Origin of the sequence: Paraglaciecola psychrophila 170 (assembly GCF_000347635.1) — a bacterium.
In the GTDB taxonomy this organism is placed as follows: domain Bacteria; phylum Pseudomonadota; class Gammaproteobacteria; order Enterobacterales; family Alteromonadaceae; genus Paraglaciecola; species Paraglaciecola psychrophila.
In genome coordinates, this window is record NC_020514.1 from 634,386 (window position 1) to 1,095,758 (window position 461,373).

Annotated in this window: 383 protein-coding genes, 1 tRNA gene, 1 other RNA gene, 33 pseudogenes and 2 riboswitches (2 of these 420 running past the window's edge); of the genes and pseudogenes, 232 read left to right on the plus strand and 186 right to left on the minus strand. The window is 40.6% G+C overall.

Annotation, left to right across the window (positions count from 1 at the left end; all coding sequences use genetic code 11):
• Both C427_RS28680 and C427_RS02810 read right to left on the minus strand, forming a co-directional pair.
• A pseudogene (locus C427_RS28680) lies at window positions 1–2,261 on the minus strand (efflux RND transporter permease subunit); it reaches 909 nt to the left of the window's first position.
• A gap of 14 nt (window positions 2,262–2,275) precedes the next feature.
• A complete protein-coding gene (locus C427_RS02810) occupies window positions 2,276–3,388 on the minus strand; it encodes an efflux RND transporter periplasmic adaptor subunit (RefSeq protein WP_007636265.1) in 1,113 nt (370 codons plus the stop codon).
• Window positions 3,389–4,176: 788 nt separating this feature from the next.
• Here C427_RS02810 and C427_RS02815 point away from each other — a divergent pair.
• The 4 genes from C427_RS02815 to C427_RS02830 all read left to right on the plus strand — a co-directional run bounded on the left by C427_RS02815 (window position 4,177) and on the right by C427_RS02830 (window position 6,994).
• On the plus strand, window positions 4,177–4,473 hold the full coding sequence (locus tag C427_RS02815) for an MBL fold metallo-hydrolase (protein ID WP_034898845.1): 297 nt from the start codon (window positions 4,177–4,179) through the stop codon (window positions 4,471–4,473).
• Window positions 4,474–4,570: 97 nt separating this feature from the next.
• A complete protein-coding gene (locus C427_RS02820) occupies window positions 4,571–5,038 on the plus strand; it encodes an MBL fold metallo-hydrolase (protein ID WP_015430376.1) in 468 nt (155 codons plus the stop codon).
• Window positions 5,039–5,071: 33 nt separating this feature from the next.
• Entirely contained in the window at window positions 5,072–5,551 is a 480-nt protein-coding gene (locus C427_RS02825) for a thioredoxin domain-containing protein (RefSeq protein ID WP_007636269.1), read from the plus strand.
• A 144-nt stretch (window positions 5,552–5,695) separates the two neighbouring features.
• Window positions 5,696–6,994 (plus strand): ribonuclease J, encoded by a 1,299-nt coding sequence (locus tag C427_RS02830; protein WP_007636272.1) that lies wholly within the window; start codon window positions 5,696–5,698, stop codon window positions 6,992–6,994.
• Between the two features lie 260 nt (window positions 6,995–7,254).
• On the opposite strand, the gene C427_RS02835 is transcribed toward C427_RS02830, so the two are convergent.
• Both C427_RS02835 and C427_RS02840 read right to left on the minus strand, forming a co-directional pair.
• Window positions 7,255–8,229, minus strand: a complete 975-nt coding sequence (locus C427_RS02835; RefSeq protein ID WP_226991082.1) for a hypothetical protein — start codon at window positions 8,227–8,229, stop codon at window positions 7,255–7,257.
• Window positions 8,219–8,680, minus strand: a complete 462-nt coding sequence (locus C427_RS02840) for a BlaI/MecI/CopY family transcriptional regulator (RefSeq protein WP_007636289.1) — start codon at window positions 8,678–8,680, stop codon at window positions 8,219–8,221. Before C427_RS02840 ends, C427_RS02835 begins: the two co-directional genes overlap by 11 nt.
• A gap of 97 nt (window positions 8,681–8,777) precedes the next feature.
• Between C427_RS02840 and C427_RS02845 the strand changes: the two genes are divergently transcribed.
• Together C427_RS02845 and C427_RS26945 are read left to right on the plus strand one after the other, a co-directional pair.
• A complete protein-coding gene (locus tag C427_RS02845) occupies window positions 8,778–10,913 on the plus strand; it encodes a TonB-dependent receptor (RefSeq protein ID WP_007636291.1) in 2,136 nt (711 codons plus the stop codon).
• Between the two features lie 51 nt (window positions 10,914–10,964).
• Window positions 10,965–11,752, plus strand: a pseudogene (locus C427_RS26945) (hypothetical protein); the annotation flags it as partial.
• A gap of 352 nt (window positions 11,753–12,104) precedes the next feature.
• Here C427_RS26945 and C427_RS02855 read toward each other — a convergent pair.
• Window positions 12,105–12,767 carry a GGDEF domain-containing protein gene (locus tag C427_RS02855; protein WP_015430377.1) on the minus strand — a complete coding sequence of 221 codons (663 nt, stop codon included), beginning with the start codon at window positions 12,765–12,767 and terminating at the stop codon, window positions 12,105–12,107.
• A 560-nt stretch (window positions 12,768–13,327) separates the two neighbouring features.
• Here C427_RS02855 and C427_RS28435 point away from each other — a divergent pair.
• Window positions 13,328–13,672 carry a hypothetical protein gene (locus C427_RS28435; protein WP_187292378.1) on the plus strand — a complete coding sequence of 115 codons (345 nt, stop codon included), beginning with the start codon at window positions 13,328–13,330 and terminating at the stop codon, window positions 13,670–13,672.
• 496 nt (window positions 13,673–14,168) lie between these two features.
• Here the strand turns inward: C427_RS28435 and nspC are convergent, their stop codons facing one another.
• From nspC to C427_RS02890, 5 genes are all read right to left on the minus strand, one after another.
• Complete coding sequence (gene nspC / locus C427_RS02870; RefSeq protein WP_007636308.1) at window positions 14,169–15,308, minus strand: carboxynorspermidine decarboxylase; 1,140 nt, start codon at window positions 15,306–15,308, stop codon at window positions 14,169–14,171.
• A gap of 133 nt (window positions 15,309–15,441) precedes the next feature.
• A complete protein-coding gene (locus tag C427_RS02875) occupies window positions 15,442–16,644 on the minus strand; it encodes a saccharopine dehydrogenase family protein (RefSeq protein WP_007636310.1) in 1,203 nt (400 codons plus the stop codon).
• A gap of 122 nt (window positions 16,645–16,766) precedes the next feature.
• Window positions 16,767–17,309 (minus strand): AAA family ATPase, encoded by a 543-nt coding sequence (locus C427_RS02880; protein WP_007636312.1) that lies wholly within the window; start codon window positions 17,307–17,309, stop codon window positions 16,767–16,769.
• Window positions 17,306–17,935 carry a nicotinamide riboside transporter PnuC gene (gene pnuC, locus C427_RS02885; RefSeq protein WP_007636313.1) on the minus strand — a complete coding sequence of 210 codons (630 nt, stop codon included), beginning with the start codon at window positions 17,933–17,935 and terminating at the stop codon, window positions 17,306–17,308. Before pnuC ends, C427_RS02880 begins: the two co-directional genes overlap by 4 nt.
• Before the next feature lie 174 nt (window positions 17,936–18,109).
• Window positions 18,110–19,027 carry a 1-aminocyclopropane-1-carboxylate deaminase/D-cysteine desulfhydrase gene (locus C427_RS02890; RefSeq protein WP_007636315.1) on the minus strand — a complete coding sequence of 306 codons (918 nt, stop codon included), beginning with the start codon at window positions 19,025–19,027 and terminating at the stop codon, window positions 18,110–18,112.
• 63 nt (window positions 19,028–19,090) lie between these two features.
• Between C427_RS02890 and C427_RS02895 the strand changes: the two genes are divergently transcribed.
• Together C427_RS02895 and C427_RS28685 are read left to right on the plus strand one after the other, a co-directional pair.
• Entirely contained in the window at window positions 19,091–19,477 is a 387-nt protein-coding gene (locus tag C427_RS02895) for an MAPEG family protein (protein ID WP_007636322.1), read from the plus strand.
• A 247-nt stretch (window positions 19,478–19,724) separates the two neighbouring features.
• Entirely contained in the window at window positions 19,725–19,979 is a 255-nt protein-coding gene (locus C427_RS28685; protein WP_007636324.1) for a MerR family transcriptional regulator, read from the plus strand.
• A gap of 167 nt (window positions 19,980–20,146) precedes the next feature.
• On the opposite strand, the gene C427_RS02905 is transcribed toward C427_RS28685, so the two are convergent.
• The 4 genes from C427_RS02905 to C427_RS02920 all read right to left on the minus strand — a co-directional run bounded on the left by C427_RS02905 (window position 20,147) and on the right by C427_RS02920 (window position 22,150).
• The gene (locus tag C427_RS02905; protein WP_007636326.1) at window positions 20,147–20,665 is read right to left on the minus strand and encodes a DUF6436 domain-containing protein; all 519 of its coding nucleotides are present in this window, start codon (window positions 20,663–20,665) and stop codon (window positions 20,147–20,149) included.
• Window positions 20,666–20,668: 3 nt separating this feature from the next.
• Window positions 20,669–20,887, minus strand: a complete 219-nt coding sequence (locus C427_RS02910) for a hypothetical protein (protein ID WP_226991083.1) — start codon at window positions 20,885–20,887, stop codon at window positions 20,669–20,671.
• A 15-nt stretch (window positions 20,888–20,902) separates the two neighbouring features.
• Entirely contained in the window at window positions 20,903–21,424 is a 522-nt protein-coding gene (locus C427_RS02915; RefSeq protein WP_015430379.1) for a methyl-accepting chemotaxis protein, read from the minus strand.
• A 189-nt stretch (window positions 21,425–21,613) separates the two neighbouring features.
• Window positions 21,614–22,150 carry a hypothetical protein gene (locus tag C427_RS02920; protein WP_015430380.1) on the minus strand — a complete coding sequence of 179 codons (537 nt, stop codon included), beginning with the start codon at window positions 22,148–22,150 and terminating at the stop codon, window positions 21,614–21,616.
• Window positions 22,151–22,701: 551 nt separating this feature from the next.
• Between C427_RS02920 and thrA the strand changes: the two genes are divergently transcribed.
• The 4 genes and pseudogenes from thrA to ung all read left to right on the plus strand — a co-directional run bounded on the left by thrA (window position 22,702) and on the right by ung (window position 28,195).
• Complete coding sequence (gene thrA / locus C427_RS02925; RefSeq protein ID WP_007636331.1) at window positions 22,702–25,164, plus strand: bifunctional aspartate kinase/homoserine dehydrogenase I; 2,463 nt, start codon at window positions 22,702–22,704, stop codon at window positions 25,162–25,164.
• On the plus strand, window positions 25,164–26,159 hold the full coding sequence (gene thrB / locus C427_RS02930; protein ID WP_007636333.1) for a homoserine kinase: 996 nt from the start codon (window positions 25,164–25,166) through the stop codon (window positions 26,157–26,159). The genes thrA and thrB overlap by 1 nt, the downstream gene beginning before the upstream one ends.
• 84 nt (window positions 26,160–26,243) lie before the next feature.
• A complete protein-coding gene (gene thrC, locus C427_RS02935; protein WP_007636335.1) occupies window positions 26,244–27,527 on the plus strand; it encodes a threonine synthase in 1,284 nt (427 codons plus the stop codon).
• Between the two features lie 9 nt (window positions 27,528–27,536).
• A pseudogene (gene ung, locus C427_RS02940) lies at window positions 27,537–28,195 on the plus strand (uracil-DNA glycosylase).
• Between the two features lie 483 nt (window positions 28,196–28,678).
• Here ung and C427_RS24460 read toward each other — a convergent pair.
• From C427_RS24460 to C427_RS02955, 4 genes are all read right to left on the minus strand, one after another.
• The gene (locus tag C427_RS24460; RefSeq protein WP_007636339.1) at window positions 28,679–28,849 is read right to left on the minus strand and encodes a DUF3545 family protein; all 171 of its coding nucleotides are present in this window, start codon (window positions 28,847–28,849) and stop codon (window positions 28,679–28,681) included.
• A 543-nt stretch (window positions 28,850–29,392) separates the two neighbouring features.
• On the minus strand, window positions 29,393–31,036 hold the full coding sequence (gene pgi, locus C427_RS02945; RefSeq protein ID WP_007636341.1) for a glucose-6-phosphate isomerase: 1,644 nt from the start codon (window positions 31,034–31,036) through the stop codon (window positions 29,393–29,395).
• A 99-nt stretch (window positions 31,037–31,135) separates the two neighbouring features.
• Window positions 31,136–32,089 (minus strand): transaldolase, encoded by a 954-nt coding sequence (gene tal, locus C427_RS02950; RefSeq protein WP_007636343.1) that lies wholly within the window; start codon window positions 32,087–32,089, stop codon window positions 31,136–31,138.
• Window positions 32,090–32,404: 315 nt separating this feature from the next.
• Window positions 32,405–33,025, minus strand: a complete 621-nt coding sequence (locus C427_RS02955) for a DUF2799 domain-containing protein (RefSeq protein ID WP_007636344.1) — start codon at window positions 33,023–33,025, stop codon at window positions 32,405–32,407.
• 180 nt (window positions 33,026–33,205) lie between these two features.
• On the opposite strand from C427_RS02955, the pseudogene yaaA reads away from it, so the two are divergent.
• The 3 genes and pseudogenes from yaaA (at window position 33,206) to C427_RS02970 (ending at window position 37,615) form a co-directional block, all read left to right on the plus strand.
• Window positions 33,206–33,983, plus strand: a pseudogene (gene yaaA, locus C427_RS02960) (peroxide stress protein YaaA).
• A gap of 314 nt (window positions 33,984–34,297) precedes the next feature.
• Window positions 34,298–34,693 (plus strand): DUF3718 domain-containing protein, encoded by a 396-nt coding sequence (locus tag C427_RS02965; RefSeq protein ID WP_007636346.1) that lies wholly within the window; start codon window positions 34,298–34,300, stop codon window positions 34,691–34,693.
• A 570-nt stretch (window positions 34,694–35,263) separates the two neighbouring features.
• Window positions 35,264–37,615, plus strand: a complete 2,352-nt coding sequence (locus C427_RS02970) for a DNA polymerase II (RefSeq protein WP_007636347.1) — start codon at window positions 35,264–35,266, stop codon at window positions 37,613–37,615.
• A gap of 365 nt (window positions 37,616–37,980) precedes the next feature.
• Here the strand turns inward: C427_RS02970 and C427_RS02975 are convergent, their stop codons facing one another.
• The 7 genes from C427_RS02975 to ccoG all read right to left on the minus strand — a co-directional run bounded on the left by C427_RS02975 (window position 37,981) and on the right by ccoG (window position 44,172).
• On the minus strand, window positions 37,981–38,589 hold the full coding sequence (locus tag C427_RS02975; protein ID WP_007636349.1) for a thiol:disulfide interchange protein DsbA/DsbL: 609 nt from the start codon (window positions 38,587–38,589) through the stop codon (window positions 37,981–37,983).
• A gap of 100 nt (window positions 38,590–38,689) precedes the next feature.
• Window positions 38,690–39,313, minus strand: coding sequence for a thiol:disulfide interchange protein DsbA/DsbL (locus C427_RS02980; RefSeq protein WP_007636350.1), 624 nt, complete (start codon window positions 39,311–39,313; stop codon window positions 38,690–38,692).
• A 158-nt stretch (window positions 39,314–39,471) separates the two neighbouring features.
• The gene (locus C427_RS02985; RefSeq protein ID WP_007636352.1) at window positions 39,472–40,383 is read right to left on the minus strand and encodes a hypothetical protein; all 912 of its coding nucleotides are present in this window, start codon (window positions 40,381–40,383) and stop codon (window positions 39,472–39,474) included.
• Window positions 40,384–40,580: 197 nt separating this feature from the next.
• Entirely contained in the window at window positions 40,581–40,811 is a 231-nt protein-coding gene (locus C427_RS26960; RefSeq protein WP_015430385.1) for a hypothetical protein, read from the minus strand.
• Window positions 40,812–41,009: a hypothetical protein gene (locus C427_RS26965; RefSeq protein ID WP_015430386.1), complete on the minus strand. Its 198-nt coding sequence runs from the start codon at window positions 41,007–41,009 to the stop codon at window positions 40,812–40,814.
• A 761-nt stretch (window positions 41,010–41,770) separates the two neighbouring features.
• Window positions 41,771–42,736, minus strand: a complete 966-nt coding sequence (locus C427_RS02995) for a serine/threonine protein kinase (RefSeq protein ID WP_007636354.1) — start codon at window positions 42,734–42,736, stop codon at window positions 41,771–41,773.
• Window positions 42,733–44,172, minus strand: a complete 1,440-nt coding sequence (gene ccoG / locus C427_RS03000) for a cytochrome c oxidase accessory protein CcoG (RefSeq protein ID WP_007636356.1) — start codon at window positions 44,170–44,172, stop codon at window positions 42,733–42,735. Before ccoG ends, C427_RS02995 begins: the two co-directional genes overlap by 4 nt.
• Window positions 44,173–44,416: 244 nt before the next feature.
• Here ccoG and C427_RS03005 point away from each other — a divergent pair, with 244 nt between their 5' ends.
• The gene (locus C427_RS03005; protein WP_007636357.1) at window positions 44,417–44,782 is read left to right on the plus strand and encodes a hypothetical protein; all 366 of its coding nucleotides are present in this window, start codon (window positions 44,417–44,419) and stop codon (window positions 44,780–44,782) included.
• On the opposite strand, the gene C427_RS23905 is transcribed toward C427_RS03005, so the two are convergent.
• Together C427_RS23905 and C427_RS03010 are read right to left on the minus strand one after the other, a co-directional pair.
• Window positions 44,775–44,975, minus strand: coding sequence for an ATP-binding protein (locus C427_RS23905; protein ID WP_161601924.1), 201 nt, complete (start codon window positions 44,973–44,975; stop codon window positions 44,775–44,777). The genes C427_RS03005 and C427_RS23905 overlap by 8 nt on opposite strands.
• A 15-nt stretch (window positions 44,976–44,990) precedes the next feature.
• Entirely contained in the window at window positions 44,991–45,602 is a 612-nt protein-coding gene (locus C427_RS03010; RefSeq protein ID WP_015430388.1) for a sensor histidine kinase, read from the minus strand.
• A 290-nt stretch (window positions 45,603–45,892) separates the two neighbouring features.
• On the opposite strand from C427_RS03010, the gene C427_RS03015 reads away from it, so the two are divergent.
• Both C427_RS03015 and C427_RS03020 read left to right on the plus strand, forming a co-directional pair.
• The gene (locus C427_RS03015; RefSeq protein WP_081588981.1) at window positions 45,893–46,408 is read left to right on the plus strand and encodes a beta-propeller domain-containing protein; all 516 of its coding nucleotides are present in this window, start codon (window positions 45,893–45,895) and stop codon (window positions 46,406–46,408) included.
• Between the two features lie 66 nt (window positions 46,409–46,474).
• Window positions 46,475–47,023, plus strand: a complete 549-nt coding sequence (locus C427_RS03020) for a DUF3016 domain-containing protein (RefSeq protein ID WP_007636361.1) — start codon at window positions 46,475–46,477, stop codon at window positions 47,021–47,023.
• A 10-nt stretch (window positions 47,024–47,033) separates the two neighbouring features.
• Here C427_RS03020 and C427_RS03025 read toward each other — a convergent pair whose 3' ends face one another.
• From C427_RS03025 to pepA, 5 genes are all read right to left on the minus strand, one after another.
• On the minus strand, window positions 47,034–48,650 hold the full coding sequence (locus tag C427_RS03025) for a GGDEF domain-containing protein (protein ID WP_007636362.1): 1,617 nt from the start codon (window positions 48,648–48,650) through the stop codon (window positions 47,034–47,036).
• Entirely contained in the window at window positions 48,647–50,086 is a 1,440-nt protein-coding gene (locus C427_RS03030; RefSeq protein ID WP_007636363.1) for a bifunctional metallophosphatase/5'-nucleotidase, read from the minus strand. Before C427_RS03030 ends, C427_RS03025 begins: the two co-directional genes overlap by 4 nt.
• A 172-nt stretch (window positions 50,087–50,258) precedes the next feature.
• Window positions 50,259–53,111 (minus strand): valine--tRNA ligase, encoded by a 2,853-nt coding sequence (locus tag C427_RS03035; protein WP_007636364.1) that lies wholly within the window; start codon window positions 53,109–53,111, stop codon window positions 50,259–50,261.
• Window positions 53,104–53,571, minus strand: coding sequence for a DNA polymerase III subunit chi (locus C427_RS03040; RefSeq protein WP_007636365.1), 468 nt, complete (start codon window positions 53,569–53,571; stop codon window positions 53,104–53,106). Before C427_RS03040 ends, C427_RS03035 begins: the two co-directional genes overlap by 8 nt.
• Before the next feature lie 27 nt (window positions 53,572–53,598).
• Window positions 53,599–55,104: a leucyl aminopeptidase gene (pepA, locus tag C427_RS03045; protein ID WP_034898857.1), complete on the minus strand. Its 1,506-nt coding sequence runs from the start codon at window positions 55,102–55,104 to the stop codon at window positions 53,599–53,601.
• A 248-nt stretch (window positions 55,105–55,352) separates the two neighbouring features.
• Between pepA and lptF the strand changes: the two genes are divergently transcribed.
• Window positions 55,353–56,462: an LPS export ABC transporter permease LptF gene (gene lptF / locus C427_RS03050; protein ID WP_007636367.1), complete on the plus strand. Its 1,110-nt coding sequence runs from the start codon at window positions 55,353–55,355 to the stop codon at window positions 56,460–56,462.
• Window positions 56,455–57,523: pseudogene (lptG, locus tag C427_RS03055) on the plus strand (LPS export ABC transporter permease LptG). The gene lptF and the pseudogene lptG overlap by 8 nt, the downstream one beginning before the upstream one ends.
• A gap of 11 nt (window positions 57,524–57,534) precedes the next feature.
• Here lptG and C427_RS03060 read toward each other — a convergent pair.
• Complete coding sequence (locus tag C427_RS03060) at window positions 57,535–58,050, minus strand: RDD family protein (protein WP_226991084.1); 516 nt, start codon at window positions 58,048–58,050, stop codon at window positions 57,535–57,537.
• A gap of 333 nt (window positions 58,051–58,383) precedes the next feature.
• Between C427_RS03060 and C427_RS03065 the strand changes: the two genes are divergently transcribed.
• The 4 genes and pseudogenes from C427_RS03065 to C427_RS03080 all read left to right on the plus strand — a co-directional run bounded on the left by C427_RS03065 (window position 58,384) and on the right by C427_RS03080 (window position 61,922).
• Window positions 58,384–59,556: an NAD(P) transhydrogenase subunit alpha gene (locus C427_RS03065; protein ID WP_007636371.1), complete on the plus strand. Its 1,173-nt coding sequence runs from the start codon at window positions 58,384–58,386 to the stop codon at window positions 59,554–59,556.
• Window positions 59,556–59,838: pseudogene (locus tag C427_RS03070) on the plus strand (NAD(P) transhydrogenase subunit alpha). Before C427_RS03065 ends, C427_RS03070 begins: the two are co-directional and overlap by 1 nt.
• 9 nt (window positions 59,839–59,847) lie before the next feature.
• The gene (locus C427_RS03075) at window positions 59,848–61,251 is read left to right on the plus strand and encodes an NAD(P)(+) transhydrogenase (Re/Si-specific) subunit beta (RefSeq protein WP_007636375.1); all 1,404 of its coding nucleotides are present in this window, start codon (window positions 59,848–59,850) and stop codon (window positions 61,249–61,251) included.
• A 586-nt stretch (window positions 61,252–61,837) separates the two neighbouring features.
• Window positions 61,838–61,922, plus strand: a tRNA-Leu gene (locus C427_RS03080).
• 567 nt (window positions 61,923–62,489) lie between these two features.
• Here the strand turns inward: C427_RS03080 and C427_RS03085 are convergent.
• Entirely contained in the window at window positions 62,490–62,792 is a 303-nt protein-coding gene (locus C427_RS03085) for a DUF1330 domain-containing protein (RefSeq protein WP_007636039.1), read from the minus strand.
• A 127-nt stretch (window positions 62,793–62,919) separates the two neighbouring features.
• Entirely contained in the window at window positions 62,920–63,879 is a 960-nt protein-coding gene (locus C427_RS03090) for a LysR family transcriptional regulator (protein WP_034898807.1), read from the minus strand.
• Window positions 63,880–64,298: 419 nt separating this feature from the next.
• Here C427_RS03090 and C427_RS03095 point away from each other — a divergent pair, with 419 nt between their 5' ends.
• The 3 genes from C427_RS03095 (at window position 64,299) to C427_RS03105 (ending at window position 67,749) form a co-directional block, all read left to right on the plus strand.
• Window positions 64,299–64,841, plus strand: coding sequence for an acyloxyacyl hydrolase (locus C427_RS03095; RefSeq protein WP_007636043.1), 543 nt, complete (start codon window positions 64,299–64,301; stop codon window positions 64,839–64,841).
• Between the two features lie 130 nt (window positions 64,842–64,971).
• Window positions 64,972–65,631: an MlaC/ttg2D family ABC transporter substrate-binding protein gene (locus tag C427_RS03100; RefSeq protein WP_007636044.1), complete on the plus strand. Its 660-nt coding sequence runs from the start codon at window positions 64,972–64,974 to the stop codon at window positions 65,629–65,631.
• A 477-nt stretch (window positions 65,632–66,108) separates the two neighbouring features.
• Window positions 66,109–67,749, plus strand: a complete 1,641-nt coding sequence (locus C427_RS03105) for an amidase (protein WP_007636045.1) — start codon at window positions 66,109–66,111, stop codon at window positions 67,747–67,749.
• Window positions 67,750–69,035: 1,286 nt separating this feature from the next.
• Here C427_RS03105 and C427_RS26970 read toward each other — a convergent pair.
• The 4 genes from C427_RS26970 to C427_RS03120 all read right to left on the minus strand — a co-directional run bounded on the left by C427_RS26970 (window position 69,036) and on the right by C427_RS03120 (window position 70,956).
• Window positions 69,036–69,770 (minus strand): methyl-accepting chemotaxis protein, encoded by a 735-nt coding sequence (locus tag C427_RS26970; RefSeq protein ID WP_015430393.1) that lies wholly within the window; start codon window positions 69,768–69,770, stop codon window positions 69,036–69,038.
• Window positions 69,771–69,869: 99 nt separating this feature from the next.
• Complete coding sequence (locus C427_RS03115) at window positions 69,870–70,058, minus strand: methyl-accepting chemotaxis protein (RefSeq protein WP_007636049.1); 189 nt, start codon at window positions 70,056–70,058, stop codon at window positions 69,870–69,872.
• 39 nt (window positions 70,059–70,097) lie between these two features.
• Complete coding sequence (locus C427_RS26170; protein ID WP_007636051.1) at window positions 70,098–70,259, minus strand: hypothetical protein; 162 nt, start codon at window positions 70,257–70,259, stop codon at window positions 70,098–70,100.
• A 58-nt stretch (window positions 70,260–70,317) separates the two neighbouring features.
• A complete protein-coding gene (locus tag C427_RS03120; RefSeq protein WP_081588979.1) occupies window positions 70,318–70,956 on the minus strand; it encodes a Cache 3/Cache 2 fusion domain-containing protein in 639 nt (212 codons plus the stop codon).
• A gap of 95 nt (window positions 70,957–71,051) precedes the next feature.
• Here C427_RS03120 and C427_RS03125 point away from each other — a divergent pair.
• Window positions 71,052–71,923 (plus strand): annotated as a pseudogene (locus tag C427_RS03125) (IS1595 family transposase).
• Window positions 71,924–72,293: 370 nt separating this feature from the next.
• Here the strand turns inward: C427_RS03125 and C427_RS03130 are convergent.
• Window positions 72,294–73,289, minus strand: coding sequence for a potassium channel beta subunit family protein (locus C427_RS03130; RefSeq protein WP_007642782.1), 996 nt, complete (start codon window positions 73,287–73,289; stop codon window positions 72,294–72,296).
• A 424-nt stretch (window positions 73,290–73,713) separates the two neighbouring features.
• Between C427_RS03130 and gnd the strand changes: the two genes are divergently transcribed.
• Complete coding sequence (gene gnd / locus C427_RS03135) at window positions 73,714–75,177, plus strand: decarboxylating NADP(+)-dependent phosphogluconate dehydrogenase (protein ID WP_007642783.1); 1,464 nt, start codon at window positions 73,714–73,716, stop codon at window positions 75,175–75,177.
• Between the two features lie 77 nt (window positions 75,178–75,254).
• On the opposite strand, the gene C427_RS03140 is transcribed toward gnd, so the two are convergent.
• Window positions 75,255–75,911, minus strand: a complete 657-nt coding sequence (locus tag C427_RS03140; protein ID WP_007642784.1) for an OmpW/AlkL family protein — start codon at window positions 75,909–75,911, stop codon at window positions 75,255–75,257.
• 130 nt (window positions 75,912–76,041) lie between these two features.
• Here C427_RS03140 and C427_RS03145 point away from each other — a divergent pair, with 130 nt between their 5' ends.
• Window positions 76,042–76,626 carry a hypothetical protein gene (locus C427_RS03145; RefSeq protein ID WP_007642785.1) on the plus strand — a complete coding sequence of 195 codons (585 nt, stop codon included), beginning with the start codon at window positions 76,042–76,044 and terminating at the stop codon, window positions 76,624–76,626.
• A gap of 341 nt (window positions 76,627–76,967) precedes the next feature.
• Here C427_RS03145 and C427_RS03150 read toward each other — a convergent pair whose 3' ends face one another.
• The 5 genes from C427_RS03150 to C427_RS03170 form a co-directional block, all read right to left on the minus strand.
• Entirely contained in the window at window positions 76,968–77,336 is a 369-nt protein-coding gene (locus tag C427_RS03150; RefSeq protein WP_007642788.1) for a YacL family protein, read from the minus strand.
• Between the two features lie 123 nt (window positions 77,337–77,459).
• Entirely contained in the window at window positions 77,460–77,888 is a 429-nt protein-coding gene (locus tag C427_RS03155; RefSeq protein WP_007642789.1) for a response regulator, read from the minus strand.
• Window positions 77,885–79,420, minus strand: a complete 1,536-nt coding sequence (locus C427_RS03160) for a GAF domain-containing sensor histidine kinase (protein WP_007642790.1) — start codon at window positions 79,418–79,420, stop codon at window positions 77,885–77,887. Before C427_RS03160 ends, C427_RS03155 begins: the two co-directional genes overlap by 4 nt.
• Before the next feature lie 84 nt (window positions 79,421–79,504).
• Complete coding sequence (locus C427_RS03165) at window positions 79,505–79,918, minus strand: response regulator (RefSeq protein WP_007642791.1); 414 nt, start codon at window positions 79,916–79,918, stop codon at window positions 79,505–79,507.
• Between the two features lie 92 nt (window positions 79,919–80,010).
• Complete coding sequence (locus C427_RS03170) at window positions 80,011–80,532, minus strand: M48 family metallopeptidase (protein ID WP_007642792.1); 522 nt, start codon at window positions 80,530–80,532, stop codon at window positions 80,011–80,013.
• Between the two features lie 129 nt (window positions 80,533–80,661).
• Here C427_RS03170 and C427_RS03175 point away from each other — a divergent pair, with 129 nt between their 5' ends.
• From C427_RS03175 to C427_RS28065, 6 genes are all read left to right on the plus strand, one after another.
• On the plus strand, window positions 80,662–80,994 hold the full coding sequence (locus C427_RS03175) for a metalloregulator ArsR/SmtB family transcription factor (protein ID WP_034900254.1): 333 nt from the start codon (window positions 80,662–80,664) through the stop codon (window positions 80,992–80,994).
• Between the two features lie 29 nt (window positions 80,995–81,023).
• Window positions 81,024–81,494: an arsenate reductase ArsC gene (locus tag C427_RS03180; protein WP_007642794.1), complete on the plus strand. Its 471-nt coding sequence runs from the start codon at window positions 81,024–81,026 to the stop codon at window positions 81,492–81,494.
• Complete coding sequence (gene arsH / locus C427_RS03185; RefSeq protein WP_007642795.1) at window positions 81,494–82,213, plus strand: arsenical resistance protein ArsH; 720 nt, start codon at window positions 81,494–81,496, stop codon at window positions 82,211–82,213. Before C427_RS03180 ends, arsH begins: the two co-directional genes overlap by 1 nt.
• 38 nt (window positions 82,214–82,251) lie before the next feature.
• The gene (arsB, locus tag C427_RS03190) at window positions 82,252–83,289 is read left to right on the plus strand and encodes an ACR3 family arsenite efflux transporter (protein WP_015430397.1); all 1,038 of its coding nucleotides are present in this window, start codon (window positions 82,252–82,254) and stop codon (window positions 83,287–83,289) included.
• Between the two features lie 562 nt (window positions 83,290–83,851).
• The gene (locus tag C427_RS03195; protein WP_015430398.1) at window positions 83,852–84,619 is read left to right on the plus strand and encodes a phospholipase A; all 768 of its coding nucleotides are present in this window, start codon (window positions 83,852–83,854) and stop codon (window positions 84,617–84,619) included.
• On the plus strand, window positions 84,601–84,846 hold the full coding sequence (locus C427_RS28065; protein WP_269079240.1) for a phospholipase A: 246 nt from the start codon (window positions 84,601–84,603) through the stop codon (window positions 84,844–84,846). Before C427_RS03195 ends, C427_RS28065 begins: the two co-directional genes overlap by 19 nt.
• A gap of 11 nt (window positions 84,847–84,857) precedes the next feature.
• Here the strand turns inward: C427_RS28065 and C427_RS03200 are convergent, their stop codons facing one another.
• The 10 genes from C427_RS03200 to C427_RS03240 form a co-directional block, all read right to left on the minus strand.
• Window positions 84,858–85,763 carry a sensor domain-containing diguanylate cyclase gene (locus C427_RS03200; protein ID WP_007642798.1) on the minus strand — a complete coding sequence of 302 codons (906 nt, stop codon included), beginning with the start codon at window positions 85,761–85,763 and terminating at the stop codon, window positions 84,858–84,860.
• Complete coding sequence (locus C427_RS03205) at window positions 85,756–86,562, minus strand: alpha/beta fold hydrolase (protein ID WP_007642799.1); 807 nt, start codon at window positions 86,560–86,562, stop codon at window positions 85,756–85,758. The genes C427_RS03200 and C427_RS03205 overlap by 8 nt, the downstream gene beginning before the upstream one ends.
• Before the next feature lie 51 nt (window positions 86,563–86,613).
• Window positions 86,614–87,030 (minus strand): group I truncated hemoglobin, encoded by a 417-nt coding sequence (locus C427_RS03210; protein ID WP_007642800.1) that lies wholly within the window; start codon window positions 87,028–87,030, stop codon window positions 86,614–86,616.
• Between the two features lie 4 nt (window positions 87,031–87,034).
• A complete protein-coding gene (locus C427_RS03215) occupies window positions 87,035–87,880 on the minus strand; it encodes a DUF3034 family protein (RefSeq protein ID WP_007642801.1) in 846 nt (281 codons plus the stop codon).
• Window positions 87,881–87,894: 14 nt separating this feature from the next.
• On the minus strand, window positions 87,895–89,385 hold the full coding sequence (locus tag C427_RS03220; RefSeq protein ID WP_322786666.1) for a bifunctional diguanylate cyclase/phosphodiesterase: 1,491 nt from the start codon (window positions 89,383–89,385) through the stop codon (window positions 87,895–87,897).
• Complete coding sequence (locus tag C427_RS28440; protein ID WP_322786667.1) at window positions 89,316–90,251, minus strand: cache domain-containing protein; 936 nt, start codon at window positions 90,249–90,251, stop codon at window positions 89,316–89,318. Before C427_RS28440 ends, C427_RS03220 begins: the two co-directional genes overlap by 70 nt.
• The gene (locus C427_RS03225) at window positions 90,217–90,894 is read right to left on the minus strand and encodes a methylamine utilization protein (RefSeq protein ID WP_007642803.1); all 678 of its coding nucleotides are present in this window, start codon (window positions 90,892–90,894) and stop codon (window positions 90,217–90,219) included. Before C427_RS03225 ends, C427_RS28440 begins: the two co-directional genes overlap by 35 nt.
• A gap of 128 nt (window positions 90,895–91,022) precedes the next feature.
• On the minus strand, window positions 91,023–91,589 hold the full coding sequence (locus C427_RS03230) for a hypothetical protein (RefSeq protein ID WP_007642804.1): 567 nt from the start codon (window positions 91,587–91,589) through the stop codon (window positions 91,023–91,025).
• Window positions 91,571–92,524 carry a zinc transporter ZntB gene (locus C427_RS03235; RefSeq protein ID WP_007642805.1) on the minus strand — a complete coding sequence of 318 codons (954 nt, stop codon included), beginning with the start codon at window positions 92,522–92,524 and terminating at the stop codon, window positions 91,571–91,573. Before C427_RS03235 ends, C427_RS03230 begins: the two co-directional genes overlap by 19 nt.
• 69 nt (window positions 92,525–92,593) lie before the next feature.
• Window positions 92,594–93,214, minus strand: a complete 621-nt coding sequence (locus C427_RS03240) for an MlaC/ttg2D family ABC transporter substrate-binding protein (RefSeq protein WP_007642806.1) — start codon at window positions 93,212–93,214, stop codon at window positions 92,594–92,596.
• A 208-nt stretch (window positions 93,215–93,422) separates the two neighbouring features.
• Between C427_RS03240 and C427_RS26975 the strand changes: the two genes are divergently transcribed.
• A complete protein-coding gene (locus tag C427_RS26975; RefSeq protein WP_226991281.1) occupies window positions 93,423–93,770 on the plus strand; it encodes a hypothetical protein in 348 nt (115 codons plus the stop codon).
• A gap of 388 nt (window positions 93,771–94,158) precedes the next feature.
• On the opposite strand, the gene C427_RS03250 is transcribed toward C427_RS26975, so the two are convergent.
• Window positions 94,159–94,596 (minus strand): pyridoxamine 5'-phosphate oxidase family protein, encoded by a 438-nt coding sequence (locus C427_RS03250; protein WP_007642809.1) that lies wholly within the window; start codon window positions 94,594–94,596, stop codon window positions 94,159–94,161.
• A 583-nt stretch (window positions 94,597–95,179) separates the two neighbouring features.
• Between C427_RS03250 and C427_RS03255 the strand changes: the two genes are divergently transcribed.
• A complete protein-coding gene (locus C427_RS03255; RefSeq protein WP_007642810.1) occupies window positions 95,180–95,893 on the plus strand; it encodes a class I SAM-dependent methyltransferase in 714 nt (237 codons plus the stop codon).
• Between the two features lie 67 nt (window positions 95,894–95,960).
• Here C427_RS03255 and C427_RS26660 read toward each other — a convergent pair whose 3' ends face one another.
• The 7 genes from C427_RS26660 to C427_RS28450 all read right to left on the minus strand — a co-directional run bounded on the left by C427_RS26660 (window position 95,961) and on the right by C427_RS28450 (window position 98,743).
• The gene (locus tag C427_RS26660; RefSeq protein ID WP_007642811.1) at window positions 95,961–96,095 is read right to left on the minus strand and encodes an alpha/beta fold hydrolase; all 135 of its coding nucleotides are present in this window, start codon (window positions 96,093–96,095) and stop codon (window positions 95,961–95,963) included.
• 7 nt (window positions 96,096–96,102) lie between these two features.
• The gene (locus tag C427_RS03260) at window positions 96,103–96,633 is read right to left on the minus strand and encodes an alpha/beta fold hydrolase (protein WP_015430402.1); all 531 of its coding nucleotides are present in this window, start codon (window positions 96,631–96,633) and stop codon (window positions 96,103–96,105) included.
• Window positions 96,626–96,763 (minus strand): alpha/beta fold hydrolase, encoded by a 138-nt coding sequence (locus tag C427_RS26980; RefSeq protein WP_015430403.1) that lies wholly within the window; start codon window positions 96,761–96,763, stop codon window positions 96,626–96,628. The genes C427_RS03260 and C427_RS26980 overlap by 8 nt, the downstream gene beginning before the upstream one ends.
• A gap of 422 nt (window positions 96,764–97,185) precedes the next feature.
• Complete coding sequence (locus C427_RS03265) at window positions 97,186–97,845, minus strand: mechanosensitive ion channel family protein (protein WP_226991282.1); 660 nt, start codon at window positions 97,843–97,845, stop codon at window positions 97,186–97,188.
• Between the two features lie 237 nt (window positions 97,846–98,082).
• On the minus strand, window positions 98,083–98,232 hold the full coding sequence (locus C427_RS24470) for an entericidin A/B family lipoprotein (RefSeq protein WP_007642814.1): 150 nt from the start codon (window positions 98,230–98,232) through the stop codon (window positions 98,083–98,085).
• A gap of 109 nt (window positions 98,233–98,341) precedes the next feature.
• Entirely contained in the window at window positions 98,342–98,536 is a 195-nt protein-coding gene (locus tag C427_RS28445; RefSeq protein WP_015430404.1) for a hypothetical protein, read from the minus strand.
• A gap of 54 nt (window positions 98,537–98,590) precedes the next feature.
• A complete protein-coding gene (locus tag C427_RS28450; RefSeq protein WP_015430405.1) occupies window positions 98,591–98,743 on the minus strand; it encodes a mechanosensitive channel protein in 153 nt (50 codons plus the stop codon).
• Between the two features lie 779 nt (window positions 98,744–99,522).
• On the opposite strand from C427_RS28450, the gene C427_RS03275 reads away from it, so the two are divergent.
• From C427_RS03275 to C427_RS03295, 5 genes are all read left to right on the plus strand, one after another.
• Window positions 99,523–100,788, plus strand: a complete 1,266-nt coding sequence (locus C427_RS03275; protein ID WP_007642816.1) for a DASH family cryptochrome — start codon at window positions 99,523–99,525, stop codon at window positions 100,786–100,788.
• 12 nt (window positions 100,789–100,800) lie between these two features.
• Window positions 100,801–102,312 (plus strand): FAD-binding domain-containing protein, encoded by a 1,512-nt coding sequence (locus C427_RS03280; RefSeq protein ID WP_007642817.1) that lies wholly within the window; start codon window positions 100,801–100,803, stop codon window positions 102,310–102,312.
• Between the two features lie 79 nt (window positions 102,313–102,391).
• Window positions 102,392–103,105 carry an esterase/lipase family protein gene (locus tag C427_RS03285; RefSeq protein ID WP_007642818.1) on the plus strand — a complete coding sequence of 238 codons (714 nt, stop codon included), beginning with the start codon at window positions 102,392–102,394 and terminating at the stop codon, window positions 103,103–103,105.
• Between the two features lie 229 nt (window positions 103,106–103,334).
• Window positions 103,335–104,423, plus strand: coding sequence for an efflux RND transporter periplasmic adaptor subunit (locus C427_RS03290; RefSeq protein WP_007642819.1), 1,089 nt, complete (start codon window positions 103,335–103,337; stop codon window positions 104,421–104,423).
• Window positions 104,423–107,527 (plus strand): efflux RND transporter permease subunit, encoded by a 3,105-nt coding sequence (locus C427_RS03295; protein WP_007642820.1) that lies wholly within the window; start codon window positions 104,423–104,425, stop codon window positions 107,525–107,527. The genes C427_RS03290 and C427_RS03295 overlap by 1 nt, the downstream gene beginning before the upstream one ends.
• A gap of 140 nt (window positions 107,528–107,667) precedes the next feature.
• Here the strand turns inward: C427_RS03295 and C427_RS03300 are convergent, their stop codons facing one another.
• Window positions 107,668–107,898, minus strand: coding sequence for a DUF2789 domain-containing protein (locus C427_RS03300; RefSeq protein WP_007642821.1), 231 nt, complete (start codon window positions 107,896–107,898; stop codon window positions 107,668–107,670).
• 334 nt (window positions 107,899–108,232) lie between these two features.
• Here C427_RS03300 and C427_RS03305 point away from each other — a divergent pair, with 334 nt between their 5' ends.
• Together C427_RS03305 and C427_RS03310 are read left to right on the plus strand one after the other, a co-directional pair.
• Window positions 108,233–108,841, plus strand: a complete 609-nt coding sequence (locus C427_RS03305) for a hypothetical protein (protein ID WP_226991283.1) — start codon at window positions 108,233–108,235, stop codon at window positions 108,839–108,841.
• Between the two features lie 64 nt (window positions 108,842–108,905).
• Window positions 108,906–113,108, plus strand: coding sequence for a hypothetical protein (locus tag C427_RS03310; protein ID WP_007642824.1), 4,203 nt, complete (start codon window positions 108,906–108,908; stop codon window positions 113,106–113,108).
• A 191-nt stretch (window positions 113,109–113,299) separates the two neighbouring features.
• Here C427_RS03310 and C427_RS03315 read toward each other — a convergent pair whose 3' ends face one another.
• The 5 genes and pseudogenes from C427_RS03315 to C427_RS03330 all read right to left on the minus strand — a co-directional run bounded on the left by C427_RS03315 (window position 113,300) and on the right by C427_RS03330 (window position 117,893).
• Window positions 113,300–113,707, minus strand: a complete 408-nt coding sequence (locus C427_RS03315; protein ID WP_007642825.1) for a hypothetical protein — start codon at window positions 113,705–113,707, stop codon at window positions 113,300–113,302.
• Between the two features lie 97 nt (window positions 113,708–113,804).
• Window positions 113,805–114,155, minus strand: a complete 351-nt coding sequence (locus C427_RS03320) for a hypothetical protein (RefSeq protein ID WP_007642826.1) — start codon at window positions 114,153–114,155, stop codon at window positions 113,805–113,807.
• A gap of 624 nt (window positions 114,156–114,779) precedes the next feature.
• Window positions 114,780–114,911, minus strand: coding sequence for a DUF2256 domain-containing protein (locus C427_RS24480; RefSeq protein WP_081589087.1), 132 nt, complete (start codon window positions 114,909–114,911; stop codon window positions 114,780–114,782).
• Window positions 114,898–116,436 (minus strand): cryptochrome/photolyase family protein, encoded by a 1,539-nt coding sequence (locus C427_RS03325; RefSeq protein ID WP_034900256.1) that lies wholly within the window; start codon window positions 116,434–116,436, stop codon window positions 114,898–114,900. The genes C427_RS24480 and C427_RS03325 overlap by 14 nt, the downstream gene beginning before the upstream one ends.
• A gap of 1 nt (window position 116,437) precedes the next feature.
• Window positions 116,438–117,893, minus strand: a pseudogene (locus C427_RS03330) (cryptochrome/photolyase family protein).
• Between the two features lie 114 nt (window positions 117,894–118,007).
• On the opposite strand from C427_RS03330, the gene C427_RS03335 reads away from it, so the two are divergent.
• The 10 genes from C427_RS03335 (at window position 118,008) to C427_RS03380 (ending at window position 130,434) form a co-directional block, all read left to right on the plus strand.
• Window positions 118,008–118,283 (plus strand): TIGR03643 family protein, encoded by a 276-nt coding sequence (locus C427_RS03335; protein WP_007642831.1) that lies wholly within the window; start codon window positions 118,008–118,010, stop codon window positions 118,281–118,283.
• Between the two features lie 70 nt (window positions 118,284–118,353).
• The gene (locus C427_RS03340; RefSeq protein ID WP_007642832.1) at window positions 118,354–119,448 is read left to right on the plus strand and encodes a hypothetical protein; all 1,095 of its coding nucleotides are present in this window, start codon (window positions 118,354–118,356) and stop codon (window positions 119,446–119,448) included.
• Window positions 119,449–119,515: 67 nt separating this feature from the next.
• Window positions 119,516–121,630 carry a 5-histidylcysteine sulfoxide synthase gene (ovoA, locus tag C427_RS03345; protein ID WP_007642833.1) on the plus strand — a complete coding sequence of 705 codons (2,115 nt, stop codon included), beginning with the start codon at window positions 119,516–119,518 and terminating at the stop codon, window positions 121,628–121,630.
• Between the two features lie 17 nt (window positions 121,631–121,647).
• The gene (locus C427_RS03350) at window positions 121,648–122,844 is read left to right on the plus strand and encodes an FAD-dependent monooxygenase (protein WP_007642834.1); all 1,197 of its coding nucleotides are present in this window, start codon (window positions 121,648–121,650) and stop codon (window positions 122,842–122,844) included.
• A 568-nt stretch (window positions 122,845–123,412) separates the two neighbouring features.
• Window positions 123,413–124,393: a transposase gene (locus tag C427_RS03355; RefSeq protein ID WP_007635053.1), complete on the plus strand. Its 981-nt coding sequence runs from the start codon at window positions 123,413–123,415 to the stop codon at window positions 124,391–124,393.
• Window positions 124,394–124,687: 294 nt separating this feature from the next.
• Window positions 124,688–125,527, plus strand: a complete 840-nt coding sequence (locus C427_RS03360) for a phytanoyl-CoA dioxygenase family protein (RefSeq protein WP_007640598.1) — start codon at window positions 124,688–124,690, stop codon at window positions 125,525–125,527.
• A 741-nt stretch (window positions 125,528–126,268) separates the two neighbouring features.
• Window positions 126,269–126,964, plus strand: coding sequence for a GMC family oxidoreductase (locus C427_RS26665; protein ID WP_015430409.1), 696 nt, complete (start codon window positions 126,269–126,271; stop codon window positions 126,962–126,964).
• Window positions 126,965–126,980: 16 nt separating this feature from the next.
• Entirely contained in the window at window positions 126,981–127,946 is a 966-nt protein-coding gene (locus C427_RS28070) for a GMC family oxidoreductase (RefSeq protein ID WP_264369956.1), read from the plus strand.
• Between the two features lie 890 nt (window positions 127,947–128,836).
• Complete coding sequence (locus C427_RS03375; RefSeq protein WP_007640602.1) at window positions 128,837–130,084, plus strand: acyl-CoA dehydrogenase family protein; 1,248 nt, start codon at window positions 128,837–128,839, stop codon at window positions 130,082–130,084.
• Between the two features lie 131 nt (window positions 130,085–130,215).
• Window positions 130,216–130,434 carry a hypothetical protein gene (locus tag C427_RS03380; RefSeq protein ID WP_007640604.1) on the plus strand — a complete coding sequence of 73 codons (219 nt, stop codon included), beginning with the start codon at window positions 130,216–130,218 and terminating at the stop codon, window positions 130,432–130,434.
• A gap of 88 nt (window positions 130,435–130,522) precedes the next feature.
• On the opposite strand, the gene C427_RS03385 is transcribed toward C427_RS03380, so the two are convergent.
• The gene (locus tag C427_RS03385) at window positions 130,523–131,230 is read right to left on the minus strand and encodes a CPBP family intramembrane glutamic endopeptidase (protein ID WP_007640606.1); all 708 of its coding nucleotides are present in this window, start codon (window positions 131,228–131,230) and stop codon (window positions 130,523–130,525) included.
• 299 nt (window positions 131,231–131,529) lie between these two features.
• Between C427_RS03385 and C427_RS03390 the strand changes: the two genes are divergently transcribed.
• The 4 genes from C427_RS03390 (at window position 131,530) to C427_RS03400 (ending at window position 136,580) form a co-directional block, all read left to right on the plus strand.
• The gene (locus C427_RS03390; RefSeq protein WP_007640608.1) at window positions 131,530–131,949 is read left to right on the plus strand and encodes a hypothetical protein; all 420 of its coding nucleotides are present in this window, start codon (window positions 131,530–131,532) and stop codon (window positions 131,947–131,949) included.
• A gap of 644 nt (window positions 131,950–132,593) precedes the next feature.
• Window positions 132,594–133,268: a cytosine permease gene (locus C427_RS28690; protein ID WP_015430411.1), complete on the plus strand. Its 675-nt coding sequence runs from the start codon at window positions 132,594–132,596 to the stop codon at window positions 133,266–133,268.
• A complete protein-coding gene (locus C427_RS28695; protein WP_015430412.1) occupies window positions 133,234–134,070 on the plus strand; it encodes a cytosine permease in 837 nt (278 codons plus the stop codon). Before C427_RS28690 ends, C427_RS28695 begins: the two co-directional genes overlap by 35 nt.
• Before the next feature lie 158 nt (window positions 134,071–134,228).
• The gene (locus tag C427_RS03400) at window positions 134,229–136,580 is read left to right on the plus strand and encodes a TonB-dependent receptor (RefSeq protein WP_007640632.1); all 2,352 of its coding nucleotides are present in this window, start codon (window positions 134,229–134,231) and stop codon (window positions 136,578–136,580) included.
• Between the two features lie 305 nt (window positions 136,581–136,885).
• On the opposite strand, the gene rutR is transcribed toward C427_RS03400, so the two are convergent.
• A complete protein-coding gene (gene rutR / locus C427_RS03405) occupies window positions 136,886–137,572 on the minus strand; it encodes an HTH-type transcriptional regulator RutR (protein WP_007640633.1) in 687 nt (228 codons plus the stop codon).
• Window positions 137,573–137,919: 347 nt separating this feature from the next.
• Here rutR and rutA point away from each other — a divergent pair, with 347 nt between their 5' ends.
• The 7 genes from rutA (at window position 137,920) to C427_RS03440 (ending at window position 143,905) form a co-directional block, all read left to right on the plus strand.
• Entirely contained in the window at window positions 137,920–139,005 is a 1,086-nt protein-coding gene (gene rutA, locus C427_RS03410; protein WP_007640640.1) for a pyrimidine utilization protein A, read from the plus strand.
• Complete coding sequence (gene rutB / locus C427_RS03415; RefSeq protein WP_007640641.1) at window positions 139,005–139,733, plus strand: pyrimidine utilization protein B; 729 nt, start codon at window positions 139,005–139,007, stop codon at window positions 139,731–139,733. Before rutA ends, rutB begins: the two co-directional genes overlap by 1 nt.
• A 52-nt stretch (window positions 139,734–139,785) precedes the next feature.
• Window positions 139,786–140,169, plus strand: coding sequence for a pyrimidine utilization protein C (rutC, locus tag C427_RS03420; protein WP_007640642.1), 384 nt, complete (start codon window positions 139,786–139,788; stop codon window positions 140,167–140,169).
• Between the two features lie 88 nt (window positions 140,170–140,257).
• A complete protein-coding gene (gene rutD / locus C427_RS03425) occupies window positions 140,258–141,043 on the plus strand; it encodes a pyrimidine utilization protein D (RefSeq protein WP_007640643.1) in 786 nt (261 codons plus the stop codon).
• Between the two features lie 24 nt (window positions 141,044–141,067).
• Window positions 141,068–141,658, plus strand: a complete 591-nt coding sequence (locus C427_RS03430) for a malonic semialdehyde reductase (protein WP_007640644.1) — start codon at window positions 141,068–141,070, stop codon at window positions 141,656–141,658.
• A 34-nt stretch (window positions 141,659–141,692) separates the two neighbouring features.
• A complete protein-coding gene (locus C427_RS03435) occupies window positions 141,693–142,223 on the plus strand; it encodes a flavin reductase (protein WP_007640646.1) in 531 nt (176 codons plus the stop codon).
• Between the two features lie 191 nt (window positions 142,224–142,414).
• Window positions 142,415–143,905, plus strand: coding sequence for a CoA-acylating methylmalonate-semialdehyde dehydrogenase (locus C427_RS03440; protein ID WP_007640648.1), 1,491 nt, complete (start codon window positions 142,415–142,417; stop codon window positions 143,903–143,905).
• Between the two features lie 57 nt (window positions 143,906–143,962).
• Here C427_RS03440 and C427_RS26990 read toward each other — a convergent pair whose 3' ends face one another.
• The 12 genes from C427_RS26990 to C427_RS03485 form a co-directional block, all read right to left on the minus strand.
• The gene (locus C427_RS26990; protein WP_007640650.1) at window positions 143,963–144,127 is read right to left on the minus strand and encodes an ACT domain-containing protein; all 165 of its coding nucleotides are present in this window, start codon (window positions 144,125–144,127) and stop codon (window positions 143,963–143,965) included.
• Window positions 144,128–144,220: 93 nt separating this feature from the next.
• Window positions 144,221–144,565: an NAD(P)-dependent oxidoreductase gene (locus C427_RS26995; protein ID WP_015430413.1), complete on the minus strand. Its 345-nt coding sequence runs from the start codon at window positions 144,563–144,565 to the stop codon at window positions 144,221–144,223.
• The gene (locus C427_RS28700) at window positions 144,493–144,702 is read right to left on the minus strand and encodes a hypothetical protein (protein WP_407636132.1); all 210 of its coding nucleotides are present in this window, start codon (window positions 144,700–144,702) and stop codon (window positions 144,493–144,495) included. The genes C427_RS26995 and C427_RS28700 overlap by 73 nt, the downstream gene beginning before the upstream one ends.
• Before the next feature lie 25 nt (window positions 144,703–144,727).
• A complete protein-coding gene (locus C427_RS27000) occupies window positions 144,728–144,907 on the minus strand; it encodes a D-3-phosphoglycerate dehydrogenase (protein ID WP_015430414.1) in 180 nt (59 codons plus the stop codon).
• 15 nt (window positions 144,908–144,922) lie between these two features.
• The gene (locus tag C427_RS27005; RefSeq protein WP_015430415.1) at window positions 144,923–145,087 is read right to left on the minus strand and encodes a D-isomer specific 2-hydroxyacid dehydrogenase; all 165 of its coding nucleotides are present in this window, start codon (window positions 145,085–145,087) and stop codon (window positions 144,923–144,925) included.
• An 87-nt stretch (window positions 145,088–145,174) separates the two neighbouring features.
• Window positions 145,175–146,299 (minus strand): phosphoserine transaminase, encoded by a 1,125-nt coding sequence (locus C427_RS03455; protein WP_007640653.1) that lies wholly within the window; start codon window positions 146,297–146,299, stop codon window positions 145,175–145,177.
• Between the two features lie 217 nt (window positions 146,300–146,516).
• Complete coding sequence (locus tag C427_RS03460) at window positions 146,517–149,216, minus strand: ATP-binding protein (RefSeq protein ID WP_007640655.1); 2,700 nt, start codon at window positions 149,214–149,216, stop codon at window positions 146,517–146,519.
• An 18-nt stretch (window positions 149,217–149,234) separates the two neighbouring features.
• Window positions 149,235–150,530: an ABC transporter substrate-binding protein gene (locus tag C427_RS03465; protein WP_007640656.1), complete on the minus strand. Its 1,296-nt coding sequence runs from the start codon at window positions 150,528–150,530 to the stop codon at window positions 149,235–149,237.
• A gap of 121 nt (window positions 150,531–150,651) precedes the next feature.
• Window positions 150,652–151,104 (minus strand): DUF4426 domain-containing protein, encoded by a 453-nt coding sequence (locus C427_RS03470; RefSeq protein WP_007640657.1) that lies wholly within the window; start codon window positions 151,102–151,104, stop codon window positions 150,652–150,654.
• Window positions 151,091–151,633 (minus strand): YggT family protein, encoded by a 543-nt coding sequence (locus C427_RS03475; protein WP_007640658.1) that lies wholly within the window; start codon window positions 151,631–151,633, stop codon window positions 151,091–151,093. Before C427_RS03475 ends, C427_RS03470 begins: the two co-directional genes overlap by 14 nt.
• Before the next feature lie 75 nt (window positions 151,634–151,708).
• Window positions 151,709–152,530: a pyrroline-5-carboxylate reductase gene (proC, locus tag C427_RS03480; protein WP_007640660.1), complete on the minus strand. Its 822-nt coding sequence runs from the start codon at window positions 152,528–152,530 to the stop codon at window positions 151,709–151,711.
• 13 nt (window positions 152,531–152,543) lie between these two features.
• Window positions 152,544–153,227: a YggS family pyridoxal phosphate-dependent enzyme gene (locus C427_RS03485; RefSeq protein WP_007640662.1), complete on the minus strand. Its 684-nt coding sequence runs from the start codon at window positions 153,225–153,227 to the stop codon at window positions 152,544–152,546.
• Between the two features lie 29 nt (window positions 153,228–153,256).
• Between C427_RS03485 and C427_RS03490 the strand changes: the two genes are divergently transcribed.
• From C427_RS03490 to mazG, 12 genes are all read left to right on the plus strand, one after another.
• Entirely contained in the window at window positions 153,257–154,306 is a 1,050-nt protein-coding gene (locus tag C427_RS03490; protein ID WP_007640664.1) for a type IV pilus twitching motility protein PilT, read from the plus strand.
• A 3-nt stretch (window positions 154,307–154,309) separates the two neighbouring features.
• Window positions 154,310–155,422 (plus strand): PilT/PilU family type 4a pilus ATPase, encoded by a 1,113-nt coding sequence (locus tag C427_RS03495; protein WP_007640666.1) that lies wholly within the window; start codon window positions 154,310–154,312, stop codon window positions 155,420–155,422.
• An 8-nt stretch (window positions 155,423–155,430) separates the two neighbouring features.
• Window positions 155,431–155,742, plus strand: coding sequence for a putative signal transducing protein (locus C427_RS03500; RefSeq protein ID WP_007640668.1), 312 nt, complete (start codon window positions 155,431–155,433; stop codon window positions 155,740–155,742).
• A 34-nt stretch (window positions 155,743–155,776) separates the two neighbouring features.
• Window positions 155,777–156,691 (plus strand): site-specific tyrosine recombinase XerD, encoded by a 915-nt coding sequence (xerD, locus tag C427_RS03505; RefSeq protein ID WP_007640670.1) that lies wholly within the window; start codon window positions 155,777–155,779, stop codon window positions 156,689–156,691.
• 471 nt (window positions 156,692–157,162) lie between these two features.
• Window positions 157,163–157,894 carry a bifunctional protein-disulfide isomerase/oxidoreductase DsbC gene (dsbC, locus tag C427_RS03510; protein ID WP_015430416.1) on the plus strand — a complete coding sequence of 244 codons (732 nt, stop codon included), beginning with the start codon at window positions 157,163–157,165 and terminating at the stop codon, window positions 157,892–157,894.
• 85 nt (window positions 157,895–157,979) lie between these two features.
• A complete protein-coding gene (gene recJ / locus C427_RS03515; protein ID WP_034899858.1) occupies window positions 157,980–159,698 on the plus strand; it encodes a single-stranded-DNA-specific exonuclease RecJ in 1,719 nt (572 codons plus the stop codon).
• A 459-nt stretch (window positions 159,699–160,157) separates the two neighbouring features.
• Window positions 160,158–160,439, plus strand: coding sequence for a hypothetical protein (locus tag C427_RS03520; RefSeq protein WP_007640676.1), 282 nt, complete (start codon window positions 160,158–160,160; stop codon window positions 160,437–160,439).
• A 30-nt stretch (window positions 160,440–160,469) separates the two neighbouring features.
• Window positions 160,470–161,207, plus strand: coding sequence for a DNA repair protein RecO (gene recO, locus C427_RS03525; protein WP_007640677.1), 738 nt, complete (start codon window positions 160,470–160,472; stop codon window positions 161,205–161,207).
• Window positions 161,204–161,935 carry a pyridoxine 5'-phosphate synthase gene (gene pdxJ / locus C427_RS03530; RefSeq protein WP_007640678.1) on the plus strand — a complete coding sequence of 244 codons (732 nt, stop codon included), beginning with the start codon at window positions 161,204–161,206 and terminating at the stop codon, window positions 161,933–161,935. The genes recO and pdxJ overlap by 4 nt, the downstream gene beginning before the upstream one ends.
• Before the next feature lie 5 nt (window positions 161,936–161,940).
• Window positions 161,941–162,321 (plus strand): holo-ACP synthase, encoded by a 381-nt coding sequence (gene acpS, locus C427_RS03535; RefSeq protein WP_007640679.1) that lies wholly within the window; start codon window positions 161,941–161,943, stop codon window positions 162,319–162,321.
• A gap of 285 nt (window positions 162,322–162,606) precedes the next feature.
• Window positions 162,607–164,763 carry a GTP diphosphokinase gene (gene relA, locus C427_RS03540; protein WP_007640680.1) on the plus strand — a complete coding sequence of 719 codons (2,157 nt, stop codon included), beginning with the start codon at window positions 162,607–162,609 and terminating at the stop codon, window positions 164,761–164,763.
• Complete coding sequence (gene mazG / locus C427_RS03545) at window positions 164,764–165,573, plus strand: nucleoside triphosphate pyrophosphohydrolase (RefSeq protein WP_007640682.1); 810 nt, start codon at window positions 164,764–164,766, stop codon at window positions 165,571–165,573.
• A gap of 363 nt (window positions 165,574–165,936) precedes the next feature.
• Here the strand turns inward: mazG and C427_RS24490 are convergent.
• Window positions 165,937–166,832 (minus strand): annotated as a pseudogene (locus tag C427_RS24490) (IS982 family transposase).
• Window positions 166,833–166,937: 105 nt separating this feature from the next.
• The gene (locus tag C427_RS03560) at window positions 166,938–169,070 is read right to left on the minus strand and encodes a trypsin-like serine protease (RefSeq protein ID WP_226991222.1); all 2,133 of its coding nucleotides are present in this window, start codon (window positions 169,068–169,070) and stop codon (window positions 166,938–166,940) included.
• A 305-nt stretch (window positions 169,071–169,375) separates the two neighbouring features.
• Between C427_RS03560 and C427_RS03565 the strand changes: the two genes are divergently transcribed.
• The 3 genes and pseudogenes from C427_RS03565 to C427_RS03575 all read left to right on the plus strand — a co-directional run bounded on the left by C427_RS03565 (window position 169,376) and on the right by C427_RS03575 (window position 171,723).
• Window positions 169,376–170,257 carry a DUF1295 domain-containing protein gene (locus tag C427_RS03565; RefSeq protein ID WP_007640685.1) on the plus strand — a complete coding sequence of 294 codons (882 nt, stop codon included), beginning with the start codon at window positions 169,376–169,378 and terminating at the stop codon, window positions 170,255–170,257.
• Between the two features lie 237 nt (window positions 170,258–170,494).
• Window positions 170,495–170,983, plus strand: a pseudogene (locus C427_RS27010) (nucleotidyltransferase family protein).
• Between the two features lie 209 nt (window positions 170,984–171,192).
• Entirely contained in the window at window positions 171,193–171,723 is a 531-nt protein-coding gene (locus C427_RS03575) for a VC2046/SO_2500 family protein (RefSeq protein WP_007640687.1), read from the plus strand.
• On the opposite strand, the pseudogene C427_RS03585 reads toward C427_RS03575, so the two are convergent.
• Window positions 171,716–173,033: pseudogene (locus C427_RS03585) on the minus strand (Na+/H+ antiporter NhaC family protein). The gene C427_RS03575 and the pseudogene C427_RS03585 sit on opposite strands and share 8 nt — an antisense overlap.
• 106 nt (window positions 173,034–173,139) lie before the next feature.
• Window positions 173,140–174,141, minus strand: a complete 1,002-nt coding sequence (locus C427_RS03590) for a D-cysteine desulfhydrase family protein (protein WP_007640691.1) — start codon at window positions 174,139–174,141, stop codon at window positions 173,140–173,142.
• Between the two features lie 345 nt (window positions 174,142–174,486).
• Between C427_RS03590 and C427_RS03595 the strand changes: the two genes are divergently transcribed.
• Both C427_RS03595 and C427_RS28705 read left to right on the plus strand, forming a co-directional pair.
• A complete protein-coding gene (locus C427_RS03595) occupies window positions 174,487–176,175 on the plus strand; it encodes an RluA family pseudouridine synthase (RefSeq protein ID WP_201765506.1) in 1,689 nt (562 codons plus the stop codon).
• 549 nt (window positions 176,176–176,724) lie between these two features.
• On the plus strand, window positions 176,725–176,880 hold the full coding sequence (locus C427_RS28705) for a methyl-accepting chemotaxis protein (RefSeq protein WP_407636133.1): 156 nt from the start codon (window positions 176,725–176,727) through the stop codon (window positions 176,878–176,880).
• 143 nt (window positions 176,881–177,023) lie between these two features.
• Here the strand turns inward: C427_RS28705 and C427_RS03605 are convergent, their stop codons facing one another.
• From C427_RS03605 to C427_RS03615, 3 genes are all read right to left on the minus strand, one after another.
• The gene (locus C427_RS03605; RefSeq protein ID WP_187292379.1) at window positions 177,024–178,742 is read right to left on the minus strand and encodes a BCCT family transporter; all 1,719 of its coding nucleotides are present in this window, start codon (window positions 178,740–178,742) and stop codon (window positions 177,024–177,026) included.
• A 319-nt stretch (window positions 178,743–179,061) separates the two neighbouring features.
• Window positions 179,062–179,499: a hypothetical protein gene (locus tag C427_RS03610; protein WP_007640703.1), complete on the minus strand. Its 438-nt coding sequence runs from the start codon at window positions 179,497–179,499 to the stop codon at window positions 179,062–179,064.
• Window positions 179,500–179,928: 429 nt separating this feature from the next.
• Window positions 179,929–180,432: a fasciclin domain-containing protein gene (locus tag C427_RS03615; RefSeq protein WP_007640707.1), complete on the minus strand. Its 504-nt coding sequence runs from the start codon at window positions 180,430–180,432 to the stop codon at window positions 179,929–179,931.
• Between the two features lie 453 nt (window positions 180,433–180,885).
• Here C427_RS03615 and C427_RS03620 point away from each other — a divergent pair, with 453 nt between their 5' ends.
• From C427_RS03620 to C427_RS03655, 8 genes are all read left to right on the plus strand, one after another.
• Window positions 180,886–181,215: a DMT family transporter gene (locus C427_RS03620; protein ID WP_015430424.1), complete on the plus strand. Its 330-nt coding sequence runs from the start codon at window positions 180,886–180,888 to the stop codon at window positions 181,213–181,215.
• 327 nt (window positions 181,216–181,542) lie between these two features.
• The gene (locus tag C427_RS03625) at window positions 181,543–181,746 is read left to right on the plus strand and encodes a hypothetical protein (protein WP_007640713.1); all 204 of its coding nucleotides are present in this window, start codon (window positions 181,543–181,545) and stop codon (window positions 181,744–181,746) included.
• Window positions 181,747–182,469: 723 nt separating this feature from the next.
• The gene (trhO, locus tag C427_RS03630) at window positions 182,470–183,483 is read left to right on the plus strand and encodes an oxygen-dependent tRNA uridine(34) hydroxylase TrhO (RefSeq protein WP_007640717.1); all 1,014 of its coding nucleotides are present in this window, start codon (window positions 182,470–182,472) and stop codon (window positions 183,481–183,483) included.
• 116 nt (window positions 183,484–183,599) lie between these two features.
• Window positions 183,600–183,857, plus strand: a complete 258-nt coding sequence (locus C427_RS03635) for an EF-hand domain-containing protein (RefSeq protein WP_007640719.1) — start codon at window positions 183,600–183,602, stop codon at window positions 183,855–183,857.
• A gap of 176 nt (window positions 183,858–184,033) precedes the next feature.
• Window positions 184,034–184,906: a glutathione-dependent disulfide-bond oxidoreductase gene (yghU, locus tag C427_RS03640; RefSeq protein ID WP_007640720.1), complete on the plus strand. Its 873-nt coding sequence runs from the start codon at window positions 184,034–184,036 to the stop codon at window positions 184,904–184,906.
• 319 nt (window positions 184,907–185,225) lie between these two features.
• On the plus strand, window positions 185,226–186,035 hold the full coding sequence (locus tag C427_RS03645) for a formate/nitrite transporter family protein (protein WP_034899863.1): 810 nt from the start codon (window positions 185,226–185,228) through the stop codon (window positions 186,033–186,035).
• Between the two features lie 103 nt (window positions 186,036–186,138).
• Window positions 186,139–186,582 (plus strand): cyanase, encoded by a 444-nt coding sequence (gene cynS / locus C427_RS03650; protein WP_007640725.1) that lies wholly within the window; start codon window positions 186,139–186,141, stop codon window positions 186,580–186,582.
• Between the two features lie 47 nt (window positions 186,583–186,629).
• Complete coding sequence (locus tag C427_RS03655) at window positions 186,630–188,357, plus strand: bifunctional protein-serine/threonine kinase/phosphatase (protein WP_007640726.1); 1,728 nt, start codon at window positions 186,630–186,632, stop codon at window positions 188,355–188,357.
• Between the two features lie 78 nt (window positions 188,358–188,435).
• Here the strand turns inward: C427_RS03655 and C427_RS03660 are convergent, their stop codons facing one another.
• On the minus strand, window positions 188,436–189,632 hold the full coding sequence (locus tag C427_RS03660; protein WP_007640727.1) for a dipeptidase: 1,197 nt from the start codon (window positions 189,630–189,632) through the stop codon (window positions 188,436–188,438).
• A 192-nt stretch (window positions 189,633–189,824) separates the two neighbouring features.
• Window positions 189,825–191,984, minus strand: coding sequence for an alpha-galactosidase (locus C427_RS03665; protein WP_007640729.1), 2,160 nt, complete (start codon window positions 191,982–191,984; stop codon window positions 189,825–189,827).
• A 533-nt stretch (window positions 191,985–192,517) separates the two neighbouring features.
• Here C427_RS03665 and C427_RS03670 point away from each other — a divergent pair.
• From C427_RS03670 to C427_RS03695, 6 genes and pseudogenes are all read left to right on the plus strand, one after another.
• Window positions 192,518–195,280 carry a TonB-dependent receptor gene (locus tag C427_RS03670; RefSeq protein ID WP_007640730.1) on the plus strand — a complete coding sequence of 921 codons (2,763 nt, stop codon included), beginning with the start codon at window positions 192,518–192,520 and terminating at the stop codon, window positions 195,278–195,280.
• Window positions 195,281–195,439: 159 nt separating this feature from the next.
• Window positions 195,440–196,975, plus strand: a complete 1,536-nt coding sequence (locus C427_RS03675) for a tryptophan halogenase family protein (protein ID WP_201765507.1) — start codon at window positions 195,440–195,442, stop codon at window positions 196,973–196,975.
• Between the two features lie 24 nt (window positions 196,976–196,999).
• Entirely contained in the window at window positions 197,000–197,752 is a 753-nt protein-coding gene (locus C427_RS03680) for a SapC family protein (protein WP_007640735.1), read from the plus strand.
• A complete protein-coding gene (locus C427_RS03685; protein ID WP_007640736.1) occupies window positions 197,752–199,230 on the plus strand; it encodes an SLC5 family protein in 1,479 nt (492 codons plus the stop codon). Before C427_RS03680 ends, C427_RS03685 begins: the two co-directional genes overlap by 1 nt.
• A 15-nt stretch (window positions 199,231–199,245) precedes the next feature.
• A pseudogene (locus C427_RS03690) lies at window positions 199,246–200,852 on the plus strand (glycerol-3-phosphate dehydrogenase/oxidase).
• A gap of 448 nt (window positions 200,853–201,300) precedes the next feature.
• Window positions 201,301–202,104, plus strand: coding sequence for a SapC family protein (locus C427_RS03695; RefSeq protein ID WP_007640750.1), 804 nt, complete (start codon window positions 201,301–201,303; stop codon window positions 202,102–202,104).
• Window positions 202,105–202,244: 140 nt separating this feature from the next.
• On the opposite strand, the gene C427_RS03700 is transcribed toward C427_RS03695, so the two are convergent.
• Both C427_RS03700 and glpK (C427_RS03705) read right to left on the minus strand, forming a co-directional pair.
• Window positions 202,245–203,303 carry an aldose epimerase family protein gene (locus C427_RS03700; protein WP_007640751.1) on the minus strand — a complete coding sequence of 353 codons (1,059 nt, stop codon included), beginning with the start codon at window positions 203,301–203,303 and terminating at the stop codon, window positions 202,245–202,247.
• Complete coding sequence (glpK, locus tag C427_RS03705; protein WP_007640752.1) at window positions 203,300–204,793, minus strand: glycerol kinase GlpK; 1,494 nt, start codon at window positions 204,791–204,793, stop codon at window positions 203,300–203,302. The genes C427_RS03700 and glpK (C427_RS03705) overlap by 4 nt, the downstream gene beginning before the upstream one ends.
• Window positions 204,794–204,932: 139 nt before the next feature.
• Here glpK (C427_RS03705) and C427_RS03710 point away from each other — a divergent pair, with 139 nt between their 5' ends.
• The 20 genes and pseudogenes from C427_RS03710 to mutT all read left to right on the plus strand — a co-directional run bounded on the left by C427_RS03710 (window position 204,933) and on the right by mutT (window position 229,278).
• Window positions 204,933–205,814, plus strand: coding sequence for a proline iminopeptidase-family hydrolase (locus C427_RS03710; RefSeq protein WP_081589043.1), 882 nt, complete (start codon window positions 204,933–204,935; stop codon window positions 205,812–205,814).
• Window positions 205,815–206,557: 743 nt separating this feature from the next.
• Window positions 206,558–207,016, plus strand: coding sequence for a division/cell wall cluster transcriptional repressor MraZ (gene mraZ, locus C427_RS03715; RefSeq protein ID WP_034899866.1), 459 nt, complete (start codon window positions 206,558–206,560; stop codon window positions 207,014–207,016).
• Window positions 207,016–207,951, plus strand: a complete 936-nt coding sequence (rsmH, locus tag C427_RS03720; protein WP_007640759.1) for a 16S rRNA (cytosine(1402)-N(4))-methyltransferase RsmH — start codon at window positions 207,016–207,018, stop codon at window positions 207,949–207,951. The genes mraZ and rsmH overlap by 1 nt, the downstream gene beginning before the upstream one ends.
• A complete protein-coding gene (ftsL, locus tag C427_RS03725; RefSeq protein ID WP_007640761.1) occupies window positions 207,948–208,268 on the plus strand; it encodes a cell division protein FtsL in 321 nt (106 codons plus the stop codon). The genes rsmH and ftsL overlap by 4 nt, the downstream gene beginning before the upstream one ends.
• Complete coding sequence (locus C427_RS03730) at window positions 208,265–210,103, plus strand: peptidoglycan glycosyltransferase FtsI (protein ID WP_007640763.1); 1,839 nt, start codon at window positions 208,265–208,267, stop codon at window positions 210,101–210,103. The genes ftsL and C427_RS03730 overlap by 4 nt, the downstream gene beginning before the upstream one ends.
• A gap of 1 nt (window position 210,104) precedes the next feature.
• Window positions 210,105–211,654 (plus strand): annotated as a pseudogene (gene murE / locus C427_RS03735) (UDP-N-acetylmuramoyl-L-alanyl-D-glutamate--2,6-diaminopimelate ligase).
• Window positions 211,651–213,060 (plus strand): UDP-N-acetylmuramoyl-tripeptide--D-alanyl-D-alanine ligase, encoded by a 1,410-nt coding sequence (locus tag C427_RS03740; RefSeq protein WP_007640767.1) that lies wholly within the window; start codon window positions 211,651–211,653, stop codon window positions 213,058–213,060. The pseudogene murE and the gene C427_RS03740 overlap by 4 nt, the downstream one beginning before the upstream one ends.
• Window positions 213,054–214,136, plus strand: coding sequence for a phospho-N-acetylmuramoyl-pentapeptide-transferase (mraY, locus tag C427_RS03745; RefSeq protein WP_007640769.1), 1,083 nt, complete (start codon window positions 213,054–213,056; stop codon window positions 214,134–214,136). Before C427_RS03740 ends, mraY begins: the two co-directional genes overlap by 7 nt.
• 36 nt (window positions 214,137–214,172) lie before the next feature.
• A complete protein-coding gene (murD, locus tag C427_RS03750) occupies window positions 214,173–215,480 on the plus strand; it encodes a UDP-N-acetylmuramoyl-L-alanine--D-glutamate ligase (RefSeq protein ID WP_007640771.1) in 1,308 nt (435 codons plus the stop codon).
• The gene (gene ftsW / locus C427_RS03755) at window positions 215,477–216,817 is read left to right on the plus strand and encodes a cell division protein FtsW (RefSeq protein ID WP_015430430.1); all 1,341 of its coding nucleotides are present in this window, start codon (window positions 215,477–215,479) and stop codon (window positions 216,815–216,817) included. Before murD ends, ftsW begins: the two co-directional genes overlap by 4 nt.
• Window positions 216,810–217,898 carry an undecaprenyldiphospho-muramoylpentapeptide beta-N-acetylglucosaminyltransferase gene (gene murG, locus C427_RS03760; protein WP_007640775.1) on the plus strand — a complete coding sequence of 363 codons (1,089 nt, stop codon included), beginning with the start codon at window positions 216,810–216,812 and terminating at the stop codon, window positions 217,896–217,898. Before ftsW ends, murG begins: the two co-directional genes overlap by 8 nt.
• Window positions 217,895–219,349, plus strand: a complete 1,455-nt coding sequence (gene murC / locus C427_RS03765) for a UDP-N-acetylmuramate--L-alanine ligase (RefSeq protein WP_007640777.1) — start codon at window positions 217,895–217,897, stop codon at window positions 219,347–219,349. The genes murG and murC overlap by 4 nt, the downstream gene beginning before the upstream one ends.
• A gap of 26 nt (window positions 219,350–219,375) precedes the next feature.
• Window positions 219,376–220,308, plus strand: coding sequence for a D-alanine--D-alanine ligase (locus tag C427_RS03770; RefSeq protein ID WP_187292398.1), 933 nt, complete (start codon window positions 219,376–219,378; stop codon window positions 220,306–220,308).
• Between the two features lie 4 nt (window positions 220,309–220,312).
• Window positions 220,313–221,071 carry a cell division protein FtsQ/DivIB gene (locus C427_RS03775; RefSeq protein WP_007640785.1) on the plus strand — a complete coding sequence of 253 codons (759 nt, stop codon included), beginning with the start codon at window positions 220,313–220,315 and terminating at the stop codon, window positions 221,069–221,071.
• A gap of 101 nt (window positions 221,072–221,172) precedes the next feature.
• On the plus strand, window positions 221,173–222,402 hold the full coding sequence (gene ftsA, locus C427_RS03780) for a cell division protein FtsA (protein ID WP_015430431.1): 1,230 nt from the start codon (window positions 221,173–221,175) through the stop codon (window positions 222,400–222,402).
• A 95-nt stretch (window positions 222,403–222,497) separates the two neighbouring features.
• Entirely contained in the window at window positions 222,498–223,670 is a 1,173-nt protein-coding gene (gene ftsZ, locus C427_RS03785) for a cell division protein FtsZ (protein WP_007640791.1), read from the plus strand.
• 142 nt (window positions 223,671–223,812) lie between these two features.
• Complete coding sequence (lpxC, locus tag C427_RS03790; RefSeq protein ID WP_034899879.1) at window positions 223,813–224,727, plus strand: UDP-3-O-acyl-N-acetylglucosamine deacetylase; 915 nt, start codon at window positions 223,813–223,815, stop codon at window positions 224,725–224,727.
• Window positions 224,728–225,025: 298 nt separating this feature from the next.
• A complete protein-coding gene (locus tag C427_RS03795; protein ID WP_007640795.1) occupies window positions 225,026–225,934 on the plus strand; it encodes a M23 family metallopeptidase in 909 nt (302 codons plus the stop codon).
• Window positions 225,935–226,080: 146 nt separating this feature from the next.
• The gene (gene secA, locus C427_RS03800) at window positions 226,081–228,774 is read left to right on the plus strand and encodes a preprotein translocase subunit SecA (protein WP_007640797.1); all 2,694 of its coding nucleotides are present in this window, start codon (window positions 226,081–226,083) and stop codon (window positions 228,772–228,774) included.
• 87 nt (window positions 228,775–228,861) lie between these two features.
• Window positions 228,862–229,278, plus strand: a complete 417-nt coding sequence (mutT, locus tag C427_RS03805; RefSeq protein WP_007640799.1) for an 8-oxo-dGTP diphosphatase MutT — start codon at window positions 228,862–228,864, stop codon at window positions 229,276–229,278.
• A 115-nt stretch (window positions 229,279–229,393) separates the two neighbouring features.
• Here mutT and C427_RS03810 read toward each other — a convergent pair whose 3' ends face one another.
• Entirely contained in the window at window positions 229,394–230,392 is a 999-nt protein-coding gene (locus C427_RS03810; protein ID WP_007640801.1) for an NADP-dependent oxidoreductase, read from the minus strand.
• A 150-nt stretch (window positions 230,393–230,542) separates the two neighbouring features.
• On the opposite strand from C427_RS03810, the gene C427_RS03815 reads away from it, so the two are divergent.
• From C427_RS03815 to mtnK, 3 genes and pseudogenes are all read left to right on the plus strand, one after another.
• Window positions 230,543–231,442 carry a LysR family transcriptional regulator gene (locus C427_RS03815; protein WP_007640802.1) on the plus strand — a complete coding sequence of 300 codons (900 nt, stop codon included), beginning with the start codon at window positions 230,543–230,545 and terminating at the stop codon, window positions 231,440–231,442.
• 306 nt (window positions 231,443–231,748) lie between these two features.
• A pseudogene (locus tag C427_RS03820) lies at window positions 231,749–232,707 on the plus strand (dipeptidase).
• Window positions 232,708–232,787: 80 nt separating this feature from the next.
• Entirely contained in the window at window positions 232,788–234,032 is a 1,245-nt protein-coding gene (gene mtnK, locus C427_RS03825) for an S-methyl-5-thioribose kinase (RefSeq protein WP_007640804.1), read from the plus strand.
• 133 nt (window positions 234,033–234,165) lie between these two features.
• Here mtnK and C427_RS03830 read toward each other — a convergent pair whose 3' ends face one another.
• From C427_RS03830 to ssrS, 8 genes are all read right to left on the minus strand, one after another.
• A complete protein-coding gene (locus C427_RS03830) occupies window positions 234,166–235,053 on the minus strand; it encodes an SDR family NAD(P)-dependent oxidoreductase (RefSeq protein ID WP_007640806.1) in 888 nt (295 codons plus the stop codon).
• A gap of 294 nt (window positions 235,054–235,347) precedes the next feature.
• Window positions 235,348–236,004 (minus strand): ribose-5-phosphate isomerase RpiA, encoded by a 657-nt coding sequence (rpiA, locus tag C427_RS03835; protein ID WP_007640808.1) that lies wholly within the window; start codon window positions 236,002–236,004, stop codon window positions 235,348–235,350.
• 62 nt (window positions 236,005–236,066) lie between these two features.
• Window positions 236,067–236,675 carry a 5-formyltetrahydrofolate cyclo-ligase gene (locus tag C427_RS03840; protein WP_007640810.1) on the minus strand — a complete coding sequence of 203 codons (609 nt, stop codon included), beginning with the start codon at window positions 236,673–236,675 and terminating at the stop codon, window positions 236,067–236,069.
• On the minus strand, window positions 236,668–238,320 hold the full coding sequence (locus tag C427_RS03845) for a GAF domain-containing hybrid sensor histidine kinase/response regulator (RefSeq protein ID WP_007640812.1): 1,653 nt from the start codon (window positions 238,318–238,320) through the stop codon (window positions 236,668–236,670). The genes C427_RS03840 and C427_RS03845 overlap by 8 nt, the downstream gene beginning before the upstream one ends.
• Window positions 238,321–238,363: 43 nt before the next feature.
• Window positions 238,364–239,305 carry a nucleoside hydrolase gene (locus C427_RS03850; protein ID WP_007640814.1) on the minus strand — a complete coding sequence of 314 codons (942 nt, stop codon included), beginning with the start codon at window positions 239,303–239,305 and terminating at the stop codon, window positions 238,364–238,366.
• Window positions 239,306–239,323: 18 nt separating this feature from the next.
• Window positions 239,324–240,214: a ribokinase gene (locus C427_RS03855; protein ID WP_007640816.1), complete on the minus strand. Its 891-nt coding sequence runs from the start codon at window positions 240,212–240,214 to the stop codon at window positions 239,324–239,326.
• Window positions 240,215–240,358: 144 nt separating this feature from the next.
• The gene (locus tag C427_RS03860; RefSeq protein ID WP_007640817.1) at window positions 240,359–240,769 is read right to left on the minus strand and encodes a hypothetical protein; all 411 of its coding nucleotides are present in this window, start codon (window positions 240,767–240,769) and stop codon (window positions 240,359–240,361) included.
• 35 nt (window positions 240,770–240,804) lie between these two features.
• Window positions 240,805–240,986: non-coding RNA, 6S RNA (gene ssrS / locus C427_RS24505), on the minus strand.
• A 163-nt stretch (window positions 240,987–241,149) separates the two neighbouring features.
• Between ssrS and C427_RS03865 the strand changes: the two genes are divergently transcribed.
• From C427_RS03865 to C427_RS03895, 7 genes and pseudogenes are all read left to right on the plus strand, one after another.
• Window positions 241,150–241,719 carry a UPF0149 family protein gene (locus tag C427_RS03865; protein ID WP_007640819.1) on the plus strand — a complete coding sequence of 190 codons (570 nt, stop codon included), beginning with the start codon at window positions 241,150–241,152 and terminating at the stop codon, window positions 241,717–241,719.
• 96 nt (window positions 241,720–241,815) lie between these two features.
• Window positions 241,816–243,134: pseudogene (pepP, locus tag C427_RS03870) on the plus strand (Xaa-Pro aminopeptidase).
• 4 nt (window positions 243,135–243,138) lie between these two features.
• On the plus strand, window positions 243,139–244,353 hold the full coding sequence (locus C427_RS03875; RefSeq protein ID WP_007640823.1) for an FAD-dependent 2-octaprenylphenol hydroxylase: 1,215 nt from the start codon (window positions 243,139–243,141) through the stop codon (window positions 244,351–244,353).
• 54 nt (window positions 244,354–244,407) lie between these two features.
• Window positions 244,408–244,701 carry a hypothetical protein gene (locus C427_RS03880; protein WP_007640825.1) on the plus strand — a complete coding sequence of 98 codons (294 nt, stop codon included), beginning with the start codon at window positions 244,408–244,410 and terminating at the stop codon, window positions 244,699–244,701.
• A 15-nt stretch (window positions 244,702–244,716) separates the two neighbouring features.
• Window positions 244,717–245,184 (plus strand): Cys-tRNA(Pro) deacylase, encoded by a 468-nt coding sequence (ybaK, locus tag C427_RS03885; RefSeq protein WP_007640826.1) that lies wholly within the window; start codon window positions 244,717–244,719, stop codon window positions 245,182–245,184.
• 18 nt (window positions 245,185–245,202) lie between these two features.
• A complete protein-coding gene (locus C427_RS03890; protein ID WP_007640841.1) occupies window positions 245,203–245,685 on the plus strand; it encodes a GNAT family N-acetyltransferase in 483 nt (160 codons plus the stop codon).
• A 2-nt stretch (window positions 245,686–245,687) separates the two neighbouring features.
• The gene (locus C427_RS03895; RefSeq protein WP_007640844.1) at window positions 245,688–246,440 is read left to right on the plus strand and encodes a sulfite exporter TauE/SafE family protein; all 753 of its coding nucleotides are present in this window, start codon (window positions 245,688–245,690) and stop codon (window positions 246,438–246,440) included.
• Window positions 246,441–246,507: 67 nt separating this feature from the next.
• Here the strand turns inward: C427_RS03895 and C427_RS03900 are convergent, their stop codons facing one another.
• The 13 genes and pseudogenes from C427_RS03900 to C427_RS03950 form a co-directional block, all read right to left on the minus strand.
• On the minus strand, window positions 246,508–248,397 hold the full coding sequence (locus C427_RS03900) for a hypothetical protein (RefSeq protein ID WP_015430436.1): 1,890 nt from the start codon (window positions 248,395–248,397) through the stop codon (window positions 246,508–246,510).
• A complete protein-coding gene (locus C427_RS03905) occupies window positions 248,394–250,706 on the minus strand; it encodes a DUF4175 domain-containing protein (RefSeq protein ID WP_226991223.1) in 2,313 nt (770 codons plus the stop codon). The genes C427_RS03900 and C427_RS03905 overlap by 4 nt, the downstream gene beginning before the upstream one ends.
• A complete protein-coding gene (locus C427_RS03910) occupies window positions 250,707–251,882 on the minus strand; it encodes a BatA domain-containing protein (RefSeq protein WP_007640852.1) in 1,176 nt (391 codons plus the stop codon).
• 30 nt (window positions 251,883–251,912) lie between these two features.
• Window positions 251,913–252,821: a DUF58 domain-containing protein gene (locus C427_RS03915; protein ID WP_007640854.1), complete on the minus strand. Its 909-nt coding sequence runs from the start codon at window positions 252,819–252,821 to the stop codon at window positions 251,913–251,915.
• Window positions 252,822–252,841: 20 nt separating this feature from the next.
• The gene (locus C427_RS03920; protein WP_007640855.1) at window positions 252,842–253,888 is read right to left on the minus strand and encodes an AAA family ATPase; all 1,047 of its coding nucleotides are present in this window, start codon (window positions 253,886–253,888) and stop codon (window positions 252,842–252,844) included.
• A 269-nt stretch (window positions 253,889–254,157) separates the two neighbouring features.
• Window positions 254,158–254,235 (minus strand): annotated as a pseudogene (locus C427_RS27015) (DUF4159 domain-containing protein); the annotation flags it as partial.
• A 249-nt stretch (window positions 254,236–254,484) separates the two neighbouring features.
• A pseudogene (locus C427_RS27020) lies at window positions 254,485–254,562 on the minus strand (DUF4159 domain-containing protein); the annotation flags it as partial.
• 298 nt (window positions 254,563–254,860) lie between these two features.
• Entirely contained in the window at window positions 254,861–255,586 is a 726-nt protein-coding gene (locus C427_RS03925) for a DUF4159 domain-containing protein (RefSeq protein ID WP_007640166.1), read from the minus strand.
• Window positions 255,587–255,617: 31 nt separating this feature from the next.
• The gene (locus C427_RS03930) at window positions 255,618–256,961 is read right to left on the minus strand and encodes a TldD/PmbA family protein (protein ID WP_007640167.1); all 1,344 of its coding nucleotides are present in this window, start codon (window positions 256,959–256,961) and stop codon (window positions 255,618–255,620) included.
• A gap of 30 nt (window positions 256,962–256,991) precedes the next feature.
• The gene (locus tag C427_RS03935) at window positions 256,992–258,620 is read right to left on the minus strand and encodes a TldD/PmbA family protein (protein WP_007640168.1); all 1,629 of its coding nucleotides are present in this window, start codon (window positions 258,618–258,620) and stop codon (window positions 256,992–256,994) included.
• Between the two features lie 163 nt (window positions 258,621–258,783).
• Window positions 258,784–259,434, minus strand: a complete 651-nt coding sequence (locus tag C427_RS03940; protein ID WP_226991209.1) for a GDSL-type esterase/lipase family protein — start codon at window positions 259,432–259,434, stop codon at window positions 258,784–258,786.
• A gap of 2 nt (window positions 259,435–259,436) precedes the next feature.
• On the minus strand, window positions 259,437–261,161 hold the full coding sequence (locus C427_RS03945; protein ID WP_007640170.1) for a DUF885 domain-containing protein: 1,725 nt from the start codon (window positions 261,159–261,161) through the stop codon (window positions 259,437–259,439).
• A 23-nt stretch (window positions 261,162–261,184) separates the two neighbouring features.
• Window positions 261,185–262,480, minus strand: a complete 1,296-nt coding sequence (locus C427_RS03950; protein WP_007640171.1) for a M24 family metallopeptidase — start codon at window positions 262,478–262,480, stop codon at window positions 261,185–261,187.
• Window positions 262,481–263,112: 632 nt separating this feature from the next.
• On the opposite strand from C427_RS03950, the gene C427_RS03955 reads away from it, so the two are divergent.
• From C427_RS03955 to C427_RS03965, 3 genes are all read left to right on the plus strand, one after another.
• Window positions 263,113–264,306, plus strand: coding sequence for a serine hydrolase domain-containing protein (locus C427_RS03955; protein WP_007640174.1), 1,194 nt, complete (start codon window positions 263,113–263,115; stop codon window positions 264,304–264,306).
• 270 nt (window positions 264,307–264,576) lie between these two features.
• On the plus strand, window positions 264,577–265,797 hold the full coding sequence (gene zapE / locus C427_RS03960) for a cell division protein ZapE (RefSeq protein WP_264369944.1): 1,221 nt from the start codon (window positions 264,577–264,579) through the stop codon (window positions 265,795–265,797).
• A 234-nt stretch (window positions 265,798–266,031) separates the two neighbouring features.
• On the plus strand, window positions 266,032–266,517 hold the full coding sequence (locus C427_RS03965) for a DUF6491 family protein (RefSeq protein ID WP_007640178.1): 486 nt from the start codon (window positions 266,032–266,034) through the stop codon (window positions 266,515–266,517).
• A gap of 315 nt (window positions 266,518–266,832) precedes the next feature.
• Here C427_RS03965 and C427_RS03970 read toward each other — a convergent pair whose 3' ends face one another.
• On the minus strand, window positions 266,833–267,456 hold the full coding sequence (locus tag C427_RS03970) for a hypothetical protein (protein ID WP_015430438.1): 624 nt from the start codon (window positions 267,454–267,456) through the stop codon (window positions 266,833–266,835).
• Between the two features lie 424 nt (window positions 267,457–267,880).
• Between C427_RS03970 and C427_RS03975 the strand changes: the two genes are divergently transcribed.
• The 3 genes from C427_RS03975 (at window position 267,881) to C427_RS03985 (ending at window position 271,086) form a co-directional block, all read left to right on the plus strand.
• Window positions 267,881–268,720: a hypothetical protein gene (locus C427_RS03975; RefSeq protein ID WP_007640189.1), complete on the plus strand. Its 840-nt coding sequence runs from the start codon at window positions 267,881–267,883 to the stop codon at window positions 268,718–268,720.
• Between the two features lie 73 nt (window positions 268,721–268,793).
• Window positions 268,794–269,726, plus strand: a complete 933-nt coding sequence (locus C427_RS03980; protein WP_007640191.1) for a TonB-dependent receptor — start codon at window positions 268,794–268,796, stop codon at window positions 269,724–269,726.
• A 649-nt stretch (window positions 269,727–270,375) separates the two neighbouring features.
• Window positions 270,376–271,086, plus strand: coding sequence for a hypothetical protein (locus tag C427_RS03985; RefSeq protein WP_007640194.1), 711 nt, complete (start codon window positions 270,376–270,378; stop codon window positions 271,084–271,086).
• A gap of 735 nt (window positions 271,087–271,821) precedes the next feature.
• Here the strand turns inward: C427_RS03985 and C427_RS03990 are convergent.
• On the minus strand, window positions 271,822–273,168 hold the full coding sequence (locus C427_RS03990; RefSeq protein ID WP_007640200.1) for a S8 family serine peptidase: 1,347 nt from the start codon (window positions 273,166–273,168) through the stop codon (window positions 271,822–271,824).
• 133 nt (window positions 273,169–273,301) lie between these two features.
• On the opposite strand from C427_RS03990, the gene C427_RS03995 reads away from it, so the two are divergent.
• The 5 genes from C427_RS03995 to C427_RS04015 all read left to right on the plus strand — a co-directional run bounded on the left by C427_RS03995 (window position 273,302) and on the right by C427_RS04015 (window position 276,437).
• Window positions 273,302–273,793, plus strand: coding sequence for an RNA polymerase sigma factor (locus C427_RS03995; RefSeq protein ID WP_007640202.1), 492 nt, complete (start codon window positions 273,302–273,304; stop codon window positions 273,791–273,793).
• The gene (locus C427_RS04000; RefSeq protein WP_007640204.1) at window positions 273,790–274,551 is read left to right on the plus strand and encodes a hypothetical protein; all 762 of its coding nucleotides are present in this window, start codon (window positions 273,790–273,792) and stop codon (window positions 274,549–274,551) included. Before C427_RS03995 ends, C427_RS04000 begins: the two co-directional genes overlap by 4 nt.
• Window positions 274,548–275,078 (plus strand): CC0125/CC1285 family lipoprotein, encoded by a 531-nt coding sequence (locus C427_RS04005; protein ID WP_007640207.1) that lies wholly within the window; start codon window positions 274,548–274,550, stop codon window positions 275,076–275,078. Before C427_RS04000 ends, C427_RS04005 begins: the two co-directional genes overlap by 4 nt.
• Window positions 275,079–275,542: 464 nt before the next feature.
• Window positions 275,543–276,028 carry a DUF6491 family protein gene (locus tag C427_RS04010; protein WP_007640209.1) on the plus strand — a complete coding sequence of 162 codons (486 nt, stop codon included), beginning with the start codon at window positions 275,543–275,545 and terminating at the stop codon, window positions 276,026–276,028.
• Between the two features lie 55 nt (window positions 276,029–276,083).
• Window positions 276,084–276,437, plus strand: coding sequence for a DUF6491 family protein (locus tag C427_RS04015; RefSeq protein WP_007640210.1), 354 nt, complete (start codon window positions 276,084–276,086; stop codon window positions 276,435–276,437).
• Between the two features lie 421 nt (window positions 276,438–276,858).
• On the opposite strand, the gene C427_RS04020 is transcribed toward C427_RS04015, so the two are convergent.
• The 9 genes and pseudogenes from C427_RS04020 to C427_RS27025 form a co-directional block, all read right to left on the minus strand.
• A complete protein-coding gene (locus tag C427_RS04020; RefSeq protein WP_007640212.1) occupies window positions 276,859–277,668 on the minus strand; it encodes a hypothetical protein in 810 nt (269 codons plus the stop codon).
• Between the two features lie 376 nt (window positions 277,669–278,044).
• Window positions 278,045–280,069, minus strand: a complete 2,025-nt coding sequence (locus C427_RS04025) for a methyl-accepting chemotaxis protein (RefSeq protein WP_007640214.1) — start codon at window positions 280,067–280,069, stop codon at window positions 278,045–278,047.
• A gap of 189 nt (window positions 280,070–280,258) precedes the next feature.
• On the minus strand, window positions 280,259–281,071 hold the full coding sequence (locus tag C427_RS04030) for a symmetrical bis(5'-nucleosyl)-tetraphosphatase (protein ID WP_007640216.1): 813 nt from the start codon (window positions 281,069–281,071) through the stop codon (window positions 280,259–280,261).
• A 5-nt stretch (window positions 281,072–281,076) separates the two neighbouring features.
• Window positions 281,077–281,451: a Co2+/Mg2+ efflux protein ApaG gene (gene apaG / locus C427_RS04035; RefSeq protein WP_007640218.1), complete on the minus strand. Its 375-nt coding sequence runs from the start codon at window positions 281,449–281,451 to the stop codon at window positions 281,077–281,079.
• A gap of 31 nt (window positions 281,452–281,482) precedes the next feature.
• The gene (gene rsmA / locus C427_RS04040) at window positions 281,483–282,283 is read right to left on the minus strand and encodes a 16S rRNA (adenine(1518)-N(6)/adenine(1519)-N(6))-dimethyltransferase RsmA (RefSeq protein ID WP_007640220.1); all 801 of its coding nucleotides are present in this window, start codon (window positions 282,281–282,283) and stop codon (window positions 281,483–281,485) included.
• Window positions 282,280–283,263, minus strand: a complete 984-nt coding sequence (gene pdxA, locus C427_RS04045) for a 4-hydroxythreonine-4-phosphate dehydrogenase PdxA (protein WP_007640222.1) — start codon at window positions 283,261–283,263, stop codon at window positions 282,280–282,282. The genes rsmA and pdxA overlap by 4 nt, the downstream gene beginning before the upstream one ends.
• A pseudogene (surA, locus tag C427_RS04050) lies at window positions 283,264–284,555 on the minus strand (peptidylprolyl isomerase SurA).
• Between the two features lie 225 nt (window positions 284,556–284,780).
• The gene (lptD, locus tag C427_RS04055) at window positions 284,781–286,226 is read right to left on the minus strand and encodes an LPS assembly protein LptD (protein ID WP_015430441.1); all 1,446 of its coding nucleotides are present in this window, start codon (window positions 286,224–286,226) and stop codon (window positions 284,781–284,783) included.
• 17 nt (window positions 286,227–286,243) lie between these two features.
• Window positions 286,244–286,969, minus strand: a complete 726-nt coding sequence (locus tag C427_RS27025; RefSeq protein ID WP_015430442.1) for an LptA/OstA family protein — start codon at window positions 286,967–286,969, stop codon at window positions 286,244–286,246.
• 154 nt (window positions 286,970–287,123) lie between these two features.
• Between C427_RS27025 and C427_RS04060 the strand changes: the two genes are divergently transcribed.
• From C427_RS04060 to djlA, 4 genes are all read left to right on the plus strand, one after another.
• A complete protein-coding gene (locus C427_RS04060; RefSeq protein WP_007640227.1) occupies window positions 287,124–288,149 on the plus strand; it encodes an aminoglycoside phosphotransferase family protein in 1,026 nt (341 codons plus the stop codon).
• Window positions 288,139–288,606, plus strand: coding sequence for a nucleotidyltransferase family protein (locus C427_RS04065; RefSeq protein WP_322786668.1), 468 nt, complete (start codon window positions 288,139–288,141; stop codon window positions 288,604–288,606). Before C427_RS04060 ends, C427_RS04065 begins: the two co-directional genes overlap by 11 nt.
• Window positions 288,607–288,691: 85 nt before the next feature.
• Window positions 288,692–288,820, plus strand: coding sequence for a hypothetical protein (locus C427_RS28465; protein ID WP_322786669.1), 129 nt, complete (start codon window positions 288,692–288,694; stop codon window positions 288,818–288,820).
• Window positions 288,821–288,829: 9 nt separating this feature from the next.
• Window positions 288,830–289,660: a co-chaperone DjlA gene (djlA, locus tag C427_RS04070; protein WP_007640231.1), complete on the plus strand. Its 831-nt coding sequence runs from the start codon at window positions 288,830–288,832 to the stop codon at window positions 289,658–289,660.
• Between the two features lie 35 nt (window positions 289,661–289,695).
• Here djlA and C427_RS26685 read toward each other — a convergent pair whose 3' ends face one another.
• The 3 genes and pseudogenes from C427_RS26685 to C427_RS27030 form a co-directional block, all read right to left on the minus strand.
• Complete coding sequence (locus tag C427_RS26685; RefSeq protein WP_015430445.1) at window positions 289,696–290,148, minus strand: bile acid:sodium symporter family protein; 453 nt, start codon at window positions 290,146–290,148, stop codon at window positions 289,696–289,698.
• A gap of 151 nt (window positions 290,149–290,299) precedes the next feature.
• Window positions 290,300–290,458, minus strand: a complete 159-nt coding sequence (locus C427_RS26690; RefSeq protein WP_201765508.1) for a hypothetical protein — start codon at window positions 290,456–290,458, stop codon at window positions 290,300–290,302.
• 536 nt (window positions 290,459–290,994) lie between these two features.
• Window positions 290,995–291,186, minus strand: a pseudogene (locus C427_RS27030) (hypothetical protein); the annotation flags it as partial.
• A 457-nt stretch (window positions 291,187–291,643) separates the two neighbouring features.
• Here C427_RS27030 and C427_RS04090 point away from each other — a divergent pair.
• The gene (locus C427_RS04090; RefSeq protein ID WP_007640237.1) at window positions 291,644–292,402 is read left to right on the plus strand and encodes a choice-of-anchor H family protein; all 759 of its coding nucleotides are present in this window, start codon (window positions 291,644–291,646) and stop codon (window positions 292,400–292,402) included.
• A 231-nt stretch (window positions 292,403–292,633) separates the two neighbouring features.
• Here the strand turns inward: C427_RS04090 and C427_RS04095 are convergent, their stop codons facing one another.
• The gene (locus C427_RS04095) at window positions 292,634–294,394 is read right to left on the minus strand and encodes an acyl-CoA dehydrogenase family protein (protein WP_007640239.1); all 1,761 of its coding nucleotides are present in this window, start codon (window positions 294,392–294,394) and stop codon (window positions 292,634–292,636) included.
• A gap of 154 nt (window positions 294,395–294,548) precedes the next feature.
• A complete protein-coding gene (locus tag C427_RS04100; RefSeq protein WP_226991212.1) occupies window positions 294,549–294,890 on the minus strand; it encodes an NUDIX hydrolase in 342 nt (113 codons plus the stop codon).
• Between the two features lie 286 nt (window positions 294,891–295,176).
• On the opposite strand from C427_RS04100, the gene C427_RS04105 reads away from it, so the two are divergent.
• Both C427_RS04105 and C427_RS04110 read left to right on the plus strand, forming a co-directional pair.
• On the plus strand, window positions 295,177–296,241 hold the full coding sequence (locus C427_RS04105; protein WP_007640243.1) for an efflux RND transporter periplasmic adaptor subunit: 1,065 nt from the start codon (window positions 295,177–295,179) through the stop codon (window positions 296,239–296,241).
• A 3-nt stretch (window positions 296,242–296,244) separates the two neighbouring features.
• The gene (locus C427_RS04110; protein ID WP_007640248.1) at window positions 296,245–299,358 is read left to right on the plus strand and encodes an efflux RND transporter permease subunit; all 3,114 of its coding nucleotides are present in this window, start codon (window positions 296,245–296,247) and stop codon (window positions 299,356–299,358) included.
• Window positions 299,359–299,621: 263 nt separating this feature from the next.
• Here C427_RS04110 and C427_RS04115 read toward each other — a convergent pair whose 3' ends face one another.
• The 7 genes and pseudogenes from C427_RS04115 to rpsU all read right to left on the minus strand — a co-directional run bounded on the left by C427_RS04115 (window position 299,622) and on the right by rpsU (window position 307,193).
• Entirely contained in the window at window positions 299,622–300,089 is a 468-nt protein-coding gene (locus C427_RS04115; protein WP_007640249.1) for an outer membrane lipoprotein, read from the minus strand.
• Window positions 300,090–300,145: 56 nt separating this feature from the next.
• Window positions 300,146–300,748, minus strand: coding sequence for a penicillin-binding protein activator LpoB (gene lpoB, locus C427_RS04120; RefSeq protein ID WP_007640250.1), 603 nt, complete (start codon window positions 300,746–300,748; stop codon window positions 300,146–300,148).
• 171 nt (window positions 300,749–300,919) lie between these two features.
• Window positions 300,920–302,257, minus strand: a complete 1,338-nt coding sequence (locus C427_RS04125) for a COG3014 family protein (RefSeq protein WP_007640251.1) — start codon at window positions 302,255–302,257, stop codon at window positions 300,920–300,922.
• Between the two features lie 240 nt (window positions 302,258–302,497).
• Entirely contained in the window at window positions 302,498–304,372 is a 1,875-nt protein-coding gene (gene rpoD / locus C427_RS04130; protein WP_226991216.1) for an RNA polymerase sigma factor RpoD, read from the minus strand.
• A gap of 158 nt (window positions 304,373–304,530) precedes the next feature.
• A pseudogene (dnaG, locus tag C427_RS04135) lies at window positions 304,531–306,298 on the minus strand (DNA primase).
• Between the two features lie 129 nt (window positions 306,299–306,427).
• A complete protein-coding gene (locus C427_RS04140; protein WP_007640254.1) occupies window positions 306,428–306,892 on the minus strand; it encodes a GatB/YqeY domain-containing protein in 465 nt (154 codons plus the stop codon).
• An 85-nt stretch (window positions 306,893–306,977) separates the two neighbouring features.
• On the minus strand, window positions 306,978–307,193 hold the full coding sequence (gene rpsU / locus C427_RS04145; protein WP_006991319.1) for a 30S ribosomal protein S21: 216 nt from the start codon (window positions 307,191–307,193) through the stop codon (window positions 306,978–306,980).
• 218 nt (window positions 307,194–307,411) lie between these two features.
• Here rpsU and tsaD point away from each other — a divergent pair, with 218 nt between their 5' ends.
• Complete coding sequence (gene tsaD / locus C427_RS04150) at window positions 307,412–308,425, plus strand: tRNA (adenosine(37)-N6)-threonylcarbamoyltransferase complex transferase subunit TsaD (RefSeq protein WP_007640255.1); 1,014 nt, start codon at window positions 307,412–307,414, stop codon at window positions 308,423–308,425.
• Window positions 308,426–308,900: 475 nt separating this feature from the next.
• Here tsaD and plsY read toward each other — a convergent pair.
• Window positions 308,901–309,520: pseudogene (gene plsY, locus C427_RS24515) on the minus strand (glycerol-3-phosphate 1-O-acyltransferase PlsY).
• 75 nt (window positions 309,521–309,595) lie between these two features.
• Here plsY and folB point away from each other — a divergent pair.
• Genes folB through C427_RS04175 form a run of 4 tightly spaced genes read left to right on the plus strand, consistent with a single transcriptional unit; the run spans window position 309,596 to window position 311,664 of the window.
• The gene (gene folB / locus C427_RS04160; protein ID WP_007640258.1) at window positions 309,596–309,955 is read left to right on the plus strand and encodes a dihydroneopterin aldolase; all 360 of its coding nucleotides are present in this window, start codon (window positions 309,596–309,598) and stop codon (window positions 309,953–309,955) included.
• Window positions 309,952–310,473: a 2-amino-4-hydroxy-6-hydroxymethyldihydropteridine diphosphokinase gene (gene folK / locus C427_RS04165; RefSeq protein WP_007640259.1), complete on the plus strand. Its 522-nt coding sequence runs from the start codon at window positions 309,952–309,954 to the stop codon at window positions 310,471–310,473. Before folB ends, folK begins: the two co-directional genes overlap by 4 nt.
• Window positions 310,470–311,270, plus strand: a complete 801-nt coding sequence (locus C427_RS04170) for an undecaprenyl-diphosphate phosphatase (RefSeq protein ID WP_007640260.1) — start codon at window positions 310,470–310,472, stop codon at window positions 311,268–311,270. The genes folK and C427_RS04170 overlap by 4 nt, the downstream gene beginning before the upstream one ends.
• A 13-nt stretch (window positions 311,271–311,283) precedes the next feature.
• A complete protein-coding gene (locus tag C427_RS04175) occupies window positions 311,284–311,664 on the plus strand; it encodes a histidine triad nucleotide-binding protein (protein WP_007640261.1) in 381 nt (126 codons plus the stop codon).
• 72 nt (window positions 311,665–311,736) lie between these two features.
• On the opposite strand, the pseudogene C427_RS24520 reads toward C427_RS04175, so the two are convergent.
• Both C427_RS24520 and C427_RS27035 read right to left on the minus strand, forming a co-directional pair.
• Window positions 311,737–312,179: pseudogene (locus C427_RS24520) on the minus strand (dipeptidyl-peptidase 3 family protein); the annotation flags it as partial.
• 12 nt (window positions 312,180–312,191) lie between these two features.
• Window positions 312,192–312,368 (minus strand): annotated as a pseudogene (locus tag C427_RS27035) (IS630 family transposase); the annotation flags it as partial.
• 245 nt (window positions 312,369–312,613) lie between these two features.
• Between C427_RS27035 and C427_RS04190 the strand changes: the two are divergent.
• A complete protein-coding gene (locus tag C427_RS04190; protein WP_007640262.1) occupies window positions 312,614–313,450 on the plus strand; it encodes an HDOD domain-containing protein in 837 nt (278 codons plus the stop codon).
• A 67-nt stretch (window positions 313,451–313,517) separates the two neighbouring features.
• On the opposite strand, the gene rdgC is transcribed toward C427_RS04190, so the two are convergent.
• Both rdgC and C427_RS04200 read right to left on the minus strand, forming a co-directional pair.
• Window positions 313,518–314,426 (minus strand): recombination-associated protein RdgC, encoded by a 909-nt coding sequence (gene rdgC / locus C427_RS04195; protein WP_007640263.1) that lies wholly within the window; start codon window positions 314,424–314,426, stop codon window positions 313,518–313,520.
• 207 nt (window positions 314,427–314,633) lie between these two features.
• Window positions 314,634–316,355 carry an ATP-binding protein gene (locus C427_RS04200; RefSeq protein WP_007640264.1) on the minus strand — a complete coding sequence of 574 codons (1,722 nt, stop codon included), beginning with the start codon at window positions 316,353–316,355 and terminating at the stop codon, window positions 314,634–314,636.
• Between the two features lie 264 nt (window positions 316,356–316,619).
• Between C427_RS04200 and phoB the strand changes: the two genes are divergently transcribed.
• From phoB to C427_RS04235, 7 genes are all read left to right on the plus strand, one after another.
• A complete protein-coding gene (gene phoB, locus C427_RS04205) occupies window positions 316,620–317,309 on the plus strand; it encodes a phosphate regulon transcriptional regulator PhoB (RefSeq protein WP_007640265.1) in 690 nt (229 codons plus the stop codon).
• Between the two features lie 74 nt (window positions 317,310–317,383).
• Window positions 317,384–318,712, plus strand: a complete 1,329-nt coding sequence (gene phoR, locus C427_RS04210) for a phosphate regulon sensor histidine kinase PhoR (RefSeq protein ID WP_081589035.1) — start codon at window positions 317,384–317,386, stop codon at window positions 318,710–318,712.
• A 503-nt stretch (window positions 318,713–319,215) separates the two neighbouring features.
• Window positions 319,216–319,398 (plus strand): serine hydrolase, encoded by a 183-nt coding sequence (locus C427_RS04215; RefSeq protein WP_007640268.1) that lies wholly within the window; start codon window positions 319,216–319,218, stop codon window positions 319,396–319,398.
• Between the two features lie 901 nt (window positions 319,399–320,299).
• The gene (locus C427_RS04220; RefSeq protein WP_015430451.1) at window positions 320,300–322,036 is read left to right on the plus strand and encodes a prolyl oligopeptidase family serine peptidase; all 1,737 of its coding nucleotides are present in this window, start codon (window positions 320,300–320,302) and stop codon (window positions 322,034–322,036) included.
• Between the two features lie 65 nt (window positions 322,037–322,101).
• Window positions 322,102–322,413 (plus strand): prolyl oligopeptidase family serine peptidase, encoded by a 312-nt coding sequence (locus C427_RS28085; RefSeq protein WP_015430452.1) that lies wholly within the window; start codon window positions 322,102–322,104, stop codon window positions 322,411–322,413.
• 609 nt (window positions 322,414–323,022) lie between these two features.
• Window positions 323,023–325,464 (plus strand): zinc-dependent metalloprotease, encoded by a 2,442-nt coding sequence (locus C427_RS04230; RefSeq protein ID WP_007640273.1) that lies wholly within the window; start codon window positions 323,023–323,025, stop codon window positions 325,462–325,464.
• 27 nt (window positions 325,465–325,491) lie between these two features.
• Complete coding sequence (locus C427_RS04235; RefSeq protein ID WP_007640274.1) at window positions 325,492–326,013, plus strand: NUDIX hydrolase; 522 nt, start codon at window positions 325,492–325,494, stop codon at window positions 326,011–326,013.
• Window positions 326,014–326,095: 82 nt separating this feature from the next.
• On the opposite strand, the gene C427_RS04240 is transcribed toward C427_RS04235, so the two are convergent.
• The gene (locus C427_RS04240) at window positions 326,096–327,526 is read right to left on the minus strand and encodes a hypothetical protein (protein ID WP_034899791.1); all 1,431 of its coding nucleotides are present in this window, start codon (window positions 327,524–327,526) and stop codon (window positions 326,096–326,098) included.
• Between the two features lie 907 nt (window positions 327,527–328,433).
• On the opposite strand from C427_RS04240, the gene C427_RS04250 reads away from it, so the two are divergent.
• Both C427_RS04250 and C427_RS04255 read left to right on the plus strand, forming a co-directional pair.
• Entirely contained in the window at window positions 328,434–328,859 is a 426-nt protein-coding gene (locus tag C427_RS04250; RefSeq protein ID WP_007640278.1) for a VanZ family protein, read from the plus strand.
• 132 nt (window positions 328,860–328,991) lie between these two features.
• Complete coding sequence (locus C427_RS04255; protein ID WP_007640279.1) at window positions 328,992–329,441, plus strand: GDP-mannose mannosyl hydrolase; 450 nt, start codon at window positions 328,992–328,994, stop codon at window positions 329,439–329,441.
• A 493-nt stretch (window positions 329,442–329,934) separates the two neighbouring features.
• Here the strand turns inward: C427_RS04255 and C427_RS24525 are convergent, their stop codons facing one another.
• Window positions 329,935–330,138: a transposase gene (locus tag C427_RS24525; RefSeq protein WP_007640281.1), complete on the minus strand. Its 204-nt coding sequence runs from the start codon at window positions 330,136–330,138 to the stop codon at window positions 329,935–329,937.
• A gap of 214 nt (window positions 330,139–330,352) precedes the next feature.
• Here C427_RS24525 and C427_RS04260 point away from each other — a divergent pair.
• The 20 genes and pseudogenes from C427_RS04260 (at window position 330,353) to C427_RS04360 (ending at window position 351,362) form a co-directional block, all read left to right on the plus strand.
• Window positions 330,353–331,778, plus strand: a pseudogene (locus C427_RS04260) (mannose-1-phosphate guanylyltransferase/mannose-6-phosphate isomerase).
• A 226-nt stretch (window positions 331,779–332,004) separates the two neighbouring features.
• A pseudogene (locus C427_RS04265) lies at window positions 332,005–332,920 on the plus strand (phosphomannomutase CpsG); the annotation flags it as partial.
• Window positions 332,921–333,043: 123 nt separating this feature from the next.
• Window positions 333,044–334,345: an undecaprenyl-phosphate glucose phosphotransferase gene (locus tag C427_RS04270; protein WP_007640284.1), complete on the plus strand. Its 1,302-nt coding sequence runs from the start codon at window positions 333,044–333,046 to the stop codon at window positions 334,343–334,345.
• 155 nt (window positions 334,346–334,500) lie between these two features.
• Window positions 334,501–335,876 (plus strand): annotated as a pseudogene (locus tag C427_RS04275) (UDP-glucose dehydrogenase family protein).
• Window positions 335,873–336,100, plus strand: coding sequence for an NAD-dependent epimerase/dehydratase family protein (locus C427_RS28470; protein WP_007640286.1), 228 nt, complete (start codon window positions 335,873–335,875; stop codon window positions 336,098–336,100). The pseudogene C427_RS04275 and the gene C427_RS28470 overlap by 4 nt, the downstream one beginning before the upstream one ends.
• Window positions 336,101–336,267: 167 nt before the next feature.
• A complete protein-coding gene (locus C427_RS04285; protein ID WP_007640288.1) occupies window positions 336,268–337,677 on the plus strand; it encodes an oligosaccharide flippase family protein in 1,410 nt (469 codons plus the stop codon).
• The gene (locus C427_RS04290) at window positions 337,661–338,473 is read left to right on the plus strand and encodes a hypothetical protein (RefSeq protein WP_007640289.1); all 813 of its coding nucleotides are present in this window, start codon (window positions 337,661–337,663) and stop codon (window positions 338,471–338,473) included. Before C427_RS04285 ends, C427_RS04290 begins: the two co-directional genes overlap by 17 nt.
• A complete protein-coding gene (locus C427_RS04295) occupies window positions 338,466–339,767 on the plus strand; it encodes a hypothetical protein (protein ID WP_007640291.1) in 1,302 nt (433 codons plus the stop codon). Before C427_RS04290 ends, C427_RS04295 begins: the two co-directional genes overlap by 8 nt.
• A 3-nt stretch (window positions 339,768–339,770) precedes the next feature.
• On the plus strand, window positions 339,771–340,751 hold the full coding sequence (locus C427_RS04300) for a hypothetical protein (RefSeq protein ID WP_007640292.1): 981 nt from the start codon (window positions 339,771–339,773) through the stop codon (window positions 340,749–340,751).
• Window positions 340,752–340,817: 66 nt separating this feature from the next.
• Entirely contained in the window at window positions 340,818–341,903 is a 1,086-nt protein-coding gene (locus C427_RS04305; RefSeq protein ID WP_007640293.1) for a glycosyltransferase, read from the plus strand.
• Between the two features lie 79 nt (window positions 341,904–341,982).
• Window positions 341,983–343,065, plus strand: a complete 1,083-nt coding sequence (locus tag C427_RS04310) for a glycosyltransferase (protein ID WP_015430460.1) — start codon at window positions 341,983–341,985, stop codon at window positions 343,063–343,065.
• A complete protein-coding gene (locus C427_RS04315; RefSeq protein ID WP_015430461.1) occupies window positions 343,065–343,523 on the plus strand; it encodes a hypothetical protein in 459 nt (152 codons plus the stop codon). The genes C427_RS04310 and C427_RS04315 overlap by 1 nt, the downstream gene beginning before the upstream one ends.
• Window positions 343,524–343,525: 2 nt before the next feature.
• Window positions 343,526–344,212, plus strand: coding sequence for a glycosyltransferase (locus tag C427_RS04320; protein ID WP_015430462.1), 687 nt, complete (start codon window positions 343,526–343,528; stop codon window positions 344,210–344,212).
• Window positions 344,209–344,760, plus strand: coding sequence for a putative colanic acid biosynthesis acetyltransferase (locus tag C427_RS04325; RefSeq protein WP_007640296.1), 552 nt, complete (start codon window positions 344,209–344,211; stop codon window positions 344,758–344,760). The genes C427_RS04320 and C427_RS04325 overlap by 4 nt, the downstream gene beginning before the upstream one ends.
• Window positions 344,761–345,112: 352 nt before the next feature.
• Window positions 345,113–346,360, plus strand: a complete 1,248-nt coding sequence (locus C427_RS04330) for a WcaI family glycosyltransferase (protein ID WP_007640298.1) — start codon at window positions 345,113–345,115, stop codon at window positions 346,358–346,360.
• 27 nt (window positions 346,361–346,387) lie between these two features.
• Window positions 346,388–347,509, plus strand: coding sequence for a GDP-mannose 4,6-dehydratase (gmd, locus tag C427_RS04335; protein ID WP_007640300.1), 1,122 nt, complete (start codon window positions 346,388–346,390; stop codon window positions 347,507–347,509).
• Window positions 347,510–347,818: 309 nt separating this feature from the next.
• Window positions 347,819–348,190 (plus strand): GxxExxY protein, encoded by a 372-nt coding sequence (locus C427_RS04340; protein ID WP_007640302.1) that lies wholly within the window; start codon window positions 347,819–347,821, stop codon window positions 348,188–348,190.
• 457 nt (window positions 348,191–348,647) lie between these two features.
• Window positions 348,648–349,607 carry a GDP-L-fucose synthase gene (gene fcl / locus C427_RS04345; RefSeq protein WP_007640303.1) on the plus strand — a complete coding sequence of 320 codons (960 nt, stop codon included), beginning with the start codon at window positions 348,648–348,650 and terminating at the stop codon, window positions 349,605–349,607.
• Between the two features lie 154 nt (window positions 349,608–349,761).
• A pseudogene (locus tag C427_RS24535) lies at window positions 349,762–350,862 on the plus strand (IS3 family transposase).
• A 308-nt stretch (window positions 350,863–351,170) separates the two neighbouring features.
• Complete coding sequence (locus tag C427_RS04360) at window positions 351,171–351,362, plus strand: hypothetical protein (RefSeq protein WP_007640309.1); 192 nt, start codon at window positions 351,171–351,173, stop codon at window positions 351,360–351,362.
• A gap of 355 nt (window positions 351,363–351,717) precedes the next feature.
• Here the strand turns inward: C427_RS04360 and C427_RS04365 are convergent, their stop codons facing one another.
• The 6 genes from C427_RS04365 to C427_RS04390 form a co-directional block, all read right to left on the minus strand.
• On the minus strand, window positions 351,718–352,947 hold the full coding sequence (locus C427_RS04365; protein ID WP_034899784.1) for a choline transporter: 1,230 nt from the start codon (window positions 352,945–352,947) through the stop codon (window positions 351,718–351,720).
• A gap of 51 nt (window positions 352,948–352,998) precedes the next feature.
• On the minus strand, window positions 352,999–354,675 hold the full coding sequence (gene betA / locus C427_RS04370) for a choline dehydrogenase (RefSeq protein ID WP_007640315.1): 1,677 nt from the start codon (window positions 354,673–354,675) through the stop codon (window positions 352,999–353,001).
• A gap of 9 nt (window positions 354,676–354,684) precedes the next feature.
• Entirely contained in the window at window positions 354,685–356,160 is a 1,476-nt protein-coding gene (gene betB / locus C427_RS04375; RefSeq protein WP_007640317.1) for a betaine-aldehyde dehydrogenase, read from the minus strand.
• 500 nt (window positions 356,161–356,660) lie between these two features.
• Complete coding sequence (locus tag C427_RS04380) at window positions 356,661–358,130, minus strand: hypothetical protein (RefSeq protein WP_007640321.1); 1,470 nt, start codon at window positions 358,128–358,130, stop codon at window positions 356,661–356,663.
• Window positions 358,131–360,146: a TonB-dependent receptor plug domain-containing protein gene (locus tag C427_RS04385; protein ID WP_007640323.1), complete on the minus strand. Its 2,016-nt coding sequence runs from the start codon at window positions 360,144–360,146 to the stop codon at window positions 358,131–358,133.
• A gap of 106 nt (window positions 360,147–360,252) precedes the next feature.
• Window positions 360,253–360,421, minus strand: a riboswitch (cobalamin riboswitch).
• 737 nt (window positions 360,422–361,158) lie between these two features.
• A complete protein-coding gene (locus C427_RS04390; RefSeq protein ID WP_007640325.1) occupies window positions 361,159–361,803 on the minus strand; it encodes a GGDEF domain-containing protein in 645 nt (214 codons plus the stop codon).
• A gap of 441 nt (window positions 361,804–362,244) precedes the next feature.
• On the opposite strand from C427_RS04390, the gene C427_RS04395 reads away from it, so the two are divergent.
• Window positions 362,245–363,600 (plus strand): efflux RND transporter periplasmic adaptor subunit, encoded by a 1,356-nt coding sequence (locus C427_RS04395; RefSeq protein ID WP_007640327.1) that lies wholly within the window; start codon window positions 362,245–362,247, stop codon window positions 363,598–363,600.
• A gap of 11 nt (window positions 363,601–363,611) precedes the next feature.
• On the plus strand, window positions 363,612–366,731 hold the full coding sequence (locus C427_RS04400) for an efflux RND transporter permease subunit (RefSeq protein ID WP_007640329.1): 3,120 nt from the start codon (window positions 363,612–363,614) through the stop codon (window positions 366,729–366,731).
• 78 nt (window positions 366,732–366,809) lie between these two features.
• On the opposite strand, the gene C427_RS04405 is transcribed toward C427_RS04400, so the two are convergent.
• Entirely contained in the window at window positions 366,810–369,032 is a 2,223-nt protein-coding gene (locus C427_RS04405) for a dehydrogenase E1 component subunit alpha/beta (RefSeq protein ID WP_226991214.1), read from the minus strand.
• 164 nt (window positions 369,033–369,196) lie between these two features.
• Between C427_RS04405 and C427_RS04410 the strand changes: the two genes are divergently transcribed.
• On the plus strand, window positions 369,197–370,027 hold the full coding sequence (locus C427_RS04410; RefSeq protein WP_007640334.1) for a LysR family transcriptional regulator: 831 nt from the start codon (window positions 369,197–369,199) through the stop codon (window positions 370,025–370,027).
• Window positions 370,028–370,934: 907 nt separating this feature from the next.
• Here the strand turns inward: C427_RS04410 and C427_RS04415 are convergent.
• Window positions 370,935–371,915, minus strand: coding sequence for a transposase (locus C427_RS04415; protein WP_015430467.1), 981 nt, complete (start codon window positions 371,913–371,915; stop codon window positions 370,935–370,937).
• A gap of 625 nt (window positions 371,916–372,540) precedes the next feature.
• Here C427_RS04415 and C427_RS26175 point away from each other — a divergent pair.
• Window positions 372,541–372,738: an XRE family transcriptional regulator gene (locus C427_RS26175; RefSeq protein WP_034898991.1), complete on the plus strand. Its 198-nt coding sequence runs from the start codon at window positions 372,541–372,543 to the stop codon at window positions 372,736–372,738.
• A 689-nt stretch (window positions 372,739–373,427) separates the two neighbouring features.
• The gene (locus C427_RS24545) at window positions 373,428–373,562 is read left to right on the plus strand and encodes a hypothetical protein (protein ID WP_007636765.1); all 135 of its coding nucleotides are present in this window, start codon (window positions 373,428–373,430) and stop codon (window positions 373,560–373,562) included.
• Window positions 373,563–373,677: 115 nt separating this feature from the next.
• On the opposite strand, the gene proB is transcribed toward C427_RS24545, so the two are convergent.
• The 10 genes and pseudogenes from proB to C427_RS04470 all read right to left on the minus strand — a co-directional run bounded on the left by proB (window position 373,678) and on the right by C427_RS04470 (window position 383,413).
• Window positions 373,678–374,847: a glutamate 5-kinase gene (proB, locus tag C427_RS04425; RefSeq protein WP_007636766.1), complete on the minus strand. Its 1,170-nt coding sequence runs from the start codon at window positions 374,845–374,847 to the stop codon at window positions 373,678–373,680.
• Window positions 374,848–375,412: 565 nt separating this feature from the next.
• Complete coding sequence (locus C427_RS04430; protein WP_007636768.1) at window positions 375,413–376,297, minus strand: cobalamin-binding protein; 885 nt, start codon at window positions 376,295–376,297, stop codon at window positions 375,413–375,415.
• Window positions 376,294–376,896 (minus strand): cob(I)yrinic acid a,c-diamide adenosyltransferase, encoded by a 603-nt coding sequence (cobO, locus tag C427_RS04435; RefSeq protein WP_007636770.1) that lies wholly within the window; start codon window positions 376,894–376,896, stop codon window positions 376,294–376,296. The genes C427_RS04430 and cobO overlap by 4 nt, the downstream gene beginning before the upstream one ends.
• Window positions 376,889–378,422: pseudogene (locus C427_RS04440) on the minus strand (cobyric acid synthase). Before C427_RS04440 ends, cobO begins: the two are co-directional and overlap by 8 nt.
• 3 nt (window positions 378,423–378,425) lie before the next feature.
• Window positions 378,426–379,076, minus strand: a complete 651-nt coding sequence (locus C427_RS04445) for a histidine phosphatase family protein (protein ID WP_007636772.1) — start codon at window positions 379,074–379,076, stop codon at window positions 378,426–378,428.
• Window positions 379,073–379,609, minus strand: coding sequence for a bifunctional adenosylcobinamide kinase/adenosylcobinamide-phosphate guanylyltransferase (gene cobU / locus C427_RS04450; protein ID WP_007636773.1), 537 nt, complete (start codon window positions 379,607–379,609; stop codon window positions 379,073–379,075). Before cobU ends, C427_RS04445 begins: the two co-directional genes overlap by 4 nt.
• A 22-nt stretch (window positions 379,610–379,631) precedes the next feature.
• A complete protein-coding gene (locus C427_RS04455) occupies window positions 379,632–380,408 on the minus strand; it encodes an adenosylcobinamide-GDP ribazoletransferase (RefSeq protein ID WP_007636774.1) in 777 nt (258 codons plus the stop codon).
• A 10-nt stretch (window positions 380,409–380,418) separates the two neighbouring features.
• A complete protein-coding gene (gene cobT, locus C427_RS04460; RefSeq protein ID WP_007636776.1) occupies window positions 380,419–381,513 on the minus strand; it encodes a nicotinate-nucleotide--dimethylbenzimidazole phosphoribosyltransferase in 1,095 nt (364 codons plus the stop codon).
• A gap of 47 nt (window positions 381,514–381,560) precedes the next feature.
• Window positions 381,561–382,583: a FecCD family ABC transporter permease gene (locus C427_RS04465; RefSeq protein ID WP_007636779.1), complete on the minus strand. Its 1,023-nt coding sequence runs from the start codon at window positions 382,581–382,583 to the stop codon at window positions 381,561–381,563.
• A gap of 2 nt (window positions 382,584–382,585) precedes the next feature.
• Window positions 382,586–383,413 (minus strand): ABC transporter ATP-binding protein, encoded by an 828-nt coding sequence (locus C427_RS04470; RefSeq protein ID WP_007636781.1) that lies wholly within the window; start codon window positions 383,411–383,413, stop codon window positions 382,586–382,588.
• 173 nt (window positions 383,414–383,586) lie between these two features.
• Window positions 383,587–383,737: riboswitch (cobalamin riboswitch) on the minus strand.
• A 280-nt stretch (window positions 383,738–384,017) separates the two neighbouring features.
• On the opposite strand from C427_RS04470, the gene C427_RS04475 reads away from it, so the two are divergent.
• The 3 genes from C427_RS04475 to C427_RS04485 all read left to right on the plus strand — a co-directional run bounded on the left by C427_RS04475 (window position 384,018) and on the right by C427_RS04485 (window position 390,257).
• The gene (locus tag C427_RS04475) at window positions 384,018–385,130 is read left to right on the plus strand and encodes a hypothetical protein (protein ID WP_007636782.1); all 1,113 of its coding nucleotides are present in this window, start codon (window positions 384,018–384,020) and stop codon (window positions 385,128–385,130) included.
• A gap of 160 nt (window positions 385,131–385,290) precedes the next feature.
• On the plus strand, window positions 385,291–386,586 hold the full coding sequence (gene sbcD / locus C427_RS04480; RefSeq protein ID WP_007636783.1) for an exonuclease subunit SbcD: 1,296 nt from the start codon (window positions 385,291–385,293) through the stop codon (window positions 386,584–386,586).
• Window positions 386,583–390,257: an AAA family ATPase gene (locus C427_RS04485; protein ID WP_007636784.1), complete on the plus strand. Its 3,675-nt coding sequence runs from the start codon at window positions 386,583–386,585 to the stop codon at window positions 390,255–390,257. The genes sbcD and C427_RS04485 overlap by 4 nt, the downstream gene beginning before the upstream one ends.
• A gap of 160 nt (window positions 390,258–390,417) precedes the next feature.
• Here C427_RS04485 and C427_RS04490 read toward each other — a convergent pair.
• The 3 genes and pseudogenes from C427_RS04490 to C427_RS27045 all read right to left on the minus strand — a co-directional run.
• A pseudogene (locus C427_RS04490) lies at window positions 390,418–390,909 on the minus strand (IS30 family transposase); the annotation flags it as partial.
• Between the two features lie 33 nt (window positions 390,910–390,942).
• Window positions 390,943–392,046 (minus strand): GTP 3',8-cyclase MoaA, encoded by a 1,104-nt coding sequence (gene moaA, locus C427_RS04495; RefSeq protein ID WP_007636786.1) that lies wholly within the window; start codon window positions 392,044–392,046, stop codon window positions 390,943–390,945.
• A gap of 308 nt (window positions 392,047–392,354) precedes the next feature.
• Window positions 392,355–393,292: pseudogene (locus tag C427_RS27045) on the minus strand (transposase).
• 157 nt (window positions 393,293–393,449) lie between these two features.
• Between C427_RS27045 and C427_RS04505 the strand changes: the two are divergent.
• The 4 genes and pseudogenes from C427_RS04505 (at window position 393,450) to gdhA (ending at window position 397,405) form a co-directional block, all read left to right on the plus strand.
• Window positions 393,450–394,477, plus strand: a pseudogene (locus C427_RS04505) (IS110 family RNA-guided transposase).
• A gap of 488 nt (window positions 394,478–394,965) precedes the next feature.
• On the plus strand, window positions 394,966–395,313 hold the full coding sequence (locus C427_RS04510; protein WP_007636788.1) for a helix-turn-helix domain-containing protein: 348 nt from the start codon (window positions 394,966–394,968) through the stop codon (window positions 395,311–395,313).
• Window positions 395,314–395,579: 266 nt separating this feature from the next.
• Complete coding sequence (locus C427_RS04515) at window positions 395,580–395,957, plus strand: hypothetical protein (protein ID WP_007636795.1); 378 nt, start codon at window positions 395,580–395,582, stop codon at window positions 395,955–395,957.
• Window positions 395,958–396,055: 98 nt separating this feature from the next.
• Complete coding sequence (gene gdhA / locus C427_RS04520; RefSeq protein WP_007636797.1) at window positions 396,056–397,405, plus strand: NADP-specific glutamate dehydrogenase; 1,350 nt, start codon at window positions 396,056–396,058, stop codon at window positions 397,403–397,405.
• 881 nt (window positions 397,406–398,286) lie between these two features.
• Here the strand turns inward: gdhA and C427_RS04525 are convergent.
• The 3 genes from C427_RS04525 to araC all read right to left on the minus strand — a co-directional run bounded on the left by C427_RS04525 (window position 398,287) and on the right by araC (window position 401,461).
• Window positions 398,287–399,084 carry a class I SAM-dependent methyltransferase gene (locus C427_RS04525; RefSeq protein ID WP_226991098.1) on the minus strand — a complete coding sequence of 266 codons (798 nt, stop codon included), beginning with the start codon at window positions 399,082–399,084 and terminating at the stop codon, window positions 398,287–398,289.
• 351 nt (window positions 399,085–399,435) lie between these two features.
• The gene (locus C427_RS04530) at window positions 399,436–399,939 is read right to left on the minus strand and encodes a regulatory protein RecX (RefSeq protein WP_007636799.1); all 504 of its coding nucleotides are present in this window, start codon (window positions 399,937–399,939) and stop codon (window positions 399,436–399,438) included.
• A 490-nt stretch (window positions 399,940–400,429) separates the two neighbouring features.
• Window positions 400,430–401,461, minus strand: coding sequence for an arabinose operon transcriptional regulator AraC (gene araC, locus C427_RS04535; protein WP_007636801.1), 1,032 nt, complete (start codon window positions 401,459–401,461; stop codon window positions 400,430–400,432).
• 459 nt (window positions 401,462–401,920) lie between these two features.
• Here araC and C427_RS27050 point away from each other — a divergent pair, with 459 nt between their 5' ends.
• The 8 genes from C427_RS27050 (at window position 401,921) to C427_RS04565 (ending at window position 410,780) form a co-directional block, all read left to right on the plus strand.
• Window positions 401,921–403,054, plus strand: a complete 1,134-nt coding sequence (locus C427_RS27050; protein WP_236613740.1) for a glycoside hydrolase family 3 protein — start codon at window positions 401,921–401,923, stop codon at window positions 403,052–403,054.
• Window positions 403,029–404,507: a glycoside hydrolase family 3 C-terminal domain-containing protein gene (locus tag C427_RS27055; RefSeq protein WP_015430478.1), complete on the plus strand. Its 1,479-nt coding sequence runs from the start codon at window positions 403,029–403,031 to the stop codon at window positions 404,505–404,507. The genes C427_RS27050 and C427_RS27055 overlap by 26 nt, the downstream gene beginning before the upstream one ends.
• A 91-nt stretch (window positions 404,508–404,598) precedes the next feature.
• Window positions 404,599–406,527 carry a TonB-dependent receptor gene (locus C427_RS04545; RefSeq protein ID WP_015430479.1) on the plus strand — a complete coding sequence of 643 codons (1,929 nt, stop codon included), beginning with the start codon at window positions 404,599–404,601 and terminating at the stop codon, window positions 406,525–406,527.
• Between the two features lie 19 nt (window positions 406,528–406,546).
• Window positions 406,547–406,849: a TonB-dependent receptor gene (locus C427_RS28090; protein ID WP_015430480.1), complete on the plus strand. Its 303-nt coding sequence runs from the start codon at window positions 406,547–406,549 to the stop codon at window positions 406,847–406,849.
• Between the two features lie 96 nt (window positions 406,850–406,945).
• Entirely contained in the window at window positions 406,946–408,472 is a 1,527-nt protein-coding gene (locus C427_RS04550; protein WP_007636805.1) for a sulfatase family protein, read from the plus strand.
• 76 nt (window positions 408,473–408,548) lie between these two features.
• Window positions 408,549–409,070: a nuclear transport factor 2 family protein gene (locus tag C427_RS04555; protein ID WP_007636812.1), complete on the plus strand. Its 522-nt coding sequence runs from the start codon at window positions 408,549–408,551 to the stop codon at window positions 409,068–409,070.
• A 46-nt stretch (window positions 409,071–409,116) separates the two neighbouring features.
• The gene (locus C427_RS04560) at window positions 409,117–410,211 is read left to right on the plus strand and encodes a sterol desaturase family protein (protein WP_007636814.1); all 1,095 of its coding nucleotides are present in this window, start codon (window positions 409,117–409,119) and stop codon (window positions 410,209–410,211) included.
• A gap of 293 nt (window positions 410,212–410,504) precedes the next feature.
• A complete protein-coding gene (locus C427_RS04565; protein ID WP_007636816.1) occupies window positions 410,505–410,780 on the plus strand; it encodes a hypothetical protein in 276 nt (91 codons plus the stop codon).
• A 201-nt stretch (window positions 410,781–410,981) separates the two neighbouring features.
• Here the strand turns inward: C427_RS04565 and C427_RS28710 are convergent, their stop codons facing one another.
• On the minus strand, window positions 410,982–411,275 hold the full coding sequence (locus C427_RS28710; RefSeq protein ID WP_236613765.1) for a topoisomerase DNA-binding C4 zinc finger domain-containing protein: 294 nt from the start codon (window positions 411,273–411,275) through the stop codon (window positions 410,982–410,984).
• On the minus strand, window positions 411,241–413,901 hold the full coding sequence (locus tag C427_RS04570; protein WP_015430482.1) for a UvrD-helicase domain-containing protein: 2,661 nt from the start codon (window positions 413,899–413,901) through the stop codon (window positions 411,241–411,243). The genes C427_RS28710 and C427_RS04570 overlap by 35 nt, the downstream gene beginning before the upstream one ends.
• Window positions 413,902–414,499: 598 nt before the next feature.
• Here C427_RS04570 and C427_RS04575 point away from each other — a divergent pair.
• Window positions 414,500–414,793 carry a hypothetical protein gene (locus C427_RS04575; RefSeq protein ID WP_226991101.1) on the plus strand — a complete coding sequence of 98 codons (294 nt, stop codon included), beginning with the start codon at window positions 414,500–414,502 and terminating at the stop codon, window positions 414,791–414,793.
• A gap of 190 nt (window positions 414,794–414,983) precedes the next feature.
• Here the strand turns inward: C427_RS04575 and C427_RS04580 are convergent, their stop codons facing one another.
• From C427_RS04580 to C427_RS04590, 3 genes are read right to left on the minus strand one after another with little or no spacing between them, the layout of a single operon-like run.
• Entirely contained in the window at window positions 414,984–416,510 is a 1,527-nt protein-coding gene (locus C427_RS04580; protein WP_007636823.1) for a DHA2 family efflux MFS transporter permease subunit, read from the minus strand.
• Window positions 416,511–416,514: 4 nt separating this feature from the next.
• The gene (locus C427_RS04585) at window positions 416,515–417,588 is read right to left on the minus strand and encodes an HlyD family secretion protein (RefSeq protein ID WP_007636824.1); all 1,074 of its coding nucleotides are present in this window, start codon (window positions 417,586–417,588) and stop codon (window positions 416,515–416,517) included.
• A 28-nt stretch (window positions 417,589–417,616) separates the two neighbouring features.
• A complete protein-coding gene (locus tag C427_RS04590; protein WP_007636825.1) occupies window positions 417,617–418,060 on the minus strand; it encodes a MarR family winged helix-turn-helix transcriptional regulator in 444 nt (147 codons plus the stop codon).
• 524 nt (window positions 418,061–418,584) lie between these two features.
• On the opposite strand from C427_RS04590, the gene C427_RS04595 reads away from it, so the two are divergent.
• From C427_RS04595 to C427_RS04610, 6 genes and pseudogenes are all read left to right on the plus strand, one after another.
• Complete coding sequence (locus C427_RS04595; RefSeq protein ID WP_007636826.1) at window positions 418,585–419,349, plus strand: ribonuclease H family protein; 765 nt, start codon at window positions 418,585–418,587, stop codon at window positions 419,347–419,349.
• 329 nt (window positions 419,350–419,678) lie between these two features.
• The gene (locus C427_RS28715) at window positions 419,679–419,807 is read left to right on the plus strand and encodes a DUF1414 domain-containing protein (RefSeq protein WP_226991102.1); all 129 of its coding nucleotides are present in this window, start codon (window positions 419,679–419,681) and stop codon (window positions 419,805–419,807) included.
• A 528-nt stretch (window positions 419,808–420,335) separates the two neighbouring features.
• The gene (locus C427_RS28720; protein WP_407636116.1) at window positions 420,336–420,473 is read left to right on the plus strand and encodes a hypothetical protein; all 138 of its coding nucleotides are present in this window, start codon (window positions 420,336–420,338) and stop codon (window positions 420,471–420,473) included.
• 442 nt (window positions 420,474–420,915) lie between these two features.
• A pseudogene (locus C427_RS25650) lies at window positions 420,916–421,044 on the plus strand (class 1 fructose-bisphosphatase); the annotation flags it as partial.
• Window positions 421,045–421,112: 68 nt separating this feature from the next.
• Window positions 421,113–421,361 (plus strand): beta/alpha barrel domain-containing protein, encoded by a 249-nt coding sequence (locus C427_RS24565; RefSeq protein ID WP_081588989.1) that lies wholly within the window; start codon window positions 421,113–421,115, stop codon window positions 421,359–421,361.
• A gap of 174 nt (window positions 421,362–421,535) precedes the next feature.
• A complete protein-coding gene (locus C427_RS04610; RefSeq protein ID WP_007636830.1) occupies window positions 421,536–423,164 on the plus strand; it encodes a glycerol-3-phosphate dehydrogenase/oxidase in 1,629 nt (542 codons plus the stop codon).
• A gap of 473 nt (window positions 423,165–423,637) precedes the next feature.
• Here C427_RS04610 and C427_RS04615 read toward each other — a convergent pair whose 3' ends face one another.
• Window positions 423,638–424,396, minus strand: coding sequence for a DeoR/GlpR family transcriptional regulator (locus C427_RS04615; RefSeq protein WP_007636832.1), 759 nt, complete (start codon window positions 424,394–424,396; stop codon window positions 423,638–423,640).
• A gap of 189 nt (window positions 424,397–424,585) precedes the next feature.
• Between C427_RS04615 and glpK (C427_RS04620) the strand changes: the two are divergent.
• Window positions 424,586–426,074: pseudogene (glpK, locus tag C427_RS04620) on the plus strand (glycerol kinase GlpK).
• A 243-nt stretch (window positions 426,075–426,317) separates the two neighbouring features.
• Window positions 426,318–427,406, plus strand: coding sequence for an ABC transporter ATP-binding protein (locus tag C427_RS04625; RefSeq protein WP_007636834.1), 1,089 nt, complete (start codon window positions 426,318–426,320; stop codon window positions 427,404–427,406).
• A gap of 19 nt (window positions 427,407–427,425) precedes the next feature.
• Here the strand turns inward: C427_RS04625 and C427_RS04630 are convergent, their stop codons facing one another.
• Complete coding sequence (locus tag C427_RS04630) at window positions 427,426–429,363, minus strand: sigma-54-dependent Fis family transcriptional regulator (protein WP_007636835.1); 1,938 nt, start codon at window positions 429,361–429,363, stop codon at window positions 427,426–427,428.
• A 682-nt stretch (window positions 429,364–430,045) separates the two neighbouring features.
• On the opposite strand from C427_RS04630, the gene C427_RS04635 reads away from it, so the two are divergent.
• The 10 genes from C427_RS04635 (at window position 430,046) to C427_RS28095 (ending at window position 439,917) form a co-directional block, all read left to right on the plus strand.
• Entirely contained in the window at window positions 430,046–431,137 is a 1,092-nt protein-coding gene (locus C427_RS04635) for an ABC transporter ATP-binding protein (RefSeq protein ID WP_007636836.1), read from the plus strand.
• Window positions 431,138–432,268: an ABC transporter ATP-binding protein gene (locus tag C427_RS04640; protein WP_007636838.1), complete on the plus strand. Its 1,131-nt coding sequence runs from the start codon at window positions 431,138–431,140 to the stop codon at window positions 432,266–432,268. It begins immediately after the preceding gene.
• Window positions 432,265–433,131, plus strand: a complete 867-nt coding sequence (locus C427_RS04645) for a carbohydrate ABC transporter permease (RefSeq protein ID WP_034899001.1) — start codon at window positions 432,265–432,267, stop codon at window positions 433,129–433,131. The genes C427_RS04640 and C427_RS04645 overlap by 4 nt, the downstream gene beginning before the upstream one ends.
• 10 nt (window positions 433,132–433,141) lie before the next feature.
• Window positions 433,142–433,948, plus strand: coding sequence for a carbohydrate ABC transporter permease (locus C427_RS04650; RefSeq protein ID WP_007636848.1), 807 nt, complete (start codon window positions 433,142–433,144; stop codon window positions 433,946–433,948).
• A gap of 36 nt (window positions 433,949–433,984) precedes the next feature.
• The gene (locus C427_RS04655; RefSeq protein WP_007636850.1) at window positions 433,985–434,257 is read left to right on the plus strand and encodes a DUF2160 domain-containing protein; all 273 of its coding nucleotides are present in this window, start codon (window positions 433,985–433,987) and stop codon (window positions 434,255–434,257) included.
• Between the two features lie 212 nt (window positions 434,258–434,469).
• A complete protein-coding gene (locus tag C427_RS04660; protein ID WP_007636852.1) occupies window positions 434,470–436,200 on the plus strand; it encodes an ABC transporter substrate-binding protein in 1,731 nt (576 codons plus the stop codon).
• Window positions 436,201–436,348: 148 nt separating this feature from the next.
• Window positions 436,349–437,506, plus strand: a complete 1,158-nt coding sequence (locus tag C427_RS04665; RefSeq protein ID WP_007636854.1) for a porin — start codon at window positions 436,349–436,351, stop codon at window positions 437,504–437,506.
• Between the two features lie 135 nt (window positions 437,507–437,641).
• The gene (locus tag C427_RS04670) at window positions 437,642–438,433 is read left to right on the plus strand and encodes a nitrate- and nitrite sensing domain-containing protein (protein ID WP_015430486.1); all 792 of its coding nucleotides are present in this window, start codon (window positions 437,642–437,644) and stop codon (window positions 438,431–438,433) included.
• Window positions 438,430–439,632, plus strand: coding sequence for a methyl-accepting chemotaxis protein (locus C427_RS04675; RefSeq protein ID WP_041250440.1), 1,203 nt, complete (start codon window positions 438,430–438,432; stop codon window positions 439,630–439,632). The genes C427_RS04670 and C427_RS04675 overlap by 4 nt, the downstream gene beginning before the upstream one ends.
• Before the next feature lie 159 nt (window positions 439,633–439,791).
• The gene (locus tag C427_RS28095; protein ID WP_007636858.1) at window positions 439,792–439,917 is read left to right on the plus strand and encodes a hypothetical protein; all 126 of its coding nucleotides are present in this window, start codon (window positions 439,792–439,794) and stop codon (window positions 439,915–439,917) included.
• Window positions 439,918–439,934: 17 nt separating this feature from the next.
• Here the strand turns inward: C427_RS28095 and C427_RS28725 are convergent, their stop codons facing one another.
• Window positions 439,935–440,090 carry a class I SAM-dependent methyltransferase gene (locus C427_RS28725; protein WP_148285945.1) on the minus strand — a complete coding sequence of 52 codons (156 nt, stop codon included), beginning with the start codon at window positions 440,088–440,090 and terminating at the stop codon, window positions 439,935–439,937.
• A 234-nt stretch (window positions 440,091–440,324) separates the two neighbouring features.
• Window positions 440,325–440,639 carry a DUF1840 domain-containing protein gene (locus tag C427_RS04685; RefSeq protein WP_007636860.1) on the minus strand — a complete coding sequence of 105 codons (315 nt, stop codon included), beginning with the start codon at window positions 440,637–440,639 and terminating at the stop codon, window positions 440,325–440,327.
• Window positions 440,640–441,103: 464 nt separating this feature from the next.
• Here C427_RS04685 and C427_RS04690 point away from each other — a divergent pair, with 464 nt between their 5' ends.
• The 4 genes from C427_RS04690 (at window position 441,104) to C427_RS04705 (ending at window position 448,432) form a co-directional block, all read left to right on the plus strand.
• Complete coding sequence (locus tag C427_RS04690) at window positions 441,104–443,335, plus strand: GGDEF/EAL domain-containing response regulator (protein WP_007636862.1); 2,232 nt, start codon at window positions 441,104–441,106, stop codon at window positions 443,333–443,335.
• 14 nt (window positions 443,336–443,349) lie between these two features.
• Window positions 443,350–445,296, plus strand: a complete 1,947-nt coding sequence (locus C427_RS04695) for a sensor histidine kinase (RefSeq protein ID WP_007636863.1) — start codon at window positions 443,350–443,352, stop codon at window positions 445,294–445,296.
• Window positions 445,297–445,663: 367 nt separating this feature from the next.
• Window positions 445,664–447,127, plus strand: a complete 1,464-nt coding sequence (locus C427_RS04700) for a carbon starvation CstA family protein (RefSeq protein ID WP_007636865.1) — start codon at window positions 445,664–445,666, stop codon at window positions 447,125–447,127.
• A gap of 456 nt (window positions 447,128–447,583) precedes the next feature.
• Window positions 447,584–448,432, plus strand: coding sequence for an alpha/beta hydrolase (locus C427_RS04705; RefSeq protein ID WP_007636869.1), 849 nt, complete (start codon window positions 447,584–447,586; stop codon window positions 448,430–448,432).
• A gap of 210 nt (window positions 448,433–448,642) precedes the next feature.
• Here C427_RS04705 and C427_RS04710 read toward each other — a convergent pair whose 3' ends face one another.
• The 5 genes from C427_RS04710 to C427_RS27075 all read right to left on the minus strand — a co-directional run bounded on the left by C427_RS04710 (window position 448,643) and on the right by C427_RS27075 (window position 452,445).
• On the minus strand, window positions 448,643–449,497 hold the full coding sequence (locus C427_RS04710; protein WP_007636871.1) for a tellurite resistance TerB family protein: 855 nt from the start codon (window positions 449,495–449,497) through the stop codon (window positions 448,643–448,645).
• A 242-nt stretch (window positions 449,498–449,739) separates the two neighbouring features.
• Window positions 449,740–449,991, minus strand: a complete 252-nt coding sequence (locus C427_RS04715) for a hypothetical protein (RefSeq protein WP_007636872.1) — start codon at window positions 449,989–449,991, stop codon at window positions 449,740–449,742.
• A 740-nt stretch (window positions 449,992–450,731) separates the two neighbouring features.
• Window positions 450,732–451,088, minus strand: a complete 357-nt coding sequence (locus C427_RS27065; protein ID WP_015430489.1) for an amidohydrolase family protein — start codon at window positions 451,086–451,088, stop codon at window positions 450,732–450,734.
• 212 nt (window positions 451,089–451,300) lie between these two features.
• Window positions 451,301–451,555 (minus strand): amidohydrolase, encoded by a 255-nt coding sequence (locus tag C427_RS27070; protein ID WP_015430490.1) that lies wholly within the window; start codon window positions 451,553–451,555, stop codon window positions 451,301–451,303.
• Between the two features lie 443 nt (window positions 451,556–451,998).
• Window positions 451,999–452,445, minus strand: coding sequence for an amidohydrolase family protein (locus C427_RS27075; RefSeq protein ID WP_015430491.1), 447 nt, complete (start codon window positions 452,443–452,445; stop codon window positions 451,999–452,001).
• Window positions 452,446–452,923: 478 nt separating this feature from the next.
• Here C427_RS27075 and C427_RS04735 point away from each other — a divergent pair, with 478 nt between their 5' ends.
• Together C427_RS04735 and C427_RS04740 are read left to right on the plus strand one after the other, a co-directional pair.
• Window positions 452,924–453,844 carry a tetratricopeptide repeat protein gene (locus tag C427_RS04735; RefSeq protein ID WP_007636878.1) on the plus strand — a complete coding sequence of 307 codons (921 nt, stop codon included), beginning with the start codon at window positions 452,924–452,926 and terminating at the stop codon, window positions 453,842–453,844.
• Between the two features lie 352 nt (window positions 453,845–454,196).
• Window positions 454,197–454,646 carry a DUF3859 domain-containing protein gene (locus C427_RS04740; protein WP_015430492.1) on the plus strand — a complete coding sequence of 150 codons (450 nt, stop codon included), beginning with the start codon at window positions 454,197–454,199 and terminating at the stop codon, window positions 454,644–454,646.
• A gap of 295 nt (window positions 454,647–454,941) precedes the next feature.
• Here the strand turns inward: C427_RS04740 and C427_RS04745 are convergent, their stop codons facing one another.
• The gene (locus C427_RS04745) at window positions 454,942–455,370 is read right to left on the minus strand and encodes an organic hydroperoxide resistance protein (protein WP_007636882.1); all 429 of its coding nucleotides are present in this window, start codon (window positions 455,368–455,370) and stop codon (window positions 454,942–454,944) included.
• A gap of 124 nt (window positions 455,371–455,494) precedes the next feature.
• On the opposite strand from C427_RS04745, the gene C427_RS04750 reads away from it, so the two are divergent.
• From C427_RS04750 to C427_RS04775, 6 genes are all read left to right on the plus strand, one after another.
• Window positions 455,495–455,935, plus strand: a complete 441-nt coding sequence (locus C427_RS04750) for a MarR family winged helix-turn-helix transcriptional regulator (protein ID WP_007636891.1) — start codon at window positions 455,495–455,497, stop codon at window positions 455,933–455,935.
• Window positions 455,936–456,283: 348 nt separating this feature from the next.
• Complete coding sequence (locus C427_RS04755; RefSeq protein ID WP_007636894.1) at window positions 456,284–457,441, plus strand: iron-containing alcohol dehydrogenase; 1,158 nt, start codon at window positions 456,284–456,286, stop codon at window positions 457,439–457,441.
• Between the two features lie 26 nt (window positions 457,442–457,467).
• Window positions 457,468–458,535 (plus strand): NADP-dependent oxidoreductase, encoded by a 1,068-nt coding sequence (locus tag C427_RS04760; protein ID WP_007636895.1) that lies wholly within the window; start codon window positions 457,468–457,470, stop codon window positions 458,533–458,535.
• 28 nt (window positions 458,536–458,563) lie between these two features.
• The gene (locus C427_RS04765; protein ID WP_007636897.1) at window positions 458,564–459,172 is read left to right on the plus strand and encodes a glutathione S-transferase family protein; all 609 of its coding nucleotides are present in this window, start codon (window positions 458,564–458,566) and stop codon (window positions 459,170–459,172) included.
• A gap of 601 nt (window positions 459,173–459,773) precedes the next feature.
• Window positions 459,774–460,403: a DNA-J related domain-containing protein gene (locus C427_RS04770; RefSeq protein WP_007636901.1), complete on the plus strand. Its 630-nt coding sequence runs from the start codon at window positions 459,774–459,776 to the stop codon at window positions 460,401–460,403.
• Window positions 460,404–461,023: 620 nt separating this feature from the next.
• Window positions 461,024–461,373 carry the 5' end (the start) of a threonine/serine exporter family protein gene (locus C427_RS04775; RefSeq protein ID WP_007636903.1) on the plus strand. Its footprint extends 877 nt past the window's final position, so only the first 350 of its 1,227 coding nucleotides appear in the window; the start codon lies at window positions 461,024–461,026; the stop codon falls past the right edge of the window.

Sequence of the window (461,373 nt, forward strand, 5' to 3'; positions counted from 1 at the left end):
CTCCAGGGCACTAAATACCTCTGATATCGGCACACCTAGACGTTCGACCCGTTCTCGGTCTATATCAACATAGAGTTGAGGCGTGTTGGTTTCAAACAAACTAAACACATTCTGAGTGGCAGGTGCTTGATTTGCCGCTCCAGCCAATTGCCACATTGCTTGTTCTAAAACGGGAAGACCACGACCGGCTCTGTCTTCAATCATCATTTTAAAGCCTCCGCCGTTACCAATTCCACGCACCGCAGGTGGCGGAATGACGACTACAAAAGCTTCTTTGATTTGTGACATCTGGTGTTGCACTTCTGCGAAAATTTGATCGAAGGTTAAACCTTTTTCTGAGCGCTCATCAAAATAATCCATCATGGTAAAGATAGCTGCAGAATTAGATGCATTGGTGAAGGTAGCACCAGAAAATCCAGCAAAGCCGACAGAGGTTCTAATGCCGTCAATGTTTAATAGTCGGTCTACTGCGTCTTTGACTACATCGTCAGTGCGAGACAAAGAAGCACCTGCAGGCAATTGAATGCTAACAATTAAGTAACCTTGATCTTGTGCGGGAATAAAACCTTGTGGAACAGAGGTAAACAAATAACCGGCCAATACCATTAGCCCTACATAGACAAGAGACATGAGTGCACCTAGACGTATGAGTTTGGCCGTTAGTCTTCCATATAGTTGCGCGGTTTTGTCCATCATCCGGTTAAAAGCAGCGCCAAGGCGAGTTAACAAACCAGGGTTTTGTTTAGTCGGCTCGTGGGGCTTGAGTAACACCGCGGATAACGCAGGACTTAAAATTAAGGATACCGCCACGGAAATTAACGTGGCTACTGCGATGGTGATACCGAATTGACTATAGAATTGCCCTGAAATGCCACCGACAAAAGCCGTGGGCAAAAATACTGCTACCAACACCAAGCCTATCGCCATGACTGCGCCTCCTACTTCGCGCATGGTTTCACGTGCTGCTTGCATAGGCTTTTTACCTTGGGGATAATAAACGCTCCATGTTTTCGACCACGACTATAGCGTCGTCTACCACAATGCCTATGGCTAGCACCAACCCAAACAGGGTCAGGTTATTCAGTGAAAACCCTAGGGCACTCATCACCGCAAACGTACCAATGAGGGAAACTGGTATGGCGATAATCGGGATAATTGCCGCTCGCCAGTTTTGTAAGAAAACCAGTATCACCAATACCACTAAACCTATGGCTTCATAGATGGTGATTTCAACTGCATCGATTGACTGACTAATGAATTCGGTGGGGTTGTAGGCAATATCGTAGGCTAAGTCTGGTGGGAAGTTAGCGGATAACGTCTCCATGATGCCGCGAATTGTCGCTGCGGTTTCTAACGCATTAGTACCCGGTCGCTGAAAAATAGGCATAGCCACGGCTTTTTTATCACCCAAATAGCCTCGTGTAGCATAACTTTCGGCGCCTAACTCAACTCTACCTACGTCTTTAAAGCGAACAATTCTGCCGCCAGTATTTTTGATAATTACATTGTTAAATTGTTCTGGCTCAACGAAGTCGCCCTTGCGTCTGCACACTGAGTTCAAAAGCAGTTTTGTCCTTGGGTAATAGGGGATTTATTTAAGGTACCACTGGCACTTGAATATTCTGACCTTGTAATGCACTAATTACTTCTGCTGCCGTCATATCGATTGAAGCTATGCGGTCTGGATCAAGCCACACACGCATTGAATATTGACTGGCTCCAAATACGAGTATGTTACCAACACCTTGAATACGCGCTAATTGGTCACGTACTTGTAACGTCACATAGTTGGCTATGTAGGTTTGGTCATAGGTGCCATTGGGTGAAAACATATTCACCACTAACATCAAGTCAGGTGAATTTTTAATAGTAGTTACACCGATACGTCGTACCGGTTCAGGTAAACGTGGTTCAGCGATTGCCACGCGGTTTTGTACTTGCACTTGAGCGGTATCTAAATCGGTACCTAACTTAAAGGTAACCGTGATGCTGACATTTCCGTCTGCGGTAGATTGAGAAGAGATATACAGCATGTTTTCCACACCATTTATCTGTTGTTCTAAGGGTGTGGCAACTGTTTGTGCAGCAATTTCGGCATTGGCTCCGGGGTAAGACGCGGTCACCTGAATAGTCGGTGGAGCAACTTGTGGATATTGTTCGATAGGCAATGTTTGGTAAGCAAGGCTACCAATGATTAATACAATGATGGCTAAAACAGACGCAAACTTAGGCCTGGAGATAAAAAACTGCGAAAAGTTCATGTGTCTATTCCCAGTTAGTAGCTGTATTGACTAGCAATATCGACTTGTTTCGGCGACACAACAGCCCCCGGTCGAGCACGCATCATGCCATTGACTAATATCCTGTCATTGGGGAGTAAACCTTCAGTAATAATCCGCAAATCTTGGGTCTGTAACTCACCAGTGGAAACAAATTTACGATCTATCTTATTATCAGCGGTCACCACATAGATAAACTTACGTGATTGATCAGTACCAATAATAATATCGGGCACCAACATAACAGACACATTCTCTTGGGATAACAATCGCATGCGACCAAATATGCCGGGTAAAATAAATTCACCTGGATTATCTAAAATAGCTCTTCCTTGAATAGTGCCCGTGCCTTGATCCACTTGATTGTCAACAAAATCCATAACGCCAAAGTGACTAAACTCTTGCTCATCCTGCAAGCGTATTTGCACTGGATGGGATTTAGTCCGAGAGCTCTCACGTTTGTCTAACTGGCTCAGGCGTATATATTTTAAAAGGTCTCGTTCACCTGCATCAAAATAGAAATGAATAGGATTCAGTGACACCACGGTGGTTAGCAATGTTGCCTCGTTGGTACCACCAGTCACAAGGTTACCTTCATTCACTAAATCTCTTGAAACAACGCCATCTATAGGTGATTTAACCTCAGTGAACTCCATCTCCAATTTGGCATTTTCAAGGGCTGCCCAAGCGAGTTGATACTCATTGGTTCTGCTATCTACTTCTTCTTGAGATAATGAATTTTTACTGCGTAAATCTTTGCCTCTGTCCAACTCTTTTTTTGCTAATTCAAACCGTGATTCAGCACTTTTTAAAGCAATTTTGAATGGGCGTTGATCAATGATAAATAACACATCCCCTTTGTTGATTGATTGACCATCTTTGAATGTAGTTTGTTGTAAATATCCACTCACTCTTGCTCTGATTTGTGCTTGGTTGACCGCAGCAAATCTCCCAGTGTATTCGTCCCATTGAGTAATTACAGCCAGAATGGGCTGGCTAACATCCACTTCGGGTGCCGGCATTTGTTGAGACTGTTTTTCAGTCTCAGAACAACTGTTAGTCAAAGCTATTAGCAATATGATTGATAGGTAAGAAATAGGTGAACGCATGAGTAAAGTCCTTAACGGGTCAAGCCGAGCGGGGTGGTGTAGGGTATATAAACAGAATTGCAGGAGTTGTTACTAAAAATTCAGAAGAAGATTAAACGCCATGTGTTTATGCTTGATTTAATAATACATACTAAATGGCCAGATAGCGCAAATAAAATGTACTGTTTTATCAAAAAATGACATAAAAAATGACTATGGATCATTACTGTAAATTAAGTGTGAACGCCTGTTTAAAGCCTTTAACAGATAATCTATTTTTGACCGTTGTCTTTTACACTATTCTTACAATTGCAGGCCCAGACTGACTGTGTTTTTATGTAATATTACCGTCATAAAATATAACCAAGTCTATTACTTTGTTGTGGGCCAAGAAATCAAACCTTGTTAGTTTGTAAATTGAAGCCACTGATGTTTTGAACTGTCTGAGATATTAGTCTGGAAATTGCAGATATACATAACCATCTTTAAAGAAATAAACTGAGCCAAAAAAACGATCTTGTTATCGATAGCTTTTAGTTGTAATGACATCTCTCAATGTGGTCAACATGTTTGTTTTAAGCTGATGTCGAACAACACAATTAGGCTCAACTCAAATTTATGATACCAAGATTGAAAAGTTTAGTCGGGAGTAAAGCTTACAACAACTCCTTGATTTTGTTATTTTGTGATCTTGATATAACTGATTATCAGACAAGGTAACTTGCTAGAGGCTTAATCCAATGGTGTTGAGTAGTAAACTAAATCGCCCTTCTTAAATAACAGCCAAAAACCTAAGTAAGGAACATTTAATGAGACACATAATTTTCTTGGTGTGGTTTATAATATTTGGCCACTTTAAACTTATGGCTCATCAAGCTTCTGTCACTTATCTAGCAAATGAAGCGGTATTGATAACAAACGGTGATAAAAAGGTCTTGTTTGACCCCTTTTTTCATAAAGCATTTGGTATTTATCAGTTGGTACCAGAAGACACTCAACAGGCCATATTTACCGGTACACCCCCGTTCGATAATTTAACGGCTATTTTTATCAGCCATGCCCACGGTGATCATTTTGCTGCAGACGATGTATTGAAGTATTTATAGAAATACCCTGACACCCAACTAATTGCGCCACAGCAAGCGGTCACAGAATTAATCACTTTGGCTGAAGCTAAGCAAATACTCCCTCAAGTGACCGGCGTTGAACTGGCATTTAATCAAGCACCAAAAAACCTTAGAGATAGCAGGCTTAGTCATTGATGCGGTACGTATACCTCACGCTGGTTGGCCCGGACGGTCACAGATTGATAATTTAGTGTTTAGAGTGACCCTAAAGAATCAAGGTGCATCTGTCACTGTTATGCATATGGGCGATGCCGACCCAGATGAAGAGCATTACCTGCCTTATAAAGACCATTGGCAAAAACGTATTAGCGACAAGGCATTATCACCCTACTGGTTCTATTCTTCAGCTGAAGGCAGAAATATTTTAGCCGATATCCTCAATGTGAAAAAGAGCATTGGTATCCATGTGCCAATTGAAATTCCGAATCATCTTAAATCAAGCAGCGAAGACTATTTTTCTAAGCCCGGTGAGATGCGAAATATTGATAAGCCGCATAAGCATCGAATGTACATATATATTCTATTTTATCCGGAATTTAGGTAGTCTAAGATTTGAATCGACTAAAAAGATACGAATATGAAAACACTTTTTTTAGCTCTCTTGATGATTGTATCAATAGGTTGTAACTCTACAGAGCAATCGCTGGCGAAATCTGAGCCCTTTACTGGCGTGATTTCAGAGAGTCAGCTGATTGAAGAATACCCGGAATTTCGTGCGGTTTATGAACAATACCAGCCTAGCTCAGCTGAAGTCGCAGCGGTACAGTCTTTATCGGGCAAGTCTCTGGTCGTATTATTAGGCACCTGGTGTCACGACAGTGAGCGTGAGGTGCCAAGGCTACTGAAATTATTGGATTTGTCTGGTGTCGAGTTGCAAAGCTTGTCGTTACACGGCGTTAATTACAACAAACAAGAACCCAATGATTTACACAGAAAATATGACTTAAGGTACACACCGACCATTATTTTACTGCAAGGCGAAAATGAATTAGGTCGCATTATTGAAAAACCAGTGACTAGTTTGGGTGAAGATTTAGCCAGATTTGTCACTGAGTGAGTGAACAACTTTTTGGTGCAAGTAGCCGTACTCAATTTTTCATCTAGCAATTTATAGTAGGAATTAACTATCCAATCACTCACTCCCAGCGATAAAGACCTTTGGTTTCTGCCATTAGGTGGAACCGGCGAAATAGGCATGAACATGAATCTGTATGGCCATGCTGGGCAGTGGTTGATGATGGACTGTGGCATCACTTTTAATAGTCCACTTTGCACAGAAGCAGAATCTAAAACTTCAGGACTACATAAACATGACGTTGTGGCTGCCGACCCTTGGTTTATTAGTCAGCGCAAAGAGCAGCTAGCGGGCATTGTGATCACTCATGCGCATGAGGACCATATAGGGGCTTTGCCTTATTTATGGCGTCGCTTTAAATGCCCTGTTTACACCACCAAATACACTGCAGAAATATTGCGCCGCAAGCTTGCCCGTGATGGTCAGGGAGACAACATTCCGATCATCGAAATAGAAAGTGGCGAGCGTGTGGATATTGGTGAATTTAACGTGGAATGGATGCTGATTACCCATTCATTACCTGAGCCTCATGCTTTTGTGATAAGAACGCCAGCTGGCAATGTTTTTCATACCGCGGACTGGAAAATTGACCTCGCGCCGGTGACAGATAAACCCTTTAACGCCCATGCTTTTAAACGATTAGCCAAACAAAATATTTTAGCCATGGTTTGTGATTCAACGAATGCCACTCGCGAAGGACATTCTGTGTCTGAGCAGCAATGTTATACGGGCCTAAAACAAGCCGTCGCAAACGCGACAGGACGGGTTGTAGTGGGGTGTTTTAGTAGTAATATTGCGCGCTTGATTACCTTAGCAAAAATAGCCAAAGAAACAGGACGCTACTTTGCATTGTTTGGTCGGTCATTACAAAATACTGTTGGCGCCGCCAAAGCCACAGGGCATTGGCCTGATGATTTGCCGGTACTGGATGCGTTTAATGCCGGATATTTATTACCAAAAGAAGTGTTAGCCGTAGCAACAGGAAGCCAAGGCGAGCCCAGAGCTGCATTAAATCAACTCGCTAAAGACACCTATCGCAATGTATCCCTGGACGAGGGGGATCTTGTGATTTTCAGCTCTATTGTGATACCCGGCAATGAAACATCAATCGAGAACCTGCTTAAAGCCTATAAAGCCCGCAAGATTCAAACCTTGATGGCCGATGACTCAGAGCTACCTATTCATGCCTCAGGGCATCCATGTCAGGAAGAACTAAAACAAATGTACGAATGGGTGCGCCCACAAATTGCTGTGCCCACTCACGGAGAAGCCGAGCATTTACAAGCCAATGCAGACATAGCCCGTTTAAGTCATGTGCCTATAAGTTTGACTGGGTTGAATGGCGACTTGTTTATACTGGCTCCAGAGGTAAAAGTAATGAAGCAGGCGGTTAGATCAGGAAGGATCGCTTTGCAGCAATCTTAGGGGTAATAACTCATGTCTAACTTATTCAGTTAAAGAAAATGAGATTTTTAGACCTATGGACAGCTGCTTTGGGTGAAACAGTCCACAATAACTAGCTTATAAAAGTAGAAAACGACTAATTAGTCGCTTTCTACTTATTGGTTTGGCAGCGGTAAAAGTACCGTTACTCAAATTACCTTGGCGTGGTGAATCACATATAAATGCAAATACTAAGCGTAAGTATTACCGATATATCGCATTTTCAAGGGCATTATCCATAGCTAACCAATGAGTTCAAATAGAAAATGTGTGAAGTTTGATGTGACTACGACTAGGAGTAAAAAATACGAAAAGCTGGCTAAATACGCCGTAGCGGTCAAATTAGCATCGCCAACGATAACATCAGCGGACTGAGGTAGATGGTCAGTGTTTCTCTCTATTTTCAATAAAAACTCCTGTATATCCTTGCTCATTTCGTTGAGTATAGTTTTAGGAATAGTGGTTTTTTGGCCTCCAAACAGCTGATGAACCTCATTAAAGGCGCGATCGCGTAAGACGGCGAGTAAGTCGGTAATAATTAATCTACGAACACTTGCAGGCCAAAATAAGCAAGCAATTTGCACCAGCTTTACCTTGAAGTTTTCAAACTGTTTAGCCTTTGCATATTCGTAAGCTAACAGTAGTTTTACATCTTTAACGTCAAGGAATTCTGCTATCTGAGAAGATAACAATAACTTTGGCGTGAGCATTCCAACATTTAGTAATACAGGTTGGGATACGCTAATAATGCTAGCTTGTAACCTATAGTTGTTATCTAAGTATTTATTGTGTGAAAGGCGAAGTAAGCTATTTATTCGCTGTTCTAATTTATTTTGGTGCGCTTTTATTAATATAAAACATACTGTTACCATCCCAATTACAAAAAATGCAAAGAGTAAATTAAGTAAAGTGGAGTCTATTATAGCAGGGATATGGGTAGCGCAATTACTGCTATGGCAATGCTTGAAAACAAATGGGAGTCTTTGGGAATTGGGCAACGACAACCAGACTGTTACAACTATGCTTGCACACACTGCTGAAAGAGCGTGAAGAACGAGATATTTATTCTTTATTCGATAATGTAATGCACTTAAATATTTACGATGCGCTAAAAACGTACTACCGGCTATCAACGAACTGACTAAAAAAATACAGCAAGCAATCACAAAGAGTGAAGCAATTTGCATCACTGCAGCCAAAAGAACGTCACTTACCATTGGCTAAACTAGCATGATGTAAAGCGGGCTCTTGCTCGAGTATTTGTAATAGATTTACTTGATTGTTAGTACTTCTGGCTCTTAAAAAGGTAAAAATACCCGACATAATCACGCTATCGTCACCCTCGCCAAAGACGTCACTAATCTCTTTTATCAAACTGCTAATCACTTCTTGCTTTGAATACACCGACGTATAAATGTAGGCCTTTCCTTGCTTGTGTCGGCTAAGTAACTTCTTTTTCCATAGTCGCTCAATAGTGCTTTGGATCGTATTTAAGCTAATAACATCTTCGGGCTCTTTGGCTTGGAACTTTAGTATTTTGAGTATGTCACTTGCACTTAATGTTGTTTCTTCATCATGCCAAAATAAACCAAGGGTTTCAATTTCCCGTTGCCCTAGCACTGGGGCAGATAATGGTGGTTTTACCGACGTCTTGCTTCTATTATCCATAATTTGCACCGAGCCCTTATCGGTTATAAATGTGTATGTTTTACTAAACGCCTAAACATGTGTTCTAGATGCAATATTTCGTAAAAAAGGTAAAAAGATGAAAAGGACAAATTATGTTCCCTTTAAACTAGGTAAGTTATGCAGTGCTGTACTGAGTTGCGCGTTGCTAGGTGCAGGTTCGTTATTTTCATTTTCTGCGTTAAGCGAATCAAACAATTGGAATGAACCTATAGAAGCCGTCAGTATAGAAAAAATTGAGATACAAGGTAAAGCTGCGAGTCTAATAGGCGAGGCTATTTCTGCTTCAGAGGGGGTCATTGGGCAGCAAGAAATTTTGAATAGGCCCATGTTACGGATTGGTGAAATTCTAGAGTTAGTGCCCGGAATGGTAGTTACGCAGCACAGCGGAACAGGTAAAGCCAATCAATACTTTTTACGTGGGTTCAACCTTGATCATGGCACTGACTTTGCGACTTTTATTGATTACATGCCTATTAATATGCGTACTCATGGTCATGGGCAAGGCTATACCGATTTAAACTTTATCATCCCAGAAACGGTTCAAACTATCACCTTTAAAAAAGGTGCTTATTATGGACAAATAGGTGATTTTAGTGGTGCGGGCAGCGCTTCTTTCAATACTGTTAACCAGCCTCAAACAACACAATTGTCTGCCACAATAGGCGAAGACAATTTTCAACGATATTTATTGGCTGGCGGCATTGAGTTGGATAACGAACACATTAATTACGCTATAGAGTTTAATAGCAATGATGGGCCTTGGACCAACATTGATGAAGACCTCGACAAAACCAATATATTTTTGAGCTACAACAGCAACCATAAAAGTGACGATTTTAAAGTGACGTTTATGGGCTACGACAATACTTGGAATAGTGCAGACCAAATTCCGCAACGAGCTGTAAACGCGGGTATTATCGATGAACTAGGTTCATTAGATACTAGTTTAGGCGGTAACAGCAGCCGCTATAGTATTAATGCTGAATGGAAAAATGAAAATATAAATGCCTCTGGATATCTTATTGATTACGATTTGAACTTATGGTCAAACTTTACTTATTTTTTGGATAACCCTGCCACAGGAGATCAATTTGAACAGGTTGATAAGAGAAAAGTTTACGGTGGACACTTAAGTTATACCGCATTTGTAAACTGGCAAGGATTACCTGTTTCAAATGAGTTTGGTGCGCAAATAAGAGTCGATGATATTGACGAGGTTGGATTATTCCAGACACAGAAAAGGCAGCGATTAGGCGTAATTAGAAACGACACAGTTAATGAAAGTAGCGCAGGATTTTATTGGCAAAATAATATTATTTGGAGCGATGCCATTAAAACCATTGTTAGTGCTCGCTATGACTATTTTGATTTTGATGTAAAGAGTAATATTAATACAAACATTAATGGTGTTAACTTAAGCGTAAACAATGGCACGGAAGACGCCGGTAATGTGGCTCTAAAGGCTAATTTAATTTACACTTTTAATGATGATTGGGAGGCTTACGTTTCGGCCGGGCAAGGGTTCCATTCAAATGATGCTAGAGGCACAATCGTTCAGGTAGATCCTAATTCTGGAGGGGCTATTCAGCCTGTAGATCCTATTGTTGATTCATACGGTTACGAACTAGGCTTGCGTGCAAATTTATTCGATAAGCTTAATGCATCACTGTCGATTTGGCAGCTTAATCTAGACAGTGAACTACTGTTTGTTGGTGACGCTGGTAACACTGAACCCAGTGATTCTTCGTCTCGCTATGGTGTTGAGTTAACCGGTTATTATAGTGTGACCGACTCATTAACTTTTGATTTGGAATATGCCTACACCGATGCCGAGTTTGACAAATTACCGAGTAACGCCAATCAAATTCCAGGAGCGCTTGAACACGTGCTGCAAGCAGGTGTAAGTTATCAGCCTCAGCAAGGCTGGTTTGCCAATGCAAGACTGCGCTATTTCTCTGAACGCCCTCTAATTGAAGACGGCAGCGTAACATCGGACGATTCACAAATAATGAACCTTAATGTTGGATATAAGTTTACTCAACTTACCTTAAAGCTCGATATTTTGAATGCCCTTGATAGTAACGACCATGATATTGACTATTATTACGCCAGCCGAATAGCTAATGAGCCACAAGGAAGTGCGACTGAAGATTTGCATTATCACGTACTTGAACCAAGGACAGTTCGATTGTCTGCCGTATATAAGTTTTAATGCGTTGGCTCTAAACAACTATAAAAAGCCCAAGGCTGTTCAGATAAATGAGTCTTGGTGTTATGGCATAATGTTTATAAAGACACTTTGCTCACCCCAAAGTTCATGCTGGACGAAACGTTAAGCCAAGATGAGTTGATATCTCTGAATGAAACCATCGAGATTTAACGCAAGAGGCTGTATGACATTAGCTGGTTAATGCGTAATCTCAATGAATACATTGCCAGAGAAGCCAACAAAGAAGATAACTGCAGTGGCAGTTTTTATTCGCTGCCATCCCTGGCGCTCACTCTTCGGGCCAGCTGTAGCTGTTCAAATTTTTCCGTAAAAATTTGTGGGAAGGACGGTTTAAATCCCAAGCGTTACTGGATGAATCAGCTGTTTTAGCTTGTATGGCTTATGTAGACCTAAACCCTATTCGCGCCAAAATGGCCAAAATGGCCAAAACCCTAGAAACCTCAGACCATGCCAGTATTCAATATCGTATCAATGCTGCTAAAAAAGCACAGCAACCTGATAACCTATTACCATTTGTAGGTAATCCGAGGCAAGATATGCCTAAGGGTATTGCCTACAGCTTCAAAGATTACTGTGAATTAATCGACACCACAGGCAAGAGCATTCGAGAAGACAAACGCGGTTATATCGAAGAGAAAAGCCCGGTACTGGAAAGACTAGGTGTAGACTCAGAACAGTGGCTGATTTTGACTGCAGAGTTTGAACAACACTTTAATACAGCGGTAGGTAGCGAACACCTGATGCGCCCATTTGGTATTCATACTCAACACCAAAGAATACCAGACATAAGTAAAGCGAAAACGTTGTTAAAACACACCTAAGTCAACCATTTGAAAGTTTAACAATATCAATCGTAGTGATTGAGATAACGACGTGCTCTCAATTCTAGAAAACTGTATTCCCAGACTGTATTCAAACGAATTTATCTAAAAACAGATATTTTGATATCTCCCATTTTTTTGTTTCCCATAATTCGATAAATTTAACCTTGTTGGTCGAGTGTATTATTGGTAATTTATTGAGGTGAGTGTCGGCATACTTGATTACTATTGAACTAATGACAACAAAAATATGTCCGCTATACGTAATTTATCCTAACCTTAGTCACATTTGACTAGCCTACGGTTATTACCTATGACGAATCCAATAGTCTAGGCATGTATTCTTAGTGCGTTATTCATTGTTTTTATAAGCGACAATTCTATTACGGCCTTGATTTTTTGCCTGATAGAGTGCCTTGTCAACTTGATACAGCGATTCCATATTCGAGTTTGTATTAGGATCCACTTTAGATACGCCAAAACTTGCAGTAAGCTTTCCTATATTAGCAAAAGAGAACGCGTTAATAGCAGTGTGTATTTTCTTGGCAAGATTAATAGCATTTTCTAAGGATGTTTCGGGTAACAGAATTATAAACTCTTCCCCGCCCCATCGGGATAAAAGGTCAGTTACCCTAATATTTTTTTGTAATAATATTAAAAATTCTTGGAGTACGGTATCACCCATTTGGTGTCCGTATTCATCATTAATCCGTTTAAAAAGATCGATGTCGATCATGATTAAGCATAATTTTTGGTTATTTCGTTTGATTTTTTGGCGTTCAATTTCGAAGTTATCATCAAGGTATCGTCTATTTCGTAACCCAGTGAGTTGGTCAATAACAGACAGTTTTTCTAACTCTATGAGATGGATCTTTTCTTTTTCTCTTATCTCTTGAATTGTCTTATAGGCTGAGTGTGCTGATACTTCAAAAAAAATAGGTGGCGTACACGATAGCGAAAGAGGCAATTGTAAAATCTTACAAACCCTTTTAAGTTCTAAAATCCATAGTCCCATTCACCTAATCCTAGGTAAGCCATGGGTAATATTATTAAGTAAAAAAGAACCACCATTATCATGCCATTGCGTGTTCCCAATATAGGAATAACAAATAATGGATAACAAAGCGTCCACACCAGAGCAAAGCTTTCATTTTTAGCGAAGTATGAAAAAATAACTAAGATAGTGAAGAGTAGGGTAGTGGAAAAATAGGCAGAAAAATTAAAATTTTTTTGACAATAAGTGAGTACAACGCTGGTGCTGTCGAGATGGCGAAGATGAAATTTACGAGGGGTAAAATGTAGTTTTCATGATCAAGGTTAATAAGCACAAATACGGCAAAAGTTAAGGTTGTAAAGACAAGTAAAGCAGTCGTGATTATTATGCGGCGATGCAAAAAAGGGTCTTCTTTTATCTCTGTATCTGTTACGAAACCAGCTTTGATACTTTTTAACATTTTTGGGCTAGTCCTTGTGCACGCCACAAAAAAACGAAAAAGTCATCGATAAACCTTTTGTAAATAGTTTAAACGATTCCAATTTGTTGTAAGTTTTCACGTACATTTTCAGTCCTAGCACATGATGAAATCAATGGTGCCTGAAATTCAAACAAGCAGTAGCATCTTCGTCAATGGAAGCAACGTTTTGAATAGTTTAGCCGAAACCTATATTACCAAAGGGGATATGGATTTTCTAAATTACGTTGGTTCACCAGTAAAGATCTCTTCAACGGTTAAATTAAACAACCTAGCGATTTTAACCGCTAAGGGTAAACTGGGTCTAACTTCCTTTATCGATGGTATTGGCGGTTTGTGGGATACGGCCAGTGCAGCGGGTAAATCCGCTTGGGTCCAGTCACGTTCAGCTCTAAGTACTTTTAAGCAGTTTTTCGTTGGTATTTCCTATTACCGACTAAAATACTGATGATGTATGTGATGCCCATGAGCATTATAAAGTGTCTGATTTCTGGTTCGAAAGTAATCAGTTTTATATCTTCCAGTTGTTCATAAGCTATACCAACCACCATACCTACCCCTGAGGTTATGCCATAGTATCCATAGTGATTTTGCGTTGCAATTCGTCAAGGTTTATTAAATTTTTGACGTTCACCATTATCATAGCTACACCCAAATCGAGATGAGTGAACAGGGCAGTAATCGAATAGGCTGGTTGATAATCCCTTTGTATTCTGCACAAAATAGCAGCGGAGCGGTGCTAACTAATCATGCCAAGGCCCATAACGCTAATTGTAAAATGTAAGTGTTTTTACGTTCTGAACAGATTTTTCATCAGGTTTAAAATCATTCATAAGTCAAACTCTCAAGTCTAAAAGTAAAATAAGCTTTAATTTTAAATCGAGTGCAACTTCACGTTGTTTTTTGCCAAGTGTATTTGACAAAAAACAACGTATACATGATATCTAAGAGAGCTTATTTTTAAAGTCTTCGTACTCAAACTTACGTACTACTTCAAAGCTACCGTCTTTGCGAATAATACCAATGGAGGGATGTTCAACACCATTAAAGAAGGTAGTTTTGACCATAGTGTAGTGCATCATATCTTCAAATATTACCCGTTCACCTATTTGTAATTCGTGATCAAAGCTGTATAAATCAATGGCATCACCGGCTAGACAAGAGTTGCCACCGAATCTATAGGTATAAGCTTTCTCACCTGCTTTGCCTGCCCCGCGCACATCAGGCCGATAGGGCATTTCTAATACATCTGGCATATGGGCTGTGGCTGAGATATCTAAGATGGCTATTTTGTCTTGGTTTTCTACTATATCCACCACCTCAGCAACTAAGGTACCCGTTTGCCAAGCCACCGCTGAACCGGGCTCAAGGATAACAGTAAGGTGAGGGTGGCGTGCTTTGAATGCTTTTAATGTGGCGATTAAGTGGGCAACATCATAACCTTCACGAGTCATAAGGTGGCCGCCGCCAAAGTTAATCCACTTAAGTTGGGGAAGCCACTGGCCAAATTTATGTTCTACTGCTTGGATCGTTCGCTCTGTTGCAAAGGAGTCAGATTCACATAAGTTATGGATATGAAAGCCATCGATATCGGTTAAATCAGCGCACTGTAAATCTTTTGCTTTAATACCCAAACGGGAACCTGGTGCGCTTGGGTCGTAAAGTTCCGTTTCAGCTTCTTGATGTTCTGGATTGACCCGCAAGCCAGCAGACACACCAGCACTGACAATTTGTTGTTTGAATCTTTGCCATTGGCCTAAACTATTAAACGAAATATGGTCGGCCAAGTTAACTAACTCGTCGATATCGACAGGTTTAAAGGCGGGTGAATAGGCATGAACTTGTTTGCCTATTTCTTCTTTTCCGAGTCTTGCCTCCCAGACTGCACTGGCAGTTGAACCTTGCAAATACTGCTTAACTAATCCAAAAGTCGACCACATTGAAAAGCCTTTCAGTGCCAAGATGATCTCTACACCACTTGCTTGCTGCACTTTTTGCATGAGTTTTAAGTTAGCTTCTAACTTAGCTTCTTCACACACATAACAGGGTGAAGGTATATTCGGGTTTAATATCGGATGAGTCATAAGTCGCGTATTTAAGTTAACTTGTATTGAGGTGGTTAAAAGATCTGTGCTGGTGGCTTGTAAACAAAGGGATAAAGACTTTGAAGAGGGCTTCAAAGTCTTTTAAATGTTTTAGCTACGAGCGCATTAGTGGCTATTTGTTAAACGGGCTGCTGTCACATTCGATCACATGCCAAGGTAAACCGTGAGTATTGAGCATCGCCATAAAGGGGTCTGGATCGAATTGTTCCATATTCCACACGCCAGCTTTTTTCCAGGTGCCGTTTAACATCAGTGCCGCGCCTATCATGGCTGGTACACCCGTCGTATAAGACACCGCTTGGGCACCTACTTCTTCGTGACACTTAGCGTGTTCACAATTATTGTAGATAAAGATGGTTTTTTCTTGGCCATCTTTTATGCCGGTTATGTAAGTACCGATACAGGTTTGACCGGTGTATCCGTCGGCCAATGAACCAGGATCAGGTAATACCGCTTTTAAAAACTCTAAAGGTACAATTTGCTGACCTTGAAAGTCGATAGGTGCGATGCTTGTCATGCCGATACCTTCAAGTACCTTAAGGTGGGTTAGATAAGCGTCACCAAAGGTCATCCAAAAACGAGCTCGTTTAAGGGTAGGAAAATGTTTAACCAGTGATTCTAATTCTTCGTGGAACATCAAATAAGAGGCACGCACCCCAATATTTTGATAGTCCAAATCTTCCCGTACGCTCAACGGATCAGTTTCTTTCCATTCACCGTTTTCATAGAAACGTCCACGCTGGGTGATTTCGCGAATATTAATTTCTGGATTGAAGTTAGTCGCAAAGGCTTGACCGTGATCACCGCCATTACAATCAACTATGTCTAAATAATGAATTTCATCAAAATAATGCTTAGCTGCATAAGCCGTGTAAACATTGGTTACGCCGGGATCAAAACCGCTTCCCAATAACGCCATCAAGCCCGCTTTTTGAAATTTCTCTTGGTACGCCCATTGCCACGAATATTCAAATTTGGCGACATCTTTGGGTTCATAATTAGCCGTGTCCATATAATCTACGCCCGTTTCTAAACAGGCATCCATGATGGCTAAGTCTTGGTAAGGCAGCGCTAGGTTTACCACCAAATCAGGTTTGACTTGGTTGATGACTGCAACCACTTCACTGGCATGATCTGCATCAACCGCAAATACGCCTTTGACTCGGTCTACACCGACTTCTTTTTGTAGTGCTTCACATTTTGAAACTGTGCGACTTGCTAGGTATATTTCATCAAACAATTCAGGCAAACGAGCACATTTTTTTATGGTCACAGCGGCAACGCCGCCAGCGCCAATGATTAGAACGCGAGACATAGTGAGTTCCTAATAATCTAAATTACATATAAAAGTTGAATGCTAGCAGTAATTTATTGTGGTGCAAGTTGAATATTCAAAAACGCAGCTGAGTTTGCTTATTCCCGAGTTAGATTTTGAAATCAATTGGTGCATATTTCAACTGATACCAGCCCAAGTGACTTAAGAACTGTTTGTTTTCTTTGTTTGATGTCACCTGATGCTAGAATATATTTTATACCATACTCTTTAAGGTACTTAAGGTTAAACGCTTGAAATTCCTGACGATTAGCATCGCCCGAACGCTCCCATGTATCGTCGTATGGGATATCATCATCACATAGCACTACCAAATCGTAGCGTTGCCAGCACTGTGTTGCTAGCCGCTCTAATTCGGGCAATGCTGTTTGGTGGTAATGCATAGCAAAGTGCCAAGTGGTGAAAGCGTTAGTATCACAGAATAGAAATTTGTTAGCCCTCGAAGCTGATTGATTTTCCCAAAGGTTTTGAGTTTGCGCAATATGCAATAGCTGCTCTGGCGACAGTCTTCGGTCGATTTGATGCTGTAACCAATAGTCGCGACCATATTCAGGCACTGTTATGCTGTTTAACTTATCGGCCAATGCTTCACTCAAGGTAGTTTTACCAGTAGAAGGGCCACCTAAAAAGACAATCTTTTTGATCACGAATTGTGTTGTCCTTTATTCGAGTTATTGGGATTAGAGACTGAGTATTTATACCACTGCCATTGACCGACAATAGCCATTACCAAAAAACAGGCGTACAAAGCTGAAGTTGGGAATAAGCCTTTTTGCCAATATATTGCAATCGCTACAACGTCTACGACAATCCATACCATCCAGTTCAATAATTTTTTATGTGACAGTAACCATTGTGCTGCCAAGCTAGCACAAGTGGTAAAGGCATCAGGGTAGGGGAAGCTAGCATCGGTGTATTGATTCATTATCGTACCGAGTAAACAAGTGCTCGTAATAATAGCGATAATCCATAAAACATATTCCTTAGTCGTCCCTTGGTTTACTATCACGTGTCCGGTTGAGTCTTGAGCGTTTTTCCACAGCATCCAACCATAAACTTGAAAACCAATATAAAATAGGTGTAACGCCATATCCGAATACAGTTTCACATCATAAAAAATCCAAGCATAAATACTGACCTGCACAAAGCCAAAAGCAAAACACCAGATGCTACGTTTTATGATTAGGTAAACACAGAGAAAGCCAGATACTGTTGCCACCCATTCTTGCGGTGATGCACCTGCGAAGCCCTGTAGCCAGTTAAGCCAGTCCATAAAAACCTGAAAAAATGTTGGAAGTTATCACCAGATTAACTAGCAATGGCTTCTCTTTGTGCAAGGAGAACTAGATTTGTATAAATAAAAAACATCAATGTAAGGTTGCTTTCTAATAGGGGAGCTTAATAACACACAATTTACAGTATCTTTGATGAGTAAAGCAATGATGACTTACCTAGCCCCCTGCAAACCACCAGTATGCAGGGCTAATATACGACTATTTTGGGGAAAGTAACCATTGTTAATCAGGTCTCGCAATGCAAAAAATAATTTTCCGCTATAAACCGGCTCTATCTTTATTTCAGTTTGTTGATAAAAATCGTCACAAAATTCCTTAAGTTCATGATTGGACTTCGCGTAACCACCAAAATGATAATTGTGATTGATTTGCCAGTTTTTGTTGTTGTCATCCTCAACTAGTAGATCCCTAACGAGTTGTTCTAGGTAGCCTTCACCTTTTAATACGCCAATACCTAAAATTTGACAACTATGATGTTTTACATTTTGGGTTGCGCCTTTTATTAATCCAGCAAGGGTACCGCCACTAGCTACTGGAGCCAAAATATAATCATATTGAACTTGCAGTTCTTGAATTATTTCTTCTACACCTTGAAGCGCTTGTTGCTGCGATCCGCCCTCTGGAATAATCAAAGCATCGGGATATAGTTGTAGAAGCCTTTTCAGGTAATCAGGTTCGCCTCGTTGTTGGTAGGTTTTCCGGTCAACATATAGAATATTGGTTTTCCAACAGATTAAATCTTGCAACATAGGGCTAGGGTTGTGTGAATAATCTCCTCTGATAATGGCGGTGAATTGAATGTTGAGTTGGTGGCAGCAATAACCTAAAGCGTGCAGATGATTGGAAAACCCACCTCCAAAACTGATGATATGTTGTGTCTTGGCGGCAATCGCAGGCGTTAAAGCATGCTTTAGCTTGCGCCACTTATTGCCCGAGATGACAGGGTGCAGCAAATCATCCCGTTTGACCGCTAGAGTGATGCCGTATTTTGCTCCCCAATTAGGTTGAATAATGGATTCAGCTGAAGAGGTGGTTATTGTTAACTGTGATAATAAATTATTTTTATTCACGCTATTTTTGTTTTAACCTCGTTATTTAAATATCAGTTAGTTAATTAATGTAAAGGCATCACTATGAGCATCATTATAATCTGTTTATTTATCGTAACTGTAATGCCCATTCTCGCTAAAGCACCCTTGGCTTTGGCTATGAGTAAGGCTGGTGGCTATGATAATCGAAACCCACGAGAGCAACAAAAGTCTTTATCGGGTTTTGGCGCTAGAGCAAAAGCGGCTCACGAAAATTGTTTTGAAGCGTTAATCATGTTTACCCCTGGAGCACTAGCAGTGCTTGTTACAAATAATGCAGGGCAGTTAGCAGAATATTTTGCAATTGCATTTGTTGCCTCAAGGTTAGCTTATCTAGTTGCCTACTACTTTGATAAACATGTATTACGCAGCACATTTTGGAGTATTGGCTTTATCTCCTCACTGTCACTGGTTTGGTTGGCTATTCCTTAATTTATAGCTACCTATTAAGGCGTTCGGTTATTACTTGAAATACATAGTGCCATTGTATATTTCTAAGATTTTTTCAATGCTGTTTTAAAGTGATTTTTGATAGTGGTTGTTAGGTTTTTCATCATATTTACCTCGTTGAGTTAACGTGTGCTGTTTTCGATAGTGTAATGTTAAAACCTCATGTTAGATTGAGGTAAAGTGTTTTTTCTCTATATTTAATATACTTGTTTACTAAGAGGTGCGGGTGATGGAAGACGCTAATTTTTCAGTAGGTTATGTTGCCAAACGGACTGGGGTGAAGATTTTAACGCTGCATTTTTATGAACAAAAAGGATTGATTAAAAGTTGGCGCAATCAAGGTAACCAAAGACGGTATAAGCGAGATGTGTTACGCAGAATATCTGTCATAAAACCCGCGCAAAAGTTAGGGATCAGTTTGAGCAGTATCCATCAAACCTTCTTAGGTATGCCAGATGGTCGGACACCTGATAAAAAGGACTAGGCGCAATTGTCACAACGCTGGCAGCAGCGATTGGATCAGCAAATTCGTGGGTTGACCAAGCTTCGAGACTCACTCGATGTTTGTATTGGATGTGGTTGCTTATCTATAATCCAGATGATGAATTACAAGTGTCGGGTCCGGGTCTGGTTATTTTAGATAGAGACTGACTACGTTTCGCAATAACATCCTTTTGCATCCATAATAAGTATGGTGTTTTCAGCTGTGCTGCTATTTATTTGGGGTAGTAGCGCGTCGACTAACCCCGTGCCTTGTAAACACCCATACCCTTCTGAACAGGGCCCTAGGTATATCAGTTCTTTTAGTGCGCCCACTATGGCGACGGCTGGAGTCGATGGAACAAATTGAGAAAATTCTGGTAGTGTCTTTATATTAATATGAATATTGTGGAAACCGTTAGCATGCATATCATTAGACAGACGAGTTATATGAGGTTGCGCCAGCGTTTCGCAAAAACAATTATTATCAGAAAATTGTATTATCGATTGTCCAATTGAGGAGTGATTTTTTTGTAATTGCTTGTCGAAATTTTGTTCGAATTCGATATCAGTGATAGCCATTGAGAGTTTTGATTGAGGATCAAATTCGTTAAGCTGACTGGCAGAAAGAGACAACAATCCTGCTGAACAGGCAATATACCAAATACCGACAACCCATTTAACAGACATAGTTTATACCGAAAATTGTTGTAGCTGTTGCTCAAGCTTTTTGCACAATACGGCTAGTTCTAGCGCCTCGTTTTTGACGATATTGACGTTGTTTTGTCCTTCGCCAGATAACTCCAGCAATAAACGTGTCGAGTCATTAATAGATTTGACATTTTTAGATTGCATATCCGCAGATGACGCCACAGTGGTAATATTGTCTGATACTAGTTGGAAGCTATCCACCACGCTATCCATTTTTTACATAGCGATGCCCGATGAGCTAACCGCCTCGTCAACCATAGTCACGCAGTCATTCATTTGTGTGACTGACGTGTTTGCACTGGTTATCAAACTTACTGTTATTTTTTCTATTTCTTCTGCGCTTTCTTTGGATTTTATTGCTAGGTTTCTAACTTCGTATGCTACCACCGCAAACCCGCGGCCATGTTCTCCGGCTCTAGCGGATTCGATGGCGGCGTTTAATGCTAATAAATTAGTTTGTTCAGCGACAGATTTAATGGATTGCATCACTTCTGAAATATTATTGCATTTGTTACTGAGTGTTTGGATAGCACTTGAAGCTAAGGTCAATGTTTGCCTTAACTGAGACACATTTTCACTTGAACCTGCAATAGAGGCTTTGGTTTCTACCGTGCTACTTCTTGCTCGTTCTGCGTGAACATTTGACTCTTTTGAACGCACGGCAACTTCTGCAATGGTATGTCTTATTTCTTCTATAGATGTTGATATTAATTGCACTTGCTGTGCACTGATTGACACCGATTTATCAAGGGTGCCGGAAGAGTTATTTACCTTTTGGGCAACAGTTGAAACGTTACTGCTAAGAGAATTTGACTCTTTAATTAAAGACTTAAACGCTTCGATCAGGGTATTAAATTCTTGAATGCTTTGAATGTCACTGGGTATTTCAACCTTGAGATTTTAAGAGTCTTTTTCATGCATAATGCTTTAAACTATTTTATTCAGTATCAGCGCCCCGCTAGCTTCGTTAAAACTACTTCTGGCCATAATACCTAGCAATACACCTTCAGCTACGGCAAATGCAGCGTGAATGGCTAAGGTGTGAAGTGACACTCTGCCCTCTTCGAATATCAATAAGGCACCACCACCGCTTTGCACAAAGTAAAAAAGAACATGGTGAACCGCAACTGTGGCCGAAGCAACTGCGATCGTTTTCCAATAACGAAAATAAGACAAAAACGCTAACATCACGAATATTTCAAAATGCAGCTCTGTCATACCGTAAGCTTGCTGAATATGTAGCGCGGCAAAAAGTTGAACGGCTATCGCAAAAGCATATCGACTAATAGGTTTGGAAGCATGGGTATAACTGAGGATGATTGGTAGAGCCAAAATAGGTAAACCCAATAAAAATGGTTCAGTCCAGCTAGAGGTGAAAAACGCAATGAATAGTGATATTAGCCACTGTACAATGACCACGATCCTAAAAATTTTATTAGCACTGTCTACCCAAGGATAAATCATATGTTTTTACATCTTAATTTGTATGTGGGTACTATCGACCATCATAATAAATTTACAAAAGGTAATTAGTCGTACATTTCAATGATTTTTTACTGCAATCAGTATCTTGGCATTAAAATATAAAGCCAATCTTAGTGGCTTTGCAATAAAGCTTAAATAATAAGTGTTGCAACGATAGCGTTGTGATACCAAAGTCTAAGTAAGCATTATTAATTTCTTTCATTATGTAAAACTCCAACATACCCGCCTCTATTTAAGTTCAAATAATGGAGCGTTAGAGCCGCAGAAGTTGGTGCAGGAATATCAAATAACAAAACAACTCGAAGTGCTAGTTGACATATAGACGTCTATACGGCAAATTGCGTATATGAAAACAATAAAATCACTCACTACCAGCATGCTGATGATTATTACCTTTAATAGGGTGGTCGCTGGCTAGTGCAAAAGCATTACACATAAAAAGCCCGCAACCACCGCGGGCTTTTTTGTTATTTGGGTGCCTAAAAAATACGTGGTAAACACAGAGTGTTGAAACAGGAAAGGAGTTAAATATGAAGGTATTGAAGTTTGGCGGGTCGTCTCTCGCTGATGCGGAACGTTACTTAAGAGTAAAAGATATTAGTATCGCATGCCACAATGACGTGGGCGCGGCTGTTGTATTATCTGCTCCAAAGGGCGTGACCAATGCCTTATCGTTATTGTGTGACGAAGCCGCAGCGGGGAAAGATTATGGAGAATTGTTTGCAAAATTAAATATGGTTTTATTTGGTATTTTAGATGACTTAAAAATTAGCTTACCAAATTTTTCTCAAGCTAAACTGGCCGATTTCATTCAACATACTTTAAACGACCTGAATCAGCATCTAGAAGGCTTTGCATTGCTGCGTTGTGCGCCTGAGCAAGTTGTTGCGAGAGTGTTGAGTGTTGGTGAATACGTCAGTGTGAATATTTTCAGTGAGATTTTAACCAGCCTGGGCCATGCGAACTGCATTATCGACCCGGTTGACTATATTGTTGCTGAAGGTGACTACTTAGACAGTATTGCCGATGTTTCTGCTAGCAAGGCACGCTTTAGTGATGTCGATATCTCCGGTGACAAAATCTTAATCATGCCTGGATTTGTTGCGGTTAATGATGCCGGTGAAAAAGTCACCTTAGGCCGAAATGGTTCAGACTATTCCGCGGCTATTTTGGCTGCCTGTATTGATGCAGAATGTTGTGAAATTTGGACCGACGTAGATGGCGTTTATAATGCTGATCCAAACCAAGTAGAAGGCGCAGTATTACTTGATAAGCTGACTTATCAAGAAGCCATGGAGCTGTCTTATTTTGGCGCCAAAGTGCTACACCCTAAAACGATTGGTCCCATCGCTCAACACCATATCCCATGTTTAATTCGTAATACGCTTAATCCATCTGCGCCAGGAACGTTAATCAGCAACGAAGCGAGCACTAAATGGACTAGCGTAAAAGGAATATCGCATTTAGATGATATGACCATGTTTAATGTAGCAGGTCCTGGCATGAAAGGTATGGTCGGTATGGCCAGCCGTGTGTTCGAAATCATGTCTAATGCAAATATATCTATTAGCCTGATCACCCAGTCTTCATCTGAATACAGTATTAGTTTCTGTATTCATAGTAAAGATGCGAGTCGTGCACAGGATTTATTAGAAGATTCATTTACTTTAGAGCTAAGCAATCATTTACTGGACCCGATTGAAGTACGCCATGAATTGGCTATTGTGACATTGGTAGGTGATGGTATGCGCCATTCTAAAGGTTTGGCTGCTAAATTCTTTAGCTCATTGGCACAAGCAAGAGTGAATAACGTGGCGATAGCACAAGGATCATCTGAACGCTCTATTTCCACTGTAATCGAAGCCAACAAAGCGAAAAAAGCCGTTAAGGTAGTGCATCAGAATTTTTTCTCAAATCTGCATGCAATCGATGTTTTTTTAGTGGGCTGCGGTAGCGTTGGAACAGAGCTCTTAGGCCAAATTGCACGCCAACAAGCATCTTTACTTGAAAAAAATATAAGTTTAAAAGTATACGGAATTGCAAACAGTAAAAAATTATTATTGCAATCTAACGGTATCGACTTGAATGTTTCTTGGGAGCAAGACCTAAACCAAAGCGACAAACAATTATCCCTCGAAAATTTGCAGGATTTTGTGCACCACAATAGCTTGGTTAACCCTGTTATAATTGACTGTACTAGTAGCTCTAAAATCGCAGAACAATATCCTCAGATGATGTTAGATGGCTTTCATGTTGTCACACCAAACAAAAAAGCCAATACAGCCAGTACTGAATTTTATAAATTGTTACGCGAAACAGCCCAAAAAACCAATCGGCAATTTTTGTATGAAACCACAGTAGGTGCGGGTTTACCTGTTATCGATAATTTACAAAACTTGTTTTATGCCGGTGACGAATTAGTGCGTTTTGAGGGAATATTGTCCGGTTCATTATCCTTTGTGTTTGGGAAGTTAGACGAAGGTTTGAGTTTGTCTGAGGCAACTGAAATTGCTAAAAAGAATGGTTTTACTGAGCCTGATCCACGTGATGATTTAAGTGGTATGGATGTAGCCAGAAAATTACTGATTATGGCTCGTGAATCTGGTTTAACTCTTGAGTTATCTGACATCACCATAGAACCCATATTACCGTCATCTTTTGATGCCAGTGGCAGTATCGATGATTTTATGACACGTTTACCTCAATTAGACGATTATTATGCTCAAAAAGTAGCGGCTGCGAAGGATGAAGGTAAAGTGTTGCGTTATGTTGGCTCGATTGATCATGGCAAGTGTGTGGTCAGTATTGAGGCGGTGAATGAGTCGCATCCACTGTATATGGTAAAAGAAGGCGAAAATGCGTTGGCTATACATAGTCATTATTATCAACCTATCCCATATGTCATAAGAGGTTATGGAGCTGGTGCTGCGGTGACGGCCGCTGGCGTATTTGCAGATGTCATGCGCACTATGCCCTGGAAGCAATCTATATAATGTCAGAAGCAAATATGAAAAAATCGATACTTAGAGCTTATGCGCCAGCTTCAATCGGAAATGTGAGCTTAGGTTTTGACTTACTGGGCGCAGCATTAAAACCAATAGACGGCAGTTTATTAGGTGATGAAGTCGATATCGAAATTGCAGAACAATTTAGTCTTGTCGTAACAGGGCGGTTTGCCGACAAATTGCCACCTGATCCAGATAGCAATATTGTCACTCGCTGCTATCAGCATTTTATTGCTGTGTTAGAACAGCAAGGCCATGCAAAAAGCGCTATCCCCTTACTTAAAATGACACTGCATAAACATTTACCTATTGGCAGTGGTTTAGGGTCTAGTGCTAGCTCGATTGTGGCCGCTTTACATGGTTTGAATCAGTTTTTTGCTGAGTATTTTGGTAAAATCCCTTTTACTGAAAATGAATTATTATTGATTATGGGTGAACTGGAAGGACAAATTAGCGGTAGTGTACATTATGATAATGTTGCACCATGCTTTTTAGGTGGTCTAACCTTAATGGCCGAACATAAAGAACAAGTAGCATTACAATTGCCGATGTTTGAAAACTGGTATTGGGTGTCTTGTTACTCGGGAATGAATGTATCGACAGCTGCGGCGCGAAATATTTTACCCAAGCAGGTTTCGATGTCAAATACGATCCAATTTGGGCGTCAGTTGGCAGTCTTTATTGACGCGTTATATCGAAAGGATGAAAAACTTGCCGCAGCTATGATGTTAGATGTCATTGCTGAACCTTACCGCAAATCGCTGTTGCCAAGGTTTGACGAGTCTAGAGCTTTTGCAGAACAACATGGCGCGATAGCTTTTGGTATTTCAGGTTCTGGGCCAACAGTATTTGCAGTGTGCGATAATATAGAAAATGCCAAAATAATTAATCAATGGCTAACTTATAATTATATTCAAAATGACACCGGTTTTAGTCATATTTGCCAGTTAGATACGAGTGGTGCATCCATAAGCCATTCTTGAAAGCGATAGCTTTCATCGGAGCTAATAACATAAGGCCAACGCCCTGTTATTAGTACAACACTTAAGTATTAAAAAGGTAGTAAAGTGGAACTCGTCAATTTAAAAGATGCCTCTGAGCAAGTCACGTTTGCAGAAGCAGTAAAAAAGGGTTTAGGCAAAAACCAAGGATTATTTTTCCCTAAAAAATTACCTAAATTTAATGATATTGAATCAATATTAACGATGCCTTTTGTTGAGCGCAGTGTAGAAATTTTAGCCACCTTAATTGGTGATGAATTACCCCGCGAAATGCTTGCAGGTATTGTTGAGCGAGCGTTTGAGTTTGGCGCTCCTTTGGCTAAGGTTACGGACAATGTGTATGCTTTGGAACTTTTCCATGGGCCTACATTAGCGTTCAAAGATTTTGGCGGTCGTTTTATGGCTCAGTGTTTAGTTGAAATATCAGATGGTCAGCCGATCACTATTTTAACAGCGACATCGGGTGATACTGGCGCCGCTGTTGCCCATGCGTTTTATGGCATCGAAAATATCAATGTAGTAATTCTTTATCCAAAAGGTAAAATCAGCCAGCTACAAGAGAAGTTATTTACAACGCTTGGTGGCAATATCCATACCGTGGCAATTGATGACGATTTTGACGCTTGTCAGCAATTGGTGAAAAGTGCCTTTGATGACCTTGATGTACGTGATGGATTGCACCTCAACTCTGCCAACTCTATTAATATAAGCCGATTAGCTGCGCAAGTTTGTTATTACTTTGAAGCCGTGTCACAGCTTACGCCAGCCGAGCGTGAAGATTTAGTGATTTCAGTCCCTAGTGGTAATTTTGGTAACCTGACAGCGGGTTTAATTGCAAAAGTTATGGGCTTACCAGTCAAACATTTTGTCGCCGCCACCAACTTAAACGATACGGTGCCACGTTATTTAAAAACGGGCGAGTGGGATCCTAAAAACACGGTTGCTACTTTGTCTAATGCAATGGATGTGAGCCAACCCAATAACTGGCCACGAATTGAAGCCATGATTGAGCAAGGTCAGGTCGACAAGTCTGATATTTCGGGCGCCACAATCGACGAAGAGTACACTCAAGTGGCAATGCGTCAATTAGCGCAATTAGGGTACGTAAGTGAACCCCACGCTGCGATTGCTTACAAAGCGTTAATTAGAAAAATGGAAGAAGGGCAAACTGGTATCTTTCTAGGTACTGCTCATCCCGCTAAATTTCGTGAAACGGTAGAAAATGTTTTAGGTCAGCCTATCAGCCTACCGAAACCTCTTGCAGATTGTGCTGGTAAAGAAGGCTTGTCAGTTGAATTACCTTGTGATTATCAGGTTTTAAAAACACATTTGTTTAGTTTATTGGGCTAATTTAAACAGATGACCACCTGGGCAGATATTTTCGGTCAAGAAAAACAGCAACCTTACTTTCAGCAGATAATGAAATTTGTCGAAAGTGAGAGGGCTGCAGGTAAAACTATTTACCCACCTAGCCAAGATGTCTTCAATGCCTTCAACCTAACTGAGCTGGCTAAGGTTAAGGTAGTGATATTAGGACAAGACCCTTACCACGGCCCTAATCAAGCTCACGGGTTATGTTTTTCGGTATTACCAGGCGTTAAAACACCTCCTTCGTTGGTGAATATATATAAAGAATTAGCTACTGATATTTCAGGGTTTACTATTCCGCAACATGGCTTTTTACAAAGTTGGGCAGAGCAAGGAGTGTTGTTACTTAATACCGTGCTGACAGTCGAACAAGCACAAGCTCACTCTCATGCAAAAATAGGTTGGGAACGATTTACTGATAGTGTCATTCAACAGTTGAGTGAACATTGTAATGGACTAATTTTTTGTTGTGGGGTAGCCACGCACAGCGAAAAGGCTCGGTAATAGACACACATAAACATCATGTACTCAGTGGCCCCCATCCATCTCCATTATCAGCGTACCGAGGCTTCTTTGGCTGCCAACATTTCTCTCAAACCAATGACCTTTTAAAACAGCAAAGTAAAAGCCAGATTAATTGGCAAGTTTAACCTTATAGCCAGTTAACCTGCCTAAAATAACAATTAGCAATCAGTGGCGAGCTTTAAACAAAAGCTAAATATTTAAACCACATGGAAAAATGAGTCTGATGTGATGCCGCATACAAAGGTAAAAACGGATGTATCACCTTATCTGTGTAGCGATAGCGCTCATTTTCCTCTGTGGTGAATAAATTTTGTCTTTTATTTTGTCGCTTGAAAATTCAGTTACGTAACTAAAAACTAAGAGCAATAGACTTTAAACCCCAGAGTAAAAATCACATAGACCATTTTCTCTGTGAAGCGATAGCGCTCATTTTCCTCTGTGGTAAATAAATTTTATCTTTTATCATGTCGCTAGTAGATTCAGCAACGAAGCTAAAATTTAAGAGCAAAAGAATTTAAACCCCAGAAGAAAAATCAAACAGATCTTTTCTCTGTGTAGCAAAGCGGTATGGGTAACATAAAAAAGCCCTGAGATTCAGGGCTTTACATTTATAAAAATTCTAATGCATCTTCAGATGACATTCCTAACTCTCGTAATTCTTGTTTAAGTCGCTGTCTGTCGTGGATGGCTTCAATCTCTCGCCATTTGCGTTTGTTTGCTTTGTTTTTAGACGACTTGGTCTCTGAATCTAAGGTAGACAATAATTCGGACTTATCCATTTTGATCTCCTTTCTTATTTTTTATAGCGCAGTGATTACAAAAATACTCTTCAAGCTTTTGTGATTATCGACATAAAACAATAGCTTAAATACTGTTTACCATACAGAACGTCAGAATAGTATAAGTATTTGTCCCTTTTATTAACAAAAAGTGAATGTTTAGTGACAAGAAAAATTATGTAGGAGTAGCTACGATACCGAAAGATAAGAGCAAAAAAATGTAAACCACAAAGAAAAAAGAGGTCGCCGAGTGCTGCGCACAGAGGTGAAAATGCGTATTTATCTTTACTCTATGTAACGATAGCGTTCAGTTTCCTCTGTGATGCATAAATTTTGTCCTTGGGATCATAGCTCACGAATATAGTTACGATACTCAATGCAAAAGAATTTAAACCACAGGGAAAATGAGATAAACGAGTGCCGTGCGCAGAGGAAAAAAGTGGATATATCTCTTTCTCTGCGTAGCGAAAGCGCTCATTTTCCTCTTTGGTAAATAAATTTTGTCTTTTGTTTTGTAGCTAGCAACATGTGCTTGCTTCGCGGTTATTCGTTGGCCCGTCTAAACTTGCTAATAAGCTGATTGGTTGATGCATCAAAGTTCAAGTTAGCCTCAGTGTTGAACAGTTTATCAAGTACTTGATTACCCAGTTCTTTACCTAGTTCCACCCCCCACTGATCGAATGAATTTACACCCCATATCGAACCCTGAACAAATACTTTATGCTCATACATCGCCACCAATGCACCTAAAGTTTTAGGGTCTACTTGGTTGAACAGCAAAGTATTGCTCGGCTTATTACCTGGCATGGTCTTATGAGTCGCAAGTGATTCAAGTGTGGCGTTGTCCAAGCCTTTTGATGCCAAATCAGCCTTACATTCTTCAAAGGTTTTGCCTTGCATTAAGGCCTGTGTTTGACCAAAACAGTTAGAGGCCAACATGGCATGGTGCTTATCATCTTGATTCGGGACTTTTAGCGGTAACATAAAGTCTGCAGGTACTAGCACAGTACCTTGGTGAATCAACTGGTGGAACGAATGTTGGCCATTGGTTCCTTCACTGCCCCAGATGATAGGGCCTGTTGCATAATCTACCTGTGTGTTACTACCTGCGATACGTTTACCGTTACTTTCCATATCCAGCTGTTGCACATAAGCGGGTAAACCACGTAAATAGTGATAATAAGGTAATAAAACGTGGCTTTGTGCACCAAAAAAATTCACATACCACACCCCTAACAACGCTAATATCATTGGCAGATTTTGCTCAATGGGTGCATTTTGGAAATGTTCATCCATTTCAAATGCACCTTGCAATAATTCACGATAGTTGTCGTAACCTATGGTTAATGCAATAGGTAAACCAATCGCAGACCAAAGTGAATATCGTCCGCCAACCCAATCCCAAAGAGGGAAAATGTTGTTTTCTGCCATGCCAAATTCAGTAGCCGCTTTAATATTTGAAGACACCGCAATAAAGTGCTTAGCAATATCATGCTGTGTTCCACCTGCCGCTAAAAACCAAGCTTTAGCGGTCAGAGTATTTTGTAAGGTTTCTTGGGTGGTGAAAGACTTAGATGACATCACCACTAAGGTTTCTTGATGATCAACAGAAGCCAAAACATCTTGGATATGACAGCCATCAACGTTGGCAACATAATGTACTTTCACTCCTTCAAACCCATAAGGTTTAAGGGCTTCTGACATTATTTTAGGACCAAGAAATGAACCACCAATGCCAATGGCGATAATCTGCTTCAAGGGTTTACCCGTATAACCTTTTCGCTGACCACTGTGCACGCTGCTAACAAAATCTTGGATCTTTTGTTGGCAAGCTAACACTTCTGGCATGACATCTTCACCGTCTACCAATACAGGTTTGCCGGAAAAATTTCGCAGTGCGGTATGCAATACAGCCCGCTTTTCGCTGTGATTGATGATTTCACCAGCAAACATTGCTTGGCTTTTTTCACTTACCTGACATTCAGTGGCAAGTGTCTGCAATGCTTGCATTACTTCATCAGTGATAATATTTTTTGAAAAGTCTAATTCAATACCACAGGCGGCTTGAGTAAAATTTTCAGCACGTTGCGGGTCTGCAGCAAACCAGTCACGCATATGTTGAGTTTTTATCTTTGTGGCTAAGTTTTCAAGGTTTTGCCACGCTGGTGATGAAGTTAGTGCTGTCATTTTATTTTCTCAATATAAGATAAAGATCAGGTATGGCTTTAAACACGACTAAAAAGCAAAAAGCGCCGAATTCGACGCTTTGAAAATTACTACGTTAGCTTACAAGTAGCTTCTTAACATGGCTTCCAATTTAACTTGGTCAGCAGCGAAGTTACGAATACCTTCAGATAATTTTTCAGTTGCCATGGCATCTTGATTCATATTCCAGCGAAATTGAGCCTCTGTTAAAGGTGCCCCAGGTGTTTTGGTTGCGCCGTTGTCTTTTAACTTAATCGGCAAAGGTGCATGTGTCTGTGATAATTCTTCAAGTAAAGCAGGACCAATAGTTAAACGGTCACAACCCGCCAATTCAGTAATTTCACCGGTGTTACGGAAACTTGCACCCATAACCACTGTTTTATAACCATGGTCTTTATAGTAGTTATAAATTTTAGAGACTGAGACAACACCCGGGTCTTCGGCCGATGTGTAGTCTGTTTTTCCTGTACTTTTCTTAAACCAATCAAGAATGCGTCCAACAAACGGAGAGATTAAAAACGCGCCGGCTTCTGCACAAGCTTGAGCTTGAGCAAACCCAAACAGCAACGTGAGATTACAGTTAATGCCTTCTTTTTCTAACACTTCTGCGGCTTTAATACCTTCCCAAGTAGAGGCTAACTTGATCAGTATGCGGCTTTTGTCGATGCCAGCGTCTTTATAAAGCGCAATCAACTTATGGGCCTTATCGATACTAGCATCGGTATCAAATGACAAACGAGCATCAACTTCTGTAGAAATCCTTCCAGGTACAATATTGACAATATCAGTACCAATAGTCACAGATAATTTGTCGCCTGCATCAATAATCTGTTGCTCGGCATCAGATGATTGTTGTTTCGCCCATGCGACAGCACTTTCTAAATGAGATTTATATTGCGGCATTTCTGCTGCTTTAAGTAACAGTGATGGATTAGTGGTCGCGTCTACCGGTTGGTATTTTTTAATGGCTTCAATATCGCCGGTGTCAGCCACAACAGTGGTGATTTCTCGTAGTGCTTGTAATTGGTTAGACATATTATCCTCTGTAAGTAATGACGCTTTATTCGCTATCGCTTTTTAATGTGCATAGCTTGGCAAAATTGATTAGGAAATCAAAGAAGTAAGGTGACTATCATATGTCTTAATGCTTACCGAATGATTATAAAAAACAATAGGGATAGGATATATCTGTTAAATAGCAGACGCCAGTAAAACGCCAAGATTGCGAGCAAAAATAATATGTATAAGAAATCACGCAATCGTAAGGCGCGCTTAACATTGCATAGCATTTATAAATAATGAAAGTTTTGCTCAAGCCCTCTGATAATTTAAGGCAATTTTTTTCTCTTATTAATAATAAGAGAATTCTTGTTTACCTAACTCATAAGTTTGAAGAGCGCTTTCAAACTCCTGTTTTAGTTCGGGTAAGGCACTAAATAGCTCATCCTGTTGTTGCTGGTATTGCACAATTTCATCTCTAATAATGATGCGTTGATCTCGTGTAAGGCCATCAGCAATCATGAGTTCGCTTTTTTCAGAAATACTGTGCTCAAGTCGATCTAAATTTTTATATGCGTCTTCGAGCTCAGCAGAGCGTTGATTTAATAATTTTTTCAAGCCATATAGGGTCTGACCATCTGCGAACCCAGCTAAAAATTCAGCTTCAAATTGTTCAGGGCAACTACGGCTATAATTTTTGCCCTTCTGACCTCGAGTGAAACCATTGTTTGCTGTACAAAAACGTTTAGAACCAGCAAAGTGTCCCTTTTGATAAGCCGTTAAGTCAGGAGTAACACCGTGCTCGGCGCACTCTTTTCTATGCTGAGAAATATGTGATTCGTTCTTACCGAAACTCCCGTCTTCAAAACCTATTAATTGCCAATTTGCGGTTAAACAATCTGATTCATTCATATTGGCGCAATTCGATAATAATAAACCGATGGTGGCGATGCCTAAAAATCTTAGGTACATATTTATCCTTAACTGTTCGTTACTTTGTTGAGTATGTTGTAAGTCAATAAAGCTTAATATTGGCTGAAGCGCTTTTGAAATACAAAGAAAATTAAAATACCAACTTGTATTTGGCAACGAATCCCACATATCAAAGAGATAGTTTTTAAATATAAATTTTTCATTACAGGATCGGATTGAATGTTAGTTGTTATCTCGCCAGCCAAAAACCTCGACTATGACACCCCAGCAGCAACCGACACCTATACTCAACCAGAAATGCTGGATGATTCACAGACGCTAATTACCCATTGCCAAACATTAAGTCCAGCTAAAATTGGATCGTTGATGAAAATCAGCGATAAATTGGCAGGCTTGAACGCGGACCGTTATGCCAGTTGGAACACACCCTTTAATACCCAAAATGCGAAACAAGCTTTATTAGCATTTAACGGTGATGTTTACACCGGGCTTGATGCAAGCTCGTTTAGTCAAGCAGACTTCGAATATGCTCAGCAACACTTACGTATTTTATCTGGTTTATATGGTGTGCTACGACCATTGGATTTGATGCAGGCGTATCGTTTAGAGATGGGTACCAAACTGGACATAGGCGTAAGCAAAAATTTATATCAGTTTTGGGATGAGCGTATTAGCCATAAGTTGAACGCAGCCATCGAAACCCAAGGTGACAATGTGTTGGTTAACCTTGCTTCGAATGAATATTTTAAAGCAGTTAAACCTAAAGTGTTGAATGCAGAAATCTACACACCTGTGTTTCAAGATTGTAAAAACGGCCAGTATAAGGTGATCAGTTTTTACGCTAAAAAGGCCAGAGGCATGATGGCACGGTATATTTTACGAAATCAATTAACCGAGGTGAGTCAATTTGCAACAGGTTGCGATAGTGGGCGGATATCAGTTTTCAACTGAAAAAAGTAAGGGCAATGAGTTGGTGTTTACACGACAAGAGCAGTAAATTTTTAAATTCAGAAATGGCCTTTCTAATATCTTGCGCCGAGAAGGCGCTGGATGCGAATTGAAAAATTGTATGTTGAGATAATAAACAATCAAAAGTTGTTATCGAGATGCACCTACACTCCCTGGATTCTTTAGGTTTGAAACTTTATACTATGTAATTTTTAAATGATTTCCATAAAGTTAAACTTATTAAGTCCCATACCTAAATATCATATTGTATATTTTTTAATCACTCAAACTACTCTTTAATGACCAATATTGAAACAGAACAAGTTTCATTTTTTCCTTAAATATAACTTCGAGAATTTGACCATGTTTAAATTAGTTAAAACTACCATCGCTGTCGCTACTATTGCTTTATTTACTGTGGGCAATGCTCAAGCCGATGTAAGTGAAGCGCTACAAAACATTTGTACTATTGTTAAAGCAGATGACAAAGGCGAACTACGTAAAAAAATGAAGCGTGTTGAATCTGATTTTAAACTTAAGCTTAAAGATTACTATCCTGGTATATCTTGTGGTGGTAATAGCCTTATCCGCACGGCTATGCTTAACAACGCAATTGAAACAGGTACCTTGATGGTTAAGAAAATGTCTAAAGGTGACTTAAGCGCTCCGGAGCAAGACGGCAAAACTGTCATCGCTTGGGGATCAGAAAATGGCTTAGACAACTCACCAATAATTGCTGTGCTTAAAGACAGAATTTAGACTCTGTAAAGAATTGTTCCTAAAGAACGATAAGTTCAACATGGAAGGTGAGTCGTTTTCTTTTTAAATCAGAAAGCTACTGACCATAAAAAAATGGCCTCTTTGAGGCCATTTTTTTATCTGTGAAAATAGAAGTGAGATACCTGCAGTTGATTCAGGTCGTGTAATTATCACACTTATTCATGCGGGCTGCATATTCATGTATTAGCAGGACGCCCTAAGCATCTAAATAATACAGGTGCCAATAAAAAGACCTCATCAATATCTGTTTGATGCTTGAAACATCAGACAATTGAGCTAGTTTTTTTAGTCACTAGGCGTAAAAATTATAATATTGGATGCGCATTCATTAGATAAGCTCACCACTATTACTTGATTGCTTTGGTATAATCTAGCGGTTTCATATTTGTTTTTAAAAGTGTTCCTCAATCTTCCGAAATCCCTTTTATCTGGTGTGATGATAAAATTCAGGTACTGATATATATTATAGTTATGTGTTTATGTTGTTACTTGCTATCTATTGCAATTCCCCTTACCTTGCCATCATATTAATTTATAGAACCGCTATTTATGCAAGTCTCCTTTGAGGGATTTATCCTTACAGCACGCAATATAGAACGCCAAGGTAAAACCTATATTGAATGTTGGTTTATTACTGAAAATGGCGTGGTGAAGGGATTATCAACAGCGCAGCAGGGTGTGTTTTTCATAGATCAAAAAGATCATCACCAAACATTGAAACTGCTCAAGCAAAGCGGAATTGAGCATAGTTACAAACCTTTAGCTTTAAAAACGTTTGAACATCAAGCTGTAGGTGGAATGTACTTCGATAGAAACCACTCATTCTATAAAGCAAAAACACTCTTAAGGCAGCATCATATTATTTGTTATGAGGATGATATACGTTTAACGGAACGCTATTTGATGGAGCGTTTTGTTTATGGAAGTGCCCGCTTTTCAGGCTCACCAGTTGTAAATGAACCAACCGAAATCACAGAAATTCAATGCAAGCCTAGTCAATTTGTACCGAACTTCAGTCTACTATCCATCGATATTGAATGCAGTGAACACGGCGAGTTGTTCTCCATTGGTTTAGCCAGCGACACTTATAAGTGTGTATTGATGATTGGCAAGCCACAAGTAGAAGATGATTGGATCCATTGGTTAGAAAATGAAAAAGCCTTGCTGCAGCAGTTCGTAATTCAAGTGAGTCAAATCGACCCCGACATTATCATTGGTTGGAACGTGGTCAATTTTGACTTTCGTTTACTAATCAAACGCGCTGCATTGCATAAGGTTGAATTGTCCTTGGGACGTGATAATCATCCTATCTTATGGCGAGATGCCAGAAATGAAGTGAATCAGGGTTTTGTTTCGATGCCAGGTCGAGTGGTGGTTGATGGTATTGATGCTCTTAAAACGGCGACCTATCACTTCGATAGTTTTAGCTTAGAAAATGTGGCTCAAACTCTTTTAGGCAAAGGTAAAAAGACAGAAGATGTTGACGATAGACTTGCCCAGATTGAACATGATTTTAAACATAATAAAGTCAAGCTAGCAGAATATAATCTGCAAGATTGCCAGCTAGTTCTAGATATTTTTGAGCATACCAAGGTGATGGATTATTTAACCTTACGTGGTCAGCTAACCGGCCTGGAATTAGATCGAATGGGGGGCTCGGTTGCTGCTTTTATCAATTTGTATTTACCTAAGCTTCACAGGGCAGGGTATATCGCACCTAATCGTCCACAGGATGGCGGTCTAGCTAGCCCCGGCGGTTATGTGATGAGTTCTAAGCCAGGTTTATATAAGCACGTACTAGTACTTGATTTTAAGAGCCTATATCCTTCCATCATGCGCACCTTTAAAATTGATCCACTTGGTTTAGTGGAAGGTTTACTATTTCCAGAACAGGCTATTGAAGGGTATCGAGGGGCTAAATTCAGTCGCGATAAGCACTTCTTACCAGACATTATTACTTCGCTCTGGCAACAGCGCGATGCAGCTAAGAAAAACCAAGATGCGGCACGTAGTCAAGCAATAAAAATTCTTATGAATTCGTTTTATGGCGTATTAGGCTCAGGTGGTTGTCCATTTTATGACACGCGACTAGCCAGCTCTATCACTATGCGTGGACATGATATTATGCAGACCACAGCAAAATGGATTGAAGAAGCCGGTTATCAAGTGATTTATGGCGATACTGACTCAACCTTTGTGTGGTTAGATGGCGAATATACAGAGCAACAAGCCAAACAAATAGGCCAGTCACTGGCGCTTAACATTAACCAAAAGTGGCAACACAACATTCAGCAGATCCATCAACTCGATTGTGATTTAGAAATTGAATTTGAAACCCATTTCAGTCAGTTTTTAATGCCGACTATCCGTGGTTCAGAATTAGGTAGCAAAAAGCGTTATGCAGGATTAAAAACCACTAAAGACGGAGATGAACTGGTATTTAAAGGTTTAGAAACTGTTCGCTCAGATTGGACGCAACTGGCGAAAGGTTTTCAGCTTACTCTATATAAAATGGTATTTGCAGGGCAAAATGTTCACGATTACTTACTGCAAATCATCGAAGATACACGCTCAGGCAAGCTTGACCAGCAATTGGTTTATCGCAAACGTATTCGCCGTAGACTAGATCTTTACGTAAAAAACGTGCCGCCCCATGTAAAGGCAGCCAGGCTGGCCGATCAGCAAAATGCAGCTTCAGGTAAAACACTCAGATATCAGCATAAAGGCTGGATAGCTTACGTAATCACCATCAATGGCCCACAACCAATTGAATATCTAACCAGCCAAATAGATTACGACCATTACGTGGATAAACAAATCAAACCTATCGCCGAAGGAATTTTGCCCTTCATAGCTTTATCCTTTGAAGACATGACCAGCCAACAAATGGGCTTGTTTTAAATTTAGCTACGAACGACTAGTTTGGAGTGAAAAAATTAAAAGTTTACTACCACAGAGGAAAACGAGCGCTGGCGCTACACAGAGGAAGGTTATATTTGCCTTTTTAACCTGTTTGTACACATTGGTCTAAAGCATTTGATGTTTTTCTGTCTAACTAACAACTAATGAACTGATCAGTTTAATATGCTTTTGAAGGATATGTTGTTGGTTAAAAGAAAAAATTACTACCACAGAGTGCACAAAGGAAAAACAAACAAGCTATCGAATCTTTTCCTCTGTGAAGCGAAAGCGCTCCTTTTCCTCTGTGGTGATAAGCTTTTATCTTTATTTTTTAGCTGGTACAAGTAGCCCGAAGACCAGTGTTGTTACTTCTGTTTAACCAACCAGCTGATAAGCTCAACAGATTGCTCTGGGGTCATATCGCGGGTGAATATGGCCTGATATTTCTCATTGATAATGATGGTGGGAACACTTCTTACGCCCCGAGCAATTTTGTCATTTTTGGCAACTTGACTACGAATACCAAAACTACTCATCATTTTTTCTAGCTTAGCGGTATCAGCTCCTGTTTCTGCATAGACACTGAGGATGTCAGATTTGCTGGCTATATTTATCCTTTTTTGATGAATAGCGTTAAATAACGCTTTGTTGAAAGACCCATCGGTTTTTAGGGCTTTAGCTGCCAGCATTGCTGCCGTTGCGTCATTCTGAGTATCTTTAGAGGTACTGCCATTAAAATTAACATGTATCTTTTGAAAGGGGATATTTGCGGGAAGAGCACGTTTTATCTGCGGCACTATGGTTTCAAATGCGTTACAAGCTGGGCACCAAAAAGAAAACACTTCTTGCACTTTAGGTTTAACGCTCGCCTTTTCAGCGATCACTTTATAATGAGTACCTTCTTGCCAATTTGATTGTGCTAAGGAATTAAATGAGATTAAACATAAAAACACGATTAAAAATGACTGGCGCATAAAAACCCTTCTAAAGTTTATTTATAAATTTTGTGGTTAAAAGGAAAAGCTGGTTGCTAAACAACCGGCTAAAGGACTTATTATATTGTTGAAGCTTTAATTATTTTTTGTTTGATAAGAATACAATCAAATCAACCATCTCGTCTAGCTCCATATCCCTTGTAAATGTTGCTTGATACTTACCATTAACAATGAAGTTTGGTACGCTACTAACGTATTCTCGGTATTTTTGTACAGACTTGTTATTCATATTTAACCTACTCTTTACGCCAAAACTTGAGATCATTTTGTCAAATTCATCTGGCTCTACACCATTTACCACAAAGATATTTTTTAAGTCTGAAAGACCTGTTATGGCTGAGCGGGATTCGTGTATATATTTAAATATGGCTTGATTAAGCTCATCCGCTTTATCCAACTCTCTGGCTACCATCATAGCTTTAGTTGCATCGTCCTGAATGGCGGCACTGGTGAAGCCCATAAAATTCACATGAACTTTTTTAAATTCAACATCATCAGCCAATTTGGTTTTGATTTCTTTGACCAGAGGCTCAGAGTTAAAGCAATGCGGGCACCAAAAAGAAAAGAATTCTAAGACTTCTTTTTTCTCAGTCGCTTGTTCTGATATGGTTTTGTAATGTGTGCCTTCGCGCCATTTTTCTTGAGCGCAGGCCTGTAGTGGCATTAATAAAGTTATACTAAGTAACAATAATAATTTTTTCATACTTCTCACAACTTATTTCAAATTTGTTTGCAGATTAGCATAGCTACCAAAAAAATCCGATAGGACTTTGTAAAGCGATGTTAATAATAGCGACCTTTTTTATGCCACACATAAAAAAGGTCGCAAATAATGCGACCTTTTACTGAATATATAATTATCTAGAAAACGTAATTAACACCTACACGCACTAGGGTGGCATCATTACTATCAATTAGATTATCCGTATACTTTATAATATCGGCTTTCAGAGCCACATTGGTATCCAAGTCATAACGTAAAGCCAATGTAATCGTTTCCTCATCATCAGCAAAAGTACTTTCTAAAACTGCTATCGTGCCTTGTAAGCTGGCTGGAAGTGGATTGATTTGGTCAGCAAATTTTAAAGCATCATCACTTTCTTTAGCTTCATAGGTTAACGACGGAGTGAATTTACCAAAACGTATACCAGCAGTAACATAATAGGCAACATCTTCTGCAAGATATGATTTTTCTGAATCAATACTAGTAATCTCGCCACTTACAAACCAATTGTAGACATCATACTCAAGACCAAGACCGTAAAATGTGCCGGTACTTTCTTCATATCTCAAATTGTTAAATAAATCAGCTGATATAAAAGGCTGAATTCCAGCAAAAATAGGCTCTAAACCAGGGACTATAAAAGTAGATTTAGCACGACCTGCAACAGCTCTAACTTTAAATCCTTCGTTTTGTGCTTCGCCAGTAAATACAATAGTATCTTTGCCAGACAGACTGAAGGTTTCGCTTGTATTGTCGTAAGTACCATAAGCAAACTGCATAGAATACTCCCAGTCACCCGCATAGTCGCTGTAGTCGACTCTAAGGCCTTCAATATTATTAAACGGCACGTCATAAACTGACTGAGGCGCATTAACCCAGTGATAAAAGTAACCTACATCTAATGAAGCAGAATATTTAAACAGTGGAAGACGCAGACGGCCAGCAGAGATACTGATTTTGTCAGTCGCAGCATAAGTAATATACGCCCATTCGAATTCAGCATTGTAATCATTGTCAGCGCGAGCCACAATTTGTCCAGTTGCCGTCATTTTATCGTTTATATCCCCACTGACTTGGACCGCAAATAAACTTATATTATCTTCTTAGCCGAAAAGGGTTTCATCGCTACTGGTTATTCCGCCAATCAAATTAGCAAAACCATTAATGCGTACTTCTGCTTAAGCAGTCAGTGTGGTTGCTGTTAATACCGCGATAGTCAGTAATTTTTTCATAATAATACTCCTAATTAGTTCAACGAAATGACTCTGACTGCACCAGAAACTGATACGCTATCTAAGTAGCCAATAGCATTTGGATTATTTGCCACTATGGCTAGAGCCGTTTCGTCGTTGTCTAATTCTTCGGTTGGTATCCCTTTGCCAGTAAAAACCTGTTTTGACCAGTAAGCCGCAATTTGGGTTGAGCTACGGCCTAATGTGTCGGTATCGAGAGAGCCACGGACGGCTGAAGAAGACACTTAGTTAACAGGTAATAATTCTTTACCGGTCGAGAACTTTTTCTCTTTACCAAGGAAAATCTGCTGCACGCCTTTTTTGTTTAGTGCAGCATCGTTGCTTGGATGAATCACAACTACAACTTCGGCAAAGGAGAAAAGTGAAATAGAGCAGCCAACTACTATTCCAGTCAAATTTTTTGAAAAGATTTTTATGTTCATGTCATCTACCTGTGTGTAGGTTTTTTAAGTATATATATTTATAGTCTTCAAGTTTTGTTAAATAAATCCAACCTCTGTGATCTCTTAACGGAACACATATAAAAAATTTTTTAAAACAAGGGCTTACATATTTATTAGTTAGTGCCGCTGATTTGATGGCGCATATTGTGTTGCAAAAAATGAGTATGTAAAATGCTTATAGGTATCTAAAATATACATATATATAAAGTGATTGATTTTTAATCCGGTTTTATTTTTCAGCCTAAGGTTAGCGCTAGCTTATTACTACTTTCCCAAGACAATAAATATCAGTGAATTTAATGATCATATGCATCATAAAAATTATTTACAATCTTGCTAGATGAGTGCTTATAAAAAGGAAGTGATAAAATAAAAAAATAATTTTACCTGTTTTAATTTTTCGTAAGTGTATAAAATTTGTTAAGAGCAGTGGTTTAAAACGAGTTTAGTTTAGTGTCACTGATTTGGATACGCATATTATGGTATAAATGTGCCAGCATTGGTGTCGCTAATAGGTATATAAAAAATACGGAGTAGGTATAAATATATACCTTTGTATTTGATGATTTATCTATTAAAAGTATGATTTGATTTATATAGCTGGACTAAATATCGACTATTTTTTATTTGGAATATTATAAAAGACTGCTAACACATTGTTTTACATATAAAAAATAGTAGATGAATGACAACAATGCAATGTGCATTTTTTTTAAACGATACTGCGATTTAAGCATCGCTTAAAGAGCTAGTGGGGTTTCTTGCAATGCCGCCAACTGCTCTTTTAGACTCAGTATTTGTTGTTCCCAATATTTTCCATCGGCAAACCAAGGAAAAGCTTGTGGAAATGCAGGGTCTTGCCAGCGTTTTGCTAACCAAGCCATATAATGGACCATGCGCATGGCGCGTAAAGGTTCAATTAATGCGAGCTGAGCGGTATCAAACTTACAAAATTCTTCATAGGCTTTGACCAACGTATGCATTTGAAGGGATTGTTGTTGCCTGTCGCCCGAGAGCATCATCCACATATCTTGGACCGCAGGACCGCTTCTACAATCATCTAAGTCAACAAAGGTTGGACCGTCGCGCCACAATATATTGCCCGGATGACAATCACCATGCAGCCTAATGTTATTTGTACTGCTGTAAAGCGATAAAGTTAAATCTACAACCTGCTGTAAAATAGCAAAAAACGATGGTTGCACACCTGCGGGGATCAGTGGACTGCCTTGCAATTCTTGCAGGGATTTTATTAGGTAGTCATCAACACTCATTGTTGGCCGATGGATAAAGTTTGCACGTTTTGACACGGCATGAATTTGACCAATAAAACGCCCCATGTATTCGACTTGATTTAAATTGTCTACTTCAAATTGCCTCCCGCCTGCCGCGGGGAAAAATGCGAATGAGTAGTTTTTATAAATATGCAGGCTTTGTTTGTTACAAATTAACGGCGCAATGATAGGAATTTTGTAAGATGCTAACTCAATAGAAAAGTCATGCTCTTCTTGAATTTGTGCTCGACTCCAACGTTGTGGTCGATAAAATTTGGCAACATAGCGTTTTGTGTCCTCAGCAATAAACTGATAAACCCTGTTTTCGTAGCTGTTAAGTGCTAATAACCCAGACTCTACACGGATGCCTTGTGATTCTATAGCGTCGACGATCAAATCAGGTGTGAGCTCTGAAAAATTAAAAGGTCTCACAAATCAGGGTACAAAAACTTGCTTATTTCTTGCACTTTTACTGGGGTGTTTTCAGCATCAATAGACTCAACTCTAAAGCTAAATGCGGTGGACTCCTGGGTTAATTTATTTGGATTGATGGCAATACTGAGTGGTAAATTGAACACCTCTCCTCCTGACACTGTTACTTCATTCTCACCAATATAAGTGTGCCCTTCAAGATTATCTATGTATATATGATAGCGCTGAGTGTATTGAGATTTATTCAGAATTTTTAAGGTAAATACATTCTCAATAAGCCCATTACCTGTTTCCCGAAACATAGGAACTCTGTCTTTTATAATGTCTATTTCCAAAGGTTTCCTTGTTGCAATTTCGAATACCAAGAGTCCCAACATTAACAACAAAACAATGCCATACCCGATTAATTTAGGTCGGAGTATTTTTGTTTTACCACCTGCTAATTCTGTTTCTGATGTAAAGCTAATAAGACCTTTGGGGTAGTTCATCTTTTCCATTACACCATTACAGGCATCTACACAGGCACCGCAATTTATGCATTCGTATTGCAAACCGTTGCGAATATCTATTCCAGTAGGACAAACCTGCACACATAGGTTGCAATCAATGCAGTCACCTAGACCTTTAGTTTGATTTTCTTCACGGCTTACTTTTCGTCCTCTGGGTCCACGTTGCTCTCCACGCGAAGCGTTATAGGCCACGGTGAAGGTGTCTTTGTCGAACATTGCAGATTGAAAACGAGCGTATGGGCATATGTGAGTACACATGATTTCACGCATCCATCCGGCGTTACCGTAAGTGCAAAGTGTAAAAAATAGTACCCAGAAGACTGCCCAAAATCCACCTGAGAAAGTGAAGAAATCTACAAACAAAGAGTCTATTGGTGTGAAGTAGCCCACAAAAGTTAAAGCGGTGAGTAAAGCAATCCCAACCCAAGCAGAATGTTTAAGGGTTTTACGCCACAGCTTGTCAAAGTCCATTTTTCTTTCATCAAGCTTCATGCGTTTATGGCGACTGCCTTCAATTTTTTCTTCAAACCAGATATATAAAAAGGTCCAGGTAGTTTGCGGGCACATAAAACCACACCAAACCCGACCCGCGAAGGTAGTCACAAAAAATAGTGCAAAGGCGGCAACGATTAAAATCCATGCCAATAATGTCAAATCCTGTGGCCAAAGTGTTAAGCCAAATATATTAAAACGCTGTGCCCCGAAATCGAATAACACGGCTTGGCTACCATTAAACTGTAGCCAAGGAAGTGCTGCAAAAATGCTTAAAAAGAACAGGCCAAAAAATCGACGAAAGTTTTCCAGCATACCCGTGACAGCTCTTACGTATATTCTGCTTCGAGGAGTGTAGGAATTATCATGTTTACTTGTATCTGGTCGGTGTACTTTTACGGGTGAGATGTTTTTAACGGGGATTCGCTCACTCATTGGGTGTCCTTGAAATATCAAAAAAGGCAGATGTAGAGAGTTCTACAGACTGATAACATAATGAGTATACCAGCATGTTAGCCACCGTGCTTGATCTCGGTCAGGCTTTTTATCCTTATATAATATCTCATAGATTGTTATTCTTAGTTATCAGAAGGCATAACTATCAAGTGTATTTTAGTGTTCAGTTATCACGTAACATCTGGTCTCTTCTGATGAATAAATGGTCTTTGAGATATACAGTATGTTACGTTTTGCAGTCGTTACGTTTGAAATCTTGGCATTGATAATGATTTTGCGCAGTGCATTTGTGCAATTTTGGCTGTCGGATATGCGAACGACTACTACACAGTGGATGCACGGTATTTCTATGACCATAGATAATCAGCAACTAGCCAAGTTTAGAAATGAAATCTCAGCCCATGTGCAAGATTTGACTGACCCGCAAACTAAATATTTACATAAAATCACCAGCACAAAAACTGAACTTTATAACTTCAATTTACATTATTGCCATGCGGGAGATAAAAATCCCTATATTTATGGTCGCAACTTACGTCACGTCTGTGGCGAAATTAGCCGCAAGGGTATTCTCGATAAGTTCACGTAAAATGGTTAGGCAAGGTGATGATAAATTTAGCTCCACCTAGCTCCCCGTTCGTTACACAACAATCACCTTGATGCCAATCGACAATCCTTTTTACAATCGCTAAACCAAGACTTGCGCCACCTTTTTGTTTATCTCGAGATTCATCAGGACGAAAAAAAGGTGAAAATATTTTTTGACGTATTGCCTGAGACACGCCCACAACATCATCTTATACGCATATCTGAATATTTTTTTGTTTGACGATATGTATCTCTAGCGTCTTAATTGCGTAACGTTTGCCATTTAAAATTAAATTCTCAATCGATCTTTCAATAAAGTGTTCGTCGGCCAATACATGAGGGTCATCACCATAAACCCTTACGTTTAAGTTCGACAGATGACTTTCTTTTAAGCGATTGAGCAATTGCTGACATAATTGTTTAAACGGAATTTCAGCTAAGTTCATCTCGGGTATACGAGCATCTATGCTGGCGTAATCAAGCATTTCTTGTACAAGATGTTCTAATTCATTGACGTCTTGCTGCATATCTAGCCAAGGCTTGCTTTGCGCTGGTGGATTCATGGCGGGAGCAAACTTTAATCTGGCATGAGGGTGTCGAAATTCGTGAGTCACAGCTTCACTTAGTTCCCGTTGATTTTGCATAAGTTGAGTAATTTGGCGTCCCATGTTGTCTAGAGATTTTGCGATAGGATAGATCAGGGATGTTTGACTAATAGTATTTTGCTTAATACTGCCATCTGGTTTGATGTTTGAAACCGTTCTTTCAAGATTTGATAAGTCACGTGATAGTGGCCAAATCGCAAGATGCGATAACCCCACCCAACAACAAAAATTTCCTAGAAACGAGACGGTTAATCGATAATGAGATCTCTAGTAACTGCGGTGTATTATCTAGAATGTAAATTTGCTCTGTAACACGCGAGTCACTGAGCACAATTGCTTGTCCATTATTGAGTATATTTTCATCACTATCTGACCAGACAATACCGCCCATAGAGCGAAGTTAATATGTCCTTCCTAAGGTCGAAATAAGTTGTGGGATATCGATATTTTGTTGTTTTTCTGCCTCGAATATTTGGCCTAATGGTTGAGTATTAGTTACCCCAGAAATAACCGGGTTTTTTAGCTATTTACATCCTCTATGTAACTGTTTTCTAATTGAGATAGGCCAGCAGGTTAACAATTTCTCTTTTATTGGAGATGCAACTGACAAGCCGGTGACTCAAGAAGGCATGAAAATTAGTTTATTTGACGTATCCGATCCCAGCAATCCTGTTGCGATAAATAGTATTATTAAATCCAGCAGTTATACACCAGTTGAATATGACTACCGTGCATTATCGGTGCTTAATAATAATGGTCGATACCGATTCGCTTTACCTATTGAGAGTTGTAGCAGATATACCGATGAATTTGAGAGTCTTTGGACTTCCTTTAATAGTTTGATGTTGCTTGAAGTTGATACCACATCTAACAATCCACAGTTAATCGAAAGAGGTGTGGTGCTGCCTGACGAGACGAAACAACCTTATGCCAATGGATGGCAGGACAGAAGTGTTATCCATGGTAATCAAGTATGGCATAGTACTTGGGCTGAAAATGCTCAAGTATTTGGGCCTTTTTAATTAGATTCAGTATATATTCAGGTACCTGAGTAATACTGAACGTTACCTTCACGTAGGAGATTTATTTTGAAAATATTAACCGGATTGATTATTTCTGCAATGACAATAGGTCTATCTAACCAAGTTTTAGCCCAAGCCGAGGTCGAAATTGAATGGGACAAACCAGAAAAATACCGTGATGTTAGGCCTAGTAATGAGTCGCGTAAAAGGTTCATGGAAGCCACCTTTGAGGGCATTAATGAATATATGCATGAATTGGCATCGTCGTTACCTGATAACCAAAAATTACGAATGAAAGTGACTGATCTTGACCTGGCTGGACAAGTTTGGCCTGCCTCTTTTGTTGGGCTGGGGCAGGGGACATCTGACGTGCGGGTTATTAAGAACATTGATATTCCAAGGATGAATTTTAGTTATCAGTTATTGGATACGTCTGGCGCAGTCATTCAACAGGCTGATGTAGACCTCAAAGACATGTCTTTTATGGACCGCGGTAATCGCTTTTTCGATAGTGAATCACTGCGTTACGAAAAAAATATGTTGCAGCGTTGGTTTAAACAAGAATTTAGCGTGTACATAGACCAAGAGATTGCCAATAAAGAACCCGTTACTTAGAAGATGTATTCTAGGAATATAATATGTATGTGTTTTTGCCTGTCTTTTTTGCAGCATACAAGGCAGTATCGGCTTGCTTAATGATGGCTTCTGCAGTTAATAAAGCATTGGGTTGTGAAATTGCAATACCAATGCTCATCGTCACATAGTCTGCGACATGGCTGTACATATGTGGCAGCGCGTTGTGTTTTAATTTTTCAATGATATGTTTTGCAATCTCTTGTGCGCCCTTTGAATCAGTATCGGGCAACACACAAACAAATTCTTCACCTCCATATCTTGCAACAAAGTCGCAATCTCGGTGTAGTGATTCATCAATAATCTTGGAGATATCCTTTAAACATTGATCACCGGCTATATGCCCATAGTTATCGTTGTAAAGTTTGAAACAATCTATATCCATCAGCAACACCGCGACATTAGATTTTTTCCGAGAAGACAACTCAATATCATGTTTTAAGCGGATATCTAAAGCTCTTCGATTAGAAATACCGGTTAGAGCATCTGACATTGAAAGTTGCTCAAGCTTATATTTTTGTATTTCAATTGTTTGATGAAATGCTTTGAAAGCTTCAGCCAAATCAGTAATCTCATCATTTCCCTTAAGTAGGGTCTGATACTCAAAATCTTGTGTTTCGCTGTTTAACATGTGATTGAAAATACGGATCCTTTTTAGTATCCGCTGCTGAAACAAAATGACTATAACGACCAAAAAAACCACACCCGCGATCAAAATATATCTAATGAGTTGGGTCTGTTGGTTCATTTCTGTAACGTAAGTGGCTACTTGTTGGGTGGTATCTTGTTCTGTTTCGTTGGTAACAAAACCGAGTTGTGCTACGTAATCTTCAATTAAGTTATGCACGAAACTTTTGCGTCCTAAGACTCTGCCTTCTATTCGTAAAGATTTTATTTTTAACGTTTCCATTCTATTTTCATCAAAAAGTAATGCTTTCAGTTGACTCGTAAGTTGACGCCTAATGACATTCTCAGGTCCTATGGCAGAACTAGCACTTAGCTGATTAAGTTGCTCTCTTAATTGATTAAACAAAAACCTCACTTTTTGTAGCTTTTTCTCATTTAATGCTCTGCTCACATCTACTGAGGCTAGCGAAAACCCTAACATCCAAGCCTGTGAACTTTGTTTGTCAATGCTAATGGCTTGCGTGTTAAGTGCATACATTTTAGATTTTAATAATTCGATACTGTTCAGAGTTTGCAAACGGTCTTCGATTAAGGCTGAATATTCATCTAATTCGATAGAGATGGTTTTTATTTGCGTATCTAAAAACTCATTTGCAAAGATCTCTTTGGCAGCTTGACGAATGTTAATAAGGTTAGTCTGAAGTTGTTTTTCGGCTAAGCGTTTTGACGCATTTGATGAGGATTTTGACAACAGCTCTGTGAATTCTAAAAGTGTGCTGGCTTGACTATAAAGTTGACTGATACGTATTAGTTTAGGTAATGACTTATCAGAGATGTTTGTCAGTGTTGATTCAAAACTAAGTAAGCGAGTAAAGGTAAAATAACTAAGTAGTATAAAAACAAATAATATTCCTACTAAGCCGGCACTAAATACTGATACTAGAGAGACCCGAGTGCCTTTTTTTGAGATTGAAATAGTCATTCAATCACACGCTTTATTCTGAACTCAATTTTAGGCAAGATTGTTTTTTGCCGTTGTATCATACGAATAGCGACATCAGTTATCAAAGGTGGCTTTTGATTGTTGCGTTCTAGGTGCTGAGTGTCTAAAAACACAGCATAGCCATCGCCACCATTTGCCAGGTAATCTGAGGTGGAGACTGAATATTTTCGTTTAGGTTCTAATGTGCGTCCGTTGATGTATATTGTTTGTATTCGCTCGCCGACTGGTTTTTTAATAGAATAGGTAAAAGATACCCCTGATACTTGCAAAAAACGGCCTTCGGCTAGTTCTACTTCACTTACGCTATTTTCTAGAGCTTGTTTTAACTGCTCTCCTGTCAAAGATAATACAGTAACATGTGATCTGAAAGGTAACTCTGTAGCAATGTCTCGGCGGGTGATAAAGGCTCCCTCGGTATAAATTTTATCACCACGGATTGCTCCACCATTTATTAAACCAATATCGGCTTTGGCATAGTGTCTAAGTGCATCAGCTATGAAGTTCCCAAAAGGCATTTCCATTGTTCGAATGAGGCTTCTCGATGTCTGAACTTCACTTCCAAAAACACCAATTTTTTGACTGAGTAGTCTTTCTAGCCTCTGGTTGTATTCGTCAACTAGCAATGAAGTTGTGGATTTGCTAGGCGGATACGAGTAATAAATTTTAGGCGCTTCAATCGTCAGGTTTTTCGCTTTGCTGTTAGTCTGCCAACTCATGCGAAGTAACATGAATGGTTCCTGGCTGGAAATAGAGTAGACTTTGTTAGGTTGATATTCCTCCATTTCACTAACGATCCTCAGTGCAAAGTCAATTTTATTTTCAGATATAAGAGTTTGATAATAATCCCTTTCTTTGGAGTAAACTAGCACCATTAATTCAGCGCCCTGTTGTTTTAGAAAGGAAATTTGCTGTTGAATGATTTGGCGAGGTTCAAATATACTGACTCTTTTTAGCAAATATTCTGTGACTACCTCTTCGTCTAGAATCGAGATAAAACCAACTTTAGTGTTACCTTTTTCAACAATTAGACTGGTTAAAATACCTTCAAGGTTACCATTGGTTATTGGGTCAAAAAGGTTACTACTAATCATCGGGAATGCGGCTTCATAAGAGCGTAATGTGAGTTCATCTTCAAAATAGCTAAATTCACGTTTAGTCAGTGTCATCAGATCAGGCTCTAATGTATTCAGGATATCAATGATATGAGATCCTCGGTCCAAACTGGATAAAGGACTCGGTCCTAAACTTCCTCCGGCAAAGGTAAATATAGTCGGAGAGTGTTCAGTTCTCATTTTTTCTAATAAACCTGCAAGGCCTGTGTAAGTGCCATAGGTATTACTGCCTATGTCAGGCATATTACCTGCAAATACTAGGGTTAGGTTTTTTTCAGTTGAAGCTGTGACACTCGTCGCCATATTTATCAAAAAAAATACAGAACGATCAAGAACCTGAAATGTAAGACCAATTTCTCATTCCTCATACAATTTATCGATGTGATTTATCATCACATCATCACATCATCACAACTTCAGATAGCTAGGGTGTGTCAGCAATATTGATAACACACCCTATAATCGATATGACTTTTTAGATAGATTCAATGCTAATGCGCTGTTCGCGCAGTTTACCCATCTGCATTGTAAAGTCAGCTAACTTAGCTTTCTCTTTTTCAATCACTGCATCAGGTGCATTACTCACAAACTTCGCATTTGCGAGTTTTCCTTGAGTACGAGCAAAGTCTTTTTCCAACCTGTCTAATGCTTTGGCTATACGGGCGAGTTCAGCGTTTTTGTCAATCAATCCAGCCATGGGGATCATAATTTCAAGTGAGCCCAATAAAGAGGTAGCACAGACCGGTGATTCATCATCTTCGGTTAATGCTGTTACTGTTTGTAACTTAGCAATTGAATGCAAGAATATGGCGTTTTCTTTAAGCCGCCTAATATCCTCAGGCGAAGCATTGCGTAGCAACACCGGCAAAGGTTTACTTGGTGCAATATCCATTTCTCCACGTATCGAGCGAATAGACAATACAAAACCTTTGACCCACTCCAAATCTTGCATTGCGGTGGCATCAACCTTAGCAACATCGAATTCAGGGTATGTCTGATTCATGATGGTAGCGCTATGACAGTTAGCGATAGGCGATACATCTTGCCAGATAGTCTCTGTGATAAACGGCATAATAGGGTGCATTAATCGTAGTAAAGACTCTAAAACGGTAACTAGGGTATGCCTGGTACCGCGTTGCTGCTCTTCAGTTCCCTGCAATAAAATAGGTTTTGTTAATTCTATATACCAACCACAAAATTGGTCCCATGTGAACTCGTATAATGCATGGGCGGCGATATCAAAACGATAAGTATCCATAGCTCCGCGATAGGCTTTTATAGTGTTTTGGTACTGCCCCATGATCCACTTGTCTGCAAGTGAAAAAGTCATACTCGAGTCTGAATTAAATCCACAATCATGTTCTTGGGTATTCATCAGCACGAAGTTACTGGCGTTCCATAACTTATTGCAGAAGTTTCTGTAGCCTTCTAATCGCTTCATGTCCCAACTGATATCACGGCCAGTAGAAGCGACTGCTGCTAGGGTAAAGCGTAATGCATCTGTTCCATGAGACTCTATGCCATCGGGGAACTGCTTCGCCGTTTGCTTCTTGATTTTTTCAGCCATTTTAGGCTGCATCATATTACCGGTACGTTTTTCGAGTAAATCTTCCAGAGAAATACCGTCGATCATATCCAGAGGATCGATGACGTTACCTTTAGACTTAGACATTTTATGCCCATCATCATCACGAATAAGGCCTGTCACATATACTGTTTTAAAAGGTACTTGTGGTTTGCCGTTTTCATCTTTAATAAAATGCATAGTCATCATGATCATTCTTGCTACCCAGAAGAAAATAATGTCGAAACCAGTGACCAACACATCAGTAGGATGAAAGGTTTTTAAATCGTCAGTATTTTCAGGCCAACCTAATGTAGAAAACGTCCACAACGCAGAGGAGAACCAGGTGTCTAATACATCGTCATCTTGCCTAAGTACTAGATCTGCAGCTAAGCCATTTTCTGCGCGGGCTTCTGCTTCGTTGCGACCCACATACACATTGCCTTGTTCATCGTACCAAGCGGGTATTCTATGGCCCCACCATAATTGACGAGAAATACACCAGTCTTGGATATCATTCATCCAAGAAAAATACATGTTTTCATATTGTTTGGGTACAAATTCAATCTCGCCATTGGTGACGGCATCTGCTGCGACTTTTGCTAATGGTGCTGCACGTACATACCATTGGTCGGTCAACATAGGTTCAATCACTACACCACTTCTGTCGCCATAAGGCACAGTTAAATCGTGGTCTTTTACCTCTTCTAAGAAGCCCATCTCATCAAATTTAGCGACGATGGCTTTGCGGGCGGCAAAACGGTCTAAGTGATGAAACTCCTCAGGAAGTGCTGAATTTAGCGCATCAGTTACTTCACCTTTAGTATCGTATGTTTCAGCTTTAGGAAGAATTTCACCAGAAAAAGTTAAAATATTGATCATCGGTAATTGATGACGTTTACCGACTTCATAATCGTTAAAGTCATGGGCTGGCGTTATTTTCACACAACCTGTGCCTTTTTCTATATCTGCATGTTCGTCACCCACAATAGGGATACGACGATTCACTAGAGGTAAATCGATGAATTGACCAATTAGGTCTTTATATCTGGGATCTTCTGGATTTACGGCAACACCTGTATCACCTAACACTGTTTCAGGTCGGGTTGTGGCAACTACAAGGTAATTTTTGCCATCAGTCGTTTTAGCTCCATCAGCCAAGGGATAGCGGAAGTGCCACATGTGGCCTTTTTTGTCTTTACTTTCGACTTCTAAATCAGAGATGGCGGTATGTAACTTAGGATCCCAGTTAACCAGGCGTTTACCACGATAGATTAAGTTCTCTGAATGCAGACGCACAAACACTTCATTGACAGCGTTTGAAAGGCCCTTATCCATAGTGAAACGCTCACGTTCCCAATCGACTGATGCACCTAAGCGACGCATCTGATTAGTAATCGTATTACCTGACTCAGCTTTCCATTCCCAAATTTTGTCAATAAAAGCTTCGCGGCCTAATTCTTTTCGAGTAGGGCCGTTTTCTGCCGCTAATTTACGCTCCACCACCATTTGAGTGGCAATACCCGCGTGGTCAGTACCTACTTGCCATAAAGTATTATTACCCGACATACGTTTGTATCGAGTGAGTGCATCCATAATCGTTTGCTGAAACGCATGGCCCATATGTAGGCTGCCCGTCACGTTTGGTGGCGGTATCATGATGCTGTAGGACTCGCCTTCTCCAGAAGGTTTAAATTGCCCGCTGTCTTCCCATTTTTGGTAAATATCGCGTTCTATATTTTGTGGATTAAATGTCTTATCCATTATTGTGTGTCTCGTTAATGCTTGAGGCGGGTAGGGTATCGAGTTGATTACCTGCCGCTCTATAGTGTTTATATCGCTCTCTGGCCTGAGGTTTGAGTTGTTCTTTAGCAGGCACAAAATCAATGACTTGTCTGAATCGTTGATGAAAATCAGGAATGTTGTCAGACAAGTTAATCAATATGGGTCGATTAAATTGACTGGGTGTTTGCCAGCATATTTCAACAGGTGCCCCACCTACGGGACCTTCTCCAGTCAAATTGTGGGGAACAAAGGCATCGTTAGGTAATTGCCATAACAACTCATCAAATTGTTCGGCTTGTTTTTGATCTTGGCAATACACCAAACATTTTTGTTTTTGCCGATAACTACGGGTCGCCAACAAACAAGCCAGCGCAAAGTGCGCTGGCTGTTGGTGTGTGTCGTCTGTTTCATCAAGCAGATAAAACGTTACATTTGACATATGCGAAGTGGTTCCTAAAATGTATGATTAATCTTCTGTTTCAATTCCAGCTCGGTTCATTAAGAATTGAGATAACATCGGTACAGGTCGGCCAGTTGAACCTTTGTCTTTTCCGCCAACCCAAGCGGTGCCTGCAATGTCCATATGCGCCCAATTATATTTGCGAGTAAAACGAGACAAAAAACAGGCTGCGGTAATGGCGCCTGCAGGACGACCTCCGAGATTAGTCATATCGGCAAAAGGGCTTTCGATTTGGTCTTGGTATTCATCCCATAAAGGTAAACGCCAAGCTTTATCGCCACTTTGTTCAGATGCATTAAGCAATTCGTGAGCAAGAGGATTATGGTTACTGAATACGGCGCTGGCGTGTTTACCTAAAGCCACCACGCAAGCACCTGTTAATGTAGCCACATCCACTACCAACTCAGGGTCAAAACGCTCGACATAGGTTAATGCATCACATAATACTAAACGGCCTTCGGCATCGGTATTGAGTACTTCAACTGTTTGGCCTGACATAGTGGTTAAAATATCACCTGGGCGGTATGCGTTGGCATCAGGCATATTTTCACAACCTGCTAGAATACCCACAATATTAATTGGCAGGTTCAGAGCACTGATGGTGTGCATTGCGCCTAGTACGCCAGCTGCACCCCCCATGTCATATTTCATTTCATCCATGGCTTCGCCTGGTTTGATTGAAATACCGCCAGAATCAAAGGTTAATCCTTTACCGACTAGCACGATAGGCGCTTGATCTGCTGGACCACCCTTATGTTCCATTATTGTCATGATCGATTCATTGACAGAGCCTCGGCCTACTGCCAAATAGGAGTGCATACCTAGCACATCCATTTGTTCTTCATTAACTGAGCTAACATGCAGATTTTCATATGTTGCGGCTAAAATTTCTGCTTGCTCAAGTAAATATTTAGGATTACAAATATTTGGCGGCATATTAGCAACATCTTTAGCTGTTTTAGAACCCTGCGCTACGGCTAAGCCATGCTCAAGTGCTCGTTCGCCAATAGATAACTCACGACGTGTAGATACATTAAAAACGATCTTTCGTAGAGGTCGGCGTAGTTCACCTTTTTTAGTTTTAAGTTGTAAAAAGGTGTAAAGAGAATCTTGCGTCGCTTCTACAGCTTGGCGTACTTTCCAATAAGTATCGCGGCCTTTAACATGCAACTCAGTCAAAAAACTAACCGCTTCCATCGAGCCTGTTTCATTTAGAGTTTTAACAGTTTTGGCGATAATTTGTTTGTATTGGCGTTCGTCTAGTTCACGCTCTTTGCCACAGCCTACCAACAATACTCGTTCACTTAAGATGTTAGGCACGTGGTGCAGCAATAACATTTGACCGGCTTGACCTTCCAAATCGCCTTTTCTGAGTAGGTTGCTAATATAGCCTTCGCTAATAATATCGAGCTGTTCGGCAACAGATGTTAGACGCCTTGGCTCAAACACACCTACTACAATACAGGCGCTGCGTTGTTTTTCTGGACTGCCACTTTTTACGCTAAATTCCACTTTGAACCCTCGGTACTTGATGAATAATACTGCAACCATTTGTCCTTTTAATTAATAATCGAAAGGTGATATTGGGTTATACAGCTTTATTATTGTAAGATTAACATTAGCCGGACATAATCTGTAAATAAGATCTTGGCTGAGTGCTCTAAATACGCACACTTTATAAATTAAACTTGTGAAAACGTTAAGTTTACTTAAAATTTCCCATAGTGCCACTAAAAATACTACTTTCCCTTGGATGTGTTGTGCTGATTTTCCGCTATTTAATGAAAGAAACGTTGAAGTCTCAACTGGCAATTTTTATGCTGTTGATGGCTATTTTTATTACTCAAAAATTTGTTAAAGTATTGGCTGATGCATCAGAAGGAGAAATTCCTGCTGGCTTAGTACTAGGCTTTTTGGCTTTACACACGCCGGTCTTAGCGTCACTAGTGCTTCCCTTGAGTCTTTTTTTGGGGATCATGTTGGCTCATGGCCGATTGTACGTCGACAGTGAGATGAGTGTGATGCGAGCATGTGGTATCAGTGAGTGGTATATCACCCGTGTCATGCTGATTTTGGCCTTATTTATGTCTTTATTAACCGCTGGCTTAACTATGTGGTTAACGCCCTTAGCTATTGAAAGCACCTATCAACTAGAAGAAAAAGTCGGTGCTCAAAGTGGCTTATCAAGCCTGATCCCTGGTCGTTTCCAACAAACTGCCAATCAGCAAGCCGTGATATTTGTTCATGACATCGATAATGGCCAAAATCCCTTAAGAAAGGTTTTTCTGGCACAAAGAGATACTGACTCCGATACCGAAAATGTAAGAATTGTGTATGCAAACAGGGGGGGCATCGAAGAACAAGCCAATGGCGCACAAAAACTGATACTCAATCAAGGTAAACAATACGAGGGTGAAATGGGCAGGCAAGATTATCGCGTTGTTGAATTTGAAGAGTATCAAATTCAAATTGCAGAGCAACAGCCTGAAAGAAAACGCAGAAAACTAAGCGCATATCCGACTGCCGACTTATTAGTTGATCCTTCAGTTGATGCGCTAGCAGAGCTTCACTGGCGAATAGCTATTCCTCTATCGTTACCGTTTTTAGTATTGATTGCGGTGCCCCTCAGTGCCGCTGATCCTAGACAAGGTCGCTTTGGAAAAATGTTTCCTGCGTTGATGTTATATCTGGGCTACTTTATGCTGCTCATGGCGGGCCGAAAAGCGTTGGAAGATGGGAACATACCCCAGCAACTAGGGTTATGGTGGGTGCACGGTGTATTGTTATCGATCGGTATTGCATTATTACTAAAAGGTAGGCCTTTTGGCGTCAAGCTGCGCGCTCGATTAAGAGGTGATACCAGTGTTTAAAATACTTGATATATATATTGCTAAGACACTACTTGCTACAACGGCACTGAGTTTAAGTGTGTTGGTAGGTTTAAGCGCCTTAATTAAATTTATCGAACAAATGAAACAAGTTGGTCGTGGCAGTTATGATATGACGGTCGCTTTGGTGTATGTAGTGTTGAGTCTACCCAGAGAGCTAGAGCAGTTTTTCCCGATGGCCACTTTGATTGGCGGATTGATTGGTATGGGAATATTGGCTAGCAACAGCGAACTGGTTGTGATGCAAGCCGCGGGTCAAAGTCGATGGAATATTATCACCTCTGCCATGAAATCAGCCCTACTAATGGTGCTATTTGTGATGTTTATAGGTGAATGGGTTGCGCCTCTCACAGAAACTAGAGCCAAAGAAATTCGCACTCAGGCTATTTCTGGCGGTAGCTTATTTGCTTCTGACAGAATAACTTGGGCAAAAGACGGTGATAACTTCGTAAGTATCGGTGAGGTGGTCGATACCAATACGTTACGTAAAGTGAATGTATACGAGTTCGATGAAGATCTAGTGCTAAGACAAATTACCAGTGCTTTGCAGGCTAATTATAGTGAGAATGGCTGGCAATTAGAGCAAGTCAAATATACCTTTATAGGCGATCAGCGGATCCGTTACGAACAGCTTGAAAAGGGTGTGTGGTTGTCAACTCTCACTCCAGACAAGCTAGGCGTGGTAACAGTCAAACCAGAAGCTTTGTCGATTCGAGGGTTAGTTGAGTACGTTAACTATCGTAATAATAACAGTCTAGACGCTAGTCGCTACGAGTTGGCCCTGTGGCGAAAAGTGCTGCAACCATTGTCTGTAGGTGTGATGCTTTTAATGGCGTTGTCATTTATTTTTGGACCGCTGCGCAGTGTCACAATGGGCGCACGAGTCATATTAGGGGGTGTTAACCGGTTTTGGTTTTTTTGTGAGCAATGAAGTATTTGGTGCTTTAAGCTTGGTTTACCACTTGCCGCCATTTATGGGGGCGGCTTTACCCAGTTTGGTTTTTGCTGCTTTTTCAATCTATATGCTGAAAAGGAAAGGCTAGCACCAGCCCATTTATTCTTGAATTTTCCCCCAAGATGAATGATGGTTATCTTCCTTGCTAAGCACCAATATTTCAGTGTTAGCGAGCCTATCTTGCAATGATTGTTTAGACTTGAAATCGAATAACACCAAAATAGTGCCTAAACCGCCAAATGAACATATTAATCGTAAAAGTGCGCGCCTATAACCAAAAGGTTTGTCAGTGGTACTGAATAAGCGTAAGCGCCACGCCCTCATACCTATGGTTTGACCGCCATTTCGCCAAAACCACAGAAAAAAACCAACAATCCATAAACCTACCCACACTTGTAAGATAAGTTGATAGCTAAAAGAGTGTTGAATGAGATCGCTAAAATGCTCATAACCTTGGTTATCTAATATGTTGTTTTCAACTAGCAACAGCATCGTTAGTAACATGACCATTGCTGCACACATGCCAACAGCAACCGCTACTAAAATGTCGTATACCATGGCAGCTAGTCTGCGAATGAAACTTGCTCGGGAGTGTTGTGGATGCGTAGGTTTCAAAAGTAAGCCTTAAAAAATAGGACAGATGTTATCAGTAATATTCACTAAATATAAATTTTGATCATTCTTGAGCACTCGAATATTAAAAAATGCCACATAAATCTATTCACACAGTATTAAAGCACTGACCCGTGAGACTGATCAAGCAAGGGTTATCGCAACAATATATATCTTTAATAAAATAGACTAACTTGTTGATACAACAAGGTGGGTGTTATTTAAATTATGAACTAAAATCCAAACAACTTCATATTCAATATAATTACTGTGAATTTACATTTCACTCTTAAATAAGCCATATTTATTAAAGAAAAATTAACTTTTGAGGTTTCTATGACAATTCTTGGTTTCCCTGCTGAGCTTAAACCACAGGAAAAGCGTTGTGCTGTGTTGCCAGTAAACGTTAAAGCATACAAATTATTGGGTGCCACTGTGCATGTGCAAGCCGGTATCGGTAATCACATCCATGTTAGTGATGAAGAATATGCAGCGGCTGGGGCAGAAATTGTCACTAGCCGTGCTGAAATCTTAGCAAATGCGGACATTGTCCCCAGTTTGCACAAACTCACTAGAGATGATCTTAGTCATTTAAAACCTAACACGCTGATAGTGAGTTATTTAGACCCATTTAATGAGAAAGGTTTTGTAGCAAGCTTGTGTGAAAACAATATCACCAGCATTAGCATGGAAATGATCCCACGTATTAGTCGTTGCCAAAAAATGGACGCTCTAAGTTCTCAAGCAAGTTTGGCTGGTTATGTCATGGTACTGCAAGCGGCTAATGAGCTTGATGGTGTTTTACCTATGATGATGACACCAGCAGGGACTCTAAAGCCAGCAAAAGTATTTGTTATTGGTGCCGGAGTGGCAGGCTTGCAAGCTATTGCTACCGCTAAACGTTTAGGTGCCAGCGTAACGGCATTTGATACCCGAACCATAGTTGCTGAACAGGTGCAGTCGTTAGGTGCTAAATTCTTACATATCGATTTAGGAAAAACAGGTGAGACTGGACAGGGTTATGCCCAAGCTCTGACCCCAGAGCAAATGCAAATTCAGCAACGTGAACAAGCTAAATGTATTGCTGAATCAGATATAGTTATTACTACCGCGCAGTTATTTGGGCGCAAGCCTCCCATGCTAATTGACCTGAAAACAGTTGAATCAATGCAAGCTGGCAGTGTGATAGTTGATATGGCCGCTGAAAATGGCGGTAACGTCGAAGGCTCAGTACCCGGTGAAATTATCAAGCACAAAGGTGTGACCATCATTGGCACTGGTTATTGGGCAAATGGAGTAGCCAAACATGCTACTCAAATGTACAGCAATAACATGTTCAATTTAATCAGTGAATTTTGGCACCAAGAAGACAACGCATTTAAGCTGGATATTGAAGACGAAGTTCAGTCTGGTTGTATCATCACTCATCAAGGGCAAGTTGTGAATGCCATGCTCAAGTCTGTCTATGAGTCTAATACTTCATCCACAAACGATAAAAAGGAACCCTAATGGACGCCGTATATTTATTATTCATTTTATTATTATCAATGTTTGTCGGTTATGAACTTATCCAAAAAGTCCCAGCCACATTACATACTCCTTTAATGTCTGGTGCTAATGCCATCTCTGGTATCACAGTTGTGGGTGCGCTGGCCTTAGCGGGCAGCGACAGTATGGGTGAATATTCCACGTACCTTGGTGCATTTGCGGTCTTTTTTGGCAACCATAAACGTCGTCGGTGGTTATTTGGTTACTGACCGAATGCTCGCTATGTTCAAGAAAAAGCAGTAGGAAAATATGATGATAGAAACTACCACAATCGACTTAGTGATCAACTTCAGTTATGTGCTCGCTGCTACCTTATTCATTTTTGGCTTAAAGCTGCTTGGGCATCCTTCGTCAGCCCGTAAGGGTAACTTACTCTCTGCCATTGCGATGCTCATTGCGATTGTTGTCACTATGTTTGATAACAATATTGTTAGTTTTCAAATGATAGCCATTGCTATGTTAGCAGGCAGCATAATAGGTGCGCTTGCAGCAAGGTTGATAGACATGACAGCTATGCCTGAAATGGTGTCACTGCTTAACGGTATTGGCGGCCTCGCCAGTTTATTTGTTGCGTGGGCCACGGTTGAAGCCAATAGTGAATTTACCGCTTTCACTATGATAGTGACATTTCTAGCCCTATTAATTGGCGGCGTGACCTTTTCAGGAAGCCTAATTGCCTGGGCAAAATTGAGTGAGCGCATTTCTGGTCGTTCGGTGATTTTCGTAGGTCAGGCAGCGTTTAATAGTTTGCTGGTACTGGCGATTATATTTACTGCTTACTTGTTTGTTGCCCAGCCTACAATGCTGGCTGGTATAAACATTGATTTTAATGTGGTGCTATATACAGCCATGGGGTTTGCTTTGTTATTTGGCATCATGTTGGTATTACCTATTGGTGGGGCAGACATGCCAGTGGTTATTTCACTGCTAAACTCATATTCCGGTTTAGCCGCTTGTGCAGCCGGGTTTGCTTTACAGAATAATATTTTGATAGTGGCCGGTTCGCTAGTAGGTGCCAGCGGTATTATCTTGACCAACATTATGTGTAAAGCCATGAATCGCTCCTTGAGTAATGTGTTATTCAGTGGCTTTATGTCAGTGACTAAAACAGACATGGTAATAGAAGGTGAAGTCAAACCTTTATCGGCCGAGGATGCGTATTATGTGCTCGAAGCGGCGCAGTCCGTGGTGGTCATTCCTGGTTACGGTATGGCAGTAGCACAAGCGCAACACGTGATGAAAGAGTTGCAGCAACTGTTAGAAAAAAACGGCGCCGAAGTCGCATACGCCATTCATCCAGTCGCGGGACGTATGCCTGGGCACATGAACGTGCTGTTAGCAGAAGCCGACGTATCTTATGAGCAACTATTCGAAATGGACGAAATCAACAAGCGGATTCAAAACTTTGATGTGGCTATGGTTATTGGTGCTAACGATGTGGTGAATCCAGCAGCCCGAGAAATGAAAGGTAGCCCCATATATGGGATGCCAGTGATCAATGCGGATTTGGCTAAGAACGTGTTTGTACTGAAACGGGGCATGGCATCAGGTTTTGCCGGTATTGATAATCCGTTGTTTTTCAAACCCAACTGTCGAATGATATTCGGTGACGCCAAAGAAACATTAGGTGTCATGATTAGGCAGTTTTCAGACTAAGAACCATGTAGAATTTAAGCAGCGCCTAGCTGCTTAAACGTTAGTCAGTATTTTGTTTATAATAAATAAATTACTGGTTAATAAATCATTATGCATGCTTGCTATTACATTATTAAACAAACCTTCTTATTAGCAGGTTTGTTTGTTTTTGGCTAAGTCACTTAAACTTACTAGTGACTAGAGTATCAACCTAATAGAAGCCCTGTTGATCGTAACCAGAATAAGCTGGATGGTATATGCTCAATTCAGTAGCCAAAAGCGACGCTAGAGGCTGTCTCAGTTATTACCCAGTCCAAGTCTGATGAACTAAAGTGAAAGGTTTACAGGGGTCACAGAGAGTAGTGATGAACTTACTGGTTAAAGAAGTTGTGAAAATATTAAACGCTATTTTTTTATCACTAGGAAGGGGTAAGCCATTTTCTAATGAAGTGAAATAGAAGTGCAATATAAACAGGACCTTAAGTCTGTTGATTAAAAAGTCGGCAAACTGTTGTGATACCTAATAAAATACTTGCAAGCAAGGCGTCTATGGCTATAATGCCTCCCTCTTGAAGGTTGGTTGAAACAGTCTTTGAGCATTTGCGAAGCCAGTGTGGTGGAATTGGTAGACACGCTAGATTCAAAATCTGGTTTCTTCGGGAGTGGCGGTTCGAGTCCGCCCACTGGTACCACTTCGCAGATAACAATAAACCGACAATATGTCGGTTTTTTGTGCCTAGAATTTGAGCACTCAGAAACCTTATGGGCTAGTCACTAACACGTCCATGATGATCCGCACCCAAATTCGCCGTCCTTGACGAATTGTTAATACCACTGGAGCATTGCTCCAGAAAGCCTCGTATTAACCCACTGGTACCACTTCGCAGATAACAATAAACCGACAATATGTCGGTTTTTTTGTGCCTGTTGTCTGGATGGCTTAAACCGTTTTTAGTGTCTAAATCACAAATACTAAAAGATATTTAATCACCACAGAGTAAAAGAAAATCAATTCTTAACAATCGGTTCCTCTTTGTAGTCAAGGTTCATAGAACTCTATGGTGTAAATTTTTTACTCTTGTCTTCTAATCTTGCAACTGAAGTCTGACGATAAGAGCTTAAATTACGAATGAAAACTAACAATACACCACTCACAATTTCTTCGAAATTAAGTTAGATATATTGTTAGCGTTTACAGGGGCATTTATAAATGAAAAGCGTTAGCTTTTTTGTGTTTGTTAACTTTTTTAATTTAGATATTAAATTTCATCGGTTTCAGTCGATTTAACTAATATCGAGCTCAATGTACTGCCGGCGTTGCGGTGCTTTGAAATACGCTGATAGGCATCGGATTGCATCCATGTAAATGCATCTTCTTTAGAGGGGAATTCCATTAGAACCGAGCGTGTCGCTTCCCATTCGCCAGCAAGCACAAGAGGCTCTTCATCGACACTTAAAAGCTTGCCGTTAAAATGAGCAAATACTTCTTCAAATTGATTTTCATATTTGTCATATTCGGCACGGTCATGAATAGTAAGCCTTGAAAGTATATATACAGTCATAATGTTCCAATTGATAAGTTAGTGTAAATTATGTTACTAAAAAAACACATTAATCTATAGTTTTTAGTAACGGGTTCAAGATTTAGACTCCAAATTCAGAGATGCGTGGCTCTCACAAAAACTGATTTTATTGGCACATCGCTGGATTTTTTTTACATAAACATTCCATAACCTGTGTTGTTTCAAGTTCAACCGTTCGTCCAATAATCCGCTTGAAGTGCTCACGCAACCAAATTAACCCTTGATCTCTATCTTGTCGTTTGTGCCAAATAGTTGAAACTTGCTGCGGCATCAATTCTATTGGTGGTTTAGTGGCTGCAATATCACCATCGATTATTTGCTTGGCAACCGCTGAAATGGGGATCACACATATCAAATTACTGTGCTTGATTAAGTTGGCAACAGAGGAGAAATGATTAACGGTAACCGCCACTCGTCTAGATAATCCGTGTTGCATCAAAACCTGATCTGTATATCCGGTTATATCCCCAGACAAAGACACCAAAAGGTGGTCAGCCGCCGCAAATTCTTCCAAACTAAGATCCGCTTTTGCCAATGCATGATCATGGTTCATGATACAAATATAAGTAGGTGAAAATAAATATTCAGCTCTAAACGTATTTGAAATAACGCCTGTGGTGCCAATAACCATATCAACCTCTGCATCCTCCAAAACCTGATCTGAATTGACGATTGTATAAGGGATCGCATGGATATTGACTCCAGGCGCTTCCTTCTCGATAGCGCAACGTAATTTAGCCCAAGCCATATCGACGACTGTATCTGTCACCGCAATTCGAAATGTGCGTTTGACAGTCGCGGGATCAAAATTCTTGGGATCAACCGCTTCTGTGAGTGAAATAAGCGGTTCGCGGACTTGGTTCCACAAATTTTGGGCATGCAAAGTAGGTTGAATATTACGGCCATCCTTGACAAATAACTCATCTTTCCATGCGACTCGCATTCGACTGACCGCGTTAGATACCGCAGGCTGTGTCATTGATAGTCTTTGAGCAGCACGGGTAATGGACCGCTCAGTCATGATGGCATCAAATACCATTAACAGGTTTAGTTCTTGTGGTCGCATAACTTTTTCGTTCAAATAATTATCATGCAACAATACATCACAAAATAAAATGTGTCACATATAAATATATAATTATATTTATATTAGTTTAGTGGCCATAATCCTCCTATGAGATAAGTAAGTTGAAAAACAACCTTAATGAGTACAAACAAAACGTTACTCAGTATTCGTTTTGCTAAGCATTAGGCGCTTTTTATTTAGCAGTGAGTCAAACCATTAAAGATGTAACCGCACTTACAATTTCTGGATAACCACGGCAAGCAACAATGCTTATGGATAAGCAGTCCTAACCTTCCAACAATGTGGGTCGGGAGCCTGCGTTATCAGTGTTTCCTCTAAGCGTCTTTATGACTCGGATGAAACGAAGTCTTTTAAATAGCATCCTTTGGAAAATATTAGGCATTTTGGAGAATATTATTATGCGTTGGTTGGTCTTAATACTGGCTATATCTTTTGTTTCACTGCCAAGTACAAATGTGGTGGCTAGTCAGCAGGCGGTGGCAATCGATTATTTGCACGGTGAAAGCGGGTTAACGGGGATTCGGCTGGCTTATCGCCCCTATCAGACTCAGATAGCCACATTTGAATGGCTAGGTGAGTTTGATGTGTACTGGGAGGCAAGTGTCAATTTTTGGGAGTTTGGACAGGACAATCAACATGAAACCAATTACGCGATTGCATTATCTCCGGTGTTCTCAAAACAATTTGATAGTTTATATGGCAAGTATCCACTCAAGTGGGAATTTGGTATCGGTGTTTCACTTATCACTGACACCCGTTTTGCCGGTAAGAATATAGGCTCTCATTATCAGTTTGAAGACCGACTGGGTTTGATATTGGAGTTTGGGGAGCAACTAGCAAAGTCTGTAGCGGTGCGTTACATGCATTATTCAAACGGTGGTTTAAATGATGATAACCCCGGTTTAGATTTTCTGAGTCTGACCTATGCACGTGAGTTTTAACCCTTTTATTGAATAGGTGTGTGCTAAGCATTATTGCTCGTACAGTTTGTTCATTTATATACAACAACTTAATTTTTTTATTTAATTTTTGGATGTTCAACATCCTGTAGCACCTAAGGCACCAACACTCATGAGTACGACATTTTTAAAAACGATAAAAATTATCAGTCAATCCGGGCTGCTTATATTGGCATCCGTGCTAACCAGTTCGAGCCATGCAGAATTACTTAATCCTCAAGTCTTGTTACAACAAGTGACTAACGCTACCTTTCAGCGAATTGAATTAGACCAACAAAGTATTCAATCTAATCCTAATCATCTTCGGGAGATTATTGAGCAAGAATTGATGCCACATGTTGATCATAGATTCGCTGCATTCAAGGTATTGGGAAGCCAATTTAGATCCGTTCCTAAAGACAAGATCCCAGAGTTTGTGAGCGAGTTTAAGCAATACCTAGTGTCTAACTTTGCTGTTGCTTTAGCGAGTTATGGTGGACAAGAACTGTTGTTTGAACCAGTTAAAGATACTGAAAATCAAACTAGTATGAGCATTAAGGCACTCATTAGACAAGCGGGCCGTCCTGATATCAACATTAGCTTTAAGTTGCGTAAAAGTAATAAAACACAAGAATGGAAAACCTATGATCTGGTAGCTGAAGGGATCAGTTTGTTATCGAGCAAACGCAGTGAATTTGAATCGATGATCCGACAACAAGGTATACAGGCTGTTATAGACGTGATGAAAAACAAAAATAATAAGCCCTTGAACATCGCCTCAAATGTTAACTAACCAAGGTGGTTATTACGTCAAGCATTGGAATGCGGTGTTGGCTGAAATATCACGATTTAAATCTCTAAAAGGTCTAAGCATTGTTTTGAACTTTTAGAGGTTATTTTAAGAGCATTTAATCAAGAGTAGTTTCTAAGAAGCAGGCAGTAGATATAGTCAACCAATAAAGGTTAGGTCTATACTCAGACGCAGTGTTGCACCAAACAGATAAGTGATTTCACCTTTGGGGAACCTACCTCTCTTTTTAGTGCACCCTTGAGTTGAGAACCCAATATCCTACATTACTCCTATTGTTCCGGTAACGCAGGTAAATCCCATACCTGATGTAGCCTCACGTCATAAAGGCGCTTTAAACACATTATCGATGACCGCGGCTGCGTTTGGATATCTTCATTGATGCATGCCACAACTTTTCCTTGCAATCATCAGTTAGTTTTATTAATTTCAAGCACCTTATAAGACTTTAAAAGATAATTAATGAAGCATTTACTCCTTTGTGCCATAGCGGCAGGTATTTCGATCTCTGGTTGTACGCCAACCACAGAAAATTCTGAAGTAACACAACCGGTATTAGTAGAAACGGACTTTCGTGCCACAGGCATTCTCGCAGGCTCCTTACCTGACGTTATAGAAGCACTTGAAAGTAATCAGATTAGTTCACAAGACTTGGTAACGTTATACCTAGAACGTATTCAAAAAATTGACAAAAATGGGCCAAAGTTACAATCCATTATAGCGCTCAACCCAGATGCGCTGACAATTGCCAAACAGCTTGATCAAATGCGTGCAGCCGGCGAAATTATGGGCCCCTTGCATGGCGTGCCTGTTTTACTGAAAGACAATATTGAGACAAAAGATCTTATCGCGACTACTGCTGGAGCTTTTGCACTCAAAGACAATATAACTGGACGAGATAGTCCTTTAGTCGCAGGTTTACGTGCCCAAGGCGCAATAATTTTAGGTAAAACTAACCTGAGTCAATGGGCCAATTTTCGTTCAGAAGGTTCGATGAGTGGCTGGAGTGCGTTGGGTGGACAGGTAAGAAATCCGCATATGTTAGACCGTAATCCCTGTGGCTCTAGCTCAGGCTCAGGTGCCGCTACTGCGGCTTCCCTTGCTGCGGCTTCAGTAGGCACTGAAACTAACGGTTCGATTATTTGCCCGTCAAACGCCAATGGCATTGTTGGTTTTAAACCTACCGTGGGTATTGTGCCGCAGCAGTATATTATTCCTATTTCTGAGTCTCAGGATACAGCCGGCCCGATGACTAAAACTGTGATGGGCGCTGCTTTGATGATGAATGCTATGGCCACTACCACGCCTGATACAGACTATAGCGCGGGTCTTACAAAAGACGCTTTAAAAGGTGTGCGAGTAGGTGTATTGAATTTTGCCAAAGGCGAGTCCATGCCAATACTGGAGCACTTCAAAACCGCTTTGATGGATCTTGAGGCTGCAGGAGCGATTCTGGTTGACATCGATAAGCGTCCAGAGACCCCTAAGGATTTTGGTAAGATGGGCTACGATATTCTTAAATACGAATTTAAACATGGTTTAAATGCTTATCTGGCCTCGACGTCAGCTGAACAGGTAACACCTCGCACCTTAGAAGAGTTGATCGCTTTTAATGAGGCGCACTCAAACATTGAGCTAGCATTATTCGATCAAAGTATATTTGTGGCTTCACAATCCATGGACTCGCTTGACAGTGAGGCATACAAAACAGCGATTGAAACAGTACAAAAATCGACACGACAAGAAGGCATTGACACGTTATTGCAAGAGTTTGAGGTGCAAGTACTCATTGCTCCTTCGGGTCCGACTGTGCCAAGAGTGGATCCTATCAACGGCGACGTTTGGCCTAGTAGTTGGCCAGGATTTGGTGGTCATGCCGCTCAAGCTGGTTATCCTCATGCAACAGTGCCGATGGGAGGCATTCATGGGATTTCGGTTGGTTTATCATTTATTGGCGGTAAAAATACCGATGCTGAGATACTTTCCTATGCATATGGATACGAACAACATTCGTTGCGCAGACTAGAGCCTCAGTATCACAAAGATGCAGAAGCCTTACCTTTTATCGCTGATGCGATAAAGCCATATAGTGAGGCTAAGTAATTACTGTTGTGACCTAATTCACCGGCTTAACGTCAAATTTAGGCTTTAGGTAAGGCCTAAATTTGGCTGAGACGAAAAGGGCTTAATGGTTTTGGCTTTTACTTATGGGTAAAGGTCATAACGTTTTAAACCCTCGTTTCATTAAGAAGGGGATGACAATAACAGCTGAATTTTCGATTTGTCGGATATGGTTTAGTTTGCTTAGTGGTTCTCAAATCACAGACTGAGTAAGCCCATCATAAATTAAGCTCATGCCTACCTTGTTTGAGAACAACAAAATCCAGTTTAGCAATACGTTTGGATTGTAAGCTTCATGTTGTTAGTCTGATACATTGTTGTCTTCAGTGTGGTTTTTATAATATGAGAATACTCATTTTTATATTATTACTTCTGAACACGAAAAACAAACCGTTACCCTGGGAACGCTGGTGCTTCCTTCTATGGTAAGAGTAGATCAACAGAGTAACAAATGTGTGGGTCACTTCGTTACTATTACAAAAAATACTGTCTGCAGATGCTATCAATATTGATGGCATCTGCAGTCTACATGTTAGTATATATCGACTATTATAAAATGTTAAAGTTGATTTTCTAAGCAGCATTAAAAGTACAAAAGCGATGCCAAAAGGCATAGTGTTTGTGGACACCCCTTTTAGTACTTTAAGTCTTGATTCGTAAACACATGAGGGCACCGTATCGATGAGAAGTGTCGTGGCCATCCGTGGTTTTAGTTATCACGGTTTTAGATAGGAATTAACAGCTTAAGGATATGAGTTTTTTGACTTGCCTATCAACATATCAGCCATTCAACTTTTCCTAAAAAAACGAACCAGCCACTTTATTTCTTATCGTTCGCCCGTCGATTATTATATCCAAGAAAAAATTGAATCTTAAAGATAACGTCATTATTGAATTCCTTGAAGATATGCCTACATACTATGTTATTTTTGGTCAATCTCCTCATATTGAAAAACGCCAAGCAGCTTTCAATGATTACGCATCTAAAAATTAATTATCATTTTTGGACTAGGTAAATAATCTGTCAGATTGGCAATATCATTTGCTTTAGTCGGTCTATTCTTTATAGGGTTTTAATATTGGACGCTGATGATTCTAGGCACAACAACAAGGCGGGTCTCGTAAAAATCTAAGATCACAGGTCTACATCTATCTAGGCTGAACTATACCGAGGTAATGCTTTAAACAAGCTGCAACGCAGCCTGCAGTTTATATTGTAATGAGTAGAGTAAGTTGAGCATCAATCAGAGATGTTCAACTTTGCGGAGTTAAATTCCCTTGATGGTATAACCAGCTAATTTGTCTTGCATGTCATTAGCTAAGGTTGATAATTCATCACACATCAATTTCATGTTACTGGCGCTAGTAGAGTTTTCTAGGCTGATTAAATTAACCCCATCGATTCTTTGCTTTATCTCCATAGAGACTTCTTTTTGATGACTTGCCATAATGGACGTTGCGCTATTTAAGACTTTTATCTCATCTACTGCTGCCAGAGCTTGTTGGAGTACCTCACCTGTTCTCGAGGTTGATTCAACTGTTTCTAATGCTGACATTTTATTCGCCGCCATGGCCGAAGAGGCTTCTTTGCTTCCAGCTTGCAGTTTTTCGATCATTATCCTAATTTCTTCGGTTGATTTTTGAGTCCTACTTGCAAGTGTTCTTACTTCATCTGCCACTACTGCAAATCCTCTGCCTTGTTCACCCGCTCGTGCTGCTTCTATTGCAGCATTTAAGGCCAACAGGTTAGTCTGTTCGGCAATGTTGCGAATGACTTCCATAACACCACTGATTGCTTGACTAGAGCGCGCTAGTTCTTCAATTACCCACACGGAACTTTCTGTTTTATCTGCTCGACTCTTAATGTCAATAATTGTTGTAGTAAGGGTTTGTACACTTAGGTTGGTTTCTTTGTCGGCGCTTGCTGCTGCCTTATCTGCTTTGTTGATATTTTCTTCAACTGCTAAGACTTTTTCTGCTAAGACTGAAGCTGAATTTGTCACGATTGAAACTTCCGGCGTCAACCTATTTACAGAAATTTGTGTACTGTTTGCAAGCTTATTCAAAGCAACTGCCTTACTTATCAAAATGTCGGCGGTTTTCTATACGTCTTCTATGGTGTTGTGTAATTTACTGAACAGTTTATTCAGCCCTTTTCCCATACGACCAAATTCATCATTTTGCTTTTCACTAAAACGAAAACGAAAACGAAAATCGCTGCTACCAGTGGCAATGTCATCAATTGACTTGATATAATCTTCGATGCGCTGTCCCACAATCTTTTTAAGCATCACAAATACTGTAATAAGAATGACTAAACCAGCAAATATTTATTTACTAACTGCCCACAAAACACTTGAAAAAACAATGCCAGATACTTCATTCGCATCCGCACATAAAATGACTTCATAACCCCATTTTTTAAATTCTACCTGGGTAATGTCCCAATCTGCAGTATTTCCCATAGCTTGTGATATCTGCGCTGTAGACATATGACCTGAATGCGATCTGATATTATTTTTTGTGTCAATTAAAGCAATAAAACCATTTTTAATATCCGGCTGCCTTCAATGGTATGTAATGAACTGTACTGGCAAGGTCAGCAAAATAGCCTACATACCAAATGCCAATTTTACTACCACTCGCATCTTTTAATGGCGCGTAATATGTTAAATACGGATTACCTAATATATGAACTTTGCCATAATAAGCTTGCCCTTGATTTATCTTATCTATTGCCTTGCCTGTATGACTAAGCTTGGTGCCAATCGCCCTTTTATTTTCTTTTATGACGTTGGTACTTATACGTATAAAGTCTAAACCTGTTTTACTGAAAATGGTGGCGGTGCCGTCCATAATATTTGTCAGTCCGTCCACTAATTCAAAGTTATTACCTTGGGCCTTATCACCCATGTAAATATTATAAGCTGAAACACCATTGACGTTAATCATGCCTTCCATCATACGCGGTCCTAATTCGGCACCTATTTTCATTAATAGGCGCGTGCTATTTTGTACTCTTGCTGCCATTAATACGTCTGCTTTTTCTAAAACATCTATTATGTGAGTTTGCTGTTTAACAATCTGATCGTTAACGTTTTCTTGGGTTTCTGCAAGCCTTTCAATGCAGCTTATAGAAGCTAAATAATAGCAAAAAACAATATTACCGATGCCACAGAGTAGAAAAATTTTTGTTGGATTGTCATTATGTTACATGCCTATGCAGATAACTCAGGACTGAACTGTACTGTATATACAAACACCCTGTATAGGTAACCATTACCATGAACATGCCAGAAGCAAGCTTTTTAGCTTGGCAAAAACAGTTTAGTACAGAAAATACTTGCAACAAATGAAATGGCCAAATGGCTTTATTTGCCCTGGTTGTGGCAATAACCATAGCTATGAAATTACAAGTCATCATTTATACGAGTGTACACAATGTAAAAAGCAGACCTCAGTCATGTCAGGAACACTTTTTCACGGCAGCAAAATCACCTTGAACCAGTGGTTTTGGGCTATCTATTCTCTTGGCTCTGATAAGGGAAGTATCTCAGCACTGAGACTCAGTAAATTAATAGAAGTCAATTGGCGAACCGCGAGGCTGATTTTAAAGAAACTTAGAACGGCTATGGGGCATAGAGATAGTTTATATCAATTAAGTGGCACAATAGAGCTAGACGACGCTCTGGTTGGCGGTAGACAAAAAGGCAAACGAGGACGCGGAGCAGCAGGAAAAAAGAATGTGCTGATAGCCTGTGAAAGTAAGGATAAAAAAGCAGGATTTATCGCAATGGCAGTGGTCGATAGCATTTGTCATTTTAGCGTGAATGAATTCGTCAAGAAACACTTGAAACAAGGCCAACAAGTTCATTCTGATGCATTGCCGGCATTGAATATTATAGGTCAAACAGAAAACTATGAGGCAAGAGTAACCCCGGGTTATTTAGTTGATGAATGGTTACCGTGGGTACATATAGCCATCGGCAATTTAAGAACGTTTTTGTTAGGTACGTTTCATGGTGTAACCGGAAAATACCTACAAGAATACTTTGATGAGTTCTGTTATCGGTTCAATCGTCGATTTATCGAAAAACAAATACCTAACCGATTGTTAAACTTAGCAATAATTCACTTACCTGTAAAATCGACCTGAGCCAGGTGCATAGGCATGTTACGTTATCACCATGGATATATTGAAAACCTATAGAATAAAGCAGCAATAAATACGCCAATAAAACAAGCTAAGCTGCGGCCACGACTTGCTTTAGTGCAAAAATAGTTATGCGGCTAGTAAATTTTTAGTTCTAATTTTTTTCCCTTATTTTTGCTGGTCTAGCTATAAATAATTGTCTGATTTACATTAAAAATTAGCAAAGTCTATAAAGTTAAGTTTGACGCCATATATTAAAATTTATGGTGGGTATCTATGTCAATTCAAGATTATCAACATAAGGATGATGAATGGGAGAGGAGTAATAGAAAAGATAGCAGGTTCAAGTGCTATCTTTACTAATTAAAAGAGGTTACTGACCAAACCGTTCTGCTGCTGCGGGTTTGTTGTCGATAATACTTTCTATGCGTTCGATAACCTCTGGGGTTAACTTTTCAAGGGCATTCATCGCGCTTAAGTTGTCTTCTAGTTGTGACAACCGAGAAGCACCTAATATAACCGTACTGACGTTTGGATTCTTTAAACACCAAGCTATTGATAAATGGGTTAAGCTAATACTTAACTCATTGGCTAGAGAGGTTAATTGCCGAATTTTATCGAGTTTCTGTTTACCGTCTTCGCTTGTCCATAAATCCCGCAACCATTCATAACCTGGAAGGGCTAAGCGACTGTCATTTGGAATGCCATCGTTATACTTACCCGTTAATAATCCACTGGCCAATGGCGACCAGATTGTGGTGCCCATGCCATATTGTTCATAAAGCGGAGTAAACTCACCATCCACCTTATCTCGGTGCAATAAGTTATATTGAGGTTGTTCCATAGTCGGTGGGGTTAAGTGTTCTTGCCGCGCGATGGCGTGTGCTTGAGTGATCTGCTGTGCTGACCACTCTGACGTCCCCCAATACATCACTTTACCTTGCTGAACTAAGTTATGCATGGCGCGCACTGTTTCTTCAATGGGGGTATCAATATCGGGGCGGTGACAAAAATACAAATCTAAATAATCGACACGTAATCGTTTAAGCGCCGCATCACATGCATCACGCACGTGTTTGGCACTTAATCCCATTTGCATTTTTTGGTCGCCACCCCAAAATACTTTTGAGGACACTGCAAATGAATCGCGAGCTAAACCTAAGCCCGAAATCGCATCGCCCATGATTTTTTCTGATTCGCCGGCTTCATATCCTTCGGCATTATCAAAGAAGTTAATGCCGCCATCGTAAGCTGTTTTTAATAGCTGCTTTGCATCGTTAATATCAACCTGCTTTCCAAAAGTAACCCAAGAGCCCAGCGACAAGGCTGACACTTTTAAACCTGCTTTACCTAAACGACGATATTCCATTTATAATTCCTTGCGTTTATAATTGTGACCAAGGTGATAGTGAGTTCCCTTGATTGCTTAAAGTTCACCATTAAATTTTAATATTTTTAATTCACGGCAACAACTGCTGTTTGGTAGTAACGGGCACTAGATACTAACTAACGTAATTTTGAACACGCGAAGTGTGTTTTAAAGCTTAGTTTGTTGCACTAAAATGGGCTGAACAATATTTCATATACCAATGCATTATTTATTTATGCATTTATGAAGTGTTAAGTTTGATTTTAGTGGTTATTATATATGTACATATGAAAGCTAAATACGCCCTGATGCCTTAAGTTGCTTGGTTCAATTGGACTATATCTTTGAACTGTATTTAAGGGTTTTTCGCATTGCGTTGAATGGCTAAGCCAGTATTATTAATTAAAACAAACATTGGAATTTTATGAAAACACTATCTGATATTGGCTTAATCGGCCTTGCTGTTATGGGTGAAAACCTGATTCTGAATATGGCGAGTAAAGGTTATACCGTTACTGCTTATAATCGCTCCACGGATAAGGTTGAAAACTTTATTAATGGTCGTGCCAAAGGCGAAAGCATTCGCGGTGCTTATTCGGTAGAAGAGCTAGTTCAATCGTTAGCCATTCCTCGTAAAATTATGATTATGGTGAAATCAGGTGCGCCTGTTGATGCCACTATTGATCAGCTTTTACCTTTATTAGACAAAGGCGATATCATCATTGATGGTGGTAATACCCATTTTCCTGACACTATTCGACGTGAAAAATACTGTGCTGAGAAAGGTATTAACTTTGTGGGTGCCGGTGTGTCTGGTGGTGAAGAAGGCGCGCTTAAAGGGCCTTCAATTATGCCTGGTGGTTCGGCTGAGGCATGGCAGGCAGTGAAGCCTATTTTCCAAGATATCTCAGCCAAGGTAGAAGATGGTTCTCCTTGTTGTGATTACGTAGGCGAAAACGGCGCCGGTCATTTTGTTAAAATGGTGCACAACGGTATTGAGTACGGCGATATGCAGTTGTTGTGTGAAGCCTATCAAATTATGAAAGATGTGCTTGGCATGTCAGCAGATGAAATGCATGAAGTGTTTAAAGAGTGGAACACCACAGAATTAGACAGTTATTTAGTTGAAATTACTCGCGATATTTTAGCTTTTAAAGATGAAGACGGTGGTCCACTGGTAGAAAAAATTCTTGATACGGCAGGCCAAAAAGGAACCGGTAAATGGACCGGAATAGTCGCACTCGACTTAGGTGTACCATTAACACTGATTGCTGAGTCTGTATTCGCTCGTTGTATATCCTCACTAAAAGATGAACGTGTCGAAGCATCTAAAGTGATCACGGGTCCAGCTAAAACATTCAATGGTAGCGATGCTGATAAAATCGCCTTTATCGAAGATTTACGCCAAGCGGTCCTTGCGTCTAAAATTGTTTCATACGCGCAGGGTTATACCTTAATGCGTGAAGCAGCTAAAGAATATAACTGGAACCTCAACTACGGTGGCATCGCATTGATGTGGCGTGGTGGTTGTATTATTCGTTCTGCATTCTTAGGTAAAATCAAAGAGGCCTACGACAAAAATCCGGAGTTAAACAATCTATTATTGGACGACTACTTTAGAGATACAGTGGTGGGTGCCCAAGAAGGGTGGAGACGCGTAGCAGTCAATGCCATCACTACCGGTGTTCCCGCTCCATGTTTGATGGCAGCGCTTAACTACTTCGACGGTTATCGCACCGCGCGTTTGCCGGCTAACTTATTACAGGCCCAACGTGACTATTTTGGTGCGCATACATACGAGCGCATAGATAAGCCAAGAGGTGAGTTTTTCCATACAAACTGGACCGGGCGTGGTGGTAATACGTCGTCGTCAACTTATAACGCTTAAGACTATAAAAGACTATAAAAGGCTGTAACTTGATTAAAGTTACAGTCCTTTTTTTTGTGGTTCGTATTAATGCAAAATTAGAAATGATATCCGGCAGTAATGGAATAAACAAAGGGGTCAATACTCACATCCACGTTACCTGCTGAACCATTGAGGTCAAAACTTGCTTCGGTGTCTATATCTAACCAACGGAGCGACGCATTGACTAACCATTTCTCGTCAAGCATATAGTCAAAACCCACCTGAGCGGCCAGACCAAACGAGTTGTCTAAGTGAAGTTTACTGAAACCTGCATTGCTGTTAGCACTGCTAAATTCTTCATCAAAAAATATAGTGTAGTTAATGCCCACACCCACATATGGCTGAAATTTAGCGCTGGGCTCTGAAAAATAATAGTTAGCACTAACAGAAGGAGGTAAGTGTTTAGTGCTACCTAATGGGCCTACCGTATCTAAACCTATATCGTGATTAAAGGGCGAAGCAGCTAGTACCTCGATGGCTAAATGTGGACTATAGAAATACACAAAATTTAACCCTAGTTGGGTGTTGCTATCAATATTCACACCTACGCCTAAATCTGCTCCTGCGACGCTAACATAGTTGCTTGAGTCATCTGGCGCAATATTCGACATTCCAACTCGCACCACCCAATCACCTTGCTCATAGGCAAACGCTGAACTTATTGTGCCTAATAAAGTAACTGCTATCGCAACTGATAAAATTAATTTTTTCATATGTTTCTCTTTGAGTATTAATGAATAAATCAATTTTAAATGACTCACCAAGCTCATGACTGATCTAAAACAAGGTTTGTCTTTGTAGTGTGGATACGTGCTCAAAAAAATTAGAAATTGGGTTTGCTGTGTGATTTTTGAGCAAATAATTGATACTTGGCAGATGGCGTGGGAATATGTGGGCTCAGCTACTCTAAAAGGATTATGTATGTTAGTTAGTGTTCAAGGTAGCTATTTCAACCCGCCCAGCTTTGCTCAGATTAAGCGCTTTATTGAATGGAATGGCGAAAACTTCGAATGGGTACTTGTTGTGTTGTTGTGCGCGGGCTTAATGCTTTCGTCTTGGCATAACAACAAAGTCACAAAAATGGTGGTTGAGCAACCACAGCGTAACGACTTTTTCTTCGTGGACTACTTTGCAATTAATGACGACTCTGATGCAAAATATCGTTATGTGCCCATGAGGGTAATGGAAGTTAAGGAACGCTCGTTAGTATTCAAAGTCGGTAATATGCCACAGTCTAAAAGGGTGTCGCCTACCAAACATATGAAGTCTGACAGAGCCTTGTATAAACACTTCTATCGCAAAGATACATTGGAATTGAGCTTGGTGCAGATATCAGCGTTATTCGAGTCCGATACCATTTACGCCGCTGTCAGGCCTAGAAATATTTTTATCAACGGCTGGGTTGTGATGAATCTAAGTGAGCTTTAATAGTAATCACTATTAAAAACAAAAAGCGCCGACTCATAATACTATGAATCGGCGCTTCTGCTTTTTGAGTGAATCTGTCTTCTGCCATGATAACTATTAGTTGCTATTTTTGGCAATCAGGAGTCGTTAGTACGCCTTGATCAGTCCCTACCTCTCGAAGACAGACCCCTCGTTAATATATGTGGAGCAGATATTATGCCAATATTTTTATTCTTTAAAAACAGTGCGTTACATTATCTTGCAGGACGAAATAGACGATGGTTGCACGGTCTTAGTGAAGAATGCTTATGAAATCACCACAGTAGTGCGTTAGACCGGATGGTCTAGTTATGCCATGAGTATTAGCTAACAAACGTCTGCCAAGCTTGCAGTAAAATATGAAAATCTGCTAAACCACAGCCTGATTGAATATGTAAATCACTTAATTCTTGGCTTTCGTCTTCTTCTGAATGTGCCATCTCTTGGATATGATTATTATTTAGAATCAGTTCAACTTCGTCTTTATCAAACACTAAATGGTATTCCTTTCCATTGTGTTGGTAATGAGAAAGTTGATGGGTTTGAAGCTGCTGGATAGTATTGAGTAACAGTGTCACTTGCCCGGTATCTTGTGCGATTTCATGACTTAACCAATCACCAAAAGCTTCACATTCAAGCTCGCAGGTGGCTACGGGGTGGCCTAAAATATCATGTGAAAATTGATAGTCCATTAGATGTCACAGGTTATTGAATTGTAATCAACCATTATACGCTAAACCAATTGCCAGCTGTGGATAAAATGTCAATTCAGGCATTGCAGGCCATGAGCACTTTGGGAAAACCTTACCCATTATTTAGCTTAACGGTAAATGCACAACCTTTCTGTAAGCGTCAAATATATCAACAATACTAACAAAACTATTGCCTACTTCATCTTTTATAAAATAACCGGCGACGTTAAATGCATAACTATTGAAAATATCTTGCTCATTCTGTGAGGTGCTTAAAACAAATACCACACTATTTTTGTAATCTTTATGTGACCGCAATTTAGTCAAAAACTCAAAGCCGTTCATACGTGGCATTTGTAAGTCTAACAATATGATAAAAGGACGCATTACTTTAGCTGATTCGAGTAATTCAAATGCTTCTACCCCGTCTTTTGCACGTTTTATGGGACTGGAAATTTTGCGACGTTTAAACTCTCGTTTGATACTCATGACATCAATATCATCATCTTCTATTAAAAAGAGGGTGACTTCGTCAGGGCTGAGTTTGCTCATTTATTATTTGCCTTGGGCCATGTGACAATAAGAGTTGCCCCTTTGCCAACATCTGATGTGATTGAAATATTACCTGAATAATTTGCTAATACTTTTTCTACTATTGCCAGCCCTAAGCCACTGCCTTCTACTTCATCTCTTGGTTTAAGAGTTTGAAATTTCATAAATATTTTTTCATGTAACGAGGGATCAATTCCTGGCCCATCATCTGTCACACTTATTTGAAAATCATGTTTTAAATGTTTACATTTTATAGTGATATGCCCAGATGTTTTATCATGATGTTTTATTGCGTTAGATATAAGATTGGTAAGTACCAATTCAAATGGCACTTTAGGTAATACAAGGTCGGTGTCATCTGCTTCAATAATGAAACTGTCTGATAAGGCTAATGACTTGCAACAGCTTTTTACTGACTCTTGTAGATTAAGCGTTTGTGGTAAACCATCATTTTTTCCGATTCTAGAATAATCAAGTAAGTCTTTAAGTAACATGTTCATTCTATCGATGCGGTTTTTGATCATACCAAAATGTTCAAGGCTATCTCCTTGCAACACTTTATTGGCATCTTCCTCAATCCATGACACCAAACGCTTGATGGCGTTTAATGGCGCCTTTAAATCATGGGAGGCTATATAAGCAAATTCGTCAAGGTCGCTATTCGACTTTTTTAACTTTTCAATTAAGGCTTCTCGCTCGGTCACATCTCTTGCCACACCTAATAAATAGGCATTGCCTTCGTCATCATCAAAGCGCGTTTTGGTGATGAAAAAGGTACGCATTTCACCGCTTGGAAAGGTTATGTGTTCTGTTGTTTCGGCTTTGCCTTGCTCGAAAGCTAATTTATCTTGTACTAGGAAAGTTAAAGCTTCTGCATCGCTATATATGTCTAAAGTGGAGTGTCCAATAACCTTATCGCGCATTTCTTCTGGAAATAAAGATAAAAAAGCGGTATTTGCATGTGAAATTTTATAATCACTGTCTTTGGCAAATATCAAGTCTGGGTTATTTTCAGTGATCATCTGATTGAGATCGATGAGATTAGACAATTCGAGATTTTTTCTTCGAAGTGCTAATTGGGACACCACATCTTTGGCCAAAAGTTTTAATATAGCTTTTTGATGTTTATCTAACAGACTTGGCTGAGTATCAAATACACATAAGGTACCCAAAATTTTCTGCTCGTAATTAATCAGAGGCACACCAGCGAAATAACGTATGTTAGGTGTTTTTATAACACATTCGTTTAACTTGGTTCGCTCATCGATAAGAGTGTCAGAAATTTCAAATACATCAGTTTGCTTGAGCATATCTGTACAAAAAATATTTTCTCGGTTTATTTCGTTTGGAAATGAGCCAACTTTTGAAGCCACCCATTGAGTGTCGGCATCGATGAAACTAACCATGGCAAAGGGTTTATTACAGCCTTCGATCGCAAGAACGGCTATGTCATCAAATAATTTATCTATATCCGTACTATTAAGATTATATTTTTTTAATGTTTGGATACTAAGTTCTTTGTGTTTTGGCATGCCTATTCCTATACAAAAGTAGATTGAAATATTCACTGTGATTATGCTTAAACCAATAGATGGTGGTTAAAGACTGCTTGTGTCCTAGGTTATTCCGATTTCAATTTTTAATTCTTCTGTGCTCGATTCACCTTTGATTAGAAAACCTTTCACAAAGTCATATTGCAAGGCACGTGCTTTTTCTTGTGGGTCGTCAGACCCCGAGTACATCAAAATTTGGCAGATATCTAGGTCAACCTGTGTTTTTAACTCTGCAAACTTCTGCAAAAATTCAAACCCATCCATGATAGGCATATTGACGTCAAGAATGATAATTGCAGGTGGGAAACTAGCACCATATTGCTGCAGGTTCTGTGAATGATTTTTTAAAAACTCAAGGCCAGAAGTACCATTCGTTTGTTGCATGATTTCGCTAACGCCAATTTTTTTAAGTTGATGGCTTAAAATGTACCGTTCAATTTCACTATCATCGATAATTAAAACGCTAGGCTGTTGCATCAAAAAGGTCGTTTTTTATTTAAATATATATATTACTTTAAACTTTATTGTTTACAGATAACAGCATTACACAATACTAAAACATAATAAAATCATGTCTTGGATATAACAAATACCCAACCCGTGCGCTCTAGTTCGGTCAGATATACTCTGACATCAAACTCAATTTGGTGATAATCAGGCTGCATATGCTGGCATAGTTGGTAAAATGCTTTGTTGTGTTGTTTTTCTTTTAGATGGGCTAATTCGTGCACTACGATCATATTTAAAAACGCGTCTGGGGTATTTTTAAACAAGGTGCTAACACGTAATTCATTTTTACTTTTTAACTTACCGCCTTGTATCCGTGATACATAGCTGTGTAAACCTAATGCGTGGTTGACTATATGAATTTTGCTGTCGTATATCACCTTGCTCAGTGGCGCTGTTTTTTTCAAATATTGATTTTTTAATGACATAGTGTAATCACGTAAGTCATTATCGTTAGCCACTTTGTGCAAGCTTGGATAACGTGTTCGCAACCAGTCACCTAGTGTATTGGCATCAACTAAGCGACGAATATCGTTCTGTAAATGAGCAGGATAGTGAGCTAAATAGGGTAAATTTTGAGACATTGGTGCAACCTTAATAATAATGTTGCTATTCTACGTCTTTCCACAGAATTCGTCGCCTCGCTTTTTGATTGACATATGAAATATCATATATATGATATTTCATATGTCTTGAGTTGAGCACTACTTTTAATGAACCCAGTCTCTTTTTATAAATGTTTATCTGAAGACACACGTTTGAAGTGTTTGCTATTGATTACACTTAAAGGTGAGTTGTGCGTGTGTGACTTAATCAGTGCTCTACAGTTAAGCCAGCCTAAAGTGTCCAGACATTTAGCTGAACTACGTAAATGTGGAATTCTGTCTGATCAAAGGCGTGGAAAATGGGTGTTCTATCAACTTGATCAAGACTTGCCTAAATGGTCGGTTGAGGTGCTTAAGCTTACCGCCACAGACAATCATCAATTCTTAAACGAATCTTTAACTCACTTAAATAGGGCGAAGCAATTAGATAATTGTTGTTAACCGTATTACTGAGATGGAATACTTTTAAAATGAAAATTTTATATATTTGTACCCATAACCGTTGCCGTAGTATTTTGTCAGAAGCAATCACCAACCAATTTTCTGCTGGCAAAATAACGGCGAGAAGTGCCGGTAGTCAACCTGCAGGTGAAGTGCATCCATTGTCGATTAAATATTTACAGCAAGCGGATATTTCAACCGAAGGTTTATGTAGCCAATCATGGGATGACTTTGAACAATTTGCGCCAGACTTAGTGGTGACAGTGTGTGACTCTGCTGCCGCTGAAACCTGCCCAGTGTGGTTCGGTAAAAGCTTAAAAGTGCATTGGGGCTTAGCTGATCCATCTAAGCTACAAGGGTCTGAGGCACACATTGCCGAAGCTTTTGAGGCAACTATCGAGCACATAAAGCAACGAGTGGAGCAACTGACTAACCTTAACCTAGATGTAAGAGACAAGGTCGCTTTCAAAGCTGCGCTTGCTAGTTTAGGAGCAATTTAATGTCAATTTCTACCCCGGCTATGCCGAACCTTGATAACACCCAATTTCAGGCTCCAAAAGTGCACGACTTCGCCAAGACAAGTGCTCAGCATAAACCCAAAATACTGCTGCTGTATGGTTCATTACGTACGCGGTCGTTTAGCCGATTGGTGGTAGAAGAGTCGGCCCGTTTGTTAGAGGCTATGGGTGCCGAGACGCGGATTTTTGATCCAACCGGTTTACCTTTACCAGATGGCGACGCAGCGACACATGAAAAAGTATTAGAGCTGCGTGAACTGATGATGTGGTCTGAGGGGCAGGTATGGTGCTCGCCTGAGCGTCATGGCGCCATGACTGGCATTCTGAAAAGTCAGATTGATTGGGTGCCGCTAAATTTAGGTGGTGTCAGGCCCACTCAAGGAAAAACGCTAGCTGTGATGCAGGTGTGTGGTGGTTCGCAGTCATTTAACGCGGTTAATCAAATGCGTATTTTAGGTCGTTGGATGCGTATGCTGACTATTCCTAATCAGTCGTCAGTAGCCAAAGCCTTTATGGAATTTGATGACAACGATCGAATGAAAGCTTCGCCATTTTATAATCGTATTGTGGATGTGTTGGAAGAACTGATGAAATTCACCTTGCTGACCAGAGACAACAGTGACTATTTAGTCGACCGTTATTCAGAGCGGGTAGAATCAGCTGAGCAAGTTAGTCACCGCGTTAATCAACGTGTTATCTGACGTTAAATAAAAAGCATAAAACATAGAGGAGCAAATAGATGGGATTATTTGAGCGTTATTTATCTGTTTGGGTTGGTATCAGCATCATAATCGGTGTGGTGTTGGGCAGTATTATTCCAGACTTTTTCTCATTAGTGGCAAGTTTAGAATATGCCCACGTGAACATAGTGGTGGCGATACTAATTTGGTTGATGGTGTACCCCATGATGATCCAAATCGATTTTTCATCAATCAAAGATGTAGGTAAAAAGCCTAAGGGATTGGCCTTAACCCTTGTTATCAACTGGCTTATCAAGCCTTTCACTATGGCGGCATTAGGTTGGTTGTTTTTAAAGGTTTTTTTGTCCGATTGGGTCGACCCACAATCAGCTAACGAATACATTGCAGGCATGATCTTGTTAGGTGTGGCACCTTGTACCGCAATGGTATTTATCTGGAGCCAAATGACCAAGGGCGATGCCAACTACACCTTGGTGCAAGTCTCGATTAATGACATCATTATGATTTTTGCCTTTGCGCCCTTAACTGCACTTTTGCTGGGTGTCAGTGAAATTCAAGTACCTTGGAATACCTTACTTATTTCAGTGCTGCTCTATGTGCTATTACCTTTGATTGCCGGAGCATTGACTCGGTCTTTGTTAGATAAAAAAGCCGCCAAAGCAGCGGAAACAACAGAACCCAAGAATGTAGACAGCTTTGTCGCTGCACTCAAACCTTGGTCTATGCTAGGTTTGTTGGGCACGGTGGTGTTATTATTCGGTTTTCAAGCAAAGACAATTTTGACTGAGCCGCAGACCATTGTATTAATTGCCATCCCGCTAATAATTCAAACCTATGGCATTTTTGCTATTGCTTACTTTTTTGCGATACGTCTTAAACTGCCCCACAATATTGCTGGGCCCGCCAGCATGATTGGTACATCTAACTTTTTTGAATTGGCAGTTGCTGTGGCTATTTCGTTGTTTGGATTGCACTCTGGTGCGGCTTTGGCCACGGTGGTCGGTGTGCTGGTTGAAGTACCTGTGATGTTGTCTTTGGTGTACTTTGTAAACAGAACTCGGCATTGGTTTAACTAAGTAACTTGAGCTCAGCATAAGCCATACCGCTCAATGTCTTTGCAAACAAATTCGCAGGCTCTACATATCGTTTATATTGAAATGACTTCTAGGGACCCGGCACGTCTTAATCCGAGTTCACGTTAAATAAATATCGACTTAGTCAAAATAGGTGATCAGTAAAAAGGAAAGTACAGGCTCAATTATTCTTGGCTTGGTGGGAGGGGGGGGCGCTCACATCGGATAACTGTAGTTGCGCCCATTAAAGATCGCGCTCCATCTCTCAACGAGCATCACAACCATTTGTTCGTTATACTGGCAGATGCGGCTTGTGTTCCTGATTGATGGTATAAATCTATGCGTTGATTTGTCTTACATAATGGTCCTTGATAGCCGCTTGGCTTGTTTAAACCTATGAGGTTGTCACTATTCTGTTAATCTGTGCGTAGAGCATCGAATGCTTATATGACATCCTTGTTATGGATAAATGCTGATTCTGCATTACTCATTGCATTCGCCTCAGGTACTGGCACCATAAGAGTGAATCATTAGTCCAACATTTTCACATCGGGAAATTCACTGAGTGATCAGAACAATAGTGCTATTTTCGTCAGCAGCGTTGATAATTATCAATGCACATGGCGATCAATTAGAATTAGGTCCGCAAAATAGCAGCGAAAGCTGTCTATTAGAGGGCTTGAAACAAGCCGATCCACAGCAAACCTTGGGTGAATTACGGGAAAGCTGCTTAGAGATAGAGCCAACTTTATTTAAACAACGGGTCGAGTTAGAAAAACAAGCATCCAAAAACCGCTTTGCGATTATTCCCCATAGACCTAATTTTGTGTTGCCCGCAAGCTTGACCAGTATTAATCAAGAGCCCTATATCGACACCCCAGTAGGCGATAAACTAGATGATGTTGAAATTAAGTTTCAAGTTTCTTTGAAATATTTGTTTATGCAGGACCTCATCTTTAGAGACCTCGACTTACAATTTGCTTTCACTACGACTAGCTGGTGGCAAGCCTACAACAGTGGTATTTCGGCTCCTTTTCGAGAGACTAATTATGAACCAGAAGTGATACTCAATTATCACCACTCTTGGTCGTTACTGGGTTTTCCTGTTGAACAAACTACATTGTCATTTAATCATCAATCAAATGGTCAAACAGGGCAGCTATCACGGAGTTGGAACAGGATCATCCTAGGATTTGCCTTTGCTCCAACTGACAATGTGTTGTGGGGTTTTAGAACATGGTACCGCTTACCAGAAAACGAAAAAAAACCGCACTTGATCCATCGGGGGATGATAATCCCGATATTCAAAAGTATATGGGGTACGGTGAATTAGGAGGACTATGGAGTATCTCCGATAAGCATTCGTTAGAGTTTATGCTTAGAAACAATTTACGTAGCTCTGACAATCGAGGCGCTATTCAACTTGGGTGGTCATTCCCCATAAACGACCGGATACAAGGTTATGTAGAATACTTTAACGGTTATGGTGAGAGTCTTATTTATTATAACCATCATGCCCATAGGTTGGGTATTGGATTTAAGCTGACTAATTGGCTGTAGCCAGCAGACACTTAGGTTTCTTTGTAAAACTCAGTTTTATTTCGACCATTCTTTTTTGCCTCATAAAGAGCCCCATCAGCTTGATTAGTTAAATCATCAAGGCTGTGACTTCCGTCTGTCATCGTTATGCCTATGCTGACTGTGACTGGGGCATGATTGACTTCTATTCCTGACGTTAACTGATGTAGTCGCCGAGCAAATATTTTGGCATTACTTGTATTTGTGTCAGGCAACAACATAATAAACTCTTCGCCACCAAATCTTGCTATCAAGTCAGTTTGACGACCAAACTTTAGCAATTTCTGACCTAATGCTTTTAAAACACGGTCACCTTCCAAATGCCCATGTGCATCGTTAATCTTTTTAAAGTGGTCAATATCAATCATCAATAATGCAATATTATGAGTATAGCGTTTTGCTTGATTAATAACTTCTGGTGCTCGCAAATTTAGTTCACGGCGATTCATCAGCCCAGTTAGTTCATCGGTTGATGCCATTAACTTTAACGTTTTTGCTTGTGCTTCTAACTCTTTACGGGCGTCTATCAGTTCTTCATACAGTTTGTCGCGCTTTGATGCGTTGAAAAAACTCCAATAAATACAGCTTTTTTCATCCATTTTTGCACTAACTATTACAGGTACACGTTTTCCATTACCATCAAACAAAGTTAACTGCATTTCTTCACATTTTTTTTCATGGATTAACAAAGGCATCAAATAACTTTCACAAAATATTTTTGAAGAGATAGTGAATAAAACATCAGAACTTTGACCTAACAATTTCTTAAGTGTCCAATTTAGTTCATCAGAAAAATATGTATTGGCATAAACAATTTCCCGGTTTTCATTGGTTATTAATGCGCCAGACTGGAATTCATCCGGCTTAGGATTGGAAAATCCAATGGCTTGGTTAGTCAATGTAGTCTCTCAAGCCTTTGTTAATTATGTCAGGGTGAGTCATATGCAAGCAATGACCTTCCGCTTCTACAATTTGTAATTCTGCTTTTGGTAATTGCTGAGCCATATAACTACCCACATCAGTAGAGGCTAGAGCATCATGACTACTTTGAAAGATCTTTACTGGGTGTTTAGCATCTTTTAATAAGTGACGATAATCGGAGAAGAACGTCGCTTTGGCAAAAGCTTTGGCTACAATAGGATCAGTAGAGCAAAAGCTGCCTGACAACTCACCTACTAACTTTTCAGAATTATCGGATCCTATGACAAGAGGAGCAAGATAATTCGCCCAACCTATATAATTTTTATCCATTAAGTCGATCAGTTCTTCTAAATCAACTTTTTCAAATCCACCAATATATTCAGGTTTAAAATTTAAGAAACATGGAGAAGGGCAAATCATAATCAATTTGTGAAAAACTTTTGGTTTCTGGATTGAAGCTATAAGACCGGTCATGCTACTGACCGAGTTACCCACGAAGATGACATCCTGCAAATCTAGGGCTTCACAAATATCCAAAATATCTTGTGCATAACCTTCCAGTGAGCTGTAGCGTGCTTGATCATAATGGGATATATCGGACTTACCTGAACCCACGTAATCAAATAACAACACTTTATAGTAAGGCGTGAGTGCAGGTAACATAAAGCGCCACATATTTTGATCACAGCCAAAACCATGTGCTAGGAGCAACGTCTTTTGGCCCGAACCTAAAATAGTCACATTGTTTCTTTTGATGATTTTATCGGCAAATGGCATGAAGTGTCCTCATGTTTTCGTATAGGAGTTCGTAACTTTAATAGACATTTATTAGAGATAAATCATTTTGTCTCGAGTGTGTATTATCACCGCCAATACCTTATTTTGAACAGAGTGAGGAATATCTGCTTTTGTCATTGCATTAATAAACAAGTCAACACTATGATTAAACTCTGCTTCGGTAATATTCATTCCAGCATGAACCTGTTGCATACTATCACCGCTGTATTTACAAGGACCGCCTGTCAGCATGCAGATATGTTCGCTGAGTTTTTCACGGAAACGTTCGATATTTGAGTCTTTAAAAAACGTAAACAACACCGCATCAAATTCAATTTCAGTAATAAAGTTATCGACTACTTCTTCAATTTTAGGTCGTCCACCTAGTTGCTGGTAAATATTTACTTGGGTAGTGGTGCAAGCACTAAAAAAAATCCAACCGAAACACATTATTAAAATATTTTTCATGTTGTTACCAAAGTTGTCCGTTGAGAGAGAGGTATAACCCTTTTTGCTGCTGCGCAGCTGCAATACTGCCTAGTTCAGCCCATGCTAAGGTAATACTTAGGTTTTTGTTTGGAATATAACTGACAAATATATCAAACCAGTCATCTTCACCTAAGTCTAGATTGTCCGGTTTTTGTCGATATTCAACACCCACCACAAGATGCCTACTGAACAAAACACCAGCCGATGCTTCTGCCATTATTTGATAACTATCATTGTTGGTACCACCAAAACCCAGCAAACCTAGTTGGTTCGCTTTAGTAGCTCTAGCCGTGACGGTCCAAACGGTATTAAAGCCGGCTAAAGCCCCTAAATGAATTTTGCTGGCCGCTAAATAGATATCATTACCACTGCTGGTGTCTGCTGCACCCAAGGCAGCTGCAATGCTGCCATCGTCTAAATTCTTATGTTGAAACCCAACACTCACTTGAGGCCATATTGAATAAATTACATCGCCATAAAGTCGATATTTAAGCCCATATATATTTTGTTTGATTTCACCGCCGAGTGTTTTTAAATCAATTCTGTGTTGCGCCACACTGACTTCCAAACGGTCGTAAAAAGAGGCACTGACTCCCATTACGTTTAAACGATAGTCATCAACGTCTACTTGAGTGGTAAAAGCATTCACTGATATCTCTTGTTGGCTATCATATCCTGCGAGTGTGGCCCAAGGCACGATACCGCCGCCGCCACTTCCTTCAATCTGATTAAGACCTGCAGTACCAATTAATTTACCATCACCCGCCTGGACAATAATAGATACTAAGCTCAGAAAAAATAGCCAAGACTTACGCCATGAAGAATGCATGTTATTACCTCTTTCTAAAGCCATTTTGTGTTTCGATTATCGTTGAACCAAGTAATGAGGTTATCAGCAGTTGTAGGTTTACAAATGTAATAACCTTGAGCCAACTCACAGCCCCAATCAGCTAAAAGTTTTAAGGCTTCGAGGTTTTCTACGCCTTCTGCCACTACATTCATATCAAAACTATGCGCCAAGCTAATCACTGTTTTGACAATTTTTTGGTCTCCATCTTGTTGGTGTAATTTCAACACGAAACTTTTGTCTACCTTTAAGGTGTTAACAGGTAAGTTTTGCAGATAGGCCATAGAAGAATATCCAGTGCCAAAGTCATCAATGGCAATTTCAAACCCTTCATTTCTAAATGCTTTTAGATGAGTAACTGCTTTGTCATGGTCTCTAACCAAATCACCTTCGGTTATTTCAAATGATAAACATTCGGCATGTAAATTTTTCGCTTTGAGTAATGCTAATACTTTGGGCAATAGTGCTGGATTCATAATGTCTTTTGCCGAAAGATTAATGGCAACCGATACATCAATGTTTACTTCTTTAAATCTAGCCGCGTCATCGATGGCTTTATTAATAACCCAGCTAGTGATGCTTTCGATAAAACCAGCTTGTTCAGCAACCGCAATAAAGTCTTCTGGTGAAACAAACCCCAAACGCGCGTTGGTCCATCTTATTAATGCTTCAACATGGGTGACTTTGCCATTTTTCAAATCTAATTTGGGTTGGTAGTTAAGACTCAATTCCTCTCTAGCATGTTCTAGGGTGTTTTTAAGTTCGGTAATAATAGACAGGCGTCTTGAGTAGCGCTCTTCGAGTTCAGAGTTGAAGGGCAATACAAATTGTCGGGTAATTTGGGCTTCGTCTAACACTATGTTCAGTCGCTTAAAGACTTCTTCGGGGGTAGTGGCATCTTTAGGGCAATATATTAGGCCCATAGCAACTTTGATATTTATGACGACACCCCCAGTATCAATCGGCGCTTCTAAGGCTGATTTTAATGAATGAATGAATTCTGTTGTTGGTAAACTCTCGGGTAGCCAAAGTAGTTCACCACCGGTAAGTCTAGCTGCTACACCTTCGAATTTTGATAAACGAAGTGCCAACTCTTTTAAACAAAGGTCGCCGTTATGGTATCCAAAGATATCGTTAACACCTCTAAAACCAAAAATATTGATGCCTAAAGCTAAGAAGGGAGCGTCTTCAGAAAATTTATTATTGAGAAATGTTTCAACATAATGTCGATTATAAAGTGAGGTTAATATATCGTGTCTGGCCTGAAAGATAATGTCTTGCTCACGAGACTGAATGTTGGTCTGCATCAAGGTAAATACTTCAGATAACAGGTTCACCTCCTTAGTATTGGACGGAACCGCAGCGTCTTTGGTGTAATCACCTACTGCTATTCTTTTAGCGTTAGCTGCTAAAACTGTTAATGGCTGCGATATTTTTTTGAAAATAGTGCGGCAAGCAAGGTCGCTAATAAAATAGCTAAAATACATATGGCGATGATACCAAATTGCAATGCGCTGAAATCTGCGAATAACTGTTGCGCATTTTCAGACAAGGTAATCACTGTTAGACTGCCTAAATCATCAGCTAGAGTAAATTGTTGAGAAATGTACGGTGTGTCTTTTGTAATGGTGATAGACAGCCAAGAGGGGCGCTGATTGATTTTAGCCAAAGCAGAGCTAACGGCGGCTTCTGGCAAAGTACTGATTCTATAAACCTCTGTTTCACCATTGAAGACTTGTAATGTTGTCTCGAGTTGGGTCATTTTGTTTAACTGGGTGAGGATAGAATTGTCTAACTTGAAACCAACTAGTGCTATAGCGATAGGCGTTGGGGCATTAATGGTCAGCATAATGACTTGGTACAGCTGATTATCCAGCATCATCAGTGAAGCATAACTCCGTTGTTGAATGACGTTGCCTATAACAGCAGGATATGGAAAGGGTTGTTGCATTTTCAGCACCGCTGGTGCGCTAGTAATTGTATCGCCAGTCAACGAAACTAAGGCCATCAGATCCGCTTTGATGCGTTGTCCTTGGTTATACAGAGCGCTATCAATGGTGCCCTTATCGCCAGAAGCAACGGCTTGCTTAAAACCAAAGTCGGCAGTTAACACATTGGCTGTGGTATTTAACAAGTCTTCGCGGCTTTGTAACACCCTTTGTAATACATTTTCAGCAATCAACAAATCTCGGTCTAGTCGATTTTGGGTTTGCTCACTCGTTGCCATCCATACATTGACAAAAATGGTAATGGCAGTCAGCACAACTAGGCCAACTATTAGTCTAAATATGCTTTGATTCAGAGGTTTTTTGAGCCAACTATTGGTTTCCTTTGCTGAATTTTTCAGAGCCAAATTTGCTTTTAACTGGAGCTATTACATCAGTCAACAAAGTCAATGTTATGAGAATGGGCTGTTCTGAATCAGATGCACCTAGCTGTACGTCTTTTCTTTCAATTTTATTGACAGATAATCTTGAATGCCATAATTTAACGTTTAGCTCGGCACTGGGTAATTCAGCAATGCCTTGGTCATTAGTTATAACGGTATATTCATTGTCAGCTACATAAATATACCCCACCATCTGATCATGAATATTACAGCCAAGCACAACAATGCCGGTTTGATCAAATGTGAGTTGTTTTGATTCGCCACCTTTAAACATTTTAAATTCAAAAGACTTCGGCTTAGAAAAACTATAAAGGTGGTGGCGAATATCGTCACTATTTGGAAAAGAAACAGTTTGGTTTTTCTGTACTACCAGCACCAGAGGAGCAAACTGTTTATCGATTTGATCCATTATCACAACGCTGGGTTTAACGTTAAAAGCTTCTGATGTTGTGAAGCTAATCACTACATTTTCTATAGGGTTACCAAACTGGTCACTAATTTGTACCGATTCAGCTAATGCAAATGGGCATATAAACGTTATAAAGATACAAGCCCATAAATTGTTTACCCTCTTAATAAACATAAGACCAGATGTGTTGATTTTCATACTACTCAATTCTTGTTGTTGTCTTCATTACATAGGACTTGTGAACTTGCACAAATATTTCAATATATTTAACTTAACAGAGTTTGATTCTTGGGTACTTTGTGACCTAGCTAAACATTCCAATCTGACTAATGCCAAATAAAACGTAGTTGATTCAAGAATATTTCAATTTGGTCAGCAGGCCGTCTAGGTGAAAGTGTGTTTATTTCAGTTAGATTAAACAACACAATATTGTCAAAATCATTGATAAGGCTTTGTTTAATCATTTTTATTGTTGGTTGCGAGTCGGAATAAGAATCATGTTCAATTTTAAAACTATCTAGCAGCAGCTTTTCAAACTGATATGACTCTGAAAATTGGTCGTATTGCATAACACCAGTAAACACTAGCTTCGCGATTAAAATCTGTTGTGCACTATTAGCCGTTACTGTCATTCGTAATTTAATCGATTGATCCAGTGTATCTATGCGGATCTTTGCATCAGAAAAAGTGGCCTCGGTACCTTGAAATGACTTATCAATAGGAAACTGCAGTGCTAAATATCGGTCAATCGTTTTAGCTTTTACAAGTTGAAAGGATTTTTCCACTTGAGAAAAAGCTGGTGGGTTGAACATACTGCAAAGTCCAAGTACCAAAATCATCTGTTTTATCACACGCTTTGCTCCCAATAAAATACTTAAAACCACTTTTTCCATAACATGCTTATCAGCAATATTATGGCTACGGTAAGCATAGCCATTGCCAAATAGAAAAAAGCATTAGGCTCTTCAGTACCGGGTAATCCAGCCACATTCATTCCAAATACCCCAGTTAAAAAGGATAAAGGTAAAAATATTGCTGTAACCAAGGAAAGCACATACATGCGCATCCCTTGTTGTTCAGCAATACGATTGCGTAGTTCATCTTGTAAAACCATAGCACGCTCTTTAGCTAGCTCTAAATCTTCGACGTAGCGAGTCATACGGTCAGTCTGGTCTCGCAACTCAAAGGCTTGTTGTTGGTTTAGTGATTTATTAAAGCGATAAATGGCGTCAAGTGCATCTCGTTGTGGCGTTAAATAGCGGCGTATTGCAGCGGCTTGTCTGCGTACCATTGACAGCTTAATTCTGTCTTGTTTTTCAGACTTGTCTAAGGCTTCAAACTCCGTTAGTTCTTCATCCAATACATCCACTGTCTCGCTGATTCTATCGGCAATTTTAGTGATGATTTTTAAGGTTAAGTCCATTGGCGAGCTAGGAATAGTGCCATTTTCTAGTTCTTGTTTTACGTCTTGTAGCGACAGTAATTTGCGATCTTTTCGTCTAGCAGAAATCACCATATTATCGCTGACCCATAATCGCAACGACACCATATCTTCAGGGGCCGCATCAGGATTACGATTAATGCCACGAAGATACACCAACATTCCATCACCTAACTGCATTGCTTTAGGGCGCGTTTCAGTTGTACACAGCGCGTCTATAATTTCATTTTTTAAACCTAAATAGTGTAAACACTCTTTAGAGTCTGGTGCATCCGCTTGAATATGAAACCATGTAAAGCCAGAAACAACCGTCGTGTCATAATGATGCTCATTTGTGGGTGAAATAATCGTTACGCTGTTGACTATATTCAATGCATGTGAATACACAATATTGAATAATGTTCCGAGGGTGACTCTACCACCTCAGTAAATATTCAGAGAGGTGTTTAACTGTGATTACTTAGCTGCTTTAGAATGTTTCACACTTTTTTCTTGCATGAATTCTATAACAGAATCAATACCTTTTTGCCTGATCATTGGCGCAAATTCAGCCCGCTTTGACTGTACCATGCTTATTCCTTCAGCCACTAGGTCAAACGCTTTCCATTGGTTGTCTTTATTACGACGTACTTGGAAAGTAATATTGATATCTGGTTTGCCCGTTTCCTTGATAAGTGCTTTTACAGATACAGTTTTTTTACTCTCAGTAGGTCTAGATGGCTCAAATTCAACAACTTGGTTGGTGTAACTACTTAACGAATTGGAGTAAGTGGTCAACAAGTACAATCTAAATTGCTCAAAAAACAGCTCTAACTTTTCACGGGGGATATCTTTTGCTTGAGTACCCAAAACACTAAGAGCTGCATAAACATGATCGACATTGGGCATTAACTGTTGTTCTACAATTTGTTTCAAGGCTCGAGGATCATTTTTTATTATGACTTGCTCTTGTTTCATCTTAGCGAAAGTGGCAGATGCAACGTCTTTAACAAACACATAAGGATCGTCCGATTGTATTCCTAAAGCATTAAAACTAATCGTTAGCATCAACATAACTAGTTTTATTGATTTTAACATTGGGTAAATCTCCAAGGGTATGCCCTAGTATTTATATTGCCCAACATTATACTATTGGTTTGTTCTGACTAGTATCTAAATGAGAAAGAATTGTTCCTTCAATTAATGAGAAAAAACATTGGCTGTAATTAATCTAAGTAAAAAAAATAATTTTAGTAGTTTGGTGTATTGGTTTCTGGCCTTTATCTGTTTTGCATTAGGTCTTTATTTGACTAATCTTGTTTGGTTGCAAGCTGAATGGTTTTCTCGGTCTGGATGTCTTGTAGTTGTGCTGGGCGTATGGTCCAGTATTGGTGTCGTTTTGCATGAGAAGCTTATATCTCGTCGAGCAAGTTGGATACGTAATAAAGAACTAAGACAATTGAAAGCCAAACAACTAGGTGATTCAGAGATTGCGCTAGGCATAGATCAGGTGAATGCAGATCACGATCAACGACTTAACTTAGCCATGCAGGACTTGCGCATGTCTGTGGGGGTGCTAGAAATTTCTTTGTTAATAAGCGGCACCCTAGTTTGGGGGTTTGGTGACTTGATGGTGCAGGCTATCGTCCTGTAAAACGTTAAGTCAAAAACATATAAGTAGCATTTTTTCTTTTCGTCATTACATTTCAGCCGTTGCATAAAAAATGAACCATATTCCTACTCACTTTGAAAATTTTCCACGTATGTATGTAAAACAATGACTTATGTTTTATCTTGTTTGGAATAAATGTCGATAATGTAGTTCGAACCAACTATGTACTTAAACAAACGAGAGGGAATTATTATGTTGAAGTGGGCACTAACATTTATATTATTGCTGCGGTATTTGGTTTTTCCGATATGGTCAAAATTATATTAAAAGAACCAGAAAAACCACAATAAACTTAGAATGCTTATTTTTTATGTATCACTACAGAATGTTTCAGTGTTAGTTGCTGCGGGTAATTGGCTGAAGGTAGTTCTTAAGATTTTTCTGGTTTATAGATTATCACCCGAGTATAGCCTTCTACCCATTGGTAACGATCAATCTGAAGCGCAAAAATAACTATGCTGGGCTCTGATAATAGTTGTTTCAGGGTTGCATTGCGTTGCAGCAACAAGCGCTGCGCTGATCGAGCAGACTCACCTGTTAGTTCGTGGGCCCTGCCAAAGCCACTCATGGCTAAGCCAGCGACATGATCGTCATTCTTGCCTGTGCGATTATCCCAAAGACAGGTCACATTGGGGTTAGCACGCATGTTTTTTACTTTTTGGGTGTTTTCGAGCGATGCCAGGTAGATTTCATCCAAATCTGTTGAGATAGCATAGGCCATTAGATGTAACGCTAGCTCTTTATCCCCGAGGGTGGCGAGTACGCACTGGGCTTGCTGATTTAACAGAGAGGCTACGGTATTTTTCATCAAATAATATCCATTTATGGAGCTAAATACTGAGACAGAATAGTTAGTCAGTCCATATAATTTTTTTAGTTAATTAACATTGAGCCGCCAATAAGATAGTTGCGCCCAATGATGAAGACTCGTTCAGTTTTTGATATCAGAGCAGTCTAACGTGACTATTAGGGGGAGATACCAAAGTGAGTGTGTTGCTATGTAGCAATATTGCATCAAGCCCTATCAAAAAGTTAACACTGTTGCGAGTAAGATGTAATTTACTAAATAATGCCTGTTTATTTAGCGGTTTAATGTCTTCGGGCTACGAGTCACTATCAAGCGAACTAGCTTACCATCGACAAGCTTATTTCGGAAGTGCACCGCAAACCCTGAGCCGATAATAATGGATGTCAGTTGATGTAAACTATTATCTAAAGAAACACCTTAAATGTTTAAATTCTACGAATGGTATTCCAACCTAGAGCGTTCTGGTGACAGAAAGGTAAGCAGGCTAGCAGCAAACTGATCTCCAAGCTCTATCATAGCGTAACTGCCTATAACAAAGTCTGTAAATTATCGAGTTAACAGACCCAAAATATAAGGTGTTTTTATGATCATCACTATTATCATCATCCTTGCTCTGTTTCTAACACCTTCTCAAATTCATGCCGATACTCAAAACAATGAGCTCTATTACCAAATAGGGGAAGCCAGTCGCGATGGTATCGGAAAATTTTATATGGGCCGAGAAATATCCCACGTCATGGGCCATCTTGGTGCCGGTTGGCTTGAACGCCCCAAGCGTGAGCGCGAGGAGCGTACCGACTTATTATTACAACAGCTGTCTTTAAAGGCCACAGATTATGTGGTCGATTTGGGAGCCGGTACCGGTTATTTTAGCTTTCCTATAGCTGTGCAATTAACTGCGGGAAAAGTACTCGCTGTTGATATTGAACCTGAAATGCTCAGACTAATTGAGCAGCGAAAGTCTGCTGAGGGCATCGAAAATATTGATACTATACTGGCCAATGAACGGTCTCCTAATATACCTAATGCAAGTGTTGATGTGGTGTTGTTGGTTGATGCTTATCATGAGTTTTCGTATCCGCGCGAGGTGATGGCTGGGGTAGTGAAGGGATTGAAACCGGGCGGTCGGGTAGTGCTGGTTGAATACCGCGGTGAAGACAACAGAGTGCCAATCAAGCGACTGCATAAAATGACCCAACAGCAAGCTAAAAAAGAAATGAGCGCGGTCGGCTTACAATGGCTTCGTACCGACGATTATTTGCCGCAACAACATGTCATGATATTCAGCAGACAGTGAGCGAGTTGCCCATTACTTAGCAGAGCTCGTTATGAATATCAGCCACACACCACCCGCATCACCAAAATTATAGATGTGATGTAATAAAGTTGGCAATATATTGATTGACTATTTCTGGCTGCTCTAGTGACACAGAATGGCCTGCCTTGGGTATCACAACTATCTGACTACCAGCAGTGGTTCGAGCAATATTTTCTGACAAAGGTACCTCATACGCATGATCCTGCTCCCCCGGCCAATACTAGCAAGGGAACTTTGTTATTCTCAAGTTCTTTCAAGATGCCGTCGCGATGAATAACGCCGTGTGCACTTCTGGCGATATCTGTTCCAAGTTTGAGCATATAATTACGCCAGTACTCGCGCTCATTAGAGCGAGATGAGTCTGCTAAATAGTCATCACCAAACATAATATACATAAGCGTATCGATAAACGGTTCGGTGCCCTGTGCAGCTAAACCTGCTATTAATGGCGAAAACTGCTCTAATTTATACTCTAGCTCTGCACTAGAACCCAGTAAAATGCAGCCTTTAAGTAGATCTGAGCGACGAGCGGCTAAACGCAGCGCGATAAAGCCTCCCATAGAGTTGCCGGCGAAGAAGCAAGGCTCTAATTCAAGTGCTTCAATTAAGGCCGCTGCATCATCTGCGTGTGTATCCATATCGACGCTGACTAATTCTGTACGGGCGCTTTGCCCTTGGTCTCGGTGGTCGTAGCGCACTATCCGAATGTTTTTAGTCAAATGTTTTTGCTTGGTGTTCAAACATCTGTTGATCAAAAAACAGTGAGTGACTTAACACCAAAACCGGAGCGTCTTTCGGCCCTTGGTCTTGATAAAAAATGGTGGTTCCGTTCACGTCAATCTTTGGCATGGTGTTCCCTTTTTATTTGAAAATAAGTCTATCCACTGTCGACGCAGAGAAATCGAATACAACAACATAAATTATTATTTACACTATAAAATGAAGAATACAATTTTTAGCATAACTAGCTTAAAGCGTAAATGAGTATCAATTGAAGCGTGTAAAATAGAATCCATTTTAGGTTAATAAAATAATTTATGATAAGCAGCTACACAACATTTTTACAGCCTCAAAGCTGCGCCAACATGATGCAAACACCATAAAAACATTTACCTAGTTACATATAGCTTAATAATGTATTTTGAGTCAATGACCGACTAATTAGTTGGCTTGCAGAAATACTGCATATCAATTTTAGCTTAGGAAAGTCTTTTGTTTATTGATTGCTTAGTCACTCTTAATACCACATCAAGCGAGCCTTTTTATATGTACTACTCGGTGGGTGATGATTCTTTTATCTGATGGATTCTCAGCGGTTCTTTGAACGTCATGGTGCGACATGGGAACGGTATTTTGATACCTGCTTGGTCTAGGGCGCGTTTGATGGCTCCGACTACTTTACCTCGAGATTTTCGTTGTCCCAGTGGTGTGGGGTCTGTCCACCAAATCACTTCTATAACTATGCTGCTGTCGCCAAATCCATTTAAAAATACTTCTATGGGTAAATCCTGATTAACGGTATTGCAGGTAGTTAAGGCTATTTCGACTATTTGCAGTGATTCGTTGGCATCTTCAGAGTATGCCAACCCTGTCATGATAGTGAGACGCTTGAAATCTGAATCTGTCAGCACTCTGACAAGGTTCTTAAACAGAAATGAATTAGGGGTTTCTACCAATTCACTGTATGGACGACGGATTTGGGTCATGCGTACTGAAATGTCTTCGACTTTACCCATGATGGACTCACATTCAATAAAATCCCCTTTCTCGAAAGGATATTTCCATAACAGCATAATACCAGCAAAGAAGTTTTCAAAAATTTCTTTAAAAGCGAATCTGATGGCAACCGATACCAAGCCGAGCCCACCTAAAGCTTTCGCGGGGGTTAAGCCAGGGAATATCACCATAGCCGCCAGTAACAATCCTAACACCCAAACCTGAATACTACTTAGGTGTTATAACAAGTCCCTTAAGGATGCTCGCATTTTGCTGCGACCTGATATGTTGTAAACAATCTTACTAATCACAATAGACATTCCCCAGGCGAACAGAATCCCGACTAGCCCAGTTAATAGGTATGGAGTGTGGCCGACAAAGTCGTTTATCAAAAAACCGAACATAATAGTCCGGTTTGGTTTGAATTAATTGTCCAACGTTAGCTACTAAACTTATCCATTTGCGGCATCTTGTACTGCTTCACCAGCAGACTCAATATCTTCTCCAGCGCCTTCTATGGTTGCACAGGAACCTAAGGCTGCAGCCATCAATACTAAGATAAGAGTTGATTTTATGTTTGTAATAACTGTAGATGTTTTCATGGGTATTTCCTATTTCTAGCTTACTTGTCTTGGTTATAAGGCAACCACAGTTTTGTGGTGCAGTGTCACTAACATAGGTAACAAGAGTTATTGTTGCCTGTATATCAAATTAGTCTGAACCTCGCTCTGTATCATTGTTATCAGAGTCGTCCTTGTTATTGCTTTTATCTTTATCTTCGTTATGTTTATTGGGTGTGAGCATGTCATTTAATTTCTCACCACCTTTGGCACCAAAGTCCAAAGTGCGAATGGCGAAAGGTATTAATATGTCTGCAGCCTCTAGTGCTTTTTTAACGTCAACCACTGCTTTATGTCTAGCCTACATAAAACCTGTTTCACCGGGATAATCTATCTAAAATCACAACACTAGGTTAACGCTGCTGTTTCCGAAGTCTTTAGCAAATGCGGCTGTCTCTTGTTTTTTAACAACAAAATCATATTGTTTGATTTGCTCTACAATCAGTTCTGCAGCCTTTTCAGGATCGTCTGCATATGAAATGCCCACAGACATTTCAACCCGCCTGATGCCGTTATTCGAATAAACCGGTCGGGCACGATATCAACCCTTACATGAAATTGCTGAAACACGACAGTACCATTTAAGGGGGCGCGTTATAGAGCCATTAGAAAGTGTGAACGATGCATTGCCGGTTAGTGGCCGAAAAGCCGTATCTGGATCATTTATTGTGGGACTTTAAGAAACTCAATAGATGTTAAATTTTTGCGGAGAGCACGATGTTGTTTCAACAATTGAAATGATCGACATGAGTGATATCAACTAGGCTTTTGAGCTGATGAAAGATAACGATGTTCGCTATCGTTTTGTGATTGACATGTCGACGTTAGATTAGAACAACCCTGTGTAATTAGGGAAATAGTATTTGGTAAAAAAAGTGTCAAGACTCAACATTATCGTTAATTAACATACGGGGTATCTGTTACAACAACTCACCGAGTGCCAACAAAAGATATACTTTAACAATGGTTAAGCTATTCCTTTCGATTGAGTCCTTGGCGTTTCCATCTTTATTAAAATTAGCTGAGCTGATGTCAATAATCATGTTTTTAGGTGTGTAACAAGGTCCTAGTGTCAGTCACGTTTTCAAATTATGAAACGGTACGCTGAAAAATGTAGTTTATTTTAAGTAGAGATCAGCAACACCGTATTTTATGACAGGAAACAAGAAAGAGTAGTGGTGTAGTTAAGATTAAGACTTTTTAATCGAGTGTGGCTAATCAAAAACCCTCAATGTTTATGATCCTATTTTATGCAAAACACATAATAATCAGATGAAAACAAATATCACAACCGGATTATATTGGTTTAGACACGATTTGCGTTTGATCGATAATCCCACCTTCAACCAATTGTGCGAACAAGTCGACGTGCTCATTTGTGTTTATGTTCAAGGCTATACTAAAGAGCTTCAGGGCAGTTTCTGTGTAGGGAATACCAGTAAACTTAAGGAGACATTTGAACATCAAAGTGTATTGGCGCTAGATGCTGATCTAAGGCATAAAAATCAATATCTACTCTTTTTAGATACTCCATCCCATAGTGCTTTGTACGATTTAGTTCACAAATACAAGGTTACCCATTTTGGATCTGACTGGCATCCGGGAGTTTATGAGCAAAAGTCCCTACAAGCATTACACAATGATTGCCCTCAAGTTAAGTTCATTAGTGAAACTGGCTACTCACTTTTTTCTCGCACCGATTTGCCTTTTGAACTTGAAGATTTACCGAAAAGTTTTACGCCCTTTAGAAAGCAAGTTGAAAGCCTTACAATCGATGCGCCGGTAGAAGCACTTTTAAAGCTTCCAAGTGCGATAGAGCCTTCACCTGAGGTACCACAACAATTACTGACTAAAGGCGTGGTTACAGGTGGTGAAAAAGCGGCTACTGCACAGCTAAATAAGTATTTATTTGGTACTGATTTAATCAGGCAATATAAACAGACTCGTAACGCACTCGATGATTGGGACAGCTCCAGTAAATTGTCTTTATGGCTGGCTAATGGTTGTTTATCAGTAAGAACGGTTTATCACACCATTAAACAATACGAAGTACAACGTGGAGCGAATGATTCTACCTATTGGCTTTATTTTGAATTGTTATGGCGCGAATATTTTCAGTGGTACTTAGCTAAACACCAAGCCAAGTTATTCTATTTTTCTGGGATCCAGCAAGTAGCCCCTTTGTCTGAATTCAATCAACAAACGTTTACTCGCTGGTGTGAAGGTATGACCGAGTATCCCATAGTGAACGCCTGTATGCGTCAACTTAAGCAATCAGGTTATATGTCAAATCGTGGCAGGCAATTGGTTGCAAGCTGTTTTGTACATGAATTGGGCTTGGATTGGCGATATGGTGCGGCGTACTTTGAACAACAGTTAATTGATTATGATGTCGCCAGTAATTGGGGGAATTGGCAATACTTGGCAGGTGTTGGTGCTGATCCTCGTGGCCATAGACGCTTTGATTTAGCCAAACAAACCGCAACCTACGATCCTCAAGCTGTATTTAGAGATAAATGGTTAGGCAGTGAACAGTAGTGAACAGTAATAGTGCCAATTAATAATGTTGACGATGTGGTCCCTGATAAAGTCAATTTGGTGTGGTTAAAGCGGGACTTACGGCTTAGAGATCATGAAGCGCTGTTTAATGCTTCAATTGACGGCACCCCGGTATTACTGCTTTACATAATTGAGCCTATTTTATTAGATGACCCCCATTATGACATTCGTCATTGGCGCTTTATTTGGCAGTCTTTACAAGATATTAATCAACAGCTTAGTCCGTTAAATTGCCAGTTACTGATTATGCAAGGTGAAGCCACCGCTGTATTGTCACAATTATTAAAAACTCTCAGCATTAAGCATATCTATAGTCATCAGGAAATTGGTTTAAGCAATACGTTTGAGCGTGATAAAGCCGTTCGAGTGTGGTGTGATTTAAACGCTATTCGATGGTCAGAATTTGGTTATGGAGCAGTAATACGCGGCTTAACTCAGCGTCATGACTGGGACAAAAACTGGCAAAGGCGGATGCGCCATCAATGTTTTGACCGACCCCTAGAAAACATTCAGTTTCTTGAAACACAGCACCCAGTGTTTTCACAACAACAGCTTGATATTCCAAAACATTGGCAGACACCTCACCCACAGTTTCAAGCAGGCGGTGAAAAACGTGCATGGTATACATTGCATCATTTTTTTACTGAGCGGGGTAAGGATTATGCGTATTCAATTTCTAGCCCTACCGCCAGCCGTAAAGCATGCTCAAGGTTATCTCCCTATTTAGCATGGGGGAATATCAGCCTGAGGCAGGTGTATCAATTTACGCTTAGCAACTGGCAAAAAAAGGGCTGGCGCAGATCTCTGGTTGCTTTCACATCAAGGCTACATTGGCATTGTCACTTTGTGCAAAAGTTTGAGAGTGAAATTGAAATGCAATTTCGTCCTGTTAATCGTGCCTACGAAAAATATGAATACGATGAAAGTGACTTAGCTAAAGCCAATGTAGAGGCATGGAAACAAGGTCAAACCGGCTTTCCATTAATTGATGCCTGCATGCGCTGCTTACATCAAACCGGCTATATAAATTTTCGGATGCGTTCGATGTTAGTCAGCTTTTTATGTCACCAACTTGATGTTGACTGGCGCCATGGTGTGACACACTTGGCCAAGTTATTTTTGGACTTTGAACCTGGTATACATTATCCACAGTTTCATATGCAAGCGGGGATCACAGGTATTAACTTAATTCGTTTGTATAACCCAATTAAACAGTCCCAAGAAAAAGACCCCAAAGGTGACTTTATTCGAAAGTGGTGCCCGGAACTCACAGAACTACCTACTGAGGTTATCCATCAGCCTTGGCAACTCACACAGATGGAACAACAAATGTACGAGGTGCATATAGGCATTGATTATCCGCATCCCATAATTGATTTTGAGACAAGCGCTAAAGCAGCAAGAGATAAGTTATGGGCATTTCAAAAGCGTGATGATGTAAAAGCTGAGGGACGACGTATATTGCGACTTCATACCTTGCCTAATCGTCCCAAAAAAATGTGAGTTATTTGACCCATACTATCTCTATATGATAATTATATTTTAGCTGTAGTATAAAGACTCTAGATACGGAGAAATTCTTTTGAATATTGATTTGTCTTTACCTCCACAATTCCCCAAGCCTACTCTATTGGATATATTGGCAGAGGTTAGAGCGCCTTTTGAGTTTGTCTCACTTGCGCTAAATGTACATGCGTTAAGTAAAGCACCGAAGGGTAATGGACGTGCTGTGATGTTAGTGCCCGGCTACTTAGCGGATGATCACTCGATGCGTCCTCTTGGTGCTTACCTTAAGTATCTTGGCTACGATGTCTACTATACCGAGTTAGGTCGAAATATGGGTAAGGTCAATACTGATATGATGCGCTTGGGAGAGCGAGTTAAATCGGTATCTCAAGACCTAAACGCTGAAAAAGTTACCTTGATCGGTTGGAGTTTAGGTGGGGTGCTTACCCGAGAAGTCGCACGTTTATTCCCTGATGTAGTGCAACAGGTCTTAACTTTGGGTACACCTATAGTTGGCGGCCCCAAATTCACTTCAGTCGGCAAACGATATGCCATGCTAAATAACATCGATTTAGAAGAATTTGAACTTGACGTACATCAACGCAATGCTATCGGTTTGACTCAGCCTGTCACCTCCATTTATAGCAAATCAGATGGTGTGGTTAGCTGGCAGGCGTCGGTTGATATATACAACCAGCAAGCGAGGAATATCGAGGTGAATAGTTCGCATATGGGATTGGGTGTTAATCCAAAAGTGTGGCTGATTATTGCAGATGTTTTAGCGGGTTGATGCATTAAATAGCCCGCATAAAGGCTCTGTGAAGTCGTAACATTGAGTCGTGTAAATGTGTGCATTGGACAAAAAGCATACCAGAGTTGTTCATATGCTACCTTATTGATTAACGTTAACAAAACTTTACTAGACTTGTATTAATTAAAGCCCTAGAAAAGTGTTCATTTTTGTTAAATTTGCTGTTACAGATAGCCATCACCTCAATTTAGAAGGAATTCTTACTCACATGTCACCTCGTTTATTCTCATTTATCAGTGTATTTGTAACTTTTGTAGTGCTTACGCTGACGTTTCCTGCTGCTTCACAATACCGCGGTGCAGATCGTCCACGTATTGTTGTAGTTGAGAAGTTAAGTTTTGAATATGAGACTTCAAAAATTGAGGCTGTGGGTTCGGCCCAGGCAAAACGGTCTGTGACACTTTTCTCCAGTGTTTCTGATGAGGTCACGTCTGTATACTTTTTTGCGGGACAGGCTGTAAAAAAAGATGATGTGTTACTTGAGTTAGACAGTCGGTTGCAGGATATCGATATGCAGCGTGCAGAAATTGAACTAGAAGATGCCCAGAAGAATCTTGATAGAGTGAAAAACAGCTTTAAAAAGGGTGCTGTCACAGAGCGTGAGGTTGATGATGCCAACACCATCTTTGGGTTAGCTAAGATTAACTTGCTTGAAGCGCAAAAAAATAAAGAAGACCGATTAGTGCGGGCACCTTTTGAGGGCATTGTGGGTTTGACTGATGTTGAGGCTGGGGATCGCATCACCCCACAAACTGAAATAACCACTTTAGATGACAGAACCAAACTTTTTGTAAATTTTTTCGCGCCTGAATTGGCGGTGTCTTATTTGATGGAAAAACCCATGGTTCAATTGCAGCCTTGGACTGACAGGTTGACTTTATTATCCGCCAGGGTGGCTGAGATTGACTCCCGAGTAAGCCTTCAGGACAGAACAATTCGAGCAAGAGCACTGCTAGATAATCAAAACGATCAGTATCGTCCAGGTATGAGTTTTCGAGTCACCCTAGAAGTTCGTGGAGAATTATATATAGCGATCCCTGAGGCTGCATTATCTTGGGGTGCTAACGGTGCCTTCGTTTGGTTAGCTGAAAATGAAAAGGCCAAGCGGGTCGGTGTGCAGATTGAACAAAGGTTGAGGGGCCGAATTTTGGTGACCGGTGATTTAAGTTCAGGCGAAATACTGATTGTAGAGGGGATACAAGGGTTACGAGATGGTCAGGCATTAGATATTCAAAATACTCAAACAAATAATATAAAATTGACTCAAAAACAACTTGAATCAAAGGTTGCAGGCTAGTGTTTAAAAGTACTCTTTTCAAAGATGATTTACCGTCATTATCTATACGCAGACCCGTATTAATTTTAGTGTTGAACTTGTTAATTGTTACGGCGGGAATTGCCGCGCTATTTGCCTTAGAAATTCGTGAATTACCTGACGTTGACCGGCCTATAATTACCGTTTCTGCCAACTATCCCGGTGCCGCCCCTGAAACAGTTGATTCAGAAGTCACTAGTCGGCTGGAAGGTGCAGTCGCCAGAGTCAGTGGTGTAAAAACCATTCGGGCACAAAGTGAAGAAGGCAACAGCCGTATTCGCGTAGAGTTTCGTCCTGGCATTAACATTGAAGATGCCGCTAACGAAACGCGAGAATCTGTAGCGCGAATTCAGCGAAGATTACCTGATGAAGTCGAGCAAGTATCCATTGTAAAAGCCGATAATGATGCACAAGCGGTGGTCAACATTGCGATTTCTAGTGAAAAGTATGATTTAGAAACCCTGACTGACATAGTTGAAACAGACCTAGCCCCATTATTTTTAAATGTGCCAGGTGTGGCTGATGTGAGTTTAGATGGAGACCGGCAGCGTGTATTGCGGGTTAGCGTCGATAATTTACGCTTAACGAGCTTTAATCTGTCTATATCTGACGTGGCCAGAGCATTGAGTACCGCACCTTTTGATGTACCTGCTGGAAGTATTCGTTCCACTGATCATCAATTGATAGTGCGTGCTGATGCGACATCTGTAAACGAGCAAGACGTTCGCGATATTGTGATTGCAGGTAATGTTAAAGTGGGCGATGTAGCCAGCGTTTATTTTGGCCCTGCTGACTTACGCAGCATAGTGCGGTTAGACGGTAAGCCTGTTATTGGTTTAGGTGTGATTAGGCAAGCACGCTCTAACACTATCGAAATTTCAGATGAAGTGTTAGCAATGTTAGATGGTTTACGTCAACGTTTCCCTGACTTAGAAATGACTGTCACCTCAGACGATGCCGAGTTTATTCGCGACTCAGTGGATGAGGTGCTGCAATCTCTGGTGTTTACGATAGGTCTTGTAATCGTAACGTTATGGTTGTTTATTGGTAAGTTTAGAGCGACCTTGATACCCGCTTTAGCGATCCCCGTTTCTTTGATTGGCTCTTTAGCTATTCTTTGGATGTTTGGTTTTTCAATTAATATTTTGACGTTACTCGCCTTGGTTCTTGCCACAGGGTTGATAGTCGACGATGCCATAGTGGTATCAGAAAATATTCAGCGACGCCGAGCCGCGGGTATGGGAGCCAGGGCAGCAGCGGTGATAGGTACCCGTGAAGTGTTTTTTGCTGTCGTTGCGACCACAGCAGTATTAGTGGCGGTATTTGTACCTATTGCATTTCTTCCCTCTACCGCTGGGCGCTTATTTAGAGAGTTTGGCGGTGTATTAGCCGGAAGTGTCGTTATTTCATCATTTGTCGCGTTATCGTTAGTGCCCGCTCTAACAGCAAAAATTCCTGCTATCGATGTCTCAAAACAAAAACAACCGGGACTACTCAGCCGTTTTGGTACTGCATGTGTTAATGGTTATGAGCGCGCTTTGCTGTTTGTTTTAAAGTTCTCCCTTGCCGTGGTCATTTTTTGCACCTTAATAGGTGCTGGCGCTTATTATGTGTTTAATGAATTAGACAACGAGTTACTTCCGCCGGAAGACAGAGGTGTGGTGCGTATATTTGCACGTGGCCCTGACGGCACCGGTATCAATTTTATGGACAGGCAAGCCCTAAAAACCGAAGCGTTACTTTTACCTAATATTGACCAAGGCGAAATTGAATCGATTTATACTGTTGTGGGCCGCTGGGATCCTAATATTTTATTTATTACGGTGCCTTTGGTTGACTGGGCAGATAGGAAGCGCTCACAACAACAGATTATTGATGAGTTGCGTCCTATGTTGTCACAAGTAGCGGGCGCGCCGGGGCGAGCATTTGGTAGTAATAGCCTGAATTTAAGAGGATTTGGCGGGGGATTTGAAGTCGCACTCACTGGCGACAACTATCTAGAAATTTACCAAGCAGCCCTCGATTTTTCTAAACAAATTGAAGATACCCTTCCAGAATTAGGCAACGTAGGCATTTCTTACGAACCGACTCAACCACAACTAAGGGTGAGTATCGATAGACGCCGTGCTGAGGAGTTGGGTGTTGCCTTTGATGATGTATCTCGAACGCTACGAGCGGCAGTTAGCGGTGATGATATTGTAGATTTAAATGTGGGCGACCAAGCGGTACCTATTATTTTACAGTCGAGTAACCGTAATTCTTTAGACCCTGCAAGCATCCTCAATCTCTTCGTTAGCTCTAGCAAAGGTGGTTTAGTTCCGCTTTCAAGTGTGGCTTTCGTGACTGAAGAAGGAGTCGCAGCTGAGTTGGAGCGTCATGCCCAGCGCCGCGCAATAGAATTAGAAATGGAGTTACCCGCTGAGATCACCATTGAACGAGCTGTCACATCGATTCGAGAACTTGCCAACAGCACCCTTCCACCCGGCATCGGATTGGTGTTCTTAGGTGAAGCGCTAACGTATCAAGAAACAAATCAACAAGTCATGTTGACCTACATACTGGCATTTTTAATTGTAATGTTAGTGTTAGCCGCACAATTTGAAAGTTTTAATAGTGCGTTTGTGGTGATGTTAACCGTGCCCTTTGGTATTGCTGCGGCTATCTATGCACTTTATTTTACTGGCACATCAATCAATATTTACTCGCAAATTGGCTTGGTGATGTTGATTGGACTAATCGCCAAAAACTCAATTTTGCTGGTGGAATTTGCGAATCAACTTCGTGATGCCGGCATGGGTGTTAAAGAAGCCATTATTGAAGCGGGTAAAGTCAGACTGCGCCCAATCATGATGACCCTGGTTTCTACTATTTTAGGTGGATTGCCGCTCATTCTCTCCACTGGTGCGGGTGCTGAAGCACGTAATGCTATTGGTTGGGTAGTATTTGGTGGACTTGGTTTGGCGGTGGGCTTTACGCTATTTTTGACGCCGGTGCTGTATTTCGCTTTAGCGCGCTTTACTAAGCCTAAAGCAGATGAAGAAAATCGCTTGAACCTTGAATTAGAAGCCGCTCAGAAACAGTTGTAGTTTAATAAAAATAGCGCTCAAGTTTGGATTAACTTGAGCGCTATACTGAATTGACTCAGTGGCTTATTAAATATGACCCGCTAATTCGTCACGGAGTGATAGCTTAAGTTTTAAAATATCTGACTTTTGACGTCGTATTCTCAACGCAGTTTTGCATCTAACTCATCAACAATTTCAGCCCAGTCGGCATTTTCGTCAATCATTTGTTGTAAAAAGGTCTTCTGAGCGGTGTTCCAAAAGTCGGCTTGATGTAATTTGACGTTGGCGGGTAGTGAGCCATGTTGTCTAACAAAGCTATTAATAGCTTGCTCGGAGCTATCAAGGCCTAATTGATCGAACAAAGAGTGAATCGAATGAATTGGTGAATACATTGGTTTCTCCGCTGAAGTTTTTCTAGGTTAGGGAGTATATGTCTTTAAGCACTCATAAACCGTTATAATATGCGGCTGGGATGAAAATATGCAGAGAGATTTAACAATCATTAAAATCATTTGATTTTTTACCACAGAGAATAAATATGGCAACACTTGAAGAACGGTAAACCCTATAACTTGTTTGGTTAGCTCTTGGAATGTTGACTGTTTGCACCATGTGGATTTGTTAGACGTTGTTGGTTTAATACTTGCAAATGTTCTGTTTAATACTGGCAAATGTTCCGCTAAATGGCGCATCTGGTTATTTTAAGCTGAGGAATTTATGGTGTTTATGAATATTTTGTTTGATCGATGCGTTTCGATTAAGAGGCAAGTCTTAGCCGTCTTTCTAACGGTTTTGTCTTTATTAGTGTGTTCTTTGCCAACACAAGCGCTAGAAATTGACGTCAGTGCTCACCAAGGAACTGAGTATGAGACTCAAGGATTTTCAATATTTATTGCCGATAACTTTTCGCGGAAAAACCCATTTTATTGGAGTCTAGGCTTCAGTCGCTATGATGAAGTGTTTGTTGAGTGGAATAACAGTAATTTGAAATTCCCTATCAATAGCGCTGAAGCATCATTATCTTATCGCCATCAATTCACAGCTCGAAACCCTACAATGAGACGTTTCAGTATGGAATACCAATTAGGAGTAGCGGCGTCATTAACCGATAATAAGTTTACTTGGGTTGAACTTAATGAAGAAAAATATTTTTCGGAAACCGGTGATATCAATGGCTTTTTAGCTATTTCAGCCCATTATAAAATGTCTTCTAATGTCTCTGCCATCATGGGGGTAAAACACTTTCCTAAGATGTCCGAATTTGGCAGCATGAGTTCTGTTTTTCTGGGGGTTAAGTTTAACTTCGACGTTGGCCCAACTTATTATGGTAACTAATCACATTTGAATAAATGTTGAAGGTTAGAAAGCGTAGTGAATAAGTGAGGAATGAATATTGTTTATGTGTAGATTAAACCTGCAATCTGCCGCAGTGCTTCGGCGTATCTGGTTAAGGTTACCACTTTTAAGTTCTATCTTAATTGGTTTGGCTTTGCCGCAACTCGTTTATGCTCAGGCTGTTAACTGCCCTGGTCCACCACCTTTGACCACCACTGATACCGACGGCGATGGTTACGACGACAATATAGATATATTTCCAAATGATCCTATTCGCCATTACGACTATGACTTAGATGGCATCAGTAATTTTGATGAAAATGATGATGACGGCGATGGTGTTCTGGATGGAGATGATAATAATCTAGATGCTGACCCAGTTATTAATTTCTACGACCCTTTCCCCGAAGATCCACTTGAGTGGATCGATACCGATGGTGATTGCCTCGGCAATAATGCAGATCTAGATGATGACGGCGATGGATTTGCAGATACCATAGACCCGTTTCCTTTGAATGGCTTTGAATGGGAAGACACTGACAGTGACCGCATAGGTAATAACGCCGATGCTGATGACGATAACGACGGTGTGATCGATTTATATGATGCCAAACCTTTGGATCCAAATGAACAAACCGATACGGATAGCGATGGTGTCGGCAATAATGCCGATGAAGACGATGATAATGACGGTATTGACGATGTAGATGATGCGTTTCGGCTGAACGCCAATGAAACCTTAGACACAGACAATGATGGCATCGGAAATAACTCTGACCCTGACAATGATGGCGACGGTGTATTAGACGCGAATGACTTTTTGCCAGATGACCCTTCTGAATCCTTCGACAATGATGGCGATCTAGTCGGTGATAATGCTGATCCTGATGATGACAACGATGGCTTTGCCGATGGCGTTGACGCGTTTAGAACTGATCCGGCTGAAAACTTAGACACGGATGGTGATGGCGTCGGTAACAATGCCGACAGTGATGATGACGCTGATGGCGTGGCTGACGCTTCTGACGCGTTTCCACTCGACCCTACTGAGTTCATCGATACTGACAATGACGGCATAGGTAACAATACCGATACCGATGATGACGGTGATGGCGTAGAAGACGGTATAGATAAGTTTTCGCTTGATAGAACAGAATCTATTGATACAGATGGTGACGGCATTGGAAATAATACCGATACTGATGACGATGGTGATGGTGTGCCTGACAATGTTGACCCTGATCCTCTGAATATGGCTGAAGATACCGATACTGACGGCGATGGCATTGGTAACATTGCCGACCCAGATGATGACGGAGACGGCGTAGCCGATGGCTTTGATGCTTTCCCGCTTAACGGTAATGAAACACTAGATACCGATGGCGATGGCTTAGGTAATAATCTAGGTGATGCCGATGATGATAACGACGGCACCGTTGATTCTGATGATCCTTTTTCCTTAGATAGAACAGAGTGGCTTGATACTGATAGCGATGGTGTTGGCAATAATGCAGATTCAGATGATGACGGCGACGGCACTATTGATAGTATCGATGCTTTTAGACTCAACGCTGCTGAGTCTAAAGACACCGACGGTGATGGTGTAGGTAACAACGCTGATAGTGACGATGACAATGACTTTTTTATTGATGCCGATGACGATTTCCCCTTAAATTCATTAGAGTGGTTAGACACTGATAATGACAATGTTGGCAATAATGCAGACAACGATGATGATAATGACGGAGTTAAAGATTCGTTAGATATATTCCCTTTAAACAGGTTTGAATCAGTCGACACCGATGCTGATGGTGTGGGTAATAACGCAGACAGTGATGATGATGGCGATGGTTTTATCGATAATGATGATGCATTTCCACTGGATATATCGGAATGGCTCGATACCGACTTAGATGGCATTGGCAATAATTTAGATACGGACGATGACGGTGATGAAGTAACCGATAATCTGGATTTATTCCCGGTAGATAACACTGAATGGCTAGATACTGATGTTGATAGTATCGGTAATAATGCCGACAGTGATGACGATAATGATGGCGTAAGAGACATAGACGATGCCTTTCCACTTGATCCGGTCGAAACCAAAGATACGGATCTAGATGGGATAGGAAATGTATTTGATATTGATGATGACGGTGACGGCGTAATTGATTCTGATGATGCCTTTCCGCTAGATAGCACCGAGACAGTAGATACCGATGGTGACGGTACAGGCAACAATACAGATACAGATGATGACGGTGATGGGATCTCTGATATTAATGATCCATTTCAACTCGATCCAACGGAGTTTATTGATACCGATAATGACGGCACCGGTAACAATAGCGATACTAATGACGACAATGATGGGTTTTTAGATACAGAAGACGATTTCCCCTTGGACCCATTAGAATGGTTAGACACCGACAAGGACACCATTGGTAATAATGCAGATCTCGATGACGATAACGACGGAATGAGCGATGAATTTGAAATCAGGTATGGTTTGAATACTCTTGATCCTGATGATGCCTTACTTGATATTGATTTAGACGGCGTAATAAACGGTGATGAAGCGCTAGACAATAAAAATCCTCTGGTTGATGATTATCCTCCAAAGATCAACCTCCCAGGATCACTGCAACTTAATGCGGAGCATATCTTTACTACGCTTACTGAAGCGGCATTGGTGGCGGCGACCAATATTTCTGCTAGTGATGGTTTAGATGGTGATGACTGCTGCAGTCTTACCCCTGTTGGTTTTGAGCGTGGTATACAGGTGTTAAAATCTGGTCAATTCCCGGTTAAGTGGAGAGCAATTGATAACGCTGGCAATATTGCCTATATAGAGCAAACGATTAATCTTTATCCTTTAGTTAATTTTGAGCCTGACCAGACTGTTGCAGAAGGTGGCATCGCTACTGTAAAGATTGTGCTCTCAGGTATCTCGCCCATTTATCCATTTAAGATCCCAGTTGCAGTGGTGGGGGATGTCGATGCTTTTGACTACAGTATTGATGATGAGTTTGTGGTGATTGAAAGTGGCACTATTGGTTACGTTAATATCAGGTTAAACGAAGACTTTCAAGACGAAGGGGATGAGCGACTTATTTTGGAATTTGGTGATGGCTTAAATGTAGGCTCACAACCCACTCATACTATTACTGTGAGTGAAGAAAACCTAGCCCCTAAATTATCCGTTTTAGTCACACAACGAGGCTTGATGTTATCCAATGTCGCCAAAGACGATGGTGATATTGAGCTAAGGTTAAACATTGACGACTCTAATCTTGGCGATACACATATTATTGAATGGACTATTCCCGCCGAGTATCAAGCACGGGTCAGTGCTAATCAGATGGTGGTAGTGATCACCCCTAGTAATATAAGTTTACCTACTACTAACAGTGATATTTTATCTTTATCAGTAGAAGTGACGGATAGTGGCCCGGGCACCTTAGTTACCACTGAAGTTGTGCATATTCCGATTTTGGCTACTCAACCCGCATTAACTAAAAGTGATGTTGATCGCGATGGGTTAACCGATAAGGAAGAAGGTTTTCTAGATGAGGACTTCGATGGTCTGCCAGCATTTATGGATGTATCAGATGTTACCTATATTCAGCCTATACATGTTAATTCCGCCATCACTAAGTTTGTTGAGACAGAGCCAGGTCTTGTGCTGGCTTTGGGAAAATTCGCTAGGCTACAACAGTCAGACGGTGTAATGTTATCTGAACAAGAAATCAAAGCTACAGGGTTGATTATCGCTGATACGATTAACCATCAAAATGAGTATTACGATTTTGAAATTAGTGACATTCTCCCGGTGGGGAGTTCAGTAGATGTTGTTTTGCCCTTGCAACAAAACATTCCTGAATTTGCCATATATAGAAAGTTTTCTGCAGAAAATGGCTGGCAGGATTTTGTGGAAAATGCCGACAACAGCTTAGCGTCAACTGTATCTGATAACGATGTATGCCCAGCACCAGATAGTAATTTGTATTCAAGAGGCCTGAGTAAAGGCGACGATTGTGTGCGTTTAACTATCAAAGACGGTGGTCCCAATGATGCTGATGGCATAGCAAACGGCACGATTGAAGACCCAGGTGGCATAGCGTTAAAGTCTGTAGATGAAATCGTTAAAACCCTTGATCCAGAAAAAAGCAGCACAGGCGGGGTGTTTACCCTCAACCTTGGCCTGCTTCTGATATTGCTAGGATGGCGTGGTTTTATTGCCAGTTCGAAGGGTAGGGCGTAAAATAATAACGCTCTGGGCTACAGGCTATATAGAAGGGGCTTAATTGTTTTATCTAGCCTATAGCCAAAACAATTAATGAAGTACTATTCAAATATTAGCGGTACTAATTCAAAGATGTTTTGCATCTAAGGTTAATCACTAAATAGTTTTGTTTAGTTATTCTTGATCAGAAGCTTGTGGTCAAAGTCTAATCATGTAGTCTTATTAATGTATGCTGGAACTTGTGCTGTTCGTTTAAAATTAGTCGCTGCGGACTTCAACTTTTCAACTAATTGTGGCAAATTTCCACGCTTTGAAATGGCTAAATAAGTGGTTGCCAGTTGTAACTGAAATACTCTGGTAATATCAGTACAGGGTGCTTTAATTGTTAAGTATATTATGTCGATTCCGCCATCTGAGAAAAACAAATAATTAGCTTCACCGGTTAGAAATTTTTGCAATGCAACTTGCCATGTTGGTGTGGCAACAGCGATATGCCCTGAATCTGCGATGACTTGTTCACGAAAGTCGCCGACAAAAACTGCTATTTGGCCTTGGAGTGGCAATTGCTTAACAGCATCAATGCTCATGTCTTGTTGGTTTGATTTGTGACCAAACACGGAGTAGACATTCTGCGTTATCGGGGATATTCAATAGAAGTTGTCCTCTGTGTCTTGGGTCCGAGCTAAAGCAAAAACTAACACGTCAGGTTTTATTTTACTTTCGTTTAATATACGCTGCCAACATGATTTGCTTGCGCAATCTTGCTTCAGTTGAAATACCTTGGACTAATTCAACTGTGTAACCGGAAGGTTTCCCTCGTCCATTGTATTCGCTAAAAGATGGTTCAAGATGTGTTAACACCCAAATTTGGTTTGCAAACGATTGATTACCATCTATTTTACCAAGTGTTATTACACCGTTAGTAACATCCACATTGGTTCCCACAAGCTGCAATTTTAACAGCCATTGTTCTATTAGATGATTGAATGCATGCGAAGTCATAAAACGTTCAGCTACATTTGCTAATTTTATCGCATATTCGCGATTTTGGTTGGTTTTTAGCATAGTCATATAGCTGAATTGTATGTCATAAGTGTATGTGTTTTTGAATGATGAGCAGTCAAATTAGGCTAACTTGCAGGTGACCGAAACACGTAGTTCAGAGTAGAGTAACGTGGAGACTCTACCTTTTAGCACTTCGCCAATAGGTTGTTCCCAACTATTGTACTCGACCACGTTTTCTATCCCGTGATTGCGAAAATGTCAGCGCGATAATCACCACTTAGCCCCCCCCACCGACTTTAATTTTTTGAGTCCTGCCAGTTTAGATGTTTTTTTATTATCGGTGTCTTGAGGATTATCAACGATCGAAAAAAGCAATAATATTTGCAGTGATCGGTGCAATCCAAAAGAAGGCATCTTCGCTTTGCCATCAAGTTGTAGAGGTTAAAATCATATTCCAAATATTCGCTGAAAACCCTCAATAATAGTGCGATAGCATCACTCTCGGCATGATACTAAATCGTATTTTTTTGTGCAAACATAGCTCAGGGTATTTACATTTTGTTCAGTGGTTGTTGGTTATTTTAGTAATGATGAGCGCGCCCAAGGACAAAAAAGAACGCGCAAAATAGGGGGGTAAAATAATAAGAGGGTTGACACACTTTTTATATCTTAAGTGCTCTTCCGTTATTTTCGCTCTTGACTGCAGCGTTTCGAACAATACTTCACCTCATCCCAGCATCTTTCCCATTTTTTACGCCAATTAAACGGGCGATTGCATACAGGACAGATTTTGCTGGGCAGCTCAGACTTTCTCATTTTTGTCTAAAGCTTTGAAAAATATTTGGCCGTCTCGCTGGATAGCTTGGCGCTTTTCGTCGGTCATTTTGTTCAGGGTGCGGTAGGGCATACCCAAACGCGGATTATTACCTAACTTTTCTTTGTTTCGGTCTAAAAAATCCCAATATAAATAGTTAAATGGGCAGGCTTGTGGGCCATTTTTTTCTTTCACTTTATAATGGCAGCTTTTGCAATAATTAGACATTTTATTGATATAACTACCGCTGGCTGCATAAGGTTTACTAGCCAGTAAGCCGCCATCTGCAAAGAGGATCATGCCGGTGACATTGGGCATTTCTACCCACTCATAGGCGTCAGCATACACAATCAAATACCATTCGTTGACTTCATCAGGGTGCAGTCCTGCTAATAAGGCGAAGTTACCTAAGACCATTAATCTCTGAATATGGTGGGTATATGCGTTTTCTGAGGTTTCTTTGATGCATTGATGAAGGCAATTCATTTTGGTGTTTGTATCCCAAAAGAATTTAGGAAGCGAGCGTGTCGCTTCGAGGAAGTTTTCAGTTTTGTAATCTGGCATTTTTAGCCAATACAAACCGCGCACATATTCGCGCCAGCCTAATACCTGACGAATAAAGCCTTCAACTGCATTTAGCGGGGCGTCACCATTTCGATATGCGTTCTCTGCTTTTTCAATCACTTCTTTGGGCGTTAAAAGCCCGCAGTTTAAGTAAAAACCAATATGTGAGTGATACATCCAAGGTTCGCCTTGCACCATAGCGTCTTGGTAATCGCCAAAATGAATTAAGCGCTGGGCTACAAATTCATCTAATACAACCAATGCCTCTTCTCGATTGACGGCAAAGTGAAAATTACCAAGTTCCCCAAAATGGTCACTAAAATTATCTGCTACTAATTGCAAGACGTCTTGAGTAATGGCGTCAGGTTCAAACTTTGTGGGTAGTGGCGGAGACATACCTTTGGGTAATGCTTTGCGGTTTGAACTGTCAAAATTCCATTTATCGCCTACTGGTTTGTCACCATCCATCAAAAAATGCCATTTTTTGCGCATTTCTCGGTAAAAAAACTCCATACGTAATTGCTTACGGTCCTCTGCCCAAGTGGCGAATTCATCAAGGCTTGATAAAAATCGGTCATCTTGGCAAATCTCAACGGGAATATTTAACTTATCTTGCCAGCTCTGCATCTCTGCTAATACGCGATATTCACCGGGATGGGTAAGTATAATTTTATTGATGTTTTTTTGTTTACACAGCCGTTCTACCTCGCCAAATAAACTACCTTGATTGTTCTGGTCGTCATAATGGGTGTAATGAAGGTTATGTCCCTGAGATATTAATTCCTGAGCGAAGTGGCGCATAGCTGAGAACAAAAAGGCTATTTTCTTTTGGTGATGTTTTACGTAAATAGCTTCTTGACGCACTTCGGCGATTAAGATCCAGTCGTTGTCTAAGTCGCAATGTTGGAGACTGGCCAACGAGTTGCTCAGTTGGTCAGCAAGTATAAGTCTGAGGGTAGCCATTTTAGAGTGTTTCTTCATCTGGTTGCTGTTTCGATTGTGCTAGCGCATCAAGAGCACGCAGCCGTGATATTTTTAAATCAACTAAAGGTCTAGGATAATTATCACCTAGTTTAATACCCGCATAATTGAGAATGTTTTGTGGGGCATCCCATGGGTTATGGATAAATTTATCAGGTAATTTGCTAAGTTCTGGGCAATAACGTTTAACGTAATCGCCCTTGGGGTCAAAACGCTGCCCTTGAGTGACGGGATTAAAAAATCCTGAAATAAGGTGCAGCATCGGCTCCTGTGCCCGCTATCCATTGCCAGCTTGCGCTATTGGCCGCTAAATCTGCATCTAATAAACAATCCCAGAACCAACGCTCTCCTTTGCGCCAATCAATTAATAAGTTTTTCACTAAGAATGAGCCCACCACCATACGTAAGCGGTTATGCATAGTGCCGGTTTGCCAGAGTTCACGCATACCTGCATCGACGATTGGAATGCCCGTTTGACCTAGTTGCCAGGCTTTTAGTGAATTGTCATCAGTGCGCCACGGGAAATGCTCAAACTTAGGGCTGAAGTTCTTTTGTGGAATGTGCGGGAAATGAAACAATAAAGAATGTGAAAACTCGCGCCATCCTAATTCACTTAAATAGCAATCTAAGCCTACGTCTTCGGTATTGCCATTTAAAGAATCAATGGCCGCATACCAAACTTGATTCGGAGATATTTCACCAAAATGCAAGTGTGCTGATAGTTTGGATGTTGCACCTAAGTCCGGAAAATCTCGTTTGTTTTTATACTCTTTAGCGCCATCAGGTAAAAAATCACTGAGGTGATTTGCGGCACCTTGTTCACCCGGCGTCCACATTTTTTCAATGGTACCGTGCCAGTTAATATCTGGCATTAACTCAAGTGAGTCCAAGCCTTTATCTGATTCTGGAAAATACTCAATCTGTAAGTTTTTTGGCACTTCAACCGGCATTCTTGGGGAAGCTTTAGATAAACAACCGCGACGATAGTAGGGCGTAAATACTTTGTAAGGTGTCTCGTCTTTTTTTAATACTTGCCATGGTTCCCATAATAAATGGCTATTAAAACTTTGAACATTGATACCTGCTTCAATTAAAGCATGCTTAAGTTGAGTGTCTCGCTTTATTTGCCAAGGCTCGTAGGACCGATTCCAGACGACGCTTTTGATGTCATGTAGCTGAATAAATTCAATTAGTAGCTTGCTCGCATCACCCTTTAGACAATGCAACTGACCGTTTAATGAATCATTCAGAGAACTAAGTGATTGGTGCAACCACCATTTACTGGCACTACCAGGTACAAAATGTTCGGGGCAATCAGTATCAGAAATGTACAGCGGTATAACAAGCCCGCGTTCACTAGCGTAGGTTAGAGCTGGGTTATCTCGTAAACGCAAATCCTGACGAAACCAAACCAATGTTAATGCTGTGATAAATAACACTCCAAGTATTGACTATAGGTCATATGTTACTGAAAATAAGTGTTTCTAGATCGAATTATTGTTATTTTTTTTGAAATTAGTGAACCAGATATTTTCTTTATCCGTAAGGATGGCATGAAGAAAACTATACAAAATTTTAACACTGAAGAAAAATCGCGCATTATCGAAATGGCTTGGGAAGATAGAACCCCATTCGAAGCTATAGAGGGATTATTTGGCGTTAATTCTAATCAGCTAATCGACATCATGCGTAGTGAACTTAAAATTGGTTCCTTCAAAGTATGGCGAAAACGCATGCGGGGCAGACAAACTAAACATCTTGCTTTGAGGCCTGAAGGTATTTTGCGTGGTTATTGCAAAACACAATATAAGCACAGCCGCGGTAAATAACTTGATTGTTATCTGGTTCCCCTTACTATAATTAAACACACCCTTCAATAAAAGTGCTCAATGTCTTTTTATGTTGATACAAAATGTTATCCAACACCTGCTAAATATTCTTGAAGCGAAAGGTTTTAAAGCCCTAGTGCACTTCGAGTTGGAAGGAGTGTGTGAACTTCGCAGTGATCATAAAAAGCTTGATTATATAACTATTAACAAGATGCTTGCGAAACTGAACATAGACGGTGAGCTGAAATCCGAGTATTGGAAAAATCAGTGGGAGCTTGTATCGCTTTTTAATGGTCAGTCACCCTTAAAAGAAGCGCAAAACTTAGACCATGCTATGCGGGTTTTACCTATATTAATGTGCAAGCATGGTGCTGCTAAAGTGATGATGTCACCCGTTGCGTGGGGAGCAGATAAAGGTCGTTACGTGCGGGGGTCTGGCGCAATTTTTTCATTGGATACTCGGTCAGTACATATTCCTAATGCGATTCAAATGAATGTCAGCGTTAAAAACCATCAGGGTGAAAATTTATTTGCTCAACAAGGTCTAGGTGAATGGATACAATATGAATTGTTGGTGAATAGCTATAATTGTTGTCTTTTGTTTTTGCCCGAAGAAGATGCTTTTAAACGTTTAGCGTTACGTCAAGATTATGAATTGGACGCTGAGCTCAGTTCCCCAGTGGTACTGTCTGGCGGGCATCAAGGCAGTATTGCATTGTACAAAGAAATAGGTAAACACAATCAAGCAATGGGTTTAGAACCCCTTTTTTTTGCTGCCGACAACTCAGTACTACATTATGCTGGTGACTGGCGAAAAACAGCGCGAGTAGAGCATAGGATTGGTGCAACCAGTAAAAACTATGATCCTTATTTGAATATGTTGTTTATTCTTATAAACGTTCTTGAAGGTATTAGTAAATGGCAACAATTAGAAGCGTTGCCAAATTTTGAAGATAAAGCTTTACCCGTGTCTTTGTATGACCACCATAGTAAAGAAGATGGGCAAAAAAAATTAGGTGCGCTATCTTTATTTGAAAATGATAGCTGGTTTGCAAACAAGATAGATTATTACTGCCAAGACATGCCCGATAATAAAGAACTGTGCTTGGGTGTAAAGATTAAAGAATTAATGCTTAGTAAATACCAATTAACGGTTATTACGTGATATTCATAAAAGTTGCATTAACAATGTTTGGGTTGATTTAACTTGATAAAAATTAGGAAAGCACGTTTTGCTTAAACAAAAATTAATTATATTAGACAAGCCTCCGCTCTTAACAGGCACTGACGTTGAAAGTAAGCGGGCTGAACTCAGAGCATATTTTGAGCAAACTTGGGAGCTTTACGAATCACTTTTTTCTTTAATTAATGAAGACGAAGCTTTTGTACTGCGCCCAGAACCATTACGTCATCCGTTAATTTTTTATTACGGACATACGGCTGTTTTTTATGTAAATAAATTATTGCTTGGCAAATTTATTCAACATCGTATTAATAACCAAATCGAGTCTGTTTGTGCTGTGGGTGTAGATGAAATGTCTTGGGACGATTTGTCGCCGGGTAATTATCAATGGCCGAGTGTTGAAGACGTGTCTGAATATCGTGATCAAGTGAAAGAGACCGTATCATGTTTAATTGATATGATGCCGCTAACATTGCCTATTACTCAGGATTCATTAGCTTGGGTTATCCTCATGGGGTGTGAGCATGAGCGTATTCACATCGAAACATCGTCGGTTATCATGCGCATGCTCGATACCAAGTATCTAACTTCATCCAACGTATGGAAAGATTGTACAGACTCTGGTATAGCACCCAATAATGCTTTATTAAATGTTGCCAGTAAGTCTTTAATACTAGGTAAGCCAGATACCAACGTAACTTACGGTTGGGATAACGAGTATGGTCAATTACCGATCGATGTAAGCGATTTTTCTGCCTCACAATATTTAGTTTCTAACCAAGAGTTTATGGAATTTGTAGATGCTGGTGGCTACAAAACCCCTAGCTTGTGGACGCAAGAGGGACAAGGTTGGCTAGGCTTCTCTGAAAGTGAAATGCCACGTTTTTGGCGACGTAAAAATGGTGAGTATTGGCAAAGAAATCTAACCGAGGAAATTCCTTTACCTTTAAGTTGGCCAGTCGAAGTGAATTATCTTGAAGCCAAGGCATTTTGTAACTGGAAAGATAGTCACAGTGAAGACTTTGTTCGCCTGCCTACGGAAGCTGAATGGCAAGTGCTGCGCGACCAATTAGATACAGATTTAGCTGATTGGGATAAAGCTCCAGGAAACATCAACCTAGAACATTTTGCTTCATCATGCCCCGTGGATAAATTTAAGCAGACAGAATTTTATGACGTAATTGGTAACGTATGGCAATGGACAGAAAGCCCAATAGATGGTTATGAAGGGTTTAAAGTTCATCCGTTATACGATGATTTTTCAACACCTACCTTTGATGGCCAGCATAATCTCATTAAAGGTGGTAGCTGGATGTCTACCGGTAACGAGGCAACCCGTGATTCTCGGTATGCATTTCGTCGTCATTTCCATCAACATTCAGGTTTTCGTTATGTTTCAAGCATACATCAGGAAGTACCTATCACAGCCGTGACAAAATGTGAGATGCAAACCGATATTAGTCAACAATTACACCATCACTTTGGTGCGGCCAGTCATCAAGAAGACCACGACTTGCAGAAAATCCTTAAAGTAGTGCAGCCCCATATAACGCCAGACAGCAAAGTCCTCGATATGGGTTGTGGTGTGGGTCGTTTATCTTTTGAATTAGCCAAAACAACCAATCATGTTGATGGAGTAGACTTTACCGCAAGACATATTCAACACTGTCTTGATTTAAAAGAGCAAGGGCAATTACGTTATGCCATGCCTACTCAAGGTGAAATTTTCGATTTCCATGAAGTAACCCTAGAAAATTTAGGATTTGAGCAATCACCAGAAAACTTACATTTTGCACAAGGCGATGGGCTTAACTTAAAACCACAGTTCGGCGGATACGACTTAGCGATTTGCCATCGTGTTATCGAATACAGCTATCAACCGCAAGAATTATTACAACAACTTGGTCGACGCATAAAACCGGGTGGTGTAATAGTGTTAGGTAGCAGTTATGCTTGGGATGTGTCTATCACAGACGTACCGTATTGGATTGGCGGTTTTAAACGAAATGGTGAAAACCTAAGCAGCGAAGCACATTTGCTTGAAATTATGTCAGCTGAATTTGATTTGCTACAAGAAACACAAGTGACTAGCCAGTTTGAATTAGATCAACGTACTAGCCAAACAGCTAACAACCATATTACTATCTGGCGCAAACGAGACTAAAATGCTGGATTGTGACTTTGAGCAAAAAAATTGTTATTGCAGGGGCAGGTATTGGCGGTTTGTGTGCTGCGTTGGCACTGGCTAAACATGGGTTTGATGTAGCGATTTACGAACAAAGCTCACACCTTGGGGAAGTAGGAGCAGGCTTACAACTTAGCCCCAATGCAATACATGTGTTACAAGCTCTAGGTATCGCTGACAAAGTCAAAGCTAAGGCATTTAGACCTAAGTCAGCAGTAATGCGTCACTATCAAACCGGAAAAACCTACTTCACTGTACCATTAGCGGATACCGCCACTCAAAAATACGGGGCGGATTATCTGCATGTTCACCGTGCTGATTTACACCGCACTTTGCTCGATGCCTGCCAGAGTATGGAGGTAAGTATTCACTTAGGTCAAGCTGTTGAAAGTTATCAGCATGATTTCCAAAACTTAACTATCCATCTTGCAAACGGCGAAAGTCTAAAAGCAGGCGTATTAATTGGTGCTGATGGCATTAAGTCAAAAGTACAAGCTTGTATGCTAGGCCAGACATCCGCAGAGTTCACCGGGCAAGTTGCCTGGCGAGGAGTGGTCGAAGTAAAGAAACTTCCCTATGAATTAATTAAACCAAATGCCAATTTATGGGTAGGCCCGGGCAAACACTTTGTTAGTTATTATCTGCGCGGCGGTGACTTAGTTAATTTTGTAGCCGTACAAGAACGTACTGACTGGCAAAAAGAATCATGGAATGAACCTGGTGATATTAACGAGCTGCGACAGACATTTGATGGCTGGCATCCAGAAGTCACAAAATTATTAGCGGCGACAGAATCATGTTTTCTATGGGCTTTGTTCGACAGACAACCTCTTAATCAATGGACAGATAGCAACGTTGCCCTTTTAGGCGATGCCTGTCACCCGATGTTGCCATTTCTAGCTCAAGGCGCAGCTATGGCAATTGAGGATAGCTATGCTTTGGCGCATTGCTTGGCAAGTGATACTGATACCCACACAGCACTACAAACCTATCAAAATATACGCTTACCACGTTCACGTGATATTCAACTTAACGCCCGAAAAAATGCAGCTTTGTACCATATGAGTTCACCTATTGAGGAAGCTAAACTAGCGGTACTGTCAGGACTATCTAAGCTTGGTCTGAGTGATAGAGTGGCGGTAAACAAACTCGACTCTATCTATGCTTATAATATTGTAAAGCAATTGAACTGATTAATCAGAGTATGAATGATGGACTTTAAAACTCAGAGATAAGGCCTGTATTTGATAAGCGCTCGCCTCATACCAAACAGGCCTTTTTAACCATTCGGGAATGGATTTTTGAAATCGCCACAAGCTCTGATGAAATAGGAAAAATCGAAGAATACCTAAAATGGGGTGAGCCTAGTTATGTAACACAGCCACCTAAAACAGGCGCTACTTTAAGGTTGTCACAACGTAAATTCAATCCGTCTGAATATGGTTTGTTTGTGCATTGCCAAACAACTTTAATAGAAGAGTTTCGTGTGGTTTAACTAGATTTAAATTTTGACAAAAATCGAGGCCTATTATTCGATAGTCGCGAGCCAATTCAAACTGATAGCATCAAACAGTTTATTTATTTATTTAGCGTTGACTTATCACCGTCGCAAATATTGACTTAACTCTACGTCAAAGTACAAACCTATAGATTAATACTAAAAAACACTTAACCATTATTTACCAAGCCACCCATAACAATTTGACTAACTACCAAGACGAACTACGCTTTAATTAGGAATTAAATCAAAGGATTGATGTCATGCCCCAGCCACGTAGCAGCCAAATTAGTTTAACCGATACCCCTTATTACCATTGTATTTCCAATTGTGTGCGGCGCTCTTTTTTGTGCGGTGTAGATAAATACTCAGGTCAAAGTTTTGAACACCGCCGTGAATGGGTTGAAAAGCGGATGTTGTTTTTATCTTCAGTGTTTGCCATAGACATATGTGCCTATGCGGTGATGAGTAATCATGTGCATATGGTGTTACATGTGGATGTGAAACGAACGCAGGTATGGTCAGATAATAACGTGGCTCAGCGCTGGCATCGTTTGCATCGAGGCACATTGCTTACCCAAATGTTTGTTAGAGGAGACACGATAAACCAAGGACAACAGCAGACCTTAGATAACACCATCACCGAGTATCGCAGGCGCTTACATGACATAAGCTGGTTCATGCGTAATCTCAATGAACACATAGCCAGAGAGGCGAACAAAGAAGATGACTGCAGGGGGAGGTTCTGGGAAGGTCGGTTTAAATCTCAAGCCTTACTAGATGATGCAGCATTGCTGTCTTGTATGGCTTATGTTGACCTGAATCCGATCCGAGCCAAGATAGCGGATACGCCTGAAACATCAAAATACACGGGCATTCAAAAACGTTTAGAATCGATAAAACAGCCATCTATTAAAAATGTGTTGATGCCTTTTGTCGGCAACCCCAGACAAGATATGCCCAAAGGTATACCCTTTTCCCTTAAAGACTACTGTGAGCTAGTCGATATCACAGGAAGAGTCATCCGAGATGACAAAGCAGGGCATATTGACCAGCAACAGCAAGCCATACTGCAAAGATTAGGCTTATCAGACGAACAATGGCTCACCCTCACCACTGAGTTTGAAAAACACTTTTGTTATGCTGCCGGAGCAGAGCAAATGATGAATCAATTTAAAGAGCACACCGGGCATCAACGAATTCGAGGTATGGGTAAAGCGAAAACCTTGCTGCGCTGCGCATAACCGCAATAAACCAGTCAACTTATAGTCAACAAGGCATAGCTGTGTCTACAAATCCGTAAAACACTTCTTACTCCCAGCAATTAGCCATAAACTAACGCTTAACGTCATAACTCAGTCAATTACATCCATTTCAATACAAAAAAACGATTTTTTTTGAAGTTGGTTTTCAAAATCTATTATGGGTGGCTTGGTAAATCTTGGGTGGCTTGGTAAATCTCTTGGTAAATCCTCTGAATACACATTTAATCTGTAATGTATTAAGCTTGAAGATCAATTAATGAGGATAATTACATTATGAAAATTGAAGGCAATATTAAGGACTATTCGGACAGGGATCTGGCTAAAAAATTCAAACAACTGCAACCATCTGCGGATCGAAAGTCGACGTTGATTGATCGAGATTTCAAAAGTTTAATGTCTGATGGTTATGTCATTATTAAAGGATTGCTTACCCCATCTCAGTGTAATGACATTAAAACCACTTGCCTGCCTTTAATGTCGCACAAGGGTAGAAATGAATTTGAGGGGGAAAGAACGCAACGATTATATAACGTGTTGGCAAAAACTCGTTGCATCGATAGTTTGGCAGACCATCCAAGGTTATTGGGGTTGATGGATTTAATGTTTAGACCTAACTTTCTGCTGAGCCAAAGTCAGGTGATCAATATTTTACCTGGCGAAAAGCAACAAGCTTATCATTACGATGATTCATTCTATCAAATCCCTAGGCCTAGACCACCGCTAGGTGCGGCCAGTATTTGGGCTATAGACGATTTCACAGAGGAAAATGGTGCGACGGTAGTTGTACCAGCAAGTCATAAATGGGATGGTCAGCAGCGACCCACTCCTGACAGTGTTATTAAAGCGGTGATGCCGGCCGGCTCTGTTATATTTTTTCTTGGAACAACTTGGCATAGCGGTGGTGAAAACCATGCTAAATCTCCTAGACTTGCTGTGACACATCAATATTGTGAGGCATTTATGCGTCAACAGGAAAATTACTTGTTAGAATTGAAAAAAGAGACGGTAAAAAAACTTTCTCCAGAACTTCGCGCACTAGTAGGTTATTCGATTCATTCTCCTTTTATGGGCATGGTTAATGGTCAGCATCCTCTGAGGTTACTCGACGAATGATCAAACAATAATAGATGCTCCATCAATCTTAGTGAGTTAGGTTTTGAGCCCGAGGGTAAGTGTCTTAAGTGCACATAAAGCGACTAAGAGACCGCATCATTATCTATCGTTATTTGTTTATAATTCCACAGTGTCCACTTCTATAGGTTTCCTATACCAATAAGAAATACCAAATGGGAAGTGATGGATAGACTAATATCGCAGTGTCTAATGGGGGGTAATAGTTGAAGCAAGTCATCTCGTAGAGAAATATAGTCGTCAAAAACAGCGCTACGGGTAACGTTATGACTCTATGCGCCACGCTACCTATATTGCGCGCCCCAATACTGAAAAGCTAAATGAGGGTTATCGTTCTAAAGACTAACCATTTAAAAATATAAGTGGGCGTCGGTTCGTTAATTTTTATTTGATATACCTGCAAGTGACACCCAAAGAATAATTAGATTAGCCATGTTAGGTATTGATGAATTTTTCGTTATAACATACCTGATTTAATTTCTGAGTCTATTATCTTTTAGAGCGTTCTATCAATCCAAGGCAGTGGCAGCTTTGAGCATACTGAAATAAACCTATTTATTTCAGTGCATTTATTATGCTATTTTCTATTTAGGCAAAATAAAAGCCGATTAGAGTTCCTAATATGTCAAATACCGATCATAACCGAAGACAATTTTTAAAAAACATGTCAGCTAAAAGCGCTATAAAAGTTCAAAAGAAACTCAGCTGAATAGCGATTTTAATGTGGGCAAAATTTCACGTCGTGAGTTTCTACAGATAGCGGCGGCAATCGCTGTTGTTGCGCAAGCACCGCTTTTTTTAAGCGCAGCTCATGCTCAAGCTACTTCCGCTGAAGAGTATGATTATGTCCTGATTGGTGCTGGATCCGCAGGATGTGCGGTTGCAGCTCGTCTGTCAGGAGTCCCAGCGAATAAAGTATTGATATTAGAGGCTGGGCCTGCTGATACCAATGAGTATATACATATCCCCGCGACGTTCCCGCTTTTGTTCAAAACACCGTTGGATTGGAATTATACCTCTACACCACAAACAGCGTTAGGCGGCGACACACTCTATATTCCCCGTGGGAAGGTCTTCGGTGGTAGCTCCTCAATTAATGCGATGATTTACCAGCGTGGTCATACGTCAACATATGACACTTGGGGCGAAACTAACCCTGGGTTGAGTTATGCTGATGTGCTGCCAATGTTTAAAAGGTCTGAGAGTAACTCACGAGGTGAGTCTGCGGCTCACGGTGCAGATGGTCCTCTGTATGTTGGGGAACTGAATGATCCTAATCCAATTACTATTGCCATGCTTAAAGCATCTAAAGAAGCCGGATATCCTATGAATGATGACTTCAATGATGGTGACCAAGAAGGTATTGGCATGTATCAGGTAACGCAAAAAAAATGGGCGCCGCGAGTCTGCTGCGGTTAGTTATTTACACCCAGCGATTGATGCCGGTCGTCTCACTGCTCAGGCAGATGCGATGGTTCTTAAAATAATTGTTACCGATGGTCGTGCAACGGGGGTCACTTTCTTCGCCTATGGAAAAGAGCACACCGTAAATGCGCGAAAAGAAATTATATTATCTGGTGGTACTATCAACTCACCACAAATTTTGATGACTTCTGGTATAGGTCCCAAAGATCACTTAAAAGAGCATGGCATTGCTGTTGTCCACGATCTGCCTGGTGTAGGCCAAGATTTGCAAGACCACTTCATGATGCCTGTGGTTTATACTTGTACCAAGCCCATCAGCCTATCTCAAGCTGGTAGCAAAGAACAAGCCGAGCTGTATGCAAAAGGCAAAGGCATGTTGAGCTCGAATATTGCTGAAGCGGGAGGCTTTTTGAAAATAGATCCTAAATCACCCGATCCTGATCTTCAGTTCCATTTTTCTCCAGGGTATTTTATTTTAGATGGCGCAGGCAATCCAACAGACGGTTCTGATGCCTTCACTATTATGCCTTCTTTGGTGCAAAGCAAAGGAACTAGGTCGGTTACATTGGCCCCAGCGGATCCAAGTACTAAGCCGTTGATCAATCATAATATTTTTCAAAACGAAAAGGATTACGATGTACTTATTGCTGGTGTGAAGATAGCACGCAAAATTATTGCGGCATCAGCCCTCGATGAATTGCGTGGAAAAGAGTATCTGCCTGGCTCCGCCGTTCAAACCGACGAAGAGATAAAAGCTTATATAAACAAATATATTCAGACTATATATCACCCTGTAGGAACCTGCAAAATGGGCAGTGATGATATGGCGGTTGTCGATCACAAGCTACGTGTACACGGGATTGCCGGTTTACGGGTTGCTGATGCGTCAATCATGCCAACCATTATGAACGCGAATACTAATGCGCCCTCTATTATGATTGGTGAGAAGTGTGCGGATATGATCCGTACTGCATAAACACTACAAAGTCATTTAAGTTTAGACTCACACTGGTCGCCTGAACCATCAGGCGTATCAGTTGTTATATATCTAATAAAGCCTTAACACTAGGATAAATGAAGAAGATACTGCATACACTTGCCAGCCTTATTGAAAATCCTGTTACCACACTAACACTGCAACTATCTCAGAAAAAACCACCGACCAGTAAGCTACCATAGTTGTTTTCATTTTAGATTTTAGCCAAACAAAAATAGTTACTCAGCGATAGGCAAGACAATTGACATATTGCTTGGGATTCGTTTTTTCTTAACTTTGGTTGTTACTTTTTCAAAGCCATAACCTAGTGTTACCTAAACAAAAGTGAAGCGAGACTTTAGTCTGTTCCATGTGAAATTCTAGCCATAATAAAAAAATTAACGTTCAGCGGTTTATCATTATCTAAGGGATTTTGAATAGTTTGGCTAAATTTAACTTACCGGTAAAATAGTGGGTTTATCTTTGATAATAATCAGTCAATTTAAGTTAAAGCAAAAAAACTATTTATTATTTTGGGGTTTAGTCATCACAGTCAGAAAATATTGGCTAAAAAACAGTCATTTTAGCCATTCTATTTTTGAAAGTTACAGCCGCTTGTTGAATTCTAATTTAGCATTGATGCGTTTAAAATACGGCTTTAAAAATAACAGTGATAAATCACTATAAATGGCTCTTATAAAAAAATCGTAAAATCACTTTTTTTCTGAAAATATCAGTAAATTCAGCTGTTTGAAGCGATCTTGATAGCCATTGCAGCGTCATTCAACTATTATATTTTGACCGATTTATTTGAAATCTATACTTCATTATTCGTGACAATAAGCGTCAGTTATACACGTCAGATTTCACCAAATTTTAAGGAAACAACTATGTCGACTGAAGACTTAAACGATTTACGCATGTCTGAGGCAGTGCGTCCGCTTTACCTTGCTGTAAAGAAGCATATTGAAGAGAATGTTATCCCGATCCAAGATGAATTTTATTCAATTGGTGAAAAGCTTACTGATCGTTGGAGTTACTCTGAACGTCAAATGGAATTGCTGGAAGGCGCAAAGAACAAAGCTAAAGAGCTCGGCCTTTGGAATTTTTTCTTACCAGATGCTGAAACAGGTGAAGGCTTATCCAACTTGGATTACGCATACATCGCCGTTGAACTGGGTAAAGCGCCTTTAGCGTCTGAAACATTAAACTGTTCTGCACCTGACACAGGCAACATGGAGGTGTTGGAGCGCGTGGGTACGCCCGAGCAAAAGGCACAATGGCTTGCACCTCTCCTAAGAGGCGAAATACGCTCTTGCTTTGGTATGACTGAACCTAACGTCGCATCTTCTGACGCAAAAAATATTTCAACATCGGCTGTTGAAGACGGAGATGACTGGGTCATCAACGGTGAAAAGTTTTATATTTCTGGTGCCGGTGACCCACGCTGTAAAATTATGATTTGTATGGTTAAAAGCAGTCCTGATGCACCAACACACAAACAACAATCACAAATTCTAGTGCCACTAGACGCCCCAGGTGTAACTATTGTTGGTCCAATGCATGTATTTGGTCATGACGATGCACCTCACGGTCATATGCACATTAAACTTGAAAACGTGCGGGTGCCTAAGACTAACATGTTGTTAGGCGAAGGCCGTGGTTTTGAAATTTCTCAGGTACGTTTGGGGCCAGGTCGTATTCACCATTGCATGCGTTCAATTGGCCAAGCTGAAAAAGCGTTGCAGCTTGCACTTGAGCGTTCAACTTCACGAGAAGCTTTCGGTAAAAAAATATATCAGCTTGGTAAAAATATTGAAGTTATCTCGAAGATGCGTATCGATATTGAAGCCATGCGTATGATGGTTCTAAAAGCAGCAAAAGCGATGGATGTATTGGGTAACCAAGAAGCGCGTATCTGGATACATATGATCAAAGCGATGATCCCAGAGCGAGTTTGCGAAATCATTGATCAGTCCATGCAACTTCATGGCGCAACCGGCATATCACAATGGTCACCGCTTTCTGCTATGTATGCGGGTCAACGTACCTTACGTTTTGCTGATGGCCCAGATGAGGTTCATCACATGGTGGTTGGTCGCAATGAAGTACGTGAGTATGAGCGTAACAAAGACTAAGTACATTATTTTCGACTCTTTTTTCGAATACATTTTCGAATGAGCGCATAATCAAAAAGGGCCGACATATTCTGGCCCTTTTTTGTATTTAATAAAATACAGGCTTTTAGGATCTCCCCAAGGAGAGCAGTATGCGTAAATATAGTATTGCAAAACAATGTACGGCTGCTGCTTTAACTGAATCGAAAGAGGAAAAGATTAACGACATTGACGTATTAGAAGCACTGATCATTACTTTGATTGCAGAAATGACAAAAACCGCAGGAGCCATTCGAACTGCAGAAGTCATAGATTATGAGCTGCGTAATATCTCCGGTGGACTGGATAAAGATTTTTTGCGATCTAGATAGAACATCATTGCGCAGACATCCATTATCGTTTAATCAAATATTTGGCGTTATTTCGTAATATTTAACATTGGTAATCTAGTTAATTTATTTAGCTTTGATATGTTGAGATAAAACCAATGGTGTTTGTTGCGCAATGAGCCAGAGTGGCAGGCCATAAGTTGCGGCCAGAAAAATAGTATGCCATTCCCCAAATCAACCCCAGAATTCCAGCGCCGACCATTCCTCTGGAACCTTGCCAAACGTGTGCAATACCAAATATTATCGAAGTAATAACAATCGCTAGCATCCATCCAAAAGTAGTCTTACCTAATCGTGCAGCAAGGTAATTCAAGATAAGGCCTCTAAATAATAATTCCTCTGCAAACACGGCTACCCACGTAAGTGGCGTGAGTATTAACAACAAGGTCAAATTTCCTACTAAAGGACTTTTTCTAGCCACTTCTTGGGAGAGTGGGCCTTGGAATATATCGAACAATTCAACTACAATTGAGCCGCAGACTAAGCTAAGTAATATTATTCCTATCAGCCAAAGTGCCAATTTAAAAAAAGAACTCAGTGGACTGTTACCCATGTCAGTCCGCTTTAAGCCAAGTTCAGACAACTGACGCCCAGAAGATTTGAAAATTAAAATCCAACATAAAGTGAGGACAAAATAGGGTGTGCTACCGCCTAAAACTGGCAATAAATCAAAAAACTGAGAAAACTGTGCTGTTTCTCGTGCTCCGAGCAAAAATGCAAAGAGGATCCCAGAGCCTATAACTTGAAGTTCGCAAGTGTAGCGGTTTTTTAGCATCATAAAAATCCGTTTGGTGATCTTGTGGCGACATCGGATCCTTGCTTAATCTATCTTCTAAATAGGCTGCATGATCGAATTTCGTTATGTTAGTAGTGTCCCATAATGCGAATGAATTTTGATGGTTTTGATGGTTTTGATAGATTTGATATGTAAAAACTTATGTTTGATACAGTGTTTCAATAATTGAAGACGCCTACCATGGCGTTATTAGTTCTAGCCAAAATAAATGTTAGAAGAGTTATTGTCCGCATTCCCCTTTTAAGGCATGGTTATTTGTAAGGTTCTAAAAGGAGATACTTATGAACTACTACCTAATTGGTGCAGGTTGTTTAACTGCCGTCGCTGCTTTAATGCATATTGGTTGTATTATCTTCGGTGCAACTTGGTATCGGTTTTTTGGTGCCGGGGAACAGATGGCGGTTATGGCTGAACAAGGTTTGATGAAACCTACAATCATCACGTCGTTTATTGTTGTTGTGTTATCTATTTGGTCGCTTTACGCGTTTTCTGCTGCTGGGCTCATAGGGCGTTTACCGCTTATACGTCTGGGGCTGATTATTATCACCGCGACCTATCTTGTTCGTGGAGTTGCAGGCTTTTACTTTGTTTCTCATCCGATAGGCAGAAGCTCTGAATTTTGGATCTGGAGTTCTGTGATTTGTTTGTGTATCGGCTTGATTCATCTGATTGGGTTTATACAACAATGGGCTAGCCTCTAAACACAGTGATGATCAGTAAATTTACTTACATCTATTTCTGATCATCATGTCATCGGGCGTACACGGTTACCAACTCATCACTTACAATATAATTTTCAGTATCGTTCTTGATATTATTGTATATCTTTGTAGGTGAATTGGTCAATCCAGCCTAAATTGGCTGCGCCATAGATCAATGTTGTTACGATCCAAGTAAATCCCCTCCAGCCTTCTTTCCCACATGTATCTTGCATTCTTGAGTGCATCATTTTAGCGAAACATGCACAGAATTGATGCTCTTAAATAGACTGATTAGTCCGTTTATAGGGTTTATTTTAAGTTAAGTGTCTGTATATATTATATTTTTTATGATTGGCCTATATTGTGCTAAGGCTTGTGTTAGCAATCGAAGATTTGCTCAAACTCAATATTTCGTACTTCCGTCGTGTTCTGGTGTGTCTGCGGATAATAAAAAAGTAAAAAGTAAAAAGTAAAAAGTAAATAGAGAGCAGAAAATGGATATAAACATATTTATTCAACTCGATATCAGCCGCTTTGAGAGCGATGGAAAACTCACTGGTATATAACGCCTAAACGATATTAATAATAGAAATAATGGCTAAGCAGCTCAAATCATTGACCCATATCAGCAGGCAGAAAAAATTGTGCTAAATACTAAAAAAGTTCCACAGCAATACGTATCTAAAATGGTCGAAGTGGGCGAGTTTATCGAGTTAAATGTTCAGGATGATGTTCGCAATAGCCCCCTATATAACGACGATATTGCTCCAACAAACGTTGCCCAGCGCACTTGGCATAAATGGGATGTTGCAGCACTCTGGGTCGGTATGGCAATTTGTGTACCTACCTATACTCTTGGTGGAGTATTGACCGCTTATTTTGGATTGTCGGTAATCGAAGCCTTAATTACAATTTTGATTGCCAATATAATTGTGCTTATCCCGCTCACATTAAATGCCTTTTCTGGAACCAAATATGGCATACCTTTTCCCGTTTTATTACGCTCTTCGTTTGGTTTGTATGGTTCTAATTTACCCTGTTTAATTCGAGCAATCGTGGCATGTGGCTGGTTTGGTATTCAAACCTTATTTGGTGGCATTGCATGCCATATTTTATTGTCGAACCTTTCTGGAGATTGGGCTGCGTTAGGAAGCCAGGGGGAGGTGTATGGTTTTTTGATGTTTTGGGTTTTGAATTTGTATGTGGTGCTGAAAGGGTCTGATTCTATTAAAAAAATTGGAAAACTGGTCAGCGCCTATATTGTTAACAATGGGGTTTGGTTTAATGCTTTGGGCCTTACCGCAAATAAATCTATCTGAGGTATTGGCTACCCCAGCGAGTCGCCCGAAAGAGGATTTATCGCTGCCTTATTTACTGGCCGGTGTGACTGCTATGGTGGGTTTTTGGGCTACTTTGAGCTTAAATATTCCAGATTTTAGCCGTTATGTAAAATCACAAAAAGATCAGATTGTGGGTCAGGTAGTAGGGCTCCCATTAACCATGTTATTTTTTGCCTCTCTGGGTGTAATACTTACATCCGCATCCACAGTGCTGGTGGGTGAAACAATCACCGATCCAATCAATCTTATCGGTAAAGTTGGCAACCCAACGGTTGTCGCTATTGCCATGGTCTTAATTATTATTGCCACACTTTCAACCAACAGTGCTGCAAATATTGTGTCTCCCACCAATGATTTTCAAAACCTCGCTCCAAAATTTATTAGCGAAAAACGTGGCGTCTTACTGAGTGGGTTAATTGCCCTGCTAATGATGAGTTGGGAGTTATTGAAAAAAATGCATTGGGTTGACTCCGATGTAAGCGTTGAAGCGATTTATTCAAACTGGCTGATGGGATATTCAAGTTTGTTAGGCCCTATCGCGGGGATCATGATTGTTGATTATTTTGTGATCAATAAACAACAGTTAGATTTGGTGTCTCTCTACCAACGAGGTGGGCGCTATGCGGACGTTAATTATCAAGGAATGGCAGCGTTTCTTATCCCAGTAGCACTGACCATATTCACTTTAACAACGGGGTATCTGAATTGGTTTTATGACTATGGCTGGTTTACAGGTTCAATCCTCGGCGCAACGCTTTATTACTGCTTTAAAAGGCAGTAGTCACTTCATCAGCGATTGGCGTTAGAACAAGCAAATATATCTAAAAAATTACCATGTAATAGAAAACCGTTAGTTCTTTATTCGATTTTTTTATCGGATAAGGGGGAAGCGTGTGCGATTGAGTTTGATATTTATAACGATAAAACAGGGGAATGAAAATGATAAAGATACACACATTAACACTAAAATTAAGTTTATTGCCGCTGGCAGTCATCACGGCACTTTCACAAGCACAAGCGTCAAATCCTCCTGAGGAAGTGGCTTCTTCACCGGGCGTTTTTGAGCAAATCCTTATCACCGCGCAAAAAAGAGAACAATACCTAAATGATGTGAGCATTGCTGTTACCGCGTTTAGTGGTGAACAAATGGATAAGCTTGGGTTTGACGATAGTATCGATTTAATCGCATTTACGCCGGGGGTATCGCTGGCGGGTGATATTGGTGGTCAGCGAGCCATCTTCAATATTCGGGGTGTAGTACAAAATGATTATGCGGATATTGCTGAGGCACCGGTGGCGGTGTATGTCGACGGTGGATATTTGGCTAGCACACAAGCGCAAACCTTTGGCATATTTGATTTAGCACGGGTAGAAATTTTAAAAGGTCCGCAAGGTACACTATTTGGACGCAACGCCACAGGTGGATTAGTCAACACCATCACCGCCAAACCTAGTGATGAAACAGAAGGTTATGCAGAGTTCACTGCTGCCAGTTTTGAGCAATTTCGCTTAGAAGGCGCTCTTTCTGGCAGTCTTTCAGATTCTGTGAGGGGGCGTATTTCAATTTTATCTAATCAACAGGGTGAAATTTTAGAAAATATTTATCAGGATGGTTCTGAACCTGATACTCGAGAAGGTTCAGTAGGGGGCGGCGAAGATGGTTACAATGACGATACTCAAGCTATTCGTGGTCAAATTGAGTTTGATATTAATGACAATGGCTCAGTGTTGTTTAACGCAAATTGGGCTAAAACGACAAAAAGTGAAGGCCCCTATCAAGTCGTTAATACCACTGAAATTGCTGACGAAAACGGCAACATTATCGATGTTATTTTTGCTGCAGATGATCCTCTTGGATGTGACAAGATTCAGTTAGGTCAATGTGTTGACGCCAATTTTAACGGTGATCCGCTACGCCCTGTCCAAGGTGGCGACTTTAATGGTAACTTCGACCCCGATGGCAGCGGTAATAAAGTTAATAAGGATTTCGCTTTTGATGATCAAAACAAAATTGAATCAAAAGGTTTAATGGCCACTGTTAATTATGACTTTGATTTTATGCAATTAGTCTCCATTACCGATTACAAGAAATTTACTCGGGTTGTCGGACTCGACTCTGATCAAACAGCCTCTCCTGAGCTGATTTTTCAATCCGACGGAGACATAGACCAAATTAGTCAGGAGTTTCGTTTTTCTGGTGAAAGTGATTCACTTAGCTGGGTAAGTGGTCTTTATTATTTAGGGATTGATACAGATTATATTCAGGGTCTTGCTGCTTCTCCTTCGGCAGGTTTTCTTGCTGGTGAAGAGGTCAATACCTTAGCTGATATAAGTACTGACTCTTTGTCATTATTTGGACAAATAGATTATTACTTATCCGACTCTTTAATCTTGGTTGCTGGTGCACGTGTGATCAAAGAAAACAAAAGTTTAGACGGTCTAGTTTTTTCAAATGCGAATACTAATGACCGAGTCATTGAAGTTGACTTAAACGGGGTGTTGTTTGAAGAAGCATATTTAGATAATGATCAAAATTTATGGTCAGCTAAAATACAACTCGACTATTCTCCAAATACTGACACCCTCTATTATGCTGGTATCAATCGCGGGGTAAAAGCAGGTAGTTTTAATGCTCCCCTATTTGGTGGATTTAGTCGTTATAAACCTGAAGTATTAGTTTCTTATGAAGCGGGCACAAAACATACGCTAAACGAGGGTAAGGTGCAGATAAACGGAAGTTTATTTCACTATGATTATGCAGATTATCAGTCTTTTTCATGGGTAAATAACGCTGGGGTAGTATTTAATGAACAAGCGAATTTTACGGGTGCAGAAGTTGAGATATTCCTCAACGCTGGTGAGGGATTAGACATCATGTTTGGTATGTCTTATGTCGATGCAAAAGTTGAAAACCTTGAAGTGGCTTCTGGCGTCTTTAAAGATACGACTCCTCCATACACCCCTAAATTACAAGCTTCAGGTCTTGTTCGTTATAACTGGGATATTCAAAGCGGTAATGTGGCGGTTCAAGTAAGTGGTTCTTATCAATCCCATACATTCCACAATGCTAGAAATTTCACTGCACATAGGATTGACAGTCACTTTAAAGCGGATGCCAATCTAGCTTGGACTGATAACGAAGACAAATGGAGTGTGTTTGCCTATGTAGACAACCTGACTGATTCTGACCATGCTTTGATTGGTTTTGATGTAACAGGTTTCTACGGCACGACACAAATTTCTTATGCAAAACCTAGAACTGCTGGAGTAACTGTCAAAAGAAATTTTTAAGCCTTCAAAACTCAGGCAATAAATCAATTTCTAATACATCACCCGTTGTAATTCAACCAAGCGTTTACGATGGGTGCTTGTTATTTGTTTTCTTGCATGTTGATTCGCCTGGGCTCGGAAGCAGGCTTTACTTCATTTTATGTTGATTGTTAAAGCCTAGGCTTTTAGGTATGCAGTCATGTGATTTGTTTGTGTATGTATGTATGAGCTTGATTCATCTTGATTGGGCTTAAACAACAAAGAGCTAGTTTCTTCACCCATTGTGGCACAGTAAAACGTCCTCACGTTACACCAATGTCTGTTCGTTATTTAATCGGGCGTACACCATTAAGAATAATGCTTTGTAGATTCTTTAAGGTAGTGGCAAAAAAGTCTGGATCGTCGAGGGTCTTGCCGGTGACCGCTTCCACTTGTATACGAAAATCTGCATAGTGCTGAGTGGTAGCCCAGATTGAAAAGATCAGGTGATATGGGTCTACAGGAGCTAGTTTACCTAATTTAATCCAAGCGTTAATAACGTGTACTTTTGACTCAACCAGTGCCCGTAATGGTGAATTTAGTTCATTGAATAGTAAAGGCGCGCCTTGCACCATTTCCATACAAAATAAACGTGACTCAGCTGGGTTGTCTCTGGATAGCTCAAGCTTGGTTTTTATATAATTGCTAATGGTCTGGATGGGATCCTGCTCGACGCTAAAACCCTGTAAAGGCTGAAGCCAGACGTCTAAAAGCTGCTTTATTACCTCTAAATAGAGCTGTTCTTTGCTACTAAAATAATATAATAAGTTGGTTTTAGAAACGTCAGCTTTATCTGCTACCTGTTCGACGCTGGTGCCGTGTACGCCGCTGCGTGAAAACAAATTTAGCGCAGCTTGCATAATAATTTTACGCTTATTCTGCTGAGCCTGATCACGTCTTCTTTCGGCGCTTGGGCTTAACTTTCTGGTTGATTTTTGTTTTGTTGTTTTTATTTTAACCAAGGGTGTTTTCATCTAATTACTGACTACCTATGACACAAGTGTAAAACCTCCTCCTTTATTTATCTAGTTTATTCAACTTCAACGTGCACTGTGCTTCAACCTGATCGTTTATTTAGTGTTGCATCATTTTTGCGCAAAAGTGCACAAACTTAATGCTCCAGCATGGACTGAATGGTCTGTTTTGGATTATTTTTTCACATAAGTTATTGTATATAATGATTTTTATATGGTTGGTCCGGTTTATGCTAACTAACGACTAACCGTGATTGAGTTTGCAAGGTTTTATTTGTCACTCATCATTTAACATCTCCAACGACATAATATGTCCGTTGGCAGTAAAAAATAAAAGTGAGGCGATAATGGACGTAGGCGTATTTATTCCAATTGGCAACAATGGCTGGCTGATTTCTAAAACATCACCACAATACAAACCCACCTTTGATTTGAACAAAGAAATTGTGCAAAAAGCTGAGCATTATGACTTGGACTTTGCACTTTCTATGATCAAGTTACGGGGATTCGGTGGGCAGACCGAATTTTGGGACTACAACCTAGAATCTTTCACACTTATGGCGGGTTTAGCGGCAGTGACGAAGAAAATAAAATTATATGCAACTGCTGCTACGTTGGTCACGCCACCCGCTATTATGGCTCGTATGGCTACCACAATTGATTCTATTTCTGGTGGGCGTTTTGGGGTAAATCTGATAACGGGTTGGCAGCGTCCTGAGTATTCACAAATGGGTATGTGGCCTGGCGATGAGTTTTTCTCAAATCGTTACGAGTACCTAGGGGAATATATAAAAGTATGTAAAGAGTTATGGGAAACCGGGAAAAGTGATTTTAAAGGCGAACATTTCCAAATGGACGACTGCCGCATGCTGCCTATGCCTCAGAAGAAGATCCCTATTATCTGTGCGGGTCAAAGTACAGCAGGTATGGAGTTTTCAGCCCAGCATGCCGATTACAATTTTTGTTTTGGTAAAGGCGTTAATACGCCAACTGCATTTTCACCAACGTCAGAACGTTTAATATCAGTAGCGCAGAAGGCCGGTCGTGACGTAGGTTCAGTGGTGCTTATTATGGTCATTGCAGATGAAACTGATGAAAAAGCCATGGCCAAGTGGGAAATGTACAAAGAGGGTAAAGATCAAAGCGCCTTGGATTGGATGACGAATCAAGGCGCAGTCGATAAAAAATCGGGCAAAGATACCAATATACGTGACATGACTGACCCAACTTCAGCCGTGAACTTGAATATGGGCACATTGGTTGGTTCTTTCGCTTCTGTAGCAGCTATGCTGGATGAAATTGATACTGTGCCCGGTTGTGAAGGGGTACTGCTGACCTTTGATGAGTTTATTCAGGGCATGGATGACTTCGGTCAAAAGATCCAACCTTTAATGAAATCTCGTCAGCACTTAACAGCAGCAGCGGTGGTCTAATGTCAAAGGTTGTTGAATACGCCGTAGCGGGTTATTGCAAAGGTGATAAGCCAAACGAAGTAATTTTGCCTGCTAAACCAGAACCTTTAGCACTAAATATTACACAAACAGCGCTAATTGTAGTGGATATGCAAAACGCTTATGCCAGTAAAAATGGATATTTAGATAAAGCTGGTTTTGATATTTCTAGCACTGGACGGGTGATTGCCCAAACGGCTAAAGCTATTATAGCGGCTAGAGCAGTGGGCATACCCATCGTCTTTCTTCAAAACGGTTGGGATAAAGAATATACAGAAGCGGGAGGACCAGGCTCACCTAACTGGTATAAGTCTAACGCGCTAAAAACTATGCGCAAGCAGCCTGAACTAATGGGGACGTTGTTAGCGAAAGGCAGCTGGGATTATGAGCTAGTTGACGAACTCAAGCCGCTAGAAGCTGACATCATTATCCCTAAAACCCGATACAGCGGCTTTTATAATACTAACTTAGACAGCATGTTGCGCAGCCGTGGTATTCGCAATTTAGTTTTTACCGGTATCGCCACTAATGTCTGTGTAGAGTCAACGTTGCGAGATGGTTTTTTCCTTGAATATTTTGGTGTCGTGCTGGCCGATGCCACACATCAAGCAGGTTCAGATGTTATTCAAGCATCATCACTATTTAATATTGCGACCTTCTTCGGCTGGATATCCAGTGTTGAAGAATTTTGTAAAGCTGTCAGTCAGTAAACCAAATAACATAAAGTCATATTTATTAATTTAACATTGAAGGTAATGAACCATGAGTAAAACATCAATTATTCCAGCTGGAAGCGGCAAGCCACTTGCCCCTTTTGTACCCGGCTCCATGGCTGACAACATCTTGTATGTATCAGGAACACTCGCTTTTGATAAAGACAATAATGTAGTGCATGTGGGTGACGCTGAAGCACAAACCCGCCACGTGTTGGAAACCATCAAAGCTGTGGTTGAAACCGCTGGTGGCACTATGGATGATGTCACTTTTAACACCATTATGATCACAAACTGGGACGATTATCCTGCGCTGAATAAAGTGTATGCCGAATATTTCCCCGGCGAAAAGCCTGCTCGCTATTGTATTCAGTGCGGTTTAGTTAAACCCGATGCTTTAGTCGAAATTGCCAGCATAGCGCATATAGGTTAATGATGTTAATGACTGCTAGTGGGTTGCTAGAAAAATCAGGTATATATTTTAAACAGCAATTTTTTGTTGTTTTTGATGGAGCTTAATTATGTACTTTGAAATACTTGGCTCGAAAAACCCAGATGCTCCCACAGTTGTTTTGAGTTCAGGATTGGGTGGTTCTGCACATTTTTGGCAGGCGCAGTTACCGGTTTTGCAAAGTGGTTACCGGGTTATTGTTTATGACCAAAATGGAACAGGGAGAAGTCCAGCGAGTTTACCTTCAGATTATTCCATTCAATCGATGGCGGATGAATTACTCGCAATCTTGGACCATACAAAGATAACCCATTGTCATTTTATCGGACATGCATTAGGCGGCTTAGTAGGTTTGAATATTGCTCTACAACGCCCTGAAATTTTGCAAAGTTTGGTATTGATTAATGCGTGGAGTAGCCCAAACCCACACACTTTACGCTGTTTTCGGGTGCGTCAATCTTTGTTGCACAACAGCCCCCCCGAAATGTATTTACAAGCTCAAGCGTTATTTTTATATCCGCCAGACTGGATCATGCTCAACATCGAACGATTAGAACAAGAAGAGCAACATATGTTGGAGCACTTTCCTAATCAAGACAATTTATTGGCTCGTATTAAAGCGCTAAGCGAGTTTAATATAGACTCGCAACTTGGGGCTATAAAAACAGACACATTAGTGGTCGCCAATAAAGATGATATGTTGGTGCCCTGGCAACGCTCAGAAGTATTAGCATCAGGTTTGGTCAATGGGACTTTGCGAGTCTTTGATTATGGTGGACATGCCTGCACGATAACCGAGCCTAAGATATTTAATGATCTTTTACTCACACATTTATCTCACTATGACGCTAAATAACCGGACTATTTTGGAAAATATTTTATGACCTCAACATTAGATGACAATGCATTAGCTCAGCTTTTCACTGAGGCTCACTCTCATGTGAGCTGGCAAGACAAAGCGATCCCTGAGGTGTTAATAAAGCAACTCTATGACATGGTAAAACTTTGTCCAACATCAGCCAACTGTAGCCCCGCAAGATTTGTATTCGTAACCTCACAAGAGGGCAAACAAAAGCTTAAACCCTCATTGTCTAAAGGTAACGTAGAAAAAACCATGACAGCTCCTTGCACGGTTATTGTGGCTTACGATGAAGAGTTTTATGAAGAGTTACCGACATTGTTTCCATATGCCGATGCCAAGAGTTGGTTTACATCTAGTCCAGAAGCAGCTTATGAAACTGCCATGCGTAATAGTTCTATGCAAGGTGCTTATTTGATCAGTGCCTCACGGGCTTTGGGATTGGACATCGGCGCTATGTCTGGGTTTGATCCTAATTTGTTGAATGAGACCTTTTTCTCTGAGAACAAATGGAAAGTGAATTTTCTTATAAACTTAGGTTATGGCGATGGTGATAAGTCCCATAAACGTTTACCTCGTTTGACCTTCGAACAAGCTTGTAAAATAATCTAAAGAAATAGACATCTAAATAGGAGTGAAATAAGCCATGAGTGCACTAAAAGAAGTGAAAGTAGAACCAGAAGTGGCTTGTATTTCAGCTGAAGAATTTAAACAGGGCATGTCTGCGTTTCCGGGTGCGGTGAATATAGTGACCACTGAGGTTGGGAATATTAAAGTTGGCTTTACCGCTACAGCGGTATGCAGTGTGAGTGACAACCCTCCCACTTTGTTAGTTTGCCTAAATCGTGGAGCGTCGGTTCACAAAACCTTTTTTGAAAGCGATAGCTTAGTCATTAATACCCTGGATGCAGGCCAAGATAATTTATCTAACTTATTTGGTGGTAAAGCACCAATGGAAGAACGTTTTGCTAACGCAATCTGGGAAACATTAGTCACTGGCGCACCTGTATTAACAAATGCGGCGGTTTCGTTTGATTGTAAAATTACCGAAGTAAAAAGTGTGGCTACTCATGATGTAATTTTTTGTGAAGTGGTAGGCATTAAACAAAAAAAACAAGCTGGCTCCTTAATATATTATCAACGCGGATATTATCATTTGGGTAAAGGCAACGAGTAAAAGTTGGTTGAATAACAAGCCTAGGGTAGAAAAATGTATTACATTTACTTTGAAAGACTAGCAGGTGGCTTTAGTCCTTACGACAGCAATTATAAGATTTTTGTCTAGCCTCCTAATCCAAGAACTAATATTTAAATTAAATTGCCACACGTCTTTTATGCGTCGATTGTTGGCTTTTTTTGAGGAAAAACATGATAACTATAGGACATTTTATTAACGGCCTGTCAGTGGCACACGAAGGACGGACTCAAGACGTCTATAACCCAGCGACGGGTATTGCAGATAAAAAAGTGCTGCTGGCATCAAAAAAAACTGTGCAAGAAGCCATTAACGCTGCGCAGGCCGCTTTTCCTGCTTGGCGTAACACACCTGTTATTAAGCGTGCCAGAGTCATGTTTAAGTTTAAGCAGTTGCTAGAAGATAACGCAGATCACATTGCTCAGCTTATAGGTCAAGAGCACGGTAAAATTAGTCATGACGCCGCAGGCGAATTACAGCGTGGTATTGAAAACGTCGAGTTTGCTTGCGGTGCACCACAATTGTTGAAAGGTGAGCATAGCCGTAACGTAGGACCTGGCATTGATTCATGGAGCGAATTCCAACCCTTGGGTGTGGTAGCAGGCATCACGCCTTTTAACTTCCCCGCCATGGTGCCTTTGTGGATGTATCCCTTGGCTATTGTGTGTGGTAATACTTTTGTGCTTAAACCTTCAGAGCGCGATCCAAGCTCAACTTTATTTATTGCTTCATTACTAAAAGAGGCAGGTTTGCCCGATGGGGTAATGAATGTGGTTAACGGCGATAAAGAAGCGGTAGATGTATTACTAACCAATCCGCTTGTTAAAGCAATCAGTTTTGTTGGTTCAACCCCCATTGCTGAATACATTTACACTACCGCCAATGCCCACGGTAAACGTTGTCAAGCATTGGGAGGGGCGAAAAATCATGCCATTGTTATGCCTGATGCAGATATGGACAACGCAGTTAACCAATTACTTGGCGCTGCTTTTGGTTCATCTGGCGAACGCTGCATGGCTTTATCAGTAGCCGTAGCAGTAGGGGATGCAGCAGGTGATGCACTGGTTGAAAAGATGCAAAAAGCCATGACAGGACTAAGCGTGGGGGCATATGACGAGTCGAGTAATGATTTTGGCCCAGTAATCACTTGCCAGCATAAAGACAAGGTAGTGGGCTATATTGATAGTGCTGAGCAACAGGGTGCAAAAATAGTTGTCGACGGACGACACCCAAAAGTGAAGGGCTACGAGAACGGATTTTTTGTTGGGGCGACCTTAATTGATGGCGTAACTATCGATATGGACAGTTATAAAGCTGAAATCTTTGGGCCTGTTTTACAAGTTATCCGTGTCGATACGATGCAACAAGCGATGCAACTAATTGATGACCATGAATACGGTAATGGCACTTGTATTTTTACTCGAGACGGTGAAGCCGCACGTTATTTCTCAGATAATATTCAAGTTGGGATGGTGGGTATTAACGTGCCGTTACCTGTGCCTGTGGCTTACCACAGTTTTGGTGGTTGGAAACGTTCGTTGTTTGGTGACTTACACGCTTATGGTCCAGATGGCGTGCGTTTTTACACTAAGCGCAAAACTATTACTCAAAGATGGCCATCAAGTGGAGTAAGGGAAGGCGTGAGCTTTGCGTTTCCGAGTTAACCCAACTCTAAATATTCAGCATCGTTTAGCACTCACGGTCTCGAACTTGGGCTTGCCTTAATCAATGAGCCTGACTGTCGTCACATGTTCAATATTACGAATCGCTTCAATGACATGGCCATTTTCCATTTGTACATCGAGTATGTTGTAGGCCAAATCGCCATGGATTTTGTTTATTATATCAATTACATTTTCGATGTGGTCAGCTAAAACAGGTAACACGCTGCAGAGTACTTTTAGTAAGTTTTTATCAGCAAAAATTATGCGTTGTCTATGGCATATTGCTATGCCGACTTCTGAAAAGTTAACCGAGTTCTAGATATTGCCGTTTCCTAGGTAATTCATAACTTGATCTGCGGCCATAATCGCACAATTCCCTTCAGCTTCTGTCGTTGATGCACCTATGTGTGGCATGGCTATTGTGTTATTTCGACCATAAAAAATGGGCTCAGGGAAGTCGCACACGTACCTCCTTAATTGGCTACTATTGACTGCATTTATTATGGCTTGTGGATCAACGATAGACTCACGAGCGAAGTTCACTAACAGCATCCCAGGTTTGGCTTGAGCTAGTGCACTTTGATTGATCATATGATGGGTCGGTTTGATGGCGGGTACGTGCAAACCGACATAATCACAACAGGCGAGCAGGGTGTACATGTTTTCAGCTTTTTGTACGTCGCTAGACAAACGCCAAGCCGCTTCAATTGAAAACGTAGGGTAAAGCCTACTACATTCATGCCAAGTGCTAGTGCCATGTCGGCAACTAACGAACCTATTGCACCTAAGCCAATAATACCGAGGGTTTTACCTTTAAGTTCGTTACCTGCAAAATTTTTTTTGTGTCTCTAGCGTTTTGTGTAATTCACCTGCATCATACACATCGTGTAAGGTGGTGACATGGTCAATGCCTAATTTTATACCGCGAGAGCCTAAAAATAGTCCAGCGAGCACTAATTCTTTTACTGCATTTACATTAGCTCCAGGCGCATTAAATACCACTATGCCCTTTTGGCTTCAGTCTTCAACAGGTACATTGTTTACACCTGTACCAGACCTCGCGATGGCTAACACTGTGTCTGCCAAGGTTTCATTGTGTAATTTATGACTGCGTAGCAACACTGCATCGGGATGTCCAATATCCGAGACTACTTCGTATTTTTCCGCGACTGAAGCGGTCAAGTCCTTTGACCGAAATCTGATTAAAGGTGTTAACTTTGTACATGTTATTCCTTACCTTTTTGGGCGTGAGTAAGTGGGATTAGTAGCTTAAAGAATTTGCTTTTTTACGCTGTGGTATGCCCACTCAAGCCAAGGCATTAAGGCTTCAAGGTTGCTATTTTCAATAGTAGCTCCGCACCAAATCCTGAGACCTGCTGGCGCATCTCGGTAAGCTCCAATGTCGAAGGCGACGTGATGCTCCTCAAGCAATTTCACAACTGATTTGATTTGATTTGGAGTTAAATCGAAGGTTAAACAGACACTGGTATTTGAGCGTATATTGCTGTCTTGAGCCAGAAAAGCAACCCAATCGTGTTGCTCTACAAACGCAGCTATGGTGGCTAGATTTTGGTCTGCAATAGCGATTGTCGCACTTACGCCACCTAATGACTCAACCCAATCTAACGCGTCTAAATAATCCACAACACATAACATGGAAGGTGTATTAATCGTTGCACCAGTAAATAAGTCTTCTATTAATTTTCCGCCTTTGGTCATGCGAAAAATTTTTGGTAATGGCCATGTGGGTATATAACTTTCAAGGCGTTCGACTGCGCGAGGGCTAAGAATTAACATACCATGTCCACCTTCACCGCCCAGCACTTTTTGCCAGCTGTAGGTGATAACATCGAGTTTTTCCCAGTCCATTTTTTGTGCGAACACGGCTGAGGTGGCGTCACAAAATGTTAGCCCTTTTCGGTTTGAGTCAATCCAGTCTGCATTGGGTACTCTTGCGCCAGAGGTAGTACCGTTCCATGTAAAGATAACATCGTGATCACAGTTAACTTCTGTAAAATCAGGCAATTGACCATAGTCTGCACTCAAGACTCGAGTGTTTTCTAATTTTAATTGCTTGGTGATATCTGTGGCCCAACCTTGACCAAAAGATTCCCAGTATAATACATCAACAGGACGCTCACCCAACATCGACCACATAGCCATTTCCATCGCGCCAGTATCGGAAGCGGGTACAACAGCAACACGGTAACCTTCAGGCAAGCCCAAAATTTTAGCGGTATCTAAACAAGCTCTTTTTAACGCTTGTTTGCCAACAGTTGATCGATGAGAACGACCCAACACGGATAAATCAAGTTTACCGACATCGTAACCGGGGCGTTTTGCACAGGGGCCAGAAGAGAAATTAGGGTTGGCAGGTTTAAGGTTAGGGTGCATGATTGCCTCAAGCTAAAGGTGTGTGAAAATAATAAGCATTGAGAATACAAGTGATTGAAACTTATCACCAATATTCTAGTGTCATGAATTATATATAATGTGTTATATGGATGCTAAAAATGTCATGACCTTGGGTATTGCTGTATGTTTGCATACTGATACAACGATTCTGCAGCATACATTTTATTGTATTCAGATGGTTAGTCATGGGCTAATGTTAGGTGCTTCTTTTGGGAAGATACTTAGCAACTAAGTTTTCTAATGTTTTTTGTTTAAGAGGTTTGACTATGTAGTCATCCATCCCAGCTTCTTTGGCTTTGCTGTAATCTTGTTTCATCGCATTGGCTGATAGGCCACAAATAATAAGATTATTGTGGCCTTTTTGTCTCAACATGCGTGTTGCCTCGTAGCCATCCATTATCGGCATTTGTATATCCATAAAAACGAGATCGTATTGCGGTGAATTGACTATTTTGGTGACTGCTTGTTGTCCATTTTCGGCTACATCAAATGTTACACCCAGCAGTTTTAGCATTTCGCCAGCCACCATTTGGTTAATAGTGTTATCTTCCACTAACAATACATGTCCTTCATATGCAGCAATTTCATGAATATTGGCAATAGAAGGGCTTTGAATGACTTTTGATTCTTTTATAAATAATCGTTCCAAAAAAGTGGAAGCTTGATGCGGTGTGAAAGGATGTGATAAACACTCGCTTGGCCAAATGGCAGATAATTGATTGGGTAAATTACTTGGTTGGGAGAGGGTGATAAACCCGACGTTTAGTGCTTTGTTGACTAATTTGTCAATGGACTCATGATAAGCTCTGAAAGTCGATTGATTGTCGATATCGAGCAAAACTGAATCATTACTGGTTATGTCTTCAAAGGTTGCAGATAGCTGACTAAGAGGTAAATGATGATATTTTAATCCAATTTTATCGATATACTGTGTATTCAAAAAAACCATTTGAGCTTGACTAAAATAATACAACTTTCCGCTAGGTAATGGCCTGGCAGAAATTACCTCTGCCTCTTTGTCTGTTTTGGCTAAAGTAATTGCAACTTTAAAAGTACTCCCTTTATTCTCTTCGGAGTCCACCGTCACACTGCCCTCCATCAGTTCAACTAACTGCGTTACAATGGACAGTCCTAAGCCGCTACCCCCAAAATTTCTACTAGTAGAGCCATCGGCTTGAGTAAAAGAATCAAATACTTTACTGGCTTGCTCAGGATTCATACCAATGCCGGTGTCAGAGACTTCAAGGTACAAGGTCAGTAATTGAGTTTCTTCGTGAAGTCGAAAATCTATATCGATGCTTACCTGCCCATTTTGCGTAAACTTAATAGCGTTACTGCATAAGTTCAGTAGAATTTGATTGATCCTTAATGGGTCGCCTACTAATTGGGCTGGTAAATTTGGATTGCTATAAAACTTCACATTGAGATTTTTTTCTTGAGCGCGATTAGAAATATTGGCTAAGATATTGACGAATAATGATTCGACTGAAAACTCAACACTTTCTATGTCTAATTTACCCGCTTCAATTTTTGAGAAATCAAGAATGTCATTAATTAAGTTCATCAGTATCTGGCCTGAGTAGGCAGCTTTGGTGAGTTGTTTTCTTTGTGATTGGCTTAATTCTGAACGCAATACTATCTCTAACATACCAATAATACCGTTCATCGGTGTACGAATTTCATGACTCATATTAGCCAAAAACATACTCTTAGACGCGGTAGCTTGCTCTACTTTTTGATTTGACGCGACTAGTTGAGTATTTAACGCTTCTTGTTTAGCATTAATTAGCTGTGATTGTTCGAGCAAGGAAATAGTTTGTTTATTTTTTTCACGGAAAACATCTGCGGCTTGCGCCAATAGGCCTATTTCATCCTTGCGCTTAAGGCTTGGAATGCTATCAACATGTTTCCCTTTAGCTAATCGCTGGAAAACATTAGTGATAATATTGATAGGTAACATTATTCTGTAGGCTAAAAAGAGTGCCGTGAAGGTGACAAGAATAATGCTAACTAGCGAAAATAAGTCACTGCCAATTCGCGTTTTGTCGAGGGTTTGTTTGACGGCGATATTGGTGTTAGTGAATTTTTCGGTTACTAGTCTGTTTAACTCTCGGGCTAAAAATAAAAACTCGTTCGCTGACCCTGCCATCACCACATTGACCAAAAATAAGTAACCTCTGGTTATTTTAGTGAGTTGCAGAAAATCAGTTTCTACTTTGTTAAGTCTATCAATGGCTGTCTGAACGTTTTTTTTCGACTCTAGTTGTTGGCTAATTTGTACTTTTGCCAAAGACATTTGTCGTTGAAATGTACTAACAAGTTGCTGTTCTGGGTTTTGTAAATATTGCAGTAAAATGTTCTCTGCTCGAGCAATATGGTACTTAGTTTTTTCTAGTGAATCGAGTAGCGAACTAGCTTTATTTTCGCTAGTCGTAATCGTATTAAACAAGGCTTCTAGTTCACCCATCAGTTCCCTACTATATAGGGTTTGACGTTTGGTTCTTCCGTCCACTACACTGCTAAAGTTTTCGTTGTAATCATTCAAGTGAGTGCGCATACGCATAATATAATCTTGATATACATCACTATTTGCTTCTTGTGATGTAAGTTGTTCTAAACGCATTAAATTACTTTGGTTTTCTGCCATCAAAAAATTGAATCTACTCACTGCTGATTCGCTAGCTGACTCTTTATAAATGAGTACATTACGCTGTAAATCTATAACGTCTCGTTCTAGTTCTCGCACAATGCTCACCTTGATTACCGCTTGCTGGGTCAAATCAAGACTATCGACAAAAGTTGATTGTATGTTCCTAGATAAAAAAAATTGGGATAATAGCAGCAAGATTAAAATGGCTAAAACCAGCAATATCTGAGCTTTTATTGTCCTAAACATAGTATCTCCTGATTAATATTAAGAACTAATAAACTCATACCACTTTTGTAAGCTGTAATCGTAGGTGGGCATGGCGGTATTCCAAACGGCAATATTACTAAACCTTTTGATGTAGCTTCCTCCAGAACGAATATCGCCTTGTTGGACTGAAATTTTATCATCGGTTCCTTTGAGTGCTTGTGTCGCTTTTTTGCCTTGATACCAGTAATCCCATTCTGCGAGACTTAAAAATGAGGTGGAACGTTCAGGGTTAGAAATATAATAACCCTGCTTAGCTATGAATGCACCGGGCCAGCCAGATAACCACCAGTTCATATAGTCGTAGGCAGCGTCTTTATTCCTGCCGTGGGATGATGAAGATAGGCACATTACGCCATGCCGACCTCGGTACCCTTCTTTTGGGGCGGCATATGTAACGGGAATGCCTTGCCCGTTTAACGCCGATACTGCAGGAGAAAACATACTTTGTATCATTACACGACCAGTTCGCATAAAATCTACTGATTCAGGTACTGAATTCCAGAATCCACTAAAATGTTGCTGACGTTTGAAGTCAATAAGTACCTTAAATAATCGATCTAGATCTATTTTGCTTAAATTGCCAATATCGTTAAGGTTAACTAGGCCTTGAGCTTGAGAGGCTATTGCTAAGTCAAACAAGCCAATGTTAGGTGCATTGACAATACCCACTTTGCCGGAATATTTAGGGTCGAGCAACCAGCCCCAACTTTCGGTTTCATAGGCCTCTCCTTGTTTAACTACATTGGTGTTGTAACTAAAAGAATCAACATTGTGCACATAAGGTAAAAAGCTGATTTTATCCGTGTGCTCAGTGCCTAATGTACCGTTAGGCTCAATATGTAAGATTTTATGCGGTGCATCTCCGGCGCCCAATCTAGCATCTGTGCTGATTTTACCCGTTTTAGATAATGGGTTTATTTCGTCCCAATACCGCAGTCTCTTTTTTTCAATGGGTTGTATGGAGCCACTTGCCCATAGGGGTCTTATGCTATTCGACCATTGTTCGCACAAGTCAAAAGATTGCGGGTTCATTGACGCTTTTTGCAATACAGCGGCGCTCCCACGAGGCTCAAACATTAAATCGATGTCCAAGTCATCCATCGCTTTTTGGCGAAGTTTTTCTTGCAAGGTAACGTGAGTGCCTAGCACCCTGAGTTGAGTTCGTTGTCTGGAAAACACATAAGGGGCTTGGGTTATTGCTGTTACCCCAACTACTGCTTGGCTGATGGATTTTAGAGCTTGTCTACGGCTGATATCCTGTGACGATTGTGTTGGGACGTTACTTATAGCCATATTTAAAATTCACTTAAGAAACACTATAAAATCAACTTTTATCTACAATTAATTTAACAACAAAAATCAAAAGTATATAGGAGCAGTTTCATTGAATACTCTGCATTATAAAAATAGTGCCTTAATCAGCATAAAATTTATGTTGAAATTTTAATGTTTTTTGCTCAAGCCCATCGTTAATGTCGATAGATATCCGGTACTGCTCTAGGTCGCTAAAAGGCAGTACTGCCAAATAATAAATTGCCTTGCCCTCATTGACCTGCTTAAACGTTAGCTTTTTAACTACACCAATTAAGTTTCTAGCGTCACCCGTCAAAATTACTGATTGTGCTGTCTTGTCTTGCCTGTCTAACACTGAGATATTAATAAGAGCATTAAATTTGCTGCGCACTATGCCATATTGTTTGGCTACTTCAGGAGTTAAAAACGTACTGTTTAACGCAATGTAATGCACGTCCCAACTGCCTAGCACTTGTTTTTGTTCTGCGTTGACTTGAGAAGAAAACATCAGTCCTAGTGCTACTGAAAGACTCAATAAATAAAAATATATAACCTTCAAATTAAAAAATTCCAAATAAATCACCTAATAGTTTTTGAATAAACAATAACAGAAAGATCACCACCATTACCGATAAGTCTAATCCACCCATCTCAGGCATTCTTTTACGAATTGGGGCCAGCATTGGTTCAGTGAGTTGGCTTAATACTAATTCCATTGGGTTTCTGCCCTGGCTTACCCAGCTCATAATAGCGCGCAAAATAAGCACATACATCACTAAGGTCAGAATTTCTTTAATGACAATAACAAATGATACAACGACTAAGGACAAGACGTTGAGACTTGTTCCTCCCAACACCATGTTAAGAGTGACGACTTTTAATCCCGCAACCAATAGTGCAAACACCAGGGTTGCGGTATCTAAACGGCCGATCGAAGGTAACACTCTGCGCATAGGGGCCACTATAGGCTGAGTAGCTTTGACTACAAATTGGCTAAATGGATTGTAAAAATCCGCTCTGGCAAATTGTAACCATAGGCGTAATAAAACCACCATTAAATAAATGTTAAAAACAAAATCGATTAAAAACTGAACTGAACTCATATTATGGGTTTTCCTCGGTATCTGTCTGAGCTGTCAAAACTAAAGCATTTGAACAAGCATATTTAATAAAGCAGTCTAGAACTGCTTTGCCATTTCTTCCGCTCGTTTAACTGCTGCTTGCATGGCGTTGGCGACGACTTGTTGTAAGCCTTGTTCCTGAAACGACTCTATAGCCTTTGCAGTTGTTCCACCTTTGGAGGTAACTTGGGTCCGCAGCTCACTTAATTCAAGGTGAGGATGCTGACAGACCATTTCCGCTGCCCCTAGCATCGCTTGCTGAACCATTAACCGCGCCGTTGCATGGTCAAATCCCTGGCGTTCTGCTTCTGTTTGCATGGCTTCTAAAAATAAGTAGAAATAGGCTGGGCTGCTGCCTGCCGCCGCGATCACACCGTCTATCATCGATTCTTTCTCAACCCAAGCAATTTCGCCCACTTGACCCATTAAATCAGCGGCATATTGCTTATCAACTTCATCGATATTAGTGTCTGCAAATAGGCCGGTCATTCCTTTGCCTAACGCGCTTGGAGTATTCGGCATGGTGCGAACAACAGGCAAGGTTCCACCCAGCATTTGCTGAAGTCGAGGGGTAGTAATACCGGCCGCAATGGATACAAAAAGTTTGCCACTTAAATCCTGTTGCTGTGCAAGTTTCTCACATACTTGCTCCATAAGTTGTGGTTTTACTGCAAGCACGACGACATCTGATGCATCTACTGCTTCTTTATTATCTTGGGTGACATTAATGCCAAAATCAGCCTGTAAAGCGGATAGTTTTCCAATGGAAGGATTACTGGCTGTTATCAAGTGCGCTGGGTATGCATTGTTGACTAAACCACTGATAATGCTTCTCGTCATGTTGCCTGCGCCAATAAAGGCTATATTTCTGTGTTGCATGATTGTCCTTCTGTTAATTTCTTGAGCCAAAAATGGCGGTTCCTACTCTAACCATAGTACTACCATTGTTAATAGCATTTTGCGTATCACCTGACATGCCCATAGATAAGGTATCGACAGTTGTGTACTGTTTTTTTAGACTTTCGAATAATACTGACATGTGAGCAAAGCTAGCTGTTTGTTCAGTCACAGACTGATTGGCCTTCGGAATAGTCATTAATCCGCGCAATCTAAGGTTAGGTAGTTCTGTAATGGCTTTGGCAAAGTCATTTAATTCGTTTACGCCTATGCCGGCCTTATTTGCGTCATCGTCAATATTTACTTGAATACACAGGTTTAATATTTTGGGTGGTGCTATTTGATCATTTAGTCTTTGGGCTATTTTTAGCCGGTCGATGGCTTGCACCCAATCGAAGTGTTCGGCTACCAATCGAGTTTTATTCGATTGTAATGGCCCGATGAAATACCACTCAATATCATCGAGTGATTCTAAGGCTTTGATTTTTTCCACACCTTCTTGCACATAGTTTTCACCAAACAAACGTTGTCCTGCTTCATACGCTAGCACGATATCAGATACGGGTTTGGTTTTACTCACCGCTAGTAATTTTACCGTATTTGATGGACGATGTGCGTCTAAGGTAGATTGCTCGATGGTTATTTGTACGCTTTTGAGTCGTTCTGCTATTGTTTCCATATTGCAACATGATATACGGAGAATATTTATTGGATATTACCGAACTTTTAGCCTTTAGTGTTAAAAATAAAGCTTCTGATTTACACCTTTCTGCTGGATTACCGCCAATCATACGTGTTGACGGTGAAATGCGAAAATTAAATATACCTGCACTCAGCCATAAAGAAGTGCATGCCCTGATTTTCGAAATCATGAACGACAAACAGCGTAAGGAATATGAAGAGAATCTCGAAACCGATTTTTCCTTTGAAGTAAAAGATTTATCACGCTTTAGGGTGAATGCTTTTGTGCAAAACCGTGGTGCGGCAGCAGTATTAAGAACTATACCAAGTGAGATCTTAAGTTTAGATGACTTAGGTGCGCCGCAAATATTTAAAGAAATTATCAATCAGCCCACTGGCATTATACTGGTGACTGGCGCTACAGGTTCCGGTAAAAGTACCACTTTGGCAGCCATGGTTGATCACATTAACTCAACTAAACGTGAACATATTCTAACCATTGAAGATCCTATCGAATTTGTCCACGAAAATAAACTTTGTGTGCTCAATCAACGTGAAGTGCATCGAGACACCCACAGCTTCAATAATGCTCTTCGCTCTGCGTTACGTGAAGATCCTGACATAATATTGGTAGGTGAATTACGAGATTTAGAAACGATTCGCTTAGCTATCTCAGCCGCCGAAACCGGACATTTGGTATTTGGGACGTTACACACCAACTCGGCCCCTAAAACTATTGATAGATTAATCGACGTGTTTCCTGCGGCGGAAAAATCCATGATCCGTTCTATGCTGTCTGAATCGTTGCGAGCGGTTATTTCTCAAACCTTATTGAAAAAAGTGGGCGGGGGTAGGGTGGCAGCACACGAAATTATGCTAGGTATTCCGGCTATCCGAAACCTGATCCGCGAAGATAAAGTGCCACAAATGTATTCGGTTATCCAAACGGGTCAATCTCATGGCATGCAAACCATGGATCAATGTTTGCAGAGGTTAGTCGCCCAAGGCCTCATTACGGCTCAAGATGCCGCTGCAAAATCAATTGATAAAAAACCGACTTCTAGTTTTGGGAATTAATGTATGGAACTCACACCTTATTTAGAAGAGATGCAAGGTTTAGGTGCATCAGATTTATTTGTCACTGTTGGCTTCCCAGTTAGTGCTAAAGTAAACGGTCAAATGACACCTATCGGTGGCAGTAATTTAAGCCAAGAAGACGCTTTAGCCCTAGTACATGATGCGATGACCGAAAAACAAAAACTTGAATTTGAAGAAACCAAAGAATGTAACTTTGCTATTGCTAGAGATGAAATAGGGCGTTTTCGTTGCAGTGCTTTTTGGCAGAGAGATATGGCAGGTATGGTTGTAAGGCGTATTGTCACCCAAATACCTCAAGTTTCAGACCTAGGTTTACCCGAAATATTAAAAGATGTGATTATGTCGAAGCGTGGCTTGTTGTTATTTGTCGGTGCCACAGGTACAGGTAAATCAACTTCACTAGCGGCATTGATAGGGCATAGAAATCAACACTCAAAAGGGCATATTCTGACTATAGAAGACCCTATAGAATTTGTACATCAACATGCCAACTGTGTGGTCACTCAGCGAGAAGTGGGTATTGATACTAAGTCTTTCGACGATGCATTGAAAAGTTCATTACGCCAAGCGCCTGATGTGATTATGATTGGTGAAATTCGCTCGATGGAAACCATGGAATATGCCATGTCTTTTGCTGATACTGGGCATTTATGTGTGGCCACATTGCATGCCAATAACGCCAATCAAGCTATAGAGCGTATTATGCATTTGGCACCATCGGATCAACATGAAAAGCTACGCTTTGACTTGAGTTTGAATATGCGAGCCATTATTGCTCAGCAACTGGTTCCCACTCCAGATGGTAAAGGCCGAGTTGCAGCGATTGAAATATTGCTTAACTCTCCATTAGTCACAGATCTTATTCAGCGTAACGAAATTGGTGGTTTGAAAGAAGCGATGAAAAAAGGCAAGGAAATAGGTATGCAGAGTTTTGATATGGCCTTATATGACTTGTACAAAGCTGGCAAAGTTACTCTGGATCATGCTATCCACCATGCTGACTCGCCAAACGATTTGCGCCTTATGATCAAACTGGATTCGAATGAAGGCAATCAACTTGGATCGCTGTCTGATGTTTCTATCGATATGGATTAAAGGCAATTTTGGATAAAGTTTATTCTCATTACGACCGCTTTATGGTTTTTCAAATCAAACAATTACTTGATGAAAAAGGTATTCCTTGTTTTGTGAAAAATGAATTTGCGATAGGTGCCATGGGCGAATTATCGCCTATGGACGTGTTGCCAGAAGTTTGGATCAGCGATCCTCAATGGTTACTCAAGGCCCAGCAGTTTATTGCTGAATTTGAATATCAACCAACAGACTCATCTCCTTGGATATGCAGCAACTGTAAAGAGCAAAATGGCGCTAGCTTTGAACTGTGTTGGCAATGCGGTAAAGATAGTGTTGTATAAGTTAGCCTTTTATTACCCGAGCAATTAAACCTTTATGTCGCTAAATACTTCCGATTCGGCTCAGATAGAAAACTTTGTTGAAGCCATGTGGTTAGAAAAAGGATTAAGTGAAAATACCCTTAGTGCTTATCGTTCTGATTTAACTAAATTTTCACTTTTTCTTGCCAAGCAAAGTGAGACTGACAATCTAGTACAGTTAGTCGACTTTGAACAAGATGTATTAAATCAATATCTTGCTATACGTTATGACGGTGGTTTATCTGGTCGAAGTACGTCACGCTTTCTAAGCAGTTTACGTAGTTTGTGCCAGTTTATGTTACGTCAAAAAATTCGCAGTGACGACCCAGTTAGCCTGCTGCAAAATCCCAAGCTGCCGCAATCACTTCCTAAAACGTTGACCGAGTCACAGGTCATCGACTTACTCAATGCGCCTAAAATCGATGATCCGATTCAACTCCGTGATAAAGCCATGTTAGAGGTGTTGTACGCCACTGGCCTGCGAGTGACCGAGTTAGTCAGTTTACGATTAGACCAACTAAGTCTTCAACAAGGTGTTGTAAGAGTCACAGGTAAAGGCAGTAAAGATAGACTGGTGCCCCTAGGCGAAGAAGCGATTGAATGGGTTTCGACTTTTATAAAACACGGACGGGGTGCGTTACTTAAATCCGAAAGTGACATTATTTTCCCAAGCAAACGTGGGGTGGCCATGACTCGTCAAACCTTTTGGCACCGGATTAAACTTTACAGTCAAATAGCGAATATTCAAACCGACTTATCACCTCACACTTTGCGCCACGCGTTTGCTACACACTTACTTAACCATGGTGCAGACTTGCGTGTGGTTCAAATGTTGTTGGGGCATAGTGACTTATCCACCACGCAAATTTATACACATGTGGCGACGGAGCGATTGCAGAAGTTGGTGGCAGAGCATCATCCACGAGGCTAATCTTTGTTTTATGTGCAAGGCCTGGACGACAATTGAGTTGGGGAGTCTTATATCGATTTTTTGAATCGGAATGAACTTGGACATGGTTAAACAAACTAATATAAATTTTGCAGCAATATCAAAGTCATTGTTAATCTAAACCGCGTTTTTTAACTCAGAGTTTCCAGAGTAAATCTCTACCTAATTAAAGATTAAAAGACTACCTAACTGTTTTACGTCATTCATGTGTTTAAAGCTGATTAGTCTAGTCAACGCTGAAGCGTTTTTAGACGAGTATACGCTCAAAGTTGAGCTTGAAAAAAAGTATTCAGAAATCTGCTGGCTATAGGCAGAAAGCTTAAAAACAGTCGTTACATACATATTTGCCGAACCGTTTGGTTTGATAGACGTATTCCGTTAAACTGGTAATATACTTTGAAATTATTTGGCCTAATTAAGGTCTTATCAATACAGCAATCAGTTGGGCAGATTATGAAAAATTGGACGAAAATTGGCTTGGTACTTATTGGTTTGGTCAGTACTGTTAGTCTCAAAACTTTTGCAGCAGCAGATACACAAAACCTTGATCAGGTAAAAGCTAAACTGCAAGCGGCTCTTGGTATGCAAATAAGTTCTATTGGTGATGCGCCGGTTACCGGCCTATTGCAAGTGATGACAGAGAAAGGGTTGTTTTATACCAGCCAAGATGGCAAGTATTTGTTGCAAGCTCGCATTTATGATATCGAAGAAGGTATGCGTAATGTGACTGAAGAAGCTCTTGGAAGTGTGCGCTTAGGTGGTTTAGCAGAATTTAAAGACGCTGTTATCGAATACAAAGCAGATAAAGAAAAATATGTGGTCAATATATTTACAGATATTACCTGTGGTTATTGCCGTAAGTTGCATAATGAAATGGAGCAATATAACGATCTGGGTATTACTGTTCGCTATCTAGCCTTTCCTCGTGGTGGTATTAATAGTTCTACTTACACCGATATGGTTTCGATTTGGTGCTCGGATAATAAGCAAGAAGCTATGGATAACGCCAAAGCTGGTGGCACAGTAGCCAGTAAAGACTGCAAAACAAAAGTCGCTGAGCAATATGCTTTTGGCCAAAAAATTGGGGTAAACGGCACACCTAATATCATTATGCCTGATGGCTCTGTTATTCCGGGTTATCAACCACCTAAACAGCTTGAAGAAGCGTTAAAAGCCATTCTTTAATTTTTTAAATTACACTATTCTTAAGCTTGTATTTTTCTAATACAGGCTTTTTTGTTTTTCACTTCTCCAATGGGTAAATATTTAAGTGCAAATCAGCCGTAGACCCAAAATGAATAGCCAACATCTTCCTGAGTTGTTGCATCCACGATTAAAACAAATTTATGCTGATAGAGGTGTCGAGGACGCGGCGCAACTCAATCGTAGTGCTCAAGCACTATTACATTACGACCAATTACAAGGTGTTGAGAAAGCCGTTCATTTGTTGTCTCAAGCGATAGCAACCAATAAAAAGATAATAATTGTGGGTGACTTTGATGCCGATGGTGCCACAAGCACAGCATTGAGTATGATGTCTTTGCGCATGATGGGATCGACTAACCATGATTATTTAGTCCCTAACAGGTTCAATTTTGGTTATGGCTTAAGTCCAGAAATAGTAGAAGTTGCGGCGCAACAACAAGCAGAAGTCATCATGACAGTCGACAATGGCATTGCGTGTTTTGCTGGTGTTGAAAAAGCTAAATCTTTGGGTATAACTGTGATTGTAACAGACCACCATTTAGCCGCTGAATCATTACCGATTGCGGATGCAATAGTCAATCCCAACCAACCAGGTTGTGGGTTTTTGTCTAAAAATTTAGCCGGGGTAGGTGTAGCATTTTATTTGATGTTAGCCCTTCGAGCAGAGCTGAAATCCAATGGATGGCTTGAGCAGCAGGGTTTACCTGTGCCCAACTTAGCCTCATTACTAGATTTGGTGGCACTTGGCACCGTAGCTGATGTTGTGCCATTAGACGATAACAATAGAATATTGGTGCACCAAGGTTTACAGCGTATACGTAGCGACAAATGTCGGCCGGGTATACAGGCGATAATTGAAGTGGCAAGTAAAGAAAAAAGTCGTTTAGTAGCCTCTGATTTAGGTTTTGTTGTCGGACCACGTCTCAATGCTGCCGGGCGGTTAGATGATATGTCGTTGGGTATTGAATGTTTGATGACTGATGATCCCGCACGTGCAAGGCAAATAGCCGTACAGCTGGATAGTTTAAACCGTGAGAGGCGTGAAATAGAAGGGTCGATGCAGCAAGAAGCGGTAAAAGCTTTGGAGGGGTTGAACCTTGAAGCAAGTACTTTACCTTTCGGTTTAGTGTTGTACCAAGCTGATTATCATCAAGGTGTGATTGGTATTTTGGCCGGCCGTATTAAAGATAAATATTATCGTCCAACTATCGCTTTTGCGCATCAGGATGACGACACTCTTAAAGGTTCTGCTCGTTCTATTCCAGGGTTACATATTCGTGATTTACTCGAAGAGATAAACAGCCGATATCCAGATATTATTGGCAAGTTTGGAGGCCATGCTATGGCAGCCGGACTCAGTTTACCATTAAAAAATCTATCTGCTTTTGAGCAAGTTTTTCATCAGATAGCGGAAGAAAATCTTAAAGATAAACCACTAGCAGGTGAATTGATTTCTGATGGTGAGTTACAGACCGAAGACTTTACGTTAGCTTTTGCTCAATGTTTAAAGGACGCTGGGCCTTGGGGGCAGGGATTTCCAGAGCCACTGTTTGATGGTGAATTCCAATTAATGGAACAACGCTTAGTGGGCAGTAAACACCTAAAAATGATGGTTAAACATGAAAGTGGTGTGTTAATCGATGCTATTGCTTTTAATGTCGATTTGGATTTGTGGCCTAATGCACAATGCAGCCATGTGAATCTTGCTTATAAGTTAGATATCAACGAGTTTCGTGGCCGAACTAGCTTGCAATTAATGGTCGAGGGCGTGAGCGCTTTGTAGCATTATTAACGTCAATATACATTCTTAGACTGTTAACTAGCTTTTTAAATGGCCTGGGGCAGATAGAAAAAGCAAAAAGTTGTTCAACACCTAAGACAAAGAGGACAAAGAGGACAATGAGAATAAATAGAATTATGGATTCGGTACAACTTGAATATTCTTAACCATTGTTTGAGCTTTTACTGTGCTCAACACTTGGTGCTCCTTGGTTATCTATGTGGCTCGACATCTTTTGCTGTTATCTGTTTATATACTCAAGACCATCGTAACTAAATATCATTGGCAAATGAACGCATCCTCATTAACTTAATCCTTAAAGTGAGTACTGCGAATGAGTGCAGCCAATAAATGGCAAATTTAGGTTGTATAAATACGTATTTTGAGGCGAGTTTGGTATAATTATTTATGTACTTTGAGATAAGTGCTAGAATTGTTCTTTAACTAAATTTAATAGTGGTCATGGTAAAAAAAACGGATGTAGAAAAATTACTGGATAAACACGATAATCTTACTCATTCTGAAGAGTTGGTTGTGATTTCACATGTCCAGAGAAAAGACGATGATTGGTTTATGAATACATTGTTGGTTGAGGGCTCAGAAGTGCCTTTTAAATTCCGACGCAGAAAGGTATATAAAAATCTGACCGGGGCGAGAGTCAACTTAACTTATTATCCGATAAAAGAAGAAGTTGCTGGTATGGAGTTTGAAGCCATGAAAGTTGTTCGGATAAAAGTGAGCTAGTCTGAAACTTGTTTTATAAAGGTTTTGACGTTGCTACCTGAGCAGCTTACTGGCTTTGTGTTACATCGACGCTCATATCGAGAAACCAGCTATTTAACCGATTTATTTACTCTTGAACTAGGTAAAGTCAGCGCCGTTGCCAGGGGTGTCCGAGGCAATAAAGGCGACAAAAAAAGTTTATTGCAATCATTTCAACCGTTGCTGCTATCCGTTACGGGTAAACATGAATTGCGTAACCTCCATCAACTAGAGTCAGCCGGTTCCAGATTGCAACTTGTTGGTCATCAGTTATTTTCAGCCATGTATTTGAATGAGTTACTCAATCGGCTGTTGCCAAAAGAAGTGCCTCATCCAGAGTTGTTTTTATGCTATCAACAAAGCCTGCAGTGGTTAGCGAATGGCGGAGATATCGAACCTTGCTTACGTGAGTTTGAATTGTCGCTGTTAAATGATATGGGCTATGGTATTGATTTAACACAAGAATATGAAAGTGGAGAAACTGTTGAGCCTAATGTTGATTATTGTTTGGTCCTAGAGAGCGGTATCAGACGTATTGACGTTAATGCACTAGGAACTAATCGATTCAGCGGAGAAGCATTGTTACAAGTAAGTAATAATTTATGGACGCCGAACAGTCTACAATGTGCAAAGCGAATTACCAGAATGGCACTCTCGCCGCTACTAGGCCGAAAACCGCTAAAGAGCAGAGAGTTGTTTCAACAAACTTGGACGGCTGCAAGACCAGCCAATATTGGGAAATTTAAATGAAGGAAATATTACTCGGTGTGAATATTGACCATATTGCTACCTTGCGAAATGCCAGAGGCACTACGTATCCTGATCCTGTTCATGCAGCAGAAGTAGCTGAAAGAGCTGGGGCTGATGGTATTACGGTGCATTTGCGCGAAGATAGACGACACATTAATGATCGCGATGTACGTATTCTCAAACAAACCATTCAAACCCGCATGAATCTTGAGATGGCAGTTACCGAAGAAATGCTGCTGATTGCAGAACAAACAGGCCCAGAGTTTTGTTGTTTGGTGCCTGAGAAGCGTGAAGAATTGACCACTGAAGGCGGCTTAGACGTCGCGGGCAATCAATCCCGAATGAATATCGCCTGCGCGCGTTTAGCCGCTGCGGGTATATTGGTATCGTTATTTATTGATGCCGATAAAAAACAAATTGATGCAGCTGTCGAAGCGAATGCACCTTTTATTGAAATTCATACTGGTCAGTACTCAGCTGCTAAAAACGAAGCAGAGCAGCAAAAAGAATTAGATATCCTGATAGAAGGTATTCAGTACGCGCATTCACAAGGCCTAAAAGTGAATGCTGGCCATGGTTTGCACTATCATAATGTAAAACCTATCGCAGCTATTCCCGAGTTGTATGAACTTAACATCGGCCATGCCATTATTGCTCGTGCGGCATTTGATGGTTTGCATCAGGCTGTGACAGATATGCGCCGATTGATGCAAGAAGCAAGAGCTTAAACGTTATGGCGATTATGGGGCTGGGTACTGATGTAGTGGAAATAGCTCGAATTGCTAACCAATTAAATAAGTCACAGCGCTTGGCAGAGCGAGTACTCACTCCAACAGAAATGCATACATTTAAAGCTCACAAGTTCCCTGAACGTTTTTTAGCTAAACGTTTTGCCGCCAAGGAAGCCGCAGTAAAGGCACTTGGAACTGGAATTGGCAGTGGCGTCAGTTTTCAACATGTGGAAGTGGTGAATTTGTCTTCGGGCCAACCCACACTTTTGTTCTCAGGTAAATTTGCCGAGTTGTGTAAAGAGTACAATATAAGTCGCAGTTTTATTTCCATTTCCGATGAACAACATTATGCAATGGCTACTGTGGTTTTAGAGTCTAATTAATTTTATACCAGCATGAAGTTATGGGTTGTTTTAGCACTGACTTGGTGCATTTAAGGGCAAGTGTGATGCACCTAACATCAATTTATTTGTTTTATGCCTCTAAATACTGGCGGCATAGGCAATAAATGTTGGCTCGTAATATGAAAGCATTATGAAAATAATATTAAAAGTAGTTTTAAAGTAGTATTAAAAATAATATGAAAAATACGAAATTAGTTCATGTTATGCCTCTCAATTATTGCTTTACCTGCCTAGTAAGGTTTAAGTTAAGTAGGACAGATTTATATGGTTTCAATTCGAACAGTACATGAAGATCAGCGCCCACCTTTTGAAGAATGGCTGGCAGGTTTAAATCTACCTGAGGCAAGCAAAAAAAAACTTAGAGACCTATCCGATACCCCAGAAATATTATTGATTGGGCAGGAAATGGTGGAAATTCTGCACGAATTACATATGGATGACGAAACCTTACTAGCGGCGCTTATTTATCCTTATTGTGAAGTACATCAATTAGAAGATGAACAAATTACTAAACAGTTTGGTGAAGGTATTCAAAAACTGATCGTGGGAGTGAGACGCATGGACGCTATCAAATCATTGCATACCCGTGCTAACAGTAAAAAGAAAAATGATGAAGTCCAGATTGATAACGTGCGACGCATGTTGTTGGCCATGGTCGAAGATGTACGGGTAGTGGTTCTTAAGCTCGCTGAGCGTATTTGTGCCCTGCAAAAAGTCAAACATGAAGATGAAGAGACGCGGGTATTAGTTGCCCGCGAATGTGCCAATATTTATGCTCCATTGGCTAATCGTCTAGGTATAGGTCAGTTAAAGTGGGAACTAGAAGATCATTCATTCCGCTATCTGCATCCTGATACTTACAAAAAAATTGCTAAATTACTGGATGAACGCCGTACTGTTCGACAGCAATATATTGAAGATTTTGTTTCTGAGTTGCAAGATGTACTAGATTCACAAAATATCAAGGCTAAGGTTTATGGCAGGCCTAAACATATCTACAGCATCTGGAAAAAGATGCAAAATAAACATTTAAGTTTCGAACAACTTTATGACATCCGAGCGGTGCGTATTGTTGCTGACCGTCTCCAAGATTGTTATGCAGCATTGGGTGAAGTGCATGCCAATTGGAAACACATTCCAAACGAATTTGATGATTATATTGCCACACCAAAAGCTAATGGGTATCAATCAATTCATACGGTGATCTTGGGTGAGCAAGGCAAAACCCTTGAAGTTCAAATTCGTACCAATCAAATGCATGAAGATGCCGAACTCGGTGTAGCCGCGCATTGGCGCTACAAAGAAGGTGCAATCTCTAGCAGAACTGGTTATGAAGAACGGATTAATTGGTTGCGTAAAATATTGCTTTGGCAAGAAGAAGTCTCAGACAGTGGCGATTTGGTCGAAGAATTGCGTAGTCAGGTATTTGATGATCGTGTTTACGTGTTTACGCCCAAAGGTGATGTGGTTGATTTACCTCTGGGTTCAACGCCTCTAGATTTTGCGTACTATATTCACAGCAATGTAGGGCATAGGTGTATAGGTGCAAAGATTGTCGGCAGGATTGTGCCATTTACCTATGAACTACAAACTGGCGATCAGGTTGAAATTCTAACAGGTAAACGTTCAAATCCCAGTCGAGATTGGATGCACCCGGGCTTAGGTTATGTATATTCTTCCCGTGCCCGAGCCAAAATTCAAACTTACTTTAAGAAGCAAGACAAAGGTAAAAACCAACAGGCAGGCAAAGATCTACTCGATAGAGAGTTAGGTAAAGTCAACCTTGAGTCTAAAGTCGCTACCGAAGCGACCTCCCGTTTCAACATGCAGACTCTAGATGACTTATATGCTGCCATTGGTGGTGGAGATGTTCGCATTATGCAAGTGGTGCATTTCTTACAGCAAAAATATGCACCTGCGCCTGAATTAAAAATAAGATCTAAAAAACCACAATCCGCCAAGTTGAAAAAAGACAGCATAGTGGTCGAAGGTGTCGGTAATCTGCTTAGTCAAATCGCGGGTTGCTGCCAACCGTTACCGGGTGAACATATTACAGGATATATCACTCAAGGCCGCGGAGTGAGCGTTCACCGAGAAGATTGTGAGCAACTTAGTAATTTGTTAGATCAACATCCTGAAAGACAGATTGACGTGAATTGGGCCAGTAATTTACAAGCTGCATTTCAAACTAAAGTACATATTATGGGCGAAGACCGCGACGGGATTTTACGTGATGTGACAACGGTCATTGCTAATGAACAAGTGACTTTATTGGGTGTAAATAGCAATAGTGATACTAAGCTAAATACAGCCAAAATTGAGTTAAGCCTTGAAGTTAAAAATCTTACATATTTGTCTAAAGCGATCAGTAGACTACAACTTATTAGAGGTGTAACAGACGTGTTTAAGGTTGATAAATAAGTGTCCAACATTAATAAAAACAATCCACAATTAAACCGGCTGTTAGATATTATGCAGCAGCTCAGAGATCCCAATACCGGCTGCCCTTGGGATCAAAAACAAAACTTTGAAAGCATAGTGGCGTACACAATTGAAGAAACCTACGAAGTCGCTGACGCTATTTTTAGTGGCAACATGGTTGATATTAAAGACGAATTGGGTGATCTCTTATTTCAAATAGTGTTTTACGCTCAATTAGCCGAAGAACAAAAAAATTTTGATTTTGAGGATATTGCACAATCTATTAGCGACAAGTTAGTTAGGCGTCATCCCCACGTTTTTCAAGCAACCGAGCTAAAAACCGATGACGAACTTAATCTGCAGTGGGAAAAAATCAAACTGCAAGAACGAGAAGTTGCCGCAAGGCCAAATGATAAAAGCGTATTAGCGAATATTCCCATAGGCATGACGCCGCTATTGCGTGCACAAAAAATCCAGAGACAATGCTCTAAAGTTGGATTTGACTGGACTGAAATACCGCCGGTAGTGGATAAAATTCACGAAGAGATTGAAGAAGTGCTGGCAGAGGTGAATGCATCAGAGCCTAATCAGCAGGCTGTGGAAGAAGAGATAGGTGACTTGTTATTTGCGGTTGTTAACTTAGCTCGGCATACATCGGTCAACGCTGAGACAGCATTAATAAAAGCCAATCGTAAATTCGAAAAACGCTTTAGGCAAGTTGAGCAAGTTATTGAGAAGCAAGGCCTCAGCATGGAGTCCGCAGATATGCAGCAAATGGAAGCCGCTTGGCAGCTGATTAAAAGTCGATGAAAATTCACAACTAATATAATTATTGTCCTGATGCCTAAACTTTTTCGCCTCAACTTACTTATTTAGTCAAACAAACGATGTACATTTGAGTACAAAAGGTGCGTTTGAGAAAAACGTCTAATCGGGCTGGCCATTGAGTGTTCTTTCTTGATTAGCCAGTGTAGTTTGGTCTTCACCGAAGACGGCAAATGATCGACTTGCAATAAATGAGCGACTTTAAAGAGGACAACGACTTCAGAGCGCGGTCTTCAAAGAATGTAAGGCAAATGTATTGTTGTATGCTGGCCTTTTATTTTGGACACAAAAAAGGCAGGGTGATCTTAATTCCCCGCCTTTTATAAATATAGTTAACCTGAGATCTGCTTAAGCGATAATCATAGAGTTCAGCTCTACGTCAGTTAAATTGAGGCTTGGCTTATTTTCTTTTAAACAATAAGCGACCAATCCCGCGAGTAAATTCAGCATAAAGCCGTTCATACTCCGATACCTTGAGTGTTCGATATAAGAAATATTCTTAAGTTGGTCGTTTATTGTTTCAATTATATAGCGCCTTGAAAGCATGGCCCTATCCCACAACGATATAGCTTTTGCTTTCATATTTTTGCGAACGGTTGTGATGAGACTTACACCTTTGTCTAATAAATCCGCTTCCAAATCTTTACTCAAATAGCCTTTGTCTCCATACAATTTATCAGTCAAACCTTCTGCTAATTCACGTACGGGTTGAGTGTTATGCACATTGTCGGTTGTGACTTTCGCAGCAACAATTTCACCGTGATGATTGACGACTAAGTGGAGCTTGAAACCATAAAACCAACCCATAGTACCTTTACCTCGTTGAGCGATACCGTCGAAGGTTTTATGTCTAGGTATTCGATGTTATGACACACCTTGATGCTTGTAGAGTCAATGAATTCATGTCCTGATGGCTTTCCTTTAAGTGATGTGAAGTAGGCACACATGGGCACGGTAACTCTAGGCATGACCTTTATAAATTGTGTGTAACTCAATAAATTTGGAAACGTATTTTTGTACACAAGAGATACATACTCAAGATAGTAGTTTTTGAAATCACGGTAATGTGACATATGAAAACTGACGACAATCGTCATGATTTCACTGGTGGTCATTTGCCCTTCTCTTTGCCCTTCTTTTTGACGTTTTCGCGTACCGTCTTCAAGCAGTTGTTTACGCCATTGAGGAATAAATACTTTGCAAAAATCATCGACATCACAAAACAGCTCAACTAATTTACTCATGCCTGTTCCTTTTTAGATTCATCTCTTTTAGTCGAAAGATCGGGTCTTGGAACAGGCATTTAGTTCAATTTATTAAACAGGATTCAGGTTAGTTACAGTTAGCTATTAATGTTTAGTTCTAAGTCTAAATATTAAGCCAACTAAACACAGTAATATCCATCCTAAACTACCTGCACCACCTGACGAATTTGGTGGTGCAGGTATTGGTACTACCGCTACTGGAGGAGGGGCTACTACTGTTGCAGTAAAGACTAAGTTACGAATAAACCCTTTGTCATCACCTTCCGAAACATCGGGATCTTTACTGTATGTCCAATTAACTAAATTTATACCTTCTGACAAATTAAGACTATATTCTGTAAAGCTTATTTCATCATCATTCCCATTGATAACGTCTACCAAATCACCATTTAGGTAAAGAAACAAAGCATCAAATCGCTCAAAGTCTGGATCTGTTTCTACTAAAGTATTAGCTTCAGAAGATACTGCCCAGTCAAAAGTAAGTACACCTTCGCCTTCAATACTTGCAACAAATATACTGTCTTGTAAGTCACCTGTTGTTGTACTTTCAATTCCTACTTCAGTTGAACTGGCAACCCAAGCTGAAGCACCATTTGTACCGCCACTAAACAAGGTGACTGCATCAGATTCACTACCTGCTGTTGCGGCCAGCTCTACTGCGTAGCCGAGTGTGGTGCCCGCAGTAACTGTGGCACTGCTACTTTGGACTTGAGGATCGTCAGTGGTGATAATCAATTTTGAAGATACATTATTAGCAATTGTTGGGAGGTAACTTACGCTAACCTGACAACTGTTACCTGCGTCTAAAGTGGGACAGTTACTGGCGTCTAAAGTAAAGGTATTTGAGTCAGAAAACGCGAAGCTGAGCCCAACATTGGTCTCACTGTTATTAGTCACAGCCAGTCCAGTCGTTTGTACTTCACCTTCAAGGCCCAAACCAAAGTTATGTCGCTGGGTGATAGCTATGCCGTCAGTGATAGCTGATATCCAGTCTTTAAACTCAGACACTCGCGTATAAACACCAGGATAGCCTGATGCAGCACAGCCAAAGCCCCAACTCACGATACCTACTTGTTGTACTCCTGAGCCGGTATTCACGACTAATGGTCCACCGCTGTCTCCTTGACATGATCCTCTTCCTCCTTCTGGTATGGCTGCACATATCATCACGTCAGTAACACCAACGTTAGCTGCAGATATACCAAAACTTTCGCCTAGTTCCTCTCTGCATTGAGCGTTGGTAGTTAGCCGCAAGTCGACTTTATGTAAGATGTCTGGAAAATCTGACGTCGGCCCCTCGTTTGGAGCATAACCTGCTCGACCACCCCAGCCAGCAACGGTTGCCAAGCTATTCTCAATGGCATATTGATCTGTGACATCAGGATCCGCTATTTTCACCCCGACAGCGTCTGAAGAAGATGCAAGTTCTATAAGTGCAATGTCGTTACTAATGGCATCTGCGTCATACTGCGGGTGAATATAGATATTAGCGATATCAATAGCATTTTCGGCCCCATTAGATAAATCATATTCACCAACATTCATTTTAAACTGATTGGCGTTTTCAGAATCCACACAGTGAGCTGCAGTAAGGACCCATTTATCACCTAAAAACGAAGCGCCACATGAGGCGTCTTGTTGCAATTCGGTGGTCTCACTTACTGCTAACGACGCAATATTGCCTATTTGTTCTAAAAGAGCTAAGCCATCTTTTTGGTTCACTGCAACAATAGGAATAGTGCCAGTGTAATCTTCACCTAAAGTGCCACCAGTGATATTGTCAACTTCTTCATTATTATAAATAATGGCACCGATACCGCCACCGGCTTCACAGTTATCTGATTTTTCAGAAAAATCTACTATGCCGCGTTCTATCAGACACACATTACCGGTTGCATCAACACATACTGCATCACCAATTCCGCAAGCAATGATTTCACCGCTGACTTGACCACCAACACCAGACGTAAAGGATCTTGTTTCGTAAATGACGTTGTTGACACTCAGTGACGTCAAAAAGTTAGTGAAAACTCCTACATATGCCGTCATCCATGGCCAGTTTTCTTGAATGGCTTCTTCGCCCCCAACGATGCGTGTTTCAGCAATTTGACTATTTGTTTTGCTGTAAGGTATTAATGGACTTTTTGCCGCGACTGCAAAGCCACATATAAAAAATAATGCTGAGGTGATCCCCGTTTTCAAAAAACTATTCATCATAAATACTCCAACTGACTTGCTCACTAATTTTATACTGCATTTGGTCACATTAAGTTGCGTACACAAAGGTAACAGACCGCTATAGTCGATTTTTATTTTCAAATTTTCAACTAGATTAATGATTAAAGTCACTTGGTTTTGCTGGATTCATTTCAAAACACATTAAATATCAAGATAACTATCAATAACCAAGCTATGTTTTTTGTTAGAATATAATTACTCAAAAGAACTTTTTTTATACAGCGACGGTATAATAATGTACAACAATCATTAACCCCTAAAAAAATACAAGGATATTCAGTTTCATGCAATTTTTTCGTGCCTTCATCATCCATTTTATAGTTTTCTTCATTGCCATAGGTATTGTATGGGGAGGTAGCGATGGCGGCCAATTGTTGAGCGCTGATCTTGACACTGGACTGACGATTTTTGCTTGTTGTGCGCTAATTGCGTTTATTGTGCAATGGATAGCGTTGATCCCGGCATATTTACTGAAAACCGAACACTTTTATGATCTAACCGGTGGTGCTACTTATCTAGCTGTTGTCATCTTTGCTTTTATACAAAGTGAACAACATGATTTACGCTCGATAATTTTAACTTGTCTGGTGTCCATTTGGGCAATCCGCTTGGCCAGTTTCTTATTTTTAAGGGTACGCAAACAAGGCTCAGATAGCCGTTTTGATGATATTAAACTTAATTTTTGGCGCTTTTCTATCGCATGGACTGTGCAAGGTTTATGGGTACTTCTAACTTCAGGGGCAGCCATTGCAGCTATTACATCGGGACACAAAACACACTTTGGTTGGATAGGCTTGGTGGGGTTAGTCGTATGGTCGATTGGTTTCTCTATCGAAGCGATAGCTGACAATCAGAAACGTATTTTTAAACAGCAAAAAAATACTCATAGTGACTTTATACAAACAGGTTTATGGTCACGCTCACGTCATCCCAACTACTTTGGTGAAATTTTGTTATGGGTTGGTGTCGCCATCATTGCCTACCCTGCGTTGAATGAATGGCAGCTAGTCACGCTCGTTTCTCCGATATTTGTCATTGTATTACTGACCAAAATTAGCGGTATACCGATGCAAGAAGAACAAGCGCAAAAGCGCTGGAAAGACAACCAAGCTTACCAAGATTACAAGAAACGCACGCCTGTTTTAATCCCAAAACTGTTTGGGTAGTCTTTTAAAGACACAGACAAATATTTAAACCACAGATGCTGCGCGCACTGAGAGCAACGGCGCCGAGCACAAAAAAAATAAGAACAAAAGATTGATTAAATCGTCTTTCTTCTTTTTTTCTTTGTGACCTCTTTTTCCTCTGTGGTTAAAATAGCTTTTTGAACGTGTGGGATAACAACATTGATTGAGATGTATCAAGACAAGCTTCGGAGTCTACTTGAAGATGATCCACTTCGAATGGACATTTTGCATGCATTAGCTGCTGTGAGCTTGCCTGATTGTTGGGTGGCTGCCGGTTTTGTGCGTAACTTAGTATGGGATGATTTGCATAATAAAAAGACTGACTTGAATGATGTGGATGTTATTTATTACTGCCAAACTGACATCCAAGGTCAACTAGCCAAAAAAGCTATTCGTTAATTACAAGAAAGGCTGCCAATGGTCAATTGGCAAGTGAAAAACCAAGTATTAATGCATATTAAACGTCAACATAGTCAGTATCTTAGCAGTGCTGATGCTATGTCATTTTGGCCAGAGCAAGAAACTGCAGTTGCTGTAAAACTTGACAAATATGGCAATTTTTCCATTGTCGCTCCTTTTGGTCTTACGTCTCTGTTTAAAGGATATATCACCTTCAACCTAAAAGCAGATGAACACACTTTTTGGCAACGAGTTAAAAAAAAGTGTTGGCTAACAACGTGGCCTAAATTAGTTATTAAAAAGTAAAAGTTATTTAACCACAGAGGCTGCGCGCACAGAGAGCACAGAGGAAGAGAAAGTAAAAAAGTTATTGGGTCGTTTGTCTCTGTGACCTCTTTTCCTCTGTGGTAAATATTCCTTCTAATAGCGCCCTTCAAAATTTGAACATTTATACCTAAAGTCTTTGTTATTAAACGCGATAACTAATTAACTTCTTTTTTTTCAGTGATAACTTTTTGCTCGACTCGGTCAATACAAGTCAACCAGATCTTAATGCTAGTACCAAAGCGTTATTATCGAGTGACTATGAACTAAACGGTACAATTAATCGTGCTGCGAGTGAGGGGGCAAAATTTGCGTTAATGGTGGCGATGCTCGAACAAAACTGCATGCATCGACCTCATCTAGACGCGACAAAAGAGATAGATCAAATTGCAGAGGTTACAAGTGATCTCAATTATTATCGTAGCAATCCATTAAGCGCCAACGATGCATACTGGCAAACCTGCCAGCACACCAGTCAGTTAATCTACAGTGGCCAATTACACTCTGCTCAGCTGTGGTTAGCGATGCATCCTGAACCTTTGTCACAATACAACAAACCAGATGCCATTAATGAAGACGTTATTGCCAACTGCAGTGTGAATACCCAAACTCGTATGCAACAAGCCAAAGAAAAAGTGATTAATATAGATGAAACTGGCTTGTATGACATTTTACAGGAGCTAGAACCCATTTCTACTCAAGCAATTTATAACGTCAGCTAAAATCATCTACTGATTTGTTCTTGAATTTCGGTAACCCCGTGGCGATAGCGATAACCCCAAAACTAAAATCAGCATCGGATACCAGCAATAAGGCGTTAGCGCTAAAGGTGATAAACCTGCAAGGCTAGCAGCAGCTAACAGTTGCCCTCCATAAGGTACCAAACCTTGAAATCCACAAGAAAAAATATCTAACAAGCCTAGCCTGTGCGCCTTGGATCTAAATTATATTTTGCACCTAGATCTTTGACAATCGGGCCGGTCGAGACTATCGCAATTGTGTTGTTGGCCGTGGCTATATCTAATGCGCTGACCAAGACTGCAGTACCATATTCAGAACCTTTTTTGCTGGTGATGCGTTTGGTGATGTTGTTAACCAACCACTGGATGCCACCGTAAGCTTTCATTAATGCCACTATGCCACCGATCATGAGCGCAATAGCAACCATATCTTGCATCCATCCCATGCCCTTCTGTATGCTCTGCAACATTGATGGAAACGTAAATAACCCTTTCGCTAAACCAATCACACACGCGCTGCCAATACCTACGCCCAACACACCTATTACGTTAACCCCAAATAGTGCACAGCCAATGATTAAAATATAAGGCAATATTAACCAACCATCGTAATCATTAGATGTGATCACCGCGCCACCGTCAATTTCGACAAACATAAGCAGCAGTGCAGTTAACAGTGCCGCGGGTAAAACAATCACTAAGTTTGCTTTGAATTTATCACTAAGTCGCACTCCTTGAGTACGTGTGGCGGCGATAGTTGTGTCAGAAATAAAAGATAAATTATCCCCAAACATCGCACCACCAATGACTATACCTACCGCTTGTGGGATCGGTACACCTAGGCTTTCAGCTAGGCCAATGCCAACAGGTGTGATGGCGGTAATCGTGCCCATAGATGTACCCATGGCGAAGGCAATAAAACTGGTTATCACAAATAAACCAGGTAATAAGTAGGCGGTTGGAACATAATTGAGTGCCCAATTGACGGTGGCATCACGGGCTCCTATGTCGATTGTGACTGCATAAAAAGCACCGGCCAGTAAAAAGATTAACGCCAGTAAAATGATAGTTTTATCACCCCCTCCTTTACAAAAAACATCAATTTTTTCAGTCATAGATAAACTTGATGTTGAGTTGTTGAGTAGCAACGCAAAGCCCGCCGATATCGCAAAAGCAACCAGAATAGGCATGGTCGAAAAATTTTGGGTTAACACACCACTACCAATCACTAAGAGCATAAATAACAATATGGGTGTTAACCCCCAAAAACGGCCCGTAGACTTTTCTTCCATCAAGACTTACCTTTAAAATTTATCAACTAAGACAGAAAAATAATTTTATAGCAAAGGGCTGGAGTGGCAATAGGTTAAAAATTATTTAGGCAGCTATTTCGCCCTTCTAACAAACATCTGCTTGAGAAAAAGCTAAATCATCTGAATAGGCAAACAAGGAAGGCGCTCCACCGGTATGCCAAAAAAGGACGTGGTCATTTTTGCTGATCTTTCCTGAACGAATAAGATGCATTAGCCCGGCCATGGCTCTTCCAGTATAAACTGGATCTAATAATATGCCTTCAAGCTTGGCGGTTAATGCAATTGCTTCATTTTCTTGTGGTCCAACAATGCCGTAACCATCACCCACATAATCTGAATTTAAAATTAGCTGATTTTTTGAGAATGTATAATCAAGACCTATGAGTTTTGCGGTGCTATTAACAAGCTGTGCAATAAGTTGATCAAATGGCAGTGAAGTATTTGTATCTTTGTCGATATTGATACCCACTAAGTCAAAGGTTTTTTTGTAAATTTGTTTACCTAAAATTAAACCCGCATGAGTACCACCTGAGCTTGAAGCAAACACAATATGAGAAAATTCAGGCCCTTTATTTTGCTGCTGCAACTCTGCAACAGCATCAATAAATGATACTGCCCCCAACTTATTAGAACCTCCATATGGGACTAAGTAGGGCTTTTTACCTGCCGCTTTGAGTTCTGCAAATATGCGGGCTATGTCTTCCCCTTTCCGATTTGATCCTGTCCAGTGAATCTTAGAATCGAAAATATGATCTAATAAGAGGTTGCCTTGGGCCTCAGGCGGGGCTTCTCCACCTAACAATAAATGACATTCTAAATTTAGCTTGGCAGCGGCGGCGGCGGTTTGACGGCAATGATTCGACTGAGCAGCACCTGCTGTAATGACCGTGTCGCAACCTTGCTTTAACGCATCAGCCAATATGTATTCTAGCTTTCTGGTCTTATTTCCACCTAAAGCCAGACCTGTCAGGTCATCTCTTTTCATAAATATCTTGGGTCCACCCAAAAAGTCACTTAACCTAGATAATTCAACCAGAGGAGTAGGAAAAAAACCTAACGACGTTTTCTCAATATGCTTCAGCTTCATCTAGTATCCATGTTTAGCGGTTATTTTATTTGAGTATACAATCATGGGTAAGTTATTATATCTACTTTAACGTTATCAAATACATGTGTTACGGACCTGATTCATTCCTAATTATTTAAAAACACGCCCTGGCCTTAAGTTATATGCTCGGAACTTGTCTCGATTTCAAAGGACTTCCAGTGGTATTGCTACTTGAAGTCCACATTTGTGACAGCTAAATAAATATCAGGATCATCTAGGTTCACATCGTAAATATTGCAAATTACTCTACATATTTGGTTGAATTCGTAAATAACATCTAGCATTTAAGAACACGTTTCTATGCTGGATTTCAGGGGAATGGGTATGAAAAAAGAAGATCCTTGTTTTACGAGTTTCACTTCGAGTATTGAGAATTATGCCTTACCCGAATGTTTCACTTTCCCTTTTTATTATCAGCCACACCCTCTATGTGTATTGGCGGCAGAACAATTACAGACGTACCTTGTGTCTCAAACTCAGTGGCAACACAACTTTGGTTTGTTGGATGACCCCAATAATATCATTGGTAAAATGTTTGGTGTGTTATTGGTTAAGAATGCGGGGGGGGAGCTAGGTTTTATATCCGCTTTTTCAGGTAAGTTAGCAAAGCAAAGTCGAATCCAAGGTTTTGTGCCGCCGGTATTTGATTTATTGGCTAAAGATAGTTTCTTTTTACCTGAACAGGTCACTATTAATAAACTTAATGAAAAGATTAAAGCGTTACAAAACGCACCACGGCTATCATTTATAAAACAAGAGCTAAGCACATTAGAAGCGGCGCATGCCCAGCAGTTATCTGAGTTAAGGGGCGAATTAGTAGAAAACCGTAAAGCCCGCAAAATTAAGCGCCACACTCTACAACATGACCTGGACACAACCACTACAGATAATGGGCTCAAAGAGCTAGCTCAACAAAGTGTTTATGATAAATGGCGATTAAAAGATTTTACCTGTCAGTGGCAACAATCTATTGGCCGATTGCAGACAAAACTTGATGGCTTAAATGAGCATATAGCAGAGGTAAAACTTCAACGTAAAACGCTTTCAGCTGATTTGCAAAATAGAATATTTTCCCAATATCAGTTTTTGAATAAAGACCTAGTGCCAAAAAGTTTACTCGATATTTTTGCAGATACCGCACTTAAAACACCTCCTGCTGGGGCAGGGGAATGTGCCGCGCCTAAATTATTGCATTATGCGTTTCAACATAACCTAATCCCATTGGCTCTGGCTGAGTTTTGGTGGGGAGCTTCGCCAAAATCAGAAGTCAAAAAACATCAGCAGTTTTACCCTGCGTGCATTGGTAAATGTCAGCCTATTTTAAAACATATGTTGGTCGGTATGCAGTTGGATGAAAATCCGTTTCTTTATAATTATGCACGAGGTAAAAGTCTAGATATTATCTATGAAGATGAAGATATTTTAGTTATAAATAAACCCTCTGAATTTTTATCCGTACCCGGAAAAGACATATCTGATTCTGTATACTCACGAATAAATAACCAATTCCCTGATGCTACCGGGCCACTCATTGTGCATCGACTGGATATGTCTACCTCAGGCTTAATGGTGTTAGCACTCAATCCGCAGGCGAACAAATACCTGCAAAAACAATTTATCCTTCGAGACGTCCACAAGCAATATGTAGCTTTGATTGAAGGTTTGCCGCTTAACGATGAAGGTGAGATACATTTGCCTTTACGGGGGGATTTATACGACAGACCCAAACAAATTGTATGTTATCAAAATGGCAAACAAGCCAGAACGTTGTGGCAAGTGCTGGAACGTTATCCCCAGAAAAATAAAACCAGAATACTGTTAACACCATACACCGGTCGCACTCATCAACTCAGAGTACATTGCGCTCATGCTTTGGGATTGAATATGCCCATAGTAGGTGACGATTTATATGGAACCCGCGCCAGCCGTTTACATTTGCACGCGCAAAGCTTAAAAATTAAACATCCTATTAGCAAAAAAATAATGTCATTTAAGGTCGATGCGAAGTTTTAAGTGATGACATCCTTTAATAGGTTAAGCAGTTAGCAAGTGAACTATTATTAAGTGAACTATTAGCAAATGACTCTTAATATTTCGAATAGAAGAATCAACGCTTCTTCCCTTAGATGCATGCCAAACATAGGCATACACCTATATCGCCTTACTATTTATATTATCTTTTAATTTAAATATCCGTAAAAACACCCATTACTTTTAGTACAAGACTCAGATATTTTAAATCCAATAGGTTTATGTGATTTATAACTAATCTCAACTGGTTCGTTATTAGTCGTAAAGTTCACATGATTTTTATTAGGTGAAATGTGCAACCCAAAAATTGGATTGTTCTGACTATCGTCTCCTTAGTTTCTTTGATGCTGGTTTGTCAGCTTGGTATGTTTTACAAAATGACGTGTCATCTACCTCTTCTAATCATAATTCTTTAGATATTATTGATGATGAACTGACTACAAATGATTTTAAATCTAGAATACATAGCTTGATAACGAAGTCGCGTCAACACTTGATGAAACCCAGCAAAGAATCCAAGACATTGATGGTATTTCATCTCAAACCAATCTTTTAGCATTGAATGCTGCGATAGAGGCAGCCCGTGTGGGTGAACACGGTCTGATTTTTGCTGTTGTAGCAGACGAAGTGCGTAAATTATCTACTCGTTCAGCCCAATTTAGTGATGTGGTGCAATATCAATTGTAAAGTATTAGCGAACGTATTTCTGCGCTTACCTCACAAGTAGGAAAGCTTGCCTCCTATGATGTGAGTTATGTGATTGAAGCAAACAAAGAATATCGACTTCGCTTATTGGGCACGTTGGCGCATATGGTGCTTTGAGTCCAAGTTTACCTTGACCCTAAATATGTTTCTTTTTGATCATGTTTAGCTTCTTCTACAGGTTTGGTTCGATTAACTGCAAACGTGGTCTGAACGCCAGCAGCCTCGCGCCGACCATCACTGTATATCGCGAAAACCAGTGAAAAACACATCAATACCATCACGATCGAAAACGGTAGTGCGCCAATGACCATCGCCGTTTTAATGGCTCCAGTACCTCCAGAAATCAACAGGCCTGCAACCACAAGCCCAAGGGCTACACCCCAGAATAGGATATGTGGCCGAGCTTTTGGGCCTTCGTCGCCACCTGCGTTGATGGTATTCACTATCAACACCGCTGAATCAGCTGATGTGACAAGAAACGTCATTAACAGAACAACAATTAGTAATGCCATACCCCAAGCTAACCATTCACTGATTGGCGTCAGCATAAATTCAGTCATCGCAAATATTTTGTCAGCATTAGCCGCATCAAATATGACACCGTTAGCGCTACCATTTAGTTCTAGATCGATGGCAGTGCCTCCAGCCCAAGCGAACCAAATAAAACACATAAGTGATGGGACTAACATTGCTCCAAGTACAAATTCACGGACCGTGCGCCCCCGTGAAATTCGTGCAAGAAATAATCCTACAAACGGTGCAAATGCGATCCACCATGCCCAGTAAAACACCGGCCACCACCCCTGCCATTGTGTCAGTAAGAATGCTTCTGACCCTGCAACACCATCTGTCTTCCAGACATTAAAACTCATTTCTGGTAGTGCGATAATATAATCCCAAATACCAAAGATCATCGCATTGCCACCAAAGAACGTGGCGCCGAAGATGATAAAGAATCCCAGTAGGATGATTGACAAGAACATGTTGATATTAGACAGCCATTTGATGCCTTTGCCCACCCCAGACAAAGCAGACAACGTTGAAGCTCCCATGATTATCATTAAAGCGAAAACAATGCCAAATGTAGTTGCGGTGCCTTCGGCATTGACTAAGCCGCCAATGCCAATCCGCGTCAGACCTGCAACAAACTGCTCTACACCAAATCCAAGAGTCTGCGCCACACCCAAAATGGTCGCAACAACAGCCACAATATCGATAAAGTGCCCCAGTGGGCCAGACAGTGCTTTGCCAAACAACGGCGTCAGCGATGAACGAATGGTCAATGGCAATGCACGGCGATAACTAAAGAACGCCATCGACAATCCCGCTATCGCGTAGCATGACCATGCGCCTGTTCCCCAGTGCAAAAATGACCACTTGAAGGCCATGCGGACATTGTCTTGGGCACTGCCGGTGGTTAATCCTTGGATAACTTCGGGGTTATTGGCGAAGTGGGTAACGGGTTCAGCCACTGCCCATGTCAGCATGCCAACACCAATTCCGGCACTGAACATCATAGAAAACCATGAAAAATTCGAAAACTCGGGTTTTTCTCCTGGGCGCCCAAGGTTAAGTCGCCCCGCCGCGGGCCAAAGAGCCAAGCCTATACATACAATAACAAACAAGGCGACAACCCAGATGTACCAAGCTGCGAAATTAGCCAGAATAAGCGTGTTCCAATCCCCGAGTATCTTATCCGCGTGGACTGGCCAAAAGATGGCCCAAACAACAAGAGCACTAATAACGACTTTACTCACAACGGTCACATCTATACTGAATCCACGATAAAAACCAGTTGTCGCGAGCTTAATTGGAAGTCTGGTTAAAGCTGGTTTTGGTGTCATGATTGTTTTCCCATTGACTATTTTTATTGGGATTAACTAGACACCCAAATGAAATAACTAGCCAACCAAGATAGCACGCTTGTGCCATTCATGACATATAGCCTTGTTTTTGGAACTAGAGCTCATACCCATAGATGGCAAAAAGTTCAGGAAATTGCATTGTGATTTGTTGCTGTGTGAGGACATCCTTCATACGCAAACCAGTAGCAGAGCACTGAGGCGAGAGAAAATCAAAATCCTTAACTTCACCATCGCATAAAGGTCCAAGCTATAAGAATACTTATTATATAGCTTGGCTCCATCAGATGTTTTAACTGTTTTATGCCGCATTACCTATTGTCATCTTAGTGTCTGCATCACGCAATAAATACAAGGCAAAACAGGCAGCCCACATTGGCCATGCGGCAAAAAACAAGAGGTTATTAAACGCATCAAAATATTGGGAGAATGCAGACAAGGTTGAACCACCATGTAATACAAAGATAAGTCCGTAAGTGATGCGTTTTTTAATACCTGCGACGAAGGCTAAGACCAGAACAAGTTGCGCAGCGCCTAAAATATAGGCAATGTTTTCACCTAAACCTGAAATCGCATAAAATTGTTCGAAGATTTTGATGCTATGACCGGGGTTAACAAACTTGTCTATGGTCCACATTAACATGACAACAAACACCCCCAATCTTAACGCCAATAAAGACCACTTTAATCGGTTACGAATATCATTAGAGATGGGTTCGTTAGTGATGTTTTCACTCATGTAATTTCCTTGATTTGTATTATTTTAGACAAAAATTAGCGATTATTCGCTAGTTGATTGGATTGAGGCTATAGCCAAAAGCACGGCTGACGTCCTTATAAGCGTCGTTTCTGCATATTACTTGTTAGCAGACACTGCAACAGACCGTATGAATTGGATTTTATTACAATGATATATTCATCCGCCTTTATGGATAAGATGAATGATATCTGTTGCGTATGAATGAATGAAAGAAATGTCAACAGTGAGTCTTAAAATAAGTCTATTGTTGTTGAAACCTGAAATGCAGAAAGCAGTGGCGCTGTCACCAAAGCGGATATCGGCAATGCCAATTGCCTTGCACTTTTACGGTGGCTGATCTGTTAATTCCGCTTAATGTGACTCCGACTCCTTCTAATTTCATTCGCTCTGGCTATGAGCAGAGATATATTAGATTTCAGGTAAGATAACCCTATCTATAATGTGGATCACACCATTTGAGGTCATGATGTTGGTCTTGATCACAGTGGCGTTGTTGATCTTAACACCATCTGAGCTATCGATAACAATGTCGTCACCTTGTACTGTTTTCGCTTTATTTAACTTCACCACATCCGCTGCCGTCATCTTCCCTGCAACAACATGATAAGTAAGTATGGCTGCTAGTTTTTGTTTATTCTCTACATTTAATAGATCTCCTAAAGTGCCCTCAGATAGTTCTACAAAAGCGGCATTAGAAGGGGCAAATAAGGTAAATGGCCCTTTTCCTTTAAGAGTACCTTCCAGACGAGCTGCTCTTATGGCGGTGACCAGAGTGGTAAGTGAAGGATCAGCCACTACGGTTTCGAAAATATCTAGCCTTTGTGAATTGTGGTGTGAAGCTAATGCGCTGGTAGACATATAGGTTAAGGATAATACCGCGATTGAAATAAACTTTGTTAAAAACACTTTCATAAATGCTCCTTATTTTGCAGATGAAAAAGTTGCTAATCCATCAAACGTTTTGGTTCGGTAAAATATTATCAGTCACTGCATACAAAGATGGACATTTGAATGCAATTTTGGTTTAAGTTATTTATAAGAAGATTATCGATGGTATCTGCTACACCAAGCAGTGTCTATGTTAGTACTCAAATACCTTTTTAGGCGGTTTTTGCTTAAGTCTTTACAAGCCGTTGTTCTGATAATGTATAGGTCAAGCCATATTTACTCATGTTTTTATTGAAGTGAGAAATGTATTGGTATTGGTGGTTAAGCTACCCTCTTACGATGACTGTCCTATTAGTTCTTTTAATATGGAGGGGTGTTGATAGAACTGAGAAATGTAGAACGTCGGGGGGGGACCGTGTATAAACATGGAACTTTTCTGGCTTTTAATATTGTTATATTTTTATCAAAGGGTTGAGTATGGGTTACTGGTATTTAGCAATTGCGATTGGCGCTGAAGTTGTAGCAACATTAGCACTGAAAGCGTCAAATGGTTTTTCTGATTTTACTTCTAGCATTATTTGTATAATTGGTTATGCCATCGCATTCTACTCCCTGTCTTTAGTTCTTAAAACTGTTCCCGTAGGTATCGCTTATGCAATTTGGGCTGGAATGGGAATCATTTTAATTGCATCAATAAGTGCAGTTTTGTATAAACAAATACCCGATTTACCAGCAATTATCGGTATGGTATTAATTTTAGCTGGTGTTGTAGTTATTAATGTATTCTCAAAGACAGTAAGTCATTAAAAAAATAACAAGAAATTAAACAAAGATAAAAAACAGTTGGCTTTGGCTCCATTGTCGCTAATTTTATCAACGTTTTTAGCCTTTTATATGATTGGGTACTCTATTACTTTAGGTGTATTGTTAATTGTTGGCAACGGGTACCACGCATAAAAATAATACTTGTTATTAAATACAAGCCTACAAATGGAGTTCATTTGTAGGCTTTCTCACCTCACTAGAAAAGGATGTACAATGGACTATTTCTTCGTTACTAACCTTACGTTTTTTATCATAGTAATATTCATTTTTGACTCAAGATTGAAGGGTATAACGAAACAAAATATACGTATGGATAAAAAAATTGGTTTGCTTCTTCACAAACTAAATATTCAATATCCAAACCCGTCTAAACTATCCACTGAAGTGATTGAAGAGAAATCTAAGGGCAATATTAGTAACGCTTGCTCTTTGATTATGAAGGAACATGGATGCAGTTATGATGAAGCTTACTATGCTCTTTCTATATGGCCTGCTGAGGAGTCACTTGAATAGGTGTTAGCGCACGCTTTAACTCTTTATAAAAAATAAAAAGCATGTTTCGCGCCATCATCCCGCTCGGCTTCAGCTGCACTTTACCTAAAGGCAGCTGAAGCTGTTCCATATTTACCCCGTAAATATGGTCAACAGCAAAAAAGAGTAACCAGAAATACCGCTCGCAACAAAAGTTCTTAACTACACAAAAGACGGAAAAGCAGTGGCGGAGCCACCAAAGCGGTTGTCGGCATAGTCGATGCTTTTGCTCTACCCCTTGCATGTCTGTTCGCCAATTATCTGGTGAATTTAGTGGGCAATTAGCATTAATGCTAATTGACGCTAATGCAAAATCTTAAATTTGGTCAATCACACGTCCATGATGATCCGCACCCAATCTCGACGTCCTTGTCGAGATGTTCAACTGGGCGAAGCTGTGCTTCTAAAGAATCCAGTTTCACCCTGCAAAATATCCAAAATAATTGGATGAAGAACATAGTTTGGCGAGCGGCACTTTTTGCTTACTTTATGCTGCTGTAGGCAAAAAGTAAGTCGGGCGAAAGGGATTTCGTTTGAAAAAAGCCAAGGACGGCATTAAGCGCCAGCGTATGCTTTAAAATCAATTTTTCATAACATACTCATGTTATGAAAAATTCCTAGCGCTAGCGCAAAACCACACAATCTGCTACCATCCAGCACCAATTTTTGCTCTGGGATTACGCCCCAACTCGCAAGGTAGTCAATATGTCAACTACGTCTGAACCATCAAAGTACGTCGTCTGCGCGTTATACAAATTTGTCACGCTTAAAAACTTTGAGGCACTTCGCCAGCCTTTACTCCAGTTTATGGAGTCTAATAATATCAGGGGCACGTTGCTTCTCGCACAAGAGGGCATTAACGGCACTGTGTCTGGCACTCGCCAAACCATTGATGCATTGCTTGGATGGTTAAACGCTGATGAGCGGCTTAAACCTATATCTGTGAAAGAATCCCTTGATGAAACACAGCCTTTTCATCGCACCAAAGTTAAGCTCAAAAAAGAGATTGTGACTATGGGGGTCGAAGGTATTGACCCTATTAAAACAGTGGGTACTTACGTTAAGCCTGCTGATTGGAATGCGTTGATTTCCGACCCTGATGTGTTGCTGATTGATACTCGTAACGATTATGAAATTGAAATTGGTACGTTTAAGTATGCGGTCAATCCAAACACAGAATCTTTTCGTGAGTTTCCTCAATACGTAAAAGATAATCTTGACCCAGCCAAAAACAAAAAAGTCGCAATGTTTTGCACTGGTGGGATCCGTTGTGAAAAATCTACCGCGTATCTAAAAGAGCAGGGGTTTGATGAGGTGTATCACCTTGAGGGTGGCATTCTTAAGTATTTAGAAGATGTACCTAAAGACAACACATTATGGGAAGGCGACTGTTTTGTGTTTGATAACCGCGTGGCGGTGAATCACGATTTAGAAAAAAGCCATTATGACCAATGTTATGCGTGCCGCCTGCCTATCACCGAGCAAGACAAACAAAGTGACGTATTTGAAGCAGGCGTGAGTTGTCCCAAGTGTCACGGTAAACATAGTGAAGAGCAGCTTGCAAGGTTCAGAGAGCGCGAAAAACAAGTGAGTTTAGCCCTTGAGCGTAATGAAGAACATTTAGGTTTAGAAGCGCGTAAGGCCATCAAGTTAAGACGTCAACAAAAGGCTGCGGGTCGACGTGCACAGCGCACTGCTATGGGGAAAAGTAATGGTTGATCGACTTGAAAACGAATGACTCATTTGACCGTGATATTAATAGAATATAGACACTGGCTTGTCATAAGCGTTAGACTTAGCCCATTAAAATAAAACTTGAAGAAGTTGAATAGATTATGTCTGAGAATGCCTCTGAAAAAGCATTAGACCCTAAAAAAATTGCAGAAGCTCGCAAAGAGTTTGATTTCTTTGATGTTGACGGCAGCGGCACAATAGGCTTAAGAGAGTTTATTGAGTTGTTGACGGTGTTATCGCCCAAAACCAAGGCCAGTCATGTTCAAGAAGGTTTTAGTTTAATCGATAAAAACAACGACGGCTCTATCGACTTTGAAGAATTTTTAGAATGGTGGCAACAATCTTGGTGGGAATACTAACGCTAGTCGTTGGTCACATTTAATATTAAAGGCTTCAAATTTTGAAGCCTTTTTTTTGTCATCAATTCTTTTCTGAATGGTTTATGTTTGACGTTTTATCCCCATTACTAATGAAAGATTTATGATGTTTAATCTTACACATATTGATTCACTTTATTTAAACGGGAAACCATAATATGACAGATGCAACTTACGTCCCTCCTAAAGTCTGGACCTGGGACGCCGATAGTGGCGGTAAATTTGCCAATATCAATCGACCTATTGCGGGTGCAACCCACGATAAAGTGTTGCCAAAAGGGAAACACTCTATGCAATTACATTCTTTGGCGACGCCTAATGGCGTAAAAGTCACGGTGATGTTAGAAGAGTTGTTAGCGGCTGGTTTTACTGGAGCTGAATATGATGCCTTTATTGTTAACATCATGGAAGGTGAGCAGTTTGGCAGTGGGTTTGTGGATATTAACCCTAATTCAAAAATACCTGCTTTGATGGACAACAGCACTAATCCACCTACTCGTGTATTTGAGTCAGGGGCGATTTTGTTGTATTTGGCAGAAAAATTTAATGCCTTTTTACCCAGCGATCCAGCGAGAAAAGCTGAATGTATGTCTTGGTTGTTTTGGCAAATGGGCAGTGCGCCGATGTTAGGAGGTGGATTCGGACACTTTTATGCTTACGCGCCAGAAAAATTCGAATACCCCATTGATCGCTATGCGATGGAAGTGAAACGTCAACTTGATGTGCTCAATATTCAGTTAGCAGATAAAGAATTTATTTGTGGTGACGAATACACTATTGCTGATATGGCTATTTGGGCATGGTACGGCGCTATGGTACTGGGCAAGTTATATGAAGCGGCTGAGTTTTTAGATGTTGAGTCATATACACATTTACTACGATGGGCTAAAAAGATTGATGCCAGAGACGCTGTGAAGCGCGGTAAAATGGTGAATCGCAGTTGGGGCCAGCCTGAAGGCCAATTGCTTCAGCGCAATGATGCCAGCGATTTTGAGAATAAGACGCAAGATAAGCTCGAACCTTCGGAATAAAGTCTTATTCTGATTTTGAGTTCCCACGTCGAAAATCAGTTTACATGCACCCTTAGGGTGCGTGTTTGTTCTATTTTGGGATATTTCCACCCTCCATTATTTATTTAACCCTAATAAACACGGGTTATTGCCCATTGGCTTGAAGTTTGCATTGTAAGAAATTGAGTCAAGGTCAACGATGACCTAACAATAAAAGATTCAACGGATAACGGCGTCCATTATCTCATTAGACAATTCTAACGAGTTAATGGGCGCTTTTTTTTGGCTCTAAAAACGTGAATAACGTTAATAACAATAATCACAATGAGAGAGAAAAACGATGTCATATTTAGAACCAAAAGAGTTCGCTACTAAAATGGTGGATGCGGGTGAACAGAAAATTTTCATGTCCACTAAAGATACGTTAATTAGAGCATTTATGGCGGGTGCCATTCTTGCGCTGGCTGCATTTTTTGCGATCACAGTCATCATCAAAACAGGTAGTCCTATACTCGGGGCTGTACTTTTCCCGGTTGGGTTTATCATGCTGTATTTGATGAAGTATGACTTATTAACCGGTGTGTTTACGTTAGTGCCTCTTGCCGTTATCGACAAAAGACCAGGCTGCACAGTAAGGGGCATGCTTAGGAATTGGGGACTCGTGTTTTGTGGAAACTTTGCCGGTGCACTCACCACCGCATTCCTCGCGTCCTTCATACTGACTTATGGTTATCAGATTGATGGCGGTGTGATTGCTGAAAAAGTTGCCTCAATTGGTGAATCAAGGACATTGGGTTATAAAGAGCAAGGTATTGGGGGCTGGTTTACAATCTTTATCCGCGGCATGTTATGTAACTGGATGGTCTCTATGGGGGTGGTTGGCGCTATGATCTCTACATCAGCGGGCGCTAAAATGGCCGCAATGTGGATGCCTATCATGCTGTTTTTCTTCATGGTGTTTGAGCATTCAATTGTGAATATGTTCTTGTTCCCATTCTCTATGATTATGGGGGGAGAATTCGCTATCTCTGATTACTTGTTATGGAATGAAATTCCAACGGTATTGGGTAACTTGGTGGGTGGTTTCTTATTCGTAGGCTTACCTATTTATTATACTCATGTGCGTGAGAGTAAAACCCGTAACGCTTAAGTTTTCCCTTTAATATTTGCTGTCGCAGAAAGCGTTAAGCAACGTATAACCTGTTGTCAGCAAGTATTATTTTAAAATTCTTCATATTTAAGAGAGTTATGTAATGAATCGTAATGAAGTAACAGAATTAATTATTTTACAAAAACAACTTAAAAACCTCAATTGGCCACAACTTGCTGAGGCCGTGGGTCAAAGCAAAGAATGGACAACTGCTGCTCTTTTAGGGCAAATGACGTTGAACGCTGAGCAGGCCAAGTCAGTGGGCGATTTACTAGACTTACCCGACGCCGCTATCGCGCAATTGCAAATCGTACCTTATAAAGGGTCATTGCCAACAATTGTACCGACTGATCCGCTGATTTACCGTTTCTATGAACTGATCAGTGTCTATGGATCTACGTTCAAAGCTTTGATCAACGAAGAGTTTGGTGATGGCATTATGAGTGCGATTGATTTTGACATGGACCTGAGCCGCAAAGAAGATCCTAAAGGTGACAGAGTAAAAATCACTATGACAGGTAAATTTTTACCGTTTAAAAGTTACTAGTTTCTAGTTATTAAATCCTAGCTCATTTTTAACAAGGACCACACTACATGTCTGACGCTTTAGCTATATCGGTTGGACAATATTCTGACAAGGGTCGAAAAGACATAAATCAGGACTTTCATGGCGTGTTGGTACCCAAAGAGCCGGTTTTATCTACCAAAGGCATCGCAATTGCGATTGCCGATGGTATAAGCAGCAGCGAAGTGAGTCATATTGCCAGTGAAGCCTCGGTAAGAGGTTTGCTGGATGATTATTTTTGCACCTCCGAAACCTGGTCAGTGAAAAAATCCGCTGATCAGGTGCTCACCGCCAGCAATTCTTGGCTGCACTCACAAAGCCAAAAATGTGAACACCGATTTGATAAAAACAAAGGTTATGTATGCACCTTAAGTGCAATGATTATCAAATCTACCACTGCATACATATTCCATTTGGGTGATAGCCGAATTTACCGTTTACGTAAAGGAGAGCTAACGCAGCTTACCGAAGATCATCGCACCTGGGTTTCTAGTGAAAAAAGTTACCTAAGCCGTGCAATGGGCATATACCCACATTTAGACTATGACTATCAATCTTTGGTTATCGAACAAGGTGATATCTTTATATTCGTAACTGATGGCGTGTATGAACATGTGAGCAGTGATTTTATGATAGCTGCTGTAAGTGATGAGTTAATCGATATAAATGATGCGGCCAAAATTTTGGTAGACACCGCTTATAAGTTGGGAAGTACTGACAATCTTACTGCTCAAGTTGTGCGCATTGACTCAGTACCTAGCCAAGATATAAACGAAAGAGTGCAACAACTGACTGCGTTGCCTTTTCCGCCTATTTTAGACGTGCGAGCTAATTTTGACGGTTTTAAAATTGTCCGAAACTTACATGCGACTAGCCGCAGTCATGTGTATTTGGCTGAAGACAATGAGACACCATCAAGTTCACCTATCGTCATTAAAACCCCCTCTGTCGACCTGCAAGAAGAACCCGCTTACCTAGAACGGTTTCTGATGGAAGAGTGGATTGCAAAAAGGATTAGCAGCGCCCATGTGCTTAAACCATGTGAGCTAAAACGCAAACGACACTATTTGTATACCGCCTTTGAATTTATCGATGGGCAAACGCTGACTCAATGGATGATAGATAATCCAAAACCGAGTTTGCAAAGCGTTCGTGAAATTGTCGGGCAAATTGCCAAGGGGTTACAAGCGTTTCACCGATTAGAAATGTTACACCAAGACATACGTCCCGAAAATATCATGATAGACACATCAGGCGTGGTCAAGATTATCGATTTTGGCTCAACCAAAGTGGCCGGTTTAATGGAGATGACTCAGTCTATCGAGCATCAAAATATATTAGGCACCGCTCAATACACCGCACCTGAATATTTTTTAGGTGAAGTGGGAGCACCGCGTTCAGACTTGTTTTCATTAGCAGTGATCACCTATCAAATGTTAACAGGTAAATTGCCTTATGGGGCCGAAGTATCTAGATCCAGAACTAAATCGGCACAAAATAAACTGCGTTATCACACCGCGTTACATGATGATCGCGAAATCCCCGCCTGGGTAGATGACACACTCAAACATGCGTTGCATCCCAACCCTTATAAACGTTACCAAGAGCTATCAGAGTTTATCTATGATTTAAGCCAACCAAGCAAAACCTTTTTAAGTAAAACTAAAGCACCATTATTGGAGCGAGACCCCGTGGTGTTTTGGCAAAGTGTAAGTGTGATTTTAGTGCTGGTGATTGTTTACTTACTTTCGAAGTAACATGGCTTTAAATTTAGAACATAAAAAGCCCATTCAAGAGTTATTTACAGTGAAATATGGGCTTTTTATGTTGTTGTTTTAGTGCTTAGCTGAGTAATCTTCGTTAGCTTTCCAAACACGCATAAAGTTACCGCTAAGGATTTGGATAATATGCGCATCATTATAGCCGCGGTTTATCAAACCTTGTATTAGGTTGGGATAAGTCGACACGTCTTTTAGATCGGTAGGTAAAGAATCACCCACTCCGTCATAATCAGAACCAATGCCAACATGGTCAATACCAATCAGTTTTACTACATGGTCAATATGATCTAATACGCTGTCTAATGTGGCATAAGGTAATGGGTTTTCTTCAGCAAATTGGTCGCGAAAGTGTTTATATTCCTCGCTGTCTTTTCCGAATTTTTCTTCCGCCGCTTTTTGTCCTGCACTGCGCTTTTTACTCCAAGCATTGGCACGTTTGGTGACGAAGGTTGAACCAAAGTTAATTTGGATCACACCACCATTTTTGCCCAGTGCTTTGATCATATCGTCGTCCATGTTGCGCTCAAAGCCAGGTGTAAACGCTCGCAATGAAGAGTGTGAGGCAATAACGGGGGTTTGACTTATTTCAAGAGCTTGATAAAAAGCCGCATCAGAGACATGGGAAATATCAATTAACACGCCTACTTTATTCATCTCGGCTACCAATTCTTTACCAAAAGGGCTCAGGCCTTTCCACTTGCGGCGCAAGTCGTAAGATGAATCCGATATGTGGTTAGCCATTGAATGAGCCAGTGTAATGTAACGAATACCCCGTTCATAAAAGTGTTTTAAATTGGCTAAGTCACCTTGAATAGGTGAACCATTTTCCATGCCCAGAGGCAATGAAATCAACCCTTGAGCAAATTGTTGTTCAACATCAGCGGTGCTGGTGGCAATGGCAAACTTGTCGGGTGCACGGCCCACTATCGCTTCAACATAATCAATCAGCTTGTCGGCTAATTTAGTCGAATTGGCCGAATTGTCTAAACTGGCTGGAATGTAAATCGACATAAAAGGTGCATTCAGTCCACCTTGTTTGGCGCGAGGGTAATCAAAATCACCATCTGCTGTGGCCTTGCTGACATCTACCCATTTTTTTTCAATGCGGTAAGGCACGTCGATATGGGAGTCAATAATGATGTTTTCTTGGGCCAGTTTGTGGGCTTTATCGCTGACTGTGAGGGCTAAAACAGAACTAACATACAATGTACTGATGGCGAATATTGCGCCAAATTTAAGTGTTTTATTCACAATAATAGTTTCCCGCTATTTAATAATCTCACGACCGATCTATTTCTATAGATTTGCTGGTCATAGTCTAAAGATGATTGTTGAGGACAATTCCCCTAATATGATTCTATAGGTTGACAAGATAAAGTGAAAGGGCCAGCAATATTGCTGGCCCTTTCATGGCTGTACATTGATCTTAACTAACCACAGATATTAATTAACCTTATTTAAATGAAAAATTAAGCTACTTTGTGGTGTCAGTAAAGGTAATTGCATACCCAGTTGCATCAGCACTTCACCTGAAAACTGTTTACCATCCACGTCGGGTAGGTGTGTTTTAAAATTAAATATTGAGGCTTTAGGCCAGCAACCACCTGACTTTATTGGCCAGACAATATCTAATTGATATACCGCTTGCTTTTCTAGTCCAGCAAAATGGAATTGGTCGGGTAAAGACGCCGAACTACAAGCAATCAGGCTATAAGAAAACAGCGCTTCTGATTTATCTTGTGCGACTATGCCTAATCCATGCATATAGTCAGGCAATTCAAGCCGGAACAAATCACCGGAATGTACCAGTTGTCGGTGTTTTTTATACAGCTGAACCATTGCTTTTAACTCGACAGTTTCTTCGTCAGTTAATTCTCGCAAGTCCATTTCCATGCCCATATGACCAAACAGCGTAACTGACGCTCGCATAGCCATATTGATATTTCTATGGGTGATATGACAGTCTCTAGGACCAACATGGGAGCCCATTAACTCAGCCGGGAAAAAGTACGAAAAACCTTTTTGGATTTTGAGTCTTTCTAAAGCATCGTTTGAGTCAGAGGTCCAAATACGATCGGTGTGTGCTAACACCCCATAATCCGCGCGGCCGCCGCCAGATGCACAGCTTTCAATTTCTACCTTTGGGTGAGCTGATTTTAATTTAGCTAACAACTGATAAAAGGCACGGGTTTGATTATGTACCGCAGGTTTGCCATTTGCGTCACCGGGGTGATTGAGATCGCGGTTCATATCCCATTTGATGTATGAAATATCGTACTCAGCTAACAAACTATGAATGCGTTCAAACAGGTAGTCGAATACTGCTTGGCGGCTTAAATCTAAGACTAATTGATTACGAAATCCTACTTGAGGATTGGGTGGTGTGCCTAAAATCCAATCTGGGTGTGCACGAAATAAATTACTATTGGGGTTAACCATTTCAGGTTCAAACCAAAGGCCAAATTCTAATCCTTGGGCTTTTACATGGTCGATTAGTGGCGTTAATCCCTGCGGATAGTACTTTTTATCTACGTACCAATCGCCTAAACCTGCAGTGTCATCATCACGGCCGATAAACCAACCATCATCTAATACAAATCGTTCTGCCCCTATAGCTGCTGCACGGGTAGCTAAATCTTTTAGAACCGTCACATCGTGATTAAAGTAAATGCCTTCCCATGTATTGTAATGCACCGGACGAGGTTTGTTTTTGACCGACGGCCTAATTAAATGTTTGCGCACATATTGATGGTATTGCTGGGAAAGAGCAGATAATCCTTTACTGGTATAACTGGCGTAAAGAGTAGGAGAGCTGTAGGTTTGACCTTGTTGTAAAATAATTTCTCCGGGTAATAATAATTCTCCCATTTGCACATAGGCACGTCCATCGCCCATTTTTTCTGCAATAATTTTATGGTTACCACTCCAGCCTAAATGAAAGCCATAGGCTTCACCTTTTAATTGGTCAGTGGCTTTAGTGCGCATGATAAGTCCTGGGAAGCTATCATGGGACGTTCTTCCGCGGCGGTTTTCTCGCACGTAGGAACCAAAGTTTTGTTCTAGATGATGCTCTTGAAATTCTCCCGCCCAATGTCCTTCAAATCCAATGATGTGTTTAAAATAGCTTGGAATAGGGAAGGTAGCCGCCGCGCACCAATCCACATGAATAGCGCTATTGCTGTTATTTTTCAGCTCTGTTGAAATTGCCAGCACGTCGGTCTCTGCATCCATATTAAGGGTATGCACAACTTGCAGGTTACGGCTGGTATCTATATTGGTGATTTTATAGTGATTAGGCGCTACACATTCAACTTTTGATATTTCAGTCAAGACTGACCATTGATCCGTTTCTCCATGCAAACTAAGACCAGGATGTCCGGTATAACCTTGGCCCGTTGTAGGTGTTAAAGAGCGGCGTATTTCCTTCATGGGTGAAGCGGGTGCTTCTTGCCTTAAACGCAGTGTGCTCATCATCTGGCCAGTGCTTTGTGCTGACAGCTTTTCGCGCCAGTACATAATTTGGGGGGCATCATTGTTACAGTCGATGACTAAGCTGCTGTTACGTCCGGTAAGTGAAATATAGTTGTGTGGAGAATTTGTCATATCTGGGTTTAACCTTATTGAGGCCGCTTTAAAAGCTGCCGTCAAGAAATTTTGAGTGTTATAGCGTGAGAGCGATATCTTTTGCAATTAAAACACGTCAATTTTCTTAGATTTTGGATAAAGCAAATTTAAAGTGCTTCAAATGTTAAATTTTATTTTGGCTAACAAGTGATTTGTTAACAAAATATAACTGAGATTAAATTAGGTCTATCATTAAAAATGAATACTCTTCTGTCTTATATAAGTGTAAGTTAAACATGCTGCCGGCATAAGTAACACAAGACATTGCTAATATCATAGTTTGTTGCGGATAAAGGTTTCAGTTTAGATTGTTCTCAAGTAACTGTTAAAAATAGTAAACGGGGAATATTTCTACGTTGAAAATATGTTTATAAATTGTTGCTGGATGGGCGGACCTCTGCCTACTTTACTGGGGCTAGTAGTATAATTATAAAAATAATAATGCTCATCAACAAAAAAAGTTATTACATTCTCAAAATAATAATTAATTAGACAAAAACAGGACACATCACATGAAAAAAAATTATCTTTGGACGGCAGTAAAAGCTGCTTTAATCATACCTGCTGCTAGTCTGAGTATGTCTTCGGCTTTCGCTCAAGAAGGGACGGCAGATGACAATATAGAAGTCATTGAAGTGCGTGGTTTGATAAGTAGCCTTAAACGTTCATTCTCCGATAAAAAAGAAGCGCTGATTGTTTCAGATGGGATTGCAGCAGAAGACATTGGTAAATTTCCAGATCAAAACGTAGCAGAATCGCTACAACGTATTACTGGTGTGTCAATAGACCGCAGCGGTGGTGAAGGTCAGTTAATCTCTGTCCGTGGTTTTGGACCACAGTTTAACTTAGTGACAGTCGACGGTCGTCAAATGGCGTCAGAGCGAGCTGGACGTGAATTTAGTTTTGATACGCTTGCGTCTGAGTTGATAGCAGGTGCAGATGTATATAAAACATCTAATGCAGCAAATCAGGACGGTGGTATCGGTTCGTATATCAACTTGAAAACGGCTAAGCCTTTCGATATGGACGGCTTTACTGCTGTAGGCAGTGTTAAAGGCACTTATGATAGCTTATCTGAAGAAACCGACCCAGCATTCTCAGGGTTAGTGAGTAACACTTTTAATGACGGTACTTTGGGTGTGTTGTTGTCGCTCTCTGTTCAAGAGCGTCAAGCTCAAATCAACCAAGCTGACACTCGTGGTTATTACCGAGTAGATAGAATTGCCACCAACGATTTTGACGCAGCTGCAGGAACCGGTAAAGAAGCGTTTAATGTATGGGTTCCTCGTAACCTTGATTTAACGTCTAACTCAGAAGATCGTACAAGAACCAGTGGTACATTAGTGGTTCAATACGCTCCTCGTGACGATATTACGTTAACGTTTGACGGATTGTATTCGAAGTTTGAAGTAGAATCACAAGTGAATAATTATGCTAACTGGTTTACGCCTGGAAACTTCCGTGATTTTGAAGTGGATGCTGCCACTGAAACTGTTAATTATTGGTCACATAATGCCTTCAATGATCCCACCGGCGGTGGCGCTGGAGCGACTGATTTTGTGCAACAAGGTTTGGATCGCAACGTTGAGATAAAAGGTTTTGGTTTTAACGCAGACTGGCAGCTAAGCGAACAGTTTAATGTCAATATCGATATTTCTAACTCATCTGCTGAAGATTTAAGTGGCGACCAAAGTCGCGTCTTTACAGTTATGGGTTATGCGAACGGATATACTTACGACTTCACGGGTGGTGGCGCTCTGCCGTCATTCTCTTCAGATGGTATATCTGGGCCTTTCACTGAGTCTGATGCAAGTAAATTGCGTGCTCACTATGTGGAGCGTGGTGGTGACGAGCGTGAAGATGAAATTACTGAAATGCGTGCAGATTTCACATATACCCCTAACAGCGAAACATTCACCCAATTAAAATTCGGCCTTTACACTCAAGATAGAACCAAGTCAGCAAAAGTATTTCAATCACCTAGTTTACCAAACTGTTTCTATTGTGGTTATGATTTAGATGCACCTGATGAACTGGCTGAGTTAATCACACCGAATGGTTGGTTTGACGGTATTCCAGGTTCTTTCTTTGGTTACAACGTAAATGATTATTTAGCCTTTTTGGAATCAGACGCAGCTATCACCGCCCAATCTATTAACAGAGGTGAAGATCCAGCTACTAATATTGCTGCTTTTGCATCATTAAATGGTTATACACCTGTTGAGCTAGGTACCAGCTTTGAAATTGATGAAGAAATCTTATCTGCTTATGCCGACTTCGTATTTCAGGGTGATTTAGGCGATATGCCTTGGACCGTCAATGTTGGTTTTAGATACAGTGAAACCACTACTACTGCTTCTGGTAATCAAGCGACATTGTTGGACATTCAACAAAACCCATTAGATGGCACAATTCTAGATCAAATATATCTAGAGGACGCAACTGGTCAAAGGTTATCTGTGCCCATTTCTATCAGTAATACTTACACTAACTTATTGCCTAGCTTGAATGTTAAGTTTGAAGTGGAAGAAGATATGTTATTGCGTTTTGGTTACTCTGAAACTCTTACACGCCCGACTATGGCTAGTATGCGACCTGTAACTAACATTGGTTCAACTAGACCTGATTTATTGTTAGCCAGTGGTGGTAATCCAAACTTGACGCCATTCTTGTCAACAAACTGGGATGTGTCTTATGAGTGGTATTACGATGATGCCAGTGCCGTCTCTATTGGCTTATTCAGTAAAGAAGTGGAAGGTTTCATTACTCAGGCGCCTTCTCCAGAAGAGTTTTCTTTAGCCAGTGGTAGTTATGAATTTAGTGTTACCCGCCCACGTAATGGAGAAACTGCTCAAGTAGATGGATTAGAATTGGCTTGGACTCACACTTTGGAAAGCGGTTTTGGTTTTCAAATGAATGCTACTGTAGTCAACAGTGCTAGTGATGGTACAACTTTGGAAGGTTTGGGCGACTCTCAAAACGTAATAGGCTTCTATGAAAAAGATGCTTTCCAAGCGCGTATTGCTTTCAATAACCGTGAAGCTTTCTTGCAAACTATTGCAAATGGAGACACGGGACAACCAGAGAATGTAGGGACTTACGGCCAATGGGATGTGAGTGCTAGTTACGACATAAACGAAAATTTCACTGTCATCTTTGAAGGTATTAACGTTACTGACGAATATGTTGAAAAATACGGAGTCATACCTACTCATTTTACTGAGCAAGTGAGATCTGGTTCGCGTTATGCTGTTGGTGTAAGAGGTTCATTTTAATCCTTAATTAAATTGTTTGTTTAATCAAAAAGGGGGGCTCTCCCCCCTTTTTGTATTAATATCCAAGTCACTTATAAAAAAGCTGAAAAAAAGCATTTTGTTAGGTTACTTGGATATTAATCACACACTGTTAATTTTTTAGTTGGTTCACAAAGGTAGATGCGCTTGTCGTCAGAAATTAAACAGATCATTGTCTTAGGTGGTGGAACAGCTGGGTGGATTACCGCGGGGCTGCTGGCTAAAAAACATGCTGCTGGGGTTAAGGTGACATTGATTGAGTCACCCGATATTTCCACTATAGGTGTAGGTGAAGGAACGTGGCCTACTATGCGCCAAACGTTAGCTAAGCTTGGTGTACCAGAAGCTAAATTTTTGAAAAAATGTCACGCCACGTTTAAACAAGCTAGTAAGTTTGTGAATTGGATAAATACAGAAAATGATACGTATTACCACCCGTTTACTGAACCTCAAGGATTCAACAAAGTGGATTTGTCGCCTTACTGGCGTGAAGCGACTCAGGGGAAATGTTCATTTTCCCAGGCTGCAACTTTTCAACATTATTTATGTGAAAACGGTTTAGCACCAAAGAGTATCGCTAATAAACAGTACGAAGCCGTGGCAAATTATGGATACCATCTAGACGCGGGACAATTTATAGAATTACTCCGTGAGCATTGCACCGCAGAGCTTAAGGTTGAACTGATTAGCGATACAGTTAGCCGCGTTTTGATGGCTGAAAACGGGGATATTAAGTCTTTAGTGACGAATGAAAACGGTGAACTAAGTGCTGAATTGTATGTAGACTGCAGCGGCATGCGAAGCAAATTATTGGGTGAAAGCCTTAATGTGCCTTTTTTACCTTGTGACGATATCTTTTTCTCTGACACCGCACTTGCCACTCAAATACCTTATACAGATATCCACTCACCCATTTCTAGTTGTACCATCTCTACCGCTCAGGATGCGGGATGGATTTGGGATATCGGATTGCAGCATCGAAGAGGGGTAGGGTATGTGTATTCTAGTCAATTCTGCACCGAAGAGCAGGCCTACGATACTTTAGCCCAATACTTAGGCGATAAATACAAGATAGATAAAGTTAAAAAAATTAATTTTACCCCAGGTCATAGAGAAATTTTCTGGAAAAACAACTGTGTTGCAGTCGGCCTTTCTGCCGGTTTTTTAGAACCTTTAGAAGCCTCGGCTTTGATGTTAGTGGAAACCTCAGCCAATTTGATTGCCGAGCAGTTGCCGGCTAATACTCAACAAATGCCGATGGTGGCGAAAAGGTTTAATGCTAGCATGTTGATGAAATGGCGAGGGGTCATCGATTTTCTTAAGTTACATTATGTTTTGAGCAAAAGAGACACACCATTTTGGGTTAAAAATCGTGACCCAAGCTCAGTCCCCGATACCTTAAAAGAATTATTAGAACTTTGGCGCTTTCGCTCACCTTCAGAGTATGATTTTACTGATAATATGGAAGCCTTCAGCGCTGCGAGTTATCAATATATTTTATATGGCGCAGGATTTCAGACTGACTTTTCTAACAACGCCTACTTGTATGAAAAGTCGGCATTAGCCAGCAAACAAATAATGTTAAATCGCCAACGACTAGAACAACTTAAATATTCATTACCTCGTCATAGAGATTTATTAGAAAAAGTTAATCAAGTTGGTTTTTCAGCTATTTAATTTAAAGTGAGATTGAGAAAATAGATGCCAAATTATGTTTTACTAGACCCCGCTAAACACCAAAAAAAGAAAATTCTTCCCCACACAAACTATAATCATTCAGCCCATCAGCATCATGTACCGGTGACGATAAATGAGTTTGTGCAAGCAAGTACCAGTTTTCCAGTGGTGTTTATGAAAGATCCTCAGGAAGGAAAGTTTCATGCCACTGCATTATTAGGGATCATAGCGGGAAAAAATCTGCACTTTACAGAAAGTGATTGGTTAGGTACTTATGTGCCAGCATCAATATTAAGAGTGCCTTTTGAACTAGGACCAGATTTACAAAATGATAAAACCCTGACTTTGTATGTTGATGAGGGAAGTCAATATCTCAGTGAAAGCCAAGGGCAAGCGTTGTTTGATGGTGAAAATCAAACTCAAAGTTTGTTACAAGTTCAAAAGGTGTTCGCGGACTATTTTAAAGATGAAATAGCGACACAACAATTTATCGCACAATTACTAGACTGCAATCTGCTAAAAGAAATAGAGCTTGTGGTTCAATATGAAAACAGTAGCAGCATCAAGATTAAAGGTATCTACACCATTAACCAGTCTGCCCTTCGTGAACTTAGCGACGCTTTAGTTATCGATTTTAACAAAAAAGATTATTTAACTGCCATACATGCAATGTTGGCTTCACTTGGTCAGGTCAACCGACTCATTAAATTACATAATGGTTCTGATGAACTCAAAATAGCCGGTGTGCAAATGCGCCTCGACTCGGGAGAAGAATAGTGTCTGGACAAAATATTCAAATTTTAGTGTTTGTAGTTGTCACCACACTGATCGCCTTTCTTACTTACATGCAATGTAGAGGTAAAGGCCGTTTACAGAATGCGACCGAAGGTCAACAAAATAAGGAACTGTTCTTAGCTGGTGGTGGCTTGAAATGGTATTTCATAGCAGGCTCAATCACCTTAACCAATTTGAGTACCGATCAATTAGTGGGTACTAACGGCACACAAATGGCGCTGTTGGCCTGGTGGGAGTTTGCTGCTTTGGTAGGGCTGTTGATTCTGGCTAAAGTGTTTTTGCCTTTGTATTACAAATATCAATGCACCACGACCACCGAATTATTAGAAAAACGTTATCAAAACAAAAATATACGTGCTGTGATTGGTGCGCTATTTTTCTTGAGCAGTGCTTTGATATTTTGCCCTGCGGTCATTTATTCTGGTTCTTTGTTCATGATAACCATGTTCGATTTGGATATTCCTTTAATGTATGTAGCCATTGCATTCGCCACTATTGGTGCAATGTATGCAATTTTTGGTGGTTTGCGCGCGGTTGCTGTGTCAGATACCTATTCGGGCGTGTTGTTGTTAACGATGGCCATTGCAGTAGTGTTCTTAGCACTGAATGCCATTGATTATGATTTTTCTGCCATACCAGCTGATAGGTTAACCCTAATAGGTGATAGTGATTCACCTATTCCATGGCCTACTTTATTGACAGGCATGATTTTCATTCAAATGTTTTATTGGGGAACCAATCAGGTTATCACACAGCGCGCTATGGCTGCGCCTTCTTTGAAAGAAGCGCAAAAAGGTGTATTTGCAGCGGTTGGAATACGTCTGCTAATTGTACCCGCCATTGTGGTTATTCCAGGTATCGTTTCCTTTCAGTTATATGGCGACATTGGTGATGCCGCATATGGAAAAATAGTGGGTGATTTATTACCTACATGGTTATCAGGCATATTTGCTGCTGCGATGGCAGCAGCAGTATTATCTACGTTTAACAGTAACTTGAACTCGGCTACTGCACTGTATGTGTGTGATCTTCACGAACCCTATGTTGGTCATCCCAAAAATGTGGCCAAATTAAGTGCTTGGATCACGGCTTCGTTAACTGTCATAGCTTTGTTATTGGTGCCCGTTTATGCTCAAGCAGACAGCATCATTAATCTGCTGCAGCAGTTATGGGGTTTATTTAGTATGCCGATTTTATCGATATTTATAGTCGGTTTAGTGTTTAGAAACGTAAACGCTAATGCAGGTATTGTTGCCGTCATATTTGGGGTGTTTTTGTATGGTGCATTGTCATTTGAATTTTCACCTTTTCATGCACCTTTTGGTTTGCACTATATCCATTTGATGTTTATTACTTTGATATCGTGCGTAAGCATGGCGCTGTTAATTAATAAAGTGTTCTATAAACAAAATGCTGAACTCGCGTGGGGCAGCGACGATGGGTTAATTCAAGAATCGTAAAATAACGGAAACCGTGTGAATAATCTTAGAAAAAGTAATATTCAGAAGTTGCCACAGAAAACCTTCGATGTATTAATCATCGGAGGCGGCATTAACGGCGCAGTATCGGCAGCCGCACTCGCGGCAAAAGGCGCAAAAGTTGCCTTAATAGATAAAGGTGACTTTGCCGGTTTTACCAGTTCAAACTCCTCAAATTTGGCGTGGGGTGGAATCAAATACCTCGAAAGTCATGAGTATGGTTTAGTCAATAAATTATGTAAAAGCCGCAATCATCTGATGCGCAGTTATCCTTCAACTGTTAAAGAAATTCGTTTTTTTACCAGCATTCAAAAAGGTTTTCGGTTTCCGCCTTTGTTCGTTTTTATGGGCACGATTGTTTATTGGATCATGGGGCGTTTTTTCACACAAAGCCCACAGTATCTAACAGCTAGAAAAATAAAGTCTCTCGAAAAAGTGGTTAAAACTGACAACTTGAACGGTGGTTTCGAATACTCGGATGCGTTTTTACACGATAACGATGCACGTTTTGTGTTTAATTTTATTCGTTCAAGCATGAGTTATGGTTGTATAGCGGCTAATTACGTTCAAGCCAATGGTTCTGAAAAAATTGATGGTGAATGGAATACAAAAGCCAAAGATGTGATCAGCGGTGAAGAATTCGAAATTCGCTCAAAAGTCATCATCAACTCAGCGGGTCCTTTTGTCGATCCTATGAATCAGGTTAATCAGCAGACAACTGAGCATCATCACTTGTTCTCAAAAGGCATTCATCTAATTGTTGATAAAATCACTGACAGCAATAAAGTCCTGACCTTCTTTGCTGATGACGGTCGTTTGTTTTTGTAATACCTATGGGGCCTAAAACTTGTATTGGCACAACTGATACTCAGGTTGAGGAGCCGCATGCAAAAGTAACAGATGAAGATAGGCAATTTGTTTTAGACAATGTGAACAAACTTTTAGACTTACCCAAAGCTTTGACGCAAGCTGATATTATCGCAGAACGCTGTGGTGTCAGGCCCCTTGCCATAAAAGGTAAAGGTGGCAAAGCCGATTGGGTACAACTGTCTCGCAAGCACGCCATTGACACCAATAAAGACGACAAATATTTATCAATCTTTGGTGGCAAACTTACCGATTGTATTAACGTTGGCGACGAGGTCGCGGGTTTAGTCAAGGAATTAGGTATTAGTTTGCCTCATGAAGATTTCAAATGGTACGGCGAACCCGATGATTCGGTGCGTGATGAGTTTTTCCATCGTGCACAGCTTATGGATTTTGATGCTCTAACCCCTCCTAAATCCTCAGAGCCTTTAACTAAAAGGTTCTGGCGACGATACGGGCGTAACGCGATTAACATGTTAGAAAAAATCCGTGAAAATCCCGAAAAAGCCGAATTATTAATCGAAAATTCTGAATACTTACGGGTAGAAATCGAACATGCTGCAGAGCGCGAAATGGTCACTAAACTAGAAGACTTTTTACGCCGTCGTTCAAAAATATCACTCGTGGTCAGGCAAGCAGATATTCTTGCCGCTCCGGGATTAAAAGAAGCTTGTGAGATTTTATTTGGTGATGAGGCTGATGCCAAGCTGCAAGAATATATTGATACTCTGAGTTGATGATATTAGGTGGGTTTATATCTAACAACTTGCAGTGAAATTTTTCGTTAATAGGTTATATATTTTAAATACATGCCTATTTGAAACGTAACCTAGTTGGCGATGCAGCGACTAATGGTGTGCAATGTTGTTCAATGCACTCAACTAATATTCCCATATACCTATCATCAGAGTTAAACCAGACTATTACCGCAATGTCTTCATAGAAAACCAATCTAAATCTTTTGAAATAGATTTGTTTCAGATAAATTTACTCCCAATATTCGATAAAGTGACTCAATATGTGCGTTTTACGTGCAACCTCGACATAAGTTATTTACAAATAAGCCACACTTCTACTTTTTATGGCTTGTAAATGTGATAATGATCCCCAAATATTCACGCAGGTGCGAAAATTTAGTCGGCTTATAAAAACAGCTTCATCCAAAATAAATTAGAGAACTTTTCAATGACAATGAATTATATTCCCCTAGATAAGAACAAACATAAAGACTTACATGTAAAGTTAAACGGCGATTTTGCTCACACTAAAGACACTCATTTAGCGGCCGCGTCAATACGTGAATACGCTCAAGTCGCTAGTTGTATGCCAATCATCTTCATTAAAGATCCTAAAAGTGAGACTACTCACAGTGTTGCCATGTTAGGTATTGAGCAAGGTGTGAACTTGTTCATGCAAAACGAAAAGTGGTCTGGTCACGTTGTTCCTCTTAATATTCAACGCTATCCTTTTGATGTGCGCCCTGATGGTGAAAAGTTGGGTGTGTTTATTGATGAAAATTCTGACTTGATAGGTAAGGAAGGTGAGCCCCTTTTCACCGAAGGTGAAGCCAGTCCTTTCTTAGATAACCGTCAAAAATTGTTATCAGAATTAGCTAACAGCGAAATGGCTACACGGGACTTTGTTAAGAAACTTGAAGACTTAGGGTTACTCGAGTCAATTATCATTCGGGCACAATACGTCGACGGACAACAACGCAACATTAACGGCATGCAAACTATTAGCGAAAAACGCCTTCAAGCGTTAGATGCAGATACTATAGCTGAGTTACATAAGATTGGTTACTTAGGTGCAATATATGCAGTGATGTTGTCCCTTGGACAATTAAACCGTTTGGTGCAGTTGACTCAGACTACCGAAAATCCTGTTAGAGCTTTACAACTTCAACCTGAAGAGCCAGCAACAGAAGAAGCCGCAGCTGCGTCAGCACCTGAATCAAAACCTAAAGCTAAGAAAGCCGCTAAAAAATAACTTCTTTCAGTATTATTTAAAAAGCCCGTTACAACTGAGTTGTAACGGGCTTTTTAAGATTTTAATCGCAGATAAAAAGCATAGACCCCATTAAAAGTATTAAAAGTTGCTGTTGTATAACTAACCCGAGTTTAGGTTAACTAAAACAATACTTCATATTCAGTCACAGAATAAAATTCTTTAGCGGCCTCTAGCGTAGCACTTGGAAAGTGAGGCTGGTTAGGTGTGTCGGGATAGAACTGTGTTTCAAAACACACACCTTGATGGGCTTGATACAGTGCGCCATCTTTACCCTTCTTGTTATCAAAGTGGTTGGCAGTAAAAATTTGTATGCCTGGCATATTGGTATAAATCTGCAAGTTTATAGTATCAGTTTTTGTTGATGCCTTGCCTGCATAAGTGGCTTCGTTTGAATGGGGAGTATATGTGTCTAAACATAAGTTGTGATCTAAACCATTGCCATATTTAATCTGTTGGTGATCCGAAATTAAGGGCTGACTGATTGTGGTCATTGACCTTAAGTCAAAAGGGGTTTTGTCTACGTCTGCAATTTCACCAGTGGGTATGGCATGCTCATTTGTTGGTGTGTAATGACTGGCTATTATCTGAATTTGGTGGCTTTTTACTGAACCACTGTCATGGCCTGACAAATTAAAATAACTGTGGTTGGTGGGATTGAATACAGTAGTTTGTTCGGTAGTGGCAAAATATTCAATTTTTAAACGGTTCTGCTCGGTTAATGTATATATTAGTTTGACTGATATTTTGCCGGGAAAACCTTGATCCCCATCAGGACTGGTGAGCTGCAACATAATCGACGGGTTATCGTCTTTAGATAAAACCGTGCTCTGCCATACCTTTCTATTGAATCCTTGGCTACCGCCATGTAAACAGTTATCGCCTAGATTGATATCGGTTTGATAGACGCTACCGGCTATACTAAATTTTCCTTGGTTGATTCTGTTTGCATACCTTCCTACTGATGCCCCTAAATAACTGTCGTCAGCTAAATAATCACTCACTGTGTCGAAGCCTAAAACAATGTCGGTGTGCTGATTTATATTGTTGGGTATCAACCAACGGCGAATAATTCCACCAAGATTCAGAATTTCAACGCTGACGTTATGGCTATTGGTCAAGCAAAACTGCTCGACCATTGTGCCGTCTGGCATTTTGCCGAAAATCGACCGGTTAATCATGATTTAAATCCTAAAGTACTTTGAATCGCACTTGCCCAGCCTTTGAGCAGTTTTTCTCGTTTTGTTGTGTCCATCTGAGGTTCAAAGCGGCTATCGATTTGGTTCATACTGGCTAACTCGTCAGTCGACTGATAAATTCCCACTTGTAAACCGGCTAAATAAGCTGCACCTAATGCCGTAGTTTCCATTACTTTGGGCCGCTCTACCGTCACATTGAGTACTTCGGCCAAAAATTGGCAGACCCAGCTATTCGCAACCATGCCGCCGTCGACTCTTAATTTTTGAGGGTTTACACCATCTTCGCGCATAGCTTTCAGTAAATCAGAGGTTTGCAAACACACGGACTCAAGTGCGGCTCGGGCTAAATGAGCGCTACTGGTGGCGCGCGTTAAACCAAATATTGCACCTCTGGCATCGGGTGCCCAGTAAGGCGTGCCTAAGCCAGCAAAAGCCGGTACTAAAAAGACGCCATGATCATCGGGGATACTTTTAGCCATAGCTTCGGTTTCAGAGGCGCTTTCAATGATTTTCAAGCCATCTCTGAGCCATTGTACGGCTGCACCGGCAATGAATATTGAGCCTTCTAAGGCATAGTGAGTTTTTCCATTGATGGTGTAGGCCACTGTTGTAAGCAACTTGTTGTTAGATGACAATGCTTTTTCGCCAGTATTGAGTAATACAAAACATCCGGTGCCGTAAGTACTTTTTATGTCGCCCTGATTAAAGCAACATTGACTAATGCTGGCTGCCTGTTGTTCACCGGCTACACCAGCGATAGGGATTGTATAACTAAACAGTCCTTCAGTGGTCTCGCCATAGTCAGCAGCGCATTCTTTCACCTTTGGTAACATCGATTTAGGTACGTTAAATATATCCAATAGGGTCTGGTCCCAGCACAAATCATGAATGTTAAATAAGTTGGTACGACTGGCATTTGTGACGTCAGTCGCATGCACTTTTCCACCGGTTAAACGCCAAATAAGAAAGCTGTCTACCGTACCAAAAGCTAATTCGTTTGCTTGTGCCTTGTGCCTTGCACCTTCTACATTATCTAAAATCCAGGCGACTTTTGAAGCTGAAAAATATGGGTCGAGTAATAATCCTGTACGTTCTTGAACTGTCTTCAAATGTCCTACTTCTTGCAGGGCTTTACATTGCTGTGCCGTGCGTCTGTCTTGCCATACTATGGCGTTGTATATAGCTTTACCGGTTTTTTTATCCCATACCAGAGTCGTTTCTCTTTGATTAGTGACACCAATTGCGGCAATCTTTGCGCCCTTTTCAGCAGCTTGGGCAATAGCCAGCTTACATACATTGACGGTTGTTGACCAAATATCTTCTGGGTCATGTTCTACCCAACTATCATTTGGATAATGCTGGACAAATTCTTGCTGTGCTGTAGCAACAATACTTGGATCAGGAGCAAAAACTATAGCTCTGCTAGAGGTCGTACCTTGGTCAATAGACAAAATGCAGTTTTCTAGCGGCATAGGGTGTTCCTTCGGGTATATAGAAAAAATTTCAATTATTTCATATGTTTAATTGTTACATAACATCTTTATAGCAGTGACTAGCGAGTATAATATTTTTATGCTGAGAACATAACTACTTATGTGAATTGACATCCCAATTTCAACACCTGTTGGGGACTTTAAAGTCTGGACCAAGCGTGTCGGGAACAACCCTAAAATTAAACTTCTTCTGCTTCATGGTGGGCCCGGAAGTACGCACGAATATTTTGAGCCCTTCGACAGCTACTTGCCCCAAGAGGGCATTGAGTATTATTATTATGATCAACTAGGATCTTATTATTCCGACCAGCCTAATATCCCTTCACTTTTAGATACAGACCGCTTTGTTGAAGAAGTTGAACAAGTGAGAATTGCACTTGGTCTGGGAGCGGATAACTTCTATATTTTAGGTCATTCATGGGGGGGGATATTGGGAATTGAATATGCCCTCAAATATCAACATAATCTGAAAGGCCTAATTATTTCAAATATGATGGCCTCAATTCCTGCTTATAATGAATATGCCACAAACGTCATTATGCCTAATCTTAACCAAGAGGCATTAGCAAAAATTAAGGCTTATGAAGCGGCAGAAGATTATACGAATGAAGAATACCAAGCGTTGCTGCTGAACCACCATTATGTAAAACACGTGCTGCGTATGCCACCTGAAAAGTGGCCTGACCCAGTTAATAGGTCGTTTAAGCATCTTAACCCTGAAGTTTATATTCCTATGCAAGGGCCAAGTGAACTTGGTGCCTCAGGTCTTTTAGTTGAATGGGACAGGACCGCTGACTTGAAAGACATCAAAGTGCCAACACTGGTAATAGGGGCTGAATACGACACTATGGACCCCAAACACATGGAATGGATGTCAAACGAGTTTCCAAAAGGACAATATCTTTACAGTCCCAATGGCAGTCATTGGGCAATCTTTGATGATCAAAAGATATATATGCAAGGTGTCATTTCGTTTTTAAAAGAAACGGGCGCAGATTAACTGCATAGCAAGATTCTTATCAATCTATTTGTTGAAATTTAGACAGCCGTGATAATGCAACGAAATTCGCTTCTGTGTTTCGTTACAAGTTCATCCGTTATCATGGCTGTAAAATGAAATTTAGACTGATTGTTTCTTCGCATAAGCATTGCAAATTTCCCATAGTAAAATAATTTCTCAGTGGGCTTAGCTAGCTCATTTGGCACAGCCTCTCCCTTCTTTTATATCTTATTTTGGCGAGTATAGTCGATTCAATTGTCCTTCAACGATACGATTGAGGCAGTGTTTCTGGCATATAAATTATGCAGACTGTTTATACCCTCTGTCCGAAGCTTTATTTCATCAACATAGGGTCGATTTTTTACAATCACTGATATTATTTGATTCGATACAAGTACTTATATTAAACCTCGCCTGGTTGCCAACACTTTTTACCAAAAACGATAAGCCAATTATTTTTGCTGTTACCAAATTGCGTCAGTTTGTAGGTTTTCTCTACTAATTCAGACACTTCTACAAAACCACTGATCACAAGCCCTAGAATCCGACCAAATCGAAGCGTTTAGTCCTTGACATGATAGACGGGTGGTACCTAAACTGTATATTGTGGGTAAAAGTGGCATAAAGTGGATCTGGCAGGTTAGATAATCCAAAGAAATCATAAAAAATTAAGATCAGATTTGTTACGTGTTGTGTTTACTAGTTAATTTTCGATAGATAATAATAATAAAGGTTAGGGAATAATGTTCCGCGGCGCTAATGCAATCAATCTAGACGTTAAAGGTCGAGTGACTATACCTACAAGGTATAGACAGTCCTTGTTGGATGATTGTCAGGGACAACTGGTTTGTACTATCGACACACAACAACCTTGTTTGCTGCTTTACCCGCTTCCCGAATGGGAAGAAATTGAGCTTAAATTAAGCCGTCTCTCAAGTATGATCCCACACGAGCGCAGAATGCAGCGATTATTACTGGGGTATGCCAGTGAAGGGGATATGGACAAAAACGGGCGATTTTTATTAGGCGCGCCTTTGCGTCAACATGCCAAGCTCGATAAACAAATTATGTTAGTTGGCCAGTTCAATAAATTTGAAATCTGGGATGCAGACGTATGGCAACAACAAATCAATTTAGATGTAGCGACTGAACAAGAAGCTAACTTTGAATTGACCGAGCGACTTCAGGACTTCTCACTTTAATGGAAAAAGATTTTTCACATCTATCTGTATTACTACAAGAGTCTATTGACGGCTTAGCTATTAAGCCTGATGGCATCTATATGGATGCGACTTTTGGGCGCGGCGGCCACTCTAGGCAAATATTAAAAGCCTTATCAGCTAATGGTCAACTAATTGCTATTGATCGTGATCTTAGTGCCATTGAAGCGGCTAAATCGCTAGCAGACGATCCTCGCTTTTCTATTCATCATCGACCTTTTTCTGAATTACAGGCCGTAGCCGAAGAACTTGGCTTGCTAGGCAAAATTGACGGGATTTTGATGGACCTTGGCGTGTCTTCGCCACAGCTAGATGATGCTGATCGCGGTTTTAGTTTTATGCGAAATGGGCCGTTAGATATGCGCATGGATATCACCAGAGGCATCAGTGCTGCAGATTGGTTGGCGGTAGCTGAAGAGCAAGATATCACCCAAGTTATTAAAGAGTTTGGTGAAGAAAAGTTTGGTAAACGGATCGCACACGGTATTGTTAATGCTCGTCAAATTGCGCCGATTACCGATACTGCACAATTAGCTGAAATTATTGACTTAGCTGTGCCGGTTAAAGACAAATACAAACATCCTGCGACCCGAAGCTTTCAAGCTATACGTATCTATGTAAACAGTGAATTAGATGAAATCAAAACAGGCTTAAAAGCCGCTTTAAGTACTTTAGCGCCACAGGGTCGTTTAACTGTTATCAGTTTTCATTCTTTAGAAGACCGCTTGGTAAAACGTTTTGTTCGCGAACAAAGTCGCGGTTTAAATGTACCTCACGGTATGCCTATTTTACAGGTAGAAATAGACGCAGCGAAAGCAATGAAACCTATCGGCAAAGCGATTAAACCATCAGCCGATGAATTAAAGAGAAATATCCGCGCGCGGAGTTCAGTGCTGAGGGTTGCCGAAAAGTTATGAGTGCCCCAAATACAAACTTTAATCTTTTCAGTTTTGTTGTTGCTGATGTAACCCGCCATCCAGTGCGGGTTTTGTTGTTTCTAGCACTCTTAGTTAGCGCGGGGTTAGTGATATTCAGTGCTCATCACAACAGACAAATGTCGATAGCCATTGAACGCTTGATGCAAGAGAAAGATCAGTTAGATGTGGAGTGGCGAAATTTAGTGCTTGAACAAAGCGCTTTAACCGAACATAACCGTATTGAGGCACTTGTTACAAGTCAGCTCGACATGCACCGTCCATTACCCAGCGAAGAAGTAGTGGTGAGGATAAAATGAGCCGTCTTAGCAATAATGCAAACAATAAATATAACACCAAACAAGCAAAAGTGAATAGTGCTCCGAGTTTACTGCATTGGCGTTTTGTGGTGGTGGTTACTGCGATTTTAATGGTTTTTGTGGGTCTAGGGATTCGCGCCGCGTACATACAGGTTGTATCTCCAGATTTATTAATTCAACAGGGTGATAACCGCACTTTACGAACCCGAGTTAATCCTTTACATCGTGGCTTAATCGTTGACCGAAATGGTCAGCAGTTAGCGGTAAGTGTACCCGTTCGAGCAATCTGGGCTGATCCTAAAGCCATTGCTCAATCCATCCAAGAAGAACACAAAAAAGCTCAGGAAGACCCTACTTTTGATTTGCAGGGCAAGCAGAACGAGAATACAAAACGCTGGCAGGCATTGGCTGAAGTATTAGGTCAGAATTTAGATGCGCTAAAAGAAAAAGTCAGTAATCCAGAAAAGCGCTTTATTTATCTGCAACGCCAAGTATCTCCGGCCATGGCCGAATATATCGAAGAACTTAAGATAGCTGGGATTTATCTGCGTGATGAGTCAAGACGTTATTATCCAAGCGGTGAAGTATCTGCTCACGTTGTAGGTTTCACCAATGTTGACGACACCGGCATAGAAGGGGTTGAGAAGTTATATAACAAATTGCTCGCAGGTACCCAAGGCTCTCGAAAAATTCGTCGTGACGGAAAAGGCAGAATGGTTGAGCTGATTGAATTTGAAGAGGGCGAAAAGCCCCAAAATATTCAGTTAACTATCGATCAGCGGATTCAAGCATTAGCTTATAAAGAGTTAAAACAGGCGGTTCAATATTATAAAGCGACATCTGGTTCAGCTGTGGTTGTAGCGGTAAATACAGGTGAAATTCTCGCCCTAGTCAATAGTCCTTCTTATAACCCTAATAATCGAGCGGGCGTGTCAACTCACAGAATTCGTAACCGCGCTGTAACAGATGCTTATGAACCAGGTTCCTCAATTAAACCACTGGCGGTGTTAAGTGCATTAGAATTTGGTTCTGCAAAGGTAGACACTTTAATTGACACCTCTCCAGGTTGGATGCATTTAGGTGGCAATATTGTTAGGGATTCCCGTAATTATGGTGAAATTGATTTAACCGACATTATTCGCAAGTCGAGCAACATGGGCACTTCAAAGCTTGCTTTGTCGGTACCTAAAGAATTTTTACTCGATATGTACTACAACGTTGGGTTAATGAGTGACAGTGGTGCCAACTTGCTCGGCGAAAGTAGTGGCATATTCAACCACCGTGCTCGGTGGTCTGATTTTGAACTATCCACCTTGTCTTTTGGTTACGGTATTTCGGTAACCGCTTTGCAACTCGCTCGCATGTATAGCATCTTAGGCGACGGCGGCATTCGTCGCCCATTAAGTATTATTAAACGAGACATGCCAGTACAAAGTGAACGCGTTATCAGCGCCCAAGCAACCCAACAAATTTTGCAGATGATGGAAACAGTAACCGAACAAAATGGCTCAGCAGAAAAAGCACAAGTGCCGGGTTATCGGGTAGCAGGTAAAACAGGTACCAGTCGCAAGGCAATCGCCAATGGTTATGGTGACGAGTACGTTAATATTTTTGCGGGTGTTGCTCCGGTATCTGATCCGCAGTTGGCTGTGGTCATCTTAATTAATGAACCCAAAGGTGAGCTTTATTATGCAGGACATACTGCAGCCCCCGTTTTTAGCAAAATTATGGCTGCCAGTTTACAAATGCTGAATGTACCACCTGATGACAAAACAGTTTCTTCGTTAGCAGGAACTTCTGTTATTACCTCCATAGGGGCTGAAAATGCGGGCTGATATGGTAAGCATTAACAAACAGTTCCCTGAGGCGTTTTATCAAAGCATCAAGCCGTTATTGGCGCATTTTGGCATCGATGCACCAGATATAATGATAAGTGACCTGGTTCTGGATAGCAGAGACGTGGCAATTCATAAAGCATTCATCGCTGTTGCTGGTCACGCTTTGGACGGACGAGATTTTATTCCTCAGGCGGTGAGTTTGGGTGCAAAAGTGATCGTGGCACAATGTGATGATAAAACTCGGCATGGTTTTGTAGAAATGCGCGAACAAAGTGTCATCATATATTTTAATCAATTACCTGAAAAACTATCAGAGTTAGCTGGATATTTTTATCAATTCCCTGCAAATTCAATGTCAGTAGTAGCAGTGACCGGCACCAATGGAAAAACCTCTACGGTACAGTTAATTAGTCAGCTAGCGCATTTGATGGGTGAAAGAGCGGCTTCAATTGGCACGTTAGGTGCTGGTATATACTCATCATCTACTGACACTCAGATACTAGACAATATTGTTAACACCACACCAGATGCTATCAGTATACAACGCTTGTTGGCTGAATTTGTCGCTGAAGGTGCATTTCAAGTTGCATTAGAAGCATCATCTCATGCACTCGTACAAAATCGCATCAAAGCCGTTAAAACTGATATTGCAGTGTTTACTAATTTAAGCCGTGACCACCTCGATTATCATGGCTCAATGGCTGAATACGCTGCGGCAAAAAGGCTGTTGCTGTCACAACCAGAATTGGCCTATGTGGTCCTTAACGCCAATGATCCTGAACATAAGAATTGGTTGGCAAACATACCTGAAACATCGTCTGTTGTTCTCTATGGGCAGAATATTAGCGCCGCAGATATGCCCACTAAATATCAATACTGTGTGGCGAATAATGTACGCTATACCGCTGAGGGAATCGCGTTGTCGGTGCAATCTTCTTGGGGCGACTGTGAGTTACGTCTATCGCTATTAGCTGAATTTAATGTAGCTAATGTGTTAGCAGCTATTTGCTGCCAATTATGCCTGGGTAAAACCTAAAACAAATTGCTTATATCGTACAAAAACTAAAACCGGTTGCCGGAAGAATGGAGTTGTATAGGCGTCAAGGCCACGCAACTATTGTGGTTGATTATGCGCATACTCCTGACGCTTTAGAAAAAGCCCTGTTAGCCAGCAAACAACACTGTCATGGAAAATTAATCTGTGTTTTTGGTTGTGGTGGCGATCGTGACGTGGGTAAACGTTCGTTGATGGGCGAAATTGCCGAGCGATTATCCGATCGGGTTATTCTAACCGATGACAACGTACGCAGTGAAAATCCTAGAGACATTATTCAAGACATCTTATCCGGTTGTATTAATCCAGAGCAGATCCTGACTAAACATGATCGAAAAACGGCGATCAAGACAGCTGCCGCAGAAGCTGCTGCAGGTGACATTATTTTAGTCGCTGGTAAAGGTCATGAAAATTATCAAATCATAGGTAATCAAACACTGGCTTATGATGAACGCCATTTTGTAGCACTTTTTCAAGAGAGGAAAACAGTATGATCCCGGTTTCACTATCCTGGGTGGCTGAACAGGTTAATGGGCAGTTAATAGCTCAACATAAGCAGGATTTGATCATCAAAGGTGTCAGTACTGATACTAGAAGTATTTTACCTACTGATCTGTTTTTGGCTCTACAAGGCCCCAATTTTGATGGGCATAAGTTTGTCAAACAAGCTGAAGATAAAGGTGCTGTTGGGTTGATTTTATCACGTAAGGTTGAAACTCGGCTTCCCTATATTTTGGTTGCAGACACCACTATCGCTTTAGGTTTATTGGGCGCTGCGGTGAAAGCCAAAGTTGCACCAAAAACAGTGGGTATTACTGGTAGTAGTGGTAAAACAACCGTCAGAGAAATGGTTGCCGCTATCTTATCGCATCGTGGCAAGGTACTGGCCACCAAAGGTAATTTGAATAATGACCTTGGTGTGCCAATGACATTGCTAAGACTAGAGCAGCAACATGAGTTTGCTGTCATTGAAATGGGTGCCAATCATTTAGGTGAAATTGCTTACACCAGTAATTTAGTTAAACCTGATGTTGCTACAATCGTTAATGCTGCTGCCGCACACTTAGAAGGTTTTGGAAGTTTGCTTGGAGTGGCAAGAGCAAAAAGCGAAATATTTAAAGGTTTATCTGAAAAAGAAGGCTTAGCCGTAGTCAACGCAGATAGTCAATTTGCGGATTATTGGATGGGTAAACTTAAGTATAATAACGTACAAACCTTTTCTGCGTCAAAACAAGCCGATGTATATTCAGAAAACATTATTCTGGGTTTGGACGGCTGTGCGCAATTTGAATTAGTCACACCTATTGGGCGCATCGCTATCAGTCTATCTTTACCTGGTGCACATAATGTGAGTAATGCTTTGGTTTCTGCTTCGTTGGCTTTACACGTGGGAGCTACTCTAGAAGATGTACGTGATGGTTTGCGAACTATGCCTCATGTTGCGGGTCGTTTGCATGTGAAACAACTGACCAATCAGGTGAAAATTTTAGATGACACCTACAACGCGAATGTAGGCTCTGTGAATGCGGCAATCGACTTGTTATCTAGTTTTGCAGGCATAAAAATATTAGTACTTGGTGATATGGCTGAGCTGGGCGAAAAGGCTCGTTATTACCATGAAAAAGTCGGAGAATATGCCAAACTAAAAGGTATTGATAAACTGTATACACTGGGTGTGTTAAGTCAAAGCGCTAGTGATGTGTTTACCGATAACGGTCGCCACTTTAGTCGCTTAGAACAGATGGTTGAATGTATTAACCAACAAACAATGCCAGAAAAATGTGATATTAGCATTTTGGTTAAAGGTTCTCGCAGTGCGCGAATGGAACTAGTAGTCAAAGCCTTGGAGGAATCCCCATTGGGAAAGCTTGAACGGTTTAGGGAGCGAATGGCATGCTGATATGGTTAGCCGACTGGTTACAGCAGTTTGATACGGGCTTCCGAGTATTCTCGTATTTGACTTTGCGTGCGATATTAAGCACTCTAACCGCCTTACTTATTGCTGTGATTATCGGACCAAAAATGATCCGTTGGTTGCAGCGCATGCAAATTGGCCAAACTATTCGTGACGATGGCCCAGAATCCCATTTGGCAAAATCAGGTACACCGACTATGGGCGGGTTGCTTATTTTGGCCGCCATTGTGTCTAGTGTGTTGTTGTGGAGTGATTTGACCAATAGGTACGTATGGGTCACTTTATTTGTTTTAGTGAGTTTTGGTGCCATCGGTTTCGTGGATGATTATCGTAAAGTTATCCGTAAAGACGCCAAAGGTTTAATTGCTCGTTGGAAGTATTTTTGGCAATCAGTGATTGCTATTGCTGTCGCTTTCTACTTGTATTCAAGCCAACAAAATCCAGCTGAAACGGCTCTGTTATTACCATTTTTTAAAGACGTTATGCCGCAAATGGGCATGTTATTTATGGTCGTTACCTATTTCGTTATTGTTGGAACAAGTAACGCAGTGAATCTGACTGACGGTTTGGATGGGCTAGCAATTGTACCTGTTATCTTGGTTGCAGGGGCTTTTGCCATATTTGCCTATGTAACAGGTAATATCAATTTCTCTGCTTACCTGCATATACCTTATCTACCTCTTACCAGTGAGTTAGTGATTGTGTGCACGGCGATAGTCGGCGCTGGTTTAGGATTCTTGTGGTTTAACACTTATCCGGCACAAGTTTTTATGGGCGATGTTGGCTCTTTAGCATTAGGCGGAACATTAGGGATATTAGCTGTACTCGTTCGCCAAGAAATCGTTTTATTTATTATGGGCGGCATATTTGTTGTTGAAACATTGTCGGTTATTTTACAAGTTGGGTCGTTCAAATTGCGTGGTAAACGTATTTTTAGAATGGCGCCAATACACCATCACTATGAACTTAAAGGCTGGCCTGAACCGCGCGTTATCGTGCGCTTTTGGATCATTTCTCTGATGTTAGTGTTAGTGGGATTAGCCACCTTGAAATTACGTTGATTACATTGATTACGTCAAAGGGAGCATGAAGAAAAAGTGAAAAAGTTTTCGTTAGTTAATAAAAATGCTGTTGTAGTAGGAATGGGCCTTACGGGCTTATCTTGCGTGCGTTTTTTGTTAACTAAAGGCGCCAAGGTGACTGCCATGGATAGCCGCAGTGAATTAACACTTAGCTTAGATGTACCATTGATTTTAGGTATGTTTGATACACGTAAATTGACTGCAGCAGATTTGATAATAATCAGTCCGGGTGTTGATGTAAATACTCCGGCTATTCAGCAAGCTATTGAAGCTGGTGTGCATGTGATTGGAGACATTGAGTTATTCGCGCAGTTTAATAGTTGTCCGGTAATAGCTATTACCGGTTCAAACGGTAAGTCTACAGTTACTCACCTAGTTGCGGATATGTGTAAAGCAGCCGGTAAAAAAGTTTTGATGGGCGGTAATATAGGTGTGCCTGTTCTGGATTTGTTAGAGCAAACGGCCGATGTTATTGTGCTTGAGTTATCCAGTTTTCAATTAGAAACCACCTATTCCTTGATGCCACAAGTGGCGACGGTATTAAACATTACCGAAGATCATTTAGACCGCCATGGTGACTTAGCAACGTACCAGAAAATTAAACTCAGCATATATCAAAACAGCCAATTTATGGTGTGTAATAGAGAAGATATTTTATCCTATCCAATTAACGCAAAAGCCACCATGACGTATGGTCTATCACAAAGTAGCAGCGGTTTTTCTTGGGATAAAGAGCAAGCCAATATCTTGCTAGATGAACACTTTTTCTTAGACAGTAAACATTGTTTATTAGTGGGCGCGCACAACATGTTAAACATACAAGCTGCCGCTGCCTTGGCTAAAGTGTTTGGCATAGACGATGACAGTATTCGTCAAGGCGCGCAGCAATTTGGCGGTTTGCCACATAGATGCCAAACCGTGGCCATGTTAAATAATGTACGTTGGATCAACGATTCTAAAGCGACCAATGTTGGTGCTACTTTAGCTGCTATTAATGGTTTGGTTAGTAATATTAAAGGCAAGTTGATACTGATTGCAGGCGGGGAGGGCAAAGGGGCAGACTTCTCTGTGATGGCCGAATGTTTAACTCAATCTGTAGGTTTACTGATAACCCTTGGCAAAGACGGTGATAAAATCGCCTGTTTGCACCCAGATAATATTAAGGTACAAACCATTCAAGAAGCCGTTTTGGTAGCGGCTAAACACAGTCAGGTAGGGGATGTTGTATTGCTTTCACCTGCTTGTGCCAGTTTAGATATGTTTGTTAGTTACCAGCAACGCGGCGACTGTTTTGCCGATGCTGTGAAGGCGCTACCAGCATGAGTTCAATAACTGAAAACAAGATCAATTCTATTAAACAACTATTTATGTCCAAGCATGACGAAACACAGGCACCTATAAAAGCCGATATTCAGCCATATGATCACTCACTGATACTCCTAGCTATTGCTTTGTTATCGATAGGGTTAGTGGTGGTGACGTCAGCCTCAATGCCGGTAGCAGATAGACTGTTTGGTAATCCATTTCACTTTGCTATTCGCCATGGAATTTATGTGGTGCTGGCGATGATTTCAGCCATGATTGTTATGCAAATACCGATGCGCTGGTGGCGTATGAGTAATGTGTGGTTACTACTGCTAACTGTGGTTTTATTGATTTCAGTATTGGTCATAGGTCGGAGCGTAAATGGCAGTACTCGTTGGTTGGTCTTAGGACCCATAACTATACAAGCCGCAGAACCTGCCAAGTTGTTTTTCTTCTGTTACTTAGCAGGGTATTTAGTGCGCAGGCACGAAGAAGTGACGGACAATCTAAAAGGTTTTATCAAACCTTTAGTGGTGTTTTTTGCCCTCGCCCTGTTACTTTTATTACAACCCGACTTAGGCACTGTAGTGGTTATGCTGTTTACCACTATTGGCCTATTGTTTTTAGCTGGTGCTAAACTTTGGCAATTTTTTAGTTTAGCTATTGCTGGTACTTTAGCGGTGGTGCTACTCATTGTTTTTGAAGAATATAGAGTACGACGTATTACATCTTTCCTCGACCCATGGGCAGACCCTTTTGGTAGCGGTTATCAACTGACTCAATCATTGATGGCATATGGTCGTGGTGATGTGTTCGGCCAAGGTTTAGGAAATAGTTTACAGAAGCTCGAATACCTACCTGAAGCTCATACTGATTTTATTATGGCTATCTTGGCTGAAGAGTTTGGTTTTGCAGGCGTTTTAACGGTATTAGTCATTATGCTAGTTATTGTTATGAAAGCCATGGCAATGGGGAATGCAGCGTTACGCAGAGAGCGCCCATTTGAAGCTTATTTGGCTTATTCGATTGGTATCTGGTTTAGTCTACAGACAACGGTCAATGTAGGTGCCAGTGCAGGTGTCTTACCCACTAAAGGTTTGACCTTTCCTTTACTCAGTTACGGCGGCTCAAGTCTAATAGTCATGTCAGTCGCAGTGGCCATCTTAATACGTATCGATTTTGAAATGCGGGTCGATGGTATTCAAGCCATCAACAAAGCGGGCGCTGCGAAAGGTAAAAAAAGAATCTTAGTCAGAAAAGCAAAACAAGAAGTCAACATGGTTATCGAGGATGTAATTGATGAGTCTCAATTAGAGTCATCAACCAATGCAAAAGTTGGAGGTCTTCATGACTAAACGTTTACTGGTTATGGCTGGCGGCACTGGCGGCCATGTTTTCCCAGGTTTAGCTGTCGCTTCTGAACTGGTTGCTCAAAACTGGCAAATTCATTGGTTGGGTACATCTGGCCGTATGGAAGCCCAGATTGTGCCGCAAGCGGGTTATCCGATCAGTTTTATTGATGTAGTTGGGGTGCGTAAAAATGGAATTGCAACTTTATTACTAGCACCCTTCAAAACTATTAAAGCAACCATACAAGCTCATCAGGTGATTAAACAATTTAAACCTGATGTAGTGATTGGTATGGGCGGCTTTGCAAGTGGACCCGGTGGAGTGGCGGCTTGGTTTAATCGATTACCTCTGATCTTACATGAACAAAATGCGGTGCCAGGGTTGACAAATAAACTGTTGTCGCGACTCGCTAAAAAAGTACTAACCGGGTTTGATAAAACCTTTCCAGAGCAAATCTTAAACCAAACTGGTAAATATGCTTGGGTTGGCAATCCTGTGCGCAGTGAGTTTGCAATTTTACCGGAAAAACACACCATTGATTTACCTCTTAATCTATTGGTAGTTGGTGGAAGTCTAGGTGCGCAGGTGTTAAATGAAACAGTGCCTTTGGCGCTGGCTAATATAAAACAGATTAATGTTCATCACCAAACTGGGGCTGGGCATTTAGACACAGTAAAAACCGCGTATACCCAACAAGGTATTGCCGAAGACTCTTATAAAATCACCGAGTTTATCGGCGATATCCCGGCAGCGTATGCTTGGGCTGATTTGGTGATTTGCCGAGCGGGGGCCTTAACTGTGGCTGAAGTGGCAGCAGCTGGTGTGCCGGCAATTTTTGTACCTTTACCTTACGCGGTAGATGATCATCAAACGAAAAATGCGCAAATTTTAGTCGAGTTACAAGCAGCTGATTTGTTACCTCAAAGTGAGCTATCAGTAGAACAGCTATGTTCATTACTGCAAAAATATGTGCAATCACCCAATACACTAATAGAAATGGGTAAACGTGCCAAGACCGTTGCCCGTTTTGATGCCGCTAAAGATGTTGCGCATTGTTGTATTAAATTAAGCGAGCGAGAAAAATGAAGACAGATACTCCAGCCCATTACCATGTGCCTGAGATGCGTAGGATTAAACATATCCATTTTGTGGGCATTGGTGGTGCGGGCATGGGCGGAATTGCCGAAGTATTACTTAACGAAGGTTATAATATTTCTGGCTCTGATCGTCAGGCGAACGGTATGACCCAAAGATTAGAGGAACTGGGGGCTACCATCTATTTTGGACACCTTGCGAGTAATATTGAGTTAGCAAACGTAGTGGTGGTATCCAGCGCTATTGACCAAAGCAACCCTGAAATAAGTGCGGCTAACGAAAAGCGCATTCCAGTGATACGCCGAGCGGAAATGTTGGCTGAATTGATGCGTTTTCGCCATGGTATTGCCGTTGCGGGGACCCACGGAAAAACCACGACGACTAGCTTAATTTCAACTATTTTTGCAGAGGCTAAACTCGATCCTACTTTTGTGATTGGCGGCTTGCTAAATAGCGCAGGTACTAATGCTAGATTAGGTGATAGCCAATATCTTATCGCCGAAGCTGATGAAAGCGACGCATCTTTTGTGCATCTGCAACCTATGGTCTCAGTGGTAACAAATATCGAAGCAGATCATATGGAAACTTACCAAGGTGATTTCCAGAAGATGCAGGACACCTACATTGATTTTTTACATAACTTACCTTTCTACGGATTAGCTGTGTTGTGTATTGATGATCCGGTAATTCAAAAGTTGTTACCAAGGGTGGGTCGAAAATACATAACCTATGGCGTATCTGAGCAAGCCGATGTGCGCGCAGTCAATATTCATTTAGGTTTTAATCAAAGTTCCTTTGATGTGTTGCGAGAAAATTTACCGCCACTGACTGTCAGGGTTAACATCCCTGGGCAGCATAACGTGCTGAATTCTCTAGCTGCTATTGCCGTTGCAAGTGATGAAGGACTAGAAGATAAATATATAGTGGGGGCGTTGGCTGGATTTTCTGGAATTGGACGACGCTTCGAAATTTTGGGTGACTACGCCACTTCCAAAGGGCAGGCTATTTTAGTCGATGATTATGGACATCACCCAACAGAAGTTGCAGCCACTATAGCCGTGGCTAGAAATAACTGGCCAGACAGACGATTAGTTATGGCTTATCAGCCTCACCGTTTTACGCGAACCCGAGACTTGTATGAAGACTTTGTTAAAGTGTTGTCGCAGGTAGATGTACTGCTCTTACTCGAAGTTTATTCTGCAGGCGAAGATGCGATTGATGGTGCAGATAGCCGCTCATTATGCCGTTCAATTCGTCAACGTGGACAACTCGAGCCTATTTACGTGTCAAATATTACGGAACTACCTAAATTGTTATCTGAAAGCCTCAACGATCAAGATATTGTGTTGACACAAGGTGCTGGCAACATTGGCCAAATCGCCAAGTTTCTACAAACTAGTAAATTAGAACCCACATTACTAAGTAAAGGGTTAGAGCAGTGAGCAAGCAGCAACTAATTTACCCAAACATGAATCCTAAAGACTATGGAAAAGTCGCGGTCATGTTGGGCGGCTCATCTGCTGAAAGAGAGGTATCACTGAATTCGGGTAAAGCCGTGCTATGCGGGTTGTTAGAAATGGGAGTTGACGCTCACGTTTTCGACCCTGCAGAGCAGCCTTTAACCCAGCTATTGGCTGAAAAGTTTGAGCGTGTGGTGATCATGTTACATGGCCGTGGTGGTGAAGATGGTTCACTCCAAGGGGCATTGCAGCAGCTTAATTTACCTTATTCTGGAAGTGGTGTTTTAGGCTCTGCGTTGTGTATGGATAAAATTCGCAGCAAGCAGGTGTGGCAAAGTTTGGGACTTCCTACAGCTATTTATAAAATAGCTGATAAAAGAAGCTTTGATGCGGGATCATGCAAGGCTATAATGGCTGAACTGGGAAATGAGGTAATGGTCAAACCTGCGCAGGAAGGGTCTAGCATAGGTATGGCGAAAGTGAATAGTGCGCTACAACTAGAAATAGCCATTCAAGACGCGTTTAAATACGATGATAAGGTCTTGATAGAACAATTCGTTCATGGTTCTGAATATACCGTTAGCATACTGAATGGCAAAGCTCTGCCATCGATTAGTATGTCCACTCCCCGTGTTTTTTATGATTATGCAGCGAAATATCAAGCGGATAGCACTGTGTATAGTTGCCCCAGTGGTTTGCCCGATGCGTTAGAAATCATGTTGGGTGAGTTAGCACTAGATGCATTTGATGCATTGGCTGGATCAGGTTGGGGGCGGGTGGATTTTATGCAAGATAAACTTGGTCGTTTTTATTTGTTAGAAGCGAACACGGTGCCAGGCATGACTGAAAAAAGTTTATTGCCAATGGCAGCTAAAGAGGCTGGTTTAAGTTTTGCTGAATTGTCTTTGTCTGTTCTGGCAACAGCGGATGTGGTGAGATGACTCAATGAGCGAATTCCCCAAATTAGTTAATCTTCGTAAAAATTCTCATTTATTGATGGGATTGACGTTTTTTATCTGTTTGATGAGTTTGTTAGCTTTTGCGGTAGTCAAACTTAATGCTTGGTTAGAAGATGAACAACAAGCGCCAGTGCAAGATATTGTGGTTTCAGGTGAACTCATTTTTATTGATATTAAGTATATAGAAATGTTGATAAAACGAACCCAACCAGGAAGCTTTTTTGAGTTAGATGTGAATCAAACCCATCAAACGGTTGAAGCTATGCCATGGGTTTACCGGGCGTCGGTTAGAAAACGTTGGCCTAGTGGTTTAGAAATTTTTGTGGTTGAGCAACAACCTTCTGCTGTTTGGAATGGCGATATGTTGCTTAATCAATATGGTGACGCATTTGATGCGCAAATTAGTAGTGACGAGCTGAATTCGAAAATAACGCTGCCTAATTTATATGGACCAGGTGGAAGTGAACAGACCGTATTACAGGGATACCGTAATATGCAGTCATTATTAGAGACGTCCAATTTATATATTGTAGAAATGTTTTTAAGCGAACGTTTTGCTTGGAATGTTGAACTGAACAATGGGATTAAATTGAATTTAGGACGCACTGAATTTATTGACAGATTACAGCGATTTGTGGATTTATTACCGCTAATTTCGCAACAAGACAGACAGGTGGATTATGTTGACTTGCGTTATGACACAGGTTTAGCCGTAGGCTGGAAAACCTTTGTTAAAGCTGCATAAATAAAAGCAAGATAACAACTGAATAATAAGAGATTAAATTAACGTGAGTGTGTTAACTGTAATGAGTGGGATGAGTGCGATGAGTGTCAGAGTTGAACAATATGTCTAAGGGTACAGAAAGAAAGCTAATAGTTGGCTTAGACATAGGCACCAGTAATGTTAAAGCCGTGGTGGGTGAGTTATTAAATGACAACTCTATTAGCATTGTGGGTGTGGGTAGTCATGCATCTAAAGGTATGGATAAGGGAGGCGTGAACGACCTTAATCTTGTGGTGCAATCCGTTAAGCGTGCCATACACGAAATGGAATTGATGGCTGACTGCAGCGTTTCTTCGGTGTTTATGGCAATTTCGGGACGCCATGTGAAATGTCAGAACGAAAGTGGCATGGTACCGATTAATAATCAGGAAGTGACTCAGGAAGATGTAGACAACGTAGTTCATGCTGCGCGTTCTGTGCCTATTGCTGCCGAACGCCGCTTGTTACATGTATTACCACAAGAATTTACGATTGACGTACAAGAAGGTATTAAAAATCCTATCGGTATGTCAGGCGTTAGAATGGAAGCGCAGGCGCATATTATTACCTGTGCCGATGACATGGCCAAAAATTTGGTCAAATGTGTAGAACGCTGTGAATTAACTGCTGACCAACTGATTTTTTCAGCATTGGCATCTAGTTATGCTGTATTGACTGACGATGAAAAAGAATTAGGTGTGTGTGTAGTCGATATCGGTGGCGGTACTATTGATATGGTAATTTATACTGATGGCGCTATTCGTCATACTGCGGTGATTCCAGCAGCAGGAAATCAAATTACCAGCGATATCGCTAAGATATTTCGTACACCGATTAGCCATGCTGAAGAGATAAAAATTAAACATGCCTGTGCTCTAAAAGATATGGTCAGTATGGAAGAAAATATCGAAGTTCATAGCGTTGGCGGTAGGCCATCAAGAGCTATGTCAAGGCATACATTAGCCGAGGTGATCGAGCCTCGTTATCAAGAGTTGTTTGAACTGGTACATGATGAAATCCGTGCCAGTGGATTAGAAGAGCAAATTGCCGCTGGTATAGTATTAACAGGTGGTACGGCAAAAATGGAAGGGGCGGTTGAATTTGCAGAAGAAATTTTTCAAATGCCGGTTCGTGTAGGTGAACCCTTGGGAATGAAAGGGTTGTCTGAATATGTCGAAGATTCAAAATTTGCTACAGCGGTAGGTCTTCTGCAATACGGAAAAGAGCATGTCATAAGTCAACTAGCGATGAAAAACAAGGTTAGTGAAGGGGTGTGGCAACGAATTCAAAGTTGGTTTAAAGGTGAGTTTTAAGAATATTTATAAACACAAACTTTTAAACGATAAAAAATGGGCAGCAGGCAAGGATGAACTCCTGACTGCTTTTATGTACAAACCGGAGAGTGAAAATGTTTGAGTTAATGGATAGTCATAGCGAAGAAGCTGTAATTAAAGTGATTGGCGTTGGCGGCGGCGGCGGAAATGCGATAGAGCACATGGTGGCACAGAATATTGAAGGCGTAGAGTTTATTGCCATCAATACAGATGCACAAGTGTTGCGCAGTTCTTCTGCAAATGTGACATTGCAAATTGGTTCTGGTGTGACCAAAGGTTTAGGTGCAGGCGCTAATCCTAATATCGGCCGCCAAGCTGCAGAAGAAGACAGAGAAACCATACGTCAGGCACTTGAAGGCGCTGATATGGTATTTATCACTGCCGGCATGGGGGGTGGTACAGGTACAGGTGCAGCACCAGAAGTAGCCAAAATAGCTAAAGAATTGGGTATTTTGACTGTGGCTGTAGTCACTAAACCTTTCCCGTTTGAAGGTAGAAAACGTACCGATTTTGCTGAGCAAGGCATCGAAGAGTTATCTAAATACGTTGACTCATTGATCACCATTCCGAATGAAAAATTACTTAAAGTGATGGGCAAAGGTACGCCGTTGTTACAAGCATTTAGTGCTGCTAACGATATTTTAAGTGGTGCAGTACAGGGTATTGCAGAGCTTATTACACGTCCTGGACTGATTAACGTGGATTTCGCCGATGTCAGAACCGTTATGTCTGAAATGGGTACCGCAATGATGGGCCATGGCAGTGCGTCGGGTGAAGACCGTGCAGAAGAAGCTTCAGAAAGTGCGATTGCTTGTCCTTTATTAGAAGATATCGATTTGTCTGGTGCTAGAGGTATTTTGGTCAATATCACTGCTGGGCCTGATTTCTCTATTGATGAGTTTGAAACCGTAGGTAATGCGGTTAAAGCCTTTGCGTCCGAAAACGCAACAGTGGTCGTGGGTACCGTAATCGATATGGATATGACTGACGAATTACGCGTTACCGTTGTAGCAACAGGCATTGGGGCTGAAAAGAAACCAGACATTTCTTTGGTATCTAATCGAGCTAGTAAAGTGGTTGCTGACGGTAATGAGTTTAAATTGCAGGCTAATGGGTCGCACGCTATGCCAAGCGCAAGTGTGATGCCAGAACCTTCAAAAACGGTTGCTAGTGAAGAAAAAACGGTGCAAGGCAATGATTTGGAATATTTGGATATTCCAGCATTTTTGCGCAAGCAAGCAGACTGAGTAATAAAGTGAATTATTTAGTAAAAAATCTGTCATAAAGTCGGCTGGTGTTTGCTATTGTGTTAAATATGACAGTTTTTTGACAATGCTAAGTATACTTAGTACTATGCGTGCCGCTTTTTATTCCATTAAGCTAAAGGTTATGATAAAACAACGCACTATTAAACAATCTGTGCAAGAGACAGGTATCGGTCTGCATAAAGGTGACAAGGTCACTATGACTCTCCGGCCAGCGCCAGCGAATACGGGTATCGTATTTCGTCGCGTTGATCTTGAGCCTTATGCGGACATACCCGCTTGCGCAGATGCTGTAGGCGATACTATGCTGTGTACATGCATTAGTAATGCTGCCGGTGTCAAAATTTCTACCGTTGAACATTTAGCCTCTGCTTTAGCTGGGTTAGGTATAGACAACATTATTGTAGAAGTTGACAGTGACGAGTTACCCATAATGGATGGTAGTGCGAGTCCGTTTATCTTTTTACTTCAATCGGCAGGCATTGCAGAAATCAATGCACCAAAAAAATTCATAAAGATCAATAAATCTATTAAGGTCGAAGACGGCGATAAATGGGCCGAGCTTCGCCCATATGCTGGTTTTAGGGTTGACTTTAGGATTGATTTTGAACACCCAGTTATCAGTCAAACTCGTCAACATATGGTGCTAGATTTTGATTCCTCGTCTTATGTAGGTGAAGTTAGTCGTGCCCGAACTTTTGGCTTTATGAAAGATCTTGAATACATGAACTCACACAATTTAGCATTGGGTGGAAGCATGGAAAATGCGGTAGCGTTAGATGAATATCGCGTTCTTAATCCTGAAGGTTTGCGTTATCCTGATGAGTTTTTAAAACACAAAATACTTGATGCTATAGGTGATTTGTATTTGTGTGGCCACAGTATTATTGGTGAGCTAGTTGCTTATAAAACAGGTCATGGATTAAACAATAAATTGCTCAATGCATTGTTAAATAGTAAAGACTCTTGGGAATTTGTGGGTTATGACACGCCAGAAGAGATGCCTATTCGCTTTGCTTCGCCACTATTAACAAATTGATCCCTTGTTTTGTCACATTGGGCAACTCGATTACTGCTTAACCAAATAGATTTTTCTATAGTTATCAATGATATTCGAATCTGCTATATGTTAATGTCCAGAATCGGTTTTTGATACTTGATTTTAATTACGTCAAATTTTGATCAAATGCGGATACAGGTATTCCTCGGAATATTTAAACGCATATAAATCCAGCAGAGTGTTGCGATTGGTATACCTAGAAATACTATTAGTACATCTCTTGGTGAATTAAACTTAATGGTATATTGAGTCCATGTTGAAAAGGTAGTCAATTGTAATGAAATTAACGTTACTGTTTAGAAGTAATAATGCACGCTTTGTGCTGAATATAGATAAGCAAAAATTGCTGCTGGCTTTACTAGCAATCAGCGGGCTATTTTTAGTTTCCAGTCGTTCTACGCATTCTCCAGAAGAAAATATTGCTAGGATCCAGCATGCTAAAACTGGCTTTGTGCTTCAGGCTGAAGAAGTCAGCTTGCTAAAAACCACTACAGAACAGCGAATGACTGGTGTAATGCTAAAGCTAGCTGATATGCAGAATCAAATTCAACGCTTAGATGCATTGGGTTCAAGGTTAGTCGAGCAAGCTATGCTTAACCCTGACGAATTTAGTTTTAATCAAATGCCTAGCATGGGTGGACCGTTGGACAGCAGTTCAGTTGAAATTCAAGTACAAGATGAACTTTTGTCAAAAATAACAAGCATGCTTGAAAAAATCCAAAATAAAGCTCAAGAACTCAACATACTTGAATCTATCATGTTAAGTGACCATATAAGAGAAGAGAGTAGAGTAGAAGGTAAACCTATTTCTACTGGATGGCTGTCATCATATTATGGCATTCGAAAAGATCCATTTAGTGGTTTGCCCGCAATGCACAAAGGGTTAGATTTTGCAGGGAAAGAAGGCGAACCAGTTGTGGCTACTGGTGCAGGTATTATTACTTGGTCTGGTTCTCGATATGGGTATGGCGAATTAGTTGAAATCGATCATGGTGATGGTTTAGTTACACGTTACGGGCATAATAAAGTACTTAATGTTAAGATTGGTGACGTAGTAACTAAAGGACAAACTATTGCAGAGATGGGCAACACAGGCCGTTCTACTGGTGCACATGTTCATTATGAGGTCATACGCAAAGGGAAACAACAGGATCCGTTGCCTTACGTATATCGCAAAAGCTCCTAATAATTTGCAGGGGTTAACAACATATTAACGACAATCGGCTCTTATATGCCGATTGTTTTATTTTTAGTACCGGGTTTGTTCATAAATCGTTTGTTATTTGTGCACAATTAAAATTATTAATCATTTAGATTGGAAGCTGTAAATCGATGTTTTCTAGTATTTTCACCAAAATGTTTGGAAGTCGTAACGACCGAACAATAAAAAAGTTGAGCAAGTCCGTTGACCTTATTAATCAGCTAGAAACTGAATACGAAGCCTTAACTGATGAACAGCTTAAAGACAAAACTAGCGAATTCAGAGAACGTTTAACCAAAGAACAGACCACAGAAGATATTATGGTCGAAGCCTTTGCAGTAGTGCGTGAAGCTAGTAAACGAGTGTATGGAATGCGTCATTTCGATGTGCAAATGCTAGGTGGCCAAGTATTACACCAAGGTGAAATTGCCGAAATGCGCACCGGTGAAGGTAAAACCTTAACCTCAACCTTGCCTTCATACCTCAATGCTATTTCAGGCAAAGGTGTGCATGTTATAACCGTTAATGACTACTTAGCCAGCCGAGATGCAGATTGGAGTAGGTCGTTATTTGACTTTTTGGGTTTAACTGTAGGCTGTAATATTCCAGGCTTGAATCATGAGCAGAAAAGAGATGCTTATGCAGCCGACATTACCTACGGTACCAATAACGAGTTTGGTTTCGATTATTTGCGGGACAACATGGCGTTTAGCCCAGGTGATCGTGTTCAAAAGAGTCTTCATTTTGCTGTGATTGATGAAGTTGACTCAATTCTGATCGATGAAGCGCGTACTCCTCTTATCATCTCTGGCCAGGCCGAAGATAGCTCGGAACTGTATCGTAAAATCAATGTGATTATTCCAGAGCTCGTCAAGCAAGAAAAAGAAGATGAAGAAGGTGAAACAGGCGACGGTCACTACACTATTGATGAAAAAGGTAAACAAATCCACTTGACTGAAAATGGTCAGATATTTGTAGAGCAAGTGCTCCAGCGTGAAGGCATTTTACCTGAAGATGAGTCTTTGTTTGCGGCTGCTAATATTTCTTTATTACACCACGTAAATGCTGCGTTACGGGCGCACAAACTCTTCTCTAAAGATGTTGATTACATAGTCAAAGACAACGATATTGTCATTGTTGATGAGCACACTGGACGTACAATGGAAGGACGTCGTTGGTCAGAAGGTTTGCACCAAGCAGTCGAAGCCAAAGAAGGCGTCAACATTCAAAATGAAAATCAAACTTTAGCTTCTATCACGTTTCAGAATTATTTTCGTTTATACGATAAATTGTCTGGTATGACAGGTACAGCTGATACTGAAGCGTTCGAATTTCAGAGTATTTACGGTCTAGATACGGTTGTAATTCCAACCAACCAACCTATGGTTCGAATTGATAAAGCGGATTTGATTTTTTTAACCGCTGAAGAAAAATATGAAGCGATTGTTGAAGATATCCAAGACTGTGTAAAACGCGGTCAACCTGCTTTGGTAGGTACGGTATCGATAGAAAATTCAGAATTAATTTCAGGTATTCTAAAAAAAGAAAAAATCGCACACAAAGTGTTGAACGCTAAATTCCACGAGCAAGAAGCCGATATTATTGCCCAGGCTGGTAAACCCGGGTCTATTACGATTGCTACTAACATGGCTGGTCGAGGCACTGATATCGTTTTAGGTGGTAACTGGCAGGCTGAGATCGATAAAATTCATGATCCTAAGCCAAGTAAAGTTGAAAAAATCAAAGAAGATTGGAAGATTGCACATGACGCGGTCTTAGCATCTGGTGGCTTGCATATTATTGGTACCGAGCGCCATGAATCACGTAGAATAGATAACCAATTACGTGGTCGTTCAGGTCGTCAAGGTGATGCCGGTTCTTCACGTTTTTATTTATCCTTAGATGACGCGTTGATGCGTATATTTGCCTCTGAAAAAATGGGCAATATGATGAAACGCTTAGGCATGGAACGAGGCGAAGCCATAGAGCATCCTTGGGTGACTCGAGCTATAGAAAATGCACAACGCAAAGTTGAAGGTCGTAACTTCGACAGTCGTAAACAACTACTCGAATATGACGATGTTGCTAATGATCAACGCAAAGTTATCTATGAACAACGAAATGAACTATTAGATGAAGGCGAGATTAGCGGTACCATCGAAGCGATTCGTGACGACGTCGTTAAAGGCATACTTGATCAATATATTCCGCCGCAATCGTTAGAAGAAATGTGGGATGTTGCAGGATTAGAAGAACGTTTTAAAGCTGAATTTTTAACTGACATGCCGGTACAGAAATGGCTCGATGAAGATGACAAGTTATATGAAGAAAAACTTCGTGAGCGGGTCTTAGAAGAAGTATCTGCAGCATACAAAAGAAAAGAAGAAGTAGTAGGGCCGGAAGTAATAAGACAATTTGAAAAAGCCGTAATGCTACAAAATTTAGATAGCCATTGGAAAGAACATTTGGCTGCTATGGACCACCTACGTCAAGGGATTCACTTGCGTGGTTATGCACAGAAAAATCCTAAACAAGAATACAAACGTGAATCTTTTGAGCTGTTTTCAGAGATGTTAGAAGCGTTAAAAGTTGAAGTCGTGACTATCTTGAGCAAAGTACAAGTCAAAGCCCAAGAAGATGTTGAAGCCGTAGATGAACAAAGACGTCAAGCAGATAATGCGCCTAAAAACTTCGAGCATCAATCAGCGAGCGAGCCAGAAAAGCCAAGCGCTGCATTACGCCAAGGTCCTAAGGTAGGTCGAAATGATGCTTGTCCTTGCGGTTCTGGCAAAAAATATAAGCAGTGCCATGGTAAATTAAGTTAACCTAAGATTTAAAATCCATTAAAAGTCGGGCTTATGTCCGACTTTTTTATTTCTAAGGATTAGTTTTATTAAATAAAGAGCAACAGTATGAAAATAGTCGAAGTGGCAGTAGGCGTGATCAAATGCGACAACAAGATCTACATTAGCAAACGCGCTAATGAATTACACCAAGGCGGTAAGTGGGAGTTCCCTGGGGGTAAACGTGAAGCCAATGAAAGCATTGAAGACGCGCTAGTCAGAGAGTTATCAGAAGAAATTGGTATACAGGTGACCGCACAAAGCCCATTTATGCTGATAGAGCACGATTATGGTGATAAGAAGGTACGTTTAGATGTACGTTTGGTAGAGGGGTTTGAGGGCAAGGCACATCATCAGGAAGGTCAACAAAGTCTGTGGGTGCATATCAGTGATTTAAATAAATTTACCTTTCCAGATGCGAATATGCCGATTATTAATAAGCTGGTTGGTTTGTTACAGGCAACAATAAATAAAAGCGAGCCATAAAAAACCCGCTTTGGTATGAATATAATTCAAATGATGACGCTAGATAAAATATTTTAAGTCTGCCCCCAAAAAATGACAGAGCTTAGTCTGTGATCTTTGATGGCAGACCTTAGTTTTATAATTTAACGATTAACTTACCTTGGTTACCACCAGTTAATAGCAAGTTCAAGCCATCGATAGCAGACTCCAATCCATTTAAGATATGGCTACGATGTTTAATTTTACCTTGCATAACGTAGGGGGTTAGCCTGGCAATTAGTTCAGGTAGCTGCGCTAAGTGGTCTGGCATGGTAAAGCCTTGGATAGTGATACGTTTTTTGATGATTGGGATCCAATTTGGGCCTGCACTTGGGGTTTCAGCAGTGTAATCAGAAATCATACCGCAGACTATCACTCTACCATGGGCATTTATGTGATCGAACACGTGTTGTTGAATCGGGCCACCGGTATTCTCAAAGTAAATATCGACGCCATTAGGCGCTAACATTGTTAACTTTGCGTCAATATCATCTGTTTTGTAATTAATAGCACCATCAAAACCTAAGTCATTGACTATCCAATCACATTTCTCCGCAGTGCCCGCGACACCAATTACAGTTAACCCTTCAGCTTTAGCCAGTTGACCCACTATAGAGCCTACCGAGCCTGCAGCACCGCTTACCACGATGGTTTCGCCCGTTTTTGGGTGACCACAACCGAATAATCCTTGAGTTGCGGTTAACCCAGGTAAAGCAAAAACAGATAATACCATTTCAGCATCTAGTCCAGGCTGTACTTTTCTGAGACCTTCACCAGAGCTTAAAGAATACTCTGTCCATCCCATCATGCCCATTACGCGCTCACCTACAGTGAAGTCAGGGTGATTACTTTCAACCACTTCGCCTATGCCCGAGGAGCGCATCACGTCGCCTAGACCCACAGGAGGGATATAACTTTCTGTATCAGGACTCATCCAACCCACCATAGCTGGGTCTAAGGACATATGGGTTTGTTTAACCAAGATCTGGCCTGGACCAGCGCTAGGTATTGGTTTGTGTACGACTTCAAAAATTTCTGCACTAATAGGGCCAGAATCGGGTCGTGCAACAAGATTAATTGCAGTGAATGTACTCATATTTGGATCTCCAGTGTGTGATTGATGTAATACAAAATTGTATGTGAACTTAGTATTACTCAATAAAACCTCGAGATATACAGTCAAAAAGTGCTATCTTTATTGTTATAAAAACAACAATCAGAACATAGATTAATATTTAATAAAATTATGGATCAATTTCGAGCGCTAAAGTATTTCAGTAAGGTTGCAGAGACGGGCAGTTTTACTAAAGCGGCAGTTATTTTTGGGGTGCCACCATCGTCGCTGTCAAGAAGAGTAGCAGATTTAGAAAACAGCCTAGGCGCTTCGCTGTTGAAGCGTACTACCCGGAATGTCAAATTAACTGAAGTGGGTCAGAGTTATTACGCACAAATAGTCGATATTCTTAATCAGCTTGAGCAAAGTAATGAAGCAGTGCGCAGTTATCAAGCTAAACCCATGGGCCAGTTACACATTAGTTGTATGGTGGGATTTGGGGAACGTATTTTACTGCCATTGCTTGACGAGTTTAGTCAACTGTATCCTGAGATAGTGCTTGACGTTAGCCTTAGTGATGAGTTATCTACATTGAGTCGTGATGAAGTCGATATCGCCATTCGTGGTGGTTATGCACCAAATGAAAGAGTGTTAGCTATCAAGTTGATGGGTAACCAGTTTATTCCAGTGGCAGCTCCCAGTTACTTCGCTCACATGGGGAGGCCGCAATATGCAGTTGAATTGAAGCAACATAAAGGATTATATTTTCGAACACCTAATGGTCCTACGCCTTGGTTAAGCTATATAAATGGGCAATGGCAGGATGTCTCTGCGCCACAAGTCGCCATTTCCAATAATGGGCCGTGGTTACGTGAGTTGGCGGCAAAAGGAAAAGGTATTTTGATGGCTCCACGTTGGGCCGCTGCTCCTTACCTCGCAAGCGGAGAGTTGTTAGAGTTAGCGTTAGATCCAGGAGTACAAATCAGCCAAAACAAAGATATGGCAGTTTATTTGCTGTATCAAAAACAACGATATTTAGTCCCTAAAGTTAAAGCTGCTGTCGATTTTTTAGTGGCGAGGGTTAAGTACTAAGTGGTCACCTTATTTAGGATTTAATTTGACATTTATTCAACGAACTAAGATCGTATGTCCCCACTATTATTAATTCTTAGATAAATTCCCATGCCGACTAGAAAAACTATATTTAAAGCCATTGCATTTATAGCCACTCTTATCTTTATCTGCTTTTTTGTGTTTTTCCCGGCCCAATTGGATAAACAGACTAACCGTTTACACGATTCGACTTTGCCTGTGATATCCAAGCAAGCGAAGACATTGCATGAGCAGTTGTTTATTGGCGATTGGCACAGCGATTCATTAATGTGGAAAAGAGACTTAATGGATCAGCATGATTATGGTCATGTAGATATTCCAAGGTTGCAACAAGGTAATGTTGCGTTACAAATGTTTACAACCGTCACTAAGTCTCCAGACGGGATTAATTACGAGGCGAATAGTAGTGATGCCAACGACAATATTACGAAACTGGCATTGGTCAGTCTTTGGCCCATGAATACTTGGAACAGCTTAGCTGAAAGAGCATTATTTCAAGCAAGTAAAGCACTCGAGATGACTAATGAATTTCCGCAGCAAGTTTCGCTTATCACTTCAAAATCAAATCTCTCACAATTTATATTACAACGACAAGCTAACCCTCAATTATTAGGCATGCTTTTAGGCACTGAAGGCTCTCATGCATTAGACGGCGATTTGAAAAATATTCAGCGTTTATTTGATAGTGGTTTTCGCATGATGAGTTTGCAGCACTTTTTTGATAACAAGCTAGGTGGCTCATTGCACGGAGAAAGTGGTGCCGGTTTAACTGAGTTTGGACTTGAGGCATTAAAAAAATGCAAGATTTGGGGATCATGCTTGATGTGTCACATTCATCTGAAAAAGTGGTTAAAGACGCATTGGCTTTTAGCAGTCAGCCTTTATTGATAAGTCATACTGGTTTTTATGGTCATTGTGCCTCAGCACGAAATATATCAGATGCGTTAATGCAACAAATTGCGGCTAAAGGGGGGCTGATTGCGGTGGGTTATTGGGATGGTGCAGTGTGCGAAGCTAATGTTAACGAGATTGCTAAAGCCATTAAGTATGGAATTGAATTAGTCGGCATCAAACATATTGCTCTTGGTTCTGATTATGACGGGGCAACAAGTGTGCCTTTTGATACATCTGAATTAATTTATTTAACTCAAGCGCTGTTAGATTTAGGACTAAGCGAGCTACAAATTAAGCAAGTGATGGGAGCTAATATGCTGCGCTACTTGCAATTACATCTGCCGGATTAAAGTATCGGCATACAATCAGTGAATTCTAAATAAGAAATTGATTCAATTAAATTAAACTATATCTAGGGCGCAGTCGTTCAATGGAATACTATCAATTAACCCCAATTAATCTTGTTACTTATCTTCAGTCTCTACCTGAAGTGTGTCAAAAATTTTCGTCTGTGGATAATCTAGAGGTACAGGAAATTCTCGATGGTAATATGAATTACGCCTTTGTTGTGAGCAACAAGTTAGACGTAAACCAGTCAGTATTTGTTAAGCAAGCTCCCCCCTACATTAAAGTGTTAGGCGAACAGTGGCCGTTGTCACGTCAAAGGATGACTGCAGAAATACAAGCTTTAAATTATCAATCTAGCGTGTGTCCAGAAATGGTACCAGAGGTGTATTATCAATCTGAAAGTTTGTCTGTACTTATCATGCAAAATCTCAGTAAGCATACAATTCTGCGTACAGAGCTAATTCAAGCACGATATTTACCTCGATTGGCAGAAGACTTATCAACTTTTCTAGCTGAGACATTATTTTATTCATCAGACTTTGCTTTACGATCAGCAGATAAAAAAGCGATGGTCAGTAAAAGTGCTAATCTGGACATGTGCCTAATTACTGAAGACTTTGTGTTTACTTATCCTTTTGAGCATCACGAAATGAATGCTTATAACCCTGCCTTGTCGCAGTCGGTTATTAACTCTATTCAAAAAAGTCCTGATGTTAGAGCCCATGTTGCACAAATGAAGTATATATTTATGAACCAGCCAGAAGCTTTATTGCATGGGGACCTTCATACCAGTTCAGTTATGGTGAATGTGCAACAAACCTTTGTGATTGACCCCGAGTTTTCTTTTGCAGGTCCTATGGGATTTGATATTGGCGCCCTTATTGGTAATTTATACTTAAATTACTTTTCACATGCACATAATTCATCGGCTGAATCTGTCAATTATAGCCATTGGTTGCTACAGACTATTGACGATCTTTGGTATAAATTTGAAGCAAAATTCTTATCTTTGTGGTCAGAACATGAACAGTCTTTAGCAAGTACATTTATGGGCAAAGATCTGTCAGGCGACAGTCATCAAGCGTTTAGGCATCTATTTTTACAACAAGTGTTAAGTGATACTCTAGGTTTTGCAGCTTGTAAAATAATACGTAGAATTTTAGGCGTCGCAAAAGTTGCTGATTTCATGCAATTTGAAGATCAAAAACTCAGAGCAAAATTAGAAACTCAAGCTCTGAATATGGCCAAAACCATGTTGCTTAATCGCCAATCCTATACAAACATTGCTGACGTGAATAAATTAGCAGAGGAAACTCGTTTAATTTAGACCAAACTATATTGTGAGCTCAGAAAAAAAAGCAAAAACTTTTCACCACAGAGGAAATAATAATCGATATTGTTTTTCCACTGTGGTGGATAATGTTTTTTAGTTTGAAGCTCGAAGACGGGTATTCTTTGTTTTAAAGCATCACTATTTCGTCATCTTTTAGATGTCTTACGATAGGGCTGTTTTCAGCATCGGCAAACGCGGCATCTAAAAGTGATGATCTGTAAGCAACAGTTGAGCGGAAGTTGGGATGAGTGAATATATAAGTCTGTCCCGACTGTAAAGCTTCTACCACACGTTTGGCTAACACTGATGTGGGAATACCCGATTCAACTAATGCTTTAGCCTTGTTAACAGCGCTTCCTGATTTTGCTAATGTGGCGGCTTGATCCTTGACACCTTTGTATTCTGGTTGAAGATTACGTAATGACTCATGGATGCGAGTTTGAACGAAAGCAGGACACAGCGCCGACACCGCAATATTGTGCTTTTTCAATTCAACAGCCCAACTTTCTGACATGGAAACCACCGCTGCTTTAGATGCTGCATAAGCGCCAGAAAAGGGAACCCCATTCATGCCAGCCATTGAAGCCACGTTGATGATCCAGCCGCCTTGGCCATGGCGTTTCATCGAAGGGGCAGTGGCCTGTGTGCCATTCACCACTCCCATTACATTAACGTCCAATACCCACTTCCAAGTTTCAATTTTAGTCTTGTCTACTGAGCCGGGAATACCACCTACACCAGCGTTATTCACTAACATATGGATATTACCAAATTTAGCTTCGGCGGCAGCAACAGTGTCTTCCCACTGTTGATAGTTTGTGACATCTAGCGGGCAGGATAATACCTGAATATTAGCATCCCGTAATTTCTGTTCGGCTATTGCCAGCTCTTTCTGGTCAATATCAGCAATTACAATTTGCATACCTAACTGACCAAATTCCTCCGCTAATGCTAAGCCTATGCCTCCAGCGCCACCAGATATGATGGCTGTTTTACCTGCAAATTCGTTCGACATGATGATATCCTTCGATAATATTTTTGTTGATCTTCTATGTATGAATGAATATTAGGTGCTGGTTTGCTGCAAAAGTACTTTATTTCGCGAATTGGTAAGGCTTCATAGGATGAATGTAAGATGCCTACTAGAAAAAATATTGAACCACAGAGAACACAAAGCTTCGGGCGCCGAGCGTTTCGTTACATAGAGGAAAAGTGCATTTAAATACTTAATACAAGGTGATTTTTTTGCTTTCTCTGTGACCTCTTTTTCCTCTGTGGTAAATAGCTCCTTTTGTTTGCTTATTGTGTACTAGTTGATTGTATCAACACCATCGCTTGTTCCAACTAACACCACATCAGCGCCACGTTTAGCGAATAAACCATTAGTGACAACACCGACTATGGCATTGAGCTGTCTTTCAAGTTCTACGGGGTTGAGGATTGTTAGATTATGTACATCTAAGATCACATTGCCGTTGTCAGTAATTACACCTTGACGGTAGGCAGGGTCGCCACCAAGTTTGACTATTTCTCTGGCCACATAAGAGCGGGCCATGGGGATCACTTCAACGGGTAATGGAAACTTCCCTAACGTGGGTACTTGTTTTGTGTCGTCAATAATACAAATGAATTTTTCGCCTACAGCGGCAACAATTTTCTCTCTGGTGAGGGCGGCTCCACCGCCTTTTATCATATGTTTATGTTTGGTGATTTCATCGGCGCCATCTACATATATATCAAACTTGTCTACCGAATTAAGATCAAATACTTCAATGCCCAAAGCTTCTAAACGTTTCGTTGAGGCATCTGAGCTTGATACCGCGCCTTGAATTTTATCTTTTACATCGGCTAATGCATCAATAAAATAATTAACAGTCGAACCTGTGCCAACACCGACAATAGCGCCATCTTCTATATATTTTAAGGCTGCTTGGGCAGCGGCTTTCTTTTTATCATCTTGAGTCATTTGTTTATAGTCCCTAATATATTAAACATTTGCATGCTTAATAGTGTAACCCAAGCTGTAGTTTAGTCGACACTAAAAAACTGATCTGGGGTAGCAATAGCATGTAACGGAATATCCCAGCTATCAGTAAGTAACATATGTGTTTGCTGGCAGTTATGTGCTAATCCAATGAGTTGAGTTTGCAGTGAGTCACGACGAATAGGGGCTAAGGTACGATCATAAAACCCACCACCCATTCCTAATCTATTACCTACTGCATCGAAAGCAACCAGCGGTGTTAGTATCAGTTCAATATTTGCTAAGACGCACAGATTTATAGTGCTGACTATTGGCTCTTTGATACCGTAAACGTTTGTCCGAGTAGTCGAGTTGCGATGATAGTTAACAAACAGCAAATGCCCTTTACTAAAAGGGTGTAATACAGGTAATAACACAGTTTTACCTTGTTGCCAGCAGTAGTCAATAATTGCTACTGGGTCAATCTCACCATCATTTGCAATGTAACAGGCAATAGTTTTTGACTGAGCAAGTGTGGTTGATGTAAGACAGGTTCTTAATAGGTTATGTGCTGCAGTAGATTGTTCTTTAGAAGACAATGCCTGACGTTTTTTACGGTAATCAGTTCGTATTACCTGCCTTTGCGTTGTTTTTAAGCCAAGTAATTTATGCACTTGGCAAAACTGGAATAAAGCGGTTAAGAGTTTGCACCAGCTTTTCTTTTTCTATGGGTTTACACAAATACTCATCCCAAATTTTGTTATTTTCTGCAACATTGTGTTGATTAAATGTATCGGCTGATAAAGCCACGATGGGAATATTAGGATGAGTATGTTTAATTTGTACAGAGGCCTGACGGCCATCAATACCGGGTAAATGAATGTCCATGAAAATCAGGTCAAAATGTCTATTTTTGGCAATCTCAATAGCTTTTTCTCCTGTTTCTGCAATAATAATTGAGATATCTAATGATTCAAATATTGCTAACATAACCGCTTGATTTATCTCATTATCCTCTACTAGTAGTATCTTGCTATTATGATTAAAACTTGCTTTTTCGGGCGTGGGATTAAGATCTTCGTGTAAAATTTCGGTGTCATCTTGCAGGGGTAATTGGACCTTAAAAATACTACCTGAGCCTAAGTCACTCAGAACATTTATTGTGCCGCCTAAAATTTCAACTAAGCCTTGTGTAATCGACAAACCTAAACCACTGCCTTCGGAACTTTTAGTTTGTCCGACTTGCTGGAACTTATTGAACAGTTTTGTTTGATCTATGAATGAGATGCCTTCGCCTTGATCGGTTACGGTGATCACAAATTGTTCATTATTAAGTGAAAGCTCAACTTTGACCCACTTACCGCTATTCGTAAATTTAATTGCATTATGGGCTAAATTGGTAATAATTTGACTGATTTTGGCTTGATCAATAGTTAAAAGCCTTGGCAAGTTATCATTGACATCTACAGAGAACTCTACGTCTTTTTCTTTAGCCATAATGGCTAACATTCCTTCTAAATCTTTAATAAACGTTCTTAGACAAATAGATTCGAACTCGACTTGCATCATTCCAGCTTCAATTTTATTTAAATCTATAACCGAGTTCACCACGCTCAGCAGTCGCCGACCTGAATAGTCGATATGGCCTATGTATTCAGAAAACTTTACAGGTAATGTGTGATAAATAACGTTATCTAACATCAAACGACTAAAGCCGATAATAGCATTGAGTGGCGTACGCAACTCATGACTCATGTTAGATAAAAATTCAGTTTTATGTTGGTTGGCTCGCTCAAGCTCTTTTATTTTTTTTCGCAATTCCATTTGTGAAATGACACACCGACCTAATACTTCAAGCGCCTGACGTTGGTCTGGGGTTAATTTATTCGGTTTATCATCAATTACACATAATGTGCCAATGGCATGTCCGTCTGGACTTACCAAAGGTGTGCCTGCATAAAATCGAATATTAGGTCCAGAGGTAACCAAAGGATTATCAAAGAAACGTTTATCTTTAAGCGTATCTTCTACCTCAAAAATTTCTTCATGATGAATAGCATGAGAGCAAAAAGCGATATCTCTAGAGGTCTCTTCTGCATCTAACCCCACTTTAGATTTGAACCACTGTCTGTCTGAATCAATCAAACTTATTAAGGTAATTGGGGTATTGCAAATTTGAGCGGCAAGTTGGGTTAAATCGTCAAATATTTTCTCTGCTTCAGTGTCTAAGACATCATAGTCGTAGAGTGCTTTTAAACGCATGACTTCGTCTATTGATGGGGAAGCAATTTTCATATTTATATTTAATTGGTCTCGCAATAACAAGACCTTAACATATTTAATTAATGCTACCTAAGCCGAATTATCGATTGTAGGTATCCAAATACAACTGAGTTAAACGAGCGTTATCTACTTTGGTAGCGACGTTGATTGACTGAGCATTTAGCCAATCAGGACTGGTCGTGGTGTTAGGCAGGGCTACTGAAGTTTGGCCGATGTTTAAAGGGTCAGTAGACACTCTCGCGTGTCCGGTTTGCAATGCAAACAAACCTGGGTCCACCAAATGTGCAAGAGGCATAGCATCATGGAAAAAACACACATCTTGGTCTCTATTCTGTGAGTAAAATTTCACGTAAAATTGTGCGGCATCATGAACAAAACCACCTAATTTAGGGTTGTTTTGTTTAAGCTGAGTTAAAAAGTCAGGAGTAAATGGGCAAGAGTTAGTGACATCCAAGCCAAACATGTTTAGCTTCCATGATGCCCCAAACACAATTTCAGCCGCGAATGCATCATTCCAAATGTTTGCTTCTGCTACAGGAGTGACGTTACCCGGAACGAACGCTGCTCCACCCATAATCGACACAGCTTTAAGCAGCTTAGGTAGCTCAGGTTCAAGACGCAGGGCTAAGGCTAAGTTGCCTAACGGACCTATCGCAACCACTGTTATCTCGCCGGGGTATTCACGTGCCATATCAACGATAAACTGCGCCGAACTGCGAGGATCAAGTTCACCCTCCGCTTCAGGGAAATTGATATTACCAAAGCCATCATCGCCGTGCACAAAATGTGCATAGCCTGACTCTTTTCCGACCCAAGGCATACCCACGCCCTTACACACAGGAATATCTTTGTTAGCTAAAGCACACAAAGTAATCGCATTTTTGGCTGCCATATCAACAGGCACATTTCCAAATACAGTTGTTAGCCCCAGTACGTCAATTTCAGGGTGTTGAAAGGCAAAGAAAATTGCCATTGCATCATCAATACCTGGATCAGTATCTAGTATAATTTTGTGGCTCATTTACGGACTCCCTGAAGGTTATTGCTTGGCAAGAAAACGATTTACGTCTTCTTTGTTAGGTATGGATTGTGCCGCGCCGATTTTCATAACGGCTAATGCTGAAGCAGCGCAGGCACGAATTAATGCTGTTTTTGAATCGGTATGCGCACTGTAAGCAGATAAAAAGTAGCCAATAAATGTATCGCCTGCTGCTGTTGTATCTACCGCGTCTACTTCAAAAGCGGGCACATCGATGGTTTTATCTTTTTTAAGCATTCGCACCCCAGCTTTTCCTAAAGTAATCAATACTTCAGTATTTGGCCAGTCTTGACGAAAGTAGGCTTCTATTTTGTCTAAATCTTTGCGCCCGGAGATTTCTTCCGCTTCGATTTCGTTGACAATTAATAAATCAATACACTCAAGTGGAAGATGTTTGACAGATTCTGTCATTGGCGCAGGGTTAAAGGCAACGCGTAAACCTTTTTCTTTGGCTTGAATCAGTACTTGGTCGATACTACTGGTCTCATTTTGAGTCAATACCCAATCAGCAGGTTTAACCGTATCTAATGCAAACATAATGTCTTTTGGGGTCATCTCATGATTGGCACCACCAAACAACACTATGGCATTTTCAGCTGACGGGGTGACTTGAATAATTGCATGTCCAGAGGCAGTCTCAGTGCATGTTACATGTTTACAATCAATACCATCACGGATCATAGTTTGTTTGAAAGCTACGTCAGCTTCGTTAATTTTACCTACATGCCTTACTTCAGAACCCGCTCTAGCTAATGCTATGGACTGATTAGCTCCCTTGCCACCGAGTAAACACTGGTAATGACGGGATGCAATGGTTTCACCGGGCTGAACGAAGTGATCTACCTGATAGACATGGTCTATGTTGATTGAACCAAAATTGATAACGGCCATAATGCGCTGCTGTGCCTCTTGTTTTAAAGTTCTGATTTGAAATTTATTCTAGCCGAATAAATACAAATAATAACCTTTAATTGAAAAGTTGACCATTTGGTCTGGACGCAATTATATTGATTTTCGCTATGACAGCAAATTTATCTAAGCAAAAATGCGGGTTAACTTGTGCATAAACCCAGTTTTGGCGATATAGGGGCAGGTATTGGTTAAAAATAATCTTACAGATACCGTGGCCCCATGCCCCCATGGCCACCAAGCAGCCATCACTTTTGGGTGATGTTCAATATTGGTACTGAAAAGTTTTTGTTGTTTAACTAGTTTTGAAAATGCACCCGCGTAATGTTTGACTTCTTCTGGGGCTTTTTTAATAGTCTTAACGTCCCAGTTCACAGGCAAAATCTGTTGTAGGGTAAATAAAACTTGATCCTGCTTATCTACTGAGAACTCAGCAAGCATAACGTTATTAAAATCATCGTATTTCCAATTTACTATGGAAGATAAAGCCTTTATCACATCTTTTCCGTAAGTCTGTATTAGTTCTTCTTGATTCATATCACTAATTTTCTCAATCCGTTGTTGAAAGTTTGGTGCCTCCCAAAATGCCGCTGTCTAGTATAAGCCCGTGAACCGAAAGTTCAGGGCGGAAGTATCATCGCTACCTTAGGCGTCTTGATACGAGCCAAGCTTGCACAATAGTAGTGGAGTCAACTTCCTAGGTAAAAAGCATCGGCCAGGGACATAACTGAACTGGCAAACATCCCAGGAGACATAAAAACTGCTTGTTATATGACCTACAATTAATGAGGAATACTTCAAACACGTGCATTATAATCAGTTAGCAGTCAGATTTACTAGCCCTATCGTATCAGCGAACATGTATTTGCCCTCATGAGAGTGCTAGAATTGCTCTGTCCAACGATTGAGAGAGCACCTTGAATACATCAACCAACCTTTTTGATACTTTAACTCCGTTACTCGAACGTAATAATATCTTAACTACAGCCGCTGAAGTGCAGGGCATGTTTTGTGGCATGTTAGGCGGTGGTATGCCATTAGAATGTCAAGATTGGCTAGAGCCACTTGCTGACTTTATTCATCAAAGCGAGATGTTTTCTAAAGAAGTAGATGAAGCGTTCAAAAGTCTTTTCGATAGTACATGCCAGCAATTAGTTGAAAATGATTTCGCACTTGTGTTGTGTTTACCAGATGATTCAGCACCGATTAATGAACGTGGCCAAGCTTTATTGAATTGGGTACATGGTTTTATGCTTGGTTTTGGTTTACATCAAGATGATTTAACGGGGTGTTCTGCCGATGTTAAAGAAGCCCTTGAAGACTTTGCAGAAATTGCGCGTATGGATGATGAAATGAGTGAAAACGAAGAGTCAGAGCAGGCTTTGTTTGAAGTGATGGAATATGTGCGCGTCACCGCTATGTTATGTTTCAATGAGTTAGGTAAATCACCGGAACAACAACAAAGTGAACCTAAAACGGTTCACTAGACGTTTAATAAAATTCTATATTAATTTATTGACATACAGACAGACAGTTTAGCGCCTTATCTATTGTAAACAGTAAAGTGAGTCATATTATTGCCCATGCATAACACCGAATTTTTAATTCGCCAAAAGCGTCTATTAGAAAAAATGCAGCCTAACAGTATTTGTTTGGTGCAGGCGTCAAACTTAGTCACGCGTAGTCGAGATACCGAGTACCCCTTTCGACAAGATAGTTATTTTCAATATTTGTGTGCTTTCCCAGAGCCAGAGGCTTGGTTGGTACTGTCTAATCACCAAGATTATTCAAAGGAACTGTGTGTTTTATTCTGCTTAGATAAAGACCCCGCTATGGAAATTTGGCACGGGCGTAGATTTGGTCCCAAACAGGCTAAACAACAATATCCTGTCGATAGGGCCTATGCTTTAGATGAGTTAGACGAACAATTGCTAGATTTGATTGATGGCCATCAACATGTGTATTTTGCTCAAGGACACGATCATGATGCTGATGACCTTGTTTTTCGTTATTGCAAGCATTACGTGATGCCCCAAAACAAAGTAAGCATGCACCTTCTAGTCTAATTGATGTTCGAATCATCTTGGATGAAATGCGACTAATTAAGTCTGCTCGCGAAATAGACCTGATGCGTAAAGCGGCTGCAGTAGCAACTCAAGCACATATTCGAGCTATGCAATTTGTTGAAGCAGGTAAAAATGAATATCACCTTGAGGCAGAAATTCACCATGAATTTGCTATGCAAGGTGCTAAATATCCTGCCTATAGCACGATAGTGGGGGCTGGCGATAATGCTTGTATTTTGCATTACACCGAAAATAATCAAGGTTTAAAGTCTGGGGATCTGGTCTTAATAGATGCAGGATGTGAATGGCAGGGTTATGCATCAGATATTACTCGTACATTCCCCGTTTCTGGGGCGTTTTCAAACGAACAAAAGCAACTCTATGAACTGGTTTTAAATGCGCAATTAGCTGCCTTTAATGTCATCAAGCCTGATAATACTATCAAGCAGGCCAGCGATGTTGTCATTGCTGTGATCACCCAAGGTTTGATTGATTTGGGTATATTAAAAGGGAAATTAACGGACAATATTGAACGCCAAACGTATCGACAATTCTATATGCATGGACTCAGTCATTGGTTGGGCCTAGATGTACACGATGTGGGTAATTACAAAATTGACGGCCAAGATCGCCCCCTAAAAACCGGAATGGTACTTACCGTTGAGCCTGGTATTTATATCGCACCTGATGCAGATGTTGATAGTAAATGGTGCGGCATAGGCATTCGTATTGAAGATAATTTATTGATAACCCAAAGTGGTCACGAAAATCTGACTTTAGCTGCACCTAAAACCATCAGCGACATTGAAGCACTGATGTCCAAAAAGAGCGGCTAATAATATGCATGCATTTGACATTGTTATAGTGGGCGGAGGCACAGTGGGCTTGACTCAAGCCATTGCTTTAAAAAATAGTGGGCTTTCGGTTGCCGTTGTTGAAAGCCATGTCAGCGAATCTATGCCAAGTGGCGCACCCCAGTTGCGTGTAAGTGCGCTAACCCTAGCTTCAGAGAATGTTTTACAAAACTTAGGCGCATGGCAGCATTTAGATCCTAACAGGCTATGCAGTTATGTGGATATGCAGGTTTGGGATCAAGATAGTTTTGGCAAGATCAATTTTTCTGCTGACCAAGTTCAAAAAAAGCAACTAGGGCACATTATTGAAAATCAAGCGATTAGGCATAGTTTATGGACGCAAGCCCAAAATTGTAGCCATATTGAGTTACTTGCCCCTAAAAAAATTGATCAGTTGGCTTTTGGTCAACAAGAATGTTTTATTACCTTAGATGACAAGAGCCAGTTAACTGCTCGATTAGTCATAGGCGCTGATGGCGCTAATTCGATAGTCAAAAAACAAGCAAACTTAGCGCAAACATTTTGGGATTATGATCAACATGCGATAGTCGCCACGGTTAAAACTGCTTTGCCCCACAACCACACCGCTAGGCAGATATTCACTCCCACCGGACCTTTAGCTTTTTTGCCTTTATGGGATGCACATCATTGTTCGATTGTTTGGTCACAAGATGAACCTATAGCAACAGAACTGCTTAAATTATCTGATAGCGATTTTAACAACGCTCTGACTGTGGCATTTGATTGCACTTTAGGCATCTGTGAACTGGTGAGTGACAGGCAAAGTTATCCTCTGAAAATGCGTTACACACGTCAATGGGTAGCCAACAGAGTGGCTATTATTGGCGATGCCGCGCATACGATACACCCATTAGCTGGCCAGGGAGCCAATTTAGGTATATTGGATGCCGCTGCTTTGGCTGAACAAATTACTAAGTTGGTCGAGCAAGACAAGGATTTTGGTTTAGCTAAAAATTTACGACCTTTTGAGCGCTGGCGCAAAACAGAAGCAGTTAAAATGGTGGCTGCTATGGAGGGTTTCAAACGTTTATTTGCTGGAGATCAATCCGTTAAAAAATTAATCAGAGATGCTGGCTTAAGTTTGGCTAATCACTCATCATTTACCAAACAAAAAATCATTCAACATGCCATGGGTCTTGAAGGTGAATTACCTGAACTAGCTAAAGTGCGTGTAGATTAATTTTGTTAATTTAAAGTTTCAACAGCCGTGATTTATATTTAAAAGGAGCATTCAGTGAATAAAATCTTTATTGTTAGCGCATTAACCTTAACACTTGTTGCTTGTGGTTCTTATCAAGCTCCGCCTTACGAAAAAGAAAAACGCCCAGAAGACAGAGGCGAATACTCGGGTGTTGAAGGCTCGATTCAAAAGCAAAAAGATCAAGCTTACATGGCTAATCAAGCCAACAAGTTGAGGTGCCAAGATTCGCGATTGGACTTGGTTGATGCTGAGGCAGAAGGAGATATCAACACGATACGCCAAGTTAAAGCCAGAGTTCAAAAAAATTGTGTGGTCGAAAAAAATTAGCCTGGAGCCTGTGTTATGACCCCCGCGATTAACAGTGCTAAAAAGGCAAAGATCGAATATTTCCTTCATCAGTACGAACATGATTCTGGGAATTCTTCATACGGACTAGAAGCTGCCGAAAAGCTGGCAGTGGCGCCCGAGCGAGTATTTAAAACGCTAGTGGTTAAACTGGATACTGCGGAGTTGGTGATTGCGATACTGCCCGTTAATTCTATGTTGAGTATGAAGAATGTTGCTAAAGCCTGTGGGGGCAGAAAGGCCGAAATGGCTGATAAAGCACAAGTACAGCGCAGCACTGGTTATGTTTTAGGCGGTGTTAGTCCTCTTGGACAGAAAAAGTCTTTGAAGACCGTCATCGAACGATCTGCCCAGCAGTATGCAACAATCTATGTGAGTGGGGGTCGAAGAGGCCTAGAAATTGAGTTAAACGCGTTAGACTTGCAAACTCTTACCCAGGCTTCTTTTGCGTCTATATCGCAGTAACTTTTCTTATAGGTTTTAATGAAAATTGATGCGTTAACTCTGAATTATCAGGATCCCCAACATGCCAAAGATATGCTCTTTCTACTCGATAATTATGCGTTAGACCCTATGGGGGGCGCCATTGCCTTGAGTCAAACGGTAAAGGATAACCTCGCATCCGAGTTAGCAAAATTACCTCATGCATTTAGTGTTATTTGCTACGTAGATAAAATACCGGCTGGTTTGGTTAATTGTTTTGAGGCTTTTTCAACGTTTAAGTGCAAACCATTGATTAATATTCATGATGTGGTGGTGGCTGAAGAATACAGAGGGTTAGGTCTGAGCCAAAAAATGTTGCAGCATGTTGAAAACATTGCGATTCATAAAGGATGCTGCAAAGTCACTTTGGAAGTGTTAGAAGGTAACCACATTGCGAAAAATTCCTACATTAAATTTGGTTTTTCCGGTTATGAACTAGACCCAAAAACGGGTAAAGCACAGTTTTGGGAAAAAGCCCTGTAATTATGCTTGAGCTATTTGGTTATTCCCTTAGTTATTTTAGTGTGGCACTACTATTCTTAGTGGCATTTTTTATTGGGATGGCAAAAACTGGTGTGCATAACATATCGATGTTTGCGGTGCCTTTATTAGCCATTATGTTCGGCGGTAAAAGTTCATCAGGTCTGATGTTACCAATGTTGATTATGGCTGACCTGTTTGCAGTGAAGTATTATCATAGAGATGCCAATTGGGGATACTTGTTGAAACTATTTCCTTCTGCAGCGGTTGGCGTACTAGTGGGTACGTGGCTTGGCAATGCAGTTGATGACCAAGTATTTAGAAGTGCTATGAGTGTTATTATTTTTGCTAGTTTGGTGATTATGTTGTGGATAGAAAAAGGCGACAAAGCAGCCATTCCTGATTACATATGGTTTGCTTTATTGATGGGATTGTTGGGTGGGATCACGACTATGATTGGCAACCTAGCAGGCTCGGTTATGGCAGTGTATTTACTCAGTATGCGTTTACCAAAAAATGAGTATATCGGTACAGCAGCATGGTTTTTTCTGGCCATCAATCTGTTCAAAGTTCCTTTTCATGTCTTCAGTTGGCAGAGTATTGATGTGAACTCTTTTTTACTTAACCTCATATGTTTACCTTTTATTGCCTTAGGTGCTTGGTGTGGTATTTGGCTAGTTAAACGTATTCGAGAAAAACACTATCGCTGGATGGTGATTGGTATGACAGGCGTAGCGTCAATTTTAATGTTGTTTTAAGTTTATTTACGCCTGTTATCGTTTTTTAACTTTTGCTAAAACAGCTTTCGCTCCAGCCATAAGATACTCATAGATAACACCAAAAAGCCCCCCAAAGCCAGATTTTATCAAGGAATTTTACTGACGTTTTCTCAAATCGTTGGGTATTTTGTTGTTGTGCTATCTTCTGGCTGACGAGTCGATTTTGTACTTGTCTCCATTCTTGCCAATCTTGTTTCGCATGGGCATAAAACCATGTTTCTATTGAGGTGTTTTGCTTATGTGGTGTAGCGGATAATGCTGAATTTTTTGACCAAGCAAGTTCATGCCATCCTGCATTGGTTGGCCATATTGTGAGACAACGTTGCTCGACTTGTAATATGTCCTGGGTCAATATTAAAGATAGCGGTTGTTGGTCATATGTGGCCAAACCTGAAGCTGTAGCGCCAAGTACACATTTTTGCAGATGCTGATTGACCCAAGCTAGTGTGTCAGACGCGGCGTTTAACCAATAAGGTGTTTGCTTGGGTCTGGCTAATCCAAATATAACACTTTGCCAATAGTGGCTGTATTGTTCGGTCAATCCCGATGTCTGCCAGCCATAAGTGCCATTTATCAGCGATACCGCTACGTGTCCTAAACCAACTTTGCTGTGAGATACCAATATTTTGGCGTCGTTACTTTGCACCAGAAATGAATTGTTAGCGGAAGTTATAATAGCCTTTGCTAACGGCATGACACCTTCAATCATGCTATGAGGCCATTTGGGGATCGCTGAGAAACTTGCCACATCTAAAGGTTGTATTTTGATATCCGAAAGCCAATCAAGTAACGGCACTGGCCAAGCGTTGATGAGTGCGTTATCGGCAATGATATACACGCCTAAACCATTTTTAATGGCTGTTTTCAAAGCTGTCATCTGCTGTGCGGTTAATGTCAGTAATGCGCGACCATCTATTAACAGCCAATCAAAGTTAATTAATGCTTGCTCAGTAAAAGGTGAGGTAATTTGTGTTAATTCTGCAGCACTTAAATTGATATTTTGTCGGATATCTTTAGTTTGACTAATTTGTGTTAAAACGCTTATTTGACTGCCTAATTGCGCAGCCCAATTTTTTAATTGTCGGGTTTCAAAAGAGGCAGCGGATTGCTTTATTAGTATTCTGACAGGTGTAGGCTTAGTAACTGAAAACGCGAGAGGTTCATCTAGTAGAGGCTGCATATCGCCAGACTTGCTGAGCTGCAGTCGATATACCCATTGCCCCATGCTTTTTGCTGGAAAGCTAAGGCTAAAACTTTCTGTAGTTTTGAGCCTTATGGTGTCGACGCGTTGCCCAACAGGGTCGAGTAAATTCAATTCATAAATGTCATCTACTGCAAGCGCATCAATGCCTTGCAGTTGCCCTTTTACTTCAATAAATTGGCCTACGGCTAACTCTCTCGGCCAAGACATGTTGACCAGTCCGAGACGAGGTGTAGATGCAGAAAACCTGACTGAAATATTGTTGAAAGCTTCACCCATCAATAGTCGCATATCTTGCCACTGCGATAAACTTAGTCCATCCCCTACAACATGTAGATTCTCGAATCTTGGTTGGTAGGATAACAATTGCGATGGGATCTCAATCAGAGTTGCGGTATCCAGTATATTCTTGTTATTTATCGATATAACCGCTTCTCGTAAAACAAAGACAGCTTGTTGTGAGTCTATTTGCTCTAACTGCTCAGTGGTTGCACCGTGAGTAACGAGATAAGTGACTGACGCTTGGTTATTGGTTAGCTGTATATCAAAAGCTAAACCAAGAACCGTAAGAGCAGCCACTGTGTTAGTCAATAATATTGCCGCTAACCTTGTTTTGTTTTGTTTTAACCGTTGGCTAGCAAAGTAACCAGCGACAGCTAAGCCAATAACTAACAACACAACCAAGACGCTTGCAGCGATTGTATAATGAGAGAATAACCCGAGTGAGAAAGTCACGGTTGCGACTCCTTTTTATACGTTTTTTCATGCTGTTGTAAAAATGCCTGGTACTTTTGTAGCACAGTGTTCTGAGGAGAATAGGACGTTTGTCTCGTTGACGGAGCTGCGATAGGCGAGGGCAGTGTTTGCCACAATTTTTCTGTCAATAGATTGATACAATCTTGACAATTTTCTAGAGTAAAAGAGTCAGCTTGTTGTATTTTTTCCAATGTAGCGATAAAAGTAATGTCTTTGGGGTTTGCCGTTAGTTGTGCAGAAAAATAGGCTTTAACATGCTCAAGTGTGTTTTTCTGCTCGCCTGTAAGGGGGAGTCCGTTAAGTTGTTTTGAGTGGTTGGTTAGCATATTGGCCAAAATAGCCATGGCCTTTGTAGGGCCGTTGTCAGCTGATGTTTTTTCATCGCGCTGGTAACTGATGATATCTGATAAATCACCCTGATAACGGCGTTTTTCGGATACTGGAGGCGGTTCAAAGCCTAAGCGTTTAACGTAAATGCGATCGGCCTGTTTAGCTCGATTAAGAAAAGCCAAGGCTTGTGTCTCGAAGGGCAGTGCAAGTTCTGGTTCGGATAGCTGTAGATGTAATTCAGCTTGCCACATATTGGCAATGGCCCGCTTCATCAGTAATTTAGGGCTTGGGATACCTTTTTTTATGAAATTACCATCATCTGCTTCACCATGGGCGTGACCAAATTGCTCAATAATTTGACTATAGCCAGACTTGTCAGCGCCTTCTGGTGCTTGCTCTGCGTTATCATGCTCGTGTGCTGATGCTTGTTGTGTTTGAGATGCTTCATTAGCATGTTCATCATGATCATCGTGTTCAATCTCGGGGCCAGCTTCCATCGAGTGGAGTGTGCCACTATCAAACTCATCACCTAAGAATTGCCCATACTTTTGTTTAAGAAAGCTTTGTGCGGCACCTAAATCACGGGATGTACGGTCAAACTGGGCAACTGAGAGGGTGTTTTTATCGGCAATCAACTCTTTGGTTTCTATAATAATTTGCCTTTGGCTTTTAAAATACTCAGGCATAAAATCCATTAATACGCCGTCGGACAATACCCCTTGTTGTTCATCTTCAAGCCAGCGAATTATCTTACTGGCTGAGCGACTTTGTTGGGCGGTCGGCTGGCGGTTATCCCATGCTTTAATACTGAAATATAGTTCGTCCCCAGGTTGCATACCCAATTCAACTAAGTCCCAGCTTTTAAAGAAATGAGCTTTGTCCTCAATCATCGACTCGGAGTCAAATAGAAACGTTTGATCACGAAACTTGACTGCTTCTCCAGAGCCACTGGAAATAGATGCCAGTATTTCGACTCTCCCTATACCATAGTCATCTTCGACTGATATTGTCGCTTGCACTTTAGGAATGGCATTTTTAGCTAATTTGGTAATAGTTTCAGTGGGCGCGATAAAGCGAATGGTTGGCTTAGTGTCTGCGGTAACAGCAAGGGTGTGGATGTCCCCTAGCATTATATTATTAACAGCAATATAGTAAACACCTGATTGATTTAACGTTGCACGGGCTTGGTAGTGGTTAGCAGTTTTTTCAATAAGCGAGATACTTTGTTTGTCTGGAAGCATAATAGACACATCGTTTTGCTGATTGACGTTATCGATGCCAATCAGTTGAAGTTGCCAAGTGACTATTGAGCCAGCAATCAATTCTAAATTTAAGTCTGTTGTTTGCCATGCAGCTAAACCTGTGTAGCTGGGTGGTGTGACCGTCATGCTTTTGGTCTCAAGTCTAATGAGTTTAGACTGTTTAGGTGCTTTATTAATCAATGGAGTATTGGCTGTTTCAACTTTACGCAAAAGGTCTAAAGGCAACACTTCAATCAATGTGAATATTAAAACTGCCAGAGCACTTAGTAGCAAAGCGGACTTGCATGAATACCTTGGTAAGTGTGAACCAAGATCAGTTGACAATAACGTATCTAATTGTGGCTGAATTCGTGTTTTTTGCAGCTGCTGTAGAGTTGTAAGGGAGCGACTAGGCAGCAATATCAGCTCTGCACTTTCTTCACACTCGCTGAATTTTCGATTCAGATGTAGCAGTACCTTATTTGCGGTAATGTCTAGATATTGGCTGCTTCGAGAAAAAACCAACGCGGCAAAGCCTATCATCAATGTCACTGCTGCTAATGGCCAAACAACCCATTCAGTCATCCAATAAGCGGCTAGGCCTAAATAAACGCCAATCAAAAGTGTATAAGCGAGTTTTTGCAATAACCATCTTCGCCTAAGACGCGTGACAATTTTATCCAGTTTTTTGTTTGGTGTGTTTATCTGACTAGACAATTATTGGTCCAGCCCAGATTTTAGTCGATGGTTAGGCCACTCGCTAAGCAATCTCTCTAGAATAAATAGTGCGACTAATATTAAAACCAACCAGATATGTAACGATGTCGAGTGAGTGGTTTTGTCGAGTAACTCTTTGTCAGATGTCAGTGTCTTTGGAGCATTACTCATTAATGGGGATTGATTAATCTGTTCTGTGGTTAATCGAGTATTCTCTAACCACCAAACTTGGCTTTGTGATGAATACAATAACCGCGCTAGGGTTAATACAAAGTCTGCCTGTTTAATATTGGTAAGCGCTTGTTGAGTGATATATGTGAGTTGCCATTGTTCATCAAAATGAGAGTGCTGCGGAGTAAGGTTATGTTGGCTAAGGTCAATTATTTTATCATATTCTAGTAAGTGCTTACTGTCTTCTAATGTTCCGTTTTTAAGGGTGTATGTGGCTCTTATGTTTAAATGTTCATGAGTGTTAATGGCCTCAAGAGCTGCACGTATATACACCAATAGTGGTTCACTTGAAGCATCATAAATCACTTTTATGTTTGCTGAATATTGCTGAGTTACATTCGCTACAGGTATTGTTTTTACGTACCATTTAACCCGTTCAGGGAGCACTATTTTCGCTCCTATAAACTGTTTTAGGCGGTTTGTTGTATACACAGTTACCATCTCATTGGCTGATAGCTGTGTTATGTAATTTGCCACTTTACTCCATATATTTAGGACAGGCGTTTGTTGTGTATTAGTCGACCATTGGGCTAATTCTGTTGTATTGATGTTGCGGTTTTTTATGCCAAGTAGTACTAAATTTGCGTCATGAGCTTGGTCCATTAATATTTGTTTTTCAGCGTCTGTGGAATGGTTTAGCCAGTCTTCAGTTAGCAAAACGTGTGACTGTTGTTTGGCACTGTTCGATTCATGCTGCCAATACAATTGAGCCAGTATCAGGGTTGCGATTAACAATATACACATTCGCAGTCCCAGCAATATTAACTGGGTCAATCTGAGCTGACGTAACACGGGCGAGGTTTTTACTTGGATAAATGCAATATGCGCAAACGCGATAACACGTGGTTGGGCTTTGCTTAATAAATGAATACCCAGTGGGATCAGCAAGCTCAATAAACCCAATACAGCTAAAGGTGACTGTAATATAAAAGGCATATCAAACATGACTATTGCTAGCCCACAGATAACATCTGTTCATCGCAATTTTTGCCTTGCTGCTAAAAACCGGTGTAATGTTGAGTCTAATGGCTGGTCAATGTTGGCGATACAGTGCTGAACGTTGAGCTGGTTAAAAGTCTTTATCAGCGCTTTTTGCCATGTTTGCCTTGCTAGCAGGTAGTCAGCTTTTACATCGTCTGCAGACACTAAAATTTGCTGCTTACTTTCTCTGTCCTCGAAGCGAATTTGCCCTTTATAGGGGAAATTGAGTTCATCATCACTTTCTAATTGTACTGCAATGACCTCGGTTCGTTTGCTAACTACACTTTGCATAAAGTCGCTAATTTCATGGCCTTTTTGATAAAAGTCACTGAGTACGAAAATAAGACTATTAGATTGCATGCGGCTTAAATGACGTTGTAAAATCTGCGGCGAAGGGAAAACTGAACCGGTAGACATCTGACTGAGTTGCAGCAGCAATTTTTGCCAGTGTTGTTTACCGGTTAAAGCGGGCAAAAAGTGCAGGCTCTCACTCGACAGACCCAATAAACCGACAGCATCACTCTGTTTGTGTGCGATGTAAGCGATAGTAGCTAACAGGTGTTTAGCATAATCAAACTTATGCCAGCCTTTATTAGATTTAGAGTCAGTGTCAGACGATCGTTGCAACATAGATGCACTGGCATCTAACACTAGCCAAATATTGATATTGCTTTCACGCTCAGCTTCTCGCACAAAATATCGGTCTGAACGAGCAAATAACTTCCAATCAATATTGCCAAGAGCATCGCCAGGTTCATAGGCGCGATACTGGCTGAACTCTAGGCCTGTACCGCGCTGCACACTGTCATGTAATCCGTGCAATAAGCCTTCGGCAACCGTCTTTGCTACCAAAGGCATATCTTTGATACTGGCGAGTACAAGTGGGTCAATAAGTGGTTGCATGCTATACGCTTTTTAACATGTTAAACAGCAGGGGACAATGGGGAAGAATGGGAAGAAGCGCCAAAAGGACTGGCTGGTTGTGCTAAATCTTTTAATAAACTATCTACTACATCATCGCTGGATATATTCTGCGCTTCTGCTTGAAAGCTCAATAACAGTCGATGTCTTAACACCCCATGGGCCACCTGTTTGATATCATTCATGGTAACGGCAAAGCGTTTTGACAGTAACGCATTAGCTTTGGCACACAACACCATTGCTTGACCTGCACGAGGCCCTGCTCCCCATCGCACGTATTTATTAACAGCTGATGACTGACTATTGCCAGGGCGTGTATTACGGACGAGTTGATTGATGTATACCAGTAGCGGTTCGGATATTTCTATATCTCTGACTACATGTTGCAAGCTGATAATCTGTTGAGCATTGAGTACCGCATTTATTTTGGCTTGGGTATTACCCGTGGTACGTCGCAAAATCTCTATTTCTTCTGATTCAGAAGGATAATCGACTTTTATAAACATTAAAAATCGATCAAGTTGTGCCTCTGGTAAAGGATAAGTACCTGCTTGCTCAACTGGGTTTTGGGTGGCCAATACAAAAAACGGTTTAGGTAAGGCGTAACTGGTTCCCGCGTAACTAATGCTCTTTTCTTGCATGGCTTCCAGCAGCGCTGCTTGAGTTTTAGGCGGAGTACGATTGATTTCGTCGGCTAACAGAATGTTGGTAAAAACGGGGCCTTGCTGAAACTTAAAAAAACGCTCCCCTGACTCATGATCGGTTTCCAATATTTCGGTACCGATAATATCACTGGGCATTAAATCTGGCGTAAACTGCACGCGTTTAAAGCCCAGCTCGAGCGTTTCTGCCAATGCATTGACCATAAGTGTTTTAGCTAGTCCTGGCACACCTTCTAACAAACAATGTCCGCCAGCTAACATACTGATCAACAATTGCTGGATCACCTCTTTTTGTCCAACAATCACTTTGCCAACTTCATGCTCAACCAGAGCCAGTTTGTCCAGTAATACAAGAACGTCTTGTTCGGATAAATTCTGTCTACTCATGTTTACTCTTAATAATGTAATGAAAAAAAAGGCAACAAACTAAAACTAAAACTAAAAGATTTTTTGCACCACCGAGGAAAAAGAGGCTTCGCTGCACCGAGAAAAGCAAAGATAGTTAAATCCAATGATGTTATTTCGTATCATTATACTTTCCTGTTCTTTTCCTCTGTGACCTCTTCTTCCTCGGTGGTGTAAAATATTTGTCTTTGTCTTTGTCTTTGTCTTTGTCTTTGTCTTTGTTTTGGTTTTCTCTTCTCTTCTCTTTTCTCTTAAGCCGTCATTGCATATATGACAATGTTGACTGCAAACTTGGTGTTGTCTATTTTTAGCCAGCGTTTGTTTCTAAATGTTCGGATAAATTCTGTCTACTCATGTTTACTCTTAATAATGTAATGAAAAAAAAGGCAACAAACTAAAACTAAAAGATTTTTTGCACCACCGAGGAAAAAGAGGCTTCGCTGCACCGAGAAAAGCAAAGATAGTTAAATCCAATGATGTTATTTCGTATCATTATACTTTCCCGTTCTTTTCCTCTGTGTCCTCTTCTTCCTCGGTGGTGTAAAATCTTTGTCTTTGTTTTGGTTTTATCTTTTCTTTTAAGCCGTCATTGCATATATGACAATGTTGACTGCAAACTTGGTGTTGTCTATTTTTAGCCAGCGTTTGTTTCTAAATGTTCGGATAAATTCTGTCTATTCATTTTTACTCTTAATAATGTAATGAAAAAAAAGGCAACAAACTAAAACTAAAAGATTTTTTGCACCACCGAGGAAAAAGAGGCTTCGCTGCACCGAGAAAAGCAAAGATAGTTAAATCCAATGATGTTATTTCGTATCATTATACTTTCCTGTTCTTTTCCTCTGTGACCTCTTCTTCCTCCGGTGGTGTAAAATCTTTGTCTTTGTCTTTGTTTTGGTTTTCTCTTCTCTTCTCTTCTCTTCTCTCTTCTCTCTTCTCTTTTCTCTTTTTCTCTTAAGCCGTCATTGCATATATGACAATGTTGACTGCAAACTTGGTGTTGTCTATTTTTAGCCAGCGTTTGTTTCTAAAATCGTAATCCCATTCACAGCCTAAGTCTTTATTGCTGTATAACACGGCTATTCTGCCATTTATTTCGATAGCTTTGAGGTATTCGTGAACCAAATCGTCGCCCCAACCATTTAGCTCAACTGAGGTGCGTGGTGGCCCGTCAAATTCAAAAAAAGAAGAATATAGTGGATGGTCATTAGGAATCTTTTTTAGCGCCTCTGGGCCAAACATATTTGCCATTTGTGCTTCAAACGTTTTGGCAAACATGCCGTCAATATCGTGATTACAGTCGTCTACAAAAACAAAACCTCCATTTTCAACATAACGCTGAAAGTTTTGTCTTTCTTGCAAGTTAAACTGCACTAATCTGTGCCCTGCCATATAACAAAAGGGCGCGCTTAACATACTAGGATCAGACAGCGGTATCACTCGCTCCTGCAAGTCTACTCGCAAACTGGTGTACTCAATTAATGAATTAAGTACATTTGCGGGCATACGTTCATCTACTTCCCAATTACCTGATTCGTAACTCAAGCGGGTAAAGTAAAAGTCGTATTCACTATTTCGAGCAGACACGGCACATGGCAATGCCCCACAAACAGCAACAGCGCAACTAGAAAGTATGAAATGACGGCGATCCATATGGATAAAATGTGAGCGATAAGCCATAAACTAAAGACGTTAGCTTATGGCAAGATGCTTACACCGCGTCAGATAAACTGCTGAAGGTAAAGTCTCTGATTTTCATCGGCGGGATCATATTGCCGTCGATACGTTCAGGTTTACCTAATGCTTCTATATTGTTTAACATCACTATCGGACTTTCATTAAAACGGAAGTTCTTAATCGGATATTTTATTTTGCCATTTTCGATATAGAACGTGCCATCGCGGGTTAACCCGGTATATAGCAGGGTTTGTGGATCCAGTGAGCGAATATACCAAAGGCGCGTCACCAAGATGCCCCTGCGGGTATTTTTAATCATCTCTTCTAATGATTCGTTGCCTCCATCCATAATGATATTGCCACCACTAGGCACGTAAGCGACACCGGTTTTCTTGGCCCAATAAGGAGAGTTAGGCATGTTGACAACTGTACCGTTTTTTATCCAATCGGTGCGATTACGCGGGTAACCATCTCCCGAAAAAGGGGCTGCTGGAGCAATAGGGTGGCTCGGGTCAGTGTAAATGTTGACTCTTTCATCAAACATTTTTTGGCCTAATTTATTTTTAGGTGCCTCTTGGGCATCCTCACCTTCTTTGAGTTTGTAACTTAAAAAGCTACGTCCTTCATCCGCGCCTCTTTGAGCAAAATTACGTACCATATTGCCTAATAATCCAACGCTGGCTGCAGGTTCTAAAATAACGGTGTATTTGCCGGGCTCCATCGCTTTGGCATCCACCGAACCTTTGGACTTTTGAATGGCAATGCTCGACGCTTTAGCGGTGTCTAATAATGAATAATCGCTAAAGTTACGTGTGACCCAACCAGAGCCTTTTCCGTCTTCGGTGCGAATAGTCACAGAAAAGTCTACATCTGTAGATTTATTATATGCGAATAAACCCTTGTTATTTATTATGGCGCTAAACGTCACAAACTCTTCTAAAAAGCCTGCAGCAACCAGCTTGTTCTTTTTCGACGGCACTATGCTGTCTTCGGCAGCTTGCGCTCTATTTTCAGGGGTGACATTCGCTGTTGACTCAAAATAAGTTTTAGAAGGCGCATATTTTTGTGGTCCAAATAAAGGCATATACTCTTCGTTTTCAGGTGCCAGTTTGGCTAACTCCTCAGAGCGGCGCACTACTTTTTCAAGTGATGCATCGTCAAACTCGTTGATAGTCGCGGTACCTGTTTTTTTACCAAAAGTGGATTGCACTGCTAGCACCAGATCGCTTTCTTCGCCAGCTGTAGAGACTGTATTTCTGGCATAACGAATGTTGCCGCCTATGCTGCCATCTAAGTTACATTCAATTTCGTCAGCTTTAGAGTATTTTAAGACTTTGGTCAGTAACTCTTTGGCGTTTTTTTCAGATAAAATAGTCATAATTTGAATTCCTTCTAAAGGGTTACCGACTTACACATTACGCGCAGTGTTGATGACGTTAATGTTGTTGAATCTCGTAGTCGGACACCCATGAGAAACCGCGCTAACCTGTGAAGGTTGACCTTTACCATCGAAGAACGAACCACCCACTCGATAATCTGACTTGCCGGCCATTTGGGTGCAACTGTTCCAAAATTCTTGGGTGTTGGACTGATAAGCCACATCTTCAATCTGATCAGTAATTTTTCCATCTTTGATTTCGTAAAACAGTTGCCCACCAAATTGGAAGTTGTACCTTTGTTGATCGATCGAGAACGACCCACGTCCGGCGATATAAATACCATTTTCGACGTCTTTGATTACATCTTCAGCTGAAATGTCTTTTTCATTAGGTTTTAAAGATACATTGGGCATCCGCTGAAATTGCACATCACGCCAGCTTTGGGAGTAACTACAACCATGTGATTCGTTTTGGTCAATCATATGAACTTGATCGCGGGTGGCTTGGTAGTTAACTAAGATCCCGTCTTTGACTAAGTCCCAGTCCTTGGTTTTAACACCCTCATCATCATAGCCAACATTGCCTAATGAATAAGGTTGAGTTTTATCTGCAAACAAGTTAACCCTATCAGAACCGTATTGAAATTTACCACTTTTCCATTTATCTAAGGTCGCAAAACTGGTGCCTGCATAATTGGCTTCGTAACCTAATACTCTATCGAGTTCTAAGGGATGCCCAACCGATTCATGAATGGTTAACATAAGGTGAGCAGGGTCTAATACTAAATCGTATTTGCCCGGCTCAACTGATTTTGCTTTCAGTTTTGCTTTCAGTTGTTTACCTGCAGCAGCCGCATCTTCAACCAAGTCATAGGAGTTGTTATACCCCACGTTAGCGCCGGTAATTTTGATTTTATCTTTCTCAAGACCATCTAAATATTCAAAGCCCATGCCCACAGGATTGCCTAAACCGTTGCGTTGTTTAAAGCCATCTTTACCTATGCCAGTGGCATAAAACGGTGCCCATAAGCGGTGCACATCTTGATCAATATAAGAGCCGTCTGTTGAGGCAAAATATTTTTGTTCGTTGACTAAAAATAACATGGAGGTAATGTAGTTAGCACCATTATCCATTGCAGCTGCGTTAGCTGCGAGCAACAAATCAGCTTTGTCTTTTATGGGCACTTCCATCGCGTTTTTCGTGATAGGTGTTTGCCAACTCACTTCACCCACACCTTTAACGGGCGCGAGCTTAACCGGCATTGTCTGAAATTTAGAGTTGGCTTTAGCTACGGCGACTGCACGTTCGGCTGTCTTAGCCACGCTGTCTGGGGTCATATTTGAAGTAGAGGCAAAACCCCAAGTACCATTTGCGATTACGCGCACCCCAATACCTGCTGACTCAGTATTCACAATATTGTCGACACGGGTTTCACGGGTGGTCACAAATTGATTTAGATAGCGGCCAATACGCGCATCTGCATAGCTTGCTCCAGCCGATTTAGCTGCATTAAGAGCAATATCTGCTAGTTTCTTTTTATAGGCTACGTCCATGGGTTTATCTAACATTTGCTCTGCTGAAATTGCGATGCCAGTTATGGGCAGCATTAATGCGCCCACACCTACACCTCCGATTTTTATAAAATCGCGTCTTTCCATTATTGTTTCCTCTGCCGTTGTTTTTTATTTTTTATATTTATAGAAACAGTGTATTGCATTGTCTGAGAAGCACTCAAGAGGCTAAGAACAGTTATTTGAATCGAATACGTAACAAGTCGTTACATAAACGTAAGATTTCACACAGTTGGGATATTAGAGGGACTTAGTTATGCTCGATATAGGATAAAATAGAATGACCCCATTTATGATATTGAGTGGCATTAGGATGCAGTAAGTCAGGCATAACCGATTCTAGTAATACGCCATTCTCAGTCAGAAATTGGTGGTTGATATCTAACCAATGTATTTGTTTGCCATCGGCGAATGTTTTTATCAGGGCGTTGCTAGCATTCACCCGCTGACGCATAGGTTTATTGGTATTTCGACTTCGGGGGAATAACGCCATAAGCAGTATTTTACTTGTAGGTAACTGCAGCTGTATTTCATCTAATATTGTTTGAACACCTGTCGCTATGTCTTCTGGTGCATCAAGTCTATGCCCAGCGTTATTAGTACCAATTAACAAAATTACCCATTGGGGAGATAAGCCTTTTACTGCACCGTTTTGCAAACGCCACAACAAGTGTTCTGTTCTGTCACCCGCAAAACCCAGATTAAATGCTCTGCGATGTGCAAAATGTTGTTGCCAATATTTCTCGCCTTCTACTTCCCAAGCATGGGTGATGGAGTCGCCAAGGAATAAAATGTCGATGGATTTGTTGATTTCCTGTAACTCTTCGAGTTTTTGCTGGTGGCGCAATTGCCACCAGTCTTCAGTGCGTTTGCTTGGAATAACTGAAAGTGATTTCGACATTTTCATTTCACTTTTTGAGCGATTATCCAATCGTCTATCACATCTTCAAGCACAGCCATCGGCAATGAACCTTGCCCAATGACAGTATCGTGAAAGTTACGAATATCGAACCTTTCACCTAATGTTTGTTCAGCCTTGGCTCGCAATTCACGAATTTTGATTTCACCCATTTTGTATGACAACGCTTGACCCGGCCATGAGATGTAGCGATCAATTTGGTTCTCTACTGATTTTTGTGTCAGCGCAGTGTGCTGGGCTAAATAATCGATGGCTTGCTGGCGGGTCCAACCAAAAGCATGAATGCCTGTGTCGACCACTAGACGCACGGCGCGCCACATTTCGTAACCTAAGCGACCAAAGTCGCTATAGGGGTCTTGGTAGAATCCCGCTTCTTTGCCTAAACGCTCCGAATATAAGCCCCAGCCTTCGCCAAAGGCTGAATGACTCAGGGTGCGCCTAAATTCGGGGACATCTAATTCCATCGCTATGGCATTTTGAAGATGATGCCCAGGTACTGCTTCGTGAAGGCTGAGCGCTTCTAGGTTATAAAGTGGTTGTTGTTTTGGTTCAGAGGTTAAAAAATAAGTGCCAGGTGTGCGATTGTCTGGTGGCGGCATATAAAATGCGCCTCTAGAAGCTGAACCTTTAATTGTGAAGGTATTACGGGGAAGGTGACCAAAAAATGTAGGTAATTTGCCATACATTTTCATGGTGATAAAGGCGGTTTTTTCGAGAACATCTTGTCGGTCTGCTGCATAAAACTGCGGGTCGGTCGCCAAAAACTTCAAAAATTCAGCGTAACTGCCTGTGAAGCCTACCCGATCAATAATTGCCTGCATTTCAACACGAATTCGCTTCACTTCGCTTAAACCCAAATCATGGATTTGTTGGGGTGTGGCATCGGTTGTGGTGTAGTAGTTAGCTGTGTATGCGTAATAATCTGCACCACCTTTGATACTGGAAATACCCGGTTCTTTACGACAGTTAGGCATATAGTCGTTAACAAAAAAATCGTAAAAATTCTGATAGGCTGGGACCACTGCCGATGTGATTAACTCTATCGCTTTTGCACTATAAATGCTTTTCTGTTGCGGGCTAAAAATACTAGGGAAGCGGGTGAAAGGTTCAAACAACGCACTGTCTTTGGGGTTTTTGACTATGTGTGCGCTGATAGTTTGATGGTAATTTTTAAAACTTTCACAGTGATGCACATAACCGTCAGTTAAACCCGCTTGCATCAAGTTGATGTTCTCTTGGTTAAAGCGAGGGTAGTCGGCCAAACTGATTAAAAAATTGTCGTAATCGTTACTTGTTAAAAATGCCATATTGGCAGGTGCTTCAGCAAAGTATGTGTGCCAACCACTTAAAAAATTAACCGGAAAATACTTGTCTTGATATTGGTGACTTTGGGCTTCTGTTTTTCGTTCATATTTGAATAAACGGTAATTCATTAACTGCTTTTCGCTTAGGGCTGTTTCATCAACTTCGCCAAGGGTGGCTAATACCTGAATATTATAAGCTTTTCGCCTAGCTAGGGCTTGTGGTGTAAATTCGGCCAGTTTGCCATTAGGTTTCCAACCATCTGGATCGGTGCGGAAAAATACCTTTTCTTTTTCTGCGTTTTGCCAATGTTGGTCGATGATATTAGAAAGATCTTTGTTGGCGTCTGCAAAGGTATTCCAGCTAATGGCTGCGAAAGTAAATGCGACTAAAACGTTATTAAACATGAATGTTCTCTTATTGTTCTAAATTAAGCGGGTAATGCGGCAATTTTGCCAATAGGTGAAGTGATTGAATCTGGTGGTATAGTAAACCATTGAATACCTTTATCGGTTATATACACACAATCTTCTAAACGCACGCCAAATTCACCGGGTAGGTAAATGCCAGGTTCATTCGAGAAGCACATGCCAGGTTTTAGCGTTTCAGCTTCGCCATGCACAAAGTTTACGGGTTCGTGGCCCTGCATGCCTATGCCGTGACCTGTTCTGTGTGACAGCCCTGGTAATGTGTAATCTGGCCTTAAACCCTGTTTGACGTAATAGGCGCGTACCGCGTCATCTACTTTACCAGCAGGTGTGCCAAGGGTGGCAGTTTCAAAAGCGATGCGTTGGCCTTGTCTAACTGTATTCCAAATTCTTTGTTGTTTTTTACTAGGCTCACCAAACACAAAAGTACGGCTAATATCAGATTGATAGCCTTGCACACTGCAACCACAATCCATCAACACTATTGATCCCTCGCGGATAGTTTGTTGTTGATTGGTGCCATGCGGGTAAGCGCTGGCTTCATTAAACAATGCCATATTCCAGATATCACTGCCTCCCAAAGCAGATTGAGCTGATGACATTAAACTTTTCACATCCGTCTGACTCATACCTAATTCAAGTTTTGACCAAACATGAACATAAGCGGTAAGGGTGATTTCATTGGCTTTGTGCATCAGCTGGAGTTCGTGCTTATCTTTAAACATGCGACAGCCTAAAGTTACTGGCTCGGCACTGACATCTTGCATCTTGGGTAATAACGACATGATCCCGCGCTGTACGAAATATCTGACTGAGTCCTCAAAGGCAAGTGTGCCTTGATTGATTTTTCTGTCGTTAAGGATCTGTTTGACTCGCTCAAAGGGGCTTTCGTGCTCTTGCCAGACGCGCACGTCCTCACCTACTGCAAGAGTTTCACGAATACTCGGCTCTTCAAAAAACGGGCAGATAACGGCTATTTCGCCTTCTTTAGGGACCACCACCGCGGTGAGCCTTTCACTTCGCCACCACTGAATGCCACTAAAATAATCCATGGCCGCACCAGGCTCTAAAATCATGGCTGCAATGTTGTGTTGTTTCATGAGTTGTTGTGCTTTAGCAATACGGTCTTGGCGTTCTTTTACTGAGATAGGTGTGACATTTTCAGTCAAGCTTTTTAAGGTAATATTTGCGACACTCCTCGTAGTAGCCAGTGGGGAAGCGATTGCACTGTAACTAAGGGGTAATGCTGCTAAGGCAGCGCCACTGGTAATTAAAAGCTGTCGTTTACTCAATTCCATTTATGGCCTTGTGAGAGTGAGGAGCATTATTTCAAAATACAGACTATTACAAATAGTCTGTATTTTGAAGCGGCTTGCTTAATGTGCAGTAGCAGAATATGGCTCTATCTGTAGCGTTGCCATTACATCTTCCTCATTCTTAATCGGCAACGAAAGTGTGAAGGTTTGCTGATAGTTTGACAGTTTAGTTATATTTAAAAGTCCCCCCATTTTGTTCATCCAATGGTTAGGCCCTTTAATCATTTTTTGTTTTATTTCTATTTTACCATTGTCTTTATTTGTATTGCTTATGACTTACGATAAGGATTATTTTCTCTTATTTTCTCTTATTTTCTCTTATTTTCTCTTATTTTTATGATTTGACCCGTTTTTACAAAGTGGTCGCTGGGGAGTGAGAAGTTTGAATAGAGCTTTTTATGTCTACTCATTAATAATATACCTCTTCTCAAATACATCGTTTATTTTTCTAGGTTTTGTTATCTTGGACGTAACAGCTTATAAATCATCCTAATAAATGTGACGGCATTTAAATATTGCAGTTCATTTTACAGGCTCTCAAAACCGAGAGGATATTTTACCGCTAATTGTTAGTGTCGTATTCTTCATCTCGCCAACAAAAAAGACAAACCTATATGAGCAAAATAATTAAATGGATCGGCGTTACAGGTATAACTCTAGGCGTCTTAGGTAGTATCGGATGGTGGTCGATTGGAGCGGATTGGCGTGCGCTTTTGTCTGACGCCCCCCGAGACACCAATATTTTGTTTTGGTCCCAAAGTCAGCGTGATGCAGGTTTTAAAATGATGGATAAATTACCATTATTGATTAAATCGAACCCTATAGAGCCTAGTTCAATAGTCAGGGAGTTACCTGAAGGCGAGCCGTTAGTATTTGATATGGATATGGATGATTTTTTTGCCAAACAGCATTTGGCTGGCGCACTCATTCTGCATAAAGGCAATATTCGCTATGAGCGATATGGCATTGGGCTTTCGCCACAGAAACGTTGGACCAGTTTTTCAGTCGCTAAATCCTTGACCTCGAGTCTGGTGGGTATTGCTTTAAAGGAAGGTTATATCAAGAGTTTAAACGACAGTGTTTCAGACTATATCGAAGGTCTGAAAGATTCGGCCTATGATGCTGTCACAATAGAGCAGTTGCTCACTATGACATCTGGGGTTAAGTGGAATGAAGACTATTTTGATCCACAATCTGATGTAGCAAAATTCAATAATCATGTTGCGAACGACGGTCTTCCCAGCATCGTGAGTTACATGAAAAAGTTGCCTAGAGCCTATCCTGCTGGGGAGCAGTGGCAGTACTCCACCGGAGAAACTAATCTTATTGGGATTTTGGTAGGCGAGGCGACGGGACAGACCCTGTCACACTATTTGACCGAAAAAATTTGGAAACCCTTTGGTATGGAAAACCAAGCAAGTTGGCTGCTAAGCCCCGATGAGTCAGAGATTTCCGGTTGTTGTATTCAGGCAAGTTTGCGTGATTTTGCTCGATATGGTCTTTTTGTATTGGAGGATGGCAAAATAAAGGGGACCGCCACTTTGCCCGATGGTTGGTTTGAAATGGCTACCAGTAAACAAGCTGATATTGGCAGTTCCGGCAAAGGATACGGTTATCAATGGTGGACATTCGACGATGGCAGCTTTACTGCGCGGGGTATTTTTGGGCAAACTATTTTTATTGACCCCAAAAGGCAACTTGTTGTTACCCTAAATGGTAATTGGGAAAATGCTACTGAAGCTGAACTCAATAAACAACGTTTTGAATTTATAGACAGGGTTCGCGGGATCATTGATCAACAGGACTAGTCTACTCAACAGTGCGGAACTGAATTGAAGATATTTACAGAGACAGCCATGGTAAACTTACATTAATTAAGCTGTCTGTCTTTGTCATATACTTTTTGAAGCACTGCAATAAATTGCATTTAAGGCAAGCGTATCATGTGCAATTAGAGTAGTTGAATGGCAAGAGATGAGTTAGATTAAACTCATAACGTATCGATTTCACTTGGCCTAGACACTATAAATCACTACAGTGATTATCTGAGCTTTAGTGACAAATTTGAATTATTCACCCTGCCTGAAGGCTCAAGCATTATTGTATCACTAACAAATCAATCTCCCCTTAAAGTGTACCAATCACAATTGGCTGATAAGCTTGTTGACGACCCATCTCAACAAGCTGCAATACATGCCTTAGATGTCCTATTTAGCCATTTAACAAACCGTCAAGCACCATCGTGTTCGCCTATCAAGGGGTTATACCTCTGGGGTGATGTGGGGCGAGGTAAAACCTATTTGATGGACTTGTTTTATGATTGCCTGCCCGATGAGGGCAAGCTGAGGCTGCATTTTCATCGTTTTATGGCGCGTATTCATCAAGAACTGAACGAACATTCAGGTGAAGAAGACCCGTTAGTTCGGATTGCTAATGATCTGGCGAAAACATGTAGAGTGTTATGTTTCGATGAGTTTTTTGTCTCAGACATTGCCGATGCGATGATTTTAGCCGGCTTATTTGAATGTTTGTTTAAACAAGGGGTGGTGTTGATTGCGACATCAAATATGCCAATCAAAGATTTATACAAAAACGGTTTAGCTCGGCACAAATTTTTGCCTTGTATTGCTTTGTTGCAACAACATACCGAGATGCTGCATCTAAATGGTAAGCGAGATCACCGGCTGCATTTAACCAAAGTAGAGATAAATACGCCTGCCACTAGAGCCTCATCACCCCCTTCATCACTGAATATGGGTATCAAGGGCGAAATTGATTTTGACGCTATCTTTATGGGGTTAACTCAAACAATTTCCCCCAAAGATATCCATACCAGTAGTTTAACCATCTGCCATCGAGATATTCCTGTGATCAGAGCTACGAAGTCTGACCAATCCAACAAAGTAGCTTGGTTCGATTTTAATGTATTGTGTGCTGGCTATCGCTCGCAGTTAGATTACATGGACATTGCTAATCGTTTTAACACTGTAATGCTCAGCGATGTGCCCTACCTAGGCGGTGAAGTGCGCGGCTGGATCAAGGCTCGTGGCACAGAGGATGGAGTCGGTGCCAATCAGGCCACTAGTACTGGAGAACGAGTTGTGTCTTATGCCAGCAATGATGATAGTGCCAGACGGTTTATCAGCCTGATTGATGAATTGTACGACCAAAATGTCACCTTGTTTTTAAGCTCGGATGTTCCCTTATCCGAGCTTTATAAAGAAGGCGCTTTGACCTTTGAGTTTCGCCGAACCTATAGTCGCTTGATGGAAATGGGGCACAGGGGCATGGCTTTTTAGACACATCAAACCGGCTAACGGCTATTGAAGTTAAGATCTTCTGTGCTTAATATTAACTACTTACCGATATAGCCATGATAATTCATCCTGAAATCACGACGGGTATCGCCGTGAAATGCTAGACAATAAAGCTAGAATTCACATTGATGTTGCGAATAAATTTGTCCTAACTTGTGTTGTCAGTTATAGTTTTGTGGTTATTTATTATACAGAAACGGACGTTGTGGAAAGCAAATGAAAAAATATATGTTCAGTATGTTTGCTATTGCTGCAACCTGTTTAGTTGGTTGCAGCAATATAAATAATTATGAAAGCCGTATTTATAGCTTTATCGCCGATCAAAATTTGGCTCCAATGGAGAACATTGACTCGGTGCTAGGTTATGAGCTTATTGTATTGAGTGACCAACATCTTGCCCTTACAATACAAAACGGTAAGTCTTATTTTCTGACCAAGCCAGATGATTGTCATAATATTTTCTGGGCCAAAAAGGTAATCCTTTTAGCAGAGGATAAAGGTGTTATTAAAGTTGATAGTGATAAAATTGTCAGAGTCGGAGACAAATATACTGAGTGCACAATAACCGGAATATACAAATTGTATTCAGTGCAATTACAGCAGCTAGCTGGCTTGTCTCGCAGAAAAAATCCAATGCGGTCCCATAGTTTTTTAACCCCTTTATCATCTACAGAATCTAAGAGTATAGGTTTTGAGCACTAGTCTTAATTTCTGTTTGGCGTAATTCCATTAAGCGCCATATTTGGTCTTTCAATATGATGAATCAATAATCAGTAGATGGCTTGCCCAAGTGAATAGTTAACAGTGTCCATATTATTTCATTTGGGCACACTTACTGATGCATTTTGGACCTTTTTAACTGTGAACTTATGCGAGCTGCACATCATTCAATGATTTGGTTAAGTAACATAGTAACCAAAGCTGCGCAGCATAGCGAAACGAAATATCTCTGATAAATTATTATTAAATGATGATAGTTGTCTGCGTAAAATTCCTCAAAAAGCTATAACATTGGACTTAGCTTTGTAACTCTTTCAGAATATAAACTGTCTTGGGCGACTCAAGGCGCCAACTTAATCTAGGTTCACCTTCCTGTACATTACAGGCTAAATAACAGCGCATCCCTTGTTCATTTTGGCCAAAGTGTCTGTACTGATGTAACGCTTGTTGGCGATTTTTTTCATAAGCGTGCGAAAACGAATTCAATTCTTGAGAATGCGCTAGTGCATTGTAGTTTGGACACAACCAATTAAACGTACTTGTTAACCAGCTATCCTGATTTAGCAGCTTGGTTAGTTGTGACTTTTCTTTAAACGCCCCGGTTATCAGCAAAATATCACTAGTGCTAGAAGTCTGTAGTTTAATGTTAAACCTTGTGGCGTCGGGTAACGCTAAGTTGGCACACAATAAGTGCACTCGTTTTAGTATCAGTCTGGTTTCTTCTAACATGTAGTCGTCAATATTTTCTAATATTTGCCCCTGCCTAACCTCACCTGTTTGCCAAATAGATAATTCTGGCAATAGGTAGTCAAGTACAGGGCTGCTAGCTAAAACGCTCTTTTTAGATTTTTGCAGAAGGGGAATATGCAAAGAATTAATAATTATTTGCGTAGAACTAAACATAGACACGAGTAACATCATTGATTGTGATTTCTGACATTACTCGTGTTCATCACAGTTTGTGCCAACCTAAAATACCTTATTAAAATCATAGGCATGCAAGGGATTCATATGTAATTAAAGTAATATGACAACTTTTTGACTTGGTCTAACTTGAACTTAATCATCAGCCATTTGCTGTGAAGCTATGATAGGGGTATTGGTAAATAACTTGGCGAAGAGCGCTTTTTTATTTTGATTTTTGGCTTACGTTGGGTCAAACGGGCTAAGCCCATGCATTCTCCTCTTAATTATTAGTTGCTTATTTATGCAGTAATAGTCCCATTAATAAATAACACGTTTCCTCAATTAATGAGTTTTTTAAAACTCATTAACTTTTTAGGGAATAAATTCATCTTTGATCCGTTACCTCTGTGTCACTTACATAAAACTACAGGAAACGAAGATGATTAAGCTAAATAAAATTGTAAACCTAATGGTAATTGCGGGTGTGGTTCATTATAGCAGCGCGGTTTTTGCCGCTGATTTGCAAGTGAGTCAAAATACTCAGTTCAATAATCAAACCAGCTTGTCTGAGCAAACTGATACTGACCAAGCAAGCGCCAATTCGGAAACTGAATCTGATACCTCGGCGCAAAGCAATAACAATGCACAAGCAAATGCTAACGGACAGGCAAACAGTAGCGGACAGGCAAACACGGACACCAACACTGAGCAACAGCAAGTGGGATCTACTGCAGATGAAAGTACAGAAACAGCCAGTACTCAAATGAGCAAACTAAATGGAGATGTAGTAGCAAACAGCACAAACAGTCTCGGCAGCTCGGTAGCACAGTCAACATCTGTGATAGCCACCAACAGTTTGTCGACTGTGTCGCAGCTTCAATTACCAGCAATGCCTGCAACAGAACCGACAGAACCATCAGAACCAATCAGCGAATCCGATGACACACAAGACACCGCGCCCAGTGAGATGCCTGATGCGCCTGAATTTAGTAATGCAGTTGCCCTTGCTAACACCACAGACTTTGCCAGCAGCCTATCCTCTAATGCGCAGCAATTGGTTAGCTTAGATGTCGCGTCTCAGGCCACTCAGGTTATCGAGCAGTCAGTTAATACAACCATTGCAGATAGTATTACGAGTAATGCTGAAAGCTCGGTGGTGCAAACCATGAATAGTCAAATTAATACCTTGGTTGCCGAACAAATCAATGCCGAGGTGGCCAACGCGACAGTTACTGAAGTGGCAAATACTATCAACAGCGACTTAGATTTAGGTATTTAAGCTTACTCAATCCCAAACCTACGCCGGCTTATCGCCGGCGTTCTTTTTTATATCTATAGGATAGGTGGTTAAGATGAAATTATTTTTTGAAAAGATGACATGTATTGTGGCTTTAACAACAAGTTCACTGGCATCGGCAACACCTCAATCCAGTTTTAAAGTCAATGGTGAAGTAGGCGCAGGACTAATATCCAACTCTGCTTTAAGTGTCGATGAGTTGGATGATGTATCTTCTCAAAGTGATAGTGGCTATGAATTTAATGGAGTGGTTAAGGGTAAATGGCATGTAACGGATAAAACAAAACTATCTTCTAGCTATGCTTACAATAAAAAGTCATACAATGAATTCTCACAGTATGATTTAGCCTTACATCAACTCAACATAGATGGTAGTTATAAGTTTAATAGCAGTGAGATTGGCGTACGTGTTGACGGCGCTTCTGCCTCTGTAGCGGGTAAAACATTTCTAAACTACCAACAAGTGAGTCTTTACTTTGGGTATTTTGTTCAGCCCGAAACCTATGTGCGCACTAGTGTTAAATTAAAAAACAAATCTTTTGCTGAACTATCCGATCGCGATGCGAGTGGATTTGGTGCAACTCTTGACGTGTTTCACTTCATGAACGGCGCCAACACTATGCTGATGCTTGGCTTAAGTGCCGAAAAAGAAGAAGGTCAGGATAGTCAATTCGATTATTTAGGGCTTGGCATTCATACTAAAATCACCCATAAGTTCAGTCTTTTTGGCCTTGATTCTAAAGTGGGGTTTGGCTTACGTTTTCAAAACAAAGATTATCAAAGTGTTGAAGTGGAAACCTTTCCGGCTGGTCAGGATATAGGTAACAGAGATGAAAATAGGCAGGTTATAGAAGCAAGCTGGGACTTACACTTATTAGATAATTTGTCAGTGATGACAGAGTTGCAACATGGTGACTTTAAGTCTCAACTTGAAAGCCAAACCTATCAGCAAACCATCGCCAGAGTGGGTTTAAAGTACACCTTTTAATGACCCCCTTTAAGATAAAACTATGTACGAGCACATTAAATTTTGAGACTCACACCAGCATTATGTCTCCCTTATACTGGGATTTTGCTTGGTTTGCTAAAGCGTTCTTAACAATACAATTACACTTTTGACTGAAGGTAGCCGTCTAAGGAGACGGTTAGGCTTGTTTTTATTATTTCCGCTTTGAGCGAATTCCGGTCATAGTATTGCATCAATCGCGACTGTTAAGTCGTCGCTTAAAGGGGCCGCTGAATAGTCTTTGCTTAATTCAAAAATTGCCTGAAAGTTGACATAATGTTTTGCGAATTTTCAGCGTCGAAGTTTGACTGAAAAGTGCCAATTGTAGAAGTCGATAAAAACTTGGGCGACAGTCTGTTTTGCCCAAGATGGCTGCCATTCGATAAAATCATTTGTATGTCACGACTGAGCGATCTATAGCCATTCGCTGATGTGACCTTATTAAAAAGTCACGCGTTGACTTGGTAACCGAGTTGATAGACCCATTACGGAAAAATTTACTATTCAAATAATATAGGCGTTCACAATAGAATTAGCTTGATACAAGTCGCAATATGTATAAGATTAAAATACACATCAGTCTGTAAAGAAGTAGGATGTTATCGCTGGTATACGCTTTTTTATAGGGGTGATGCTTTTTATAACTGTTGCATCAGCAAGTCACTCACGAGCTGATGAACCTTTGGTTTGGGGTTTTGCGGATTTCCCTCCTTACATTGAAGCCAAAGCTAATGGCCAACCCTATGGGTCGTTAGCTGAGATGGTTCAAAATATCTTTCAACATGCAGACATCGATTATCGGCCTTTGCACACTCCTAATAAACGCATTAGAAAACTGATTAGTGAAGGATTTGTAGGCTTTTCAATAGGTCCTTTAACAGCAATTGATAACCCCGATGATTTTTATATGAGTAAGGCTGCGGTGGCTAAAATTGAGACACGGTCTTATTGGATTGGTGAGCAAAATCCTGTAATTCAAGCGAGTGATTTTTATGGTCAGTCTGTGGTGTTGATCACATCTTATCAATATTCTGGGCTGCGGGATTATTTAGAAAATCCCAATAACAAGGTTTCAATAGCGGCTAATGTAGAAGATCATAAAAGAGCATTGACTGCACTGTTGTTAAAAAGAGCTACATATATGTTGGGATATAGTAAACCTACTGAATTAATACAGTTGCAAATGAATATTGAAAATTTACATTCCTTTCCATTAAACGAAATTAAAATGTATTTTTATATCCATAAATCTATAAAAAACAGCCGCCAAGTTATGGACAGGTTGGATAAGTCTCATGCTGAGTTATATCCCAATCATGTCAGCGATATCAACAAAGAATAAATCCTCAGCATCACTGTGATTATTTCAGTTCTTTAATTTATTTTTTGTCAATTGTACCTTTCCTCTACCATGAACTTCGGGGTCACCGTTGAAATTTGAAGGGTTTGTGGGCAGATATACTCATCCATTAATGTCTGATTCTGGTATAAACTTCATCGTCAGGTTTAACGCTCGACTGTCCGGTTCACGCCCTGAGTCATTCAACAAGTATTTTATTGTCAATCTACATGATTGAAACATAAAGAAATAATTTAGATGAATAATGTCACCAGTGGATCTAAAAAATGACAGTTAATAATTGCTACTTCAGACTTCAAAATAAGCAAAAACTTAGATGAGTTAAAAGAAAGTTAGATAATCACCTTGAAAGTACCATTATTATTGGGTTTTCTGATTTTTCATCTAAATTTAAGTCACATGTATTTCTTGGGCAAAGCAGCGGTTCGGCTTACGTCAGTTATGTCGCATCTGCTGACACTATAAGTAATGACACGACTGATCTCTATGGTTGCAGGCTATGTTATTACACAAATTCCTCAACTGTCCGCAATGGAGGTAAACAAGAGCGTAAAACCAGCTTTATCAAACCACGCTCCGACTTTAAATGGCACTAAGCCCCCATTTGTAAATAGCCCTAACTGTCCATTTTCGTTAATTTCGACTAGTTAATCTACCAGTACACAAAATAGCGGTTTTCGAAGCGTTTTCAGTTCTAAATTCATTTGAACACACAGACTAATGTCTTTGAATGGCACCTGCGCCAAAGATGGGATCTCTTCCTTTGGGACCAAGGTCAACAGCTTGGTCCCAAAGCAGGGCTAAAACTGTGGTCCGATTAGGTTTGTTATGTTTTCTATGTTTAAACGATAAACACGCAAGGGCAGCAGATACCACGGGTGCTGCCATCGAGGTGCCAGACTCCTTTCCCACACTTTGTTGAGGTTGTGCGCTTAATACATTCACACCTAAAGCTGAGTAATCTATATAGTTTCCACGATTAGACCAGCGGTAAGGTTGCTGTTGCTTATCAATCGCACTTACCGCGATAACATTTTCATAGCCGGCGGGATAAACAGTTGCTGCTGCGGGGCCTTCATTTCCGGCTGCAGCCACAATAAAGGCCCCTTTATCGGTGGCGGCGCCAATCACGCGCTTAAGTACATTATTGTCAGGCCCAGCTAAACTCATATTAATCACAGCCACTTTTTGCTCAAGCATCCAGTTCAAAGCCTCGATCATGGCACCTAAGGTGGCGCCTTGTGAAAATTCTGACTGACGGTAAAAAACTTCTGCGGAATAAAGCTCAGCTTGTGGAAGTAATGGCGTGAGCTCATCGGTGTTGCCAATTAACACACTCGCCACAGCGCTTCCATGTAACGAGGGGGAGACTAGATTGTTAGCTAAAAATGATTTTGCATGTATTTTAGCCGCGGCAAATGCACGGTGTGTTTTGTCTATGGCGCTATCAATCATGCCAATACGCACTGCGGTGTTACACATCAGCCCAGAGTTTGTGGTTGTTTCTGTTATTGTTCTGCTGTCTTTGGGAACGCTTTGTCGATTTTGTACTTGGTATATGTGATTGCGATCGAGAGTTTCAATAGTGTTAGTAGGCAGGTGTTTTGCTAATGCTTGTTTACTATTTAGCGCATCTGGCACCGTAAAGCGTAATAAGGTCAGACCTAAGCTAGCATAGGACTGGCTGGATTCAATCTTGGCGTCAAGCCCAATCAAAATTTGTTCACTGTGCGGGTCGGCTAGCACTATCCATTGATTTTTAACCGCTCTGAAACCTTCTTCTACTTCTACGTCCATCAGGACTGGATTTAATAAATCTGGGCCAATGGGTAACGATTTAGGCAGTTTAGTCAGAGGCACAGTCACTAGGTCTGCTATGGGCGGTAATGTGCTTAAAGAAAATGGACGAGTGCTGATAGATTGACTGAGGCGATTTTCCATCCGCAGTGCAGTGCGTTGCAGCTGATCAACTTGCTTTCCAAGCGCATCGGTATTAACAATTTGTGCCGAAGTAATCTGGCTGAAAACCAGTAAACTGGCAAGGGTCAATTTACGTAGTGTCATGTTGTCCTCGGGCTGAAAATAGTAAACTTAAACTGTAAACGTTTCAGCAATAAATAAATTTCATTATTTTTGGAATAAAAGTCAGGCCCATTCGTCATCTTTGTAAATGAGAGATAAAACAAGAGTAACAGCAATGAATGAATCGTTTGAAAATATCATACCCATGTTGCGACGCTTTGCCTATTCGCTAACCGGTAGCAGTGCGGATGCGGATGATTTAGTGCAAGCCACATTTGAAAAAATACTAACCAAAGGATTGCCTGATGACGTCGAGATCCTTAAATGGGCGTTCAAAGTGTGTCGTAACGTATGGATAGATGAATATCGTTCTCGCAAAGTCAGACAGAATGCAACTCAAGCTCCAGAGTTGCAAGAGCAGGCTGCAGTAGAGCAGCAAACACAACATGAGTCACAAGCATTGTTGACTCAGGTCAATTCTGCAATGCACACCTTGCCCAACGACCAACGTTCGATTTTGTCTCTGGTTGCCTTACAAGGTATGGCATACAAAGATGTGGCTGCAATATTGGAAATTCCAATTGGCACCGTAATGAGTCGCCTATCACGAGCTAGAAATTCATTGTTGAATTTGGTCAGGCCAACTGAGTTAGAGGAAAACGCATGAACATTAGCGATGATATGTTAAGTGGCTTTTTAGATGCTGAATTAGCGCCACAAGATATGGAACTGGTTAGAGTAGCCCTTGAAACAGATGATGACCTAGTGATGCGTATGGCTGAATTATCTCAGGTTGATCAGTGGGTGTTAGAGCACGCTCAGCAAATTGATCACACCGAGGTGCCTAAAAAATTAGTGGTATTAGCACAACAACTTGATGTTAAGCGAAACAGCCATAAGACTGCTGCTGTGAATAATGTGGTTCAAATATCGGCTTGGGAAAAATGGACTGCTGATATAAAAACACCCTATGCCATGGCAGCTGGTGTTGCACTGGTAGCAAGTGTCGCTATGTTGAATTTGTCTCAGCAAACGACTGACCTTGGCTTTTCCACTGATATTGCCGCAGTGTTAGATACTGAGTTCAGTGGTGAGACCGCCTACCTCGAAGACGGAAGTACGGTAAAAGCGCAGCTGAGTTTTGAAAATCAACAGGGGCAACTGTGTCGCCAGTATCAAGTGGCCAGCAGTGACAACCGATCTACTAACATTGCCTGTAAACAAATCAGCGGCTGGAAACTTCAAGCTCAACATACCGAGCAAAGTGTCGCCGTCACAGGTGATTATCAAACAGCTTCAAGTAGTCAACAGTTGGAAGCAGTGATCGATGCAATGATCAGCGGTTCTGCACTGGATAGAAACGAAGAACAACAAGCAATCAATAATCAATGGCAATTTGAAAATCAAAAAAGAGGTGATTTATGAAATATTTTATGGCGTTGTTAACACTTACATTATTAGTTTTAGTCTCAGGCTGTACTTCAAAGCCTGACTACCGTTCTGCAAAAAATGGCTCAGTAGGCTACAGTGAGCAAAAAATTACTGACGACCGTTACCGAGTGCAGTTTAAAAGTCATTCGAAAACCGTAGCCGATGCATCAGATTATGCACTGTTACGCGCTGCTGAGTTAACTCAGCAGCAGGGTTACGATTGGTTTGTGGTGACCAGCAAAGAAACCTTTGTGGAATCAGAAAAACAGCAACCTAGTTCGTCCATTGGTTTTACTCAAACACGTCAAATAGAAAGAAACTGTGGATTGTTGACCTGTGAAACCCGTACTCGTCCATCCACAGAAGTGGGGGTAAATATCAATAATGGCATCAATAATAATCGTAAAGAAGTGCATAGCATATTGGAAATACGCATGGGTAAGGGCGTAAAACCTAATGAAGACAGCTATGGTGCTCAAGATGTGGTCGATAATCTTAGTCAGAAAATAGACCTCGATTGATTACTCTCTTCATAAGTTGGTTTATGCAAATACATGATTAAAAATTTATGATGGTCTTAAATCAACATCAGTAGATAGGTACAGTTAGACACTAAAAATAACGCCACTGAACGTAAAGTTCAGTGGCGTTTTTACATTATTTATAAGGCAACAGCCTAAAGACTCATTATCGACAGGATTTGAAGCAATATTTTAGACATTAAACGAAGGGTTAAGAAAATCGTTAAAATATGAAGTACAAGCAGGGCTACTAAATTACTGCGCAGAAATGACTTGGCCGTCCATTTGTATTCCAGTAATTGGTCACTAGAGACAAATTAATATTATAGCCATCACTGCGAAATGTGAGATAACAAAGTTAATATTGGCATCGATGTTGAGTATAAAATTGCTCATATCCGACAAGTTCTCTATAGTCGTGTTATGGTTATTTATTATACATTTACAAACGTTAAGGTAAGCAAATGAATAAATATATAAACACCCTATCCGTTGTTGCTACGATATTTTTATTTGGTTGTAGCAACAGGATTAATTACGAAAAAAATATAAATAGTTTTATAGCTGATCAAAAACTAGCGCCTATGGAAAGTATTGATACAGGTGGCGCGATTAAGTATCGTGCTTTGAATGACAAGCACATTGCGCTAACTATACAAAACAGTGGATCCTATTTACTGACCGTGCGTGCTAATTGTCAGGATATAATGAATGCTACAAAGATCGTGCTAGCAACAGCAGCTGAAGGTGTTGTTCAAGTCAATAGTCGAGATAAAATTGTCCGAATTGGTGATAAATATTCTGAATGCCTAGTATCTGGTTTATACAAGTTGCACTCAGGACAATTGGAGCAACTTGTTAGCTGGTCTTATAGAAGGGATCCGAGTTGGAGTAATAATTTAATTTACCCATTATTTTATGATGTTAAAAGTAGAGGTTTAGAAAACTAACACCAATTTCTGATTTGTAGCGACTCATCAAATATATTCATGTTAAGAAAAATAAATGAAAAAACATGTGAAAACTATATTAGCTCTTGTTACTACCAGCACATTTTTGGTTGGTTGCAGTAATATAAATAATTATGAACACGACATTAATAATTTCATTGCAGATCAAAATTTATCCGCCATAGAAAGGATTGATTCAGTACTCGATTATGATTTTATTGTATTTAACGACCAACATATTGCGCTTATCAAACAAAACAATAAGTCCTATTTGTTGACCACCCCAGATAATTGTCAGAACATGAACTTTGCCAATAAGGTCATTCTTTTATCTGCAGATAAAGGTGTTGTTCATGTTAATAGCGATAAATTGCCCGAGTTGGAGACAAGTATACAGAGTGCACAATAACCGGGATATATAAGTTGTACTCCGTTCAATTACAGGAATTAGTTCATATGTATCGACATCAAAAACCGTTGCAGTCAATTAGATCCAACGCCGCCTTAAGTAATTTAAAATATTGAGCTGTTGAGACAATCGAGCAGAGTTAATTAAACTTACAACGTATTGATTCTCATTGTCGGTAAAGCGGATGTTTTTAGTTTTCCCTTGTCCTCTCTGGAACCGGTTATTTATCATAAAAGTATGCGACATAAGAGATAACTGAAAGATGAGCATTGCCCAGAAACGTATTTTTCTGGCGTCTCTTTTTTAGTGACAAAGCAAAACATTAATGAATAAACTTTGAACGTATTATAATGCTGGCTTAGGTTGAATAATACGGATGTCATTCATAAATAAGAGTACCTGGTTAAAAATGGGGGAGTTACTAATAAGCTTGCACCCCAAACTTCAACAATAACCGTGGTAATATATCATCCAAATTTTGCACATCAGTATCGTCCAGTTCAATAAGCTTCAAACCGTACTTTTCATAAATAGCTGATTTCTTTTCTTTACGAGCTAGAGACTTAGGATCATTATCGTATCCCCAATACTCGATATAGACTTTTCCCGTTGGGATATAGAAGTCACAATATACATTTTCTTCAATGGGTAACTTGCGTTCGTAGGCATGGACTATTTCAGCTATATACAGCCAATTATCAATCATCATCTCAGCTTTAGAGCGAACATAGTGACCGTCTGTCGCCCTATGTTTGGCTTCAAACTTCTCTTTAAATTCCATTGCGTTTGATACGTTATTGGTATCGTTCGATGAAATAAGTAAGGGTGCATTAGACCCCGTAATATCGTTTATAGAATTCAGCAGTAAACTAGACTGAGTGATTGTCTCTGGCCACCTAACATAAGGCACGCCTGAACGAGAATCTTCACTTTGAAGTGCCCCTTTTTTGAGGCCTTGCTCTGTGACAACCCAGCCCTTTAAGCTTTTATTAATCCATCCAAGCTCTGAAAAAAGATAATTCAATTTGTTTGCCGAGATACCAAATTCTTTGCTAATTTTAGTTGAGCTAACCAATTCAACAGCGATGTCAGGGCTTTGATGTGCAGGTAATTGTGTCAAATCAAAATCTTCAGGCCATTCAATGTAATCCCCAAGTTTTACCGACGTTTTAATTCTTCCCCCGGCCAGTTTACCCTTTGCAGTTAAGGCCCATTTCTCAAGCCCACGCACAATGTAGTTAACTTCTTGAAGCTTAGCGAAAACAGCCTTCGGCTCAAGAGCAAGACGTTTAGCAGTGGCAGTGGTAGAAAAATATTTGATGGTTCATTTCCTAAACTAGTGAGAAGGAATAAGTTTATATGAATAGAATAGCTGACGGCAATAGATCTATCTTTTGAATGTAGATCCCTTACGCCAATTTTTTAGTCAGCAAATTTGATGTTTTTGACCTATCTTCGCCTTAAGTCGAGCATTGCCTTCAAGCTGATGTCAGTAAACGCATGCCTTGATTTTAATTATTAATTCAGTGTAGCCAATAAAAAACCGGCTCTCGCCGGTTCTTCAAATATTTTCTAAAAGCTCGTAGCTCGTAGCTCGAAGGCTAAACTTAAACCCTAAACTGCTGCACCGAGCTTTGTAATTCTTCAGCAAGCTTAGCCACTTCATGACTAGACTCAGATGTCTGATTCGCTCCGATTGTAGTTTCTTCAGCAATATTCACTATATTTTCAAGTTTTTCACTGATTTCTAGTGAGACTATGTTTTGTTCACGAGCCGATTGTTCAATCTGACTACTGACGTCATACGCTTTGTGAACTGCATCGGTAATTGATTCCAGTGCGACTGTCGCATTCTCAGTTTGTTCAACACAAAGTGTGGTTTGTTCTTTGCTCTGATTCATTACAGATACGGCTTTTTCAGCGCCGGCTTGCAATACTTCAATCATGGAGTTAATTTCTTGAGTTGATTGTTGAGTTCGACTGGCTAAAGTTCTCACTTCGTCTGCTACTACAGCAAACCCACGACCCTGTTCACCAGCTCTTGCGGCTTCAATAGCTGCGTTCAAAGCAAGTAGGTTAGTTTGATCAGCAACGCCCCTGATAACATCTAAAATACCGCCTATGCTAGCACTGTCTTGATGCAGTTTATTTATTACTGCCGCAGCTTCCTCTACGTCTTTAGCTAGGACTAGAATAGTTCTTTTGTTTTCTTCTGAAATTACTTTGACTTTTTCTGCTTCAGAGTCAGCATGTTTAATTTGGTTTAAGGTGTCTTCGGCACTCTTAGTGACTAGTTGCGACGTGCTGTGCATTTCGGTGGTGGCAGCGGCAACTTGTGCGACTTGTGATTTTTGTTCTTGGATTGAGCGCGTAGTTTGCGCCGTTACCGTAGATGTTTGTTCAGCTGCAGCTGCCAACTGAGCGGCCCGTGAACTGATACCTGTTATTAGGGTTTTTAAGCTATCGATTAAGTTATTACAGTTTTTGGCTAAGTCACCGAATTCATCTTGCGCAGAATCGTCTAGTCTTTGAGTTAAGTCACCTGTAGAAACGAAATTAAGCATTTCGTTTACTTTGTGTAGTGGTTTTATAATCGCTTGTACGGTCCAGTAAGCGATGGTTGCAGCAATAAGAACAGAGATTAAACCTATTATAATGGTAATCGTTTTTCCCGTGGTAACAGAGTCTGCAACGTCTTCTTTGGCATATTTTGCTTTGGCGTCCGCAAGCTTTAATAAATCATTCAGTTTTTGAAGCGCATCTTCGATGTTTGCCTCTGAGGATGTGTATGCAGAACCGGCTTGCAAGCGACTGTTTAAACGTTTGATTTGTGACTGAATTAGGCCATTGGGTGAGGATATCGAATCGGTAACATCAGCAATTAAGTCATATAGCTCACTCAATGTACCACTGTCATCTCTATCTCCTGCAGTGGATTGAACTTCAGTTGTTTTGTCTTTGATTTGATCAACAACTAATTTTACTTCATTGCCTATGGTATCTGCTCTTACTAGTGTTTGTGTCTTAACGTATTCTGCACCTACCGTCAGTAATGAGGTAAGACTTGATTCAAGCCCATTAGCTATTTCCGCTGCTTTAGACAACTGACTATTGCTTTGCACCTTTTCTAAATCCGCAAAATCAACAATTAAAGTTGAACCATCGTCGGCGTTATCTTCAATATTTCTGAGTACATCTAATACTTTGTTGCCAAACTCTAAGTCGGCTTTCTTGTTATCAAATATTGCGTTTACATTCTCAATGTACTGACGATATATCTCTTCGGTTTCAATCAAAGATTCCCTTAAATCTGGCTCTTTACTGACCACACTGGTGAGGATGCGCAATTCATTATCAAAATTGGTCTGACTGTCTTCGAAAGCGGTTTTCTTGTTTCTCAAACCATCTAGGGTTGTCTCATAATAAGACTCAGTGGTGAGACGGCCCATATTTAAGAAAGACACTTTTAGTTGACTACTACCGCTCACTGTAGGGAGGGCTAATGTATTAACCTCTTCAGTGGCAGTATCTATACTAGATAAACTTGATACCGCTACTACTCCTAATACAACTAATAGAAGTGTGATGATCCCAAATCCACCGACGACACGGGTAGCTACTGTAATTTTCATTGAATGGCCCTATATCAAGTTGGCAGTATCCATACTGGCTTTATATGTTTTCATTTGACTGCTAAATGCAACCTATTCTTATTCGCATAGGACTATACCCGACTGAGTAATAATTTGTAATCTTAGAATTTTTTCTCTTAGACTATAGTCTTATTGGATAACACAATACTAAGTATCGACTGACTACAATTAATCTTGAAAGTTTACCGAACAAATTTCACTAGAGGATAAATTTAATAGTGTCATGTTTTGCTCCCAAACATAACCCGTGCCCAAACCAATGAACTGGCTATTATACGTATCGCCATTTAGCGAAGCCCAATGACCAAACACTACTCTTTGGTTCGACTTGAATTTTTTATTTATCACTTTAAACCAAGGCGTTAGTTCCTGAGGCGCCAGTTCTGGTGGAGTTTTGCAGCTAAAATCTAGTTCGTTTTGGTTTACTATAAAACGCATCCGTGTCATCGCATTGACGATAAAGCGAAATCTTTGGGACCCTTGTAGAGACTTTTGCCAAATTGAAGGCTGGTTGCCGTACATATAGGCTAATGATTCTTTCCAATCTTCAGCTTGTAACTGCTCACTGACTTCAAGGCTAAATTTGAGCGCTTTTTTGACTGACCACTGAGGATATAAACCAGCATGAGTTACTAAGGTATCTTGGTCGGCCAACAAAGCCAGTGGTTTTAGCCTTAACCAATTGATATAGGTATTAAGTTTAGGGCTAGCAAGTAATGTGTCTAAGTTATCATTGGGTTTGGCTTTGCGAATACCTGCAAAAATAGCTAATAAATTTAAGTCGTGATTGCCTAAAACGGTATCAAAACTGTTTTCTAATGAATACAAGTAGTCCAGTGTTTCAAGTGGTTGGGTGCCGCGCCCTATCAAATCTCCAACTGCAATTAAGCGATCGTTAATCGGAGAGAAATGGACTTTGTTTAAAAGCTTTTGCAACCCCAAAAAGCACCCTTGAATGTCACCAACAATATAAGTGGCCATAAGAGTTAGTTGACTACGTTAGGAACTGCTAGGCTAAAAACGTTGATAACAGCTTCAAACCGTCCGCCATCTTCTTGTTGCATTTCGTAATAGCCTTGCATTGTTCCCACGGGGGTATCTAACACAGCTCCACTGGTGTATTGAAAAAAATCACCAGGCAGGATGTGCGGTTGTAAGCCTATGACTCCAGGGCCTTCTACTTCTGTTTTTTTGCCATTGCCATCGGTTATTAACCAGTATCGATTGATAAGCTGAACCGAATGCTGGCCATTATTGTGAACCGAAATCTTATATGCAAAAACATATTTATCTTTATCAGGTATCTGGTTTTTTAGATACTGAGTTTCTACTGTAATCTTAACTTTATTCAATTGCTTCATCTATTACTCGACGCTGCCAAACTCTTTATTTCTATGCCAAAGAGTCTACCGCATTAGCAATTTTTGCATACTGCTGTAACGATAAATTTTCAGCACGTAACTCGGGATTAATGTCTATATCGATGAGTTGTTGTTCGCTTAGGCTTTCTTTTAAGCTATTGCGGATCGTTTTACGCCTTTGGTTAAACGCTTGGGCACAGACTTTATGTAAGGTGTCTTCATTTGTTAAAGTTACGGGTTTTTGCTGATGGGGTACAAGCCTAACCACTGCCGAATCAACTTTAGGTGGTGGATTAAATGCGCCTGGCGGCACTTGTAATACCGGTATTATTTGGCAATGGTACTGAGCCATAACAGATAAACGACCATAACTTTTATTGCCTGGAGAGGCCGCTAAGCGATTTACGACTTCTTTTTGTAGCATAAAGTGCATGTCTTGTACTTTATTGGCAAAAGAAAATAAGTGAAACATCAATGGCGTAGAAATATTGTAGGGTAGGTTACCGAAAATGCGTAAAGGTTTATCATCTGATAATAACTGCGAAAAGTCGTATTTAAGAGCATCGGCTTCAATAATGGTCAGCTTACTAGCAATAAAAGGATGCGTTCTTAACCTTTCAGCCAAATCTCTATCAAGTTCAATTACAGTGAGGGAATCAATTAATTCACAAACTGGTTCAGTTAACGCGCCCAGTCCAGGGCCAATTTCAACCATGTGTTGGTCTTTTTGTGGCCCTATGACGGTGACTATTTGATCGATAATATAGTTATCATGTAAAAAATTTTGTCCAAAACGTTTTCTTGCTGTATGCCCTAAATGTTGTTTAGTCATTCTTTTTGCGCTGCTATTGAGATGGCTTTTTCGATGGCAAGGTTGAAACTGCCTGCGTCTGCATGACCTGTACCCGCTAAATCTAATGCTGTACCGTGATCGACAGATGTACGGATAAACGGTAACCCTAAAGTGATATTAACTGAGGCTCCAAAACCTTTGTATTTCAAGACAGGTAATCCTTGATCATGATACATGGCTAACACAACGTCAGCTTGTTCTAAATATTTTGGATTAAAGATTGTATCTGCGGGCAAAGGCCCAGTGATGTTCAAGCCTTCTGCTCGCAAAGCATCAAGAGCAGGTATGATAACCAAAATTTCTTCTTTGCCGATATGCCCATTTTCACCGGCATGGGGATTTAAACCACACACAAAAATATGTGGTTTTTTAATGCCAAATTTCAGCATTAAGTCGGTATTAACTATGTGTATTACCTTGTGTAAACGCTCAAAAGTAATCGCCTTAGCAACATATGCCAAAGGAATATGGGTGGTGGCAAGTACAACTCTTAGTCCCTCTGTAGCTAACATCATGACTACGTCATTGGTATTAGATTCGTGAGCAAAAAACTCTGTATGACCACTAAAAGAAATGCCACCTTCATTAATGATGCCTTTGTGAACAGGGCCTGTCACCACAGCATCAAATTCACCATCTAGATTTTTTTTACACGCTTGGCGCAGAGTTTCTACAACATAGTGGCCATTTTCGCTATCTAGTTTACCGCTTATAACCGGAACTTTAGTTTTTATATCGACCAAAAATAATTGCCCAGCAGGCAAAGTGTGCTCATTATCTTGATCATATGGGACCAAGGTAATAGCTAAGTTTAGTTCTTTAGCACGTTGCCTGAGCATGTCTCCATCAGCAAAAGCCACCAATTGCACTGGCCATTCTTGTTGTGCAATGCCTATAAGTAAATCTGGACCAATACCAGCAGGCTCACCCGGGGTAATGGCTAACTTTAACGGTTTCAATTATTCGCCTTGCTGCGGTAATACTTCAATGTATGCACTTGCACGTATTTCTCTCAACCACACATCTGACTCTTCGGAAAATTTACGTTGAAATAGTAATTGATAGGCTTTTTCTTCTTTGCGTTGCTCAGTTATATCACCCACACGCTTTTCAAGTAATTGCATTAGATGCCAGCCATATTGAGTTTTAACGGGTTGGCTGATCTCATCAATCTCTAAATTCGCTAACGCATCGCGAAAATCAGCTACATATTTGCTCGGTTCGGACCAGCCTAATTCCCCGCCCTTTAACGCAGAACCCGGATCGGCAGAATGTTCTTTTGCAAGTTCAGCAAAGTCAGCTTCGCCCGCTAGCAATTTCTCGCGAAAGCCTTTAAGCATTGTTTTGGCTTTTTCGTCACTCAATATAATAGAAGGAGCAATTAATATATGACGAGCATTTATTTCTTCGACTTCGACTGTCTCGATACCTCGAAGATCCTTTACCTTCAAAATATGAAAGCCAGCGCCACTTCTAATTGGTCCTATTAAGTCGTCTTTAGATTTTTTTGTACTGCTTCGGCAAACAGGGTGGGCATAGAGTTAATGTTCATCCAACCCAGATCTCCACCTTCTAACGCACGGGAGCCACCTGAGGAAGCCGTAGCGATTTTGGCAAAGTCTGAACCTTTGTTAAGCAGTTCAATTACTTTACCTGCTCGGGTTTTAGCTTGCTGTATATCTTCATCGGTTGGTTCAGGTGGAAATTCAATTAAGATATGTCCCAAGTTGTATTCCGCTTGTTCATCGCCTTGTTCGTCAATCAGGGTAACCAAGTTTTTAATTTCTTGCTCGGTGATGTATACACGTCGGCGGACATTGGCACGGCGCACCTCGCCAAGTATAAGTTCTTTGCGAATTTCTTCGCGGTAGGTGTCGTAGGTGACTCCTTCCTGGGATACTTTTTCACGAAACTGGGCAATATTCATATTCTCGCCCTTAGCGATATTAGCGATAGTCTGCTCTAACTGCGGATCACTAACTTGGATGCCCATACGATCGGCCATCTGCGTTTGCAGATTATCTAATATCAGCTTTTCAATAGCTTGGGTGCGCAACACCCTGTCAGAAGGCAGGTTTTGGTTGTTAAGCACTGCATTACGTTTTACGACGGTAATTAATTCACTTATTTGACTCTCTAACACCACTCCTTGATCAACGATCACAGATACGCTGTCTAATAGTTCAGGTGCTGCCTCTGTCTTAAGTGATAAGAAAGAGCTAATTAAAAAGGCTACTACTATTACTTTCATGATTATCTTTACTTTTTTAGTTAAAGGCGTTGTTTGATTACGCGCGTTGGGTATGTCAAAAGGTTACCAACAATTAGTTAGTTCAAACCCCAATTAGTTCAATAGATAAGAGTGCTTGTGTGCAAACTGCCCTTCTATTAGTTCAGTATGTAAGAGCGTCAGTAAACAAACCAGCCCTTTATTAGTTCAATAGATAAGAGTGCTTATGTGCAAACTACCCTGCTATTAGTTCAATAGATAAGGACGTCTATATCCAAACAACCCATCTCTTAATAAATTTCGAGTGGTGAAGTATACATTAAAGCCTGACTCAAATTCATTGGTACTTTGTGCTCCATTTTCATCAAACCGGTTACTTAAGTTACGCTGGGCAACAAAACTAACACTCCAGCAACATGATTCATATTGCACACCAGTATAACTCTCCACTGTTCTGTGACGTTCTAAGTCATGATACCAACGGCCAACCCATTGCCAATTTTTAGTGATGGGCCAGCTTGCGGTGACACCCACTTGATTGATTTTTTCAGAGGATAAATCCCTTACGTATCGGTGATTTATCTGAATGATCTTGTTTTCGGCAAGTTGATATTCTAAGGACAAACTACTGCGTTCGACTTTGTCGGTAATAGTTGAAACCTGAGCCTGAGTGTGAGCATACCATTTACTGCCTATTTTCCAATCTAGCTCTGCTGCTAGGGCCGAACGGTCATCATCTTTAGTTGCATCTACTACTTGGGTGTCTTTTAAATAAAATATTTGTCCAAGGCTGAGTTTAAAACGCTCTTGGTTATTCTTATCAATAAAGCTAGATGTCATGCCCACCGTAATTTGATTATTGTCGCTGATACGATCTAAGCCTGTAAATTCCTGCCCTCTGAATAAACCTGCAAAGTCATTGAATAGCCGAGTCGTGTCATATCTGCCAATGTTACTTTGGTCTTCGAAGCTGGTATATAAGTACTGGACTTTAGGTTCAAAAGTTTGGGTTACTGGCGCACCAAACCAACTGGCTGGTCTCTCAAATGCCAAAGAACCGTGAACCTTAACTTGACCTAATGTACGGGAGATATTTTTATCAAGTGCCAAATTTTGAATGTTTTTCTGAATGTATCGAGTATGTAAAATAGTCGCTTCTGCGAGAAATACGCTCCATTGATTTTGAAATGGATATCGCACTGTAGGAGCAATATGAAGACGCGTCGCCGTAGGATTATCTGACTCACTGCTTTCAAAGTAAGCTAATTCTGAATTCACCTGAAATTCTGCGCCTAACCCCATAGGTGTTAAATAATTGAGTCTAATTTCGGGCAATGCACGGTAGCTATCGGGGTGGTCGCCCAATACCTCAAAATCTCTAAATTGCGCTGAAATATCTAGATTTTTTGAAAAATAACTCAATCCCAGTGTTTTATACAAATGGGTATCTGCTCGATTGTAATAATCAGAACCTAAGTCAACAATATAGTTGTCGTCGCTTAATCCGTTAATATCAGCGTTTACTCGCCAATTTTCGCCAATTTGACCACTGTGGATTAATCGATAAAAATATCGCTCGGTGTCATCGTTTAAATCTTGGTCGTCAGGGAGATACTCAATATTTACCTGACCTGCATGTGCCTCGGTTAAATATCTGAATTCAGTTTTAAGCTGCAATCCCCGCTCAGACATAAATCTTGGACTAAATGTTAAATCATAGTTGGGCGCAATGTTCCAGTAAACCGGCTGCTCAAGGCTGACACCCGTAGAGCTATTACTCGATATACGCGGATAAAGGATACCAGATTGTCTTTGGTCGTTAATTGGGAAGGAAAATAGGGTAAGTACAGCACTGGTAAGTTTTTAATATAAAATCGTGCGTGTTTAACCACTCCTCTGGATTGGTCTGGGGTGATTTCTATATTACTGGCTTGAATGCGCCATACTTCGTTGTCTACTGGGCAAGAGGTAAAACTAGACTCTATAAGATTTATACCGGTTTTTTCGCCAAGACCAATTTTTTGGGCTTTGCCATGACCCTGCACATTATTTAATTGGTAAAAAGATTCTTCAATGAGTAATTCATTTGAAATTCTATTCAGCTGCATACTTTGACTCGATACAGTGATGTTACTGTCTTTAAAACTGACATTTCCTGTTGCATTCAAGGTCTGGGTTTGACGATTGAGTACCGCTTCATCAGCTTTAATCTTGGCTTTGAAACTATCGATTTCTACTTTGCCTTTGAATCGCGCAAAAGTATCTTGATTGATTTCACTATCCTCAGACTTGACCTGGATTTGCCCTTCAAGTAATGAATTATCAAGATTAGGCCCAGCCAAAGGAACAAAACAGACTTCTTGGGCATCGGCTAGCCCAATCGACATCGACAGAAGGCTAATAAATAAGAATTGTTTGTTTTGTATACGGGGCAAGTACAAAGTGACCTAAAGTTACATTTAAAACGGCTAGTTAACGTGTAATTTTAAAGGTTTCAATGGGATTTACCAGTAAACTTGCAAAAAAAGCGTTATTTCGCCATTCTTGACCTTCTTCCAGCAGCCAATTATTGAATAATAAGAGATCAACTTGAAAACACCGTTAACTTTCAAGCAACTTCGACAAAAGAAATTACATAATTGGATTAACCAAAATACTGATTTTGAATGTGAATCGTTGGAAATAGTATCTGGTGATGCTGGTTTTCGTCGGTACTTTAGGTTTGCTTGTTATGGGCAATCGATTATTGCCGTTGATGCGCCTCCAACAAGTGAAGACACCGCTCAGTATATTGCTGTGGCTCAAAGTTACCGAGAAAAGGGTATAAAAGTACCTGAAATATATGCCCACGATCTTGCTCAGGGATTTTATCTTCAGCAAGATTTTGGTAACCGCTTGTTTAGTGATGTTTTAACAGAAGATACCTGTGACCTGCTATATCCAAAAGCGTTAGCTAATATTCCCATTATCCAGAGTTGCTTATCCACTGAAAGCGGACCATTACCAGACCATGATGGTGCATTTATCGACATAGAATTAAGACTTTTTCCAGATTGGTTATTGAATAAATACTTGCAGTTACGTCTGACTGATTCAGAAGAAAACATGCTAAGTAAGGTTTTTGACGAAGTCAAAAGTTCATGTTTGATACAACCTAAGGTAGGTATGCACCGAGACTATCATTCACGCAATCTAATGTTGCTTGAGGATGATGAGATCGGGGTGATTGATTTTCAAGATGCGGTTGTGGGACCTATTACTTATGATGCTGTTTCGCTACTAAGGGATAGTTATCAAGACTGGCCACAAGAAAAAGTACAGCAGTGGTTACAAGACTGGCATGCAGAATATTATGCTCAGTATCCTTGGATTGAATTTAAAATGTGGTTTGATAGTGTTGGGATGCAGAGGCATATCAAGATTGCAGGGATATTTGCTCGTTTGTTCATACGTGATCACAAATCAAGCTTCTTGGCAGATATTCCTCACACTTTGCATTATCTGATTAACGAAGCCAGTCAATACCCAAAATATTCTGAGTTTGCTCAGTTTGTTAGTGAGCGAGTGTTGCCAAATGTTTTGCAAAAACTAAAGTCTACTCATCATGACACTTAATACTGCGATGATTTTAGCCGCAGGTAGGGGAGAGAGAATGCGGCCTTTAACCGATTCTGTTCCTAAGCCTCTGCTTAAAGTTCAGGGTAAACCTTTGATTGAATACCACCTTGAAGCGCTTAAACGCTCAGGTTATGAGCGAGTTGTTATTAATCATGCATGGTTAGGTCAACAGATTGAAAGTGTCCTGGGTAATGGTGAACGTTTTGGTTTGGATATACTCTATTCTGCTGAGTCCCGTGCATTAGAAACTGCGGGAGGCATAATTAACGCATTGCCATTACTTTGTTCAGACTCAAAGGATGAAATGTTTACTGTGGTTAACGGTGATATTTTTACTGATTTTAATTTTGAGGCTTTACCCAGTTTTTTATCCGAAGGGGTAGAAGCGCATTTGGTGATGGTTGATAATCCTGATCATAATCCAAAAAGGAGATTTTTATTTTACGGGTCATGATTTAGACCCTAAACAAGGATCTAAATTAACGTTTAGTGGGATTGCCGTTTATCGTAAAAGCTTTTTTGCACAGCAGTGCTCCGGGGTGAAAACTTTGCCCCCTATGTGGCGAACAGCCATTAACCAAGGTTTAATTGCAGCGCAACATTTTACGGGGCAATGGATAGATGTGGGTACCCCACAACGATTAAATGCATTAAATAAAAAAAATTAACGGAAGCAGATGATAGGTAAAATTTTAGGTACCATTTTTGGTTTTATGTTTGGGCGTATCCCAGGTGCGGTTTTAGGTTTTATGGTCGGACATATGTTCGACAAAGGTTATAGCAAAAATTTCAATCAAACCGGTGGATTCAACCGTTTTTTTGCGAGCAAAGATGAATTCAAAACCCAAGCGGTTTTTTTTCATTGCCTGTTTTCGGTCATGGGGCATGTAGCCAAAGCTGATGGCAAGGTAAGTGATGTCGAAATACGCATGGCTAGTGCCTTGATGGATCAGATGAACCTTGAAGGCGATGTGCGCAAAGAGGCGCAGCAAGCTTTTAGAGATGGCAAGGCTGCAGATTTCGCTCTGAAACAAACCGTTCAAGAGTTTAAAGAGTCCTGCCATGGTCGCCGTGATATTGTGCAGGTGTATTTAGAAATCTTAATCCAAGCGGCTTATGTTGATGGCAAACTGGATAAAGCCGAACAAACTATTTTAGAGACGGTGTCTCAATATTTAGGCTTTAGTCAACACGACTTACTTTACTTAATGTCAGCATTTGAAGCAGAAATGCGTTTTAGACAAGGGGGTGGGGGTCAACAACACACTAATGGGAAAAAGTATTCTTCCCAACAATCCTTGGATGACGCCTATAAAATTCTCGGTGTTAAAATATCCGACGACGGTAAAAGTATTAAGAAAGCTTATCGCAAGCTGATGAGTGAACATCACCCCGACAAATTAGTCTCAAAAGGTTTACCCAAACAAGCACTAGAGATAGCAAAAAATAAAACCCAAGATATTCAGTCAGCATACGAAATGATCAAGGAAAGGCGCGGGTTTAAGTAGACAATGTATGGGTTGAAAAAGGCTTTCTAGCTTCGTTATAGCCTTCTATTTCCTTCGATTGAGGTTTCTGTAATTTTGCTGCGCCACCATGCAGCCAATGATGAGCCCGTGATATTCATTATTGGACCAAATACGGCTGGCGCTAATCCCATGCTCGTGACTCGTCCCACTTCTAACGCAATACCTGATGCAAGTCCTGAGTTTTGCATATCTACTTCGAAGGCAATAGTGCGTGAAGAATCTTCGTCCATGCCAAATAGTTTTGCGCTGCCATAACTAAACGCGTATCCATGTATATTATGGAGCAATACCCAAACCACTAACAGCGCGCTTATGTCGAGTAAACTATCGCGACCCACAGCTGTGATTACCCTAATAATTATGGTGATACCCCGCGTCGATAACTTAGGCATGGCGCTATCGACTATGGGAAAGCGACCATGCAACCAGCGATTGAATAACAACCCCGCTATAATAGGTAAAATCATAATTATGTTAATACTCTAAACATCGCCATTAATGGGTACAAACTGATCGGCAAATAGCGGCATATAAAAAGGTGTAATAAAGGACGCGAGTAACGTAATTACAACAGTAAGAGTAACCGATAGCGCCAAATTAACGCCATTACGTTTGATGCTAACCCACTAATATAATGCCCGAAGGGATTTCAGGTGGCAGTGCGGCGGCTGTTGCCAAACTAAAACTAATAAACGGCATAGTTAAAAACTGGCCGACCAAGCCAATCAATACCCTTTTTGGCATTTTACTAATCTGCAAAAAATATTTTATGTTCATGGACGTGCCCATGCCAAACATGATGACCATCAATAAAGGCACGATCAGTTCTTTGTATTGGAAATTACCAAACCCAGTGAACAGGGCAGAGTAAAACTAAGCGGTACTGACGGCTGCAAAATACTTAAGGTAAAAGAAAAACATGAAGATCGTTAATTGGCTCTTAAAAAGAATACCAACAATATAAAAAAGCAATCGCAATCGGCCCTGACATCGCCCATTTAAATGTGGCTTATTAAAAAATAAGCTGGTGACACCGGCAACTAAGGTGACCATTCCGAGTGCATTTTTGTGGTGATTATTTGGCTTCCAGTTACGTATATTGGCTAGCTTATTTAATCCGTTTAGTTACAGTCATTTTTTATATCCCTCATAAGAAAAACACCTGATTTAAATTTAACGATGCTCAAACAGCGTTGGTTGTAAGGGGCACTAACTTAGAATTGTAGGACTATAATATTTTTTAAGTAATTAAATATAAAGAGCCAACGTTTAAGTTGGCTCTCGTTATCTAAAATGTAGTTGCAGGTATAATCTTATTTTAAATTAAAGCGGTCTGCGTTCATTACTTTTGTCCAAGCTGCAATAATGTCTTGTGTGAATTTTTGCTGTGAATCATCACAAGCATAGTCCTCTGCGTTAGCGCGTAATTGCGAATTAAGATCGAATATTAAATCTGCCCGGATAGCAGTCCATTTTAGTTCGCCAGTTAGGCGATCAAGCTTCTCAAATTCCTCTGCATAACGGTATGACTCCCCCATAGGATTAGAATACGTCGAATGTGATGAAGAATATTTAGATTTAATTGATTTAACCACCAATAACGGTTTGCTTTTAATATTTTCTGAGTTTGCGGTCATCGACTCATGCATGACGGGGCATTTTTAGGTACTTTGTTTATCATCGCTCTGCATATCTTTTTCACGATTTGGAAACGGTGCTTAAATAATGCTGTGCTAGGAACAGAGTAAGGAAACAAAATTTTCTATTTCTATATTGGACCTTACATCAGCAGGTTGTAAGTTAGATATCAGCGTAATAAGAACACTCTAATCGTTTTTTACAATCGATGTACTTATTTTTAATTTTTTAGATTTGTCATGATTAAGTTTAATTAAGCCAGTCTTCAGTTTTTGTTCATGCTTTTCATTCCACACTAACGGCAAGTTTGAAAAGGAAGATGATATGAAAAATATAAAGTGGTTAATGTTAAGCAGTTTATTATTATCCAGTGTTGTTTTATCTAAAGTTGTAAATAGTTCAGAAAATGACAGTTGGAGTGCCCAGTCAACTGAAAAACAATTTGAGCAAACAAGTAAGATAATTTACAAAGCGTCGAAGGATGAGCAAGCCAATGAGCTAGTACTGACGTCTAACGCCATGTCAAAAAATGCAAATACTGCTAATAGTAAAAAAAGTGCACAAGCTAAAATATTAAGCGTTAGACCAGTGGCGAAGGTATATAATCAAGAATTCTGGATTTTTGACGCATGGGTTGAATTTTATAGTGATAACGATAGAGACGGATATTTTAACCACTTTTCGGTCGAATTTGACGCCGACACCGAATATAGCTCTGCAGAGGTGTATGCCAGATTATATTTGGGCAAGGATGAAGTGTTTAAGGAATATCATACAACATCTATCTTTAGCATTTTTTCTGACAACAGTGATGACAGTTTTGTAGTGGAAAGTGAATTATTAAACGGTTTTTCTTCTGCTGAATATGAGGTGTTAATTGAATTGTATGATGCCTATAGCGATGAACTAGTGGCTGTTCTTGATGGCAATGATGATGCCGATTTGTATTTATTATCCCTAGAGAGTAAAGAGTACGAAACACCCCAGGTAATTGTTATTCGTGAGCATGGTGGCAGTGTGAATTTATGGGGTTTTTTACTGTTATCCTTATTACTTATTACGCGCCAGTATAGACGAGCCTAATTGGATTAGGAGTGTGAGACTAATAGAGTGGTTTTAGTTTTGTTGAATTTGAAAGCAGAGCTCTTAACATCACTGTGAGTGATGTGTCCGCACCTGTTACTTTAGGTTTATTTACTATTGCTTTGGTTGGATTGGATTGGATAGTTTACGCCGCAAAGCTTAGAAAATAATTAAAAGGCGGTTGATATTATATCAACCGCCTTTTCTGATTTCTGTCAGTTCGTAGCTTTTTTATTGATAATCAAATTCTGCATCGCTTACAACCATCAAATCATCTGCGCCATTAAACAAGTTTGTTTTAAAGCCGTCTTTTCTAGGTAACAGTCTTTTAATATAAAAAGCACAAGTATTGGCTTTACCTAACTTGATGCTTTCAATATCTGAATGTTCTGCGGTATCCGCCATGCTCAACCAAATTACACCTAACAAACAATAAGCGCTGTAATTCATAAAGTCGTATGCTGCACCTGCTAAATCAACCGCATTTTGTTGTTTTAGCTCGGTTGCTGTGGCCAACCATTCGGCTAGTAGTTCAGACGCTTGTGTTTGCATATCGGCGTTAGTCATCTGTTCTATTTTACTGTTAAACAGCTCGAATGTATCTTCCAGCATAGTGCCTTTGTCACGGGCCAATTTTCTGGAGATTAAATCCAGAGCCTGAATGCCGTTGGTACCTTCATACAACTGGGCAATTCTGGCGTCGCGAACGAGTTGCTCCATGCCCCATTCACGAATATAGCCATGGCCACCGTAGACTTGTATACCGAGATTACTCATCTCGCTACCCATATCTGTCATAAAGCCTTTAACAATAGGGGTTAAAAAAGAGATAACGCTTTTCGCCTTGTGCTTTTCTTGATCTTTACCAAATCTTTCTACATCCATCTGCTGTGCATAAAGCAGAGCTAAAGCACGACAGCCTTCGGCTATGGCTTTTTGAGTCAGTAACATTTTGAGAACGTCAGGTTGATGAATTATTGGGTCAGCTTTTTTGCTTGGCTCCTGTATGCCTTGAGGTGCGCGGGACTGCAAGCGGTCACGTGCGTATTCCAAAGAGCCTTGATAAGATGCTTCTACAATGCCAAGACCTTGTAGACCTACTTGAAAACGTGCGTCATTCATCATAGTAAACATACAGGCAAGGCCGTTATTTGCTTCGCCAACAAGAAATCCTTGGGCACCATCAAAATTCATGACACAAGTAGGGCTAGCTTTAATCCCCATTTTTTTCTCAATACTGCCCACGGTGACTGCATTTCTTTGGCCGATACCACCGTCACTAAGAGGTAAGAATTTTGGTGTTAAAAATAAACTGATGCCTTTCACACCCACAGGTGCATCGGGGAGCCGGGCTAGAACTAAATGGATGATATTATCTGTCCAATCGTGATCCCCAGAAGATATAAATATTTTGCTTCCGGTTATGCTAAAGCTGCCGTCTTCATTGGGTATAGCTTTAGTGCCTAATAAACTTAAGTCAGTTCCTGCATGGGGCTCTGTTAAACACATAGTGCCAGTCCATTCACCAGACACAAGTTTGGATAAGTAGGTATTTTGAAGGGCAGTACTTGCATGTTTTGTGATGGCTAATATGGCACTTTCGCTCAGCATGCCCGTCAAGCGCCAGCTTAAGTTGGCTGAATTCAACATTTCATGGACTGGCACTGCGACGGTATTGGGCAAATCTTGCCCACCAAAGTCAGCGTTTCCTAACATCGCGTTCCATCCGTTTGCTACGTAGTCTTTGTGAGCCTCAGCAAAACCATCGGGAGTCGTGACATTTCCATCAATTAATTTAGCACCTTGCTCGTCACCTTCTCGATTCAGTGGAGCAATGATTTCTTCTGCAAATTTTGCGCCCTGCAGTAGGATTTCGTTGACTAAATCCTTATCAAAATCTTCTAATCCTAATTTTTGATAATGTGCCGACAGATTTAACCAATCATGTAGTATAAATTGCATATCTTTTATTGGGGCATGGTATTGGGGCATAGGAATGATCTCTAAAAATCTAATATTGTGGTGATTATACTGTTATTTGATGGTTTTAGTTCCTAAAAGTCATGTAATGACTATTAAAAGTGTTGATGTGGCGTTACTCATTTTATGAATGATCGCTGCTTTTAGCCGACGTTACAGCTCTAAATTAATCCAGTTGATTATAAGCTTCACGTAATGTAATCAAATTTATGCCGTTAACCCAGTGATCTTGTTCTGTATTAAACGGGTCAACCAGAGAAATTTTACTGACTTTTTGTTGGGCCCATGCTGGTACTGGAAATTCTTGAAGTTGCCTAGAAAATTCATCTGTGAGTTTACATTCAAAATATTGGGTTTCATCAGGGGCTGTAAACAGTAACTTACCTACTTCAACATTTAATCCTGTTGTTTCCCACACCGCTTTATGTGCGGTACATTGAGCGCTTATTAATTTTTGTTGTTTATGAGTGGGTAAATCCCAGCCCATGGCGTCATTATTTTTGACCACTAACAGTCGAACGTTTGATTTTATAAGACAAGCTGCTGCCGAAGGCTTTGTTTCTGTATATAATATGTTAGTCCGACACATCGGGTCCGCAGGGATGTCTCTACTGCATCCTAATGCAAAAAACACAAAAATTGTTGTTACAAATAACCTGTTCAGCATTATGTCATGTACACCAGTAGTATGAATTTAGTTATTATTACATTTATTTCCTCATTCTCCATCATTAATGGTGGATGCTAACAATTCAAAGTTTCTATTCAATTTTATATTTTAAATAGGTCATATCATGTCTAAAGGGTTAAAAGTTTCTCCTCTGCTAATTGCTGTTGTGTTGTGTTTAGGTCTGGTGGTGTATCTATATTTGCCAAAGGAGGAGTCTCAACAAGTTAGACAAGCCAATGCTACTTTAGTGAAAGTACATCGCGCAGCTGAAGAACAGTTTGAAGTAATTGTTGAAGCGTTAGGTACGGGTAGGGCAAATGAGTCAGTACTTATAACCACACAAACTTCAGATATTGTATATAAAATTAATTTTGACGACGGTGATAGGGTCAAGGCTGGCCAAGTATTACTGACCTTAATCGACTTAGAAGAAAAAGCGCGGTTAGCCGCGTTAGACGTTGATTTACAGGAAGCAAATCGCCAATTAAATCGCATCGCTAACTTAGCTAAAAACAATGTGGCGTCTGAACAATTATTAGATGAACAACAAGCCGAAGTTAATGCTCTGATAGCTGAAATGAATGTATTAAAAACGCAGATGCGCGCGCTCGAAGTAAGGGCACCTTTTGATGGTTTATTGGGATTACGTCAAGTCAGTGTTGGGGCGTTAGTTCGACCCGGTGATGCCATCACTACCTTGGATGATTTATCTATTATCAAAGTTGATTTTAATATTGCCGAGGTGCATTTGCCTAGCTTGGCGATTGGTCAAAATATTCGAGCAACATCCATTGCCTATCCTGATGAAATATTCGAAGGCAAGATAGTCAGCATAGGCTCTAGGGTTGATCCTGCTACACGCGCAATTCAAATTCGTGCAAATATTAACAACCAAGATTTTAAATTACGTCCGGGTATGCTATTACAGATTAACTTGCAGAAGAAGATGCTGACTACTTTGATTCTTCCAGAAGCTAGCTTAGTACCAGTCGAGGATAAACATTTTGTGTTTGTAGTTAACGATGCAGAAGTCACCAGAAAACAGGTGAAAATTGGCCTGCGTAAACCGGGTAAAGTACAAATTATTTCGGGTTTAAACGAGGGGGAGCTGGTGGTGATTGAAGGAGCATTAAAATTAAGAGATGGCTCAAAAGTCAAAATTCTTAATATTGATGAGATAGAGGGGTAAGCCATGTTTCTTTCAGATATATCGGTTAAACGCCCAGTTTTTGCATCAGTTGTGAATTTGTTACTTGTGGTCTTTGGCATCGTTTCTATTAGTTTATTATCGTTGCGAGAATATCCTGATATCGACCCCCCAATCGTTTCAATCAACACTAATTACCCAGGTGCTTCAGCCTCGATTGTAGAAACACGTATCACACAGTTAATTGAAGAACGTATTAGTGGTATCGAAGGCATTAAAAATATTGAGTCAAGTAGTCGCAATGGGCGTTCATCTATCAGTATTGAGTTTGACCTATCCAGAGATATTGATGCCGCATCGAACGATGTGCGCGAGAGAGTAAGCCGAGTACTCAACAATCTGCCTGATCAAGCAGAACCCCCTGAGGTGTCCAAGTCTAATTCAGACGAAGACGTTATCGTTTGGTACAACTTACGCAGCGACAACTTATCTGTGATGGAATTAACAGACTATGCAGATAGATTTGTAGTTGACCGTTTATCGGTTGCAGAAGGTGTTGCACGTGTGCAATTAGGCGGTGGTCGAAAATACGCTATGAAGGTGTGGTTAGATAGAAACGCTATGGCTGCCAGAGATATTACCGTAACTGATATCGAGAATGTTATACGCTCTGAGAATGTCGAATTACCTGCAGGTGAAGTGGAATCTATCGACCGGGATTTCGAAGTACGAGTAGCAAGAAGTTTTCTTACTCCAGAAGATTTTTCTAATCTAACCATTAAAGCCAGTGCTGATGGTTACTTAGTTAAATTAAAAGAAGTGGCACGAGTTGAATTAGGTGCGGAGGACGACGAGACCGAGTTTCGTGGTGGCGGAGTAAATATGATTGGTTTAGGTATTGTTAAACAATCAAAGGCAAATACCCTCGAAGTGGCCAGAGCGGCAAAAGCTGCCATTCAACTTATCGAGCAGACTCTGCCAGACAATATTTTTATTGTTCCAAGTTATGATTCTTCGGTGTTTATTGAAGCGTCTATAAATGAGGTATATGAAACATTAGCTATTGCTATCTTGATGGTGGTATTAGTTATTTATGTGTTTTTAGGCAATATTCGAGCGACGCTAATTCCTGCCGTTACTGTGCCCGTATCTTTGGTTTCCGCTTTTATCGTCATGTACGCCTTGGGATTTTCGATTAACTTACTCACATTGCTAGCGATGGTTTTAGCTATTGGGTTAGTGGTTGACGACGCCATAGTGGTGTTGGAAAACATTTCTAGGCGAATAGAAATGGGTGAACCACCAATTTTAGCAGCCTATCGAGGGGCAAGAGAAGTGGGGTTTGCGGTAATCGCTACCACTTTAGTCTTAATTTCTGTGTTTGTTCCCTTGGTATTCTTACAAGGTAATATTGGTCGACTGTTTACAGAATTTGCTTTGGCTATTGCAGCAGCAGTAGCCTTTTCTAGTGTGACTGCCTTAACTTTATCACCCATGATGTGCTCTAAGTTATTGAAAAAACGCTCAAAGCCTTCGGGATTTGCGCATTGGGTGGATAATAAGTTTAGAAAAATTGAACAAGGTTACTTCACCGGTTTAGGTACAACCTTACATCAACCCTGGTTAATGAGTTTACTGGTGATTGGTAGCATAGTGGCTTTATTTAAATTGATTCAAATATTACCCGGTGAGTTTGTACCCAAAGAAGACAGAGGCAATTTTTTTATACTGATGCAAAGTGCCGAAGGGTCAAGTTTTGAAAGCAATGCTGCTAATTTGAAAAAGATTGAGAGTATATTACTGCCCTATACAGAAACAGGTGAAGCTGATCGTATCATCGTGCGTACCCCAGGTTTTGGTGGCAATGCCGGTATTGCCATAGTCGGAACACCTATTGGTCCAGAGAAGAAGGGATCGACCTTTGATTTGATGGACGAAATTAGCGGAAAGTTGGTTAATATTCCTGACGTTACCGCTTTTGCTGTAATGCGCAGTGGGATTGGAGGGCGAGGATTAGGCCGACCGGTGCAATTTGTGTTGCAGGGTAATACCTATGAAGAGTTAGTAGAGTGGCGAGACATTGTATTAACTAAGGCGAGAGAGAACCCTAATTTGATCCGAATCGATTCTGATTATAAAGAAACGTGGCCACAATTATTGGTGAACATAGATAAGAACCGAGCCGCAGATTTAGGGGTGTCTATAAGTGATATAGGTCGAACACTTGAGACTATGTTAGGTCAAAGACGGGTTTCGACTTTTCTTGATAAAGGTCAAGAATATGATGTGATCATGGAAGGCTGGGAAGAGGATTATCGCAGCCCTTCGAGCATTGAAAATATTTATGTTCGCTCGTCTCAGTCTAATCAATTGATCCCTTTAGATAACTTATTGACTGTGGGTGAAAATGCCACCTCATCGAGGCTTAATCGATACAATCGAATGCGTAGTATTACTATCAGTGCCAACCTCGCTGACGGTTACACAGTAGGTGAAGCATTAGATTATTTACGTAATATTGTGGACACCGAACTACCTGCTGAAGTAGCTATAGATTATAAAGGTGAGTCGCAGCAGTATCAGGACTCAGGCAGCTCAATTTTGTTTATCTTTGTTTTAGCTCTAGCTATCACCTATTTGGTTTTAGCCGCTCAATTTGAAAATTGGATCCAGCCACTGGTGATTATGTTAACTGTGCCTTTGGCTTTAGTTGGTGCCTTTATAGGGTTGTATTTTTCAGATATGACTTTAAATATATACAGTCAGATTGGTTTGGTGATGTTGATCGGCTTAGCCGCTAAGAACGGTATTTTAATTGTTGAGTTTGCTAATCAGCTACGGGACGCGGGAGTAGAGTTTGAAAAGGCGTTACGTCAAGCCGCTACTCAAAGATTGCGACCCATAGTAATGACAGGCTTTACAACTATATTTAGTTCATTACCTCTGGTTTTAGCTACAGGAGCAGGGGCTGAGAGCAGAACAGTGATTGGCATGGTGATATTTGCCGGTGTGACAGTTTCGGCTTTTCTAACCTTGTATGTTGTGCCTACTGCTTATTATTTATTGGCTAGAAATACAGGTTCACCCAATGCAAGAGCGCAAATGATAGCCAGTTTAGAAAAGACTATCGAATATAAGAAAGGTGATTTGGATATTTGATCTCGATTTCTAAAAACGAAGCCTAGCTTGTGAGGAACAGCGACGCTTCGGAGTATAATTAGTAATTTTTTGAGTGAAATTAGAAACTAAAAAGCCCCTACAATATCAATTACAGGGGCTTTTTAGATTGTTATGATAACTTGCCAAAGAGGCTTTATGGATAGCACAAAGGGCTTTGATAACGCGATTTACGTAGTACTTTGAGTTGGCGATTATACTAAGAAATAGTGATAAATTATCTAATCAATAACCAATTTCAATCATTATAATTGTTTATCTATGCGCACCGAGCCATTGGATAAATAAATCATACGGATTTTGTCTTGTGTGTGAAACAACATTGATGGGTCAAAATCCTGAACCACCATGTATTCACCGTCATTATCGATGCTGATCATTAATTCAACTAGCTGAATAGTCACATGTTTGACTCGGGCATGGCTGTCATTAGCAATCGAACTACCTAACATGGCTCCCAATATAGTAGAAAGGGCTCGTCCGCTACCACTACCAAATTGATTCCCTATGCTGCCACCAATTAACGCACCACCAAAAGTTTTCCAGCCTTGATTACGATCTTGGGTTAATTCAGTTTCTGTGATTTGACGAGCTGAGGTGACCTTTCCAAATAAAACTTTATCAACTGGCACTGCTTGATTGCGATTATAATCTGCTGTTGCTTGGGAAATATGCCCTGCCATTAAGATAAAACAAACTAACAGTGCTTTCATGGTTGTACCCTCATTATTAGTCTAATGTTTATAAAATGCTGAGTAGGGGCCTTAACCTACCAGCCTAATAATTTTTTACTGCTGGTCTTACGTATTTCAGTTTCATCCGCCCACTCTACCAAGCCACTTTCTAGGTCCATTAAGCGCATGGTGAACTTGTAATACACATCTGATTTATCATTATTTGTTTTCACAATACTGGCTAGATTTCCATACAACATATATTCAGCGCCAACTTGCTTACCAAATTGAACCGCTTTGTTTGGGTTGACTAAATCACCTTCATTTTGATAGTTAAGCTGCTCACGCACGGCTGTCACTTTAGTCATGTCTACAAAGCGAAACTTGCCAGAGCGTAACAATTGGGTTGATATTGAATCAGTTAGCGATTCGGTATCAATATGTTCACTCGTTTTATTCTTAACCGTATCAACAAACACTATGGGGCGTTTATTAGCGGTCATGGTGCCAACGACTGGTGACTGTATCAATGACTCTGTCATCTGATCTGCAATTTTTTGTAAATCTGTAGACCCAAAGTTTATATCTGTGGTTTCAACTGCGCTAGCATCACCATAACTAACCACTGTCTTATTGGCACAACCAGCCAATAAACTTATTGATAAGCCCATGGCACTCACTAATAGTAATTTTTTCATAACTTATCCTTTTATTCATATTCTGTGGGGCTCTTTGTTTTTTATAAAACAAGCCACCTGTTTGTGATCCTGCCTGCTTAAAATGTGGGCACTGAAGGGCTCGATATCAATGGCGACACAGTCGATTTTGATGTCTATTTTAAGTTATTTGCTGAAAATTAGTATGTCTTGTCATAGTTGTGTAAGTTTATGACTTTGAAAGTTTCCAATAGTTGTTAAATTTAACAAACTAATGCGTTTAGTCAGGATGTTTACTTCGATCAACTCCGTTTTACCCCCAATGTTAAGCTCTATTGCTTGTTGTCCAGGCGGTAAAGAGAGCCGTAATATTTGTACTTCATCGGGTAGGGTTAACCAACTACGTGTATCTGCCTGTTCTGAGGCAACGTTGTATAAAACGGCCAAAATATTGCCAATGTCACCCCCTTGTTGGCTCATGGTATTACGAAGCTTTTCTTTGGCTACAAGACGCAGAGCTTGGCGTGTTAATAAGCTAGGCATTTGTTGTTGCAACTCTTTAGCTGCGAGCGATTGTAGTCTCACAATCTGTTCAGATGTATAGATTTGTCCCGCTAAATTAATGGTTAAGCTTGGATACTTAACAAGCGTTCCATTGTAAACCGGTAAAGCAAAACTAAAAAATCGGGGCTGATTAACGGCACTGAATATTGGTAGATTGAGAGACACTTCTTGTCTAGGGTTAATCGCACCGTTTTCAATCAAAATAACCAATTCCCCAGCGTTAGCCATTTTAGGTGCCTGATAAGCACCGTATTTAGCTGTCAATGCCGCAAGGTCAGCCGTCATATCGAGTTTGGTGGCCAGGCGTAGTACATCTTTTTGCAAGTAATGATTGTTTGGATAGATTTCTAAGGCACGTTTGTAGTCAATGTAGGCATCATTGGGCTGCATTGCGGCCTCATATAATAAACCAGAAAGGTAAAAGGTATAAGCATTTTGAAAGCCATTTTTAATATCACCAATCATTGCTGACATAGAGGGATACGCTTGATTAAAAGACTGTATATCAACGTTGATATCGCCTTTATCTAAGTCTTGCTGATGTGCTCTTAATGTTTTTTCTTGGACTAAGTTTGCGCGGCGTACTTCTACTAAAGCACCTTCAAGCCGGCCTAAGAACAAGTAATTTAAGGCTTGATAACTGTGTAACATCGTTTGTTCATAAGGTGGGATTTGGTAAGTAATCACATTGTCACTCGTCACTAAGGATGCCATATTGGCGGCGCCACGACTCAGCCTGAGTTTTGCTTTAGCTGCGTCTTCATCTAATACTTCCGTCACTAAGGCAAAGTCTTTGCGACTCTGCGTCCAGTCATTGGCTAGATAATATAAACGCGCTTTTTCAAGTAGATTTAGAGTGTAATTATTTCGATTGGCTTTTGCCCCAACAATTAATGCGGCAGCGGTTTTAAAATCACCTTTTAACTGAGCAGATCTAACATTTTCAAGTTGTGCAGCATAGTCAGAAAATAAATCTTTAAAACCCATACTAGCGCAGCCTGACAAACTCAAAGCTAAGTTGAACACGATCACAAGCTTTAATAGGAAATTAGGACGTAATAATGTAAAAACTGATAAACCCATGAAAAGTGTAATCTTATAATTGGCGACAACAGACCAGATTGAGACAGCAAAGTAGCTAATTAATTCGTTGGAAGAATATGGTTACTTAAATAAAAAAGCCCTAATAATATACATTATTAGGGCTTTCAATCATTTCTATACTAATTAATCGTCTAAGAAACTTTTTAATTGCTCAGAGCGGCTTGGGTGACGCAATTTACGTAATGCTTTCGCTTCGATTTGACGAATACGCTCACGGGTTACATCAAACTGTTTACCTACTTCTTCAAGCGTATGATCGGTATTCATATCGATACCAAAGCGCATTCTCAGTACTTTTGCTTCACGAGCGGTCAAGCCAGCTAACACTTCTTGAGTTGCATCCTTTAAGCTTCCACCTGTAGCAGAGTCCAAAGGCTGCGTAATAGTATCGTCTTGTATGAAATCACCTAAGTGTGAATCTTCGTCATCACCAATAGGCGTTTCCATTGAAATTGGTTCTTTAGCAATTTTCAAGACCTTACGAATTTTATCTTCGGGCATTAACATACGTTCTGACAATTCTTCAGGTGTTGGTTCTCTACCCATCTCCTGGAGCATTTGACGGCTGATACGGTTAAGCTTGTTAATCGTTTCAATCATATGCACAGGAATACGGATAGTTCGTGCTTGGTCAGCAATCGAGCGAGTGATCGCCTGACGTATCCACCAGGTAGCATATGTTGAAAACTTATAACCACGACGGTATTCGAATTTATCTACTGCTTTCATCAAACCAATATTACCTTCTTGGATAAGATCCAAGAACTGCAAACCACGGTTCGTATATTTTTTCGCAATAGAGATAACCAAACGTAAGTTAGCTTCAACCATTTCTTTTTTGGCACGACGAGCCTTGGCTTCACCAATCGACATGCGACGGTTGATATCTTTGATGTCGGCAATAATTAATCCGGTTTCATCTTCTACCGTATTCATTTTACTGATTGCGCGCTCAAGTTCTTCTTGGTGCTCTCGCATTTCTTCTGCATAAGGCAATGAAGAGTTAAGTATCTTAAACAACCAAACTGTCGATGTTTCGTTGCCAGAAAATGCTTTAATGAAATCTTTTTTCGGCATTTTTGCTGTGATCACGCAGTGTTTCATCACTATGCGTTCTTGCACACGAATTCTGTCCATCATGCTACGCATGTTTTTAACCATACGGTCAAATTGCTTAGGCGTTAGTCTAAATTCCTTAAAGACTTCGCTAAGTTCATTAATTTGAACACGGGCTTCTTTGTGCGAACGGCCTTTTGCATCAATAACATCACGAGCTTTCTCGTATTGATGACGAAGTGCAGTGAATTTTTCACGTGCTAACTCAGGGTCTGGACCCGTGTCTTCTTCTTCTTCTTCTTCATCATCGCCATCTTCTTCTTTTAACTCTTTAGATGACAACTCAGAACCAACGTGAGTAGCTGTAGGCGCCACGTCTTGTTCGTTTGGATCAACAAAACCAATGATGATGTCGCTAAGCCTAATTTCTTCTGCTTCGAACATGTCCCATTGATCAAGTAAATGAGTGATAGCTTCAGGATATTCAGCGACAGAGCACTGAACCTGATTGATACCTTCTTCGATACGTTTAGCGATAACAATTTCGCCCTCACGGGTCAGAAGCTCAACAGTTCCCATTTCACGCATATACATGCGTACTGGGTCTGTTGTGCGGCCTATCTCACTTTCTACTGTAGCAAGAGCCGCAGCAGCAGCTTCAGCGGCTTCATCATCAGTATCGTTGTCTTGCATCAAGAGCTCATCTTTATCAGGAGCCCTTTCAAATACTTTGATGCCCATGTCGTTGATCATACGGATGATGTCTTCCATCTGATCTGAATCGACAATATCTTGGGGAAGATGGTCGTTAACTTCCGCGAAAGTCAAATAGCCCTGTTCTTTACCCTTAGCAATGAGGAGTTTTATCTGCGACTGCTTGCTTTGCACCATATAACCTACGCTTCTCGAATTAGTTGAATATTCATGAAAACCTCTCTTCAGAGAGGATTTACGCTGTAACTTGCTTAACTGACCCAGCAAGTACCCTGTAATTACTGCATTGTTAGCGAATTAGCCAGTATAGCAGATTCACTAAGCGTTGGGCTAGATGTTGGGTCATTTTTGTTCTTTTACAAGGTCACCTTTGTTCTTTTAAATGGTTACCTTTGTTCTTTTATGAGAATATTGAGTTCTTGTTTTTCTGCATCGGTTAGTTTGCTAACCCTTGACTTAGAAAACAACTCATCCATGCGGCTCTGTAAATGCCAATCTAATAACTTGCCAAAACTGTCTTCAAACACCACTGCTTGGTTTTGTTCTGCATATTCCCACATCATTAACTTTGCTAATTGAGCCGTTTGTGGATGATCCCTAAAATGTTCTAAAACTTGTGCTGTATTAGCCAGTGGTTTGTTTAAGCAAAACTGATAAAGCTCAATCAACATTGATATACCTGGTATTTCCACTGATACCAAGGGTGTTGGATCAGCGGCCTGACATTTTATCGCTAAACTAGGATCATCTAATAACAATCTAATCATCATTCTTACTGGAGATATTGTGCTCTTATTGGGAGTGTTGAAGTCTAATTTTTTAGGTGATTTTCTAAGATTTGCTTGTGCGACATCACGTTCATATTTATGTTTATTTTGGTCGCCCATATGATTACTTAAATCAGATAACAATATTTCTCGAATATTATCTCCAATTATTTGTTCAATTAGCGGCGTGGCTTCGGCTTTTAAAGCGGCTTTACCTTCATTGCTCCCAACGTGATGGCGTTGTAATAAGTTATCAAAAAAGAACTTAGACAAGGGAACCGCATCATTCTTTAAGTTTTCTTCAAAGGTTTCTTTGCCAATTTTACGCACCAATGTATCGGGATCTTCGCCATCGGGTAAAAACAGAAATTTCATTTCTATCCCATCTTTTAAATAAGGTAGAGCATTTTCTAAGGCACGCCAAGCGGCTTCTCTGCCTGCTCGGTCACCATCATAGCAACACACCACTTCACTTGTGGCACGAAATAACATTTGAATATGTTCTGGTGTAGTGGCTGTACCAAGTGATGCCACTGCGTAGTCGATACCAAATTGCCCAAGGGCTACAACATCCATATAGCCTTCGACAATCATCACTCGCGCCAAATTTCGATGAGCTTGTTTGGCTTGATAAAAGCCATATAGTTCATGACCTTTATGAAATATGCGCGTCTCGGGCGAGTTTAAATATTTGGGTCCGCCATCTTCTAATACCCTACCACCAAAGCCAATAACGCGACCGCGTTTGTCACGAATAGGAAACATAATTCGGTCACGGAAGAAATCGAAGCGGCGTCTGTTATCATTTTCGGTGATGAGCTTTAAGTCTAGCAACTGTTCTTGATAGACAGGGCTGACACCGAAGGTCTTAAGAACTGAGTCCCATTCAGGTGGTGCATAACCCATATCAAAGGCTTTAACAATTTCGCCGCTGAGCCCGCGATTTTTTAAGTAATTGACGGCTTTGTCTTTATCAGGATGCACTCTAAGTTGTTGGGCGAAGTATTTAGCTACTTTTTCCATTAACTCGTAATCGCTTTCTTTTTGTTGTTTTTGTTCAGCCGATGGAGGAGGAGCCCCACCTTTTTTCTCGAGGAACCTCAATACTATGATATCGCGCTAATTCTTCAATGGCTTCTGGAAATTCTAGGCGGTCAAATTCCATCAAAAAAGAAATCACATTACCATGAGCACCACAACCAAAGCAGTGATAAAACTGTTTGTCTTGACTAACGGTGAAAGAAGGACTTTTTTCTTCATGAAAAGGGCAGCAAGCTTGATGATTACGGCCCGCTTTTTTAAGACGCACGCGGCTGTCAATCAGTTCAACTATGTCTGAGCGAGCAATAATGTCATCAATAAACTCGCGGGGGATACGGCCAGACATTGTACCTTCTCAATTAACAAAAACGGCTGAACATGATGCCATATAATTTGGCAAATTTAAATTTTATACAATAAAACAGACAAACCGCATCGAAGTGCGGTTTGTAAATTAATTAGACAAGACGTTGTACTACAGTGAATTAAGTTTGGCTTTTATTTTGCCACTTAATTGACCCATGTCAGCGCGTCCTTGAACTTGAGGTTTTAACCAGCCCATGACTTTGCCCATGTCTTGCATACCCGTTGCACCTGATTCTGCCATCGCTTGCACAATCAGAGCATCAAGCTCTTCTTCGTTAAGAGCTTTGGGCAAAAAATCATGCAAAATAACAATTTCTGCTAATTCGATATCCAGTAAGTCTTGACGACCGGCAGCTTCATACTGACTTGCAGCGTCTTTTCGCTGCTTAACCATCTTGATCAATATCGCAAGAACACCATCATCATCGAGGGCAATATAATTAGGATCAATACGCCCATCGATTTCATGTTGTTTAACGGTAGCAAGAGCCATGCGTATTGTCCCAAGACGAATTTTGTCTCTGGCACGCATAGCATCTTTTTGTGCGCTTTGTAGATCATCTAATAAAGACATGGAATGACTCAATGAATACGGATATGTGATAAAACGACTTAAAGCGTGTGCCTATAGACTACAAACTACACGCTTCAGAAGAGATTTAGTACAATCTGATGCGACGAGCGTTTTCGCGAGATAACTTCTTCAAAAGACGTTTCTTAGCGGCTGCTTTCTTACGCTTACGTTCCCAAGTAGGCTTTTCAAAAAATTCGCGACGACGAACTTCAGAAAGTACACCTGCTTTTTCACATGAACGTTTAAAACGACGCAATGCAACATCAAAAGGTTCGTTTTCTCTTACTTTAACGATTGGCATTAAACTCTTACCTCAAAAATAAAAACTATATCGTGCCGGTACAATGAATAGCCAGCTCGGTTAAAAATGGTGCGGAATTCTAATCATATCCTCAATGGATGTAAAGTCTTGATGGGCCAAAAACCTGATTAATTCAACAAATGTCATAATAAATTGGAGGTTTGACGGCTAATCAGTAGAATGCCGACAGTTTAAAATATTTTTGTTAGAAATTAAATATGCGTGTATTAGGTATTGAAACCTCTTGTGATGAAACCGGTGTGGCAATTTATGATGACCAACAAGGGTTATTGTCTCACCAATTATATAGCCAAGTGAAACTGCATGCTGATTATGGCGGAGTTGTGCCAGAACTTGCCTCTAGAGATCATGTGCGAAAGTTAATTCCTTTGATTAAAGAATCTTTGCAAGAGGCGAACTGTACCGCTAAAAACATAGATGGCATCGCTTTCACCAAAGGTCCTGGCTTAGTTGGGGCTTTATTAGTGGGGTCTTCTGTGGCTCGCAGTTTGGCTTATGCTTGGGGTAAGCCCGCTATTGGTGTGCATCATATGGAAGGGCATTTGTTAGCCCCGATGTTAGATGACCCGGCACCCGCGTTTCCATTTGTGGCCCTTTTGGTTTCGGGCGGTCACTCGATGATGGTCAAAGTGGAAGGTATTGGTCAGTACGAAGTATTAGGTGAGTCGGTAGACGATGCCGCTGGCGAAGCTTTTGATAAAACCGCTAAGTTACTTGGGCTTGATTACCCCGGAGGTCCTTTATTGGCGAAATTAGCTGAGAAGGGGGAGGCAGGTCATTATAAATTCCCGCGGCCTATGACCACAAAACCAGGCCTAGACTTCAGTTTCAGTGGATTAAAAACCTTCGCTGCGAATACTATTCGAGCATCAGATGGCTCTGAGCAAACACGGGCAAACATTGCCTTCGCTTTTCAAGAAGCGGTAGTCGATACCTTAGCAATTAAATGCAAACGCGCTTTGAAGCACTCTAACTTAAAACGTTTAGTTATTGCTGGCGGTGTCAGCGCCAATAAACAATTACGTGAAGACCTCGGAGCCATGATGAAATCAATCCAAGGTGAGGTGTTTTACCCTAGGTTGGAATTCTGTACTGACAACGGTGCGATGATCGCTTACGCTGGTTTGCAGAGACTTAAAGCCGGTGAAATTGAAAGTCTATCTACCAAGGCAAGACCTCGTTGGTCGTTAGAAGAGTTAGCCGCCATTTAGATTCATATTAACCTTAAGCTCGAGTATGTCACTTCCGGATAATGCGGGTCTTAGTGACTTATCAATAAGCAAAGTTATGAAAGATGGTGCGAATATACCTTTAAATACTGATACAGCAGTATCTCAGACAGATTAGACTAATGACTGGTTACAAAGGCTCAAGGAAGAAAGTTGAGAAGCTGAATCATTAGTTTATATCATGTATATATTTGGAATGTTTCGACTATATAGTGTGGTTATTTGGGCAACAAACTTGTTAACTGATGTCATCCCTTCTGAGTAATACCTAATCGGTTATATAATTGTTTAGATTGGCTTACTGGCTGTAAGCATCTTAAGTAACTTGTTTATCATACACTTTATTTTGAGAGCTTATTGGGTCGGGTTAGTTGGATTAAACTCGGTGTTTCCTGATTACTGTCTTAAAAATAGCTTGCATTCAGAATTCTGTTCTGAAAATTGCTTTCAGTGTATCTTATAACGTAAGTCTGCGGTTATTCTTAAGTTTTTTCTTGTTCCACAAGTTGGGTTCCTGCTTTTGGTAGAGTCTTATTATATTGTCTTTGTGACGTAGGACAATTAATATACTTAATATATCCACGGTTAGTGTGTATTCAGGTTTTAATAACCAAGTGAAGACTGGCGCTTGGCTAGTTGTCAGGATAGCAGCCAAATAAGAATAATGAGTTAAGAAGATGACGATGAACCAGCTCATTATCAACATGGCGGCTAAGTCTAAGCCTAAAGGTATAATCGCGCCGAATGCTGTCGCTACGGCTTTGCCCCAGAAAATTCAAAAAACAACGGAAACATATGGCCTAAACATGCCACCACAGCTACCAATGCTAAATAAAAAGGCTCAAGGCCGAGATAATAACTCGCCCAAACTGGCAGCGTCCCTTTAAGCACATCAAAAATGAGTACTAAGCTGGCGGGCAACTTCCCTCCTATTCTGAAAACATTCGTTACGGCAGGATTTCCTGACCCTAATTCTCTTGGGTCGCCAAGGTTAAATAGCTTGCAGACTAAAATGGCACTGGAAATGGAACCCAGTAGATAGGCCGCAACAAAGATTAATATAGTTAGTGTTGTCATGTACTTATATTAAAAGAATAGGTTACACTTAAAGATAATACACTAAACCTCCTTAAAATGCAGCGCGGACCGTCAATGGATAAAATTCACATAGAAGGGCTTGAAGTTTTAGCGCTAATTGGCGTCTATGATTGGGAGAGAGAGCATCAACAACGATTAATCGTTGATATTGAACTGATTGCTGACCTTTCTGAGGCGGCGCAAACAGATGATGTGAACAATACGCTGAATTATGCCCAAATAGCCCAGATCATTATCGAATTTGCCGCAAAGAGTCAATTTAAGCTGATTGAGGCCTTGGCAAGCCATATGGTTGACTGGTTGTTACAGTCTTTTCCAAAGCTTAAATCAGTGCGCTTAAAGTTGAGTAAACCGGATATTCTAGCGAATGCTAAGAATGTTGCAGTTGAATTTACTAAGGAACAAACTTTTTGAGTATTGACACTAGACAGTCTCATATTATCTATATCAGTGTCGGCAGTAATGTAGATAAACAAAAACATACTAAAGCTGGATTACAGGGGATGTATCAAGCATTTGGCGAGCTGACTCTTTCCTCTGTGTTTGAAAGTGAATCAGTAGGATTTGAAGGTAATAACTTTTACAATTTAGTGATTAAAGCTAACACCATGTTATCCATTGCACAGGTATGCTCTGTCCTTAAACAAATAGAACAAGATAACAAACGTCAGCGTAGTGAGCGAAAGTTTGCTCCCAGAACACTCGATTTGGACCTGCTGTTATACGATAACCAAGCGATGTCTCAGCCAATAGAATTACCTCGTCCAGAAGTTCTTTATAACGCTTTTGTGTTAAAACCTTTAGCCGAGATTGCCGCTGACGAAATCCACCCCATAATGAAACAAAGTTACGCCAACCTTTGGCAAACATATGACAAAAGTTTACAAAAATTGTGGGCAATTAAATTTGATTGGAGTCCAATCGACACATGACTTTATTTGAAATTATTATCTTGGCGATTATTCAAGGATTGACTGAGTTTTTACCTATATCTAGTTCAGCTCACTTAATATTACCTTCTGAGGTATTAGGCTGGAATGACCAAGGTCTCGCTTACGATGTAGCCGTTCATATAGGAAGTTTGTTTGCTGTGATGATCTATTTTCGTGCGGATATTCTGAGCTTAACTGGTGCTTGGTTCCGTCATGGATTGAGCCAAAACCAAACAACAGATAGTCGTTTAGCGTGGTGGATCATTATTGGCACTATTCCCGCAGTGATGCTTGGATTTGCCTTTAAAGATTTTATAGAGTTGTACGGCCGCTCAGCCTTAGTGATTGCTATCACTACTATTGGATTTGGTTTGTTACTTTGGTATGCGGATAAAAAAGCGACCCAAGTTAAAGCTGTGCATCAGATTACTTGGAAAAATGCGATTTTTATTGGTCTTGCACAGGCTATCGCTATTATTCCCGGTACGTCACGTTCGGGTATCACTATGACAGCTGGCTTGATGATTGGTCTAGATAGAGAAAGTGCGGCGCGTTTTTCATTTTTGTTGTCGATACCAGTGATATTGGGTGCTGGCTTACTCGCCACTTTAGACCTGTTACAAGCCCCTAATGCTGTGGATTGGAATGCCCTCATCTTTGGCGCTGCCTTCTCATTTGTTAGTGCCTATGCGTGTATTTACTTATTTTTAGCGTGGATATCCAAAATTGGTATGTTGCCTTTTGTTATCTATAGATTGATTCTAGGTGCAGCACTATTATTGTTTGTATTTATTTAGGAAGGAAAAAGCTATGAGCGGATCTATTAGCCAAACGACTAACGAAACTATCTTTACCAAGATAATCAATAAAGAAATCCCTGCTGACATTCTTTATGAAGATGAGCTCGCTTTGGCGTTTAGTGATATTAACCCCCAAGCGCCCATACACTTTTTGGTCATCCCCAAAAAGCCGATAACAACTATTAATGCTATTCAAGAAGAAGATAAAGCCTTACTTGGGCATTTGTATTGGGTGGCAGCCAATTTAGCTGAAAAACATGGCTTTGCTAAAGACGGTTACAGGGCTGTGATGAACTGTAACGAAAATGGCGGGCAAACTGTGTATCACATCCACTTGCACGTCTTAGCAGGGAAGGCTATGGGCTGGCCACCTTATCAAAACAAGCTTTAAACGTTGTAAGATAAAATATAATACAAGTATTAAGCTGATAATAAGCACAATACTTAAAAGTATATGTTTAGACTAGAGTCCTAGTACCTTAATTCCTTGTTTGAAATCAATATCCACTGGAATATTTGCAGCGTTCAATTTATTGAGTTCTTGTTGCAATTGTGCTTTTATCAGGCCCTCATCTGCTACTAACTGCGCAACATCGGCATAATATCCATCACCTTGCGGAGTCAGAATTTTATTTGATAAAGCATCAATGGCTTCAGTCATTTTCAGCATGTCAACTTGATAAAAGCCTGCTTCATTTCTACTAAAAGCGTGGTGTTCCTGAAAAAATTAAACCTGATCATATTGGCTTTACCATGGGCACTGGATGCACCAAAACGAACAGAACGGAAAATTCCCGCCATAAAAGTGACGTAATAGTCTTCTAACATTCCCTCATCAATGACACCTTTAGCTAATAGCTGTTGAACCATATACAAACCCAATATGTCGGCTTTACCTTCCTCTAATACCAATCCGCATTAAGTTTTTCCTACTTTAAGCCAGTCCCGTGAGCACATTTTTGTCACGCGTAGTGTATCGCTTACAAAGTCATTCCAAGCGAGCGTGCAGGCATCAACAATATCCTCATAGCCGCTGAAACAGCGATTAGCTAAATGATGCTGGCGTAGCCAACTCCATACTTGTTGTATTGGGCTATTTATCTTAATTCACTGAAAATGTAGCAAATTTTTAGCTTTTAATGCGTTTAAGATATCTAGATATCTAGATATCTTAAAAAAGTGTGCTAGCATTTATGATTGATTTTTAGATCCAGTGGTTAAATCTCTGTAATACTTAAATTAACTCACCAAGTGAATACCTTAGGCGGGATAAAAGAGACTCTATTTTATTAGAATCACTCCAAGGTTCGATTTGTTTTGACAGGATTACAGGTAAACATATGGGTACAGAAAACGCACTTCTTACTATTTTAGTAGAAAAAATTAATAACGATACATTGGTGCTACCAACTTTACCTGCGGTTGCATTAAAGGTTAGGAGAGCGGCTGACAACCCAGATATTAACTTAGGCGCAATGGCTGACGTTGTTAGTCAAGATCCATCCTTAAGTGCTCGAATGGTAAAAATATCCAATAGTGCATATTTAGGCAGAAGTGTAAAAGTGACCTCGATACAGCAGGCTGTAACACGTATTGGACTACGCCAAATTAAAAATATCGCGACTGCTTTGGCAATGGAACAGTTGTTTGTTTCCAAAAATGAAATTGTAAAAGAGTATATGTCGCGTATTTGGGCCGATACTATCGAAATTGTGGCCAACTCTATGGCGGTATTACAAGTACATACTAAGCAAACCAAAAATCGCGCGCTTAACCTTGATTCAATGATGTTGGCTGCGTTGGTACATAATATTGGCGTATTACCTATACTAACCGAAGCTGAGCGTCATGCTGATGTATTCGCTAACCCAACATTCTTAGACGTGGCTATAGAAAAATTAGCGGGTAAAATTGGTACAAGTATCATGACTGAGTGGGGATTTGAGCCAGAGTTTGTAGATGTAGCCCAGAACTGGAAAGACATGTCTGTGTCTTCTGACGCTGTTTCTTACTTAGATTTGGTCAGGTTAGGTGCGGGACTTTGCGGAAAGTTTGATAGTCATAAAGAAGTGATTTTCAAGGCGGTTGTAGAGAGAGGAATTATTGATAATCTGTCTGCAGTGCTGTCTAATGAATTTGACGAACTCCGTGATAGTGCCAAGCAAATTTTCCAATAAATCTTTAAGCTATATATTAAGTAGATGCTGGGTTGGGCAGCATCTACTTATAAATATTCCTAGTGTATTAGCTCACTTTTTCATCGTCTAATTTAAATATTTCTTTTAAACGCTTCGCAAAACGTACCACTTCTCCTGACATCAGCGCAAAGTTTGCATCCAATCTAGCTAACATCTGATCCTTAGGTATGTCGTCGTTCTGCTCTCTTATCACATCGGTGAACTTTAGGCGTTTAATGCTTAAATCTTCCTGAATAATCGCCGTGAGTGTTTCATTCCATTCAACAGCAATTTTTTGAACTGACTTTCCTGCTTCCAAATGATGGGTGATTTCTTCGCTATATAAATCTTGGTTTTTACAACGAATAATGGCACCGTCTTCTTCCAATGCTTTTAATTCAGCCTCTTCTAAAATACTAATATCTGTTGGCGCTGAATCATCTTTTAACCATGAGGTTAAATCTGCATGCACTGAGTGTCTTGCTAAAGGTACAACCGGTAACGAACCAATGGCTTTTCGCAACATAGCCAAAAAGGCTTCGGCTTTGCCATCTGCAGACGAATCAACTACCACTAAGTGATCTTGGGTAGAAATGAAACCGTGGGTGTAACTATTTTTGGTAAATGCTTGCGGCAATAAACGATGAATTATTTCTTGCTTCATATCCTGCTGGGCCTTTTTGCCTACAGGAGAGCCTGTTTCGGTTTCTATTAATGCGACTTTGTCTGCGAGTTCTGCATTCACAACTACCGCTGGCAATATACGTTCTTGTTTTTTCAGGGTTAACCAAATCCTACCCGCTGTTGCGTGGATTAAAGTCTCGCCTTGATTAAAGGGAGAAGCCCAACCCATAGTGGCTAATTCTTGACTGCCACAAGGGCGAAATTTGAACTCAGCAAGTTTGTCTTCAAAGTCTTGCTCTTTGAAATCCATGTCTTGAGTAATTGCGTAAAGCTTTAGGTTTTTGAACCACATAAAATAATCCGCTAAGTGTTAGGGGCTGTTTATCTTTCGAGTTAACACTTTGTTTATTCTTAAGCGGCATTGCCGCCTTGATTTCGAAAAATATACAAGCCATCTGCGCAGAGTCGCGCTGTTAAAAAATGGGCGTAGAGACTATCAGGAATTAACTTAGTCTACTATGTGAAAAGTCAGAAACTTTCTGACTGATTGATTGATTGTTTAAACGGGGGTAGTAATGATGTATCTCAGGCCTTCGCCAGGTTTGCTGAATGCTTCAATATCGCCACCTAATGTTTGGGTCACTAAGTTGTACATAATGTGAGTGCCTAAACCGCTTCCTCCTTTACCTCTTCGGGTAGTAAAAAATGCGTCAAAATGGCGTTTAAGGGTGCCTTCATCTAGCCCTCTTCCATCGTCAGAATAGTTGATAACAAGATTGCTGTCCTGCTCAGATATTTGCAGCATAATCGCCCCTTTGGGTTTATCTTCGAAACCATGGATCAGAGAATTCATAATCATATTGGTTAATATTTGTGCTAACACACCGGGTGCGCATTTGATTAATAAATCGTCTGGACAATGAATATCAATAGTATGTTGAGTTTTTTTGAAGTTTGGTGCTAAAGATTGTACGACTTCATTTAAATACTCACTGACATTGATTTCTCTTTCTGCTTCACTTGTTTGGTCGACAGCAACTTGTTTAAAACTAGAAATAAGATCGGAGGCACGGTTTAAATTATTAGTAAGTAGCGTAATGGTTTGCTCTGCTTCAGACAAAAAGGAGGTCATAGTATTGCCAGTTAGCTTTTTATTATCGTAGGCCGATTGAAGTTTTTTGACTCTGTCATGCAAAAAGCTGGTGGCTGTCACACTTACACCTAAAGGTGTATTCACGTCATGGGCAATACCCGCTACTAAGCCGCCCAATGAAGCCATTCTTTCTGATTCAACCAATTGATCTTTAGCCATTTGAATGGTTTCCATCGATGTGGCTAACTCCGTATTACGTTTGCGCAGCTCATCTTCAATAAACTGACGATTTTCGTTTTCTTGGCGAAGTTCACGTTGATTAATTAATAACTCATCTTTCTGTTGTTCCAAGTCCAACATAATTCTGCTGAGTGTGGCTGTTTTTTTAGCTACTTCTTCCTCTAACGAAATATTCTGATCATCTAATCTCAGATTGGCTTGTTGTAACTCATTTTGAGTACCTGCAAGCTTAGACTGAAACTCAATCATTTCATCGATTAGTTTATTATAAGACGTTTCCAAAACCTTTAATTCATTGTCTTCATCGATACTCAAGTCAAGCTTGGAGGATTCAGGGTCGTCCAAGTTGAAATCGGTAATTTGTTGGGTTAGCTCATTCAGCGGATTAGTCAGCATAGTGCGAAATGCACTCATAAATAGAAACACTAAAAATGCAGTTTTGACTATAGCATTGCCAATCAAGAAAAATATTCCAACTTCTATTCGGCTAAAAATAATGGCTGAACTTGAGTATAAAGTGACATCACCGACTAATGATGTTCTACCAGAAAATTCGAATATTAATGGGAAACTATAGCCAAAAGTTCCACCTGCGTGATCTCTGACTACACCTTTGGTGATCGATTCACCGACTAGTTTAGAGGTACGTCCTAAATCGGCAATATAATTGCTGTTTTCGTCTCGAATCTGGACGCCCTCGACTATAGGCAACTCCATCAATCCGACTGCAATAGATTTTGCTTGAGGCGTATTTAACTCCCAAATGGCGCGGGTTAAGCTAGTGCTGAAGGTGTTTTTTAAGGTTTTAAGCTCACCTTCGATATGACTTTTAGCATTTAAATACTCGGTGAAAATCTGGCCTGCAGTCACTATTAGAGTTAGTACAAAGTAAACTGACAGCACCCTGGCTAGAAGCTTTCTGGATAACCCTTGTTTGACGTTTGACATCAAGATTCATATTTCCTTAAATTTAACCGCATGCAGAGAATATGCGGAATAAAAAAAATAAACAAGATGTCTAGATAACTGATTGAGCAACAATCTATTATGAGGCACAGTTTAAACAGAGCTTAAACCCAGCTTTAAATACCTGTGTTCTGGTAAAATGTTGTTTTTGAGGTTTTAATATTGACTAAAATGCTAACCGTAATAAAAATGTCACACAAAATATGAATAATCTAATAAATTGTTGTTCTAGCAAGGAATTAAAAAATGGCAAAACGTATTTTACTGGTGGAAGACGAAGCTCCCATCCGCGACATGTTAAAATTTGTACTTGAACAATCGGGTTATGAAACTGTTGAGGCTGAAGATTATCAAATCGCATTAGACAAAATAGTAGAGCCTTTTCCAGATTTGATTTTATTAGATTGGATGTTGCCAGGTGGTACGGGTGTGCAACTGGCAAAAAAACTCAAACAACACGAATATGCACGTGACATCCCAATCATTATGTTAACCGCTAGAGGCGAAGAAGAAGACAAAATCAGAGGTCTTGAAGCGGGCGCTGATGATTATGTTACTAAACCTTTTTCACCAAAAGAATTGGTGGCTAGAGTGAAAGCTGTGATCAGACGTGTATCACCCACAGCTAGTGAAGATGCCATTGATTTCCAAGGCCTGAAACTTGATCCTCTGTCACATCGCGTGACATCAAATGAGACGCCTATTGATATGGGGCCAACCGAGTTTAAACTTTTACATTTTTTTATGACTCATGCTGAGAGAGTCTATAGTCGTGAGCAGCTTTTGGACAATGTTTGGGGTACTAACGTTTATGTTGAAGACCGAACAGTAGATGTGCACATTAGAAGGCTTCGTAAAGCATTGTCTGAGTTTTCACACGATCTTATGATCCAAACAGTTCGCGGTGCAGGTTATCGTTTTTCCAGTAAAGTGTAATATACTTAGTCAATAATTAGCTTTCAGAGAAAGTAATATTTTTTAATCGCTTAGAAGAGGAATAAAGCCCACAAATGTATCGCCCATTTCCCTGGTTAAGAAGCATTGCAATCGTCATCTTTTTTCTGGCATCTTGCACGGTTCTTGGTTTATACATTAATCAGTTAGTCCTCACTTTGTTAATTGGGGCTCTTGGGTTGCTTGGTTGGCACTACTGGTTGCTTTATAGGCTTAACTTTTGGTTGTGGCACAGCAAAAAGATTTCACCCCCTATATCCCGTGGTATTTGGTCGCATATCTACCAAGGGATTTATGGTGCCAATTTAAAAAATCGTAATAAACGAAAATCCTTAGGTGAGGTTATTCGTCGTTTTCGGCAGGGCTCAGAAGCGCTACCCGACGCAGCCCTCGTGGTTGATAATTCTTCTGAGGTAACCTGGTGTAATCGATTGGCAAGGATCGAGCTAGGTATACGTTGGCCCGACGACATGGGGAAGAAAGTGTATGACTGTATTATTGATGAGCAATTTATTAATTTCTATCACGCTAATCGTTTTGATAAGCCCATAGAAATCATATCGCCGATTAATCCCAACAAAGTATTGGAATTTAGGGTGGTGCCTTACGATGATGACAATCTGATGTTCCTAATTCGTGATGTCACGCGCCTGACCCAAATTGAAAAAATGCGTAAAGATTTTGTTGCCAATGTTTCCCATGAGTTGAAAACACCTTTAACCGTGATTAATGGATATTTGGAGATGTTGCCAGAAAACGGCGATCTTCCTGCGCCAGTGATGAAAAAAGCGATATCTGAAATGCGCTCTCAATCGATTCGCATGCAAAGCTTAATTGAAGAATTACTGGTGTTATCACGTATTGAAGCCAGCACGGAAAGGGCTTTTGAGAAAATGGTTAATGTGCCTCGATTGTTGTGGCAAATTCATGCTGAAGCAGAAGCACTTAACCGTGAAAGGTCACATAAAATATTTTTTGATATATCGCCAATTTTATATGTTTATGGAATTGAATCTGAATTACGCAGCGCGTTTTCTAATATAATTTTTAATGCCATTAAATACACACCTAATCATGGAGTGATCGAAGTGCGGTGGTCTCTGGAGGGTGAACAGGCCAAGTTTAGTGTCAGAGATAATGGAGATGGTATTGAAGCAGAGCATATCGATCGCCTTACTGAGCGTTTCTATCGTATCGACAAAGCCAGATCGCGAACAACCGGAGGGTCTGGTTTAGGGTTATCTATCGTCAAACACGTTTTATCTCATCACAATTCTCGTTTGGTCATTAAAAGCGATGTTGGTAAGGGGAGCAACTTCTCCTGTCGTTTTTCTGCAGAGTTGTCACTATTAATTGACCAAAAAACTAAAACCTTAGCTGATTAATTTTATTATTATTAATCAATATTAACGTTTTTATTAGACAGTGATATTCGTGTAAATGGTTTTAGTACAAGTACACATTGCGGACGGGATAGTTTTTTAAGAGGGCATAATTTAAGGTGGGATTGTAAGTTTATTAAAAAGGCAATAAATGAAAAAAGTAATGGTTAGGATTTTGATAATTGTAGTGGCATAGGTTGCTGTTTATCAAAAAAATATGGTGCGCTTGTTCACCGCTATCACGTTGTATGATCAACATAAAATCGCCAATAATTTCTTGAGTATGTATCAATCTTTTAATGACTCCGTCATTCCTGCCAGCACCCAGCCATTCCGGTTCCCTGAGGAAACCAAAGCCTTTTCTGATTCCTTTGAATATGAGGACTAAGCTATTTCAATAAGTTAATTCAACTCATGGCTTTATCGAAGATAGCCAATCAACACACCTCTTTTTTGGTGGCTAAGTCTTTTGTATATGCCTAACGGGAATTGTTGAAGAAGGACTTGTGTCAAACATCGAACAGGCCGTTACTGATTATGTACCAGAATTGGAAGGCAGCGGTTATGATGGCGTAAGCATAAAAAACGTATTGCAAATGTCGTCAGGTGTTCGTTTTAATGAAGATTACAGCGACTATGATTTTGACATTAGCCAGTTTCACGAGCCACCGACTTTGGCACTTTTTTAGATGATTTTTCAGCTTCATGGTAAGAGAAAGAAAACCAAGCACTTATGATCATAATGTGAGTATCGATATTCAACTATTGGGTATGGTGTTAACCCGCGCCAAAGGTAAAAACTTAACCGATTACCTATCCTAAAAATTTGGCAACCTATAGGCATGGAACATCAAGCCTTTTGGTTAGCAGATGATGACGATATGGAATTAGCGTTGGGTGGATTCAATGTGTCTTTGTGTGACTACGCTAAACTGGATTGGCTGTATCTGAATCAATGAACGTGGACGGATAACCAAAATAACATTCAGTAAATAGTACCCAAACAATGGATTATTGATTCCACTCAAGCCGATGCGCCACATATTTTTGCTGTCGAAAACAATCCAGCGTCAACGTCTTCTTTTTGTTATGGATATCAATGATGGCTGCCACTTGATGCAGAAGACGAATTTGCAGCTCAAGGCATTTATGAAGAATATATCTATATCGACCCTGATTAAAACTTGGTAATAGTTAAAAACTCAGCCAACTATCGTTTCACACATAAAAGTCTGAACTGGAAAGCCAAACACTATGCTATGTATCGCACTATCAGCAAATTTTTTGCTAAAAAGCAGTAAGCTTTAAGCAGTAAGCTTTAAGCAGTAAAGGTGAAAAGATTCTTTAACCTCAGAGGAAAATCAAGGAACTACGGCCTGATAAATGTAATTGTTTCGGCAAAGCCACATCACCTAGCCCTTCGCTTTCCTCTGTGTGGCGTCAGCGCTTTTTTTCCTCGGTGGCGTAAAAAGTTTGCTTTTATTTGGCTCTGGCTTTTAATATTTTTTAACTAACAACTATCCACTGCTTTTTTATGATGGGAGAATGAGTATGCAGATGTTTTTTAATTTATGTATAGGAATAATAATATTGTCTTTTTTACCAGGTTGCAGTAGTGAAAAAAAGTCTGAGTCCTTTGTTCGTTTGCCACAGTTAGAAGGTAAGGCGCCGCAGGCAATAGCCAAACCTTACCGAGCTAAATATCACGGGTTAACGTTATCAGATGATTATCATTGGCTAAAAGATGATGGTTATCCAGAAATAAACGATAAGCCAGTGTTAGATTATATCAAAGCTGAAAATGACTATTATGCGAGTTTTCTAGCCCCACACAAAAAGCTAGTTGATACCTTGTTTGAGGAATTCAAAGGCCGAGTGAATGAAACCGATACGTCCGTGCCTTGGCAAAAGCAGGGGTATGAATATCGCTGGTATTATCAGCCAGGTAAAGAATACAAAATTTGGGTTAGGCGCAAGTTAGACAACGGAACCGAACAAGTCATTATTGATGAAAACCTGTTAGCGCAAGGGCATGAATACTTCTCTTTAGGTGATTGGGATATCAGCCCAGACAATAGCTACTTAGCTTACTCCATTGACATCGATGGCAGCGAGCGCAGTGTCATCAAAATAAAAAACTTAACGACTCAAGAATACCTTGAAGATGAATTAGTTGATGCTGGAGGCTCTGTACTGTTTAGCCAAAACAGCCAAAACCTTATTTATTCTTTACTGCAAAAGGATAAATGGCGAACGTTGAGCGTAAACGTGCATAAATTGGGAACTAAACAAAATCAGGATAAAGTGTTAGTTACCGAAGATGATGAGGCTTTTTTCTTAGGTTTTGACCTCACCAGTAGTGAGCAGTATTTGATATTGACCACAGGTGATTCTGACAGAACAGAAGTCTCGGTGGTGAGTATGGCCGATTTAAACCAAGCGCCCAAAATGCTGAACACTCGAGAGCAAAACTTTAAGTTAGAAGTTGACCACGGGAATGGCTATTTTTACATGTTGAGTAACGATACCCACGTCAACTTTAGAATTGCGAAAAGTAAAGATAACCAGATTCAATACGAACAATGGCAGACTGTTCTTGCAGGTTCAGACACAAGTTATTTCAAAGCTCTGCAAGTATTCAACGATTTTATTGTTATTGGGCAGAGTATCCAAGGCATCGAATCGATCAGTATTTTGCCCAATGAGGGCGAGAGTCATCAAATATCGCTGCCTGAAAAAGTGGCCAATGTCAGTTTAGGGGCTAACCCTGAGTTTTCACAAAAACAAGTACGCATCAGATACGAATCAATGATTACCCCCGACAGTATTTATGACTACGATGTGTTTAGTCGAACTCTGGATTTACGCAAGTCGAGAACCATTCCATCAGGTTATGACAAAAGTCAGTTCCAAACCGAGCGTATTATGGCTGATGCCCGAGACGGAACTAAAGTTCCTATCACTATAGTGTATAAAAAAGGCTTTAAAAAAGATGCTTCTCAACCATTGTATCTTTATGCGTACGGAGCTTATGGGATTGGGCTTGAACCCAATTTCTCTACTACTCGTTTAAGCTTGCTAGAACGAGGCTTTGCATTCGCTTATGCACATGTGCGAGGTGGCGATGAAATGGGGTATCAGTGGTATTTAGATGGCAAATTAGATAAGCGAACGAATACCTTTAATGACTTTATTGATGTGGCAGAACATTTAATTGACGCGGGGTATGTAGCTAAAGGCAACATATCCATTGAAGGAGCCAGTGCAGGTGGTGAGCTAATGGGTGCTGTTGTTAACCAACCCCTGCTGATGGGTTCAGTAACCTAGCGTACCTTATTGGGATTTCTGAATATTATGCTAGATGCAACGTTGCCCTTACCCTTCTTTATTGATTGAGTGGGGTATCCACTGATAAGCAGAGAATTCTTGAATTTAGTCAAAGCTACTCCCCATATGACAACATTCAAGCCAAAGCCTACCCTCCAATGCTGGTAACTGGCGGATTAAACGACCCAAGAGTGACCTATTGGGAGCCTGTAAAGTGGACTGCAAAAATGCGTGTCACCAAAACAGACAATAATCTATTGGTTATGCGCATCAATATGGGAGCAGGGCATTTCTCCAACACTGGAAGGTATGGGCAATTAAAAGACTCTGCCGAGGAATACGCCTTTGCTCTTATTGCCCATGGCATAGAGCAATAGACTGTAAGAAAATGATGAAAAGAACAAAAGAATAAAAAATTTTAAACCACCGAGTAAAAAGAGGTCACAGAGGAAAAGAAAGATACTACGAATTAATTTTGGTGATGGTCTTTTCGGCAATGTTTCACCGGGCTGATGTGGCTTATCTTTCTCTGTGTAGCGTTAGCGCTCTTTTTCCTCTGTGGTGGGATCGATTTTGTCTTGGTTTTTATTGTGTTTATTGTTTTTATATAGCGTCTAGCTGCTGCCCTTAAAGAGATTTTAAACCACCGAGGAAAAAGAGGTCACAGAGGTAAATAAAGGGACTACGAATTAATAATGGTGATGGTTTTTTAGGTAGGAACGCATCTAGCCCTTAATTTCTCTGTGAAGCGTTAGCGCTCTTTTTCCTCTGTGGTGGGAACGCCTTTTCTTTTGTTTTTTTATCTACAGCTTTCAAATTATTCATCATGCTTGAAATTTGTTTACCCTAGAGGATCGTTTGCAAACCTGCCGCTGATTTTAACGGAGGTTTATTGTGAGTTTTATATTTCACGATTGCTCTTCTTTTTATAATCAATTCTGGGTAATGTTACTTCGTATAAAATTTTATTAAGGAAATTAGTTTTTATGAGAATGATTTTAGTGTGCCTGGTATTTATATCTGCTTTGTCGACAGCTGGTAAGATCGAAAATGCTAAACCGATAGCAGATTTTACTGCTGATATGCAGCATAAAACCGGTTTTTTTGATTTTTATTATCAAATCGAAACTGACAAAGTTTTCCTTAAAATTGACCAGTTTGATCAACCTTTTCTGTTCCAAAGTAGCATGCCACAGGGTATTGGCTCCAATGATATTGGTTTAGACCGAGGCCAGTTAGGTGAAACTCGATTGGTTAAATTCGAGCGTTATGGCAATAAGGTAATGCTCAAACAATTGAATACACAGTATCGTGCTAGTTCATCGAACCTTGCTGAACAGGCGAGTATTGATGAGGCTTTTGCTGACTCGGTTATTGCAGGTTTCCCTGTCGTAGCCACTGACGGCGATGGTGTTGTTATTGATTATACTGAATTTTTGTTATCTGATATTCATCAAATTTCTCAGCGTTTAACGGGTACTAAGCAAGGCAGCTACAAAGTTGATCCACAGCGCAGTGGGGTATTTTTAAACCGTAGTAAGGCATTCCCTGATAATACAGAGTTAGAAGCTTTAGTGACCTTTGGCGGCTCTAATCCAGGGCAGTATGTCAATCAAGTGACACCTGATCCTATTAGTATTTCTGTGCATTTACATCATTCACTGGTGAAGCTACCGGATACCGATTATCAGCCAAGAAAATTTGTGCCTTTTTCTGGATTCTGGTCAGTGGGTTATCAAGATTATTCAGTACCAATTGAAGACAGCATGACAAAGCAGTTTATACCTCGGCACCGTTTGAATAAAAAGCAGCCTAACGCCACGATGAGTGAAGCGATTGAACCTATTGTTTATTACCTTGACCCTGGCATTCCAGAGCCCGTAATGAGTGCACTAAAAGATGGTGCGTTATGGTGGGATCAAGCGTTTAGTGCTATCGGTTATAAAAACGCCTTTCAAGTTAAAGTGCTGCCTGCAGATGCTGACCCCATGGATGTGCGATACAACGTGATCCAGTGGGTACACAGAGCCACACGTGGTTGGTCTTATGGTTCTTCTGTTATTGACCCTCGTAGTGGCGAAATTATTAAAGGGCACGTCACGTTGGGTTCACTGCGGGTTAAACAGGATTATTTAATTGCCTTAGGTTTGACCAGTCCGTTTAGTGCCGATGGAACTGGCCCGGACGGTGCTGTTGCTAATCGTCAGGCTGATGATCAAGTGGATATTTCTAAACAAAAAGAAATGGCACTGGCTCGTATTCGCCAACTGTCTGCTCACGAAGTGGGACACACTATAGGTATTGCTCATAACTTTGCTGCCAGCGAATATGGCCGAGAGTCAGTGATGGATTACCCTCATCCTTTAGTGAGTATCATTGATGGTGAAATTAGTTTAGATAATGCTTACGACGTGGGTATGGGAGAGTGGGATAAATATGTGGTGGCTTATGGTTATCAAGAATATCCCGATGCCAATACCGAACAACTGGCGTTAAAACGTTTAGTGGTTGACGCTAGAGCGAAAGGTTACAGGTACCAGTCTGACCCAGACGCTCGTCAGTCGAATGCCGCCAATGCTGAGGGACACCTTTGGGATAATGGTGCTGACCCTGTCAGTGAGTTAACTCGTATTAGTGAAGTGCGCCAAGTCGCTATGGATAACTTTGGTCTTAAAACGATTAAAACCGGTGCTACTTTATCTTCATTAGAAGAAACCTTTGCACCCATTTATTTGTTACATCGTTACCAACTAGATGCCGTTGCTAAGATTATTGGTGGGGTGAGCTATGAGTATGAATCGAAGGGAGATTATTCAAAGGCCAAAGGTGTTGATGTCATTTCTGCTAAACGGCAAAAAGATGCATTAGCTGCCATATTAAATACCTTACAGAGTGAGTTTTTGAGTATTCCTAGCTCTCTAGCTCAGTTAATCACGCCTAAAGCGTATGGTGAAAGTCGTAATCGTGAAAGTTTTAAAGGTCGAACTGGGCATACATTTGACCCTATCAGCGCAGCAGAGTCTGCAGCGGGTTACAGCCTTAACCTGTTGTTAAAGGCTGAGCGTTTAAATCGTATTGCGCAACAACAAGAACAGTTAAGAGGGACACCTAATTTAGCGTATGTATTGACTGAACTGTTTAACACGTCGATTAAAGACGGCATCGACAAAGACCACCCTCAGCTGAGTAAACGAGTCAACTATTTGGTGTTAGATCAAGTGGTCAAAGCCATGCAGCAAGAAAACTTGGCACCTGAAGTCCGTGGTGAAATTGAAATACAATTGATTGATCTACATAAGTGGTTAAAAAACAAAGCTCGTAATGCTCACAACGAGGTGATGGCGCGTCAGTTGGAACAATATTGGCGTCTTGGTAAGTGGCAATCGCAGTTTATATTAAAACCGTTGCCGCCGGGCTCACCTATTTAGTGCCTTTATCGTATTCGGTTAGTTAACATGGATAATAACGATTTCACATTACACTGCGTGAAATGCGCTCAGCCCAGTCTTATCAAACAAGGCGAAAAGACATACGAGTGTGCCTTGTGTGGTTTTGTGTATTTTCACAATGTCGCCGCTGCAGTTTGCGCGATTATTGTGTGTAATCAACAAATGCTGCTGGTGGAAAGGGCGCAACAACCATCAAAGGGGAAACTGGACTTTCCTGGTGGTTTTGTGGATTACAACGAATCAAATGAGCAGGCGTTAAAGCGAGAGCTATTGGAGGAGTTACAACTGCCCGTTAACAACATGCAGTACCTTTTTTCTTATCCTAATAGCTACCTTTATAAAGACGTACTTTACTCAACATTAGATAGTTTTTTTGAAATCACTTTAGACACTAAGCCTGACTTGATTGTGCAGCAAGAAGAAGTGAGTCGATACCTCTGGTTGGATGTGTCGAGTCTGACTACTCAGGAGCTTGCTTTTGCATCGGGACAACATGCGTTTACGGAGTTTATACGAAGAATTAATTAGAATGCACAGGCGCTATTTACAAAAAAGGTGGGCATAAATTTAATTTTTATGCCCACCTTTTTTTATCTTAAACTGATTTGATTTAACCGCGATGACCAAAAAACTTATTTTTGATTATTTCTTCGGCTACACCGACAGGTAGATCTTTTTGCCAATCACCTTGGCCACTAGAAATTTGTTTAAGGATTTCTCGAGAATAAATATTAAACAATTTTGGGTCGCTGCATTCAATACCATGTAAGAAGCCGTTCTCTAGCAAATGACGGTACAAAAAACGTAAATGATCGGGCACTTTAACATCGGTAAATTCTGTAAGTTGGCCATCTTCATTCATTTCTGGATATATAAATATGCGCGTATTGTCTGGAAAAAGTTTACCGAAACCTTCTAATATTCCACCTTCTACACCTCGATAGAATTTTTCATCGAATATCTGTTTAACGTTGACCATGCCCATCACGATACCGATTTGTAATTGGGTAAATTGACGGAAGTAAGCTCTCAGAGAGAAATAACGAGTGTAATCCGAAACCATGACGTTATAACCCAATGAGTTGAGCAACTGTACTCTTGCCACAATGTCACTTTCTGGCACTTTAGCATCATTACCGTGGGCATCGTTAAGAGATATCTCGGCTATGGCTATAGTGTTACTCGGGTTGACTCCGGGCAATTCTGAAAAGGAATTTTGTCCCTGCTCAATCATATCAACATTTAAATTAGTGACTGGGCGGAATGAGCCTCGAATAGTGAGTATATTTTTTTTGTATAACATCTCAGCAGGGATACCGACACTGCCATCAGGCTTAAACATAACGGCACGGGTTTTCCAGCTACGAATAAGGTGGATATTTTTAATTCTATTGTCGGCATCTTCAAAGTAAGGGCCTTCAAAATTGATCGAGTCAATTTCAATGCGATTGGCTTTCATACCATCGGTAAGTGAATCAATAATTTGCTTAGGATTTTCAAAGTAATGATAGGCCCCGTAGATTAAGTTTACACCTAATACGCCTAAAGCTTGTTGTTGTGCTTCAGCATTATCATCTAACATCCTTACATGCACGGTGATAGTTGAAGGTTTTGCACCCGGATACATTTGAACCCGTACACCACACCAAGCATGGCATTCATTTTTGCGATTGAAGCTTTTGGCTGCGACGGTAGCGGCATAACTAAAGTACCTAGACGACTTAGAACGAGTCTCACCCACTCTATCGACCACTAAGTCAAACTCTTGCTCCATCATAGCTTCAACACGGCCTTTACTCACATAACGCCTGTCTTCTTGGACGCCATAAATAGCATCTGAAAACTTCATATCATAAGCAGACATGGTCTTGGCAATGGTGCCTGCCGCCGCACCCGCTAAAAAGAAATGCCTCGCTACTTCTTGCCCGGCACCAATTTCTACTATAGTTCCGTACTTCTTCTCATCAAGGTTAAGACGCAGTGCTTTTTGAGTTGTGGTACGTGAACTAACACTGAGGCGAGAGTTGATAATTTTATCCATGATTTCTCCAAAAGAAGGGGCAAATAAACGAGCAATTGTATTGTAGCCTTTTTTCGTCAGAGCAATAAATCTAATTTTCATTCAAGGCTAAGACTAATCTATTGAATAATATGACGAAAATGTTACTAAAAAGTTAATGTTCAAGAGTAAACACTCAATCAAGGACAAAAGCCAAAGCCAAAGCCAAAGCCAAAGCCAAAATATACTGAATCACCAAGGAAACCGGACGCTCGGCGAAAAGAACAGGTAAAAGTAGAGTGAGGCTTCGCTAAAAAGATGTAGAGGCTAATAGTACGTTCAGGGATTAAGTGAAAACCGAAACCATAGGTCGGGCTGACATTATTGATGAATAATCAATTCACTGTCTTGATGCACGGTATCTGCTGAACTTAGGCTGTAACAAATTTTGTGTAACTGCTTATCATAAATTACTTTTTTGAAAGTTAAGGATAGGCAGATGCAAATGAACACAAAAGAACTTGAAGCTTTCACTAAAGAAGCGGCCAAAGGCATTAAAGCCTCGCAAGACCAAAATGATTTCAGTTGAATGCTGAAGAAAATAAGCGTTACAGCCTCATTAAACGCTGAGATGGATGTGCATTAAGCCAATGACCATGGCTCTTTTCTAGTCCTATTCCAGCAGTGAGCAGATTCATTTTTGACTTTAGGATATCTAATATTCCTACGCCATCTTCCAATATCTAAAAACAGATAAGAAACATTGGCCAAATATATGCGCCAACTTATCTTTGTTAATTAATATAAGGCAAAGTTGTTTATTGCTAATAAAAATTAAAGCAGTATTATGATTTTTTGTTTTCAATACTTATTATAAATATCTCTGTGTACAGAGATTGGACTTGGCACGTTCATTATTGTTTTTAGTGTAACGTATTTGGAATGAACTATGAGAAAAAGTTACCTTCAGATTTTATTAGACATTGTTTTTATTATAGTATTTTGTGGTTTAGTTTTTCTTTCCCTTTCTCGCTCGTTTGGTGTATCTGAATTTGCAAGATACTTTGAGTTGTTATTCGGATCTGATAAAGCCTTGCATTTTTTTGCCGGCACTGTGATTACTTTCACTATTTTTCGTGCTTTAAGCCGCTTGTTAGCAGCAAAATATATTAATACTCTTTTTTTTAGTCTGGCACTTTCTACTCTTATATTAACTATTGATGAGTTTAGTCAGATAGCTAACGCATACCGAAATTTCGATATTTATGATCTTATTGCGGGCTTGTCAGGCTTAACTCTGGCAGCAATACTATTAATCATTATTTACAAATTTTTTATCCTCAAAGTAAGTTCAACGCCGAAAATATCCATTTAAGGTAGATTAACTGATAGCTACAAATCCTCCGCGAATTTTAGATAAAATATCGAGAATAAATGGCAGAACAGGTTTGCCACCAAGGAAATGGAGGAATAGATAATCAAATACGAAATTGGAGATACGAGCAGAGTGTTTTTAGAGAAAGAGCTATTTTCTAAAGTGATTGAAAGTACCCCGCTAGTTTCAATTGATCTGGTGGTTAAAAATAATCTGGGACAAACACTATTAGGCCAACGCTTAAACAAACCAGCAAAAGGCTTTTGGTTCGTTCCAGGAGGACGAATATTAAAAAACGAATCTCTGGCGACGGCTTTTAAGCGTTTAACGCTGGAGGAGTTGGGTGAGGAATTTAATATTGTGCAAGGCAGGCTACTAGGACCTTACGACCATTTTTATGACGACAATGTATTTGGTGATGATTTTAGTACTCACTACGTGGCCATAGCTTACGTTTTGCTCATAGACCATGAGCTAAATCATTTGCCAGTAGACATTCAGCATGGCACTTACCAATGGTTTGATATTGCCTCACTTTCAAACAATGATGAAGTGCATATCAATACCCAGAATTATTATTAATGCTAGTCGCTAGCTTAGCTGTTTCCATGTGCCTATTATTTCCTTAAGGTTAATTGTTATTAGCCTTTGCAAAAAAGGGTGGTCCATGAACGGGGCAGATCAAAATTAACCAAGTTTATCCGCAAAGCGTAGCCGACTGGTTCACCTTGCTTCACTTCTTTTCCCCACCTTTTTCCTGTCATAGTTTCAACTTCTTTGACACCTCGTTTAGTTCCAGAGACCAAAATTTTATTAGCTGCTTGACGAATATCAATCAGTAACCTGTCGTCGACTTGATTTCTAAATAACTCACGGTAGGCTAAATTTCGCTCTTCGCTCGTTTTCCTAGTTTTTGGTTCAGTGCCATACGTGCTTAAAAATTTGCATGTCTGGCAATGCCCATCAGATTGATAACTGGACCAACTTTAGTGAGTTGGGTCATCAACTATCCGTGCCCTCATCGGATTTAGGTTAATATAGTTGTGAATTTGCAGCAAGTAGGTTTTTTCTTGAACTAAGTGTGACCTGAATGCCCTTCCCACAACGTGCCCGTTCGCTTGTAGCTGCGGTTAAAATACTGAACATAACGCAGACCCAGTACCTGCATCATCTGTGATCTGGAAGATTGTCTGCCTGGCGTAGGAGAAATGCGAATGTGGTTGGTCATCAATACCCAAGCATAAATAGCAACGTTGAATAAGGTGTTCCAGTTCGCCAACTACTTAAACTTTATGCTTTCTTGGCATAAAAATGAATCGTTTAAGAAAATTCGACTAAGTGTATCCTTGAATTTGGAACAACCCCTCTGTTATGCACTTTTATACAGGGTATTTGCTATATATGCACATTGTTGACTGAATCTCCGGCGTTGCTCTAATACCATTCCGACATTAATTTGTTGTGACGTTAATATAAGTATTAAAGGATGTAATATGAAAGCTGTTGTATTAGCTGGTGGAAGCGGTAGTAGATTGTGGCGTAAATCAAGGACTGCATTGTCTAAACAGTTTTTGCGCTTAACCTCTGACCTAATTATGTTGTAATACACTAATGCGCGTTTGGAAGGAGCCGACATTGATTCGCCCATCATTATGTGCAATGACGCCCATCGTTTTTAGTTGCGAGCAACTTCGTCAGGAAGATATTCAGCATGGTGGCATACTGCTCGAACCCATGGGCAGGAATACCGCACCGGCCATCGCCCTGGCGGCACTGCATGCCTCATTAAATGGCGAAGATCCGTTCCTGTTAGTTCTGGCATCCGATCATCTCATTGGTGACAAAATAGCTTTTCATCAGGCCATCGGTGAAGTAGAAATTCTGGCGAAGTAATGCAAGTTGGTAACTTTCATTATCGTACCAGACATTTCGCATACCGGTTATGGCTAGAATCGCAGGGGCGAAGCCCTTGCTGCCGATAGCACGGGTTATGCCGTGGCTAAATTTAGGGGAAGATCAAAACCTGATCTTGCTACTGCCCAGAATTATTTAGACTCCACAGAGTATTATTGAAATAGCGGAATGTTTATGTTCAAGGTCAGTCGGTATCTGCAGGAGCTGGAAAATTACGCGCCGCAAATGCTGGCTATATGCAAAGAAGCCATCGCCACTAAAACGCCTGATTTTGAATTTGTGCGGGTAGATGCTGAGATATTTGCCACTTGTCCCGATGAATCCATTGATTAAGCTGTAATGGAAAAGACTGATGCAACTGCTGTGGTGCCGCCCGATGCAGGTTGGAGTGATGTAGGCAGTTGGTCGCCATTATGGGGAACCGCCAAGGAGAAAGAAGCCATCAATAATGTGATTATTGGTGATGCAATTCTTGTCGGGGTCAAAAACTGCGACATTAATGCTGAGCAACGACTCATTGCTGTGGTGGGTCTGTATGATGTCGTTGTGGAAGAAACCAAAGATGAGGTGTTAGTGGCTCACAAGGACAAAGTACAAGATATTAAGAATATTGTGAATAAACTAAAAGCCAATCACCGTCAGGAATTTGTGTTTCATCGTGAAGTATTCCGCCCTTGGGGCAGCTATGACTCAATCGATAATGGTGAACGTTTTCAAATCAAACGTATTACGGTTAAACCCGGTGAAAAATTATCAGTACAGATGCATCATCATCGGGCTGAACATTGGATAGTGGTAGCAGGAACAGCCAAAGTGACCAACGGTGAGGATACCCTTTTGTTATCCGAAAACCAGTCAACCTATATTCCCATTGGAGTGGTGCATTCTCTGGAGAATCCGATGAAAATTACGCTGGAATTAATAGAAGTGCAGTCGGGCACCTATCTTGGGGAAGACGATATTGTGCGTTTTTCTGATCGCTACGGCCGCGTTGAAGTTAAGTAACCTGCACTAGGGATAAGTCGTGCCTCATAACATCGGTCTTTCTGCACTTATCTTTGTCGAGCTTACTAGTAATAGCCAGCTATTACGAACGTAAACCAGCCTCGATAAACACAAATATTTCGGTTCAGATAATTTAGCTAACAGTGTGAATCTACGTATAAAAATATACTTGGACGACATGCATTTTCATTAGAACAGCATAAGTAATTTATGGTTTGGAAGTAGTATGACGATCACCTGTTTCAAGGCCTATGATATTCGCGGGAAATTAGTTGAGCAGCTTGTGGGGGCGTGGCTTATCGAATTGGCCGCGCTTTTGCCGAATATTTGCATGTTAAAACGGCCGTCGTAGTGGCGATGTAAGACTTACGTCCAGGCCTTTGAAATTAGCTCTGGCGGCTGGCCTAATTGATGGCGGAGCACGAGTGAGTGACCAGGGAATGACCGGCACCGAAGAGATTTATTTCGTTACCAAGTATCTCGGGATGGATGGGGGGATTGAAATCACCGCCAGTCATAACCCTATCGATTACAATGGTATGAAGCTGGTTAAAAAAGACTCCAAACCGGTAAGCGGCGACACCAGACTTTTTGCTATTCGGGATCTTGCACAAATCTACAGTGATCAAGAGGTAACTAAGGGCTGGCCGCTTATTATTCAGCCACCCTTACTACAGAACAAGTTTCTTGCCGGTGGCTGTTCAGTTGATACTAAAGACGCCATTGAGGCTGCGTTGATATCGAATAATATGTCCATTGAATTTATCAAGGTCCATCATCAGCCAGTTGGGACTTTACCTCATGACATTCCAAATCCTTTATTGCCAGAGAACAGGGCAAACACTGCCAAGGCCGTTATCGCACATCAAGCAAGCATAGACATAGCCTGGGATGGGGATTTTGACCGCTATTTTTTTGATGAAAAAGGTGAGTTCGTCGAAGGTTATTACATCGTTGGTTTACTGACAGAAACCTTTTTGGACAAAGATCCAGGTGCGAAAATTATTTTTGAGCCGCGGGTTTATTGGAATACCCAAGACATCTTTGAGACAGCGAGAGGCGTGCCAATTAAAAATAAAGCCGGACACGAATTTATCAAAGAACGAATGCGTGCCGATGATGCAGTCTACGGTGGTGAAATAGTGCAAAGTGATGATTATGGCCTATCAAGTAGCATGTCCCAATTAACATAAAATAAATTTGCTTTCATGAATAAAATTTCTTTACTGTATCGTCTTTGGGATTATATAATATGATAAATTGCTGTGGAATCCTATGGCTCAGTCACTTATAGCGAACACTTTTTGATTTCTTTTTTAGCCACGGTGGGCTTTGCGTTAGCTGGAGAGTCCTTCAATTTATATCGTCCATGGCGTGCTGGCTTTTTTAAACAGTTGGTATTTTACACCATATTGTCATGGGCGGTCGCTTTAATACTGGTGTTAGGTTCCTTATTTTTTACCAAATTAAGCGTTAGTTTTTCTAGAGTAACCTTTGGGCTGTTGTTTTCACTTGCCATCTTGAGTCTACTTGGCTGGAGTTTGTGTTTTGCGCTTTTTTTATTCCACATTAGGAGCAAAGGCTTTAACACTCGTAATGTGGCTATTATTGGATTAACCAAAGGAGCTGTGCGACTGGCAGAACAAATTCAGGGTCGCCCCGAAACCGGTTTTCGCTTGTTAGCGATTTACGATGACCGCGCACCAGAGCGGCTAGATCCTCAATATCATTCCTTGCTGCAAGGCGCGGTTGCTGAGGGTGTGACCCAGGCAAAACAGAAAAAATTCAATATTGTACATATTGCCATGCCACTCACTGATGAAGCAAGTGTCAAAGAAATACTCTATCAACTAGGTGACACTACCGATAATGTGCAATTAATACCTGATTTTTTCACCTATTGTTTAATGAATGCCACTATGGCCCATGTAGGTCAAGTACAAACCATCAGCATCTACAATAATCCCATGAAAGGCGGCAGCGCCGCCCTTAAGCGAGTCGAAGACATCATTTTAGCGATGGGAATATTAACCTTTATTGCCCTACCCATGCTGGTCATTGCCTTAGGCATAAAATTGACATCTAAAGGCCCAGTAATGTTTAAACAACACCGCTATGGCTTAGACGGTAACGAAATCAAGAAATTGAAATTTTGTTCCATGACCGTGGATGAAAATGGCGCAACCGTCACCCAAGCGATTAAGAACGATGCCAGAATTACCCCCCTTGGTGCGTTTTTACGAATCACCTCATTAGACGAACTGCCGCAATTATTAAATGTGCTCGTGGGCAGTATGTCGGTTGTGGGACCTCGACCTCATGCGGTGTCAAACAACGAGGAATACCGCAAACGAGTGGACTATTACATGTTGCGTCACAAGGTCAAACCGGTTATCACCGGCTGGGCCCAAATCAATGGCTGGCGCGGTGAAACTGACACCATAGAAAAAATGCAAATGCGCATCAAATTCGACTTGGAATACATACGCCACTGGTCACTGTGGATGGATTTTAAAATTGTGTTGTTTACCTTCACTAAAGGTTTTGTTGGTAAAAATGTGTATTAAATAATGTCACAAAAAATTATAAAACATCACCCAAATGAGTAAGACTGGTAACATTGTGTTCTGTCAAAACTTGAGATTGAAGGTGAGCAAAAAACAAAAAAGTCACTGGTTCAATTATATTGCCCCATTGATTATTAAATTTTCAAAGGATTAAAATGAAAGTGACGTTTTACGGTATTGGTTATGTAGGTTTAGTACAGGCAACGGTTCTTGCCGACGCAGGGCATGAAGTTTGCTGCGTAGATATAGACACAACCAAAATTAAAAATCTTAAAAAAAGGTATTGTGCCTATTTTTGAACCTGGACTCACAGCACTAGTAGAAAAAAACCATGCTGAAGGACGCCTCATCTTCACCACGGACGCCAAATTTGGCGTTGAATTTGGCAAACTACAATTTATTGCAGTCGGTACTCCCCCCGATGAAGACGGCTCAGCAGATCTACAATACGTATTGAAAGTGGCCGAAACCATCGCCACTCACATGAGTACAGATAAGGTCATTATTAATAAATCGACCGTTCCTGTAGGCACTGCTGAAAAAGTCAGCACGCAAGTGCAAACAGTGCTTAATGAAAGAGACTCTCAGTTGACATTCACCGTGGTGTCAAACCCTGAGTTCCTAAAAGAAGGCGCGGCAGTCAGTGATTGCCAGCGACCCGATCGCATCATAATAGGCACTGATTCAAACGTCGCAGAGCAGTTAATGCGCCTACTTTATGAGCCCTTTAATCGTAATCGCGAAAAAATCATTGTGATGGACGTTAAAAGTGCAGAGCTCACCAAGTATGCTGCTAACTGCATGTTAGCAACAAAAATCAGCTTCATGAATGAAATGGCCAATATTGCTGAACGTGTGGGAGCTGACATTGAAAATGTGCGACAAGGTATAGGCTCAGATCCCCGTATTGGTTATCAATTTATTTATCCAGGTTGTGGTTACGGGGGTTCCTGTTTTCCTAAAGATGTACAGGCATTGGTGCGCACCACCGATGCGATTGGTTACGAGTCTGAAATATTAAAAGCGGTTGAACGGGTTAATTTTCGCCAGAAAGACAAGTTGTTTAGTTACATCTCAAAACACTTCAAGCTAGACCAATACCCCGATGCCATAAAAGGCAAAACATTTGCACTGTGGGGGGTTATCATTTAAACCGAATACCGACGACATGCGCGCGGCCTCAAGTCTAGTATTAATGGCGTCTTTATGGGCAGCCGGTGCCAAAGTACAAGCGTACGACCCAGAAGCGATGGAAGAAACCCAGCGCATTTGTGGTAGCCGCAAAGACCTCAGGCTTATGGGCACCAAAGAAGCGGCTTTACAAGGCGCCGATGCCTTAGTCATTTGCACCGAGTGGAAAAATTTTAGAGCGCCAAACTTTGAACTAATTAAAGAAAAATTAAATACCAATGCCCTATTTGATGGTCGCAACATGTTTGAGCCATCGCGTATGGCGGAAAATGGCTTTGCTTATTATTGCATTGGCCGCGGCCTGTCTGTGGCAGCTAATCTTAGTGAGAATGATTTATGACATATTTAGTCACGGGTGCCGCTGGCTTTAACAGTAATTTCATTACCCCACGGTTATACCGGCAGGGCCATGATGTGATTGGTTTGGACCACCTCAAGAGTTCTCAAATTAACGTCTTTGACCCCATCGATTTGTTTTCCTCAGGGCTTGGGATGTTATTAACATATGTTTTTGATTCGAAACCACCTGATTTATTAGATTTACATAGCGTGGCTTATAAATAAGATGTTGAGTCGTAAAAAAAATTGGATGGTAGCCTCAAAGGCTTACTTAAAAGAGCAGATGGAAATTTATTACACTCCATTGGGGGAAGACATTGAGAGTGATGACACTGAGAAACCGACGTCTCTTTTCCAATCGATTAGTCGATTAAATAGTGTAAGAGGTTGAATTGATATTTAAGTTTTCTAGATCACACAATATTTGGGTTATTGCTAATCACTTTACCAGTAAGTCACTAATGGCGGCTAAATTTTTCATTGCAGCTAGTTTTTTAGGTCCTGAAAAAATGGGTGTTGTAGGCTTATTACTCATTATTTACGCTATATCAGAAACATTAACTGAATTTGGATTGATTCATGCTGTTATACAGGCTAAAGATGAGCCAGAGTTACAGGATTTAGACAGTGTTTGGTGGTCATTGGCTTGCCGTGGATTAGCCTTAGCTTGCATATTACTTTTATTTGGATATTTTTACCCCATTGAAAGTGAATATAAGTATGTTTTTATTTTTTCAGCACTACTCATTAGTATTTCTGCGCTATTTAAATCTTTGTATAGTCCTAGATATTACTTGGTACAGCGACATCGTATATTTAATCGGTTATTTTTGTTTAATGCTTTTGCTGGCATCGTTGATATTATTATTTGTATTTATTACTTAAATGCAGGGGCAGGAATACTTAGTATATTCATCGGTTTGGTTGCATCTGAATTATTAAAATTATTAACATCATTTGTTTTTTTTGGTAAAGACGCGAGGTTCTTTACTCGCTTATTAAACCCTACTTTTAAGGTTCATAAATACATTGATTTTGGGAAATGGATATGGATAGGCAATTGTAATAATCTTATTTTAAATCAATCAGACAAATTGCTTACAGGGGTCTTGCTAGGGGCACAACAGTTAGGGCTTTATCAAATGAGTAGTAGAATAAGTCAGTTAGGTATCTCAGATGTAGCTATGGCTATTGGTCAGTATTTATTTCCAACACTTTCTCGGCTAAATGTAGCATCAAAAGAAATCATGCATGCTACATTCTGTAAATTCTTTTGTTATATGCTGATTTTCTCAATTGTGAGTGCAAGTACAATAATCTCATTAGCACCTCTTTTGGTTGTTTTTTTGGGTGAACAGTGGAGTGGTAGTATTTTACTATTGCAAATATTATCTGTAACAATGGTCATCGGTTCATTAATATCAGTATTAGTCGCGTTTATTAGAGCACAAGGAAATCCCAAATCAGTAACTATAGCTTCTTTCTATCAGCTGTTGGTATTTGTACCCTCACTGATTTTACTTGGTCATTTTTTTGGTGTTATTGGTGTAGCTATAACCACTGTTATTAGTACGTTAATTTGTTTTGGGACATTACTTCACTTCTGCAAAATACCAACATTTGAGATATTGATGCCATTAAAAAGTTTTTTAAAGCCATTATTTGTCTATACGTTTGTGTATGTTTTGTCTTTTGCAGTTGAAGATATATTTTCCTTAGTTTTAATAAACATCATCAACGCTTTATTTTGTATGACTGTAGTTTTGTACATAGAGAAGGATAATCATGAACATTCTCATTAATTTTGCAGATGAAAATTTTCGTTCTAAACAGAAAGTGAATTCTTATACCGCTAAACACTTTGGAGGTTTTGATGAAATTTGTGAATTTACGCCTAACGATATTGACTCTGATTTTATTAAAGTAAATAAAGATATATTTGACCAAAAGCGAGGTTTTGGTTATTGGCTATGGAAGCCATATTTCATATTAAAGGTATTAGAAAAAAGTAATGAGGGAGATTATATATTTTATTGTGACTCAGGTTCTTTTTTTGTTAATAATATCGATCATTTAATAAAATCAATGGGCAAAGCAAAAGCAGAAATAATGCTTTTTGAAACACCATTAATAGAATGCCAATGGACTAATCAGTATTTATTTGACGCCTTAAATTTAAATGATGATAAATATAGACTAACTAATCAAATCTCAGCTACTTATATATTAATTAAAAAAACCAATGAAACGGTTACATTTATAAAAGAATACCTATCTTTATGTAGCAATATAAATTTTGTTACGGATAAACAAAAAGTAAAAAGTAAAATGGTTATAGACCATAGACATGATCAATCAATACTAAGTTTGCTGGCGAAGAGTAAAAACATAAAACCTTTTAAGGACCCCTCGGACTATGGGGTATATCCATTCCGCTATTTTACTAACGATAGATTATTTAGAGTAAACAAGTATGAAGAAAAATATCCTGTGATAGTGCTATCAAACAGGAACGTAAATCCCATAATGTATTATTTAAAATACTGGTTAAGGACCATTCAAAGTAAATTAAGCCGGTTGAGTTATATTAATGTATAGAACAGAAAGATTTTTTGTCTACCTGTACATTTTACCATTTTCTCTAGATTTTAAAGGTGCAGAAGATGGTGGGTCCGTAATTCAATTTTTTTTCCTAGCAACGGTTTTATTTGCTGGCATCGTTCTTATTGCTTCATTTTCAAAAATCCCAGCCATTAAATCTATCCCACACAAATTAAAAATAATTCATAACATTTGGTGGTTTTATTTAGCGAGCTCCATTTTAACAGCCTTAATTAATCAAGTTCCAATTGGTAATTATGTTCGCGTAATGCTGCCATATTTTTTGTCTGGGTTTTCAATGTTAATAGTAATAATGATTTATTCACGAGGTAGAGATCTAAATATATTTTTCGCACCTATATTGTGGGCTTTGTGGACTTCTGTTTGCTGGACCGCTGTATATGCTGTTGCTTTTTTAAATATCCCCCTTAATGAAATGAGATACCAAATAGTAAGCCCTTTACTAGTGGTGTTTTTAGCTTACGGTATTGTTTTATTGTTGACGCAGAAAAAAATATCAAAAATGGCTATGGCTATTGGCCTTACCTGTATCGTTATTATTGTTATAAGTGTCACTCGTTCGTTACTATTAAGCGCAGCATTTATATTGTTTTTTATCTTTGTAGTTTATCCACAGTCACAGCGGCGGCCATTGATTAAAAAAGCAGTCAGGTTATTTATGCCTTTAGCTATTTTAATGGTTATTGCTATTCCTCTTATAATGGTTTTTAGACCCGATGCTTTTACCGCATGGCAGTTAAGGTTGTTTTCACAACAAGAGGATTTGGGTTTTGATGTCACTACAGTTACGAGATTAGCTGAATACAGTGGTCAAATGAAAATGTTGTTTGAAAATTTCACATCAGCATTTTTCGGGAGGGGAATGGGGTCAGTGTATTATTGGGACCCTTTGTATTATGATCAAATCTCGCAAGTTATTGATATCACTAAGTTAGAAGAGTCTGTTAGATGGTCGAACGGGCATTCTTTGTGGGTGTATTCGATATATAGTGGTGGTCTCTTATTCGGCTGGCTTATACCTTTTTGTGTTTTAAGTGCCGCATACATAACATATAAAGATATAAAGAATAACATTTCAGATATAAATGAAAGACATAAAAGTAGAGTGTTATTTTTTTATGTGATCGGCATTGCCATTTTGAGCGCTACATTCACTGCTAACCCACTAGGAGTGAGGCTTGTCGGGATGTTTTACGGTTTGGCAATTACATTGCCAATTTTATATCTCAAACAAGTTAAAGAGCTACAAATAATCGGAAGAGTAAAATAAAACATGTCTAGTAATAAAGTCTTTAATTTTTATTCACGTTTTGAAAGTGGCCATCGTACAGAATATATTAAATTTACTGCCTCTCAATTAAACGGCGCAAGAGTAAAGTTATTTGCTGGCTTATTCAGCCGTAAACCTTTGCTTTTTTTAATGGTAGAAGAATGTTTCTTTATTTATTGGTTAATAAGTGTTGTTAGATCAATATTTAAATTAAAAACTGTTGGTTTGGTGTTTAGGGCTAAAGAATGTACTGTTTCAAATACTTTTAAACATAAACTGAAAAGATTTTTCTTAAAAAATATAAAAAAGAACCAAAACGCAACGTCGTTATCAATTATTCCTTTTTTTGTATGCCCTGCAATAGAAAATATTTGCGATGACTGGATATATGATTTTCAGTTTTGCGATATTGATTTTTTGTATACCTTAACAGATTTGGTTCAAGTTAAGTTATTTGTAAATGAGCTTAACAGTCTTGCTAATGGTCGTAAAATAATCTGTGCTATTGGCAAACAAGATGAGAGTAAAGGTTTTGATCAATTTATTACTAACTATATTAATTCAGAATCTTTACAAAAAGATTTCTCATTTATTTCAGGGGGTAAAATAAGCGGTATAAGCGACTCACTTATAACTAAATTTGAAGATGTTGGTGGCATAATTTTTAATAAAAAAATTACTGATTCTGAATTGGTTGCTTTATATGAAGCCTCCGATTTCATATGGGCATGTTATTCGCCTTTATACGATCAGTCTTCTGGTATATTAGGTCGCGGTCTTCAATTCAATAAAACAGTAATTGTGCGTAAAAACTCTGTTGCAGAAAGTATATCAGTCAATTTGGAAGCCAGTTTTATAACAATGCCCATTTCCTCGGAGTTATTGTTCTCAGAGTTAAATGGGTTTACTAATAAAGAGTTAACTTCGTCACCTAAACTTAAAAACAATATGGATAAACTTAAATGTTTATTAGGTACTAAATGATAGATGTTTTCTGAAAGTTAAAGTTAAAGTTAAAGTCGTTTTTTCTGAATTTATTCTAAGGGTGATATGATTTTTTTATTAGATTTGCCCAAACCTATACATGGAATGTCTGTTGTAAATAAAGCATTTATAGATAAGGTAAGTTCTGAGGTAGATGATTATGTAGTCATTAATACAGCGCCTTCTTATGCGGCTAATTATTTTAATGGTATTTTATGGATAATAGTTAAGTTTTTTCATACAATCTTTTGTTGTTTTAAATTATTTTATAACTTAAGTACAAATACCAATAAGTCAGTGTATCGGTCGATTAATGGTGGCTGGGGTCAATGTTATGATGTCTTTTATATTCTGATTGTTAGAGCTTTCTCTAGAAAAATATATATCCATCATCATTCTTTTAGTTATTTAAATAATACAAGTAATATTTTTAAAATCGTAAAGATAATCACAGGAAATAAAGTCACTCATATTGTTCTAAGTAATCATATGGCTGATATATTATCTAGTAAATATGGTGTTGAAAAAATAAATATAACAATTATTTCAAATCTATTTTCTTTTGATGATGCGGAGAATAATTACTTTTCGAAACCTGTTGAAAAAGTAAATATTGGATATTTATCAAACATACAAATGGATAAAGGAATAGATGCGTTTATAGATGTATGCCGGACTTTAAATTCACTTAACTTTAACTTTACCGCTAAAATTGCAGGCCCTTTTAGTGATGACGTGTCAAAAAAAATTGTGATTGCTGCAGTGAAGGAAATGGCACAAATAACTTACATGGCTCCATTGTATACTGAAGGTAGAGTAAATTTTTATAAGAGTTTAGACTGTTTTGTTTTCCCAAGTAGATACAGATACGAGGCTGAACCGCTTGTTTTATATGAAGCTGCAATGTATGGCATATATATATTGGGCACAAGGCAAGGTTGTATGGAGGAGGTAATAGAAAAAATGGACGGTACTTCGTTTGTGTTCAGCACTAATATGGCACAGGAGATTGCTGCTACCATTAAAGATAAGTTTGAAAGTAATTGTTTTAGTACCCCTGCAAAAAATAGGAGAATTGAACATATAAAAAAAGAAAGAATTAAAGCTACTTCTGCTTTAATAAAATTAGTAAAAGAAATAAATATAGTTTGATTTTTATGAACTCACCATTGTTCAATATGGCTTATAAAGTGGGTTATTTTAAAGTGGGTTTATATTTGCCAGGGAAATTATGAATAATAGAAAATATATAATGTCTTTCACCTCTATGGGTGATTATAGACTTGAAGTAATGAAGCGAATATCTGAAAATTTAAATAATAAATTAACTATATATGCTGGCGACCAGGCTTTTGACCCGAGTATTAGATTAATTAATAATAATGATATGTTTTATAAGCGAATAAAAAATGTGTTTTTATTACAAAGAAAGTTTCTATACCAATTTATACCTTTTAGAGAATATTTAGCTTGTGACGTACTTCTGTTAGATCTGAATCCTAGAATTATAAATGTATGGTTACTTGTGATTTTAAGACGCTTTTTAGGTAAGCCGGTAGTCGTATGGGGGCATGCGTTCCCTAGAGGAGGAGCCAAAAGTAAATCAGATATGGTTAGGGGGCTATTAAGAAAATTATCCAAAAATGTAATAGTCTATACTGAGAGTCAATCAAAAGAGCTAAAAGAAATTTCGCCTTTTTTGAACGTGGTTGCAGCACCGAATGCCTTATATAGTAAAAGTCAAATGTGTTTTGTCAATAACGCACAAAGAGAGGATATACTTTACGTCGGTCGCTTGGTAAAAGAAAAAACCAAAATTTTACTTAAAGGATTCATTAAAGCTTGTGAAATCATTTCTTTTGAGGCTCGTTTGATATTTGTTGGTGATGGTAGTGAGAAAAAGTCATTAGAGAACATCGTATCAACGTTACCTGTGGAAATTAGGTCAAGAATATTTTTCTTGGGGCATGTTGCTGGTCACGAAAAAATTAGTAAACTTTATTCTAGTACATTTGTTAGTGTTTCCCCCGGCTATGTAGGTTTATCAATCACTCAGAGTTTTTCTTTTGGCGTACCTATGATTATATCTAAAGATGAACCACACGCCCCAGAGATAGAAGCTGCAATCGAAGGTGAGAATTCTGCGTTTTTTTCAACAGATGAAATAGATTCTCTTTCAACGCAGTTGTTAGGTTTTTACAATGATCGTCGTCGTTGGGTGACAAAAGGCAATCAAATTGTACATTCTTGCCAACGTTTATATTCTGTGGAAGTCATGGCAGATAGAATTTGTAGTGCGCTAGTTGAAATTTAATGAATATTTTATTTGTCGTTTCTAATTTGTCTTACCCTCCAGCTGAAGGTGCCCACGATCAAACCTTAAATTTGATAATAAACCTCATAAAAAATGGTTATATAGTTAAATTACAGGGCTTTATTAAAAGTGATAGTTCTTTTGATTTAGATAGACTTAAGACAGACATTCCAGAATTAAAACTTGGTAAATTTGAAAACTATTCAACTAATTATATTTTTCTTGCAATCAAAAATATTTTTTGTAGACGAAAAATTAGCCACGAACTATTTGACATCATTCATTTCGAAGGTTTTGGTGTATTAACGTCAGTTACAAATTATAGAAATTCGCATTCGAAACTACTAATGAGCTTAATTGACCCTTGGGCTCGAAGACAAAAAAGGCGAATGTTAGCCTCTAAAAGCACCATTCATAAGCTTGTTTTTTTGTTTCTTGGAAAATTGCTTATTGGTTAGAGATGTTTTTTTTAAAAGACTATGATGCAGTCCATCTCGTTTCAGCTGATGATCTTTCTAATATATCACTAGACTACCCCAGAGCCACATTTATAGATATCCCTGTTTTTTTTGAGGTGAAAGATTATAAAAAATATAGAAGAACTAACGATGTACTTAGTGTTTTATTTTGGGGTGATTTAAATGTACCTTATTTATCGGAAGGTTTCCTTTTTATTATCAAGACTGTAATTCCGTTCGTTAGTAATGTTGAATTAAAAGTTCTCGGTAGAACTAGTAAAAGTGTTTACTTAAAAAATCATGATATTGATGATGTGGATTTTGAAAAAATTGCATTCATAACATGGGTTGATGATGTCGATGTATTTATTTCGGACTTTGATATAGTGATTTTACCGGACAAGAATGGTACTGGATTGAAAAATAGAACTATTTCTTCAATGATGTTAGGTATGACTATCGTTGGGAGTGATTTTGCTTTTGATGGCGTAGCAGGCGAACACGGTAAAGATTTTTTTATATGTAATTCACAAAATGAATATATAGAAACATTGAATTTATTACAAAAAAATTCTGAAACATTAGCAATAGTTGGGAAATCAGCAAACAAAACAGCAGAACAAAATTATTCAAAGGATATTGTAATGAAGGAATGGGATGAGCTTTATAGGAGGTTATTAAATAAGTGAAGTACCAAAAACTTGATAAATTTAATATGCCTGAAGGATTCCGTGGGCGTGGTGTAATTACAGTGCAAATTTGGTGGATAGTACAATCGACACTCTTTGCTGGTTCACCACAGTTTGCTTATAAGTGGCGAAACTTATTACTTCGACTGTTTGGAGCCAAGATTGGTGAAAATGTCATCATACGTCCTTCTGTAAAAATTACTTACCCATGGAAGCTGACCATAGGTGATAACGCTTGGGTGGGAGATAATGTAGATTTATATACCTTGGGTGAAATTAGCATAGGTAAAAATGCCGTGGTGTCCCAGCGTGCTTATTTGTGTACCGGCAGTCACAAACATACTGCTGAAGCATTCGATATTTATGCTAAACCCATAATAATTGAAGATGAAGCCTGGGTTGCAACAGATGTTTTTATTGCGCCAGGTATTACCATTGGAAAAGGCGCAGTAATTGGTGCGAGAAGTTCGGTATTTAAAGATATGCCAGCAGGTATGATCTGTATTGGTAACCCAGCCAAACCGGTTAAAAAGAGGCTTGAGGTGTGAAGTTAGTCTTTAATCGCCGTCATTATTCCCCTGCGTTTACGGAAATGCTAATTGCAATAGAAAGATATCAACAAATAAATAGACTATTAGAGTAATGACACATTTCAAGCCATTGCTGTCTTTTAATTTCTTCACGCAATTTTATACACGCCGTTTGTTGTAAAGTATTGTAGTACGGAATGGAACTTGCTTAGTTTGGTTTTTGAAATATTAATGTCATTATTTTCTAGTATGTTGATGCGTCTAAGTACTTGTTAAGCTAAAAAAGAAACGGAACATCTGTTACTACTGAGTGTTAGTTAACCCTTATTAGCAGTTTGTAGTAGTTGTAAAATAGATGGGATTTAACTTTATGAAAGTGCTATTGAAAAGTTTAAATTATGCCCCTGAACTCACAGGGATTGGTAAGTACAATGGTGAAATGTGTGAGGCGTTTGCCGAAAAAGGCATGGATGTTACCGCTATTGTTGCCCCTCCTTACTACCCACAATGGCAAGTGTCTCCAGGTTATCGCAAGTTTTGGTATAAACAGGGCAAGACGAATGGCGTAAAACTGATCCGTTGTCCTTTGTATGTTCCAAGTAACGTGTCCATACCAAAGCGTTTTATTCACCTATGTTCATTTGCCTTTACTGCCGGCCTTGCCATGGCAACACAGCTTTTCAATCGACCTAATGTGGTTATTTTGGTGCAACCAACCTTATTTTGTGCACCTTTTGCATTAATTTTTGCAAAATTAATGGGTGCGAAAACTATCATGCACATACAAGACTTTGAAGTAAACGCCATGTTTGGCCTGGGTATGGTGCGTGAAGGTAAAATGGTGAACGTGGTTAAAAGATTAGAAAGCTGGTTATTAAAACGCTTTGACGCCGTTTCCACTATTTCTTACAGCATGATGGAAATAGCCAAAGCTAAAGGGGTGGATGAAAGTAAGATTATTTATTTTCCCAATTGGTCAGACATTGACTTTGTTACACCCCACTCTGATGGTTCTGCCTTGAAAAAAGAATGGGACTTTAACCCCAGTGATAGGATAATTATGTATGCAGGTAATATAGGTTATAAGCAGGGCCTTGAAATTATTTTCGATGCAGCAGAATATTTCCAAGAACAAACTGATATAAAGTTCGTGTTAGTCGGCGCGGGGGCCTATACGAATACCCTTATAGCGCTATCGGCCAAGCGAATGCTAACAAACGTTTATTTTAAACCACTGCAGCCCTGGGAAAATGTTCCACAGATGCTTGCACTTGCTGACATTCACCTCGTGGTGCAAAAAAAAGGGGCAGCTGATGCAGTTTTGCCCTCTAAGCTCACTAATATTTTAGCCGCAGGTGGCCATACATTGGTTACCGCCGAGCGTCACACTGAATTAGGGGTGATCGCCGCAAAGTATGAAGGTATTTTTCATCGTATCGAGCCTGAAGATAGTACTGCGTTTATTGATGGTATTACGCATTTATTAGATCAGGATTTAACAAGCCATAATACGGTTGCGCGTAAATTTGCAGAATCTAATCTAGCCAAGGATCAAATACTAGCGGAGTTCGCTGATAATTTGGCTTTGTTAGCTAAAACAGAATATGTGTTTAATTAAAACAAGTAATTTTAAAGGAAGAAGTAAATGACAAATAAAGTAGCGTTAATTACCGGGGTAACTGGACAAGATGGCTCTTATTTAGCCGAGTTGTTATTAGAAAAAGGTTATGAGGTACATGGTATTAAACGCCGGGCATCGTCATTCAATACGGAGCGTGTTGATCACATTTATCAAGACGGCCATGAAACCAGTCCCAAGTTTTTTCTGCACTATGGTGACTTAAGCGATAGCTCTAACTTAACCCGTATCATTAACCTTGTACAACCCGATGAGGTTTACAACTTAGGCGCGCAGTCACATGTGGCGGTATCGTTTGAATGCCCAGAATATACCGCTGATGTCGACGCTATGGGTGCGTTACGGATATTAGAAGCTATTCGCTTTTTAGGACTTGAAAAGAAAACCCGTTTCTATCAAGCATCAACCTCAGAGCTTTACGGTGAAGTACAAGAAATACCCCAAAAAGAAACCACGCCGTTTCACCCGCGCTCACCTTATGCGGTAGCCAAAATGTATGCCTATTGGATCACTGTTAACTACCGTGAATCTTACGGCATGTATGCCTGTAACGGTATATTGTTTAACCATGAGTCACCCCGCCGTGGCGAAACCTTTGTTACCCGCAAAATCACCCGTGCCTTAGCAAACATCTCGCAAGGTTTAGAAAAATGTTTGTTCTTGGGTAACATGGACGCTCTGCGAGACTGGGGCCATGCTAAAGACTACGTACGTATGCAGTGGATGATGTTACAACAAGACGTTGCCGACGACTTTGTGATAGCCACGGGTAAACAAATTTCTGTACGAGAGTTTGTACGTTTATCAGCACAGGAACTCGGCATAGAGCTTGAATTCAACGGTGAAGGCATAGACGAAACAGCCACAGTCAAATCAATCACTGGTGACAACGCCCATGCCTTGACAGTGGGCGATGTAATCGTAAAAGTCGATACCCGCTACTTCCGCCCAGCCGAAGTAGAAACCTTGCTGGGCGACCCAAGCAAAGCCAAAGAAAAACTTGGCTGGACCCCAGCCATCACCGTTGAAGAAATGTGCGCAGAAATGGTTGCACACGATCTAGATAAAGCCAAACAACATGCTTTACTAAAATCAAACGGTCATAAAGTTAACGTCTCGGTAGAATAAAAAACACGAGGCACGAGAACAATATTTTCACCACAGAGGAAAACGAGGACACAGAGGCAAGAAAATAATATGCATTACTCTATGAACTTGGTAGTGAGTTATTTATGTTTTTATCATAACCATCTATCTCGTTTACCTCGGTGTTCTTTGTGGTAAATAGCTTTAGTTGTTTTTAATAAAGAATGGTTCGGTGGTAAGTACTTGTGTTTTTATCTTAACCATCTGCCTCGTTTACCTCATTGTACTCTGTGGTAAATAGTTGTTTTATACATTTTGAACTCGGTGGTGAATATTTTTTAGGAGGTAGTAATGGAAACGGATCTTCTTACTCAAAAAGTCATTGGTTGTGCGATAGAAGTGCATAAGGAGTTAGGGCCTGGTTTATTAGAATCTAGTTATGAATGTTGCTTGATGTATGAACTCGCCAAAGCAGGGATAGTGGCGAAAAACCAAGTTGTACTGCCAGTCAATTACAAAGGTGTGTTGATTGAAAGTGGGTACCGGATAGATATATTGCTGCCTAAAAAGTTAATTGTTGAGTTGAAGGCGGTGGACAAATTATCGCCTATCCATACCGCTCAAATGATCACATATTTAAAGCTAAGTGAAATTAAAACAGGCTTATTGATTAACTTTAACGTGCAAAAACTCTCTGATGGGCTTAAACGAATTAGTATGTAAATCAACCAATAATTGTATTCTCTGTGTGTAATGCGAAGCATCTCTGTGTTCTCGGTGGTTAATATGTAGGTTGGAATAAAAGAATATAGATTGAACCACCGAGGACACTGAGAAAATAGGAATAAGGTATTTAATCTTAACTTCGTTGTACTTGTTGGTCTTAGTGGAATGAAGGATTAAAGATTGAACCACAGAGGACACCGAGAGCACCGAGGAAACAGCAATAAGGTTTTTAATTTAACCTCTGTGTGCTCTCCACGCGGTGGCCGGAATCCTCGGTGGTTAATATGTTTTTGGTAGCCTTTTTTGGTTGATTTGTAGTTTGAAATATAAATATAAAGATTGAACCACAGACATCAGTAATGTCGCAGTAACAAAGCTTTTAAGATTATTTTAACCTCTTTGTACTTTGTGCCCTCGGTGGTAATTTGTTTTTGTGGTGAATAAGGATTTAAAAATGAAAAGAATTTTTGTTGCGGGCCATAACGGTATGGTTGGGTCGGCTATAGTTAGGCAGTTGGAAACACGCGGTGATGTTGAACTTGTATTGCGTAGTCGTAGTGAATTGGATTTATTGGATCAACATGCGGTTGTTGCGTTTTTTGCTTCTGAAAATATTGATGAGGTGTATTTAGCGGCTGCTAAGGTGGGAGGGATTGTTGCCAACAATACCTACCCTGCTGAGTTTATTCATCAAAACTTGATGATCCAGTGCAATATTATTCATGGTGCTCATCTGTCGGGTGTGCAAGATTTACTATTTTTGGGTTCGTCTTGTATTTACCCTAAGTTAGCTGAACAGCCAATGAAAGAAACAGCATTGTTAACTGCTACCTTAGAGCCGACTAACGAGCCTTATGCGATTGCTAAAATAGCCGGTATTAAATTGTGTGAGTCGTATAACCGGCAATACGGGCGAAATTACCGCAGCGTAATGCCCACTAATTTATATGGCCCTCACGATAACTTTCATCCGGAAAACTCTCATGTTATTCCTGCTTTATTACGCAGGTTCCATGAAGCCAAATTGACAGGTTTAGATGAAGTAGTTGCCTGGGGCTCGGGTAACCCCATGCGTGAATTTTTGCATGTTGATGATATGGCCTCCGCGTCTATCTTCGTGATGGAGTTAGATCAATCTACCTATGCAGATAACACCCAAGACATGCTCAGCCACATTAATGTGGGTACAGGTGTTGATTGCACTATCCGTGAATTAGTTGAGACCGTCTCTAGAGTTGTTGGCTTTGAGGGCAGTATCGTCTTCGATACGACTAAACCTGATGGGGCGCCTCGCAAGTTAATGGATGTGACTCGTCTAACAAATCTGGGTTGGGGATATTCTATTGGACTCGAACAAGGTTTGAAGAGCAGTTATCAATGGTTTTTAGCCAACCAAGATAATTTTAGAAAATAGAGATACAGATGCTAGATACAAGTTGCTAACAGCTTGTTGTGGTTGAATTAGCCGGACACTTCAATAAAGGATTATAATCCTGTTAATTGAGGTGAATATGACTAAACGAACAAACAGGCATTATCCAACAGAATTTAAGTAAGAAGCGGTTGCTCTGGTAATTGAGCAAGATTACTCAATCGTGCAGGCAGCTGCGTCTTTGGGCGCGACAGACAAACTACTTTACAACTGGGTAGCCAAGCATAAGAAACAGGTACAAGGTTATGTGCTGTCTGGTGATGAACGGGCAGAGTTAATTCAGCTCAGGAAGGATAATAAACGTCTACACATGGAGCGTAAAATCCTAAAAAAGGCAAGTGCCTTCTTCGCGAAAGAAATGAAGTAAGATATTCTTTTATAAGTGAGCTTGATGCTAAATATCCTGTGTCAGTTGCTTGTAAAGTGATGGAAGTGAGTTCGTCAGCATACTACGTATGGCTAAAAAGACCGGGTGAACTCATAGTCGCTCAAACACTTAGACTGTATCGACGAGCAAAAATATTATTCAAGGCGAGTCGAAACAGTTGAGGCAGCGCAGAGCTTGCTAAAGCACTACGCAAAGAAGGCTTTGAGATAACACGTTATCGCGCCATTAAGCTAATGGAGCGGCTTAAATTAGTTGTGACTCGGAGAATAGCTTATAAAGTGACAACCAAGCAAAAACACAGTGATGCTGTGGCTGACAACTTGTTAAATATGAATTTCAATCCAGTTGGACCCAATCAAATTTGGGCGGGTGATGTGTCCTATTTAAAGACGGGTGAGGGCTGTTTGTACTTAGCAATTGTCATGGATTTGTACTCACGCCGTATTGTTGGTTGGCATATATCAAAACGCATGACGCGTGATTTGGTCGAGCAAGCGCTGGTAAAGGCCCATAACTTACGTAAACCGGCAAAAGGTGTGATATTTCACAGTGATAGAGGCTCTCAGTCCACGAGTACAGGCTTTAGAAATTTGGTGTCGCGATTAGGTAGTCGAGCCCAGCATGGGTGACGTTGGAGCTTGCTGGGATAATGCTGTTGTGGAGCGTTTCTTTGGAAGTATAAAGCATGATTAGTTGTTTAAAGTACCGCAGCCAACTTGATGACATATTCGAGAAGATGTGACTAGGTACATGAAATATTACAATGTTGAGCGACTGCATTCAGCCAATTTGGAGCAATCGTCAATTGAATTTGAAAATTCCTTTAGAAAAGTGTCCGGTTGGAGTTGACCATATCATCTAGTATCTAAATGCGAGATAGGTAACTCGAGCAAAATGTTTTTAATAACAGTTTTTTAGTTTTTCCTCTGCGTAATCTGTGAACTCGGTGATCTAAGACTGCTTCACTTGCTGGTAATGAGTAAGTACAAATCGCTTTTTTAGAGTTTGAATTGAATGCTACATAGGATATATTTATCTTATTATTCGTACATGAAAAAAATGCATGCAGGATAATGATAAGCAGTAAGCACTCAATTGGGCATTCTCGCCGCTATACAAGAAAAAACCTCACTTTTTACTTGAGGTTGTTTCTTATTTTGTTTTTGTCATCAGCAGTCATAAAAGTCAGTGATTTAATTTTCTTTCCCCCGGAACTGTTTGAGACTATTCGTGCAAGCTATGGTGACAGTGCACAAAAAAGAGTCTTGCTCTGGCAAGAGGTCATAATGGATAATCAGAATGAAGATCTTGACGAGCAACTTTATAACGTTAATCGCTTCTTTGATTAATTATTAACTACGGTATGCTCGAATAAGTATATGTGGTCCAATGTCGCCAATAATCATCAAGAAACGCGTGCCAATTTGGTAGGCGTTTTTTTGCTCATAAAGCTTCGCTAATCGACGATTATGATTTTTAATGTCTGTTTTAGAGCAAACATTCTAGTCATAAACATAAAAGCGAACTGCTGATTTTTATACTCGCCTATTAGTCAAAATTACATATTAATATTTTGAACTTTAACACAAAATCTACTGTGGCTTAATCTGTTAACACCAAGCTAATTTGTCGAATATAAATTGCTTTTATCCGTGCTCGGCAGCCATTGACCTCTTAGGTTCAAACATTTATATCTTTTGCTTTTTACTGCTTGGCACTTTTCTCACGTTCCATGATACAAAAATCTAAGATGTTTTGCTCTGGACTGTTATTGATCTGGGCGACTGTTTTTAAACGGGTAAATAATATAAACAATAAGCAACTGAACATTAAACCAATAACAACGGCTCCTACCCATTGGATCTGTAAAAAGTCTAGGGTGAATAATAAAGTCAGACTGGATAGTACTAAAAGATTACCTACAAAATAGGGAGCTTTGCCTACTCTGGTAATGGTTATGTTTAAATTATCTGTGTAAAGGCGTATCAGTGAGTCCAATGAATTGATCACAAATAACACTCCTACAGCAACCATCATGCCGTTTAACCAACCTGCAATATTGATATCGTTAAGGTGAACGTAATACAATCCTACAAACCATATTGCGATCGGGATAGAAGGAAAAATCGACATTGTTAAAAATACTTGGTAAGTGCGAAGCCCACCCACAAACCGAGCGGTAAATTGGCCAATCATAATGCTCCAAGCAAACCACCAGTACAGATAAAATTCATGATAAGCGTTTAGCGGTAAAACAAACTGATGGATATTCGAAAAGTAACCATTTAATAAACCAAAAGTCTGGAAGAGTTCGCTGGCCTCTCCTTTATCCGATGACAAAGCGGCTAACCACGTGAAGGTTATCAAGGCAAAAAACAACCAAGTGCTAGCCAGGCTGAGAATACTTACATAGCGAATATCCGTGCTTGAATATACCGAGGCGGCGATAACGCCTAACACAATCAAATAGAAACTAGCGGTTAACGCACCTTCATCGGCTAACTGGGGAATATACCAAGGCAAATTGCTCAGTAGTAAAAAAGCTGTAAAAGCACAGGTACCAATAATAACCAAGTTATTGATAAATTTAACGATAGGGATGGCGAAAAACTGGACTTTAGGTTCGATAATACAAAAATAGAAACAGGTTAGAAAATAGAAACACCAGATCAAAAAAGCCCAAAAGCCAAATTCAATCGCTAAGGGGTTAGTAAACGCATACTCCGGGCTGGTGGCAATATCCGCGTAGCCTGCGAATTCAGTTAAGGGGAACATTATCAGCCCCACATCTAAACCTGAGGTAAATAAAATAGCGATAAAGGTAAAGGTGCTAACCGGAGTGACACCAATACAACGCACATTTCCCCATTTAAATAAAATACAGCCGATGCAAAAAAAAGTGAATAAAATGCCTGCTGATAACCAAATTGTCATAATACATCCGAAAAAAGTATAACCGAAAAATATGTGATGGTTTAGCCCTTATTATCGTTTAGGTGTGTTAGCTCGTTGCTGAGTTTGCCACTGCACATCACCTGTTACCGTTACCGATTCAGGCGGTAAGTGATGACCTTTTATAAGGTCCGCTGCTCGCTCGGCCAACATAATAGTTGGTGAGTTTAGATTTCCATTTGGAATAGTCGGAAATATCGAAGAGTCCACTACGCGTAAGCCTTGAATGCCATGTACTTTGGTTTCTGGGTCAACCACAGATAAGGCATCAGTACCCATCTTACATGAACAGCTTGGGTGATAGGCACTTTCAACAGATTCACGCACAAAGGCATCAATCTCTGAATCGCTTTGAATATGCATGCCGGGTTGAATTTCTTCGCCTCGGTAGCTATCAAGTGCAGGTTGATTAATAATTTCACGGGTTAACCTTACGCAGGCTCTAAAACCTTGAATGTCATCCTGATGTTGCAAATAATTAAATGTAATCTGCGGTGCTACGTCAGGTTGATTTGATACCACCTTGACGCTACCCCGGCTTTTGGGTTTGTTATGACCAATATGTACCTGAAAACCATGTCCTGCAAAGGCTTCTTTGCCATCGTAACGCATCGCTGCAGGCAAAAAGTGATACTGCAAGTCAGGCCATTCGACACCTACTTTTGAACGAATAAAACCGCAGGATTCAAAATGGTTAGTTGAACCTAAACCGTCTTTGTTCAAAATCCAGCGTACCCCAATTTTAAGCTTACTCCACCAGTCTAATTCACCATTGAGCGTAATAGGCTGAGTACATTTGAATTGAAAGTAAAACTCTAGGTGATCTTGCAGGTTTTCACCTACACCGTTTAATTCATGCAAACATTCGATACCTGCTTTATCCAAGACCTCTTTAGAGCCGATGCCAGAAAGTTGCAGTAGGTGCGGTGAACCAATAGAGCCAGCACTTAAAATGACCTCTTTATTGACTTTTATTTCATGTGTCTGATTTTTATGGGCGAAACGCACCCCTACTGCTGCTTTGTTTTCAAGCAGTACTTTATGCACTAAAGCGTGGGTGACAACGGTCAAATTAGGGCGGCTCATCGCTGGGCGCAAATAGGCATTGGAGGTTGATGCACGGCGGCCATTTTTGACGGTCATGTGCATAGGGCCAAAGCCTTCTTGTTGCTCACCGTTATAATCTTCGGTGGCCAGATATCCTGCATCGGTTCCTGCATCTATGAAGGCTTGATATAGCGGATTTTTCATCTGATTGCCGTTGTTGACCCCAAGTGGCCCTTCTTTGGCGCGGTAATCATCAGCCTTGAATGCCCAGCTCTCCGCTTTTTTAAAATAGGGCAGGCAATGGGAATAATCCCAATCAGTGGCACCACTTTGTTGCCACTCATCAAAATCTTTAGCATGTCCACGTACATACACCATGCCATTGATTGACGATGAGCCGCCCAACACTTTGCCACGAGGACAATGCATTTTGCGGTCATTCAAATAAGGCTCAGGCTGGCTTTCAAACTGCCATGCATATTTTTTAGTATTCATGGGGATAGACAAAGCCGTGGGCATTTGAATAAAAATACTTTTGTCACTGCCGCCTGTTTCTAATAATAATACGCGGGTGTTTAAGTCTTCGGTTAGACGATTGGCCAGCACACAACCTGCAGAGCCTGCGCCAATAATTATATAATCATAATCTGCTTGGATATTCATTATTGGCCTCTAAAATGGACTGTCTAAAGATTGTAAACCGACATATATCGATTTTAATTGAGTAAATTGTTTGAGTGTCGCCAAGCCATTTTCGCGGCCTATTCCTGACTGTTTATAGCCGCCTACAGGCATTTCAACAGGCGATAGTCCATAACTGTTAATCCAGCATATACCCGCTTGCATCTGATGAATTACACGGTGCGCACGGCTGATATCTTGGGTAAATACAGCCGCAGCTAAGCCCAAGTGAGTATCGTTGGCACGTGCAACAACCTCGTCTTCATTATCAAACGTCAGTACTGCCATCACCGGGCCAAAAATTTCTTCTCGGCAAATGCTCATGTTGTCTTCACAATCAGTAAATACCGTAGGTGCAACAAAATAGCCGTCGGGTGCATTTTCGGGTTGCAGTGCTACACCTCCACATAATAACGTTGCGCCTTCAGCTTTGCCTTTTTCAATGTAACTCAGCACCAATTCTTGATGTTTCTTAGAAATAAGTGCGCCAAAGTTAGTATCGGGATGCATAGGGTCGCCTGCTACAATGTTGGATTTGATTCGGCTATGTAATTTTTCGATAAATACAGGGTAAATGTCTTTTTGTACAAACACTCGGGTGGCGTTGGTACAAATTTCGCCCTGAGTATAAAAGTTTCCAAGCATAGCTGCAGATACAGCGTTATCGATATCGGCATCATCAAAAATAATTAATGGGGATTTACCACCCAGCTCCATCGTCACTTCTTTGAGTGAGCCTGCCGCCGCTGCCATCACTTTTTTACCTGTGCCGACTTCGCCTGTAAAAGAGACCTTTGCAATATCTTCATGATGACTGAGCCAAGCGCCTACTTTGCCATCACCTTGAATAACATTAAATACGCCTTCAGGAACGCCGGCTTGAATAAAAATTTCAGCTAGCTTCAATGCCCCTAACGGTGTTTCTTCAGAAGGTTTAAAAATCATCGCGTTACCACAGGCAAGTGCAGGGGCCGCTTTCCAACAAGCTATTTGTAATGGGTAATTCCACGCGCCTATGCCAGCACATATGCCTAGCGGTTCAGGGCGAGTGTAATAAAAATCTTCACCTACTTGTTGTTGATTACCCTCGACAGCAGGCGCAAGGCCTGCAAAAAATTCAATCGCATCGGCTCCAGATACTATATCAACCACACTGGCTTCTTGCCATGGTTTACCGGTGTCAGCAACCTCTACTAGGGCTAAGTCGTCATTCTTTTCTCTTAGTAACGCAACAGCTTTTAGTAATATCCGGCTACGCTCTATTCCCGTCATGCGGGACCAAGTGATAAAGCCTTGTTGTGCGCTGTCGATAGCACTTTGCTGAACAAATGCATCTGCTACTTCAACCTGATAAATCACCTTGCCTGTTGCAGGGTTGATGACATCAAATTTTTCACCACTTTGATTATTAAGGTACTGGCCATTCACAAAACTTTGATAAATTGGGAGAGGGTGGGGTGATGTCATAGATTAGCTCACTAATAGTAGGGGGTGAATAGCGCGGGCACTATGCCTGCTATTTGTTTGACGATCAACCTCGATAATAGATGATATTAAAAGGCTAGAAAAAAGCTCGGTTAATTAACAGGGCTAGAGATTGAAAGCGTTTGAACATCATGGACAGCGGGCGCTGCGAGCATAAAAGGTTAATGGATTGTTAATTGCAGTAAATAGTTAGTGGTAGTAGATAGTAAAAGCATAAGATAAAGATAAAGAGTAGGGCGTTTGAACCACAAAATAAGATGAGGGCATCGATTGCCGAACAACGATTAAAGCAAAAATAGTATTTTGCTTTAATCGTTTAATCATTCTTTAGCTAGGTGTATCGAAGCGCTCGGAGAGCACTCTGTGCGGATATAATCTGAGGTTCGATATCTTTTTCTCTAAAGTAATAGAGCGTTTGTAGCACCCCTCAGAGGATCAATTGTGCTTCGTTGCACCGCAAAAATTGCTATTCCAGGTATTTATTATTCGATAAAACGAATAACGCCAGGATTTAATTGCGTTTCTAAGCGATTGATTAAGGGTGTATTGGTTTTGGTGTCAATAATTTCGACACCCGGTGCTGCATCTTCTCTTACACTTACCCATAAGAAACCAGCGGCATCAATGTCAATAAAACCGATGCTATTGGTGTCTATATCAAGCACTGTTTCATCGCTGATTTCACCTGTGCTTGGGTTAAATTGATAAAGTGTAGATTCTTCACGGTATGGACCAAAGAAGGTTTCGTTAGCAAAAAAGTAGCCTTTTTTATCTGAAACAATAGCCGTAGATTGGATGTATTTTGCGCTGTTGTTGGTAATGTCTGCAGCGCTTAATACGGTACTTAAACTGAAGTCGTTAGTATTCACTTCTTCAATCAAACTTTGATCTACGCTAACAGCCGAAAAGGAGTTGCGGGTGGTAATATAGACTTTGTCTTCAAATGCTCTAACGCTATTTTCTAATGGGTTTAAGCCAAGTAGAGGTATGCCCATTACGCTGTCAGTGGTGTCTGCATTAGTTTCAATTTCGCTGTCAGTGGCTGTATCAAATACAGCTAAATAGACTGCGTTAGTGCTACCGAAATTAGCATCTAAACGCTGCATCACAATAAATAACTTCTCATCACTGATGACCGCAGCAGATGGACTCGGTGTACCAGCTGTATTGTTCTCTGGTACGTAACTCGCTAAGTCTATTTCACCAATTTTAAAATTCTCAAAGTCTGTGGCTTGTGGGTTCACAATCCAGACTTTATCTGAACCATAACGTATCAAATATGCTTTTTCTGCACTGAGAGACACCAATGTATAAGGGTTACGTGTGGTGGAGTCTGAATCATCTTGAGTTGAATAAGTCCAAATTTCGGTGCTAGCATCATCTGTATTGTATTTGCTAATGGTATCAATAAAAAAACGACCAATATGGTACACGTCTGTTTGATATACATTAATTGAGTAGTCGGATTGTGTTTTAGCATAAAAACCATCATCAACCGTTTGTGTTGCATAGTTTAAATAAGCGACTTGTGAACTTGAAAAGTCAGTTGCTATAGTTTGAACCAATCCCAGCGAGGGCGTATCTAACTCGTCTCCCACATTTACAGCCACATCAATAGAGTCGGTTAAACCCTGTGCGTCTGTCACTGTCACTGTAATGTTATAAGGTCCCGTATCACCACTTTCAAAATCAGGCGCGTTAATAAATTCCACTACACCAGTACTGGTAATAGCAAACAGTTGCTGGTCTGTTCCTGTGATGGTGTAGGTCAAATCAACACCATCATCTATCGCAATATATTGACTAACTACTGTGGTGTTTTCAGCCACAGTGACTAACAAACTACCTGATAGCTCAGGAGCTTCATTGTTGTCACTACTACACCCCCCTAAAACTGATAATGTACTTATTAAGCTGAGTGTTAGCGCACTTTTTTTGAATAATGTTAACATTTAGATACCTTGTATTGAGAGTTTAAATTGAATGCTTCGCCCTTGAGCAGGGCGGTTAGCTAGATCCAGATATTGCTGATCAAATAGGTTATTGATACTTACGTTGAGGTGATAAGCCCCACTTGTATAGCCCAGTTGGATATCTGTTATCCGACGTTGTGCTGGTTTGCCTGCTTGCCCATTAGTTGATGTGAAAATATTGGGGCGATTAAAGTACAAATCTTTGTCTACATCACCGCGCAGGTGTATTTTCCACTGTGAATTAAATTGGTAGTTGACCGATAAACTGTATTGTTGGTGATAAATACCTGGTAATTTTTTATGGTTAAACGATTTAATTGCTGAGCTGGTTTGGCTATCTATGATATTGGCTTGTACATTAAAACTGAGGGCGGGCGATACCGTGATTTTTGTTTCCAGTTCCAGCCCGTTTAATCTGGCGTTACTCACATTTCTATAGGCACCGACACCGCTACTGTTAAAAATTGCGACGATGGCATTGTCTGATTTTTGATGATAAGCCGAAGCATTCAGTGAGTAACTCATGTGCGCTATTTGATCGCTATATGTAGCCCCAAGGCTAAACGTTTGCGCTTTTTCAGGTAATAAATCTTTACTACCTTTAAATAATCCTCTATCACCAAATAGTTCAAATAGGGTAGGAGTGCGGATACCGTTACTGGCAATCAATTCAGTTTTTATACGCAATCCCTGATAAACCAGTCCTAATTCTTGAGTTTGGTGATCCTGTTCGCTGTTAAATGTCTCTGCATCAGACTGATTTGGCGCAATGTTTTGATTTTGCTCGTTTAACTGGGTCACTAACGAAAAGGCAGATAGTGGTCCATTATTTTGCTGCCACTCGAACCGAGAGCCAAGTAATATCTGAGTTTGCTTGGCTATGACATCGCAGCTACTGATCCCATTGCAGTTAATCTGGCCATTATTATCGAAACTCAGAGAAGCAAAATGTTGTTTGTTTAATTCAATAAAAGGGCTGACAGTTATGTCTGCGTATTGACTATCAAAAACAAAAAATGAAGTCAGGTCAGCGTGAGTTTTTGTGGTGGCATAATTCGCATCTAAGCGTGTCACGTCATCCAGTATATCCAAATAACGTTCTGTTTTATCTTCCTGGTACGCTTCAAATTCGAGGTTGTCTAACCATTTTAGGTTGGTGTAAATACTGTGTCTATAGCCTAATCGCCAAGTATTAGATGAAAGGCTAGATGCATTTTCTGGGGTATTGTTTTGGTAGTTAGGCAGGGCCTTTTCTTGTTCATTGTAATGCAGAGTTAGCCTGACTTTATGAGCTCCAAATGATAAATGATTGTTCACATACACATTCTTTTTCTCAAACTGATTGTTACGCAAAGGCTCTATGCTTGACTCATTACTGCGGATAAAACTTTGAGGCACAAGATAATCATAATTGTTATCTGTTTTTAGATAGCTTCCCCCCACAGATAAGTTATTTGTTTGAAACGCCTTGTTATACAGAAGGTTGAGCTCTTGGTGGTTAAATGAGCCAACAGCTAGACTGAGCTTTAACTTATCTTGACTAGGGTTGTAAGTATTAATTCTAATCACCCCTCCAATGGGGGTAGAGCCAGCACCTATCGCCTGGTTTTTACTGATCTCAATGCTTTGGATGTGTTCGGTGGGTATTTGATTGAGATCAAAACCACCAAATTGACTGTCGTTGACTAATTGACCATCAATGTATAACTGCACCTGTTTACTACTTGAGCCACGGATAGACACTGAAACCGGATTGCCCAAACCACCAATCTGGCGTATCTGTAAACCATTAATGGTCTGTAATACGTCCGACAGGGTTTGTGAGGTATTAATAAAATCCTCACGGCCCAAAACTTGATAATTATTTGAAAAGATAGCGGGCTGATCATAAATGGTGAGTACTTCAATTGTTTTTTCTGAGGGCTCACTGGCTTCTACCCAAGTCAGGTAAAAAAGGCATACGAGTAAAATGGTAAAGCATTTTGGAAAAAGCATGTCGGCCTCTGAAACGAGGACGTTAGGAATGACGAAACATCACTTAAATAATACTGTATTTAGATGTGAAAGTTTCAATACAATTCCTAGCGCCCACCGCACTATAATTTGTAACATTTGACAGGCCGGTCTCCGGGCTTAACTGATATTCAGTACTACCGTTGCGGGGGCAGCGTTAGATTTCAACACGTGTGTTGCACTAACTTCCCGATTATCTCTTGTTTTCCAAACGATAATATTCGATTGAAAAGAGCACCTGAGCAATTTGAGCGCGCAATTTTGCGTATGTTTAACTCAAAAGTCAATTAACTGAAGTTGGGGAGGTGAACCGGGGTGTTTTCATGCTGACTCATTTATTTATGCAAAGGGTAAGATTTTTAGGTTTTCGTCAATAAGCGGCTTTTTCCGTGATCAAAACCCTCTAAAATTAACTATAAATTCTTAAATTTTAAAGAGTGTAGATATGGCTTGACGGGAGAAAAAAATGGCAGATGTGGTAATTTAACGAAGGGTATAATAAAGCTAGTAACTGCTTAAGTTGGCACTGCAGAACCCTGGAACTGTCAGCAAGTAAATATAATGCCTATATCGTTAACAAAGGTTATTGGAGTACTCTTGTATTATACCGATTAAAACCTATGAAATTAATTGCCATTACATTAAACAGATATTATTTGTTTCCCACATGAAGAGTGAGTCATTGCATCGTGCGGTTTAGATGTTGGTAAGAGGCATTTTTGCTTAAGTTGGAGCATTGGTTTTTTCAATTCTGAAACTAACAAAACATGATGTTTGTTGACAAAGTGACAACTATATTGAGCCAAGTCTGGCATGTTGTGATAACACACATTAATACGTTTGTTTATTGCTTCTGACTCCGAAGTTTATACCTCGTGGCATGTTTAGTTTATTTAGCAATATCCAGAATGACGACTTGATTGCGGCCATCATCTTTAGCTTTGTATAAGGCCAAATCAGATTGGATAAAAAGGAGCTCATAAGTACAGTCGAGTCAGCTTGTAACCAGTCCAATAGACAACGTTATATGAACTGGGTCATTCTCGTTATTAAAGACCGTAGTCATAACTTGGTTACGTAATCGGTTCAATATGTCTTGGGCTTCTATGGCCTCAGTGTCAGGTAATAAAATGCCAAATTCTTCGCCACCTATTCGCCCAAAATGATCATATTCCCGTAATGTGTTTTTTATCAATGTACTCAGCTGCAATAGAACATTGTCACCCACTTGATGCCCATATTGATCATTAATCTTCTTGAAATAATCAATATCTAATAAACAAAAAGTAAATATCTGTTTATTTCTTTTATATCGGTTTATTTCAGATTTGACGTTGGCTATGAAACTACGTCGATTGGAAATTTGAGTGAGTTCATCCGTTAACGTTAAATTGGTTAATTGATGAGTATGTTTAGACAGCGACAGTTCAATACCCTTTTGGGTAGAAATGTTTTTTGCTTGAAGCAATAGCTCACCACTTGGAAGTAGTTGTTCAGACATCAGGAACCAGCGTTCATCCATCAGATCCACTTCGAATATTCGAAACTCTTGAGTTCGTCTTTTAGTATGTGCAGTTTTTAACCACTGCTCAATATCAATGGTCTCAAATTTTGGACCTTGTTGGTTTTTTAAAAGCAATTCGACATAGTTGGTTAAAGTTTTGTCCGATTATCTGGTCAAAATCAATATACAAAATATCGGCATAGGCCTGATTGCATCCTATTAATATATCCTCGGCCGAAAAAATGGCGTAGCCATCTTGGGTGACGTTAAGAAAGTCACCAATTCGCGTCGTTAATGTTAAAAACCCTTTTTTTACAAAGCCTCTAATTAAGAAATACCAGAATAAACGCTATCTCTTATCTATACAACAGACTCTGATTGTGAAGAAGCCAATTGACATAGTTGACAGCTGCTGCCGAGTATTTTTACAGTCTACGCACTACACAAGTAAATTTTTAAATTTAAATAATCTAAAAACATCCTTATTACGTACTGACCACATATTTAATTTGTTCGCAAAAAAACAGGGACGTTACCAGTCCATCAATTTTGGCAATAAAAAGTCGGAGTAGAATAATGATTCAGCAGGATGACTCAAGTGAAATTTATAATAAAAAAGTGCATTGGGCTGCACATTTCGTCGTCACTGTTATTATTATTGTCATTGCAATAGGTATACTTTTAGCGCTGTTTAGTAACAAACCGCAAACTCGAAAATGGGGTGGTGGTGAAGCACCAAATGTGGTGGTTGAAATTGCGAATTTACAACAGCAAGATTATGCAGCATGGATTGATTCGTATGGCACTGCTGAGTCACTGACTCGGACTCAACTTGTAGCGGAAGTGGGTGGCAGAGTAATCAACGTTTCCCCTAATATACGTGCAGGTGGCTCGTTTACTCAGGGTGATGTGCTGGCTTATCTCGATGACCGAAATTTTCGTGTTGCAGTGGATATTGCTGCCTCAACACTAGCAGATTCAGAAGTACGATATTTGCAAGAAGTGGCACAGGCAGATCTCGCTGCCCAAGAATGGAATGAGCGACCTAACAATGATGCCGCGCAACTTCTTGCATTGCGAAAACCACAAGTCGCAGCGGCCAAAGCAGCTATGCAGGCATCTAAAGCTCGTCTCAACAATGCTAAATTAGATCTTGAGCGCACCCAAATTAGAGCGCCTTTTGATGGCAAGGTACTTCAACAAATGGTCGATATTGGTCAAGTTGTTAGCCCGACCCAAACGATAGCTGATATTTACGGTACCGATGTTGTTGAAGTTCGCTTACCAGTTAAACTCGCTGACCTAGAACACTTAATGATCCCCGAGGATAACGAAACAAATCAAGACCAGCCCAAAGTGCTGCTAACTGGAGAATTTGGGTCTCGGACTTATCAATGGCAAGGTCAAATAGTCAGAAGCGAAGGGGCGTTAGATCCTGCAACACGTATGCTGTATGTAGTTGCTCAAATTAACGATCCTTTTATTTCAAACGAACAACGTCCTGCAATACGTATCGGTCAATTTTTAAGTGCAAAAATAGAAGGCCGATTATTAGAGGACGTGTACGTTATCCCCAGAAGAGCGGTTTCTCAAAACTTTGTGGTCAGCGTAGCAGATGAAGGCTTATTAAAAAAACGCAAAGTAACTCCACTTTGGACCGATGCTAAATCAGTCGTTGTCTCTGCATTATCCGATAGTGAATCCATTTTAGCCCAAACGACAGCCGGTGGTTCTCGATTAGATAGATTACGTTCATCAGATCTTTTGATCCTCACACCTACCGCTAATCTGCCTGAAGGAACCAAAGTTAAATCACTTACCGAAGGCTTTAAAAATCGACCTGATAGTCAGAATCAATTTGTAGAAAAGCAAATCTTGCAAAAAAATTCTGCTACGGGTAGTGCTCAAAGTTCATCAGCGACTGTGAAGTAGGAGCAGATAATATGATTGCTTGGTTTGCAAAAAATGATGTCGCAGCAAATTTACTATTACTCGTAGTGATGCTCTCAGGTCTATACGTGGTATCTACCCAGATCCCAGTCGACCTTTTTCCGGAGTTCGAACAGCGACAAATTCAGGTATCAATGACCTTGCCCGGTGCTGCGCCTAAAGAAGTTGAAGAAGGCATTACTATAAAAGTTGAAGAAGCGATTCAGGACTTAGAAGGCATTCGTCAAATTACTTCCCAGAGCCGAGAGGGGTCGGTATCCATTAGTATTGAGGTGGAAGAAGGTTACGATGTTCGCGAAGTACTGGATGAAGTAAAAATAAGAGTCGACGGCATTAACAACTTTCCAGTCGAGGTTGAAAATAAACTTATTCAGGTTCCACAACGAAGAAGAGACGCCATTGGTATGGTTCTATATGGTGATTACGATGCAATGACATTACGACGTCTAGCTGAAGATATTCGTGATGAAATCGCCAGTTTAGATGCGGTATCCCAAGCCGAAGTTGATAACACTTTACCTTTTGAAATTTCGATTGAGATCCCAGAGTCGTCGCTTCGAAAGTATGATCTAACACTTGAACAGGTCGCTGGTGTTATCCGCCAAAACTCTCGAGATGTGTCTGCAGGAAACCTTAAAACAGAAGGTGGTGATATTTTCATTCGCAGTCGAGGCCAAGCTTATCGTGCTAGAGAATTTGCTGATATTCCCATTATCACCACCCAAGATGGCACAATGGTTAGATTGAATGACATTGCCATAATTAAAGATGCTTTCGAAGAAACCCCTTTACGAACAAGATTTAATGGTGTGCCAGCCATTGAAATAGAAATTTTTCGCACCGGTGATGAAAACATTATTGAGGTTACTCAAGCGGTCAAAAATTTTATATTAGAAAAACAAACGCAACTCCCACAAGGACTTAGCCTTGATTACTGGCGCGACAGAAGTGAGCCAATCAAAGCCCGTCTGCAGACACTAAGCACCAGTGCCTGGCAAGGCGCTTTGTTAGTGATTGCACTATTAGCTCTATTTCTCAGACCCTCAGTTGCATTTTGGGTATGCCTTGGTATTCCTATGAGCTTTATGGGTGCCTTCTTATTTATGCCTCTGTTTGACGTAAGTCTAAATCTGATGAGCCTTTTTGCATTTATCTTAGTACTTGGGATCGTGGTTGATGATGCCATTGTGACGGGCGAAAATGTTTACGCCCATCTAGAACGCGGCGAAGACCCACTTCAAGCCGCGATTAAAGGCACGCAAGAAGTCGCTATCCCTGTCACTTTTGGTATTTTAACCACTGCTGCAGCCTTTTTGCCATTAGCCTTTCAGACTGGTCGTGGTAGTTGGTATGCAGCCATACCCTTGGTTGTTATCCCCGTACTATTGTTTTCTTTGATCGAGTCAAAATTAATATTGCCGGCTCACCTTAAACATGTCAAACCGCGTATTCCTGGCCAGTCCTCTTTCTTTTCTAGAGTGCAACAAAAGATTGCCCGTTCGTTAGAGGTCTTTATTGAGCGTTTTTACCAGCCTATGCTGGCGCAAGCTATGCGCTGGCGATACGCTACATGGACTGCCATGTTTGCTTTTTTGGTGCTTATTATTGGTAGCATTGCCAGCGGTAATACCAAGTTTGTATTTTTCCCGCGGGTTCAAAGTGAAGTGGCGACCGCCACACTTGTGATGCCAGCAGGAACTGCGTTTGAGAGTACCGACCGCATAATTAGTGCAATGACCGAACATGCTAAAACGTTACGGGAAAAATACACTGATCCCGAAACCAACGAATCAGTTATTCGTAATATCTATTCGATTAGTGGTGGTCGTAACTCGACGACAGGTCGGGTTCGGATCGACACCGTTCCCCCAGAAAAACGCACTTCGCAAGTCACAACTGGCGAAATTGTCAAAGAATGGAGAAAACTGGTAGGCCAAGTGGCAGGTGCCGAGCAACTTAATTATCGAGCTGAAATTGGCGGTTGGGGTGGAGCACCAATTAATGTTGAGTTGAAAGGTCGAGATACCGATGCACTGGCGGCATTAGGTGAGGGCCTGAAAGCGCAATTAGCGAATTATGCGGCTATATCGGATATCGAAGATTCTTTGTCAGACGGTAAAGAAGAATTACAACTTGAACTTAAGCCAGAAGCGCGATTACTGGGCTTGGATTTAAACCAAGTGGCACGACAAGTGAGGCAAGCTGTTTTTGGTTTTGAAGTGCAACGTGTTCAGCGAGGCCGTGAAGAAGTGCGGGTAATGGTGCGTTATCCACTTGAGGCACGTCAATCAATCGAAACCCTTGAGCAAATGATGATACGTATTGGGCCTAACCAAGAAGTTCCGTTGTGGCAAGTTGCCAACATTTCTCCTGGTTTAAGTCCTGATACAATTTTGCGTGTCGACAGACAACGAACTGTTTCTGTCACTGCTGATTTTGACAAACAAAATGGCGACCTATCGCTGGTGCAGGAAGAAGTTCGCAGCTGGTTGGAGCAACAAATTACAAGTTATCCGGGTACAAACTTTGAAATGGCAGGAGAAGCCAGAGACCAAAAAGACTCGCAGCAGGGGTTGATATTAGGTGGTACTGCACTGGCCTTTTTAATTTACATATTGCTGGCGATACCCTTTAAGTCCTATTCACAACCTTTAATCGTCATGTCAGTCATTCCTTTTGGTTTAGTTGGTGCGGTGATTGGTCATTGGATCATGGGAATGGATTTAACTTTACTCAGCTTTATGGGCATGTTGGCACTGTCGGGTGTGGTAGTGAATGATTCTCTTGTATTGGTAGATTACACCAACCAAAAGCGTAAAGAGGGTATGAACATCAAACAAGCGGTATTTGAATCGGGAGGGCGGCGTTTCAGGCCGGTGTTACTGACCTCTTTAACGACCTTTGCTGGTTTAATGCCACTATTGTTTGAAAAGTCTACCCAAGCTCAATTTCTAATTCCTATGGCCATCAGTTTAGGTTTTGGTATTTTGTTCGCTACCGTAATAACTTTGTTTATTGTGCCTTTAAATTACTTGATTTTAGAGGATATAAAGCGATATTTCAGACGCTATATTCGAGATATGAAATCATTGCGACCGAACAAATCTAAGTAGATTTTAGGCGTGGGCATACAACCGGCAATATACTATTTTGTTAATCTTTGCCCATGTCTGATGCTAACGCAGTCGTTTTTATTTGCTGTGACCGACCATCCGTTTGGCTTGTTCAACGATAAGCTCACAAGAAGGTAATACTTCATAACTCGCGGTTCCCAGAGGGATAAAGCTATCATGGGCGGTAAGTCGTTCAATATTTCGGTTTGCATAATTAACATCATGTTCCATCAACAAAGTGATTAATGCTTCGCTAATGGAGCCTGTTTTGCGACATTCATCTACTATCAGCACATTTTTCATGTCGCCAATAGCCTCAACGATAGCCTTCTCGTCCAGAGGCGCTAGCCAGCGTAAGTCAATCACAGTGCAGTGAATATCTAATTTGGCTAGAACCTTTTCAGCTTGGCGACTTAAGTAATAACCGTTGCCATAACTAATAATACATACATCTTTACCTTGCCCAAAACTCCCTAGCTGCCCTGTTTTAATCAGTTGTGCATCACTTGGTTGAATATAATCAAATGTCCAAAGTGCATCGCCTTCTTGATGAAGATCTTTTTTCATATACAGCGCGATAGGCTCAATAAAGATAACTACACGTTGCTCTTCTTGGGCCAATCTTACGGATTCTCTGAGCATTTCCACCCCATCGGCACCGTTTGAAGGGCAGGCAATGATTAAGCCTGGAATATCACGAAATACGGCAAAGGAGTTGTCGTTGTGAAAATGTCCACCAAAACCACGTTGGTAAGCTAAGCCTGCGATCCTAATGACCATAGGATTCGTGAATTGCCCATTCGAAAAGAAGGGCAGGGTAGCCGCTTCACCGCGTATTTGGTCTTCAGCATTATGTACATAAGCTAAAAACTGTATTTCTGGCATAGGTAAAAACCCATTGTGAGCTAAACCTATTGCCATGCCCAAAATAGACTGTTCATCGAGTAAGGTATTGATTATCCTTTGTGGTCCAAACTTTTCTGCTAGTTTACTGGTGACGTTATATACACCACCTTTAGCACCAATATCTTCACCACACATCACTATATTTTGTTGCTGAGCCATTAAGTCGATCATGGTCCAATTCAACAATTTGGCGAGGTGTTGTTTCTTCGCTAGGTTGTGCTTTTCATGACTGAATAATTCGCTGCGTTGGGCTTTCGATACGTTACTGAGGTACACCTTATTTAACTTAGGTGGGATAATACTGTGTTTGATTTTCTCAGCACAAGTCAGCTTGGGCTTAGTGATCACTTGTTGACTGATGTCTGCCACAGATTTTTCTATAGTTTTATATAAATCGATAATTTGCTGGCTATCGAGGCAGTTGTGTTTCAACAACAACGCTGCACTAAATAGCAAAGGATCATGTGCCTCTGTGTCTTCAATATATTCATTACTGCGGTAAGTAAACTCGGAATCTGAACCTGCATGCCCTAATAAACGCACGGTTCGCATATGTAAAAACACTGGCATGCGCTGTTTTCGGGCAATGTCTACCGCTTGTTGAGTTTTATGGTAAGTGTCGAGTAAATCTAAGCCGTCACACTTTATATAATGCAGCCCAGCTCTATGTTCAAAGTTGGCCTGCACCCAACCTTTAGGTGTGGCGGTAGAGATACCAATACCGTTATCTTCACAGATAAATACAATGGGAATTGGCACAGACTGAAACGCAGCCCAAGCGGCAGCGTTAATCGCACCTTGAGCTGTAGAGTGGTTTGACGAGGCATCACCAAAATTGCATACCACAACCCCGTCTTTCGCCAAGACATTATCTACCGCTACCTTGCGGGACAGGCTAATGCTGAAAGCTGTTCCAACAGCTTTGGGTAAGTGTGACGCGATGGTGCTGGTCTGAGGTGGAATAAATAAACTCTTACTGCCCAGCACTTTATGCCGGCCACCAGAAATAGGATCATCTGATGACGCAGCAAAGCTTAATAACATATCGTACAAAGGTGTTTGCCCGGGTACTTGTTTCGACCTCTGGATAACAAAGGCCGCACTTCTGTAATGTAAAAAAGCCATATCATTAGGCCTAAACGCCAATGCACAAGCTGCGTTACCTTCATGGCCTGCACTGCCAATAGTATAAAAACTTTGACCTTGTTTTTGCATCACCCGTGACTGAAAGTCCAAGTGGCGGCTCATAACTTGTGATTCAAATAAGTCTATCAATTGGGTATTTGACAAGCCTACTTCAGCAGGCGTGAATGAAGAATTTACAACAGGTAACGAATCAGACTCTATCGCATCAATAATCTGTTGTTTAACCTTAATATTACGGTCCTGCATCATGATGTTATGCCTTAAATCTACTGCTAAAAAATGCCTGTAAACCATTTTTTGTTTGGCCATGGATCACAGTGGTCAAATCATAAGCATTATTTAGCTAAAGGAATAATATTAATAATCTTTATTTGCTATAGTTTTTATCTATATTAAATATAAGAGCATTCAACTTGGATTTACGTGCGTTAGAGTATTTTGTGACTATCTATGAAAGTGGCAGTTTAAGCGCAGCTTCAAAAAAGAAATTTGTGGCTCAACCTTCTATATCGGCCTCGTTGAAACAATTAGAATGTAGTCTATCAACTAGCCTATTTGTTCGCCATGCTAGAGGTGTTCAGGCAACCCATGCAGGTAAGCAGCTTTATCCTTTAGCGAAACAATTATTGGAACAAGCAACGGCTATTCGAGATGTTTTTAGCACAGACACCACAAAAACACCTTTTAGGTTAGGCTTGATAAAAGGCTTAGGCGTGGCGCGAATGAGCGACTTGTTAGGCAGATTCACCCGTGCAGTTAACTCATTAGAACTCACTTTGGTATCTCAGGATGAACCATGCCAAGCACGGATCATTAGCCGTGACTTAAAGCTAAATAACGAACAGTTTGTACCTATGTGGCAGGAAGAATATCAATTAGCTATTCCACTGGATCACAGATTAAGTTTAATCGACAGCGTGAGCATTACAGACTTACAAGATGTGGCTTTTGTACAACGAAGTCCATGTGAAGGCTGGACTTATTTAAAAAGAGCATTGAATTCCGCCAATGTCAGTATAGATACCAGGGCAAAAATACAAACCATCGAATACGCCCTAGGTTTAGTGAAAGCTGGTTTAGGCTGTGCCTTTATTCCGTTATCAGAGGCTATTGTCAAAGATAAACACATTCATTTTAAACCGATAAAAGACTTGTCTATTTCAAGAGAAATTGGCCTAGGTTATACCCATGGTTCCGACACGGTTAACGTGCTGCAAGCACTAGCCGTTTATAATCGAATTTAGTAAAACTGAAGGGAAGGAGATGCTTGAAGTACTTTCGTATTGAGCGTTAGTAATAATGTGGCGAATCCAGGAAAAAGACTGCTCCATTGCAGAATCAGACTGCGGTCATTAGACATCTCTGATTAACACTGTGTTTTTAGTTTTCAGCAGGCGCTGTAAAAGCAAATACAAACGCCTTGTTTAAGAAACCGTTTCTAAACAGCAATGGCTAAAGTTTACGCTAAGTTTCTTTCCAACTATTTTTATTGAGGTAAATTTGTAACTCATTCTTGAATGGGTAGTGTCAGTTGCTCCATTTTCAGTGCCGTTCGGAACATTCACCTGCATCACCAGTAACAGTGGCAGACTCGGAAACGATATTCAGTTGGTTAACAGACCACCCAATGGACCATGGCTCTTCAATGGCTTGATAGCATTCTGACTGCGAGCACAGGTGTTTGCCTGCAGGTGTAACGAGCTTTCATAAGCGGTAGGCATCTCTGTAGTGCACGATGTCTAAAGTCTGCCCACCAATACACAACCCTATTCTTAGGAATTCAGCCACTTCGCGAAGCAGAACAGACATTACTAGCGCAGGCGTCTGAATCGATGGAAAGTGTTCAGTTGCTATCGTATTTAAACGTGATATCAAATTTTTCATCTGGTTGTAAATTACATACGTTTTGACAACGTTTTATCAATGATAGTGGTGAAAGATTTGAGCGCCGCTATTGTTACCAAGCCACCCATAATAGATTTTGAAAACCAACTTCAAAAAAAATCGTTTTTTTGTATTGAAATGGATGTAATTGACTGAGTTATGACGTTAAGCGTTAGTTTATGGCTAATTGCTGGGAGTAAGAAGTGTTTTACGGATTTGTAGACACAGCTATGCCTTGTTGACTATAAGTTGACTGGTTTATTGCGGTTATGCGCAGCGCAGCAAGGTTTTCGCTTTACCCATACCTCGAATTCGTTGATGCCCGGTGTGCTCTTTAAATTGATTCATCATTTGCTCTGCTCCGGCAGCATAACAAAAGTGTTTTTCAAACTCAGTGGTGAGGGTGAGCCATTGTTCGTCTGATAAGCCTAATCTTTGCAGTATGGCTTGCTGTTGCTGGTCAATATGCCCTGCTTTGTCATCTCGGATGACTCTTCCTGTGATATCGACTAGCTCACAGTAGTCTTTAAGGGAAAAGGGTATACCTTTGGGCATATCTTGTCTGGGGTTGCCGACAAAAGGCATCAACACATTTTTAATAGATGGCTGTTTTATCGATTCTAAACGTTTTTGAATGCCCGTGTATTTTGATGTTTCAGGCGTATCCGCTATCTTGGCTCGGATCGGATTCAGGTCAACATAAGCCATACAAGACAGCAATGCTGCATCATCTAGTAAGGCTTGAGATTTAAACCGACCTTCCCAGAACCTCCCCCTGCAGTCATCTTCTTTGTTCGCTTCTCTGGCTATGTGTTCATTGAGATTACGCATGAACCAGCTTATGTCATGTAAGCGCCTGCGATACTCGGTGATGGTGTTATCTAAGGTCTGCTGTTGTCCTTGGTTTATCGTGTCTCCTCTAACAAACATTTGGGTAAGCAATGTGCCTCGATGCAAACGATGCCAGCGCTGAGCCACGTTATTATCTGACCATACCTGCGTTCGTTTCACATCCACATGTAACACCATATGCACATGATTACTCATCACCGCATAGGCACATATGTCTATGGCAAACACTGAAGATAAAAACAACATCCGCTTTTCAACCCATTCACGGCGGTGTTCAAAACTTTGACCTGAGTATTTATCTACACCGCACAGAAAAGAGCGCCGCACACAATTGGAAATACAATGGTAATAAGGGGTATCAGATAAACTAATTTGGCTGCTACGTGGCTGGGGCATGGCATCAATCCTTTGATTTAATTCCTAATCAAAGCGTAGTTCGTCTTGGTAGTTAGTCAAATTGTTATGGGTGGCTTGGTAAATTTTTAGTTAGTCAAATTGTTATGGGTGGCTTGGTAAATTCTTAACCAAATTCCTTCTTCATTATTTTCTTCTATTCGGTAAATAACATTATTTGGTGAACCATATCCTTTTACCTATAAGGGGGAAGTTTACGTCTGCTATATAACAGGCACAAACTGCGTTAGTTACATCTAATGCTCTGTGCCTCTGAGAACAAGTTAAGTATTAAAATAGAATTCTTAATAAGCTTATCTATCGTAATATATTGACTAAAAGAGCCTTCTAGCTTGTCTTTTTTTGTGAACTAATGTAACAATTTAGCCGTAAAGATTTACACAGGCTTAGTAAACCTTATTATCAAATATTGGTAGTCACTTTCCTAATAAATAATACACAGGTGTTAATTTTTAGCCGTCTGATTCTTCGTAATTCAGCCAATTCTTTGCAGCGGTGAAGAATTAATATAAACTTGACTAAGAAAGTACTTTTTAATTACAGACTAAATGATTTTGGATTACGCCATTTCATTGATGTTACAACTTGCTCGGATAGCCTATAAAAGATGGATAAACAATGTTCGGAACTAATGATCGAGATCCACAGTTTACTCGATTTGAAAAATACACCCATTAAAAATGCGGTTAGAGTGTTAGGTGTGACGCCGTCACAAGCTAGAAAATTAGCTAAAGGTGATATAAACAAATTTAGTGTTTTTGAACTGCAAACATTTCTTAAGCGACTCAACAGTGCTAACCCATAATGGCACTGAACCGTTGTTAAAAAACGATGAATTGCAGTCATCCAATTAGTTAAAAAGTAATACCTGAATCGTGTTTCCCCACTTTTCCCAAGTAATAACACTACTTTGATAGCCTGAGTTTACTAAAGGCCATTCGTTAGTGAGTCACTATTTAACCGTTTTGAAATCGACATCATAACCGACTCTTAAAGCGTATTGACGACCTCTCATTGTTATTTCTGCGTCAAACTCGCCTTTGTCTTTGGAGTCGATGTATATACATCCAATAACGCACTTTTCATCGAGGTAACAACCGTTAAGCAAATGGTGGCTTTCTTTGAAATTCTTTTTGGTGCCAGCCTAAGTCAATCACACTTTTTAAAGCGATAATTCCACTGCTGGTCATGTGGAATTTTACCCAAACACACCATGTAAATCCACGCGATCAGACATTACTGCATCTTAGTTTTTAATGACATCATTTGCTGTGAGTGTGCAAATTTGAAATTGTTTATGCTTTAAAACTGTGGGAGCAACAAACTCTTGGGTACTAGGTGTTTCGTGTGAGCGCTAGACACCAGAGTCACTGATAATAAGATGCTATTAGATACTTCATTTAATTTCTTAGTTGTGATATTTAAACGTCAATGGTTACCACTGGTGGTAAGTTAGTTTTTCACAGTAAGTGTAAATGATGGGCTTTAAACAAAGTGCCATCGTCCGACACCAAGAGACTAAAACACTCTGTTAATCTGGATAGTGAGGATGGTGAAGATGGTGAAGATCATGCGGGTCGTGCAGAAAATTTAAAAGATAGCCGAGATGCGTTAATACGGTTTTATTAACGCATCTCGTAAAGTGTCTAATTGTACTCGACAACTCCCCCTAGGCCACTTGAAATTGGCTATAGTGCAAGTCAATCTAGTATTCGACCTAGGCTCTGAGTTTTAGTTAATCACTTTAAACGGGTTCATCCCAAGAAAGATGATGCTCAGCCAACACCACTAAATTTTCACTATTAATTAAGCGATGAGAAGCTGCATATCCAAGTATATCTTTTACCTCTTCATCAGGACGACTTGAAAGTATCGCGGTTTCATCTGATGAAAAGTTACACAATCCACGTGCTATTTCATCGCCTTTTTCATCATAAATGTGAAGCACATCTGCGCGCTCAAAGTTTCCGTGTATTGACACTACATCGTGACATGAGAATCCGTCATCACCACCATATAATGAATCAGCAACATCCTGTTTTATGACTAAGCTACCTGCCATTTGCAGACGATCAGTCAGCCAAATATTCCATGCCGATGAAGGCGATGAGTGAGCGATACATTTAGTATGTTTGCGTTCGCCGCGGAGTATTGCAGAAACGGGATCTTCCATCGTTCCTCTGGCAATAAAGGTCGTACAACCAGCATTTTGTGCCATATTGGCTGCTTGTAATTTAGTTAACATACCACCAGTACCTAAAGAACTGGTGCCGCTTGCAGCTTCCATATAACTGCTCACATCCTCGATAGACTCTACGAACACTGCGCCTTCTTCTGAAGGATCTCGGTCGTAAACACCATCGATACAGGTTAAAATAAACAAATACTCTGCACCAATCATCTGCGCAACTTTTGCTGCGAGTCGATCGTTGTCGCCAACGCGAATTTCTTCAGTGGTCACGGTGTCGTTTTCGTTTACGATGGGCATCACGCCTTGTTTTATCAAGCGATGTACCGTATTTTTAACGTTCAGAAATCGGCGTCTATTTTCGAGATCATCTAACGTCACTAATACCTGAGCAATATCAAATCCATACTCAAGCGCAATTTGCTTGTAAGCGTGCATTAATATCGGTTGCCCACAAGCTGCTGCCGCTTGTTTATCTTGAACACTGGCGTTTTCAATGGTGCAGCCAACAGTATTAAGACCTAATGCGACAGATCCAGAGGACGTCAGCACCACTTCGTAGCCTTGGTCGCGTAGCAGAGAAATATCAGCAAGCAAGCCATGCATAAATGCAAAACTAGGAGTTAAATTCTTAACGTTAGCTAATAGGCTTGAGCCGACTTTAATAACTATACGTGGATTTTTTCGTGGGAAGGTTTCGTTTGTTTGTAGTTCAGATGTGGGCAAAATTACTCCGTACTTTGATTAATTAAATAAAATAAATAAGTTGAACCGATAACAAAAATGGGTTCACAAAATTTCAAATATTTTCAGAATGCACCTTATAGTATAACGTTAATCCCTAATACTGAAGCGACATAACTATTTTGACCAGTTTTCGGTCACTTAATAAAGATGAAAGATGACAGTTTTTGACACTTGTTTTAAGTTTACTTGTACTTTCTTCAATGGCGTTTGATTCATTGAAAGACTCAAATCTGTTTGGTGCTGTTGTTCCACCCAGAGCTTAAACTTGTCTTTTGGTTGTGGCTCAGAGTGATAATCAAGTATCAAAAGCCAGCGCAGATAAAGTAAAATACAAGGTTTGAAATGGCTTACTCAATTTCAAACCTTAGCAAATGTTTATGGACATAAATACTAAGAGTATTTGAGTGAGGGTAGCGAGAAGAACAGAGCGGTATTCAGTTACAAACTTAAAATCTAACACCGCAAATTCAATAATAAAATTCAACATTATAGAATACTGAGTTTAACGACAGTTTCTCACGGGGATGAAAGTCAGAACATTGTTTTAGCTCTGTGTTTGGTAAAATTGCCTAGCAGTATCAATCTGTTCGCACAAGATAACCACTTCATCCAACATACGCGTGGTCATACGATGTGTTTTGTCGGCATTAGGATGAAAGATAAAATTATTTATTACCGCTGGAATATGCTGCCATTGCGGCCAATTAAGCCCATCTGGGCTGTCTGCGCTATGTTGACCTGGTTGAATAATAACCTGGGGTAAGGTGACTAGTACTTGTTCGAGCCCAATTGAGGGGTAGTCGTCTTGGGCGTTTGCAAATGGATTACTGGCTCCGCACAACTCGATTTGTTGCTGGGGCCATGCTTGGTTTGCCACGGTGCGCAGGGGCCGTGACCATAACTCATAAAACACACTGACTTTACTTTTGTTGGCGTAAGTGTGTTTAATTTTTTGAAGTTTTTTCATATATTCTGCAGCTATAATATTGGCCGCGGTTTCTCGACCTGTGACTTTGCCTAACATGATTAATTCTTTCGCCACATCTTCTAATGTTTGTGGGTGCGAATAAATTATCTTGAGTTGATATTTTTCGAGGCGCGCTAAGTCATCTGCCGGATTGCCAGTTTTCCAAGCAATGATCACATCAGGTTTAAGTTGAATGATTTTTTCGATTTGTAAACGTGCGTAATTGCCTACCCGCAAAATATCTTCCGCAGCTTTAGGGTAGTCAGCATGGGCGGTGGTACCAATGATTTGTTGACCCGCTCCAATTGCATACAATGATTCCACAATATGCGGCGCAAGAGCAATTATGCGTTGTTTTTGAAGTGAGTCATCACTAGTACCTTTAGCCACGGATTGGTTGGCATAAAAGCCAACCAAAACGTATAACAACATACTTAAAAAGCGGTCTGTTGTGAGACTCACCAATCAATACCTTTTTGTGCTTTTATGCCATTGTCGAAAGCATGTTTGACAGGTCTTACTTCGCTGACTGTATCTGCCATTTCGATGATTGAGCGATGGCAAGCGCGGCCAGTGATAACCACGTGTTGATCTTTTGGCCTGGCGGTTAACGCAGCCAATACTTCATCCAAATCGATATATTTGTAAGTGACCATGTAGGTAATTTCATCTAACAGCACCACATCAATAGACGGGTCTTGCAGTAATTTTTTACTGTGTTCCCAAGCCGCTTGTGCCGCTAGTTTATCCAAGTCTTTGTCTTGGGTTTCCCAAGTAAAACCGGTGCCCATTACATGAAATTCCACGCCGTTTTTTTCCAATAAATTGCGTTCACCGCATTCCCAGCCACCTTTGACATATTGCACCACTGAGGCTTTTAATCCGTGTCCAACCGCTCGGGCAATGGTACCAAAACCTGAGGTGGACTTGCCTTTGCCGTTGCCGGTAAGCACTAGCAGTAGCCCCTTATCTTCTTGGGCAGCGGCAATACGTTCGTCTACTTTGGCTTTTTGTTCTTGCATACGCGTTTTATGGCGGTCGTTATCTTTTTCATCAGTCATGGTGTTTGCTCTTTGTTTGATTTGAGATAAATGTGTGTATTTTTTGCCAGTCTAGATGTGCCTTACAGGCATCGGCTAGACGGTCTAATTCATGTTCTTGTTGGCTAGCATAAGTGTCGACTTTATCGGTATCTGCACCAGCCCAAGCGGTAATCTGTTGCAACGCTTGTGGTGAGTCGAACATGCCATGTAAATAACTGCCTGCCACTTGGTTATCTGCGCTGATACAGCCCTCAAGTTGGCCATCATCTAGTTGTCCATTATCTAATAAAGCAAAAGCGTTAAAACCATCCTCTCGTTCAGTGTGTCCAACATGAATTTGATAGCCTGACACTGTTACTTCGATACCATTATTGTGAACGTCTGCTTGTAATCTTAATTTACCCTGACTGTGTGTCAGCTGCTTTTCACTGTGTAGTGTGGTGTGTATGGGCAGATACCCCAGCCCCTTAGATGACCCTATCGTGCCTTCAATCCCTTTGGGGTCGTGGGTGGTTTGCCCTAACATTTGATAACCGCCACAGATTCCTAATACTTTGCCTGCGTAGCGCAAGTGTCTGGCAATATCTTTATCCCAGCCATGTTTTCTAAGCAGTTCAAGATCTGCTCTAACATCTTTACTACCAGGTAAAATAATAAGATCAGCTGCGGATATTCTTTGACCTTGGCGCACAAAGGTCAGTTCAATTTGAGGATGAGCCCGCAGCATATCAAAGTCGGTATGGTTACTGATCTGCGAAAATACGGGTACCGCAACACGCAAACGTATATCGTCTTGGTCAATCGTTTGATTGGCTTGAATGGCATCTTCTTCGGCGAGTTGTAAGTCCATTAAGTAAGGCAATACCCCTAAAACCGGTTTATGGGTGCGTTGTTCTAACCAGTCTAAACCACTTTGTAGTAAGGTAATATCCCCACGAAACTTATTGATCACAAAACCAACGACACGGTTTTGTTCACTTGCCGAAAGTAGTTCTAATGTGCCGACTAAATGGGCACACGCACCACCCTTGTCTATATCCGCCACTATGATCACTGGGCAGTTCACTGCTTCGGTAAACCTCATGTTGGCTATATCACCTTCACGCAAATTGATTTCCGCTGGATTACCCGCACCTTCAACCATGATAACTTGATACTGATTTACTAAACGCTGGTGGGAATCTAGTACCGCTTGCATCGCCACTTTTTTGTAGTCATGATAATCCTGAGCCTGCATGTTACTGATGGCTTTACCATGAACAATGACCTGAGCATCGGTATCGCTGCTTGGCTTCAGTAATACTGGATTCATATCAACATGAGGTGCTACACCTGCAGCTTGTGCTTGTAACGCTTGGGCACGACCTATTTTCACCTCCGTCAGCAGTCACCGCAATATTTAATGCCATGTTTTGTGGTTTAAATGGCGCGACCTGATATCCCAAACGTTTTAAACAACGACAAAATCCTGCTACCAACACACTTTTTCCCGCATCGGATGTGGTGCCTTGGATCATCAAAGTGGCGGCTTGAGTGTGTGTCATGTTTTATTCAAAATCTGCTTGTCCGAAATCAGCCGGTAGGCCAATAAAAGCCACGCTTGGTTTAGCGTCTGGGCAGGCAGGAATAATAATACGGGTCAAACTGGCGTGACCGATTTGTAATTGACTGTACCATTCTCCCGAGCGCCAGTCTGTGGGCAGGATATGCGCCAATATTTGCCTGATAACACCACCGTGGCATAACACTAAGTTGTTTTGTCCGTGGTGTTGTTTGCACAGTGACTGCCAACTTGATACGACTCTATTATGAAACGTTTCTAGAGATTCACCCTGAGGCGGCGTATTGTGGTCTGGAGCTTGCCAGAATGAGGTCATTAAAGGCCATTGCTGAGAATGATCATCAAATTCAATTCCGTCCCACTCACCAAAATCACATTCTTGCATACCTGACTCAACTTGCAATGTTAGCTGGTTATCAGAGGCGAGTTCCTTAGCAAAATCATGGCATCTCCTTAAGGGAGAGGTAATGATATTGTCCAGATTGTACATACGACTAGTTTGGAGATGCATCTGTTGCCACCCATCTCGACTTAAAGCCACGTCAGTTCGACCATACAAAGCTGGTGGGCCATCAATCTGACCATGACGCACTAGGTCGAACTGGGTGACGTTTGACTCGTTTACATCGTCTGTCATTTTGATGTGTTTTTTAAGGCAATAGGCAAACCTGCTGCAATAAAGGTCACTTTATCCACTCGGGCTGCCAAAGCTTGATTCAACCAACCTGCTTGATCGACAAACTGACGACTGGCTTCTCCCAAAGGTATGATGCCTAACCCAACCTCGTTGGACACTAAAAAGATGTCACACTTACAGGCTTGAAGGGCGTCGAGCAATTCACTGAAGAGGATTTTGAAATTTTGTCCAGGGTACTCAAATAATTGATTATTCAGCCACAAAGTTAAACAATCAATCAATAAAATTTGCTCAGGTAAATATTCGGTTTCTGCTAAAAGTAAGTTGAGATCCATTGGCACCTCAGCCAAGCGCCAATAGTCAGGGCGTTCAGCTTCATGATAAGCAATTCTTTGTGCCATTTCAGGATCGCTGGCCGTAGCCGTAGCAACAAACGTAACCGGTAAACCTGTTTTTTCGCTTAGCAGCAGCACTTGCTCTAAAGCAAAACGTGATTTGCCCGAACGAGCTCCGCCTAGTACCAGATGTATCATGTGTTGACTCCTTTTTTTATTATTATATGTTCGACAAAATTATGAGGTAAATCAGTAATTCTTGTAGTTGTTGTGCTGTGCCTAAGCAATCTCCGGTATAACCACTGATATGTTTGTTAATCCAAAATCGCAGCCAATATCTTAATATTAAGCAACCTACTAACAAGTAAATAGTTGTTAAAAAAGGTAACAAAATGCAAGCTGCTGCCCCTGTTATGACAACGAAGTTCAAATTTTTTGGGCTAAAAGGTTTGGCAAGCGTCTCGCTTTTACTGTCACTACCGGGAACGTGATTGGATATGTAATACATGTCTTGCACTAAGCTAATCGCCATAGCTCGAGATAAGGGATAAGCGACTAATAAGCTAATAACAAGCATACCTTGATTGGCAAGGGTGCTAAGTAGCATAAATTTGCTAAGTAATGCCATGACTAAGGCACAAGTACCATAAGTGCCAATTCGGCTGTCTTTCATAATGGTCAACTTATGCTGTTGTGTATAACCACCAAAAAAACTGTCAAAGGTGTCTGCTATGCCATCTTCGTGTAATGCGCCTGTCATCAGTAGGCTAAGTATGATTAACAAACACAGGGCTGGTGAGCTGCCAACCAATGGCTGAATGACGACATAGACAGCCACTAGGATTACTGCCAGTAGCCAACCCACTAATGGGAAGTAGCGAGTTGCCCTGCGCATTTTACTGGGGCTGTATTGAATATTTTTAGCCATCGGCAGGCGACTAAAAAAACTCAGCGCCAGCAAAAATAAGTTTAACTGATAGTTAAGCCATGTTTTCATTATTGCTGACTCATACAGTGACTTGTGCACTGTCAAAAGTCGCCATATTGGTATAAAAATTGGCTGCAACTTTAAGTAAAGGTACCGCTAAAGCTGCACCGGTACCTTCACCTAAACGTAAACCCAAATCTAATAATGGTGTGGCATTAAGTTCTTTGAGTAATAGTTGATGGGCATTTTCTGCTGAACAATGAGCAAACAGCATAAATTGTTGTACCTGTGGCGCAATACGAGTGGCAATCAAAGCCGCAATCGAGACAATAAAGCCATCGACTAATATGTTTTTACCGGCGCTAGCAGTGGCCAGCATAGCCCCCACTATTTGGCCAATTTCAAAGCCACCGACTTCTACTAATGCAGATTGTGGATCTAACGTATCACTTGCATATCGTTGTTGGACTCGCTGAAGAGCAAGGTCGATAAGGTGGATTTTTTTATTTAATTGTTCTGATGTAATGCCTGTTCCGATCCCTGTGGTTTGCTGGGCGGGTAAACCGGTTAAAACACTCAACAGGGCTGATGCGGCACTAGTATTGCCAATCCCCATCTCACCAAAACCCAATACGTTAGTGCCTGTTTGTAATTGTTGTACAGCGGCTTGTTGACCCATAAATAAACATTGTTCAGCTTGAACATGTGTCATGGCAGGTTTGATAGAAAAGTCAGCTGTGCCTGAGGCAATAGACTGATTAATTAACATAGGATGCGGTGTTTCTATTGGCTGTAACATGCCAGCATCAATGATTTTAATCTGTATATCTAAGGTGTAACAAAAACAATTAATAGCCGCGCCGCCTGCTAAAAAGTTTGCCACCATTTGCCTAGTCACTTCACTGGACGCGATACTCACACCGTTTTGTGCAATGCCGTGGTCGGCTGCAAAAATCATAATGGTGGGGTGGTTTATTTCAATATATTGGTAATTGCCTGAATGATACCCTTGAGTAAGGCTTAACTTTTTAGCGATACTTTCAAGCTGACCTAAGGCGCCGATGGGTTTGGTTTTAGTGTCGATGTGATGTTGAATGTCAGGTAACTGAGCGTGATCCAGTTGTGGAATATTCCAATATTCAGATGTAAAAACCGGATGTTGAGGTGTGTGCATACTCTTCGGATTACCTTTTAACTGTTTAACTGGCTAATAGCGGCTTGCTAACTGCGTTTTTGGCTCATTACGATTAGAAAAAACACACTGCCAATAGCAGAGGTGATAATGCCAATGGGAATTTCTTGATTGGGCAGTGCCACACGCGCCAACACATCAACCCACACCATAAAACATCCTCCGAGTAACACGCAGCCTATGGTGACGATACGGCTGGTAACGCCCAACCAACTTCTAACGATATGTGGGATCATCAAACCAACAAAACCTATACCACCACAGTAAGACACAATGCAGGCGGTGAGAGCGGCACAAATTGCCAGTGATAAAACCCGTAAACGAGCGACCTGTACGCCTAATGTTTTAGCGTTCTCATCGCCAAGTAAAAGTGCGTCCATATGCCTGCCATAAAGTAACAATATTGCCACGCTCACCACCACTACCGGCAGCATTACCCAGGCATACCAGATTTCTACTCGGGCTAGGCTGCCCATTAGCCAAAAAATCACTTTGTTGGCGGCAAAAGGTTCGCCTAAAAACAATAAAAAATGACTCAGTGCACTGAGCATAAAAGACACGGCTATGCCTGCCAGCAACATATGTTCGGTTTTGCTGCCAAAGGTTTTTGACACCAAAATTTGTACCAAAAATACCGAGAACAATGCGCCTAAAAAAGCAGCAAAAGGTAAGGCCAATGAAAATGATAAATCAGGAAATATTTGCATCAGCCCAATTTGCTCAGCTAACTTGCTGTCAAATAGCAAAGTGGCAATACTGGCACCTAATCCGGCACCGGATACCACACCAAATAAATAAGGGTCGGCTAAACCATTGCGGGTGATATTTTGCAAAGTGGCGCCCGCTACTGCTAACCCAGCGCCGACTAAAAACCCAACAAATACTCTGGGCGCACGAATTTCCCAAAAAATCATATTGTTCACAGGGTCTTGGCAACCCTGGGTTATACAATGAATGAGCTGACTATTAGATAAATCTGCGGCGCCAAAGAACAGTGCACCAATAGGTGATGCAAACACGAGTACACATAAAATTATCCATTTTTTATTCATATTCACGGTTTCTCAATAGACTGTGGCAAGTCTATTTCAAGTTCATCAGGTGGATAAAAGTCAACTCGAAATACCGCATTGTTAGTGTCATGTCTTATTTGGCAAGGGATCTTAAATACTTGTTCTAAGCGTTGTGAGGTAAGCACCTGTTCAGGCGGACCTTGCGCGACCATTTCACCTTGGTCTAATAAGCACAGATGGTCACAATAATTAGCCGCTAAATTTAAGTCATGTAGACTCATGACCACTGTGATATTAAGCTTATGCGCTAGGGAGCGCAGCAACTTAAGCACCTGGTGCTGATAATATATATCCAGATGATTAACCGGTTCGTCTAGAACAATCAGTGCGGCTTTTTGCACTAAGGCGCGGGCAATTAAACCTCGCTGTTGTTCGCCACCAGATAAGGAATTAAAACTTTGATGAACTTTGTTATCCAGTCCTACCCGGGATATGGCATCGCTGATACTTTTGTCGTCTTCGGGGGTTTGTCTACTGAGCAATGACTTGTGAGGTAACAGGCCCATTCGCACTATTTGGTATAGGTCTAAAGCAAAGACACTTTCGTTTAGCTGATTCACTACTGCGATTTGTTTTGCCAAAGACATAGGATCGTAATCTGTTAGGGTTTTATTATCCCAACTGACACTATGATGACTGGCTACTTGCCCTGATAGCATTTTAAGTAAGCTGGTTTTCCCCGCACCATTTGGGCCTAACACCCCCATGACTTTGCCTGAGCCAACATTAAGACACACATCAGACAATATCTGCTGTTGACCTATTTTTAGATTTACATTGTTGGCAACAAGGGAGCAGGGGTTAGACATGCACGGACTCACACTCACACGTAAGAATTAGAATAACATTCACAATCAAAGTGTTGACTCAAATAGCGAGAGCAGGGAAACACATCAAAAAACAGCATGAAAGCTGTAAAAATAAAATGTTATCCGTGTGTTCCCGCACGAAAATTTAAAGAGTATCTTGAATTAGGTTAGCTACTTCAAGATTGTATAAGGCTGGTATCTGACTGACGTGTTATATAAACGTTTACAGTTGCGGGTACAGTTTTGGATTTTCACCAAATTCCCAATTATTTGGGTGTTTATTGCGAGCAATATCAACCCAAAACCTTATTTATAGGCGACGAATATAGCAAGTAAGTGAATGGGATTCGAGGGGTAATTGGTTTGATATGGTGTTTTATGCCCTAGCGGGCACTCGCATCCTTTTGACCTGCTAATTTTTAGGACACTTTACCGGTGGCTAATCATAATACCACCCGTGGTAGTTTCGACCAGAATGACAGTTCAAATCTTGATAATTATGTAGCCGTTTACCTATTTCGTCGCATAGTACTCCATCAGTAGATACATCAAAACGTCATAATTACATGCCATGATTAGGGATTATCATTGTGAGCGTTAGACTATGTTAGCAACAATACAGTTTGATTCGATTAAAACCCGTTTAATCATTATTATCGCGGTGTGTTTGTTGGGAATGCTAGTGTTGGTTGGTAACCAAATTTATAACACTGACAGGTTAATTAACCTCAATAGTCAAAGTAAACAGTTACTTAATTTAAGTCATGAGTTACTGCAATTACGTCGTCATGAAAAAGACTTTTTATTACGCCGAGACCCTCAATATGTGGATAAGTTTAGAATACGAGCCGAAGGTTTTTCTCATCAGATCACCCAGTTAAATCCTATGTTTGCCAAGCTAGGTGACAGCGACACCTTATTTGATGAACTCAGTCTTAGTTTTACTCAGTATCGCACGCAATTTTTTTCGTTGGTCAGTTTACAAACTCAAATTGGACTAGATGAAAATAGTGGCCTTCAAGGGCGTTTTCGTCAGGCCACTCATAGTTTAGAAGAGCAATTGCAACGGTCCAATCAAACTGATTTACAAGTACTTATGCTACAAATGCGCCGTAGCGAGAAAGATTTTTTACTCCGTAAACATTTAGATTATGTTGAACGTGAGACACTATTTTACCAACAATTATCCTTAGCCATCACTCAAAGCAACCTGATTAATGTTCAGCTACAACAACCCTTATTGGACATTTACCAGAACAGCTTTTTGCAGTTAGTATCGGCTTATCAAACTATTGGCTTAGATCATACTCTGGGTTTACAAGGTAAGTTTCGCGAGCAAGCCCACACACTGGAAGAACAATTAACTAGGGTGAATAGTAAACTGGCAGTCCTCATTAATATTGCTGAAGAAAGGGTTGAGCGTATCAGCTTGTTGATTATGACAATTACCACTTTGGTATTAGTTACGTTATTGATTAAAAGTTATATTACCTTTCAACGGGCTTTCTTAAATTTTGTAATGTTTTTCTATCGATGCAAACGAGAATATCAGCATATGGATAGCAAAAAACTGGGGTTCTCAGAGTTTAAATATTTAGCCACCATCGCCAACGAAATGATCGACGCCCGTTGCGATATCGAGCGTCAGCTGCAAGCGGCCAATAAGCATATTGCTGAATTAGAAAAAGTGAATGGTGGCAGCGCTAAGGCCCAGTGAACTGTTAGTTAACCTGAACTTGGATTACTTTTTACTACTACAAGGCCTTTTCATCTGCCCAGAGAACGAGTGATAGTGTAGTGTTAGATAATTAAGTATTAACAAACAGTTATTGCATGATTTTTGATTGCTTTGCTGGTTATTTGACGGAACGTTAGGCATGAAGCTACTGCATACCTCTGACTGGCATTTAGGTCAGAGTTTTTTTACCAAAAGTCGCAAGGATGAACATCAGGCATTTATCAACTGGTTATTAATGCAAGTTGAACAGCAACAGGTTGATGCCGTGATCATAGCTGGGGATATTTTTGATACTGGCACTCCGCCCAGTTACGCACGAGAAATGTATAATCAGTTTGTGGTGGATATGCAACAGCTTAACTGTGTGTTGGTGGTGCTTGGCGGCAATCATGACTCGGTGTCTACGCTAAACGAATCCAAACAAATTCTGGCATGTTTAAATACATTTGTGGTGGCCAGCACCGGCATAGCAATTGACGAACAAGTGTTTACTATCCCCGATAAGTCAGGCCAGCCTGGGGCTATTTTATGTGCCGTGCCTTTTATCCGGGCCAGAGATGTGTTGCAAAGCACGGCAGGTGAAACCGGATTACAAAAACGCCAAGCTCTAGGCGATGCGATTAAGCAGCATTACCAAACACTTTATCAAATAGCCTTACTTAAACAAAAAGAACAAAAAGCAAACGGGCTAAATATCCCCATCATTGCTACCGGCCATTTAACCGCGCTAGGCGTCAGTCAATCTGAAAGTGTGCGTGACATTTACATCGGTACCTTAGACGGCTTTGCCGCAGACGGTTTCCCCCCTGCCGACTACATTGCACTGGGGCATATTCATAAACCGCAGATAGTAGCTAAGTCAGAACACATTCGTTATTGCGGCTCGCCTATTCCTTTAAGTTTTGATGAACTGGGCACCCAAAAGCAAGTGATGCTGGTGGAGTTTAGCGAAGCACTGCGCACCAGTTTACAACCTATCAGCATTCCTATTTTTCAGCCCATGTTAGTGATTAAGGGCGACCTTGCAAAAATTGAGAAAGCACTACAGCAGCTTAACGCTGATGCAAAAGCTGACATAAAAGTTGATATAAGTGCGCAGCCCTTCTGGTTATGTCTTGAGGTGGATACTCAGGATTATTTATCGGATCTGCAGCAGCGTATTCAAACTATGACACAGGGGCTAAATGTAGAGGTATTGCAACTGCGCCGCACGCGCAACCAGCGCAGACAATTACTTAGCCAAATGCAAAGTGAAACCCTTGCGGAATTAACCCCCGAAGACGTATTTGAAAAACGCTTAGCCATGGAGACATTTGATAAAAGCCCTGAAGTAGACTCAGAAAAAACCGATGAACAACACACCACACTGCAACAAGTGCGGCAACGGTTTAGCCAAATATTGTCTGAAGTAGAACATCAGGGGACGGATGTATGAAAATTTTAAGCATTCGATTAAAAAACCTCAATTCACTTAAGGGGGAATGGAAAATTGATTTTACCCAATCGCCTTTCGCCGAAAACGGCCTATTTGCTATCACCGGGCCAACCGGTGCGGGTAAAACCACCTTATTGGATGCAATTTGTTTGGCGCTTTATCATCAAACCCCAAGGCTGGGTCAAATCACTAATTCATCTAACGAAATCATGACCCGAGGCACCAGTGAGTGTTTGGCCGAGGTGGAGTTTGAAGTAAAAGGCACCGCTTATAGGGCTTTTTGGAGCATGCGCCGTTCACGGGGCAACGTAGACGGTAATCTACAACCCGCAGATGCAGAACTGGCTGAAGTAGCCACAGGCAACGTACTTGCCACTCAAATTAGGCAAAAAAGCGAAGCAATAGAAAAGTTAACTGGCCTAGATTTTGGCCGTTTTACCAAGTCTATGATGTTGTCCCAAGGGAATTTTGCCGCGTTTCTTAACGCAGATGAAAATAAACGGGCTGAATTACTCGAAGAGCTCACTGGGACTGAAGTCTATGGTCAGATTTCAGTTAAGGTGCATGAACACCATAGCCAAGCCAAACAAAGATTAAAGGAATTACAGGTAGGGGCGAATACTTTTCAAGTGCTCAGCGCAGAGCAAAAGCAAACGCTACAAGACGAATTCAGTCAACTACAAGACAAACAAGCAGGCATCGAGCAACACATTAAAACCCATACGAGTCATATAAACTGGTGGGAAAAACGACTCAGTGCACAGCAAAGCCAACAAGATGCCAGCATTTTAAACACCGAGGCCAAGCAAGCCATCGCTGCTGCAAAAATTGATTTAAGTTTGCTTGAAAAAAGTGAGCCCGCCGAGCGCCTGCGGCCCAATTGGCAACGCTTAGTTGAGGTAATACAGCAGCAGACTAAAACGAATGAGCAACTGGCTGCCCAGCAACAAACCCAAACGAAGTTGGGAGTAGAGTTAACCAGCGCAGCCGACAAGTTGTCTGTGGCGGCACAATCATTACAAAGCAGCAAACAAGCTCAGCAAAGTCAGGAGCAGTTGATAACACAGCAGGTTATGCCCCTTGATAATCAAATAAGCGCCTTAGCTGAAAAACACAGTGATAAACAGCAGGCTATTGGCCAGTTGCAGCAACAACAGCAAGAGTCTGCCAGCAAACAGCAATTGTTAACCGCTGCGTTAACTGGCTTAAACTCGCAACATAGCCTTGTGCAAAACTACCTCATTGAGCATCAAGCAGACAGTGCTGTGGGCGAACAACTTAGCGGTTGGAATGCATCACTGGAGCAGCTAAAACGCGATAATATATCAGCCCAAACACTACAAAAACAAACAGTAGACATCGACAGTCAACTCAATGAAAACATCACGGTTAAACAACGTCTACATGGACAATGGCAAAACCTGTCTGAACGTTTGAATCAGCAACAGACTGCGCTGGCAGAAAAAGAGGCAGCGTACCAAAGCTTAACTCATGAGTCAGACGCCAGCGCGCTTGAAAACCAAACTGCACATATTAATAGCCTTTGGCCTGAGTTACATAAAGCACAAGATATTCAACGTCGTCATTTACAATTAGAAAAAGATAAAACCAGTGGCCAAAATGAATTACTGGCTAGCCAGCAACAAGTAGACGAGCTAACAACCCAGCGCAATACCTTAGTGCAAAAATACCAAGAACAAGAACAAGTCTGCAAAGATCTACAGCAACTGGTTAGCCAAGAAGAGCAGTTAGCACAATATCGCCAGTTACTTAAAACCGATGAAGAATGCCCGTTGTGCGGGGCAATTGAACATCCTAAATCATCGGCTATGGCGATAGATATTCCGCAAACCTTAAACAGAAAACACCAAGCTGAAATTCTGCTCGAGCAATGTAAACAAGCAGGCACAGTGGTTCGCGAAAAGCTGGATTCATTTAAGTTAAGAGCGACAGAGTTACAAACTCGCCTAGCTGATTTAGGCGCGCTTGAAAATGAGTTAGCCATGCAATGGCAGGAGAGAGTAGCAACACTGCAACTCAACTTCGCCATCAACGAGCAGCACAGCTTACAAAACTTTGAACTGGCGCTTAAAAAACAGCTAGAACAAGTATCAAACCAATTAAAGTTAATTAGCCAGCTAGATAAAGAACGCCAAGCAAACAAAGAAGCCTTAAACATTACCCAGCGAGAGAGTGACAAACTTAGCAGCGAACTCAAATTACTAGAACAAAGCCAACAATCGTTGCATCAAAACAGCCAAAAAGCGACGCAAGAATATGCACAGATTATTGAGTTGATAGATAAAAACCGCACGGCCTTACTCACTAATATTACTGCTTTGGGTTACGTCGCTCCGCCAGAAAATGAATGGGTGCAATGGCTGCAAAGCAAACGCGAAGATGTCACCCGTTATCAGCAGAAAATGTATGATAAAGAACAAATAAGCAGACAACTTGAGCTTAAAAATGCCGAACATGCAGTAGCTGAAAAACTGTTGCAGAGTCTGGATGGGCAACTGTCATCAGAGCAAATACAAGAAGCTGAGCTTAAACAGCAATGGGATGACAAAGCTAAACAGCGGCATCAATTATTTGGCGAACAGACAGTGGCACTCGCCAGAGAAAATGCCAATATTCAGCTAAGTACTGCCGAGCAAGCCCATCAGTTAGCTAATAGCAATCACAAACAAATCGATCAGCAACATAGCGACTTATTAGCAGCCATCAAAGCAAAAATACAACAACAAACAGAGCTTGAACTGTCACTTAAAGCGCTTACAGACAAATGGCATGCGTTACTCGCCAACAGCCCCTTTGTTAACCAAGGCGAGTTTGAAATGGCGCTGCTGCCCGAACAACAGCGCAGCCAGCTAATCAGTTTGAAACAAAGACTAGATACACAATTACAGCGGGCGAATACGCTGTTAGAGCAGTCTGGCGCCCAGCTCAACCAGCTTAATAATAACGAAGACGCAGCCTTATGGCAGCAAACCTCACAAGAAGATGTGAAGGCACAACTGCAGCAGCTACAAACTGAAAAAGATAGGTTAGTAGAAAGCAGAGGTGGCATTAGCAGCCAATTATCGGCAGACCAAAAAGAAACCTCACGGCAACAAACATTACTCGACCAAATCGAACAACAAACACAAGATTACGACCAGCTTAGTTACCTGCACGGTCTAATAGGCTCGGCCAACGGCGACAAATTCCGCCGCTTTGCCCAAGGGCTCACCCTAGATAACTTGGTGTACCTCGCCAATAAACAACTCGACCGCATCCACGGCCGTTATTTGCTTAAACGCAAAGAAGAACAAGGGTTAGCGTTGACCGTATTAGATACCTGGCAGGGTGACGTAGAGCGTGATACCAAAACCCTTTCTGGCGGTGAAAGCTTCTTGGTGAGTCTTGCGCTAGCTTTGGCCTTGTCTGATTTGGTGAGCCATAAAACCAGTATTGACTCGCTGTTTCTTGATGAAGGTTTTGGCACCTTGGATGCGGAGACGTTGGATATTGCTTTGGATGCGCTAGATAATCTGAATGCGTCTGGGAAGATGATTGGAGTGATTAGTCATATTGAGGCTATGAAGGAGCGTATTCCAACGCAGTTAAGGGTTACTAAGAAGAGTGGGCTGGGGGTGAGTGAGTTGGAACGTCAGTTTGCTGTTGTTTAGCACTGCGTGCTGGGTAAACGCTGCGCGTGGCGCATGTGCTTTGCGCCAACTAAGGTTATTCACTTCGTTCACTTACGCGCTTTGCACACGCCATCCTTGCTTTTTTAAACGAATCCCTTCGTCCAACCGGCAGATTCAAGTCTGAAGTGCATAACCCCAGAGCAGCTATAGCCACCATGTGTTCAGCCATTAGTTTGGCTGGCGTTTTATAATTTAGTTTCTTTCTTGGCCTATCATTGAGATTGACTATTACATCCTGAACGGCTGATTGTGATACCTTTTTAAAGTCTGTTGATTTCGGCTAATATTGTCGTAATAGGCCATTGGTGTCTTCATTCAGCCCTCGTTGCCACGAACAATAAGGGTCTGCAAAATACACATCACATTTCAAACTTTCAGTCATCTGTTCATGGTACGCAAATTCTTTACCATTATCTGCTGTGATCTTTAGGACCGCGCCTTTAAACGGTGCTAACAAAGCTATGGTGGCTACTGTGACTTTTTTAGCTGATTTGTCATCTAGACGTGTCGAAACGGTAAAGCTAGTATTCCGCTCCACAATCGTGACCAGAACGCCACTGTGTCCTTTGCCGATAACCAGGTTAATTTCCCAATCACCCACTCTACTTTTATCATCAACAACATGTGGGCGATCCTCAAGACAGTGTCTGACCCCAGATATCTCTCAGCCGCCGATATAAGACATCTCAACTTTTTTGTGTTTTGTCGTCTCTGCTGTGCGAAGTTCCGAATATCGATCCTTTCGCTGGTTCCAAATTAGCCCTATAGCACTGGTAATTTGTGTATCGCTCTTTCCTGAACGCATAAGTGCTCGTAAATCATGGCCCGACTCCGCGAATAGGCAAGTGTATAACTTGCCATCAGTTGAAACACGGGCGCGCGTGCAGGTAGAGCAAAAGGCTTGTGTTACGCTAGATATAACGCCGATTTCGCCGCTACCATCCGCATAGGTCCAACGCTGTGCGACTTCACCGCTATAGTTGGATGGTACTTCGATGAGCGGCATATCTGCGTTAACCATGCGTACAATCTCGGCTGAGGAAACGACATCGTTCATACACCAGCCGTTGGAGGTGCCCACGTCCATGAATTCGATAAAGCGTACAATGTGGCCGCTACCTTTGAAATGCCGCGCCATGGCAACGATATCTTTATCGTTGACGCCCTTCTTGACCACCATGTTGATTTTAATAGACGTAAAGCCAGCGCCGTGTGCCGCGTCGATACCTTTTAACACATCGGCTACGGGGTAATTAACATCGTTCATAGCCCGGAATGTCACCTCATCGAGGGAATCAAGTGAGACAGTAACTCGATTCAGGCCTGCGGCTTTGAGCGCCTTGGCTTTCTTGGGTAATAACGTGGCGTTCGTAGTAAGAGCTATATCAAGTGGCTTCCCGTCTTGTGTTTTGAGGGTGGCCAGCATTTCGACTAACACCTCGAGGTTTTTACGCAGCAGGGGCTCGCCTCCCGTGAGACGAACTTTCGTAACACCGTGTGCAACGAACAGCCGCGCTGTGCGCGTGATTTCCTCGAAACTCAAAAGTTCGGATCGTGGCAGGTATTGGTAGTCATTCCCGAAGACTTCCTTCGGCATACAATAAGTACAACGGAAGTTACAGCGGTCGGTTACTGAAATGCGTAGATCGCCCAAGAGCCTACCGCGTGTATCTGTGGTCTGCCCACTAGGGGCTGCCGCGTTAGCTGGAATCAGCGGTACTTGGCTAGCAGAAAGCAAGTCAATAATAGGGATTATCTTTATAGTCATTGGGCACCTGATATGGATAAATTGATTATTAAGCGATAAGTTATGATAAGCCGCTATAGTGCGATAACCCATCGTTCTCAAAGAGCTCTAGAGCCTTCAGCCGATAATATTTTTCTTCCACATCGATTGTTTTCTCAGCATATTGCTGCGTTATTACTTCCTGCAACTCTCGCACTAGGGAGTAATTCTCTATGCTCGCTTACCGAAACCATAACACTGCTAAGGTAGTTTTCAATCGTTACTATAATAATAAATATTATAAATAAGTGTGGAGTCAGGTCTTGAATTTTTCATATTCAAGCACGCTGTTACAGCGTCTTTGCTTTGCCCATACCACGCATCCGTTGATGGCCAGTATGGGGTTTAAATTCACACCTTATTTGCTCGGCCCCTGCGGCGTAGCAGAAGTGTTTTTCAAATTCAGTTGTAAGCGTAAGCCATTGTTCACTGTTTAGGCCTAAACGGTCTAATATCCAGCTATGACTATACGTTATGTGCCCTGCTTTGTCTTCTCGTACACACCTGCCTGTGTTATCCACTAATTTGCAATAATCATTGAGGCTAAAGGCGATGACTTTAGGCATAACTTGCCTACGCTTTTGTTTTACAGCCTTAGAGCGCTTTTGAATACTGGTGTGTTTGGAGGTTTCGGGGGGCTGGCCATCTTGGCACGAATGGGGTTGAGGTCAACGCAGGCCATGCACGCTAAAACGGCACTTTCGTCTAATAAAGCCTGAGATTTAAAACGCCCTCCCACTAATTTATAAGGAATAAATTAGAACAGCTTTAGCAGGCCCGAAGGGTGAGGACCATGGATGGCAGAAAATAAAATCTACCCGAACAGCCATCTTTTTAATTGGCTGCCCGGGCAATAAATTCATTGAGGTTGTGCATAAACAAGCTGATGTTGTGTAAACGACTTCGGTGCGCTTTGATTGTATCTTGTAATGTCACTCCCTCACCTGGACTAAGGGCCTCATCTCGCATACGCTTTTGCGTGATCAAGGGGCCTTTGTATGAGGTATGCCATAGGCTAACGACTTGTTAATCACTCCACCCTTGTGCTTTATCTACGTCAACATGTACATGATTATTCATCACGGTATAAGCAAAAAACATCTATCGCACACACTGTCGACAGATACAACGAACGCTCTTCTACCCATGCCCGCCTCACATAACGGGATACGCAATGGTAATAAGGTGTATCCGATAAACACACCAAACTCTCTCGTTTTTGGATCATGGGGTACCGATTTATTTAATAATCCGTATCTCAAAATATAGAAAAGGTTATAAAACAGTCAAATTATGATGGGTGATGAGATGGACGCTCCCTAATACGGCGTCAATGCCCCAAAATAGTATTTTCAACGAGACTATTTACATAGGGAGCATCCAAGATAAAGCTTAAAACAATTACTATCGATTTAGCAAAGAATGTATTTCAAGTATGTGGTGTGAACGAGCATATAAAACCGCAGTTTAATAAGAAATTAAAGCGCAGTGAGTTACTAGATTTCATGCGCCAACAATCACCGACTACGGTAGTCATGGAGGCTTGTTATTCATCTCATTACTGGGGCCGTGAAATCGCTAAGCTAGGCTATGATACTAAGCTTATTCCCACTCAACATGTCACGCCCTTTATGCGAGGTAACAATAATGACCACAACGATGGCTTTGCTATAGCAGAAGCCAGTCAACGAGCCAATATTCGGTTTGTGCCTTTGAAGTCTGAGTACCGGTAAGAAATATTTTGTTTGCATTGTATCCGCGAAAGTCTCATCAAAAACAAAACAGCGTTGATTAATCAACCGAGGGGATTATTAAGTGAGTTCGGCGTGGTATTTCCCTGTGGTCACAAGGCATTACTAGGGTGGATTAAAGAGTATAATAGATAACCCTCAATACAGTCACCGATTACAAAATTTGGTGATAGATATATTGATTGAATATGAAACCATAATCAAGCGCCTAAAAGACATAGAGCAACAATTACGGATGTTTTTTGAAGGAAGTGAAAGCGGTTGAATATTACTTGGCATACCTGGAATAGTTATCATTAATGCTTCAGCCCCTTTTAGCCAGTATCGACAAAGGCCAAGCGTTTAATTGTCCCAAAGAGTTTACAATGTGGTTAGGGCTAACGCCCAAACAACATACCTCGGGTAATATCAGCAAGATGGGCGGTATTACCAAACGAGGAGACCGTCACTTACGTAAACAATTAGTACACGGTGCAAGGTCATTTGTGAGTCGTGCGGCTAAAAAAACAGACGCATTATCATTATGGGCAACGAAGCTTCGCGTCACTAAACCGTTTAATAAGGTGGTCGTTGCTATAGCACACCGTTTAGCACGTTTAATTTGGATATTACTTACGCGCCAAGAACATTACAGCGCAATACCAACCGGTGTGAGTGCATAATATGAAACAGTTTACGTTATCTCGGTTTTGCTCAATTCCGGACGAGAAAAAGGCGTTAAGCCATTGTGGTTGTTGTGGAAGGCAAGACTCGGGATAACACTTTTTACTTAACCTGCTTAGCCAGAATATGATGAAGAAAACGGTCTACCCTACCTCATCAAAGCCTGACTATGACAAGGATTATTAATCCGTGTGGTTGTATTTTAAAGGCGATAAGGTACTCGGTAAGGACTTCATCAGAGGCCTGAGATGATAAAACCATTTCAATTAAGAACCTGAATATATGTCAGAACTAAGCTACTTTAAGGCTATTTCATTTACGTTGACGAGTGGGAATATAGAAAAAAGACGAAGAATTTGTGCTGTAAACGGCATGGAAAGATTAGTTATGCTTTGACTTCGGGAGAGCGTCCATATATGTCTTGTTAATTCTTATTTTTGAGGTGTTATGGGTTCAATTGTTAAGAGAATTGATGGAGAGTGGGGTGATGAAAGTAGGCTTGCTAGCTGGTTTAGCCGACCAAAATATGAGAAAAACCATCGTTGCGATGTATGATAATCCTGAGATTGATTGGACGGTTGAAAGCCTTGCCGCCGAGGCTTGTATGTCTCGTAGCGTCTTTTCAAACTTATTTCGTGAAACTATCGGGGAAACACCTGCGAAGTATCTGCAACACTGGCGAATTGGTTTAGTAAAAAAGTGGCTAAAGAATGGACAGCCAATAAAATTGATAGCTGAAGAAGCTGGTTATAAAAGTGAATCAGCATTGTCGCGAGCATTCAAAGCTCAATGTGGTTTTTCACCTAGAGAATGGCTTATAAACATAAGTAGATAAAGACATTGAGTGTGAAAAAAATTGCATGTCTCTATTAAAATATAAGGTGAAGCATATCCGTGCTGTCGCAAAAGAAGGTATGGTTAAACAAAATACCAGTGGCAAAGTTGTTGAAAGGCTCATCGATGACATTAAATTTGGAACTGGGCTAAAAGTTATTTGCATATAGTCTAGCTGCATAAGACACCCATTTTTAGAAAGTAGCAAAACAAGCGGTGATTGGGTACTTTATTGTTTTGTGTGTCTAAATTATGTGCGCTAGGAGCATGACATTTACACAACGCCTTAAACGAGTATTTAATATAGGCATTACCGAATACGAGAAATGCCAAAAGCACAATGTAACAATAATTGCCTGCATTATAGACCCTCATGTAATTCAAAAAGTACTAACACACTTTGATAAAAAGCAGCCTTCATCGGCGCAGGCAAAGAGTATACTGGCGCCTATGCGAGAGCCTCCACAACAAGATTTAGCACCCAAACTTTTTGTCATTATGAACATGCTTTCCGCTAAGGTAGATGTACCTATGCCCGCTGATGCAAAAATCTGCAATATCGTGGTTCAGAACAGTCCAATATTTTATCGTAATGTAATTTTGTCCTACATAAAACTGCACCATAAGCCAGTTAGTATGCTCTAAAGTCAAGAAAAATGACTCCTATTGCATAGATTAGGACGCTGTACTATTGTTCCTACACTTCTAATCAAGTAATCAACGATTACCAATAGAGTATGCCTATGAAGAAAACATGCACCAATATCGACCAATTCATGGCTGGCTTGCGCAAGCGCAATCCAGGCCAGGAAGAATTTCACGAAGCCGTCCAAGAGGTGGCGTCCGACGTGCTGCCATTCATCGCGAATCATAAAGACTACCAAGGTGAATGCCTGCTGGAGCGCCTAACCGAACCCGACCGCGTCATTACATTCCGAGTGAGCTGGGTCGATGATGAAGGCAATGTCCGCGCCAACCGTGCTTGGCGCGTGCAGTTCTGCAACGCCATCGGTCCTTATAAGGGCGGCATGCGTTTCGACGAAACCGTCACCGAGAGCGTGCTGAAGTTTCTCGGCTTCGAACAGATCTTCAAGAACAGCCTTACCGGTTTGCCTATGGGCGGAGCCAAGGGTGGCTCTAACTTCAATCCGAAAGGCAAGAGCGATGGCGAGGTGATGCGCTTCTGCCAGTCACTAATGACTGAACTGCACCGCTACATCGGCCCGGATAAGGACGTGCCCGCAGGAGACATCGGCGTTGGCGCTAGGGAGATCGGCTACATGTTCGGCCAGTATCGTCGCCTGTCGCACTCCTTCACCGGTGCAATGACCGGCAAGGGAATCTCGTTTGGCGGCAGTGTCGGTAGGAAAGAGGCGACCGGCTACGGTGTTGTCTACTTCATGCGCGAGATCCTGCACGCGGTCGATGATGACATCAAAGGCAAGACGGCCGTCGTCTCTGGCTCCGGGAACGTCGCTCTCTACTGTATCGAAAAGTTGGTGCAGCTCGGAGCCAAGCCCCTGACCGTTAGCGACAGTTCTGGGTTCATCTACGATCCTGACGGCATCGACGAGGAGAAACTTGCCTTCCTCAAAGATTTGAAGGAAGTGCGGCGTGGGCGTATCGAGGAGTATGCGGAGAAATTCGGCTGCACTTTCAAAGAGGGACGCCCTTGGGGAGTGAAAGCTGACCTAGCATTTCCATGCGCCACGCAGAACGAGTTGAACGGCGACGAAGCGAAATCATTGATCGACAATGGGCTGCTCGCACTGGCCGAAGGCGCGAACATGCCCTGCGAATCCAAAGCGCAGCACCTGCTAAGGAAGCACGTGCTCTACGCTCCCGGTAAAGCTTCCAACGCAGGCGGTGTGGCCGTTTCTGGATTGGAACAAAGCCAGAACTCACAGCGCATCAGCTGGTCGCTCGAAGAAGTCGACAAGCGTCTGCAGGGAATCATGAAAGACATCCACGGCAAGTGCATCGAACACGGCAAAGGTAAAGGGGCAGGTGATAAAACCGACTATGTTCGAGGGGCAAACATCGGTGGCTTCATCAAAGTGGCGGACGCCTTGCAGGAGTGCGGCGTCTTCTAACTTGCATTGCAACAGTCCAACCCAGAACACGCGGCCGCCATATTCAAAAAGTTCTACGCATTCGATGGCCTCAGCAATGCGTTCTCATTAGGGAACTGTGCGTTGCAGTCCGTGTTCATCATCCGCTTCTTCAGCGAGGACATGACCGCTACTTGCTCGCTCATTTTCTGCGATCCCCGTGACTGAATACACTTCAAGTTACCTTATAAAATGGAAATGTTATATGAGTTGCGAAAGACTCTAACTTGTACACTGCAGTTATCAGATAACTTAGGCAATACCAACGTGAAAGTATAAGCAAAGCCTGAAGTTTGCGAACGTCTGCCACAGCTCTAAGCAGCCTGTCACTTTGGCTCACCTCACCTTAAGCCTATGACACAAACTTCCCATGTGATTTTGAACGACGTATAGCGGCAATTGCCGTGGAAGCGACGTTCATATTTGGTTAAACTATTTATTTAGAGCCGTCTAAATAAACTTGAATCTGCCAAATATAAACTCATACACATTAAGTATTAATCAATAAGCTGTTGTAGCTACATGGCTTCTTTCTCGAACCGTTTCTGCCGTCTATGCGCCCAAAGCATCCAGCCAATAACGAATAATGCGTTTGCTCCTATCGTGACGCTGATTTCTAGCCAGTCCAGATGGGTTTCTTAAGGATAAAAATGGGCATTTATCAAAATTCCCAACATAGTAAAATTAGTGCTATCCATGCCGAATGTTTATTTTTTGCGTAATTTTTGCGTTGTTTTTAAGTTGCTTAAGAGGGTTTCAATACAACGTTCTGTATTTTCAGTCTGACCAAAACAATAAAAAGGCCAGAGTCAATTTAAATAATCGCTTATTCACCACTCTCAGAATAGGGCCCTTTTGCATACTTATTTTTGATACTTTACATTGCAATGTCCTGACCACACATCATGATATTGTTGCTGTGATTTATGAAGACGTGTGTCTTGATGTTTTTTCCAATCATTGGGAGTTGTAAACGGACCTTTTCGGCAAAGTGAGCAGCATTTATCTCCGTTAAAACTAAATGGTGTTAGGTACTTTTTAATCGGATGTAGCGTATTGTCCGAATATACATGCACATCACTTGCCTCAAGCTTTACGCACTTATCTCGGTCTACTTTGCGCACCATATAGTGTTTAAATATTGAGGAATTAAAGGCCTCTTTTCCAAGGTGGCGATAGGGTCTATCACGGGTTAAGCTCGTTTCAATATGCCAATGGCTGTAAGGCTTCACTGACTTGCTAGTGATATAGCAAAGGCGCTCACCCTCTGGGTTTAATAATATCTCGAAGCTTTGTTTTAAAAAGTGATATAGCAAATCACGATTGGCTAAGTTCGCACTTTTATCACGCTCTTTTTGGGGTTGAGTGAAGCCACGTTGCGCCGGTACCAATGGGTGATTAAAAATCACGATATCGGCAAAGTTATGTGGCAGCCGGTGAATGCTTGCTAAATCGTTTACATCGACATTATGCTCGACCATTACCCCCGCGTTTACTAAATCATCTAGTGCGTTTTGTGTGTATTTGTTCCTTAGTGCATCCTCACTGTCATAAGTGGTTGCGATGAGATCCTCATGGGAAACATGGGCGAGCAGGGCACGCGAGAAACTTAAATCTCCATCGCCAATGGTAATAACGCGGCAGTTTTTGGGTAAGTACATGAAACACAAATGACGCTGATTTTGGCAAAGTATACCAAAACCCCCGAATTGATTACACGCGAACAATGACTCTTTATCATGGTCATTTTAACAAGGGACATTTTAACAAGACCTCCATCGCAATTTACTAGAAATCAGAATCTAAGCTGTGCTTGGGTCCTCTATTATTTTGGGTGTCTAAATCATGTCTCGGTTGGATGACATATCTAGGAAAGGTTGAAGAACAACGCTACATCAATTTTTTCGCTATGCACATATATCTCCAACGCTTAACGTCTCATTAAGCAAGAAACTTGACTCCCAAGCTTTTACATATTGGTTTGCATTTTTTCTGGAAAATACTGAATTACGTTAATCCTCACTGCCTGAGAAGCTGAGCGCTTTATTGGCAACTGAATATGAGAATCCTTGCCCAATCAAATGTCTCAATGCTTTTTGTTTAAGCTTTTCATCTGCAATTGGGGCTTCACCGAATTTTTTAAATTTAAGTGCGAGTGCTTTATCTAAATAGTCTTCTTCAGTGTTATCTAACGATTCTAAGCATTCATTGATTATTTGGGATGTGAAACCTTTGGCGTAAAGTTTTTGTTTTATTTTGTTGGGACCAATATTCTTCTCTGAATAACTGAGGGTCAAGCGTTGTGCATACCGAAGATCATCTACTACTCCTCGTTCGAGAAGATGATTAAGTGCTTCCTCATTAAATGAGGTGTCTTCTTTGAATAATATGTTTGCCTTTTGCATTAAGGTTTTTGACGTGTAATCTCCGTATTTGCCAATCAGCCACAAGAAATAACCTTTCACGCGTTCGTATGTTATTTCCTTTGGCTCTGCATCTTGCTTTTTTTTAAACATGTTTCAGATCTTCTAATTTAATATAGCTTTAAATATTTTGAAATTAATCGGCCAGAACATGAGGCACCCCAAAATAGTGTATAAAAAACAATAATATATGGTAGTGTTCAGGAGTGATTATGATATTTAATGAGCCGTTCATTCACCAAAATTCACAATGCATTAATGCCATGCATCTAAACATCATATTGAACAAGACCCTGGCTATTGTCACTCCAAATATGCACAAAGTTTGGCAAATAGCACAGTCCGTCTGTGTTAACCGCTTTGATGGCATGTGACGATGTTCAATAAATTCGTGGGGATCCTTAAGGCTCTGCCCCCGATTCATTCAACTTTTCCGACTTTAAAGTGCCAGTAAAAAAAAGTGCAAGTAAAAAAAGGCGACGCTGTAAAAAGAAAATGAGCCGTTCTGCTCTAATGTTTTAGTACTCACGTCAGTCAAAAAATCCCATATGTCTACACTGTTAGTGCGCGCCATTAAAGGTGATTAATCTTTTCTATACTCAATATTCTGATGTTTTTTTCGATATTGCCTGGGGTTGCAGTTTAAATGTTGACTAAAACACCGTGAAAAATATAGGGGATCATCATAACCCACAGTTTCTGCTACTTTGTTTATGGGGTGTTGCGTTTGCGCGAGTAGCTGTGCCGCTCTTGCCATTCGGCGTTCGTCACGAAAATTTAGCATGGTTGAGCCAGTTTGTTGCTTGAATAAAGCAGAGAGGCGGGCAGGTGACAAGCCCACTAAGGCGGCCAAGGTATCGATAGTGAATGACTGATTAAAATTAAGGGCAATGTAGTCGGCAATAAGGCGAATACGTTTGTCGAAGGGGATCAAACTTTTTTTCGGCGCTAGCTGGCGACTGCGAATTAAAATCTGCTCGAGTATATTTTTCTTTAGGGCTTCTGAAAATTCAGAGGCCTGTAAATGTAACTCGCCAATTTGCTCAAATAGGGATTTTAATATGCCATAGCAGCTTGTAGAGGTTTGAATGTGATGGATGCCTGGGCCAATTTCTGGCCATTGTAATAACTCCAGCCAGCGTTCTTCTTGCTGAAAGTACACCCATTGATGAACCCATAAATCACAGGATTGTTCCCGTCTGTAGTCATAAAGCGCATCAGGTGACAGTAAAATCAGGTCACCTGGTTTAGAGACAAACTGATCGCGAATACAGTTGTAATGTCCGTTTCCTTCAATCGTCATTTGTAGGCTCCAGCCAAGTTTGCTGTGAGGTCTTCTGGTGACGTAGTCACTAAAGTCATCGCGTTTATGACGTGTTGTGCCTGGTGTAATGTGATTGGTAAAAAGGGTGTCCACGTCTTCAAGTGAGTTGTAGATCATAATCAGAAACCGCGAGGCATTGAACTCACTGATCCCGCCGAAGGCAGCAAAATCGGCCTGCCACTCTTTTAATAAATTTTGGGTGTTTGCCTGACGTTGAAATATCGAATGAGTTATTTCGCTGGGTAGATTTTGTGTCAGGTAATGAAAAGGACTACCAGTGTGATCCCCCATTATAACACGCAGGCACGAAATGAACTCCGCTCTGTTTACCGCCTGATCTCTGAGCATGCGCCAGTGCGTGTTCGCTGCCTTTTGAATATCTGTCAGCAATAGAATTATCCATATAAATAAGTGGTTTCTGTATTCTATTTATTTTCTCTAACTGAAACAATCACCACAATGCATTAGGTTAACAAGAAATTAAAATAATGTAATTAAAACGTCAATATATTGCGACAACTATCAATTCTAGTTATTTATCCACATAGGATAGCGAAATACAAGGGTGATCAGCCAATATGAACAGAGCGAGAGCTAGTAATACAGATGCCTGCGGATTGGAACACTAAAGAAATAGTAACGCTAATGAGCATTATTTGAACATTTTAAGACACAAAACTTTGCTCAGCTGTGCTGCTCAATTGTTATTTTATTCCATATAGTGCGGTAGCACTTTTACAGAAGACAAACATGACTAAACACTTGCTTACATGCGTTTTTATCTACGGTTTAATGTGTTGGATGCCATTAAATGCTTATGCTGACTCGAAACAAGAAATAGATACTGTGGATCTAAAAATACAAGCTAGGGTTAATGCCCTGTTAGAAAAAATGACGGTGGCAGAAAAGGTGGCTTTGCTTTCAGGGGCCAATTTTTGGAAAACGGTTGCCATAGAGCGTTTGGCTATCCCGTCCATCCAAGTAACAGATGGCCCTAACGGAGTGCGTTCCAATAACAGCGACCCCACGACGTTGTTTCCTGTAGGTGTGGCTATGGCGTCAACTTGGAACCCCACTTTAATCCAGAATGCCGCTGCTGCTATGGGCAGAGAAACTCGCGCCATGGGCGCGCACGTTTTGCTGGGGCCTAATGTCAATATTCAAAGAGTGCCATTGGCCGGCCGTAATTTTGAGGCTTATTCGGAAGATCCCTATCTTAGTGCTGAGATTGGGCTTGGTTTTGTGTTAGGCGTGCAAAGCGAAAACATAGGTACATCACTCAAACATTTTGTGGCAAACAACCAAGAGTATATGCGCCGAACAGGTAGCTCTAATGTGGATCAGCGCACATTACGTGAAATCTATATGCCCGCATTTGAAAAGATCGTGAAACAAGCAAAGCCTTGGACTGTTATGGCAGCTTACAACAAGGTGAATGGGGTCTTTATGACTGAAAATAAAACCTTGCTGCAAGATGTACTCAAAGATGAATGGGGCTTCAATGGCGTCGTAGTTTCAGATTGGGGAGCACTGCATACCACTGCTCCAGCAATTGAAGCTGGGCTTGATCTTGAAATGCCTGGGCCTGCAAAACATTATGGTGCCGAATTGTTGGCTGCAATTGAGCAAGGCGATGTTGACGTAAATTCACTCAATAACAGTGTTAAACGCCTACTGACGCTGATTATTAAAACAGGTGCGATGGATACTCGTACCTCGGCGACACAGGCCGGTGCTAATAGCGAAGTGAACTCCCTTGCCCATCAGCGTTTGAGTCAGCAAGTGGCGGAAGAGGCAATCACACTGTTAAAAAACGAAAAAAATCTACTGCCCCTTAATCTTAAAAAATATCACCTCCATGGCCGTTATTGGCCCAAATGCTGACGCCGCAATTGTACAAGGTGGCGGTAGCTCCCAAGTGGTGCCTTTTCAACAGACAACGCCTCTGGAAGGTTTACAAGCGTTAGTGGGTGAGACGATAAAAGTTGCATATGCACAAGGCGTGGATAATGAGCCTGAACCGGCAACACTGGATGCTAGGCTACTCAGCCCAGACAAACAGAGAACTCAGCAAGGTTTACGGCTGGAATATTTTGGAAATCAAGATTTTTCAGGCGAACCAGTATTTGTTTCCACAGATAGTCATTTTTCAAAATTGGGATTTGCCGATGAAATTCCAGCCGCTGCTAAGAATCGTTTTTCTGCGCGCTGGCAGGGGTATTTTTGGCCTAAAGTCAGTGGGCGCTACGAATTTGAACTGGTGCATTTGTCCAGTGCCACACTCACGATTGATGGGCAGGAAATCATCAATGACAGTTTGGATAAAGAGCACACCGGCTTTTTAGAATTTTTGAATATAGGTGCCCGCAAGGCAGGCATAGAGCTTAAAGCCGGGGTAGCCTATCCGTTCAAGCTGGATTATGTGGCCGGTAAAACCCCGGTACCACTCAATTTGTTGCGTTTGGCAAGTCGTAGTCCTTCTGGTGAATTTTCTGAAGCGGTGAAACTCGCCAAAGAGTCAGATGTAGCAGTGGTGTTTATAGGTGTGTCAACCACATCAGAAAGTGAAGGTAGAGACCGCTCTGATTTAGCATTGTTTGGAAAGCAAAATGCGTTGTTGGAGGCGGTATTAAAGGTTAACAAAAATACCATTGTTGTTTTGAATAACGGCGCACCACTGGCAATGCCATGGATAGATCAAGCGAGTACCGTTATTGAAGCTTGGTTGCCTGGGCAAGAGGGCGGACATGCCATTGCCAATGTACTGTTTGGGCATACCAACCCCTCTGGAAAATTACCGGTTTCGTTCCCCAAACGTCTAAAAGACAATCCTAGCTATCTGAATTACCCCGGCGATCAAGACGCTAACTACGGAGAGGGGATCTTTGTAGGTTATCGGTACTACGATAAAAAGGACATTACCCCCCTGTTTCCTTTTGGACACGGGCTGTCGTATACCCACTTTGACTACAGTGATTTGACTCTATCGAATGCGGTATTTGACACAGAGGATCTGCTAGTTTCTATCAATATTAAAAATACGGGTGCCATGACCGGCAAAGAAGTGGTTCAGCTTTATGTCCAAGACATCGAGTCTAAAGTTGTTCGCCCTGTCAAAGAGCTCAAGGGATTTAATAAAGTGTCTTTACGTCCAGGTGAGCTTAAGAGAATCACCTTTACATTAACCAAAAGAGACTTAAGTTATTTCGATGTTCACAGCCAAGCATGGCGAGCAGACGCAGGAAAATTTACCGTTTTAGTGGGGAGTTCTTCACGAGACATTCGTCAGAAAGTGTCATTTCAGCTACCAAAAAATTATAGCCTTGAGATCAATTAGGTCCGAATACAGCAATACGAAAGCTCGCAAAACAAGAGTGCTCCAGTTGAATTTGAAAGATTAATATAATAATAATTAAGGATACGAATATATGAACAACCTTGGAAAAAGAAGTCGAGTGGCGTCATCGATATCACTTGCAATAGCGACTTTGATGGCCTCACCTCTGATTGCTGCAGAAAGCGATTATGAACTTGAAAAAATTACAGTCACTGCATCTAAAAGAGTCGAAAACTTACAAGATGTGGCCTCGGCCGTTACTGCGTTGTCGGCAAAGGATCTCATCAATAGTCAAATTACCCGCACGGAAGATCTCGTTAATTTATCTCCCTCTTTAACGTTTCAAAGCGGCGGCAGTGACAATGCATCCTCATTTAACATTCGCGGTATTGGCACACAGTCATATAGTTCGGGCGTTGAGCCGAGTATCGCGACCGTTATCGATGGTGTGATAATGGGACGTTCGGGCATGGCCTTTAATGAGCTTTTAGATGTGCAGCGTGTTGAAGTATTACGTGGTCCCCAAGGCATGTTGTTTGGAAAAAATGCTTCAGGTGGCGTGGTGCAGATTATCACCAATGATCCTGGCGATACCTTTGAAGCGGCTATTAATTCAAAAGCAATTCTATCTGGCACCGATGAGTATCGAGTGAGTGGCATGGTCTCTATGCCAGTCTCAGACACTCTGGGTATCCGTGTGGCTGCGTTTACCACAGAGCGTGATGATCATATTAATAATGTGTTCAATGACCGTGATGTAAATGGCAGCAAAAACAAAGGTGGAAGAGTAAAAATCAAGTGGCAGCCCACTGATGATTTGAGTGTGAAATGGAGCAGCGACTTTAGTGAAAGAAGCGGAGAGTGTTGTCAGCCTCAGCCGCGATCGGCTACTCCCACCGAGGCGTTTTTTTTAGGCGCAGTCAGCGCATCTGAAGATAACGACAGCATCAACGTCAGTGCAGAGCTCTACAATGAGTCGGAATCATGGGGTCACTCCTTAGAAGCTAACTGGGAGCTTGGTGAATATACCTTAACGTCAATCTCGGCTTATCGAGATTATAATTCTAAGTCGAATCAGGATGTTGATGGCACCCCCCTGACGTTGCTTGATATCAACGCGGGCGAGTCTAATCAAACCCAACAAACCCAAGAACTACGCCTGACTTCACCTCAAAATCAAACTCTGACGTATGTGGTGGGCCTGTATTATTTTGAACAGCGCATGAATCGAGATTTCCAGCGGGTTTATCACGATATTTTTGGAAATTTTGTCCCTACATTTCCAGGCCTGAAATTTGGCTCTCAATACGAGGCGACGGTTGATAGCATTAGTTATGCGGGATTCGGTCAGTTTGAGGTCAACATCAGTGATACCTTCCGCCTACTCGGCGGCGCTCGCTACACCAACGAGCAATTGGACTTCGAATTCGAAAGAGAACAAGGGGCAGGCGTTTATGCACCTATTGTGGCTAACCAAGCCTTGTATCAAGATTCTACCAAGGATACTGACTTCTCATTCAAAGTGGGCGCTCAGTGGGACATGAATAAAGACGTAATGAGTTATGTGACCCTTACCGAGGGGTACAAAGGACCAGCCTTTAATGTCATTTTTGAAATGACCAGTGATAACACGCTACCGGTTGCACCTGAAACTAGCAACGCTATTGAAGTGGGGATTAAGTCCAGATTGTTCAATAACCATTTGGTGCTTAACACCGCCCTGTTTCAGAGCAACTATGACAATTTTCAAGCTCAAGCTCAAGATGCCAATTCATCCGCCTTTACCTTGCTTAACGCAGGTGAGGTTCGTACTCGCGGGATAGAGGTAGATTTCCAGGCGAGACCTAATGAAGATATGATGATTTCAGGTGGACTTGCTTACATTGATGCACAAATTGTCGATTTTAAAGGTGGGCCATGCAGTCCACGGCAAGTTGCGATTAACGAAAATTCTTGTGGGGGTAACAGTCAAGACTTGTCTGGTAAAGACCTACCTTTTTTCGCCAAACGTGAAATTTAATTTGTCAGTAGAGTACTTTATGTCCTTAGGTGGAGATCATGAATTAGTGCCTCGTGCTACTTATCGCTGGCAAGGTGATGAGTTGTTTTCTATGGATCAGGACAAAGAAAAAAGCCAAGACGCTTACGGTGTTTTGGATATCTCTGTAAGACTAGAATCCCTAGACCAATCCTATAGCGTCACCTTGTTTGTTAATAACGCTTTAGACGAAAATTATGTCGATGCCATTATTCACAATAATATCTGGGCCGGATCCTACGACCATTTTTATTCGGCAAAAAGTGAACGTACTGCTGGTATCGACTTCAGATACACTTGGTAGCCGCTAGCCATACCCGTTAAGTTACAGCACTAACCGTCTGCTTTGAAATGAGCAGGCGGTTCCTTTTGTCACTATGGAGCAAAAAAGGAGCAAAAAATGTACTACCAGAAATTTTTATTATCTATCTCGTTTTTTATGTTGTCGATGGTTGGACTCACTGTGGCCGCGGAACAAGCACTAAGCGAAGAAATAGCTAATAACGAAGTCGTGACAACAAGTGAGATTACTAGCCCGCCAGACAAACCGAATATTGTGTTTATATTTGCCGATGATTTGGGATACGGTGATATTGGGGCGTACGGCTCAACAACCATCAACACTCCCAATATCGACAAAATGGCCGCGCAAGGAGCCAAGTTTGACGAGTTTTATGCTGCATCACCGGTGTGTACACCTTCTCGCGCGGGTTTGCTAACTGGCCGTTACCCCATTCGTCAGGGGATCCATAATGTGTTTTTCCCAGAAAGCTTCCAGGGAATGGATCCAGAAGAAATTACCATTGCTGAAGTATTAAAGGGTGCTGGGTACGCCACTGGTTTAGTGGGTAAATGGCACTTGGGTCACCACGAACAGTATATGCCTTGGAATCAGGGATTTGATGAATTTTTTGGGCTACCTTACAGCAACGACATGGGTGGCTTATATTATTTCAATAACAAAGACATAGATTTTGAAGAAGTGGATCAGCGTTACATGACCAAAACCTATACGGATCAGGCGCTGCAATTCATTGATAAACATCAGGAGCAGCCCTTCTTTTTATATCTCGCTCATAATATGCCTCACGTGCCTATTTATGCTTCGCCAGAATTTGAAGGTCAATCGGCTGGTGGCGCTTACGGCGACGTGGTTGAAGAATTGGACTGGAGTGTCGGCCAGGTTCTAAAAAGATTAGACGAACTCAATCTGTCAGAAAATACGCTGGTGATTTTCACCAGCGATAATGGTCCATGGTTACTGATGGGGGATGAGGGAGGGTCTGCTGGGCCGCTTCGAGAGGGCAAACAATTTACATTTGAAGGCGGCATGAGAGTACCTACTGTTGCCTATTGGCCAGGGACAATTAGCCAAGGAACAAAACCTCAGGGATTGGCGACTATGATGGACTGGTTGCCGACCTTTGCAAATTTGGCAAATGTGCCTGTTCCTGCTGACCGTGTTATTGATGGCAGAGATATCACCGGTTTATTAACCGGCAAGGGAACACGAGCTGAGCAAACATTGTTTTATTACATGAACGGCGAATTACGTGCTTATCGTAATGGCAATTGGAAGATTAAACTGCCTTATAAAGGCCAAGTCGGGTTTCTCTCTTGGTTACAAGATGGGTTTGTTTCAGGCCATGAGTTACTGCTGTTTAACCTTAAGGATGATCCGGGTGAAAGCAACAATTTAGTCGCTGAAAATGCTAACAGAGTAGAGGTTATGCTTGCAGAGATTGATGAATTTAAAGCCTCGTTGGGTACTTTACCAGAGGCCAAAAAAACCGGGAAAAATATGGATTATGGCCCCTATATTCGACTTGTTTCAGGTTTAGGCGCAAAAATGTTGCTGGTATTTGTACTTGGCTCGTTTTTTATATTCTGGGTGATACGCAAGTGTATACGTTTAGCTCGACGCTAGTGGCCTTGATTGTTCTGCCTGTTAGTACTGGGCAGTTACTGCAAAGCAGATTATTGTGCATAGGAGGACAGATGTGATGAAAGGGTTTACCTACTATCTAGCCACTGCGATGTTGCTTGTATCAGTGAGTACCGTTGGGGCAGCAGAGCATGGTAAAAACATCTCTGAATTAGAGCAACTCGTGATTGAAAGAGATTGCGAGGCGCTCGCCATAGCCTATACCCATGGGGTGGATCTTGAACACCCCGAAAAGGTGGCACAATTATTCACTAATGATGGTCTTTGGCAGATTGGCAACCAGAAAGTGCAAGGACGTGATGCCATTCATACCTTTTTTATTTCACAGCAGGCACAAAAAGATTTTGTGAGTCGACATGTCTTAAGCAATCATAAGGTCACAGTTAATAACAGCTCTAGTGCCAGTGGAATTTCATATGTAACTTTGTATCACTTCAAGGGTGAGCTGGGCAGTGAAACCATGATTGACACTGGCCATCCATATGCAGTTGTGGTGTATCAAGACGAATATGTGGCCACTAAACAAGGTTGGAAAATAAAAAGCCGGAATATATTGCCTAGTTTTGTTGGAAAAAAATAATCTTAAAGTAAAGCGAACAACCTATTGAATTAACGAGAGAAGATGAATGAACATTATTACTTATGCAACACCCTTTTTTTTATTGGCTATATTGCTCGAACTGGCCTGGGGTTGGTTTAGAAAAAACAACACTTATCGTCTTAATGACAGTGTGAATAGTCTTTCTCTAGGTATGCTGCGCACCTTAAGCCAAATTATGTTTATTGGTATTGGCGCGGTGGTTTTTGCAAAAGTAGAAAATGAATGGGCTATTTTTTCATTTGATAAAAGTCTTGCGTTGCATTGGATTGTAGCCATCCTCATTTACGATTTTTGCTACTACTGGTTTCATCGCATCAGCCATGAACGCCAGTTTTTCTGGGGCTCTCATGTAGTGCATCACCAAAGTGAAGACTATAATTTGTCAACGGCTTTAAGGCAGACAGGCACCGGTTTATTTACTACTTGGATATTCTTTGTACCGTGTTTTTTGCTTGGCATCCCGCTTTATATGTATATAACCATTTCTACTGGGCACCTTGTCTATCAATTTTGGATACATACTCAACACATTCCCAAACTGGGATTTCTTGAGTGGTTTTTAGTGACCCCATCGAACCATCGCGTTCATCATGCGCAAAATGCTCGATACATAGATAAGAATTACGGTGGGTTATTCATTATATGGGACCGGATATTTGGGACCTTCGCTGAAGAAGATGAAAGTGAAGATATTATCTATGGTTTGAGAACGGCCCTAAATAGTTGGAACCCCTTGTGGGCCAACGTGCATGTATTTGTTGGTATGTTCCGTGACGCCTGTAGAGCCGAAAGTTACCGAGATAAGTGGGCAATGTTATTCTCTCGCACGGGTTGGCGCCCTAGTGATGTAGCACGTAAATACCCCATTGAGAAAACCGACCTGGCAAATTTTCACAAATATAACCCCACGTTATCGTCAAAAGTAAAAGTGATGGTTTTTTTATACTATATGCTGATGTTGGGATTTTTTATGTGGCTTATGGCCAATGTCGGATCCATGTCGTATCTGTATCAAGTTGGCGGCGGCTTAATATTGACTTTGTTTGCGTTGGTGCTTGGTGTGGTAATGAACAATCGCAATTCCAACAAAGCCATTCTAAAAAAGGGCAATACCGGCTAGGTCTGCCCCACGGGCTCTGCCAAAACCAATTTGTCTCAGCCGCTCTTTGTACCTGAATAAAACCGATTTTGGGCCCGCTTAAAACAGGGGGCTCAAGATATCAAAACAGACCAATAAGTATCTGGGGTCTGAGTCTGGAATATCCCCACAAAATAAACAGGTAAGTCATTTTAAAATAATTTGGAATATTCACGTTACGTGGTGATCAGATCACTCGTCAAACATCACTGTAAACCTATACCATGAATGAAGTTGTTATTTTGAAGACGTTTCTTACAGCTGTCACGCCTAAAATGTATAAAGTTAGACGAGCGGCATTAACAAATTGTGTGAGCAGTTTGTTAGATGGAGCTAAAGTCAGTGTAACCTTTATGGGACGCGGGATTTCATATTCAGTATATGAAAAAAATCTCATCAAACAAGCTGACCGTTTGTTGTCTAATAAACATGTTGTGAATGAACAATTACCCATCTACCGAGCAATCTGTACGCAATATACGAATGCTTCATCACGTTCTATTATTTTGATTAACTGGTCGGAATTAGATACGTATAAAGTGAACAGCTGATTTCGTTATTATTTGTGATCAAATTGCGATTTAATATACTTATACACACCACATACTTTAAAAACATTTTTGCTAAATCAAAAACCGTTGTTTATATATTATCTTGGACGTTCGTTATGACAATAGTCTGTTTAAATATACTATTCTGGCGTATTGAGGCCTTATTATGTAGCGTGCATCTCATCACCCACCATAATTTAGCTAAAGATAAGATTCCAACTCAGGCCATTGAATGCTTGCTGGGTCTCTGCCATTTTTACAGCTTAATGCTTCGTCGCCTTTAAAGTTTCGACATCCCCAAAAGTCACCTTTAGGCCCTTTTCTTAGTACCATTTCTGCGTCGCATTTATCACAAATTGGGATAATATGGTTACAGTTCGTATCGAGGCATAGCTTAAAGCCAGTATGGCGTTTACGCGTCATCGGACTAGAACATTGCTGGCAAGGTTGTTCTTTATGCCTACATCGAGGAAATAAAGAACAACAATAAAAAATACCATAACGACCAGTTTGTTTTTTTAACTACGCCAGTATCGCAACGCATGCAATTAATATCATCGGTATACACTTGCTCGTTTTCACTGCTGAACTCGTCTAGTTCTATATCGTGCTCCGCCATTAGCTCCTGCACAAAACCACTGGTATTGGCCATATCTGCAATAATATAAACCCTATGTCTTGCGCGCGTGAGTGCGACATAAAAAAGTCGCCTTTCTTCTGCGTGGGGGTAATCTTCCTGCGGGGGTAAAAGTGCATCTAAAATAGCCGGTGTGGCTTTTTCGGAAGGAAAGCCATGTTTACCCTTTTGCAGGCCGATGATGACCACGTAATCTGCTTCTTTACCTTTGGCGGCATGAAAGGTGTGAGCTTGCATTTTTAATAGAGGATATTTAGCGCTGAGTGTTTGAATATCAGCATGACTTGGAAGTTTAAACCCGAACCGTGCTAACAAATATACGGTAACGGGCTTACATGTTTTCGAGTAAATAGCCTGTAATACATCGTCTACAGCGCCGTTAGATAATTCTATTAGTGAGCTTTGATAATTAGCGACTGTGTGATCCCCTCTTCTTAATAGTGAAATCGCGGGTGTGGCAACATGGGTTAGCGAGGTGATTGTTTTGTGTAGTTGAGCGGGGTTTTTACTAATGAAGTCTGAGGTGACTTGCCCGATTTTATTATTAAAGCGAAACGTTACATCTAGTTCGGTTTGCGTAGTCAAGCCAAAGTACTTTGCAAATTGGGTGGTTAATCTTATGTCTGCGCCACTAAATCGATAGATAGCTTGCCAATCATCACCAACAGCAAAAACAGAGCTACCATTATTGTTATCACGCAGTGCTTTGACTAATCTCGCTCTAGGCTTAGATATATCCTGAAACTCATCCACCATAATGCATCGCCATGGAGATGTAAAAAGACCAGATTCAACGTAATCTATCGCCTTGATAATCATGTCTTCAAAGTCGACTTCATCTCGCTGATGTAAATGGTGGTTGTAAGATGACATTATAGGTTTAAGCAATGCTAATGCTGTTTCTGCTTGTTTAGTATCCTCGGCCCTGTTGATGATATCTGTTTGGGCTTTTTCATCTAAATCTGCGGCTTTATAAAGTCCGAGTAATTTACCGAAAAGCTCAGCTAAAACGCTTATTCTTCCCGTTTCCCTTAAGCTTGCTAAGATGGATTCAATAGGCAAAATTTCATAGTCAATTTTATGTTCAGATAAAGCGTTTTGCAGTTCGTTCAATAAAGTATCTTGCTTATGCTGTGCATAAGTTAACGTTACACATCTAGTGTTATAACGTTGATGTGTGGCCTTTTTCCACGCTATAGATGCGTGGTATTGGTCTTTATCAATATACGGCGCAGTATTACCTGCTTCATCGACGCCATAATATTCGATATAAAGTTCATATTCAGGCAAGTAAAAGTCAGGTTTATACTGCCTGCGCGCCACTGTTTTTACATCAAATTGATATGCTGCTGCGTATTCGTAATCTATGCCATGATAAAAAAGCCAGTTGGCAATATAGAGCTCACCAAAGCTTTTTACTTTATCTCCTTTAAGACTAAGGATATCGTTATCATTTAAGTAGTGGTAATAATCGCCAAGGGTTTGAAAGTCAAAATCATTCTTTTCTACATAATAATATTGACTGAAGTAATCTAACACCCGTGCTCGATATTCTGACTGGTTTTCAATCAGAGATTCAAAAGAATTGTGTAACCACTCAGCTTTGACTTTTTCATCTTCAGCAAACACCGAAAGGCTGGGTCTTCCTCCTTCGACTTGTGAAATGATGCTAAGTCCTAGACTATGAAATGTGGCTGCTTTTATTTTATCTGTGGTCAGTTTATCTTGAATTCTTTGATTCATTTCATCAGCGGCTTTGCGACCGTAGGCAAGTAATAAAATATCATCATATTTTGCCTGCTGGCTCTGAACCAAATAGCCTGCTCTAGCGATCATTACGCTAGTTTTTCCGGTTCCAGCACCCGCGAGTAATAAATTATTATCGTCGTCAATAATGCACGCTGTGCGTTGTCGCTCAGTTAAAGGGTTGGATTCAACCTGATCGAAAAATGATTTGTGATGCTGTAGTTGTTCTTTTACATAGCGGTGTTGGAAAAAATGGGTGGCAACATTATCCCATTTTGAGTATTTGTCTAATAATTGAATTTTCTTTTCTATCAACGCTAAGCTGTTACTTTCCTTAATCCATGGAAACCAGCGACTACGCTCTTGCAGCGCTAAGGATTTAATGTCGCTGATGCGTGACTGACGCAAAAAACCATGGCTCAGAATGTTGGCTATTTTCTCAAGTAAAGCATCAAGTTTAGCTATATTCGCGTTTACCCAATACTGGTCGAAACGCGTTTTTAAAAAGTGATCACTATGATAACCCATCATCGTTAACGTGACGTTTTGGTCAGCAGTCGAAAAATGAATAGTTTGACCCAAAAAACCAAACTTAAAAGATAATGGAGTGGTCACTTCACTCCATTGAATTTGCTGGTTGGTTTTGTTGTGTGTAACTGCTAAGGCATGCTCGTTAAAAGCTAATGGTATTTTATTAGAAAATATTCGACCGAATATACTGGGTACAATAGAATTCATCTACGACAGAATGCCCAAGTGAAATTAAAGAGATGCCACTATTTTAAGTTAATCTGCACTATAAGTGTAAAGAAATAATGGTCCTAAATTTTGATTGGATCAGCAGCTCCAAGGGTAGATCGGTTGAAAGATAACCGTTATGGTTTTTTTAATGTAAAAACCCACACATCGTCATTCTCTGACAAGTGATAATGATGAAAACCCCATCACAATTGTTACAAATTTAACAAACTATAAAATTTAGACTGCATCAGGGATAAGAGTAAATTTTCGACACTATAGTGTTTGCTTTAAACCTCTTGAGCAATTATTTACGATTAGACTGTTACGAGTCAGCCCACGGTGTCTGCCACAGTAAGTCATTCAGCGAGGTAATAATTGAGAGGTGTTTTTCAAGTGAGCTGGTCTATGGCGGATATATTGGTTGGCGAAGTACTACTCCAAAAACATGAGGTAGATATTCAAACGTGGGTATTCATGACCATATTATTTGTACGTCTCAACGTGTCAACGATATCAGCAAAATGATGTCATCCTTAGGGAGGCATTATGTGTGTTACTTCAATTATACCTAAAGTAAATCGGGGCGCTGTGGGAAGTGCGCCATAAATTCTGTTTAGTTGAAGCCGAAAATTATCTATTGCACGTGTATCGTTATATCGAATTAAACTCTGTCAGAGCAGAGATGGTTAATACACCATCGGCATACAAATACTTAAGTTATCAAATCAATGGCCTGGGAAAAGTGTCCGATTTATGCACTCCACATGCTCTTTATCTCACAATAGACCATTCAGCTAAAGGAAGGAAACTCGCTTATCGAGAATTATTTAAAGACCATGTTGATGGTGCTTCGTTAGCAGAGATACGAGATGCCACCAATAAAGGTTAGCAATAGGTAATGAACATTTTAAACAGGAAATTAAAGCGCTAATGGCAGGCGTATGTTGCCAGCAAAAATGATGAGACCTTTAGAGGTTTAAAGCTGTAGTTTACTTTGACCTTGGATTCTATGTCCTGATGAAACTCTGCTTTTAATTAACGCATCCGTTGCGGTGCAAGAGTACGCCTTTAAACATCTATTAAGTTTTGGATTTCTCTGGTGATTTAAGTAAGAATATCAGTGGTATGGCGCCCAGTGTAAACCACATCATTATGCGAAAGTCCTGAAGGTAGGCAAGCGTGGCAGCCTGACGATTGATCATGCTGTTGATTATCATCAAACCCGCTGGGCTTGAGGTCTCAAGTGCCCCACTTTGTACAGCAAGCTGTAAGGCCTGATTAGTTGGAGTGATAAAGTTAGCAAAGGCTGCATGATTAATTTGCATACGTTGCGCCAGATAAGTCATGACCAAGGAAATACCAATACTGCTGCCAATATTACGCATTAAACTAAACAAAGCGGTACCTTCGTTGCGATAATGGGGGGCTAAAGTCGCAAAGCTAATTGTGGATAAAGGCACAAACAAAAATCCAAGTCCCATGCCCTGGATTATACCTGTGGTGACTAACACTGTTGCCGAGGTATCTGCCGTATATTGGGTCATTTGCCATAAAGAATAGCTGGTTAATATTAGACCCAAAAACAGCATATAACGCATATCAACCTTACCTGATAAGCGACCTACTGTGATCATGGCGGCCATGGTACCCAAACCGCGGGGAGCGAGAATAATCCCTACATCCACCACTGGATAACCCATCAAATTCTGCATGAAGGGTGGCAGCAAAGCCATAGTGGCAAGCAATATCACCCCAACGACAAAAATCATAATCAGCCCAATACTAAAATTCCGATCAGAAAATAATCCAGGTTCAATAAATGGATGGCGATGAGTAAATATGTGCACCACAAACAAATAAAAGGCCAGTATCGTCAACCCAGCTTCAATCAACACTTCGCTGCTGGCGAACCAATCCTGTGATTGACCTCTATCCAACATCATTTGCAAGGAACCTATACTTAGCGCTAATAGCACAAAGCCGGTCATATCAAAACGGCGGCTATGATCAAGAGGTGTTTCTTTGACGTAGGCCATGATGCCAAACCAGGCTAATAAGCCAAAGGGTAAGTTGATATAAAACACCCAGCGCCAGTCATAATATTCAGTTAACCAGCCGCCTAACGATGGGCCAAGTATCGGGCCTAACATAACGCCAACGCCCCACATAGCCATGGCTGACCCATGTTTTTCCTGTGGATAGGTGTCCAGTAAAACGGATTGAGACAATGGCACCAAACTGGCACCAAAAACACCTTGCAGTAGCCGAAAAACAACCATTTCAGATAAGTTTTGTGCGGCACCACATAACATTGATGCCAGAGTAAATCCCACCACTGACCACAGAAAAACGTTTTTACGACCAAAACGCGATGACATAAATCCAGTTAAAGGCATAAAAATAGCAGCCGAGACTATGTAGGAGGTCAATACCCAAGAAATCTGATCTTGAGTTGCGCCCATAGAACCTTGCATATGGGGTAGGGCCACATTGGCAATGGTGGTATCTAATGCCTGCATTATGGTAGCCAGCATTACTGAAACGGTGATTAAACCACGATTGATTGGTTTGTCGTTCGGTGTTGCCTGTGTGGTAGTGGTATTCATAGTTTTACAATACGTAACCAAATAACGAACGATGGAATTGTGTATCTATTTCAGTCTCAACACTTAAGCCTGCCCGCAATTCTGGGGCGTTTAATTGTGGCTTAAGATGGATAAGCACGGGCACCCGTTGGGACACTTTGACCCAATTTCCCGTAGTATTTTGCGCTGGCAGCACTGAAAATTCAGCGCTGGTGGCAGGACTCAAGCTTTGAACCTCACCTTGCCAAACAACATCGGGAAAGGTATCCACATAGATAGTCACAGTCTGACCGGGTTTAACATGGGTTAACTGGGTTTCGGTGTAGTTAGCTTCAATCCACAGATTACCGCTGGCCACTAAGGTCATGGCCGTTTGTCCAGCATTTAAATACTGGCCGGGTTTAGGTGGCACACTTACCGTACCTGATAATGAAGCAGTAATCACAGTACGTTTTAAGTTTAGTTTGGCTTGATCAAGGGCGGTTTTAGCAGCCATATAATTGGGGTGTTGTTGAATCGGAAAGTCCACAGAACCACCTAAGGTCACTGCGATGCGATATAAATCTTGTTGATCCGCTTTTAATTGTAATTGTGCCAAATCGGCATTTTGTTTAACAGTGTCAAAAGTGGCTATGGAAATATAGTTTTTATTTAATAAGTCCTGGTGCCGTTGTAGCTCTTTCAATTGAAACGTGTATTTGCTGTTGGCTAATTGAATTTGTGCTTGTTTTTCATAATAGCTGGCTTGCAGGCTGGCAATATCAGTGCGTACTTGTGCAAGTTGGGCCTCTGCGCGCATCGCGGCCATTTGAAAAGGTTCGGGGTTAATCTCAAACAAGGCTTGGCCCGCTCTCACCGTTTGATTTTCATTGATCAATACGTTTTGCACGATACCGGCCACTTCTGCACTGACTTGCACTTTGTTGGCCTTAATGTAGGCGTTATCGGTTTCTACAAAACGACCAGATTTCAAATACCAAACACAGCATAATAATGCCGCACAAAGTGGCACTCCCAACATTAATATCAAGCGGATGTGAGTGGTTTTTTTAACCTTGGCAGGGGGTGAACTGAGCTCGTTGAGCGACGAATTAGTCATAAAATTACTACTCCAAAAATAACCTACGCTATGGTTTCTGCTCTGTTAGAAGGTAGAGCTGATCACGAATGGTATTAAGCGATTGCATAAATTGCAGGGCTTGTTCGTCATTCATGCCCTGTAAGGCAAACTGTTTGATTTTGCTGCCAACCTGTTTGATGCTGTTTAAGTGAGGGGTTGCTGCATCAGTTAAATAAATCAAATAGGCGCGGCGATCACTGGGATCCGCTCGACGTTCAACTAGACCTTGTTGTGTTAACTGATCAAGTAAACGTGCCAAAGTAATAGGCTGAATTTCTAGCATTTCTGCCAGTTCAACCTGTCGAACCCCCTCGTTACGCGATACATAAATTAATGCTCTAGCCTGTGCTAGCGTCAAACTGCTATCTTGCATTTGATTTTGAAAAGCGCGACGTAATAAACGTGTACTGTCGGCTAAGAGAAAGCCTAAATTATTTTCTGTTACTGACATGTAGGAAGTAATTCATATAATAAGTATTGCTTACTATATTGATGGCTCACTAAATTGTCAATTAAGCTTATTTATCAGAATGTTGTTTAAAAGTACAAAAAGAAATAATAGGCAGTGCTAATTTTACATTTGTTTCAGATGGAAACTAGGCGCTTCACTGACAGTAGTGCGTAACGTTTTAAAAGCTAAGTAAAATTAGCAGTCCAGTCATTAATCGATAAGCCGCTTCCCGTGGAGCATTACTTAATATTTTTGCCCCGGATAATTACCCCGACGGGGTTAAGAGGATCTCCGTGTGAATGTGGGATACTGATGCAAAGAGAAGAGCCCATTCATCAGTTATTAATTTTTGTTTTTATGTAATACAACCTACTTTATCTCTCTGTAGTTGAGCGCGGTTGTTTGTATTTGTAAACATCAGAATGACCTAAAGAATGTGGATAAATGTTACGATTATCCTAGACGAAACAAATGCATTCTAAAGTGATGAGTTCAATGACGATCGAGAGTGTTAAGGAAGCATAATGGCTAAGAAGTTTTACGCAGTACTCAAGGGACACAAGGTCGGTATATTCTCCACATGGGCGGCCTGTCAGGCAGCGACCAAGGGCTATTCTGGCGCTGCATTCAAATCATTTCCTACTAAAGAAGAGGCCGACGTATACCTTGGGAATATATCAACTTTACCTGGAGCGTCATCCACAAAGTTTACCCAAGCAGCCACCGCTTCGAATACTCCCGATGGATTAACGGTTGTAATGGCCTATCAGTTTCCCGTACAGATATACACCGATGGCGCTTGCGATCCTAATCCAGGCTCCACCGGCTCTGGCCTCGTGGTGTATGAGCATGGCAAGCTAACAACCTTAAAATACGGTTACCATTCACCTAACGGTACCAATAATACGGCTGAGTTAATCGCTTTAAGAGAGGCCATAAAGTTAGCCCATCATTATCTCGAAAAGGGTCTGCCGGTGGAAATCCTAAGCGATTCAGATTATTCCCTTAAGGCTGTTTTTGTTTGGTCTGAGGGTTGGAAGAAGAAGAACTGGACTAAAGCTGGTAGCGCCCCGATACAAAACCTTGAGTTAATCAAAGAATGTTACGCCTTAAGTCGTGCGCTAATCGGAAAGGTACAGATGACACATGTCAGGGCTCATTTGGGCACCGAGGGTAACGAGCTCGCCGACCGCTTATCAGTACAAGCCCAACTACAGCAAGTGACAGGTTGGACGGATTACACCGACGAGACTACTCCCGAGAAAATACTTGCCTTGAGTCGTGGTTGAAGGATTAAGGTCACGGGTATTTTAAATGCCTAGATAGTTGATTGCAGTCGATAGTAAAAGATAAAAAGAAATAGAACCTCAGAGGACACAGAGAACAAGGAGATAAGTATGATGGGTTATATGTACTCGCTTAAATCTGATCAGGCAATATTAAATTATGAAGCGCGATATGACCCGACTTTCGGCTAAAGCCCCGTCTATTATGAATAGCTGTAAGTGTACCCGCGAAGAAAGCCAGTTTAGGACGCGACTGGAGGGAGGGATTGATCAAATGTGTTGGGAAGCAAGCAACTTGACCCTTTTTTCTAAAGTATGCATCATTTTCGTTCTTGGGAAATCAGGTAAGCCAGGAACTGTCTCTGATGGCCTTAAGCAGTGTTGTGACTAACATTTTCCAACCGCAAGTCTGTATAAATCAGCACGACAAAATGGTCGCACAGTCTACACGGTTCCAATAATTGGAAAAGCGTTCGCCAAATGCCATTGTCTATAGACCAACGCTATGGCCGTAAATCTTGCTGACTGAGACTGTTTTTAATCAGTTTGATGATTAATATTTATGGTCAGCGGGGCCGCAAAGAATTCTGCTGCAAGTTAAAGCTAAGGCCACCGATGTGGGTAACCGTTATTTAATTGGGGTGTTTGATGTTATTGCTGATGGCAATGACTACGCCTATTACGCGGCCTAGACAGAAACATTGCCTCTTTCTCTCATAAACATTATACCCGTTTATCAAAGTGGATTTTAGTGACGAGCATATGGCGCTTGATATAAATACACATCACGTTTATCGGCTAGTGTATCACTTTGTTTGGATACCCAAATATCGACACCAAATGTTTTTTGAGCCTTATACAAAGGGATGAAGGTGATTATTCGTAAGATAGGGGATGCCAATGATTTTGATATTCAGGGATTGTAAATTTAAGAAGAACATATTCACATGGTTATCAAAGGCGAACCAAAAATAGTTCCTAGCCATGTAATGCAAGTTATAAAAAGTATCTCAATGAGAGCGTTTTTTAAGTTATATCCAGAGATTCAGAAACGACACTTCTGCGGCGGTAAACCTTGGACACTGAGCTATTTGTCGAAACCATCGGTAATGCCAATGAAGAGATAATCTGTAAATATGTTCAAAACCAACTAATCGAGCTGGATAGTAAAGAAAATAATGCAGAGCAGTTGGTCTGTTTTAAAACTTGGCCGCTTGCTGCTGTTTTTATCTTTAATAGGTCAAAGCTTGATGTGTTGGCCCGGCATACAATAGCCAGCTCTTTGCAATGGGTTATCTATTTATGGTGCCCCTCTTATTACACCTAAAGACATTCAAATGACGTTTCCAAATACGACATAAACCTTCACTTCGTTTGTGCCTTCCTTCTAAAAAAATCACCAGTTCTCGAGTAAATCAGGGAATGTTTGTAGTGTTATGTTCATTTATGTTTGCTAATGTTCGTTATTGAGGGTATTTTAGTAAAACGAAAATATAAAGACATGAAAACATTTAAAATGTCCATCCGGCTGACTACTTGTTTCAACACCGATTATCCATAAGGTATTTGATGAAAAGGTTAAACTCACAATTACAATACGATGACGTCCCGATGCCGCTTATTGTGCTAATTCGGAGTCTATTAGCTGCTTGCAAAGAAATATCATTTCGGATCAATCAAGGTGCGCTAGCAAGTGTGCATGAGATGCGGACACGGATAATTTCAACCACAGTCATTGAATCTGACTTGATAAAAGTCAGCGGGTCATGTTGAAGCGAACCCTGCCGGATGAGGCTAATACTTTCCAGGAGTTTTCGTCCTGTGCTAACGTTTTGCGCATATTGGCTTTATCTGTTGAGTATTCGATGATGCAAGCTAATCAAAAACTAAAAAGTAATAGTGAGATCATTACAAATTTTTCAAGAGCATTGTTAGCTGAACTGCAGCATGACATGTCAAAAGAAGGATTTGATTGCAAGCTTAACAACAATATTTATGTCATTTATGACGCTTAAATATGTAAAATTTAACACAATTTGCGGTCAGATAAAGTGTTGGTTTAGTCTGAGCTTTGGTAAATAAAACCTCTGAAATTTGATCGTATTTATTGCACCCGATTGTGGTAAATATTGGAATCGGGTGATGTCAGGTAGAGACAATAGCGTAATCTCAGAAAAGGTAATTGAAAAATGAGTCACCTAAGAAAAAATTACATTCAAAAACTCCCCCAGAGTACATTCGATGTATTGATTATTGGAGGAGGGATAAATGGCGCTGTATCGGCTGCTGCATTAGCCGCTAAAGGGGTAAAAGTTGCACTGATTGATAAAGGTGATTTTGCCGGCTTTACCAGTTCGAATTCATCGAATCTGGCATGGGGCGGTATCAAGTATTTAGAAAGCCATGAATATGGTTTGGTAAATAAATTATGTAAAAGCCGCAATCATTTGATGCGCAGCTATCCATCAACTGTCAAAGAAATTAGGTTCTTTACCAGTATTCAAAAAGGTTTCAGATTTCCCCCTTTGTTTATCTATATGGGCACCTTAGTTTACTGGTTAATGGGCAGGTTTTTTACTCGGTTTCCTCAATACCTCAGTGCTAAAAAAATTAAAGCCCAAGAAGCGGTGGTTAACACATCTAATGTCAATGGTGGGTTCGAGTACTCGGATAGTTTCTTACTCGACAATGACGCACGTTTTGTTTTTAACTTTATCCGTTCCAGTATGAGTTATGGATGTATTGCAGCCAATTATGTGAGATCTGAAGGTTCAACTCGCGAAGGTGATGTGTGGGTAACGCAAGCTAAAGACGAGATGTCCGACCAACAGTTTGAAATTCGCTCTAAAGTCATTATCAATGCTGCCGGGCCTTTTGTTGATCCAATCAATGTAGTCAATGAGCAAACTACGCAGCATCACCATCTGTTTTCAAAAGGTATTCATCTTATTGTAGATAAGATAACAGATAGTAATAAGGTACTTACCTTCTTTGCTGATGATGGCAGATTGTTTTTTGTTATTCCTATGGGACCAAAAACCTGTATTGGCACCACGGATACGCAAGTTGAAGACCCTAATACAGAAGTAACCGAAGACGATCGTCAATTTGTATTAGATAACGTTAATAAGTTATTGGTCTTAGACAAACCTTTGACCCAAGACGATATAATCGCTGAGCGATGTGGTGTCAGACCTTTAGCGATTAAAGGCACCGGTGGCAAAGCCGATTGGGTTCAGTTATCACGTAAACATGCCATTGATAGCAACAGTGAAAAAAAGTATCTGTCTATATTTGGTGGTAAGTTAACCGATTGTATCAATGTAGGTGATGAAGTGGCTGGATTGATCAAAGGATTCGGTATTGAACTTCCTTACGCAGATTACAAGTGGTATGGCGAGCCAGATGACACGGTTAAAAATGATTTTATGCACCGTGCGCAGCTAATGAACTTTGATGACTTAACACCTCCCACCTCTACGGAGCCGCTCACCAAGCGTTTTTGGCGGCGTTACGGTAGAAATGCTATTAATATGTTGGAAAGTATTAGGGAAAACCCTGAAAAAGCAGAACTTCTCATCGAAAACTCTGAATATCTGCGAGTGGAAATTGAACATGCCGCTGAACGTGAAATGGTAACTAAATTAGAAGACTTTTTACGCCGACGTTCAAAAATTTCATTGGTGGTGCGAAGGGAAGATATTCTTGCTGCGCCCGGGTTGAAAGAAGCCTGCGTGATCCTGTTTGGGGAAGACGAAGCGCAAGCTAAGCTTGAGGAATATATAGAGTCAACAAAGCAGTCATCGCCAAAAACGTAGTCGCTCCAATCTAAGGCATTTTCGGCCTTATTTCGAGGGGGTAGTATCACGTTAACGAGCGGACTGAATAACATGGGATAATCTGGGCATAAAAAAGTAATATTTATGCCGGATATCCCTGTTCAATATCCAATGGCGACTATTCCCTTCAGTAATATTTGCCATTGCTGCGTAATATTTTGTTATTTATGGCGATCACATATCCAACTATGAAGGTTGATATTCCATTCATCCAGCTCTGGCAGCCTTCAATGAAAGTACACATCATTAAAAACAGTACATCAAATAATAAATAAGTAAATTATACTGTTTGGCGAGGATCGTTGATACCAGTAAATTATAGCTGAAAAGGTCAATTAACATACTATTACTGCACAACAAGGAGTCCATGAGCACAATTGTGATCAATGGTTAAATCATTGTCATTGAGTAAACTATTCGCGATATTACCCTGGCGAGCTAGGTGCAAAAGATTAAACCAAATGCAGGGAAACTTTATTGTTTTTCAGAATTTCTTTAATAGTTTCAGGCGGTTCAAGGTCAGTATAGAAGCGATTTGCCTGGCTTATGTTGGCTAAACTGACCATCGCACGTCGACCAAATTTGGTACCGTCAGCCGCGAGTAATACTTCACGGGAATTTTCAATGATGGCTTGTGCAACTCGCACCTCTCGATAATCAAAATCTAATAAAGAACCATCAGTATCAATGCCGCTTATCCCGATAATGCCATAATCCATTCTGAAGTTTCTAATAAAACTTTCAGTTGCCTCACCGATAACGCCCCCATCTCTATGTCGTACCTCACCGCCAGCAATTATGACCGAAAAATCTTTTTTGGATCCCAGTATGGCAGCTACATGCAGATTATTAGTTACAATTCGCAGATCACTATGACCTAGCAAAGCCTGAGCTATGGTTTCCGTGGTTGTGCCAATGTTAATAAATAAAGAGGCACCATTAGGGATATCTTTAACCAGTCGTTCAGCGATTTTTTGTTTAGCAGGAAGATCCATTATTTTTCTTGCCTGATAAGCAGTATTGGTTGTGCTGGATACCGTACCTGCTCCCCCATGATGGCGAACTATCTTGCGTTGCTCAGAAAGCTCATTCAGGTCACGCCTGATGGTTTGATGAGTGACGTTAAAATGTTGGGCCAGTTTCTCAATCGAAACGAAGCTTTTTTCATTTATCATCTCCAATATTGCTTCATATCTATGGTGCTGAATCATTACACTAACCCTTTTTTTCAAAACAGTCGTCACAAGTGAAGTGAAAGCTATCGTGCATATTTTTCAACATATTAGCATATTTTAAAAGCGCTTCGAATCAATCTAATGTTAAAAACTTGTCAAATGTTTGTTTTGTATGATATAAAACCAATAACGAACATAAAGCAACATTAGGCTTGTTTGATTTATATGAAAGATTATATTTTAGCGATAGATCAAGGAACATCTAGCTCTCGAGCAATCATTTTTGACAGTGAGGGCAATCCTGCTGAGAGTGCACAAGAAGAGTTCTGTCAATATTTCCCAGAAAGTGGTTGGGTTGAGCATGATCCCGAAGATATTTGGCAAACTGTTCTGAGGACGGCGAGAAGTGTTCTTGAAAAATTTGACCTGACTACTTCAAAAATCAGAACCATTGGCATCACTAACCAGCGTGAAACTACCTTAATTTGGGATCGAAAAACAGGCATACCTGTATATAGAGCAATAGTGTGGCAAGACAGAAGAACCAGTTCATACTGTAAAAAACTTGCAAGCGCAGGCCACGAAGAAAAAATAAATAGCAAGACTGGTTTGTTACTTGATCCATACTTCTCTGCGACAAAGATTAAATGGATACTCGATTCAGTGCCTGGTGTGAGAGAAAGAGCAAATAGAGGCGAACTGGCTTTTGGCACTGTGGATACCTACCTTCTGTGGAAGCTAACCGGTGGTAAAGAGCATAAGACAGAGGCGACTAATGCATCAAGAACGATGATATTTAATATCCATACCCAGCAATGGGATCAAGAACTTCTTCAATTATTTGATATCCCTGCTTCTCTTTTGCCCGAGGTTAAAGACTCATCCGATAATTTTGGCATGACAGAAGAAAGTTTGTTTGGAACCGCTATCCCTATCAATGGTATGGCAGGTGATCAACAAGCCGCTCTGTTTGGTCAAACCTGTTTTGAAAAAGGAATGGCAAAAAGTACCTATGGCACCGGATGTTTTATGATAGTAAATACGGGTGACGTGGCATTGAAATCCAGTCATAGATTACTCACTACCATAGCTTACAGATTAAACGGCAAGCCTACATACGCATTAGAAGGTAGTATCTTTATTGCTGGAGCGACCATCCAATGGTTAAGGGATGGGCTAAAAATAATAGCCAATGCTTCTGATGCCGAACCTCTGGCTGAAAAAACTCCCCTTGAGCATGGTGTATATATGGTGCCTGCTTTTACTGGGTTGGGGGCTCCATATTGGGATCCAAATGCCAGAGGAGCCATTTTTTGGATTAACCAGAGACACGGGTATTAAGGAAATAGTGACTGCAGGTTTACAATCGGTTTGTTATCAATCCAAAGATCTGCAGAAAGCGATGGAAAAAGATGGAACGCGTCCCACAAAGTTGCGGGTAGATGGGGGGATGGTAGCTAACAATTGGCTAATGCAGTTTCTGGCAGATATATTGGGAGCACCTGTTGACCGCCCGGTTATTACCGAAACTACCGCTTTAGGGGCTGCTTATTTAGCCGGTTTAAAAGTCGGTATTTTCGATTCACTTGAAGCTCTGTCTGCTAAATGGGAGGTTGAACAGCGATTTTCGCCTGTTATGAGTAAAGAGCGACGAGACAGTTTTTATGCAGGGTGGAAAGATTCGGTTAAGCGTGTGCAATCAGATAGAGATTAAGTCGATTATATGGTGTAGTTAATAGTGTTATACCCATCACTATTTCAGCGGCAGCGTTGTTGGCTGTTTCGCTCACCCGAATGAATTAGTAAGTCTAAGCTTATGGGCTGAGTTCCTTTTCAGCCTAGCAGCAACTTAAATGACTTTGGGTATAGTTATTTGCTCGAGGCATATAAAATTGACTATAAACCCGTAGTTAAATGAATTATTATTTTAGAGAGGTTTTCTTTAGCAAGATTTGTCGTGTCTATTATTTTCGAAAATGTTAGTTTCAGTGGTATCAATGATGCACCAGTTTATAATATAAATCTGATTTTTGAACCGGGTAGCGCTTCGGCTTTACTGGGCCCAAAAGGTGGTAAAGCGGGAAAATCTACTTTGATAAAACTGCTTGCCGGGTTGATAAAACCTTCTCACGGCAAGATAATTATTGACGGCGTTGATGCCACTAATATCCCTGTGCAGAAAAGGAACGTGGCAATGGTACATCAGCAGATAATCAACTATCCCCATATGAGTGTATTCGAAAATATCGCCTCTCCTCTTCGCGTAATGAAAATCAATAAACGTGAAATACAAAAAGAAGTGCTCGAAGTCGCCACATTACTCAGAATTGAAAAGTGTTTAGACAGATACCCATCGGAATTATCTGGAGGCCAACAGCAGCGCACTGCGCTCGCAAGAGCTTTGGTAAAAAAATCAAAAGTAATTTTGCTAAACGACCCCTTTGTAAATTTGGATTACAAATTGCGAGAAGAATTAAGAAGTGAGCTCAAAAGTTTACTCAAAAATCGTAATACCACTGCAATATACGCAACACAAGAAGCACATGAAGCCATGGCCTTAGGTGGTATATGTGTACTTCTTCAAGATGGCAGGGTAATACAGGTAGGTTCTGCATCAGATGTATACCGCAAACCTGTAAATATCGATGCAGCAATGATGTTAAGTGATCCTCCTTTAAATGTGTTTTCAGGCAGGATAAGTGGCTATGAAGTGAGTTTGGGAGAATCTCTTACCTTCCCCAAGACCCATGCAATGGAAGGGATCAAGTCGGGCCAATACTTTTTTGCGTTAAGACCTGGGCATCTCAGACTCACGCCATTTAATGACGATGACTTGGAGCTGTCGATGCGTGTTGAACTGGCAGAGATTAGCGGATCCGGTACCATTATACATACCGCAAATAGTGTATTGAAACTTGTTTTAAACCTAGCTGGTGTTCATGAGTACAAAACTGATTCAATGATTAAAGTCTATATACCTCTACATAAACTGTTTATTTTTGATCAGGACAAATACTTGATAAAATCACCAGGGGAGTCTCAATAGGGCCCTTGTAATCCTACCGTCATCTCACTCCCGCTTCTTTTAATCTTTTGTATAAAGTATTTCGGCTAACATCGAGCGCCTTTGCAGTCTTTGATACGTTGCCTGAAAAGTGGGTGAAAATAGTGATCATCTGCTGGATATCATTCATTTTTTTAGTTTCAAAAGCTTCAATCGCTTTTAAGGGAGACAAGGGCTTCGCAGTAACAGTTGCAGAACCAGCCTTAGATTGATTATCCAATTGTATATCGTCAAAAAAATCATCGGGAAGGTGCCATGTTTGAATTTGGCCATTATCTGCCATAGCTTGTGCAATTTGAATTACACACACCAGTTGCCTGATATTGCCAGGCCAGGGGTGCTTGTGGAATAGATCCATAACTTCAGCTGATAGCGAATTTTTAACCTTAGACTGTTGATGCATTTGATTTATTTTCTCAAACAAATGCCTGCGATCAGTTCGCTCTCTTAAAGGGGGGAGTTCAATATTCAGGCCGGTTACCCGATAATACAAGTCTTGCCGGAAGTTGCCCTTCTCTACTTCAGCCTTTAAGCTTCTGTTTGTTGCTGAAATCAACTTGATATCAACCGAGTAGGTTTTTGTCGATCCTAGTGGTGTAACAGAGCGTTCCTGCAAAACACGCAATAATCTACCTTGAACGTTAAGCGGCATCTCTCCGATTTCATCAAGAAACAGCGTTCCTTTATGCGCCTTTCTGATGAGTCCAATTGAGCCTTTTGTATTCGCGCCGGTAAATGCCCCCTTCTCATAACCAAATAACTCTGATTCGACTAGTTCATTTGGAATGGCAGCACAATTGACTGCTACGAGGGGATAGGATTTACGTTCACTGAAGTGATGGAGGCCATTGACGAACACTTCTTTTCCTACGCCTGTCTCACCATGAATGAGTATGGGAATTGTTTTGTTGACTACCCGTTTAGACTGATCAATAAAGCGGTTAATTTTTTCGTCGCCGAACCCAAAATGCTCAAGAGGAATGGCGATGTTAATATCTGACTCATCCTGCTCTGGCAAAATTTCTATAGTTGTATCAATCACTTTATTTACATCTTGAACATTTCCATGCTCACGGAAGTCCGCAGGATAAATTCCCATAGATGATGGTTTTTTAATTGATCCATAAATTTTATACTTTTCGAGTGCAACCATAGCGAACGATATCTGTTCAGGCTGATTCTTCAAAATGGCGGCCGATATGCCAAATATATCCGCAACATTCACCAGTGCAAGATCATAGCTTAACAAGGACTCAGCTCTTCGATTAGCAGAGATGATAATACCGTTAGCATCAAAAACAACCAAACCAGACCACTGGCTGTCTATGTTATCCATGTTTGTATTGAAACTGAGCATGAAATTTTGTTCACTGTAGCTGCTAACAAGTAATCGATTTTCAATGCCTTGTGACATCAACTTGACTAAACCAAGGGTGTGGGTTTGAGGAAGATAAGAATCGCTTGAAATGTCCAGCATGCCTAAAAGAGATTGGTTTACGTCATAAATCGGTGCTGCTGAACCAATCATAAAGCGATTACATTTCAGGAAATGTTCGTCACGTTGAATTTGTACCGCTTCACCACAATACAATGCAGTACCAATGGCATTGGTACCATTATACTTTTCTTTCCAGTCTATGCCAGCAGCGAAGTGTTCTTGGTGCCTGGGAGATAAGAATCTTTTGTCTCCCCAACTTTGCAGCGCAATCCCTTTGTCATCGGTTAATACAATTAGGCACTGTGCGTTTGAAAGAATATTTTGATAATAAGGCAGCACTTCTGAGTCTGTTGTATTAACCAAATTACAATACTGCTCACTTAAGATATCAGAGTCAGCTTTACTGACTCTTTCTATGACTGGATTGTGTGTGGTTAATAGTCCTAAAGATTCACATCTCTGCCAGGAATCTTTAATTATCCGGTCGTGTTGGCGAGACATTATTAAGATGTACTCATTTTAAATTTTAAGTTCACTTGGCTGCTCCGTCACTATTTTGAAATGTTTAGCGAAGCAATTTGGCAAGCACACCAACTTTTAAATTTGTTGTTATTTTGTTATTGAACAACATTGACCAGCAAACTGCGCACTTATCGTACTTGAACTCATAACTTTTAGCCAGTAATTAGAATGTTGCTTATATTAAATTGTTCGCATTAGGCGAAGTTTTTTGATTAAGTTGTTTTAAAACAGTTGTTTAGGTTAATATTGCATTTGTAGGTGATATTAATTCAAGCTCCCCGACTGGATATATATGAATTCACCTATTAACAAAAATAAAACTATAAACACCTGATTTCAATTTATGAACGATTAAATGAACAATATATTGAACACTTATGCTCAATTATTGTTAACACTATTGAACACATCTGATTAACAGTAATCTCACAATGTTTTTGAAAATGCCCTTTATTAAAAAATTAATGTATATATATCAATGTCTTATTTTAATTTAAAAGGAAATTAACAATATAATTACAATTTGGCCTATTAGCTGCAGTGTACCCTTCAGATTAAACCACCTTTATCTTGCAGAAAAAGACAATGCGTCGGTTGGGAAATAAACGCCTAAATCCACATTGTAGTGGTTAGTGCTTAAGTGAAAAAAGAGGATAACCAGATGTCACTTGTCTTAAAGAATGTTAGTCATGAGGTTGGGGGGGAAAAGTACCTTGATAACGTTAATTTAACTTTAGAGTCGGGTTCTTTTAACGTTTTACTTGGAAGAACACTTGCAGGAAAGACAACATTAATGCGATTGATGGCTGGCCTTGAAAAGCCAACGTCTGGACAAATTTTTATGAATGGTCAAGACGTCACAGGTGTGGCTGTTCAAAAGCGAAATGTGTCAATGGTATATCAACAATTTATTAACTATCCAAATCTTACCGTGCGTGAAAACATCGCTTCACCTTTACGATTATCCAAAGTCACTGAAACTGAAATTAATAGACGTGTTAAAGAAACGGCAGATATGTTGCAAATTAGCCAATATCTTGACCGGCTTCCTTTGGAATTGTCTGGTGGCCAACAACAAAGAACCTCAATGGCCCGGGCGTTAGTAAAGGATGCTAGTTTAATTCTTTTTGACGAACCCCTTGTTAATCTGGATTACAAATTAAGAGAAGAACTTCGCTCAGAGTTAAGAGTTCTTTTTGAAGAAAGAAAGTCGATAGCCGTTTATGCCACTACAGAGGCAAACGAGGCGATGGCGCTTGGAGGCGTAACCACACTTGTCCATGAGGGGAGAATTCTTCAAAGCGGAGCGGTGAACCAGGTATATAGAGGCCCCAAGAACATAGAAGCGGCTAAATTATTTTGTGAACCGCCCATTAATCTAATTGAAGGGCAAATAACACATGATGAAGTATCGTTTTTCGATTCAATTCATTTTCCCTTAGATGAAAAACTCAAAGATTTGCCAAAGAGAAAATTTATATTTGGTGTTAAACCTAGTCACATAGGCCTGGTGCCTAAAAACGATGACGATTTGGAATTACCGATGAAAGTAGAGTTAGCTGAAATCAGCGGTTCAGAGACTTACTTACATGTGTACAACGGGCAATTTTCCCTTATTCTTCAGTTATCAGGGGTTCTTAATTATGCCATTGAGACACCTGTGAACGTCTATTTGCCTATCCATAAACTTTTTGTTTTTGATTTGAATGGGTTAACAATCAAGGTACCAACATTTGATATGGAGAACCTATAAATGGCTGAAATTCATCTAAAGTCACTCGCCCATAGTTACATGAAAAATCCCAATGGAGATTCTGACTATGCTATCCGAGAAATGGATCATATCTGGGAAGATGGCGGTGCTTACGCTCTTTTAGGGCCATCGGGTTGTGGCAAGAGTACCTTACTCAACATAATTTCAGGATTGCTCGAACCTTCAGAAGGTCAAGTATTGTTTGATGGGGTTGAAGTTAATCACATACCGCCGGAAGATAGGAACATTGCTCAAGTATTTCAGTTTCCAGTAATTTACGATTCGATGACTGTTTACGATAACTTGGCTTTCCCTCTGAGAAACATGAAAGTGCCTGAAGTCAGAGTTACTTCCCGGGTCAATGAAATAGCTGAAGCATTAGAATTGACAGATGTTTTAAAGAAAAAAGCGAGCAATCTTTCACCCGATGAGAAACAAAAAATATCAATGGGACGGGGATTAGTCAGAAGCGATGTATCCGCTATATTGTTTGATGAACCCCTGACGGTCATTGACCCGCACTTGAAGTGGAAGCTAAGACGCAAACTAAAGCAAATACACGAACAATTTGATATCACCATGATATACGTGACTCACGATCAGCTGGAAGCTTCCACTTTCGCTGAAAAAATTGCCGTAATGTATGGCGGCCAAATAGTCCAGTTTGGCACGCCCAGAGAGCTTTTCGAAAGACCAAATCATGCATTTGTAGGCTATTTCATTGGTAGCCCAGGTATGAATATAATTGAAGTTGAACGATGTGATAAGGGCGTTAGATTTAATTCTACCGACGTTCCATTAGAGCAATCGTTAAAGTCGTTACTGGATAGCCTGACGAGCTCAAATGTGAAGTTGGGCATTAGACCTGAATTCATACACGTGTGGGAAAAGAAAACAGAAGGGGCCTTTGAATGTAATCTCGACTACGTTGAAGACTTAGGGACCTATAAAATCTTGACTTTGAATTTGGACGGCGAGGCAATAAAGGTACGACTGGACGAGGATAGAGCCATTCCTACTGGGAAAATTTATATCAGTTTTCCAGAGCAATGGCTAAAAATCTACGTTGATGAATATTTAATTGAAGCGGACGTAACCCCGGTTAACGATTCAAGTGAGGTGAAATTGTGAATAAAACATCAAATAATCGGGCGTGGTTTCTTGTTCTGCCCGTGTTCATCCTTGTTGCATTCTCGGCCATAATTCCGATTATGACAGTGGTAAATTATTCAGTTCAAGACATTTTTGATCAGAATACTGCTTATTTTGTTGGTGCTGAATGGTACCGTGAAATGTTACGCAGTCCGCGTTTGTTAGACTCCCTAATTCGTCAATTTGGCTTTTCTTTTTCTATCTTAGCTATTGAGGTTCCGTTAGGGATAGCCATAGCGCTAATGATGCCATCGAAAGGTCGTATGGCAGCAGTATGGTTAATTATAGTTGCCATTCCACTGCTTATACCTTGGAATGTTGTCGGCACTATATGGCAGGTGTTTAGTCGAGAAGATATTGGTTTGTTTGGTTGGGCGGTCAACGCGGTAGGTATTGAATACAATTATGCATCGAGTCCATTTGCCGCTTGGTTCACTGTCGTTCTGATGGATGTCTGGCATTGGACATCCCTTATCGCACTGCTGTGTTATTCAGGTCTTCGTGCGATACCAGAAGCCTTTTACCAAGCTGCAAGAATTGATAGAGCTTCTTCATGGGCAGTGTTCAGACATATTCAGTTACCCAGATTAAAAAGTGTGCTCGTAATCGGTGTTCTTTTGCGTTTTATGGACAGCTTTATGATTTACACCGAACCCTTTGTCTTAACAGGCGGTGGGCCGGGCAATTCCACCACATTCTTAAGTCAAGAGCTCACGAAAATGGCGGTAGGACAATTTGACCTCGGGCCAGCTGCAGCATTCTCACTTATTTATTATTTGATTGTATTGCTGGTTTGCTACGTGTTTTTCACCGCTATTAGTCAACTAGATAAAGTGAAGTAAGGAATTCAAAATGAAAAGTAATACAAACAAGACGATTGGAATGGTTTGTTTTACCACATTCTTAATGTTGCCTATTTACTGGCTAGTAAATATGTCATTTAAGACCAATGAAGAAATATTAGGCGCTTTGACGCTGTGGCCTCATAACTTTACATTTGATAACTATATTCAAATATTTACTGATCCAACGTGGTACATGGGATATGTCAATTCTGTTATTTACGTTTTGATGAATATGGTCATCACGCTTTCACTAGCACTCCCGGCAGCTTATGCTTTTAGTCGATACAAATTCATCGGTGATAAACATTTGTTTTTCTGGCTGCTTACAAACCGCATGGCGCCGCCTGCAGTATTTTTATTACCGTTCTTTCAACTGTACTCATCGGTGGGACTTTTTGATACACATATTGCCGTCGCGTTAGCACATTGCCTCTTTACTGTGCCGTTGGCCGTGTGGATCCTGGAAGGCTTTATGTCGGGTGTACCCAAAGAAGTTGACGAAATTGCCTACATTGATGGTTACAGTTTGCCTAGGTTCTTTATCAAAATATTTATACCTATGATCCGCTCCGGAATTGGTGTGACAGCGTTTTTCTGCTTTATGTTTTCGTGGGTTGAGCTGCTTCTTGCCAGAACACTTACCGCAGTAGAGGCAAAACCAATTGCTGCAATTATGACCCGCACCGTGGGCGCAACGGGCATCGATTGGGGACTTCTCGCTGCGGCTGGAGTGTTAACCATTATTCCTGGTGTTGTCGTCGTCTGGTTTGTCAGGAATCATGTGGCTAAAGGCTTTGCTTTGGGACGTGTTTAATATGCAATTTAACAAAATACTAAGGGGAATGATGTTATGAAATGGATGGCGTGGACTGAACTAACAATCACATTTTTTACCGTTATAGCTACTATTTTGGTTGCAATGACTATCTATGAAATAAAAAAACCTTGCCTAGAACGAAAAGGCTTCTTGCCTATCGAAACCACTAGAGGGGATAGGTTGTTCATTGGTTTATTAGTCAGTGGATTTATTTACCTGGGGTTTATGGCATTTACTGATTTCAACCTGTACATCGCCTTAGCAATTTCAGTTGTCTGGCTATGTACCGTTCTCAGATGGGGCTGATCCCATTGAATTTATACACGCTGGATTCTCTCACATTAAAAAATGTAAAGAGAGTGCCAGCGTGGATAAACCCCTTTGCAAGCAGCATGCTTAGGGGGCATATGTCGGCTGTCACCGACACTTTCTGTTGTGAAATTCTAAAACAGTGTTGCCACTGGCGGAGTTTATCAGCAACAAATCACAATCTCAAAAAAAATATGAGGTGAAGTAAAATGAAACTTAGAAAACTAAAACTAGCTATAGCCGTGGGTATTTCTGTCTCTTTGGGCAGTATATCTATCCCGGTTTATGCACAGTCCGTTACAGAAACAGCAAAAAGCTTGATTGAGACAGAATTTTCTCCATCAACATTAACCAAGCAACAACAGTTAGAAGAGCTGGAGTGGTTTGTTGAAGCAGCAAAACCATTTAAGGGAATGTCTATCAATGTTGCCTCAGAGACAATAGCGCCGCATACCTATGAATCTCAGGTACTGGCTAAGGCGTTTACCGAATTGACAGGAATCATCATTACGCATGATCTTATTCAAGAAGGTGATGTTATAGAAAAACTGCAAACACAGATGCAATCTGGCCGAAATATATACGATGCCTATATCAATGATTCTGACCTGATCGGAACCCATTTTCGTTACGGTAAAGTTGTCCCTGTCTCCGACATGATGGAAGGTGAAGCTAAAGACTATACCTTGCCAACGTTGGATATCGACGACTTCATTGGTATTGATTTTACAACAGGTCCGGATGGTAAAATCTATCAACTACCTACACAGCAATTTGCCAATCTATATTGGTTTCGTGCAGATTGGTTTGAGCGAGCTGACTTGAAACAGCAGTTTCTTGCCAAATATGGATATGAATTAGGTGTACCAGTAAACTGGTCTGCTTATGAAGACATCGCCGACTTTTTTACCAACGACGTAAAAAGTTTGGATGGGCAAAGAGTCTATGGCCACATGGACTATGGTAAAAAAGATCCATCTCTGGGTTGGCGCTTCACTGATGCCTGGTTTTCAATGGCGGGTACCGGTGACAAAGGGTTGCCAAATGGCTTGCCAGTAGATGAGTGGGGGATTCGGGTTGAAGGTTGTCGTCCTGTAGGCTCAAGTGTGTCAAGAGGCGGAGCAACAAACGGTCCAGCAGCTGTGTTTGCTACAGCTAAATACGTTGACTGGCTTAAAGCATACGCACCACCTCAGGCTCAGGGAATGACCTTTTCTGAAGCAGGGCCCGTGCCAGCGCAAGGTAATATTGCTCAACAAATATTTTGGTATACAGCGTTCACAGCTTCTATGATCGAGAAAGGATTACCCGTAGTCAATGATGACGGCACGCCTAAGTGGAGAATGGCACCATCGCCAAAGGGACCTTATTGGGAAGAAGGCATGAAATTGGGTTACCAGGATGTGGGTGCGTGGACGTTTTTAAAGTCAACACCTGAAAAACGCCGACTGGCGGCCTGGTTATATGCACAGTTTACTGTCTCCAAGACTGTTTCACTGAAAAAAACATTGGTCGGTTTAACGCCTATTCGTGAGTCTGATATCAAGTCTCAAGCGATGACTGATGTAGCACCAAGCTTAGGTGGTTTGGTCGAGTTTTATCGTAGTCCTGCGCGCAAACAATGGACTCCAACAGGAACTAATGTACCTGACTATCCAAAGCTTGCTCAGCTATGGTGGCAGAATGTTGCTGAAGCAGTAAGTGGTGAGAAAACACCCCAACAGGCATTAGATCGCCTTGCTGCCGCTCAAGACAAGGTTATGGCTAGACTTGAAAGGGCCAATGTCCAGGGTGAATGTGGTCCCAAACTTAATCCTGAAAAAGATCCAAACTATTGGTTGAATCAACCGGGTGCGCCTAAAGCTAAATTAAGCAATGAAAAACCTAAGGGTCAAACCATTGCTTATGACAAGTTATTAGAAAGCTGGAAAGCTAACTAGTCTTTTAAAAAACTATTAAACATTTTGGTCTCTCCCCAATGCATATATTGGGGAGCGGATAAGTGTGCCTGGCTCTCCATAAAAATAGGACGATCCCATTAACGCATTTATCGAACTTCATAAAACATCACAAATTTTGGAAATTCAAATGAATAATAATATTTTTACTAAAAATAAATTTGCTCTGTGCTTCTTCGCCACATCTGGCTTACTCGGCCTGGCAATCCCTGCTACTGCTACTGCTGGTGTGAATTTAGCCACTCCGGGCGATTGGGAAACGTCAATTTCAGGTTCACTGCCAGTATTTATGGTGGCAAGTGACCATGATAACTCTGAAAAGGCATTGCGAGTCCAATCCGGATTTAATCCTGCGAACATCAACTTTCACGTGGTTGCTCCTAAAAGTGATGCTGGCTTCACTGTGTCAGGCCACTTTCAAATTGACACACACCTGCAAGGTAGTGGTGTTCAGGACTCCGGCTTATTCGAAAGCCGGGTGGCGAACATACAGCTAAGCGGTGACTTTGGAACGATCGTAGCGGGCAAGGATTTTGGTGTGTTCAATAGTTCGGCTATTGGCGACTTAGGCAGTCAACGAGGCGTAGGTTGGTTAGGCGGCGGTGCGGACACCGCAAATGCCACAGGTGGCAGAATTGGTACAGGCTATGTTTATGCCAATTTTAATCCACAAGTTAAATATATCTCTCCGTCAATGGGAGGCTTATCCTTCAAGGTTGCACTGATTAATCCTGAAGAGCCACAAGACGCGTCTGTTGAAACTGGCTCGCCCAGGATTGAAGGGCAAGTTAATTATAAGATGGGCACCGGCAATGGCTCACTTGAGCTTTGGAGCGGCGTTTTTCAACAATCGGTTGACGTGATGGTAGGCGAGGATACTTTCGGCTATAACATGCAAGGCATTGATGTTGGCGGACATATCGATATTGCATCTTTCGGACTGACAGTTTCATATACTGATACCACAGGAATAGGGGCAGATGGTCTCTATGGTGGCAGCATCCATGATGCAGATGTTGATGGAACGCAATGGTATGTAGAAGCTGATTATGTATTTGGTAAAAACACTGTTGGTGTAAGCTACGGTGAAGGAAGTCAAGATGCTCGCGCAGCAGATAGCACCAAAGGCCTTGTCGCCGTTGGCGATGTAGATAACCAATTAACTATGCTTTTCGTTAATCATCAAATGACACCACAACTTAGACTTATTGGTGAACTTCAGGACTATCAATCAACTGTACAAAATGACTACACAGCTATCGTTGTTGGTTTTCAGTTCGATTTTTAACACAGCCTAGTGTCGGTGGAGTAAGTGTACTCTAGATGAATAAAGTCTAATCAAACCCATCTGGATTTGTGTTTATTTACTCCACTTTTAGCCAGTACTTCTGTGCTGGCTTTTTGTTGTATGTGAGGAGCAAAAATGAACATCTTGCGTGATTTTTCGATTACCGCAAAATTGGCAGTACTTTTGTGTGTTCCATTATTTGTAGCTTTGGCCTTCATTTTTAATGGATTAAATGTCAATTTTACTATTTACCAGTCAATGAAAACTGCCGAGAAACTGCAAAATTTTGCGATATCTGCAGCGGCGTTATCTGATCAGTTGCAGAGAGAGTTAGGATTCACGGCTGGTTTTTTAAGCTCCAAAGGTGCCAAACTGGGCACAGAGTTACAATCACAGCGAAAGGCTACAGACCAAAAAGTAACGAAATTTAGTCAATCGATAAATAGTAAAGACATCGTTAAGTTTGATGCCCTAGACGAAATAATAGCTAACTATGAGACTGCGTTAGCAAAAATAAGTGAAACGAGGACCCTCGTTGAAAAGCAAAATGTCACAGTAGAAGAAAGCATTGCATTTTACTCAAAGGTCAACGAACAGTTGGTCAAAATTAACAAATTAATGGCCGTGACGGTAGAGGACAAAGCAATTAGTGGCCAAATCTATGCGTATCTAAACTTTATGCGTTTGAAAGAAACAGCAGGCATAGAAAGGGCTCTTCTGAGTAAAGTATTCTCAGCAGGTGAAATAGATATTCCGACCTACAATCAAATTTTAATGTTACAGGCAAAACAAAAAGTCTATTTGCACGTTTTTAACGATTTCTCATCCCATGAACGGACTCAAAGCTACGTTAAGGTGGTTGCTGGCGATGCGGTAAATGAAGTTGAAAGGATCAGGAATATTGTTTTAAAGAAAAAAAACGCATGAGAATCGCCCCTGATTTTTGGTTTGCAAACGCATCCGCCAGAATTGCTAAATTGAGCGAATTCGAAGTACTTTTAGCCTCAGATCTCGAGCAATCAATTATAAATGTTAAGAGTAATGCTCTAAATGATCTTATCAAACTAGCGTCAATAGGACTTGTTGCGCTTATGTGCAGTCTCACCATAGGTATTTTCCTGCTCAACCACATACGGGACCAGATCCGGTCTTTGTCACTGTCTATGAAAAAGGTGCAACAGGATTTGGATTTAACGTCCAGAGCTAACATTATGGGAGATGATGAACTCGGTCACTTAGCAAGAGATTTTAATAGTATGGTCGAACATTTAGCGACTATGACTGGAAATGTTACAGGGGCTAATGCTCAATTAGGAGAAGTGGTATCTGCGATACAAAATATCGCCTTACAATTAAACGACGAGATCTCAAAAGGAGTTGCTCAAACTATGATTGTTGTTTCATCTGTCACTGAGATGGATACTGCAATTCATGACGTCTCTTTGAGCTGCAGTGCAACAGCTGAAAAATCAGATCTTGCCTTCGACGCCGCTGAAAAAGGTGAAAGTTTGGTTAAATGTTCTAGGGAAGCCATCGTTCAATTGTCCAATCAAATCGATCAGTCCAAGTCTATCGTTAGCCTCGTCGAAAAAGATAGTATGGAAATTGATAGTATATTGGAAATGATTGACGGGGTTGCCCAGCAAACCAATTTACTGGCACTAAACGCAGCCATAGAGGCCGCAAGAGCCGGTGATAAAGGAAGAGGCTTTGCCGTGGTAGCAAGCGAAGTACGCTCCTTAGCAGCCCAAACCGGAGAGTCAACGTCACGTATTCAGAGCATGATACAGAAACTGCAAACTCGTGTACAAGAGGCCGTTCGGGCGATGTTGATAAGTCAAGAGTCAGCCAACGCAACCGTGTCAGGTTTCAACCAACTTCTGGAACAACTTCAAAGCATTACCCAACAGTCATCCCTGGTGAAAGATATGAGTATTAAAAATGCAGCCTCAACGAAACAACAATCCGCCGTTGTCGCGAAGGTAGGCCAAAGTATAGTGAATATTCAATCTAGCTACGATATCGCTACACAAAATGCACAAAACCTGAAACGCACATCACAAACCCTAGAGTATGTATCTGAACAGCTCAGGAACGAAATGAGTCGATTTACACTGAATAAGTGAAACTCGAAGATGAATAAAGGTAAATCTCACAGAAAAGTTACTAATTCATTCTTGACGATCGAGTGTAAGCCTCTATTTACTATAGGCCGAAGAGTCAGATTTGTTAACGGATATGAAGAATCAGACTATAAAATTGGAATAATTTGCTCAGTTAATTTCATGGATAACAATGATCTGACGGGGTTTAAGTACAAAGTGATATTGGATTTACAAGACCGGGTAATGACAGAGGACGATGACTGCTTAGTTGTTGATGTTGAGGAAAAATATCTTGACTCTTTTTAAACATCGTTATGAAAAGCCTACAACGCATCGAGAGCAAATATACGTGCGCATCCAATTTCGGCTAGACCTCGTGCCAAATCTTGCCAGTGATGAATCGTTAAAATTCCCATTAATACGTCAAATTCACAATCTTGGCAAGGAATGTTTGCTGCGGACTCCTGAATGGCACGAATAGCAGGTTTGTATCTTCTTTTATCATTTCGTTAAACGCCTCAAGTGCAGTGACCTCGGAGTGTAAGAGCTCATATGAACCCAGTTCTTCTCAACTTCTAAAAATGGCGCAAACCCGAGCAAAAGCTACTTTAATACGATTGCGCCTGAGCATCTTGAGAGATGCTTAACTCCTTGCCCTTGCGGGTAAAAATTCTATATTCTTTATCTTGTTACTTTAGCATTGCGCTGCGGGACTAATTGTTGTTCGTCCACTGCACGTTACTTTCGTCTTTTACTGCGGCCTTTAGTAAATCGATTAAAGGTAAAGCACGATGAGAAAGCCTGACAAAAGACGTTACCTCGGTATAGTCTGTAGGTTCTTCTGATTCGGGTTGTTGCTCTGCTACCCCGAGCGCAACTTCCAGATTCGCCAGTGCTGCTGGGACATCTTTTGCAAGTATTGCACTGGGAACAGTGCCGCTATGCCCCATCATTTTCAGTAATTGCACTCCTATATCTCCAAACATAGTAATGTTGGCACTAGCCTGACTGGAAAAAATTACTAACATGATGGTTTAACTCTTAAGGGTTGCTCAATAGATATAAGATGAGTGTACGCCCATACAACACCCTTTACTTCAACTACCTAGTTCCCCCTTTGACTGCTCTAGCTAACCGTAAATGCAACGGCCGCGACACCTTTTCTAATAAGTTCACTCTGACCCTAGATACTTTCTTCGGCCATAATGGCTTAGCCATTATTTCATATGTCCTGATAATTACTCTGCCTTGATCTTATACGAACTGAATCGCTAATCAATCAAAATGAAAAGTTGACAAATATTTGATTAACCATATCCTAATTAGGTAATTTAATTTATCGAGTAACGGTATGTATGGTGCAACGCAACAACAAAAATAAATTACTTAGCTCAATTCAAGTACTTTACTACACCTTCACTACATCTTTACTCCTTCCTAAGATATAAATTACTGATTTAAAAAAGTTTTATACTTTAAGTAACAGGAGGTTATGGTGGATCAATCAGCTGACTCATATAAATTTTTAGAAGAATTAGAGCAAAACCAAAAACCATCCGACAAACTTGTTAAAGTTTGGAAAGTTCTGAGCGTTGAAGATGACCTCGATTACCAAAGTGCTCTTGTTTCCAGCTTAGAATCATTAATTTTACCTGCACACACTAAACTTAAAGTACTTAAGGCTAATTCTGCTTTTGATGCCTCAAGGCTGCTCCGTACCCATAACGATATAGGCCTTATTTTACTAGATGTGGTGATGGAAGAAGATGACGCGGGTCTGCGTTTAGTCACCACCATTAGAGAAGAACTGGGTAATGCTCTAGTTAGAATTGTATTGGTAACTGGCCAACCGGGGTTTGCCCCTGAAAAAGAAGTCATGAGTGCCTTAGATATCGATGAATATTGGAATAAAGCTGATTTAAAACTGGAGAAATTACACTCTATCGTCTCCAGTAATATGCGGACGTGGAGCTATATATCAGAACTTGCAGACGCCAGACAGGGCCTGCAAATTGTGTTGGATGCAGCCAGAACTATTAGCAGCCGCTTTGACCTTGCGACTTTCACCCATACCGTATTAGCTGAAATCGGCAATATCATTGGTGTCAAAGAGGGTGGCTTATTTTGTGTGGGCAATAGCTTAGCCCCCCTTGAGGATGCTCAGGTACTAACGGCAACGGGATGTTTTACAAAACTGGTGGGACTCAAACTTTCCGATGCACATCTCAGTGAGCTGTTTGGGGATTTACAACAGGCGCTGAACGAAAAACACCACGTTATCACTCCAATACGCTCGGTATTCTATTTTGAAACTAACGGTATAAACGAAACATGCTATTTAATGGTAGTGAACTCATCTTCGCCATTAACAGAGGCGAATATCAATTTACTTAAAGTATTTAGTGAAAATATAAGCAGTGGTTTTACTAATATAGCCCTACTTAATCGTGTTACTGAGCTTGCCTATATTCATAGTGATCTGAATATTCCCAACCGTAACTGGTTAAAAAAAGAAATTCAAAATATGAGCCGCTTAGAGTGGCAACAAACCCGTTTACTAATGCTTGAAGTGAACTATTTTGATGAAATGAAATTCACTTTTGGTTATGAATTTACTCTAAATGTATTAACTTATGTTTATGAAAATTTACGTCAAATACTGCCGAATAGCTCACAAGTAACGCTATCTGGCCACAAACAATTTTCTATTTTACTCGATATTAATTTTGAATTGTCCCCTGAACTGATTGATAAGCTGACTTATAACGAAATTAAAATCGATGGCGTTGCACATGTATCTTCATTTACTTTATTAGACATGCGGCTTGATACACTTAATCAAAGTTCAGCTATCAAGATAATTAATATGGCAGAGTCAGAACTCAAACAAGCTTCCCTCAATAATATTGCCTATACCCAACATTCACAGCAAGAAACAGACTTAATAAGTCGTCGTTATAGCTTAATGGGCGAATTGCGTCATACCATACGTGAACGTAAGTTGAGTGTTATGCTGCAACCTAAAGTGAGCTTATCTTCGGGCAAAGTTGTTGGCTTTGAGTCTTTAGCTAGATGGCAACGTGATGACGGTAGTTTTGTGCCACCCGATGAATTCATTGCTATTGCAGAAGCTGCAGGACTAATCATTAAGCTTGATTGCCTGATATTCGAAAAAACCATGGAAGCCTTAAAAACGTTGGTCGACACAGGTTATCAAGTTCCCGTCGCGTTTAACGCTTCTTCTTTTGATTTATTACACCCAGATTATTTTGACTTTATCTCAAGCTGCCTCACTAGCTTCGGCTTACCCGTGGAGTTACTCGAACTTGAGGTCACTGAAACCCAAGCAATTTCAGATTACGAGCGAATTCAACAGTGTCTACAACGTTTTGTGGCTTTAGGTATAAAAATAAGTATTGATGACTTTGGTACTGGTTATTCGTCTCTTGCGCACATCTCAAACATCACCGCCCACTGCATCAAAATTGATCGCAGTTTTGTCAGTAAACTTGAAACCGATAAGAACAGTGAACACGTCATCAATATGATTTTGACATTAGGTGAAAAATTCAATTTCAGCATAGTGGCAGAAGGTATAGAAACAGAATATCAAAAACAGTGGCTTAGTCGCGCTGGGTGTGACATTGGTCAGGGGTATTTATTTGCTAGACCTATGCCGATAAGTGATTTAGTCCCATGGTTAGTCACATATAATAAGCGATAAAGAGCGCTATATTCATGCCATTATCCACAACTGATATAGCCATGCAAAAGCGCCCCATAGTTATGAGAGCTGCGATGTTATTGATCATTTCAATATTATTCGCTGGGTTGAGCTATCAGCGTCTTTATGATGGTAAATTAGATGAGCTAAAAAATATTCAAGGTCAGAAGCTGTTTATCGCAGCTAACTTATTTAGCAGAGAGCTAGGCGGTTTAGGCGATCTACTCTCGTTATTGGCGAATGGTCAAGCTTTGTATCATGAAAATACTCAAAAAGATAAAAACAACCAGACTCAAGACTTATCGCTGAAAGTACAGCAACAGGTACAAAATTATTTTATTCAATTTGGTAAAGCTTCACCTAGAATTGCACAAATACGCTGGCTTAACCAAAATGGGCAAGAAGTGATCCGAGTCGATTTTAAAGCTGGTCAGGCTAAGGTGTCGCGCGTAAACAGATTGCAAAATAAACAATCACGTTATTATTTTAAACAAGGTATGAAAGTCGCTGCACCAAAACGGTATTTTTCTCCGATCGACCTAAATGTTGAACATGGTGCAGTAGTACAACCCTTTGAGCCTACAATCAGAGGTACAATTCAAACTTCATCGAGCACACATTTACTACAAGGGTTGATCATAGTGAATTATCAACTAGATCATTTACTGACAACTATCAGGGACCATAGTAATCCAGAAGCTCAACTTTCTATTGTTAATCATGATGGCTTCTGGCTGTTAAACTCGCAACCAGATAAAGAGTGGGGTTTTATGCTAAATCAACCAAAGTTAAGTTTAAAAACGGCATCACATGAACTATGGCTCTTCCAAAGTCAACACGCTGCGGGTGGTGACTATATTGTTGATAACGTACTCAGTAGTTTTATCCCTTTAGCTACTTTTGTAGGTTCTGGCTCAGGCGCAACTACCAATAAGCTAATATTGTATGCGACCAGCAGTAAAAAATATTTATCACTAGCGCAAAAAAACTCTTTGTATTTTGCATTGGTGATTTTTTTGACTTTAGTCCTGTGTGGTTCAATCATCATGTGGCGAGGATATCGCTATCAAGACAAGCTGATAGAACTTTCTTTAAAACTGCATGACGAGCACCAACGATTAGAACAAGCCAATGCCTCGTTAATTGAAAATATCGCCAGACAGCAACTATTACAGGACGAGTTAGTTAAAGCCAATAAATTATCATCCTTAGGTTTAATGGTTGCTGGTGTTGCCCATGAACTTAACACACCGATTGGCGGTGCAATTATTTGTGTCACTAATGCCGATAATGCCAACGATAAACTGAAAAAAGCGATGGAACAGGGGTTATCCAAGAGCCAATTTAGTGCGGCAGTCAATCTGATAAACCGCAGTCTACATCTGGCAATCATAAATTTGGATAAGGCGGTCAGTCATATCAAACACTTTAAACGCTTGGCTATTGATCGGGTAAATGAGGATTATCTAAATTGTCTGCTAGATGACATTGTTAGTGATTTAATCATCAGTTTACGACCATTGCTTAAGAAGGGAAAGGTGGTGGTGATTGAAGACATAGAAGATAATTTAACACTGGTAAGCCGCCCCGGAATTATTTCACAGGTACTGGAAAATCTAGTAGTGAACAGCCTAAATCATGGATTTGAATCTGGACAGCAAGGCATCATTAAAATTAAAGCGCGCAGATTAGACACAAATCAAATATGCATTACGGTTTCGGACAACGGTTCAGGTATCCCATCATCGATGCAAAGTAACCTATTTGAGCCATTTGTTACTAGCGGAAGGGGTAAGGGTAACATTGGTCTGGGTTTGTATATGGTTAATCAATGGGTGACAAAACTGTTGGCGGGTAAATTGAGTTTCGTTTCTGAAGAAAACAGTAATAAAGAATTTACCACCCAATTTACCGTTTTGCTGCCGATCAATTCGAATGTTTCAAAAATTAACAAAAATTGACAAAATACCCATCGCAGTACAGATGAAAATGTTCCTTTCCAATAGCCTAGTGATTTTGCGGGTGCACTCAATTATCTATTCATGTCAGTTGCTCCAAAAGTTAAAAAGTAATTGGTAAGCCCTATTTGTACTTTATCTTTTCACAGCGCATAACTCTGTAGTAAATAACTTTTGCTCTTAACTATTTACTAGCTAAAGTTTTTTGTGATTTTTTGTTGGGGTCAACTTTGTTATTCTGCTATTAGAATTTTGACCTTCGTTTATTCATTAAACTAAATAAGTTAATGAATAAACTAATAAATAAAAAAAGAAAGCGTGGGACGACTGCGCTTTTTCACAAGCCCTTTAACTAGAGATATACGTAATAATGCTCATCTTTTTTATCTGTATCACCATTTTGATCCTCGGTTATAAATTTTATAGCCCATTTGTTGAAAAACAAGCTGGGATCGACTCAACTCTTGCTACCCCACAAAGTCGTTTCAGTGAGGGCGTAGACTATGTGCCTATTCATCCTGTTCGTGCTTTTTTAATTCAGTTTTTAAATATTGCCGGTGTGGGGCCGATTTTTGGTCCTATATTAGGTGCGATTTATGGTCCAGTGGCATTGGTTTGGATTGTGATAGGCAATGTATTAGGCGGTGCGGTTCACGATTATTTCTCAGGTGTGATGAGCATTAAAGAAGACGGCAAAAGTCTACCTGAAATAGCTGGACACTATTACAACGTTGTCTTTAAAGGAGTGATGTTGCTGTTTACAGCTATGTTGCTATTTTTTGTTGGCGTGGTTTTTATCATGAGTCCAGCAGGTTTATTAAGTAACCTAGACGCATTCCAAGATACCTTTTTGGCAAATAATACGTTTTGGGTGCTGGTGATTTTGGGTTACTACTTTTTAGCTACTTTGTTACCTATTGATAAAATCATCACTCGGTTTTACCCTATTTTCGGCTTATTGATGATAGTCATGACATCAATGATCGCCATTGCGCTATTAATGGATGCGCCGCACCTACCGATAGCAGGTGACTTTTTTGCTTATTTTACAACCGATCATGCCCACGATTTTTTAGCCCCTAATCCAGACGGATTACCTGTTTGGCCGTTATTGTTCATTACGATAACCTGTGGCGCCATTAGTGGCTTTCATTCTACGCAGGCACCTATTATTGCCCGCTGTTTGACCAATGAAAAGTATGTTCGTCCCGTCTATTACGGTGCTATGGTGTGTGAAGGTGCGGTTGCTTGTGTTTGGGCATTGGCGGGTATTGCCGCTTTCCCTGAGGGATACGCAGGCCTAAAAGCCATGCTCGATATTGGAGGCCCAGGTTTGGTAGTCAATCATATTGCCAACAGCTATTTGGGCGTGTTTGGCGGTATTATGGCGATTATTGCTGTGGCTGTATTCCCGATCACATCGGGTGATACTGCGTTTCGTTCATTGCGTTTGACAATCGTTGATGCATTCAACATTCCGCAAAGTATACGCAATAGATTGTTACTTGCCGTCCCTATATTGACGATTGCGTATTTCATGACCAAGCTCGATTTTACGGTGATTTGGCGTTACTTCGCGTTTTCTAATATGCTGTTATCGACAAGTGTATTGTGGCTTGCAACCAAGTATTTATTCGACCGTGGCACATTTCATTGGATTGCTAGTATTCCTGCGGTACTGACTACAGGTATTACTGTTTCCTACATCATGACAGCGGCAATTGGCTTAAATTTATCTGCAGATTTAGGGCGTCCTATTGGGGCCGTTGTAGTGGTTATTGGTTTGGTATTGCTGGTGTTTGTACACAATAAACATAAGTCAGTAGCGGCTTAGGTTTTAATCTAAGCCAGCGCTGTGCTCACCTTTAGTTATAGCGGTTGCAGGCTTCTTAAATGAAGTTTATTTTGTGTAGTTTACTTTTACAATCGCGGTAAAAAGTAAGCTACGAGTTATCCGTTGATGCACGAGCATTATTTAATTTAGCTTAAAGAATCGCATATAAGTCTTGGTCGATTTTTATGTAGCAATAGTGGTAAAGAATGATGAATGAATAGCATCGTTATTCTGCTTCGCTGGCTTGTTTTTTAGAGCTTTATCTCTGCGTTTAAGTGTTTTAATTGTTCGCTTTAGAGTGTGTTGCTTCAATTACTTCAATCTAATACTTATAGAAACTAGACCAGTAGTTAAGGTCTTATTCAGGTAATTATTGAGCTTAAAGTTAATTCGATTCGTATTTTAGCCAACATAAGTTTGTTGAACCATTTGACTTTTTAAAGAGCCCACCTACGCATGCCCAAAATACTATTTATCCTCATCCTCACAACGTTTTTATCTGCCTGCACTCCACTGCAGTTTGCATTAGTCAATGCGCCTGCTCTGACTTACGACGGTGAAATTTCAGAAAATGTACCTTATGGTGAACTGACGCGTCAAAAATTAGATATTTACGTGCCCAACATTGACGAAGAAACGTTTCCAGTTGTAGTGTTTTTCCATGGTGGTCGCTGGACAGATGGGTCTAAAGAACAGTACAAATTTGTAGGCATGACTCTATCCAATATGGGATATGTAGTGGTGATGCCGAATACTCGCCTATATCCCGATGTGAAATTCCCAACCTTTGCAGAAGATGCTGCAAAGTCAGTTGCTTGGGTTCATAAAAACATAGCTAGCTATAAAGGCAATCAAAATTTGTTTATATCTGGGCATTCATCGGGGGCGCATTTAGGTGCATTAATTATTGCCGATAATGCATATTTAGCGGCTTATGAACTCAAGCCTAATATCGTAAACGCTTTTGCGGGTATATCGGGTCCTTATGATTTTGTGCCAAAAGCAGCCGATATAAAAGACATGTTTGGCCCAGCCGAAAATTTTCCTAATATGGTGGTAACAAACTTTATCGATGGAGATGAACCCCCTATGTTATTGATATACACAGCCGAAGACACCACTGTGCATCCTCGAAACTTAGCCTTACTCAAGGCAGGTATAGAAAAAGCTAATGGAAAAGTAGAGACTATTATTTATGAAACCGGCGGGCATGCTGCGCCAGTGGCAGCCTTTAGTTGGGCTAACCCTTCAGATTTGCCTGTGCCTAGAGATATTGATAGTTTTTTTAAGACATACCTGAAGTAATAAATTACGCAGCATATGCTGCTAGAGTTCTCAAAAGGTTTAGGCGTTATATAACTATATGAATAAGCAGTCAGTATGTATTTAGCTTACCGTTTTTCTACTCGTTCAAGTTATGCACTTACTATTTTAATCCAAGAATGCTTAATACAAAAAATCTACAACTTATTCAGCATGACTTTTTGGCAGCTTTTTAATGGGTGTTGATCAACATCAACTAATTAGCTTGGCTTGGGCATGCAAGGCTTTGACTAGTTCTGGTGGTATTAACATATAAGAGGCTAGGTTGCTTAAGTAGTCTTGCGAGGCAGCTTGTTGTTCATCTATGGCTAATAGTGATGCTGCATATACTTCTATTGCGGTTTGTGAATTAGGCACAGCCTTTACCAGTTCTTGTAGTGACAAGGGGTGACGTAGTTCGTCAAACAGGCTGGCTTTGTCTTCGGTAGTCAAGTCAAAACTATCGACTTGTTGGTATATTCGCTGACGCTCATGTTCGTCAATGTGCCCGTCTGCATTAGCCGCCGTGATCATTGCTCGGAGCATCAGCATTTGACCTGAGTCGTGACTTTCATCCCGCACTACCTGTGCAAACTGTTGTTGCGTTAATGTCGCGGGTGAATAGGTGAGTGTTTGTTTTGGGGCAGAGGGGATATAGCGAGATTGAGGTGCTGCTTCTGTTGCGAATGCCGTTGTAGATGAAGACGCAGCTTGTTCCGGCATACCCTGAGACTGATTTGGGGCATATTTTTGTTGTTGAGCATTTCTTTGTGCATAAACGCCTAGCTGATAGGCTCTCTGTAAATTAGCATTCTGTAGAGAGGTGTTTCGGCCATAAGCTTGTCGTGAATAAGCTTGATAAGCGTTCCATGCCATTCCTCCAACGGCAGCTAGAGCACCTGTTTGCAGTGGGTTTTTGCTTGGTTTTGGCCCTATTTTACCGGTAGCCGTTCCTATAATAGTATTAGTAACCACACGGCTTAATGAACCACCTGATGAGCCTCTGGCCGATCGTGATATAAGGCCAGAGCGACTTAGTCGACTAATTACACTATTCAAGTTTTTCATTTATCAACTCCATACCATGGGTGTGAACAACATTAGGTACGTCATACAGGCGCAACTAATTCTCGACACATCCGAACTCCAGCATTGCTTGAATCTCTTTATCTGCGGCATTGCATTGCTAGCTAGGCCAAGAGAACTCAACCGGGTGTTTAAGCATATTTGCTATTGCTTTTTTTACGGCCAATAACGCGGTGGTCAACAGTTTTTGTCTGTTGATTTTATTATCTACTATTTTCTAGTCTCTATTTACTAAATACCTTACCGCCAATCATTTTAAATGCTGGCGTGCCCCTTATTAAGGTGTCTCTGGCGAAGATGGCATCACAATTTGGACAAGTGCAGGGTAATACCGTGAAGTCTTTAGTGATACGTTGTTTAAAGCATTTAAGCAGTGACCCTTTACCGCCTTTGCGGTATTTAAATAACTGGGTTTTACACTGATTGCAGTAAATGTCCACGGAGGACTCAGGGGCTTTCTTATTGGGCTTGGCCATTATTTAACCCAAGTAAATGATTTTGATAAATTAAATATAACACAGGGTGTCATCTTGATTAATGGCTATCTTAAATTGTGATAATTAATGAAACGTCCCTTTGGAGTATTAACGAAACTGTAAACATAAACAATCGTGACCGTTTACTAACCAACTTGATGAAGCCCTTTTGTTGGTAAGGCACGTCATGTTTCTTAATCTCTTGCACCCAGGTTGGTATTTCCAAGAGCTTGGTGTGGTGAACTTCAGTATGGATAAATTCGACAGCGCCATCGTTGCCTTTGAAAGAAACGGGGGGTAGGCTCTTATGACCTCGCGTTTATCGCTGCATGTCAGGTGGCCAATAATCAGCTAACCGAAGCAAAAGCTAATTAAGCACGAGCATTAGCGTTACAGTTAGAGTTAGAGTGAGAGTCTAATTTTCCAGGTAAACTATTTGCCCAATTTGATGCGTTTCAGAATATCAACAAAAGCCAATTGTTAAGCGAACACATGCTTAATGCAGGTTTCCCCATTTGACGATGCGCAGATGATGCTGTGTCACAAAGAGTCATTTCCCCAGACAACTTATGCCCATCAAATATAGGACTTATGGGTGAGTAAGGTGGCTTATGTCATAATCATAATTGGCTCAGACCACTTTTTTTAGCAACGATTAGATACTTTTATCTACTCACTGTCGTTTTCAAAGTTGTACTCTAGGGTGGGGGGATTGTGTATTCTTCCTTTTTGTTTATCTTCTATTTTTGATACGTGATTTTTTCACCTACGATGGTCATTAGGTTTTCTGAGGTCAAAATTTCTGCTTCTGGGATGCTAAGCCAATCTCGGTCAAATATTGTAAAGTCGGCATATTTGCCCACTTCTACAAAGCCACGAATATTTTCTTGAAATGCACTATAAGCAGGCCATATTGTGAACATTTTAAGGGCGGCTTCACGAGTTACTGCAAGTTCTGGGTGCCACTCTTCGGCGGATGACCCATCAAGCCTTTTTTGAGCAACTACCGCATAAAATTCAATCCGTGGGTCCCCCAGTTCTACTGGCGCACCAGATCCACCCAATATCATCAAACCACGGTCAATCAATGCTGCCATGGGTAGGCATGGCTTAGGCGCTCAGCGCCAAGTCTATCGGGGGCAAAGTTTAGATCACCAATCCCGTGACTGGGTTGCATAGACACAAGAATACTCAGGCTAACTAAACGCTATTGGTCTTTGGGCGGAAAGATTTGTGCGTGTTCAAGTCTCCCACAAGGTTCAGCCATCGCCCATTCCGATTTTGGTACCGCATTAAATGCCTCTTCGTACTAATCTAAAAATGTACGCAGTGCTCGATCGCCAATTATGTGGGTTTCGATCTGAATACCTTTTCTAAGTGCTTCGCGTAAAATTGGGCCAAGCTCTTCTTCGGTCGTGCGATTCATAAACCCCTGGTGATCAGCATCCGCATGATTTTCAAGACGGGCGGCTCCGCGTGAACCAAGTGTGCTATAAACATATACTTTAATACCGCGCCAATCGAACATGTTATCAGCCGTTGTTTCGCGGCCGCGTTCAAGCATTATCGATGCCACTATGACATTTTCCGGTGCATAACTACGGGTAGCATATTTCCTGTTGTGTGAATCTCTTTGATGATGTCAACGTTAACGTAGGGCATACCCGCCACTTGGGTATTGGTTCAACCCACCTTAGCGTTTTCATACATGCCTTGCACTAAGCTACCTTTTTTATAGTCCTGTGTTTTTGGAGGCATGATATCCCGGAAATATTCATGGCAGTGGCAAGAATATAGCTGTTTGGTGTACCGTCTGCATCACGCTCAAATTTTCTCCCACTGGGGCCTAGATACTCTTTGATTATGCCGGCAAGCTGTTGTGTCTTGGCGTTAACCCGTGCTGAAACGCCCTCTGCACTTGGCATAAAAAAGTGGTTTATCGGTGGTAAACGGATCCACGCCATGTTTTGTGAGAAACCTTTTGTTGTAGGTCTATTGCTGTTCAACTCATCCTCGGCCCTGAACCCATTCATTCTTAGGCACATTGACGGCAAATGCTTTAATGGCATCAACCGTTTCTTTTAGTGTTGCAATACCAAACAGGCTCAATGTTTTTGGACGCTGCCCAACACCTTCTAAGTGCTGGTGACTGTCGGTGAAACCTGCATACACATATTTTCCTGCCATATCCATTATTTGCGCATCACCGCACATGTATTTGGCAGCATCGGCATTTGATCCCACAAATATAATTTTATCTCCAAGCACTGCTGTTGCTTCAGCTGTCAACTGTGCGTCATGTGCGGTATAAATTTTTGTATTGTGAAGTACCATATCCGCTAAAAGACATTCTGCCGCTATTTCTAAAGTTGCTGTGTCATTTTTACCACATGACATCAACATCAATACTAGCCCCAAGGCACTTATGATTTTTAAATTGTGTTTGAGATTCAAAATCTCCTCCAATAGACGTGTCTTTTAAAGAACAATAATTACATATAAAAAAACCTGCAAGCAGATTTAATCGGGATACCACTTGAACTGAGTTACTTAAAAATAGCATTGTGCATAAAAATATTAGAAGACGATGTCATAAAAAATGTTGTTCTGATCCAAATTTATCTCATGTAACTGTCGTAAGGGTGGGTCTTGAAAGCCAAATTTTGGACGAGCCGGCAGAGCATGCTTTCGAGAACGAAGTGTTTTGGGAAGAGTTTGGAAGTTGCACATTTATCAAATACTGTACTCCACTTTTCTAGCAATGATAAATTGCCTTATTCAAACCTGTTATATTTCTTTGTTTAGTGAAGGGCATTGCAACCAGTAGGGTCCCGTAAAAATTTTAAAAGATATATATTAGTTAAAACAAATTTTGCTAAAGTACTTAATTGGTTTTATTAACACCAGCTAAACGAGGCACTAGAATTACCAGATGATTATTCGTGTTTTTTATTTGTTTTTAATTGCGGCTTGTTGGCCATCTTCTTCTATATTCGCGCAAAACGATACTATTAGTAGTGCTTGTGATATGCCATCAAAAAAATGCCTCTCATGGGTAACTGAAGAGTTGGGGAATGTTAAACCCAACTCAATACAATGGTACAGCTTGAAACTTATGCAGTTAGACTCCCTAATGACAATTAAGGAGTTTACGTTATTAAAACACCAGCTCAGTATATTTAATGACAATCTTAAACTCCCTCCGATGTTCTCAATCCATCTGAATATATACCAAGCAAAACTCTATCTTATTGATGGAAATGAGGTGCGGGCAAAAACACTTTTAACGCGGTCTTTAGAAAACTTACAGCAAGTAAATCAATCATTTTACAGTCCTATGCGTATTATAAGTATTGCAAATCTGATGCACAGTTTGAAACAATATGATCAATCGTTAGCTTTATTAGAGCGAATAGATCGTGAATTTCAAAACAGCAGAGATCTGTATTTAAAATTGGAACTTTACGGCAACCTTGGTCATGTACATAAATTTTTAAAGAACTATGACAAGGCAATAACCTATTATAAAAAATCGTTAAAATGTGCAATAGAATTAGGGGTTGAACAACAAGTTGCAGTCTTACATGAACATGTCGGTAATATGTATAAAGCAACCGGTCAACCTGAGTTGGCGGAATTAAGTTTTATAAATGCACTTGCTCATGCCAAAAAAGATGCTCGAGATTCAACTATAAATCATGCCAAAATCATCTTGGCTTTTTTTTATATTCAGCAAATGGAATTAGATAAGGCTAAAGTATTAGCTACAGAAATCGACGCTTCAAAAATTGAACCTCACGAACAACAAGAGTGGCTAGCAATTAATACCGCTCTCAAAGCTGACAACCAGTAACAGGGGCGGTGTCTTCAGGGTCTCCTTAAAATATGTACAATAAACAATACTATAATTTGAAAATAAAGTGACCCTTGATGCGCCGAGTTAAATATCTATAAGATTGGCTAATAGACACAGTGCTTTACTCAAATTAAAAACATGAACGCCAGAACACCCAACTGTCGAGCGCCGCGAGTAAATGAAATGCCACAGAATCTATCACGTTATTGGTTTATAGCTATTTACTTGCATCTAGCGGCTAGTATTTACCATTATGATAGTTAGCTTAAATTAGTGATATTTAAAGTCACTCTGCCTTTTTATTGCTTTATTATAATCCTGAAAAAATATCGTTTTAGTAGGAGTGTCATTGTCTAAGTTACGTATGTTTTTTGAAATCAGCAGTTATGGTATTTACGAAAACTGGGATGAAAAAAGTAAAAGCCTTCCAAAAATCAAAACCTTTACTACAAATATCCCTACACAATTAGAAATTGAATTTGGTTTTATTCTCAAGGCTAAAAAATCTAAAGGAAAACGACTAGATTGGACTATCTTCCACCCTGACGTGCCTGATGAGAGTGGAGAGACAATGCCACCATTCCAAGGTGTGGTGTATGTGCGAAATAATGATTGGGAATTTTACTTAGGTGACACAGTTTGGGCACCGATACACGATAAGATCGGAGATTGGCGAATGGTGATTGCGTGTGATGGAAAAGTCATCGCACAGAAAACCTTTAGTTTGTTAGTTGAGCATGGTGACAGTGAGATCCAATTTTGGAAAAAAGAGGCTATTAGAGCTGTACTTAACCATTAAAGGTTAAAAATATAATAGTCGCTGGCGATTTGTTAGTTTTTCGGCTGATATGATGTACCTCAATTTATACAGGTGCACTGGGTATTTTAGGGTTTGATCCGGCGGCTGATTTTATTGATGACGATTGTTTACCAGATTTTTTTATGCTGCAGAAAATTACTGTTCCAAGGATGTTTATAAATACTATCGACTTAAGATGTAAGTCTCAGTAGGCTGTCCTCAGCGACATTTTATAAACACAAAAAACACGCGTTTAATTAAAAATGCGTGTTTTTAATGCTTATATATTGAGGTGTTAAATTACCGAAAGTGTCACTTCAATATTGCCACGCGTCGCGTTTGAATAAGGACAAACTTTGTGGGCCTTGTCTACCATGGTTTGAGCTTGTGCTTTATCCATATCACCTAATGATATCTCTAGTTTAACCGCAATACCAAAACCGCCGTCAATGGCACCAATTGATACCTCTGAATTGATATGGGTGTCGCTTGGTAAACTAGTCTTTTCTTGACCGGCAACAAATTTAAGTGCACCAATAAAACAAGCCGCATAACCTGCAGCAAATAATTGCTCAGGATTGGTACCTTGTCCATCGTCACCGCCTAAACCTTTGGGCGTAGATAGTGTCACGTTTAAACGGTCATCATTCGATTTTGCGGTGCCTTCGCGGCCACCTGTGGCAGTTGCTTTTGCGGTGTAAGCAACGTTTTGTAATACAGTCATAAGAAACTCCAAAGTAATTGTTATCAAGTAAGGGGTATTTAGTTTGCATGCAAAACAATATATCAAATAAATACTCATTGCAAATACTTTGCGTGCAAACTAATATGTATTTTAAGGAGTACACATGTCGATTAACCAATTAAAACTTAAAAACCAGCTATGCCATCGTTTATATATGGCATCAAACAGCATTGTTCGTGCTTATCGTGAGTTATTAAGTGAGCTCAATTTAACCTACCCACAATATGTCGTTATGATGGCCCTATGGGAACAAGACAAAATTACGATTGCTCAGCTTGTGGAAAAAACGGCGATTGATGGTGGTGCCATGACACAGATTTTAAAGAAAATGGACGACAAAAGTTTACTTAATATAGTCAAGCAGCAACAAGACAAGCGCAAACGGCTGGTACAGCTAACTCAACAAGGATTGGCCTTAAAGTTAGACGCAGTTAACATTCCAAATAAAATAAGCTGTAAGTTTAATAGTATCGACAGTGCCCAAGTGAAGCAGCTTATGCAATTACTCGATTTAGTCGTGAATGATTTAGGTGAGTCGACGTAACGTAATTTTTTAATTTTTTTGATTGAGCATGTTTTGTTCTGCGACAAACTATTGGTCTCAGTATGTTATGCAGCGGATGCGTTTTTGGACACCTGAAATGTTTCTGGTGAGTTTGTTATCAAGGAAAACGGTAAAGAGTTTTAAGAATAATGAAGAAGATGTATTGCAGTTGATCAACATCGTACCTTTTATCTCACAGATAAATGATTTGAGTGCGCTGCTGATGATCAAGAGATTGCTGATTGGAAAGCTTTTGCGATTCAGAATGTCCTGTTAATGATGGGCCAAATCTTGCGAGTCAAAATTAGTCGCTCTAGCTTAATTTTTAAATAATGAGGAATAATATTAATGTTAAATTTTAGCTTTCAAAATACCACCCGAATTCAATTTGGTGAAGGTCAGATAGCTTCACTAAGTAAGCAGATCCCAATCGATGCAAAAGTGTTAGTAACTTACGGCGGCGGTTCAATCAAAAGTAACGGCGTTTATGATCAAGTTGTTGCAGCTCTCGCCAAGCATACGTGGTTTGAATTCTCTGGCATCGAGCCAAACCCAAGTTACGATACGTTAATGAAGGCACAAGATATTATTAAAGAAAATAATATCGACTTTATTTTAGCTGTTGGCGGTGGTTCGGTGGTTGATGGTTCTAAGTTTATCGCAGCCGTGGCGTTGTACGAAGGTGAAGAGCCTTGGGATATAGTGAGCAAACAAGTACGCATAACCAAAGCGTTGCCACTTGCTTGTGTACTTACTTTGCCAGCAACCGGTTCTGAGTCAAATACTGGTGCGGTAGTGACCCGCAATGGCAATAAGCTACCCTTCTCAAGCCCACTGGTTCGTCCTATTTTTGCGATACTCGACCCTGCGGTAACACTTTCATTATCCGACCGTCAAATCGGTAACGGTGCTGTGGATGCGTTTGTGCACACAATGGAGCAGTACCTTACCTATAGCGTAAACGCCAAGGTGCAAGACCGTTTTGCTGAAGGACTATTGTTAACTCTAATCGAAGAAGGACCAAAAGCATTGGCCCCTGAAACGTCTAAAGATCTAGAAGTGCGTGGCAATATTATGTGGGCAGCAACGATGGCGCTTAATGGTTTAATTGGAGCCGGTGTGCCGCAAGATTGGACAACTCACATGATTGGTCATGAACTAACCGGTACCCACGGCATCGACCATGCACGTACTTTATCCATAGTATTACCTGCTGTGATGAAAATACGTAAAGAAGCAAAACGTGGAAAATTATTACAGTACGCTGAACGCGTCTGGAATGTGACAGAGGGGGATGAAGATTCACGTATCGATCGTGCTATCGAATTAACTGAGCAATTTTTCGAAAAGATGCAAGTGCCCACTCGTTTATCCCATGTTGATTTAGGTGCAGGGGATATTGATTTGTTAGTCGAAAAACTAACGCAACACGGTATGGTGAAGTTAGGTGAACATAGCGCCGTTACACCTGATATCAGCCGAGAAATATTAGTCACTGCACTTTAATTTAATTCGGTGATAGGACAGCTAGTATGACAAATGTAAATCAACATCATTCGTCGGTTCAAAGTGTGCAGGTTAATCGACAGTGGACCTTAGCGAATCGTCCGGTGGGTGCGCCAACGTTAGGTAACTTTAATTTTGTAGAAAGTAACAAGCCAAGCCCGCAGTCTGGGGAGGTTTTATTACGTACGGTTTTCTTATCCCTTGATCCTTACATGCGCGGTCGCATGAATGATGCCAAGTCCTACGCAGAACCTGTCGCCATTGATGCCGTCATGCTCGGTGGTACGGTTTGCCGCGTAGAAGAATCGAATCATCCTGACTATAGCTTAGGGGAGTGGGTTGTTTCATCTTCGGGTTGGCAAGATTATGCTATTTCCGATGGCGTCAACCTATTAAAACTAGGCAAAAATCCCACTCAACCTTCTTATGCTTTAGGTGTAATGGGAATGCCAGGTTTAACTGCTTATATGGGGTTGCTGGATATTGGTCAACCCAAAGCTGGCGAAACGGTTGTTGTTGCGGCGGCGACGGGTGCGGTAGGAAGTTTGGTTGGTCAAATTGCCAAGCTAAAAGGCTGCAAAGTAGTGGGTATCGCTGGTACCGATGAAAAGTGCCGTTCAGCTGTAGAAGATTTGGGGTTTGATATTTGCTTAAACCATAAATCAGCAGATTTAGGGCAGCAATTAGCTAAGGCCTGCGATGCCGGTATAGATGTTTACTTTGAAAATGTCGGTGGCAAAGTGTTTGATGCGGTGCTGCCGCTATTAAAGACTTGTGCACGCGTGCCAGTATGTGGATTGATTTCTCAATACAATGCGATTGATTTGCCGCAAGGACCAGACCGTATGTTTATGCTGATGGGTAACCTACTATTCAAGCGTATTAGGATGCAGGGCTTTATTGTTTTTGATGATTATGGTCATCGATATAATGAATTTAGACAAGAGATGTCGCAGTGGTTAAAAGAAGAGAAAATCACTTATCGTGAGGACTTAGTCAAAGGCTTAGAAAATACAGTTGAGTCTTTCATCGGTTTATTGGAAGGCAAAAACTTCGGCAAGCTTGTGATGCGCGTCGGTCCTGACGAATTGTAATTGATAACGAATTTTAAAGAGAAATATTATGTTAACAGTACGCCATTTAAATAAGTCTCGTTCTAAACGCGTATTGTGGTTGTTAGAAGAGCTTGAAATGCCTTACCAACGAGTTGATCATCTACGTGATGCACAAACCAATTTAGCACCTGCAAGTTTGAAAGCAGTTCATTCACTGAGTAAAGCGCCCATTATTGTTGACGGTGACATTACCTTGTGCGAGTCCAGTACAATAATGGAATATATTTTAGATCAAGACGTTGAAAAACGCTTACGACCCGAAAAAGGCACCAAAGAATATTATCAATATTTAGAATGGTCACACTTTGCCGAAGGTTCGTTGGCATTGCCCGTGATGTTTACCTTATTTATGAGCATGGAAACGCGCAGCGGCGACCAAAAGATGGACGGTTATATTGCTAAAGAAGTTGCTTTAGACTTTGGCTATATTGAATCCACATTGGCTGAGCGCGATTATTTTGCAGGGGATGAATTCACAGCAGCCGATATTATGATGCAAATCATGTTAGAAATTGCAGCTAGTCTTGGCTTGCTAAAAGGCAGAGGTAAAACTTTGGCTTATTTGGCAAAAGTCCAAGAGCGCGCTGCTTACAAGAAGGCTGCGAGCCTTGGCTAAATATTAGTAAGCTGCCAATATTTAGACTCTAAAGTTTTTATCTCAGCTTCCCATCTGCAGATTTAATTCGTTTATTTGAAACCCGCTTAAAAGCGGGTTTTTGTTTCATTGAGTCCGGGACATACTACTTAAGACCTTAAATTCACAGATTTCCAATTATTATCGACTGGCTTAAGAGCCATAAGCAACCTATGCCATGGATTGCTGCCCCATTTTCTATTAACAGTCGTTTGGGTATTTTTACTTATAAGTGTTTTCTAACTGTCAGTTAATAAAACCTACACCCCACCACTTCAGCGCCTATTGCACCCAACAGGTATTGGCTTTATGCTTTTTATACTCATTGTATTTCTCATTGCTTAGCCGCAATTTGAAAGCATGATGTGATGTGGACATAGGCAATATTTTGACTTCATGGATACAAATAAAACACCACAGTTATGGTTGAAATTATGGTGTATGCTTTGTTCACTTCTGGGTTTGCAAGTGAAACTATCGCTACCGATTTTTATAGTGAATACGACAGAATGGGGTCGCCATATGCAACCAGAGTCTTTAGATAAATGAACGTTACCATACAAAGTTTGATGGGGAGAATTGATTGCAACACGCCCTTAACGAACAACAAACATTATTACACGATGCACTTGTTACCTTCCGACCAGAGTTTGAAAGGGGGATCAGGGAGTATGACCTGATCAATGCCTTGAAAAGTCCGCCTTATTTAGTCTTCGATGAAAATGCTCTGGGTGACGCTTTGGCGATGTTTCAAACACATTTTGTGTTGTTTAACTGCCTTTATCTGTTGAAGAATAAATGGCGCGAAAAAAAAATAGGGCAGCTAGACATTGGGCTGACGCGTATTACCTTACTCCCTATTTTGGAGTCTGAGGCCAATATTCGAACAGAAGACCCGCTTGCTAACTACTACTTAGATTGGAGTAATTTAAGCTCTACCAATGAATATGACGTTGCAACCTTGTTAGACAGCTTTTGGCAAAAAATGGCAGGGGCTGATTTACATACCAGTATATCTGGGGCAGAACTCAATCGAGCCTGTATTACCATGAAAATTGATTCGTTAAAGGATATGAACTTATCTGAGCTTAAGCAGCAGTATCGAAAACTACAGCATGAAAACCACCCCGATAAAGGAGGCAGGATTGACGTCTCTCAATCAATATTGCAGGCTTACACTCAACTGCGTAGATATATTACCGCCAACAGTTAACATCAACATCTTCTTTTTAAGCAAGTAATACAAATGGGCATAAAAGTGGCATTTCAATGGACTGCAACTTACTCATTTCGGTATTGTTGGAAACAGAAAATTGTAAATTTTAGTCATCCAAGTCTGCAAATTTCTGGAGCTTAATAGGTTTTAATGTTGGATATGTTTTGTATCTATTGTTAACAGACCTGAATCGCATACTTCATTATGGTTAAGACCCATCCATGTTTTTACATCACTTAACTTATATTATTGTAAACCTATCGAATGAACGTTGTCTTAAAAAATCAAATCTAGTTAGTCTTTAGTTATGGAAATCCAGAATATGATGGTGGCAGCAGTTGATAATTTGTATTGACTATGCCAAGAAATACGATGCGGTCAGCTACTATTTTATAGCGAAGGATTAAGACTATTTTTTGTTAAGGAAATGTTGTTATAAAGTCTTTCTAGAGTGAAGTTTATTCATTAGTTATTCTAATCTAAATGGTCAAGAAATGTTCGTTGTGCCTAGTGCGTTCTATCAATAGAATCCGCGCCTTGATTATCACCGTTGTATATGCATTTGGGGTTTACAGCATCCCTCGGCATTAGCTAATTTTTAAAGTAGTAGTAGAGAAATGGACAAGTTAGAGTTTATTCAAATACGTCGTTTTATCCTTAAACTGGGTAAAATGTTGCACAAGTACGGTTCACCATCGTTTCGTTTGGAAGCCTATTTAACTGAAATTGCTACGCATTTTGGCTTGCATGCATCTTTTAACTCTACACCTACCACTTTAACGATTGTGCTGTGGAGTGATCACCATGAAGATGAATATAACCATTCTGCGCGCATGCAACCGGGTGAACTAGACATGAATTCTTTGTCTCGGACTGACGAATTGGCACATGAATTACTGTCAGGTCAAATATCGCTTATGGAAGCTGATAAGCAATTGACTGAAATTGATGCAATGCCCAGCCCTTA

Bases quoted from the DNA above. Each gene is read 5' to 3' on its own strand.
- C427_RS02810 (WP_007636265.1), bottom strand. From the start codon at position 3,388: ATGCGTTCACCTATTTCTTACCTATCAATCATATTGCTAATAGCTTTG.
- C427_RS02815 (WP_034898845.1), top strand. From the start codon at position 4,177: ATGAGACACATAATTTTCTTGGTGTGGTTTATAATATTTGGCCACTTT.
- C427_RS02825 (WP_007636269.1), top strand. From the start codon at position 5,072: ATGAAAACACTTTTTTTAGCTCTCTTGATGATTGTATCAATAGGTTGT.
- C427_RS02830 (WP_007636272.1), top strand. From the start codon at position 5,696: ATGAATCTGTATGGCCATGCTGGGCAGTGGTTGATGATGGACTGTGGC.
- C427_RS02835 (WP_226991082.1), bottom strand. From the start codon at position 8,229: ATGGTAAGTGACGTTCTTTTGGCTGCAGTGATGCAAATTGCTTCACTC.
- C427_RS02840 (WP_007636289.1), bottom strand. From the start codon at position 8,680: ATGGATAATAGAAGCAAGACGTCGGTAAAACCACCATTATCTGCCCCA.
- C427_RS02845 (WP_007636291.1), top strand. From the start codon at position 8,778: ATGAAAAGGACAAATTATGTTCCCTTTAAACTAGGTAAGTTATGCAGT.
- C427_RS02855 (WP_015430377.1), bottom strand. From the start codon at position 12,767: ATGGGACTATGGATTTTAGAACTTAAAAGGGTTTGTAAGATTTTACAA.
- C427_RS28435 (WP_187292378.1), top strand. From the start codon at position 13,328: ATGATGAAATCAATGGTGCCTGAAATTCAAACAAGCAGTAGCATCTTC.
- nspC (WP_007636308.1), bottom strand. From the start codon at position 15,308: ATGACTCATCCGATATTAAACCCGAATATACCTTCACCCTGTTATGTG.
- C427_RS02875 (WP_007636310.1), bottom strand. From the start codon at position 16,644: ATGTCTCGCGTTCTAATCATTGGCGCTGGCGGCGTTGCCGCTGTGACC.
- pnuC (WP_007636313.1), bottom strand. From the start codon at position 17,935: ATGGACTGGCTTAACTGGCTACAGGGCTTCGCAGGTGCATCACCGCAA.
- C427_RS02895 (WP_007636322.1), top strand. From the start codon at position 19,091: ATGAGCATCATTATAATCTGTTTATTTATCGTAACTGTAATGCCCATT.
- C427_RS28685 (WP_007636324.1), top strand. From the start codon at position 19,725: ATGGAAGACGCTAATTTTTCAGTAGGTTATGTTGCCAAACGGACTGGG.
- C427_RS02905 (WP_007636326.1), bottom strand. From the start codon at position 20,665: ATGTCTGTTAAATGGGTTGTCGGTATTTGGTATATTGCCTGTTCAGCA.
- C427_RS02920 (WP_015430380.1), bottom strand. From the start codon at position 22,150: ATGATTTATCCTTGGGTAGACAGTGCTAATAAAATTTTTAGGATCGTG.
- thrA (WP_007636331.1), top strand. From the start codon at position 22,702: ATGAAGGTATTGAAGTTTGGCGGGTCGTCTCTCGCTGATGCGGAACGT.
- thrB (WP_007636333.1), top strand. From the start codon at position 25,164: ATGTCAGAAGCAAATATGAAAAAATCGATACTTAGAGCTTATGCGCCA.
- C427_RS24460 (WP_007636339.1), bottom strand. From the start codon at position 28,849: ATGGATAAGTCCGAATTATTGTCTACCTTAGATTCAGAGACCAAGTCG.
- pgi (WP_007636341.1), bottom strand. From the start codon at position 31,036: ATGACAGCACTAACTTCATCACCAGCGTGGCAAAACCTTGAAAACTTA.
- tal (WP_007636343.1), bottom strand. From the start codon at position 32,089: ATGTCTAACCAATTACAAGCACTACGAGAAATCACCACTGTTGTGGCT.
- C427_RS02955 (WP_007636344.1), bottom strand. From the start codon at position 33,025: ATGTACCTAAGATTTTTAGGCATCGCCACCATCGGTTTATTATTATCG.
- C427_RS02965 (WP_007636346.1), top strand. From the start codon at position 34,298: ATGTTTAAATTAGTTAAAACTACCATCGCTGTCGCTACTATTGCTTTA.
- C427_RS02970 (WP_007636347.1), top strand. From the start codon at position 35,264: ATGCAAGTCTCCTTTGAGGGATTTATCCTTACAGCACGCAATATAGAA.
- C427_RS02975 (WP_007636349.1), bottom strand. From the start codon at position 38,589: ATGCGCCAGTCATTTTTAATCGTGTTTTTATGTTTAATCTCATTTAAT.
- C427_RS02980 (WP_007636350.1), bottom strand. From the start codon at position 39,313: ATGAAAAAATTATTATTGTTACTTAGTATAACTTTATTAATGCCACTA.
- C427_RS02985 (WP_007636352.1), bottom strand. From the start codon at position 40,383: ATGACGGCAACTGGACAAATTGTGGCTCGCGCTGACAATGATTACAAT.
- C427_RS26965 (WP_015430386.1), bottom strand. From the start codon at position 41,009: ATGAACATAAAAATCTTTTCAAAAAATTTGACTGGAATAGTAGTTGGC.
- ccoG (WP_007636356.1), bottom strand. From the start codon at position 44,172: ATGAGTGAGCGAATCCCCGTTAAAAACATCTCACCCGTAAAAGTACAC.
- C427_RS03005 (WP_007636357.1), top strand. From the start codon at position 44,417: ATGTTACGTTTTGCAGTCGTTACGTTTGAAATCTTGGCATTGATAATG.
- C427_RS03025 (WP_007636362.1), bottom strand. From the start codon at position 48,650: ATGACTATTTCAATCTCAAAAAAAGGCACTCGGGTCTCTCTAGTATCA.
- C427_RS03030 (WP_007636363.1), bottom strand. From the start codon at position 50,086: ATGGCGACGAGTGTCACAGCTTCAACTGAAAAAAACCTAACCCTAGTA.
- C427_RS03035 (WP_007636364.1), bottom strand. From the start codon at position 53,111: ATGGATAAGACATTTAATCCACAAAATATAGAACGCGATATTTACCAA.
- C427_RS03040 (WP_007636365.1), bottom strand. From the start codon at position 53,571: ATGTCAAATGTAACGTTTTATCTGCTTGATGAAACAGACGACACACAC.
- C427_RS03065 (WP_007636371.1), top strand. From the start codon at position 58,384: ATGACAATTCTTGGTTTCCCTGCTGAGCTTAAACCACAGGAAAAGCGT.
- C427_RS03075 (WP_007636375.1), top strand. From the start codon at position 59,848: ATGATAGAAACTACCACAATCGACTTAGTGATCAACTTCAGTTATGTG.
- C427_RS03085 (WP_007636039.1), bottom strand. From the start codon at position 62,792: ATGACTGTATATATACTTTCAAGGCTTACTATTCATGACCGTGCCGAA.
- C427_RS03090 (WP_034898807.1), bottom strand. From the start codon at position 63,879: ATGCGACCACAAGAACTAAACCTGTTAATGGTATTTGATGCCATCATG.
- C427_RS03095 (WP_007636043.1), top strand. From the start codon at position 64,299: ATGCGTTGGTTGGTCTTAATACTGGCTATATCTTTTGTTTCACTGCCA.
- C427_RS03100 (WP_007636044.1), top strand. From the start codon at position 64,972: ATGAGTACGACATTTTTAAAAACGATAAAAATTATCAGTCAATCCGGG.
- C427_RS03105 (WP_007636045.1), top strand. From the start codon at position 66,109: ATGAAGCATTTACTCCTTTGTGCCATAGCGGCAGGTATTTCGATCTCT.
- C427_RS03115 (WP_007636049.1), bottom strand. From the start codon at position 70,058: ATGCTTAAAAAGATTGTGGGACAGCGCATCGAAGATTATATCAAGTCA.
- C427_RS26170 (WP_007636051.1), bottom strand. From the start codon at position 70,259: ATGTCTACAGCGCAGATATCACAAGCTATGGGAAATACTGCAGATTGG.
- C427_RS03130 (WP_007642782.1), bottom strand. From the start codon at position 73,289: ATGGAATATCGTCGTTTAGGTAAAGCAGGTTTAAAAGTGTCAGCCTTG.
- gnd (WP_007642783.1), top strand. From the start codon at position 73,714: ATGAAAACACTATCTGATATTGGCTTAATCGGCCTTGCTGTTATGGGT.
- C427_RS03140 (WP_007642784.1), bottom strand. From the start codon at position 75,911: ATGAAAAAATTAATTTTATCAGTTGCGATAGCAGTTACTTTATTAGGC.
- C427_RS03150 (WP_007642788.1), bottom strand. From the start codon at position 77,336: ATGGACTATCAATTTTCACATGATATTTTAGGCCACCCCGTAGCCACC.
- C427_RS03155 (WP_007642789.1), bottom strand. From the start codon at position 77,888: ATGAGCAAACTCAGCCCTGACGAAGTCACCCTCTTTTTAATAGAAGAT.
- C427_RS03160 (WP_007642790.1), bottom strand. From the start codon at position 79,420: ATGCCAAAACACAAAGAACTTAGTATCCAAACATTAAAAAAATATAAT.
- C427_RS03165 (WP_007642791.1), bottom strand. From the start codon at position 79,918: ATGCAACAGCCTAGCGTTTTAATTATCGATGATAGTGAAATTGAACGG.
- C427_RS03170 (WP_007642792.1), bottom strand. From the start codon at position 80,532: ATGTCTCAAAATTTACCCTATTTAGCTCACTATCCTGCTCATTTACAG.
- C427_RS03175 (WP_034900254.1), top strand. From the start codon at position 80,662: ATGAACCCAGTCTCTTTTTATAAATGTTTATCTGAAGACACACGTTTG.
- C427_RS03180 (WP_007642794.1), top strand. From the start codon at position 81,024: ATGAAAATTTTATATATTTGTACCCATAACCGTTGCCGTAGTATTTTG.
- arsH (WP_007642795.1), top strand. From the start codon at position 81,494: ATGTCAATTTCTACCCCGGCTATGCCGAACCTTGATAACACCCAATTT.
- arsB (WP_015430397.1), top strand. From the start codon at position 82,252: ATGGGATTATTTGAGCGTTATTTATCTGTTTGGGTTGGTATCAGCATC.
- C427_RS28065 (WP_269079240.1), top strand. From the start codon at position 84,601: ATGGGGTACGGTGAATTAGGAGGACTATGGAGTATCTCCGATAAGCAT.
- C427_RS03205 (WP_007642799.1), bottom strand. From the start codon at position 86,562: ATGCCATTTGCCGATAAAATCATCAAAAGAAACAATGTGACTATTTTA.
- C427_RS03210 (WP_007642800.1), bottom strand. From the start codon at position 87,030: ATGAAAAATATTTTAATAATGTGTTTCGGTTGGATTTTTTTTAGTGCT.
- C427_RS03215 (WP_007642801.1), bottom strand. From the start codon at position 87,880: ATGCATTCTTCATGGCGTAAGTCTTGGCTATTTTTTCTGAGCTTAGTA.
- C427_RS03220 (WP_322786666.1), bottom strand. From the start codon at position 89,385: ATGTATTTTAGCTATTTTATTAGCGACCTTGCTTGCCGCACTATTTTC.
- C427_RS03225 (WP_007642803.1), bottom strand. From the start codon at position 90,894: ATGAAAATCAACACATCTGGTCTTATGTTTATTAAGAGGGTAAACAAT.
- C427_RS03230 (WP_007642804.1), bottom strand. From the start codon at position 91,589: ATGGAAAAAGTGGTTTTAAGTATTTTATTGGGAGCAAAGCGTGTGATA.
- C427_RS03240 (WP_007642806.1), bottom strand. From the start codon at position 93,214: ATGTTAAAATCAATAAAACTAGTTATGTTGATGCTAACGATTAGTTTT.
- C427_RS03250 (WP_007642809.1), bottom strand. From the start codon at position 94,596: ATGAAAAATACCGTAGCCTCTCTGTTAAATCAGCAAGCCCAGTGCGTA.
- C427_RS03255 (WP_007642810.1), top strand. From the start codon at position 95,180: ATGATCATCACTATTATCATCATCCTTGCTCTGTTTCTAACACCTTCT.
- C427_RS26980 (WP_015430403.1), bottom strand. From the start codon at position 96,763: ATGCCAAAGATTGACGTGAACGGAACCACCATTTTTTATCAAGACCAA.
- C427_RS24470 (WP_007642814.1), bottom strand. From the start codon at position 98,232: ATGAAAACATCTACAGTTATTACAAACATAAAATCAACTCTTATCTTA.
- C427_RS28450 (WP_015430405.1), bottom strand. From the start codon at position 98,743: ATGTCTGTGGGCATTTCATATGCAGACGATCCTGAAAAGGCTGCAGAA.
- C427_RS03275 (WP_007642816.1), top strand. From the start codon at position 99,523: ATGAAAACAAATATCACAACCGGATTATATTGGTTTAGACACGATTTG.
- C427_RS03290 (WP_007642819.1), top strand. From the start codon at position 103,335: ATGTCACCTCGTTTATTCTCATTTATCAGTGTATTTGTAACTTTTGTA.
- C427_RS03300 (WP_007642821.1), bottom strand. From the start codon at position 107,898: ATGTATTCACCAATTCATTCGATTCACTCTTTGTTCGATCAATTAGGC.
- C427_RS03305 (WP_226991283.1), top strand. From the start codon at position 108,233: ATGAATATTTTGTTTGATCGATGCGTTTCGATTAAGAGGCAAGTCTTA.
- C427_RS03310 (WP_007642824.1), top strand. From the start codon at position 108,906: ATGTGTAGATTAAACCTGCAATCTGCCGCAGTGCTTCGGCGTATCTGG.
- C427_RS03320 (WP_007642826.1), bottom strand. From the start codon at position 114,155: ATGCTAAAAACCAACCAAAATCGCGAATATGCGATAAAATTAGCAAAT.
- C427_RS24480 (WP_081589087.1), bottom strand. From the start codon at position 114,911: ATGAGAAAGTCTGAGCTGCCCAGCAAAATCTGTCCTGTATGCAATCGC.
- C427_RS03325 (WP_034900256.1), bottom strand. From the start codon at position 116,436: ATGGCTACCCTCAGACTTATACTTGCTGACCAACTGAGCAACTCGTTG.
- C427_RS03335 (WP_007642831.1), top strand. From the start codon at position 118,008: ATGAAGAAAACTATACAAAATTTTAACACTGAAGAAAAATCGCGCATT.
- C427_RS03340 (WP_007642832.1), top strand. From the start codon at position 118,354: ATGTTGATACAAAATGTTATCCAACACCTGCTAAATATTCTTGAAGCG.
- C427_RS03355 (WP_007635053.1), top strand. From the start codon at position 123,413: ATGCCCCAGCCACGTAGCAGCCAAATTAGTTTAACCGATACCCCTTAT.
- C427_RS03360 (WP_007640598.1), top strand. From the start codon at position 124,688: ATGAAAATTGAAGGCAATATTAAGGACTATTCGGACAGGGATCTGGCT.
- C427_RS03375 (WP_007640602.1), top strand. From the start codon at position 128,837: ATGTCGACTGAAGACTTAAACGATTTACGCATGTCTGAGGCAGTGCGT.
- C427_RS03380 (WP_007640604.1), top strand. From the start codon at position 130,216: ATGCGTAAATATAGTATTGCAAAACAATGTACGGCTGCTGCTTTAACT.
- C427_RS03385 (WP_007640606.1), bottom strand. From the start codon at position 131,230: ATGATGCTAAAAAACCGCTACACTTGCGAACTTCAAGTTATAGGCTCT.
- C427_RS03390 (WP_007640608.1), top strand. From the start codon at position 131,530: ATGAACTACTACCTAATTGGTGCAGGTTGTTTAACTGCCGTCGCTGCT.
- C427_RS28695 (WP_015430412.1), top strand. From the start codon at position 133,234: ATGCTTTGGGCCTTACCGCAAATAAATCTATCTGAGGTATTGGCTACC.
- C427_RS03400 (WP_007640632.1), top strand. From the start codon at position 134,229: ATGATAAAGATACACACATTAACACTAAAATTAAGTTTATTGCCGCTG.
- rutR (WP_007640633.1), bottom strand. From the start codon at position 137,572: ATGAAAACACCCTTGGTTAAAATAAAAACAACAAAACAAAAATCAACC.
- rutA (WP_007640640.1), top strand. From the start codon at position 137,920: ATGGACGTAGGCGTATTTATTCCAATTGGCAACAATGGCTGGCTGATT.
- rutB (WP_007640641.1), top strand. From the start codon at position 139,005: ATGTCAAAGGTTGTTGAATACGCCGTAGCGGGTTATTGCAAAGGTGAT.
- rutC (WP_007640642.1), top strand. From the start codon at position 139,786: ATGAGTAAAACATCAATTATTCCAGCTGGAAGCGGCAAGCCACTTGCC.
- rutD (WP_007640643.1), top strand. From the start codon at position 140,258: ATGTACTTTGAAATACTTGGCTCGAAAAACCCAGATGCTCCCACAGTT.
- C427_RS03430 (WP_007640644.1), top strand. From the start codon at position 141,068: ATGACCTCAACATTAGATGACAATGCATTAGCTCAGCTTTTCACTGAG.
- C427_RS03435 (WP_007640646.1), top strand. From the start codon at position 141,693: ATGAGTGCACTAAAAGAAGTGAAAGTAGAACCAGAAGTGGCTTGTATT.
- C427_RS03440 (WP_007640648.1), top strand. From the start codon at position 142,415: ATGATAACTATAGGACATTTTATTAACGGCCTGTCAGTGGCACACGAA.
- C427_RS26995 (WP_015430413.1), bottom strand. From the start codon at position 144,565: ATGTACACCCTGCTCGCCTGTTGTGATTATGTCGGTTTGCACGTACCC.
- C427_RS03455 (WP_007640653.1), bottom strand. From the start codon at position 146,299: ATGCACCCTAACCTTAAACCTGCCAACCCTAATTTCTCTTCTGGCCCC.
- C427_RS03460 (WP_007640655.1), bottom strand. From the start codon at position 149,216: ATGTTTAGGACAATAAAAGCTCAGATATTGCTGGTTTTAGCCATTTTA.
- C427_RS03465 (WP_007640656.1), bottom strand. From the start codon at position 150,530: ATGGCTATAAGTAACGTCCCAACACAATCGTCACAGGATATCAGCCGT.
- C427_RS03475 (WP_007640658.1), bottom strand. From the start codon at position 151,633: ATGAGTTCAGTTCAGTTTTTAATCGATTTTGTTTTTAACATTTATTTA.
- proC (WP_007640660.1), bottom strand. From the start codon at position 152,530: ATGCAACACAGAAATATAGCCTTTATTGGCGCAGGCAACATGACGAGA.
- C427_RS03485 (WP_007640662.1), bottom strand. From the start codon at position 153,227: ATGGAAACAATAGCAGAACGACTCAAAAGCGTACAAATAACCATCGAG.
- C427_RS03495 (WP_007640666.1), top strand. From the start codon at position 154,310: ATGGAACTCACACCTTATTTAGAAGAGATGCAAGGTTTAGGTGCATCA.
- xerD (WP_007640670.1), top strand. From the start codon at position 155,777: ATGTCGCTAAATACTTCCGATTCGGCTCAGATAGAAAACTTTGTTGAA.
- dsbC (WP_015430416.1), top strand. From the start codon at position 157,163: ATGAAAAATTGGACGAAAATTGGCTTGGTACTTATTGGTTTGGTCAGT.
- C427_RS03520 (WP_007640676.1), top strand. From the start codon at position 160,158: ATGGTAAAAAAAACGGATGTAGAAAAATTACTGGATAAACACGATAAT.
- pdxJ (WP_007640678.1), top strand. From the start codon at position 161,204: ATGAAGGAAATATTACTCGGTGTGAATATTGACCATATTGCTACCTTG.
- acpS (WP_007640679.1), top strand. From the start codon at position 161,941: ATGGCGATTATGGGGCTGGGTACTGATGTAGTGGAAATAGCTCGAATT.
- relA (WP_007640680.1), top strand. From the start codon at position 162,607: ATGGTTTCAATTCGAACAGTACATGAAGATCAGCGCCCACCTTTTGAA.
- C427_RS03560 (WP_226991222.1), bottom strand. From the start codon at position 169,070: ATGATGAATAGTTTTTTGAAAACGGGGATCACCTCAGCATTATTTTTT.
- C427_RS03565 (WP_007640685.1), top strand. From the start codon at position 169,376: ATGCAATTTTTTCGTGCCTTCATCATCCATTTTATAGTTTTCTTCATT.
- C427_RS03590 (WP_007640691.1), bottom strand. From the start codon at position 174,141: ATGAAGCTGAAGCATATTGAGAAAACGTCGTTAGGTTTTTTTCCTACT.
- C427_RS03595 (WP_201765506.1), top strand. From the start codon at position 174,487: ATGAAAAAAGAAGATCCTTGTTTTACGAGTTTCACTTCGAGTATTGAG.
- C427_RS03605 (WP_187292379.1), bottom strand. From the start codon at position 178,742: ATGACACCAAAACCAGCTTTAACCAGACTTCCAATTAAGCTCGCGACA.
- C427_RS03610 (WP_007640703.1), bottom strand. From the start codon at position 179,499: ATGAGTGAAAACATCACTAACGAACCCATCTCTAATGATATTCGTAAC.
- C427_RS03615 (WP_007640707.1), bottom strand. From the start codon at position 180,432: ATGAAAGTGTTTTTAACAAAGTTTATTTCAATCGCGGTATTATCCTTA.
- C427_RS03620 (WP_015430424.1), top strand. From the start codon at position 180,886: ATGGGTTACTGGTATTTAGCAATTGCGATTGGCGCTGAAGTTGTAGCA.
- C427_RS03625 (WP_007640713.1), top strand. From the start codon at position 181,543: ATGGATAAAAAAATTGGTTTGCTTCTTCACAAACTAAATATTCAATAT.
- trhO (WP_007640717.1), top strand. From the start codon at position 182,470: ATGTCAACTACGTCTGAACCATCAAAGTACGTCGTCTGCGCGTTATAC.
- C427_RS03635 (WP_007640719.1), top strand. From the start codon at position 183,600: ATGTCTGAGAATGCCTCTGAAAAAGCATTAGACCCTAAAAAAATTGCA.
- yghU (WP_007640720.1), top strand. From the start codon at position 184,034: ATGACAGATGCAACTTACGTCCCTCCTAAAGTCTGGACCTGGGACGCC.
- C427_RS03645 (WP_034899863.1), top strand. From the start codon at position 185,226: ATGTCATATTTAGAACCAAAAGAGTTCGCTACTAAAATGGTGGATGCG.
- cynS (WP_007640725.1), top strand. From the start codon at position 186,139: ATGAATCGTAATGAAGTAACAGAATTAATTATTTTACAAAAACAACTT.
- C427_RS03655 (WP_007640726.1), top strand. From the start codon at position 186,630: ATGTCTGACGCTTTAGCTATATCGGTTGGACAATATTCTGACAAGGGT.
- C427_RS03665 (WP_007640729.1), bottom strand. From the start codon at position 191,984: ATGACAAATTCTCCACACAACTATATTTCACTTACCGGACGTAACAGC.
- C427_RS03670 (WP_007640730.1), top strand. From the start codon at position 192,518: ATGAAAAAAAATTATCTTTGGACGGCAGTAAAAGCTGCTTTAATCATA.
- C427_RS03675 (WP_201765507.1), top strand. From the start codon at position 195,440: ATGCGCTTGTCGTCAGAAATTAAACAGATCATTGTCTTAGGTGGTGGA.
- C427_RS03680 (WP_007640735.1), top strand. From the start codon at position 197,000: ATGCCAAATTATGTTTTACTAGACCCCGCTAAACACCAAAAAAAGAAA.
- C427_RS03695 (WP_007640750.1), top strand. From the start codon at position 201,301: ATGACAATGAATTATATTCCCCTAGATAAGAACAAACATAAAGACTTA.
- C427_RS03700 (WP_007640751.1), bottom strand. From the start codon at position 203,303: ATGATTAACCGGTCGATTTTCGGCAAAATGCCAGACGGCACAATGGTC.
- glpK (WP_007640752.1), bottom strand. From the start codon at position 204,793: ATGCCGCTAGAAAACTGCATTTTGTCTATTGACCAAGGTACGACCTCT.
- mraZ (WP_034899866.1), top strand. From the start codon at position 206,558: ATGTTCCGCGGCGCTAATGCAATCAATCTAGACGTTAAAGGTCGAGTG.
- rsmH (WP_007640759.1), top strand. From the start codon at position 207,016: ATGGAAAAAGATTTTTCACATCTATCTGTATTACTACAAGAGTCTATT.
- ftsL (WP_007640761.1), top strand. From the start codon at position 207,948: ATGAGTGCCCCAAATACAAACTTTAATCTTTTCAGTTTTGTTGTTGCT.
- C427_RS03730 (WP_007640763.1), top strand. From the start codon at position 208,265: ATGAGCCGTCTTAGCAATAATGCAAACAATAAATATAACACCAAACAA.
- C427_RS03740 (WP_007640767.1), top strand. From the start codon at position 211,651: ATGATCCCGGTTTCACTATCCTGGGTGGCTGAACAGGTTAATGGGCAG.
- mraY (WP_007640769.1), top strand. From the start codon at position 213,054: ATGCTGATATGGTTAGCCGACTGGTTACAGCAGTTTGATACGGGCTTC.
- ftsW (WP_015430430.1), top strand. From the start codon at position 215,477: ATGAGTTCAATAACTGAAAACAAGATCAATTCTATTAAACAACTATTT.
- murG (WP_007640775.1), top strand. From the start codon at position 216,810: ATGACTAAACGTTTACTGGTTATGGCTGGCGGCACTGGCGGCCATGTT.
- murC (WP_007640777.1), top strand. From the start codon at position 217,895: ATGAAGACAGATACTCCAGCCCATTACCATGTGCCTGAGATGCGTAGG.
- C427_RS03770 (WP_187292398.1), top strand. From the start codon at position 219,376: ATGAATCCTAAAGACTATGGAAAAGTCGCGGTCATGTTGGGCGGCTCA.
- C427_RS03775 (WP_007640785.1), top strand. From the start codon at position 220,313: ATGAGCGAATTCCCCAAATTAGTTAATCTTCGTAAAAATTCTCATTTA.
- ftsA (WP_015430431.1), top strand. From the start codon at position 221,173: ATGTCTAAGGGTACAGAAAGAAAGCTAATAGTTGGCTTAGACATAGGC.
- ftsZ (WP_007640791.1), top strand. From the start codon at position 222,498: ATGTTTGAGTTAATGGATAGTCATAGCGAAGAAGCTGTAATTAAAGTG.
- lpxC (WP_034899879.1), top strand. From the start codon at position 223,813: ATGATAAAACAACGCACTATTAAACAATCTGTGCAAGAGACAGGTATC.
- C427_RS03795 (WP_007640795.1), top strand. From the start codon at position 225,026: ATGAAATTAACGTTACTGTTTAGAAGTAATAATGCACGCTTTGTGCTG.
- secA (WP_007640797.1), top strand. From the start codon at position 226,081: ATGTTTTCTAGTATTTTCACCAAAATGTTTGGAAGTCGTAACGACCGA.
- mutT (WP_007640799.1), top strand. From the start codon at position 228,862: ATGAAAATAGTCGAAGTGGCAGTAGGCGTGATCAAATGCGACAACAAG.
- C427_RS03810 (WP_007640801.1), bottom strand. From the start codon at position 230,392: ATGAGTACATTCACTGCAATTAATCTTGTTGCACGACCCGATTCTGGC.
- C427_RS03815 (WP_007640802.1), top strand. From the start codon at position 230,543: ATGGATCAATTTCGAGCGCTAAAGTATTTCAGTAAGGTTGCAGAGACG.
- mtnK (WP_007640804.1), top strand. From the start codon at position 232,788: ATGGAATACTATCAATTAACCCCAATTAATCTTGTTACTTATCTTCAG.
- C427_RS03830 (WP_007640806.1), bottom strand. From the start codon at position 235,053: ATGTCGAACGAATTTGCAGGTAAAACAGCCATCATATCTGGTGGCGCT.
- rpiA (WP_007640808.1), bottom strand. From the start codon at position 236,004: ATGACTCAAGATGATAAAAAGAAAGCCGCTGCCCAAGCAGCCTTAAAA.
- C427_RS03850 (WP_007640814.1), bottom strand. From the start codon at position 239,305: ATGAGCCACAAAATTATACTAGATACTGATCCAGGTATTGATGATGCA.
- C427_RS03855 (WP_007640816.1), bottom strand. From the start codon at position 240,214: ATGGCCGTTATCAATTTTGGTTCAATCAACATAGACCATGTCTATCAG.
- C427_RS03860 (WP_007640817.1), bottom strand. From the start codon at position 240,769: ATGAATCAAGAAGAACTAATACAGACTTACGGAAAAGATGTGATAAAG.
- C427_RS03875 (WP_007640823.1), top strand. From the start codon at position 243,139: ATGCATGCATTTGACATTGTTATAGTGGGCGGAGGCACAGTGGGCTTG.
- ybaK (WP_007640826.1), top strand. From the start codon at position 244,717: ATGACCCCCGCGATTAACAGTGCTAAAAAGGCAAAGATCGAATATTTC.
- C427_RS03890 (WP_007640841.1), top strand. From the start codon at position 245,203: ATGAAAATTGATGCGTTAACTCTGAATTATCAGGATCCCCAACATGCC.
- C427_RS03895 (WP_007640844.1), top strand. From the start codon at position 245,688: ATGCTTGAGCTATTTGGTTATTCCCTTAGTTATTTTAGTGTGGCACTA.
- C427_RS03910 (WP_007640852.1), bottom strand. From the start codon at position 251,882: ATGTTTGATATGCCTTTTATATTACAGTCACCTTTAGCTGTATTGGGT.
- C427_RS03915 (WP_007640854.1), bottom strand. From the start codon at position 252,821: ATGCAACCACTTATTGACCCACTTGTACTCGCCAGTATCAAAGATATG.
- C427_RS03920 (WP_007640855.1), bottom strand. From the start codon at position 253,888: ATGAGTAGACAGAATTTATCCGAACAAGACGTTCTTGTATTACTGGAC.
- C427_RS03925 (WP_007640166.1), bottom strand. From the start codon at position 255,586: ATGGCTTATCGCTCACATTTTATCCATATGGATCGCCGTCATTTCATA.
- C427_RS03930 (WP_007640167.1), bottom strand. From the start codon at position 256,961: ATGACTATTTTATCTGAAAAAAACGCCAAAGAGTTACTGACCAAAGTC.
- C427_RS03935 (WP_007640168.1), bottom strand. From the start codon at position 258,620: ATGGAAAGACGCGATTTTATAAAAATCGGAGGTGTAGGTGTGGGCGCA.
- C427_RS03940 (WP_226991209.1), bottom strand. From the start codon at position 259,434: ATGTCGAAATCACTTTCAGTTATTCCAAGCAAACGCACTGAAGACTGG.
- C427_RS03945 (WP_007640170.1), bottom strand. From the start codon at position 261,161: ATGTTTAATAACGTTTTAGTCGCATTTACTTTCGCAGCCATTAGCTGG.
- C427_RS03950 (WP_007640171.1), bottom strand. From the start codon at position 262,480: ATGGAATTGAGTAAACGACAGCTTTTAATTACCAGTGGCGCTGCCTTA.
- C427_RS03955 (WP_007640174.1), top strand. From the start codon at position 263,113: ATGAGCAAAATAATTAAATGGATCGGCGTTACAGGTATAACTCTAGGC.
- C427_RS03965 (WP_007640178.1), top strand. From the start codon at position 266,032: ATGAAAAAATATATGTTCAGTATGTTTGCTATTGCTGCAACCTGTTTA.
- C427_RS03970 (WP_015430438.1), bottom strand. From the start codon at position 267,456: ATGATGTTACTCGTGTCTATGTTTAGTTCTACGCAAATAATTATTAAT.
- C427_RS03975 (WP_007640189.1), top strand. From the start codon at position 267,881: ATGATTAAGCTAAATAAAATTGTAAACCTAATGGTAATTGCGGGTGTG.
- C427_RS03980 (WP_007640191.1), top strand. From the start codon at position 268,794: ATGAAATTATTTTTTGAAAAGATGACATGTATTGTGGCTTTAACAACA.
- C427_RS03985 (WP_007640194.1), top strand. From the start codon at position 270,376: ATGCTTTTTATAACTGTTGCATCAGCAAGTCACTCACGAGCTGATGAA.
- C427_RS03990 (WP_007640200.1), bottom strand. From the start codon at position 273,168: ATGACACTACGTAAATTGACCCTTGCCAGTTTACTGGTTTTCAGCCAG.
- C427_RS03995 (WP_007640202.1), top strand. From the start codon at position 273,302: ATGAATGAATCGTTTGAAAATATCATACCCATGTTGCGACGCTTTGCC.
- C427_RS04000 (WP_007640204.1), top strand. From the start codon at position 273,790: ATGAACATTAGCGATGATATGTTAAGTGGCTTTTTAGATGCTGAATTA.
- C427_RS04005 (WP_007640207.1), top strand. From the start codon at position 274,548: ATGAAATATTTTATGGCGTTGTTAACACTTACATTATTAGTTTTAGTC.
- C427_RS04010 (WP_007640209.1), top strand. From the start codon at position 275,543: ATGAATAAATATATAAACACCCTATCCGTTGTTGCTACGATATTTTTA.
- C427_RS04015 (WP_007640210.1), top strand. From the start codon at position 276,084: ATGAAAAAACATGTGAAAACTATATTAGCTCTTGTTACTACCAGCACA.
- C427_RS04025 (WP_007640214.1), bottom strand. From the start codon at position 280,069: ATGAAAATTACAGTAGCTACCCGTGTCGTCGGTGGATTTGGGATCATC.
- C427_RS04030 (WP_007640216.1), bottom strand. From the start codon at position 281,071: ATGGCCACTTATATTGTTGGTGACATTCAAGGGTGCTTTTTGGGGTTG.
- apaG (WP_007640218.1), bottom strand. From the start codon at position 281,451: ATGAAGCAATTGAATAAAGTTAAGATTACAGTAGAAACTCAGTATCTA.
- rsmA (WP_007640220.1), bottom strand. From the start codon at position 282,283: ATGACTAAACAACATTTAGGGCATACAGCAAGAAAACGTTTTGGACAA.
- lptD (WP_015430441.1), bottom strand. From the start codon at position 286,226: ATGTCTGAGCGGGGATTGCAGCTTAAAACTGAATTCAGATATTTAACC.
- C427_RS04065 (WP_322786668.1), top strand. From the start codon at position 288,139: ATGACACTTAATACTGCGATGATTTTAGCCGCAGGTAGGGGAGAGAGA.
- djlA (WP_007640231.1), top strand. From the start codon at position 288,830: ATGATAGGTAAAATTTTAGGTACCATTTTTGGTTTTATGTTTGGGCGT.
- C427_RS26685 (WP_015430445.1), bottom strand. From the start codon at position 290,148: ATGATTTTACCTATTATAGCGGGGTTGTTATTCAATCGCTGGTTGCAT.
- C427_RS26690 (WP_201765508.1), bottom strand. From the start codon at position 290,458: ATGAACATAAAATATTTTTTGCAGATTAGTAAAATGCCAAAAAGGGTA.
- C427_RS04090 (WP_007640237.1), top strand. From the start codon at position 291,644: ATGAAAAATATAAAGTGGTTAATGTTAAGCAGTTTATTATTATCCAGT.
- C427_RS04095 (WP_007640239.1), bottom strand. From the start codon at position 294,394: ATGCCCCAATACCATGCCCCAATAAAAGATATGCAATTTATACTACAT.
- C427_RS04105 (WP_007640243.1), top strand. From the start codon at position 295,177: ATGTCTAAAGGGTTAAAAGTTTCTCCTCTGCTAATTGCTGTTGTGTTG.
- C427_RS04110 (WP_007640248.1), top strand. From the start codon at position 296,245: ATGTTTCTTTCAGATATATCGGTTAAACGCCCAGTTTTTGCATCAGTT.
- C427_RS04115 (WP_007640249.1), bottom strand. From the start codon at position 300,089: ATGAAAGCACTGTTAGTTTGTTTTATCTTAATGGCAGGGCATATTTCC.
- lpoB (WP_007640250.1), bottom strand. From the start codon at position 300,748: ATGAAAAAATTACTATTAGTGAGTGCCATGGGCTTATCAATAAGTTTA.
- C427_RS04125 (WP_007640251.1), bottom strand. From the start codon at position 302,257: ATGGGTTTTAAAGATTTATTTTCTGACTATGCTGCACAACTTGAAAAT.
- C427_RS04140 (WP_007640254.1), bottom strand. From the start codon at position 306,892: ATGTCTTTATTAGATGATCTACAAAGCGCACAAAAAGATGCTATGCGT.
- rpsU (WP_006991319.1), bottom strand. From the start codon at position 307,193: ATGCCAATCGTTAAAGTAAGAGAAAACGAACCTTTTGATGTTGCATTG.
- tsaD (WP_007640255.1), top strand. From the start codon at position 307,412: ATGCGTGTATTAGGTATTGAAACCTCTTGTGATGAAACCGGTGTGGCA.
- folB (WP_007640258.1), top strand. From the start codon at position 309,596: ATGGATAAAATTCACATAGAAGGGCTTGAAGTTTTAGCGCTAATTGGC.
- C427_RS04170 (WP_007640260.1), top strand. From the start codon at position 310,470: ATGACTTTATTTGAAATTATTATCTTGGCGATTATTCAAGGATTGACT.
- C427_RS04175 (WP_007640261.1), top strand. From the start codon at position 311,284: ATGAGCGGATCTATTAGCCAAACGACTAACGAAACTATCTTTACCAAG.
- C427_RS04190 (WP_007640262.1), top strand. From the start codon at position 312,614: ATGGGTACAGAAAACGCACTTCTTACTATTTTAGTAGAAAAAATTAAT.
- rdgC (WP_007640263.1), bottom strand. From the start codon at position 314,426: ATGTGGTTCAAAAACCTAAAGCTTTACGCAATTACTCAAGACATGGAT.
- C427_RS04200 (WP_007640264.1), bottom strand. From the start codon at position 316,355: ATGTCAAACGTCAAACAAGGGTTATCCAGAAAGCTTCTAGCCAGGGTG.
- phoB (WP_007640265.1), top strand. From the start codon at position 316,620: ATGGCAAAACGTATTTTACTGGTGGAAGACGAAGCTCCCATCCGCGAC.
- phoR (WP_081589035.1), top strand. From the start codon at position 317,384: ATGTATCGCCCATTTCCCTGGTTAAGAAGCATTGCAATCGTCATCTTT.
- C427_RS04230 (WP_007640273.1), top strand. From the start codon at position 323,023: ATGAGAATGATTTTAGTGTGCCTGGTATTTATATCTGCTTTGTCGACA.
- C427_RS04235 (WP_007640274.1), top strand. From the start codon at position 325,492: ATGGATAATAACGATTTCACATTACACTGCGTGAAATGCGCTCAGCCC.
- C427_RS04240 (WP_034899791.1), bottom strand. From the start codon at position 327,526: ATGGATAAAATTATCAACTCTCGCCTCAGTGTTAGTTCACGTACCACA.
- C427_RS04250 (WP_007640278.1), top strand. From the start codon at position 328,434: ATGAGAAAAAGTTACCTTCAGATTTTATTAGACATTGTTTTTATTATA.
- C427_RS28470 (WP_007640286.1), top strand. From the start codon at position 335,873: ATGACATATTTAGTCACGGGTGCCGCTGGCTTTAACAGTAATTTCATT.
- C427_RS04290 (WP_007640289.1), top strand. From the start codon at position 337,661: ATGAACATTCTCATTAATTTTGCAGATGAAAATTTTCGTTCTAAACAG.
- C427_RS04295 (WP_007640291.1), top strand. From the start codon at position 338,466: ATGTATAGAACAGAAAGATTTTTTGTCTACCTGTACATTTTACCATTT.
- C427_RS04300 (WP_007640292.1), top strand. From the start codon at position 339,771: ATGTCTAGTAATAAAGTCTTTAATTTTTATTCACGTTTTGAAAGTGGC.
- C427_RS04305 (WP_007640293.1), top strand. From the start codon at position 340,818: ATGATTTTTTTATTAGATTTGCCCAAACCTATACATGGAATGTCTGTT.
- C427_RS04310 (WP_015430460.1), top strand. From the start codon at position 341,983: ATGAATAATAGAAAATATATAATGTCTTTCACCTCTATGGGTGATTAT.
- C427_RS04315 (WP_015430461.1), top strand. From the start codon at position 343,065: ATGAATATTTTATTTGTCGTTTCTAATTTGTCTTACCCTCCAGCTGAA.
- C427_RS04320 (WP_015430462.1), top strand. From the start codon at position 343,526: ATGTTTTTTTTAAAAGACTATGATGCAGTCCATCTCGTTTCAGCTGAT.
- C427_RS04330 (WP_007640298.1), top strand. From the start codon at position 345,113: ATGAAAGTGCTATTGAAAAGTTTAAATTATGCCCCTGAACTCACAGGG.
- gmd (WP_007640300.1), top strand. From the start codon at position 346,388: ATGACAAATAAAGTAGCGTTAATTACCGGGGTAACTGGACAAGATGGC.
- C427_RS04340 (WP_007640302.1), top strand. From the start codon at position 347,819: ATGGAAACGGATCTTCTTACTCAAAAAGTCATTGGTTGTGCGATAGAA.
- fcl (WP_007640303.1), top strand. From the start codon at position 348,648: ATGAAAAGAATTTTTGTTGCGGGCCATAACGGTATGGTTGGGTCGGCT.
- C427_RS04365 (WP_034899784.1), bottom strand. From the start codon at position 352,947: ATGACAATTTGGTTATCAGCAGGCATTTTATTCACTTTTTTTTGCATC.
- betA (WP_007640315.1), bottom strand. From the start codon at position 354,675: ATGAATATCCAAGCAGATTATGATTATATAATTATTGGCGCAGGCTCT.
- betB (WP_007640317.1), bottom strand. From the start codon at position 356,160: ATGACATCACCCCACCCTCTCCCAATTTATCAAAGTTTTGTGAATGGC.
- C427_RS04380 (WP_007640321.1), bottom strand. From the start codon at position 358,130: ATGTTAACATTATTCAAAAAAAGTGCGCTAACACTCAGCTTAATAAGT.
- C427_RS04385 (WP_007640323.1), bottom strand. From the start codon at position 360,146: ATGCTTTTTCCAAAATGCTTTACCATTTTACTCGTATGCCTTTTTTAC.
- C427_RS04395 (WP_007640327.1), top strand. From the start codon at position 362,245: ATGATTCAGCAGGATGACTCAAGTGAAATTTATAATAAAAAAGTGCAT.
- C427_RS04400 (WP_007640329.1), top strand. From the start codon at position 363,612: ATGATTGCTTGGTTTGCAAAAAATGATGTCGCAGCAAATTTACTATTA.
- C427_RS04405 (WP_226991214.1), bottom strand. From the start codon at position 369,032: ATGATGCAGGACCGTAATATTAAGGTTAAACAACAGATTATTGATGCG.
- C427_RS04415 (WP_015430467.1), bottom strand. From the start codon at position 371,915: ATGCCCCAGCCACGTAGCAGCCAAATTAGTTTATCTGATACCCCTTAT.
- C427_RS26175 (WP_034898991.1), top strand. From the start codon at position 372,541: ATGGATAAACAATGTTCGGAACTAATGATCGAGATCCACAGTTTACTC.
- cobO (WP_007636770.1), bottom strand. From the start codon at position 376,896: ATGACTGATGAAAAAGATAACGACCGCCATAAAACGCGTATGCAAGAA.
- C427_RS04445 (WP_007636772.1), bottom strand. From the start codon at position 379,076: ATGACAGACGATGTAAACGAGTCAAACGTCACCCAGTTCGACCTAGTG.
- cobU (WP_007636773.1), bottom strand. From the start codon at position 379,609: ATGATACATCTGGTACTAGGCGGAGCTCGTTCGGGCAAATCACGTTTT.
- C427_RS04455 (WP_007636774.1), bottom strand. From the start codon at position 380,408: ATGAAAACATGGCTTAACTATCAGTTAAACTTATTTTTGCTGGCGCTG.
- cobT (WP_007636776.1), bottom strand. From the start codon at position 381,513: ATGCACACACCTCAACATCCGGTTTTTACATCTGAATATTGGAATATT.
- C427_RS04465 (WP_007636779.1), bottom strand. From the start codon at position 382,583: ATGAATAAAAAATGGATAATTTTATGTGTACTCGTGTTTGCATCACCT.
- C427_RS04470 (WP_007636781.1), bottom strand. From the start codon at position 383,413: ATGTCTAACCCCTGCTCCCTTGTTGCCAACAATGTAAATCTAAAAATA.
- C427_RS04475 (WP_007636782.1), top strand. From the start codon at position 384,018: ATGTTAGCAACAATACAGTTTGATTCGATTAAAACCCGTTTAATCATT.
- sbcD (WP_007636783.1), top strand. From the start codon at position 385,291: ATGAAGCTACTGCATACCTCTGACTGGCATTTAGGTCAGAGTTTTTTT.
- C427_RS04485 (WP_007636784.1), top strand. From the start codon at position 386,583: ATGAAAATTTTAAGCATTCGATTAAAAAACCTCAATTCACTTAAGGGG.
- moaA (WP_007636786.1), bottom strand. From the start codon at position 392,046: ATGACTATAAAGATAATCCCTATTATTGACTTGCTTTCTGCTAGCCAA.
- C427_RS04510 (WP_007636788.1), top strand. From the start codon at position 394,966: ATGAAAGTAGGCTTGCTAGCTGGTTTAGCCGACCAAAATATGAGAAAA.
- C427_RS04515 (WP_007636795.1), top strand. From the start codon at position 395,580: ATGACATTTACACAACGCCTTAAACGAGTATTTAATATAGGCATTACC.
- gdhA (WP_007636797.1), top strand. From the start codon at position 396,056: ATGAAGAAAACATGCACCAATATCGACCAATTCATGGCTGGCTTGCGC.
- C427_RS04525 (WP_226991098.1), bottom strand. From the start codon at position 399,084: ATGTACTTACCCAAAAACTGCCGCGTTATTACCATTGGCGATGGAGAT.
- C427_RS04530 (WP_007636799.1), bottom strand. From the start codon at position 399,939: ATGTTTAAAAAAAAGCAAGATGCAGAGCCAAAGGAAATAACATACGAA.
- araC (WP_007636801.1), bottom strand. From the start codon at position 401,461: ATGGGGGATCACACTGGTAGTCCTTTTCATTACCTGACACAAAATCTA.
- C427_RS27050 (WP_236613740.1), top strand. From the start codon at position 401,921: ATGACTAAACACTTGCTTACATGCGTTTTTATCTACGGTTTAATGTGT.
- C427_RS27055 (WP_015430478.1), top strand. From the start codon at position 403,029: ATGGCCGTTATTGGCCCAAATGCTGACGCCGCAATTGTACAAGGTGGC.
- C427_RS04545 (WP_015430479.1), top strand. From the start codon at position 404,599: ATGAACAACCTTGGAAAAAGAAGTCGAGTGGCGTCATCGATATCACTT.
- C427_RS28090 (WP_015430480.1), top strand. From the start codon at position 406,547: ATGTCCTTAGGTGGAGATCATGAATTAGTGCCTCGTGCTACTTATCGC.
- C427_RS04550 (WP_007636805.1), top strand. From the start codon at position 406,946: ATGTACTACCAGAAATTTTTATTATCTATCTCGTTTTTTATGTTGTCG.
- C427_RS04555 (WP_007636812.1), top strand. From the start codon at position 408,549: ATGAAAGGGTTTACCTACTATCTAGCCACTGCGATGTTGCTTGTATCA.
- C427_RS04560 (WP_007636814.1), top strand. From the start codon at position 409,117: ATGAACATTATTACTTATGCAACACCCTTTTTTTTATTGGCTATATTG.
- C427_RS04565 (WP_007636816.1), top strand. From the start codon at position 410,505: ATGTATAAAGTTAGACGAGCGGCATTAACAAATTGTGTGAGCAGTTTG.
- C427_RS04570 (WP_015430482.1), bottom strand. From the start codon at position 413,901: ATGAATTCTATTGTACCCAGTATATTCGGTCGAATATTTTCTAATAAA.
- C427_RS04580 (WP_007636823.1), bottom strand. From the start codon at position 416,510: ATGAATACCACTACCACACAGGCAACACCGAACGACAAACCAATCAAT.
- C427_RS04585 (WP_007636824.1), bottom strand. From the start codon at position 417,588: ATGACTAATTCGTCGCTCAACGAGCTCAGTTCACCCCCTGCCAAGGTT.
- C427_RS04590 (WP_007636825.1), bottom strand. From the start codon at position 418,060: ATGTCAGTAACAGAAAATAATTTAGGCTTTCTCTTAGCCGACAGTACA.
- C427_RS04595 (WP_007636826.1), top strand. From the start codon at position 418,585: ATGGCTAAGAAGTTTTACGCAGTACTCAAGGGACACAAGGTCGGTATA.
- C427_RS28720 (WP_407636116.1), top strand. From the start codon at position 420,336: ATGCAAGTTATAAAAAGTATCTCAATGAGAGCGTTTTTTAAGTTATAT.
- C427_RS24565 (WP_081588989.1), top strand. From the start codon at position 421,113: ATGTTGAAGCGAACCCTGCCGGATGAGGCTAATACTTTCCAGGAGTTT.
- C427_RS04610 (WP_007636830.1), top strand. From the start codon at position 421,536: ATGAGTCACCTAAGAAAAAATTACATTCAAAAACTCCCCCAGAGTACA.
- C427_RS04615 (WP_007636832.1), bottom strand. From the start codon at position 424,396: ATGATTCAGCACCATAGATATGAAGCAATATTGGAGATGATAAATGAA.
- C427_RS04630 (WP_007636835.1), bottom strand. From the start codon at position 429,363: ATGTCTCGCCAACACGACCGGATAATTAAAGATTCCTGGCAGAGATGT.
- C427_RS04635 (WP_007636836.1), top strand. From the start codon at position 430,046: ATGTCACTTGTCTTAAAGAATGTTAGTCATGAGGTTGGGGGGGAAAAG.
- C427_RS04640 (WP_007636838.1), top strand. From the start codon at position 431,138: ATGGCTGAAATTCATCTAAAGTCACTCGCCCATAGTTACATGAAAAAT.
- C427_RS04650 (WP_007636848.1), top strand. From the start codon at position 433,142: ATGAAAAGTAATACAAACAAGACGATTGGAATGGTTTGTTTTACCACA.
- C427_RS04655 (WP_007636850.1), top strand. From the start codon at position 433,985: ATGAAATGGATGGCGTGGACTGAACTAACAATCACATTTTTTACCGTT.
- C427_RS04660 (WP_007636852.1), top strand. From the start codon at position 434,470: ATGAAACTTAGAAAACTAAAACTAGCTATAGCCGTGGGTATTTCTGTC.
- C427_RS04665 (WP_007636854.1), top strand. From the start codon at position 436,349: ATGAATAATAATATTTTTACTAAAAATAAATTTGCTCTGTGCTTCTTC.
- C427_RS04670 (WP_015430486.1), top strand. From the start codon at position 437,642: ATGAACATCTTGCGTGATTTTTCGATTACCGCAAAATTGGCAGTACTT.
- C427_RS04675 (WP_041250440.1), top strand. From the start codon at position 438,430: ATGAGAATCGCCCCTGATTTTTGGTTTGCAAACGCATCCGCCAGAATT.
- C427_RS28095 (WP_007636858.1), top strand. From the start codon at position 439,792: ATGGATAACAATGATCTGACGGGGTTTAAGTACAAAGTGATATTGGAT.
- C427_RS04685 (WP_007636860.1), bottom strand. From the start codon at position 440,639: ATGTTAGTAATTTTTTCCAGTCAGGCTAGTGCCAACATTACTATGTTT.
- C427_RS04690 (WP_007636862.1), top strand. From the start codon at position 441,104: ATGGTGGATCAATCAGCTGACTCATATAAATTTTTAGAAGAATTAGAG.
- C427_RS04695 (WP_007636863.1), top strand. From the start codon at position 443,350: ATGCCATTATCCACAACTGATATAGCCATGCAAAAGCGCCCCATAGTT.
- C427_RS04700 (WP_007636865.1), top strand. From the start codon at position 445,664: ATGCTCATCTTTTTTATCTGTATCACCATTTTGATCCTCGGTTATAAA.
- C427_RS04705 (WP_007636869.1), top strand. From the start codon at position 447,584: ATGCCCAAAATACTATTTATCCTCATCCTCACAACGTTTTTATCTGCC.
- C427_RS04710 (WP_007636871.1), bottom strand. From the start codon at position 449,497: ATGAAAAACTTGAATAGTGTAATTAGTCGACTAAGTCGCTCTGGCCTT.
- C427_RS04715 (WP_007636872.1), bottom strand. From the start codon at position 449,991: ATGGCCAAGCCCAATAAGAAAGCCCCTGAGTCCTCCGTGGACATTTAC.
- C427_RS27065 (WP_015430489.1), bottom strand. From the start codon at position 451,088: ATGGCAGCATTGATTGACCGTGGTTTGATGATATTGGGTGGATCTGGT.
- C427_RS27070 (WP_015430490.1), bottom strand. From the start codon at position 451,555: ATGCTTGAACGCGGCCGCGAAACAACGGCTGATAACATGTTCGATTGG.
- C427_RS04735 (WP_007636878.1), top strand. From the start codon at position 452,924: ATGATTATTCGTGTTTTTTATTTGTTTTTAATTGCGGCTTGTTGGCCA.
- C427_RS04745 (WP_007636882.1), bottom strand. From the start codon at position 455,370: ATGACTGTATTACAAAACGTTGCTTACACCGCAAAAGCAACTGCCACA.
- C427_RS04750 (WP_007636891.1), top strand. From the start codon at position 455,495: ATGTCGATTAACCAATTAAAACTTAAAAACCAGCTATGCCATCGTTTA.
- C427_RS04755 (WP_007636894.1), top strand. From the start codon at position 456,284: ATGTTAAATTTTAGCTTTCAAAATACCACCCGAATTCAATTTGGTGAA.
- C427_RS04760 (WP_007636895.1), top strand. From the start codon at position 457,468: ATGACAAATGTAAATCAACATCATTCGTCGGTTCAAAGTGTGCAGGTT.
- C427_RS04765 (WP_007636897.1), top strand. From the start codon at position 458,564: ATGTTAACAGTACGCCATTTAAATAAGTCTCGTTCTAAACGCGTATTG.